Here is a 413,680-nt window from a genome sequence, read left to right on the forward strand (position 1 = left end):
TCCGAAGGCCCAGCTTGTTGGCGAGATTATTGAGCATAATCGTTCCCCTTGTCTTTACAACAAGGTAGGGGGTATGGGCGGATTGCGCCAAGGTGCATTAAAAGCTCCTGGAGAAGCTCTTACATGTGTATTGGCGCATTTGTGATGGCCTTACGAGCAAAGCTTTTGTCATAAAAATAAATAAAAACAAAAACATACTTCAAAGACCAAATAATCAACCAAGAGGTAAAACAACCATCTCTCAATTAACATAAGCTCTTACATTATTTGTAAGCTTTATCTTACAAATAATTTTAATTTTCCATTACCTTAACCATTTCATTGACATTCAAATTAGAATTCGCTTTTGTGGATTAACTATTTTAAAAATAATCATGGAATCCATATGAGCGAAACCCGTCCTGAATACACATCACAGGGAAAATATGCCCGGTTAATCCCTACTCTGGCTGACAGCAAAAAAGAGGAGCGCGCAACTTCTATACTCTTGGCAGCGCTAATGTCGGTATATGAATTTCGCAAAACGATGCTTCAATCGATCAACAAACGCGTTGGAGAACGCACAAAGCTTGAGGCTTGGACCGAAGTAGTCTTCAAAAACGAAACCCCGATAAACCAAAAAAAGAGCCCTGATGACCGACCTGATGGGCTTATCGTTCTTAATACTGGCCGAACGAAGTGGCATGCTTTGGTTGAAGCCAAGGTAGGCAGCGAGACTGTTGGAGAAGACCAGCTATTAAAATATATCAAACAAGCCAAGGAACACGGCATTGATGCTGTCATCACCATTACCAATCAGTTTGTCGCCTTTCCAACTCACCACCCAGTGACCATTCCCAAGAAGCACTTACGCTCGGTTGAAATTTTCCATTGGTCGTGGACCTACATCGTGACCATGGCCCAACTGCTTCTAGCGCAGGACAAAATAGAAAGTCAGGACCAGCGGTTCATTCTGCACGAAGTAGTTAAATATCTAGAAGATCCAGGAAGTGGTAAAGCTGGTTTTACCAGCATGAACTCTGAATGGAAGACGGTGGTACAGAGCGCTTTTAACAATACGAAGCTTAATAAAAACTCTGAAGAAGTACTAAAAACCGTTGGTAGCTGGCATCAGGAACAACGTGAGCTGTGCCTTCAAATGTGGCCTTTGGTCGGAGAAAAGGTAGCGGTTAAGCTCCCACGAGCCCACCGAAATGATCCAAAGCAACGACTAGCGGATGATTGTGAAAGGCTGGCATCTGAGCACCTTCTAATAAGCACCATTGATATACCCAACGCTGCATCAGACCTTACAGTAACTGTCGATCTTACGCGTAAATCGATTACTTGCAGCATGCGGCTTGACGCGCCTAAAGATAGAAAAAGCACGTCAGCAAAAATTAACTGGCTCACCCGGCAATTACCCAGTAACGAAAAGAGCCCAGCCATTAGCATAAAAGCGATGCGCAAAGGTCAGGCTTTGGCAACGGACAAGCCTTTAGAAGAAGTGAGGAAAAACCCCAATATTTTGGATGTAGAAAATACCGACGCTCAACCTGTCGCATTCGAAGTATTTACCTCGATAGATCTAGGCGCAAAATTCTCGGGTAATCGCGTGTTCATCGAACACCTTGAAAAGGTAGTGCCCGATTTCTACCGCTATGCAGGCCAATACCTAAAAGCCTGGGTGGCTCCGGCACCTCGAGTTAAGCAAGTTGAAGAAGATCCCGAGGAAGAAACCGAGGCGCAGACTACATCGCCTGAAAATGATTGAATCGTTTTAATCCAGCCATAGTAAATTTACCGGTCACTGCGTATGGCCGGTTTTTTGTTATAGCGGCATTTCTGTAGGTTATGGGAGATTAGAAGAGACAGCCTACCGGCCAACAATTTTATTATTGTACTGAGTAGATACTTTAATTTTCTGGTTTCGGCCAAAAGCGGTCTTTTAGACATCTCTGATTAACGTTTGGTTAAGGGACGGGCTAAAACCCGCCCCAGCGAACGAAGTGAGCGATTTTAACCATTTGTTATACGCCTTACTCTGCATCGTCGTCGATTTCTTCAAATTTCAGCAGCATGCTTCCAAGTATAAAAAAAGCGTACCTTTTAAGGATTGTGTTGATGCTGGCAATGTTCATGTCGTCATAAACCTGCTCGATCCCCATGAATAGCTCTATGACTTGATCGTTAGTGATTGAGGCGTCAAGGCTATGTGCTAGTTGGTTTCGCAGCTTGTTTAGCTTTCTAAGGGAGCCAACAATATAGTCCGGCATCAAGCTCCAGTCCTTTTCTATCTCCAGTTTCGATACAAGCTCTAGTTTTTGGTGGTATCTCAGGTCTAGAGAAAGAATCGGTTCTGATTTTTCTTCAAATACGAGCCTAATTAGCTCTTCTAGTATTCCTTCGGTTGTTAAATGTACTCGCAGCAACGTACCTAGAGCATCTTCGCTTTCTTTGAATGTGCTCATTGCGAGTAGAAGATGCTTATATCGAGCACTAGTTAGGTTTAGCAGCTTGTCTTTGAGTGAGCTAGTCATAGTCCTTGCGTATAACGCTTAATAACCGGCGCGCTTTAGCGCGTCCGGCGCCGAAGGCGCGAAGTTGATTGATTTGTTACATGCACTTTCACTTACACTATTCACGAGTGCCACTGATATTTGACATCACATCGTCTAAAACAAAGTTTGGATCTGTATTAGAAGAGAATTCACCTCGACTAGCTCCATATATGAAGTTTGGGCAATCGCAGTCATTCTCGCCTTCACCACAATCCATGCACTCGGAATTGCACCCGTCAATCATTCGATCAATAGCATCGTGCGGTTGATAATCGTAATCAAAATGTCCATACCCTGTACTGCCACATATCCTACCATTAATAAAGTCATCTACATCATTGACGGTTTTTAGGCCGCAATTAAAGATTGCAGCAATTGGTCGCATTACAACCCTGCAATAATCAAATTTATACGTTGAGGATTTGAAAAATATTTTTCCCTCACTCGGTGCTAGACTGTGGAAAGTAAGATCTCCATATATTTCAATCAGGTCAGAGTATCTCTTTTGTTCTAATTCCACATGCTTGAACAAGTTATTGATTGCATCAAGCAATTTGAACTTGTTATTTATGTGGTCACATCCATCTACATGGTATCTATTATCAAATTGGGATATAAAATCTTTTCTATTCGCTTGGGTTACTTTGTTGGCAATGAAGACCATATAGTCAATTGCGTGAGCCAAGATGGCATTAAAAGAAAAAGCGTGGTGCAGCAAAACCTTGTTGTCATCCAACAAGCCAAAAAACTCTTCAGACGACGGAATCAAAACGTCATTGATGTAGGAAAGAAAATACTTAGCATCACTTTCTTCTGATTTCACGTTATAGATTTCCAATTCGACTCCTATATGGACTGGGCATGTAACGCCGTTAACACACGCGGCTTTGTAGTGGAGGCGAAGCCGCAACGAAGAAGCCATCGCAATGCTTGGCCTTGTTAACCATTTAGACCAAAAAACACTGTGACTTTACAATTGCTATAGAAACTCAGCCTCATTATTTTCTCGCATTGATCATTTCCGTTTATCACTTGATATTTGAAGACTTCCTTGTTTTCACCGAAGTATGGCTGGTTCTCAAATATTTGATCAGCCGCTTTAGCTAACTGCTCTATCGGTTCATTAGTGTCTCTGGCAGTTTCTGGATCTAGAGACAACAAAAAATCCGGCTGGATTGATACTTTGCCAAGCCACTTTTCAGAGAAGTGCTCATAGTGCAATGCTCTCGACATCATATCAATTGCACCATCAAACCGATGCCGATCAATCTCTATAGCAATAGTATTTTGCCATTCGCCAGTTTCTGTGTCTTGGATGGTGACTCTCTGATGAGTGCTCAGAAATTGTTTTATAAGGTTTGGATTTCTCTCGATGGCACGTATAAGCTTTGTTTGAAAATGGTTGCCACCGACTTCATTGGCAGGCAAGTTCATTACAAGAACATAAAGAATGTACTCGTCATATTTTGATTTCTTTGTATTGTGCTCGTCACAAGCAGGAACAGTTATAAGTTGAGATCTCAGATTCCACCCTTCCGGTAGGTCTTTTTTTTCAGGAAATACGCATTTGGGAGGCACATGCTCTACAGTAGTTCCTTCCTTTTCGCACATATAGCATTCGGCCATGCACTATCCTCGATCTTATGGTTAACGCGAAGCACTGCGGCGGCTCGTAAGGGACGTCCGGCGGCCACCGGCCGCGAACTGCTGCGCCTTGTTAAAAATCCTGACCAAGCTTAGCCCAATTCTGAGTGAAATAGGCTTGAATCCCTGTGCCAGGCTGGTACCTGGGATAGAGCTTTTGAAACTCATCACGCGCAGAGCTATATGAACTATCATCGATAACGGAAAGAGCCCGGGCAAGGAACAACAAGGCTAGAGATGGGGCACGAGACTGACCTTGGTTGCAGTGAATAACCAACTTTTTTCCGTCATCCCAGTGCTTCATTGCGAAATCCAAAAAGCTGGAGAATAGTGCTGGCATAAACAACGGAACCGGTGGATCAATTATGTTGAGATACAGATCTGAACCTTGCTCAAAGACCAAGTAGTTTGGATGAGAATTCGGAAGCTTGCCCGTGTATCCAACAGCCCGCTGGTGACATGGGCTTTTGCATGCGTGAACGACCGCTACGCTATCAGAGCCAGACAAGCAGGATGTCGCACCCGTTACGAAAACCCTTTCATATACTTCCTGCATTCAGACTCCTTGGTATTTTAACGTCTAAGCTAAGCGGCGCGGCGGTAGCGTGTCCGGTGGAGCGCGAAGCGCGGAACGAACTTGAGCGACTTGTTATGTGCTGGTGCCCAATGAAGAAACGTTCTTCCCTAATGCGCCTGCATGTCTACTTGAGCACTTCGCTATCATCGCCGATATCTTTACATCCGCATTCCTTTTCCAGCACCTCCCGAAGCTCCTTTAATGTTGTGAATGAGGCTCCTGGCATACCCTCGTCCATTCTGGTGTTCTCCCCCTCAGGAATTCTCCCACACTCCTCCCCATCCTTCATTAGGACATGGTCTCCAGATGGCTGCTCTACTACCCAGTGGCATTTGCTCATTTTCCTCTCCTTTAGTTGTATCAACTCCACTTGGCGGAGCATTTGTATGTGCACATAACAGTTTGATTCATGAGCATGCGCGTTTTTCTGGGAAGCCCCACCTTGCCAAAAGCAACTAATTTACTTATAAAAAAGGGGTAAATGCTATTTTTTCCTCGTAAGGCTCGTTAGAAAAATGCGCATGCGTGTTAACTTTATGATCATTTTTCAAGATGGTGCATAAACATACAACGCCTTCTTATAAACCATTGTTTTACCGAAATTCACATCATACTTTTCAATAAATGTACGCACTCATAATGCAACCCTCACCAAAAAAACGCGCATTTTTGGCTAAAAGCCCCCGCAAATTACGGTTTCATTGAACATCCGCTAAGGGACGATAGCACCTATGCACGTTAATTCTTGTGTCGGCCAGGAACTGTCTTTAAGGAGGTTCTGATTAACGCCGTATTCAGCGGCTTGTCCGCTGCAATGTTTTGTTACACGTTTATTGCTTACGAATAATTTTATAGAAAGGAATTTCTTCATCACCGTACCAAGTAGAAAGGTCAACTTGTATACACGGCTCCCCGTCACAGCTGGCAACAACCCCATACTGTTTCAATGAAGCTAATTCATCCAACAAAATACCTTTCTCATTTCTTAGTCGATTGATTTCATCAATTGTCGGTATGTTTTTTATAAACGCAAACCAAAGTAGCGCACCGGCCAATAAGAAGAAAGTGAAGAACATTGCACCAATTTTTAGAATCGAAAACTTTGCTGCTTTTTCAAACCTAGTCGACGCATTAGCTGCCTTTTTTTCCACCTCGTTCAAGCTTGAAAGTACTTTTTGGGCAATATATTCAGCTGAATCATGACTAGCGTTATTCATAGCTCTAGCAACCCGACTCTCGATATCTTGTGAAGTTCTATTTAAATTTTTTGAGCTATTTTCAATTTTTTGGATTGCGCCTTGAAGTTCTGACTGGTTTCTTTCGCTGGCTTTTAAAAGATTAAAAGAAGAATCTACAAGACAGTGGAACTTTTCCATTTATCTACCACTCCCCATAGAATATCCCTTATCTAATTTCTTTTCTTTTGATGGAAGCCTTCTCATAATTGAGTCGTACTCTTTTTTAACTTGTAAGACGTAGTCTTTATGCTGCAACCTTAACTGCATTATATCTGTAAACTGCAGGTACCTCACTCCCTCTTTACCTACTGACACAATCAAGCCACCCGTACCCACGTCTCCATCGCCTTGACATGTAGATACGAGTGCAAGATATGCTTCAAGATTGGAGGACGGAATTTTATTTTCAGGATCTATTACTGAGCGAGTGATATTTGCGATAAACGATTCAATCGTATGAGTAGATTCATTGCCAGAAAAGGCATCTAAATATGGGGTGATATTGTTAAGGCATAACTCTTCAAATGGCTTGGTTTCAACATACCAATGAATTTCCCTAGATATTTTTTGTAGTTCTTCACTATCACCAATCTGTATACTGAGCTGCTCACATCTTTTTTTTTCCTTAGCGAGTGAGCTGTCTCGATTCTTAAACTCAATTAGCCTTACCACCCCAGGAAACTCCAACAGCATATCCCCAAGTTCGTTATCTGCTGGAGTTTGCTGCAACAAATTTATGACAGATAGTTGTCGCTTTTCTTTAGTAGCACTGCCAATAGAGTGCCCCAAACCGTACAAAAAATTTCCAATAATTACGTTCTCGTATAGCTTCAATGCTTAGACTCCATTTATACGTGTAACAGTGACTAGTTGGAATGCTGTGATACGAGAGGAACGTGCCAGCACGTTCAAGAATGTATTCCAGCGCGACATCCATGCTCTAACCTCTTGCCCCCTTGAGGCTAAGTTAACTTCTGCAGTATAGCTGCCAATCATTTTACCAGCTGCATAATACGTATGAACTTGCCAGCAGCATTTGCCGGGATGACCGCACTGGGTCGCTATCAGACTCATATCGGTAGCTCATGATTCTTAAGTTAACAGTAACGAAGCCAGCAAGCCTTGTCACCTTCGTATTGACGAAAACAAGACCAAGGTAGGCAAAGGCAGGAAGTCTGGGCTGCCAAATCCCAAGCACAAAAAAGCCCGCTGATTGCTCAGCGGGCTTTTTCTATATTCTGTGGCGGAGGGGGAGGGATTCGAACCCTCGAAGCCTTTCGACTTACACACTTTCCAGGCGTGCTCCTTCGACCACTCGGACACCCCTCCACATTTTGGTTCAATCACTTAGGCTGTGCCTTTCGCGACAGAACGGCGCATATACTATGGTTTAAGCGGCCAAATAGCAAGCCTTTTTCAGAATCAGTGGCTTGCCTTCAGGTATCGCTGCTCGATAACACCGCATAGTTGCTGTGGGCTTCCAGGCAGAGCGCATCGCCACAGTAAAGCTGTTGGGTGAGCGCAATGCGGCCTTTTCCGCGCTCGGCCAACTTATTGGTGAGCTTCTCAACGCCATCAGGCTCTGCTGGCGTACATATCAGGCGATAGTCGCCGGTTACCGGGGCCAGAAAGCGCTGCGTGGCTTCAGCAACCACTACATCACGCGCCATGCCCTGCTTGCGTAGCCATAGCGTTACCCAGCACCAGCCTTGCAGTGTGGTTTGCGCACTTAGCGCGCCACCAAAGCCGGTGCCTTTATCATTCAGGTTAGGCGCCAGGGCGAGCCGCCAAGTGAGCGATTGATTGTGCAGCGACATCTCTTCAATCCCCAGGGCGCCAACCATGGGGATTGCATCGCTTAACCACTTTTGAAAGGCGGCCAGGTCTTCCTGGCCTTCGGGCAGCGGTAAGCGTGGGTGAGGCACACCGGGTTTGCGCATGGCGGTTGGTCTCCTTACGCCCAGCGCTCTACGAAGTCGGCCACGTTATGCGCAGGCAAAGGCTTGTGGCGCCCGCCCAGGTGTCCCAGGTAGATAAACGCGACGACTTCGTCATCTTCTTCCAGGGAAAGCCCTTTGCGCACCACGGGGTCAAAAGCGTACTTGCCGCTACGCCACATGGCGCCTAGCCCTTGCGCGTGCGCGGCTAGCAAAATGCCATGGGCGGCGCAGCCTGCGGAAATTACCTGCTCCATTTTGGGCACTTTGGGCAGGTCCGGCGTTACCTTGGCGATCACGGCGATAATCATCGGCGCGCGCAGCGGTTTTTTGCGCGCTGAATTTAGCGTGTCGTCATCGGCACTGGGGTCTTCCTGGAACTCGGCTTCGGCAAACAGCTCACCCAGGCGCGTACGCCCTTCCCCAGTGAACTCAATAAACCGCCAGGGGCGCAGCTCTTTGTGGTCAGGGGCGCGCAGGGCCGCCTGGTAAATCGCATCCATCTGTTCGGCAGTGGGCGCAGGCTCAACCAGCTTGCCCATTGAGCTACGGCTGTGAAGCAGCGTGAGTCCATCCATTTGGTTTCATCCTATCAATCAGTTAGGCACTACTGTAGCGCAGTCGCTTACTGTCTTGCCAGACGCAGCGGGCTTGGCGGCGCAAGGCCCGGCGTGGCGCGCCAGGGGCTGATATCCAACCCGCCACGGCGCACGTAGCGCGCCAGCACCAGAAGCTCGGTAGGTTGGGCGTGCTGCATCAGGTCGGTGAAGATGTGCTCAACACAGTGCTCGTGAAAATCCTGATGCTGACGATAGCCGATCAGGTAACGCAGTAACCCTTCGCGATCCAGCTTCGGGCCTTTGTAGCGAATCATCACGCTGCCCCAGTCGGGCTGGCCGGTCACCGGGCAGTTGGATTTAAGCAAATGCGAGTGCAGCGTCTCTTCTACAACCTCATCGCTTACCGCCAAATGGGCGGCGCTGGGCGTGTAATCACTTACTTCGATATCCAGGTCGTCCAGGCAGTCGCCGGGGAGCGGCTGTGGGGCAAGCTCAGCATCTTCTACACCGAGTAGCTCCACACTGACCGGTGCACCAGCTGCCGCGCTTAGGTCACGGTGCAACGTTTCAATCACTTCCTCGCGGCTTTCCATACGGGTCTGGTTAAAGCTGTTGAGGTAGAGCTTCCAGGATTTGGATTCGATCAGGCTGGGCGACTCAGCAGGCAGCCGAAAGCGGGCCACAGCCACGATGGGTTTGCCACGGGCATTCAGCCAGGAAACCTCAAATGCGTGCCACTCATCTTCACCCACAAAGGGCAGCTTGCCCTCTTCAATCCCCAGCGGCGCGCGGTTGGCGGCGCGAGGGATGGGGAACAGCAACCCGGCATCGTACTGCTCAGGGTAGGCGGATTCGCGCCCCAAGGGCGCGTGCTCTAAGGTATCGGGGCGGTGTGCCATAGGGTAACGCTCTCTTGATAAAAACGGTCGTACGGTTAACTACGAATGCCTTTGCCACGCTCCAGCATGGCCAGTGCCGCAAAAAACAGCACTACGATAAACCCCAAAATAGCCGCCAGCGCCCAGCCAACGGGAATGTCCGACACGCCCAAAAACCCATAGCGGAAGACGTTCACCATATACAGAATCGGGTTGAGCATTGACACGCCCTGCCAGAAATTGGGCAGCATGGAAATGGAGTAAAACACCCCACCCAGGTAGGTCAGCGGCGTCAAAATAAAGGTCGGCACAATGGAGATATCATCAAACTTGTTGGCCAGCAGGGCATTGATAAAGCCGCCGATGGAGAACAGCGCCGAGGTTAGCACCACCACCAGGATGGTTAAAAGCGGGTGCTCGATGGTTAAGCGCGTGAAAAATAGCGACACAATAGTAACGATCAGGCCCACGCCCAAACCGCGCGCCATGCCGCCGAGGATAAACCCGGATAGAATCACCCAGTTGGGCATGGGCGATACCATTAGCTCTTCTACCGAACGCTGAAACTTGTTCGAGAAGAAGCTGGAAGCCACGTTCGAGTAGCTGTTGGTGATGACCGACATCATGATCAGGCCGGGGACGATAAAGTCCATGTAGGAGAAGCCATCCATATCCCCTATGCGCGAGCCGATCAGGTTGCCAAAGATGATGAAGTACATCGCCATGGTGATCGAAGGCGGCAGCAGCGTTTGCGGCCAGATACGCGTAAAGCGTTTGATCTCTTTAAGTACGAGCGTCCATAGCGCAACGAGCGTTTGTGTTGCATTCATGCCTGCGTCTCCTTGTTGGGTTCGGCGCGCTGATCGATGGCTGTATTGCCCGCCTCTACCATTGACACAAACATCTCTTCCAACCGGTTAGCGCTGTTGCGCATGGAAACCACCTGCATGCCCTGCTCGCTTAATACACTGAACACATCGTTTAACTGCTGCCCGCGATGAATCACCAACGAGAGTTGCGTCGGTTCGATCTGCTTGATCTCAAACCCTTCGATCACCGGCGGCGCCGTGACAGGCTCGGCGAGATCCAGCAGGAAGGTTTCGGTATTCAGCTCGGCCAATAGCTCGCGCACGCTGGTGTTACGGACAATTTCACCGTGATTGATGATGGCGATATTACGGCACAGGCTTTCGGCTTCTTCCAGATAGTGGGTGGTTAGAATGATCGTGGTGCCTTCATCCTGATTAATGCGGCGCATGTATTCCCACATGCTGCGGCGCAGTTCAATATCCACGCCCGCGGTGGGCTCATCCAGAATCAGTAGTTTGGGCCGGTGCATCAGCGCCCGGGCAATCATCAAGCGGCGCTTCATACCACCAGAAAGCATGCGAGCGTTGCCATTGCGCTTGTCCCACAGGCCCAGGTCGCGCAGCAGCTGCTCGGCACGCGGCAGCGCTTCACGGCGCGTCATGCCGTAATAGCCTGCTTGCGCCAGCACGATATCAAGCACCTTCTCGAACTGGTTGAAGTTGAATTCCTGAGGAACCACGCCCAGCTGGTACTTGGCCTTGGCGAAGTCCTTGTCGATGTCGATACCAAAAATCGACACCTTGCCTTCTGACTTCTGCACCAATGAACACACCACACCCAGGGTGGTGGATTTACCCGCGCCGTTGGGACCCAGCAAGGCAAAAAAATCGCCCTGCTGGACGTCGAGATCAATTCCTTTTAACGCGTGAAAGCCGTTGCCGTACACCTTGGTAAGGCCACGGATAGACAATGCCGGTTCGGCCATAAAGATGTCCTGTCAGCAAAAAAATAGGGGCACAAAAAATACGTCCGAAGCAACGATATCGGGGCATTCGGTCGTTTTTTCAAGCCAGCGTAACATGGCGCCTATGGCTATCTCGTTAAACCGCTAACAATCCATCCACTTTAATTAGTATTCGCGGCGTTTTGTCGCGCACGACACGCAGGCTAATACTTTAGTATTATCCGCGTGCCCTTTCGCTTTTAATAGCACGGCACTCAAGGGAACACGTATTTTATAAACGAGAAAAAGCCATAGTGAGCACCATGATCGCCCAGCCCCCTGTTACCTTTGCCCAACCAGGCGCTACTACCGAGCATTCAACGTCCGCCGCCCGACGCGGCCTGGCAGCGCTTCCTCTGCGCCGCCAACGGCTGATTGGCGTAGCCGTTTTATGGCTGATACTCGCCATCATGATTACGGTGAATGCGCTGCAAAGCCGAACGCTGCTCTATCACGAGCGTGAGCAGCGCATGGTTACCGCCGTAGACATTGCCATTTCTACCCTTGAGCATTTTGATGAACGAGCCAAGCGGGGTGAGCTCTCGCTTGATGAAGCCAAAACCCAGGCGTTTGAAGCCATTCGTGACGTGCGCTTTGGCGTCGATGATAACTACCTGTTTGCACTCAGCGGCGACCTGAAGATGCTTGCCCACCCCAAACGTCCGACGGGGCAGGATTTATCCCAGGTGACTGACCCCAAGGGCACGCTGATCTTTCCGTTGATCCGGGAAAGCGCCCGCGAGTCAGGCTACGGCTTTTCCGAGTACTACTCTAACTTCGCCCGCGGCAACGACAAAATGCCCCTGGTGCATACTTACACCGAAGCCTACGCCCCGTGGGATGTGTATGTTGCCAGCGGTATTTTTATGGGCGATATCAGCCAAACCATTATGGCCCAATTGACCAAAACCATTTTAGTCGGCCTGGTGGGCGGCATACTGGTAACGCTAGCCTTTTGGGGCATGATCTCGTTGATTCTGCGCCGTTTGGGTGGCGAGCCTGACTACGCGGCAGAGGTAGTAGCACGTATTGCCCAAGGCGACTTAACGGCAAGGGTTCGCCTGGGCGCTAACGATACCAACAGCCTGCTTTACGATATTCAGCAAATGCGTGACAAGCTGCATGCAACGATGCAAGAAATTCACGCCACCAGCGCCGCGGTAGACAATGACTCTGGCGATATTGCCGCAGGCAATCAGGAGCTTTCATCACGCACCGAGCAGCAGGCAGCCGCCCTTCAGCAAACCTCTGCCAGCATGGAAGAAGTGACCGCGACGGTGCGCCAAAATGCCGAAAACGTGGAACAAGCCAAGGAGCTTGTACGCAACGCAGGCGAAACCTCTCAGTTTGGCCAACAAGCCATTGGCCAGGCCGTTACCTCCATGCAGGAAATTAGCGCTGAAGCCGCCAGAATTTCCGACATTGTTACCCTGATTGACAGCATTGCTTTCCAGACCAACATTTTGGCCCTTAATGCGTCGGTTGAAGCTGCCCGCGCGGGTGAGCATGGTCGAGGTTTTGCCGTGGTAGCCAGTGAAGTACGCCAGTTGGCTAACCGTTCGGCAACCGCCGCTCACGAGATCAAAACGTTGATTAACGCCTCTAATGCACAGGTGGATAACGGCGCCTCACTGGTGACGACCGCTAAAGAGCGGATGCAGCAGATTGACCAACAGATCCAACGCATCAATGACCTGTTCGCCGACATTACAGCCGCGACGCATGAGCAAACCCAGGGGATTGAACAGATCAACGTGGCCATCGCACAGCTTGACCAGTCAACCCAGGATAACGCCACTATGGTTCAGCAAACTGCTAACTCCGCCCACGACCTGAAACAGCGCTCACAGTCGCTTAGCAGCGTGGTAAATCACTTCACCCTCAGTTAAGCACTCGGCATTACCGACTTACGCTCAGGCAGCACTGTCTGGGCGTAAGCCACCACTCAAAACGCGCCTCTAAAACACACGCACAGCAAAACGCCGCCAACAAGAGCAGTAGATAGATAGCAATATGTATAACAAGAAGGAAAGGTAAAACAGGAAGGATAACGAAATGAGACTGTTTACATGGAGCGGGAAAAGAGATTCGAACTCTCGACCCTCGCCTTGGCAAGGCGATGCTCTACCACTGAGCTATTCCCGCAACGTAAACATGCACTTACTAGATGGCGTCCCATAGGGGGTTCGAACCCCTGTTACCGCCGTGAAAGGGCGGTGTCCTAGGCCACTAGACGAATGGGACGTATAAACATCTATTTTATTGATTGGAGCGGGAAAAGAGATTCGAACTCTCGACCCTCGCCTTGGCAAGGCGATGCTCTACCACTGAGCTATTCCCGCTTAATCAATTTCTCGCCATCGGATTGGCGTCCCATAGGGGGTTCGAACCCCTGTTACCGCCGTGAAAGGGCGGTGTCCTAGACCACTAGACGAATGGGACGTTTTGGAGCGGGAAAAGAGATTCGACCGGGCTGGCGTTCCAGCTCTCGACCTGCACTTGCTTAACCACACGACCAAATTGGAGCGGGAAAAGAGATTCGAACTCTCGACCCTCGCCTTGGCAAGGCGATGCTCTACCACTGAGCTATTCCCGCACTCCGATACCTTAACGATGTAATTGGCGTCCCATAGGGGGTTCGAACCCCTGTTACCGCCGTGAAAGGGCGGTGTCCTGGACCACTAGACGAATGGGACGTTTCATTGCCTCGTCGAGGTGGCGCGTATATTACTCAGAGCACGCATTTCTGTCAAGCCCTATGATATCGCTCTGCTTTCTATCTATACGCCAATCTCTTTCATTGCTACTACTTAACGCCTACTCAAGCGGGTGGCTACACCCTATTCGCCTTCTGAACTCGGGTAAGTATTAGCTTTCTTAACTACGCTGTCTTAATTGAAAAGAGTACGATAGCCTGCAAGTCACAGAGGGCAAGGAGACACTAAAATGGCCAAAATCAAAAAATCCCCCGAACAGTGGCGCGAACAGCTGACGCCTGAGCAGTACCGGGTTGCACGCGAGAAAGGCACCGAACGTCCTTTTACAGGTGACTACCAGGTAAGCGATGCTCAAGGCATTTACCACTGCATTTGTTGCCATGCACCGCTGTTTGAAAACGAGCACAAATTTGATGCGGGTTGTGGCTGGCCCAGCTTCGACAGGCCGCTTGGCAGAAACTGCGTTGAAGAGCATAGCGATACCACGCACGGCATGGTGCGCACAGAAGTAGTGTGCTCCCACTGTGATGCCCACCTGGGGCATGTGTTTCCTGACGGGCCGCCGGCATCCACAGGGTTGCGTTACTGCATTAACTCAGTGTCGCTAGAGTTTCATCCTGACGAGTAAACGCTACCTCTAACCCCTTTAACGAATCGCAGCAAGGCGAGCACCATCTGGTAGAATGGTTGCTCGCTTTTTTTATGCCCGTTTTTTGTGCTTGTAGGAGAAACTCATGCTCGGCTGGTTCCCCGGACATATGAACAAGGCCCGCCGCCAGATAAAGGATGCGCTGCCGGAAATTGACGTGGTCATTGAAGTACTCGACGCACGTCTGCCCTACTCTAGCGCCAACCCGATGCTGGCCGAGCTGACCCGCCATAAGCCAGTATTGAAAATACTCTCCCGGGCGGACCTGGCAGACCCAGAGCGCACCGCGGAATGGGTGGCCTTTTTCGATGCCCAAGACGATACCCGGGCACTCGCGATCACCACGACCAATACGCGTGAGTTAAAAAAGATTCCCAAACTTTGCCACGAATTAGCGGGTGACGTACGTGCTGACCGCGACGTTCGAGTGATGGTGATGGGGATTCCCAACGTGGGTAAATCCACCCTGATTAACGGCCTGGCCGGGCGTAAAATTGCCAAAACCGGTAACGAACCGGCGGTCACCAAGCGCCAGCAGAAAGTGCGTATTGATGGCCGCGTGGCACTGATCGACACGCCTGGCGTGCTGTGGCCCAAGATTGAAGACCAGGCCAGCGCCTATCGGCTGGCGGCCAGCGGCGCTATTCGCGATACCGCCATTGAGTATACCGACGTGGGTATTGTTACCAGCGCCGAGCTTGCCAAGCGCTACCCGGACGAGTTGACCACACGTTACAAACTCAAAGCATTGCCCACGTATGAAGTGCCGGTCGATAATGACGTGGACGCTGACGGTCCGAAGAAGCCTGATTTTCTGGCAATCGCCGGGTTTGATGGCTATGCCATCCTGAAAGAAATTGCCGGTAAACGGGGCGGCCTGCGCGCAGGTGGCGAGGTAGATTTACACCGTGGCGCCGAAGTACTGCTACACGAACTGCGTGACGGCAAGCTTGGCCGTTTAACGCTGGAAACACCGGACGATATTCCGCCGCCCATTGTGCAAAACGACGAAGACAATCAGCCACTTTCCGACGCATAATGGATGAACCGACCGGCGCCGCCGCACGGCCTTTGGACACTTTTGGATAAATCACTCATGGAAACCTCTCAGCTTCAAACGCCTACTGAGCTTCAGGATACGGACTCACAAAACGCCGAGCCGTCATCTGCTGAACTCAAAAAATCTCACAAGCTCAATAACGTCTGCTACGACATCCGTGGCCCGGTCCTTGATCATGCCAAGCGGCTTGAGGATGAAGGCCAGCGGATTTTAAAGCTGAATATTGGCAACCCGGCGCCCTTTGGGTTTGAAGCACCAGAAGAGATTTTGCAGGATGTGATGCGCAACCTGCCCACGGCACAAGGCTACTGTGATTCCAAAGGCCTCTACTCGGCGCGTAAGGCGATTATGCAGGAGTGCCAGCGCAAGAAAATTCCAGGCGTTGGCATCGAAGATATTTACATCGGCAACGGCGTGTCCGAACTGATTGTAATGTGCATGCAGGCACTATTAAACGACGGCGACGAAGTGCTGATCCCTGCCCCCGACTATCCACTATGGACGGCAGCGGCGCATCTTTCCGGCGGCCACGGCGTGCACTATAGGTGCGATGAGCAGGCCGACTGGACGCCGGACATTGCCGATATCCGCGCCAAGATCACCAGCCGTACCCGCGCGATCGTGCTGATCAACCCCAACAACCCGACCGGTGCGGTTTATCCGCCGGCCGTGGTACGCGACGTATTGGCCGTGGCCAAAGAGCACAATCTGGTGGTGTTCTCTGACGAGATCTACGACAAGATCCTGTATGACGGCGTAGAACATACCGCGACCGGCGCTCTGGCCGACGATGACCAGCTAGTGATTACCATGAACGGGCTGTCGAAAAGCTACCGCTGTGCGGGCTTTCGCTCCGGCTGGATGACGATTTCTGGCACGATTGCCAAACAGCGCGCCAAGGATTTTATCCAGGGACTGACCATGCTGGCCTCCATGCGTCTGTGTGCCAACGTGCCTGCCCAGCACGCCATTCAGACCGCACTGGGTGGCTATCAGTCGATCAATGACCTGATCCTGCCAGGTGGCCGTTTACTGGCTCAGCGCGACATCACGGTGGAAAAGCTCAACGCGATTCCTGGCGTTTCCTGTGTCACGCCCAAGGGCGCGCTCTATGCGTTTCCTCGTTTGGACCCCAAGGTCTTCAATGTTCAAGATGACCAGAAGCTGGTTCTTGATTTGCTCCTTCAAGAGAAAATTCTACTGGTTCAAGGCACGGCGTTTAACTGGCCAGAACCTGATCATGTGCGCATTGTGACACTGCCCTGGGCGGATCAACTGGGCGACGCCCTGGACAGGTTCGGTAATTTCTTGTCCCGCTACCGTCAATAACGTGCGCTGTGACTTGAAACTGCCACGAAGTGTACGTATCTAAGCAAGCATTCTAGTAACGCTTTACCGTCCTCTTAGGGAGAACCTGCACCATGATGCGAATTGTGCTGTTTTTAGCCACCAACCTGGCGGTACTGCTTGTCGCCAGTATTACACTGCGCCTGTTTGGCGTTGAGGGTTATTTACGCAGCCAAGGAATCAACTTTACCAGCCTGCTGATTTTCTGCTTTATCTTCGGCATGGTCGGCTCGCTGATCTCGCTGTTTATTTCCAAGTGGATGGCGAAACGCAGTACCGGCACGGTAATTATTGAGTCGCCTTCCAATGCCACCGAGCAATGGCTTGTCGATACCGTGGCTGAGCTTGCCCGTGAGGCCGGCATTAAGACGCCGGAGGTGGGCATCTTCCCCGCCCAGCAGTCAAACGCGTTTGCCACCGGCTGGAATAAAGATGACGCTTTGGTGGCGGTTTCCGCCGGGCTGTTAAACCGGATGCGCCCCGACGAAGTGCGCGCAGTGCTTGCCCACGAAATTGGCCACGTCGCCAATGGCGACATGGTCACGCTGGCGCTGATTCAGGGCGTAGTGAACACCTTTGTGATGTTCTTTGCCCGTATGGTGGCGCAGTTGGTGGATGGCTTTCTTAAAAGCCGCAGCGGCGGCGAAGGTGGCCTGGGCTTTATGGGTTACTTCGCGGTCGTGATTGTCGCAGAAATTGTGTTCGGGATTGTGGCGTCGGCTATCGTTGCCTGGTTCTCTCGCTATCGTGAATACCGTGCCGATGAGGCCGGTGCTCGGTTAGCAGGGACAGGCTCCATGGTGAATGCCCTGGCCCGCTTGAAAGCGGAAACAGAAATGCCGGACCAAATGCCCGACACCCTACGCGCCATGGCGATTACCAAAGGCCAAACACGCTCGCTGGTAGAACAACTTTTTGCCAGCCACCCGCCGCTGGATGACCGTATTCGTGCACTAAAAGAAGCCGCTTACCGTCAATAAACAACATCCGCAACGTATTTAGTCGCAACAGGCCCGCTTAGCGGGCCTGTTCTTTTTACGCGTTAGAATAACCGTGAGACGTGAAATCCCGCGGCACTCAACGGCGCTTCAAGATCAACCGCACTGCCTGATAACTGCACGTTCAGCGTGGCAAATTCACGGCGCAGTGGATAATTGGCTCGGCAGGCATCAAAGCCCTGCTTGATACCCTGCAAAAGCGCTTGGCGCTGCAGGCTATCGTGGTCTCGGCGTACGTCATACACCGCACGCATGCACACACGCAGTGCATCCTCGACCGGCAGTGCATCCTGCAAATGCAATGACGCCAATGCTGGCAGCGGGCAGATATCGACAAACGCATCATGGCGGGGAGCACCAAGATGGCTGGCTAACGCCTGCTGAATCATCCAGGTACCGCGCAGCTTGCCGTCCAGGCTATGCCCGGCAATATGCGGCGTGGCAAGTGCCACCAGGTCGCGCAGCCCTGCGTCAATGTCCGGCTCGCTCTCCCACACGTCCAGCACGGCGGTAATATCGCCTTTCCCCGCTAACCGACCACGCAGCGCTAACCCATCAACACAGTCGCCCCGCCCGGCGTTTAGCAATACCGTGCCAGGCGCTAATTCATTGACGCGCTGAGCATTCAGCAGCTGATAGGTGGCGTGCGGCCCCTCTGACACCAGCGGCGTGTGCAGGCAGAGAATATCGCAACGATCGATCAGCGTATCCAGCGGCTCAAAGCCCTGCTCGCCCTCCTGCTCTGCTCTGGGTGGGTCACAGGCAAGTGTGTTGACGCCCAGCGCATTAAGGCGGGCAAGCAAGCGGCTGCCTACATTGCCGACGCCCACAATGCCAACCGTTTTTGAGAGCAGCGACCAGCCATCGCGCTCAGCCAGCGTTAGCAAGCTGCTGAGCACATAGTCCACCACCGCTTCAGCGTTGCAACCAGGCGCGCTTGCAAAGGTAATACCGCGCTCGGCCAGGGCGGCATGATCAATATGGTCGGTGCCAATCGTACAGGTACCGACAAAGCGTACAGCGCTGTCTGCCAATAGCGCGGCAGTGACCTGGGTGATGGAGCGCACAATCAGCGCATCCGCGTCCTTGACGTGCGCCGCGCTTATTTCACGCCCTGGCAGATGGGTGATTGAGCCAAAATCACCAAAGCAGCGTTCGGCGGCGGGTATATTGGCATCTACAGTCAGCTTCACAACGTGATCCTTTTAGTCCGCAGGACAGGCAAGCCTCTCCACAGAAAAACGCTTCATAAGCAAAGATAGGCGTTTGCGATAACGCGCTTTACAATACCGTCCGCCGCATCAAATTGGAAAAGAGTATTCAGGACAAGGAGTGCCTAATGGGTAAGCCAGTGTCAAGAACAACCGTGGGAGTAAGCTTGTGATCGTAAGGTGGGAAACCGACCACGACTATGTGCTGGTTCATATTCACCAGGATATGTTTGGCGACTGGATTTTTAGTCGCGCCTGGGGGCAAATCGGCACGCAGTTTGGCGGCTTAAAACATCAACTGGCCGACACGCTTGAGCAGGCTCAGATGTGGCTGGAAGATGAGACGACCATTCAAAAGTCACGCGGGTTTCATAAAGTACTGGACGTTGATGACCATACTCCAGAAGGCCAGGAAGCGATGCGCCAGCTTTCGCTGCTTGACCTGCTTTAAGTGCCCCAGTAAGTCATCACTCACCCAGAAAACGCCGCCCGTTGCGAACATAACGCCCTTTTGGCGGCGCTTCATCAGGTTGCATCAGGCGTGTTAGCGCGTGCTCACTTAGCCAGCCGCGCTGACGCAACCAAGCACTTAAGCGCTCTACCTCAAAACCGCGTATCAGCTCATGCCCCTGGCTATCCGCCACAACCGGAATAAGCTCGCCATAGCGCGCTAGTAACTCCGGACAATCACTGATTTCAATGCGTTGCAGCGCCACCGGTTGATTGGCAAGCGCTGCCAGCAGGCCTTCCAGCTGGGCGCACAGATGGCAACCCAGCGTGGTGTAGAGCGTAAGCGAGATCACCGCTGCAAGCCCTTACGCCCTAGCTGCGGTGACGCAGCAGGAACACGTGATGCATATTGGTGCGCCGCTGAAAGTCAGGGTCGAAGGTACGCGAGGTAATCTCCTCCACCGCAAAACGCTCGCTAAGTGCATCATCAAGCTTGAAGCGACGCTGATTATTCGAGAATACCAGCGTTCCGCCAGGCGCGAGGCGCGCCATAGCCAGTTCTACCAACCGTGGGTGGTCGCGCTGTACGTCGAGCGTATCGCGCATTTTTTTCGAGTTGGAGAACGTCGGCGGATCCATAAAGATCAGGTCAAACTCGGCGTTAGCGGTTTCCAGCCAGCGGAAACAATCATCACGCACTACGCGGTGCAGGCGCAGGTCGAGTTCGTTCAGCGTAAAGTTGTCTTTTGCCCACTCAAGGTAGGTATTGGACATATCCACGCTAACGCTGTCGCTGGCGCCGCCCAGCGCGGCTTGCACCGTGGCCGTGGCGGTATAGCAAAACAGGTTTAAGAAGCGCTTGCCGCTGGCCATTTCACCCAACATGCGGCGCACCGGCCTGTGGTCCAGGAACAGCCCGGTATCCAGGTAGTCACGCAGGTTAACCCACAACCGCGCATCGCCTTCGCGCACGTCAAAACGCTCGCCGCTGGCATCACGCTTTTGGTACTGGGCGGTGCCGGTTTGCCGCTCACGACGCTTGATATACACCTTGCTGGAGTCAACGCCCAACGCATCAGGCAACACTTCCAAGGCGTCAAACAGGCGTTTTTGTGCCTGAGCCGGGTTGATAGAGCTTGGCGCGGCGTACTCTTGAACGTGTACACGGTCACCATAGCGGTCAATCGCCAGCGCAAACTCAGGCATGTCGGCATCATAGAGCCGGCAGCAGGTTTCTCCGCTCTGCTTTAACCATTTTTTGAGGCGCTTCTGGTTTTTGACCAGACGATTGGCAAACATCTGGGCGTTTTCGGACACCGCACGCGACGCTTGCTGTGGAGCAACTTGCGTAGCAGCAGGCGCTTGATCGGTAGGCTGCCCTTCTGCCTGAGCATCATTATTGGCCGTTGACGTGCCGATATCCATCAGCAGCAGCTTGGCATCCAGCGCACCATTTTTTAACGCATACTGCTTGTGCGCGCGCAGCCCCAAACGGTGGCCCAGGTCGGGGTTGCCGGTAAACATTGCCAGCGTCCAACCTGGAAACAGTGCCTTGGCTTTTTCGCCCAGTTGGGCGTAAAGGCGTACCAGTTCGGGAAGTTCCCCCAACCGCTCGCCGTACGGCGGGTTGGTGATCAACAGCCCACTTGTTGCCGTGAGCGTCTCGGGCCGGGTTAGCTGAGCAAGGCTTTGCCCGTGCAGGGTAATCAGCGCTGGAATGCCTGCACGCATCGCGTTGGTTTTCGCCGCAGAAAGAGCTGCTGGGCTTTGGTCAAAGCCCAGCAGCTGCGTTTTACACCGCTTACGGCCAATAGAAGCACGCGCTTCGGCCTCGCGCTTTTGCTCAAGCCAGAGCGCTTCATCGTGCCCGGCCCAGCCCTTGAAGCCAAAGCGTTCGCGGTCCAGGTTAGGCGCCTGGTCGGCGGCCATTAGCGCCGCTTCAATCAGCAGCGTGCCCGCGCCACACAGTGGGTCGATCAACGGCTCGCCAGCCTTGGCTCGCTCGGGCCAGCCCGCGCGTATAAGTAGCGCGGCCGCCAGGTTCTCTTTCAGCGGTGCATGGCCTACATCGCGACGATAGCCGCGGCGATGAAGACTCTCGCCCGAGAGGTCGATACCAATCGTGAGATTCGCCCGATGCAAATGTGCGTACAGGCGCAAGTCGGGCGTTTTAGTATCAATGGATGGCCGCTCTTGCCCGGCAAGCTGCAACGAATCTACCACGCCGTCTTTCACCGTTTGCGCACCAAACCGGGTATGACGAATGTGGTCGCTGCGGCCATGAAAATCTACGGCCAGAGTTTTGCCCACAGCCAAATGCTGGGTCCAGGCAATGTGGGCAACGACATCGCGTAACTGCTCGGGCGTTTCAATCATCGGCTCGCGAACGAGCTGCAGAATGACCCGGTTGGCAAGCCGTGACCACAAGCATACACGGTAGGCGATGGCTTGGCTGGCGGTGAAGTACACGCCTGCCACCGTGGTCTTTCCAGGCGTCGCGCCTAGCGCTGCCAGCTCATCGGCCAGCAGGCCTTCAATGCCTTTCGGGCAGGTCGCCAACAGGTTCAAGGGGGCGTTTTGACTCGTTTCGGTCATAGTCATGGCAGCGCGTAACCGCGCGATATTCCTATATATGGCAAATGTATTTACATCTTATGACAATTTGGGGGTCGACAAGTGCCCCCATCTTGATCTAAGAATAAGAGAGTAGCTACTAAAAACGCATGCGTTGCTTGTCCAGGCCATTTATGACCTATGGCTTGTTTGGGGCGCCGCTTGGTCGGTTCAGCACGTGAGTGCTAGACAAAAGTACCATGCTGGCTGCCTGCTCTTGAGGTTAGCTCTCGAAATAGGAGCCTAACGCCACTAAGGCATAGTGCACTATTTCTTATTAAAGGCTTTCATGAAAAGAGGTTAGCCAATGAAACGACAAAAACGTGACCGCTTCCAGCGGGCTTATGTTCACGGGTACAAAGCGGGTGTTATCGGCCGCTCCCGTGATGAATGTCCCAGTCAAGATGTTAATTTACGCGAGTACTGGATGAGCGGTTGGCGTGAAGGTCGCGGAGACCAATGGGACGGTATGACCGGCGTTTCCGGTATCCACAAGAATCCCATGGTCATGACCTAACCGGTTATAACTTCCTTAATCTACATTTTGGAACATGGAGCCCGCTTAAAAGCGGGCTTTTTAGCATCAAAGCCTCGCGAATTACTGCGTTTTTAGCGCGCTGGCACATTCGTTCACAAGCGCTGGGCCTTGGTAAATTAGGCCTGAATAGAGCTGAACCAAATCAGCCCCCGCCGCGATTTTGGCTTTTGCGGTTTCACCGCTATCAATCCCGCCTACGCCAATAATCGGTAGCGTTGGCAGATGCTGACGCAGCAGACGAATAATCACGTTAGAGGGTTCAAAAACGGGTTTTCCCGAAAGCCCTCCCGCCTCTTCCGCCTGAGGGTCACTCTTGACCGCTTCACGGGAAACGGTCGTGTTGGTCGCGATGACGCCGTCCAGTTCATTGCGAGCAATACTACCGGCCACGAGCGCGACTTCCTCTTCGCTCATATCCGGGGCGATTTTAATAAGTAGCGGTACCTTGCGGTTTGCTTCAGCATCCAGCAACCGGCTACGCTCACGTATTGGCCCTAATAACGCATCCAGTTGCTCACCAAACTGCAGCGTACGCAGCCCCGGCGTATTGGGTGAAGAAATATTCACAGTAATATAATCAGCGACCGGGTGAACGGCATTCAGGCAGGCTACATAGTCCTCCAGGGCGTTTTCAACCGAGGTGGTTAGATTTTTGCCGATGTTAATGCCCACCACGCCTTGATAGCGGCGCTTTTTCACCTGCTCAATTAAGTGCTCAACCCCTTTGTTATTAAACCCAAAGCGGTTAATGATGGCGTTATGGCTCGCCAAACGGAACAAGCGCGGCTTGGCGTTACCCGGCTGCGCCTTGGGCGTCACCGTGCCCACTTCAACAAAACCAAAACCCAGCGCGCCGAGCGCATCCAGGTGATCGGCATTTTTATCAAGCCCCGCAGCAAGCCCCACGCGGTTGGCAAAGCGCAACCCCATCAGCTCAACAGGATCCTCGATTGGCTTGCCCACCCAAGGGCGTATACCGCCCACGCGTTGTAATGTGTCTAACGCCCCCAGCGCCAACCCGTGCGAGGTTTCGGGGTCAATACGAAAGAACAGCGAACGCGCGAGTGAATACATCGACAGAGTCTCTCCAGGAGAATGGGCGGCGCAGAGTATAGCGCATCCTGCCCTTTTAGCGCACCGCGCTCGCGCTTAACCAGAAGCTACGCACAAAAAAACCGTGCCTGAGTTACCTCAGGCACGGTTACTTCTTACAGCAAGTATGCGTTGTGTTAGCGCACGCTTAGGCAGTTATGCCTCGCTATCGCTTTCGGCAAGATCCACCAGTTCGCGTACAGCGACGGCAAACAGCGCAAACCCACCTTCACTACCGCTACGCACCTCATCAATCAAACGGCACCAGCGGCGGTGCAGGTCAGCATGCTGCTCAAGCCACTGGTCCACACGCTCCTGAGTATCGCGGCTACCGGCTTCCAACTTCAGTACGCTGGTGGTTAAGGCCAACTGCTGGCGGTCGATATCATCCCGGAATGTTTCCCGGGCCTGTACCTGCCATGCGTCACGCACTCCCAGCTGCGTTACCTGTTGACTCATCCAGGGAAGCTCCAAACGACTGCCAATTTCGTAAAACACTTCGGCGACGCGCTGGGGCTTCTCATTGGTAACCCGTGCAGCCTGAATGATCCCCAACCCGGCATACAGGCTAGGCGCGGCGGCAACGGTAGATGCCAGCGCTTCCGGCACGCCCGCGTCCTGCAGCTCATCCCGACGCTGGCGCCAGGCATCAAGCTCTTCGCCGCTTAACAGTTCGCCCATCTCTTCTTGCAGCTGCGCCAACCGGGGCGCGAAGTACTCAATGGCATCCTGAGTCGAAAGTCCCATGTGCTGGCGCAGGAACCAGCGTGTCGAGCGGCGGATCAGGCGCATCAGGTCCAGCATCATGGAGTGCTGCACGTCGCTGGGGATCTGGTTATCCAGGTCTTCAATCTGTGCCCAAAGTGACAGCAGGTTGAAGCTATCCCGCGCAATGACATAGTTACGTGCAATATCTGCCCGACCCGCGCCAGTAGAGTCGCGTAGCCGACGGACAAACACGACCCCCATGTGATCAACCAGATCATTCGCGACTTGCGTTGCCACAATTTCACGTTTCAGGCGGTGTTCATACATCTCGGTCTGGTAGCGCTCTGTCAGCACAGACGGGAACAGCCGCTCAAGATGGCGATGGATATACGTATCATCGGGCACATCGGAGGTGATCAGGTCGTCTTTTAGCGTGCTCTTGGCGTAGGAAATCAGTACCGAAAGCTCCGGCAAGCGCATGCCCTGCTGATTGGCGGCACGCTCTTTTAAGGTCTCATCGGTGGGCAGGAACTCAAGCTCACGATCAATCTGCCCGGCAGACTCCAACTCGCTGATAAAGCGGCGGTACGGCCCGATGCCTTGGCATGACAGTATCTCGGAGAGGTCCAGCGCCTGAGCCTGACGGTAGTTATCAAGAATCACCAGGTCAGCAACTTCATCGGTCATTTCTGCTAGCAGGTCGTTGCGCTGCTTGTCGGTCATGTCGCCGCGCTTCACCACATCATCGATCAATATTTTGATATTGACCTCGTGGTCAGAGCAGTTAACGCCACCCGCGTTATCAATAAAGTCAGTGTAAACGCGCACACCTTTGGCGGCGGCTTCCATTCGGCCACGTTGAGTCATCCCCAGGTTGCCGCCTTCGCCCACTACGCGACAGTTAAGGTCTTCGCCATTAATGCGCAGCGCATCGTTAGCTTTATCGCCGACATCGGCATCGGTTTCATCCGAGCTTTTCACGTAGGTGCCGATACCGCCGTTCCAGACCAGGTCGACCTTTGACTGGAGCATGGCGCGAATCAATTCATTCGGCGATAGGCGCTCTTCCTGAATACCAAAGACCTGCTGCATTTCCGGGGTAATCGCGATGGACTTGGCGCTGCGGTTAAAGATACCTCCGCCCTGCGAAATCAGCTCAGCACTGTAATCCTCCCAGCTGGAGCGCGGCAGGTTAAATAGCCTTGTACGCTCGGCAAAGGCCGCATCAGCGTCAGGATTGGGATCGACAAAGATATGCAGATGGTTGAACGCACCCACCAGCTGAATCTTGTCGGAAAGCAGCATGCCGTTACCAAATACGTCGCCCGCCATATCACCAATACCAACGACGCTAAACAGATCCCGCTGGGTATCTACGCCGAGGTTTTTAAAGTGACGTTTAACCGACTGCCAGGCACCACGCGCGGTAATGCCCATTTTCTTATGGTCATACCCGTTCGCCCCGCCGGAGGCAAACGCATCCCCTAGCCAGTGGCCATACTCGATAGAGATTTCGTTGGCGATATCCGAGAACGTTGCCGTTCCTTTATCGGCGGCAACCACCATATAGACATCGTCTTCGTCATGGCGCACCACGTTTTTAGGCGGAACAACGTCGCTGCCATCCAGATTATCGGTCACATCTAACAGCGCACGGATAAACGTTTTATAGCAAGCAATGCCTTCGTTCTGCTTCGTTTCACGGTCAGCATTTTCAGGCATGCGCTTACATACAAAACCACCCTTGGCGCCCACCGGCACGATCACCGCGTTTTTGACCTGCTGCGCTTTTACCAGCCCCAGCACTTCGGTACGGAAATCTTCATGGCGGTCAGACCAGCGCAAACCACCGCGGGCTACTTTGCCACCGCGCAGGTGGACACCTTCCACGCGTGGCGAGCAGACAAAAATCTCGAACATCGGCCGTGGCTTGGGCATTCCGGTGACTTTGGAAGGCTCAAGCTTAAAGGCGATGTAGTCTTTAAAGCGGCCGTCTTCAGCACGCTGGTAGTAGTTGGTGCGCAGAGTTGCCTGAATAAGCTCCATAAAACGACGTAACAGTTGGTCATCGTTTAGGCTGGCAACGGCTTCCAACTGCTCATTAAGCCGCGTGATGCACTCGTCGGTATCGTGTGAGTCCAGCGCAGGATCAAAGCGCAGACGGAACATTTCCACCAGTAACTGAGTAATGGCCGGGTAGTTGGCCAAGGTCGCGGCAATGTAGTTTTGAGACATGCCAAAGCGGATTTGCTTGAGATAACGTGCGTATCCACGCAGCATGGCGACTTCGCGCCAGTCCAGCCCTGCCGCAATAATCAGCCGGTTAAAGGCGTCGTTATCCGCTTCGCTCGCCCAAATACGTTTAAACGCTTCACTGAAGGTTTCGCGCATTTCACCCAGGCTGACATCTTTATTACTGTGCTCAAGCTCAAAGTCGTGAATCCAGTAATGCTGCTGCGGCGCACTAATGTCGTAGGGGCGCTCACTAATAACCCGAAGCCCCAGGTTCTCCATCATGGGCAACACATCAGACAGCGGGATCGGCGAACCACGATGGAAAAGCTTCAGGTTTACGCCACTGCCCTGCTCTTCCAGCGGCCGATAAAGCGACAGCGACAGCGCCTCACCGTTATCCAGTGCCAGCAAGTGCTGTATATCGAATACTGCGGTGCGCGCATTGAAGTCTTCGCGATAGCTTGCCGAGAAGGCGCTTTGGAACTGCTCCATCTGATGATTGGCGCGTTCTTCTCCAAAACCCTCAATCATCGCGGCCATCAGCTCGTCGCGCCAGCTGCGTGCCAGGCGGGCGACCTTGCTTTCCAGGCGTTTAAGGTCGTACTGGCTGGGTGCATCGCCGTTAAAGCGTAGAATCAGTTGAATACGCGCCAGAACCGACTCTGACAAGTAGGTATTAAAATCGCCAAAGTGCGCGTCAAGCTCGTCACACAACAGGTTTTGAATGCGTTGACGCAAATCGGTTGAAAACACATCGCGAGGCACAAACACCAGGCACGAGTAGAACTTGCCACTAACATCGGCACGGATAAACAGGCGTACCTGACGGCGTTCCCGAATATCAAGAATGCCCAGCGCCGTATGCGCTAGTGAATCCGTACTGATCTGGAACAGGTCATCGCGGGGATAAACTTCAAGCACCTGCAGAAGCTGCTTACCGTTATGCCCTTGGGGATTAAACCCGGCGATATCCGAGACAGCTTTTAGTTTACGGCGCAGCAGCGGAATATTGCGCGGCGACTCGTTGTACACCGTCGAGGTGAACAAACCAAAGAAACGACGCTCGCCAATCACATTGCCGTCGTCGTCGTAGCGGTCGACGGTAATATAGTCTGGGTAGGTCGGGCGGTGTACCCGCGAGTGGTGGGCGCTTTTGGCAAACGAGAGTAATTGGGGCACCAATTCATAGTTGCCGTGCTCGTCAATGCCCTCTTCGGCACGAATGCGCTCATCGTAGCGTGGATCGTCCAGGCGGAAGACCCCGAGCACGCTATTCGGGTCGCGCTGCAGTTCATCGCCTTCCAACAGGTATTCGTCATACCCCAGGAAAGTGAAGTTATCTTTAACCAACCATTCTAAAAAGGCGATGGCCTCTTCGTGGTCGTCCGGGTCGATTTGCGGAGGGCAGTTCTTTTCAAGCTCCTGGATCGCAGCGGTGATCTGACGGGTAATCGCGTCGTAGTCATCAACCGCGGTACGTACATCACGCAGTACTTGATAGAGCTTTTTCTCGATATTCGACAGCGCATCAGGGTCCGTATGACGATCAACCTCGATAACGATGAGCGACTCACGCGCCTCTGGTGCGTTGGCATCACGAGGTGAGGTCAGCGTTTGCAGTTGATTCTGCTCATTGCGGGCCACAGCAAATACGGAATTTTGAATCGCATGGACGGTAAGCCCTTGGCGATTCAGCTCAATGCGTATCGAGTCGACCAAAAAAGGCATGTCTTCATGCAGTACCGCCACAAAGGTATGCGTCGACTGCCAACCATGCTCTTCAAAGTCAGGGTTGAAAACGCGTACTTTAGGGCGCTTCGCATCGTGGTGCTGTAGAAACTGCCAAATGGATAATGTGGCGCCGTAAAGATCGTCCAAGCGGCGATCAACAAGATCCTCTAACGGCACGCTCGCGTAAAAACGTCGTGCAAACGCCTCTATCGCCGTTGCTCGCTCCGGTTCCAGCCGCGCTTCCAAGCGCTCAAATAGCTGCTTCAAAAGGTCTTGCCGACTCTCTTCACTCGCAACGTATTGCATCCATCACCTCGACTGCCGGAAAAAACGTGGGACGATAGGCCTTTAGGCCAATATAACGACTAGCTTACGCCACCCTGGATCATCACTCTATCCATCTGGCATGTTCTTCATGGTATATACCTCTTTCGCATTATGCGCCCTATTGACCATCCTCGCGCCGCGTGAGCCATACGCCACATTCACAATGGTCGGTGAATGGAAACTGGTCAAATAGTGCAAAGCGTTCTATCTGGTGCGTTTTAGTGAGCAGCGCCAGGTTTTCGGCAAGTGTTGCTGGGTTACATGAAATATAGACGATCTGGTCGTATTCACTGATTTGCTGGCAGCTCTGCGCGTCCAGCCCAGCTCGGGGCGGGTCAACCAGCACCGTGGAGAAGCGATATTCGTCCAATGCCATTTCAGCCACGCGCCGCCCGCCTTTTTCGCCTTTAAGCGCCAGCGCAAACTCTTCGGCTGACATACGGGCTACATGAGCATTGGTGATCTTGTTGGCTTCAAGGTTGACGTTAGCGCTGGCGACCGACGTGCGCGAAATTTCAGTGGCCAGTACGCGCCGAAAATTATCGGCCAGGGCGATGGTGAAATTGCCGTTGCCACAGTAAAGCTCGACGAGGTCTTCATCCTGACGTCCAGCCGTCACTTCTCGCGCCCAGCTCAGCATCGTTTGGCAGATATGCGCATTGGGCTGGGTAAAGCTGTTTTCGACCTGCTGATAGTCAAGCGAGCGCCCATCAACCGTTAAACGCTCCCACACGTGGTCACGGGTAAGCACCAGGCGCTGCTTGCGTGAGCGGCCAATGATCATAATGCCAAGCTCGGCTTCCAGGGCGCGTGCTTCTTGCTCCCAAGCGTCACCTAGCGGGCGGTGGTAAATCAGCGTGACCAGCGCCTCGCCTGACAGCGTGGTGAGAAACTCCACCTGGAATAGGCGCCGACGCAGTTCGTCACTGGCCAGAAACGCCTCGCGTAGACGCGGCATTAGCGCATTGATGGACTCGCTTGCGACGTCAAACTGATCAAGCCGCACGACCTGCTTGTTTTTAGGGTCGGCTGGGTCGACCTCAAACATGGCGTAGTAAAGATCATCGCCTTCATGCCAGATACGAAACTCACAGCGCTGGCGATAGTGACTGGGCGGTGAGGCAAAGACCTCAAGTGCGGGCGGATTAAACACCGCAAAAGTGCTTTCCAGGTAAGCACGCTTCTCGGCAAGCTGCTCGTCATAACGTTCGAGTTGTATCACGGGGATAGCCAAGTCGGCGCCTCTTTTTTCATAAACGGTATTAATATCAATGCTAATAGCAGTCGTGTCGGCTCAGGCTGAAAATACGCGCCCTAAGCGCTTAACGCCAACCGGCCAGGAACAGAAAATCCAAACTGCGCAAAGCCTGGGCTTAGCGCATCGGCAGAAGCCGTGGTAAAAAATCGGCCATCTTGCCCTTTTTTTAACGGCGGCGCGATCTGGCCGACGCGCCGAGCGATAGCATCACCGGAGTCAATCCAATTCACGGGTGTGGGGGCGAGTGCTTCAAGCCAGGGCTTTAACAGGGGGAAATGCGTACAGCCCAGCACAACGGTATCCACTGGTGGCTGAGTGCTCGACGTTTGCCAAAGCGGCGCCAGGGCTTGCTGAAGCCGTTGGCGGTCTGGCTGGCCGCCGCCAAGTAGCGCCTCGGCTTCCAGCACCAGCGCATCGGCGGCTACCCGGGTAATGAGGCAGTCGCTGGCAAAGTTTTCAATCAACTTTTGCGTGTAGGGCCTACCCACAGTAGCGCGAGTAGCCAGTAGGCCAATATGGCGTGTTTGGCTAATGGCGGCGGCGGGTTTAATGGCGGGTACCGTGCCGACCACAGGGATCGTCAGGGCGTTGCGCAAACCATCCAGCGCGAGTGTGCTGGCCGTATTGCAGGCAACGACCAGCACGCTTGGCTGGCAGGCCTGAACGGCGGCCTGGCAAACCGACACGATACGCGCTGAAAGCGTTACGTCATCACGTAGCCCATAAGGCATCCACGCGTTATCGCAGGCGTAGCACATCGCCGTATCAGGATAATACTGACGCAGTGACCGGGCGACCGAAAGCCCACCCACGCCTGAGTCAAAAATCAGCACGGGGCCAGCCATTACTGCCCCTTTGCCGTTTGCTTTGATAAGTACACCTGCTTCTCCATCAGCCGCTCATTCACGGGGCGCTAGTTTAACACGCCCCGCTGGCAGCCAAAGGAACGCTCTACTGATTAGATCGCGGGTATGTCCGCACCGCGTAGTTCAGCGTAAAGCTCTGGGTAAGCCTGTTGCAGGCGCTCAAGCTCCTGCTCAGCGCCTTCTGGTAGCGCGTGCAGCAGCTCTTGCATATCTTCCTCACTAAAATATTGATCAATAAGAGGGAAAAGACCTTCTCGCTCCTGGCGTAGATACGCCCTATGCGCCTCAAGGTAAGCTTTTAAATCCTCGGCAAAACGATCCATCGGCAGGATGTTGTCCATCAGAATCGTATCGATGTTGTCGGACAAAAGTTGAAGGCGCGGCTTAAGCTCAAGATAATCGCTGGTCATTTTCTCCATTAATTCCAGGTGCTCGGGCGCTTGGGTTTCCAAACGATCAACGCATATACGCTCTAACGGTGCCGCGAAACCTTCCATGTAAGACAAAATGTAATCCACGACTTCACGCATCAGCTGGAAATTGGGCCGCTCACCCTGAGCCAGGGTCTTTTGTTTAAGCTGCAAGACATGAAGCATTCGTGCCATGTTGGCATGATCTAGACGCAGTTGGTTTAACATCGTGCCGTCTCCTTTGTGGTGTCATGCCTCCCGCCTTAACTCTGAAGTGGCGTTGGGCACGCAATCATAAGCGGGTATTACTACACTACGCCTATGGGCGATGGCTAAGCGCTATCGTCATGTAGGTACCGCTACGTATTATGGTTAGATGTCACCATGCGCTTAAGGCGCCACCCTGACAAGCATATCGTTTGTATCAGTTTTTATGGAAGCTATGCAAAAGGTAGTCGGGCAATACGCCATTTGCCATACGTTCTTATGATTACCTCATTACTCAACGTCTCGATTTACAACGGAAGTTTACATGGATCTTTTCGACTCTCAGCGTGCAACACCCAGCGATGACGCGCCGTTGGCGTATCGGATGCGCCCGCAGACGCTTGATGACTACGTCGGCCAGCAAGCGTTGGTGGGTCACGACAAGCCGCTTCGTCGCATGGCCGAAGCAGGCCTGGTACGCTCAATGATTTTGTGGGGGCCTCCAGGCGTTGGCAAAACAACGCTGGCCGAGCTACTCGCGCGCGCATCCAGCGCACATCTGGAGCATTTAAGCGCGGTGATGGCAGGCGTTAAAGAGATACGCGCCGTGGTTGAGCGCGCCCAGCAGCATGCCTCACCGGTGATTCTGTTTCTGGATGAGATCCATCGCTTAAACAAGAGCCAGCAGGATGCCTTGCTGCCTCACGTAGAGTCGGGGCTGCTAACCCTGATTGGCGCCACCACGGAGAACCCCTCCTTCGAGGTCAACTCTGCCCTGCTATCTCGCGCTCGAGTTTACGTTTTGAAGGCACTCTCGCAAGAGGAGCTGATAGCCGTCATGCGCCAAGCGCTGACTGACGAGCAGCGCGGCCTTGGCAAACGTGCGATTGTTGTGGAGGGCGATGTGCTTGCTGCCCTGGCGCACGCAAGTGCGGGCGATGCCCGGCGCGCATTGGGACTTTTAGAAACCGCCTGTGACTTTACCCAGCCAGAGAATGACCAGGAGGTGCTTCACATGTCGGTATTGGCAGACGTTATTGGCCATCAGGCAAGCGCATTTGATAAGCAGGGCGACGCTTATTACGACCTACTCTCAGCGATTCATAAATCCATACGCTCTTCACGCCCTGACGCAGCGTTACTTTATATGGCGCGCTTTATTCAGGGCGGCGGTGATCCTTTGGATGTGGTTCGTAGGCTTAGCGCCATTGCGTCAGAAGATGTTGGTAATGCCGACCCACGTGCGCTTCCGTTGGTGATAGCGGCCTGGGACGCCTACCTTCGTTTGGGGGACTACGAAGGCCAGCGTGCCATTGCCCATGCAGCCATCCATTTGGCCGTGGCGCCCAAAAGCAACCGAATTGACCGCGCCTGGAACGCTGCAAAACAGTACGCGCGTCAGCAGCCTCAAATAGAGGTACCCACTTATTTACGCAATGCGCCCACCAGGCTCATGGAGCAGCTAGGCCATGGCGAAGGCTACCGCTACGCGCATAACGAGCCTGATGGCTATCCCGCGGGTAGCGCTCACGACTGCTGGCCAGAGGATTTGCCAAAAGCGCGCTTTTTTGAGCCTAGCCAGTTTGGCCAGGAGAAGCGCTTCGGCGAGATAATGGCCTGGCGGGAAAATCGTGACCAGGAAGCAGATCAGGCGCCCTAAGGCGCCTGATCAATCACGGGTAAACCGCCGACGTTTTAGAGCTCTTCACGAATAACGTCGGTGCCTTCCGGAATTTCGAAGTTAAACAGGCCACGGTCAATGGACCCGTTCTGGGTGATATCGCTAAACCGAATAAGCGTTTTTTGACCAGTGCTGTCCATCATCCAAAGTTCAGTGAGCGTGTCATTGTCAAACACCATGCTCAACTCTTCAAACAGCGTGTCTGCCGAGCTTGGGATCAGCGTAAACACATCTTCACCGCTCTCCTGCTCATACACCACATCATAACTTGCCGTCAGGTCATTGATACTGCCAGAGAGCAGAAGCGCAGGCGTGTGCGTTACGCGGTCATCCATCGGCTGCACCGTTACCTGCTCAAGGTCCGGATCGTAGAGATAAACATCGTTGCCGTCGGACACGACGACCTGCGTATAAGGCGCTTCGACTTCCCAACGCAACATGCCTGGGCGTGAGAGCCACATTTCGCCACGCGCACTTTGCAAACGCTGGCCACTACCATCAAGAATCTGCTGTTCAAAGGTCGCCTGATAGCTTTCCAGGGGCTCCAGGCGCTCGGTTAAACGCTCAGCGGCATCATTGGCCCATGCAGCGGGGGTAGCAAACGTCAATCCAAGAGCGGCCGCGGCCAATGACAAGGGTGACGAAAGCAGAGTTTGCGTGTCGCGCATAGTGTTCTCCCTGGGCATACGTTGTCGAGTTGAATAGACCTACGCTGCCGGATTGAAGCTGATAAAAGTAGTACAGATGAACCAGTACAGATAAGCCAATGCTGAGGACTTTCAACAACGTCCATGTGATTCTTCAGACGCGAAACGCGCCACGGGGTTTCATCCGCGGCGCGATTTTCACGCTTCTTGCACGATTACTAAATGCAGAATTACTAATTGCGGCATTAATGCCCCACCGGCGGTGGTGCTAATACTTCGCGGGCGCCGTTGCTGCCCATGGCAGAAACGATCTGTGCCGCCTCCATGGCATCGACCAGGCGCGCGGCTCGGTTGTAACCAATCTTAAAGCGCCGCTGTACCGCAGAAATCGAGGCTTTTTTGGTTTCGGTCACAAACTGAACCGCTTCATCATACAGTGCGTCCTGTTCAGCATCGTCGCCGTCACTGCCTTCTGCCTCAAGCCCTGTTAGCGCATCAGCCGAGACGCCGCCCGATAAAATTTCCTCAATGTATTCAGGGGTACCGCGGCGCTTCCAATCCTCAACCACACGGTGCACTTCGTCATCATCAACAAACGCGCCATGCACTCGATTAGGCGGACCGGAGCCCGCAGGCAAATACAGCATGTCGCCATGACCCAGTAGGCTTTCAGCGCCGCCCTGGTCCAAAATCGTACGAGAATCGATCCGTGAAGAGACCTGAAATGCCATGCGCGAAGGTATATTCGCCTTGATCAAGCCCGTTACCACGTCCACCGAGGGGCGCTGGGTGGCCAGGATCAGGTGAATACCGGCTGCCCGCGCTTTTTGCGCCAGGCGGGCAATCAGCTCTTCCACCTTTTTGCCGACGATCATAAACATGTCGGCAAATTCATCGATGACCACCACGATATAGGGCAACTTCTCAAGCACTGGGGGCGTTTGGTGCATTTCCCAGGGTTGCGGCTCCCAAAGCGGATCGGCTACCTGAGCACCTGCGCGCTCGGCTTCATCCAGTCGGCCGTTAAAGCCAGCAATATTACGAACGCCCATGGCCGCCATCAGCTTATAGCGGCGCTCCATTTCAGCGACACACCAACGCAGGCTATTGGCGGCCTCTTTCATATCGGTCACGACCGGCGCCAGCAGATGCGGGATACCGTCGTAGACTGAAAGCTCCAGCATCTTAGGGTCCACCATGATGAGCTTAAGCTCATCTGGCGTGGCTTTCAGCAGCATCGAAATCAGCATTGCGTTAACGCCTACTGATTTACCTGAGCCGGTGGTGCCCGCCACCAGCAGGTGGGGCATCTTGCCGAGGTTGGCAATCACAGGCCCGCCACCGATATCCTGGCCAAGCGCCATGGTCAGCGGTGAGGTTTCCTGCTGGTAGCGCTCGGAGTCGATGACTTCACGCAGACGAATCATTGCCCGATGCGGGTTGGGAATTTCGATCCCCACGGTAGGCCGCCCAGGAATCACCTCAACCACGCGCACGCTTTTTACCATTAGCGAGCGGGCCAGGTCTTTGGAAAGATTGCTGATTTTGGACGCTTTCACCCCTGCCGCTGGCCTGATTTCAAATCGCGTGATGACGGGGCCAGGCCATGTATCGACTACTTCTGCTTTTACGCCATATTCACGCAGCCGCACTTCCAGCAGTTCTGCCATATCGGCCAGCTGTTCGTCTGTGTAGTTCGGCTGATGCGGCTCAGCGGGCGTTAGCAGTTGAAGGCTGGGCACATCGCCTTCCGGTTCTGGCAATGTCTCAAAAGCAGGCCGCTGATTTTGCAGGTGCTCAACCGTCCAGAGCGTCGGCCCGCTGTCGGCTTCATTGACCACGCTATCCGCAGAGAAGGTCGGCTCATGACGTGCAGTGTTGGCGGGCAAAGGCGTAGGGCTAAGCAAGGGCTCATCTTCATCCTCTTCCCATACCGGCTCAGGAACGACTTCAGGCACCCGCTCACGGCGGGGCTCAGTATATGAAGGCGTAGCGGTAAGTGAAGGCTCACTTTGAGGCGCCACCTCAGGCTGATCAAACGCGCTTAGCCTGGGTTCGCTTAACTTAGGCTCAGGGCGCAGAGGCGTGTCTTCCTGAACCGCCTGCTCTTTCTCATCCCAGCCATCGTACTGCCACTCCTCCGTTCTCAAGCCCTCTGTTTTCACATCATCTAGCTCGCTGCTCTGCTCATCGTCTCGCGCTTCCTCGGCGTCCTCTTCTTGACGGAAGAAGTGCGAGACAGCAGGCACCGCAGCATCGTCTTCACGAGAAGCGCGTAACGACATCGGCTCTTCAGACGTTGATGATTCAACCGCTGGCGCAGCGTCGCTGTCAGGCGTGGGCTCTGGGATGACCTCAGGTTGACGCGCTTTGGGTGGCTCTGAATTGAATCCAGAAGTGCGATCAGCGTTGATCGATACTGGCTCATCACTCTGCACTGTTGCGGGGCTCACTGCCTCAGGCGTTGGCGCTTGCGCGGGTTCTGGTGCTGCTTCTGGCTGTGGTACAGCGTCAGGCTCAGTGGCCGTTACCACTGCAGGCTTGGTCTGTGTTTCGGCAGCCGTCGTTGCCGCTGAAAAAGCGCTCGCTGCCCAAGGAATCGACGTATCGTTTGTGGTCGCCTCAGGCGTTTCTTGCGCGGCAGACGGTGCCGAGAACTCGGGCTCGCGACGTTCACGATGTGTATCGCGGCTGGTTTTGGCTTTAGGTGCTCGTGGAGGCTCTTCCGCTTTTGGCGCAGGCTTTAAAGAGGCGCGCAGCGCAGCGCGCTCGCGGCGTTTCTCACGGCTTTTTTCCCGGCGGGCACTCAACCAGCCACCAATACGGCATAAGCGGCGACCTACTTCATCCGCCACCCGCAGCCAGGACGTACCGCTAAACAGCGGGAAGCCAATCAGTATCAAGGCCGCAGCGATTAGTCCCACACCACCACTGCCGACCAGTGGTTTGAGGGTGTTGACCAACCCTTCCCCCAAAATACCGCCGGAGGCATAGGGTAAAATGCTGCCAGGGTGATAAAAGTGCAGCGCTCCCAGCATGGTCGTGCCAAACATCAACAGCACCAGGCCGCCAGCATGCACGGCAACCGCCACGGGGTCGAACTCAAAGCGCACCTGGCGCGAGCGCATTAGCCACCATGCGGTAAAGCCAAACATACCCGGCCACCACAAAGCACTAGCCCCCAGCAACGAATACAGGACATCCGCAAGCCAAGCGCCGACCGGCCCCATCCAGTTGCGAACGTCCGTTTCAGGCCCCTGGTAAGACCAACCAGGATCTTCCGGGTGATAACTAAATAGTGCTAATAATAAAAAAACGCACAGCGCCAGCAGTACCACTACTACGCCTTCACGCACCGAGCCTTGTAAGCGCAGACCGAACCGGCGAGCTTTATCTTTCGCGGCTTTAACCCGCGCAGAAGAGGCCGAAGATGGTGCTTGACGCGAATTACGCTGCGTTCGCTTGTCTACCGCCTTATTCACTTTCAAGCGATTCTCCCTTTACACCTCAATGGTGTCTTTAATCCACTTGCGAGTTTGCATCATACCGAGCATCCTTGCGCCGTCACAGAGCTTCTCATCAAGTGCTCAGTAACAGGAGCAAGTAATGCTACCTTGGCTTTCTTCGCCATTCCCAACCTTTCCGCCTACCCGCATTGCCATGGACTCGCCCAATGGGCTGCTGGCAGCAGGTGGCGAGCTTTCTCCGCGCTGGCTGGTGGAAGCGTACCGGCGCGGTATTTTCCCATGGTACAGCGATGACGACCCCATTTTATGGTGGAGCCCCGATCCGCGCATGGTACTACGCCCTGAGCAGTTCAAGCTGCGGCGTAGCTTAGCAAAACGACTGCGCAATGGGGGCTTTAACATCACCGTTAATCAACAGTTTGAACACGTCATTAATGCCTGTGCTGCGCCACGCGATGAAGACGCAGGCACCTGGATCACCGTTGATATGTACAATGCCTACGTAGCGCTTCACCGTCTAGGGATTGCACACAGTATCGAGGTCCATCACGCCGGCCAATTGGTAGGTGGCCTTTATGGTTTAGCGATGGGACCGGTATTTTTCGGCGAATCGATGTTTTCGAACATCGCCGATGCCTCCAAAGTGGCCCTTGCTCACCTGGCGGGCGCTATGCAGGCACATGGCGGCAAGTTGATTGATTGCCAAATGCACACACCGCACCTTGCAAGCATGGGTGCGACAACAGTCGCCCGAGAGACGTTCATCAACTATCTTGAACAGTGGTTGCCCGAAGCGGCGTTTAATGTGTCATCACATGAGGCATTGTCAGTGCCTGCATCCCCCTGGCTAGAAGCGGTATCGCGCTATAACACCCCGTGATGCTGGCTGGGTTGGGTTGGGTTAATTTATCAAGGAGGCAAGCTTTGAGTAGTAATACTCCGCGTCGGCCGGTGCGGGATCTGCGCTTCTTCCTTACCGTGCCTCATGCCTGTAGCTATTTACCCGGCAAAGAAGCGACAACGCTTTTTCTTGATCCGCAAGAGTCTCCCGTTCGGGGCGTATATGACTCGCTGGCGCTACTCGGGTTTCGGCGCAGCGGTCGGCATCTCTACCGGCCCCACTGTGAAAACTGTAATGCCTGCCAGTCCGTGCGTATTCCTGTGGAGCCCTTTGCGCCCAACCGCTCCCAGCGCAAGGTGTGGCGACGGAACGCAGATATCACCACTCGCGTCGTTCCTGCACGCTATGAGGCGCGACACTATGAGCTCTATGCACACTATATTCGCCATCGCCATGCCGATGGTGACATGTACCCACCCAATCGTGAACAGTACCGCACGTTTTTAACTCTGGAGGAGCCGTATGCCTACCTGCTGGAGATGTATGCAGGCTCGGAGCTGGTGGCCGTATCGGCATTTGACCAGCTAGAGCATGGTCTTTCAGCCATTTACACGTTTTTTGGCGTTGGCGATGCCCTAGACAGGCGCTCTTTAGGCACCCTTGCTATCCTTCAGCTCATTGCGCTGACGCGTGAAAAAGGCCTATCCCACCTGTATTTAGGGTACTGGATCGAAGAGTGTCGTAAAATGCGCTACAAGCAGGATTTTTCTCCCATTGAAGTACTGGATGGGCGTTATTGGCGACCCTTGATTCGCTAAAGCCAGCAAATTAAGCCAGCTTTTTTGCCTTGACGACGGGCTTACGGCACAATATAGCGCTGTTTCTTAAGTGTCAGCCTTCTGGCCCTTAAAACCTGAAACGGTTTTGGTTTGCTAACTACGTTAAATAAGTGAGGATCTGCCTATATGGCACGCGAAGATCATATTGAAATGGAAGGTGTTATCGTTGATACCCTTCCCAACACCATGTTCCGTGTTGAGCTTGAGAACGGTCACGTTGTAACCGCTCATATCTCCGGCAAAATGCGTAAAAACTATATCCGCATTCTGACGGGCGATAAAGTGAAAGTGGAACTAACGCCGTACGATCTTTCCAAAGGCCGCATTGTCTACCGTTCGCGCTAAGCCTTTATAACGCCTTTTCAGCCAGCACGCAGTACGGCGCCGTTACCTGTATACGACAACGCCCCGTCGAAGACAGGGCGCTGTGCATTACGGTATGATTAGGCGCTACGCATTAAGGCGATCTTAGCGCCCTTTTCAGGGCGCATCCGCCATCTCAGTCTCGGTGGAGAGATGCAGCTCCCCCTCCTCCAGACTGACATGCACAATACCGCCATTATCGGCCAACTCGCCAAACAGAATCATTTCAGCAAGCGGCTTTTTCAGCTTCTCTTGAATCAAGCGCGCCATGGGGCGAGCCCCCATATCCGGATCGTAACCTTTCTCGGCTAACCAGTCCCGGGCCGCATCATCAACCTCAAGCTGTACACGTTTCTCGTCCAGCTGCGCCTGCAGTTCAATCAAGAACTTGTCGACCACGTTACGCACAACAGTCGTCGGTAACGCATGGAACTGAATGATACCGTCCAAGCGGTTACGGAACTCCGGCGAGAACGTACGGCGGATAACTTCCATCGCATCGGTTGAGTGATCCTGGCTTTGGAAACCGATAGAGCGACGCGAGGCCTGCTCGGCACCTGCGTTAGAGGTCATGATGACAATAACATGGCGGAAGTCAGCTTCACGTCCGTTGTTATCGGTCAGGCGGCCATGATCCATTACCTGCAGCAGCAGGTTAAAGACTTCCGGGTGCGCTTTCTCAATCTCATCCAACAACAGTACGCAGTGCGGTTGCTTGGTCACTGCTTCGGTTAACAGCCCACCCTGGTCATACCCGACATAGCCGGGAGGCGCACCGATCAAGCGCGATACGGTGTGACGCTCCATGTATTCCGACATATCAAAGCGCACAAGCTCGATACCCATGATATGGGCAAGCTGCTTGGCCACTTCAGTTTTACCCACACCCGTCGGCCCAGCAAACAGGAAGCTACCTACCGGCTTATCGGGCGATTTAAGCCCTGCGCGCGAAAGCTTGATAGCGGCAGAGAGCGTATCAATGGCTTCGTCCTGCCCGAACACCAGCATTTTCAGGTCACGATCGAGCTTCTCAAGCAGCTTGCGGTCCGAGCTTGAAACGCTCTTCGGCGGAATGCGCGCGATAGAGGCCACAATGGCTTCCACCTGCTCTACATCAATGGTGTTTTTGCGTACCTCAGGGGGTAATAGCCGCTGGTGAGCGCCCGCCTCGTCAATGACGTCAATGGCCTTATCCGGCAAATGACGATCATTGATGTAACGATCGGCCAAACGTGCCGCGCTTTCCAGCGCACCATCGGTGTACTTAAGCTCGTGGTGCTCTTCAAAGCGAGAGCGCAATCCTTTAAGAATCTTGATCGTATCGTCAACCGAGGGCGCGAGTACGTCGACTTTCTGGAAGCGTCGCGCCAATGCACGATCTTTTTCAAAAATACCGCGAAATTCCTGGAACGTCGTGGAGCCAATACAGCGCAGCTCGCCCGAGGAGAGCAGCGGTTTCAGCAGGTTAGAGGCATCCATTACGCCACCGGACGCGGCACCCGCACCGATAATCGTATGAATCTCATCAATAAACAGCACGGCATTGGGCTGCTTGCGTAGCTCGCTCAGCAGGCTTTTTAGACGTTTTTCAAAATCGCCACGGTATTTGGTTCCGGCAAGCAGCGCGCCCATATCCAGCGAATAAACTACGGCGTCTGCAATAACGTCCGGAACGTCTTCTTCAACGATACGCTTGGCAAGGCCTTCAGCCACAGCGGTCTTGCCTACGCCAGCCTCGCCGACTAGCAGCGGGTTGTTTTTACGCCGACGCGCCAGAATCTGCACAACGCGTTCAAGTTCGTGGTCACGGCCAATCAACGGGTCAATTTTGCCCAGGCGGGCCTGCTCGTTCAGGTTAGTGGCATACCCGGTCAACGGATGTGCACCACCTTCACTTGCGCCCTCTTCGACCTCCTCACCCTCTTGCGATGATGACGGCGCCTCGCCATGGCCTGCTACTTTGGAAATACCGTGGGCGATGTAGTTAACCGCATCGACACGAGCAACGCTTTGCTGCTTGAGGAAATAGACCGCTTGGCTTTCCTGCTCAGAAAAAATGGCCACCAATACATTGGCGCCGGTAACTTCGCTTTTGCCTGACGACTGAACATGGAAAACCGCCCGCTGTAGCACACGCTGAAAACCAAGCGTTGGCTGCGTTTCACGGTCCCCATGGCCTTCGGGAATAAGCGGTGTGGTTGAATTAATAAAATCCTGCAGATCGGACCGCAGCTTGTCGAGGTTTGCCCCACACGCTTTTAAGACATCAACTGCTGAGGCATTGTCCAGCAACGCTAACAGTAGGTGCTCAACGGTCATGAACTCGTGGCGCTTTGAACGGGCCACGGTAAAAGCCGTGTTCAGGGTCAGTTCAAGTTCTTTGCTCAGCATGGCAGTCCCCTTTTCGCTACTACCTAGGGCATTTCGCCACCTAGGACTTGCGTCGGATCAATTTAGTCGACCGGCACTTTCAACATCGGGTACAAATGGCAGGGTTGCAAGCCTCACCGACAAATTTTTATCAACCCTTTCAATTTGCGGCTTCAATATCACTCATTAACGGGTGTTCGCATTCACGTGCATACTCATTAACCTGATGGCATTTGGTCTCGGCAATGTCTCGTGTAAAAACACCACAGGTCGCTTTTCCTTGGGTATGCACCGCCAGCATTGTTTGCACCGCTTTTTCGCTATCCATACTGAAAAATTCTTGCAGTACTTCAATAACAAAATCCATGGGCGTGTAGTCGTCGTTATGCAGCACGACTTTGTATAGAGGCGGTTGTGCTAAAGCGGGCTCAGCAGACTGAGTCGTTACATCCCCATCATCAGGCATTTCAGGCCGCGTCATGCCGGCCATCGCATATGACATTGCGGTTACATCAACCGTCGTCATACCGAACATTGTCATATCAAACATTGGAATAGACATAGATCGCACTGTTGGTTCTCTCAAGACGCATAAAACGACCTAGTCGAAACGACTCCACCTTTGCAGCCGCAAGGGTAACCCGTCAAAGACTATGACGCTTAAGTTCTACAAGGGTTCACGTGGCATCAAAAATATCATACTTCAAAAGTCAAAAACCCCCGTTCTTTATTGGAACGAGGGTTTCGCTTTCACGCCCCCATTAACGAGGGCATTTTGGCCTTAACCTTTTGCCACCACGGCTAACGCTTCGTTCAGCGTTTTGCTCGGGCGCATGGCCTGGCTTGCCAGCTCACCGTTCGGACGGAAATAGCCCTGAATATCAACGGCTTTTCCTTGAACATCGTTAAGTTCTGCAACGATGGTTTGCTCATTGGCTTCCAGCTTCTCGGCCAACTGAGCAAACAGCGCTTTCAGCTCAGCATCGTCATTCTGAGCGGCCAGCGCTTCTGCCCAATAAAGTGCCAGGTAGAAGTGGCTACCACGGTTATCAAGCTCACCGACCTTACGTGAAGGCGACTTGTTGCTATCCAGGAACTTGCCGTTGGCTTCATCAAGCGTCTTCGCCAGCACGGTGGCACGTGCGTTGCCGAAGGTGCTGCCCAGGTGCTCAAGCGATGCCGCCAGCGCGAGGAATTCGCCCAGCGAGTCCCAACGCAGGTGGTTCTCTTCCAGGAACTGCTGCACGTGCTTGGGAGCACTACCGCCCGCGCCAGTTTCAAACAGACCACCGCCATTCATCAGCGGAACGATAGACAGCATCTTCGCGCTGGTTCCCAGCTCCATGATCGGGAACAGGTCGGTCAGGTAGTCGCGCAGTACGTTGCCGGTGACAGAAATGGTGTCTTCGCCTTTGCGGATACGCTCAAGCGATACCGCCATGGCATCAACCGGCGCCAGGATACGGATATCCAGGCCGTTGGTATCGTGATCGTTAAGGTACGCTTCTACCTTCTTGATCAGTTGCGCATCATGAGCGCGGTTAGCATCCAGCCAGAAAATAGCCGGAACGCCGCTTTCGCGCGCACGCGTAACAGCCAGCTTCACCCAGTCCTGAATCGGCGCATCTTTGGTCTGGCACATACGCCAGATATCGCCTGCTTCAACGTCATGGCTAAACAGCGTGTTGCCGTTTTCGTCCGTCACCACCACGGTGCCATCGGCAGCGATCTGGAAGGTTTTATCGTGGGAACCGTACTCTTCGGCTTTTTGCGCCATCAGGCCCACGTTAGGCACGCTACCCATGGTGGTCGGGTCAAACGCACCGTGCTTTTTGCAATCTTCGATCACGGCCTGATAGATAGTCGCGTAGCAACGATCCGGAATGACGGCCTTGGTGTCATGCAGCTGGTCGTCAGCGCCCCACATCTTGCCGGAATCACGAATCATCGCCGGCATAGAGGCGTCAATGATCACATCAGAAGGCACGTGAAGGTTGGTGATGCCTTTGTGGGAGTTAACCATCGCCATCGGCGGGCGCTCTTGGTAAAGCGCTTCGATATCACCTTTGATAGCGTCTTGCTGATCGCTGGGCAGCGACTCAATGGCGCTGTAGAGATCGCCAATACCGCTATTAGGGTTAAATCCAGCTGACTTCAGCGCATCAGAGTGCTTTTCAAGTGCGGCTTTGTAGAACTCTTCAACCACGATGCCGAACATGATGGGGTCGGAAACCTTCATCATGGTGGCTTTCAGGTGGAGCGAGAACAGCACGTTACGCGCTTTAGCATCGCTGATTTCGCTGTCGATAAAGCTGCGCAGGCGACGGCTGCTCATGCAGGCAGCATCAATCACTTCGCCTTCAAGAACGGCCAGGCCTTCTTTTAGGACAGTTGTGGAGCCATCTTTTTGCTGCAGCTCAATCTTGAGCTTGCCGGCTTTTTCCATAACAGCGGATTGCTCGCTGCCGTAGAAGTCGCCTTCGCTCATGTGGGCCACGTGAGACTGAGAGTCGCTGCTCCACTCGCCCATGCGATGCGGGTACTTGCGCGCGTAGTTCTTGACCGATTTCGGCGCACGGCGGTCAGAGTTACCTTCACGCAGCACCGGGTTTACCGCACTACCCTTGGCCTTATCGTAAGCCGCCTTGATAGCTTTTTCTGCGTCGTTTTTAGGCTCTTCCGGGTACTCCGGCAGCGGGTAGCCTTGGCCTTGAAGCTCTTTGATCGTGGCTTTCAGCTGCGGGCCAGAGGCGCTGATATTGGGCAGCTTAATAATATTGGCTTCAGGCGTAGTCGCTAACTTGCCAAGCTCTGCCAGGTCATCACTAACCCGCTGCTCGTCGTTAAGCAGGTCCGGGAACTGGGCCAGCACACGTGCCGCCAATGAAATGTCGCGTGTCTCGACTTCAATCCCGGCCGGGTCTGTAAAAGCATCGATAATCGGTAACAGGGAATATGTCGCGAGCGCAGGGGCTTCGTCGGTGAGCGTATAAATGATCTTCGGCGTTTGGGACATTTTTGCGTTAACCTCTTTTCTCTGTCGCTTTAGTTATAAAATACTAAGCTACGCGGCTCATTCGACGATAGACCGTGCCGCGAAGCGCGCTAAGCAGCTCAATCTGGCTGCCTTGATATCACTTCGGTGGTGTTGACGACGACTCCAGCGGTCACGCAGGAGTATACCAGCGCTGCACTTTAACCGCATGAGAGATTGTCGACAAATCCGGCGCAAGATGTAAGAGACGTTATGAGCAGCCTATATTTACTCCACAAACCCTACCGCATGCTCTCCCAATTTACCGATAATGAAGGGCGAGCCACCCTGGCTAATGTTATTGATGTGCCCGGTGTTTATGCGGCTGGACGACTTGATTATGACTCTGAAGGTCTCCTGTTACTCAGTGATGACGGAGCGCTCATCCATCGAATTGCGCACCCTCGCCACAAGCAACCCAAAACCTATTGGGTGCAGCTTGAAGGCCAGATCGACGACACCGCGCTTAATGCGTTGCGGGCCGGAATTACCTTGAAGGACGGCCCTACCCGCCCTGCCAAAGCTCGACTAATAGCGCCACCGGCACTTGCCCCCCGCGAACCGGCCATCGACCCCAAGCGCCACCCCTCCACTAGCTGGTTGGAACTGACCATTAGCGAGGGCCGTAACCGCCAGGTACGCCGGATGACCGCCCACGTCGGGTTTCCCACGCTACGCTTGATTCGTGCCTCGATAGGCGCCTGGCAGTTGGGTGATTTGCAGCCTGGTGAATGGCGCAAGGAAACCCTGCATGCCCCAAGGAAGGCGCCAGGTTCCCAGCGCTCGGGCAAATCGCCTGCCTCGCGCCAGCGAAAGCCCTCATGAGCGCTACTCGAAGCAGTGCCATTCACAGCACGGCCGCCTGTGTTATTCAACGTCACGACCGCTTTTTACTGGTTGAAGAAGCCAAGGGCGGCCCAACTACCGTTTTTAACCAACCGGCGGGGCATATAGAGTTGGGCGAAGGCCCCATGGCGGCAATCGTACGGGAAGTGCAAGAAGAGACGGCCTGGCAGGTGACACTTACGGGCTATTTAGGTCTGTATGTTTTTCACGCAAAGAGTGGCCAGACCTTTCACAGCCACGGGTTTCTTGCCGAGCCGCTTAAGCAGCTAGACACCCCACTGGACCGTGACATTGTGGCGACCCACTGGCTAACGCTTGACGAAATTCGCGCCTTAAAAGACGCAAACCGCTTAAGAAGCCCCTTGGTACTCAAACGCATTGAGGACGCTATCTGCGAACGCTGCTATCCATTAAGCGTCATTCAAGAGTGAAGCACTCGAAGCACCAACCCCCCATCGTGTATAATCACCGCCCAATTGCATACCACTTCAACCGAGGATGCCAATGACATCCACCAATGGCTCGCCCACTACCGAGGCGCCCGCCGCAGGCAAAGTAATTGTCGGCATGTCGGGTGGCGTCGATTCGTCTGTCTCCGCTCTTATCCTGCAGCAGCAGGGTTACGAGGTGGAAGGCCTGTTCATGAAGAACTGGGACGAAGACGACGGCACTGAATACTGCACGGCAAAGGAAGACCTTGCCGACGCCGAAGCAGTATGTGCCAAGCTGGGCATCAAGCTGCATACGGCTAACTTTGCCGCCGAGTACTGGGATAACGTGTTTGAGCACTTCCTGGAAGAGTACAAGGCCGGACGTACACCCAACCCCGACATCCTGTGCAACCGGGAAATCAAGTTTAAAGTATTTCTTGAATACGCCGAAATGCTGGGCGCCGAGAAGATCGCCACCGGCCACTATGTGCGTGAAGGACGAGTTCGCCAAGGCACCAGCGGTGTTCGCCCGCGCCTGCTTAAAGGGCTGGACGGTAACAAGGATCAGAGTTACTTCCTGCACGCGGTGCCCGAAGCGGCTATCGCCCGCACGCTGTTCCCGGTGGGTGAGCTGGAAAAACCCGCCGTTCGTGCGCTTGCTGAAGAACACGACCTGATCACCGCCAAAAAGAAAGATTCCACGGGTATCTGCTTTATCGGCGAACGGCGCTTCCGTGACTTTTTACAGCAGTATCTACCCGCGCAACCCGGCAAGATTGAGACACCTGAAGGCGATGTAATTGGCGACCACATGGGGCTGATGTACTACACCCTGGGGCAGCGCCAAGGGCTGGGGATTGGCGGGCTGGCCAACTACTCTGAAGACCCATGGTACGTAGCGACAAAAGATTTAGAGCGCAACGTACTGGTCGTGGTACAAGGCAAGCATCATCCGCTGCTTTTTTCAGATACGTTGGCCACCGAGGCCATGGACTGGGTCGCAGGCGAACCACCCGCAGCGTCAGGCCGGTTTACCGCCAAAACTCGCTACCGGCAGAGCGACTGCCCCTGCGAAATGCGCACGTTGCCCGATGGCGGCGTTGAAGTGACGTTCGATGACCCGCAGTGGGCGGTGACGCCCGGCCAATCGTTGGTACTTTACGATGGCGATATCTGTTTGGGCGGCGGCGTTATTCGCGCGACATGGAATGCCACGGAGACTGCCGCATGAGCACCCCCACTCCCATTCACCGGGCGCCTGACTCACCCGCTATACGCCAGGCACTTGCCCTGGCCGGTGTGTTTCAAGCAGCCAGCCTGGTGGATGAGCTAGCGCGCACCGGCCAAGTGGATACCCGCTCCTGGGACACGCTGATTGAAGCGACCGTGGATACCAACCCGGAAAGCTTTGAAGCGATCTATGGCGGCCACCCCAACAACCTGCGCCGTGGCCTTGAAACGCTTGAGGCGCTGGTAGGCCGTAAGCAGGCCAACCCGGTAGTGCTGCGCTACGGTTTTACGATTTTACTCGTCATGAATAAGCTGCGCACCAACAACGACATGATGGATTCTCTGGGCCAGCACCTTACCCGTATTCAGGGTCAGGCCGAACACTTTAGCGCTACCCATGAAAACGTCATCTCAAGCCTCGGCGAAGCTTACAAGGAGACGGTTTCCACGTTTAAAACGCGCATTGTAGTGCAGGGTGACCCCTCGTTACTACAAAGCCGTATGATGCCGGAACGCGTGCGTGCCTGCTTATTGTCAGGCATTCGGTTTGGGCTCTTATGGCATCAGCAGGGTGGACGCCGCTGGAAGTTGATTTTTCAGCGCAAAGCTCTGCGCCGTGCGCTGGATAGCCTCGGTTAACGCTTTTAAATGGCGGATATTGCGCCTCTTTACTTTTTCCCGACTCACCTGTTCTTGAACTACTTGGAAACGATGCCATGCAACTCTCCGCTTTGACTGCTCTCTCTCCTGTTGACGGTCGCTACAGCGCCAAAGCGTCCGCGCTGCGCGAACACTTCAGTGAATTTGGCCTGATACGCGCCCGCGTAATCGTGGAAGTACGCTGGTTGCAGCGCATGGCGGAGCACCATCAAATCGTTGAAGTGCCGCCTCTCTCCGCCGAGGCGACCGCCTTTCTTGAGCAGTTAGTGAGTGAATTTTCGATTGCTGATGCCGAACGTATCAAAGAGATTGAGCGGACAACCAATCATGATGTGAAAGCCGTCGAGTACTTCCTGAAAGAGAAAATTGCTGGCAACGCCGAATTGAACGCAGTGACCGAGTTCATTCACTTTGCGTGCACCTCGGAAGACATCAACAACCTGTCTTACGGTGTAATGCTGGCCGATGGCCTTAAAGCACTGTTGCCTACCATGCACGAAGTAGCCGATGAAGTGGCTAAGCTCGCGATTACCCACGCTGCTCAGCCAATGCTCTCGCGCACCCACGGCCAAACGGCAAGCCCCACCACGCTTGGCAAAGAGATGGCTAACGTGGCCTACCGCTTAAAGCGCCAGCTCAAGCAGATCGAACGCGTTGAAATTTTGGGTAAAATCAACGGCGCCGTTGGCAACTACAATGCTCACTTAACCACCTACCCCGACATCGATTGGGAAGCCAATGCGCGCACCTTCGTCGAAGGGCTGGGACTAAGCTTCAACCCCTACACGACGCAAATTGAGCCGCACGACTACATTGCCGAGCTGTTCGATGCGGTATGCCGTTTCAACACCATTTTGATCGACTTTGATCGTGACGTTTGGGGCTATATTTCGCTGGGTTACTTCAAGCAGCGCACGGTTGAAGGCGAAATCGGCTCGTCTACGATGCCGCACAAAGTTAACCCTATCGACTTTGAAAACTCGGAAGGCAACCTCGGCCTGGCGAACGCCGTGCTTGCTCATCTGGCGCAAAAACTGCCCATTTCCCGCTGGCAACGCGACTTGACCGACTCCACCGTGCTGCGCAATTTAGGTGTAGGTTTGGCGTATGGCCTGATTGGCTATCACGCCAGCTTAAAAGGCATCAGCAAACTGGAAGCCAACCCTGAGCGCCTGGCCGCCGACCTGGATAACAGCTGGGAAGTGCTGGCCGAGCCGATTCAAACCGTTATGCGCCGCTACGGTATTGAAAAACCCTACGAAAAACTTAAAGAGCTGACACGTGGCAAGCGTATTGATCAGGCAGGCTTTGCCGCCTTCATTGATACCCTTGAGCTGCCAGACGACGTTAAAGCAGCGCTTAAAGAGCTCTCCCCGGCAAGCTATATTGGTAATGCACAAGCGCAAGCTGAAGCACTTACTCAACGCCTGGGCAGCTTGTCATAAGCGCTGCGGCCACTCAATTAGGATACCGCCATGAGCCAACACGATAAGCCACTTACCCTGCTGGGCGATTTAACGCCCGAGGACTTCCTGGCCCACTACTGGCAACAGAAACCGCTGCTGATTCGTGGCGCTATACCTGACTTTCTAAGCCCGATTGATCCTGATGAACTGGCGGGCCTTGCTTGTGAACCGGGTGTAGAAGCGCGCCTGGTAGAAGAGAAAGGCCCCGACAGGGCCTGGCAGGTTTCTCATGGCCCGCTTGATGAAGCTACGTTTGAGCGCCTGCCTGAAGGCCACTGGAGCCTGTTAGTGCAGGCGGTTGACCACTATGTACCGGCGGTTGCTGCGCTGATGGATGAATTCGACTTTCTGCCACGCTGGCGGTTAGACGATATTATGATCAGCTATGCACCGCCAGGTGGAAACGTCGGCCCGCATATCGACCAGTACGATGTCTTTTTACTACAAGCCAGCGGTCACCGCCGTTGGCAGCTGGGGGGTAAGCAGTCCGATGACGCCCCGATTATTCAGGGCATTGACCTGCGTATCCTGGAAACCTTTGAGGTTGAACCAGACTCAGACTGGACATTGGCACCAGGCGATATGCTGTATCTTCCGCCGGGTTGGGCACATCACGGCGTCAGCCAGACCGATGACTGCATGACGATTTCGGTAGGCTTTCGCGCACCGTCTGCCGATGAGTCCATTACCTCTTACGCGGATTACCTGGGCGAGCAGTTGCCCGCGTCAAAACGCTACAGCGATGCGGGCATGGCGCCCGCAAGCCAAGCCGGTGAGCTGGATGATGCGGCTATCGAGCGCATGCGCCAGTTTATGCTGTCAACGCTGGACAATCCTGAGCAAATGGCGCAGTGGTTTGGCCGTGTGATGACGCAACCCAAGTACATGGATCAGGTCGCTCCGCTGGAGTCGCCGTTGGATGAAGCAGCGCTGGTTGCGCACCTGCAAGCGGGTGAGCCGCTTTTTGCAATGCCCGGTTCACGCTTTGCCTGGCGCAGCGATTCGCGCGGTACCACGCTGTTTGTCGATGGCGATGGTCATTCCTGCTCTGAAGCACTTGCCAAGCGCCTGTCAGAATCGGCTCCCTTCTATGAAGACATTCTTGAGCTTGACGGTGCGGCGGCGTTACTTACCCAGTTGGTTAACACTGGCAGCATGGGCTTTATGGATGAAGAAGAGGACGAAGAGTAGATCCAGCACCTACCCAACGCCTCTCAATATTGAGTGCTAAACGCCATCTTCGGATGGCGTTTTTTTATGGGCCAGTGACGCGCCTGACGAAAAACGACTACACAAACACGCCATTTTGTTAACCCTCTGTCGTCAAGTTACAACCCCGTCTGCCTCCAAGTGTCAATTGTTGAATCCCTCCTTGTCGTCAATAGTTATTGCACTGCAGCGCTACCAGGTATCTCTGCCTAGACAGAAACCACGCCTTACGGCCGGTAGACGCTGATAACGTTTTCGCAAGCGCAGCACAAACACAACCTTGCGAAGTGCTGTTTAACCCTGGAGGAATTGCTCATGTCTGGACTACTCAACGATATTAAAGCCATCGCTCAATTACGTGAGGCCCAAAGCGGCAAGTGGGAGGCGATTAAGCCTGAACATGCAGCGCGGATGCGTGCTCAAAACCGTTTCCATACAGGGCTCGATATTGCGCGCTATACCGCCAAGATAATGCGCAATGACATGGCTGCCTACGATGCCGATACGGCACAGTACACGCAGTCGCTAGGCTGTTGGCACGGTTTTATTGGTCAGCAGAAGATGATCTCCATCAAAAAGCATTTCGGCACCACCAAGCGCCGCTACCTCTATCTTTCGGGCTGGATGGTCGCTGCCCTACGTTCCGAATTTGGCCCCCTGCCCGACCAGTCCATGCATGAGAAAACCTCGGTCGCCAACCTGATTGAGGAGCTTTACACCTTCTTGAAGCAGGCCGATGCCTGGGAGCTTAATCACCTTTTCCGCGCGCTGGATGACGCAAAATCCAGCGGTGACAGCGCCAAAGAGCAGGAAGTCATTAGCAAAATCGACAATTATGATACTCATATCGTGCCTATTATTGCCGACATTGATGCCGGTTTTGGTAATGCGGAAGCCACCTATCTGCTAGCGAAGAAGTTTATTCAAGCCGGCGCATGCTGCATTCAGCTCGAAAACCAGGTGTCCGACGAGAAACAGTGCGGCCACCAGGATGGCAAGGTCACGGTTCCGCACGAGGATTTTCTAGCCAAAATTAACGCTGTCCGGTACGCGTTTCTTGAGCTCGGCGTGGAAGATGGCGTTATCGTTGCTCGTACGGACTCGTTGGGCGCTGGGCTGACCCAGAAGATTGCTGTGACCCATGAGCCAGGCGACCTCGGCGATCAGTACAACAGCTTTCTGGATGGTGACGTTATCGAGAATGCTGCCGATATCAATAATGGCGATGTGGTTATCAAGCAACACGGCAAGCTGGTCAAGCCCAAGCGTTTGGCATCAGGCCTTTATCAGTTTAAAGCTGGATCGGGTGAAGACCGCGTCATTCTTGACTGTATTACCAGCCTGCAAAATGGCGCCGACTTGCTGTGGATCGAAACGGAAAAGCCCCACGTTGGGCAAATTGCCAGCATGGTCAACCGTATCCGCGAAGTGGTGCCCGATGCCAAGTTGGTTTACAACAACTCGCCCTCTTTCAACTGGACGCTCAATTTCCGTCAGCAGGTGTTCGATGCCTGGCAAGCCGAGGGTAAAGATGTGTCCGCCTATCAGCGTGACAAGCTAATGAGTGTCGAGTACGACACTACCGAGCTTGGCCAGTTGGCGGATGAATGGACGCGCAATTTCCAGCGTGACTCATCCCGTGAAGCGGGTATTTTTCACCATCTTATTACGCTGCCCACCTACCACACTGCGGCGCTTTCAACCGACAACCTGGCCAAGGGCTACTTTGGTAAAGAGGGTATGCTGGCCTACGTACAAGGTGTTCAGCGAGAAGAGATTCGCCAAGGAATTGCCACGGTAAAACATCAAGACATGGCAGGCTCTAATATTGGCGATGACCATAAGGAGTTCTTCCACGGCGACGCAGCGCTTAAAGCGGGCGGCAAAGATAATACAATGAACCAGTTTGGCTAATGTAGCCGTACCCGCACTCCACGGCGAAGTATCTTTATCTCAGGAGGCTTTTTAGCCTCCTTTTTTTATTGTTCGGTATGCACACTGTTTTCTTATTCTCTGTCTACACTGGGATTTACGGCCTTTTGATATTCTCTGGTCTTAATTAGTCAATTCAGTTACTTTTTATAAACATTGCACTACCCTTGAAGCACCTGATTATACTTTTTTAAGCTGCATACCTTGGAGGTTTTAATGAAACGTTTACTACCTGTTGCTGCGTTAAGCATCCTGACCTTGGCCGGGTGTGCCAACACTGCCCCCTACTCAGGTGATGTGTATCGCGGCAACCAAGCTAAAACCAGCCAAAGCGTTACCTATGGAACCATCGTCGCGGTAAGGCCCGTACAAATTCAGGCAGATAGCCGTGCGGGAGGCTTGCTGGGTAGTGGCGGTGGCGCCATTATTGGTGGCCTTTTGGGTAGCCAAGTGGGTGGCGGTTCAGGTCGTCAGTTGGCAACTGTTGCCGGTGCTCTGGGTGGTACGATTGCGGGCACCGCTGCTGAAGACCGCGCCAACCGCATCAGCGCACTGGAAATGGAAATCCGCCTTGATGATGGCAGCGACGTGGTGGTGGTACAAGGAGCTGATCACGCCTACCAGGCAGGCCAGCGTGTTCGTCTGATCGGTAGTGGCTCAAACGTAAGCGTCGCTCCGTATTAATAGCGCTTCGCCGATAGGCTCGGGTTGATAGGTCTCGGGCTTGTCGCCAGGTAAGATGAACATTTACCACGTTAAGTGAGCTATTCGTTTTAATGCAAAAAAATGCCCGGCTATCTTTAGCCGGGCATTTTTATGTTCATAGCGGCAATGGCATTTGCCGCTTGATAGCTTAATTAGTGCGACATATTGCTCGCCCAACCGGCCAGTTTCACAATGACCCAACCAACCAACGCCAGTAAAATAGTCACAAGCAAAATATCCACCGGACGAACCAGCGTTGTTGCGCCTAATACAGCCAGCGTCGTTACCCACAAGTAGCGGTTATCGCCGTGGCTTTTCATCACGCCAGGCAAAAGCCGGTCCAGGCCTTGGCTGAGGCCATTGCTCCACTTCTGATTGGCAAAGTAGGCAATCAGGACAAATGCAATAAGCCAAATAAAGAAGATTGTCATGCAAGCTCCAGTGAATGTGATCTTAAAAAGGGAAAAGTTGTTGGCTTAGAGTATCCCCGGTGACTGCAAGGCGCAACACCACTATTAACGATCAGGCGTAAAAACCCGGTTTACCCCCTGACAAGCCACGCCTCACGCGTTACCATATTGGGACATGCACTCACCGAAAGGTTATCCAATGCAAATTGCGCAAAACTCGGTTGTCGCGTTCCACTATACCCTGACCAACGATGAAGGTGAGGTGCTCGACAGTTCCGAAGGCCGTGAGCCGCTCACGTATCTTCATGGCGCTGGCAACATCATCCCGGGCCTGGAGAAAGAGCTGGAAGGCCGCGCAGCGGGCGACAAGCTGAACGTTAAAGTATCCCCCGAAGAGGGCTACGGCGAAGTTCAAGAGCAGCTGGTACAAGAAGTACCACGTGATGCTTTTCAGGGCGTTGAAAACATTGAGCCGGGCATGCAGTTCCAAGCCCAGACTCAAGGTGGCCCGCTGATGGTGACCGTTAAGAACATCGAAGGCGATACCGTCATCGTTGACGGTAATCACCCGCTGGCAGGCCAGCAACTTAACTTTGACGTTGAGATTGCAACCGTACGTGAAGCAAGCCAGGAAGAAACCGAGCACGGCCATGTGCACGGTGAAGGTGGCGTTGAGCACTAAGTGCCCACGTTTGCTAAAAAGGCAGCCTGCGGGCTGCCTTTTTTATGCCTTCATTAAAGGCAGCATCGGCGCTCGAAACAGCGCATTCCTAGCGTGATGGTTAACGTAACCGTTAACAGAATCCACGAAGCCCAAGCCACACCAAGCCAGCCAGCTCCCTGCCAAAAAGGCTCCAGCCAGAAGCCACCGAGACTTGCGCCTACGTAATAAAACACCAGGTAAAGGGCTGACGCACTGCCACGCGCGCCTTGGGCATAACGCCCCACCCAACTGGACGCCAGTGAGTGCGTTAAGAAAAAACCAAACGCATTAATCGTTAGACCGACAATAATTAGCACCAGCGAATCATGCAGAGTAACGGCGGTACCTGTCATCAGAATCACCACGCCTGCCATCATGCAAGTAGCCGGAGACGTGCGCTCGGCCAGTCGGCCAGAAATAGCCGATGCAAAAGTGCCGCCCAAATAGGTCAGGAAAATCAGCCCCAGCCCGCTCGCTGCCAGCGCATAAGGTGTAGCGGCCAAGCGAAAGGTGATGTAGCTATATTGATTGATAAAGATAAGAAAATTGATGCCGCCCAAGCAGTAGGCTGCAAGCAGCACCGGGTTGCGCAAATGCCCAGCCAGGTCTACCAGCGCGCGGCGAAGCTGAAAACGCTTGGGCTCAAACGCATGGCTATTAGGCAATAAGCGCCAAAATACTGCGCAGCCAACCAGCGTCATCGCCCCAACCACAATAAAGGAAGCGGAGGGCCCACCTATCTCCGCGACGGCACCCCCTACGACCCGACCGCTAATACCGCCCAACGTATTGGCGCCAATATAGAGCCCTACGGCGCTTAGCAGCGCAGACTTTTCAAAGGCATCGCCCATCCAGGCAATGGCAACGGCGGGTAGGCCGCCTAATACAAATCCCTGAACCAAGCGAAGCAGTAGCAGGCTTTCAAAGTTCGGGGCAAATGCCAGCGCCAGCGAACAGCCCCCCGCCAGCAGTAGCGTGATGCGCATAATGCCTTCACGGCCTATCGCATCGGAAAGCGGTCCAAAGACCAACAGGGACAAGGCAAGCGACAGCGTAGCAACCGACATCAGCAGGCTGACGCCTAAGGTAGACACCTCGTAGGCCGTTTTAAGCTCGGGCAGTAACGGTTGAGGAACATACAGATTAATAAATACCAGAAATGACCCTAAACACAGGGCCACTGTTGCTCGCCACCAAGCGCGTGTTTTGGCTTCAATCATGCCATTCCCAGGAGTAGACAACTTGCGGGGCTGGAAGCGAAACGCCAACAGCCCTGCCCCTTCACGGCGTGAAGTTACTGCCTAAATAAGCAAGGTTGGTGGGTTCCAGCGCCCGACGTGACTGCCAGTAATAACGCTGCCAGTAGCTGTTATCCAAACTGGAAATGATGACGCCTTGTGAGGTAGAGGCATGTAAAAAGTAGCCATCTCCGACATAGATACCCACATGGTTATAACGCCCTGGCGGACGGAAGAAAACCAGATCGCCCGCCTGCAGCTCTTGGCGGTCGATCGAGCGTCCCTCATGTATCTGGCCCGAAGTGGAACGGGGTAGTTCTAAATTAAACGTATCGCGATAAACATTACGTACCAGCGCCGAACAGTCGATTCCTCGTTCTGATGTCCCGCCGATGCGGTAAGGCGTCCCCGACCATCGCTGGTGCTGTTCCAGTAGTGCCTGGCGCACCAGAGTCGGTGGTGGTGTCTGAAAACTACGTAGCTGGTCTAATGAATTACTGACGGGTGACATCTGAGGACTCACGCCTTTCGCCATTCCTGGCAGCGTCATCGAGAAATAGTCCTCGGGCGGCTCGATAGATTGATGCGAAGAGCCTGCACAGCCAGCCAGAAAAGCAATGACAACACAAACACTTACAACACGGACAGCGGTCACAGCGGGGTGTGGCAACGCAACCATGCGATTAACCTCGTACTATTATGGTGAAGGTAGGGTAATTAACACGCGTTAAACTATAAGCTAGACAATGCATGGTTGGCGAGTCTCAATGTAATGTTCGTGAATCACCGGGTAAGGTGTCGATATGCAGCGGCGCAAAATGGCGCGGTTTATTACCCGGAAAATCGAGGCTTGCCCAAGGGCCCGCAAGGATCGGTGCACCGCACACCCAAGCCACCATGGCTTGACGAAACCCGGCTAAAAAGCTGTCACGTTCGGGTGTTTCACCCATAAAAAACGAGAATCCAGCATACATTCCTGCGGCGTACTCTTGCCAGCCAGCATAGTGATCAGCCGCCAAATGGTACGCACGGTCCAGCACCTCGGCAAATGCCTGGCTTTCCAGCCAACCCAACTGCCGGGCAGCGATCGCCAAATCGACAAGCTGAGCAATATCCCATGCGGCCATGTCAACATCATTACAGCTATCTTCATTACCCTGCACACGCCGTAGGCGAAGCAGATGGTGGCGATCTTCTTCGGCACAGTCACCCGATTCCAGAATCGCGATTTCGGCCTCTAGACGCTCCGGGTTCAGCGTATAGGGCGCATAGTTGATCTGATACTCCTGGCGGTCGCCAGCTTCCAACATAAAGGTTAGAAACTCTTGCATATCGGCGGCACTGCTCAAGTGATAGTGACTCTCCACCCACTCTTTAATGTCCGCGCACTCGCGCGCGCTTTCTGGCTGAGGCTCACTCCACACGGCACTATTAAGCGGCCCAACCAGTGACATGGCCGTAAAGTGGGTAAGCGTTGGCCGTCCGCCTGGCTCGCACCAAGCATCGGGGCGCCAATCCAGCCAGTAAAAGAGGCTCCCGGGATCTTCCAGGTGCCAAGCGATCTCATTAATTAGCGAGGTATGCTCAGGCTCCGGCAAGCAGCTTTCCCAGGCAAACCAGGCTTCCAGCAACCGTTTGGGGTTAGGGTAAAAACGGCACAAGCAGCTACGCAGTTCACGGGCATAAGCAAGCAGCGGCTCACGCTCGAATAAACCGCTATCCAGCGACATGTGCAAATAGAAGGCAAACTTTTCCGCCATATGGATAGTGGCCGCATGACGGCTGACACCCTTCACCGCATTACGCTGCTTCAACTCGTCTGACGCGGGCTGACCAAACAGCGTGTGTGATGGCGGCAACACGCCGTGCACCGCATCGGCCGCTAACTGATTAAGATGATGTGCCTGGGCAGGCAACCAGTAACGGGCGAGAACAGCGGGGCCCTCATCCGCATGCAGGCCAAGCGACTCTTGAAGGTAAAGCGCGGCATCTGCTCGGCGCTGCTCGGCAATGGGTGCACCGGGGTTTAGCTGGCGCAGCATGACATCGGGTTCACGTACCCCCGCTAACGCCAGCAGCCAGTGATGGGACGTATTGCGCCACGCTTTGACACGCTGTTGTGATGCTTGGCGACTCGTCTCATTCAACAGCGTAGAGGGCGGGCAGGCCCATGGGCTATGCGCGGCGTTGAGCAGTAAGGCGTGATGAGGGTTAGGCGTCATATCGCGTCGGTCGACACCCTCAAAAAGGCTCTGACCGCGCATATAGGCTTTTAGAATAGCGCGCCAGTCGTGGTAGCGATGATTCATTAGGTCCGCTGCGTGGCATGCAAGATCATCTGCTTCTGCCTGGCTTAACCAACCACAGCAAGCACCGGCCCAGGCAATCTCCACCAGCCGCAGCCAGTCCCACGCGGCCCACTCAAGCGGCTCGCCTTGGCTTACAAACGCGTTGAGGACACCCGCGTAGGGCGAGTCTTCTATTTCATCCTGCTGCCAAGCAAGCCGTTGGGCGTTATCCATCCCCAGCAGCTCACGGGCTTCAATATCCCAGCGCTGGCGCTCTCCCTGAGCGCTCAGCCATAGCGCCACTTCGAGTAGCTGCTCGCGGTCATTGATCTGCCAAATGCGTTCAAGCCATTGGTCGGCTTCCGGCCAATCGGCTCGGTTTGCGGGGTAGCTAATAACGGGGCGAAACAGCGCACATAAACGCCACACCTGCGCTTCTGCCGCCTGGGGCCATAACGGCGCCGGCGCGGGCAACTGTGCCAGCGTATGTTCAAGCCTTAGCCAGGTAATCCCTTCGTCTTCGCTTTCCAGTGCTGAGAGTGCCTGGCAAGCGTCAATAAAACGATCATCCGCGCCGGTTTCCCAGCCCTTGGCGCCCAGCACCCGGCGCAGCTCTGAAAGCCAGCCACGTAAATCGCTGTAGTCAGCGGTAATACGGCGGATAACATGGTGCGCCCAGGCATGAGCCTGATCGGCATTTAACCACCCTGCTGCCCCGGCCAACGCCGACCACTCAAGCGCGCCCAATAAGCGGTCTGCTTCTCCTGTCGAAGCGCCTAACGCATGAAAAAGCTGTTCGGCCAGCTCGTTACGGCTGGTAATACCCAGTTGCAGCAAACGCTGCTCAGCAGCTTGCGTATCCACCGAGAGCGGATGCGGGGTAAATGCCCAATCACACAGCACCAGCTGTTGGGCCCACCAAGCGTTTAACGCGTCGACCAAGAGACACCTCGAAACAAAAATCTACCAGCAGTGCGCTAGAGCAAAGCGCCTTAGTGTAACGGAAAGTGGTGGCAAGACCGATAGCTAAACTGACCGATTGGTGCAAAACGACACTGCCCGACACAAGGCCGGGCAGCAAATGATATCGAACCAGTGCGCCGCTTAAGCACGACGGCTTTTATTTAACGCTACGCGCTTCGCACTTTACTAATAACCCACAGCAGTACAACAGCCCCTACCGTAGCGGTCACTAGCGAGCCAATAAAGCCGCCCGCCTGCAAGCCTAGCAAACTAAACAAAAAGCCACCTAACACGGCTCCAACGACACCCACACCGATATTGCCCAGGATGCCGAAACCGCCGCCGCGCATGATATTGCCAGCGATCCAGCCAGCCAAACCACCAATAATTAACCACGCAATAAAGCCCATAGTGCCTCCTTGATATCCACTTTTCAGGGTTTTACCTATGTCTCTTACCTGCCAACCTAGGCGTTTTACCTACTCATTATGCTTGTCCTACCATAGCACACAGCGCGACAATCCTGCCTGATTTGATACACACCCTTTTAAGGAACGCTCATGACCCCTGATTCACTCGTAACTCTTATGGCTAGCGTAGACGGCCAGCAAATAACGACGTGGGAAGGACGCAATGTCGCTCTTTTCAATATGCCCTGGGGCGAGCTTGCCATCAGCCTACAAGGCGCCCAAGTGCTTCACTTCAAACCTGCCAATGATACCGGCTGGCTTTGGGTAACACCGACACCGCCCGCAATGCCCGATGTTATACGCGGCGGCATCCCATTATGCTGGCCCTGGTTTGCAGACGAGCGCTACGCCGACGAAAGTCCTGAACGCGACGGCCCATTCCACGGTTTGGCTCGCCAAGCCAGTTGGCGGCTGGACGCCGTTGATGAGCACGCAGAGGGAATTGAGGTGCACCTTTCTCCCGAGCACCCTCTGCACAACCAACTCACCGCACGCGTGGTGGTTCAGGCCAACGCGCAGCGCTTAAATGTTGAGCTTATCAGTGAAAATATCGGCGATACGCCGGTTAAAACCAGCGGTGCGCTGCACACCTATTTAGCCGTTGATGACGTGCATCAGTGTCGTGTAGAAGGTCTTGCGGGCGCCCGTTACCTGGACAAACTGCGTGATTTTGCGGAGTCCGAGCAACAAGGCACGCTGGCTATCCGTGGCGGCGTCGACCGAATTTATCACAGCAATGAAGCCGTGCTTCTAGATGATGGCGTGCGCCGCTTGCGCGTTGCCAAGCAGTCAAGTGATTCAACCGTGGTGTGGCACCCCGGCGCGAACCCTCCCAGCGACACACCTGCTGACGCCGCGCGCCATTTTTTGTGCATTGAAGCCGCCAACACGCGCCTTGACCCGGTGTGGCTGGTGCCAGGCGCCCAGCATCTGCTGGGGACAACGCTAAGTCGCGGTTAATGCACGGTTCATCAACCCTTGGCTATGCTATTCACTATGCTAGCAACCACGTTAGCCATTACGTTTGCAACGCCGCCAGCCACTAATGTTCGCTCACTACGTGAGCCGCCTACGGCCACGGCCCCATGACTTCTGAATTCAGGATTAACAAAAGGAACGCCAGGATGCGCCAGCCGTTAAGCCGCGAACTGAGTAACTTACTGGAACGAGGCCGAGACCGTCAGCTGCGCTTAGCGGTAACGGGGCTATCACAAGCGGGCAAAACGGCGTTTTTAACCTCGTTGGTGAACCAGCTACGTCATGCGGGCGTCGAGGCAAGGCTGGATTTACTGCCCGCCGCCCGAGATGGCCGCTTACTGGGCGCACAGCGGCTTAATCAACCCGATCTTGGCGTCCCCCGTTTTCCCTACGACCCGGGCATGGCGGCGCTGCGCGATACACCGCCACGCTGGCCCGAACCGACACGAGGAATCAGCGAATTACGCCTGCAGTTGCGCTATCGGCCTGCCCAAAGCGGCTGGCTGTCGCCAGATATCGCCCATCTAACGCTGGACCTGTTTGATTACCCAGGCGAATGGCTGCTCGATTTACCGCTGCTGCAGCACGATTTTTACAGCTGGTGCCAAGCCCAGCCCTTGCTGGAAGGCGAGCAGCGGCGCGCACTCTTCAGCGAGTGGTTAGACGCGGTAAAAACCTTGGACCCCGCCTCTGAAGCGGACGAAGCTCAACTGGCGCACTTGGCTGACGCCTATGCACAAGGGCTTCGCCGTGCCAAGGAGGCGGGCTTTTCGGACCTTCAACCGGGGCGTTTTTTGCTTCCCGGTGAGCTGGCGGGCGCCCCGGTGCTACAGTTTTTCCCTCTACCGCATCTTGATGCTTCCAGGGAAGTGCTCGACAGCCTGCCCAAAAGCAGCCTTTACGCCACGCTTGCCGCCCGCTTTCGCTACTATCAGCAACAGGTGGTGAAGCCCTTCTATCGTGATCATTTCAGGCGTTTTGATCGTCAGATTGTACTGGTCGATGTACTGGGTGCACTGAACGCCGGGCCTGAACGGTTTGAGGACCTTTCCCGTGCGCTGCGTCAATTAATGCAAAGCTTCGACTACGGCAAACGCAGCCTGCTATCGCGTCTGTTCGCACCCAAAATTGACCGTTTGGCCATCGCCGCCACCAAAGCGGATCACGTAACGCCAGACCAGCATGGTCATGTTGTACAGTTACTGGAAGCGCTGCTAGCCGAACCGCTGAAGGATTTACGCTTTGCTAATGTGCCGGTAAAAGCACTGTCACTTGCGGCTATTCGGGCCACCGAGGCACGCGAAGTATTGCAAGATGGAAAACGCTCCTCGGCGCTACGCGGCACGACGCTTGAGGGCGAAGACGTGCTGGTTTATCCGGGCGATGTTCCGACCCGCCTGCCCAATGCCGACTTCTGGCAGCACCAGGGCTTTGACTTCCCCAGCTTTCGACCCATGCCATCGACATCTGATGCACTGACACATATTCGAATGGACGCCGCCATTGATTGGCTGATTGGAGATAAACTCGCATGACCGACCCACAGCCACGGCGTAATTTTCGCCTGCACGATACACCCGACACGGTTACCGAGCAGGAGACCCGCCTACGCCAGCAGCAGCGCTTTGAAGCAACCGACGATGACCAGCCCCTTATAACGGCGGCCGAGGAACAGGCGTTGCCCGCTACCAGCCTGGGCGCCCCACGCAAACGCCGCTGGGGGTTAATGTTTGCCTTGGCAGGTGGAGCCACGCTGGGCATCATCGAACTGGCCACCGGCATTCCCGATGCGCTTTCCCAGTCAGCGTGGATGAATTTGGCGTGGCAGCTGTTTGGCATCAGCCTGATTGGCTTAGGGGGCATGTCACTGATCAGAGAACTCGGCCGATTAAGACGTCTGAAACGCCATGATCGACTGCGTAGCGATTTAGCTGAACTGCCCCAACGCTCGCCCCATCAGGCAAAGAAAATGGCCGAAGCGCTTCGCCAGCAATTAAAGCTTTCAGCGGACGATCCCCACTGGCAAGCGTTTGAGCGCGCCTGTGAGCCACATCATAACGGAGAGGAAGTTCAGGCGCTGCTGCGCCACCACTTGTTGGCACCCCGCGATCGTGAGGCGCAGCGTCTGATAACCCGTATGTCTGGGGAAACCGCCATTATGGTGGCAATCAGCCCCCTTACGCTGGTGGATATGGCGCTGGTAGCCTGGCGCAGTCTCGCCATGGTCGACAGGTTATGCCGGCTTTACGGCCTGGAACTTGGTTACGCCAGCCGCTTACGTCTGTTTAGAAATGTGTTGCGCAACATGGCGTTTGCAGGCGTAAGCGAACTCGCCGCCGATGCCAGTATGGATATGCTCTCGCTGCACCTGGCTGGCCGAATTTCCACTCGCGCAAGCCAAGGCCTGGCCACCGGGCTGCTTAGCGCCCGTTTGGGGCTACGCGCCCAGCGCCTCTGCCGCCCGGTAGCCTTCATACCCGAAGAGCAACCCAGAATGGCCGACCTGCGCCAGGACCTCTGGCGCCAGATCAAACGGCTGGATAAAGAGCCTGCCCCGGCCACACAGACCAGGGAGTAGCCACTGGCTAAGCGATTCGCTGCTCGCTCACCGCATCAAACAGAATGGCTTGTTCCATATCAATACGCAGCGCCAGGCGCGTTCCGGCGACAACCGGGCATTTAGGACCAACGCGGGCAGTAACTTCCTGCTCGCCCAGCGGCAACCGCAGCAGGATATCCGCGCCGGTCGGCTCTACCACGCTGATATGTGCGTTGAGCAGCGTGCCCTCAGCCTGCGCCGTTAGACGCACATCCTCTTCGCTAAAGTGTTCTGGGCGCAGGCCAAGAATGACCGGTTGATTAAGACGCTCGTCCATACCGGGCGTCGCACGGCTTTCAGGCCAGGGAAGCAGCAGATCCATCTCACCTGGCGTTGTAATTCGCAGCTGGTAGCGGCCGTTCTCTTTTTCCAGCATCGCGCGAATAAAGTTCATGGAGGGCGACCCCATAAAGCCCGCCACGAACATATCGACCGGATTGTTATAAACCTCATCAGGGCTGCCAAGCTGGAGGATATTGCCATCACGCATGACGGCAATGCAGTCGGCCAGCGTCATTGCTTCTACCTGGTCATGAGTAACGTAAACAATCGTAGTGCCCAGCCGTTGGTGGAGCTTTTTGATTTCAGTGCGCATATCAACACGCAGCTTGGCATCCAGGTTAGAAAGCGGCTCATCGAACAGATAGACCTTGGGCTCCCGCGCCAGCGCCCGCCCCATCGCCACCCGCTGGCGCTGCCCCCCGGAAAGCTGGGCAGGCTTGCGCTCCAGCAGGTGAGTGATTTGCAATAAGTCTGCCACGCGCTCTACCGAGGCTTCGCGTTCGGCTTTGGGCACTTTACGCATCTCTAACCCGAAGCTAATGTTCTGGCGCACGGTCATGCTGGGATAAAGCGCATAGGACTGAAACACCATGGCGATATCGCGCTCGGCAGGCGTGTTAAAGGTGACGTCTTCGCCATCAATCAAAATATGGCCGCTGGTCACCGGCTCAAGCCCGGCAATCGCGTTCATTAGCGTGGACTTGCCGCAGCCAGAAGGCCCGACCAGAATCAAAAAATCACCGGAATTAATCGAAATACTGACGTCTTTCAGCACTCGCTCGCTGCCAAATTCTTTACGAACGTTGCGAATTTCTAATGTCGACATAAAAAACACCCTGTTTTGTTATCAGGCTCTTCTCAGAACTAGCCTTTGACGGAGCCGGCGGTTAACCCACGCACGAAGTATTTGCCTGCCAGTACGTACACCACCAGGGTGGGTAGCGCTGCGATCATCGCCGCTGCCATATCGACGTTATATTCACGTACGCCGGTGGAAGTGTTGACAAGATTATTAAGCGCTACGGTCACGGGCTGAGTGTTGTGGGCCGAAAAGGCCACGCCAAACAAAAAGTCATTCCAGATTTGAGTGAACTGCCAAATCACCGAGACGACGATGATCGGTGCAGAAACCGGTAGCAGGATTCGCCAGAAAATGCGGAAGAATCCGGCGCCGTCCAACTTCGCAGCCGACACAAGCTCGTTGGGAATACCCACATAAAAGTTACGAAAGAAGAGCGTGGTAAACGCAATACCAAACACCACATGCACCAGTATCAAGCCAGCACGTGAGCTGGAAATGCCCAGCCAACCCAGGGTTTGCGCCATGGGCAGCAACACCACCTGAAAGGGAATGAAGCAGCCGAACAGCATTAACGCAAACACCAATTCGGATCCCTTAAAGCGCCATTTGGTGAGCGCGTAGCCATTAAGGGCGCCGACGGTGGTTGAGATCAATACCGCAGGTATAACGATTGCAAAGGAGTTCCAGAAATAACCGCCGACGCCATCGCAGCGCATGCCCGTACAGGCTTCTCCCCAGGCTTTGGTCCAGGGCGCGAGGGTCGGATTTTGTGGCCACGATAAAAGTGTTCCGGCGCTGATTTCACTTAGCGGCTTCACCGAGGTCATCAGCATCACGATAAGCGGCAGGATATAAAACAGGGCAGCAAGAATCAGCACTCCATAAAGCACAACACGGCCTAACCGTGCCGCGAAGGTTTGGCGACGAATGACATTATCCATGCTTACGGCTCCTTAATTCGGAGTAGAGATAAGGAATCAAAATCGCCAGCACGCCCCCAAGCATGAGCATGGCACTCGCAGACCCCAAGCCAATCTGGGCGCGATTAAACGCGTGGGCATACATAAAGGTGGCCGGTAAGTCGGTCGCGTACCCAGGCCCGCCGCCGGTCAGTGCAATTACCAGGTCAAAACTTTTGATCGCAATATGCGCCAAAATCATTACTGCACTAAATACCACCGGGCGCAGGCAGGGCATCACCACACGCCAGTATATGCGCGGCAGGCTTGCACCATCTAACTGAGCCGCTTTGACAATGCTGTCGTCGATGCCGCGCAATCCGGCCAGGAACAACGCCATGACAAACCCGGATGCCTGCCATACGGCAGCAATGACCAGCGTGTAGATCGCCATATCGGGGTCAATAATCCAGTCAAAGCGAAAGGACTCAAAACCCCAGCTCTGCACCATCGCTTGAATACCCAGCTGCGGGTTAAGCAACCACTTCCACACGACGCCAGTGACGATAAATGAAAGAGCCATGGGGTAGAGATAAATGGTGCGTAGCGCGCCTTCCTGGCGAATTTTTTGATCCAGCAAAATGGCTAAAAACGCACCGATTACCAGACAAATGGCCACAAAGAGCACGCCAAAAATCATCAGGTTGGTTGAGGCAACCCACCAGCGGTCATTCGCCATTAAACGGGCATATTGACCAAAGCCTACAAAATCGTAGCTAGGCAGCATGCGCGAGCTGGTCAACGAGAGCACGAAGGTCCACAGCATAAAGCCGTAAACAAAGAACAGCGAAATCGCTACCGACGGCGCCAACACCAGGCGCGGAAGCCACGCCTGCAGACCACCAGAAGATGTTGACCGCTTGGCACTAGGCGCTAGGCGCAGCGCAGAGGTATTTTTCATGGGGAGGTAACTCTTATAAAAGAAGTGGCTTACCCGTAAACTCAAGCGCCGCCGTTGCGGCGGCGCCCTATAGCATTTCCTGGCGGTATTGCCTGCCCCCTACCTGAGTCAGGCTAAACCAAGCCAAGCGAAAAGCGCGTTAGAACGAGGCCGCTTGCGCTGCGCTCACCATACGTTCAGCGGCTTCTTCAGCGGTCATATCAGCACTATTGAAGTAGTTAGTTACGACGTCAAAAATAGCCCCTTGTACATCCGCGCGAACGGCCATGCCGTGCGCCATACTGGGCACTAAACCGCCCTCTTCAGCGGTGCGCTGAAAGTCGGCCAGCGACTGCTGAGCACAGCTGTCGAATTCATTCATATCCAGGTCAGGACGCGCTGGAATTGAGCCTTTCGCCAGGTTGAAGGCTTCCTGGAAAGTAGGTTCAAGTACCAAACGTGCCAATGCCTGTTGCGCCTCACGCTCGCCGTCATCCGTCACCCGGAACATGGCCAGACTATCAATGTTGAAGGTAAATGCGTCTTCCGTGCCGGGTGCCGCTGCACACAGATACTCTTCACCGGCTGTCAGCCCAGCCGCGGTAAACTCACCTTTGGCCCAGTCACCCATCAACTGCATGCCTGCCACGCCTTCAATCACCATCGCAGTGGCAATGTTCCAGTCACGCCCAGGCATACCTTCGTCCATTAGCTCACGCAGACGCTTGAAGTCTTCCAGCGACTCGATCATTTGATCGCCGCCCAGCGCTTCCGGATCTAAATCCACCAACGCCGCTTGGTAAAACTCACTGCCTTGACCACCTAATAACACGCTTTCAAATACCGTAGCGTCTTGCCAGGCTTGGCCACCGTGCGCCAGCGGCACAAAGCCCGCTTCGCGAATGGCTTCTCCCGCGACAAACAGCTCATCCAGGGTCGTTGGCATTTCAACCCCAGCGGCGTCCAGTACTTCAGGGTTGGCCCATAGCCAGTTCACCCGGTGGACGTTAGCAGGTACCGCCACATACTGACCGTCATAGCGCATGATATTGGCGACAACCTCAGGCAGCAGTTCATTCCAGCCTTCGGCGTCTGCGACATCATCAAGATTACCTAACAGACCCAGCTCGCCCCACTCCTGGATTTCAGGCCCCTTGATTTGAGCCGCTGAAGGAGGATTGCCAGACATGGCACGCGACTTGAGCACGGTCATCGCCGTTTCACCACCGCCCCCGGCGACAGCAAAATCCTGCCAGCCGTAACCTTCAGCTTCCATTAGCTCTTTAAGCACGTTGGCAGCGCGGGCTTCACCGCCGGAGGTCCACCAGTGAAGTACTTCGACGTCATCGGCGTGAGCTGTCGCGGCAAGTGTCGCCCCGGCTAAGGCGAGTGCGAGGGTGGTTTTCTTAAACATCGGCATTGCGTCGCTCCTGATATTGTTATTGTCCTCTCGGACGTTCGGCCTTTAGAAGGTTACTCCAGGAAAAGCAGCAACGTGAGTTACCGAGTGCTGCATAGTGTTGGAGGTTTATTACAAACCCGTAATAGTTTCCTGACGCGGTAGCGTAAGGGTCACGATTAGGCCTTGTTCGGCATGGTTGGCAAGCTGAATATTGCCACCGTGTGCCCGGGCGATATGCTTGGCAATGCCTAACCCCAGGCCGCTACCGCCGGTATGGCGGCTGCGAGAAGGTTCCAGCCTTACAAAGGGCGAAAACACGCGTTCTAACTGCTTTTCAGGAATGCCCGGTCCGTAATCGCGTATCTGTAAGGTGACGCTTTCCTCCTCATCAAACAGATAGATATCCGCCTGCTTACCGTAAAAAATCGCGTTCTCAAGCAAATTGGCCAGGCAACGCTTTAGCGCTAGAGGCTTGGCAACAATCGGCGCGATGTTGACGGCACTCTGGCGCTCAATCTTGACCTCCCCCCCTTGCAAGCTAAGCGCCTCGGCCAGTTCTTCAAGCAGTTGCTCCAGAGAGACAGGCACTGGTTCTTCGTGCAGATCCAGCCCTTTTACCGATGCCAGCGCGCCTTTTACCAAACTATCCAATTCGTCCAGAGAGGCACAGAAACGCTCGCGCTGGAGCGTGTCATCCAGCATCTCGGCACGCAGGCGCATACGGGTAATCGGTGTTTTTAGGTCATGAGAAATAGCGGAGAACAGCCGCTCGCGCTCCTCAATCTGCTCGCGTATGCGTCGCTGCATTCGATTAAACGCAATGGCAGTGGCCGCCACCTCTTTGGGTCCGCTCTCCTTTAAGGGGGGAATATCAAGGTCATCTCCCAACTGCCTGGCCGCGCGTGAAAGCCGTGCCAGCGGCCGGGTCACGCTGGTAATGCCCAGTAACGAAAGCGCCAACACGCTCAGCAGTACCAAAAGGCCTACCAGCAAGCGCTCTTCAGAAAGCCAGCGATAGCCGCTAAAAATATCGGGCACACCCAAGAGCGTGGCAACGTAGAGCCAAGTGCCGGGTGAAAGCTCTAACTGTACAACTAAAATGGGCGGCGATAGCGGCTCCATCATCAGGCTGTGCTGCCCCCAACGGGGCGGCAGGTCATAAAGCAGCACCTCGTTATTGAGTACGCGCAGATTTTCCGGACGCGAAAATTCGACGACGACATCGTCAATATTAAGCTCGCGAGTGAGCACCGAACGTACGTTGTTAACGACAACTTCTTTTTCCAGCCCTGAGCCAATATCGTTGACCATGAGTCGGCGCTCGTTAACGCTCACAAAAAACCGCGTTCCGCCCATATTGCGTAACTGATCCAGCACAATATGGCGGTATTCAACGGGTAGCGAGCGGAAGAACCGCATGGTGGAGGCGATGCTAAAGGCCATGTTGGTGGACAGCTCATCAAGCTGAGCCAAATGGCTGGATCGTACTTGAGAACTCCAAAGCGCATAGCTGGCGCCTTGAGCCACCAGCACCCCAGCGATCATGATAATGACAAAACGCCCACGCAGAGAGGCGGGCAGCCAGCGGGCCAGCCTACGTCTAATGCCTCTCCATCCTGTCGCTTTCACGTTAGTGCATCTACTTGGGCAGTTAACACATAGCCCGCCCCGCGCACCGTGCGGATCAGTTGTGAATGCTGAGCATCTTCGCCCAACCGTTGGCGAAGCCGACAAACGTGAACATCAATGGAGCGATCAAACGGTGGCGCGTCTCTCCCCCGGGTCAGCGCATAGAGATCATCCCGCGAGAGCACCGTGGCAGGGTGTTCCAGAAACACTTGAAGTAGTTGAAAATCGGCCCCTGAGAGCGAGGTACGCTCACCCTTCTCGTCAATCAGCTCTCGCGTCATGCGATCCAGCTGCCACTGACCAAACCCTACCCAACGCGCTTGCCCTGTGGGAATAGGCGCCGCATCACTGCGCGTACGCCGCAACACCGCTTTAATGCGCGCTAACAGCTCGCGGGGGTTAAATGGCTTGCTCAGGTAGTCATCAGCACCTAACTCCAGGCCGAGAATTCGATCGGTCTCATCAGCACTGGCCGTGAGCATAATAATCGGCACATCGCTATGCTTTCTCACGTCACGGCAGATGGTAAACCCGTCATCGCCGGGCAACATTAAATCGACAATCAGCAAGTCGGGAGAGCGCTCCAAGCGCAGAGCATGCAGCGCTTCGGCGCCATCGGCGGTAAAAACACGATAACCGTGGCGACCCAGATAATCAGCAAGCAGCTCACGAATTTCCGGATCGTCATCGACCACAATCAAGGTAGCAGCGGGTGTCGTCATTGCAGCGGCTTTGGCCCTATGTTGTTGTCGTTCTGGGGCCATGATGATGGTCGAGGGAACCGGGCATCTCAAGCCCCCTTCGACTAATGATGGGACTGACGCTAACGAATCTTCTTTTTAATGTCGCTTTCAGAGTGCAAATCGCTCGCGTAACAGCACAGCTACGGCCGCCTCGCCGTGGTGGCCTATCTGCCGCGCGGCGTTTAGCCTGCCGGCCATTTCTGGGTGTGAGTTAATCATGAAGTGCGGCTCGCCCACCAAGCTGAGCATCTCAACGTCGTTGAGGTTGTCGCCAAAAGCAAGGCAATCTTCAGGTGCAACCGAGAGGCGCTTGAGCAGCGCCGACAGCGCCACTCCCTTATTGACGCCTCCCGCCATAATCTCTAACGAATCGCTGGTTGAATAAGTCACGTGAAGCGAGCCATCATTAATTTCGCGGATGGCGGTTTCGACCTTTAACAGCGCATCGGGGCGCCCGCCGTAAAGCACCTTACCTATCCCCTCGGTAGGCATCTTCTCCGGCGGCACCACTTGGTAGACAAATCCCGTGGCTGCATGCATTTCCAAATGGCTGGGCGACTCAGCATCTATGTACCAGGCATCGTCCAGGTAAAGGCTTAACCGTACATTGTCCGGGCGCGGCAATTTAATCAACGCGGCAGCCTGAGGGGACCCGACATGGTAGGCCGCCAGCAATTGATCGTTAGGGTCGTGTGTATAGGCACCGTTACTGCTGATTAAATGGATGGGAACATTGAGCTGATCTCTAAAAACACGCATATCGGCATAGTGGCGTCCTGATGCAAGCACCAAGAGATGCCCCTGGTTGACCAACGTTCTCAAGACCTCAATGGTATCTTCGTGCAAGCGATGGTCGCGCCCCAACAGGGTGCCATCAAGATCAGAAACAATCAGCCGTGGTGTCATAACGTGCGCTCTCCATTAATGAAACATCAGCTTAACCGATCCTCCTCAAGCTATGTAACACCTTGATACTATCTAAGATACTATCTAACTAACATCAACTTCCACGGCGGATAATTGGCGCAGCCCCTGGGAATCCGTATAGTGGCAAGCTACTCTCGCCAACTGATTGATCTCATGCTTCAGAATAATTCTATGCTTGCTCAGCTCAAGCAACAAATTCGTGATACCACCCCGCGCGCTGAAGGGGTGATTAAAGCCACCGAGAAAGGCTTTGGCTTTCTCGAAACCGATAACGGTGAATCCTACTTCGTGCCGCCTCCCGCGATGAAGCAGGTGATTCACGGTGACCGCGTAGAAGCGGTGATTCACGAAAACGGTGACAAGAAATCGGTTGAGCCTGAAAAGCTGGTTGAAGCCGGTCTTGACCGCTTTGTGGCGCGTGTTCAAAAGCGCGAAGATCGTTTGGCCGTCGTCCCTGATCACCCTTCTATTCGTAATGTGATCAAGTCACGTATCAAAAACAGCCTGGATGAAGCCAGCATTGCCGATGGTGACTGGGTGGTTGCCCGCCTGGTTCGCCATCCGCTTAAAGAGAATGACCGCGGCTTTTTTGCCCAGATTGATGAGCTGGTCGCCAAGTCGGACGACCCTGCGGTGCCATGGCGCGTCACACTTGCCCGTCACGCGCTGGAACAGGACTGCCCCGATGCGGGCACCGAATGGCCATTACACGAAGAAGGCCTGACCCGCGAAGACCTTACCGAGCAGCCCTTCTTCACTATCGACGGTGAAAAAACCCGCGATATGGATGATGCGCTACACGTCAGCAAACGCGCGGAAGGCGGCTGGCAGCTAAGCGTCGCGATTGCGGACCCCACTGCCTATGTAGAAGAGGGGCATGCCGCTGACCTGGAAGCACGTACCCGCGCCTTCACCGTATACCTGCCGGGCCAAAACGTGACCATGCTGCCTGAACAGTTGGCCGATGACCTGTGTTCGCTACGCGAAGGCCAAGAGCGCCCGACACTCGCTTGCACGTTGGTTATCAATGCCGACGGCAGCTTGGGTGACTACCGCTTCTTCGCGGCGAACGTTAAATCGCACGCCAGGCTCGTGTATGACCGCGTTTCTGACTGGATTGACGGTCAAGGCGATTGGGCACCCGAAGATAACATCGCCGAGCAGCTTACTGCGCTGCAAGAACTCACCGAAGCACGTACCGCCTGGCGCAACGAGCACGCACTGGTCTTTAAAGATCGTCCCGATTACGTTTTTGAGCTTGACGCGGCAGGCAATGTGCTGGCGATCAATACCGAAGACCGGCGTATCGCCAACCGCATGATTGAAGAGTCGATGATTGCGGCCAACGCCTGCTGCGCGGACTTCCTGGCAAGCCACATCGGCCACGGTATCTTTAACGTGCATCGTGCCTTTGAGCCCGAAAAAGCCGAGGCGGCGCAAGAGTTCCTGGCAAGCCAGGAGATTACCGTTGAGCGTGAAGCGTTAACGGAACTGGATCACTACAAAGAGCTTAAGCGCGCGCTTGAGAGCCGCGATGACGCTTGGCTGGATGCCCGTCTGCGTCGTTTCCAGGGCTTTACCAGCATGTCTGCTCAGCCCGGCCCGCACTTTGGCCTTGGCTTGGCTGCTTACGCAACCTGGACATCACCGATTCGTAAGTATGGCGATATGGTCAATCACCGTTTGATCAAACGCATACTGAAAAGCGAACAGGCCCCGGCAGAAGCAAGCCAGGCGTTAACCGAGCAGCTCACCGAGCGCCGCCGCCTAAACCGGATGGCCGAGCGTGATGTGAAAGACTGGCTCTACGTGCGCTTCTTAACGCCTGCGGCGCAGAACCAGGACACGTTTGAAGCTGACATTATGGCGATTAACCGTGGCGGTATGCGCGTACGCCTGATTGAGAATGGCGCTACCGCGTTTGTTCCAGCTCCCTTGATGCATAGCGACCGCGACAAAGTGGCTATTGATGATAAAGAGGGACGCATTCAGATCGAGGGTGAAGAGCGCTATAAACTGGGCGATAGCCTGCGTGTTGCGCTGGTAGAAGCGCGTGAAGAGACCCGTTCGCTGGTGGCACGCCCCGCCTAAAGTGTCTGCCCGCCCATATGGGCGGGCTTATGACCTCGGCAATGTGACAGGCAATAGTCTGTTGCCGCTTGCTTCAGCGGTCATCAAAATGACACATTATACAGGGGGCGCCTGCAGCCCCCTGCGTTTGCAATCATAAGTCGCCCGCTCAACTATCAGTGGTTCGAGGAGGTATCGGCGTAGTGCATATTGCCGACATGACCATGTTTTATGCGCCCTCCAGTGGCGGCGTACGTACCTATCTTGATGCCAAGCGTCATCGCTTGAACGCCCTGGCCGATGCTCGCCATACCCTGCTGGTGCCTGGCGAGCGCCATGTGTATATAGCCCAAGATCACCGTGTTGATGTGCCCGCAACCCCACTGCCTTTCAGCAATGGCTACCGCTTCCCATTGACAAGGCGTCCCTGGCGGCGAGCGCTTAATGAGGTGCGTCCGGACCTGATCGAAGCCGGCGACCCGTATACCGTCGGCTGGGCGGCCATCGCAAGCGCCCGTGAGCTTGATATCCCGCTGATAGCTTTTTACCACTCCGACCTACCCACCATGATCAGCAATCGGCTAGGGGGCTGGTCACGTTCGTTGATCAATGGCTACATCTCGCGGCTTTATGATCACTATGATCGCGTCCTCGCTCCGAGCCGTGTGATGGCAGAGCGACTCGAAGGGCTGGGTATTAAGGAGGTTCGCGTTCAGCCGCTGGGCGTAGATCTCACAACCTTTCGTCCTGAACTTCGCGATGAGCAGGTCAGGGTCGAGCTGGGGCTTGATGACGACACACGCCTGCTGGTTTTTGCCGGGCGTGGCTCGCAGGAAAAAAACCTGTCGACCCTGCTGGAGACCATGCGCCGCCTGAAGAGCGGCACATCCACACAGCGCTATCATTTACTGATGATCGGCTCCTCAATGCCGACTCAGGTTCCCGACAACGTAACGGTCATCAATCATTTTTGCCCGACCGCCGAGATTGCACGTTATTTCGCCAGTAGCGATGCGTTGTTGCATGCGGGCACCCAGGAAACCTTCGGGCTGATTGTGCTGGAAGCCATGGCTTGTGGCATTCCGGTAGTGGCAGCCCGCGCCGGTGCGCTGACCGAAAACGTTCCCGAAGAGTGCGGAATGTTGTGTCGACCACTGGACAGTGAAGATATGGCGCGCAGCATTCAGGCGCTTTTTGAAAACGATGCAAAAGCCATGGGCCGTCGCGCGCGCGCGCATGTAGAACACCACCATGACTGGGATATCGTCGTGCAGGGAGTTATGCAGCACTATCGCGAACTTCTCGGCATTAGTCATACGGCAACGGTGAGCGCACAGCATGGCTAACAGGGAATTTGCACTGGTACTCCATGACATTGCCCCCATCACCTGGCCGGACTATCGCGCCTTTGTCGAGGAGGTCGATAGCATGGGAAAAATCCCCATGACCTGGCTTGTCGTGCCCGACTTTCATCATCGCAGCAACACCTTTAAGGACACCGACATGCTGCGGCTTCTGCATCAGCGCAGGGAGCGCGGAGACGAACTGGCGTTACATGGTTTCTATCACTACGATGATGCGCCCGCCCCCCGCACGCCGCGCGATTACTTCATGCGACGGCTTTATACCTATGAAGGTGAGTTTTACCCGCTCAGCTACGCTGATGCGCTTGAACGTTTACAGCGTGGCGTCGAACTTTTTCGTGCTCAAGACTGGCCACTGGAGGGATTCGTTGCGCCTGCCTGGCTTTTAGGCGAAGGCGCACGGCAGGCACTGAAAACCCAAGGGTTTACCTATACCAGCGACCCCGGCCAGCTGTACTTTCTGCCAGACTACACACCGATTAAGGCGCCCTCGCTAGTGTGGAGCGCACGCAGCCGCTGGCGGCGCGGTATGTCCTGGGTCGTTAATGAGCGGGCCAGGCGTCGTCATCGTCAAGCGCCACTGATTCGCCTGGGGTTACACCCCGTGGATATGCGCCATGCTATTTCAAGGCGCTACTGGCTGACGACGATTCGGCGCCTGTTAGAAGAAGGCTATCGGCCCACCACCAAGATCAGTTGGTTACAGCGCCATTGCAGTCAGCACGATACTGGCACCTTGTCATCACGTATGGGTACCCACTTTGAAAACGCTTGCCCAGCGCCAAACCCACCCCTGAATAATTAAACGCATGCAAAGAACACTCTGGCTGCTGACCGCAGGCCTCATCGCTGTTATGGCCATCCCCCTATTATTGGGTGGCACTGACCTTATTCATTTACTTGCCGGGTTTCCACCAAGTCTGTTTGCGCTGATGCTGTGCATGATATTGGTCTGCTGGCTGCTTAACGGTGCCAAGCTGCGTGTTCTACTGGCGGGACGCGCCGGCAACATGGGCCTGATGCGTGCAACCGGTACGGTAATGGCCACTGAATTCGCCATTTGCGCCACGCCAGGAGGAAGCGGTGGGCCATTGACACTGATCGCCCTTCTCACGCGACGTGGCGTACGACCCGCGCAGACCACTGCCATTTTTGCTGTAGACCAGATCATTGACCTACTGTTTTTTCTCTGTTCAATGATCGCGATGATGATTTATGTCATCACGCGCTCCATTGATGCCCGGCTAGGATGGATGTTGGTGGTACCCATGGCACTCTTGTGCCTGGCACTGCTCGGCGTCGTTCTCATAAGCCGCTATCATCGCCGCGTACTAATTGTGACCGGCCGCCTACTGTCTCGAATGCGTGTCAGTGCACGGCTTCAGCATGCCATGGTGCGCCGCATCCTGCTCTTCAAGCAGGCCTTTACCGAAACCCTTCAGTTGCCGCGCTCAGCGCTGGCGTTGGCCTTCGGATTCGGGATCGTGCACTGGATCGTGCGCTACAGCATTCTCTACGTCACGCTGTACGGCCTTGGACAACATCTGGACTGGGCATGGACCTTCCTGGTGCAGATGCTCTCCATGGCGGCTGGCCAACTGACCCTCCTGCCCGGCGGTGCCGGGGGTGCAGAGCTCTCCTCGTCGGCCCTGCTGGCCCCTATCGTGGGTCAAAGCAGTGCGGCAGCCGCCATCTTGATCTGGCGTGCCGTCACCTACTATTTTTATCTGATCGCCGGGGCACCGGTATTTATGCTGATGGCAGGACGCCCGCTGCTCAGAAAAATTCTTGAAGGGCGCAAGCGTGAGGCCGAGGAGTAAAGTGACGGCGGTGCAGCCAACCTGAAGACACAAAAAAGGGATGCCAAACGGCACCCCTTTTTGATCCGCTTGCCAGCTTACCAGCCCGTCACTTCTTTCAGTGCGTCGCCGATTTCTGCCAAAGAACGAACGGTTTTAACACCGGCGTCTTCCAGAGCAGCAAACTTCTCGTCAGCCGTGCCTTTACCACCAGAAATGATGGCGCCAGCGTGGCCCATACGCTTGCCAGGAGGTGCAGTAACACCGGCAATGTAAGAAACCACTGGCTTGGAAACGTGATCCTTGATGTAGGCGGCTGCTTCTTCTTCAGCCGTACCACCGATTTCGCCGATCATAACGATCGCTTCGGTTTTCGGATCCTTCTCGAACATTTCCAAAATGTCGATGAAGTTGGAACCCGGAATCGGGTCGCCACCGATACCGACACAGGTAGACTGACCGAAACCGTGGTCAGTGGTCTGCTTAACGGCTTCGTAAGTCAGCGTACCAGAGCGGGAAACGATACCCACACGGCCCGGCTGGTGGATGTGACCCGGCATGATACCGATTTTGCACTCACCCGGCGTAATAACACCCGGGCAGTTCGGGCCAATCAGACGCACGCCCAGCTCGTCGCATTTTACTTTTGCGTCGAGCATATCAAGCGTAGCGATGCCTTCGGTGATGCAAACGATCAGCTTGATGCCAGCGTTAGCGGCTTCAAGGATTGAGTCTTTGCAGAACGGAGCCGGTACGTAGATAACGCTGGCTTCCGCGCCTGTTTTCTCTACCGCTTCTTTAACGGTGTTGAAAACTGGCAGGCCCAAATGCTCCTGGCCGCCTTTGCCCGGCGTAACACCACCGACCATTTGCGTGCCATAGGCAATCGCCTGCTCGGAGTGGAACGTGCCCTGGCCACCGGTGAAACCCTGGCAGATGACCTTGGTGTTCTTATCGATCAGGATACTCATTACTTGCCCTCCGCCGCTTTAACAACCTGCTGAGCCGCATCGGTCAGACTGGTAGCAGCGATGATGTTCAGACCGCTGGACGCCAGTTTCTCAGCACCCAACTCGGCATTGTTACCTTCCAGGCGAACCACGACCGGCACGTTAACACCCACTTGCTCAACGGCACCGATAATGCCTTCAGCAATCATGTCGCAACGTACGATACCGCCGAAGATGTTAACCAGAACGGCTTTCACGTTGTCGTCAGACAGGATGATCTTGAACGCTTCTGCTACGCGCTCTTTGGTCGCGCCGCCGCCAACGTCCAGGAAGTTAGCCGGCTTGCCGCCACTCAGGTTAACGATGTCCATGGTGCCCATGGCCAGGCCTGCGCCGTTTACCATGCAACCAATGTTACCGTCGAGTGCGACGTAGTTCAGTTCCCACTTCGCTGCATCGGCTTCACGCTGATCTTCCTGGGAAGGATCGCGCATGGCCTGCAGGTCCGGGTGACGGTACAACGCATTGCTGTCGAGGCCCAGTTTGGCGTCGAGGCAGTGCAGGTTGCCTTCGTCAGTGATAACCAACGGGTTGATCTCTAAAAGTGCCAGATCCTTGTCGTGGAACAACTTGGATAGGCCCAGGAAGATCTTGGTGAACTGCTTGACCTGGTCGCCTTTCAGGCCCAGAGCAAAGGCCAACTCACGCGCCTGGTACGGCTGTGCGCCAACCAGCGGATCAATTTCGGCTTTAAGAATCTTTTCCGGCGTCTCTTCAGCAACCGTTTCGATTTCAACACCACCTTCGGTCGAGGCCATGAAGACCACGCGACGGGTAGTACGATCGACAACGGCACCGAGGTAAAGCTCATCGGCGATATCAGTGCAGGTCTCTACCAGAATCTTGGCAACCGGCTGACCTTGTTCGTCAGTCTGAAAGGTTACCAGGTTTTTGCCCAGCCACTGCTCGGCAAACGCCTTCGCTTCAGCCGGATCTTTGATCAGCTTAACGCCACCCGCCTTACCACGGCCACCTGCGTGCACCTGGGCTTTAACTACCCACATGTCGCCGCCGATCTTTTTGCAGGCTTCTACTGCTTCTTCGGGAGTGTCCACGGCAAAGCCTTTAGACACTGGTAGACCATAATCAGCAAACAGCTGTTTGCCTTGATACTCGTGAAGGTTCATCGATTCATGCCATTGGTTGCATGTGACTCGAACGACAACCCGTTTTAAAAACGGGCTGTCCCCGTACTTTCGCGCGCTATTTTACAACATGCCCGAAAGTGATGCGCCACCTAATGGTGGCGCCTGGTAGTTACCGCTGAACTTATTTGCGCTTTTTACGATTAGCCATGTGGATTGCATGGCCTTCCACCGCGAGAGCCGCTTCATGAATAGCTTCAGAAGTGCTCGGGTGGGCATAGCAGGTCAACGCTAGATCTTCAGCGCTGGAACCAAATTCCATCGCGATAACGCCTTGGGCAATCAGCTCACCCGCGTGCTGACTGACGATGTGCATACCCAGAATGCGGTCTGTTTCGGCATCGGCAATAATCTTGGCCATACCTTCAGGCGCATTGTTGGCAAGCGCACGACCGTTGGCAGAGAACGGGAAAGAGCCGGTTTTGACTTCGATACCTTTCGCTTTGGCATCTTGCTCGGTTATACCGACCCACGCTACTTCAGGCGAGGTGTAGATAACGCTGGGGATGGCGTCGTAATTCATTTCAGCTTTATGGCCAGCGATAATGTCAGCGACCATAACGCCTTCTTCAGACGCTTTATGAGCAAGCATTGGACCACGTACACAGTCACCGATTGCATAAACGCTCGGGACATTGGTACGGCACTGGTCATCAACGAAGATAAAGCCACGCTCGTCAAGCTCAACGCCTACGCCGTCGGCAATCACGCCTTGCGTATAAGGACGACGACCCACACAAACAATCAGTTTGTCGAAGGTCATTTCCTGTTCGCCGTCACCGTCGGTGTACTTAACGACGACTTCGTTGTCCTTGACTTCAGAACCGGTCACGCGTGCGCCCAGTTTGATGTCCAGACCCTGTTTCTTGAGCAGCTTCTGGGTCTCTTTGGCAATCGCGCCGTCAACCATCGGCAAAAAGCTGTCCATGGCTTCAAGAACGGTCACGTCAGAACCTAAACGCTTCCAAACGCTGCCCAGCTCCAGGCCGATAACACCAGCACCGATCACACCCAAACGCTTGGGTACTTCGGTAAACTCAAGTGCGCCTGTAGACGTCACAATCAGGTCGTCGGTCAGCGGCGTCGGCGGAATTTCAACCGGCACGGAGCCTGCGGCGATAACGATGTTGTCAGCCGTGTAGGTCGTGGCATTGCCATCGTGGTCGGTTACTTCAACTTCTGTAGACGAAGTAACTTTACCTTTACCTTCCAGCGAAGTAACACCGTTGGCCTTGAACAGTGCGCTGATGCCGCCCACGTTTTTGTTAATGACCGAGTTTTTGAACTCGAGCATTTTGGCGATGTTAGCCTTCGGCGCGTCAATCTCGATGCCAACTTCAGCAAAGTGATCACGTGCTTCAACAAACTTATGTGAGGTTTCCAGCAGCGCTTTGGAAGGAATACAACCGACGTTCAGGCAGGTGCCGCCGTGAACAGTCTTGCCTTCCTTGTTAACCCATTTTTCAACACAGGCTGTTTTCAGGCCCATTTGCGCTGCGCGGATAGCAGCTACGTAACCGCCAGGGCCGGCGCCGATAACGATCACATCAAACTTGTCAGCCATGTTGGCTCCTTTAGCTCGGTGCTCTTCTCTCGTCTTTACAATGCCGAGAGAAGAGCGGTGTGCGACTGCATAAGAAGGGTGGCGCGTATCGAAATATCAATACGCAAGGATACGTGGTCTACGTACCTTAGACGTCCAGCAGCAAACGTGCCGGGTCTTCCAGCAATTCTTTAAGCGTAACCAGGAAACGTACGGCGTCTTTGCCATCAATCATACGGTGATCATATGACAGTGCCAGGTACATCATGGGGCGAATTTCAACCTTGCCATTAACAGCCATCGGACGATCCTGGATTTTGTGCATACCCAGAATAGCCGTTTGCGGCGGGTTGATAATCGGCGTCGACATCAGAGAACCGAACGTACCACCATTGGTGATAGTAAAGGTGCCGCCGATCATGTCGTCCATGCCCAGCTTACCGTCACGACCACGCTTACCGAAATCAACAATCGTTCTTTCGACATCAGCAATTTTCATGCTGTCGGTGTCGCGCAGTACAGGGACCACCAGACCACGGTCGGTGGATACCGCAACACCGATATCCTGGTAACCGTGATACACGATGTCGGTGCCGTCGATAGAGGCATTAACATCCGGGAAGCGTTTGAGAGCTTCAGTTGCCGCTTTTACAAAGAAGCCCATAAAGCCCAGCTTGATATCGTGAGCTTTTAGGAAGGTGTCTTTGTACTGCGCACGCAGGGCCATGATCTCAGTCATGTCCACTTCGTTATACGTAGTCAGCATGGCCGCGGTTTGCTGAGCTTGTACCAGACGCTTGGCAATGGTTTGACGCAGGCGGGTCATCGGCACGCGTTTTTCAACACGCTCGCCTTCAACAGCCGCTGGGGCCGCTGCGGCGTTGCTCGGCGCAGAAGACTTGGCAGCACCTTTCTTGGCGGAGCCATCTTTAACGGCTTTTTGCACGTCTTCTTTCAGGACGCGACCGCCTTTGCCCGTACCTTCAATTTTGGCAACGTCAAGGTCGTGCTCGGCAACCAGCTTGCGCGCCGCCGGTGCGACGATCTTGTCGCCCATTTTCTCATCGCTGGCGCCATCGTCAGCAGAGGCGGCTGGCTCTTTATCAGCCGCTGTTGCTACGTCGCTACCGCCACCTTCGGTGAAGACCGCAAGAATTGCTTCGGACTCTACCTGGCTGCCCTCTTCGGCTTTAATTTCTGCCAGCGCACCGTCAGCAGGCGCAACCACTTCCAGTACGACTTTATCGGTTTCGATATCAGCCAGTACTTCATCGCGCTTAACCGCTTCACCGACCTTTTTGTGCCAAGTCGCCACGGTGCCTTCCTGGATAGACTCAGGGAAGCTCGGCGCTTTTACATCATGCTGCTTGCCGCCGCTGGCTTTCTTCTCTTCTGTTTTCTCTTCTTTCTTTTCGTCTTGCTGGTCAGCTTTCTCGGCTTTCGGCTCATCAGAAGATGGCTCTTCTTTTTTACCGCTGTCACCTGAGGCGCTGCCTTCACCGATTTTGCCAAGCACCTGCTCAGACGCGACGCTTTCGCCCTCTTCGGCCATTACGTCAGTCAGGGTGCCCGCTTCAGGTGCCACCACTTCCAGCACCACTTTGTCGGTTTCGATTTCAACAATCAGTTCGTCACGCTCGACGCTGTCACCCGGCTTTTTGTGCCACGTAGCCACAGTACCTTCGGCAACGGATTCCGGAAAGGTTGGCGCTTTGATCTCGGTAGCCATGTCGTTTCCCTTATGGTGTTCTCTAAATCCGGTGGGCGCTTTACAGATTGAAAGCGTCTTCCACCAGCTGGCGCTGCTGTTCAGTATGGACGGACATATAGCCCGCTGCCGGCGCGGCAGAGGCAGGACGTCCTGCAAATTTCAACTCGCGTCCGAGGCCATCTTTAAGCATATCGGCCACTGTACGCATGTGGTGCTGACTGGAGTACCAAGCGCCCTGGTTCAACGGCTCTTCCTGACACCAGACAATATCTTCCACATTGCCATACGCCTGGAGCACTTCCAGAAGTTCTTCTTTCGGGAAGGGATACAGCTGCTCAAGTCGAATGATCGCCGTATCGTTACGCTCGTTTTCTGCACGCCAGGCGGCCAAGTCATAGTAGACCTTGCCTGAGCACAGAATCGTACGCGTTACGTTTTCAGCGGCCAGATCCGCTTGATCCGGCAACACCATTTGGAATTTGCCGTGAGCAAGATCTTCAAGGCTCGATACCGCTTCCTTGTGACGCAGCAACGACTTGGGCGACATAACAATCAACGGCTTGCGCAGCGGACGAATCACCTGACGACGCAGCAAGTGATAAATCTGCGCAGGTGTCGTCGGCACACAGACCTGCATGTTGTGCTCAGCACACATTTGCAGGAAACGTTCCAGTCGCGCAGACGAGTGCTCTGGGCCCTGGCCTTCATAGCCATGGGGTAGCAGCATCGTTAGGCCACATAAACGGCCCCACTTGCTCTCACCAGAAGAGATGAACTGATCAACGACCACCTGTGCACCGTTGAAGAAGTCACCAAACTGGGCTTCCCAGATAACCAGGTCATTCGGCGCAGTGGTGGAATAACCGTACTCAAACGCCAACACAGCTTCTTCCGATAGGAAGGAGTCGTGAATAGTGAAAACCGGCTGACCATCGGCCATGTTTTGCAACGGCACGTAGGTAGAGCCATTTTTCTGGTTATGAACCACAGCGTGACGGTGCGAGAACGTGCCACGACCCACATCCTGTCCGGTAATCCGGATCGGGTGCCCTTGGTCAAGTAACGTGGCGTAGGCCAGCGTTTCAGCAAAGCCCCAGTTCATGGCCATGCCACCGGCCTGCATCTTGCGGCGGTCTTCGTAAATCTTGGCGACCTGGCGCTGCACTTCGACCCCATCCGGAATCTCGCACATTTTCGCAGCCAGTTGCTGAAGACGCTTCATGTCAAAAGACGTGTCAGCATCGCCCGTCCACTCATGCCCCAGGTACGGCGCCCAGTTCACAAACAGGGATTGATTGGGTTCCTGAACCAGTGCATTGGCAACGTGGTTACCCGCGACCAGATCATCGCGATACGTTTCCATCATCGCTTTGGCGTCATCTTCAGATAGAACGCCCTGGTCAACCAAGCGCTTAACGTAAACCGTACGCGTCGACGCATGATCCTTGATTTTGGCGTACATCAATGGCTGCGTACCGGACGGCTCATCGGCTTCGTTATGCCCACGGCGACGGTAGCAGACCAGATCAATAACGACGTCTTTTTTGAACTGTTGACGGTAATCTAGCGCCACTTGGGTCGCATGGATAACGGCGTCAGGATCATCACCATTCACATGGAAGATGGGCGCCTGGACCATCTTGGCAATGTCGGTACAGTACTCGGTCGAACGAGCATCCATGGGGTTGGACGTCGTAAAGCCCACCTGGTTATTGATGACGATGTGAATCGTGCCGCCGGTCTTATAGGCCCGGGTCTGAGACATCTGGAATGTCTCCATGACCACGCCTTGACCCGCGAAGGCAGCATCACCATGAATATTGATGGGTAACACCTTGTCGCCGGCAGGATCCTTGCGGCGGTCTTGGCGCGCGCGTACGGAACCTTCAACAACCGGGGCGACAATTTCCAGGTGCGAGGGGTTGAACGACATGGCCAGGTGGACTTCGCCGCCCGGTGACATGACGTTGGAGCTAAAGCCCTGGTGATACTTCACATCGCCAGAACCACGCTCAATCACCTTCTTACCATCAAACTCATCAATCAAGTCAGCCGGGTTTTTGCCCAGAATATTGACCAACAGGTTGAGGCGACCACGGTGCGCCATACCGATAACGACTTCCTTCGTACCATAACCGCCAGCACGCTGGATAAGCTCGTCCATCATAGGTACAAAGACTTCACCACCTTCAAGACCAAAGCGTTTGGTACCTGGATATTTGGATGCCAGGTAAGTTTCCAAACCTTCAGCAGCCGTCAGACGCTCGAGCACATGCTTGCGAACATCGTCACTAAACTTGGGAGCACTGCGCACTGATTCGAAGCGCCGTTGTAGCCAGCGTTTCTCTTCTGTGTCCACGATATGCATGAACTCACAGCCGATGGAGCGACAGTACGTCTTCTCCAGCGCGTCCACGATCTCACGCAGTGGTGCCTTATCAATACCCAGGAAAAACGAACCGGTCTGGAACTCGGTATCAAGATCAGCCTTCGTCAGCTGATGGAATGATAAATCGAGGTCAGGGACGGGGGTAGGATTACGCAGCCCAAGCGGATCGATATCAGCCTTTTGATGACCACGGAAGCGATACGCATTGATCAACTGCAGGACTTTCACCTGCTTTTTGTTCTCACCGCTATCGGCAGCGGCAACTACCCGGCCCGGGCGGCTTTCACGACCTAGCTGGTAGAATTGATCACGAGTCGGGCTTAGTGGAACATCGTGGGAGGCACTGCCCTCGGAACGCGGTAGCTGGTCAAAATAGCTACGCCATTCGTCAGAAACAGCATCTGGATCGGCGAGGTACTGCTCGTAAAGCGCTTCCACGTAGTGGACATTGCCACCACTAACGTGAGAGGAACGCCACATTAACTCCATTATGCCTTGTTGCATCTCTCGGTCACCCTACACTGATGGGGTGGTATCGGCATCGCTGCAAAAAACAACGACATCGCTATTGCCCTGCCGGCGGGGCGGAACATGTACCGGCGGCACCGACCAACGGCCGGAAGCCCTACTTAATTGCTATTTCTTAATTGCTATTCTTACTCAGTTCATGCTCAAAAGCCGGTACTCGCAGCACCGGCTTTTAAACTTGACTGCTCATAAAGTGCGGCGACGCGCCGCACCTTATGACAAGCCCTATGATAACAAGCGAAGCGCCACGATTTAAGTAGTAAAACGAGACTTGTTGCGTGGCAATCGCTTTTTATTGACTCACAAGGCGTTTATGTTGCATCTGCGAGCAGCATTTCGCGAATTTTACCGATGGCCCGCGTCGGATTTAAGCCTTTCGGGCAAACCGCTACGCAGTTCATGATACCGCGGCAGCGGAACACCGAGAACGGATCTTCCAGGCTGGTCAAACGCTCGCGGGTTGCGGTATCGCGCGAATCCGCCAGGAAGCGGTAAGACTGCAGCAAGCCAGCAGGTCCTACGAACTTGTCCGGGTTCCACCAGAACGACGGGCAAGACGTAGAGCAGCAAGCACACAAGATGCACTCGTACAGGCCATCCAACTTTTCACGGTCTTCGGGCGACTGCAGGCGCTCAATGGCGGGCGCTGGCGTTTCATTTTGCAGGTACGGCTGAATACGCTCGTACTGCTTATAGAAAATCCCCATATCCACAACCATATCGCGGATAACCGGCAGACCAGGCAGCGGGCGCAGGATCAGCTTGTTGTTTTTCACAACATCTGACAGCGGTGTAATACACGCCAGGCCGTTTTTGCCGTTCATGTTCATACCATCAGAGCCGCAAACGCCTTCGCGGCAGCTACGACGGAATGCCAGACCACTGTCCTGTTCTTTCATCATATGAAGAACATCCAGCACCATGACATCGCGCCCTTTGGTATCAACCTGGAACTCCTGCATATAGGGCGCGGAGTCGGTTTCCGGATTGTAACGGTATACGGATACCTGAAGATTGGACATTATAACTCCCTCTCGTCAATGCGGAGTTTAGTAGGTACGAACCTTGGGTTCGAACGTATCAACAGTTTTCGGCTTGAAGTTGACGTCGCGCTGCTTCAGCTCTTTGGTGAGCGGGAAGTAGAGCGAGTGTTTCAGCCAGTTGACGTCATCACGGTCTGGGTAATCGTAACGTGAATGGGCACCGCGGCTCTCTTTACGCTCAAGGGCGGCAATTGCCGTCGCTTCGGCCACTTCCATCAGGTTATCAAGTTCCAGCGCTTCTACACGGGCCGTGTTGAAAGCATTGGACTTATCAGGCAGGTGAGCATTGGCAATACGGCTGCGCAGGTTAGCAAGCTTCTCAACGCCTTCCAGCATGTTTTTCTCTTCACGGAATACACCGAAAGAGTTCTGCATGATGTCCTGAAGCTCTGCTTTCAGCGCAGGAATGCTCTCACCGCCTTCCGACTCGTTCCAACGAGTAATGCGCTTCATCGCTGATTCAATATCAGACTCGGAGGCATCCAGGTACTCAATACCTTCGTTCAGCGCGCCTTCAATAAACATACCGGCGGCACGGCCAAACACCACCAGATCCAGCAAGGAGTTTCCGCCCAGACGGTTAGCACCGTGAACAGATACACACGCTGCTTCACCACAGGCGAACAGACCGTTGATGATCTGGTCGTTGCCGCTTTCGTCCTGCAGAATCGCCTGACCATGAATGTTGGTCGGAATACCGCCCATCATATAGTGGCAGGTCGGCACGACCGGGATCGGGTCTTTCGCTGGATCGACATGGGCGAAGGTCTTTGAAAGCTCAACGATACCTGGCAGACGCTTGCTCAGCACCTCTTCACCCAAGTGATCAAGCTTCAGGAAGACGTGGTCACCCTTCTCGCCACAACCGCGGCCTTCCAGAATTTCCATGACCATGGAACGCGCAACAACGTCACGACCCGCCAGGTCTTTCGCGTTGGGCGCGTAACGCTCCATAAAGCGCTCGCCGTCTTTATTGATCAGGTAGCCACCTTCCCCGCGGCACCCTTCGGTTACCAGCGTGCCCGCACCGTAAATACCGGTCGGGTGGAACTGCCACATTTCCATATCCTGCATCGGGAAGCCCGCACGCAACGCCATACCGATACCGTCACCCGTATTGATCAGGGCATTGGTGGTAGATGCGTAAATTCGGCCAGCACCACCAGTCGCCAATACAGTGGCTTTGGATTTAACGTGAACAACTTCGCCAGTTTCAATGCACATGGCGATACAACCCACCACGTCACCGTTGCCATTCTTCACCAGATCAACCGCGTACCACTCATTCAAGAACGTTGTATTGTTCTTAAGGTTGTTCTGGTAAAGCGTGTGCAGCAGTGCGTGACCGGTACGGTCTGCCGCCGCGCAAGTACGCGCAGCCTGGCCGCCTTCACCGAAATTCTTGGACTGGCCACCGAATGGACGCTGATAGATGCGGCCATTATCAAAGCGCGAAAACGGCAGGCCCATGTGCTCAAGTTCAAATACAGCTTTCGGGCCTTCAGAGCACATATACTCCGACGCGTCCTGGTCAGCGATATAGTCGCCGCCTTTAACAGTGTCGTACATGTGCCAGCGCCAATCGTCATTAGGATCAGAAGACGCGATAGCGCAGGTAATACCGCCCTGGGCAGAGACAGTGTGAGAGCGTGTCGGGAAGACTTTGGAAAGGACGGCTGTTTGTTTACCGGACTTCGCCAGTTCTAAAGCAGCGCGCAGGCCAGCGCCACCGCCACCGATAATAATGGCGTCAAACGTCAGGCTACGAAGGTTAGACATTTATCAAGCTCCCCACAGAATTTGAATGCCCCAAACCAGGTACACGAAGATAGCCAGAATAATTAGCGTCTGGGCACCTACGCGCAGGCCAGTGGACTTAAGGTAATCAGTGGTTACGGTCCACAAGCCAATCCAGGCATGTGCTGCAATGGATATAAAAGCCAGCAATGAGAAGATCCGCATCCACGTTTGGTTAAACAGGCCGCTCCAGGTGTAGTAGTCAAGGTCTGGATTAAACAACAGATAGGCCACCATAAAGACCGTGTAAACGGCCAGCACCACCGCAGACACGCGTTGCATCAGCCAATCAGACAGTCCGCTTCGGCCAAAACTTGTGACGTTGGTTACCATACCCAAACTCCTGCCAGAATAATTAGAACGGCACTCACCACAACGGTGATCTGTGCTTTTTGCACACCACCTTCTAGTGTCACACCAATATCGGCATCCATTAACAGGTGTTTAATCCCTGCTACAAAATGGAACGCCAGCGCAGAAAGCAGTCCCCAAGCAATGAACTTGGCCAATAAATTATTGGCAAGTGCGCTGCTAACGGCATCAAAGCCTGCTGGAGATGAAAGTGACTTACCCAACGCCCAAAAAGCGAACACCAGGCCAACGAACAGAATAACCCCCGTAATACGGTGGGCAATCGACGTCAGTGCCGGAAGTGGGAAGTGTATCGTTGTTAGATCTAAATTTACGGGTCGTTTGCTATTCACGGCTTATACACACTCTCTTGGCCCGCTCTGCGACAGGTCGGGCATAGCCCGAGCGGGCAGTGGTTGCTGGAAGGGGCTCGGCCGTTTGCCAAGTCGGGCACGACCACCTACCTGCCGGTCGCGCGCCGTGGATTATAAGAACCTTCGCCCCTGCTGACAAACCGAACTCGGACCTAACTCAATTATGTTGCAAAAAAAAGCAGCCCGCCCGAGTCGATTTTGCAATGCAGCATCGATATAGTGACAGAGTCACGATAATTTGATAAGCCTGTTAAGGATTCGTCAAATCTCTGACACCTGGTTACTATAGCTATCATTTGCCATATACAAAAATTGTCTAAGATAATAATTTTGCATAACCATACACGCACCACCCATGCCTAGCGCTTTGCATAATTGACAAAATGTCGCGCGCTCTTATAGTGGGCAAACCTTTTCGCCGGCGCGGCATGCGAAACAATGACTTTACGTCCCAACCCGAATCCGAAAGGAGGCCAACATGGCTGACAGGAAAGCAACATTGACGGTAGACGGTCTTGATAAAACGATCGAACTACCCATGTACTCCGGCACCCTTGGCCCAGACGTTATTGATGTCCGTGGCTTAGGTGCGGAAGGCCTGTTCACCTACGACCCTGGCTTTATGGCCACCTCTTCTTGCCAATCTGCCATCACCTATATTGACGGCGGCAAAGGCGTACTGCTGCATCGCGGCTACCCTATTGACCAACTGGCTAAAGAGTCCAACTTTGTTGAACTGAGCTATACCCTGCTTTTTGGTGAACTGCCCAACGACGAGCAGTACACGGACTTCGCTGCACGCATTCGTAATCACACGATGGTGCACGACCAAATCAACAACTTCTTTAAAGGGTTTCGCCGCGACGCGCATCCCATGTCAATTATGTGCGGCGTCGTAGGCGGCCTTGCGGCGTTCTACCATGACCACATGGATATCACTAAAGAAGAAGACCGCACTATTAGTGCTATTCGCCTGATCGCCAAAATGCCTACTCTGGCGGCCATGTCGCACAAGTATAATGTTGGTCAGCCGTTTAATTACCCGCGCAACGACCTGAGTTATGCAGAGAATTTCCTCTACATGATGTTCAGCAACCCGTGCGAAGAGTACAAGATCAACCCGGTTTACGCGAAAGCGATGGATCGCATTTTCATGCTACATGCCGACCATGAGCAGAATGCTTCCACCTCTACCGTACGCTTGGCAGGCTCGACCGGCGCCAACCCCTTTGCCTGCATTAGCGCTGGCATTGCGGCACTATGGGGCCCGGCACACGGCGGTGCGAACGAAGCCGTACTGGCGATGCTTGATGAGATTGGCGACGACTCTGAAGAGAACATCCAACGCTTCATTGATAAGGCAAAAGACAAGGAAGACCCGTTCAAGCTAATGGGCTTTGGTCACCGCGTGTATCGCAACTTTGATCCCCGCGCCAAGGTAATGAAAGAGACCTGCGACGAAGTACTCGCCGAGCTGGGCATGGCGAACGACCCGCAGCTTAAAATTGCCAAACGCCTAGAGCAAATTGCGCTTGAAGACGAATACTTCATCGAGCGCAAGCTTTACCCGAACGTCGACTTCTACTCTGGCATTATTTTGAAAGCGATGGGCATCCCCACCAATATGTTCACGGTGATCTTTGCCGTATCACGCACGATTGGCTGGATCTCCCATTGGAACGAAATGTTGAGCGAAAGCTATAAAATTGGTCGTCCGCGCCAGCTTTACACTGGCCATGACCAACGCGATTACCCGTCGAAATAATTTTCGATGGTTTAATCTTCAAGAAGGCCACCCACGGGTGGCCTTCCTTGTTTAAGCGTCTTTGCTTGTATATGACCGCTCTCCAAGCCTAATAACTCCCGCAAGCCACTCCCTCTAAACACGTTCGAATACGTGCGCTAGACGCGCATTCTGACCTCATTAGCACGACATCCAACAACGCCTCTCCAAACGCGCATGCTTCACCTCATCAATAGACGAAAACGCCAGTCAAAAAGCGAGCAAAAGGCCGTAATAGCGCTTGACTTTTTTAAGAGCCAGGTTGGAAAAATGTTTTCCACACTATCTGTGGATAACCTTGTTCATAACCTCTCACAAATGCCCCTGAATCGCCATGAACAGTGACCTCCCCTTAAATTGGTCATTTTTTGACCTCATGTAAGTCACTGTTTTTAAACAAGATAAGTTAATTCGAATATTTTTCGCGGATGCAGCACAGGGTTGTGCACAACCTTTAGCAAGGACCACCAAAAGTGGACAAGTCAAGCGAAAATACCACAAATAAAGTGAGGATTTAGCGGCTCAGCTAGATAACAGGCAGGAAAAAACGCAGCAAATGAAAGAGTTCATTACTACATCAATATGGGGATAGAAGAGTATAAAAGAGATGGCGTCCCATAGGGGGTTCGAACCCCTGTTACCGCCGTGAAAGGGCGGTGTCCTGGACCACTAGACGAATGGGACGTTACGACAAACAAACTAAATGGTGGAGCCTAGCGGGATCGAACCGCTGACCTCAACACTGCCAGTGTTGCGCTCTCCCAGCTGAGCTAAGGCCCCACATGTCCTGAAGACGGAGCGTATAATACTGATTACGCTCGTCTTCGTCAAGCGCATTAATACCCCAGAAAAACGCCAGACGCCTAACGTCAATGGAGAATGGCGTTTCCTGCAGCCATTAGCTGAACGACTTACAGATCGCGGTACTCTTTTTCAAAACGTTTCGCTTGTTTCTTGGAAACGCCACCCAGCACATCAATAGCGTTGCGCAGACGCGCACGAGTGATATCGGAACCCAGAATCGCCATGGCATCCATAACAGACGTGCTTGAGCTACTACCTGTAATCGCAATAAAAATCGGCGCCAGGAATGCTTTCATTTTAAGCTCGAAGTACGCTGACAAGCTCTTTACTTCGGCCAGCAGCGCTTCTTTATCCCAGGCAGGTAGCACCTCGAAGCGCCAGACCAGGAACTGCAGCAATTTCACTAACTCGTCTTTCTCCAGCTTAATACTGGCGAAGTCATCTTCTGTAAGCGTAGGTAAGCCTGAGAAGAAGTGCCCGGCTAGCGGCATGATTTGTGAAAGTGTTTCTACGCGTGGACGTACCTGGGGCAAAATTTGCCTTACATAGGCATCATTAAACGCCCATTCGCGCAGCGCAGTAAGCAGCGCATCATCATCCAGGTCCTCGCGGATATAAACGCCGTTGAGCCAGGTAAGCTTCTCAAGATCAAACACCGGGCCGCCCAGCGATACACGCTGAATATCAAACTCGGCCATCATATCGGGTAAGCTAAATTTCTCGCGCTCATCCGGCATGGACCAGCCCATACGGCCAAGGTAATTGGTAACCGCTTGAGGTAAAAAGCCCATCCGACGATAGAAATTAATCGACGTGGGATTTTTACGTTTGGACAGCTTGGATTTGTCGGGATTACGCAAAAGCGGCATATGGCATAGCTCAGGCATTTCCCAACCAAAGTATTCATATAACAGCTGGTGTTTGGGTGCAGAGTTAATCCATTCTTCGCCACGCAGCACATGCGTGATTTCCATTAAATGGTCATCTACCACATTCGCCAAATGGTAAGTAGGCATGCCGTCCGACTTGAGCAGTATCTGCGCGTCAACTTGTGCCCACTCCACTTCAATCGTACCGCGCAGCATATCGTTTACTACACAGACACCTTCGCTGGGCACGTTCATACGCACGACATAAGGCCAGCCTTCCTGCTGCCGGCGTGCAGCTTCTGCGTCATCCAAAGCCAAGTCACCCGGCTTAAGCGCCAGATGCAAGCCTGCTGCCTTACGCGACTCACGCAGCTCATCCAGCTCTTCTGCAGTGCGGTAGCATTTAAACGCATGGCCAGCGTCCAGCAACTGTTGAGCATGCTGCGCATAAATATCGCCACGTTCGCTTTGGCGGTACGGACCGTGTGGGCCGCCAACGTCAGGCCCCTCATCCCACTCCAACCCAAGCCAGCGCAAGGAGTCCAGAATCATCTGCTCTGACTCAGGCGTTGAGCGTACGCGGTCCGTATCTTCAATGCGCAAAATAAACTGCCCGCCATGCTGACGCGCAAAGCATAAATTGAACAGCGCAATATACGCCGTGCCAACGTGGGGATCCCCCGTCGGGGAAGGTGCAATGCGAGTACGAACGGTCATCAAGACATCCTTATAGCGAGAAAGCGTAGCGATATTATACCTACCCTACGCATAACCAACAGCGCTGTAGATGGAACGACTTTCATATTAAAGCGTCTTACAAAAAGTAATACGGTTATAAGATTACAAGATGCGCGACACTGAACAATCGCTTAGTATGGCGCGGCGTCGATGATCGGCGATCATGCTTATAAAAAGTGCTTAAACGCACTAAGCGTGCTCACATCGCTGCAACTGTGGTTGAAGTAAACTTAACGAGCTTACACAGCTCAATTATAGGAAATCGAAATGGAATCGCTAGGCTCACGTATTAAGCAATTGCGTCTTAGGGCCAAGCTCAACAAAGCTGCCCTAGCACGTAACGTTGGCGTGTCGGATGTTACTATTTCCTACTGGGAATCAGGTGCAATTAAACAAATTGGTCACGAGCGTTTGGTCGCTCTAGCCGAGGCGTTGGATTGTTCACTTGCTACCTTGCTGGAAGGCGACACCGCCCCTCAACTGTTGACGTTGAAACACACTGGCCCCCTCCCCTGGGAACAGGTGCAAGCAACGACAATTACCGTTCCACACCATTTAGCGTTAAATATCGACTGGAAAGCACCCTGTGTTATGGCAACGCCAGATTCAGGCACTGACTTTTCACCCGTCGCAGCCAATGATTTACTGCTGCTGGGCCCGACGCACGTATTTCATAAAGCCGGGCATTATCTTGTCAGTCGCGATGAGCGTTTTGTACTTGAGCACTTTGCAAAAGCGCCTTCTGACGTAGAAATACATGCGGTACTGTTAGCCCATTGGCGTTCTGTCTAAAGCATCTACATCCCCGTAAATGTTAATGCACTTCCACCTGGTCACGTGTTCGTCTTGGCTCCTCCCCCACCAAGAAACGGCGTGAGTAGGTGGCCACTTGACCCAACCCATGGCGGGATTGGCTAACCAGCTCTCCCGCCAAATTCTCCCCGCGATTACCGATCACGGCTTGTACGGTTTGAGGCTGCACACTGGCTTCGGAAAGCTGCACCTGTACGATATAGCCACCATCCGGCAAACCGCTCCCTGAACCAAATGGACCGGCAATAAAGCCTCCGTCACTAACCCGCGCACGCGCCCTCCAGCGCACACGACTCACTTCGCGCTCGACAATAACCTGCACCTGCGCCTGATCAGGTAGATTGGTTTCTCCCTCCACCATCAGGCGCCGATCAGGGCGCAAGGCAACCGATGTCGAAATAGCGACTTCCAAGGGCACGATGGTCGCAGGCTCTTCCGCTACAGAAGCGTCAGCCGGTTGCGTGCTGGTAGCTGTCTGTTCAGATACATTACTCGGGGGTTCATCTTCGGAACCGCTGCATCCTGCAGCCGACATCGTCACCACCATTAGTAGGCCAAAGCCCGTTTGTCGCGTATACCCTGTTCGTAACTTACACATAGTGCTTCCTCAAAAACGGCGGCTTCCAGATTATCACTGCCACCTGCTGGTAGCAGTGAATTCGATCACTCATGAAGCATCAGGAAGAGGAGCGATGGCAGTCATAAGCAAGGTGCCGTTTGGGCTACTTCATTTCAAAGCCACGCTGAATCAAGAAGTCGCGCATATGGGGTCGTAGTTTGTTATCAAACAGCGGCTTCAGGTTTTGTGACCAATCGGTGTCTTTATTGCCACTGCTACGCGACTGATAATACGCCTGCATGGTGTCATCAAACGCTTGCACCTGCGCACTGTCGTCGCTGTAGTAGTCTTCTTTTAAGATCGCTTCAACCGGCAGGCGGGGCTTTACCTCCGACTCATGAGACGGATAGCCAAGGCACATACCAAATACAGGGTAAACATGCTCAGGCAGCTTTAACAGATCGCTAACCGCTTGGGGGTTATTGCGAATACCGCCAATATAACAGATGCCCAGCCCTTCTGATTCAGCAGCTGTCGCAACATTCTGCGCCATTAAAGCAGTGTCTACCGTGGCTACCAACAGCTGTTCTGTCATCCCTCGAACAACGTTGGAGCCCGCCCGCTCAGATGCCTCGGTTGGGCGCTTCATATCAGCACAGAAGACCAGAAAGTCCGCACAGCTGGCAATATAAGGCTGGCCACCCGCTAGCTCAGCAATCTGCTCGCGATTAGCCGGATTTGTAACATGAATAACCGTATAGGCTTGAACATGACTGGACGTTGCCGCGCCTTGACCCGCCTGGATAAGTTCGATCAGAAGCTCACGTGCAATCGGCTGATCCTTGAATTTTCGAACTGAACGGTGGGATTTCAAGAGTTTAATAACGTCGTTCATGGTACCTCGCCTTTATAAATCAGTATCGCTTATCAACACTAGAATCGCACAGCCGCACGCTAATAGCCTACTGCTAAACGCTTTTATCCAATAAGCGCAAACATGGGCTTGCTTAGCGAAGCTGGCTGTCTTTACTACCTCGGCGATTATAGCTGCTAGCGTTCGACTGTTTTTTGTCGTGCTCGTTCTGGCAAACAACGCATAGCCGAACCCCGGGGACTGCAAGGCGGCGCGCCTCAGGAATCACCTCATCGCACTCTTCACAATACTTACGGCTTTTGCCCTGCGGCAGCCGACTGCGGGCAAGCTCGACAGCATCATCCAGCGTTCTTTCGATTTGCTCTTGTTCGGCACCCTCTTTTGCCCATCCGCCTGCCATTATTGAACTCCCTACTCGCTGGTTTATCTATCAAGGTAGCAGCTATCGGCAGGTCACAAATATGCCACTAATGGAATCGCTTAGCGTTAAGAAATTTTCTTTACATACAAGGATGTTGTAGCGCTTCAGGCTATACTCTTTGATAATCCCCTGATGAAACATAACGATGCCAGGAAGCTGCCATGAATAACATTAAATCTGATGCCTATGGTCAAGAGTGGAATGCCGGACAATATGCGGAAAATGCCCATTTTGTTCCCAAATTAGGCAGTGACGTCGTAAAGCTGCTCTCGCCACAACCAGGCCAGCGCATTTTGGATCTGGGCTGCGGCGACGGCGTACTAACCGAACGTTTAATGCATCTTGGTGCTGATGTATTAGGCATTGACTCATCAGAGGAAATGGTGACAGCCGCACGCCAACGCGGCGTTACTGCTCGCGTTGTTGATGCCCATGAGCTTCCGTTTGACCACGAATTTGATGCCGTTTTCAGTAACGCCTCACTGCATTGGATGCTGGACCCTCAGGCTGTTCTTTCTGGCGTTAAGCGTGCTTTAAAACCGGGTGGGCGGTTCGTGGCTGAGTTTGGCGGGCACGGTAATGTCGCGGCTATTTGTACCGCGCTCATTGCTTCGCTTCAGTTTCGGGGTATTAGCGCTCGCGGTCGGCACCCCTGGTATTTTCCGACCACGGAAGAGTACGCGCACCTGCTGCAAACGGTTGGTTTTCAGGTAGATTCAATTGAGCTGCTTCCGCGCCCTACCGCGTTACCGGCGGGGATGGCAGGCTGGCTTGAAACCTTCGCCAATCCGTTTTTACATGGATTAGAAGATGATCTTCGAGACTCAATTATGGATAACACCATGATTCTTCTTGGCCACAGCTTAAAAGATGGCCAAGGAAACTGGACAGCAGATTATGTCCGCTTACGCGTCTCGGCCCACGTATAACCTGTTACAGGCCGCCTGCCAGGGCAACATGCTTTGTAGCCCTGGCAGGCTCCAGCCCCCGTTCTTAAAACAGCTAGAGTAGTTAAAACAGTTAAAACGGTTAAAACGCGTCCCACTCCTCAGTTGCCCTCTCTTTAGCAATACTTTCTCTACCAACGCTCTCTCTACCAACGCCCTCTTTGCCAACGCTCTCTTTTATGACGGCTGTTTTCGCAGGCAGTTGGTTTGATGAGGTGGCAGGTGCTTGCTCATCTAGCCGAAACGTCGCTATCAACGTGGCTAACTGCTGCGCCTGGTCTTCAAGCGCGCTGGCTGCACTACTGGTTTGTTGCACCAGAGCAGCATTTTGCTGCGTGACCGAATCCATTTCAGTGAGTGCGGCATTAATCTGTTCAATGCCCCCATCCTGCTCACGACTTGCCGTGGATATTTCGCTCATCAACGTGGTTACCTGCCCAATCGCCTGCACCGTTTGTTGAATCGTATGTCCACTGCGTTCAGCCTGTTCCGCGCCGCCGTTAATTTGTGATGTTGTTTGCCCAATCAAGTCACGAATTTCTTTGGCGGAGGCGGCACTGCGCGTAGCCAACGAGCGCACCTCACTGGCAACAACCGCAAATCCACGCCCCTGTTCCCCGGCTCTAGCAGCTTCAACCGATGCATTAAGTGCCAGGATATTGGTTTGAAAAGCAATCGAGTCAATAACCCCGATAATGTCGTTAACGCGGCTTGCGCTGGCTGCAATGTCACGCATCAACTGTACCGTGCGCTGCACTTCTTCGCCGCTAGCTTCCGCTGATTGAGAGGCAGCAATCGACAGCTGGTCTGCAGTGTGAGCGGTTTCTGCGTTTTTGCTCACGGTCGCTGACATCTGCTCCATGCTGGAAGCTGTTTGCTGCAGCGCAGATGCCTGCTGCTCAGTGCGCGAAGAGAGGTCCTGGCTGCCCGATGAGATATCGCCCGCGCCATTAAAAACGCTCTCGCTACTACTGCGTAGAGAGTGCACCAGTGCTTTCAGCTTGGCCTGCATGTCCGCCAGGGCGCTGAACAATTGGCCCACCTCGTTACGCCCTCGCGCTTCAATGCGGTCGGTCAAATCTCCTTCGGCAATGGTGGCAAAATGCGCTATTGCCTGGTTAAGTGGGCGCACGACGCTGTGCATCATAGCCATACGGATAATAGTGGCGGCCACTAACGAAAGGATGAGCAGCGCTAATGCAATCACGCCGACCGTTTGGGTCAAATTCCCCACCTGCTCGATCACGCGCTGCCCCCGTGCCTCGGTGTAAGCGATAAAACCGTTCATGGCCTCATCCAGCCGTACACCACTCTCGCCTAATTCCTCCTGGTGACGCTGCACCTGGAACGGCGGAGCCTCCAGCAGGGGCACAATGCCGTCGGTAACAAATGCCTCGTAGCTTAAAACAACAGCCTCACGGTAGCCGGCAAGCTCACTCTCTTCTGGCACCGACAGCGCACTGAATTCATCAAAATTCGCTTGGGCCATTGCTACGGCCTCAATCGCCAGTTGGAGGCTTTCCAGGCCTTTATCAGGATTGCCTTGCGTACTGAAGCTTGCAAAACGGTCCAGGAACGTTTGTGCTCTGAGTGCATTGACTTGGGTACGGTTGGCGAGATTGGTTAACCGAACATTGACATCGGCTAACTCCTCAAGCGCTCGGCCGCTGGTGTGATTGGCATAAAACCCCAATCCACTTATCAGTCCTATCATCAATACCATCAGCGCGAGCGCTGCGGTCAAAGTCCACTTAATAGAGAGATGTCTCATCCAACTGATTCCCTTGCCGTTTATGGTTGTTCATTACTATCGGCAAGAGTAAACCAAGCTGAAGTACTTTATGTGCCACTATCGACCTATGTATAACTAAAAGGTATAAAAAACCCACCATGGCTTAGGCCACGATGGGTAAATACCGACGCTTTTTTAAGCAGCAGTATTTTTAAGGGTTGCCATATCAATCACGAAACGATAACGCACATCGCCTTTCGCCATGCGCTCAAACCCTTCGTTGATATTATTGATATCCAACACTTCGATATCACACGTGATGTTTTGCTCAGCACACAGTGTTAAAAGTTCTTGTGTTTCAGCAATGCCACCAATTAAAGAACCTGCCACGACACGACGCTTGAATACCAGATTGAAGGCTTCCACAGGAGGCTCGATAGGCTCCAGCAAACCAACAAGAATATGCGTACCGTCGTATTTAAGCGCCTTTAGGTAAGGATTTAGGTCGTGCTGAACGGGTACGGTATCCATCATGAAGTCAAAGCTCTCAGCCACGGCTTCCATCTGTGCTGAGTCGTTTGAAACCACCACATGGTCGGCGCCGTTACGCCTGGCTTCTTCTACTTTGGCATCGGAACGGGTAAAGACGGTCACTTCTACGCCAAGTGCTTTGGCCAGTTTCACAGCCATATGGCCCAAACCGCCCATACCGATAACGCCCAGCTTATGTCCTTTGCCGATACCAAAGTGCTTAAGCGGCGAATAGGTAGTGATACCTGCGCACAAAATAGGGGCTGCAGAGGCAAGGTCGATGCCATCAGGCATGCTCAACACGAAATGTTCGCTCACCACGATGCTATCGGAATAGCCGCCCTGGGTAATCGTGCCGTCCTGGCGATCTTCGCTACCGTAGGTCATGATGGACCCTTCCAGGCAGTACTGTTCAACGCCATCGTTACAGGCACTACAGGTGCGGCAAGAATCAACCATGCAGCCAACGCCCACCAAATTACCTGCTTTAAAACGGCTCACCTGACTGCCTACCGAGGTGACTCGGCCTACAATTTCATGCCCCGGCACGACCGGGTATTGGCTCATGCCCCAATCGTTCTGAGCAAAGTGCAGGTCGCTATGGCAAACACCGCAGTAAAGAATTTCTATGGCGACATCATCGGCACGCGGTTGACGACGTTCGAATGAAAAAGGCGCTAACGGTTTATCCGCCGCAAAAGCAGCGTAGGATTTAGCTTGGCTCATCAGATAAAACTCCTTAAATCGGTGATCCTCGTAACCGTGAGGACGCCTGACCATTATTCGCCGATTAAACCGCAATAACGATGAGCGAAGCTCCGTATTTTTTGCCTATTTCTCCAAATCAATGTGATGAAATAACAAAAACAAACCGATATTATGGCACTATTATCCGAATCCACCCATTTTTGCACGTTTCTGGCAGGTCTCCATGAGTTCGTTGTTTCCTACCTACCCGCCCTTGGCGCGCACTATTGCAGCGCTAACCCAGGCAGACGGCATCACTCAGACGCACCTACCGGGCGTCTCGCTGCTGTGCTTGGGGCGCCATCAAGCTCGCACTCCGTTACTGTACGAGCCCAGCTTGACCGTTATCGCTCTGGGCCGGAAAGTGGGCTATCTGGGAGATCGTGAAATTCACTACAACCCCGGCCACTACCTGGTACAGACCCTGCCGCTGCCGTTTGAGTGTGAAACTCATGGCTCACCCGAAGCACCACTACTGGGTATTTCAGTAAAGCTGGATCCGCCCCTGTTAAGCGAGATGGTCATGGCTATGGGCGATGCCGGCGCACCCGCCCTTTCTCCCAAGCCCATGGCATCCGTTGCCATGACAGAAGGTATGCAGCATGCTGTTGCCCGCTTGGCAAACACGCTGAAATGCGAAACAGAGTGCGCGGTCATGGGGGTGTCGCGCATCCGTGAGGTGGTTTTCGAGGCGCTGAAAGGAGAACAGGGGCCCGCACTCAGGGCGCTGGTGAACGGCCAAGGGCACTATTCACGCATTGTGCAGGTGCTATCGAAGCTTCACGTAAACTTCGCCGATGAGTTTACGGTTGAACAGCTGGCTCAGCGAGCCAGTATGAGCGTTTCGACGTTCCATCACTATTTCAAGCAGATTACTCGCGCCTCGCCTGCCCAGTACCTAAAGCGGCTGCGGTTGATAAAAGCCCAGCAGCTTCTGTCGCAGCAGGGCCATAATGTCAACCAGGCGGCATTGGCGGTCGGCTATCGTAGCGTGCCGCAATTCAGCCGAGACTATAAACGCTACTTTGGCGAATCTCCCCTGCAACATCGCCGCCAAGAGCAGATGCTGCAAGGGTAGTTATCGCTTACTTGGCAAGCTCACTTTGCAAATATTTGGCTCTTGTCCTTGAACGCCTTGAACTCTAGCGCGTTGCCACAGGGGTCGAGCAGGAACATGGTGGCTTGCTCGCCCACTTCACCTTTAAAGCGTACGTAAGGCTCAATCACAAAGACGGTGTTGCGTGACGTCAAGCGCTCGGCAAGTGCTTCCCACTCATCCCACTCTAAAATTACGCCGAAATGCGGCACCGGTACGTCGTGGCCATCTACCGGGTTGGTATGGGCATTCTCTTGGCTGGGCGTTTTAGGGTGGCCGTGAATTACCAGTTGGTGACCAAAAAAGTTGAAGTCGACCCAGTTGTCACTGGAGCGCCCTTCTTCCAGACCAAAAACGTCGTTGTAAAAAGCCCGGGCTAGCGCTACATCGTAAACCGGGATGGCCAAATGAAAGGGGGAAAGGCTCATAGTGGTCTCCTGCTCGCTCTCGTTATGTAATGAGTGACACGAAGTGCCAACCCGCGATGGTCATCCTAGGCCGAGCCTTATAAAAATAAAATCAATATCTTTTTCGCCAATTCACAAATATTATTTATTAATGATACGAGAGCTTAAAACCCTAACAGCCGTCGCTCAAGAAGGTACCTTTGCCTCGGCAGGCCAGAAAATTGGCTTAACGCAAGCGGCTGTTAGCGCACAGATGAAGCGGCTGGAAGCACAGCTGGGCGTTACCCTGTTTGCCCGAAAAGGGCGTGCGGCGGTATTAACGGCGCAAGGCCAGGACGTTCTTCAACAGGCGCATACCCTACTCGCCCTTTATCGGACACTTGGCGAAGCCAATACCGACAAGCCTGCCAGCACACCGGTGAACATAGGCGCTATTGCCTCCATTCAGCGCTCGCTACTGCCCAGTGCCTTGGCTCGTTTTCACCGAGCCTATCCCGACTGCCGGAGCCGCGTGTTGCCGGGGCTCTCCATGGCGCTGGTCAATCAGGTGGATGCAGGCGAGCTTGATATGGCGGCCATTATTCGCCCGCCTTTCTCACTGCACAGCGATTTACGCTGGACACCACTAGCCCATGAACCTTACCGCCTAATCGTCCCGGCCTTAACGGAAGGCGATGATTGGCGCAAGCTGCTCAGCCGCGAGCCTTTTGTGCGTTACGACCGCACCTCGTTTGGCGGCCGCCAAGTCGACCGCTTTTTACGCGCCCAGCACTGTCATGTGCATGAGCTGTGTGAGGTGGACGAGCTGGATACCATTATCCAATTGGTGGCCAACGGCGTGGGCATTGCCCTGGTGCCAGAGGTAGCCGCCCTGCAGCCCTGGCCACCAGCGGTGCGCGCCATCCCGCTGGGTGAACATACGTTTCATCGGGATGTAGGATTGATTCATCACGCAAACAGCCAATTAAGCGCCCCTGCCCGCGCCCTTACCCAATTGATTTGTGAAGCCACCGATCCTTAGGATAAAACCAAAAAAACGCCAGCCCCTTACAAGGGGCTGGCGTTTTCAAGCGCACTTGATATGACACAACCGTGCATTCAAGCGTGAGCAGGCAAAATCTTACAGAGCAACTTCTTCTGTTTCAGCGTCCTGCTCTTCGCTTTGTGCATCAGCGTTTTCGTCAACGCTGCTCTCATCACCGGCATCAGAGGCTTCTGATTCAGGCTGCGCGTTTTCAACTTCCGCTTGAACGTCTGTGTCTGTTTCAGCAACATTCATCGGCTCGTTCAGCTTAAGCGCTTCTGCCGTGTATACCCGCATTTCACGCAGCAGCTCCGGATTTTCAGAAAGACGCTGGCCGTAAGACGGTACGATTTCGGTCAGCTTTTCCTGCCACGCATCGCTTTGCACTTGCTCAGCAAACACGTTTTCCAGCAAATGCAGCATAATGGGCGGCGCGGTTGAGGCACCGGGTGAAGCCCCCAGAAGTGCAGCGATTGAGCCGTCTTCAGCACTTACCACTTCGGTACCAAACTGCAGCAGGCCGCCATGTTCAGGGTCGTTCTTGATGATTTGAACCCGCTGACCGGCGGTCCAAAGCTTCCAGTCATCGCTGTTCGCTTCAGGGAAAAAGTCCTGCAGCGCTTCAAAGCGGTCGTCATCGGACATCATTACCTGACCCACCAGGTAGCTCACCAGATTGAAGTTATGCAACCCCACCTGGGTTGTCGGCCAGATATTGTTAAATGTTATGGAGCCAAACAGGTCGGTCCAGGAGCCTTCTTTCAAGAACTTGCTTGAGAACGTGGCAAATGGGCCAAAAAATAGCGCAGGCTCGCCATCCAGGTTGCGGAAGTCCAGGTGCGGAACCGACATCGGCGGAGAACCTTCACCGGCTTTGCCATACACCTTGATCTGGTGCTGGGCGACAACCTCAGGGTTGGTGGTGTAAAGGAACTGGCCACCCACCGGGAAACCGGCGTAAGCGTCCGCTTCCGGAATACCGGATTCCTGAAGCAGCGGCAGCGCAGCACCGCCCGCACCAATGAACACAAACCGGGAATCGATGGTGGTTTCATCACCGTTTTCCAGGTTTCTGATCGTCACGTGCCAGGTACCGTCGTCATTACGCTCAAGACCGCGCACTTCACTGTTAAGCGAAAGCGTGAAGTTATCGCTATCGCCCAGGCCTTCGACCATCTGGCGAGTCTGCGCACCGTAGTTAACTTCCGTACCCATCTGCATACGAGTCGCGGCAACCGGCGTGTTCTCATCACGACCAGCCATCACCAGCGGCATCCACTCAGCGATTTCCTGGCGATCTTCCGAGTATTCCATGCCTTCATAAAGCGGGTTTTCGGTCATGCGTGCGTAGCGTTCGCGCAGGAAAGCGACATCGTCTTCCCCCCACACCAGCGCATGATGCGGCACCGAATTAATAAAGGCTTTCGGGTCGCTCAGGATGCCCTGATCGACCTGGTGGGCCCAGAACTGGCGGGAAATTTCAAACTGCTCGGTAACGTTAACCGCACGCTCAATTTCAACGTGGTCGCCATCACCCGGCGTATAGTTCATTTCCATGAAGGCAGAGTGACCGCTGCCTGCGTTGTTCCAGGCATTGGAACTCTCTTCAGCAACCTGGCCCAAGCGCTCGTAAAGATGGATATCCCAGTCGGGTTCTAATTCTTGAAGATAGGTACCTAGTGTGGCGCTCATGATGCCGCCACCAATTAATACAACATCAACAGGCTCATCCGCCGCAACGGGCATCGCTGCAAACGCTAAAAGCGGTGTGCAGAGTAAAAAACGTAAATGTTTATGCATGTCATATCCTGACGATACAGAAATAACTTGCCGAAGCTATAATTGCCCGGCATCGAGGGGGGTATTGACTTCGACTAAAGTCTAGCAAAATTAGATCTTTTCGGAAACCAATGCGATAGACACGCACAAAGGAAAGTAAGACATGAGACCTGAAGACCTTGAAAAACTGGTAACTCGCACCATGCCGTTTGGCAAACACCAGGGCTGGCTCATTGCCGACTTGCCGGGGCCCTACCTTAACTGGTTTGCGCGGGAAGGTTTTCCATCGGGAGAGATTGGCCAACTGCTGCAACTAATGCAGGAAATTGACCATAATGGGTTAAGCGACTTGCTGGAGCCGTTACGCAAGCCGTCCAAGTAAGGTTACGCGTTTGAGCGCGACGCCAATACCTGCTGATATTCATGACGATACGCCTTGGCATGTTGCGTGGCGTCATCGGGAAAGCGCCCCAGCGCTACGGCCAGCTCAAAAAAACCAGCAGCGGGCATATTATCGCCCCGGCGGCTTACCACCAGCGCGGCGATAAACGGCTGATGGGCAGCAGCATCATCGCGCATAAGCTGCTCTAGCGCCTGAGCCACCCGCTGAATAGTACGTGGAGGTGTCAGACCCAACGCCGCAGCCACTTGCTGATAGGTGATCGGTAATGTTTTTTCGGGTGCCGTGGTGAGTAATTGGCGCACGGCAGTCGCAACATCTGTCATAAAAACCCTGTTAATGTCTGTCTCACGTACTGTCTCACCTACTGTCTCACGTACTGGCTTTATCGCTACTCACTATCACGCTGAGACGGTCAGTGATTAGTGAACCTGGCGGTGCCGGGAGCGGCCTTCACGCACGAGTATCTCCTCAGCATCCAGCGTCGCAATCGGTATCTCATGCTGAGTGGGAATATCTCCCGTTAGTTGAAGCGCCTGATAGCGTAGCGCACACACGCGTAAAAACGAGGTGAAGTTGCCCAAGTCGTGTCCGGCATCGATAGATTCATGATACAGGCGAGTAATCAGTTGAGCCGTATTCATACCATCACGCGTGGCGATCTCTTCCAAAATGAGCCAGAAGTAGTGCTCCATTCGCACGCTCGTCACCATGCCATCAATACGCAGTGAATGCGTCGCACTGGACCATAATTCAGGATTGGCGTGAATAAAGAGTTTGCACATGGGTGTGATCTCTTAACGTTCAGATAAGCCGTTAGCATAGTGGACAAATACGCTACGCGCCTAATGTCTGTTAGGTGCATGTCAGTTAGGCGCGTAAGCTTTGCTTTGTATGATGATGCTAACGGCCCAGCGCTCACTGGTTTAGCAGTGCCATAAATTGAGCAAGCCAAGCTGGGTGGGCAGGCCAAGCGGGCGCCGTCACCAGATTGCCATCGGTTACCGCTTCACTTACCTCAATGCTGGCGAAATGTCCGCCTGCCAACTCAACTTCTGGCTGGCAAGCCGGGTATGCCGAACACTGCCTGCCTTTGAGCACGTTTGCAGCGGCTAGCAATTGCGCGCCGTGGCAAATCGCAGCAACAGGCTTATTGGCTTCAAAAAAGTGCCGAACCATCGCCAACACATCCTGATTCAAGCGTAGGTATTCCGGGGCACGCCCGCCGGGCACCACCAGTGCATCATAATCAGCGGGATCAATACGCTCAAAATCGGCATTGAGCGCAAAGCGGTGGCCAGGTTTTTCAGAATAGGTTTGATCACCTTCGAAATCATGAATCGCCGTCGCCACGGTGTCGCCCGATGCCTTGCCAGGGCAAACGGCATCAACCTGATGACCAACAGCCATCAATGCCTGGAAAGGCACCATGGTCTCGTAATCTTCAGTAAAGTCGCCGGTAATCATCAGAATGCGCTTGCTGGTCATCTCCGTACTCCTTCTTGTTTTGTCGTTGCGCACACGCTGCGTGTGCCAAACAAGCCTAGCAAGCACGTTTTCGATAGCGGTAGTACGCCATTACTACACTGATTTTTTTATAGCGAAAACACGCGGTCAAACCGGCAGATGCATAATGGCACGCTTTATGTGGCGCTCTTCAAGCCATAATTTGCCAAGGGTAAGGGGAAGCTTAAATCGGCGCTTGCCCGCCGCACCAGGATTAAATAACAGACGATCCTCCTGCCATTCATTGCGGGGCTTATGAGAGTGGCCGTGCAATATCACATCACAGGGCGTCGCTGCATTAAAATCAACAAAGCGATGTACCAAGTGTAACCGCCAACCATTCACGGTAAGCGACTGAGTGAGCGGCAATGACGCCGCCCAAGAGGCAGTATCGATGTTGCCTTTAACCACCAGCAGCGGGGCTATTTGTTCAAGGCGATCAAGGATTACCTTGTCCTCAGGCTTTTGGCCGACATCGCCTAAATGCAAAACCAGCCCACAACCTTCCAGGCAAGAGTGTGCTTCCTCGCGTAGCAACCCATGCGTGTCGGCAATGACGCCAATAGGCGCTTCAAGGGTTAATATGTGATGTTCAGGCTCAATGCACCAAATCACTCGTATGTTCCTTACCGTTCAAGAGCGTGAACTCCTTGTCTTTCAAGGCAGGCGTGTTACAGCGTATCGCCTTGCTGCCGCTCTGGTTATGCACGTTCATGGGCTGTTTATCAATCAGTGTAGTCACGGCCTGAAGCAATCAACCCCCGAAACGTAAAACAGCGAATGCACCGTAGATGCATTCGCTGTTAACAGGCAATACGATGACGCTAGGTCAGTCGTGCAGGCACCTCTTTATAAGGCAATGAACGTACTTGCTGCCCCGCGTCACCGCTCACCTGGAATCGGCTCACCAGCAGATGCATATCGCCAGCTCGCGCATCAAGTTCGTGGCTTGCGCTTGAAGCATCCTGAACCAAGCGGACATTTTGGTGGGTTACCTGATCCAGCTGCGAAATCGCCTGATTAATCTGCTCTATACCCGTCGACTGCTCCTGCGTGGCATCGGCAATTTCTGTCACGTAGCGAGTGACTTCTGACAAGCTATCGATGATTTCTTGAAGGTGCGTGCTGGACGCATTAACCAGTTGCTCGCCTTCACTGACTTTGGCCACGCTGTCAGCCACCAAGTGACGAATTTGCGCTGCCTCATCGGCACTGCGACCGGCAAGTTTACGCACTTCCTGGGCGACCACGGCAAAACCACGCCCCTGCTCCCCTGCACGAGCGGCCTCAACAGAGGCGTTTAGCGCCAGCAAGTTGGTTTGGAAGGCAATATCATCAATGGCTTTAATGATCGAGGTGATTTTCTCACTCGCTTCACGTATATCCCCCATCGCCGCCGTTGTACGTTTGGCGACATCCCCCGCCGAGCGTGCCCGCTGATCGACACCTCCACTGGCACCTTTTGCCTGATCCGCATAGTCGGCTGTCTGCTTCACGGTAGAGGTGATTTGCTCAAGACTGGAAGCCGTTTCGGCTAGCGAGGCGGACTGCTGATCCGTGCGTTGTGACAGGTTCTCATTACCCGAAGCAATTTGTCGGCTGCTTTCGGCAATCGCCTCAGCGCTTTCACGCACCTGGGCAACCATACCTTCAAACGTGTCCATCATACGGTTGAACGCTTGGGCAGTTTGGCCGACTTCATCGTCTCGCTGTAGATCAAGACGTTGTGACAGATTGGTATTTTCGCCACCTACGCCACTAATGTTCTCCATTTGCCGGCGCATGGCCACCAGCGGGCCAAGTACACGTACCAGCGTACGCCAGCCAAAAATCGCCAGCAGAGCGACAACGCCTAACGTGACAGTGATCAGTAAAGTGAGCCCGGCGGCGGCCAGTGTTTCTGCCTGGTCAACCGCATTGTCCGCCTGCGCCGCCGCATATCGCTCTACGTCGCTCAGCGTCTGCTCTATTTGTGCCATAGCGCTTGCCACGCTCACTAGCGCCTCCTGAACCTGGCGACCTAATTCCAGCTGCTGTTCACGGAGCCGGTAAACAGACAAGGCGTCAGTGATCATCACGCTTTCCAGTCGATTAATATCCTCTCTCAAGGCATTGACCATCGCTACCTGGCTTCTTTCTGAATCAGGTGCATCGTTAATCGCCGTTAACCAGTCACGCATCTGAGTGAACTGGGGTTCGATAGCGTTCTGGCGCAGCGTAGACAGCGCTTCGGCATTTGTGGCCTGCACCATTTGATGGCCATAACCCGCCAGCAATGCCAACGCAGTGCTGACATTCGCGCTGTAACGGCTGATATCCGTGCCTTCAACCACCAGGCTATCCAGCACCGTTGTGGGTAACGTGGTCATGCCATCTTCACGCCACGCTTCCATTAACTCACGCTGCTCGCTCTGGTAGCGCTGCTGGTTAATCACTGAGACGTTGGCCACTTCTTCAGCACTGCTCATGGCATTACTGATTAACGTCTCCATTTGCGTCAACGTAGTGGCCGTGTCTGCTTTTAGGCCAAGCTCCGTCTGGCGGGCCGCTTCAAGCGCTGCGTCACCCACACGTAACGCATCGTACTCATTGTTCAGGTTTTCCAGTTGCCCTTGGAGCCCCTCTTCTCCTAATCCCCGACGAGCTTCCAGAAAGCGCTGATTAAGTGTCTCTTCCGTGACAATGCTATCCAGGTCAGACGCGCTTTCTGCAGCGAGCAGTTCGTTATGACGCTGGCCGAAGGCCGCCACGGTGAGCACCAAACGACGACTGGCATCCTGAAGAGGCAGTACATCGTCGGTAATAGTGTGTTGAACGTTGATTAGCCGCTGGTTGGTAAACCAGCCGGTCACGGCAAGCGCAACCGCGCCCAACATGGCCACAATAAAGAGGCTGATGAGCATGGTACGTATACTTAACGTCTTTTTCATTGTGCGTGTTCGCTTGTGTCAGAAGTCATGCAGGAGCGTCTACTTTTGGTGAAAAAGTACCACTAGCCAGGCGGTCAAGGATAACCGTTACAACCAAAACCGGGCATTTATTTTCTAAAAAAAACCGTCAGTTAAGGTGTGTTTTCCTTTTGAAATTACGTGATACAGAAGCCTACAGGACTTAATATCGGCAACAAGCGGCTTAACTATAATCGCACGTTCGCTGCCTATTGATTACCAAGCAAGAGCGGAGTATCACGTTGTTTCAGCCTCGCTTTAGCGTAAGGCCTTTTAGGGTTGCTACATACTTAGAGAAAAGGAACGAATCAATGAATATCGTGATACCTGATGATTACCAGGACTGTGTACGCCATTTGGATGCCTATGCAATGCTCAACGGGCACAACGTAACTATTTATCACGATACGCTGACCGATTTTGAGGCGTTGGTGGCACGGTTTTATCACGCGGATGCGCTTGTGTTAATTCGTGAACGTACCCCTATCACTGCAGAGCTGCTTGAACGCTTACCCAATTTAAAAGTGATTAGCCAAACTGGGGGCGGTGCGGCCCATGTCGACCTAAAAGCGTGTCAGCGCCACGGCGTTACCGTTATGACAGGTAAAGGCTCGCCGCACGCGGCGGCCGAATTAACCTGGGGATTGGTACTTTGCGGCATGCGCCACCTGCCTGAAGAAGTAGAGAACCTTAAAGCTGGCCGCTGGCAGCGAACCCTGGGCACCGGGCTAAAAGGCCGCACAATGGGGATTTTTGGCTTGGGCAAAATTGGTAGCCTGGTGGCCCGTTACGCGCAGGCATTTGAAATGAACGTGCTGGTATGGGGGCGTGAAGGCACCAGAGCTCGAGCCATGGACGCCGGGTTAACGGTTGCCGAGAGCCAGCAGGATCTTTTTAAACGTGCCGATGTGCTTAGCCTACATCTGCGCCTAAACGATGAAACGCGGGGTATTGTGACCGCTGACCATTTGGCCTGCATGAAACCCACAGCGCTTCTGGTAAACACTAGTCGCGCACCGTTAATTGCATCAGGTGCATTAGTTAGCGCCCTCGAAGCAGGCAGGCCAGGACGCGCGGCGGTTGATGTTTTCGATAGCGAGCCGACCTGCGACGATCCTCTGCTCACCCTGCCCAACTGCGTGGCGACGCCTCACTTGGGTTATGTCGAAAAAGATAGCTACGAGCTCTACTTTGGTGACGCGTTTGCGAATGTCGTCGCATTTAGCAACGGTGAGCCGGTCACTAATCTCACCTCTTAAATCCCGTCGCTGCGACCACCTCTGTGTCAAGTGTGCTAGCCTTATTACTCACCTGTGACACAGAGGACTTGATGCTCACTATTTCCAACCATGTTGCCTTGGCCGACTGGGAAATTGATATTAGCCAAATTCGCGCTCAGGGTGCAGGCGGTCAGAACGTCAACAAAGTGGCGTCAGCGGTACATCTGCGCTTTGATATTTCACGCTCTACCCTGCCGCCGTTTTATAAAGAACGTTTGATAGCACTCAATGATCAACGCATCAGTAAAGAGGGTGTGGTGATTATCAAGGCGCAAAGTTATCGCACGCTGGAGCTTAATAAAGAAGATGCCCTTGCTCGCCTGAAAGAATTGATCATCAGCGCGACTCGGCAGCAAAAGGTACGCCGCCCGACAAAACCCACCAAAGGCTCCCAACGACGTCGCGTTGACCATAAGACCCGCAAAGGAAAAATCAAATCGCTACGTGGTAAAGTTTCCTCTGCGTAAGCGCTATTGAGTCAAGTGAATTGCGCATGACCACCGTTTCCCGACCGCTCTCTCCTTGCATCCAGCACTGCCAGCTAGACACGACAAATACGTGCCAAGGCTGTGGCCGTACGTTGGATGAAATTGCCTATTGGGGCCAAATGACCGAGGCCGAAAAAGCCCCGGTCTGGGAGCGCCTGGAAGCGCAGGGCTATATCGCGTTAGCCGAGATTAGCCACCCGACGTAACAGAGCAGTGATTAACAGAGCAGTGATTAACAGGGTATTGATTAACAGATTAGTGGTTAACAGAGTGGCGGTCGCTCAAAATATGGTGCAGCTCACCGCAGGAAACCAGAGGGTCATCACAGTTGATCACGATATCCGACTGAGCCAGCACATAGCTGCGCCCGGTAATCGTATTTTCAACCACCTGGTAGGCGCCTTCCTGATGAGTCCCTGTAAACGTGCCAATAAACCCGGTTTCACGTAGCGAGACCGTTTCCAGTTTATCCCCTATGTTGAGTCGACCTTCGTAGTTCATTAACGCGAGCCTGGCGGAGGTGCCGGTGCCGGTAGTACTGCGACAAATCACACCTGGATGAACGTAGGTTGTTGAACGAGAGCGTACATACCCTTCACCCACTTGCTCTTCGGGGCCCATAAAATGCAGGAAAGGCAGCGGACCTACATCACCCAGCGTGTAGTGGGAAAAGCCGCGTTGAGCTTGCAAGGCCTCAACAATTTTATGCGCACAGGCCGAAAGCGCCTGCTCTTCCTCACGAATAAGCTTAAAACCAAGCTCGGCAGCATCCACTAGCGCGTAAAAGCCGCCGCTATAGGCGACAGAGTACGTCACGGTGCCGATACCAGGCACCTGGATGGTATCGCGGTAGGTATCAATATAGCTGGGCAAACCTTCACAGGTAACCGACTCGACCACGCCGTTATGCACACGCGCCTCGATATGTACCAGGCCTGCCGGGGCCTCCAACGAAAACTGCTGAATGCCTTCCTGCTTAGGCACAATCCCACACTCAAGCACCGCGGTTGCCGTACACAAGGTATTGGAGCCTGAATAGATCGGGTAGCCCATGACTTCCATAATGATATAACCCGCAGCGGCCTCGGGGTGCGTCGCTGGCACCAGTAAGTCCACCGACATCTCCGGAATACCGTAGGGCTCTTCCAGCAGCAAGCGACGCAAGCCATCGGCATCATCGCGCAGGTACTCCATTTGCTCACGCACCGTGGCGCCCGGCAGAGCATCAATCCCACCCGTTACGATTCGGCTGACATCGCCACCCGCATGAGTATCCATTAATTGAAGCGTATGGATCTTTTTCAAAGGCGTTGCTCCTGAGCGTTTGTTAGTGCAAAAGGTGCGCCGTGGGTATCCCACTGCGCATCCGGAACAATGACAATTTTGCCGAGATAATTGCTGCCCCGATTAACAAAATAGCGCTCGGCGTCATGCAGTTCAGAAAGCTTGAACGCCGCATGGAGAACAGGCTTGAGTTCACCACTACGAATCCAGGCGATTAGCTGCTCGGCTTCTTCACGAGTACCATGAGAAACGCCAAATATCTGCACCTGGTAAAGGTAAATACGCGTCCACATGATCTCACTGAGATTACCGCCGCTGGCCCCTGCTATGGAAAGGCGCGGATAGGATTGGCGGTGCTGCATATCAACAATCATGGTATCGATAAACAGATCAGTCATCTCGCCGCCGACCAAGTCCATCACCGCATCAATTGGCTTTCCGCCAGTGGCTTCTAAGACGCGCTCAACAAAGGTCGGCAGGTCGCCACGGTCAATAACGGCTTCGGCGCCTAACGCTTGCAGCGCAGCGGCTTTATCAGGCTGACTGACCGCATAAGGAACGGCACCGATAATACGGCATAGCTGAATGAGCGCGGTGCCTACGCCGCCACTGGCACCGCTTACCAACACGCGCTCGCCAGCCTTGATGTGTGCCGAGGTCATCATATGGTACGCCGTTTGATAGGAGCACATGCCCATCGCGGCTAGCTCAGCGTCGCGGAGTTCGGGATTATCAATGGAGTGGAACTGGTCTGCGGGTACCGCAATATACTCAGCGTAGCCGCCATCGGCCCCATGGCCGTAGTAGTCGGGAGTTAGATTGATATCCCGGCGCTCATCCGCATAAATATTGAAATCAAGCAGGCCACGCTGGCCAATACGCTCGGCATCCACGCCTTCGCCTACCGCTACGATACGCCCGGCCACATCTGCCCCCTGAATACGCGGAAACGTTAAGGTGGGCGTGCCGCCCATGGCAAAAGACGTCACGTCGCCTTTCTCTTTGGTGGGATACAGGCCTTCACGCGCTTTACGGTCGGTATTATTTTTCGCGGTCGCCGTCACTTGGACCAGAACATCACCTGGGCCGGGTAACGGCGTGTTGACATCTTCACGGTAATGCAGTTGTTCGACGCCACCATGCCCGACCAAGAGCATGGCAGCCATCGTAGAAGAAACGGTGGTAGATTCAGGCATTGTCAGGCTCCTTGATACAAAGGAATAAGACTAGCCGACCATAGCAAACTCTTGCTACCCCTTAAAAGCCTGCTGAATTAGAACCAGCCCTTTCGCCTGAACACCCAAATCAGCACGCCACCGATTCCTGCCATCATGCCTAAAATGAAGAAGTAGCCATAGCGATAGTGCAGCTCCGGCATGTAGTCAAAGTTCATCCCGTAGATACCCGCAACAAACGTTAACGGAACAAAAATCGCCGTAATGACCGTTAGAACGCGCATTGTAATGTTCAGTTGGTGCGACGAGATTGATATGTAACCGTCTACTAAATCACCGCAAATGTCGTAATACATCTGAGTAAGCGTATAAAGCCGCTCAAAACGTTCGGCAACATCGTTAATGGCATGCAGCGTTTCACTTTCCTCACGCGGGACGTGCTCATAGTCGTAGACAGTTAACTCTTGGGTAATCCCTTTATGATAATTAAACACGCGCCGCATCTTAACCAGCCGGGAGCGGTACATGGTAATTTTGCGCATTAATACATCGTTGCCATTTTCATGTAACTCATCTTCTAAATCGCTTAATTCCGCTTCAAATTCAAGCAGGCTATCGATGTAGTACCCGGCAGAGATATACATCACCTTGAGCGCCACCTGCTCCGGTGATTTCGCTAATAACGTCTTACCCTGCTCCTTAAAGAGCCGCTCAATGCTCATGGCAACGCCTGGATGTAGCGTCACTAGAAAGCACTCACCAATAAAAAAGCAGACCTGCTGAGGAACAAAGTTTAGCTGGGCATCAAAAGATGAAATACCGCGGTAAATAATCAGTGCGTGGTTATCAAACTCTTCTATTTTGGGTGGTACACGCTCCTTATGGGCATCCTGAATAGCCATGGGGTGACACTCAAATTTGCCCAGTAGCCGCTCAGCAGATTCTGCTGATTCCCCCTGCATATCAATCCATATATGACTGCCGGGGGTATTCTGCCATGTGACAAAAAGCTCTTCGTTCCCTTCATGGGTTTCGCCATCAGGGGTAGTCAAAATACTGCGAATCATAACTGTCCTTGGTTCCAGGGGCTTCTTAAATACGCTAATAACACGCTCACCACCGTGGAAGCTAACAACGCACCTAGAAACGGCGCTAGTGTGGGTACACTGTTCGGAAAGCTTGCCGCCATTATCCCTTCGCTTATGCTGGCGTGACTCATCCACCCAGGCAAGATCGCACCCAATAGACCCGCTATGCCGCCACCGATAGCCGCAAGGGGCGTCATGCGCCGCCATAAGCCCAGCAGCACGGGCACCACGGTTGCAGCGCAGACTAAATCAGCGATTAAAAAAAGACGTAAAACAGACACACCCTGAAGTGCGACAACCACGACAGGCACCATAAGCAAAACGGTCATCCAGCGTGTGAGCGCGATAGAAACGCTTGGCTGTTCACTGCGCGACACGATCAGTGAGGCAATACCGCTTTGTAGCGTATCTACGCTGGACGCCACCAATGTAACGGCAAGCACTAGTGCCGTTATAGCTAGCCAGGGTGGCGCGTTATTGAGCAGTGCAAAAAAAGGCATGGGCGGTTCGCCCAGCGGAACACCGTTCATGGCAGCAAGCATACCCAAACCGCCAATCACCATAACGATCATGACCGTGGCGCCCCCTCCTACCCAAGCCCCGCGGGCCAAACTGTGGTCATCACGTGCCGCCCATACCCGCTGCCAGTAGCCCTGGTGAAACAAGTTCGCTGCGGTAACCGCGATGACAAGCGTTAGTGCCACACTAAGCGCATCAGAAGTGGCGATAGAGGGCCATGCCGCACTGCTCGGCATAGCAGGCAAGTGCCAAAGGGTGACACTGGAAACCACCACTAACAGTGCAAGCAGCAACCATGCCTGCCAACGATCAGTGGCCAGGCTTGCGCGCAGCCCACCGCTTACCGTGTAAAGCAACGTAGTGAGCGTTACTCCAATAATCACCCAGCTCGACGGAACATCAGAAAGCAGCGAGGTGATCGCTCCAATAGCGGTTAATTCAGCGGCTAAAAAGCAGGCCATATACACCACGGAAACCAGCGTTACCCAGTGGCGCACTCCGCGCCCATAGCACGCCTCAGCAAACTCAGCGATGCTCCGCCCCTCAGGGAGAGCCCGGCGTATAGACGGACCATAAAAGCCAAGGACGATAAAAGGCAGTGAGGAGCCAAGGGCATAGCCTGCCAAGGCCAATGGGCCAATAAAAGCGCCAATTTCTGGCGGTGCAAACAAAATCCAGGCCCCCATACCAGATGCAACAAAAGAGAGCCCTAGCGTGGTGCTGGTTTGTGAATTACGAGCGGTTACGAAGTCATCCAATGAGCCTTTACGCCCACGGGCTTTAAGGCCTAAAAATGCAAAGCAACAGAGCGCCGCGCCTAGCACGGCTGACGTTAGGTATGGCATGTCGCACTTCCTCCGCCGGTACTAACCGGTTCAGGTTCCAGGGTCTGCGTCATAGCATTCTCAGCCACGTAATGTGGCTCCCCTGGCGACAGTGAATTGAGAGCGTATCCTGATGTAAAGCGAGCTAACCGTCAAAATGAGCAGCTACTCGCGCCGTATCCTAGCCGCTAAATAGCTAACAGGAAAACGGCTTACTTCTGCTATTCATTCGCTACAACGTTGTCTAGACTAACAAAAGCTGCTGTAAACTGAGTCAAAGCATTACAAAATAAAAGTAGCTTACCGCCATTAGTGTTATAAAACATTAGTGTTACAAGCGTCGCACAGGAGAATAAGCGACGCGCTTACAGGAAACCAATATGTCATACACCGAAGCCAAGGAGCATACGCAAGGGCGGCTCAATACTCTGTTTGCTGACCCCTACCGTGCGTTTGAAAACAATACCGATGAGCGCCAGCTTCACGTTCGCGTAATGCTTTATATGCTGCTGGCCCGCCCCATGTCACGAGGAGACATGACGCTACGCGTGATCCATGGCTGGGAGAACGGTAGCTGCGAGCCTGGCGACTTACAGCATGCTGACTACGTTTTAAATACGCTAGATGATGTAAAGCGCGCGGTGAAAGACTTCGACCAGGCCACGAAGCAAAACGCTCCGCTCCCCTCTGAAGACCCTGCCATTTTGGCGATGCCTTTAGCAAATGTGATCGCCGATGCCAAAGCCGAAGGGCAAGAGGTCACCGACGATATACCCAAAACGCCCGAACGCTGGTCTGCGCTTGAAGGCGGCTTGGCACTTTATACGCTTTTTAAAATGTATCACCGGTTGGTGTATGGCGAGGACGATGTCTACCGCTGCTCCCAATGCCAAACGGCCTTAGGCCCGCGTGAAATTCATGAATTTCATCTAGAGGAGAGTGAGTTCGCCCTTTTAGTGCCCCTTGTCGGACAGCCAAAAGAGGCGCCGTCTCTACTCGTATTGCATGAAAGCCAACTTAAGCCGATTGAAAAGCTACTGGAAGAAAGCTTGAGCCTGCTGAATGATTTTTAAGCCTTGAGTACAACAACGTCACTGGCCCCCACAAGAACCAGTGACTGCTTAGTAAGTAAGCGTCAGCTTAATGCAATAGTACTATTGATACCGCTTGAAACGTTTTCAGGCTCAAACCAGCGTGCCGTTACCGTTTTGGTTTGCGTCCAGAAGGCGATCGCCTGTTTTCCATTTGGCCCTAAATCGCCGAGCTTTGAAGCACGTGAGCCAGTGAAGCTGAAATAGGCAACCGGCACCGGGATTGGCACGTTGATACCCACCTGCCCCACGTCTATATCAGTTTCAAAGCGCCGCGCCACCCAGCCAGAATTCGTGAAGATAGACGTGCCGTTGCCGTTAGGATTAGCATTAATAAACGCAATCGCTTCGTCGAGTGTTTCCACGTTGACAACGCAGAGTACCGGCCCAAATATCTCTTCACGGTAAATGGTCATCTCCGCAGTCACATCGGTAAATAACGTCGGTCCCACAAAATTGCCCTTCGGATAACCGTGTACCTGGCAGTTACGCCCATCAATCAATAACGTTGCGCCCTCCTTTTCACCGGTCTCGATAAGACCTAACACACGCTCCTTGGCGGCAGGCGATACCAGCGGCCCTAAATCGGCATCCTGTTGGGTGCCAGGCCCCACTTTCATCTGGCCTGCAGCATCCACAATATCATCAATCCATTGTCGCGCCTCACCGACCAGCACCACGACCGAATTAGCCATACAGCGCTGGCCTGCGGCGCCAAATGCTGAGCCCAGCAGATTGTTGATGGCTTGGCTGCGATTTGCGTCGGGCATAACCACACAGTGGTTCTTCGCCCCCATCATCGCCTGCATACGCTTACCCGCATCTGCCGCCCGCTTGTAAAGCAATGAGCCGACGTGGGTTGAGCCAATAAACGATAGCGCTTTAATCGTTGGGTGATCGACAATCTGGTTGGCAACCTCAGGACCACCGTGCACCACGTTCAACACCCCAGCTGGCACACCGGCTTCATGGGCAAGCTCCACCAAGCGCATGGTCGAGCTGGGATCCTGCTCAGAAGGCTTCAACACAAAGGTGTTGCCTGTCGCGATGGCCAGCGGAAACATGAAACAGGGCAGCATGATCGGGAAGTTAAAGGCCGTAATACCGGCCCCTACGCCTAGCGGCTGATGTAGCGTATAAACATCGACGTCGCTTGCCGCGTTCTCGGCCACCTCTCCTAGCTGGAGCGAGGTAATCGAGCAGGCGTGTTCGACCACCTCCAGACCTCGCCCTACTTCACCTTTGGCATCTGGCAACGTTTTGCCATGCTCTTCGGTGATTAAGGCGGCTAGTTCATCGGTGTTGTCACGAATCAGTGCCTGCAACGCCAGCATAATACGCATGCGCTTTCCAAGCGGTACCTTGCGCCACTCTCTAAACGCATGATGGGCGCTTGCAATCGCATGCTCTACTTCTTCTGCCGTGCAAAAAGGCACCCGGGCAACCACCTTTTGGGTCGCCGGATTAACCACATCACGCCACTCCTGGCTTTGAGACAGGACGGCTTGACCATCAATGATCATGGGAATTTCGCGAACGGCCATTACGCTTGCTCCTGATTATGATTGTGTTTGTAACAGAGGCAGTCTCTATAGCTGCCCCAGGGCCAAGAATAGGGTATATCAGCAAGTTAACGTAAACGTCAACTAACGGTTAGTGACAATCCCGATTAGCGATGACAAGACGCCAAAGACAGTGCAAACGCATGTTTAACCGCTTGACCTCCCCTCCCAATAAGGGATGATAATACGGCGCACCCAGGAGATGTCTCTTTGCCTCAGCAATACATGCCCACCGCTATGACGTCTCTCCGGCTCGGCCAAGTGGGCCTCTGGAGCTTGGCGCTATTGCTGTGGTGCGCCGCTCCTCACGAGGCGATGCCGCGGGCTGCTGAGCCAGTTCATCACTCAGCCCTGGAAGACCACGCCAAGCCGCTGATCGTACTGGCTAACCCACTTAATCGCCTTAGCCTGGACCATGACAAGCGACGCCAAAACCCGGTAGTAATTCAAAATGATACCGGGGTGGCTCTGCCCGCCCATGAAAGATGGCCTGGTATTGCGCCTGCCGTTTATCACTGCGTATTGAATACCCTTGGCTCATCGAACCCAGGCTTACCAGGCGGCCTTCCTCCCTGCAGAGCACCACCCTACGCTTAACAAATAACGACAGTTAACAGAGGTGCATAACGCCTCTTTGCCACGTACATGACACCAGGCATTTATTATTAAAAGGTCTGGCCATATCAAGTTATTTCAGGAATCGTGCGTATGTTTCTGGTGGACCAACTTATTTTACTAGCAGCCATCCTGCTACTGGTCGGCATTATTTCAAGCAAGCTGTCAGCTCGCTTGGGTATGCCGGTACTCGTACTGTTTTTAGGAACCGGTATGCTTGCGGGGGAAGCAGGCATTGGCGGTATCGACTTTAATAATCCTGGTTTGGCACACGCGCTGGGCACGTTGGCACTGGCAATGATTTTGTTCGATGGCGGCTTACAAACGCCCCTCGCCTCAATCCGCCTGGTGTGGAAGCCAGCCTCGCTATTGGCCACGCTCGGCGTTTTGATCACATCAATGATTACCGGGGTCGCTGCTGCTTATATTCTAAAGCTCCCCTTGTTGGATGGTTTATTACTAGGCGCCATCGTCGGCTCCACCGACGCCGCTGCGGTTTTCTCATTACTGCGTAATGCTGGCATCCATATTAATCAACGACTCAAGTCTACGCTTGAAATTGAAAGCGCATCCAACGACCCGATGGCGATTTTCTTAACCATTGGATTACTTGAAGTACTGGTTAACGATATGCCCCTTGGAGTGGGCTTGTTAAAACTCTTTATCCTGCAAATCGGGGTAGGTGGCGCCGTCGGCTTGCTGGTCGGCTGGGCAGCCGTTCAACTTATTAACCGTATTCATCTGGTCACATCGGGCCTTTATCCCGTTCTAGTTGCGGCATGTGGGCTCTTCGCCTTTGGCGTTGCTGCGAACCTTGGAGGCAGTGGCTTCCTGGCGATTTTTATTGCAGGCGTCATGATCGGCAATCGCCCGATTGCCTTTCAGCGCAGCACGTTTTTGTTTCATGACGGATTAGCGTGGATGAGTCAGATCGTCATGTTCGTGGTGCTTGGGCTGCTGATTAATCCTGTTTCCCTACTGGATGTATGGCTGGAAGGCCTGATGATTGCGGCTATATTAACCTTGGTGGCTCGCCCACTCGCCGTCACTCCCATTCTTAAAATGTTCGGTTTTACGAACCGCGAAACCGGGCTGGTTGCCTGGGTAGGTCTGCGTGGATCAGTGCCCATTATTTTAGCTATTTTCCCACTGATTTTCGGCCTGGAAGGCGCTGAACTTATCTTCAACGTGGTGTTCTTCGTGGTATTAATTTCTGCCACTATTCAAGGCACTACGCTGCCCTACCTGGCGCGTAAACTGAAACTTACCGAAGCACCGCCTGTTGTGCCTGCCGCCAGCCTGGAGATTACCTCATTGGAGGACGTTGACGCCGACATTGTGGAATATCGGCTAGGTGACTTTACTCGTGCAGCCAACCGTCGTTTATCGCAACTCGCACTGCCTGACGGCACAGTGGTGGCCATGATCACCCGTGGCAAAGACGTTATCCCACCGCGTGGGTCCACCCAATTACAGCCAGGCGATCACTTGTTTGTCGTGCTGCGTCCACAGGTTCTGCCGTTTGTTGACTGTATTTTTGCGGAGGGAGCCACGGTCGACCACTACCAACTCCCCAATCAAATATTGCATCTGAAAGGCAACACCAACGTCGACGAAGTATTTAACTCCTATGGCATTACGCTAGACCGTGATATGCACTGCACATTAGACGCGCTTCTGCGTGAGCGATTGACGGACGAACCACGCATAGGTGACTCAATAGCGTTGGAAAACGTGACCCTCTCCGTTCAAGGCGTACTTGATGGGCGCATTACCACGGTAGGTTTGACCATCAGTCAGCCAGAACTCACTGTAGAGCAACACCCCGCCTGATACCCATACGTAAAGGCCACCCGCTATTAACGGGTGGCCTTTTGAAATACTTCAACGTGCTGCAAAAATGTCCTGCAAGAATCGTATTTCAACCAGTCCTGCTGGACCAGCACTGCAGAAACAACTCAGGCAGCTTCGTAGGCAGCTTTAAGCCGGTAAAACTCATCAACAATGGCGGCCATTTCAGCGGCGTCATAATGACAAAGGCCACTGACCACCAGCTTTTTAGAGCCGACACCGATTGCAACGCCCTTCGATTCAATGGAAAACTCAAGCAATGCGTCTGCTCGCTTCCCCTGCACATCAAGCGATGAGCGCGTTAAGGCAAGGCCTGGTGTAAACCCATCCAAACGCTCTAATGAAAACCCCATGCTATCGTAGATAACCAAAGGGCGTTTAGGGTTAAACATTACCCCATGCTTTTCCATTAGCGGTTTTAAATAATGCGGGAAATTTTTGCCTGAGAACGCCACATAGCAACGAGCAAATGCTTCAATAGCAGCGCTATCGTGGGTCGTCTCGCCATCACGAACCACCTGTAAATAACATTTTCCACTCTCATCACTTACGTGAAGCTCACCATTTTCTGCTTCACTAAAGAGCAGTGGCGTATCAGCACTTACCATATTGGTGAAGCGAAATTCCATTTGCCGCGACAGCCCGAACTTTACCAGTATTAGCGTAAACAACAGGTCACCAGGCACGCAGAAACGTCGCGCACCCGGATTATGGATCGGGTTGTAATCACCTGCCACGCCTTTAGCGAAACGGCTGGCCTGCTCGGCGGAGACCACTACATACTCTCCGTGTTGCGCGTAAAAATCCTTGAACATGGCGTTTGCTGCCTGCCTAGCGTTGAAATCGAAAACCCATAACTATCCAGCGTCGCGCATAATGCCATAAAACACGCGCCAACAGGAGTCACCTGCCAGGAAGCGAGTATGTCAAACACGAACATTACTAAAAAGCGCTTATCCCGCGTTGTATTGGCTACCTTGATCAGTAGCCTGTTTATCATAACGGTTTGGCTGGTGGGCAGCTACTGGTTGCTGAATAGTCAGTGGTTACCGGAAAGAATTTCTCAGTTTGAAGGTATTGAGGTTCGCTGGAGCCAAGGAACTAGCCGCCACCCTGGACGCTGGGAAGTAGACAACCTTTATCTTGCCCGTGAAGACGATGCGCTACCGATGGCAATTGAGGCCGAGCATGCCACGCTCACACTCTCGTTATGGTCGCTGCTGCGCGGCGAGTTACATATCAAGGTATTAGAGGCCGAAGGAATCCGCCGCTTAACGGTGGGTGATATCGCCCTTGAAGCGCAGGGCACGCTAGAAGTGGCTGATACAACCCTTAGCCGTGAAAACCTGGCCATACCCCATGTGAACTTGGCAATCACAGAAGGCCGCCTGATACGCCCAAGTGACCACGCCACACTGGTTAACGCCATAACCCTTGAAGCCACCGCAACGCTTGATGAGATCACGCCCACGGACCCGGCCACGGGTGCACTTAACCCTGAACTGCTAGCGGCACTTTCCGCAACACTTGATATTAAGGCGCAGGCAGATGCCTGGAATGTATTCATGCCCTACCTGGAGGCCATTCCGTGGCTTTTCCTGGACGGCCGCGGCGCACTGGAGGGCCATATTGAACTTGCCTCAGGCACACTTAAACCAGGTAGCCTGCTTACTTTGAAGGCACCTGAATTACGTTTAACGCTGGATGAGCGAACGCTTTTAGAGCACGATCAACCAACGACTTGGAGAGAGGCAGATGCACCTCCTCCACGTCACACAGCAACCGGTAGAGGAAGCGTCCAGCTACGCGTAGCCGATCACCATATTGATTTTGAGACTCGCCTACAAGATGTCACGCTGGCAGATACACAGCCCTATGCGGTAAATACCGCCTTAAGCCTTAAAAGCGATATGGCCAACCAGCGCTTGGACCAACTAACTCCACCCACGGATGCTGAGCTAGCGCTTGAAGGCACCATTACCCGGCTGGACATGATGGACCGCTACCTCGCCAATACGCTGGAGGGTCAGGGCATTCGCTTATCCGGCAATGGCCGTTTAGAGGCCAGGGTTAGCGTTCGCGACACTCACGCCCATAGCGCCCATTTGCGGGTCGAGGCAGACGCAATCGCGGTCAACGCACTGGATATGACCGCTCAAGGGCAAGGCATACTTAACGCTGAGCTAAAGGACGCCTCGATGGTGGACGCGACACTTGGTTTCTCCCAGGCAACACTCTCCCACGCTGACCAAACACTGCTTAACGACGCGACACTTGACCTGGTAGCACAAAGTCCTATCGAACCCGTATTAGCCCGCAGCCACGCCACCGCGACACTTCACTGGCAGGATGCCCGCATGGCCAGCATTAGCGCCCTGCAACCGTATATTGCCACCTACCTGCCGGACCCGGCTCCGTTTAACCTGGTCAGCGGCCAAGCGCAAAGTAATGGAACGCTCCATATTACCCCTGAACAGCTTAGCGGAGCGCTCACCTTAACCGGCGATTCGCTCACTACCCGCTGGCAACGTGATGAGCAGAGCACCCTGTTCACTAGCGATATGCAGCTTTCACTGCAACTACGCGAGGCCGCTACCGATGGCACAAGCATTGATATCAGTGGTAGCCGTTTACGCTGGCAGGTCGCTGATGACACACAGCCCGAAGAGCGCTTGGAAAGTATCTTAGTGGTTCGCGAAGGCCGCTTTCAGCGGCGTGGCGAGATTCCCAGTGGGCAGTTTCAGCTAGAGGGCAGCGTGCAGCGCTTGAGTTTTCTGAACGCTTTTTTACCCACAGATCACGGCGTTTCGCTGTCTGGCAACGGGCAGCTGTTCGCCCAAGGCTCTTTTAGCGGTAAGCGCCTGCTGGCACCTACTCGGCTGCGTATAGATGCCAACCAACTGGAAGTCGCGTTTTTAGACTACCAGGCCAGCGGGCGCGGCGAGCTAACCGCGCAAATCGACAGCCCCGAACAGGCGCAGCTTTCGCTGGGCATTCCGCGCTTTTCGCTACAGCGTAACGGTGATGACCAACCTCATGTAGAGGGGCGTCACTTTGCCTTAACCGCCCAGACAGACCAGCTTAGCAAAGTATTCATATCGCCAGAGGCGGATTACTTTGTTACCCGAATAGCCTTGCCGATTACCGAAGTGCCGGACTTTACCCGCTATAACCGCTACCTGCCTGAAGACGCAGGGCTTCGCCTACTTGGCGGCCAGGCAAGCCTTGCCAGCGAGTGGTTACTGGAGGGAATGAATGCCCAAGGCAACATGACATTGCGCGCCTTTGGCGCCGATCTCGCCCTTCTCGATCAGCGATTACGTGGCGATATCGAACTCTATTTGAATCTCACTAACGGTGATTTACAGACGCGCCGGTTTACCGCTAACGACTCATTTTTACGTCTGGAAAATGTATTCCGCATCAGTGAACAAGGCGCTCAGGATGCGGGCTGGTGGGTGCAACTCTCAATGAATGACGCACAGCTTGCCTGGGGTGATCCCATTCGCTTAACCACCCAACTGCGGCTGGGTATGCGGGACACCGGCTTGCTCGCCAGGCTGTTTTTAGCCCGCGCCCGAGAAAGCGACTGGCTGGGCAGACTGCTCAACGTGCATAACGTTAATGGCACCGCTGAACTGGCCATTAATGGCGACCGCATCCAACTAAGCAACCTGGTACTTAGCGGCGGACCACTACTGCTGCTTTCAGATGTCACGCTTGAAGAGCAAAACGCCAGCGGCGCACTTTATGCCCGCCTTGGTGCACTTGGCATTGGCGTAGAGCTTATTAACAGCGAGCCCAGACTGCATGTACTGCAACCCCGGCGCTGGTTTGACCGCTGGCGGCAAGCGGTTCGCTACCCTCGTCCTGATTAGCGCTGTTTGCGCTGGCGCCGAATCATCCTGACGCGCTCTTTGGCTTTCGCTGGCGTCGAAAGCGGCACGGTTGAATCCGCCTCTTTTGGCGGCACGGTAACCCAGGCAAACACCGGCAACGCCAGGTGCCAGCGAATCGCGGCTAACCGAAGTCCCAGCGTAACCGTCAAGGCCGTGGCGATACTAACGCTCAGCGACATATTCAAGGTTTTCAGCGCGACATAGACCGTGCCGCCCGCCATGGCAGCGGTAGCATAGATCTCTTCGCGCAGCACCATCGGTACGCGCTGAGCCAGCATGTCGCGGATCATTCCGCCGGCGACACCGGTCATCATGCCCATCAATACCGCCACCACGCCGGAGGTTCCCAGCAACAGCGCCTTATGGGTGCCGATAACCGTAAACAAGGCAAGGCCAAAGGCATCCGCAATAGGCAAAAATCTTCGCGACAAGCGATGAATATAGTGGAAACCCAGCAGCGAAAGGCCCACCGTTGCCAGGATAACCCATAAGTAAGTCGGATCCGTCACCCAAAAAACAGGATGCACGCCCAGCACCAGATCACGCAACGTGCCACCACCAATGCCGGTGACCGCTGCCAACACCAGCATGCCAAACGGATCCATTTTAGACCGGCACGCGAGAATAACGCCTGATAGCGCAAAAACAATCACACCCGCCATGTCCAACCAATACACCACACCTGTCACGCGATTCCCCTTTGTGCGCTATGTTTCTTAAAGCAGTTTCTTAAAGCATGCAGAATATCACTAATGCATTTTTCGTCTATCGCTTACTCAATCCGTTAATTAATCTGACTTAATCCCGTGGCTTAGGGTACGCTGGTGACCGCTTTTAAAAGGAGGCGCTATGGATTGGAATCCTGCTTATACATGGTTAGTGGTGGCGCTACTGCTGGGTTTAGGAGAGTTAACGTCCGGTGCAATGGTGTTGCTGGCACTGTGTATTGCCGCCGCTCTTACCGCTGCGGTCACCGCCCTTGGGCTATCTTTGCCTTGGCAGTTGCTGAGCATGGGGATTTTCTCGGGCCTATTAGTTCCCTTGGGTGTCATGGTGATTCGTCCACGCTTTTCTCCTCGTGGCGTTGCCTACGGCACCACTGGCACAGGGGTCGAAAAAGGCAATCATTACCATACGTTGCGCCGCGATTATGACGATGCGACCGGTATCAAAATTAACGGCGACTTTTACCGCTTGCGCGTTATGGACACAGGTGCCACAGAACTTCCACCCGATACGTCCGTTATCTTTCAGCGCTTTGAAGGCACCACAGCGCTGGTTGCCCTCCCCTCGTCAGCCCCTAACCCTTTGCAAGACGATACCACCCTACGCAAGGAGCCTTAATAATGGATTTACCTATTAGCCCCGGTTTATTAATAAGCCTGATTATTGTCGTTATCGGCATTGTGATTATTTCCAAAGGGCTGGTGATTGTACGTCAGTCGGAAGTAATGGTAGTTGAGCGCCTCGGCTCATTTAATCGTGTGCTCGAAAGTGGCATCAATATCATCGTTCCCTTTATTGAGCAGCCCCGCGCGATCACCATGCTGCGCTATCGCAAAATGGGCGAAGAGTACCAGGCAATTACCACGGATGAGATTCGCATTGACCGCCGTGAAACGGTGATGGATTTCCCCGGCCAGCCGGTCGTGACCACCGATAACGTAACGGTTCGTATCAATGGCGCGCTTTATTATCAAATTATTGATCCTAAGCGCGCGGTTTACGAAGTCGTCAACATGAGTCAGGCCGTCGAGGTTCTGGCGAAAACCACGCTACGCTCGGTGGTCGGCAAAATGGAGCTGGATAAACTATTTGAATCCCGCGCGGAAGTGAACAATGAGATTCAGGCTGCCATGGAAGAGCCTGCATCCAAATGGGGGGTCAAAATATCTCGCGTCGAGGTACAGGACATCGCCATGCCTGAAGAAGTAGAAACGGCCATGCGCCTACAAATGGCTGCCGAGCGTAAACGCCGCGCCACCGTTACCGAAGCCGAAGGTGAAAAATCGGCCGCTATCGCCATGGCTCAGGGCCAGCGTGAATCGTCCATTCTTAACGCCCAAGGCGATAAGGAATCGGCCATTCTGCGCGCCCAGGGCGAGCAGGAGTCCATCAAACTGGTATTGAATGCTATTGGCGACAGCGAGGAAAACAAACGCACCGTGGTGGGTTATTTACTCGGCCAGAGCTATATCAAGGGTTTGCCCAACATGGCGAAAGACGGCGAGCGCGTTTTTGTGCCTTATGAATCTTCTGCTCTGCTGGGTTCCATGGGCATGTTCCGCGAACTGGCAGGCTCACCTGAGGATGCGGTAGGAGAACATCTAAAACACCGCACCGACAATACCAACCCATCCAACAGTTTTCGCAGCGGCGTGGTAGGCGGAAGTATTAGCAGTTAATAACGATTAGCTGATAACACTCATTAAAAAAGACCAGGCCAAGTCGGGTAACAATAAACCCGACTTTTTTCCGTAGCCAACATGACATAAAGTTGCTTTAATTTGCGCAATAACAAAACTTCGATACGCGCCTTTTTATACAGCCCGCAGAATGACCAACTTCATTTCACCACGAGGAAATGAGGTTTATCAGCCGGTTTTTAAGCTAGCAGGGGGCTCCTCCCCCTGCCAAGCCGAGCATCATCAGCCGCTTTCACTATGTATACACTGGCTGGCCGAGCGGGTTTTAGCATCACTTCATTGACTTATCATCAGTGATGATGCGTTTAACAGCCGCATAACAGCGACCAGGACAGAATTTTGTTGCCGCTTGGGGATGGCAAATATAAGGCTATTCTGTGGAGCATTACACTTTGCGTGTGGGTGCTGTATTCGGGTGTTTTACAGGCTGACTCAGCCCCCCAACCTCTGCATAGCTGGGAGTACCACTGGGGAGACCTTCCTGCGGGAACTCAAGGCACTCTTTCCCAGCCGCCCGATACATCACTCACCTGGAACCCTATCAACTTTCCTGCCGACCCACCGGAAAGAAACGGCCAGGAACAGGTATGGTTCCGCGGTGTATTGCCAGACGGTAACTGGAATGACCCCGTACTCTACATCACCAGTATTAACCTGATTGGCCAGATCTATCTGGATGATGCACTGATCTACCAGTACGGCGAATTCGATGCCCAAGGGCGGGGAGATTTTGCAGGCTGGCCGTGGCACATGGTTGAACTGCCTGAGGATTTTTCCGGCAAACCGCTCAACATCCGAGTATTTTCCTATTACACCAATATCGGCCTGTGGGGCGAAGTAAAGGTCATGGAGCGTCTTGAGGTATTGGAAAGTATCATCCATATGTCCGTCCAAGACCTTGCAGTCAGTGCCCTGGTATTTGTTTTAGCGTTTATAGCAACTATATTCGCCGTTATTGGCCCTGAAAGGCGCGGCTTTTCAGCTATTGCTCTGTTTGCCTATGCTTCTGGCCTAATGTTGCTGGCTGAAGCGCCAGCTCGCCAGTTGATCGTTGATAATGCCTTGGCTTGGGATACATTGCGCGCGGGCAGTTACTACACGCTACCCATTGCTCTTGGGCTACTACTAAGCCATTGGTTTAACGGAAAAACAAAGCGCTGGCTGACCAGTATTTGGGCGCTACACTTAGCCTATCTCGCCATAGCGATCAGCCTGGTTCAATTAGGGTTTGTTAGCCTTTCTATCACTTTTCCCGTATTTGATGCATTACTCACCGTCACCCTGCCCACCATGCTAATACTCGCCCTGTTTAGGTTCCGAGAACTAAGTACTGAGCAGCGATTATTAGCACTTTGCTTCACTTTTTTCATACCACTCTTATTGACCGATATGCTGGTAGCCCACGGCTTTATTGCCTGGCGCACCATACCATTAAGCTACGGCACGCTGATCTTTTCACTGGCTAACGCGGCGATCTTTCTTTGGCACTACCGGCATACTCAGCAGCAGATGTCACTTGCGAATGAAACTCTGGAATATCAAGTGGCATCAAGGACCAAGAAGCTTGGCCGCCTCGTCCAGGAGCTAGAAAACCTCTCTTTTAAAGACCCCCTCACTAACCTATATAACCGACGTCATTTTGATAGAGTGTTCGAGCATGAATGCCTCCGCGCGCAGCAAAACGCCAGCCAACTATCGCTACTCATGCTGGATATTGACCACTTTAAGCAGATCAACGATCACTTTGGCCATGATGCAGGCGATAGCGTGCTGGTGGAAATGGCGGAACTGCTAAAGCATCACTTTCGTGGCCTTGATATCGTTTGTCGGTTTGGAGGCGAAGAGTTCGTTGCTCTACTACCTGGGACATCAGTTCATGCTGCCGAGTCTCGTGCTAACGCGCTATTGACACTGGCATCAGAACTCTCTCTAGCATACCAGGGAGCGCCACTAACAAAAGTGACGCTTTCTTGCGGAGTAGCGACTTATCCAGACCATACCCAGGACCCATTCAAACTGCTAAAAATGGCTGATGAGATGCTATATCAAGCTAAAAACGGCGGCCGCAATCGCTGCATTGTGTGGCCTGAAACGCCTAAAACGCGCGATTTTATGCTGGGGCAGTCGTAGCCCAGCATAACCCCCCCTCTCGCTGTCCAGCGATAAGCTGATTGCCAAAAAGCAATCAGTAAACACGCCATGCTACAGGTTGATATGACCTGAGACGCTACAGTGCTGCCTTTTTCCCAAGCCGGGTTAAACCACGCGGCGCCGCAATACGAAAAAAACGCTCCACGACATCCGCTTGTGTGGCCGGAGTCACTAACGACACTCCCACAAATATCGGCAAGTTGATGATTAGCCCCCAGAACCCCGCGTGGATTCCCAGCGGGTGTGGCCATAGCGTAGTAAACGCCACGGTAACCAAAAAACCTGCCACAATGCCCGCCATAACGCCCAAGCGTGACGCGCGCGGCCAGAAGAACATGCCAACAAAAGCAGGCAAGACTTGCGAGGCAAACCCCAGCCCTACCAGCAAAATCATCACCAGACTGCCCGGTTCAGCAATCGCGAGCGGTGCAATCACCAAGGCCATGATGGGTAAGATCATAAGCCTGGCAAGTCGACCAGTAGTAGCATTTGAAAGCTTTAACAGCGGTTGCAGTACATCCTTACTTAATGACAGCGACACCGAATGAATAAACGGCTCACTTGATGACATGGAAGCCGCCAGGGTACCCGCCCCCAGTAGCCCGACCAGCACAACAGGCAAATGCTGCATGGCATATTCAAGGGCCACCGTGTCTGCCCGCGCCAGGTCAGGTAGCGAGTAAATACCGATAAAGCCCACAACCACCATGGGTAAAATCACCACATAGTACGTTGGCAGCCAGGTAGCGCTGCGCCGGATAGTGCGTGCGGAAGACGCACTCATCCACTGGGTCCATACCGGGGGCATAAACGAGAACATCGAGACAATAATCGAGGTGGTCCAGAAGCTAAAACTCATATCCCCGCCAGCCCCTGGTAGGGTTAAAAACGCCACATGCTCAGCCTGAATACGCTCAAATACCGCTGCAAAACTTAAACCGCCGGTGGCGCTATGCACTGCCCACAAGCCTACAGCCCAGGCAACGACCAACATTAATACGCCCTGAAAGGCATTGGTACGCCCAATCGCCCGCTGACCGCTGGCGTACAAATAGACAGCAATAGAGGCAAGTACCAACACAACGCCTAACCAGACAGGAATGATACCGCCGCTCATCACAAACAGAATATAGGCCGAACCAACCGTTTGAAGCACCGCGTAAGCAATTGAGCCAACCGCCATTACCAGCGATGCCAGCGCCCCCAAGGCAGGGCTTTGATAACGGTCAGCAATCGCGCTTGCCTGAGTAACGTGGCCAAACTCAGCGCCAAACTGCCATACCTTTGGGCCAAAGTACCAAGCGATCAGGGCCAGATATGCCAAATAGATAGCGACGTAAAAGACCGCGACCCCCTTCGAATAAGCCCAGCCCGGTGCGCCCATAAAGGTATAAGCACTGACGCTCCCTGCGGCAATCAGCAGATACAGCGTGACCGGCCCCATGCTACGCCCAGCAACCCCCCACTCTTCCAGGCTATTCATATTGGCACGGGTGGCCTGACCACCGCGGGCGCGTAAGCCAATCATCATGGCAATGGCCACATAGATAAGCGTAATCAGCAGAGGCCAGAGGCTATTCATGGTTATCTCGCTCTACGATACGATTGCCTATCAGCATAACTACCACGCAAGAAAAAATAACCAGATAGCTCCATACCACCATCAAGGGCAGGCCTAGCACTAATGTTGCCCGGTTTACCCAACCAATCATCGGCCACGTTCCCATAGCGATGAGTGTTAAAAACGCAATTAATAAACCCCAACCCGCACGCGAGGTGGGCAGTACCAGTAAACGCCGCATGGTGATTCCCTAAAATTTTGTTAGCCGTCGTACCACTGGCCTACCTATTTTCATGTTGTGTGATCGGCAAATCGTCGGCCGATCAACGACTTGTCGCCAGGTATTCCAAAGCGGCAGCGTGCGACGGTACCGAAGTAGTACACTCCGCGTCCACTGCGTCATCAACGTCTTTACTCCGTTAAGAGGCGTCGCATGAGCGTCACGGTTTCGCCTCGGTATTCAAGCGTTTCTATCGCTTGCCAACCTAGCCGCTGATAAAGCGACTGCTGGTCAGGGGTATAGAGATAACATTGGTGAATACCGCTATTGCGCACTTCTGCCTCCACGCGTTGCACCAGCGCGGAAGCAACACCCTGCCCGCGCCACTCAGGCGCTACGAAAACAGAGGCCAGCCACGGCGTTAATTCGCGCCGAATGCTCATATCATCGTCAATTAAGCAGGCAGTGCCGACAGGTACGTCGTCTTGCAAAGCAATAAATACGGAGGGTACACCTAAGATACCGCACTCAGACATTGTGTCATCAATGGCTTCTTCTAGCGTTAGCCCTGGGTATAAATTCCCCCACGCTGCAAACGTCCAGCGCACTACGGTGGGAAGATGAGGACTATCTGCGCTAAGTCGCTGGATAGTGGTGTCCCGCATCACTATTTACCTTATTTTGCTGAAATTAACACCGTCACGGCAATCCTGTAGCCCACCTCGCACCATCATGCAAAAGCTCGCACCTGCGGCGATTAGCGTGACGAATCGCGCAGCAGCGCATCAAGAGGACCATTCTCAAGCAGCTTCCCCCAGCTATCGCCATGTACCAACTCACTTAACGGTAGCCTGGAGCGCCAGCCTTTGGCTTCAAGCTCCGGCTGATCCAGAAACTCGCTGACATAGCCAAGGCATAGATAGGCCACGGGATATACGTGTTCAGGCAGGTTCAAGGCGGCACTTAACTGAGCCTGATCAATAATACTTACCCAGCCAACGCCAACCCCTTCGGCCCGCGCAGCCAACCACAGGTTTTGCACCGCTAGGCACGTGCTGAACAAGTCAGTTTCGACAATACTGTTGCGGCCTAGCACGTGTGGTCCACCCCGGCTGCGGTCGCAGGTGATGCATAGATTCAGCGGGCTTTCGACAATCCCTTGAAGCTTGAGGCTACGGTAAAGATCATTACGCTCACCCTCAAAACGCTCAGCGGCTTTCTGGTTTTCCTGCTCAAATAACGCAAGGATAGACGCCCTGACCTCGTCACCTTCAATGACCATAAAATCCCAGGGCTGCATGAACCCTACCGAAGGCGCATGGTGGGCAGCCTGCAATAGACGCGCCAGCACGTCAGCGGGAATCGGGTCAGGAAGAAACTGTGAACGCACATCACGGCGCTCATAAATGGCACGATAAAGCCCGTGGCGTTCACTCTCTGAAAAGCAGGCATCTGAAGCGGTCACGGGTATCAACTCCTCTCGCATTTTGGTTTAAGCGTGGGCGGCGGGTTTGATCATATCAATATTCGGTATGCCGTCCTCATCGTAGGGCTCACTGATGCCCATGCCAGGATAGTTTTTTTCGGTGAAACGGATAGCTTCGCTCATAAACGCCCGGCTATATTGGCGGCCCCGGAAAGCCTTAAGTGTCATCACCCATCCAATAGAAGGCTCAGCGAATTTACCACCCGGCCGCCCCACCCGGATATACGCCACAAGCAGGCCATCAACCGTAGCGGAAAGATACCTAGCAAGCGGATCCAAATCATCAACCTCTTAATAGACACATTACTGCTCCACCACTAACACCGCTTCACGTGCCCTTACGATGTCATAAAAAACGTACGTACTTAATTCATCCAGCCGCGACCAGCTAAAACATAATGTTGTGGATCAAAGGTTCTCATAAATAAGTAGTTACTAGCCTGAATAAAATGGGTGCAGCGTTAATAGTTTTGCCAACAAGAAAAGCCACCTAACAACAAACGCTTAACTTTGTTAACATTTTACACGCTGAACGAGAATCAAGCAGCAATTGTTCTGTACTAAGTGCTTGATCTGAAGTGTCGTGTTGTCAGGTAGCTATCACGGATGAAGCCATGTTAAAACGCTTCATTGCTCCGCTTACTGACCCTGAATAGAGCGCACTGTCTTCCGCCTACCACTACAGTGAGAAACATGCACTACGCCGTCGTGCGCATGCCATCCTGCTGAGCAATCAGGGTCATACAATTAGTCAAATCAGCCAGATACTACAGGTTCGCCGCGACGCCATATCACGATGGCTAAAACAAACCTGGGTGAGCATGAGTTCTATTACTTTGGTGAGTCCGGCTTTCACAATCGTCATCGATACCCTATGCGTGGAGCCCTATCGAACAGCCCTTTGAGGTGACCGTCCACTCACCCGGCCGAAGTCTGAACACATTGGGATTCCTCAGCCGCACTGGAAAACAAATCTACCGAACCACTACCGTATCGGTGACCTCCGAGACGGTTATCGAAGCGTTTGACGTACAGAAAAACCGGATACCTTCGCTGTTGTGTTGCTCGAAAATGCCAGCATGCATCGCTCGCAGGCCTTCGGCGAAAGATAATAGAGTGGATGTCACACCGTATGCATCTATTTTACCTGTCGGCCTACTCGCCGGAGCTGAGTCTGGTTGGGATACTGTGGCGTTAGATGAAGTACGCATGGCTGCCGTTGAGTGCTTTCCTTTTATTTGGCCACCTCTGTGAAGAGGTACACACCGGCTATTGGATAGCTATGAAACTGACCGCACGATTAGTTTTGAATAAGCAATTAGTATGCGACACGCTTTTATAGAGATGCAGGATACCCCCACATACCCAACAACGTTTTTAACTTTTAGACAAATCAATAACCTGGCCCTATATTTTCGTCATCCAAATAAATATAGCTGTTTTTTTCAAATATTATTATCTGCGCGCATACTTTCAAAACTTTCAACCTGCCCCATTAACCACTGCTTAAATGCGATAACACGAAGATTTTCAACTTCAGCCGGATTTAAAACTAGATAATAGGCAAACTCATGTATACGCCATGGCATAATTGCTTGTACTGTTCTATCCAAAATAAGCTGACTAACAATAGAGTAACGCCCGATACAAAGGCCAAGCCCCTCAGCACAGGCTGCCAAGGTCAGATTACTGTCAGAAAACTGTAATTTACGTAGGGATGGATGAAACTCAACCCCAATTTCACGGAGCCAAGGCTGCCATGTATTCCAGGGTTCTGTTGGTTGAATACTACTATCTTCCAACAAAAACTGAGTACGCAATAAACTTTCAGGACGAATATCGCGAAGGCCGCTTACTCGTTTTGAAGGAGCCAGTATCGTCACGGCATCGCTCATTAGCTGTTCAGTATGTAGGTTTGGGTAGTTACCTGTACCAAAACGAATTCCAATATCTGCCTGATTATTTCGAAAGCTCAATAAATCACTTTCACCGCGCAACTTCAGTTGCAGACCAGGATAAAGAGCCTGGAAGCTTGCAAGCCGCGGAATCAGCCAGCAACGGATAAAAGAAGAAGGTGCTGATAGCGTCAACAGACCATCAATCCCCTCCTGTCTAAGCTCTTTTGTTGCTCGTTCGATTTGGGTAAAAATACTCGATAAACGCTCATAGTAACGACGTCCTGCATTTGTCAGAACTACTCCACGGGGTTGACGTACAAATAACAAAATATCGAGCCTACTTTCCAGCTCTTTTATACGGTGGCTAACAGCGGCTGGTGTCAGGTTAAGCTCCTGAGCAGCAGAGGCAAAGCTGCCTAATCGTGCAGCAGTTTCAAAGGCGCGAAGAGCGTTTAAAGGAGGGAAATTGACACTACTCATGGCTAAATTTTAGTAACCCTATAGGTGAGAAAAAAGAAGTTTCCATTATTTTTTTTGACGTCAAAATGATACTACCTTCCCCACCTTCAAGAGGAAAAGCCTCATGAGTAGCCTGTTATATCGATTAACTGCCTTTTCTGATGTTCCTTCTGGTGGTAACCCTGCAGGAGTATGGATTGGAGATGAGCTACCTAAAAAAAAGGAAATGCAAAATATCGCTGCAGAGGTTGGATACTCGGAAACAGCATTTATTGCACCATCAACAGGAGAAGTTAGAACTATTCGTTACTATAGCCCACTGGCAGAAGTTAGCTTTTGTGGGCATGCAACGATTGCAAGCGCCGTAATGCTGGGCCGCTTAAGTGGTATGGGCATTTATCAACTGAATACATCGGTGGGGCGCGTGCCAGTGAAAGTCGATATGATCGATGGTCAAATTCAGGCAGCGTTAACCTCAGTTGAACCTGACCATAGGCCTGCTCCTGTAGAGCTTGTTAATGAGGTATTAGAACGGCTTAATTGGTCTCTTGACAAAATGGATCCATCTATCCCTCCAGCTTTAGCCTATGGAGGAGCATGGCATCTTGTGCTGGCAGTTGGTTCTCGACACACATTAAGTCAACTTGATTACGATTTTAATGAGCTGAAATCTCTGATGTTACGAGAAGGGCTAACAACGCTACAGCTTGTTTTCCGCGAGAGTAATAACCTTTTCCATTCGCGAAACCCCTTTCCAGTCGGTGGCGTAGTAGAAGACCCGGCGACTGGAGCTGCGGCTGCAGCGCTAGGAGGATATCTACGCGAAGCCAAGCTGATTAACGCTCCTGAGAAATTTCTTATAAAGCAGGGTGAAGAAATGGGACGGTTAAGTCTTCTGCAAGTTGAAGTACCAGTGCAAGGAGGAGTCGTAGTGGCTGGCACAGCCGTAGAGATTACTACTCAATAGTCTACTACGCAGCCCTACGGTGATGTTGCTCCAGCGATACCCAGCAACACCATCTTCGAGACGGAACAGAGCGGTCGATAGCAACAGGTATTATCGCGGTTTTGCCATATCAATATGTGGTATGCCGTCTTCATCGTAGGGCTCACTGATGCGCTCGAACCCAAACGACTCGTAGAAAGCGTTTAAATAGACTTGTGCGCCGATCTTAATGCCCATACCAGGATAGGTTTGCTCGGTAAAACGAATCGCCTCGCCCATAAGCGCTCGGCCATACTGATGCCCTCGAAAAGCCTTAAGGGTCATCACCCGGCCAATTGAGGGCTCAGAAAACTTATCACCCGGCCCCACTACTCGGATATACGCCGCGAGCTGACCATCAACCGTTGCGGAAAGATGCCAGGCAAGCGGGTCCAGCTCATCAACTTCCTGATAGGCACACCGCTGTTCCACCACAAACACCGCTATGCGTGCCTTTACGATTTCATAAAATTCGCGCGTGCTGAGCTCATCAAACCGTGACCAGCGAAAATCCAAGGACATACCAGCTACCTTTTACCCGTGGCGTTATTTTGCGAACGCCAAGTGTACACAAGATTAAGTAGCGAAGCCTTTAGCACGGACATCGCCCAGTATATGTACCTAGCCTAGCCGCCAGCGAAGAGGTGCCGTTTTACTTAGCATGCCTTCTTCATCCCAGTCTTCCCATCCAGCAAACGGTATCGGCTTTTCACGCTCCCAGTGCGTTAGACGCTCGGCCCAGCGCTGTTTACAGACATTGAGATGTTTGCGTAGAGCTTCCTCATTCTGATACTTAATGCCGCCACCCTGCACGCCGTAACTCAGTTGAGGCGCCAGTACGTCAAACCCTACGTAATAAAGCGATGAGTGAATGGGCCATAGCCAGGCCGCCATATTGCCCGCCCGGCCAAAGGGTTGAAAAGCGGCTTCCGGTGAGCCTGCGGTCACCGACAGCATGGCGCGTTTACCTTTAAAGTAACCTTGATCGTAACGCATGCGACTTGTGTAGCGCCCGCCATAAACCAATACCCGATCAAACCATCCTTTTAGTACAGCAGGCTGTGCATGCCACCATAGCGGGAACTGAAAGATCACCAGATCGGCCCACTCCAGCCTTGCCAACTCGCGCTGGATATCCGCGGGCAGTGCTGCATTTTTGTGATGATGGCGCTGCTCATCTAGTGGTGCGAAATAGTCTTGATCAACTCGTTGGGAATAGTGTTCGGCGTGCTCTATCGCGTTGAAGCGTTCAGCATAAAGATCATCCACATCAACCGAATGCCCTGCTTTTTTCAATTGATTGACGGCGGTATCGACCAACCCACCATTAAACGAATGTGGCTCTGGGTGAGCCGTGACAATCAATGCGTTCATGAAGCTTCACACCTGTCGCTGGATTGAATGACAGGCTACCCTGTTCATATTTGCTCAAAAACCCCCTAATTATGAGAATTAACTTTGCATGAATGAACAGCAGCTAAAGTGGGACGATCTTCAAGTGATATTGGCTATCGCTCAAACAGGCTCTTTATCCGGCGCCAGCCGGCACCTGCGTATCAGCCACGCCACCGTATTTCGCCGTCTCAACGCGATTGAAAAACGCCTGAACGTCACTTTGTTTGAGCGTCATCGGCATGGCTATACCCCGACACTGGCAGGAGAAGATCTGGCGGCAACGGCAACGTGTGTTCAAATAGAGGTTGATAGCGCTGAACGCCGCCTTATTGGGCAAGATCTGAAGCTTTGTGGAAGCCTTCGCATCACCACTACCGACACGCTTTTTGCAGGATGGCTATGCCCTCTATTAACAAAGTTTCGTCAACAGTATCCTGATATTACGCTGGAAGTGGTGATCTCAAACCAGTTGCAAAGCCTATCGCGAAGAGAAGCGGACATTGCCATTCGACCGACACTCAGCCCACCGGAAACTCTTGTAGGCCGCAAGCTAAGCGATATCCGCTTAGCCATTTACGGCCAGAAAAACCGTTGGCAAATGGCACCTGTACCGCTGGATCCTACATCGCTCGACGGTGAAAGCTGGATAGGGCCAGATACGCATATGGGCGACGCAACGCTCGAAAAATGGATGATGGGTAAAAGCACGGGCTACAAATTAGATAGCATGCTGGGAATACAACTGGCAGTGCGTCAGGGAGCAGGTATCGCGGTACTTCCTTGCTACCTTGGGGATAGTGACGAGGAGCTAATCAGGCTTACCAAGCCAGTGGAAGAACTGACTACCCAGCTCTGGTTCCTGACTCACCCCGATTTGCGCTATGCGGCCAGAGTGCAGGTTTTCATGAAAGCGATAACGGAAGCAGTGCGCGAGCAGACAGACTAACCAAACAGCTAATACGCCTTATATTGGCTCAAGCCCTGCCAAAAACTGCTTGAGCAGTTCATCAAGCTGCGCCCGCTGGTCATCACTCAAACCACTGACCAGCTCTTCCTGTGTCGCCACATGAGCAGCAACGGCTTCATCAATTAACGCAAACCCTTTCTCAGATAGCGAAATCAGAAATCCTCGCCCGTCGGCGGGGTTTTTGACACGCTCAATCAACTCCGCTTTTTCCAACTGCTGAAGCCGATGTGTCATGGTGCCGGACGTCACCATGGTGGAGGCCATTAAGTCGCTGGGAGAAAGCGCGTAAGGTGGGCCTTCACGGCGCAGCGTGGCCAGTACGTCAAAGCTTGAGTCGTTAAGGCCGTACGCCGCCCACGTCTGCTCCATGCGCCGCATCACGCTATGATTCAGTCGTTTGAGTCGGCCCAGCGTGCCCATTGGGGCCACGTTCAAGTCGGGCCGCTGTTGCTGCCACTGTGTGAGTATTTTATCGACATGATCCATGGGGTTCATGCTTACCGCTTTTTAGCTTGACGTCAAGGTAAAAAGCCATATACCTTGACGTCAAGCTATTTTGAGAATCATATTAAAGATCAACCACAAGAGCCACACTATGCAACCATCCAAGGCAAGATCAGGGGCACTTCCCAAACAGAAGCGACTTGCCGCATTTATCTATCTTTTGGCAGGTGGCGCGCTGCTGGGACTTTCGACCAACGTGGCCAAACTGGCCGGTGATGCGCAGCTGTCGCCTCTCGCCTTTCTATTTTGGTCGATTACTGGCGCGGCTTTAATTCTGCTGGTCGTAGCAGCACTACGCAGCAATTTGCCGCCTGTCACGGGTCGTACGCTTGAGTATTACCTGGTTTCGGCCTTTATCGGCGTGGCGGGTTCTAACCTGATTTTCTTCTCGGCCATTCCGCATATTGGCGCAGGTTTTGTCGCCCTTGTGATTACATTGCCGCCGTTGCTTACCTACGTTGGTGCGCTGATAGTAAAGCTGGAACGCTTTCAGATGACGCGGGCGATAGGCGTTATGTCAGCGCTTGCGGGCGCCGTCACTTTGGCAGCTCACAAACTTTCCGCGCCTGATGCCGACTATGTGTGGATTTTGCTGGCGTTGGCGGGGCCGGTACTGTTGGCCATCGGCAATCTTTACCGAACGTTGCGCTGGCCAGCGGGTGTCTCAGGCGACGCTCTTGCGCCCGGTATGCTAGTCGCTGCGGCAGCCCTTCTGTTCAGCGTCAGCCTGCTGCCTGGATTTTCGCTTGGTATTCCAAGTGGGCAACGCCTTCCACTTCTCCTAATTGCCCTTCAATCAATGGTATTTGCAGGCCAGTTTTTACTGCTATTCCTGCTTCAGAAAACCGGCGGGCCAGTGCTTCTCAGCCTGTTGGGTTCCGTCGGCGCCGTGGTTGGCGTTCCGGTGGCGATAGTGCTCCAAGGAGAAGCCGCGCCGGAGGGCTTACTACCCGGCGCCCTGCTGATAGGCACAGGTATCGCTCTGCTTAACATCGGCAAAGCCAGGCAAATTTCCTAAATAAACAAAGGCATATCTGGCAGGTATCACTTAAACAATACGCCGTTCCATGTAGTGAGTATTGCCTTCCGTTTTACGAATGTGAAAGCCCATGCGTTCATAGAGCGCGACGGCAGGATTAATGCAGAACACCCGAAGGCGCAGCGTATCGATATTCGATTGCCGCGCCCTGTGTACCATATGGTGAATGGCTGCCGTACCAAAACCCTGACGCTGCCACTGCGGCGCGATTTGCAGCTCGCGAATATAGCAAGCCTCGGTAGCCTGGTTGATACACAGCAAGCCCACCGGGTGCGTATTGATGACCAACTGATAGCTCTCTAGGGTGCGCCACTCATTTTCAAACAAAGCGCTGTCCCAGTGCATATCCAGCTGTTCATAGTAGCCGGACATATTCTGGCGGATCAGTTGCTCTGCATAATCCTTATTGTTAGTCGGCTGAATGAGCGGCTCCATATTTACTCCCGGCGCTCCTGTCGGCACCTGTTGCGAATGTTGTTCCTGGAGAAGCTGACATCATAAATCATTACGTTGCCAGCGGTTTACAATATGACTCCGCTGTTAAGGTGAGAACCGCCCCCTTAATCCGCTATACTAGGCAGTAGCGTAGATAAATAACGAAGGAGGGAGTATGAACAACGTCTCTTTGGAAGCAAAGCGCCGCTATTATGCACAGGTCAGGCGTTCAAATTACCAGGCGAGCATGGCACTGGAAGGGATTATCGTTGATTCTCAGGCGTCTAAAACCAATAAAACCGATGTATTAGTTAAATATACAAAATATAAAAATTGCTAATGGATAAGTACGGCGTCGGCCAAGACCCTTATTGCTATCCCGGCACTGATATCTTGCGTAATAAGCTGGACATTTCCGACACGGCTGAGCTTGAAGAAGCGGAGCGCGATCTATCGCTTATTAACGCGGATAGCATTGAGTTTTTGCAGCCACCCTATAATTTTGCGTACTTGAAACACCTTCATCATCAGCTATTCCATGACCTCTATGATTGGGCAGGTAGTGTGCGCACTATTGATATAGCCAAAGGCGATACGCGATTTTGCCACGTTAATCGCATCATTCCCGAAGCTGAAAAGCTGTTTACCAAACTTGCAGAACACGATTATTTTATTCAGCTTGAGAAAGCAGAACTCATACCGGCGTGCGCTGAATTGTATGGTGATTTAAACGTTGTTCATCCCTTTAGAGAAGGTAACGGTCGCGCACAGCGATTACTCTTTGAACATCTCATCATCAACTGTGGCTATCACCTTTCATGGCACCCACTCGAGCAGAATGAATGGATAGCGGCCAATATCGCCAGCTACTATTGCGACTATCAACCGTTAGCATCCATTTTTGAGCGCTGCATCGGCTCACCTCTGACAGGCTAACGTCAGGGTAATGCCTGACGCTCTACTTTATTTCTGCCTTACCCCCTACCCCAACTGAAACGGGTAAACCGACCCTATTTGCAGAAGCTGCGTTAACTCATCCAGTGCGCTGAGCGACTCTTCTGCCAACTGCGGATCAGCGAGGTCATCAGGTGCCAAGCGATCCCGGTAGTGGCGGTTGACCCAAGCAGTAAGGTCTTCGTAAAGATCATTGGTGAGCAATACGCGGCCGGTCAGTGCTGCGCGCTCGGCTTCTGAAAGAGCAACGCGCAGGCGCAGGCAGGCGGGGCCGCCGCCGTTGCGCATACTTTGCTTGACGTCTTTCACCACCACGTCACTGATGGGGTTATTGCCTGCCAGCAGGTAGTCTTGAACGGTGCGCCAGACGGCTTCACGTTCCTGACATTCGCTGGGCACGACTAGCGTCATGGTGCCATCAGGGTTGGAAAGCAGCTGCGAGTTAAACAGGTACGACGCCACTGCATCTTCCAGGCTCACTGCTTCGATGGGTACGCGGACAGGAATCAAGGGCGTCGTCATCTTGCGGCGCAGCTCGTCGAGCGTGCCCTCTTCGTCCAGGAAAGCCATTTCGTGATATAGCAGCACGGGGCCGTTGCCCACGGCGATGACGTCGTTATGAAATACGCCCGCATCAATAGCGTCCGGATGCTGCTGAGCAAATACCGTTTGCGACTCAACAAGCCCATGCTGGCGGGCTACCGCTTGGCTGGCTTCCAACGTTTGGCGGGCGGGGTAACGAACAGGCTCGCGCTCGCCGCTACGCACGTCACCAAACGCTTGGCGGCCATACACAAACAGATGAACGCCCGGCTCACCGTACTCACCACACAGGCGAGTATGATTGGCAGCACCTTCATCGGAAAACGCCGGCGTGGCGGGCAGCACTGGGTGGTGGGCGAAGTGCTGTTCGCTGTGAAAAATGGCTTGCAGCACACGGCCCGTGGTTTGCGGCTCAAGAAAGCGATGAAAGCTTGATTGCAGGTTGGCCGGAGTGAAGTGCACCCGGCGGTCCGGCGCGTCGATGCTGGGGGTAACGGTGCCCGCATTGGCCGTCCACATGCTGGAAGCCGAGCAAACGGCCCGCAACAGCTGCGGTGCATCGGCGGCAGCACGGGCCAGCACATCATGATTGCTGCCGCTAAAACCCAAGTCGCGCAGCGCGCCGATATCCGGGCGCTGCTGAGGCGGCAGAACACCTTGGGCGTAGCCTGCCTCCATCAAGGATTTCATTTTTAAAAGCCCTTGTAGCGCCCCCTCTTTAGGATTGGACTCAAGGCCGCCGTGGCTCATGGAAGCCACATTGCCTACGGCGAGCCCTGAGTAGTTATGCGTCGGGCCTACCAGGCCGTCGAAATTGACTTCCCTAACGTTACTGATCACAGGTATTCTCACAGACTAACTCCCGGCGGCAGAGTATCGGGCATCTCCAACGCCTCGGCTTCCATGGAAGCCACCGGATAGGCGCAGTAGTCCGCCGCATAGTACGCGCTGGGGCGATGGTTGCCGCTGTCGCCGACGCCGCCGAACGGCGCATCACCCGAAGCCCCGGTAGTCTGGCGATTCCAGTTCACAATACCCGCACGGATGCGCAACAGAAAATCGTCCCAGTCGGCCTTTTCGCCGCCAATCAAACCCGCCGAGAGGCCATAGCGCGTGTTATTGGCAAGCGTTAACGCCTCGTCCCAATCGTGGTAACGGTGCACCTTCAATAACGGGCCAAAGTACTCCTCGTCAGGCACTTCCAGGCCCGTCACGTCGATTAACGCAGGCGTGAGCAGACTGGTATTGTCTTTAACACGCTGCATACGGTTAATCACCGTGCCACCCAACGCCTCCAGCGCATCCTGTGCTTTTAGCAGGCCATCAGCCGCCGCCACACTCACCAGGCCGCCGTAAAACGGTGTGGGCGACTCATCAAACTGCCCGGCCACATGAAGCCTGGCAATCGCTTCGGAAAGCGCGTCAATTAGCCGGTCGCCAACCTCGCCCTGGGGTACGATTAAACGGCGTGCACAAGTGCAGCGCTGGCCGCCAGACAGAAAGGCGGATTGCAAAATGGCCAGCACGGCGGCGCGCTCATCATCCACGTCCTTGACCACCAGCGGATTGTTGCCCCCAAGCTCCAGCGCGAGGATTTTATCCAGCTGCCCGGCAAACTGCTGTTGCAGCATGCCGCCAACCTTTGCACTGCCGGTAAACAGCAGGCCATCGATCCCAGGGTGTGCAGAGAGTGCCTGCCCCACCGGCACACCGCCTTGAACAAGATTGATGACGCCAGCAGGCAGCCCGGCTTCTTGCCAGCACTGCAGCGCCAAGTCCGCGGTTAGCGGTGTTTGATCGCTCGGTTTGAAGACCACCGTGTTACCTGCCAAGAGAGCCGGCACCATGTGGCCATTAGGCAAGTGGCCCGGGAAGTTATAGGGGCCAAACACCGCCATCACGCCATGCGGACGGTGGCGCAGCACCGCTTTGGCACTGCCTACAGCTTTTTCGCGCTCGCCGGTGCGCTCCTTGTACGCCTTGAGCGAGAGCGCTATTTTCCCCACCATAGCGCCCGCTTCCGTACGCGCCTCCCAAAGCGGCTTGCCGGTTTCAGAGGCAATGGCGACAGCCAGCGCTTCACTGCGCGATTTAAGTACCTCAGCAAAACGCTCAACCAACGCCTGGCGTTCGCTAAAGGGCGTTTTTGCCCATTCTGGAAACTCCTTACGCGCAGCGGCTACCGCTTCTTCAACCTGCGTATCACTGGCTGATGCCCCTTGCCAGAGCAGCCCGCCTGAGACGGGGTCAAACTTACTAAACGATGCTGCAGCGCCATTCACCCAGGCGCCGTTGATAAGCTGCTGTTGTTGGGCGTGCATCATGCTCTCCTACCTGTTCAGGTTTCCAGAAGCCGCACGGCATCACCTGTGGTAACCCCTAGGCGCTCAGCTTCTGTGTGGCTTAAAACAATCGTATCGCGGGTGGGTGCACGGCCTATCCACGCGGCGGTAAAGGCCTGCATGGTGGTGGTCGCAGCCAACCAGCGGCTAACGCTCTCATCAGGTGCCTTGGTCGATACTTCAACGTGATATAGCTGCGAATTGCGCACAGCCCGCACATCGTCGATATAGGCTTCAACCGTCGGGCCACCGTCAAAAATATCGATATAGCCTTCCCAGCGCAGCCCCTCTTTTTTAAGCATTTCAAGGGCAGGCCGGGTATGCCGATGCACTTGACCAATACACGCGCGCGCCTCCTCGGCCATAAACGTGGTGTAAATGGGAAAGCGCGGCATTAATTCACCGATAAAGCTTTTCTGCCCAAGACCGGTCAAGCGGTCGGCTTCACTGAAATCCATGGGAAAAAAGTGTTTTCCCAGGCTCTCCCAGAAGGGGCTGCGGTTCTGCTCATCGAACACGCCGCGCATTTCAGCGAGCACTTTCTCAGGAAAACGATCACGAAACTGTGCAATAAACAGCCAGCGCGCCTTGGAGAGCAGCGCACCGTTACGCAGGTGTTTATTGGCCTCACCCCGGTATTCCGGGCGCAAAAACAGTGAGCAGACTTCGGCATCGCCGGTATGGTCAGAGCTTAAAAACAGCGTATCGATGGTGCGGTGTAAATCCAGCTGTACCGACGAGTGCGCCAACGTACCCAACCGATAGTTATAAAAAGGCACTTCGTGCCCTACCTGGCCTTCAATGGCACAGCAGCCGGCCAGCTCGCCATTAGCCTCATCTTCCAGCACAAAGAAGTAGAGCCGATTGTTAACCGGGGTACGCTCTTCAAACGCGCGGACAGACGTTTCAATTTTTTCTGCCAGAAATTCTCGGTTATTGGGCAGCGAGGTAAAGCCCACGCCCGCCTGCTGCGCAAGCGCCAGCAACCCATCAACATCTGCACGGGCGATAGGACGAATGCGCATCATATTTCTCCTTCATCAAAGGCATCCACCGCGCTGGGCAGAGTAAGTGGTGCGGCAAATACAGCTCGCCCCTCCTCTACTCCCAAGCGTTTGGCATCCGCCTCTGAAAGCATCAGTTGCCCAGTGGCTGAAAGCGCGTAACGGGCGACAATGCAGCGAAAATCACCCAGCGCCTGATTAGCGATCAAGGCAGGTTCGGCATCGGGAAGCGTTTCGTCCGGGCGAAGGCGTACCGGATGCCAAGCGGCACGGTTGAATGTCGCCAAACGCTCGCGTTCGGCTTTCACAAGCGGCCCCGCGTCGAAAATGTCCACATGGCGCGAGCGCACGAAGCCTTCGGCAAGCATCTCCTGCAAAGCTTCTTCATGCGCAGGATGCTCCCGGCCAATCGCCGCCCGGGCCGGTGGCGTCAACAGCGGCAAATAGAGCGGGAACTGAGGCATCACCTCGGCAATAAAGCTTTTAGAGCGCACACCTGCGATGTGGTTGATATCGTGAAAACTGCGCGCAAAAAAGTGGTGGCCCACACTTTCCCAAAAGGGCGATTCGTTCTGCGCATCCAGGTAACCGGGAAACGCCACGGCCAATATGCGCGAAAAGCGCTCGGGGTACTGGGCAATAAACATCAGCCGAGCACGCCGCAACAGGCTTTCGGCGCTGGTCCCCTTGTAACGCGGATTTAGTGAATACGCGCACAGCAGCGTAGCGTCAGAAACTTCATGAGAGAGCGCCAGGGTTTGTACTTCGCGACGTACGTTGAGCTGTTGAGATGCATGAATCAACGTTTCCTGGCGGTAGGTGTAGTAGGCCTCATTGGCGCCCGCCTGGGCACGAATAGTGGCCGTTCCCAGTATTTCACCATGCCCCGCCTCATCCACCAGCGCGCTATTTTCAAGCACAAAGGTGTAGTGCTCGTTACCCGGAAACTCGATCTCATCATTAAACGCCGCCAGGGAGCGCTCAATGCGCTCCTCTAAACGTTCGCGGTTAGCGGGCAGGTTGGTAAGCTTGGGCGTCGCATGCTCTGCCAACACGACCAGCGCTTCGAGATCCGCCATTTTTACCGGACGAATGACCAGCATGCTTGACGCCCCCTCTCTCAATGTCGCCGTGGTCGAATTCATGCGTTGGCAACAAGGCGCTCAATCGCACGCTCCAAACGGGCCATACCTTCAGCAATGTCTGCCTCCGGCACCACCAGTGAAGGCGCCAGGCGAAGCACGTTAGGACCTGCAATCAGTGCCATTACGCCTTCTTCGATGGCCAGCGGCAGAATATCCTTGGCGCGGCCTTCATAGGCGTCCGACATCTGGGCACCTATCAACAGTCCCATGCCACGAATTTCTTTAAACACGCCATGCTTGCGATTAATGGTTTCCAACTGCTCACGGAACAGGTCGTGGCGCTTTTGAATGCCTTCCAGTACGTCTGGCGTATCGATAAATTCCAGCGCAGCCAACGCAATCGCGGAGCCCAAGGCATTACCGCCGTAGGTAGAACCATGGGTTCCAAACGCGAGGGATTTGGCGACGCTGTCAGTTGCCAGCATCGCGCCAACCGGGAAGCCGCCACCCAGCGACTTGGCACTGGTGAGAATATCGGGCGTTACGCCATAACGCTCATAGGCATACAACGTACCGCAACGGCCAACCCCGGTTTGCACTTCATCAAATACCAGCAGCGCATTGTGCTGATCGCACAGCTCGCGCAGGCCGTCTAGAAACTCGGGCGTCGCGGGCAAAATACCACCTTCACCCTGCATGGGTTCGACCATCACCGCACACGTGTCATCGCCCATTAGAGCGCGCACACTGTCAAGATCATTAAACTCAGCGTGCAAAATACCGCCAGGCACTGGACCAAACCCCTGGGAGTACTTGGGCTGACCACCCACGCTCACGGTAAACAGCGTGCGGCCATGGAAGGATTGGTTGAAGGAGATGATCTTGTCTTTCTTTTCGCCGTAATGGTCTACCGCGTAACGGCGCGCCAGCTTCAGTGCGGCCTCGTTGGCTTCACCGCCAGAAGAGCACAAGTACACCTTGTCAGCGAAGGTCCGTTCAACCAACTTTTTAGCCAGCTTAAGCGCGGGTTCATTGGTATAGATATTGGAGAGATGCCAAAGTTTTTCCCCCTGCTCTTTTAAGGCATTCACCAACACGGGATGGCAATGACCCAGCGAGTTCACCGCGATACCGCCCGCAAAATCAATATATTCACGCCCCTGCTGATCCCACAAGCGGCTGCCTTCTCCGCGCACCGGAATAATCTGCTGCGGCGCATAGTTGGGAGTCATGTAGTGATCAAAATCCTGCCGGGTTGGGGTCGTGCTCATGGGTCAGTCCCTCTCGTTGAGTCAATCAGTTATATCAGTATACGGGGCGAGCAAGCTCACCCGCTTTCAGTAATGTGACGGTAAATTATGTAATGCTGCCCATATTTCAGATTATTTCTGAAGGGAGGTCTCTGGTGCTAATGCGTTACTGCAGGTTTTGCGACGTGGGCGTGCATCAGCTCAAACGCTCTTCCCGTGGGGTTAATCCAAAATGATTGCGGTAAGCCGTTGAGAAATGAGCCGCCGAGGAAAACCCCGTCGCAAACGCGATATCGCCTACCGAGCGATCACTTTCACGCAACTGTTTACGGGCATCCTGCAAACGCAAATTGAGGTAATAGCGGCTAGGCACCGCCTGAAGATATTTTTTAAACAGGCGCTCCAACTGGCGGCGGGAAATGCCTAAATGCTCAGCCAGCTCCAGGGTCGAAAGCGGCTCTTCTATGTTGGCTTCCATCAGCGTCACAGCGTCTACCAGGCTCTGCGGGGCGTGACCCAAGCGGTGGCGCAGCGGCACATGTTGGCGCTCATCGGCCATGCGAATTCGCTCACACATAAAGTGCTCTGACACCTGTTCAACCAGATGATTGTTCTGCTGTTGGCGCACCAGCGTCAGCATCATGTCCATGGCCGCCGTACCGCTGGCACAAGTGATCCGGTTGCGGTCGATCTCAAAAAGCTGTTGCGACAGCGCCACCTGAGGATACGCTTGGGAAAAGGCTGCAAAACGTTGCCAAGGTAAGGTCGCTCGATAGCCTTCCAGCAATCCCGTGCGGGCCAACACCTCAGCCCCTCCCGCCAATCCGCCCAGCATCGTTCGGCTTGGCTGGTGGCGCAGCCACTCCATTAGTTTGGCCGGTAACGCATAGGGCAGAGGCGAAGGCGCGCAGATAAGCACCATGTCCAGATGAGGCGGTGCCCCTTCCAGGGTGTAGTCAGCATGACAGGATAATTGAGCGCTGCTTCGCACCGGCTGCTCATCGGTACTGAGCGTAAACACCTGATAGAGCACCTGGCCGCTAAGCTGATTAGCCATCAGCAGCGGCTCGACGGCACTGGCATGTGAGAGCATGGAAAAGCCAGGCAGCAGTAATACCCCAATGCGCTGGCGCGCAAGTGTTAACGGGGGAGACAAAGAGCTGAGCTGCATGCCAAAACGCCATCAGTAAATGAAACGTCATCTTACCCAATTGTGACGTTTTGGGCAGTGCCTGATAGCACCCAATAGAAAAAGGCATCGCCGTACGCTGGGCTGAGGCTATGAAGATAAAGCGCTGAGGCCTGAGAGACCGTAGCGATCCTACTCTTTAAAACGGTCTTGAGGCCCGTTCTGGGAAAACGTCTTAGGGTCTGTCTGAAAAGTCGACGAGCGAAGACAAGACAAGGCAAAAATTGGCGAAAAAACGGAGTTTACATGTGTAAATGAGTATTTTGATCGGACTCGCGCACGAGCCAATTTTTAACGCCGTATTGTCGAGCGCAGACACCTTTCAGACAGAGCCCAGGAAACCATCGCAGTAACGTTCTGCTGAACGGCGTGATGCCTAACACGTGCTTGAAGCCAGGCACCCGCTTCACACTCTAAACATGGCGTATCAATCACACCCTGTACAGTTGCTTGTGGCAGCAGGGTGGCCCTGGCATGCGCTTTCAGCGTGCCTGAAACATGGCCATCAACGGTGACAAAACCACCTTCTATATAGGGTGCTACTTGCCCTGATGCATTCACCGTTAAAGAATGCTGCGACGCGACGACTCTGCCCTGCACGTTCCCTTTAACCAGCACGGGCTCGTTGGCGGTGATATCCCCCGTAATCGATGTGGCCGCCCCAATTCGGCTGCCCTCTTTTAACGGGGCCACCAGTGGTGTAACGGTGGCTTTAGGTGGTGACTGTTCAACAGCGATGTCAGAAACGAGAGAGACAGCAGGCGACGGTTGAGGCACGTCACCTGAAGAGTATGAGCCTTCAGCGCGCTGCCTTGCCTTACGGCGCCTGCCATCCCATACAATCAGTGTCATTGCGCTAACACCAATAAGAATAAACCATGCTTGAATACCCATACACCGGTCCCGCCACTGTCAATATTTTGCCCAGACTAAGGTTATATGCGATTTATTTTTATGGCGGCGCGAATAACCTCCCCCACTCGGCTTAATTCTGAGCTTTATCCAGCCGTTAAGCAGATTAAAGTATTCAATGACTTTTTATGCTCAACGCGTGCGTCTTAAAAGCGCCAGGCCGACATTTACCAGGAGTTAACGATGTTTAATAAAGCCAAGAATGCAACTGCCGAGCAAAAAACGACGCCGCCCAGCTCACCAGACTCAAGTGACACGCTTCTAACGGGCACGCCAACCAGCAGCAATGCGCGCCCCAGCACCTCCATTATCGGTAGCCATACGCAAGTAGAAGGCGACATCAATAGTGATGAGGATTTGACCGTAAAAGGGCGTGTTAGCGGCACTATCACCTGCAAACAGCACACCGTCACATTAGGCGCAAATAGCTATTTTAAAGGCGATGTGTTTGCTCATACCTTGCACGTATCCGGCGAAGTAGAAGGTAATTTAATCGCTTTACACCGCGCAACGATCCACAAGGGCGCCCAAGTGACTGGCAACATCGTATCGCCCTGCCTTGTGCTTGAAGATGGCAGCGTTTTCCACGGCAGCATTGATATGAGCGCCGACAATGAAATGCTAAAAAACAGCTTTAATGACGCGCCCACCCATACCAAAAAGCTACCGGCGAAAGGTAATGCATCAGGTGTTAGTACGCGAGCGACCACCAAAGAGTCATCTGCTGATAAAGAGACCAGCCTTGCAGAGCAGGAAGAGGTAAAAGCCTAAGTATCGAAACCCACAGTCGCACCTGGCTAGCGCTGATCGTATTTGAGGGCCGAAGTGATGGGCATAGCGATACATCGTATTGATGGACAGAGCCATCAATAGAAAAAGGGCAAGGCGCGAACGCCCTGCCCTTCCTGTCAGCATCTAAGCCGCTTATCGATCAAATCGCTTATTGGTTTTGATTCTGCTTCGCTTCGGATAGCGTCATATCGCTATCGACCTGCGTATAATTATCCTCGACATAATCCTCTGAGGACGCTTCAATCTCGTCACTGCCATACGTGGTATTCATGATGAGCTGTTCATCCTGGAACTCCACTTCATCCATCGGCAAAGCGATTTCTGTCGCGCCGAAGCCCCAGATACCACCGACTGAGATAATGGCAAACAGGTCACCAGAGTCGTTGTGCTGAGCGATATGTTGAATATCACCGATCTCTTCGCCATCCTGGTTAATGACGGCCATACCTTCCAGCTCGCTAACCGGGTGAGACATCAATGAATTATTGCCATCCTGGTCGTTACGATTATCCTGGGCAGCCTGCTGGCGTTCTTGATCGTCATCGCTATTAACGTCGACCTGTGCATCATCGGCTTGCTCGACGTTAACGTCAGGCTCGCCACCCTGCTCAACAGTAACGTTAGGCTCAGCGTCTTCAACGGTAACGTTGGGCTCGGGCTGTTCAATCGTCACGTTGGGTTCAGGCTGCTCGACCGTCACGTCCGGCTCTGACTGCTCTACTCGAATATTGGGAGAGTCTTGTTCAACTTTTACTTCAGCAGGCTCCTGGTCGACTTCAACGTCCATCGTTTCGTCGCCATTAGGCTGAGACTGAGCACGGCTGTCAGTTTCTGTGCCTTGTGGCTGCGTTTGCGCCGTAGCATCTTGCTGCTGCGTCATTTGATCGGCATTGTCAGTGTCGTTCTGGTTAGCGTCTTGAGCCAGAGCGCCGCCTGAAAGTCCTGCACAAATCGCACCAATAGCAATGGCTAGTGTTGTCCGTTTCATAATATTGCTCCTTGTGTTGGCTTGCACTTAAAAAGCTAGTAGACCTAAGCGCCTAAGAGCAAAGCTAACGATGAATTATAATAAAAATTAACACGTATATTATCACCGCTTACTTAGTAAAACTCGTCAAGAAACAATGGTGAGGTTTTATACTATTCAACCGTGGTCTGGTCGGCATCCTCATCTTTCAAAACTTCCAAGCGGTTACCACCTTGTTCATTCTGCGTATCGTCGCTGTCTATATCGGCCTGGTCAGGCATATCCAGGTCGTCGCTTTCGGAACTCTGTTGAGGCCCTTGGGTACCGGTTTCACGCTCGGTATCATCCTGTTCCTGGTTACGGGGAGTGTCCGTACTTTGCTGCTGTCCGGCTGTTGAGTTGTCCTGCTGCTGGGTCATCTGACCGTCGCTCTGTGATGCATCATTTTCATTGGCCAACACGGCTGCTGAAATGCTCGTAAAGATAGCACCGATAGCAATGGCTACTATTGTCCGGTTCATATGATGTCCTCCTTGGATGAGTCACTCTTCAAACGTTAGCCAACGGAGGAAAAAAGTAACAATAAAAAACCATCTTTCTTAAAACTTGTATGAAAGTTAATAACGATCTTAATAATCGTTTAACGACCAAAAAAACGCCTTGCCTCATTATACAAGGCAAGGCGAACTCATGAACAAAGTGTTATGGCCTTTCAGGCATTAGATGGCCATTCTCATGACAGTATCTTAATCAGGATGCTGCTGGGCCTGCGTTACGGTCATACTGTTATCTATCTGGCTGAAATTGTCTTCGTCATACTGTTCTGCCGTCGCTTCTATCTCTTCACTACCGTAGGTGGTGTTGGTAACCAGTTGGTCGTCCTTCATCTCAATTTCATCTAATGGCAGCGCCACTTCATCGGCACCGATTCCCCATACGCCACCAATGGAAATAACCGCATACAGTTCGCCAGACTCTTTATGCTCAACGATCCGGTCAATACCGCCAATTTCTTCATCCTGCATGTTGACCACTGTCATGCCTTCGATATCACTTATTTGGCGAGACATTAGGTCGTTCGGATCATCACTCTCCTCCTGGTCAACATCCGAGGAAGACGCCGCGTTGCCACCTGTCATAGCGGCGGGCTGCTCATCCTGAGCGTCGTCCTGCTCATCGACCGCCTCTTCCTGTTGTTCCAGCGCACCTTCTGATTGACCATTCTCTTGCTGGTTATCCTCAGCAAACACGCCACTGGACATTCCAGTGCAAAGAGCTGCAATTGCAATCGCTAATGTAGTCCGTTTCATGCTGTCTCTCCTTGAGTGCCACACTCTTACAAGTTAGTTGAGCGAATTGAAAATCACCAATACCCGCCAGTTGCGGGATAATCGCTGCCTGTTTATCCAATCAGTTTCATGACATCGTTTGTGCATGGCATCTTCTGACCCGCAGCTGAAACGACTCTGTTACGAAACGTCTTTGCCTGCGTTGGGATCAGACGCATCGTAATCCTGAGTATCATCAGGCGCTGAACCAGGTTCGTGGGCAGTTTCGGCTTCAAAGCGGCGCGCTGCCTCAATTGCTTGCGGCTCAGTGTCGTGGCGGGATATTTCTTGAGGGGCATCAGGCTCGGTAACATCGACAACGCGCCAACCCGATACGATGATCGCGTCGCCCTTATCTTCGCTAACTGGCTCCACTCGTGCGGTACGGGTCATATTTCCTCCATGGTAAAAGCGAGTAACACTCTGCTTTTAACCATGGCAGAACCTTCAAGGACTTGCGTATCCAGCAGTAAACATTTAACAGTGATTGATTTTGCGCCTGCCGCTAGCGGACTTTACGCGTCAAACGCAAATTGCCGGGCACAAAGGCCCGGCAATTCGTTAAATCGGTAAGCAAGTCGCTTACCGATTTAACGGTTTATAAATTAACCACATCGAACGCAACGTTAGGGTTCACGTCAGCGTCGTAATCAACATCATCACGCTCAAAGCCGAACAGTTTTAAGAATTCATGCTTATAGCCAGCGTAATCAGTGATATCAAACAGATTCTCGGTAGTCACTTCCGGCCACAGATCCTGGCAAGCCTGTTGGATATCGTCGCGCAGCTCCCAATCATCCAGACGCAGACGGCCTTTATCATCAGTGGCCATATCACCGCTCTGACCTGCAGCATAGAGCCGTTCACCGAAGAGTCGATTGAGCTGATCAATGGTGCCTTCGTGTACGCCCTGCTCTTTCATGATGCGATACACCATGGCGATATACAGCGGCATCACCGGAATAGCTGCACTGGCCTGGGTAACAACAGATTTGAGTACCGCGACATTAGCGCCGCCGCCGCTAGTTTTAAGCTTGTCATCAATCGCCGTGGCCGCGCGATCCAAGTCTTCCTTGGCTTTACCCAAGGCGCCGTGCCAGTAAATCGGCCAGGTAATTTCCGTACCGATATAGCTAAACGCCACGCTGCGTGCGCCTTTGGCCAATACGCCCGCCTGGTCCAGTGCGTCCATCCACAATTCCCAATCTTCGCCACCCATCACGGTGATGGTATCGTCGATTTCCTGCTGGGTGGCAGGCTCCACTTCTGCCTCGATAATCCGGTCTTTATTGGTATCAATAGCCGTAGCGCGGTAGGTCTCACCGATCGGCTTCAGGCTTGAGCGCTTGAGTTCACCGCTATCCGGCAGCTTACGCACGGGGGATGCCAGTGAGTACACCACCAGGTCGATTTCGCCCATATCCTGTTTGATCAGTTCAATGGCTTTTTCACGCGCTTCGTTAGAGAAGGCGTCGCCATTGATAGACTTACTGTAAAGGCCTTCCTGCTTGGCAAACTTGTCAAACGCTGCGCTGTTGTACCATCCCGCCGTACCGGTTTTGGTTTCACTGCTGGGCTTTTCAAAAAACACGCCCAGCGTATCAGCACCGTAACCAAAGGCAGCGGTAATCCGAGCAGCCAAGCCGTAACCGCTGGAAGCCCCGATCACCAACACTTTTTTGGGGCCGGCGCTTTTATCCAAACCACGCGCGCGGGTTGCTTCAATCTGCTCGAGCACGTTTTGCTCGCAGCCTTTAGGGTGAGTAGTCGTGCAGATAAAGCCGCGTACTTTGGGTTTAATAATCACATCGAACCTCACTATCGGATTGATTTCATTATCAGCATGACAATGCTGTAAGCATGGCGGCTATTTTAGCTTGCCAGGCGGGCGCTGTCCGCTCTTGAGCTTATTTGCCTTTCACGGCAGGATAGTGCCCCTTCTTTTAAATGCCTGCGAGGCCATCATGAACGCACAGCAACTAGTCGACGAGCGCGGCGACCTTTGGCTTGCCTTGGCCCCCTTATGGCTAGACCGCGAACCCAGCGAACGGGATTACGCCCGCATGGTCGAGGTCATTAACCAGTACGACATGCCGCTGATGGAGCTTGAGTGGATGTTTCGCCTGGAGCTAGCCCCGGTGATGTCGCGCCATCAACTTTCGATTGCCAGCGAATGGCGAAAATTTGATGACCATAAGCTGATGCAACAGCTAGTGAGTCATAACCTGCGCTTAAAGGGGTGGCGGCGCAAAGGCTGGGCGCTTTTTTCCGGGCTAACCACCATGATGGTACGCCACCGCTGGGTCGAGCTTATGAACCGCGTTAAGGTTGCCCGTGGAGAGCATTAAGCCGCCGTCAACACTCTGATTCGTTGATGGCCAATGACCTATTCACGATCCAGCGCCGCTTCCAATGCCAAGCGTAAGGGTTGCCCATGATCTCGCGGGCCAAAACGGGCAATGACCCTGCCATCGCGCCCAACCAGAAACTTGGTGAAATTCCACTTAATGGCTTGGGTACCCAAAACCCCGGGCGCCTGTTGTTTCAGCATGACAAATAGCGGGTGTGCGTGGTTGCCATTAACACTGATTTTTTCCATCAGAGGGAAGCTTATCCCGTACGTTTGCTCACCAAACGCACAAAATGCTTCGGCACTTTCTGGCGACTGACGGCCAAACTGGTTGCAGGGAAACCCCAGCACGGTGAAGCCGCGGTCACGATAACGCTGGTATAACGCCTCAAGCTCTTTTAATTGCGGCGTAAATCCGCACTGGCTGGCCACATTAACTACCAACAGCACTTGCCCACGCAGCGCGCGTAAATTAAACGGCTGCCCTTGGTGGGTGTAACAGTCTTGATCGTAAATCGTCATTATTAAGCCTTACACCTTCCAGGCGATATAAACACTACCTTGCCACGGCTACAGGGATGGCACCAGCGCCTTATATCGATTATTGCCAAGCACAACGGCCTATTAACCTATGGTAATGGGCCCCATGACAACGCGCAGCGCCAGCGCAATCAGTAGCACGCCGGTTAATCGATTTATCCAGTGCGCATGGCGCTGCAACCAAGGCAGTACCCGCGAATGCGACAAGCCGACCGCCACCAGCACGTACCAACCACCATCAATAAGCATAGCGGTTAGTACGACGATCATCTTTGCCATACTACTCATATCAGGAGTAACAAACTGGCTCAGCAACGCTACAAAAAAGATAATCAGCTTGGGATTACCCAGCGCCACGAGCATCCCCTCTTTGGCCGCCTGACGGCGAGTGGTTACCACCCCCTGTTGACTCATCACCCCCGCCCTGCCAGCCCGTAACGCCTTGATGCCTAACCAGGCTAAATAGGCGGCGCCCGCCCAGGTAATCAGTTGAAAAACGTCAGGCGAACGAGTAACTAACGCGCCCAGCCCCCAGACAGTCAAAAGCGCATAAAACCCGACGCCAGCCGCATGAAATAAAGCAGCGGTAATACCTGGCAACCGCCCACCGCCCAACGTGTGTTTTAAAACCAGAGCGAGGCTGGGCCCGGGCGACATAGCCCCCATGGCGCAGATAGCCGCGAGTGACAACCAGAGTGAAAACGGCATTTTTTCCTCTTTGTACTTGTTAATGAATCGTCGTCTACATGCGCCAATGCCGTTACCGGCTGAGTTGCTTGCTGTATAACGTCGTCTCTCTTAAATAACGCTGTTAGCATGGTACGCTGTTGGGTAAAATTTGCCCCTTTTTCGATGAAAATGACGCCTGCTGTCAAAACAGGCGTGGCACGGCTAATAAAGGACTCCGATATGGGTAGGGCGTTTCAAAACCGTAAAGAATCGATGGCTAAAACGGCCGACGCAAAAACCAAGGTTTATAGCAAATACGGGCGTGAAATTTATGTCGTTGCAAAAGCAGGCGGCTCAGACCCGAACGGTAACCTTGCCCTGCGCGGTTTAATAGAGCGTGCGAAAAGAGATCAGGTTCCCTCGCACGTTATTGATAAAGCGCTAGACAAGGCCAGCGGCGCAGGTGGCGAAGACTTCTCTCCAGCACGCTACGAAGGCTTTGGCCCCGGTAACGCCATGGTGATTGTCGACTGCTTAACCGATAACCCTAACCGCACCTTTGGCGATGTACGCGGTTGCTTTACCAAAACGAAAAGCAAGATTGGCACCCCCGGCAGCGTTAGCCACATGTTCGATCACTGCGCGATTTTTGCGTTTGTCGGCCAGGAAGAAGAGGCGGTGCTTGAAGCGCTGATGGAAGCCGATGTTGATGTGACCGACATTGAGCAGGAAGAAGCGCGTATTACGGTTTATGCGCCACACACCGAATATTCTAAAGCCAAGCAAGCCCTGCTGAATGCGTTCGGTGAGCTCGATTTTGAAATTGATGAGATTCAGTTTCTGCCGCAAAACACCACGCCGCTCGAAGGCGATGACGTGGCGCTATTTGAAAAATTTGTGGGCATGCTCACCGATCTGGACGATGTACAAAACGTCTTCCACAGCGCTGAGTTGCCAGAAGAGACAGCGTAAATAGCACGATCGGTACGTTTAAAGTGGCCGTCAGCGTATTGCTGACGGCCAGCGCAGCATTTGGTGACAACAGCGCAGGCTTAATACCGGCATCGCTCAGCACCTGCTTCCCCCGCACGGTTAGATCGGTAATAAACCAAAACTGCTGCCACACCCAACAGCCCCGACAGTACACCGCTAAACGCTGTCGCTCTTTATGGACAAGCGCTTGATGAGGAGGCGCCATCAAACAACGAACGCCCTGAGGTTTACGGTCGATACACTAAACAAGAACAAGGTTAGTATTTTGAGGATAAATCACTGCGGAGCTATTCGAACTTATCGACTAAAATGACATCTTCAGAGATAACCATTATCCGCAACCATTTCATGTTACGCAGGAGGCGACCATGAGTATTGTTCATGTTAGCGAGGCAGAGCTCTACGCCAAGCTTGAAAAATGTATGTCGGGAGAGCGCGTTCTCATTGACCAGGCTGGCAACCGGTTTAGCGCGCGCATTCAGCTCGCCCGTAAAATGGATGCAACGGTCATTCCCGAAAAACAGCTACACAAAAGTCACGATGATCCTGATGAAGTGGATAGCATCACCGTGCCTTATGAGCATATCTGGGAGCTTGAAATTAAGGGCGTGGTGTATAGCCGTTTAGCAGAATAATCGCATCGTTCTACCAGCACCCCCTTACGGGCAGTGCTGGTAAAGATCGCAAGCGAAGGCCTTTAGAACGTTAAACAAATTTTTCCTAAATGCTTGCCCGCCTCCTGGTAGCGAAAGGCATCCGCAATCTCGGCTAATTCAAACTCTCGATCAATAATGGGGCGCATATCGTTAGCTTCAATAGCCTTGATCATCTCTATCTGATGGCGGCGACTGCCCACAATCAGGCCCTGCAAACGCGCCTGTTTTGCCATTAGCTTCGCGGTTGGAATGTCTCCCTGGCGGCCAGTCAGCACACCAATCAATGAGATATGCCCACCAATTTTGATCGCTTCGATAGATTGCGGCAGCGTTCCAGGTCCGCCTACTTCGACAATATGATCAACACCTTGCCCATCCGTCAGTTCATTAACCTGCTTGCCCCATTCAGGGGTTTCCTTGTAGTTAATCGTATGGGTAGCGCCCAATTCACGTAACCGCTCACGTTTCGCGTTGGAAGACGACGTCGCGATAACGTGGGCGCCCATCATGCGTGCAAACTGCAGCGCAAATATGGATACACCGCCAGAGCCCAGCACCAATACCGTATCGCCTGCTTTTAAGCCGCCATCCACCACAAGCGCACGCCATGCCGTTAACCCTGCAGTAGTGAGCGTTGCCGACTCAGCATGGCTATACCCCTTCGGCTGATGGGTAAACCACTGCGCAGGGCGAACCACCTGTTCACAGGCGTAGCCATCGACACCATCGCCAGGCGTCGTCGTAAAATCCGCAACGCGTGCAGGGCCTTCCAGCCAGTGAGGGAAGAATGTCGATACTACGCGATCACCCACTGAAAACTCGGATACTCCCTCACCTACCTCTTCAACAATACCCGCTCCATCCGACATGGGAATACGGCCGTCAGTGGTCGGCATTTTGCCCGCCACTACGCCGTAATCATGAAAATTCAGCGAGCTTGCATGAATGCGTACGCGAACCTCACCCGCTGCAGGTGCGCCAGGTGCCGTGGCATCCTGCACATTAAGTTTATCCAGCCCACCTGGGGCTTGTAGCGTTACCACTTGCATTGTCGATCTCCCGGTTTAGCTGTCGTCTGGAACACGTTAGCAGAGGATCAGAAAATTCACATATCAACCCCAAGAAAGCCGCCCGACTGGCGCTTCCATAGCCCGGCATAAATACCGTCTTGAGCGAGCAATTCCGTATGCGTGCCGCTTTCTACAATACGCCCCTGCTCAACCACGATCAGCCGATCAAGCATTGCGATGGTGGAAAGACGGTGGGCAATGGCAATAACCGTTTTGCCTTCCATTAACGTATCCAACTGCTCTTGAATGGCGGCTTCCACTTCAGAGTCCAGCGCCGACGTGGCTTCATCCAATACCAAAATAGGCGCGTTTTTCAACAGCACGCGCGCGATGGCAATACGTTGGCGCTGGCCACCCGACAGCTTAACGCCGCGCTCGCCCACATGTGCGTCCAACCCACGACGCCCCTGAGGATCCACCAGGTCGTTAATGAACGCATCCGCATGGGCGCGGCATACGGCGGCCCATACTGCCTCATCGTCTGCCTGTGGGGTGCCGTAGCGAATGTTATCGCGCAGCGAACGGTGCAAAAGCGAGGTATCCTGGGTCACCATGCCAATCTGGTGACGCAATGAGGTTTGCGTGACCTGAGCGATGTCCTGATCATCGATAAGAATGCGCCCGCCCTGAACATCATAAAAACGCAGCAGCAGGTTAGCGAGGGTCGATTTACCCGCGCCTGAACGACCAATCAGGCCAATTTTCTCACCGGGGGCGATTGTCAGATTCAGTCCATCAAACACGGTTCGGCTTTCGCCTTTGGCCTGCTCATAGCCAAAACGCAGCGCGTCAAAATGAATTTTACCCGCCGGTACATGGAGGGCTGGCGCATTGGGCACATCACTGATGGTCGGTTCGCGGGCGATAGTGTTCATGCCATCCTGTACCGTACCAATATTTTCAAACAAGCCCGCCACTTCCCATAAAATCCAGTCAGACATAAAGCGGATCCGCATCACCAGCGCAATCGCGATGGTTAATACGCCTAGCGAAATGGCATCGTAATACCAGGTGCTAATCGCCATACCTGCCGTGCCTACCAGCAGCGCGGTATTTAGCAGCGTCAGGCAGACACTCATAATGGTGACCAAACGCATCTGCTGATGCACGGTTTCCATGAATCCTTCCATGGCATCGCGTGCATAGCGCTGCTCACGCTCGGTATCCGCAAATAGCTTTATGGTTTGAATATTGCTGTAGCTGTCGACCACGCGCCCGGTCATCTGCGCGCGGGCGTCGGCCTGCGCCATGGACACATCACGCAGCCGAGGAACAAAAAAGCGCATGATGGCCAAATACCCAATGAGCCAAAGCCCCAAAGGGAGCAATAGCCATAAATCGGCCCGCCCCAACAAAATCGCCGCACCGGTAAAATACACAATCGCGTAGACCAAAAGGCCCATCACCTTAGTGACCGTTTCGCGGATCGCCAAGGCGGTTTGCATCACTTTTTGGGATACCCGCCCGGCAAACTCGTCCTGATAAAAAGCCAGGCTTTGGTTAAGCATATGACTATGCGAGAGCCAACGGCCAATCATCGGATAATTACCGAAGATGCTTTGATGAGTAATCAACGATTGAGCCAGCACCAACAGCGGCAGCCCCACAAGCATCAACACACCGACCCCGGTCAACCAAAGCCCATTCGCAGCCCAAAAGCCTTCACGCTCTACATTGCCCAGCCAATCAATCAGTTGCCCCATGTAGTTAAAGAAAAGCACCTCCGCGGATGACACCAGCGCAGTAAACAGCGTCATGGCAATCAGCAACGGCAATACCGGGCGCGAGAAGTGCTTGATGAAGGGCAATAGGCCTTTAGGCGGTGTTTGAACATCCTCCATGGGGTAAGGATCTACGCGCGTTTCAAAGTAACGAAATAGCGGCTGCAGCATACGAGAAAACATGAACGTTCCTTACGTTACTTATCGATCATTAGTAGGGTTAGATGCCTGATGCCGTAAAAGCCAGCGAGCCCAAAATGGCGCAAAGACCATCAACGTCACCATGCGAAGAAGGTGGTGAAATGCGACAAATACCGGATCAATATTAAGCGCCACCGCCAAAATGGCCATCTCGCCAACCCCGCCGGGTGCCAGCGCCAGCAGGGCTACATCACGGCCAACGCCCACAAACTGATGAATCAACTCAGCAAACAGGGCCAACACCATAAGCGCCAACAGCGTGGCAATGCCTGACTGCCATAAATAGCGCCCCCATAACCGTCGCGTCATGCCTTTAAAGCGAGAACCGATTGCGCTGCCCAATACCCAAAGCATCAGGTTCATCCCCCAGTCAGGCAACCGAAGACTTGCAATATCAAACCCTGAAAGCAGTGCAGCGGTAAGCAACGGTACCAATAAGGCGGGGGTAGGAAAGCGTAGCCAGCGCCCGAGCGGCAGTAGCAGAGGGATAAGCAACAGCATCCAGGCATGTTCAAACTCATTTGCCCGCAACGCCATGTCACCGTCCCCGCCCTCGTAGGCCCAAAAAAGAGGAGGTAACACTAAAATCACCAAAATCACGCGAATCGACTGGGCAATAGCAATACGCTGAGGGTCGCCGCCACATTTGTCGCCCAGAATAATCATCGCGGTCATGGCGCCGGGAGCGGCGGCAAACCAGGCGCTGACGGAATCAAACCCACAGCGCCGATACCAGGCCGAGGCCGCCACCGTAGAGGCGCTAATGCCCGCTAACAACAGCACGGCTGATATTGGCCAATCGACCACCCGCTGAGCGAGTTCCGGTGTTACCTGGCTGCCTAACACCAACCCCATAACAGCGAGAAAAACATTACGCAGTCGCTCCGGCACTACAACGTTAACGCCCCGAGAGGAAACCAGCAAATTGGCAACCAGAGGGCCAAGCATCCAGGCAAGCGGTAAACCGGTAAGTTGGAAAATCGTGCCGCCTATCGCGCCAACGATGAGCGACGTTAACAGCCCTTTTGCACTTCTTGTACTTACAACACCTTTCACACCAGCCCTCGCTACCGAAATCTGCGCTAGCGGGTTAATTTATTAACCCGCTAAATATAACGATAGTTTATCACTGACCAGGCTATACAAGGACACCAATAGCAAGGAAGCCGACGCTGCTTGCAGGATTGCCAGCGCTAACGCGGTGAAGACTGACGTGTATCAGGCAGGCAGCAACGCTACGCTGGCTATCAAAATAGCTCCGCTGCCTTGGAATATAAGCGCTTACTCTATCGAAAAAGCAGGCGCTTTCTTTTGAGGGAAGGAGCGTAATGTCTGCTGATTCCAGGTCTCAAAGTGGTCGTGCATAGCTTGGCGTGCCAACTCGCGATCACGGGTTTTAACAGCATCAACAAGCGCGATATGCGTCTCGTTGGTTTTCTTTTGTGCGCCCTTTGACTGCCTGGCAAGAACCCTGCGCTGATGAAGTACTTTTTTAAGCACCGATGACAGTCCTTGAAAAATAATCAACACAGCGGGATTTTTGGCCATAATCGCCAACAGCTCATGAAACTCGTAATCCGCCTGAATACCTTCAAGTACATCGGTGGAATTAACGATCTTGCTGCAGAGCCTTTCAAGCTGCTCTAGCTCATGGGCTTGATGGTTGACCGCGGCTGCCTGGACAATCTCTTTTTCAAACATTTCCCGGGCAGTTTCAAGATGATCAACAGAGATATAATTAAGTTTTAGCGCCAGCTCAAAGTAGAGCTGAATAAACACCGGCTCCGGCATTTTGAGAAAGGTGCCACTGCCCTGCTTGCGCTCAATGAACCCAAGGCTATGCAATACTGAAAGTACATTTCGTACCGATGAGCGGTGCATATCAAAGTGCTCACAGAGCGCTCTTTCTGGCGGGATCTTTAACCGGCCATCCCGGGAAAGTTCGGAGACAGAAACAAACTCCTTAAGCCTATCCAAAAGATTCGGATCCATTTGGCTCATAGCGTCATCCAAGTGCTACCCCTATACCGTATTTTAAGCATAAGGGTAGCTTATCATAGTCAATGAATGTGCATACCGCCGTTCACATCCAGGGTTGTCCCTGTCATGTAGCTTGAGAGATCGCTTGCCAGGAAAAGGAAAGCGTTGGCAACATCGGCAGGCCCACCCAAGCGAGCTAGCGGAATACCTTCCAGAATTTTAGCCTTCATTTGATCATCAAGTTTGCCAGCAGTAATGTCGGTGGCAATCAAGCCAGGCGTTACGGAGTTAACGCGAATGCCAGATGCACCGAGCTCGCGCGCCATGGCTTTGCCAAGCCCCAGCATACCGGCTTTGGCCGCACTATAATGTGGGCCACCGAAGATACCTCCGCCTCGCTGTGCAGAAACCGATGATGTATTGATGATAGACCCAGCTCCGCTCTGTTTCATGTGCGGCACGACAGCTTGCGACATATACATCATGCCACGCAGGTTAACGTCCAAAATACGGTCGTAATCTTCTGGCGTAATCTCTTCAAACTTAACCGGCTGAGTGATACCAGCGTTATTGACCAACACATCAATTCTGCCAAACCTTTCCATCACGGCTTTCGCTAGGCTGAAGCAGTCATCACGGCTTACCACGTTACCTGTTACGACCATCGAGCGGTCAGCATCAAACTCGCTGCGTACCTTCTCGCAGGCTGCCTCATTGATGTCGGAAATAACAATGGAAGCACCGTGCTCGTAGAAGAGACGCGCCGTTCTAAGGCCAATGCCTTTTTCACCTGCAGCACCAGTCACGATACATACTTTACCTTTAAGCAGCATGACGTTTTCCTTTTATTAATATTGGGTAAGTAAAGCCAGCTCCTCAAGGGAGCGTAAAATCTGCGATTCGATTCTATCGAGCGGCAGTGGTTGTTCATCGCGCCACGGCTGAGCGCCAGCATCGCGATGCAGTCGAAATGGAAGCTCCAGAGAGAACGGCTTGTCTTGGTCAAGCAGCACAGCAGCGAGTGCTTTGTCGTCTGTATCACCTTCGCCAAATGAAACAAAATCAAACCCATCACTGCGTCGAGCACAGGGCTTGAGATGAAAGTGATCGGCGATAGGCATGGCCGCTCGGGCATCAACAAGGGCATTCTGCCCAGGGCAGTGTGAGAGCAAATTCCCCATATCGTAGTTAATACCGAAGGCCTCATCACCCAACCGTTCAAGTAACGCCAACGCATCCGCCGAGCTATCGAACACGTTGGGCACCCCGTTACCGGGGTTTTCAAGCAAAATACGCACACCATACTCACGCGCTATGGCGGCCAGTGTAGCGGCCTGCTTAAAGAACGTGCTTTCATGCTCACACGTGGCCGCGTTAGTAATGACAAAACTCGCGCCTAGCGAAGCCGCAAAACGGCAGCGCGCTTCGAGCCTGGCAGCCGCGTTTTCAAGCCCAAGATCAATATGGCCTGAGAAGTAATGACACTGCTGACCATAGCGGCGCATTTCGTTTTTCAAATCGTTGGCAAATGACTCGGTAAAGTCGCTATCAGTAAACGCCTCTACGTACCCATCGATAAACGCGAATTCGACATTTGTCACCCCGCACCACGCAAGCGAAGGCAGGATCACATCGAACCCATAGCCATCGTAGGCAGCGGTACTGACGGATATAAAACTCGTTGCCATGGGTCGCCTCATCCCTTGCCGTTGAGCAGTCGGTAGGTGCGGATGACCTGGCTATCATCAAGCTTGCCCTCCCCCCGCTCGGAGCTTGCCACGAACATCTGCCGGGCGGCTTCCGCCAGCGGCGTGAACGCTTTGGCGCCCTTGGCGGAGTCGCAGACAATGCCCATGTCCTTACAGAAGATATCGACGACGCTGGTAACCTCGCCGGGTTCGGCAATCATGCGTGGGCCGCGGTCGCCCAGCATCCAGCTCGAAGCGGCCGAGCCCTGCACCATCGAAAGCATGACCGACGCCTCGATGCCGCTCTTTTCAGCAAGCGACAGCGCCTCGGCGGCCGCGGCAATATGCACGCCGCACAGCAGCTGATTGACGGCTTTCATGGCCGCCCCCTGGCCCGGCGTGGGCCCGGCGACGAACACCGCCTTTCCCATCACATCAAACGCTTTCGAGCATCGGCCAAGAGCTTCCTCGCTGCCAGCGGCCATGATGGTCAATTGGCCGGCTTGGGCGCCCACCACGCCACCGGACACCGGCGCGTCGACGTAGTGAAGGTCTGGACGCACCGCCGCCACTTCGCTGGCGATACCAGCGGCGTCGTCCGGCGCGATGGTCGACATCTGCACGATGCAGGCGCCCTCTTTCAGCGAACTAATCACGCTCGAAGCTTCGTCATCCGTTGGGTTACCAAACAGCACGGCGCGTACCTGCTCGGCGTTTACCACCATGATGAAAAGCGCCTCACTTTCGCTCAAGTGGCGGTGCTTCGTCTCATCTGTCGTGGTCTGGCCGTTGAAGACGGTTTCCACCTGCTCGAAGGCATCGACCCCCAACACGCTGAAACCGGCGTTTTTCAAGTTCGTGGCCATGGGGCGCCCCATGGCGCCGAGTCCTGCAAAAGCAATGTTATGCATGCCAAACCTCAGTAGATGATCAGTGCCGGTATATAAGAGACCAGCAACAGCACGATAATGGCCACCAGATAGAACGGAGCGAGCTCCTTGACGACCGCGCCGATGCGCTCACGGGCAATCGCCGCTGAGACGAACAGCGTAGTGCCGATGGGCGGTGTAAACAGACCGATACTCAGATTCACGCACATCATGATGCCAAGCTGCACCAGATCCAGGCCGATCGCGTTGGCAATGGAAACGAGCGTGGGTCCCAGTAGCAGGATCGCAGCGGGTAGATCCAAGAACATGCCGATTAACAGCAGGAGCAAATTGATCGCCAAAATGATCAGAATCGGGTGTTGAAGATACTCGACGGCCCACTGGGCCACGGCTTGCGGCACACCACCCGAGGTCAAGATATAGGCGATGATATTGGCCGCCGCGATTATTAGCATCACGATACCGGTGGTGATCACCGTATTGGCCAGTGCGGCCATCACCCGCTCGCCGGTCAAGTCGCGATAGATGATACCGCTGACCATCAGCGCGTAAGCCACAGCGATAATGCTGACCTCGGTGGGCGTGGCAATACCGGCTCTTAGCAGTACGACAATAAAAACAGGCATCAACAGTGCAGGTAGTGCGGTAAACAGCGTGCTGCGCATCTCGGCACGCGTGTGCTTGAGCTTAAGACGAGGAAACCCACGGCGCTTGCCCACAAAATAACAAGCCAGCATCATACCGGCCGCCAGCATCAGGGCGGGAATCACAGCGGCAATAAACAATGAGGCAATCGAGCTGTTGGACACCGTGGCAAACAGAATCAGTGGAATCGACGGAGGCATTAGCCCGGCGATGACCGAGGAAGCCGAGGTGACCGCTGCGCCGAACGCACCGGGGTAGCCTTCGCGTTTCTGCCAAGGAATGAGCATTGAACCCAGCGCCGAAGCTTCCGCTACGGACGAGCCGGATACCCCGCCGAACACCGTCGAACCAACTACGCTGACTTGGCCCAGCCCGCCAGGATACTTGCCCACCAGCATCGAAGCCAACCCGACCAGTTTCTGGCCGAGTTTGCCCGACATCATCAGGCTACCGGACAGAATGAAGAAAGGAATCGCCAGAAGTGGGAAGCTCTGCGTTGGTTGAAAAATCTTCATCAGCGCCATACTGGAAGGCATGGGCCCGAAGACCGACAATGCCGCCCAACCGCTAATGACTAGCGAATACCCCACGGGCATTGCCATCAGCAAGAAAAGAACAAACGCCACTAGCATTTGAACTGTCATATTCCTTCCTCCCCGTGCGATACCTGCGGGTCGGACTGCTCCTCACCGCCCACCAGAACCAATGCACTATTGATCAGCGAGACAAGCGCGAGCCCTGCAAACCCAGCAACCACCGACCAATACGCCCAAGACATGCCAAGACGCGTAATGGGAAAGCGCTGTCCGCCTGCAATCTCCACCACATTCAAGCCGTGATAAGCCATAGTGCTGAAGGCCACCAGCGCGATCACATTCACAGTGAGTGTCACAACTTTCCGGGGTAGCCTTGGTAGCTTCTCCACCACCAGCTCAATCCCGATATGCTCGTTTCTAGCCGCAGCCGCCACAATGGCGCCCATCGTTAACCAAGGAAAGAACAGGTTGGGAATTTCCGTCGCCCAGCCAAGGTTTGTCGAGAAAAGATAGCGAACGACCACCCCAGAGAGCAGGGACACGAAAATGGTCACGATCGAAATGATCGCCAACCACTTGGATACTTGATAAATCAAGTTCTTCGAGCCGATTAACAGCGAAGCCGGTAAGCCGGCTTCGCTGTTGCGGCTCTCGTCTGAGAGCGTCATGAAAAACCCCTCCGGTTCGTTACTGCTGCTCGTTTTGAGCGGCGTTAACTACCATATCCACAAGCTCTGGATATTCTTCCCGCCACAGATCGTAAACAGAGGAGGTCGCTTCGACAAAAGGCGCCTTATCAACCTCATTAATATTCACACCGGCATCTTCGATCAAGCTACGAAGCCGCTCATCCGCTTCAAGAGAAGCCTGGCGATTGAATTCACCTGCCTCGTCAGCCGCTTCCTGGACCGCCTGCTGCTGCTCAGCAGAGAGCATGTCCCACATCATCTTGCTCATCAGAAGTGGTGTGGACTCATATTTATGCCCGGTCAGCGAGATATAATCCTGAACTTCATGGAGCCTTGACGAGTAGGTATTCATCAAAGGATTTTCCTGGCCGTCTACCACACCCTGTTCAAGCGCGATGTAAAGCTCGGAGAAATTCATGGGGGTAGGATTGGCTTCCAACGCCTCAAAGATATCCACCGTCATTTCATCCGGCGGCGTGCGAATCTTCAAGCCTCGCAGGTCTTCCGGGGTCTCAATCGGGCGTACGTTGTTGCTGACGTGACGAATTCCATTATCCCACAGCCCAAGCAGTACCAGGTTCTGCTCTTCGGCCAAGCGTTTCAGCTCCGCACCCACTTCACCATCCATGACCTCCCAAGCGGCGGGCAGCGAGTCGAAGAGAAAAGGCAGACCCAGCACGGAGAATTGAGGCACTACGCTGGAGGTTGCGCCTTGGCTATTGGTACTGAACGCCAGAGTCCCCATACGCATGAGCGTCAAGGCTTCCATATCGTCGCCGTACTGGGCATTACCACCAACATCAACTATCAACTCACCATCGGTTTTCTCCTCAACCAATTCGGCAAAAAGCTCGGATGCCTCCCATTTGGGGTTTCCCTCTGCCGCATTATGCGTTAACTGAAGGGTCTGCTGGGCGGTGGCACTGCCTGCAAAGAAAACAGCGCCGGCGATGGCAGTAGCAAGAACAGTTTTTTTCATGACGTTTCTCTCAATTCGATTATTTGTTGTAAGTTGTAACTAGCGTATTAAGCTTCTGAATCAATTAACGTTTACAGCAACATGTTGCTCAATGGTTTTGACTACCTCCTTGGTAGAAATACCGTAGCGGTCATGTAGGGTGGGCAACGCACCGGCATCCAAAAACTCATCCGGCAGGCCGATCTGGTAGAACTTGACGGCCACACCCTCTTTCATTAGAAGCAAGGCCACGCTTTCACCCAAGCCGCCTACTACCGAGTGGTTCTCGGCGACGAAGACGGGGCGGTCCGGGTGGCGGCGCACTTCTTCCAGAATAGTCTGGGTATCCAGCGGCTTGATGGTGGCACAGTGCAGCACGCCCACCTCTTTGCCTTTCTCCTTGAGCTCGTCGGAAGCCTCGATAGCCCGCATAGTCATCAGGCCTGAGGAGATAATCAGGGCGTCTTTACCGTCGATCAGTTGCTTGGCCTTGCCAATTTCGAACTTGTAACCTTCGAAGCGGTCCAGCACGCGCGGCACCTTGCCCCGCAGCAGGCGCAGATATACCGGGCCGTTGAAATCCACCATCGCCTGAACGGACTGCTCGATATCGACCGCATCACACGGGTCGACGATCGTCAGGTTCGGCATGCCGCGAAAGATGGCAACATCTTCGGTGGCCTGGTGGCTCGGGCCGTAGCCGGTGGTCAGGCCAGGCAAGCCGCCGACGATCTTGACGTTAAGATTCTCTTCGGCAATCGCCAGGCAGATAAAATCATAGGCGCGGCGCGAGGCGAATACGCTATAGGTGGTCACGAAGGGAATGAAGCCTTCGCGAGCCATACCGGCACCGGCCATCATCAAAAGCTGCTCGGCCATACCCATCTGGTAATAACGATCCGGGTAGGCCTTGGCGAAAATATGCAGGTCGGTGTACTTGCCCAAGTCCGCGGTCATACCGACGATCTTGTCGTTTTTACCGGCGGCCTCGACCAGCGCGTGGCCAAACGGCGCCGAGGTAGTCGGCTGGTCTTCCCCCGCAATGGAGGCGATCATGGCCGATGTTTTAAGCTTCTTCTTGGCGCTCATCTTATTTCTCCCCTGACTGGATACCGTAAACGTCATCAAGCTCTTTGAGCGCCACGCTCCATTCGTTTTCATCCACACGAATAAAGTGGTTCTTATCCCGTTTTTCCAAAAAAGGCACGCCGCGGCCCATCAAGGTGTCGCAAATGATCACGCGGGGCTTGTCGGAGTTACTTGCCAAGGCGCTATCGAAGGCTTCAAGTACGGCTTCAAGATCGTTGCCATCAACGCGGTAGGTTTCCCAGCCAAACGCCGTCCACTTATCTGCGACGGGCTCGTAATTAAGCACCATTGAAGACTTGTCGTCGGCTTGCTGGTCGTTAACATCAACGATGGCAATCAGGTTATCCAGCTTCCAGTGCGCCGCTGAGGCTACCGCTTCCCAAGTGGAGCCTTCGTTCAACTCACCATCGGATAACAGATTAAAAATCCGTGAAGTGCTCTGTTTGCGCTTAAGTCCAAGCGCCATGCCAACACCGATACCTAAACCGTGCCCCAAGGAGCCGCCGGTGATTTCCATGCCCGGGGTATAAGCAGCCATGCCGGACATGGGCAGGATGCTGTCATCACTGCCGTAGTCTTCAATTTCGTCTTCACTGATAACGCCTGCCTCAATCAGAGCGGCATAAAGAGCGATGGCATAGTGGCCAATGGACAGCAGAAAGCGATCCCGCTCTTCCCATTCAGGATTTTTAGGGTCGATTTTTAAAGCGTGAAAGTAGGAAACGGCCAGCACATCGGCGATTCCCAGAGCTTGACCCACATAGCCCTGACCTTGCACTTCGCCCATACGAAGAGCGTGGCGGCGAATACTATAAGCCCGCTGTCGAAGCGCTTTTACGGTACTGGCTTTCGATGCGGTAGCTGTTTGACTCATGCAAGTCACCTCCAATTGGTTGACCAATTGAAGATAAAGGCAATTTATATTCCTCGAAACAGAACTTTAGTCTATGATAAATAACATTAAATTTAATAAATATAAAAAACAGAACAATAAAAAACCATATAAAAGTCCAACAAAAACAAAAAGATAAACGAAAAACACTGCCTTACTATATAAAACAGACGCGCCAAATCAATGCCGTATCAACAGCCGCAGGCAATATAAATAAAACCATGGACAAATGGTCAACCAATGGCGAAGCGCAGAGAGAAAGGCAGGGTGCTCTCAAGGTCTGAGCATGTACGAGATAAACACACACTCAAACCCAGGATGTGGAAATACTGAGAGGAAGAAAAAGACCGGAAGATCAGCGAAAAAAATAAAAAGCCAACGAGCGGAATATCATCGCATCCAATTAATGTTAGCCACCAATACACATTGGTGGCCGCATCCCTACGTGTGTACAGGGCGGATAAATCTTAGCCATCAAAATATTAAAAAAGCACTTTATATCCCTTCTTGCCGCATCAACCGATCGACTTCTTCTGCCCTTGGAATACTGCTGGCAGCACCTCGGTACTGAACGGCTAACGCGGCGGCTGCCGTTGCTCTTTTGAGGCACTCAAGTGGCTCAGCGCCCGCCTGGCGAGCTGCGAGAAAATAGCCCACAAAGGTATCACCTGCCGCTGTGGTATCAATAGCTCTCACCGGTAAAGCGGCTTGAAAATAAGTTTTACTATTATATGAATACCATGCGCCCTCGCTTCCCAAGGTCAGTACTATCTCGGTACTGCCCAATTTATCCCTTAACTTTCTGAGCAAATCTGATGCGCTCGACTTTATCGGCATTTCTAATAAAGAAGCGGCTTCAGTGCGATTAAAAAAAAGTAACTTGCATTGATCCAAGGGTAGTTTTGATATATCTGCGGTCATGGGTGCGGGATTAAATATAACGTTACAACCACGGCTAGCTGCAAGCGGAATAATATAGCCAAGCCCATCACACTCGTTTTGAATAAGCAGCATATCTCCCGACTTAACCTTGGATAGCAACAATGCCAAACGTTCTTTTTCAGCACCGTGATTAACACCAGGGAACAAAATTATAGAATTCTCCCCTTGCTCATCAATCTGAACAATAGCATGTCCACTAGGCTGCTGGGTTAACTCTATATCACATACATCTACTCCTGCACTTTTCAGCTCTTCAACCGCCCAAGTATCTTTTAAAGACACTCTACCCCAATGGCTTACCATACCATTAGCGCGTGCTATTGACAGCGATTGATTTGCCCCCTTACCACCTAACCCTACACTGTGTTCATCGCACCCAAGTGTTTCTCCGGGACGAACAAAATAAGGAACGTGATAAATATAATCGATATTAATTGAACCATAATTATAAATCATCAACTCTTCTCTTTATTAAAAAGGCCAGCCAGTATAAAACTGGCTGGCCTTTAGGTCACTTTCTGATCATCTATCCTTTTAGTACAAAGGGTGCGATATAGTCATCAACATTATCTGGTGTAATAAGAATACAGTCATACAGCTGCTTTTCATTGTCCAAGCCAGTTTCGCCAGTACTAATATAATTATCAGCAATTCTGACGGCATCTTCTGCAAAGACAGCTACAGGCTGCAATACAGTATAAGACAACTCACCAGAACGAACTGCATCAACGGCATCAGGTGAACCATCGAACCCACCAACTAACACACCGTCAAGCAGGCCCTCTTGTTTGAGAGCCACAATAGCCCCTAGTGCCATTTCATCGTTACCGCTAATGACACCATTAATATCTGGGTGAGAACGCAGCATACTCTGCATCTTATTGCGCCCTTGGGTACGATCCCAATTAGCGATGTCAGAGGCTACTTGGGTTAGATCAGGATACTGGCTCAGGACAGTCTCATACCCATTAGAGCGTGTTGCTGCATTATTATCTGAAGGCGGACCTTCTAATTCTATATAGGTCCCTTCCCCGTTCAACTGCATTGCCCACTCTTGCGCACCTAACGCAGCCCCCTGAGCGTTGTTTGAAACTAACTGAGCCTTAGCTAATCCTTGTTCATTTATCTCAGCATTAATTATAAATACAGGAATACCTGCATCGACAGCCCTTCGGACAGCGCCAATGGAGCCATCTGCATTAGCAGGATCCAAAATTATAGCCTCAGCCCCATTGGTAATAGCCGTATCAACCTGATTACTTTCCGTATTTGTATCACCTACATGTGAGCTGACATTCGCTGTGTATCCTAATTCTTGTGCGGTGCGCTCAGCAATTGCTCCTTCTGTTTGCCAGTAGGGGTTAGACATATCATTCACGATAATAGATATTAGCCCTTTATCCTGAGCTACAATAGAGCCACTTACTAGCATTGACATGCTGGCAAGCGCTGTTAGAGCTAGCTTTTTACTTTTTGGAAACATACATCACCTCATAGTTATGATTATTAGAACTTCTGCGTAGTCCTTCGCAGGCCATACTTCTAAGCAAAACCACGCTAAGCGGCTGTTGCTTCAGAACTTTTATCTTTTGAATCTATTTGTTTTGTCTCTAACTTTTTAGAAGACTTATTTTTGGCACTGTACTGAATGTTATTAAGCATGACGGCAAAAACAATAACACTTCCTGTAAACACCATTTGCCAGTAGGCAGAAACCCCAACGATTACCAGGCCATCTGCCAGGAAGCCAATTACAAATGCACCCAGCAGAGTATTTCTTACTGAGCCGCGCCCACCCATTAGTGAAGCCCCCCCTATAACGACTGCAGCGATTGCCGTTAATTCATAGGTTGTTCCTGCAGTGGGCCCTGCTGACGTTAATTGAGAGGCAAGAACAATCCCAGCCAAGGCAGCGCATACACCGGAAATAATGTAAACAGAGAGCTTCACTCTATTAACAGGCACACCTGATAACTCTGCCGCCCTTGCATTACCACCCGTTGAGTAGACCCAGCGGCCAAACGGTGTGCGACTTAGCGCCAGCATGCACACAATAGCCACAAAAAAGAGGATCAGAACCCCCACAGGAATACCCAATAATTTGTTAAAACCAAGCCACTCGAACCCCGTATTACCTAATGCAGGATCACCACTCAAGCGATTAAAAGTCAGGCCATCAGTCAGCAACAGCGCTGCCCCACGAGCAACATACAACATGCCCAATGTGGCAACAAAAGCAGGCACTTTAAAATAGGCAACCAGAACACCGTTAATACTACCGACTAGCCCACCTAGTAAACACGTAAGCACTACAACAACCCACACGGAGGGAAAGAACGCTAAATTAAGCGCCTCAATCTCAACCCCTTCTAGCAGCATGCCGGCAAATACTCCGCACAGCGCCAACGTAGAGCCTACCGACAAATCTATACCGCCTGTTAGGATGACAAACAGCATTCCTATACCTAGCAAACCGAAAACAGCTACGTGCGAGGACATCGTCAAAAAATTGCCTGTCGAGAAATAAACAGGCGAGAGAATAGAGAAGACGATAATAATCGCGATCAATGCAAAAAAGGCCCTTCCTTCCAATAATATCTTGATGATATCAATATTGCCCTTTTTGACTCGTGATCCGTTGTTGTAATGAGACATGTTAATCACCTATCCGATTGAATACTCACGCGGCAACTGATTCGCCTGAAGCGGCCATAATTTCTTCCTTCGATACGCCAGGCCCGAATTCAGCAGAGATTCGCCCCTTGCTCATCACTACAACCCTATGCGGTATGCTTAAGCACTCGCTTACTTCAGATGTTGTAAAAACGACTGCCAAGCCCTCGCGCGCCCCTTCACTGAGCAGCTTGAAGACCTCTGCTTTCGCGCCAATATCAATACCTCGGCTCGGTTCATCAAGCATGAAGACGTCAGGATTGGTTGCCAGCATTTTACCGATAACAACTTTCTGCTGATTGCCTCCAGACAATGAGCCAATTTCAGCCTCACCACCATCTGTTTTGATATGTACCTTATTGATGGCTGAAGCAACCATTCCCTCCTCTAAGCTGGATGAAGTAAGTCCTTTGCGAGTAAATGCATTGATGCTAGCCAGCGACAAATTACGCCCGACTGTCATGGTTGCCACCAATCCATCCCGTTGGCGGTCCTCCGGTACTAGCACCAAACCTCTTTCTATTCGCTGTGCAATGTTGTAATGCGATATCTCTTGTGACTGGAGTCGTATTTTCCCCTCCGACTGCCGTACTCGCCCAGCAACACACTCTAGTAGCTCTGTTCTTCCTGCCCCCATCAATCCATAAATACAGACTATTTCTCCCGCACGAACATCAAGTGACAAGTCATCCACCACATAGCGATCTGCGACATTATCGTCACTTACGCAAAGGTGCTGAATAGAAAGCGCTATGCCTCCTTGCTCATACCCTTCCGGGGGTGAGCCAAGATCAAAGCTCTCGCCCACCATGTGCCTTACAATCCACTGAAGGTCGATTTCGCAGCGCGGGGCATAGGCGGTCATAACGCCATCACGCAGAACAACAGCATGATCTGTAATCTGCAGCGCTTCCTCTAAGTGGTGTGAGATATAGACAATCGATACACCCTTGCTTTTGAGATCCCGGACTACTTTGAACAGTGTCTCGACCTCCGACGCGCTTAATGCAGAAGTCGGCTCATCCATGATGAGAATGCGGGATTTTTTGGACAGCGCTCTAGCAATTTCAACGATCTGTTGTTGACCAACACGCAGATCTTCGACCGGCGTTAAGGGATGAATGGGCTCATCCAACTCTTTCATTAATAGCTCAGCCTGACGTGCCTCTTCGCTATAGTCGACGCTACCACTAACTTTAGTAAGCTCACGCCCCATGAAGATGTTATCGCGGACATTCAAATTAGGAGCCAAACTTAGCTCTTGGTGAATGATAGTAATACCTAATGCTTCCGCATCAGATGGTGAAGAAAAGCAAACGTTTTTTCCTTCAAGAACAATATCTCCAGCTGTCTGAGGGATGACGCCAGACAAAATTTTCATCAGTGTAGATTTTCCCGCCCCATTTTCGCCAAAAAGCGTAGTCACCAGCCCTCGGTGTATATCGAAATTGACTTCTTTAAGGGCTTGCACTGCACCAAAACGTTTTTCAATATTACGTGCAGAAAGGATCACCTCACGTGAAGTCGTTTTAGCTGTCGATTTCTGATTGTTATACATAGCTACTCCTTAGTCAGTGATCGCTATGCTCACCGGAGTAATTAGCCAGTTCTTTGGATTAATCATGTTAAAGGAGCCAGCGATCACTAAAGTTTTTCCCGTTAAATCCTGCCCTGCCATTTCCGAAAGTATCTGACGCTTCATTTCTTCATTTAAAGCAGCACCTGCATTTTGATATTCAATCTGGTTGGTGAAATCACTAAACTGAATATCCCCAGTGGTATCGCGAAGCGCGGTGCCATTAATCGCCGACCCAGCTTGTACCCGAACAACAATTTCATCGGACATACCAGCGACATTAACGGTATAAATGCCCGACTTTTCGTCTACAGCCACGCCTGTTAAAGTCACCGGTATAATATGGCCAATACCAGATGGAATACCGTATTTCTCTCCTGACGCAACGGCACTTTCAAGAGCCTCTGGCGCCAACACGGTTGCTTCTACTGCATTGGTTTCTACGTACTCTTTAATCTCAGGAAAGCTTTGTTGTGCAAAGTTTTCTGGTGAAAACCCCATTTCACTCTCAAGCTCGGTCAGGCTTACAATTTTGGTATCAAATGCCATTAACACAATAAGCGCTATGGCACAAACACCTACCACATAAACCTTTATACGCTTGTTAGCGGGCAACGAATTTAATGTCGCTGACATGGTCACTCCGGCATATTATTATGCTTATGATAAAAATCTTTAATGGCTTACTTCCAGTCTGGAATTAACACCACTTTTAATGCATCGGGATCATTGCGCATAAGATCCAGCCCCTCATGAAATTTATTCAATGGAAGCTTATGAGTTACTACACGATCCGTCGGAAAATCATTATTACCAATACCTTCAATAACCAATGGGTAGCAATAGGGACCTAAATGAGCACCCAATATATCCAGCTCTTTACGGTCACTAATAATACTCCAATCAACAGTAACAGGTTCTTTAAAAACACTAAACTCAACAAACCGCCCAAGTTTACGAATCATATAAAGCCCCTGCTCTACCGACTTAACTGCTCCCGTAGCCTCAATATAAATATCGCAGCCGTATCCCTCTGTAATACTTTTCACATAGTCGACAACATTAACCTCAGCTGGATTCAGAACGATGTCCGCACCAAATTCTTTGGCAAGCTCTAGCCGTTTATTATTGAGATCCAGGACTACCAGTTTCGAAGGGCCGGATTTTTTAATCGCGCCGATCATCCCTAACCCAAGCGTACCTGCACCGGAGAGAACCACGACATCACCCAGCTCCACCTGTGCACGTTTAACGGCATGCAGTGAACAAGCATAGGGTTCAATGAGGACCGCTTTTTCCATCGGGATTTCATCGGGGAGCTTATGGTTAATGGCTTCTTTGGGGAAGACCATGTATTCAGCCATACCACCATTTACATTGTTCTGAAACCCATAGACATCATGCTTTTCACACATCCAATACTGACCCCGGTTACAGAATCTGCATTCCCAGCAGGGCACAATTTGCTCAGATATAACGCGATCACCAATTTCCAAGTGTTTAACGCCGTCGCCCAATGCCATTACATGACCTATAAACTCATGCCCCGGAATCATAGGAGCCTTTATATAAGCGGGCTGAGTATCATCTCCCCAAAAGCTGGGTGCGCCTTCGTATGCCTTGAGATCACCTGCGCAGATGCCGCATGCTTCGACCTTAATCACCACTTCTCCCTCTTTCGCCTCTGGAACAGCAACCTCCTCAAGACGATAATCACCTGGAGCATAGGCCACGACAGCTTGCATGGTTAGTGGTAATTCAGCGTGCTTGTTGTTATCGGCATTACGCATTGCTCACTCCTAATGTCTCTTATTATGGTTTACAACCTTTCGTGCATTACAAAAGATATCACCGTGTACATATGAGTTAAGTACTTTAAGGATAGTCGAGTCAATTTATATTGTAACTTTTCATGCTAATACTTTAGACTAATACCATAACAAATTGATTATTAACAATAAAAAATAAAAATCCTATAAGACATAAAATCTCCCTATATAAGAAATACGTAAACCACCCTCGATCATATGATCATAGGACTATTAAATGCATCGCCTAACACATGACATCCTTGGCATACCAAAATGCATACACCATGGACAAAGTGATAAACAAAGAAGTGGCTGAAAAAGGGATTAAGCAGATAACCAAAGCTGCCAAGCAACTGAATAAATTGGGCGTTCAAGCCAGCCAAAAAGCCAATAGATAGGCATCTGCTTATGTCACATTGCGCTGAGTCGCTTCATCAAGGCGCAGAATAGTATGAGCATTAGTGACGCTGGTCGCTAATGTATCAATCACGCCTGTGCGAAGCGCACCCAAAATACCCACAGCTTTGGTATTCTCACTAGCGATAGCAATAACATCGGGAATTCGCGTAAGATCCTGAATATTAAGGCCTACTACACGCCCCTGCATGCGTGTATCAGAAGGCTGACCGTGGATATCGATAAAGTCATAACCCATCATATCCCCCACCGTCCCAGACAGGCGCGCTTCGGCTATCTCTTGGGCAGAAAACCATCCCATGCGTACCATATTGCTATCTTCACTTACGTCGCCCACGCCAATTAAAGCGGTATCGGCGCGTCGCGCACGGTCCAGCGTCTGGCGAACAGTGGAATTTTCGTACAATGCGTCCCTTACATCGCCGTTTTGTACCAAGGCAGGAGCGTAAAGTGTCTCACTATCGCCGCCAAACCGGCTCGCCAAGCGTCGACAAATATGATCAGGGTTCATATGCTCACCTGCACGCAGCGATCCGCCAATTGCACAGACAAAAGAAACCTTTAATACCTCTGCCTGAAAAACGTTATCTGCCACGGCGGCTACATTACGCCCCATACCAACGGCGACAATCTGGCCATCAATCAAGCTACGCGATAAGTGATCTGCCACCAGGCTCGCCACACCTGAACGCTGCGCATCTGGGTCCGCGTTATCCAGGGCAATTAGCGCCCGCTTGAGGCCAAAACGTCGCTTAAGCTCTTGCTCAATTTCAATGCTAACAGCGGGATGCACTCGTACTCGAACATCAACAATTCCCTCTGCTTGTGCCTTTTTAAGCAGACGTCCTATTCGTACTCGTGAATGACCAAGCCGATTAGCGATCGCTTCTTGGGTTTCCCCCTGTACATAGTAGAGAGTCGAAATCTCTGTCATCAAGTCAATGTCAGCAGTATCTTGACTATTCATTCAGCATCCGGGAATTGTTTAAAAGCATGGCACGTACTTAAAAACGAGGCGCTCCTACTTAAGAGCACCTCGCACGAGAACGTATAATGTCAGCTAGGCTCACACTTTTTCAATACAGGGATAAGCGCTTGAATGATCAGCGCGAGCGAAACAGCCCCTGCATCACGCGTGCCCAGACTTTTTTCTGCCAACGGGCGTGCCCGCCCCACTCGGGGTAACAGTTTCGCCGTTTCGTCAGCCGCTTTGCTAGCAGCGCGTGCGGCAACTTCCCAGCAAGCCACCAGCCCACCGCTCTTCTCAACCTCTTTGGATAAAGCATCGGCAAATGGGACCAGCACATCAACGAGCGTCTTATCACCCAACTCCGCCTTACCAAACGCCATTACCTGATCACGCGCACTTATCACACCTGCCGCAAGGCGCTGGCCAGAGAGCGGCCTATCATTACCTAGCGACTCTCCCATTGCTTTCAAAATCACCCGCCAGATAGCCCCTGATGTACCGCCCGCTTTATCTGACCAGCGCTGCCCTGCCCATTGCAGCACTGTTTGCGCGCCTGCACCCTTATTAAAAGCCTCGTTAGCACCTTCTAGCGCAGCTTTACTACCACGCTGCATACCGATGCCATGATCGCCGTCACCCGCGACGGCATCAATCTGACCCAATAAATCGCAATGGCTGTTCACGGTATTGGCAAGGACCTCCAGCGACTCGATAACGCCCCGCGCTAACTTACGAGAAGACTCGCTGGCCTCAGGAATAGTATCCTGCACCACGACCTCTACCTCAGCCGGGTCTAACGCCTCAGCGGGCTTGACACTGCCTTTTCGATAGCCAGGCGCATCAGCTGCAGCGGTCCAAAGCGGCTCCATTTGTTGATCAAGCCAGAAAAATGTCAGTGAAACCCCCGCCATGTCCAGGCTAGTCACCAGCTCACCCACATCCGGCTCTACAATATGTATGCCTACACTCTGCAATAGCTCATCGACTTTGCGATAAATAACAAATAGCTCTTCGTACTTTACGGTACCCAACCCATTAAGTACCACGGCCACGCGGGCTCCGCTGACTGCAATACCTTCAGGAACCTCTTGCAGCAATCGATTAACGAGCATTTCTGCCAGTTCATCGGCGGTGGGAACATCAGCCTCACTAATACCAGGCTCACCATGAATCCCCAACCCAATAGCCATCCTCCCCTCAGGCACATGGAAAAGGGAATCATCCGCTCCCGGCAGCGTGCATCCCTCAAAGGCAACACCAAAAGAGCGCGTGCAACGGTTTGCCTCTTTCGCCACCACGACGACTTCTTCAAGCGACAAGCCGTTTTCAGCAGCGGCAGCAGCGGCCTTAAAAACGGTTAAGTCCCCCGCAATGCCACGACGCTTATCTATCTCTTCTAGCGGTGCACTAGCTACATCATCAGTCACCAGCACGATTTCACAAGGAATGCCCTCGGCAATGAGGCGCTCTCGTGCCTCACCAAAATGCAGTACATCACCCGCATAGTTGCCAAACGAAAGCAGCACACCTCCACCGTTATGGGCTGCTTTAGCCACTGAGTAAACCTGCTGAGAGGAAGGAGAACAGAACAGATTCCCCATGACGGCGCCATGCGCTAACCCCTGCCCAACCAAACCAGCAAACGTGGGGTAGTGGCCGCTCCCACCCCCAATTACAACGGCTACCGTACCGGGTTCACTGCGCGTACTGCGCACAACACCACCGGGTACGGCCATCAACTTATCGCGATTAGCAGCCACTAATCCTAAGCGCGCTTCTTCAGGAAAATCACTCGGATCATTAAACAGGCGTGTCATTATTATACCTCCGGAGTGAAGACATACGGCGTCATCACAGCTTGCATAGTGGTGTTATTGTTAATTTCTGGCTATTAATCAGTCTCGCCATCTCATCAACTTATGCTTAGCGGGTTGTTAATCGAGACTCGTACTCATCAATTTTTGCTATTTTTAACTCGGAAGCACCACCAGAAAAATGATTACTCAAAAATGTGGAGACAATTAGCTTGGCTAATTCTGGCCCCACAACTCTCGCCCCGAGGGTCACGATTTGTGCGTTGTTACTGGTTTGAGCTTTAGCGGCCGAATAAACATCATGCGTTTGAGCAGCCCGTATACCAGGCACTTTATTAGCAGAAATAGCTACTCCAATACCTGTCCCACAAACCAGTACTCCACGATCAAAACGCCCTTCCTTAATGGCCGTTGCTACCTCAAATGCGACGTCAGGATATAGCACCGGCTCAGCATTAAACGTGCCAAAATCTTCAACCTCGAAGCCTAGCTCACGAACATGGCTAATCAGCATTTCCTTTAAGCCGTAAGCAGCCTCATCACCACCAATCGCGACCCTGAGAGTAGGCGTTTTATTAGACATTTTGGTTCTCTCCGCACAAGCAATAGAAGCACGGCGACCGATAGCAACAAATATTCAGACACTCTATCCAGCCGCCTACTGGTGCCTTCAATCTACCACCAGATGATCATTTGTAAATAGATTGATCATAAGAACATAAAGTATATGTCAGCGCTTATACAAAAGAGATAAAACATAAATATGGTAAGCGATTGAATAATATAAATTATTAGCCAAAAAAGCTGTAGAAGCATAATACTTATACTTTTGTATAGTAACCATCCATCCAAAAACTCCGTCACCATGCTTGACGAAAGACTCTTAACTGCCCAATCATTTGATCACAGACTGTTCATTTTAAAAATAGCAAAAATGACAAGCGAACACTCGCTGGCAGATGGCGTTCGGCTGTTGACATCGACTAACAGGACCAGGCGTCATTGATCTCGTAGCGCCTTATAGCTTGCAGTGTCATTTAATCAACAAGACCAAGGCATGATTCTTATGAAAAATCGCTCTGCCCTCGCCAATGCCATTCGCGCCCTTTCCATGGATGCTGTTCAGAAGGCCAAGTCCGGCCACCCTGGCGCCCCCATGGGCATGGCTGATATCGCCGAGGTGCTGTGGAATGATCACCTCAAGCACAACCCCGAAGACCCAAAATGGGCCGATCGTGACCGGTTCGTGCTGTCCAATGGCCACGGCTCAATGCTGCTCTACTCTTTGCTGCACTTAAGCGGCTATGAGTTAAGCCTGGAACAACTTCAGAACTTCCGTCAGTTGCACTCGCCCACCGCCGGCCATCCGGAATTTGGCTACGCGCCCGGCATCGAAACCACTACCGGCCCGCTCGGTCAGGGGTTTGCCAACGCCGTCGGCTTTGCGATTGCCGAAAAAACCCTGGCAGCGCAGTTCAACCGTCCGGGCCACACCATTGTCGATCACCACACCTGGTGCTTTTTGGGTGATGGCTGCCTGATGGAAGGCATTTCCCATGAGGCGGCGTCGCTGGCGGGTACTCAGCAGTTGGGCAAGCTGATTGCGCTCTACGACGACAACGGCATCTCGATTGATGGGGAAGTGGAAGGCTGGTTTACCGACGATACCGCCAAGCGCTTTGAAGCCTACGGCTGGCACGTGGTGCCCAATGTCGATGGTCACAAGCCGGAAGAGATCCAGGCCGCCATTGCACTTGCCAAACAGAACGATGACAAGCCCAGCCTGATTATCTGTAAAACGGTTATCGGTTTCGGGGCGCCCAACAAGCAGGGCAAGGAAGAGTCGCACGGCGCGCCGCTGGGCGAAGAAGAAGTTGCCCTGGCACGCAAGCAGTTGGACTGGCCCCACGCGCCGTTTCATATTCCCGAGCCCGTGTACGCTGGCTGGGATGCGCGTGAAGCAGGTAAAACCCGCCAGCAGGAATGGGAAAAACGCTTTGCCCGCTATGCCGAGGCGTTCCCGGCCGAGGCGCAGGAATTCAAGCGTCGCATGAAAGGCCAACTGCCGGCTGAAATACCGACCGAAGCCCTCATCGAGCAGGCCCAGGAAAAAGGCGCCAGCATCGCCACCCGTAAAGCGTCGCTGGAAGCGCTTAACGTGATTGGTCCGAAAATGCCGGAGCTGCTCGGCGGCAGTGCGGACCTTGCGCCGTCCAACCTGACCTTCTGGAAGGGTGCCAAAGCGATTACGCCGGAAGATGCCAGCGGTAACTACCTGCACTATGGCGTACGTGAGTTCGGCATGGGCGCGGTGATGAACGGTATCTCCCTGCACGGTGGTTTTGTCCCGTACGGCGCAACCTTCCTGATCTTCATGGAGTACATGCGTAACGCGGTTCGCATGGCGGCATTAATGGGTCAGCAGGCGATCTACGTATTTACCCATGACTCCATTGGCCTGGGTGAAGATGGCCCGACCCACCAGCCGATTGAGCAGTTGACCAGCCTGCGCACGACGCCGAACCTGAACACCTGGCGCCCGTGTGACGCGGTGGAAACCGCCGCGGCCTGGGATGCAGCCATCAAGCGTCACTCGGGCCCCACGGCGCTGATCCTGTCGCGTCAGAACCTGCCGCACCAGGCCCGCACCAAAGCCCAGCTGGCTTCCATTCAGCGTGGCGGGTATGTGCTGAAAGACAGCGACGGTACGCCCGAGCTGATCCTGATCGCCACCGGTTCGGAAGTGGGACTGGCCATGGACGCTGCCGCCGAGCTTGAAGCACAGGGCAAAGCAGTACGCGTGGTCTCCATGCCGTCGACCTACCGCTTCAACGGTCAGGACGCCGAGTACCGGGAAAGCGTCCTGCCCAGGGCGGTCACCAAGCGCATCGCCATTGAAGCCTCACATGCCGACTACTGGTACAAGTATGTAGGTCTGGACGGCCGTGTGATCGGCATGACCACGTTCGGCGAATCCGCCCCTGCGGGTGAGCTGTTCAAGCACTTCGGCTTTACGGTTGAGAATATTCTTGGCACAGCAGACGAAATGCTAAACAGGTAAGAAAAATAGCTGAACGACGTTCTACTCAGAGCATGGCTAGCGTCACCAAAAACGCCATGCCCTGATTATCCACGCTGACGACCAATAAGCTTAATCTTCATCCTCGTCATCGCGCATCCGCGCCTGACGCTCAGCCTCTTCTTCTTTGGCGTCATCGATCACTTCCATCAACTCATCGACATTGGCGATGTGGGTGTCGAAGTCGAAGTGGCCGGTCAACTTACTCTCTGGATGCAGCTCGCCTGCCTCATAAAGCGCCCACATCTCTTTGCCATAGTGGGTCTTTAGCAATTCAGGCGCATAGTGGCCAAAGTAGGCGCGCATGTTATTAACGTCACGCTCTAGCATGGCAGCGGCGCTATTGTTACCAGCAGCATCCACGGCCTGGGGCAGGTCAATAATGACCGGCCCCTCGGCATCTACCAGCACGTTAAATTCCGACAAGTCACCGTGGATCAGGCCAGCGCAGAGCATGCGCACCACATCCTTGATGACTTTATCGTGATAGCGCAGCGCTTGCTCGTGGGTCAGTGTTACGTCATCCAAGCGTGGCGCAACAGTGCCCTCGGCATCGGTAATCATCTCCATGAGCAGCACGCCATCCACAAAACCGAAAGGCTTGGGTACGCGTACTTCAGCCGCGGCAAGGCGATAAAGCGCGTCTACTTCCGCAGTTAGCCACGCCTGCTCCTGCTCTTTTTGACCATAGCGGGTCTTCTTCGCCATGGCCCGGGCACGCCGGCTATTACGCTCTTTACGCCCTTCCTGGTACTGTACCGCTTGCTTAAAGCTGCGCTGTTTTGCCTCTTTAAATACCTTGGCACAGCGTACTTCTTCGCCACAGCGCACCACGTAAACCTGTGCTTCCTTGCCGCTCATCAACTGCGTCAGCACCTCATCGATCAGGCCGTCATCGACCAGGGGCTGTAATCGTTTGGGTGTTTTCATGGCTAGCTGCAATGGCTCCTATAGAAGTAGAAACAGTTAGAAGTAGGGACAGTTTCTGGCACTCAGTAGCGAATGCGACGCACACGAAAGGCGCGTCCTTTTAGTTTGTCACGTTCGAGTTTGGCCTGGGCTTTTTGAACGGCGCTGCGCTCAACCGCGACATAAGCACTACGAGCCAACACTTTAATTTTACCGACCTGATCACCGCGCAGCCCGCCCTCGCTGGTCAGGGCACCCAAAATATCGCCTGGCCGCAGTTTATCCTTTTTGCCACCGGCTAATTGCAGCGTCGCCATGGGAGGTTCAAAGGGGGCTGTTTGTGTGGCTTTAGGAAGTGCTTCCGTAGTGAGCTGCTCGCTCAGAAGCTCTGCCAAGCGCCCCAGGCGATAGGTTTCTTGAGGGGTTACCAGTGTACAGGCAATGCCACTGGCGCCAGCCCGCCCGGTACGCCCTACGCGGTGGACATGAACCTCTAGCTCACGGGCAATTTGATAGTTAAACACCGCATCCAATTGCGCAATATCCAGGCCACGTGCCGCCACGTCGGTGGCCACCAGGATTGACGCACTTTGGTTGGCAAAGAGTATCAAAATACGATCACGGTCTTTTTGCTCTAAATCACCGTGCAGCGCTACCGCGCTAAAACCGGCATCCACTAGGCTATCGGCTACTGCCTGAGTTTCGCGCTTGGTGTTGCAAAACACCACGCTGGTCGTCGGGCGGTTGACCAGCAACAGCTGTTTAAGCGCACCAAAGCGGGCATCTTCACTAGGCACTTCATAGAAGTGCTGATCAATGGTAGTGGCGTCATGCACCTCAGCCACTTTAACGCTGACAGGATCCATCATGACGCCGCGCGTCATGGCCGCCAAGCCACCGGACTCCTGTTCATCAGGGAAGGTGGCGCTAAATAGCAGCGTCTGGCGATCTGCCGGGGTTTCCGCAATGATCGCGTCCAATGATGCTTGAAAGCCCATATCGAGCATACGATCCGCCTCGTCCAGCACAAGTGTGCTTAGCGAACCCAGCGTCAACGAACCTTTACGCAGATGCTCTTCAATACGCCCCGGGGTACCAACAACAATATGCGCGCCATGCTCAAGCGAGCCTAACTGTGGCCCAAACGGCGCTCCGCCACACAGTGTTAATACTTTAACGTTAGCCATGGCCCGCGCCAAGCGGCGCAGCTCTTCGGCCACCTGATCAGCAAGTTCACGAGTGGGGCAAAGTACCAGCCCCTGTACAGAAAATACTTCAACCCGCAGTTCAGCGAGTAGCGCCAAACCAAACGCCGCTGTTTTGCCCGAGCCTGTTTTGGCCTGTGCCAGCACATCCTGCCCGGCCAGCATGGGCGGCAGGCTTTGCGCCTGAACAGGCGTCATCTGGTGATAACCCAGCGACTCAAGGTTAGTAAGCAGCGTGGCCGGTAAGGCGAGCGACGAGAAGGAGACGTCTGACACAATAAAACCTGCAGGGCCGTTTAACGGCCAGTAAAGAGGTAACTAATACGGATACACTTTAATGTGAAGCACCATACCAGAAAGTGCCTGCCCCTGCGTGCATCTCATACCGCCAGTGGCGCAAGCTCAGCCTTGCAAAGGGTTGCCAGGTCATTGGGCGCCAGCTCAATTTCAAGCCCGCGCCGCCCGGCGCTGACAAAAATAGTGGCAAAGCCCACAGCCGACGCATCAATATAGGTTGCCAGGCGTTTTTTCTGCCCCAAGGGGCTTACCCCACCCAACACGTAACCAGTGGCACGCTCGACCTCGGCAGGCACCCCCATGACGGCTTTTTTAGCCCCAGCGGCCTTGGCAATCTGCTTTAGGCCCAACTGATGAGTGACCGGCACGATCCCCACAGCAAGCGTCTTGCCGTCCAGCGTTACTACCAGGGTCTTGAATACTTGCTCGACGGCCACCCCCAGTTTTTCAGCGGCTTCCAAGCCGTAAGACTCCGCCGCTACATCGTGCTGATACTCATGAATTTCAAACGGTATACCCGCTTTTTTGGCCGTATTAATGGCTGGTGTCATGACGCTCTCTTGATGTTTAGTAAAGTTGGGCAGCCCTTGTGGCGCGCTCTGGAAAGCCTATTCCTGCCTGCTACGCTAAATAGCGTAAGCGCTAAAGGGAAGTCAACCTAAAGGAGCCTTAATTATGCCAGCCACATCGAAAGCCCAGCAAAAAGCCGCAGGCGCCGCCCTTTCCGCCAAACGTGGAGAAACCAAGCCCAGTGAGCTTTATGATGCTTCCAAGGATATGTACGACTCAATGAGCGAAGAGGAGCTTGAGGAGATGGCAAGCACCGAGCGCAAAGGCAAACCAGAGAAGAAAGACGATTAACTGCGCTTGTAGTGCTCCGCTTTTACATCATAACGCCCGCTTCATTAAGCAGGCGTTATGATGAACACTAACGAAAGTGACAGTGCTATTCCCCCCGGTTTACGTGGCCACCAGGGTAATGCTGGTGACGGGGCGCAAATTACGCTGCAAGCAGTGCTGTTCAACGCTCTCTACAATCTCTTCAGCATCATCGATCTGTTGCTTGTCGAGCTGGATATCCACCATCAGAAAGCTGCCCACCTGCGCCAGGCGCACATCGTCACTGGCGATATCAAACTCGGCGATCTCTTCCACCATGTCCTGGCGAATGCTGCCCATGGGTTCGCCAAACATTAGTTCGCGAAGCGCTCCACGCACCATGCGGATAGGCATGGGTAAAAAGTAGCCTGCAATGATCAGCACCATTACCGGGTCAGCCAACCGCGCATAACTTGCCCAGGGCGTTAACGTGAGTCCCCAGGTAAGTGCAAAACCAAGCATTACCGCCGCGCTTAACCAGGTATCCATTTGCCACTGACGCAGCTCAGCCGCCAACAAGGAGGAGCGAGCAATACGGGCATAGCGCTTTAGCCACCACCAGGTCAACAAACAGCCGCTCACGTTAGCGACACCAAATAACAAGGCCAAATCAAGTGTCACCAAGCGTCCGCCCTGCGCCAGGCTCCACACGGCTGACACTAAAGAGAACAGACACACCAGCGCAATCACCACGCCTTTGAGCAGCACCGCTAGCGGCTCTACCGTTAGCCGCCCAAAGGGGTAGTGATCATCTGCGGGTTTGCGGGCATGCTGTAACGCAAGCAGTGAGAGCGAAGCGAGAACAAGGCTTAACAGTGAATATCCGCTATCGAATAAAATCGTGATAGAGCCACTGGCTAATCCCAGAACCAAGCCAGACAGCGCAAAAAAGCTTGCTGAAACAGCTGAAAATCTTAGCGCACGGCGCTCAGCAATAAAGGGGGTCACGCAGAAAACTCCATTCTGATTTAGCAGGATTATAGGAAATCGTGCTGCATGGTAAAGGGTGTACTAACGTTTAACGAATCACTCAGCGCTAAAAAAAATAGCACTCAACCACGAGACCCCGTATGCGAGCTGAACAAGTCCAGGCATTTGTTGAAGTTACTGAGCACGGCTCCTTTGCCGCCGCTGCGCGGCAGTCAGGTATAAAGCGCGGTACGCTAAGTGCGGCGGTCCATGCGCTGGAAGATAGCCTGGGGGTGGCACTGTTTGAACGCTCGGGAAATAGCCTGACACTAACCGCCGTAGGTGAAAGCGTACTCCCCGACTGTTACCGGCTACTGACAAGTGCCAGCCGAATCAAAAAGCATTGCCACCAACATCTGCAAGGGGTCGAAAACCAGCTGTGCATTGCCCGCGATGATGCGCTTCCTGAGCGGTTCTGGCACCAGGTCATGCACGATTTAAAGCAGCAGTTCCCGCTGACCGCGGTATCGGTTTATCTTGTTCCACCGCAGGAGCACAGCCAATTTATTCTGCGCCAAACTGTCGATATTGCGTTTGGGCTTTATACCGCCGAAGGCGTTGCCCCCCATGCAGCCAACCTGGCACCTGTGAGTATGCGCTTAGTGGCCTCTCCACAGCACCCACTGAGTCGGCTTCCTAGCGTCAATCGCGATGATCTCGCCCAATACACGCAAGTCTGCTTAACCCACATTCAGGACGACAAACTGGTCAGCGAGGCGCTGTTTTCCGCTAACTACCTGGGCTTCACCATGTTTGAGGTGATCCGAGATGCGGTAATAAACGGCACGGGATGGGCACTGCTTCCCCACCCGCTGGTTAAAGAAGCATTGGAAAGTGATCAGCTCTGTTCACTGAATCACGACCTTGCCCTGGATAGCCACTATTACCGCTATGTAGAGAGTGAAAACCTGGGCGTAGTGGCCACCGCACTCCTTAACAAAGTGGCGCGTTTTCTAGGCAATGCGCAGTAGTGGTCACTTCGGTGAAATATAGCAGTGGAAAAAAGTGCAATATCCTTCCACGCTATAAAAAAGTGCCTCACAAGGAGATTTAAAGACACGCCAGAGGAACGACACAGGCAAGTGTCATCTAGGCGTAAGATGTAGCTGCCAGTGTCGATGTTGCCGTCAACCAAGGAGCTATCGCCCGATGGTAAGACTCGATAAGAAAGCGACAAGGCTTTATGTCCTGGACACCAATGTCCTAATCCATGACCCCACAGCGCTCTACCACTTTGAAGAGCATGACGTGGTTATCCCCATGACGGTTCTTGAGGAACTGGATAAGCATAAAAACGGAATTCGTGAGATTGCCCGTACGGCACGTCAAGTTAGCCGTACGCTCTCTGACCTTACCAACCAGGTTACTTTTGACGAGATTCAACGCGGCATCCCCATCCCACGTATTAGCGGCGAATCTGGACGCCTGCACTTTCTCTGCTTCAACGATTTAAAGCCCTTCGACTCGATGGACGACAGTCCGGATAACCGTATTCTGGCGGAAACCTGTCGGCTGCGCGATGAGCGCCCCGATGCCTCGGTCATTCTAATTACCAAAGATATCAACCTGCGCGTAAAGGCGGCCGCGCTAAAAGTCCCTGTGGAGGATTACTTTAACGATCGGGCATTCTCAGACAGCGATGCCATGATTGAGGGTGCCCAGGTATACGCATCGGCGGGGCACAACGGCAGGGCACTTTGGGAAGCGCTGAATGTTGATGTCAGCGTTGAGCGGGTGGAGCATCAAACGTTTTATCAATTAAGTGGCGACATGCCCCGTCACTGGCACTTGGGAATGCTTGTCTCCGACAGCGAGAACGGCGCTGAGTTTGAGGCCATTATTCGTGAGCTGTCGCCCTCATCAGCGCGGTTACAGCTGTTGACCAACTACCGCCACCACGCTGGGGCGTGGGGCGTTCACGCCCATGATAGCCGTCAAAACTTTACCCTGAACCTGCTGATGGACCCGGACATTGATCTGGTCACCATTGCCGGTAACGCGGGCACGGGTAAGACCTTTATGACGCTGGCCGCCGCTTTCCAGCAAACCCTGGATGCCAAGCAGTTTGAGCGCATCGTGTTTACCCGCGCACCTATTCCGATGGGCGAGGACATTGGTTTTTTGCCCGGTACCGAGGAGGAGAAGATGTCGCCGTGGATGGGTGCCTTCCACGACAATATGGATAACCTGCTGCGCAATGACGAAGGAGAGTCGACCTGGGATAATGGCGCAACACGGCAACTGATTGGCTCACGCGTGCAAATTCGCTCGCCAGGCTTTATGCGAGGGCGCACTTTAAACGACACCTTTTTGATTATCGACGAGGCACAAAACTTTACACCCAAACAGCTTAAATCACTGGTTACCCGTGCCGGACGTAATACCAAAATTGTCTGTTTAGGCAACGTGGGGCAAATCGATACGCCCTACCTAACCGCCAATACCTGCGGCATGGCGGCCGTGGTTGAGCGCTTCCGTGACTGGCCACACGCCGGGCATATTACCCTCAAAAGCGTTGAGCGTTCGCGCCTGGCGCTGGCGGCTGAAGAGCTTTTGTAAAAAGGCTGTTCTAAAAAGGGCTCTTACAGCGAGGGTAACCGCCTAATACGTAAACGTACGGTAAAACCGCCAGCTCGCTACTGGCGGTTTTTTTCTTTATCGCCGTTCCAAGGGTTTTCAACCCCCAGCGTATCGGCGGCAAAGGCTTCGCGCTCACCTAATGGGCGCTCTTCGCCAATAGTGGTGTCTTTATAGGTCTGACGCTCCATTTCACTGTTCACTTCTGCACCCAGCAGTACCACAAACGCAGACAGCCAAAACCACATCATCAGTACAACCACGGCGCCCAATGACCCATAAAGCTCACTGAAGCTTGAAAAGTAGCGGACATAAAGTGAAAGCCCGCCTGACCCAAGTAACCATAAAGTGGTCGCCAGCAGCGTGCCATAGCTTAACCAGCGCCATTGTGCGGCACGCCGATAAGGCGCAAACCGGTACAGCAGGGCAATTAAAAAGCTCATGATGATCAACAAGGCAGGCCAACGCAGCCACTTAAATACTTGATCGAAAGGATCATCCACCGCTAAGGCATCGACCAACACAGGCACAATCGCAATAAAGCCAAGCGATACCAGCGTCATGCCAATCAGGCCAAACGTCAGTAGCACCAACACAACACCGCGAAGAAAGAAGTTACGCCGCTCCTTTTCGCCATAAACCACATTCAGCCCTACCACAAGCACTCCCACGCTTTTGGAAGCGATATACATGGCGACCAACAGCCCTAAAAGCACCGCCATTACGTTGCCAGATTCGGCACTCTCAACCACTGTCTGGGTTTGCTGATCAATAAGGCTTGCCGCATCCGGGGGCATAAAACGGCTTAGTTCATAAAGCTGCCGCCCTGCTTCCACCGGATCAAACAGCAATCCCCACAGCGATATTACCGCTGCAATGGTAGGAAATAGTGCCAGCAAAGCGTAAAACGCGACACCAGCCGCCAACATGGTAAGGCGGTCACGCTTAGCGGCGCGCAACACCCGCCATACAACATCAAACCACCCATAACGTGGAATCTCATCGGGCTTTTTGGCACGTCTCCCTCGGTGGTTCTGTGAACTCTCGTGGCTCATGGCGACCCTTCCCAGATTAATAACAGTGCCAAAACAATGGCTAACGCCATCATCAAGCCGCTCGTATGGTGGCGCATCCAGCTTTCCATAGCCGTTAGTTGAGTTAAGCGCGCCATCATCCGCTTTTCAATGGCCAGAGCAATACCCACAGACGCTGCTTTAACATCGCCACACCACTGCCCAGCAGAGCGAACCCCTACCAAGGCATTTTGAACGAGCCACGCATAAGGCCACCATAAGTCGCCGGCAGGCAGGGGGCGTATACGCCAATGGCGCGTTAACCACCATCCCGCCCACGTTAACACGATGCCTACGGGCAGTGGCCACATCAGGCTAAACCACTCTTTCAACGGGGGGATTTCCACACTCCCTTGAGGGAGCGGTAGCCATATCGGCGTCACAAGAGCGGCCGTTAATGCAGCAAGCCAGCCACCCCACTGACCAGGATGGCTGCCACCGGTGCTGCGCTGCTGCCACTGCCGCCAGAGACTGACACTCACCAACGCAGAGGTGCCAATTGCCGCCCAGGTTAACAGCGCGACCAGTTGCTCATGATGCATCTCATACAGCGCGCTTTTGACGCCCCACTTGCTGACGAGCCCAGCGCCAAAGGCGCCGGTAAGCGACAAGGCAGGCAGCGCCAGCAGCACCCAGACAAGCGCCAACGGCCACCGAGGTAAATGCTCACTAACGCTGGTCCCCATAAATAGCGCGCCTTTGGCCAGCGCGTGGTGAGCCGCAAAGAGGACCACGCCCGGCAGCAACAAGGGCCACACCTCGGGCGCTGCCAATCCCATAGCGACCATGGCGGTCAGCATGCCCATTTGGCTGATGCTGGAGTAAGCTAATACGGCCTTGGGATGCCTCTGCCATACCCCATACAGCGCCGCGCCAAAGGCAGCGGCCAAACCAGCGATCACCATGATGTCGCCAAGCCGGGTGAGCGCACCGGAAAGCGAGGTTTCCCCCAGAGGTAATACGTAGATCCAGCCAAGCAGCCCGGCCTTGATCATCGCGCCGCTTAACACCGCGCTGGCCGGAGCGGGGGCCGCCGGGTGCGCAAGCGGTAGCCACACGTGTAAGCCGATAACGCCTGCCTTCACGCCCAGCCCAAGCCACAGTAAGCATGCCATTAAGGCGCCATACTCAGCCGTGGCGATCCCCTCACGTACGCCTGCCAGCAGTACGGTTTCCGCACTACCGGCCGCCCACAGCAAACCTCCAAGAATCAATCCTTCGCCGACCACCGCGAGAATCAAATAGGCCCTCGCCCCCAGTTTCGCATCCGGCGTACCGTTATGTACGACCAGGCCATAGGCGGCAAACGTCATCAGCGCAAAGCCCAGGTAAAAAGTGGCGATATCCTGGGCGATAATCAGAAGTACGTTACCGACAAACGTTAATGGCCATAACAGAGCCAGGCACAACAACCGGCGCTCAGCGGCACTGTCGCCCGCTTGGGCGCTGGCCTGCTCCTTGGCAAAGTATCCACGCGCATGAATCGCTGCAAAACACCAAAGCAGCGCGGTGAAAGCAAGCCAAGGGCGGCTCAGTGCGTTAAGCGACCAGTGCCCACCCAGCATCCAGGCATCTATCACCCACTGGGCTTCCCCTATATACGCCAACAGTAGCGCCGGCCATGCCGCACTGAGCCAGCCCCACGAGAAGTAGCGGCGCTGAGCAGCGGGTGTACGATAAGCCTTCCATACGCCCATCAACGACACGCAGACCGGCCAGCAAAGTGTTATCACCAAGAGTAGCGTTATCATTGCAGGTACTCCCCCTCGGCTACACGCGTTGCCCAATCCAGTGGGCTAAACGGCAACCCGGCAAGTGCGCCAGCAGCGATACTGAGAACGGCAGTAAACACCGCAGGCCAGAGCAGCCAACCGTGAGTTTCCAAACGCCCAAGACGCTGATCTTTTGGCCAGCTCCCATTGCCATGGGCAGGCCCAACACGAAACCAAAGACGATGCACGATCGGCAGAAAATAGAGGGCATTTAGCGCACTGCTTGACACCAGCACGGCGACAACCCAATACATGTCGGCCTGAATGGCGCCAATTCCCAAATACCATTTAGTGATAAATCCGGCCACAGGCGGTAGACCAATCATGCCAAAGGCGCCCACTGTAAAGGCCAAGCTGGTGAGCGGCATACGCTTACCCGCTCCATCCATCTCATCAATGCGGTGGATGCCCAGCTCTTCTGCATAAATACCCGCACAGAAAAATAGCGTTACCTTCATGATCCCTTGGTGCAGTAGGTGAGCAAGCGCGCCAATGGTGCCAAAAGGACCCACCAGGCTAACCCCAAGCACGATATACGACACTTGGCTGATGGTTGAAAAGGCCAGTCGCGGCTTTAACTCCTGCTGCGCGATGGCGCGTATTGAGCCGTATATAATAGTGATCGAGGCCGCCACTGCTAGCACCGTCGTAACCCCAAGCTCTACGCTTAGCTCAATGCCATACAAGTCGTAAATAATTCGCAAAATGCCAAAGGCACCGGCTTTTACCACCGCGACTGCGTGCAATAGTGCGCTTACCGGTGCCGGTGCGACCATGGCCCTGGGCAGCCAGCCATGCAGCGGCACCATGGCAGCCTTAACGGCAAACCCACCCACCAGAAGCGCAAATATAAACGTTAGCAGGCTGCGGTGGTCTACTAAGTAGCCTTCTAGACCGCGCTCGGAGGCGAACGAATGGTCGCTCGTTAAACTATATAAAAGCACCGTACCCAACAGCAGTACTACGCCTGCGGTCAGGGTGTAACGTAGATAAATTCGCCCAGCATTTAAGGCTTTATCAGTGCCCGAATGGACCACCAACGGATAGGTGGACAGCGTCAGCATTTCGTAGAAAATCAGAAAGGTAAACAAGTTACCGGCCAGCGCAATACCCAGCGTACTGGCAACACATAAGCTGAAAAACCCAAAAAAGCGCTTACGGTTCGCGGTTCCTTCCAGATAACCAATGGCGTAAATCGTAGTGCATAGCCATAAGAGCGACGAGAGCCCGGCAAACATGACGCCCAACGCGTCAGCACGCAGTACAAAGTCGATATTACCGACCACCTGAAAGCTGAACACGGCCTCCTCGCCACGTGCTACGAGCGTTACCATTAGCGCCACCAGGCTGATTTTGATGACAGCCGCCAGCAGGTTGATACTGGTACGCATCCGCCTGGATGCTTCAGGCAGTATAAAAATAATCACTACGGCCAGTAGCGATGCAGCCAACGCAGTCAAGGGTAGCCAAGCGATATTCATGCGTGATCTCCATGAAGAAGCTCAAGCGGAAAGTGCGCTAAAAGCCCTAACGCTAACGCCGCCATGGCTAAGCAAAGCGCAACCGCATCCATACCCGGAGCAAGAGGCTGAAAACGGTGGCGCGGGGCCTCCTCCAGGAACGAATAGCGGAAAAAGCGAAAAATATAGGCGGCGGTTAACAGTGTACCTATAAGCAATACTGCCACTGCCAGCCACTGGTGGGAGAGCACCATGGCTTGCAGGAGCAGCCATTTAGCCGTAAAGCCCGCACTTGGTGGCAGCCCCATTAAAGTTACCGACGCAATTCCAAAAACCAACAGTGAAAGCGGTAGGCGGCGGCTGGTGCCAGCAAGCCCCTTTAGGGTCGTTTCACCGGTGGCCATTATCAAATTACCGGCGGCTAAAAACATCGCGGCTTTCGCTAGCGCATGGCCTATTAACTGCAACCAGAACCCTTCCCACGCCAGCGCCTTTACCACTGATGCTACATTGGGGCCTAGCAATAAGGGGAACACCACCATCAAGTAGCCCAACTGCGCCACGGTTGATGAAGCCACCACTGTTTTGAGCGTTTCAGCACGCCAGGCAATTAAGCCACCCCATATAATGGCCAACATGCCCAGCCAAGCGATTAATCGCGGCGCCCAAAAGGTGTCCGGTAATAAAAGACTCCACAGCTGAAGCAGCACGAATAGCGATGCTTTAACCACCAGCCCAGCATGCAATACGCTCACAGGCGTCCAGGCGCTGGAATGCACCGGAGAAAGCCAAGCATGAAGCGGAAAGAGAGCAGCTTTCAAGGCAAGCCCCGCCCCTATTAGCGCCGCTGCGATCCAGACAATCGGCCCTGGCTCAATAACCTGCGCAAGCCCGACCAAATCAAGCCGCCCCCAAGTGCCCAACAGCAGCGCGACGCCCAGTAAATAGGCAAGCGACCCCACCAGCGTAAGCAACAGATACCGCATACCGGCCAACAACGCCGCGGCCTTACCTGAAAGCAGCAGCATGCCTACCGCAGCCAACCCCATGGCCTCCAGCGCAAGGTAGAGCGTGATCAAGTCAGTGGCCAGCCAAATCAACGAAAGCGCGCTGACCATAACGCCCATCAACGGCCATATCCAACGGGCCAACGGTTCGGGTGCCGAAAGCCGCAGCGAGCCTGGGGTATAAAGCGCCGCTGCCGCTGCCAGCCACTGCGTTAACAGTAACATCAGCACGCTTACCCCGTTTAAGCGCAGCGCAACATTAATTCCCCAGGTTTCCCAGCCCCAGTGCAGTAGCCCTACTTGCTGGTAGTCGATCAATAACGATAGCCCGGCGGCCAATACAGGAACGCATGCCAACGCGATAGGCCACATTCGCTTAGGTGGCCAGAGTGCGGCTAGCCCACCGAAAACAAGCGGCAAACACACGGCGGCAGCCAATGCCCAATGGCTAGTTAAAAGCGGCTCGAATGTACTGTCTGTCAGGCCAAATCGCTCTATCATTTAGCCTTCTCCTCACGCCCGTCATCCTCTAACAGGGCCTCTTGCCCTTCAAGCTGGTAAAGCTTTCGGATCACTAATGCCCCCAGCAGTGATCCGAGCCAGGCGATCACCAGGCCCACTATAACCAGCGCCTGCCCTTGGGGAATTGCGCCTGCGACCCCGGCCAAGAGCAGAAACACACCCGACCCCAGTACGTTAAAGGCAAGCAAACGGCGCAATAAGTGGCGCTGCCAGGCAAAAGCGCCCATTGCTGTGGCCACCACCGCCACTCCGGCCAACACCAGAGGGTGCTTTGCAGGCGAGTAAGCCATTTCAGGTAGCACAAGGAAAATGGCAACTCCGACCATCAAACACCAGGCAAGCGCTAACACAATGCGCGTGACTCTATGCGTTAGTGGCGGCTCAAAATGATCGTAACGGGGTAATTTAGAAGCGCTTGAGGGAAAGATACCTAACGCGTAAAAAAAGCAGGCGACGGTTAATACCGTGCCCAATAGCCCTTCGACAGCCGCTAACCAGGGCATCCCCAGGGTTAGCCAGGCAAGCGCCATTGTGAGCGTAAAGGCAAAAAAGGCGCGACACGCACGCACCAAATGGCGGTCAAATAGGCAAATCAGCGCTGCTATCAAAAGACACAGCGCTAATACAGCCTCGATGAGGTCGACAGACGAGATTACTGCCATTGCTATCCTTGCAGCGGCTTATAGACAAATTACTTTGCCTATCTTTTGATCACTTGTCGATGTAAGGATTACTTCAGAAGAGTGCTCAACCACTGACCAATATCGCCCACTTGCTGAGGGCAAAGTGCGTGAGCCATAGGATACTGGCGATAGTTGGCGGTGTAGCCTTGGGCTTTTAAGCGCTCAAACCCAGCCCGTCCCAAACTCTCTGCCACGATAGGGTCCATATTACCATGATGCACCTCAATCGGAATTGCCTTGTTGGCATCACTCAATTCGATACTGTCTGCCGTGGCAAAGTAGGTCGACATTGCCAGCAACCCACCTAACGGCAACGGAAAAGATAACGCCGCCTGATAAGCCACCGCGCCCCCCTGAGAGAACCCTGCCACGATAATCCGCTGGCTATCGATACCGTGATCAATCTGTTCCTGTATCAGCGCCTGAATACGCTTGGCAGAGCATTTCAGCTGTACTTCATCAACACGGCGCCCGAGGTCCATCGCCAGAATGTCGTACCAGGCGGGCATCACCATGCCGCCGTTAACGGTCACCGGCAGCCGTGGCGCGTGCGGCATAATAAACCGTACGTGGGCATCTTCAGGAAGGTTAAGCGCGGGCACCAGAGGCTCGAAGTCATGCCCATCGGCACCTAAGCCATGAATGATAAACACACAGGCATCGGCAGGTTGACCGTTTTTCGGTTCAATAATCAGTTCGCCTGGGTCCGTCATGATATTTATCCTTACTTAATTGAAAAAGCACGCGATTAGGGCGCTTGAACGCTTAGCGCAAGCGGCGATGAAACATTAACAGACCCTAACGTAAACCGGCATTCACAGCGAGTGATTACGCTTAAAAGGGCCACACATGAGGAATCAATATGAGTGCGATGGCCCCGGTTAGCACGTTTAGGCCACCGCCTACGCGCATAAAATCACTAATACGATAACCGCCGGGGCCATACACCATTAAGTTGGTTTGATAGCCAATAGGCGTTAAAAAGCTGGCCGAAGCAGCAAACATTATTGCAATCACGTAAGGCATTGAGCTTACGCCAAGGCTCTCGGCGGCGGCCATGACGACCGGAAAAATGATCACCGCCGCACCGTTATTAGTGACAAGCTCGGTTAGTAGCGCCACAACACAGTACGTACCTATCAAGAGCAGCCAAGGGTTACTGCCTACGACATGCAGTATGCCACCGGCAATCGCATCTGCGGCGCCCGAACTCTGCAGCGCAGCCCCCACACCAAACGAGGCAGCAATCGTCAAAAGCACTTGGCTATCCAGCCCGCGCCGGGCAGCTTCAACCGAACAGCAGCCGCTTAACAGCGCCAGTGCAGCGCCCAGCATCGCGGCATTTAACATGCTCAAAACGCCGAATGCAGCCAGCAATACTGCCCCCAGCAGAATCCCCCAGGCGAGCGGCGCTTTTTCATGAACAGGCCGCGCAGAGCCGTTTAGCTCACTGATCAAGAGAAAGTCTTTTGACTGACGGTGGCGTTCAATAAATGGAGGACGCGCTTCCAGTAGCAGCACATCAGCGGGCTGCAGGCGTACCTGCCCCAGATTGCCGGTGACACGCTCACCGCCTCGGCAGATAGCCAGTACGGCCGCACCATAAAGCGTCCTAAAGCGGCCGTCTCGAATGCGCTGGCCAATGAACTGGCACTGGTTCGACACTACGGCTTCGACCAAGCGGCGCTCTTTGAACTCTTTTTCCAGGCTGGAGGTATGATCATGCGAGGGTATTAATCCACGAATTTGCTGTAGTTCGACAGCGGCATCGCTGGTGCCCACAAACACCAACCGGTCGCCACCCTTTAACTGCTCACCAGGCCCCACAACACTCACAACGTTACCGTCACGCTCGATCTCAACCAGAAACAGCTCTTGCAAGTGGCGCAGCCCGGCCTCCTCCACCGTTCGATTAACCAGAACGCCTTCCCGATCAATCTCCATCTCAATGGTAAATTCACGCGGGTTAGCGAACGCATTGGCCAACCCCTCGCGAGCAGGTAACAGGCGCGGCCCAAGAATCACCAGATAGGCAAGTCCTACCACGGCGACCGGCACACCCACCCAGGCAAGGTCAAACAGGCCCATGGTCACATTGGGATAACGCTCCGTCAGCAGCCCATACACCACCAGGTTGGTGCTGCTGCCAAACAAGGTAATCGTACCGCCAAGAATGGAGGCGAAGCTTAACGGCATCAGCAGCCGCTGAGGGGAGCGTCGCAGCCGCCGACTCCAGCTCATAACCGCCGGTATATAGGTAGCCACTACAGGGGTGTTATTTAAAAAAGCACTTAAAGAGGCCACCGGTAACAGTAACCGCACCAAAGCCCCCCGCTCAGTTTTAGGGCGCCCCAATACATAGCGAATAATAAGATCGATACCGCCCGTTTCACGGATGCTAGCCACCAGCACGTACATAAAAGCGACCGTAAACAGCCCACTGTTGGAAAAGCCGCTTAACGCCTGAGCTGGCTCAATAACACCCAGGGTCATCAGTACAATGACAGCGCCAAGCAAAATGATGTCGGGCCCTAACCTCGAGACGGTCATTAGCGGGAAGATGGTGGCAACCACCGCTATCGCAATCCATGCATCCAGTGTCATAACGCGACATTCCTAACAAAAAGTAATGCGCTATTGTGACCTCAACCACATATTCTAAAAAGTTATTTTTAGAAACATTTAAATACCAAAATAGAATAAGAAAATTCACACACAAAAACCCCCGCTCGTGAGCGTAATGCTGTTCGGTTAAGGTTTGCCGATGACCGAACAGCATTACCGCTTCGGCGGGGTCTTCCTATCTCAAGCCCTTGAGAATAAATAAGCGCCCTAGTAGGCAGTAGGCGATATATCCATGGTGCCACTGGAATCGATCGAAATACGGTATCGCGTTTCTTCATTCTCTCGCGCCAAGAATTCAGCCTCCTTCAGCCCTCCGCCGTAAGCGCCCCCTGAAAGGCATGCAGTCGATCACTGGGGACGCGCTTAGCGGCATCTGACGATATGGGCGTTCTAATCAATCTTAGCTTTCAAAGGAAAGGCGGCGCTAGCTTGTTGGAATCAAGCTTTACTCCCAAATTGGGAGGCGCTACAATATCCCATATTGGGAGATGGCATGAGAGTCATAGCAAAGCGTACGCTGAAAGAGTTTTGGGAGCAGGGCTATGGCGATGCCGAAACCCCGCTGACCGAGTGGTATAACATGATGCTAAAGGCATCTTGGGAAACACCACAGCAACTAAAGGCTGATATTAGAACAGCAAGCATCCTGAAAGGTGGGCGCGCTGTTTTCAATATCGGTGGCAATAAGTACCGGGTAATCCTATCCATTCGTTATGAGCAGCAAATTGCCTGGGTTCGATTCGTCGGCACCCATGCTCAGTACGATAAAGTTGATGCGGAGACAATATGATGAACATTCAGCCCATCCGTAATGATAGCGACCTTGATCGCGCTTTCGCTCGCCTAGAAGAGCTTTGGAGTGCCGCGCCGGACTCTCCTGAAGCCGATGAAATTGAAGTGCTTTCCATCCTTATTGAGAAGTACGAGGATAAGCACTATCCCATTGGCCCGTCCGACCCCATCGAAGCTATCAAATTTCGCATGGAGCAACAGGGACTAACGCAGCGCGACCTTGAGGCTTATATCGGTCCTAGTGGCCGCGTCTCTGAGGTATTGAATCGTAAGCGCAAGCTAAGCCTGGGCATGATAAAAAGACTTCATGACGGCCTGAAAATCCCTTACGACAGCCTTATGAATCAGGTCGCCTAACCAGCAGACCCCGCTTCAGCGGGGTTGAATCCTTCCTGCCCATCAAAAGAATCTAACCGCAATGTCTGCTGTATCTGATTTGCTCGGTAGTGGCACCTGTGACGCTTTCTAGCTGGGAAGTGGATAGCAAAAAGCCTTGGCGCTAGGCTCGTAATGCTGTTCACTTAAGCGGCGCCGCCTTGCGATTTACTGGATAGCGGGTTTTGGATATTTTTACCGTCCTCGGCCTTGATGGTCGAGGACGGTCATCCAGAAAGGTGAAGAGCAGACTCTATCCATTCGACAGGGATATGCTGGGCAAAGGTGCTGAGGCCAGTGAAGGAATGTAGCTCATCAATATCGAGCAATGTCTGTTGAATAGGCACAAAAAAATCCGGTATCCAATGAAGAATACCGGATTTTCTTAGAGCCTTCGGTCATCGTTAACCGAACGGCATTACGCTCACGAGCGTTTTTTCAGCTTACTAACGCTTGGCGCTAGCAGCAAACATCAAACGCTGAGAATTAACCCAGAACTTTGATGTTGGAAGCCTGAAGGCCTTTCTTACCCTGAGTGACGTCGAAGGAAACCTTCTGGCCGTCTTGCAGAGTTTTGAAACCGTCAGCTTGAATTTCAGAGAAATGCGCGAACAGGTCGTCGCCATTGTCGTCCGGAGAAATGAAGCCGAAACCTTTAGTGTCGTTAAACCACTTAACGGTACCAGTTGCCATGATCGAAATCCTCGATGTAGCTTAATGTAAAGCCGGGAAATACCCGAATTGCAGTGGGTAGAACAAGAAACTTTCACCAGACTCACGCTTAGGCGTTCGATACTGCTGACAACGTTCGACTTGCTAACCAACTGCGTTTAAGAATGCGCCTAACCAGGTCGCACGTCAACACTATGCTTAAAAAAAAAGTTAATGCAACACATTTTCCTCTAAAATCCATTTAGCCGCTTTTTCTGCAATCATTAACGTGGGCGAGTTTGTATTACCGCTGGTGATGGTGGGCATTATCCCCGCATCCGCAATGCGTAACCCCTTGACGCCCAGCACTCGTAATTTAGCATCCACAACGGCCATCGGATCATCAGCACAACCCATCCGTGTTGTGCCTACGGGATGAAAAATGGTGGTACCTATGTCGCCTGCCAAGCGCGTTAGCTCGTCATCACTTTGATACTCAAGCCCCGGTTTAACCTCCTCGGGAGCATATTTGGAAAAAGCCGCTTGCGCTGCAATGTGCCGAGTAACGCGCAGTGAATCAGCGGCCACCTTTCGATCCTCGTGGGTACTTAAATAGTTGGGCGAAATAGCCGGAGCATCAGCTGGATTGGAGCTTTTCAGGCGGACTGTTCCGCGACTGCTCGGATTTAAGTTGCATACGCTGGCGGTAATGGCCGGATAAGGATGTAGCGGCTGCCCAAATGCCTCAAGGCTTAATGGCTGAACGTGGTACTGAATATTAGCGTGCTCATACTCGTTAGAGCTGCGCGTAAAGGCGCCAAGTTGTGAAGGTGCCATGCTCATGGGGCCGGTGCGCTTGCACAGATACTCCCAGCCAATGCCTGCTTTACCCAGCAAAGTGCCTGCTACCGCATTGAGCGTTTTTGCATTGGTGACACGATACACTGAACGGATCTGAAGATGATCTTGCAGGTTCTCGCCTACACCCGGCAGGTCATGCACTACCTCAATGGCGTGCTCTTCAAGATGCGCTTTAGGCCCAATACCCGATAGCTGCAAAAGGTGCGGCGAGCCAATGGCACCGGCACACAAAATTACTTCTTTGCTGGCGCGGGCGTTCAGGTTTTTCCCGCGCTGGGTAACGTCTACTCCGTTACAGAGTGGACTGCCCTGACCATCTTCAAAGCAGAGCCGATTCACCTGGGTAGAGTGCCAAAGCGTCAGGTTGTTACGTTTAAGCGCGGGGCGTAAAAACGCCTTGGCGGTGTTCCAGCGCCAGCCATTACGCTGGTTGACTTCAAAGTAAGCAACACCTTCATTATTGCCACGGTTAAAATCCTCGGTGCGGGGAATACCGGCCTGCACGGCCGCCTCGGCGAAGTCGTCCAACACTTCCCACTTCAAGCGCTGCTTTTCAACCCGCCACTCACCGCTATCGCCGTGAAACTCGCGCTGCTCGGCATCCGCATCGCCTCCTTCATCCAGCCGGTAGTGGCTTTCATGCTGCATAAAGTCCGGCAGGCAGTTCTCCCACCGCCAAGCATCATCACCCACGACCTCAGCCCAGTGGTTGTAGTCGCGCGCCTGGCCGCGCATATAAATCATGCCGTTGATACTCGAACAGCCGCCCAGGGTTTTACCCCGCGGGTAAATCAGCGAACGGCCGTTCAAGCCTTGTTCTGGCTCGGTGCGAAACAGCCAATCGGTGCGCGGGTTATTAATGCAGTACAGATACCCCACCGGAATATGGATCCAGTGATAGTTATCGCGCCCACCCGCTTCGATTAGAAGCACCCGATTATTCGGATCGGCGCTTAACCGGTTGGCCATCAGGCAGCCTGCGGTGCCTGCACCTATCACAATGTAGTCAAATGCCAAGGTTTGTTGTTGTGTCATTTGCCTTGCTCCGCATCGACTTATTTGGCCGTCGGCATCACAAACTCAGCCCCGTTATCAATCGAGTCTGACCAGCGCTGCATAATTGACTTCTGCCTAGTATAAAAACGTACGCCCTCCTCACCGTAGGCGTGGGTATCACCGAACAGTGAGCGCTTCCAACCGCCAAAGCCGTGCCACGCCATCGGCACAGGGATAGGCACATTGATACCGACCATGCCGACCTGAATACGGCGCCCAAACTCTCTTGCCACGCTGCCGCTTTCGGTAAAACAGCTGACGCCGTTACCGAATTCATGGTCGTTGATTAACTGAATGGCCGTCGCGACATCCGGCACGCGTACGCACACCAACACCGGGCCAAAGATCTCTTCTTTATAGATCGTCATTTCCGGCGTGACGTGGTCGAAAAGCGTGCCGCCCATCCAGAAGCCGTCGGCACAGTCACTACCCACCTGGGCAGTATCAAACTCGCGGCCATCCACGATCAGTTTCGCGCCTTCAGACACGCCTTTTTCGATGTAGCCGGTAATACGCTGATGGGCCTGGCGCGTTACGATCGGCCCCATTTCGGCATCCAGCTGCATGCCATTTTTTACTTTTAGCGCTTTAGCACGCTCGGCAAGCCTGGGCACCACGCTATCCGCCACGTCGCCGACCAGTACCGCTACGCTAATCGCCATGCAGCGCTCGCCCGCCGAGCCGTAGGCGGCGCCGATTAACGCATCCACCGCTTTATCCAGGTGCGCATCAGGCATCACGACCATATGGTTTTTCGCCCCGCCCAATGCCTGCACGCGCTTGCCGTGCTTGGCACCCCGCTCATAGATCAGGTTGGCAATTGGCGTCGAGCCAACAAACGAGAGCGCTTTGACCTCGGGGTGATCGATTAATGCTTCAACAGACTCCTTCCCTCCCTGCACCACGTTAAACACGCCATCGGGCAAACCGGCCTGCTTCAGAAGGTCTGCCAGCATTAATGAAGCGCTAGGGTCAAGCGGGCTTGGTTTGAGAATAAAGGTGTTACCCGTGGCGATGGCGATAGGGAACATCCACATCGGCACCATGATCGGGAAGTTAAACGGCGTAATACCCGCCACAACGCCAAGCGGTTGCCGGGTTGTCCAATTATCAATACCGGTACTGACCTGCTCGGTGTAGTCACCCTTAAGCAGTTGGGGGATACCGCAGGCAAACTCGACAACATCAATCCCGCGCGCCACCTCGCCCTGGGCATCGGTAAATACTTTGCCATGCTCTTGGGTGATCGCCTCAGCCAAGGCATCTTTATGCGTATTCAATAATTCCAGAAACTTGAACAGCACTCGGGCCCGGCGAATGGGCGGCGTATCGGCCCACGCAGGAAACGCTGCACTGGCCGCATTTACAGCCGCCTCCACATCGCTTTGTGACGCCAGGGCGACACGGCCGGTGACTTGGCCGGTGGCTGGGTTAAACACATCCTGGGCATCGCCAGAGCGACCTTCGCTGATCTGACCATTAATAAAGTGCTGAATGGCTGTTGTTGTCATCATCACTACCTTTATAAGCAGAACCAATGGGATCTGCCCAGACTAGCGTGATTGTTGGCGCGATCAATTGAGTAAATTTAAACCGGGATATAAGCTCTGCTAATAACAAGATGAAAACCAGGAGGCGCCATGCACGAATACGCGACACTACGGGCATTTGTCATGGTCGCCCGTCTAGGCAGCGTCTCACGCGCGGCTGAGCAACTGCACCTTACCCAGCCCGCCATCAGCCTAAAGTTGAAGCAGCTTCAGCTAAGCTTGGGGCTTACTTTGTTTGAACGCCGCCCCCAGGGCTTAGCGCTAACGCCTGATGGCCATGCCCTGCTACCCTCCGCCGAGAAAGCCCTGGCAAGCGCCTATGCTTTTTAGCAAACGGCCAATACGTTGCACAGCACGCCAAGAGGCAAGCTCAAGATAGGCACGATTGTCGATCCAGAATTTATTCGCCTGGGCGCTTTCCTGCGCCGTCTAATGACGCAAGCACCGCAGCTTGAAACCGAGCTTCATCATGGGATGAGCGGCAATACGTTAAGACGTGTTGAGCAAGGCGACCTGGATGTAGGGTTTTACCTAGCGCCGCCCGGCCTGGGAACCGACCATGAGGTGCTTGCCTGGCGCGAACTGACCCACTTTCACTACTACATTGTTGCCCCGATGGGCTGGGATGCCCAACTGGCCGATACACGCTGGGAAGCCCTGGCCCGCTTGCCCTGGATCGTCACGCCCGAGGACTCGGCCCATCACCGCCTTTTACAACACACACTTGCCAACAGTGGCGTCACACCCAATCGCGTCGCTCAGGTCGACCAGGAGGCCTGCATGCTGGACTTAGTCCGCGCGGGCGTTGGCCTGAGCCTTGCGCGCGATGCTCTGGCTATGACCGAGCGTCAGGAAAGCGGCCTTGTCGTTGCCAGTAATATTCGCCTGCCCTGCGCACTTAGCTTGATTTGGCGCCATGATCGTGCAGAAGAACCTCCCATTGACGCGGCATTACGTACGCTGAGCGAAGTATGGCCCTCGCTTTAAAAAAACTGGCTTTAAAAAGATGGACGGAACTATCACTAATACATACGCCAGCCAACCATTGATAAAAGACGTACGCACTTTTTATTGCCACCCCGGAAATGCCCTTTGGCGGGTCAAATTCAGGAGTAATCGATAACGCCGTTTAGGCTATTGCCACCGGTAAAAATAAAGCGCCGCCAGCATCCTGGCGGCGCTTTTTAGTGTGAAAACGAAAACGCTATCAGCCCGCCTGCTGGGCCTGGTGCTCAAGCTCTTTGGTAACATCTGGGGTAAGCTTTAACGCTTGCGCCAGTTGATCCAACCAAGCGCGCTCCATGGGGTTCTGGTCATCAGTTACTGCGACACTCATTAAATACATTTCCCGGGCAGCCTGGGGCGAGTCCGCTTCGCGGGCAAGCGCTTCGGCATCCAATGGAGCCTTTAGCTGCCTTTCGACCCAGTTATGCATTTCCTGGTCGGCCCCTAGCGCATCGATCTGCTCCGTAATCAGCACCTGTTCCTGCTCATCAACATGCCCATCGGCGCGAGCTGCCATTATCATGGCCTGCAGCAGTTCAAGGCTACGCCGCTCCTGAATCTCACCGCTTAATACATCAACACGCTCGCCTTCTGCGTTACTGCTGGCGGCGGGTTGATTTTTAGCGGTCTGTGAATTCTGCCAGGCTTTCCAAGCCAGCATGCCAACGCCTGCAATAGCGCCATACTTAAGCGCCTTACCGCCCATGCTCCGGCCACGTTTGGAACCGACCAGCATGCCCATGGCGCCACCGCCCAAAAGGCTTTTCATATCGAACCCGCTGGAACTTCCCGACTGGCTTGAGCGCTGATCACTACCGCCCCCGCCCAACTGACGAGACAAGCCCTCCAGCATGCCCTTCACATTGACTCCGCTGCTGCCTTTTTGGCTGCCGCCGGCCTGCTGCATAAGCTGTTGAAGAATTTTACTAGCGTTCATCCTTGTACTCCTTGGGGCTGACAGACTGTACTGACAATGTACGTGCCAACCATGTATGTACTAACAACGAATGTACTCACAAATCCTACTGAGTCTAGAGGACCTACGCCGGTATAACACCCTGTACTTGTACCGTGCTTCCCTGACGGCTAGCACGCACTTCTATACGAACCGGCATTTGCTCTTTGAGTGCGCTGACATGAGAAATAATTCCAATCATGCGCCCGCCCATTTGCAGCTCGCTCAGCATCGCAATGGCCTGGTCAAGGGCATCCTGGTCCAGACTGCCAAAACCTTCATCGATAAATAGCGTATCGAGCTGAATGCCACCGGCATACGCCTGCACCACGTCAGAGAGCCCCAATGCTAGCGCCAGCGCGGCCATAAACGATTCGCCACCCGAGAGCGTCGCGACGGGGCGATTTTTACCGGTATAGGTATCGGCAACATCCAGCTCCAGGCCTGAGGCCTTATTTCCTTTGGAGGGGTCTTCACGGCGCACCAACTGATAACGCCCCCGGCTCATTCGCACCAGCCGCTCGGATGCCTGGATCAGCACATCATCCAACAGCACGCCAAGCACAAAACGCTGCAGGCTAATGCGATGCCCGGTGCGCCCATTGGCGATCTCGCTCAGCGTTCCCCACAGCCGATACTCGGCTTCAAGCTCCGCCTCGGCGGCATGGGCGGCCTTGAGCTTTTGCTGAGTGGCGGTTAGCTGTGCAATCCGAGCCGCCAAGCGCTGGTAGGTTTGATTACAAACCTGCTCATGCGCCTGCGCGCTAGCCACTTGCTCCGCCAGAGCGGTTAAATCAGGCGGCGTTAGCCCCTCAAGGCGTGTCTGGCTATCCTCAAGCTGACCATCCAGCTTGGCCAGCGCCTGCTGAAAGAGGGTGACGGTTTCAATAAGCGCCTGGCGCTCGGGCGCTTCCAGACGGGCCTGAATGAAGTCAGCGTCGTTGTCGAAAGCGCTACTGCTTAGCGCCAGTTGCCATTCGTTTTGGGCCGCGCTTAGCGCCTGAGTCGCGGCGGCGGCGCGCTGGGCACTATCTGACAGTGTGGTTTCGGCGCGGGCCAGCGCCGTTTGTGCGTGATGAGCACTCTCCTGAGCAGATTGCCACGCCGCCTCAGACTGCTGAATGTCGCTTTGCACACGGCCAAGCTCTGCCTGCAGCGCCTCAAGTGACCCATGTGGCTCGGGCAACGCCCTGCGCAGTTGCTCACATTGGGCTTCCAGCTGATGACACCGCTTTTGGGCGGCCTCTAACTCAGGCTGTTGTGCCTTTATCTGGGTATCCAGCGCTTTCCATTCGCTGCGCTGTTGCTCAAGTGTGCGCTCCTGGGTTGCCAACTCTCGAGTAAGCACTTGATAGCGCTCAACATGTCGCTGGCTCTCCTGGCAAGCAGCCTCCAGTGCGCTTAGTGGCTTGGCGCCCCACTCGCCCAGCGTGTGACGCAAGTACTCGCTCTGCTCATCGTTATACTTAAGCTGTTGGGTCAAACGCTGCTGCAACTGTTGAGCTTGCACCAGCGCTTGATGCGCCTGCTCATGCTCCGTGCGTGCGCGCTTCACATCGGCCTGGGTAACGGGGGGCTGCTCTTGTACGGCGGGCGCAGGATGCTCACGACTGCCACACACCGGGCAGGGCTGCTGGGATTCCAGCCGAGCGGCGAGTAACGCGGCTTGGCCCTGGTGCCAGTGCATCTCCTGCTCGGTGGCGCGACGCTTATAGCGCTCAACCGTTTGCTGATGATGCTCAACATCGCTTGCCGCCTGAGCCACTTGCTCGGCCAATGCAGCGCGCTGGGATTCAAGCTCGGCCAGTGTTTGCCGCTGCGCGTGCAGCGCTTGGCGGCTTTTTAACACTTCATCGCAGCCTGCAAGGTGATTGCGCTCTATCTGCTCCGCTTTCAGCCTGGCGGCAAGTGCCTCGCCCTGTTCAGCGATGGTGTCGCGCTGCTGCGTTTGTTGATCAAGCTGCCGATACAGGCTTTGCCATGTTTGTTGCGCCTGGTGTAGCGCCTGCTCTACACCAGTGAGCGCCTGAAACTGCTCCAACGCTTGCTGTAAACGGCCAGCCTGTTCACGGCGTTCCGGCAACTGCTGGTAGCGAGTTTGTGCCTGGTGTAACGCTTGCTGAGCGTGTTGATGCGTCGCCTGCTGTTTTTCAACAGTCGTTTGAGCCTGAACGCGCTCTTGCTGGGTAGCGCTTGCCGTTTGCTGCGCTGTTTGCACGCGGTGAAAGGGTTCGGCCAGCGCCTGGGTTTGCTCATGGGCGCTTAAGCGCTGTTGAGCACGCTCTATTTCCGGCTGCTGGTGTAGCCGCTGGTTTTTTTCTGCGCCCAATGCCGTATGGCGGTCAAAAAGCGCCTGACACTCCTGCCCCTGGCGCTCGGCAGCCTCTGCCTGTTCACGTTGCTGTTTAGCAATGGCTAACGCCTTTTCAGCAGCCTGATGCTCTGGCGCCTGCGTTTCCAGCGCCTCAATAAGCGCTGCTTCACTTTCAATGTCGCTTGCATCCAGAATGCCCTGGACACGGTGCTGGTGATCTTTCACCGCTCGGTCTATCTGGTTGGCTTGGGTGCGCAGATGCTCTTCAATGCGTTGAAAAATATGGGTTTGAAACAGCTGGGAAAAAATCTTTTCGCGATCTTTTGACTCCGCCAGCAACAGCTCCCGGAACTTGCCCTGGGGCAGCACCATCACCTGGCGGAACTGGCTGGCATCCAGCCCCAGTAGTGCCTGCACTTGGGCGGTAGCATCGTTAACGCTACGCGCGACGAGGCACTGATTTTCCTTGCCGTCAGCGGTTAGCCGCCACAGCTGGGCTTCTGCGTTTTGCGTTGTCGTTCCTTCGCCTCGCGCCTTAGGGCGCTCCTGCTGAGGCACGCGGCGCACCCGGTAGCTCTCTCCGCGCAGGTAAAAATCCAGCGTTACTTCAGTTAGCAACGTATCGGCGGCCTGGTCGCAGCGCATCTGGGTGCCCGAGCGTTCTTCTCCCGTGGTCTGGCCATAAAGCGCGAAGCAGATGGCGTCCAGAATCGAGCTTTTCCCGGCGCCTGTCGGGCCGTTGATCAAAAACAGCGGGCTTCTACCCAGCTGAGAAAAATTGATGGTCTCCTCGGCCGCAAAAGGGCCGAAGGCCTGCATGGTGAGTACGAGCGGCGTCATGACTGGCCCTCTTCATCGCGGCTGAGGGAGGTGATGACATCACTCATGGCGCGCGCCTGGTCAGCGCTCATGGCATCACCGCTGGTTTGTTCGAAGAAATCGCTGAACATATCCAGGGCATTAAAGCGCAGCCGTTCGCGATCCAGTTGCTGACGCTGTTGCCCACCCAGCATGCCGGGCTTTTCGAGGTGCAAAACGTTGGGGTAAACCGCGCGCAGCTTGCCCATGGGATCTAAAATAGCGTGGCGGTCGGTTAGCCGAACCAACAAGTAGTCATCGGCACAGAGGTCCTCGCGCCCTTGTCTCAACAGCTCATCAAGTTCGCCTTCCAGCACGCGCACTTCGCGCTTGGGCACCAGCGGGCGATGCTCAATGCCGGTCACTCCCTCGTTACCTATATCCACAAGCGTAACGCCTTTACGCTGCCGAGCTTCTGAAAAGCTGTATTTAAGCAGCGAGCCGCTGTAGCGAATATGCTCACCGCCGCGGTATTGCGGGCCATGCAAGTGCCCAAGCGCGACATAGTCAAAGCCCTGCATGGGCTCCCAGGCAACACTTTCTGCACCGCCCAGGGTTAACGGGCGCTCGGAATCAGATGCGCTGCCGCCATCTACAAAGCAGTGGCTCATCAGTACCGTTGGGCGGGTAGCGTGGCGCTTCTCACCAATACGCGTTAGCAAGTAGCGGTGGGCGCTATCAAAGTCGCGGACCGGTTCACCGAACTGGCTGCGAACGTATTCCGGGTCAGCATAGGGCACGCCAAAAATATCGACCTCAACGCCGTTGATAGCAAGCGTAACGGGGGTATCGCAGGCGCTCAAATCAGAAAGAATATGCAGCCCCGCCTGACGCAAATGGCGTGCACCAAAGCCCAAGCGCTCAGCACCATCGTGGTTGCCGGAAATAATAACCACTGGCAAACCACGCGCTTGGCAAAGCTCGCCCAGCACATCATCAAGCAACGTAACAGCCGCGGAAGGCGGCATCGAGCGGTCATAGATATCGCCCGCAATCAGCACAGCGTCTACGGCTTCGCGGTCGACTATCTCGATCAGCTGGTTTAGCACGTGGCGCTGGTCTTCAAGCAGTGAGATGTTGTGAAACAATCTCCCCAGGTGCCAATCGGCGGTGTGGAGTAGACGCATGGCAGGCTCAACGGCAGGTTAGGTGGTTGCATCATAACAACCTAACCTGACGGCGTTTAGCCTTTACGGGTGAGAAATACTTAAGGGCTCTTGGGCAATTGGCGTTTATGCTCGGTGCGGGTATAGGTGTCAATGATGGTGGTATACGCCTCATCGCTGATGGCATCGCCGACCAGGAAGGCATCAATATCCGCATAAGTCACGCCTAGCGCCACTTCATCCGCCAACAGGGGTTTGAGCGTTTCAAGATCAGCAGTGGGTTGCTTTTCAACCAACGCGGCGGGTGCGCCCAGCGCTGCACCGACGTCACGTATCTGGCGTTTGGTTAGCCCGGTGAACGGCGCAACGTCACAGGCACCGTCACCATATTTGGTGAAAAAGCCCATTAGTGCTTCGGCGGCTTGATCCGTGCCGACCACTAGGCCACTTCGTGCTCCGGCCGCTGCGTATTGCGTCACCATACGCTGGCGCGCCTTGATATTGCCCAACACAAAGTCGCGGTGAGCGTCGTCTCTAAATGTTAGCCCGCCCTCTTCCAGTGCGGCCAACAGGGCATCACTTGCCGGTTTAACGTTAACGGTCAGCACATGGTCGGGTTCAATAAACGACAGTGCCTTCTGCGCATCGTCTTCATCCTGCTGAGTACCATAAGGCAACCGCATCGCGTAAAAAGAGGCGTCGATGCCCTGCTCACGCGCCTTATTAACCGCTAACTGCGCCAAGCGGCCACCTACCGTGGAATCCACGCCGCCACTAATGCCTAATACCAGCGCATGCTGCCCTGTATCGGTCATTTCGCGACACAAGAAATCAACGCGCTTATCAATCTCTTGCTGCGGGTCAATACGCGGCGTTACCTGTAAAACCGTTTGAATATGCGACTGGATTGCCTGCTGATCTACCATCCTGGCCTCCTTGCGGTCGAACGTTGATCCATAGCGGATAGCGTTTTGTTCAGGCTAGAGCAGAAATGTGTTTGGTTCTACTCATCTAATGGCGCGCTACCGTTCAATACATCACGATGATATTTAGGAATGCACTCCAATGCATAGTGCGCGGCGGCTAGGCGAACGTCGTTACGATCACCGGAAAAGCGGCGTGTCTCGGTAATCATGTAAATCTTTTGCTCATGGAGAAAAGCCCAGGCAAAGCATACCGTACCGACGGGAATATCATCGTGCGGTTCAGGGCCTGCAATCCCGGTATTGGCGACGGTTATAGTGGCATCGTTATTATTAAGTGCCCCTAGCGCCATTTCTCGAGAGGTTTCTTCACTGGTAAGCCCATACGTATCAATCGTATCGAAGCTGACCGACAAATAACGATTTTTTGCCTCCGGGGAATAAACCGCCAGCCCACAGTCAATGCACTGCCCGCTACCGGGCACACGGGCCAGCTCAGAGACAATCAGCCCTGCGGTGCATGATTCGGCAGTGGCCAATTTGAGTTTTTGCTGCTGTAGATAATCAGTAATTTGCTTAAGCAATTCCATTGCGTATCTCCTGACAAATCACAATCCCTGTCGTTTTATTCTTCCTCTTAAAAGGTAGCTGTTCTCGAAGAGGGCTGAAAAATCAGCCAGCAAGTTCATCATTTGTTAAAAAGCCCTTATCCATTGATAAGGGCTTAGCGCTGTTTCTTCCCTCCATCCGCGTAGGAGCTGTTCTGTAAGCGGTAGTCATGGCGCACCTCTACAATGACCAGGGCATTTGCCCTGGTCATGTGCTGAACTAGCCGGAAGGCTTTTTAACTAGAAGCTTTTTGAAAGCGTAATCGCACCGTACTTGTCCTGCTTTTCCTGGCCATCAAATTCACGTGTGCGCTGAACACCGGAAAAAACGGCTTGCCACCCATCCCAGGCAATGGCAAAACCAGCGGCCCCTTCTCCTACCCACTCTTTACGGTCAACCGAGTGACTGCTGGAAAACACGTTGCCATCCAGAGTGAGGTTATGCGCGACGTAGTAGCCTTCGACATTAGCGAATACATACCACTGCCAGCCCGTTGTACTCGTCATGCGGCCACGGTTACTGGGGTTGGGGGTAAGCGTCGGGATACCGCTGGCATCATCACCCCAGCGAACGCCATAACCCGCACTGGCGTAGGTATTGAGATTGCCCAAGGCAACGCTGACACCGGGGCCATGAGCCAAGCGCTTACCGGCCAGAGGCACGTTATGCCACCACTGACGACGCATGGTCAGGTTAAGCAACGGCTCATCCTTTAACTGGTTATGCCAGCCACTTGGACGTTCGCTATTGGTAATACGGTGTACCTCACGCTGAATGCTGTCAGCAAGCGATGATGGGCCTACTAGGCCGGCCTCTATATGAAGATCAGTGGCTTGCTGCCAGCGTCCTACCGGAACATCTTCATAAAGTGACATACCCGCATAAACCAGGCCTGCATAGGGGCGGTCGTCCTCAATTAGCTCAGAGCGCTCGATATCATCCGGCGTATAAATCTGGTGCACCAATCGGAAAGCAACTGAATCTGCCTGGCCTATCAAACTATCCGGCAGCGCCGTAGCTAAACGCTGGGTCCAGTTTTCCGGGCTGGGCTTAAATGCCCAATTAAGCTCGAAGCCGCTGGTAAAGTGCCCATCGTCACTGCTCATTAGACCGTCATTTTCATGTGTCACAGAAATGACGTTGTTATCTGCATTCGCCAAGGCAGGGAGTAGACTCATTGCTGCTACAAAGGGAAGCAGGCGCCAAGCAGGCAGGCAGACGTTGTACATTGCTCATCCCTTGAGTGAGGGTTAAAACCAAAGTAGCGCTCTCGAAGAGCGCTAGCAAACATTGCTGATTGTATGTAAACATGCAAAAAGATAGCAAGGAAATATTATTCGCCAAACATCAATAACAACCCAGCACCCGTGGCGCAAGGCGCTGCCTCCCTGCTGTTCCAAAGGTGGGTAACAGTAGGCATAGCCAGTTCATATGCCCTCGCTGCGCGCACCATCCGTTGGCAGTACCTTGCTGTATGTCTTTAAAGAAATAGCCTAGCGGTCCCTTAACAGCCACTGCGGAGTAATTTCATGCTGGCCGTTTTCATCAGTGATAAACAGCGAGCCCTCACTCACCATAACCGCCCAGTTAATAGCGCGCGGGAGGTTCTGAGCAATCACTGCCAAGGCTTCTTGAGGCAAGGTCGCTACGTGAAGGTTTTTAAGCGTTGCCACGCCTGAAAGTACTTTGTTTTCCCATATATCGGTGCGCCCGTAGGCAAGCAGCGATACGCGCTCGGCGCGCCGTGAGCACCAGATTAGGCGTTCGGCATCCGGCAAGCCTACTTCAACCCAATGCAGCACCCGCCCATCCAGGCTCTTTTCCCATAGTGCGGGTTCGTCCACATCGGAAAGCCCGCGCCCAAATGCAATCGCCTCGCTGTACCACAATATATAAGCAATCAGCCGCGCACTCATCCGCTCTTCTGTTTCAGAGGGATGGCGTGCCACGGTAAAACGTAGCGTTTCATACACCCCACGATCCAGGTCGGTAAGGTTAATATCAACTTTGTAAGGCGTCGCACTAAGGGCCATCAGAATATCCAGCGATAAATTTTGGCTAGTTTACCTGATGCGCGGCCCGATAGGCGCTAGGCATTCCGATAATCAGCCGTTAGGGTGCTGTGTTTTAACGTATCGGCTTCGTGATGAGGCTCATGCCATTTTTCGTCGAGCGCTGCTTGATACCACGCCTGCATCGCTGGCAGCGTCAACAGGTGCTTTGCATAAGCGTTCGAAGCCTCGCTTAAAGGCAAGCCAAACGTTTGTACACGGAAAACGACAGGTGCGTAGAAGGCATCTACCGCCGTAAATTCGTCACCTGCCAGGTAAGGGCCACCAAAGCGTGAAAGGCCTTCTTGCCAGAGCCTATCCAATCGAGCGAGATCAGCTCTGAGCCCAGCAGAAACATCCTGAAGCGTGACGGGCACGCCGCAGTTCATGGGGCATTCGTTACGTAACGTGGAAAAGCCGCTATGCATTTCGGCGCTGGCCGAACGTGCCCAGGCACGTACTGTCACCTCTTTTGGCCATACCCGAGCATGCTGCTCGGCAATGTATTCAACAATGGCCAGCGAATCCCAGACGGCCGTCTCGCCATCCACCAGGCAAGGCACAAGCCCAGAAGGCGAAAAGCGAATAAACGTATCTCGACTCGCCCCATTGCCACCCTCAAAGGCCATAACGTGTTCCTTAAAAGGGATATTAAGCGCTTTCATAAGCACCCAAGGCCGCAATGACCATGAAGAGTAATTCTTGTTGGCAATGTAGAGATCAAACATGGTTACCCCTTTTTTACGTCAAATAAGCAAGGATGGCTACGCTAGTCGCATTATGTCGCCTTTCTTTATCCCATAAATTGCCTGTTTCATCGCCTAACAGATTCTTTTTTTACTTTATTTAAACCAAGGTCGTGTATGCAAGAAAATATCAAGCTGTACGATGTTACCGATAACATAGCCAGCAATTAGCACTATCATTGGGAGTACTCGCATGGATGAATGGACGCAAACGTTGTCCACAGGACCGTTGCTAGGCATTGCCGCCGTAGCGGTCTTGTCCCTTTTACTATTGATCATCAGATTCAAGATGCATGCGTTTGTGGCGCTGATGTTGGTGAGCTTACTGACGGCGCTCGCCACACAGATTCCAGTCAATGCGATTGTTCCCACGATGGTGGATAGCTTTGGGGGGACGCTGGGCGCTGTTGCTCTACTGGTAGGGTTAGGGGCAATGCTTGGCAAGCTTGTTGAGCATTCAGGCGGTGCCAAAGCGCTTGCCGATAAAATGATTGATCTCTTCGGCGAAAAGCGAGCGCCTTTTGCCCTCGGCATCACGTCGCTGCTAATGGGCTTTCCGATATTTTTTGATGCCGGTTTGATCGTCATGCTACCGATCATTTTTGCCGTTTCGCGTCGTTTGGGTGGCCCTATCCTTCTTTATGCCATGCCTGCTGCCGCTGCGTTTTCGGTTATGCATGTTTTCCTGCCCCCTCACCCAGGCCCGGTTACCGCATCGGAGCTTTATGAGGCAAATTTAGGGTTATTGCTGCTTGCTGGCGTGGTGATTGCGTTCCCCCTTTGGTGGATATCAGGCTATATGTGGGGGAAAATTGTCGCAAAGCGCTACCCCTTCCCTCTCGCAGACTCCCTGTTCGGCGATGTCAGCGATGACCACGTTATCAACCCGCCTTCTGTCAGCGTTGTTATCAGTATGCTGTTGCTGCCGATTGTGCTGATCTTCATGAACACCGGCTTAAACTTTCTGCGCTCAATGGGCGTTGTGGATAGTGACGCGCTATGGTTCCAACTGCTATCAGCCGTCGGCAATACGCCGGTAGCGCTGCTTATTTCAACGTTGGTGGCAATGTTAGTGCTAGGCCGTCGCCAAGGTATCGGAGGCAGTGCATTAGAAAAAATACTGGATTCTTCTCTGGGGCCGATTTGCTCGGTAGTACTGATCACAGGCGCCGGCGGTATGTTCGGTGGCGTACTCAGGGCATCCGGCATTGGCGATGCGCTATCAAGTTCGCTCAGCGATATTGGTTTACCGATCATCCTGGCGGCTTATGTCATTGCGGTGATTATGCGTTTAGCCCAAGGCTCAGCAACTGTCGCCCTGGTAACCGCCGCCGGGCTCATGGCCCCCGCCGTGATTGGCGGTGACTTTACATCCATGCAGGTAGTGGCGATTACCCTAGCAACAGCAGCGGGCTCTGTCTTTGCAGGGCATGTCAACGACTCAGGGTTCTGGTTAGTTGGTCGCCTTTTAGGAATGGACGTTAAGACAACGCTCAAGACCTGGACCGTTCAGCAGGCGCTCGAATCCGTTGTCGGCTTTATATTCGCGGTTATTATTTTCATGCTGTTTTAGGTGAGCACGATGACAAAAGCACTTTTCGATATTAACGGCCGCTTGGCACTGGTAACCGGATCCTCAAGGGGGCTGGGCAATGCGCTTGCTAGGGGGCTTGCTTCCCAAGGAGCTCATGTCATTGTGCATGGGCGGGACCTGGAAAGCGTCAAGGAGGAAGCCCACAACATCGCCCAAGAGACAGGCGCCAACGTTGAAGCCATCAGCTTTGATGTCACTGATGCCAGGGCGACTCAGCAAGCCGTAGAAGCACTTATCGATCAGTTTGGCGTTCCGGATATCCTGGTCAACAATGCAGGGCTTCAACGCCGAGCGCCGTTCAATGAGTACTCTACGTCAGATTGGGATGCGCTCATCGCCACCAATCTTTCGAGTCTGTTTTACGTGTCTCGTGCGTTGACTCCAGCCATGAGTGAACGTGGCTCAGGTAAGGTCATCAACATCGGCTCGGTACAGTCCAAACTTGCCAGAGAAACCATCGCCCCCTATTCGGCAACCAAAGGTGGGGTTGTTCTACTCACTCAGGGTATGGCTGCTGACCTTGCTCGCTTCAACATTCAGGTCAACTGCATTTCTCCCGGCTACTTTAAAACTGAAATGAATACCGCGCTATGGCAAGACACAAGCTTTAACCAGTGGGTGGAAAAACGCACTCCGGCACAGCGCTGGGGACATTTCGACGAACTGGTGGGCACGCTGGTCTATCTCTGTTCGGATGCTTCAAGTTTCGTTTCTGGACAAAATATTTTCGTTGATGGCGGAATGACCTCGGTGGTTTAACACCTGGAAATTGCCTTTGGGGATGAAGCACCATGCAAGCATTAGTTATTCACGGTAAGCAGGATCTACGCGAAGAAAATATTGATCTTCCAGCGCTCGCTCCCGGAAAAGTGCGCTTACGTATGTCTTTCGGTGGAATATGTGGCTCGGATCTTCATTATTATCATGAAGGTGCCAATGGTGCTTTTGTTGTTCGTGAGCCATTGATTCCAGGTCACGAAATGTCAGGAGTAGTCGATGAAGACCCAAGCGGGCAATGGCCGCTTGGCACACCGGTAACACTGCACCCCGCCACATTCGGGCAAAGCCAAACCGGTATCGAAGATAAGCCCCACTTGTGGCCCAACGGAGCCTATTTGGGCTCCGCGTCAACCTGGCCACATACGCAAGGGGGCATGAGTCAATTCCTTGATGTCGATGCCAGCATGTTGCGTGCATTGCCCGATACTCTGCCACTCAAACGTGCAGCCTTAGCAGAGCCACTTGCTGTGGGTCTGCATGGGATCGAAGTAGCCGGAGGTGTTGACCAAAAGCGCGTATTGGTATGTGGAGCTGGACCTATAGGTCTACTCGCTGCCGCTGCTGCACTTGCCAGGGGCGCAAAAGAGGTATGCATTACCGATATTCTTGAGGGACCGCTGTCACGTGCAAAAATACTCGGGGTTCATCGCACCATTCAGGTGGATAGGGAAGAGCTCCCCGAGGAGGCATTTGACGTGGTGCTTGAGTGCACCGGCGTTCCCGCCTCTATCAATAAGGCTATTCTCGCCGTGCGCCGCGCTGGCGTTATTGCTCAAATAGGCATGATGCCTGCCGCTCCGCAGCCCATTGCGCTTGCATCGCTGATTGCGAAAGAAGTTCAGCTTAGAGGCTGTTTCCGGTTCAATAATGAGATTGATGAAGCTATCGCGCTACTGGCAGCTAATTCAAACTTTGATCACGTTATTACGCATGTATTGCCCGCCGCCGATGCTCAACAAGCCTTTGCTATAGCCAAAGATGCGGAGGTGTCCGGCAAGGTATTGATCGAGTTATGGAAGTAACAGATCAACGATTAAGATAATTGATCCCAAAGGGGGGGCGCTACCGCCACCCCCTCAATAATTAACGGAAACCAACCGACGTACCTATCACGCCAACCTGACTAAAAGCTGGCCTTACGCTTCTCTATAAATGCGCTCATGCCCTCTTTTTGTTCCTCACCGGCAAAGCAGAGTGCAAATAGGCTAGTCTCCAGGGCCAGTGCACTATCAAGGTCCTGGTCCATCCCGTCATGAACGGCCTGCTTGGCACCGCGTACCGACTGAGGGCCATTGCCTTTTAACTGTTGGGTAAGCTCTTCGACATAACTTTCAAGCTCTGCCTGAGGCATTACGCGGTTCACCAGACCGATGCGTAGCGCTTCTTTCGCGTCTATCTTGCGCCCTGTCGTCACAAGATCAATCGCCATGGCAGGGCCTACGCGGCGCGGCAGGCGTTGCGTACCACCAAAGCCTGGGATGACACCCAACAGGACTTCAGGCTGGCCAAATACCGCGTTGTCGCTGGCTACTGCCCAGTCGCAGGCCAGTGCCAATTCGCAGCCGCCGCCAAGGCAAAACCCGTTCACAAGGGCGACCACCGGCACCGGAAGCGTTTCAAGTCGTTTAATGGTTCGTAACGCCTGGCTTGCAAAGGCGCGCGCTTCTTCCGGCGTTTTATCACGCATTTCGGTGATATCCGCTCCGGCGACAAACGACTTTTCACCGGCGCCAGTCAGTAATACGGCGCGCAGGTTTGGCTGATTCTCAAGCTCAGTCAGGTGGATCTCTAGCGCGGAAAGTACATCGCTATTTAACGCATTCAACGCCTTGGGGCGGTTGATAGTCAGGCGGACGATACCCTCGTTATCGACCTTTTCAATAACTGATTCGCTCATATTAGCTCCTTCATTGTTATGGTGACTTACATCGTTATGACGGCTTAACTGGCCTGCCTTGCAACCCTAGCGAACGCTTGGTTGGGGGGCAATCACTTCTTTTCTCGCCCGCCAGAAATACAATCGCCGCCTCCAGGGGCGGCGATTGTCACAATAGGGCGATTAGCCAATCTCGAAATCACTCAGGCATTGAATGCCTGCCTCAATTACTGCCCGCTGGGCACGCCCAACAGGGAGCCACTGGGTGATCACAAACTGTGCGCTTAGAAGTTTTGCCTTATAGAAAGGGTCTGTTGTGCCCTGCCCAATGGCCGCCTGCGCACTGAGTGCCGCTTGCCCCATTTGCCAGGCGCATAACACATGGCCTGCCAGGTTGAGCAGCGGGGTCGCATAACCCTGTACTGCATCAGGCCCTTTTTCCGGGTCTTTGCCCTGCTCAAGTACCTGCTGCTTGGCAGCACGTAAATCCTCAAGCCCGGCAGCCAGCGCCTGTCCCAAATGAGCCAACGCAGGTTCAGCCTTGAGACGTTCAACCGTGTCGGCTACTTCGTTTAGTAGACTGGAAAATGCTTCGCCATTATCACGCTGTAACTTGCGTCCTGCTAAATCCAGCGCCTGAATGCCGTTAGTGCCTTCATAAATGGGTGCGATACGAGCATCACGCAGCAGCTGTGCCGCGCCGGTTTCTTCGATATACCCCATCCCGCCGTGCACCTGAATACCTAACGAGGCGATCTCTACCGCTTGATCCGTTGAGAAGCTTTTTACCACAGGAATCAGGATATCCACGCGAGCCTGAGCCGCCTGGCGTTCACTCTCGTTTTCAGCATGGCGGGCGGTATCCAGCTGTGCTGCACAGTACAGCGCTAACGCACGCAGCGCATCGGTGCGCGCGCGCATGGAAAGCAGCATGCGCCGCACATCAAGATGCTCACTGATGGGGCACTCTTTACCGCCTCGCGCTGCCGACAAACGCCCCTGATGGCGCTCTTGTGCGTAGGCAAACGCGTGCTGGCAGGCGCGTTCGGCCACGCCGATCCCTTGGATACCCACTTTATGACGCGCCTCGTTCATCATGGTGAACATGTGATTCAGGCCGCGCCCTTCTTCACCCACTAGATAACCGATTGCCCCACCCTGCTCGCCAAAACTTAACGAACAAGTCGGTGAGCCGTGGATACCCAGCTTGTGCTCAATGGCGGTGCATAAAACGTCGTTACGCTCGCCCAGGGTGCCGTCATCATTGACGAGAAATTGGGGCACCAGAAACAGCGAGATACCTTTATTACCTTCAGGCGCATCAGGTTTACGCGCCAGCACAAAATGAATGATATTTTCAGCGGCGTCGTGCTCACCCCAGGTAATATAGATTTTCTGGCCACTTATCCGGTAATGATCGCCTTCAGGTACTGCCTTGGTACGCACTTTAGAAAGATCCGACCCTGCCTGGGGTTCGGTCAGGTTCATGGTGCCTGTCCAGGTCCCTTCTACCAGATGGGGTAAATACGTCGCTTTCAGCGGCTCGCTGCCATGATGGGCCAATGCTTCAATGGCGCCAGCGGTTAACATGGGACAAAGCCCTAACGCCATATTGGCACCGTGGAGCATTTCCTGAACGGCACTGGCCACCACTTCAGGCAAGTTCTGCCCACCTAACGCTTCCGACACGCCGATGCCGTTCCAGCCGCCTTCTACATACGCCAGGTAGGCCGCCGCGAATCCATCAGGCGTCGTTACTCGCCCATCCGGGTGATGTTTGGCGCCTTGATGATCACCGGTAGCATTCAGCGGCCCCCAAACGTCACCCGCTAGCTTGGCGGCTTCATCCAGCACCGCCTCAACAACGTCGGGTGTGGTCTCTGTAAAATTGGACAGCGTCAGCGAGTGATGCCCGAGCAGTTCTTCGAGCACAAAACGCAAATCGCGTACCGGCGCGACGTAGTGATTCATGGCAAAACCTCGATGTAGAAATAAAACAGTCGTTTGTTATAAACCGTTATATTCGATAGTAGTTTCCTGCCTATCGTTACACCATTAGCCCAACGTCTCACCTCTTTACGATACAGACCCGCTACCAAATTACTTAAGCGTTCTTAACTGTTCGACATCGTCATAGTAGGCAATTCGGGTTTCTTCCTCGGCAGGCGGTCCGACTACCGGCTCCGCTACGTCCACGTTTGGCACTGCATCCGACAAATCTTCCAGATGCTCGTGCTCAAGCGCCCCTTGGACAAGCTCCTCGGTAATCACAAGCTCTGCCCCGGCCGCAGTCATGGGCGTCGTCGCGGTAAACGGCGCCACCGGCATCGGGGCGGGGCGCACGCTGCGCCGCCAGGCAAAAAAGAGCAGGAAGAACAGGCTGAGCCCGCCAAATGCCCAGAACAACCCGGCATCGCCCACGGCTGTCATAACGGGTGAAATCATCAGCGGGCTTAAGGTTGCCCCGATAGAGTTAATCAGCAAAAGTCCTTGGCTCATACGTACAAGCGCCCCGGCGGGTGCTCGGTCGGCAGCATGACTGACGGCCACGGGGTAGAACGCAAACACTCCACCGCCCAGCAAAAACAGTAGTACCGCCAGCAGCGGCGTGGAGAGCGGTAGCCAAAGAATTGCTGCCGACACCAGCACACAAAAACCACTGATCCCGATAAGTACCATTTGGCGGTCGTGACGGTCTGACCAGCGCCCAATCGGATACTGCAGCAGCATGGCTCCCAGCACCACCAGCGCCATCATCTGGCCGACCTGATTCACGCTCATTCCAATGCGCTGCAAATAAAGGGGCAGCAAGGTGTACGCCGCCGCGACCACCATGCCCGACCCCAGGCTACCCAGCACGCCCGTTGGGGTTAACATGATTAATCGATAAGGAGGCAGCGGTTCGGCGTGCTCAATCAGAGGGGTAACACGCGGAATCATCGCCATTGGCAGCACAGAAAGCGACGCCAGCATACCGATCACCATAAACGGTGCCGTCCCGCCCATGGCATTGGTGACGCCCAGCAATAGCTGACCAATGACACCGGCGGCGTAAAGCGAAATCATGTAGAGCGCCAACAGGCGGCCACGCACTTTTTGCTCGCCTGCCGTGAGCAGCCAGCTCTCAATGACCAGATAGACACCGACCGTTGCCCAGCCGCCAATCAAGCGCAATGCAAACCAGGCCCAAGGGTCAAAAAAGAGCCCTTGAAGAAGCACCGTCACGGCAACCAGCGAGGCGAAACTGCCATAGGCGCGAATGTGCCCAATACGTAGCAATAACCGGTCGTTAAACAAGGCGCCCAAGGCCAGGCCAATAAAGTACGCTGACGAGACAATCCCGATCACCGTCGCAGACCCGCCTGCCGCATCCAGGCGTACCGTGATCAAGGTAGCCAAAAAGCCGTTGCCAATGCCTAAAATAAACAGGCCCAACAGAGGCGCAAACGCCATAGCCAGTAATTGCCGCGACATGAAAACCTCAACTTGCCAAACACGTTGTCAAAAAACAGGGTCAAAAAAAGCGGACATAGCTGTTTAAGGGCCGTTGCCACCTTTTACACAACCACAGGCAAGAAACGGGCGCGCAATTATTGCCCTGGATAGCATAAAGTCAACGCTTTTTCATAGCCTGTTCGTATCGATTAGTGTTTTCTCAAAATAACCGTATCTTTTTCAGGAAATTCGACTGTTAGTTGATGCTGCGCGGCCCACCATTCAAAGGTTGCCTCACTGAAAAAACAGATATGGGTGGGGTCATTAATATAGTGCCAGTTGGCAAATGCTGCTTGAGTGGTCACTCGCTTGGTCATGATGCCCAGATAGCCACCAGGGAGTAGCTGAGCCACCAACTGCGCCAGCACCTTTCCGGGCATGGCTAAATGCTCAACGACTTCAGTCGCGGTGATAAAATCATAGGTGTTCTGCAAAACGGACATGTCGGGCGCATAGAAGATGTCGAACACCGTCATGGGGTGGCCAACTTCCTCGAACATCACAGACAGCGTGGGGCCAGGCCCTGAACCAAAATCCAACCCGTTGGCACCTTTCGGCAGTTTGGCTAGCAACGGGGTGAACAAGCGCCCTAAAAATCGCCGGTATCCCATATCTTGCGGTGAATTTTGATGCTGGTCATACTCTGCTTTTTCATCCGCTACGCTTAAATGCTGCTCGGACGGCACAAACACCAGCCAACACGTGGCACACTGGTAATATTCACGACGATGATTTTGATGATAGAGCGAGACCTTAATTTCACCGCATAGCGGACAGCATTGCATCGTCGTATTCTCTGGTTTTCGGTTTTGCATTTAAGGAAAGAGGCATGCTCTCAGGCTTGGATCATCTTGTTGTTACTGTCACAGATATGGGTCGCGCGGTTGATTTTTACTCGCGAGTTCTCGGGCTAGACGTACGCTATCGTGATGCCCAACGGGTAGATTTAATGCTGGGCGATACCGCCCTACGACTCCATCAAACCGACACCGACATCGAGCCTATTTCTGCAACCCCTACGCCAGGCAGCCTGGATTTATGCCTACGCTGTCAATTGCCGCTGGATGAATTCAAACAGCATCTAGACGTGCTGGGCATTGAGGTTGAACTTGGCCCGGTGGCTCGCCAGGGCGCCAATGGCGCGATCGAGTCCGTTTATCTGCGCGACCCCGATGGTAACCTTTTGGAGATTTGCCGCCCGGCTCGCTAATGTTACCGCCAGTTAGTGACTAATGCTTAGCGACGTCGTGCAAGGTATTATAGGGCGTTAAGAACCTTCGCTTTATTGTCTCATCCGTATTAAAGGTAAAAAGACATGCAAGATAACCGTCATGACTCGCCGATTGAAGGCGAAATTATTTCAGAACACTCCACCGCCGAGCCAAGCAAGCAGCACGACACCACAATGGCCATGGTGGTTTATGCGCTTTATCTGGCAAGCTTTGTTGTCGGCTTCACCTCGGTTGTCGGCGTCATCATTGCCTATGTCTATCAAGGCAAAGGCCCGGCCTGGCTGGACGAACACTACCGCTATCAGGTTCGCACCTTCTGGATTGGCTTGCTGTACGCAAGCATTAGCTTCCTGCTTACCTTTGTACTGATCGGCTTCCCGCTTTTATTTGCGCTGGCGGTTTGGTTTATCGTTCGCTGCGTTAAAGGGTTTAAAGGCTTACAAGATAAACGTGCTCCGAGTAATGTGGACAGCTGGTTAATCTAACGAATGACGGAACACGCAACGACATCAGACAAGCGACTCTCCCGAGCCACGGCGATTGCGTGGCTTTGGCGAAGGCTTTCGCGCTGGCCCCTGCCGCGCCTGTGGCGTTTTGCCTCCACGCTTGGTCCTCTCGTTTACTGCTTTAGCCGCCGTGAGCGAAACGTCACCGATATTAATCTTAAGGTGGTATACCCCGCGCTTGACCAGCGTAAGCGCAGGGCGCTCGCTAAACAGAGCCTTCGTCACTCCACCGCCACCATGATGGAGCTGGGCTATGCCTGGATGGCGGAGCCTGCCCGCGTTGAGGCGAGTATTATTGAAGTGCATGGCCGCGACAAGCTGGACAGCGCACGGTCGCAAGGCCAAGGCGTTATCGTTCTGGCGCCGCATTTTGGTAACTGGGAAGTGTTGAATTTCTGGCTTTCCAGCCATTTCCCTTTCACCGCTATGTACGAGCCTCCCAAAATAACCAACCTTGAGCCGATTATTCGCCATGGCCGCGAACGGATGGGCGCGCAGTTAGTGCCCACTAACCCGCGGGGCGTTGCAGCACTGCTTAAAGCACTTAAGCGCAGCGAGGCCATTGGCATTCTGCCTGACCAGGAACCCGACTGGGGCAGCGGCGTCTTTGCGCCGTTTTATGCACGCGATGCGTATACCGCCACGCTACTCCCCAAACTGGTAGCGCGCACCCAGGCACGCGTTGTCACAGGCGTTGCCCTGCGCCTGCCTGGTCGCGGCTTTGCTATCCATTTTCTGGACGCCGACGAGCGGGTGTATAGTGCTGACGAAACAGTGTCTGCGAGCGGGGTTAATGCCAGTGTTGAAGCGTCAATTGCGCTGGAACCCGCCCAGTACCAGTGGGAATACAAGCGCTACCGCAAAGTCATCGAAGAGCAGCAGCAAAACCCCAACGCCAACGACTTCCGGCTTTACTAAACTCTGCCTGAGAGATGCTGATAGACCTTATCAGTACCTCTCATCGTCATGGCGTGCATAGACATCATCGAGCCTTTCGATATCGTCTTCCCCCAGATAGGCACCCGACTGAACCTCAATCAGCTCTAACGGGATTTTACCGGGGTTCTCTAAGCGGTGAAGTGTGCCAATCGGAATATAGGTCGATTGATTTTCACTGACTAGAAAGCTGCGCTCTCCCACGGTTACCTGTGCCGTTCCGCTTACCACGACCCAATGCTCGGCGCGATGATGGTGGCGTTGAAGGGAGAGTCGGCCGCCGGGTTTCACCGTAATATGCTTAACTTGGTAGCGCTCACCACTATCAATTGCTTGAAAGTCACCCCAGGGGCGATGTACCTGGGGCGTTGACTGAAGCTCGTGGCGCCCTTTACTGGCTAACACCGCGACTAATTGTTTTATGTGCTGGGCCTGGTCCCGATGCGCCACCAGCACGCTGTCAGAGGTTTCAATCACAAGCAAGTCGTTAACGCCCAGCGTGGTCACCAAGCGGTGTTCGGCCATCACGAGTGAATTCGTGGTCGAGTGCAAAAGCGCATCACCTTGCACCACATTGCCCGCTTCATCCGCCGCGGCCATCTCCCAAAGCGCATCAAAACTGCCTACATCGCTCCACTGAGCATCAAGGGGGATGACGGCCGCAAAACGGCAGTGCTCCATGACGGCATAATCAATCGAATTGGCGGGGCAGCGCTGAAACGGCGCTTCAGCGAGCCTTAGAAAATCCAGATCGCTGTGAGCGCCATCAACAGCGGCCCGGCAGGCAGACAGCATCTCGGGTTGAAGGTCCGCTAGCTGCTCAAGATATGTCGAAGCGCGTAACAAAAACATGCCGCTGTTCCAAAGCGTATCGCCTTGTTCAAGCAGTTGAGCGGCGCGCTCGGCATCCGGTTTTTCAATAAACGAGGCGAGCCGATAGCCCTTTTCCAATGCATCACCACAGGCGATATAGCCATATCCCGTTTCAGGATGCGTAGGCACAACGCCAAAGGTGACTAAATAGCCCTGCTCTGCCAAGGGCACGGCCCACTCGACACTTTGTTGAAAAGCGCTCACATCGCCAATGACATGATCCGCCGGCAAAACCAACAACAGCGGATCGTCTCCTGCGGCCCTGGCTAACAACGCCGCACAGGCAATCGCAGGCGCTGTGTTACGCCCTTCTGGCTCTAGCACAATACGCCCCGCCTGGTTCGCTTCACGCAGTTGCTCAGCCATAAGGAACCGGTGCGCCTGATGGCCCATAATAAACGGCGGTGTCGTACTTATCCCTTCCAGGCGATCCAGCGTTTGCTGAAGCAGGCTCTTCGACGAGGTTAAGCGCAAAAACTGTTTGGGCATTTGCTCGCGTGAAAGCGGCCACAGCCGTGTGCCGCTTCCCCCGCATAGAATCACCGGCTGAATCATAGTCTCGTCCTTGTAGGCAAAGTGTTACCGGCTGCCAAATGCTTCCCGTAACCAGTGGCGAAGCTGGCTCATTCGCGCAGCCTTTTCAGGGTTATCCAATGACGGCAGCGTGCCCTCCACAAATCCATACGTGCGAAAAGGCGCCAATAACGCTGGGTCACCTCTACAGCGTAGTCGACAGACCAAGCGTAATGATCACGTATCCGCTCACTATCCTGCCAGACCACCTCCGGTGGGTCACTCGCTTGCTCCCAAGGCGCAAAAACAGCCCAGCGGCGCCTGCAAGCATCGCGCAAAATGCCCATATTTGGCCTACATTACCTACTAGCAAGTGAAAGATTGAGCGCAACAACGGCAGGTCTACATAAACGTTAAGCGGGCGTCCAAATGCCGTGTAAGTGGCGGCATTACCCAGGTTGGCGACCATACGCTAGATGAACGGTGTGCATAAAGGATTTAGTGTACAAAATTTGTTTAAACATACTGATAGTAATGTTAGCTCACCCTGTTTTAGTCAGCCGTCGAAAGGAACTCGCCTATGCGCTGTACGACGTTGAAGAGCCCGGAGATCGGAAAGTGGATATTACTGCTTGGCTGCTTTACGGCATTGCCAGCCAGTGCCCACACAGATGACCATTTCAATGCGGTCATTGAGCAGGCTAAAGAGCTTGCTGAACAGGCGTATCAAGCACCTGAAGAATCACTACCCTCGGCCCTAAAAGAGATTGATTACGACACCTATCGACAAATCCGCTTTTCGCCCGACCAGGCCTACTGGCGTGATGAAAGCCCCTTCAATTTACAGTTATTTCATAGCGGGTTTATTTTTCAAACGCCTATCACGCTGAACATCATTGAGGGCGATGACGCCACTCCGCTGCCCTTCTCCAGCGATGATTTTCAGTACGATGACAATGCCGAGTCGCTTCTTGAGCAGGATTTAACCGGCAGTGGCCATGCCGGATTCCGGCTGCACTATCCCCTCAACAATGACGATTACGCGGATGAGTTCGCGGTCTTTTTAGGCGCCAGCTATTTTCGCCTAGTGGGCCAGGGTCAAACCTACGGATTATCAACGCGAGGATTAGCGATCGACACAGCGTCATCTGAAAAGGAAGAGTTTCCAGCCTTTCGGGAGTTTTGGCTCTATAAGCCAGGCGAAGATGCCGATGAAATTACGCTACTCGCGCTGCTCGACAGTCCATCGTTAAGCGGTGCTTACCGCATAACGCTGCGCCCTGGTGAACAAACCGATGCTGAGATAGAAGCCGAGCTATTTGCCCGTCACGATGTCGCCAAGCTAGGCATAGCTCCGCTTACCAGCATGTACACGTTTGGCGAGTCTAGCCATGAAAGGTTTGATGATTTTCGGCCACAGGTACACGACTCTGATGGATTATTGATACATACAGGCGCTGATGAATGGATTTGGCGCCCCCTCCGTAATCCTCAAGAAACACATATTTCAAGCTTTGTGGATAACGCCCCCCACGGTTTTGGGCTGATGCAGCGTGAGCGCGACTTTAGCCGCTATTTGGATATGGAAGCGCATTACCATCAACGGCCCAGCCAATGGGTAGCGCCTATTGATGCATGGGGCGCAGGTCATGTTGAGCTAGTAGAAATACCCACTCCGGATGAAACCCACGACAATATTGTTGCCTATTGGGTCGACGATGAGCCGCTTAACGCTGGGGACTCACGCCACCTTCATTATCACACCTACACACTCAATGACGCCCAGGACCACGCCGTAGGCCGGGTCATTCGCACCCGTCATGGCAAGACCACCATTGAGGGAAGCGCCAGTGAAGGCGCTACAGTAGAGCGCCAGTTTGTTGTCGATTTTCAAGGCGGTGCGCTTGATGACATTGCCCCAGATCAACCCGTCGAACTCGACATTAGCACCCAAACCGGCAACGTCACGCAGCCCCATGTTATGCCGCTCCCCAATAACATGTGGCGCGCCAGCTTTCGAGTTCCCCCGGGAAATGAGCCAACTGATATCCGCCTGCGTTTAATGCTCAATAACCAGCCCATTAGCGAAACCTGGAACTATGTGTGGTATCCCGATGCGTAAATCTATTGAACTTACCCCGTTGATTCCGTGGTTGGCCTTTCGTCGCGCATTGCTGGCCGTGCTCGTCATCAGTTCCAGCATTGCTGGCTGTGTGGCGATGTTCAAGGTTATTTCCTTTTTGGAAATAGGCTGGCAAATCACCATGTTGGTACTGTTTGCACTAACGTTTAGCTGGATCGCCTTGGCGTTTTGGGGCGCGGTGTTCGGTTTTATTGTGTGCGCCCTGCGGCTAGATCCCTTAAGCCTGCGTCGGCAAGTGCCGCTTTCGCCTAACGGCAATTTACTGGTGAGTAAAACAGCGCTGGTCATGCCGATTTATGCAGAACCTCCCATCCCCACTATTGCAGGCCTCGAAGCGACCTGTCGCTCGCTAATTGAGCAGGCACACACCTCCTCGAACCCTCCTGAGACACCCTTAAGCGAACACTTCGACGTCTTTATTCTGAGTGATACGCAGGACCTCGACAAAGCCCAGGAAGAGGCCGCCCACGTGGCAGCACTTCAGCAGCGCCTTGCCGGTCAGCTAGCGGTTCACTACCGTCGTCGAGAGAGCAACCATGAGCGTAAGGCAGGTAATATTGCCGATTTTTGCTGCCGCTGGGGACGCCGCTACGACTATATGGTGGTTCTGGATGCGGATAGCCTGATGAGTGGCGAGACGCTGTTAACGCTAGTTCACCGCATGCAGCGCGAGCCCAGTGTCGGCTTGATTCAAACCGTGCCGATTCCGGTTGGCCAGCGCACGCTGTTTGGCCTTTTCACCCAGTTTGCCTCTGCACTTTACAGCCCGATGCTGGCCGCAGGCCAAAGCTTCTGGCAAGGCGATGCTGCCAACTACTGGGGGCATAACGCCATTGTGCGCACGCGCGCCTTTATGGCCAGCGCAGGCTTGCCTACCATTCCCGGCAAACCGCCACTTGGCGGAGAAATTCTTAGCCACGATTTCGTGGAGGCCGCCCTGTTAAAAAGAAGTGGCTGGCAGGTACTTCTTGATACCACGGCCACCACCGCCGTTTCACGTCATGACCCGTATGCCAGCGCCGCTCATAACAGCTTTGAGGCCATGCCCAGCAATATGCTCGACTTTGCCAAGCGTGATCGTCGTTGGCTGCAGGGAAATTTACAGCATCTACGTTTGCTAACGGGCGCGGGCTTTCATCCCATCAGTCGGCTACATTTTTTCTTCGGCGCCTTTGCCTATTTATCATCGCTTGTGTGGCTCGCTCTGCTGGTGTGTACGAGCCTTCTGGTCGGCTACCAGGCGATTGATGAGCCGACAGAGCAAATGCTGCCCAAATCGTTATCCGTAGGACTACTGACCATTACCTTGGGGATGCTGCTGGCACCCAAGTTTTTGGGGTTTTTACTGGCACTCGGACAGTGTCCGCATGCCTTCGGTGGCAGGCTTAAGCTATTCACCAGCATGGTATTGGAAATACTCTTTGCCGCGTTGATCGCTCCCTTGATGATGGCATGGCACAGCCTGTTTATTATCACTGTGCTGCTAGGGCGCTCTATTGAGTGGCAAACCCAACCCCGAGGCGAGCGCTCTTTACCTTGGGGAGAAGTGTGGCAGCATGCTGGCTGGATGACACTATGTGGCCTTGCCTGGGCGGGAGCTGTCATGCTGTTTTCCGCCTCAGCCTTTGGATGGCTATCGCCGGTATGGCTAGGCCTGCTGTTAGCCGTGCCGATCATCAAGTACTCCAGTAGCAGCACGTGGGGCGGCGTTATCAATCAGCGCTTAGGGCTGCTAAAAACGCCTAGCACGCGTTTGAGCCCATCTTTGCTGGATGAATTTAACACCCTTATGGCGCGCGACAGCTCAACCTTGCCTGCCATGGCCGATGGTTCTCCGTATGTTCTTAATGCGCTGCCTTCTGAATTGTCTGGCGAGATGCCGCCTCAGTCGCTAAACCAGTTTAGCGTCCACGCACCGTCGTCCCCGGCTGCCCAGACGAAGGAGCCTCATTAATGCTTGGTCAGCTAGCACATCGGCTAAGCCGTTCGATGCTGGTTTAACGCAGCCTGAGGTTGGCCACAGGTGCAGATGGCTTGGCCTCGGGAGACCTGTATGCCTGCCGAGTGGATCATCCCCTACCCACGCGCGCCCACAGCGGGTGATGGTATGTGACAGCTTTTCAAACGTTAATTTTCGACCTAACCTGCCAACAGCGCTGTGGTTTCAAGCACAGGCGCTATGGTTACAAAAACGTGTTTACTAAAACGTTTATCAGAACCAAGTATCACACCCTCCATACCAAGCTCCGTTACAAGGAGCTTATGCCAGGAATTCAGGATTTATGATTTACGATTGGCAAGCGCTTAGTGTTCCCGAGTTAGCGGCGGTCGCCGAGCGCGACCCTGTCGCCGTTTTAGTGCTGGGCGCGATTGAGCAGCACGGCACACACCTACCGTTAGGCACGGACCTGATTATTGGCGAAGGACTGCAGGCTGCGATGCTGAGCGTTCTTGACCCCGCTCTAGAGGTCGTTTGCTTACCCTCTATTGCGGTGGGCGCAAGCGACGAGCACGCTAACTTCTCTGGCACGCTTAGCCTTCCTGCATCGCTCGCGATTGCCACGCTTGAGGCGTATGGGAAATGCGTCGCGCAGGCGGGTATTAACCGGCTGGTACTCATCAACAGCCATGGCGGTAATAAAGCCATTATGGAGTTGGCCGCGCTCACCCTACGCCAGCAGTTTAATATGCGCGTCGTTAAAGCGACGTATACGCGGCTACCACCGCTTGAAGGTGCGGTTGATGCCCAGGAGCTGCGTTATGGATTACACGGCGGGCTGCTTGAAACCGCCATGATGCAATACCTGGCGCCAACCACCGTCAATCTGGACAACTATCAGGCTGCCCCGCTCGGCACGTTAGAAAATTGCCGTCTGGTAGGCCCGGAAGGAGCCGCCGCATTTGCCTGGCTTGCCGAGGATTTAAGCCAGCACGGCGTGGCCGGTGATGCCCACCAAGCCACGTCGGCATTGGGTGAGCGTCTGGTACACCATTACGCTGAGCAACTGGCAACCGTGATCACGGAAACAGCTCGGCTGCCTGCGTTTTAAGTGCGTTAGCGCCCATGTCGGCCTAATACGTCGCCGAAAAGATGGCCGGCTCGATTGGCTTTTGCACTCAGGTAGCGATGATTCTGGTCGGTGACGCTCCCATAAAGTGCTTGACGCGATACCACCTCAATTCCGCCTTCACGCAGGGCAGCGATCTTCAATGGATTATTCGTCAGTAGCTGCACTTGAGAGATCTGCAGCGCATTAAGCATGTCCACCGCCACGGCGTACTGGCGCTCGTCGTCACCAAACCCCAGCACCTGGTCAGCATCCATGGTGTCCAGGCCACCATCTTGCAGAGTATAGGCGCGCAGCTTATTGGCAAGCCCAATGCCCCGCCCCTCCTGGGCCAGATAAAGTAGTACACCTCCCCCCATGGCCTGAATGTCCGCCACGGCATTACGCAACTGCTCGCCGCAATCGCAGCGCAGGCTGCCAAATAAATCGCCGGTCAGGCATGCAGAATGCAGGCGTAAAGGAACTGCCCCTTCCAGCGTTTCAGGCTGTCCGATTACGACCGCCACATGCTCGCGTAGCCCATCCGGCTCGCGGAACAGCACAAAGCGACTTTCAGCAGCGTCTTCCAGCGGAATCCTGGCTTCGCTCACCCGTTTCAGCATACCCGGTGCACCGGCTAGGCACTTTGCAGCGTCTCTCGCATCAACCTCCAACAGTTTGCCTTGAGCAATTTTCTGCGCCACCGATTCAGCCGCCGGGTCACTCACATCGGCACATAGCGCGGCTGGAATTAGCAAAGCACGGCGCATGAGTGCGACCGCGCCACGCTCACCTGGTCCTGCGGGTTTAAGGCCACTTAATAAGGAATGCGCGGGTCGACTTGCCGTTTGAATCACCGCGAGCGCCTGCAAATCATCTTCGCTCACATGCTCAACCAATGGCAAACAGGCTGCTTCCGCCGTTAGTGACATGCCCATCGCCTCTAGGCGATGGCGCGTTAATACCAGAGAGGGTCGCGTCCCTGCGAGTTTGGCCAGCATATCGACCGACTCAATGCCCTCTAATGCCTGTACCAGCAGACGCTTTTCCCCCGTATTAAGCACAACCGGCAGCCCACGGCGAATGTCGAAAATAGCGCGTTCAATGTGATACATAGTGGCCTCCTGATTGCCTGGTGCAGCGGGTAGCGTACGCTTGTGTTGAACTATACGGCCCCGCAAGATAAGACTGTTTTCTCAGCGTGGAGGCGTTATGTCCGACACCCGTCACCATAGTGGCTGCATTGGTCCTAAAACATTGTTGGAGAAGAAGACGTCGCTGGATATAGACACGGCGTGGGCGTGGCTGTTGGCAATACGTGAAGGCCGAACAACCGAGGCGCCATTGCGGCTCGACGCTGAGGGCAATTGGCACCGTCAGAACGCTATAACACCGGCGGCCACTGACCTGTTGGACTGCCTGGTGCCGCTGGCGAGCCGTCCCCACTGGGTGATTGCCCAACTGGGGCAAAGCCTGGACGGGCGCATTGCGACGCAGAGTGGCCACTCGCACTACGTCAACGGCCATGAAAGCCTGATTCACCTGCATCGGCTGCGGGCACTGGTGGATGCCGTTATCATCGGCGCCGGTACGGCCAGTGCTGACGACCCCCAATTGACAGTGCGTCATGTCACCGGCACGCATCCCACGCGGGTAGTGCTTGATCCGCGCGGTCGTGTGCCCGCAGGCATTAAGCTGTTCCACACCGACTCGGCGCCCACGCTGCACATCGTGGGGCCGGATACACCGCCGCCGCCCAATTCGCGGGTTCAGCGCCATGTACTGCCGCTTAATGCGCAGGGGCAGTTCGCCCCAAATGATGTAATCACGCTGCTTAATCAGTGTGGTTTGAAGCGCATTCTGGTGGAAGGGGGCGGTATAACGGTCTCCCAGTTTATTGAAGCAAATGTCATTGATCGCCTGCATCTTCTGGTCGCCCCACTGCTGATCGGCTCGGGCAGGCCGGGGCTTCAGATGACGCCTATCGAGACGCTTGGAAGTGCTCTTCGCCCGACGATGAGAACGTTTCGCTGTGGAGACGACACGCTGTTTGACGTGTTGCTGAGAGCCACCACCTTTGCCTGACGGCTGGGCACGGTGACGTTTATCCATCGCCACCCAAATGCCCGGCAGGCTTGAAAGCAGTACTAACACACCATAAGCAAGGGATACCGCGACCCCTTGAGCAGTGGGCAGCCCCACCAGCGCCCAAGTGGCCACAGCGGCCCCTTCACGCAGTCCCCACCCGGCAACGGACAGCGGAATTAACATGGCTAACAGAAGCACCGGCGCCAATGCCAAAATTTTCGACGCCGCAAGCTCGACACCAATGGCCCGCGCCGCACAGACCATAACGACCCCATAGCTCATGACAATAACGAGCGAAGATACCAGCTGTAGGTGCCACACCCCGGGGCTAAAAAGGCCTCGCTTGATATCCACCCCCATCGAATGACACCACGCCGGTAGCCGCGATGAAGGCAAGCGCACTACTCCTTGCCACACAGCCACGCCTGCAAGGCACAGCCCACCAATAATAGTGAGGCTAACCGGCCAGCCAAGCACGGCGTGCCATAGCGGAGAAAGTAACAGGGCCGCGATGGTTAACCCCACCACAGCTACCTGCCCAGAGGTGCGCTCGATAATTACCGCCCGCCATGCGCTACCCCGTGAGCCTGCTTGTTGAGCGTGCCGATGAGCGCGGCCAGCATCGCCTAAAATGCCACCAGGCAATATCTGATTCACTAACAAAGCAAGATAGTACTCCCGCAATGCATAGCTAAACCGCAGCGGAGCCCCCACTCGGTTGGCCGTCAACTGCCATCGCCACGCACTGAGCATAATTTGAACCACGCTAATCAGCAGCGCCACAACGACCCAGCCCAACGACAAGCGCTGTACCTGGCCCATGATGTCACGGGGCTCTACAAATAACGCGATCGCCCCCAGCAAGCCAGCACTCATTAGCCTGCGTCGAACCCAAGGAGAGCGCCATATCCGCTGCATGTTCATCGGGCTACGCCCTTTTTTCTGGCGTTGCTAGCAGGTCACAATGCCCCACCCAAATGCCCACCTCACCGGAAGCCACCGAGTGTGTACGTCGCTCACGCCACTCACCAATGCGAGTAGCAGCCTCTGGTGCCTGTTCTGTCGCCGCTTCCGCCCAGCCGTTAATGAGCGCCGTCATTAAAGGCTGATGTAAACGGTTAGCCGAACTCAACAGCCAAGGGGTAGCAACCTGTTCAACGTGATAATTCGCTTGTTCAAGCGCATTAACCAGCGTCTCGTGAGCCTGCCCGCCCAAGGCATCACCTAGTCCTTTGTCGCGATGCTGATGCGCCATAAACAGCGCCAGTAGCCAGTGATCATCATCATCGGATAACGGCTCATCATCGGCATCGGTAAAGCCCCACTCTCCGGTCACGCTAAGGGCCATTAAAAGCGCCTGGTCACGTGCCTGACAGTGCGTGACGAGCGTTTCGATCCAACCTTGCGATACAAGATCCAGCAGCGCCGATGCGGTTATCAGATCCGCATCTTGCAGAGGTACATGAACAAGCGAATCAAGCGACGTACAGAGCGTTTCTACCCGAATGCCCGCCTGGGCATTTTCCAGCTTGCCGATGCTGTCGCGGGCGTCGTTGAGTAGTTCAGCGTCATGGTCAATGAGCGTCCAGTGCTGCGGAGTCGGTAGAAAAGGCGCCAGGAAGCGCATATTGCTTCCTCTGCCTGACCCTAAATCGACCAGCCTCGGCGTCTGAGTGCGTTCGTTTAGCCATATAGCGGCTTTTTGAGGAAGCTGCTGGCTTCTAAACGTAACGTCCGCCTCTTCACGCAGCGTGAGCCAATCGGCTTCAAACTGGCTGCCGGTATGAAAAGAGGGGGCCGGGTTCAGCGCTTTAGCAAACGCAGCACCGGCATGCTGCCAATCGCTAAGCGTTTCACGCACCGCTCCTGCACCGGCTTTAAGCGACGCACGCAGCTCGGGTTCATCGCAAAAACGGCTCAGTGCATGTGTCAGTGCTTTTACATCCCCAGGCGTTACTTTAAGGCCTGCGCCTTCCGGCAAGGTTTCATCAAGAGCGCCCCCGGTCGTGGTAATGACAGGCAGGCCTCGCGCCAGCGCCTCGGTGACTACCATGCCATAACCTTCGTACCAGGAAGGCAGTACCAAGGCGTGCGCGTTTTCGTACGTCCTGGTTAAGGTCGTCGCGTCGCACTCGCCGTGCAGCTGCACACAAGACGCAAGCCCATGCGCCTCAATCAACTGCGCTACCCGGTCGGCAAACGCCGCATCACGTGCACCGCCATAACAGTCACACTGCCAGTTTCTCTGGTTTAATCCCGCCAATGCCTGGACCAACACATCCTGCCCCTTACGCGGAACAAGCGTTGCCACACACACAAACCGCAGCGGCTCGCCAAGCGCTGGGGCGGCGTTCATGGGGACAACGTCCACCCCAGGCTCGACAACACTAACCGTAGCCGCTATAGGCATGGCGTAGCGGTTTGCCAACGCCTTCAACCGGCGCTCAGTAAACCGGCTGGTCACGATTATTTGTGAGACGGCGGCAAGCCCCTTCAGCTCAGACTGATGAAATTGCTGCTGCTCGGATTCGCTTAGCCCTTGCTCATCACCCAACGGATGATGCACCAGTGCTGTTATCATCAACCGATTGGCCTGCTCAATAATGATGTCCGGTAACATCCCCATGGCGAGACCATCGATTACCACGTCCGTGGCCTCGGGCAAATCGTTTAGTGCCGTAGCCAATTGCTCGGCAGCCTCCTGGTCGGCATTAGGGAAGCGGCCTGATAAGCTGATGACATCGACGGTGCGCCCTTCCTGACGCAGCGCTTCGATAATGCGCGCATCGTAGATATAGCCGCCGGTGCGCTGATCAAGCGCCCCCGCGATAATAAACGTCAGTGGTTCACTCATAGATCACCTTCATAGCTTGCCCAGGCAATATGCGACTCATGCAGTTTGACTTCCATACGAGCGATGCCTTGCGCGGTTTTCCCCATTTGGCCTTCACCGATGGCATCGGCCAAACGGCTGAAGATAACGCTGGCCATAAACTCGGTGGAGGTGTTTTTACCCTTAAAGGCTTCTTCGTCATCCAGATTGCGATAGTTCAGGTGTGACAACACTTCCTTGAGCGTTTCGCTGGCGAGGCCGATATCAATCACTAATCCGTCCTCATCAAGCTCCGGGCGCTGAAAGACCACATCAACGACATATGTTGCCCCATGCGTGCGCTGGGCAGGACCAAAAATGTCACCTTTGAAGCTATGCGCAATCATAAAGTGATCACGAACACATAGACGGTACATAAACGCTCCTGATAGTAAGCTGTAGTGGTTAAACGTGAGCGGGGTAACGAAGGCGGTGACATAGCACGTCGCTGTCCGTAGAAAAGAGTTTGGGAGCAAGCTGGGGCAAAGCGTCAAAGTCGCTCTCGCCACTAATCAGTGCGTCTAATCGGCTATCGTTTAACAGGCTCAAGGCCAACATTAAACGGCGCTGGAAGTCCCATCGCGGGCGCAATTTAGCGGGTAACTGGCCCACCTGGCTGGCGCGCAGGCTAAGGCGCAGTGAATGAAACGCACCGCCCAAGGGGATACTCACCTCCCCTTCGCCAAACCAGCTCATTTCGATAACTCGGCCTTCGTTGCCGACCTGGCTTAGCGCTTGGCGTAAGCCTTCGGGATGGCCGCTGGCGTGAATGATGCAGTCTTGATCGTTGGGCGCTTTTTCCGGGGTACAAAAGACAAGGCCTAAACGCTCGGCGAGCGCCTGGCGCTTCGGGTTAATATCAATCAGCGTGACGCTCACACCGGGGATCTGTGAACACAGGTAAGCCACCAGGGCGCCTACAACACCGGCCCCGATAACACTGACGCGTTCCCCAAGCATTGGTTCGGCGTCCCAAACGCCGTTAATGGCCGTCTCCATATTGGCGGCCAGCACGGCGCGCGGCACCGGTATACTGTCAGGAATAGGCAATACGGCGGAAGCAGGAACGACATAGCGATCCTGATGGGGATAGAGACAAAATACCGTTTTGTTAAGCAGGTGCGCAGGCCCTTGCTCAACAACGCCGACACTACAGTAGCCATACTTGACCGGCGCGGGAAAACTACCTGCCTGAAAAGGGGCCTGCATACGCTCCACTTCACTTTCGGGTACGCGAGCATTGAATACCAGCGACTCAGTGCCACGGCTAACGCCACTGAACAGGGCACGTACGCGTACGTCTTCCTCCCCTACGCTGGTGAGCGTCTCTTTTTTAAGCTCGCCGACCCTTGGACGCGTTACCCAGAAGGCAGTGGCCGTATCGTTCGCCGACATGTCATTTCCCTATTATTCGCGTTTTCATCCAATCAGTTGGGCGCCTCTACCGTTAATCTGGCATGGCCAACGTATGAAATTTTTGTGGCGTACCGTAAAGCTTAGCCCAGAAAAGACACAGGTCGATGAATGCGGGCGCCAATTTCGTTTAAGAACGGTTAAAAATGTACGCAGGTACTTTTCAGGGACATCAATACGCTATGATTAATGGGGTAGACAACCGCAGAGCCACGTATAAGAAGCGTATATATAAACAGGCTCACCCATCAATTGACTGCGGGCGGGACATCCGCTTTGCGAGACACAATGGTTCGAATTACCACGCTCGCTTCTAGCCATCTTTTATCGAGCCGCCTCTACAGCGCCAGCGAACTAGCGGTGGGCAGTTTGCTACTGCTGGGGCTGGGCAGCCTGCTCCCCACATTGACGGTAACGGCTTTGAACTGGGGGCTAGCGTTTGGCACCTATGCGTTTATTAGCCTTTTCGTATTGATTTTCTGGTCGGGTGGCGCACTTGGCTGGGCCAACAGAATAACGTTACTGCGTGCCGTATTAGTCGCGTTGGTGGCGGGGGCGCTGGCCGACAATGTATTCACTCATGCCATTTGGCTATGGCTTGTTACCGCGACTATCGCGCTGATGCTGGATGGCGTGGACGGCTGGATAGCCAGAAAAACGCAGAGCTATAGCACGTTTGGCGCCCGTTTTGATATGGAGCTGGATGCGCTGCTTATCCTGTTGCTCTGTGTGGGGTTAATTCAACTTGAATCGTTAGGGCTGTGGGTGCTTTTGATTGGCGTTACGCGCTATGTATTTGTGGTGGCTAGCTGGCACTTTACGTGGCTTTCAGCCCCTTTATTTGCCAGCAGGCGCCGTAAAATGGTGTGCGTTTGGCAAGTATCCGCCCTGCTATTGGCGCTCACCCCGCTGACGCCCACGCTCGTTGCGAGCCTATTGGCGTTTAGCGCACTACTCTCACTTGCCTACTCCTTTGGCATCGACACCTGGTGGCTTTATCAACAGCGCCGACGCCAAGCACTTTAATGACCTGCACGTTACTTCCCCTGCTACTGATGGGCGCTATGCCTAGCATAGCGCCCAATGATTTACTCGCTAATTTGCTGCTGTAACGCATTCAATTCTTCAGTATGGCGTTCCAGCTCAAGCGTTGCCTCTTCCAGCTTAACGCGCCGTTTTTCAATGTCATCGTCATCGCCTTCATTGAGCGCCTCTTCAAATTCCGCCTGGCGCTCTTGAACCTCTGCAAGGCTCTCTTTTACTTCATCCGTTGCATCATTTAGTACACTTTCATTCGTGCAGTTATCGTCAATCGCATCTAACGCGCGCTGCAGGCCTTCCTCTCGATGCTGATTACCCTGAGCCTGGGCATGCGCTAACTGCTCACGAACATCGGCTGCCTTGCTTTCACATAAATCATCGGCGGCAGCGGCGACCGGTGGTAACAACATACCCGCCAATAAGGCAACAACACCTGCCTGAATCATATTTTTTTTCATGTTTTTCCCTATAACAGCTCATTTGATAAATACTGGCTCATCGAAGGTTAGATACACAAAATGCCTGGCAGTTCGCGCTCGTCACTCTGTTTAAACGTTGCTGACGCAATGACCAAGGACTCACCACCCGTGCGTATGGTCAATATTGGCTACTGCCTCCTGGATTAGATCATGATAAAAGCGTTACATTAACCCTCAAGAAGATGCGCACAAGGACCGTAACCGTATGATCAATCTCGCCATTTATCGCCCCTTGATAGCCCCTCTGCTCATGATGGTGATGCCTACCGCAAGTTATGCAGCGGCAAATATTCAAGTGGCGGCGGCAGCCTCGCTTACCGATGCACTTAACGAAGCTATCGCGACCTATGAAGCACAGCATGATGTATCTGTAACGCCGATCTATGCGTCCTCATCCACCCTTGCCCGCCAAATTGCCAACGGCAGCCCGGCGGCGCTGTTTATTTCAGCAAACGTTGAGTGGATGGACTGGCTGGAAGCCCAAGGCATTAATGTTCAAAAGCGCAGTGATTTACTGTACAACCGCTTGGCGCTGGTTTCAGCAAGCCCAGACGCTCCCGAGCATTTCACACCAGGCGAAGACGCCCGCATCGCCACGCTGCTGGGTGAGCGGGACCGACTCTCGGTCGGCGACCCGGACCATGTGCCGGCAGGCATCTACACCCAACAGGCGCTTGAAGCGCTAGGAGAGTGGGAGGAGCTACTCCCAAGGCTTGCGCGTGGCAACGACGTGCGGGCGGCTCTTACACTGGTGGAACGCCAGGAAACGCCTGCGGGTGTTGTGTATCAAACCGACGCATTAGCCAGCCAACAAGTAAGAGTATTGGGGCTTTTCCCGCCTGAAACGCATGCGCCTATCACCTACCCGATTGCCTTGATCGACGCCGAACAGAACGATGCAGCGATTGCTTTACGCCAATGGCTTGGGAGCGAAGAGGCACTGAGCATCTTTGCACAGTACGGATTTGATACAGGCATGGATGCCCGGTGAGCCTTTCACCTGCTGAGTGGGAGGTCATCCGCCTAAGCTTGTTAATTGGACTGGCTGCCATCGCCTGGATTTTACCGCCGGGGATTGCCGTCGCCTGGTGGCTGGCGCGCGTTGAGTTTCGCGGTAAAGCGGTGGTGGACGGCTTGATTCACCTGCCGCTGGTGTTACCGCCCGTGGTGGTTGGCTATTTATTGCTGGTGACGCTGGGTAGACAAGGCGTTATTGGCCAATGGCTGTATAGCACACTGGGCGTGTCGCTGCCGTTTACCTGGCAAGGTGCTGCGGTCGCCAGCGGCGTTATGGCGTTTCCACTGTTGGTACGCGCATTACGGCTCTCCCTTGAAGCAGTTGACCCGAAGCTTGAAGCCGCCGCCAGCACATTGGGCGCTAGCCGATGGCGGGTGTTTACCACGATTACGCTGCCGCTGGCCGTGCCCGGCCTGCTAACCGGCACGGTACTCGCCTTTGCCCGGGCGCTTTCCGAGTTTGGCGCAACGATTACCTTTGCTTCCAACATCCCCGGCGAAACCCGCACCTTGCCGCTGGCGCTTTACACCCTGATTCAATCACCCGGCCAAGAGGCCGCCGCCGCGCGGCTGTGCCTAATCGCCATTGCCATTGCGCTGGTATCGTTAATTGCCTCGGAATGGCTAGCCCGGCGCACCCGACAACGCCTACAGGAACGCGATGGCTAACGTAACGACTACTCCTCAGGCCAGCGACCCACGACTCAAACTGCAGGTTGAACAGCAGTTGGGGGATTTTCATCTTTCAGTTGCACTCAACTTGCCCGCGACAGGCGTAAGCGGCTTTTTTGGCCCCTCCGGCAGCGGAAAAACCAGCCTGCTTAGGCTGATAGCCGGGCTTGAAAGGCCAAAACAGGGCGTCCTAACACTGGGCGAGCAGACCTTGCTGGATACCCGGCAAGGCATCTTCGTACCGCCGCACCGTCGGCGTATTGGCGTTGTATTTCAAGAAGCGCGCCTGTTTCCGCACTACCGGGTGCGCGGTAATTTAACCTACGGTATGCACCGCCCGGCGTTGCAGCGCTTTGCCGAGATAGTAGAACTACTGGGTATCGAAGCCTTGCTGGAGCGCATGCCCGGCACGCTTTCAGGGGGTGAAGCGCGCCGTGTGGCCATTGGCCGAGCGCTGCTGAGCGAGCCCCAACTGCTTCTCATGGATGAACCGCTAACCGGGCTTGATGGCGCGCGCAAAGAGGAGCTGCTGCGCTACATCACCCGGCTCACCCAGCAGGTGGATATTCCGGTTATCTACGTTAGCCATGATGCCGAAGAGATCACGGCGATTGCCGATCATTTGGTGGTAATGAAAGCCGGACGGGTTCGCGCCAGCGACAAATTGGGCGCCCTGCTCCAGCGCTTTGATCTAACCCATGAACTAGGGGGATTTGATGCGGCCTCGCTACTACAAGGCGAGGTCGTCGCCCATGAAACCGCGTATGGCCTGACTCATTTAGCGCTTGATGACGAACATCAGTTGGTACTGCCTGGCACCTCAGCGCCGATTGGCAGCCGCTTGCGAGTACGCATTCTGGCCCGCGATATTGCCCTGGCGCTTACTCCACCCGCCAACACCAGTTATCGCAACCAGCTCAGTGCCACCATCACTGATTTCATCATCCTTCCCGAAGCACCTTATACGGTGGAGCTGCGTTTAAGCATCGGTCAATTTTTCTTACGCGCCCGGTTAACGCGTAAATCATGGGATGAGATGGGGTTAGCAAAAGGCATGCAGGTCACGGCACTCATTCGCAGCGTGTCGTTTACGGCATGTTAAGTGTGTCTGGCGCTGAATTAGACAGGCCGAGGCTTCGCCCATTTCAGAACCGGCTTTGGCGTACACAACGCTTTTGAACGGATACGTTGCCCCTGCTATCGCTCACTTTCGCGCTGATCCAGCGTCTGATGTATCAACGTAATCGCGTAAGCAGCGGTGTCATCCGCCAAATCGTTAACCGTTGCTGCCGACAGGATATTTTGAACAGGATTCTCTAAACCAGGCGCCTCAAGATGATTCTCGACCGGGTGGGCGAGCCGAGCGCGAATACCAGCGATTGCTTGCTGCTCTTGCTCATTTGGCGAAGCTTGGCTAAACCGACGCTCCAGCAGATGCGCGGCGTACGCCAGAGTCGAGGCATACTTCAAGTTCTGATAAGCCCACCGGTGCGTCGCTCCGAACGAGATGAAGCTTTGCATAGGGCTTGCAGCATCAACGAAGCTCGCCCGTGCTGTATCAAGCGCGGTGACGGATGCTATCAGGCGTGAATGACGCTTCGCGTCGCCCTCTTCGGCGATAATATCCCCCAGTAGCTTTTCAAACGCTGATAGAAAGCGATCAAATGCCTGACGGGCCTGCTCGCGAGTACTCTGCGGTAAGACGGCAAGCGAGACGATGATTCCCGCGAAGGCCCCCACCAACGTTTCTTCCAGCCGCAGGACAAGCAACCCCGGCGTAAACTCTCCCAGAATACCGTAGATGAGCGAAAGAGCGATGGTGATTAGAAACGTCATCATCGCGTAAGAGAGCATCATCAGATAAAACGCTGCAAAGATCGAGATCGCCACCAGCGGTATGGTCCAGTAGAGATTGCCATGCACCAGGGTAGCAAGCCCAATACCCACGCAAATGCCCACAGCAGTACCCAGCGCCCGGTTAAGCCCACGAACGGCGACAGCACCCCGCGACTGAGTATTGGAGAAAATCAGGAAGGCCGTCATCACCGCCCAGAACCACCTTTCTGGAGACAACGCGAGACCCACAATCATGGCAATGCCGGATGCCAGTGTTACCTGAACAGCTTGCCTGAAGAATGGATTGGCGAGAAGGCTTCCGCGCGGCGACGAGGCCGCGGCAGGCACCGAAGGCGGGCGCTTGGGAGATAAAGCCGAAGAGGAAGTACCGATAGAAGCGACATCGGCACGCACTTTTACTTCAACATCACGTAGCTCAGTGAGCTTCTTTTCAAGCACGGCAAGCTCGGGGCCGGATGTCTTATGATCAACTTTTAGCGCGTCATCGAGTACCCTTTCGATAGCAAGTCTCAGGTCAAACAGGCGCATCGCCAGTAGATCGGCTAATTTGACATCCATTGCTTCTGACATGGCGGGTAGATAGCTTTCGCACAAGAAAGTCGCCTCCTGCGCCCGGCGCGCAAGTTGGGTCGTTTCACGCAAGTCGATCGCCATTCCAGCCTGCAGCGAACGTGCGACCCCGGCCTGCAATCGGTCTGCAGAAAGCAGGGAGGCACGTATCACCCGTTCAAAATCCTGAACGGGCCGTTCCGGCAGCACAAAATTGCGAACGAAATGCGCGATAAAGCCTGATAACGCTAATGAAATAGCAATATCCATTAGGTCCGTATCAGGCGCCTTCAAAAAGGCAGCGATGACACCGCACATAAAGGTGAACGCGCCGACGCCCTGCCAGCGAGCGCCAAACTGGCGTATAAACACTGCCCAAAAAATGACCCCAAGCAGCACAGCACTAATGTGAAGAATCGAGTGTTCAACTAGCGAAATCGCCGCAATAACGGTGAAGCCGCAGAGTGCGGCAAAAATGCGGGAAACAGCGCGTTTGCCAGCCGTTGCATCTTTTATCGCCACCGCTCCTTGAAGCGCAGTAAGCATCGCAACGGCATAGGCTGGCGCAGGCATGGGAAACCAGCGATGAAGAAGGAGAAGCGCCAGGCAGACAAGCCCCATCGAGAGCATTGTGCGCACAGCCAAGCGAAGCCGAACCCGGCCAGGGTCAGACGTCAAAATGCTCAGTCTGAAACGACCAAGAGCACAGGTTGCGAAATCGTAAGGTCTAATCACCATTATTGACAGGGCTCGGTAGTAAGCAATCGGGTAGAAGCGGCCAACAAACGTCTCTTATTCACTCCAGCCACTTTTATAAAGCCGAGACGTCTGAGACACATCGTTATGGGACGTAATAGTTTCAGGCGGCCTCTTTCCCTTACATTCCCAACATGCACTTATCATTTATGAATCGATTCTTCATCCTGACAGGTTTAGTGTCAACCCAATAACCGTCGCGCTCTTTTGCTAAAGTATCAAGCTGTCTTTTCCCACAATAACTTTCAACAATAATAGCGTCATCACTTTCTCCTCTGATCGCCCAAAGTATGTACGAAAAGTCGCTTAACTTAAGCGTAAAAATTCAATTTAAGCGGGCTGCCCTTTCTAAATCTTTTAACCACTTCTGAAAGGGAAATTTGTATCATAAAGAAACAGATACGAACGATGTGCGTAAAAACCATGTACATAAAAACCATGCACATAAAAACCATGCACATAAAAACCATGCACATAAAAACTTATGTGCATAAAAAAAGCCCTTATCGATGGATAAGGGCTTTGATCAAAAACGCTTAAAAGAGCGCTTTAGTGACGGAAAGCTTCGGGATAGACCGTCAGATCAACCCCCCATAGCATCGGTAAAAGAAAGTATACAGACGCCGTAATCAGGAGCATGGAGATAATATTCAGGCCGAAACCGTTACGTACCATTTCGGTGATCTTGATTTTGCCAGTTGCGAAGATAATCGCGTTGGGCGGCGTCCCTACCGGCAACATAAAGGCACAGTTGGCCGCCATGGCAGCAGGTACCATCAAAGCAAACGGGTGAATATTTAGCGCCAGCGCCAGCGATGCCAGTACCGGTAAAATCATGGTTGCCGTTGCTGTATTGGAGGTAATTTCCGTAAGAAACAGCACTATACCGGTCGCCAGAAGAATGACCAGAATGAAATTCATTCCCTGAAGCACGCTCATCTGGTTGCCGATCCAGCCCGCCAGACCTGAGGAGCCGAACCCTGCCGCAATGGCCAAGCCGCCTCCAAATAGCAGTAAAATACCCCACGGCACGTCCCGCGCGATATCCCAGTTGAGCAGACAGCCGCCTTTGTTTTTAGAGGGAAGCAGGAACAGTAATATCGCAGCACTGATCGCTATCATGGCATCACTGATGCCGGGAATATTAATAATCTGGCCTTGCCACAAGAAAGAGCGAGTAATCCAGAAAAACGCTGCAAAAATGAACACCCCCAGAACGGCTTTCTCTTCAAATGAGATCTTGCCTAGCGCTTCCTTTTCTTTCTTGATGAGTTCCTTACCGCCGGGAAGGTTACGAAAACTAATCGGATAAATCAGGTAAGTAAGCATCAGCCAACCTAACACCAGCAGCACCATTACCACCGGGAAAGCAAACATTAACCAGTTGGCAAAGGAGATTTCCACGCCAAAAAGTTGATTCACGACCGCCGCTAAAATGATGTTCGGCGGTGTACCAATCAACGTGCCTAACCCACCAATAGTGCCGCCGTAACCGACACCGAAAATTAGTGCTTTACTGAACTTGTCAATTTCCTTGCTATCAACCTCGCCCCCGTTTTTACCCAGTTCCTGGCTCACCTGGTAGACGATCGCGGTGCCGATCGGCAGCATCATCATGACCGCGGCGGTATTCGACACCCACATGGAAAGAAACCCAGTGGCCGCCATAAAGCCAAACACGATGCTGTTAATACTGGTGCCCAACACGGAAATAATCGTCAGTGCGATACGCTTGTGCAGGTCCCACTTTTCCATCGCCAGTGCGATCATAAACCCGCCCAGGAAAAGAAAAATAATAGGATTTCCGTAAGCAGCCGTGACTGTACTTCCATCCAATGCGCCCGTAATAGGCAGCAATATAATGGGTAGTAACGACGTTGCCGGGATAGGGATAGCCTCAGTAATCCACCAAACAGCGACCCACAACGTAGTTGCCAAGACCATGCGGCCTTCAAAACTTAAATCAGCAGGATGAAAAAACAGCGCAACCAAAGCAAACAGCAGCGGCCCAAGTACAAGCCCTACTGTTTGGGGCTTATTGTAAGCAGGTGGGCGTGGAGATGGCCCACTGCCCTGAGACTCTCCACCACCGGATGCGGCGGAAGGACGTGAGGTGCTGGGAGCATGCGTTGAGGGTAACGCACACATCAGCAGTTTCTTGGCTTGATCGTGGGAATACCATAGCTGGTCCCACACGGTCATCATGGCAACTCTGCGCATTATAAAAACACCGCTGTCAGGTGAACAAAAAGTAGATTGATAGTGAGCAACTTACCCAGGCTGAGAAGGGCTCAACGATTTCGTGGCGCCCTTTATTAACTGCAATAGGACATTAGTCCAGTAAAACGCCCACAATTACAACCAAAGTCTAACAACGTTAGTCGTATAACCTGAGCCAGCAGGCACCCTGGTTATTGCCAAAAATGTCTATCGCTGCGTGCTGCCAGTCGCGAATCTGGAAAAACCCTCTGGTTTTCAAGCGTCACCCATCAACACAGGCTTTTCCTTGGTGACATATTGATGGCAAAAAAATTAACGTTTTGTATAGCTTTTATTAAGTCGCTTTTTACCTATCGTGGTCTATGCTGAAACCTGAAGCGGTCTTTCAGAAACGATTCTTTAAAAAACGTTGTGAAATGGCCCAAGGGTACGGGCTTTGGATTAGTGGGGATCAGGGGTGACTAATCGCAACGCGATGGGAGCCAGGATGAAACGTCAACATCTTTTCAATGGAGCAAAACCAGACAGCCGTAACTACCTTAAAAAACATCTTATATAATAGCTATATAGGAATCAAAAAGCCAAGAAGAAGAAATGATAAAACGTGCTTTACTGGCTTTTTTATCAGGCTGCGTAGTCACATTGATCGCTACGCTACCTTTGTAATAGCGGTAAGGGAAGCAGCGAGCCCCCTCTACTCATCGGAGCGGGATTTTTATTGGGCGAAAGCGTAAGAGCGAGAAGAGGCAAATAACACCTTTAAGGGGTTTGCTTCTGAAGGAAACCTATATTAGTCTTGAAGAGTACAATTTACGTACAAATAAACTCAGCATTCACAAGGAGTAGTGGCATGCAACATATCCATCTAGCAGAGATTTCCCAAGCTGGTCTTCAACTTGCGATTCAAGAAATCAAGGATGAAATGTTCGACACCCCGGAATGTGATTACACCATCGCCAAGCTGCTCTGCCACTGTAGCCAGTTTGAAACAGCGGAGCATCAGCTAGACGAAATGCTTTTAAAATGGGGCTCCTCCCCCGACGTGATTGAGCTAACTGACAAAGGCTATGCCATGCTAGCCAGCATGAAAGCCAGTGCCGTTGCCGAGATGACGCCAACTGCGGTTTCTAGCAAGACACCTCGTCAGGCAATAGTCGCTGCCTAATTATTTACTTATCAAGGTACTGCTTTTCAGCCCTACCCTTGCCTCTTTTATTCGGCGGCAAGGGTAGTATTCGTTTAATCGGTCAGTCTTCCCCGCTGCGTATCCCCGTTCATTAAAACATCGCTTCTCCGCACACCTTCCTCTCAGCTTTTTTGCACTTATTGGGCTGACATACAAAGCAACACCAGTGCTGCCAAGCGTAGTGACTGCTCTACTTAAAACCCTCCCAAAGAAACTTGCTCACGAAAATCCCGCAGGATAGCGCCAAGTGGTAGAATGCTGCCCCTTTCCGGAGGCGTCTACGTATGCCCATCCCTATTCGACTACCAGAGTGACGCGCGATGATTGCAACCACCACTGGCTTATTCCGCCCGCTTTTACAGCTGGGCCTTATCCCGCAGATTTTAATTGGCATCGTGGCAGGTACGCTGCTCGCAATCTTTGCACCCGCGATTGCCGATAATGTAGCGCTACTGGGCCAGCTATTCATTTCCGCTCTTCAAGCCGTTGCGCCTATTTTAGTTTTTGTTCTGGTGGCAGCCGCCATTTCCGCCCATAGGCAGGGGCAGCCTACACATATTCGCTCGGTGCTAGTGCTGTATATTGTCGGTACGCTGATAGCGGCACTGATTGCGGTAGCCGCGAGCTTTTTGTTTCCTACGGAGCTGTCGCTTAACGCAGAACAGGTAAGTGGTAACCCGCCCGGAGATATTTTTCAGATACTGCAAAACCTACTGCTGAATGCGGTCGCTAACCCTGTCACTGCACTGATGGAAGGTAATTTTATTGCTATTCTTGCCTGGGCCGTCGGTTTGGGTTTAATGCTGCGCCAAGCCAGCGAAACCACGCGCCTTGCTCTTAGCGATCTTTCTGACGCCGTTTCACGGATTGTGGCGCTGGTTATTCGCATTGCCCCACTGGGTATCTTTGGCCTGGTGGCAGGTACGCTGGCCGAGTCAGGCATCGAGGCGCTGCTTAATTATGCCCAGCTACTAACCGTTATTGTGGGCTGCATGCTGTTTGTCGCGCTGGTAAGCAATCCGCTGCTGGTGTACATCGCCACCCGTCAAAACCCTTACCCGCTGGTCTTTGCCTGCCTGCGTGGCAGCGCGATCACCGCCTTCTTCACGCGTAGTTCTGCTGCCAACATCCCGATTAACCTTGAGCTCTGCCGCCGCCTGAAGCTGGACCCTGATACCTACTCCATCTCTATCCCGCTGGGTGCCACCATCAACATGTGTGGCGCGGCCATCACTATCACTGTCATTACCCTGGCCACGACACATACCTTAGGTATTAACGTCGACTTCCCCACCGCCCTACTACTGTGCATCGTATCCGCCCTGGCGGCTTGCGGCGTTTCAGGCGTGGCGGGCGGCTCGCTAATGCTGATCCCGATGGCCGCCAACCTGTTTGGCATTCCTACCGAAGTGGCCATGCAGGCGGTTGCGATTGGCTTTGTGATCAGCGTGGTACAGGATTCCACAGAGACGGCGCTTAACTCCTCAACCGATGTACTGTTTACTGCAGCTGCTTGCCGAGCTAAAGAGGCAAAGACCAGCGCCTAAGCTTCAAGCGTTCAGCCTTCTCTTAACAGCTACATTCCCGCTGTTAAGAGAAGGCCAATAAATACCAACGGCTCGTTTTGGATCATGACTTCAAAACGGGCCGTTTTGGTATTTGGCTTCTTATGGTTAGCATCCCCCATCGCTCAGAAGCGACGAAGCGCTTTTGTAGCGCTCAGGTTGACAAACAAGCGTTCCTTATATAGAACGTTCTCTATAAGGAACAACGAGACACCCTGTATGGATAAGCTTTCACTTAATACGCTGGGCCAGCATTTGCAGTCGCTGCGCCAGCAACAAGGCCTTTCGCTTTCTCAGTTAGCGAACGCCGCCGGTATGGCTAAATCCAATTTATGTCGACTTGAGCAAGGCAACGGCAACCCAACGCTGGACACCATTTGGCGGCTGGCCGTTCAACTCAACACTCCCTTTGGCACCCTAGTCGCGCCGATTACCGTACCGCTGGGCGAAGACGGCGTGCAAGTACGCCTCATTGACCAAGGCAAAGGCGCCCCCCACGTGGACGCCTACTGGATGCGCTGCGCGCCCAACACGCGGCGCCGGGCTGAAGCGCATACACCGGGCACGCAGGAATCCCTTACCCTTATTAGCGGCTGGCTGGAAGCTGGACCGGAAGGTAACACCACGCAGCTTACCCCCGGTGAAAGCCTGACCTTCCCTGCCGATAAACCACACATTTATCGCACCCAAGCGGCAGAAGCCACCATGATCCTGACCATCACCTATGGTGAAAAAGGTGATACACCATGAGCCATGCATTAACTCACTCAGCGCTAAAAGGCGCACGAGAAGCCATCCCTCTGCTGGGCGGCTATATACCGGTCTCGCTCTCATTCGGCCTGGTGGCGACACAAGCGGGCTTCACCACATGGGAGGCCGCCGCTATTTCACTGCTGATCTACGCCGGAGCCTCGCAGTTTCTCTTTGTTGGTATGATCGCGGCGGGTTCGCCGCTTTGGCTGGTTGTCGCGATGACGCTATTGATCAACGTACGCCATGTGGTTTATGGCCCTAATCTAGCCGCATTATTGCCTCAGAGCCGTCACTGGCCCTGGCTGATGCACGGCCTTACTGACCAGGTGTTTGCTTTAGCCTTAACGCGGCTTCCTCACTTGGATAAACCGGAGCGCTTCGGCTGGTTTTTGGGAGCATCGCTCCTCGCCTGGGGCGCCTGGATCATAGGAACTATCGTAGGAGCGACGGCGGGAGAGGCGTTCACCTCTCGCTGGCCTCTGCTGGGTGAGATTATGCCTTTCGCCCTGCCCGCGCTGTTTTTAACCATGGTAGCACCGCGGTTTACCGACAAACGCTGGTCGCTCGCACTCAGCGGGGCCATAGTATCCGCCCTCTTGTTTACGCTATATGGCTGGGCCAACGTCGCCATTCCACTTGCTGCCGCCTGCGGCGCGCTCTGCTTCTATATGGTTAAGCTTGAATCCAGCAAAGGTGCGTTATGAGTACAGGGCTTTGGTTAGCGGTTATTGCCTCGGCATTAGGTACGCTACTCATACGCGTCGTCCCTTTTCTATGGATGCAGCGCCGCTTAGGCAGTGATAGCGGCATCAACAACATGCCTCAGTGGCTGGGTATTTTAGGGCCGCTAATGATTGCAGCGGTGCTGGGCGTTTCTATTGTACCGGTTAACCCAAGTACGATTTCCTGGACCGCAACCGCCATTGGCCTGCTGGTTACCCTGCTGGTATGGCTGCGCGTGCGTTCACTGGGTTGGCCGGTGGCGGCAGGCGTCGGCATGTTTGGGCTGGTGCAAGTAGGCGCTTCCGTGCTTTAACACATGTACCAACACGTCAGTTGCTGAATGAATCAGCAACTGACGTTAACCACTCACCAGCAGCAACCTACCAGCTGTATTTCAGGCTACCCACCACGCTGCGCGAGGCTCCGTAATAGCAGTAAAAGTCACAGCCACTGACGTACTCTTCATCGGTAAGGTTGTTGACGTTGACCTGGGCAGTCCAGCTGTCGTTAATGCGGTAGCTCACCATGGCATCATAGAGCGTTGTAGAAGGGACATTTTGCTCAATAGCGCTATTCGCGCTGGGTACCGTTTCCCCCATATAACGCACACCCGCCCCTACCGAAAGCCCAGCCAATGTGCGGCTCATATCGTAATCCAACCACGCTGACGCCATGTGCCTTGGCACCAAGGGAACACGCTCATCCCGCAGTGCATCATTCGCATCATAGCGGGCATCGGTATAGGTATAGGCGGCAATCAGTTTTAGCTCATCTGTTAAATAGCCCACGCCTTCGATCTCTACCCCCTGCGAGCGGCGCTTGCCTACCTGCTCTTGAACAGGCGCACTGGTCGAGATCAGGGTGTTATTCTCTTCGACATCAAAGGCGGCAATGGTGAGATAACCATCTACGTCCGGTGGGGCAATTTTAACCCCAGCCTCAAACTGGCGACCCTCTAATGGCTCATAACTAGCGCCATCTGGACCAATACCCGCCACCGGGGTGAACGACTCGCTATAGCTCACATAGGGGGAAACTCCGTTTTCGCCCAGGTACATCGCACCGGCCGTAACAGAGAGGTGTTCGTCATCGTACCCTTCGCTGGAGCTGCCCGTGGTATCGCTAAAATCGTCGCTGCTATCGACATTATCGTAGCGCGCCCCAGCAAGCAGAACCCACTGATCGGCTATGCGCAGTTGGTTTTGAACATAGAGCCCCACTTGGCGGCGATCGACATTATGCTCGGTGGGGTCACCGGTATCCGGCGCCGTAAACGCCGAGTAATCGGGGTTATAGAGATCCACCGTATCGATATTTGTAAAGAAGCTAGAGCCATCACCCAGGGTGCGGAAACTGTCGCGGTTGGTGTAGTTTAAATTCAGTTCTTGATAGCCCGCGCCAACCAATAACGTATTCTCTGTGTTCTCGGTATAAGTACGCGCGATGAGTCGGTTATCAATATTAAACGCATCGTACTGGCCATCCCGGTCAATAATCCCACGGGAAATACTACGTGGCGGCGTTATATACGAATTGGGGTAAACGTTGCGCAGTTCCAAATCCAAATGGGTATAGCGGGCATTCTGCTGAAACTCCCAGGTATCGTTTATCTGGTGTTCCAGCTCATAGCCAATCGCAACCTGGCGCTGATCTAACCGATCATAATCCGGTTGACCAAAATTGGTCGCCGGATCAATTTTCCCAAACGGAGAGTCTTCGAGGGTACCCAGTGCCGGAAAGAACCCATTGGTAGGCACGCCCTGGTCTTTCTGGACGCTAGCAAGGAAGGTGACGGTGGTATCATCGCTAACATCGACCGCCAGGCTAGGCGCAAAGTAATAGCGCTCTTTTTCACTCCCGTTGAGCTCGCCCTCACCATCGCGATAGAGGCCCACTAGGCGATAGCGCACGTCATCGCGCTGCCCCACCGGGCCAGACACATCCACCCCTACCTGGCGATGATCATGGTTACCGGCTTCAACCTGCAGCGCTCCTTGCGGTTCACGGGTGGGCCGTTTACTAATCCCGTTGATCATGCCGCCAGGGGGCGCCTCGCCATAGAGGATTGAGGCAGGCCCTTTCAAAAGATCAACACGTTCAAAGCCAAAGGGCTCACTCATCCACCAGAAATAGCCTCCTGTACGGAAGAGCCGCAAACCATCCTGGTAAGTAGCGCCTTCCGCACTAAACCCACGCAGGAAAAACCAGTCGGCATTGTTGTCATTACCGTAAGGCTGAGACACAACACCGGAGCGGTACTGGAAGGTTTCGTCATATTTATTGACGCCGCGATCCTCAAGCTCCTCCGCACTCACGGTTGAAATAGCGCGAGGCGTTTCTACATCCGGGGTATCCACCTTCAGCGCGGTCGCCGTCACCACAGTGGTCCCCATGTTCACGGCCTCTTCCTGCGCCAGTGCAGCAAAAGGCACAACACACAACGTCCCCCCTAACGACACAGCCAATGCACGGCGAATAGCGACAGACAACGGTGTAGCGGAAAAAGGCGAACGACGCATGTTAAACAAACCTCACTGACAGGCAGAATGGGGGAGAGGAGCACGTGTTTTTATAGTAAGCAAACAGAGGAAGGCGAATGATACGGATTATTATTCACAACTACAACAATCACACGATGTCAAGTTTTCTTAGCCACAACGCCATTTGCAGACTCGCCGCCGTCTTTCCTAAGGAGACTTGTGCTCTTTCGCACTTCTTTTCAAAATTGACTAGCAGTGAAATAAATTGGCGAGGCTTACTTATTCGCCTGCTAGCAAGAAAACGCTTTGGGAAGGTGCCAGATTAGCTATCTGGAACCTTGCTTTAGGTCTAGCTGGCTACCTGAGTCGTGCTCACACATGTTTCAGCTATTGTTGATCGACAACGCAAAACAGCCGGCTACTTTCGAGCTAACAGCGAAGCACATCGCAAAGATGGGTAACTTTCAAAGGACGCGGAGAGACATATGGGAAGGAAGATTGATTTTGAGCCATGGGACTTAAAATCTCTTGCCAGAAGCAAGCAAAAATTAGAAATGGTGGGCCCAGTAGGACTTGAACCTACGACCAAGGGATTATGAAAGCGCCCCAATGCTGCATTAGCTGGCTCACCAGATCATAAGTCGCTGAATTACCAAGCCCTAGATGCTAACTATAGCAAGCTAGGATATGGTGCGGTTGACCGAATGTTAACACCATACGCTAACTCGACCTACTGATTACAATAACCTGCCCTAGCGGCACACGATGACATAAAGATTTTTATTTAATCACTTACGCACACCAAGAAATTTATCTCAACATTTCATGACGTGTTCAAGTGAATACTAAAGCAACTCATCCGGCTATTAAACCAATCAAGTAATAGATTATAATTGACGATAATACTATGAAAATAACTCTTTTCTTCGCAACTAAATTTTCATCGCCTCTTTTTTCTCTACTCCACTCATTTAAAAAATATTCACCAAGCTTATCAGCCAATTCCGTATCAAGTTTATAACACTCCCTAAAATGAAAATCCGAAACTTTTTCTTTATTTAAAACAAGGCTTTCACACAATTTTCTATAACTCTGATAATGTTTCCTAACCACATTAAAAATCAATCTCTCTTCACCTTTCTTTATACTTCTAAACCTAACATTCATTTCTGCGTAGGAATCGAAGAAGCTCATTCTAGCTTCATATACTCGTTCTTCAAAAATCGAAACCTCTCCTTTTATTTTATCTATATCCTTTCTTATTATCTTAACATATTCGTCATCTACCCCTTCAAATTCATTCAGGGAGTACTCTCTACGCTTCATACTATTTCTTTTATTCTTAAGCTGACTACACAAACTTAAATACCGCCTACATCTTGAAATATATTTTGACAAACTTTCTCTAGAATCGTCCAGCCATTTACTTCTTAACGACCTAATACTATTTTCAGTATTCCCAATAGAGCTAAGCATTGTAAAAGAGCCAGCTATTATAGCGCCTACTATGGCAATATTTTCTTTTATATCGAAACCTGCTGAAAACGGCTGAAATGCATTAAAATTTAGCACCATAAAAAAAACGACAACTAAACATATTACTATAGTAAAGAACTTCGAAGACTCTTTAACAAACTCTCTAACTTCTTCATAATCCCATATTTCTTTATCATTTTTTAGAAAATTCCGTATAGGCAGGTCTATATCTTTAATAAACAACCTTACTTTATTGAAAAAACTTTCCCACCAATTTTTAAATTTCATAAGCAAACCTCTCACTCATCAGCTACATTAAGCCTAGAATCTTACTAATCATTCTTTAAACCCCGCCTCTAATTTTAAGTTATGTCATCATATTTTCTATTCAGCCCTCACAATACACATTGCTTTTTTACTTCTCTTTTGTAATCAATCTCATACATACAACAATAGATAAAGAAAATAACAACAACTATTAACAGGAAAATTTTCAAGAGCTGCGTAGTGTATAACTTGCTTCCATTTCACTCCAGACATTAGCAAAACTTCCATCAATACCTTGCATTATCTTCTTCCCCTTCTTTTCTTTTTAAATTTTTTCAAGAGCTTATTTTCTAGCCATACATATAAAACGGCCGCCCCGCCAAGCAGGAGGGCCAACTTTATAAGATGGCTAAATACTTCCTTTGCTGTTTCCGCTGCCCCCATACCCTGCCCCTTTACCCACACCTCTCGCCTCTGTGAAACCAGTTACTCACAGCTCGCTGCGCTAGTCGGTATCCATCCCCGTTTTTTTCAACGTGCTACGTGCCCTCTCTATATCGGGGCTTACTTGTCCGCACGGCTCATTTGTCTGGCCAGTCATTAACCAAAGTGTGTACTTCGGCCATTGCTTGCAAACAGCTTCTAGCATTTCACCTTTTGGCGCTCTGCCTGTTAACTCGATGTTCTCTAAAGTTTTTTAGGGATTCCAATCAGTTGGGAAAACTCAGCTCGTCCGCTTGTTTCGGCCTCGCGTATTTGACGTATTTTCTCGGTCAGCTTGCTTGACATGTCCCGACTTCTCGGTATCCCGAATTTAGGTGGTATACCGATAAATCGGTATACCACACAGCAATGTTACTGCTTTAACGCAATAACGCTTTAACGCAAAAACGCATTTACTGATTCAAAGCCTATCACAGCCCATTACAGTGCAGGTAATGACACATGGAAACGAGCAACGCGCCCCAGGTTCCGGCCACCGTGCCAACAATGACCATCGAACACTTCTCGCAGCTCTCCGGCCAAGATGAAGGTGTGCTTCAAGGTCACATCCGCCGCGGCTACCTCCCCACCATCAAGGTTGGTCGTTACCGCATGATCAATGTAGCGCTCCTCAACGCCCAATGTCTTAGCGCTGAGGAGTGGGCATGAACGCTATCACCACTCAAGCCCCTGTTGTCTCTCTCGCAGCGCTTATCACGTTGCTTGATATCGAAGGCCTGACCATCTGCACTCAGCGCCTTATGCTCGACGATAAAGCGACGCCAGACAGTGTTATTGCTACATCAACACATCGTACCGACAGGCGGCTTCTGCTTTATCGCCGTACCTGCTGACCACCTGCCAGCGCTCGACCTGAACGACACCACTATTACCCGTGTTTCTAACGTCCATGAAGGCACTACGTACGGCATCGTCTTTAAGCACTACCAGCACGCCCTGAACTACCTCACCAAGCACTATGGCCTCGCCCCGGCCACTCCCTGCGGTCCCACTGCTACCAATGCCTCCCCCCGTTCCTCGGTAGTGGTTTTCCCCGCGCAACGACCCACAACCCCACGACTAACGCGCCGCCCCTTATCCACAACGGCCTTTAGTCCTTCCGGAGTTATACACATGAGTAAAAAAACAGCCCATCCGGGTCTTTCTCGATCAGGAAATTCATAGCCGGTATTTGATCCAGGCAGGCACCCACGGCCTAACCCCCTCAGCCCTGGGCGAGCGCCTAATTCAGCACGGTATTACCCAGCTAGAAGGCGGCGATAAAACACCGCTGGAAGCCCCTGGTAGTGATGCGCCTCCCGCTCCCACCACCACAAAGGCCTGATCAATGTCCCCTGCCAAGCCTTCACCAACGCTCTTAAAGCGTCAGATATCCAATTGCCTAAAGGGCAGCGCACGCATGTTTTACGGCACACGTTCGCAAGCCACTTCGTGATAAACGGCGGTAACTTACTAATACTTCAAAAGATATTAGGACATCAAAGTATACAAATGACCATGCGTTACGCACATCTAGCACCGGATCATTTAAGGGAAGCAATCACATACGGCCCGAAAGTCTTCGGTTGACACTTGGTTGCCACTTTGAGGAAAAGTACAGAAAGGAAGGGGAAGCGCGAGGATAAGTCATTGAAAAATGGTGGGCCCAGTAGGACTTGAACCTACGACCAAGGGATTATGAGTCCCCTGCTCTGACCAACTGAGCTATAGGCCCGAAAAGCGTGCATATAATAGCGAATGTGGCGGGGCGAGGCTACCCCCTACGCATGTATCTTCGTGCGGGAATGGCACTTTTTACGGGATTGCGGGTCTTGAAGTGAAGTTCTTTATGCGGAGACGCGCCTTGAAAGCTTTGATTGCTCTTTTCCCGTTGCTGCTAACGGCGCCTGTTCAGGCCGATTGGCAGCTTGATCCTGGTGAGTCGCGTGTAGAGGCGGCGATTACTCAGCTCAACGGGGCGACACCTCAAACGCATCATCATCAGGTGCGCAATTTAGAAGGTGATATCTCGCCCGATGGCACGCTGCGCCTGCCCCTCAAGTTGAGCCAGACCGATCTGCTTTCGCGCTTTAATGATCTACCGCCGTGGGTCGCTCTGCTGTCGAATACTCCGCTGGTCACGCTGGTTGGGCAGATGCCGCCGGAACGGCTGGATGCATTGGATATCAATGAGTCGCTGGTCGAGACCATTACCTTTCGTGTACAAAACGAAATGGTGAACCGGGAGGAGTCGGTGCCCTTGCGCTTTACCCGCGAAGGCTTGAATCAAGTGAGGGTGACTCACGCAGAGCCAATGACGCTGGATGGCAAGACGTTAATGGCAAACACCACGGTCCGTACTCTGCTATCCATGCTTGGCTATCAACAGATTGACGATAACGTGCCCATTACGCTGAATGCCTTGCTGATTAACCGTTAAGCCTTTAGCGAATAATCTTTTTAAGCGGGCTCGGTCGCCCGGCGCACATTAGCCAGTAACGGGCTACCGGTCGCCGGGTCGGAAAGTAACGTGCAGTCGACCTGATACAGCTTGCGCACCAGCTCTGGCGTGACCACATTCGCAGGCGCGCCCTGATCAACAATTTTTCCATCACACATGGCGATCAAGTGGTCCGCGTAGCGGCAAGCGCTGGCTAAATCATGCAGTACCATCACCACGGTGCGACCATGCCCAGCCAAGTGGCGCACCAGTTCAAACACCTCGATCTGGTGGCCTAAATCAAGCGCGGAAGTCGGCTCATCCAGCAGTAAAAGCGGCGTTTGCTGAGCGATGGTCATAGCGATCCACGCACGCTGGCGTTGCCCACCCGAAAGCGCGTCAATGGGGCGATCCGCTAAATCCTCAAGCCCTGCCGCTAAAAGCGCGTGTTGTACCACCCGCTGGTCTTCGGCTGACCATTGCCGCAACCAACCCTGATGCGGCTGACGCCCAAAACGAATCAGTTCCGTTACCGTTAGCCCTTCTGGAGCGATAGCCTCCTGGGGCAACAGCGCCAACTGCGTGGCGAGTTGGCGAGACGGTAAGCGTTGAATATCTTCACCGTTGAGCAACACGCTACCTTCATCGGGCTTATGCAAACGCGCCAGGCCCGCAAGTAGTGTCGATTTACCACATCCGTTAGGCCCTACAATGGCTGTCACTTTGGCACTGGGCAGTGTCACCTCCAGGCCATCGATCACCCGCCGCGTGCCATAACCCATGCTTAATGCGTGAGTGGCTAGTGTGGGCGGGGTTCGAAAATCGTTCATGCGTGACTCCGTTGCGGGCGCATCAAAATCCATAAAAGCCAGGGGCCGCCGATGATGGCGGTGACAATACCAACCGGCAGTTCGATTGGCGACAGTAGCGTTCGTCCCGCAAGGTCCGCTAACACCATCACGAGCGCACCTGCCAGCGTAGCCGCGACAACCGGCACATGGCGCGGAGTGGAAAGTGCACGGGCAATTTCAGGGCCGATTAGCCCCACCATGCCTACGGGCCCCGCCACCGCAACGGCCAAGGCCGTTAAAGCAACCGATAGCAGTAATATTTGGATACGGCGCACGGTGGTGTTGATGCCCAAACCGCTGGCCGTAGCGTCGGAAAATCGCAACACCGTGAGTGAGCGTGCCAGCACCAGCGCAGCAACAAAGCCCAGCGCTAAGCCAATTCCCAGCAGCTGGACTGAGCCGCCGGAACGGGCATTGAGGGAACCGACAGTCCAGGGATAAGCAGCATTGGCTGTATCGATAGCCACGCGTGCCAACATCAGTTGCGTAATGGCCCCAAAGATGGCCCCGACCCCAATCCCCGCAACGATAAACCGGTACCCTTGCGTGCCGCTGCCAGCTGCAAGCCCAAAGGTAATAACGGCAGCCGTGGCAGCGCCGGTCAAGGCCATCGCGGAAGGCGCCAGCGATACACTCATCCCCACAACGGAGGCTACCGCAAAGGCAGTGGCACCGTTATCAATACCAATAATACCGGGCGTGGCCAAGCGGTTACGTGCCAGCGTTTGCATCAAAATACCCGCCAGCGCAAAGGCGCCTCCGGTCAAACAGGCGGCCACAAGCCGTGGCAAGCGTAACTCCTGCACCATAAAACCGGTCATCATATCGCCCTGCCCAGCCAGTGCTTGTACTACATCGCGCGGGTCCAGGGTGACGGTGCCAAGGCTAAGGTAGGTAATGCAGGCGAGCAGCAATGTGACCGCCAACCCACTGTTAACCCAAACGGCTCGCCGCTCAAGCAGAATACTGTAGCCATCGCCTCGGCGCTCGCCCCAGCGCCAGTATCCCGTTGGCGGCTCTAATGGCTCTTCTTCATAACGCACCATTCCCATATCGGGTGTTCTCGCGACCACAGCCGTGGCGCCCTGTTTTTTGAATTCAGCTTTTAACCAGCGAGGCGTCATAACAAACTCACAACATGGGTAAACGGCGGGCGCGTACAACAGCTATAAGCACAGGCGCTCCGCACAATGCCGTAAGAACACCCAGCGGTAGTTCAGAGGGAGCGACCACCAAGCGGGAAATAACATCGGCCGAGACGACGATTAACGGGCCAATCGGTAAACAAAACCATAGAGTGCGTCGGATATCCGGCCCGGCAAACGCGCGAGCAACAAAAGGCACTACCAACCCGACAAAAATAATAGGCCCGGCAATGGCCGTTGCGGCCCCGACCAATAGCGCTACGCAAAGTACGACCAATGCACGAATCAGCTGAGGATGATGCCCCAGCCCCGATGCCATCCGCTCCCCGAGCGCTAATGCGGATAAAGGGCGCGCAATCAACACAACCAAAAGCGTGCAAAAGGCGATAGAAGGCAATACGGCTATTAGATCTTCCAGACGACGGCCGGCCAAACTGCCAATCACCCAGAAGCGCACTTCGTCAGCAGAGCGCTGGTCAAACAGCAGCAGTAGCGCGGTCATCGCCCCCAGCAACGCCGAGAAAGCAGCACCGGCCAGCACCAGGCGCACAGGGTCATTGCCCACGCCGCGCCAACGCGCTACGCCCAATACGCAGAGGCAGCCTATCAATGCACCCAACTGCGCGACGGAAATACGTAGGGTGGCCGCACTTGAACCCAGCACTAGCGCCAACGCAACAGCAAACGCCGCCCCCGCACTGACGCCCAGCAACCCCGGTTCCGCTAGCGGGTTACGCGCAACGGCTTGCAAGAGCGCACCCGAAACACCCAGCGCCATCCCCACCACAATGCCAATCAAGGTGCGTGGTGCACGCAGTTCCCATACCACAAAATGCGCGTCACTGTCTTCGCTACCCAACAGCATAGAGAGCGCTTGTAATGGCGAAACGCTGCCAGCCCCCACCAACAAACTAACGACACTCACCGCCACTAGGGCGGTGAGCAGGCTTAACAGCAGCGTTCGTTGTTCAAAGCGCTGCGTTAGCGAACTTACTGACATGTTCGTTCCTTCACAGGCGTACCTTGATAGTAAGGACGCTTAAGGCAAGAGCGCTTGTTCGATATCGTTCAGGATGGCCTGGGCGGCCAGCGGCCCTGAGGCGCTGCTCCATACCTGGCCATTCACAGGCACAACGTGTTCTTGTTGCACAACATTCAAACGGGTGAAGGCATTACTCTGTTCAGCAGCCTCCAACGCTTGCTGGCCATCTTCATTTAGCGTGGCAAGAAATAGCCAGTCACTGTCAATCAGTGAGAGGTTTTCAAGGCTTAATACATCGCTATGGGCACTGCCCTCACTGACCAGGCCTTCGTCTTCCACTATCAGCCCTGTCGAAGCAAGTACGCCGGTTGAAAACAGCTCAGAGGACATGACCATGGGGCCAGCAGGCATCCACCGCACCAGGTAAGCGGTGCCGCCGACATTGGCATCACTCAAACGTTCGTTAAGCTCTGCGGCACGCTGCTCCACCTTTTCAAGCGCTTCATCAATTTCTGCTTCTTTACCCAGCGCCTGACCAAACAGCTGCGTTTCTGCTTTCCAGCTGTCTCGAGAAAAACCGCTTGTTTTAGGGACGACCGTGGGGGCAATACGTGACAGCAACTGGTACTGCTCTTCAGAAAGCTGTGGTGCTGCAAGAATCAGGTCAGGCTGTAAACGAAGTACCGCTTCGATATTGAGTTCACGGGTAACACCGACCATTTCCAGCGTGCTTACATCGGTGTGCTCACCAATGTAAGCCGCGACATCCTTGCTGCCACGCGAAGCAATGGCGCCTATCGGGGTGACACCGGCGGCCAACGATGCGTCTAACGCGCCTTCATATAGCGTTACAACACGCTCTGGCGCATCAGGTACTTCAATTTCTCCAAAAGCAGTCTCCAGCTCTCGGGCTTGCGCATTGGTAATCAAGCTACTCAATAGCACACCGGACAAGCCAAGACGCAGTAACGAACGCAGCATAGTGAATCCCTACTGTTAATTGATTTCTTTAATAGTAACGATTCTCAAAAACAAATGCAGTACTGTTTCACAGAATAACGTGTTCCATTTATGGCAACACCCTACCTTGGCAATCTCCAGGCTTTATTGCACCAGGCTCCCCTTTTCTTTTATTTCGCATTCAAAGACTTTTCTTTTTTTGCCTCCACTCTTCTTTTTCTACCTGGTTTTTCTACCGGGTTAATCGACACAAAAGCGCCTGTTACATTCCACACACATAAAAATTACAAACGTATACGGTTGCGTACATCACAACGACATGTTCATGGTTTTTTCATCGATTTATGGAACCTTTAACAATAGAATACAAATCTCATATGAGAACCAGTATCATATGCCAATATATTCATAAAAGCAGAGCGCACTATTATCTCAAGGGAAAAACATGACTTACTTTTCACGTCGCGCCTTGGCCAAGGCTGTCAGTCTGTCTTCAATGGCTATCGCTGCCGCTGCTACCGCCCAGGATAACACTTCGCTTGATACGATGGTGGTAACTGCCTCGGGCTTCGAGCAGTCGATTGCGGATGCACCCGCCAGTATCTCGGTCATCAGCGGTGAAGAGTTGAACCGTCAGTCCTATAGCGATATTACGGATGCGGTAATGAACATTCCCGGTGTCTATGTGACCGGTGGCGGGGAAGCGCAGGACATCAGTATCCGCGGGATGGACAATAGCTACACGCTGTATCTGATTGATGGCCGCCCTGTTTCTGCCGGGCGCGCCGTCAATACCAATGGCCAGGATGAAGGCAAACAGATCGGTCTTCCGCCCATTTCGATGATTGAGCGTATCGAGGTTATCCGCGGCCCCATGTCCTCGCTTTACGGATCGCAGGCAATGGGCGGCGTTATCAACATCATTACCAAGCGCGTGCCGGATGAGTGGTCGGGGCAGGTGACCACTGAGTACACCCACTCCCTCAACGATATTAATAACGACTCACAGCAGGTCAGTTTCTATACCGGTGGCGCGCTGATCGAAGGGTTGCTTGGCTTACGTGTGCATGGCAGCTGGCACGGTACAGAAGAGAGTGACTACGAAGGCGGTAGCGACAACGCTGAAAGCACGCCTGACAGCGATACACGCCAGATTGGCGCCGAGCTCACTTTGACCCCCGACGAGCTGAACGAATTTAGCGCGGGCTATACCGCTTCCACCAAAGAATTCACTCATACGCCTGGCCGAAGCATTCCAGAAATTGATAGCCGAGGAAACCCTGCCAGCACCAGCACCTATCGATACGATAAGGATGTATTCACGCTGGGTCATAAAGGCACGTACGGCGCCTTTATGACAGATACTTACCTACAGCATGACATCTCAGAACGAGTAAACACCACGCCCGACGAGAAGCGCGAGAAAGTAACGACGTTTAATAGCCAATCGACCTACTTCTGGGGCGATCACATGCTGACCTTCGGCGGTCAGTACCGGGTAGAAGACCTTGTCGATGACACCAATGGACTCATCGGCAACAGCCCTAACGCCATGCGCAGTGTTGATCGCTGGATTGCTGCGCTGTTCATCGAGATGGAGTGGAGTCTTACGGATGCTTTCAGCGTCACAACCGGCATGCGTTACGACGACGATGAGCTATTCGGCGGCCACCTGTCTCCGCGTGTTTATGCCAACTACCACCTGACGCCTGAGTGGACGCTCAAGGGCGGCGTCTCTACCGGTTACTCCCAGCCAGGCCTTGCTGCTGCCACTGAAGGTTTTGGACGAGGCACTGGCGGCAGTGGCTCTCCAGCGCCCCATGCCCGTGCGCTGATCATCGGTAATGAAAATCTCGATCCTGAAACCAGCACCAACTATGAAGCCGGGTTTGTGTTTACCAGCAATGATAGCCGCCTTACTTCAAGCATGATGCTGTTCCACACCCAGTTTGATGACAAGATCGCCGAAGACCGCTACTGCAACACGGCGGGTGCTGATCGCAATGACCCCTCCACATGGGAATGCCCCTACGCCGGGAACGAGTATGTATTCATCAGCACCTACCGGAATATTGATAAAGCAGAAATACAGGGTGTCGAGTTCTCGTTAGATTATGACGTTACTCAAGATGTTCGCTTACGCTCCAGCTACACCTTTACCGACTCCGAGCAGAAATCAGGTGAGTTTGCAGGCCAACCGTTGAACAAGGTCCCCGAACATATGTTCAACCTCGTGGTTGATTGGCAAGCCACGCCTGAGTTGAACCTGTGGACACAAGGTAATTATCGCGGCTCCACTAGCGATTATCTGTCGCGCACCAGTATGGATGATGGCACACCAGGGTATGGTTTTGTCGATGCTGGGTTGGTTTATAGCCTAACGGACCGCGCGCAGGTTAAAGCGGGTATCTACAATATTGCCAATAAAGAAGTGACGAACGATGAGTATGGAGTCGTGCTGGATGGTCGTCAGTATAACTTGGGTCTAACGTTCGACTTCTAAGAACAGCTTAACTGGCAATACATTCTCGATCCTTTTACCCCGTTTAACGCGGGGTTTTTTGTTTTGTTTAACGTGAATTATAACGTTTAGCTGATCGCCAGAACTGTAATGTATATTATTTGCATTCACATTATTAAGTGGCACAATAGACGCTTCTTAATTGACCTGTGGCGCGACCATGTATGACTTTGACGAACTGGCTGCTTTCGCGGATGTAATGGCGACCGGTAGCGTGACACGCAGTGCGCAAAAGCTGGGGTTAGCAAAATCAACACTGAGTCGTCGTATCAGCCAGTTGGAAGCACGACTTAATCAGCCACTACTACGCCGCCAGGCCAATCGTTTAATTCCTACCGAGGCTGGCCTGCTCTTTCATACGTACTGTACTGAATTGCTCTCGATGGCAAGCCACAGCCAGGAAGCCTTGGCCGAGCTGCGCGAAGAAATTAGTGGCAAAGTCACGCTGGAAATCCATGGGGCCTTGGCGCGAAGCTGGATGGCCCCTGTGGTCAATGCCTTTTTAAGCAGTTACCCAAAAGTAGAGCTAGAGCTTCGAACCCGCGAAACACCGCCCACCAAAATGCATAGCAATAGCGTGCATGTATGGCTGGGCTTTACCAATGAATGCGGGCTTAACCAGGAGTGTCTGGGCCATTTAACCCGCGGCTTATATGCCAGCCCACGCTACCAGGCCGAAAACGGGTCACCAACCCATCCTGATGAGTTACCCCAGTACGCCTGGATCGACTTGCTCAACACGGCATCCAACGGACTAACGCTCCATCACGCCAGTTACGGTGATTATCTTTTCGACCCGCCACGCTCGCGCCTGCGCGTCGATTTGACCGCGCTGCATATCGACGCCATTGCGGGTCATCAAGGGATAGGTCTACTGCCCCACTGGTTAGTTAAACGGCGTGAAGAACATCACCCTGGCGAGCTGGCCCCTTGCCTGGTGGGCTGGGAGCCTACGCCGCTGCCCATTAATTTACTTTACGCTTACGGCCACCAACCTCGGCGAACCAACGCGTTGCTTGATTTTTTACGCCAGCACGTTCCCGTGCAGTGGCAACGCACAGCCGTAAACGCTTAACGAATTTTGCGTATTCGCCTTGCCTATTAGCAGGCTCATTAACGACAATAGGCAACCCACGATTGCCAAGGACCGTTAATGCTTGCCGAACTGTTTGCTGTTATGGCCCCCGTACTTGCCGGTGCGGGGTTAGGTTTTTTGTGGATTCGGCTAGGACACCCTTATCCTGTCGATTTTGTTACTCGACTGGTTTTCAACATCGGCACGCCCTCGCTGGTGTTGGCCTCGCTTGCGGGTGCCGACATAGATGCCGACACCTTTGGTCGCACCATGCTGGCGACTGCGCTGGTGATCATCACCATGGGGCTAGCGACCTTTGCTGTTGCCAAACTGCTGGGTCGTGACTGGCGCGTTCTGCTGTCTCCCATGATGTACCCCAATACCGGCAACATGGGGCTACCGGTGGTTCTTTATGCATTTGGTAGCGCTGGTTTTGCTTATGGCATCACGGTGATGGTAACGGTCTCGCTGTTCCAGTTCACTCTGGGCTCTGTTCTCAACAGCCAAGGCAACCCGCTAAAAACGCTCGTTAAGACCCCGACGGTATATGCCATTTTAATTTCCATGGTGCTGCTGCTAACCGATACCTCACTACCGCCTTGGCTTGGCAACACAGTGGGCCTTATGTCGGGCTTTACCGTACCGTTGATGCTGATCACCTTGGGTGTTTCCTTGGCGAGTATTCAGGTAAAAAGCCTGCGTTCCGGGTTAGGGTTTAGCCTGGTGCGCATACCGCTGGCGGCGGTGGCGGCCTGGTTCATCGCAGGCTGGGTAGGGCTTCCGCCGCTGGCGCAAGGCATTCTCGTTTTACAAATGTGCATGCCCGTGGCGGTGTTTAACTATTTATTTGCCCAGCGTGCCCGGCGTGAGCCAGCCTATGTGGCCAGCCTGGTATTTTGCTCGACCCTGTTAGCACTGATCTACCTACCGATACTGTTAGCACTCCTAATGCCTTCTCTTGGAGGGGAATGAGCCCAATAGGAAAAGTCCCTGCTAGACTGATGATGGCCTTATCACAAGGTTCGCCCCGCGGAGGTTCCCCTTGGGCTCATCACTACAGGAGAATGCGCTATGCACGTGGAACAAAACGCCAAGCCGGTTACGTCATGGCTATCAACCGTTTTGGGCGGACTGCTGCTAACGAGTGCAGCGGGTACGGCGCATGCTGAGGTTGTCCATGAATCTATCGAAACCGAGCATCTAGTCGTCGCCATTGAGCGGGTAGCCTCGGGGTTTGAACACCCTTGGGCGGTGGCATTTCTTCCGGATGGCCGCTTCCTGGTAAGCGAGCGCAACGGGCAACTAAATCTGGTGGATTCGCGCAGCGGTGAATATCAGGCGCTGGAGGGCATGCCAACGGTCAATCATCATGGCCAGGGTGGCCTGCTTGACGTGGTACTGCACCCGGATTTTGCAGACGGCAGCGGCGAACACGACTGGATTTACGTTACCTGGAGTAAACCCGACGCTAACAACAGCCGTACAGCACTTTCGCGTGTTTACTGGCAAGATGACCAATTAGGCGATGTAGAGCATCTGTTTGAGCAGGATCGCGCCTCGGCTCCCGGTCGCCATTACGGCTCACGCCTGGCCTGGTTAAACGATGGTACGCTGCTTATGAGCGTTGGCGACCGGGGTTCGGAGCCTTCCAGAGCGCAGGCGCGCGATGACCACGCAGGCTCTACGCTGCGTTTGACCGAAACAGGCGGCGTGCCGGAAAACAACCCGCTTGTGAATGATGCCCGCACCCGAGATGAGATTTACTCGCTGGGTAATCGTAATATTCAAGGTATGACCGTATTGAAAAACGGTGAGCCGTGGGTATCGGAACATGGCCCGCTCACGGGTGATGAACTGAATCACATCAAGGCAGGTACTAACTACGGCTGGCCTGACGTAACGCTCGGCAACGATTACGCTACCCAACAACCCATGGGCGAAAAGTCGCTGCCAAGCATGGAAGACCCGAATTATGACTTTGAAGGACGTTTTGCACCATCCGGCTTAGCCGAAGTCAGAGGAAGCATGTTCAACGCTTGGGAGGGCAACCTGCTCGCAGGTGGTTTAAGCAGTGAACAGCTGCTACGCCTCACTCTTAATGGCGATGAAGTTACTGAAAGTGAGCGTATTCTTGATGGTCATATTGGCCGTATTCGTGATGTGCGCCAAGGCCCAGACGGTGCCATTTACTTGCTAACCGATGAGCGCCAAGGCAGCCTTTATCGACTACTGCCTGCAGAATCCCCTTAATCCGGCGATTCTTTGATGGCCCCTACGTTCATAACTCTATTCATCAACAGCCGTTTCTACTGATAATGCTTTTCACTGATGAAACGCTTAATGCCACCATGGAAGCAGCATGCGACTTCGTAATTTAATTATCATCACCGTCATCGTACCGCTGTTTGTTGTATTGGTGGTGTTCAGCTTAGTGGCCATAAAATCGCTGGAAGACAATGTTCGCTCCAAACTGCAAACGGAAGTCGAGATCATTACTCGGGCGCTTAGCACCTCACTGAGTGGTGCGGTCTCCCGAGACAGCCCCACACCGCTAGAAGAAGCGCTGCAATCGGCATTTTCGTTCCATCGAATTTATGGCGCTTACGTCTTTGACCTTCAGGGGCGCGAAGTTTACGGGCTGGGCTTAGGGAAAGATCTTTTCTCTCCCGAAGAGATCCGCCAGGTGATTGAGCGTGATGACCTTTACAGTAATTATCGCCAGTATGATGGCTGGACCTATTACTCGGCCATCATCCCACTGCGCACCCAGGATGGCACCGTTCATGGTGTACTTCAGGTTAACCGCCTAAATACCGGCATCGAAAATTACACCGGATTTATAAGCATTGTGGCGGTTCTGGTGTTTGTCATTGGCGCGGCTGGCATCGTCTTTAGCATTTGGTGGGGGTTTAGGCGCTATATTGAACGTCCGCTTAATCGTTTATTGCACGTTATGCTGCTGGTGGAAGACGGTGATCGTAGCCAGCGTGCGACGATAGACGGCCCGGCTGAGTATAGTCGGCTTGCCTCAGGTTTAAATGGCATGCTCGACGCCATGGCTGAAAAAGATCACGATATTGAAGAGCGTCAACAGCGTGAAATTGAGCTTGAAAAGCGCCTGCGTAAATCCAAAAAACTGGCAGAACTGGGTGTTCTTGCAGCCGGCGTCGCCCACGAAATTGGCGCCCCCCTTACGGTTATTAACGGCCAGGCCCAGCGGCTAGCTCGCCGAAACGTCATTGGCGATGAGGAACGGGCGAAACTTGTACGCATTCGCGGCGAAGTTGAGCGAATTGTCGAAATAGTTCGTCAATTAATGGAATTAGGTCGACAGCATAATGTCGAAAAAGGCGAGCTGGCGCTAGATCGGTTAATTCAAAATGCCAGCGATTTAGTAGAAGAGGAGCTTGAACCGCGAAATATCCGGCTGGATATCCATCTTCCCTCGCCCACGCCTCATTTACTGGCGAACGAACAGCAAATCGTTCAGGTGCTTACCAATCTACTGCGTAATGCAGCGCAAGCACCTAACGTAAGCCATATTCGCGTACGCGTACGTACGCATGATCATGAATTAACGCTCTATGTAGAAGACGATGGCCCTGGCATCCCTGCTAGCAACCATCAGCACGTTTTTGACCCATTTTTCACTACCAAACCGGTGGGTCAAGGCAGTGGCTTGGGGCTCTCCATGGTGCACCGTATTATTAATGACCACGGCGGTACGATTGGTGTGTTTGACAGCGCTCTTGGTGGCGCTGGATTTGAAATCACACTTCCACTTAGTGAAACCGCATCCGCTTGAGGACAACATTTGTGACCCATCAGGAACATCCTTTACCTTTGCTGGTAGTGGAAGATGACCCCGCTATCCGAGAGCTTTTAGAAGAAGAGTTGAACGATGCGGGCTATCAAACGCTTGGCGTGCCCAGCGCTGAAGAGGCCATTGCCCTACTAAGCCATACCCCTGTGGCCATGATGATTACCGATGTACGCCTACCGGGGATGACGGGCATTCAGTTGCTGCAGCAAATTCGTCAAAGTGGCAGCGAATTGGGGATCATCGTTATTACCGCTTTTGGCACTATCGATCAGGCCGTTGAAGCGCTCAAGCTTGGCGCCAACGACTTCCTGACCAAGCCACTTGACCTTGATGCTATCCGTGAGGCGGTCTTTCGGGTGCTGGAGCGCCAGCGTCTATCGCTTTCACACGATACAGAGCTCAGCCACTTTCATGGCATTGTGGGCAAAAGTAATGTTATGCAGTCGCTGTTTCATGACGCATCGCGATTGGCTAAAAGTAATGCACCCATTCTTATTTTGGGGGAAAGCGGTACCGGCAAGGAGCTTTTGGCGCGCGCCATTCATCAGGAAAGCCCTCGCCATGAGGCCCCTTTTATCCCCGTCAACTGCGCCAGCATACCTGCTGAGCTGATGGAAAGTGAGTTTTTCGGCCATGTGAAAGGCGCCTTTACCGGGGCCAATGAAGCGCGCAAAGGGCTTTTTCATACCGCTCAAGGTGGCAGTCTGTTTTTAGATGAAATAGGCGAAATGCCGATCAACCTCCAGGCCAAGCTGCTCCGGGCGCTTCAGGAAAAAACCGTGCGCCCGGTCGGCGGCGAGCGCGAAGAAGCTGTGGATGTGCGCATCATCGCGGCGACCCACCGCAACCTGGATAAAGAGATTGAGCAGGAGAGTTTTCGTAGCGACTTGTTTTATCGTCTGGAAACCTTTTCACTGCGCATTCCTCCCCTGCGTGAACGGGGCAGCGATATTGAACATCTGATTTTTGCGTTGATTGATAAACATGCGGAAGCGCAAAACAAGCAGATTGAGCAAATTGAGCCCGAGGCACTCAACAGCCTGCTGAATTACACCTACCCCGGTAACGTCCGCGAATTGGAAAACGCCATTATGCGAGCGGTAACGCTCAGTGAAGAGGGTCTTTTGCAGCACCAGGATTTACCCGAACGCTTGCGCGAGAATTCTCATCCGGAAGCTGGTGCCGAGATCACGCCGACGTTAAGCGGAGAAGTACTGCCAGGGGCACAGTTACCGACGCCCTCGCCCACTCGATGGCCTAGCCTGGAGGAAGTGGAAAAGCGCTATATTCGAAAAGTGCTCGAAGCGACAGGAGGCAACAAACGCCGAACAGCGGAGCTTTTGGGTATCGCTCGACGCACACTCTATCGCCGTCTTGAAGATAGCGAAGAGTAGATCAACAGGACTAGTTCAATCGGACTAGACCAACAGGACTCTGTATGAAAAGGCCAACCCCCATCGCTGGTCTGGCCTTTACGTGAAAAACTTAAGTACCGTCTTCTGTTGGCGGTACGCCGGTAGCATCATCATTGGCCATCGGCCCCTGATTCAGCGGTTCTTCAGGCTCCGGCTGAGCATTCTCATTGGGGGGACTGTCTTCTCCACATCCCACCAGAAAAACCGTGCTTGATGCGCAGATAAAGGCCAACAACAGTGCCTTGATGCGTGTTTTATCGAGTATCACCATGCCGCTCTCCTTTGCTTATCACAGTGGTATGAGTACCAACCTTGCCTTTATCAACCTTGTCTTTATCAACATAGCCAGGCGCGTCTACGATGCAAGCGTCTGGCTGCGGTAGCGCGGGCACACGGGTAGCAACCCTTAGTAGCATCATACTTCAGCGCAAAAAAAACCCTCGCAGGTGCGAGGGTAAAGATGATAAACCGTGTGGAGCAGCCGCAGGGAACGAACAGCTGAAGCGGCTTATCATCGTAGGGAACAGTACGTAGGTATTAGCCGTTAGTTAACTCATCATCATTTTCTTCATCGGCGGCTCCTGGCATGGGATCTGTACCTTCACCAAAACCGGGCTCTTCTTCAACATCCTGGGTACGCGCCTCATCTTCAGGCTGTATTGACTCTTGCGGGACAATTGCTTCACCGTTATCTGCTGAACCCGTGCCTGCTGGATCAGCGGGATCTGCGGCTTGATCCATTGAGGAGGGCTCTTGGGTCATGGTGGCATCCTGCTCAACGTCAGGTGCTGCACTTTGCTCCATGGTTTCAGGCTGTTGGGCAGGCGGCAATTCTTCTTCATTGTCACCACAGCCAGCAAGCAAGAGGACACTGGCAGCAGTTGCGATCATGCACAAAGAAAGTAGACGTGGGCGCTTCGCTTTTACATCCGCGTGCTTATTCATAAAATTCATCTCCTTGAAACCTGCAAAAAACATCCTGAATCACTACCCTAAACCAAGCACACATCAAGCCAACACAAAGAATTATTAAAAATAATAATTAAAATCAACATCTTAAAAGAAAAAAATCACTATTAACAATCAACCACGCGTGGGCGCAAAATGACACATGTGGCATTTCTTGACCGCGCTTAAAGAGGCGTTGTGACACAACCCACTCATTTATGTATAATATTTTTTAATAAATATACAACCATATACTGTTTTTTCATTATGAATGCTTTGTGTGGCTGCTTTATACAGAAGGTGGTGCTGCTTTTATGTAAATGGCGGCAAATCAGAAAGAGCAACCATACAAAGCGCCTCATACACATAAAAGGCATCGCCTATGGATGAGCAACGTCCTGTTAAAATTAGAGTCCGAGGCTTAAGTAAGGTCTTTGGTAAACAACCTCGAAAAGCATTAGAGCTACGCGACCAGGGTCTTAAACGTCCAGAAATCCTTGAGCAAACAGGCCAGACACTCGGCCTTTCCAACATATCCTTCGATGTTTATGAAGGTGAACTCCTCGTCATCATGGGCCTTTCGGGCTCAGGCAAATCGACACTGATCCGCTGTCTTAATCGCCTGATTGACACAACGGAAGGTGAGATCATCATTGATGATGAAAACATCCCCACCCTGAGTGAAAAAGCGTTGCTGGAGTGCCGACGCCGCCATTTCTCGATGGTCTTCCAAAATTTTGCGCTGTTTCCGCATCGCACGGTGCAAAAAAACGCAGAGTTTGGCTTGGAAATACGCGGCATTGATAAAGCCGAGCGTCATAAAATCGCCCATACCGCCCTTAAACAGGTGGGCCTGGAAGGCTGGGAGAACGCGTATCCCCACCAGCTTTCAGGGGGAATGCAGCAGCGCGTTGGCTTGGCCCGCGCACTGGCTAACGATGCCAGCGTACTGTTAATGGATGAAGCATTTTCAGCGCTTGACCCCTTGATTCGCAAGGACATGCAACTGGAACTTTTGCAGCTCCAAGCCAAAATGCAAAAGACCACGGTCTTCATTACCCACGATTTGGATGAAGCGCTGAATATCGGTGATCGAATCGTGCTGCTTAAAGATGGCGAAGTCGTCCAAATTGGCACTCCTGAAGAAATTCTGACCCAACCTGCGGATGATTATGTGCGTCGGTTTATCGAAGGGGTCGACCGCTCGCGTGTACTAACGGCCGAGAGCGCTATGCGCCCACTGCGTAGCACCGCGCGTGACAGTGATGGCCCCCGCACGGCACTTCACCGCATGCGGGACCACGCGATTGACTCTATCTACGTAACTGACCGTGACCGCCGCCTGCTCGGGCTACTGGAAGCCGAGTCCGCGAGTACGGCGATCAAGGAAGGCGCCGAAAAAATCGCCGACTACCTGACTCAGGACTTCCGCAAAGTGTCCCCCGACGAGCCGTTGCAGAACCTGTTCGCCATGTTTAGTGAAAAGAGCTTTCCTATTGCCGTGGTAGATGAACAGCAACGCCTTCTGGGCGTTGTGGTGAAAGGCGCGGTACTGGATGAATTGGCACGAGCAGGAGAACCGTAATGGACATTCCCCGTATCCCGCTAGGCAGTTGGATCGAAGGTGGCCTCACTTGGCTAACCAGCGAATACTCTGTGGTTACTCGCGGCATTTCACGCTTTACCCAAACCGGGATTAACAGCCTGAATGATGGGCTGATGTGGCTACCGGAGTGGGCACTGCTGGCCATTATTGCCCTGCTTTGCTGGAGGCTTGCGGGCCCGCGCTTGGCACTGGGGGCGGTCCTTGGCTTGGCATTAATCTGGAACATGGGCCTTTGGGGACCCATGATCGAGACGTTAACGCTGGTGGTGATCGCAACCGTCGTTGCCGTTGTCATTGCACTGCCTATCGGCATTACCGCGGCCTTATCGGAACGCCTTTATCGCTTGTTCATGCCGCTGCTGGATTTTATGCAGACCATGCCTGCGTTCGTCTATCTGATACCGGCCATTCCCTTTTTCGGCATTGGTTCTGTGTCCGCCATTTTTGCCACGGTTATCTTTTCCATGCCGCCCGCCATTCGCTTTACGACGCTCGGCATTCGTCAGGTACCTACAGAGTTAATAGAAGCTGCGGATGCTTACGGCGCTACTCGAAGCCAAAAACTATTTAAAGTGCAGCTACCGCTCTCGTTACCTACTGTGATGGCGGGCATTAACCAAACGATCATGCTAGCGCTTTCCATGGTGGTTATTGCCGCGATGATAGGTGCCGATGGGCTAGGCAGCGAAGTATGGCGTGCAATACAGCGCCTGCGCCCAGGCGACGGCTTTGAAGCCGGTATTGCCGTTGTTATTCTGGCCATGCTGCTTGACCGTTTAACGCAGTCGTTACGCAAGACCTCAAGGTAAGCTGACTGAAATACCCAACGACAACGAGAAAATGAGAAGTAGCTTGATGGGGTGTTAGCCCCTTTGACTTGATGAGCTTTATTTTCACGACCATGCTGAATTGCCTAACATGATGTTATGTTAAGGCAAACAATACAAAAGGGAGCAAGTGAATGAAAACACGTATGCTAAATCGTCGTATCCGTCTGGCCTCTGCCGCATTGATTGCAGGTACTGGGTTAGTCGTAGGCAGTGCCGCTCAGGCGCAGGATCAAGGCACCATCAATCTTGCGTATGTTGAATGGTCGTCAGAAGTAGCCTCCACTAACGTCGTTGCTGCGGTGTTGGAGCAGGCTGGCTACGAAGTAGACATGACTTCGCTTTCCGCAGCGGCCATGTTCCAGGCACTTTCAACCGGTGACGCCGATGCGATTGTTGCCGCATGGCTGCCAACAACGCACGCTGAGTACATGGAGCGCATTGGTGACCACGTCGAAGACTTGGGCCCCAACCTGGACGGCACCAAACTGGGGCTCGTCGTACCGTCTTACACAGACGTTGACTCGATTGCCGACCTTAATAGCAACGCAGACCTCTTTAACAGTGAGATCATCGGTATAGATCCTGGTGCAGGCCTGATGGGCTTGACGGAGCAAGTTGTCGATACCTATGACCTTGATCTTCGCCTGCGCAGTGGCAGCGATGCCACGATGGTGGCAGCGCTTAGCAACGCCATTAATAATGAAGAAGATATCGTGATCACTAGCTGGACGCCCCACTGGATGTTTGCACGCTGGGACCTTAAATACCTGGAAGACCCAGAAAACGTGTTTGGAGGCGCTGAGCAAATTCATACCGTTGTACGTAACGGCTTTGCCGATGAAATGCCAGAAGCCTACGCGATTCTCAATGCATTCGAATGGACCCCAGAACAGATGGGTGAAGTAATGCTGATGAATCAGGAGGACGGAAGCGACCCTTACGAGAACGCCAAGAAATGGGTCGAAGAAAACCAGGATGTGGTTGAGCAATGGCTAAATAGCTAATCACTATCCACCACTGTGCCGACGTCAGTTGATACTGGGGTCGGCACCTTTGTTTGCACTTACAAAACAGTTCCAATAAAACAGCAATACAATGCTTGTTAATATATAGTTAAGCAAAACGACACTACGCGTGTTTTCTAATTAAAACGGAGAGGTACTCGTGGATAAACAAGAGCCCAATAGCTCCCCTGAGGAGCCAAAATCCCCTGAAGGCATACCCGCTCCCGATGGGGCGGCAAACCTGATCGATACCGACTACGTTGTTGGTCAGGACAACATTACGACCAATAAAATGGGCTTTGACCTTGACCTGCACGGCAAGGTGTTTAGCATTTCAGCGATTATTGTACTGCTATTCGTGGTCTTGACGCTGGCGCTGCAAGACACCATTGCGCCGGTATACGATTCCATTTTCAACTTCCTAACCGGCAACCTGTCCTGGTTTTTTATCACGGCTGCCAACATATTCGTTATTTTATGTGTTGGTTTGATTTTCTCCCCGTTGGGTAAAATCCGCCTTGGTGGCGTCGACGCCAAACCGGATTACACCTATATGGGCTGGTTCTCTATGCTGTTTGCCGCTGGCATGGGCATTGGCTTGATGTTCTTTGGCGTAAATGAGCCACTTACCCACTTCGGCACCGCCTTTGATGGCAGTAATTGGGCACCGCTTGGCGGCGCCGAAGGCAACGCTGCAGCAGCCACATCGCTTGCCATGGCAGCCACCATTTACCACTGGGGCCTGCACCCTTGGGCGATTTACGCCATCGTGGCACTTTCGCTGGCCCTGTTCTCGTTCAATAAAGGCTTGCCGCTTTCAATGCGCTCGGTGTTTTACCCCATTTTGGGTGAGCGCGTTTGGGGCTGGCCAGGCCATGTGATCGATATTCTGGCGGTGTTTGCATCGCTGTTTGGTTTGGCTACGTCACTAGGCCTAGGTGCCAGCCAGGCGGCAGCGGGGCTTTCGTATTTGTTTGGCGCGCCTGAAAGCGATGTCACGATGATTCTATTGATCGTCGGCATTACCCTGGTGGCGATTGCATCCATTGTTGCTGGTGTTGATAAGGGCGTGCAACTGCTCTCCAAGATCAACATCGCCATGGCGGCGTTGCTACTGTTCTTTGTGATTGCGGTAGGCCCGACTCTGTTCATCGCGACGGGCTTCTTTGAAAACCTGTGGAGCTATGCGACTCACTTCACCGCGCTTTCAAACCCGTTCGGCCGTGAAGATGCTAACTTCAGCCAAGGCTGGACGGCCTTCTACTGGGCATGGTGGATCTCCTGGTCTCCTTACGTCGGCATGTTTATCGCCCGCGTATCACGCGGCCGTACGGTTCGAGAGTTTTTGATTTCCGTACTTATTATCCCCTCAGTAGTATCGGTACTTTGGATGACGACCTTTGGCGGCACCGCCATTGATCAATATGTAAGCCAGGGTATTAGCACCGTGCGCGATGCGGGCGTCGACCTTCAGCTGTTCCTGATGCTGGAGCAATTGCCACTGGCACAAATCACCTCTTTCGTGGCGATTTTGCTGGTCATCATCTTCTTTGTCACCTCCTCCGACTCAGGCTCGCTTGTGATTGACTCCATCACTGCGGGCGGCAAAGTGGATGCCCCCACACCGCAACGCGTGTTCTGGGCGATCATTGAAGGCGCCATTGCCATTGCGCTGCTGCTGGGCGGCGGCCTTACGGCGCTACAAACCATGGCCGTTTCCACCGGTTTCCCGTTCACCATTATTCTATTGGTGGCGTGCTACGCAATCGTCAAAGGCTTGATGAGCGAACCCAAAGCAGTGTAATTAATCGGTACGCATGACCAAAACGGGCAGCCCAAGGGCTGCCCGTTTTTTTATGGGTGCCGTGCTAGCACCAGATATTTTTTAAAGGCGTATCTGGCTGATAATGGGTGGCAATTTGCGCCTGGAGAAGTTCTGCCGTGGCCAATGCATCGAGCAGCGCATGATGCCCCTGGTAGGCAGGCAAACCATAGCGGGCACGGCTAGCGTTTAAACGTATTGAAACCGGGGGGCGTCCCAACCAGCGGCGAAAACGTGCCCATAACGTTTGTCGATGTATCCTCGCCTCAAGCGACATCGTATCGATCATTGGGAACATCACCCCCTCGCCCCGCCGTGCTTTAATCGCCGTATCCAGGAAGGGCCGCTCAATATTGCGAAAGTGCACCACGACCAAATGGCCCGCGAGCGCGTCCAACAACTCATCCAGCACCACGTCCAAATCCGGGGCATCTGCCACCTCGGAATGGGTAATATGGTGGAAAGCTATCGAGGATTCAGACAGCGTTCTAGTGGGCTTGACGACCCAATAACGGCGCTCCGCGAGCTTGATACGGTCCAGTGTAAACGGCACGACGCCCATACTGACAATGGCATGGCGCCGCTCATCCAAACCGGTGGTTTCCAAATCCAGCGCAACCATCGGCACGTCAGCAATGGGGGTATCACCAGAAGGCAGTGATGTGGCAAAAAACCGCTGGATAGCAGGGTCTTTCGCCTGGCGCTCACGCTGCGCCATATAGTCAATCCAGTCGGGCTGGGTGATGCGGTGACGCGGGCGAATGCCTAGCATGTTAGTGCCTCTGCCGTTGAGCGGGCACCGGGTAACGGAACTTTAAAAATTTCTGAGCATTGCTAAGCACATGGAAAGCATCTTTCAGCGTATGCCGCTCGCTGTCCTCTACATTTTCAGGCTCAATATTGTTATCTGGCTCTCGGTCTTCCTGAATATCGATCATCTGGTGGCGCAACCGCGTCATACATAAAAACTCAAACGCATAGCTCAGCTTATCGCTAACACCTGGGGCTAAAAGCTGGGTATCGCTTATATCTTTTAGTCGCTGAAACGTATTTTGCGCTTTGGAACCACACGCCAGCGCATGGATACGGATTAGATCAACCATCGGCGCTGTGCCACGGCGTTTCAGGTTAATTGAATTGTTATGCTTGCCATCCTTTTCCATGACAAAGGTACGGAAGAAACCAAGCGGCGGCGTACGGTTCAACGCGTTACGCGCCATTGCCGCTAAAAACAACGGCGATTCAGCAGCTCTACGCGCAATTAGATCCTGTAGCGTTTCAACAAAATGTTCTTCGCCATAGATGCTATCAAGGTCAAAGAAGATCGAACTCTGCAGCAGCTTTTTAGGCGTCGGATTGGAAATCCAGTCTTCAAAATAGCCTTTCCAAACGCTCAGCGGCTGACGCCACTCTTGATTGGTGGCCATGATATCGCCTTTGCAGTAGGTGTAACCGCAGGCATCCAGCCCATCGCTAACAAACTTGGCCAGCGCATAAAAATAAGCATCATGCTCTTCAGGGATAAAGTCATCAGACAAAATGAGCGCGTTATCCTGGTCAGTCACAATGCTTTGTTCATTGCGTGCCATTGAGCCATTAACCATAAAACAGTAAGGCACCGGCGGTGGCCCAAGCTCAGCTTCGGCCAATTCCAGCAGGCGCCGGAAGAAGCTACGCCCCACCGTTGAAAGCGCGCTGCCCACCATTTGCGAGTTAGCGCCCTCCTGAACCATTCGTACAAACGCCGCACTAACATCAGGCGCCAGCTTGGCAAGCCCTTGTGCGCTGGACTGATTGAAAACATTGCTGACCAGGTAGAGTCCGCTATGCGTTTCATAGCGAATAATATCGGAAAGGTGCACCACGCCAACAGGCCGCTGCCGATACAGCACCGGCAAGTGATGAACATTGTTGCGCAGCATGGTCAGCATAGCCTCATATATCGACGCATCCGACTGTATGGTAATCAAATGAGAGGACGCGACATCGCCAATCGCGGTTTGCGGTGAAAGCCCCTCTGCCACGACCCGGGTTCTAAAGTCACTATCGGTAAAAATACCCACCATTTTCCATTTGGCGCCCTCGCTGTCTTGAAAACTGTAGCGCGGGCTGCCGGTGCATTGGGTGAGCACAATGGCCGCTGATGCCTGGGCATCGTTAATTTGCTGGGCAACCTGCTGAAGGCTGGTGGTGGATGCCACCATGACGGGATAGCGGGTCACCAGTTTGCGAATACGCGTGACCATCATATCGTTCGACTTTTTTTGTTGCTCGGCAACCGTTTCAAGCCGTGGCCGCTCAAGCTCTACAAAGTCAGCGAAGTTATCGTCCTCTTCGCATAAGCGCTGAAAGACATCGTTGGGAATAAAATAGATCAGCGTATCTTCAATCGCCTGGGCCGGGAAGCGCACTTTGTGATTCCGCAATAAGCTAAAGTGGCCAAAAATATCCCCCTCGCCTAATCGGTTATAAAGCTCACCCTGGCGGCGATACACCTCAACGGCGCCACTTCTTATAAAGCACAGCTCACTAACGATATCATTTAGCTCCAGGATCTCGCTGCCCGTTTTGAAATAGCTGACCTCAACGCGCTCGGCAATCGCATCAAGCAGCTCATCCGAGAGACCATCAAAAGGAGGAAACTGGCCCATAAATTGGCGTATTTCAAGTAGCTCTACGTCCATGTGATCTCCCAAGACGTGTCTAATAGATAAGCCGAGTTTGGCTCGGTTCATCACTAGCGTAAACCCTGGACGCAAAAAAAGCCCGACACCTGGGTGTCGGGCTTTGATGGTGTATCAACTAGCGATGGCTTAGGACTGGTTTGCCATCTCTTGAACACGCTGCATCATTTCCGGATCTTGCTGGATAGACTGACCGATAGCATTGAAGGTATCGACATCCAAGCCGCTGTCTTCAACCACTTCGATCATACGATCATTTGCTTCGGCGCGAACTTCCTGTTGGGCTGACTCATCTCCTGCCTCCTGCAGACGCTGTGTATACTCTTGCGAGATCACGGCGATTTCTTGAGAAGCATCGGCGAACTGCTGTAACTGCTGGTCAGAAAAATCCTGGGCGGGTGCTGCTTGCTGAGTAGCCATGGGATCCTGAGCCGGGTCCTGCGCTTGCTGGGCGTTGGCAGTAGATGCCATTAAGCCAGTGGCGAGCAGGGCAGCAGAGAATAGAGCAGTTATACGTTGCATAGTAAGAAACCTCATTGACGCGATATGAATGTGGTAAATGTGACGCAAGGATTCAGCACAGGTTCAATTTTTTAAGTAAGAGAACGTAACAAAATGAAGTTACGATAATAACAACACACATAAAAATATATAAAAACAGTTTATATTCAATCACTTATACAAAAAAATACCGCTATCATTTTGAATAATATTCGTGCACTTTTTTATAAATAGAAGCGCATCAAGGGAAGAAGCTGGCTTTAGCTCTTTAATCCAGCCTTCTATAGCCGTTCCAGGTACCCTACTCCGCCCAGGTTATGCATCTGCTGGCGTACCCATTGGCTACGCCTTTCCACTTGGGCGTCAGGTCGAGAGGCGCTGCGGGTGCGTGGGCTGGGGAGGATGGCCGCGAGCAGGCTTGCTTGGCGCTCCGTCATCGCTCCACCGGAGGCGCCAAAATAGTGTTGCGCTGCGGCTTCCAGGCCAAACACGCCGCTATCCCATTCAGCGATATTCAGATACACCTCAAGAATACGCTGTTTGCTCCAGAAAATTTCAATCAACAGTGTGAACCAGGCCTCTAACGCTTTGCGCGTCCAACTGCGCCCACTCCACAAAAAAACATTTTTGGCTGTTTGCTGACTCAGCGTGCTGGCGCCGCGCAAACGGCCGCCATCACGACTGGCTTCCCAGGCGCGTCGCAACTCAACAAAGTCAAAGCCTCGATGCAGAGGGAAGCGCTGATCTTCAGCAGCAATCACCGCCAACTTGGCATTGCTGGATAAATTGTCCCAGCTTCGCCACTGATGCTGAATGCGAATAGGTTCGCTGTTTACCCAGCTCTGTATTTTGCGCTCCACCATGATCATGGAGCCTGGCAAGGGCACAAAACGAAACAGAATGACCAGCGCCACAGAAAGGAGCACAAAAACCAGCACGCCGCGCCACACAAGACGCCATAGCTGACGAAGAAAGCGGCTCAGCGTACGTTTAAGCATCGTTATCCTTAAGATTTCATAAGATGTTCCGCATGATAACGTAGATGCTCCTCAATGAACGAGGCAATAAAGAAGTAACTATGGTCGTAACCTGGCTGACGACGCAGTGTCAGCGGATGATCATGCGCGTCACATACGGCTTCAAGCCGCTCGGGCTTGAGCTGCTCTTCTAAAAACTGGTCCGCCTCGCCCTGGTCAATAAACAGCCGTTGACGCGAGGCGCCATTAGCGACCAATTCACAAGCATCGTACTGACGCCAGGTGGACTGGTCCTCACCCAAATAGCTGGTAAACGCCTTTTGACCCCAAGGGCAGTTCATCGGGTTCACAATCGGCGAGAATGCTGACACCGAGCTAAAACGCCCTGGATGACGCAACGCTAAAATTAATGCCCCGTGGCCGCCCATCGAGTGGCCGCTAATCGACTCACGCCCGTTTACCGGGAAGTGCTGGCGTACAACGGAAGGCAACTCTTCAACGATATAGTCGTACATTCGATAGTGTGGCTTCCACGGCGCTTGGGTAGCGTTGACATAAAAACCTGCCCCCGAGCCAAGGTCATAACTATCGTGCTCGCCCGGTAAGTCTGTGCCACGCGGGCTGGTATCCGGACAAACGATAGCAATCCCAAGCTCTGCCGCTATCCGCTGGGCGCCCGCTTTCTGCATGAAGTTTTCATCGTTGCAGGTAAGCCCGGATAACCACCATAAAAGCGGTACACGCTCGCTTTCGGCTTGTGGCGGTAAGTACACCGCAAATTCCATATCGCAATCCAGCGCCCGAGAGTAATGGCGGTAGCGTTTGTGCCAGCCACCAAAACTGCGATTGGCAGACACCAGTTCCAGGGTTTCACTCATGCTCATGGGGCAGGCTCCTTGCGAAAAGAGAAGCGCGGCAGTGCTGCCTGCCGCGCTTTATCAGTAAATTAACAATACAGACCTGTTAATAACGACCTAGTAATGCAGAACGGTGCGGATGCTCTTGCCCGCATGCAGCAGTTCAAACGCTTCGTTGATTTTCTCAAACGGCATATCGTGAGTAATAAAATCATCAATATTAATTTCACCGTTCATGTAACGCTCAACGTAGCCTGGCAGTTCACTGCGGCCTTTCACACCACCAAACGCGGAGCCTTTCCAAACGCGCCCGGTCACCAGTTGGAACGGACGTGTGGAAATCTCTTCCCCCGCACCGGCGACGCCAATCACGATCGATTCGCCCCAGCCTTTGTGGCAGCACTCAAGCGCTGAGCGCATCACATTGACGTTACCGATACACTCAAACGAATAGTCCACGCCACCATCGGTCAAATCAACAATAACCTGCTGAATGGAGTCGCTGTAATCCTTGGGGTTTACAAAGTCAGTCGCGCCAAACTGCTTGGCCAGCTCAAACTTATCCGCATTAACGTCAATGGCGATAATTCGACCCGCTTTCGCCATGACCGCGCCCTGGATTACCGCCAGACCAATCGCCCCCAAACCAAAGACTGCGACGGTAGCGCCTGGCTCTACTTTTGCAGTATTGAGTACCGCGCCAATACCGGTAGTTACGCCACAGCCCAGCAAGCAGATTTTATCCATCGGGGCTTCTTTGGAAACCGCCGCTAACGAGACTTCAGGAAGTACGGTGTATTCGCTGAACGTGGACGTTCCCATGTAGTGGTGCAGCATCTTGCCATCCAGCGAGAAGCGCGAGGTGCCGTCGGGCATTACGCCTTTACCCTGGGTGGCACGCACGCTGCCGCACAGGTTGGTTTTACCTGACAGACAGAATTTGCACTTGCCACACTCAGCGGTATATAGCGGAATAACATGGTCGCCAGGCTTGAGGCTGGTCACCCCTTCACCTACTTCCTGAACGACACCAGCGCCTTCATGACCCAGCACTGAAGGGAAGAGTCCTTCCGGGTCAGCGCCCGACAACGTATAAGCATCGGTATGACAAACGCTAGTAGCCGCCATTTTTACCAACACTTCGCCCGCTTTCGGGCCTTCCACATCAATTTCAACCAGCTCAAGCGGTTTACCCGCCTCTAACGCAACGGCAGCACGTGATTTCATAGTGTCACTCCTTAAGACAGTGGCGCAGTAAGTCGCCTGAACAGATAACGTATTGCTCCAATAGCGACAGTGTAAGGTAGCTAGAGGTACTAGAAAAAGCGGGATATACTCATAATATTATTGCCACTGAGCAACAATCACCTACAACGGATGAGCCTCCATGCAGCGCTGGGATCGTGTCGAAGCCTTTATTGAAGTAGTCAGACTGGGCACATTTTCTGCGGCCGCAAACCATCTAAAAGTATCAACCTCGCATATTAGCCGCTTGGTGAGCCAACTCGAAAACCAGCTCGGCATTCAGCTTCTCTACCGTACAACGCGTCAAATACGCTTAACGGATGCAGGCGCTCTGTATATGGAGCATTGTCAGCATCTGTTTGATGGATTGAAAGATGCCGAACAGGCGCTGAGCGAACTGCAGGCCAAGCCTCGGGGCCTGCTTAAGCTGACCTCAGCCACTACCTTTGGCGAGCGTTATATCGCACCACTAGTTAATGAATTTCAATGCCTACATCCTGATCTTGAAGTGTACATGCATTTTACCAACCGGCCCGTTGAACTCATTGAGGAAGGCTTTGATATCGCCATTCGCATGGGCGTATTAAAGGATTCAAGCCTGATCGCCAGGCGCCTGTGCGACCGACGTGAATATGTTGTCGGCTCCCAGGATTACTTTCGCCAGACACCGCCTCCTCACACGTTGGCGGAACTTGGCCAACATCGTTGTTTGGTAGGTTCACGGCCTAATTGGCTGTTTGATAGCAACGGCCAACGCCGCGAAGTACGCGTAGAAAGCTGCTGGACGGGTAACTCCGGGCCCGCCCTGCTGGATGCCGCGCTTAAGGGCCTGGGCCTTGCCCAACTGCCCGACTATTACGTAGCACCTCACCTTGCAAGTGGCGAACTCATCGCCGTACTGGAACCCTTTCAGCACCATGATACGGCTGTCTGGGCGGTTTACCCCCGCCACCGCCACTTGTCCCCCAAGATTCGTCAATTGGTCGATTATCTGGTGGCCAATATGTCGCGAGTACTGCCGAACACGCCATCACTTTAACGCCAGGGCCGACCTTTCGCTTGCCATAGCCCTTCCTGCGCTTACGGTATTTCATTTTTTAAATCCCGCTATACGTAAAGCCGTTTGCGCCCTTATACACTTCAACGTAGTGTCATCTTTTAGCCCCAATGGGCTTTTTTTTTGCTACAAACCTCCACTCTAACGACATAAAACTTATGACACCCCCTAAAAATCATGAAAAAAACCTAAAGCGTGGTGCGTTTACCCGCTTTCTCGATAGCGTTGAGTGGCTTGGCAACTTGCTCCCTCATCCGGTCACGCTATTTGCCATTTTATGTGTCCTTGTGGTGATAGCCAGCGGTATTGCCGGTGCCTTAGGCGTGTCAGTTGCCGACCCACGCCCCGCTAACGAGGGCGAATGGATTGCGGTTAATTCCCTCCTTAACGCCGAAGGCTTACGCCGGCTGGTCACCGAGATGGTGACAAACTTCACAGGCTTTGCGCCTTTAGGCACTGTGCTGGTTGCCATGCTGGGCGTTGGCGTAGCCGAACACTCAGGGCTACTTTCTGCCAGCATGAGAGCGTTGGTGCTTAACCGCTCACCCCGCATCGTTACCTATGCCATTGTGTTTGCGGGCATTATGTCCAACATGGCGGCCGAGCTTGGCTACGTTGTACTTATTCCTCTGGCCGCCATGATCTTCCATTCACTTGGCCGCCACCCTTTGGCGGGTCTCGCTGCAGCTTTCTGTGGTGTTTCCGGCGGCTACAGCGCCAACCTGCTCATTGGAACCGTCGACCCGTTACTTTCTGGTATTACTCAAGAGGCCGCTCGCCTACTGGACCCGGCTTATGTAGTAGGCGCTGAAGCAAACTGGTTCTTCATGTTTGTCAGCACCTTCTTTGTGACCTTGATCGGCGGCCTGGTTACCGAACGTATCGTGGAACCGAAGCTTGGCAAATACGATGCCGCTGATGCCGATAGCGACATTGGCCAGCAGTCCATGCAAGGGCTTTCCGCTGAGGAGAAGCGGGCGCTAAAAGGCACGGGGTTAGCCACGCTGGTGCTTATTGGCTTAATTGCCATGACCGTGGTACCTGAAAATGGCATCTTGCGTAATCCAGAAACAGGGCTAATCAGCGGCTCGCCCTTCCTGAGCGGCATTGTGGTCATTGTAGCGGTCTCCTTCTCGCTACTGGGCTTCATCTATGGGCGCCTGGCAGGCACGATGCACAATGACCGTGATGTGGTAAATGCCATGGCCAAAAGCATGAGCAGCCTTGGGCTGTATATTGTGCTGGTCTTCTTTGCCGCTCAGTTTGTGGCGCTGTTTAACTGGAGCAATTTTGGTACCGTGACGGCCGTGGCGGGCGCTGATCTGCTGGAGTCGCTTGGGTTACGTGGCCCGGGCCTGTTTGCGCTGTTTATTTTACTGTGTGCGTTCGTCAACCTGTCGCTGGGCAGCGCATCGGCTCAGTGGGCGGTAACCGCTCCGATTTTCGTTCCCATGCTGATGCTGATGGGCTACGCGCCAGAGGTGATTCAGGCGGCCTACCGGATCGGTGATTCTGTCACCAACCTGATCACTCCGATGATGAGCTATTTTGGGCTGATACTGGCGGTTGCGACCCGTTACCGCAACGATATGGGCATTGGCACACTGGTCGCCTTAATGTTGCCCTATACGCTATTCATGCTGATCGGCTGGAGCTTACTGTTCTTTGTGTGGGTGTTTTTGCTGGGTCTGCCTGTTGGTCCTGGCTCTGCAACTCACTACACGCTATAACAAAGGCTCAACGGCATCAGGATTCGTGGAGTACTTGACACTAGATAGCAAAAAGCCCGCCGTTTAAAAAACGGCGGGCTTTTTTTACGCTAGACACTAGCGCCTAAGCACTAACCTGGACTGACTTACTCGTCCAGGAACGAACGTAGCGGCTCAGAACGGCTAGGGTGGCGAAGCTTGCGCAGCGCCTTGGCCTCAATCTGACGAATCCGTTCACGGGTTACGTCAAACTGCTTGCCCACTTCTTCAAGCGTGTGGTCAGTATTCATATCAATACCGAACCGCATGCGCAGTACCTTGGCTTCACGTGCGGTGAGGCCGCCCAGTACGTTACGCGTCGCTTCAATCAAGCCTTCGCCGGTGGCCATATCGATAGGCAGCAGCATGGTGCCGTCCTCGATAAAGTCGCCCAAGTGCGAGTCATCATCATCACCAATCGGCGTCTCCATGGAGATCGGCTCTTTGGCAATTTTGAGCACCTTACGTACTTTGTCTTCCGGCATTTCAAGACGTTCGCCGAGCTCTTCCGGGGTCGGTTCGCGGCCCATTTCCTGCAGCATCTGGCGCGACACGCGGTTAAGCTTGTTGATCGTCTCAATCATGTGAACCGGAATACGGATCGTCCGTGCCTGGTCGGCAATTGAGCGGGTAATCGCCTGACGAATCCACCAGGTCGCATAAGTAGAGAACTTATAACCCCGACGGTATTCGAACTTATCCACTGCCTTCATCAAACCGATGTTGCCTTCCTGAATCAAATCAAGGAATTGCAGACCACGGTTGGTGTACTTCTTGGCAATCGAGATAACCAGACGCAGGTTGGCCTCAACCATCTCTTTCTTGGCGCGGCGTGCTTTTGCCTCACCAATCGACAGCTTGCGGTTCACCTCTTTCAAATCCGCCACGGTGAGCTGCACCATGTCTTCTTCGAAAGCAATTTTACGCTGCGAACGGGCGATATCAGAACGTAACGGCTCAAGACGGTCAGCGTATTTGGGCTGCGCTTCCTGGAACGCATCCAACCACTTGAGGTTAGATTCGCTACCCGGGAACGATTTGATAAACGTCTTGCGCGGCACTTTGGCTTTTTTAACACAAAGCTGCATGACCGCTTTTTCCTGGGCACGCACTTGCTCAACACTAATACGTACCTGGCCTACCAGGCGTTCAAAGTGTTTTGGCACCAGTTTGATCGGCGAGAACAATTCGGCAAGACGAGCCTGCTCGGCTTTCAGCTCGGCGCTGCCGCGACCGTGCTTGGTAAGCGCCGCTCCGGCTAACGCGTTTTGCTCGCGAATTTGCTCAAAACGCGCCCGCGCCTCTTCAGGGTCCGGACCGCCTTCGCTGGCGTTGGAATCTTCGTCATCCTCCTCGCCATCGCTGTCGCCGTCTTCGTCGTCGCTTAAGTCGGTGGCTACCTCAGGTTCAGGCACATCCGCCTCGGCAACGCCGGGGATACCTTCATCGGGATCGATAAACCCTGAGAAAAGATCCGACAGACGGCCAGGCGCTTCTTCATCCTGAGTAGCGTCGTAAGCATCCAGAATGGAGGCGACAGCCCCTGGCAAGTAGGCCAGGGCCGACATGACTTCACGTGTACCCTCTTCGATCCGCTTGGCAATTTCGATTTCGCCTTCACGGGTCAAGAGTTCTACTGTGCCCATTTCACGCATGTACATGCGGACTGGGTCTGTGGTGCGACCCACGTCGCTTTCCACGGCAGCGAGTGCCGCAACGGCCTCTTCCGCAGCGGACTCGTCCGTGGAGTGATCCGACATCATCAAAGTGTCTTCATCAGGCGCTTCTTCAGCGACACGGATACCCATGTCGTTGATCATGCCAATGATGTCTTCCACTTGATCCGGGTCGGCGATATCCTCGGGTAGATGGTCGTTGACCTCGGCATACGTCAGGTAACCCTGCTCTTTGCCGCGCGCGATCAACTCCTTCAGACGTGACTGCTGCTGCGCATTTCCAGCCATAGAAACCCTATCTCGACGAAGAAGAATGAAACACCTGGAGCGCTGAATCGATTAAACTCAACAAGCCGAACAGTATAGCGTAAATAGCTGTATTTTTTCCAGCGAAACGTATTTGCGCGGTCATTCAGGTGTGTTAGGTTGTTCGGTTAGGCCAGCACTTGGTGACTGACCCTATATCTGGTGTTGGTGAGGGAAAAATTTAACCCCCTCTCTCCGAACACCGGTCAAAACCGCTGGGCCAACTCGACTACCAAGCCGGCCAAGCGCTGACGCTGCTGTTTATCCAATTTCTGCCCAGCGCGTTCCTGAGCCAACAACGCCTCGTACTCTTCCTGGGGCGAGCGCTTACGTTGCTTCTGCTGCAAGTGCTCAACCAACCCCCTTAACTCTGCTTCTCGTGCTGCCTTGGGGATCAATAACTCCCGCGCGGCAAACTCTGCCAGCACCGCGCCCTGTGGCGTACCCTGAAAATGCGCCAGCACGACCTGCGGACTGCGATAGCGTCCGGCCTGCAAGAGCACGATCAAATCGCGACAGAGCGGCGTATCCGCATCATCAGGCAGCCACTCCAGATTATCCGGCAAGGCTGACACTACGCTCGGCTCGTGCAGCAGAAGCTGCACGATGCGCCCAACGGGCGTAAGCACCCGGTTACGTGCACGTGACGTAGCTCCAGTAGAGCCCGCCTCTACAGTACTCGTCTGCTCCGCGCTATCTTCGACAACAGGTTCAGCCGCCTCCCAATACGCTTGCCCCTTGGGTGCCGCTGTGCGCTTATCCAACAGCGCTTGCAACTGCTTTTGCGCCAAGCCACTGCGCTTGGCAAGCGCTTCAAGCAGTAACGATTTGAGCATGCCATCAGGTACTTTGTTCAACGCTTCAAGTACCTGGCTTGCAAATCGCTCGCGCCCCTCCACCGTGTTTAAATCACGGCCCTGAGCCGCCTGCTCAAACAAAAACTCCGACAGCGGCATCGCACAGGTAACACGATCCTTAAACGCTTCGGCACCTTCACGACGCACCAGCGTATCCGGGTCATCACCTTCTGCCAGAAATAGAAAACGCGCCTCACGGCCGTCAATCATCAACGGCAGCGCGGTTTCCAGTGCTCGACTGGCGGCCTGGCGGCCAGCGCGGTCGCCATCAAAACAGAACACCACTCGGCTGACCAAACGAAACAGACGGCTTAGATGATCTTCGGTCGTCGCGGTTCCCAGCGTAGCCACCGCGTTATGGATGCCGTATTGCGCAAGCGCCACAACGTCCATATAGCCTTCTACCATCACCAGCTGCTCAAGCTTGCTGGATGCCTGGCGCGCTTCATAAAGCCCATAAAGCTCGCGCCCTTTATGAAACACAGGGGTTTCTGGTGAGTTGAGGTATTTGGGCTGCTCGTCGCCCATCACTCGCCCACCAAATGCAATCGTTCGCCCTCGTAAATCGCGGATCGGAAACATCACCCGATCCCGAAAACGATCGTAAGTACGCCCCGTATCTTCACGATGGATCAACAGGCCATACTCAATCTGGACAGGTTCTGATATCTCCCGCTCACCAAGGTGCTGCTTGAGCGCTTCCCAGCCGCCAGGCGCGTAGCCTATGCCGTAGGCATTGATCACCTCAGCAGAAAGCCCTCGGTTTTCCAGATATTGCTGGGCGCCTTGCCCTTCGCGCATTTTAAGGCGCTCGCGATAAAAGCTTGCCGCAAGCTCGAGCAGGTTAACGCCCTCTTTGCGCTTTTTTTCACGCTGATGTGCACGCGGGTCGTCAGCGCCTTCGCGCGGCACGTCAAGACCCAGCCGCCCGGCCAACTGCTCCACCGCTTCAGGAAACGGCAATTTGTCGTATTCCATCAAGAAGCGTAGTGCATTCCCATGCACGCCACAGCCAAAGCAGTGATAAAACTGTTTATCAGCACTTACCGTAAACGAAGGCGTTTTTTCCTGATGAAAAGGGCAAAGACCCGAGTAGTTCCGGCCAGCCTTTTTAAGCTGCACACGCTCACCAACCACTTCCACCACGTCAACGCGGCTAAGCAAATCGTCAATAAAACGCTGGGGAATCTGGCCTGCCATTTACAACGGCACCCTCGCGCATGTGCGCTAAACGCTTGCTTAACGTCATCTGGCGGACTGCCCAATCACCTTAAACAGCGTAGAAAACTGAAAAAACAAACGGCCACCTAGTGGCGGCCGCTTGGCATCCCTCTTGAGACAACCAGCTAACCGCTCTGGCTCTCTCGGGTACGGATCAATAGAGCCGTTCGAAACGCTTTTGCTCACGCTGAACTTTCTTGGCGTGGCGTTTTACGGCAGCTGCCGCTTTGCGTTTACGCTCAGCAGTCGGCTTCTCATAGTGCTCGCGACGGCGTACTTCAGAAAGAACACCAGCTTTTTCGCAAGAACGCTTGAAGCGACGCAGGGCGACGTCAAACGGCTCGTTATCACGTACTTTTACAGAAGGCATTAAGCACTCACCTACCTTAAGGAGTCTTGAGTTCGAAAGTACGTACACCATCATCGCATTATTGCGAAGAACATAGCGTACGACCCAGTTTTTACAGCGCACGATAGTTTAGTCGTGGTTGGCAATGATTGCAAACTGCACCCCTGACATTGTGTAATCAATGCCACCTTTATGGGCGTTAGACATGTTAAAATTTTGCCTTATGCAATCTGTTAGCCCTCTGTAGAGACTTCCTATGCGTGTGCTTGGCATCGAAACTTCCTGCGACGAAACCGGCGTTGCTCTTTATGACACCTCCCGCTCAGGGGGCGACGGCCTGCTGGCCGATGCGCTGTATAGCCAAATTGCCATGCACGCCGAGTATGGCGGCGTGGTGCCCGAGCTTGCCTCACGGGACCACACGCGCAAGCTGCTCCCTTTGATTGAGCAAGTGTTAAGTGATGCCAAGCTAACAAGAAACGATTTAGAGGGTATTGCCTATACCGCAGGCCCGGGGTTGGTAGGCGCGCTCATGGTGGGTGCCAGTACGGCCCACGGTATGGCCCGTGCACTGGGCATTCCGGTATTGGGCGTACACCACATGGAAGGTCATCTACTCGCTCCCATGCTGGAAGACGATGCGCCAGCGTTTCCTTTTGTGGCCCTACTGGTATCTGGTGGCCATACCCAGTTGGTGGAAGTCCAAGGACTTGGAAGCTATCAGCTATTGGGTGAATCCGTTGATGATGCGGCCGGTGAAGCGTTTGATAAAGCCGCTAAAATGCTCGGCCTTGCTTATCCCGGCGGCCCGTTGGTGGCCAAGCTTGCCGAACAGGGCGACCCCAAACGGTTTCGTTTTCCACGTCCGATGACTGACCGGCCGGGGCTTAATTTCAGTTTCTCAGGGTTAAAAACGCATACCTTAACGGCCATACGTCAGTTGGAAGCGGCTGGCGAGCTTGACGAGCAGGCGCGCGCTGATGTGGCCCGCGCCTTTGAAGAAGCCGTGGTCGATACACTGGTCATCAAATGCCGACGGGCGCTGGACCAAACGGGGTTAAAACGGCTGGTGGTGGCTGGCGGGGTGAGCGCCAATCACCGGTTGCGTGAGCGCCTGGCACTTGAGTGTCAAAAACGTCAGGCAAAGGCCTACTATCCTCGCGGCCGGTTCTGCACGGATAACGGCGCCATGATCGCGTACGTGGGCGCGCAGCGCCTGGCCGCTGGAGAACAGGACAAGGATGGCGTTATGCAGGCTACGCCGCGCTGGCCGCTTGATCAGTTGACGCCTCCCAACGCCGAATAATTAGCGACGCCCCAGGCGCGGCTCATCGCCGCGTCTTAATCTGCGAATATTAAGCCCATGACGCAGCAGCACCAGTAGGCTCAAGCCGCCCACTACGCCCACATAAGCAGGCGCCAGCCAGATACAGGCAAGCGGCGCCACCAGCGCGCTTAACAAGGAAGCCATTGCCGCGGTTTTTAAGCGCCACGCCAGCAAGGTCCACACCCCCACGCTCACCAGCGCAACACCCGGGGTCAACACCAGCAGCACGCCCAACGCGCTGGCGACGGCCTTTCCGCCACGAAAGCCATACCATACCGGGTAGCTATGCCCCAGTAATACCGCCAGCCCAATCAGCCCCTGCCAACTGACCGGTAACGCCATTAATTTACTGGCAAGCACTATGGGTACGCCTTTTAACGCATCCAGCAAAAGCGTGGCACCCGCTAGGCGCGGCCCATAAAGGCGTAACACGTTAGAAAAACCGGGATTACCGGAGCCACAGCGACGAGGATCGCCCACTCCCGCTATCCGGCAAACACTAATCGCTGCCAGCCAACTGCCGCTTAAATAGCCGAACACTAACCACGCCATGGCGCCTTTTCCATCCTACTGTCGTTTCGTTTCATCCTAACGTACAATCGCCCGCTTGTTGTCGCCGAGGAAGAGCTTGTGGACCGCATTTTGATCGAAGCACTCAAGGTAGACACCGTGATTGGTGTTTACGATTGGGAACGCACCATCCAACAGTCGCTTAGCCTGGACTTAACCCTGGCGACCGATATTCGCCCGGCTGCCGCTACTGACGATTTAAGCTTAACGCTAGACTATGCGGCTATCTGCCAGCGTATCCAACGATTCGCTGACACGCATCAATTCGCGCTGGTGGAGACCTTCGCGGAACGCTTGGCTGACTGCCTGCGCAGCGAGTTTTCCATTACCTGGTTACGCTTGCGGGTGCGTAAACCCGGCGCGGTGCCGCAAGCGGCGAGCGTAGGCCTTGAAATTACACGTGGCGAGCTACCGGAGGCCACAAGGACATAATCTCATGAGCCTGGTTACCGTCAGTTTAGGCAGCAATATTGATCCTGTGCGTCATATCCGCCTGTGTCTCGATGCACTTTTCGATACCTTCGGGCCTTTAAATGTCTCGCGCGTTTTTGAAAGCGAGCCGGTTGGTTTTAGCGATACCCGTAATTTTTATAACCTGGTCGTGGCCTTCGAAAGTAACTGGTCGCCGAGTGAATTACAGGCATGGGCCAAGGCTTTGGAAATTATTCATGGCCGTAAGCAGGGCTTGGACAAATACAACCCTAAAGCGCTGGATATCGACCTGCTAACAGTGGGTAACCTGCAGGGCGTCGTTGAAGGTGTTGCACTGCCCCGCGCCGAGATGACCGAAAGCGCATTCGTGTTACAGCCCTTGGCGGAGCTGCTACCTAACGAACGGCACCCGGCTTGCAACACGCCTTACGCCACACTTTGGAATAATTTTTCGCTGGGGAATCAGCGGCTTTGGGCGGTAGATTTTACCTGGGGTAACGCCTGGATATCGCACGCGGAGCCTGCGCTCTGTACGTCCCAGGCTCGCTAAACCTCTTCTGCTTGGCTAATCATTCGCTTAACGCATCACTGACCGCTTGCTGGCGCTGTTCACGTAGCGCCTGGCCTAATTCAGCCCCCTTGAATCCTTGAGCGATGAGCCCCTGCGGGCTAACGCTGCGTGCCGCCTGCCAAGCAACCTGTAGCGGCTGGGCATACTCTTTTTCAATAACACCGGCACTTTCAATCACACCGACTAACGTGAGCTGTGTGGCGACCTGGTCAGGCTTACGAAAACCATCCAGGCGTTCTAGCCAATGCAGCACAGCTATCGCCTCTAAAGGCTCTTTCAGCAACGATAGGGTCAACGCGACATAGCGCGCCAACAGCGCTACGGCATTGGGTAAACGTAGCGTTGACGCCAATGCCTCGCGACCCGCATCGTCCAGCACGCTCACCAGTAATGCATAGCGCCAATGTGCCAGCGGCGTTGAGCTATCGTCAGGCACGTATTGCAGTGCGGCCAAGCCGCTCTGCAGTTTTTCTGCTGAGAACGGCCACCATATTGCCAGCGCTTCACACTGCGCCAACGTCGTGAAGTAAGCTTCGGGGCTGGGTTCACCCAAGGCTTTTTCGGTTTCGACCCATACCCGTTCAGCGGCTAAATGCTCAAGCTCACCACTGCGGCTAACCTCGGTCATCAGTGCCAGGGTTTCAGAGGCGATAGAGAACCCCAGCGACGCATAGCGGGCTAAAAAACGTGCCGTACGCAGCACCCGCAGCGGGTCTTCACCAAACGCAGAAGAAATATGCCGCAGCACGCGTTGTTCGATATCCTTCTGGCCATCAAAGGGATCAATCAGCGGCCCATCGACCCGTTGCGCAATGGCATTCACGGTCAGGTCGCGGCGCAGCAGGTCCTCTTCCAGCGTTACTTCGGGGCTGGCATGCACTTCAAACCCGGAATATCCGTGCCCAGTTTTTCGCTCCGTACGCGCCAGCGCATACTCCTCCGCTGTATCAGGGTGCAAAAACACGGGAAAATCTCGCCCCACCGGCTTAAAGCCGCGCTGGCGCATAGCCGCTGGGGTAGCGCCCACCACCACCCAGTCGTTGTCATACACTGGCCAGCCCAGCAGCGCATCGCGAACAGCGCCGCCCACTCGGTATACGTCCAGCCCGGCAATGCACGGATCATTTGAATGCGCCATCACTACCGCCCTCCTCGTTGCTGGCTGGGTACGCTCATTCGCTCACCGGTATCTATATTAAGCGCGGTTAACGTCCCACCCCACACGCAGCCCGTATCCAACGCGTCTACCCGAACCCTGGCGCCCCGAGTCTTTCCTTCTAGCGCGGCCCAGTGCCCAAACAGGAGGTGAGGGTCGTCGTCACGGGCATACTGAAACCACGGCGCAAAGCCAGGCGGGGTGCTCGCAAGGCCCTCTTTAGCAGCAAACTCCAGCCGCCCTTGGCTGTCAATAAAGCGCATACGTGCCATAGCGTTAACAATAAAGCGCAGCCGGTCCATTCCCTCCAGGTCCTCTCGCCAACGATCAGGCTGATTACCAAAAAGCTCGGTCAAGAAATGCCCTGACTGCTCGCTGGTAAGCGCTTGCTCGACCTCACGGCTATAAGCGACAGCCTGCTCTATGCGCCACTGAGGCAGCAAACCGGCATGCGTCATTAGGGTATTGCCTTGCTGCACTGCAAGCGGCTGGCACTGCAGCCAATCCAGCAGTTGCTCGCGATCTGGCGCATTAAGAATATCGTTGAGGGTGTCGTGCTTTTTTTGCCTGCCGCCGCCACGCGCGACCACCAACAGATGAAAGTCGTGGTTGCCCAGCACACAGCGTACCGAGCCGCCCAGTGCGTGCGCTTCGCGTAAACACTCAAGGGAGCCTGGCCCACGGTTGATCACATCGCCCACCAGCCACAAAGTGTCGTGCGAGGGATTAAAGTTCAGGGCTTCAAGTAGCGTCATAAACTCGGCGTAGCAGCCATGCAAATCGCCAATCGCGTAGGTACTCATGCGCGGGCCTTATATAAACGAGGGCATTAAACATGCATATTAAAACGCGCACATTACACATGCTGCGCGGTGTACGATTGCGCTCTGAGCGCCTGTCCTGGCAAGAGCCCCATACCAAACCAGCACGCACTGCCTGGCCGTCAGACTGAACTCAACAATGCTTTAATGCAGTATTCGCGATGGTGATCACTAACGTTAGTGCAACTGACGCGGCACAGCCAAGCGAAAAGGCGCTACGGGCACTTCAAAGGCACGCTGGGTATAGGTGTTCAACAACGTATAGGCACCTTCCATCACGCCCACCGGTGTTTGCAAAATCGCCCGACTGGTATAGCGAAAGCGCTGACCGGGGCCAATCAATGGCTGCTGCCCGACCACGCCCTTGCCACGCACTTCCTGACTATCGCCGTTGCCCTGGGTGATTTTCCAGTAACGTGCCATCAGCTGTACGCTATGCGGGCTTTGATTATGTACCGTCACGGTATAGCTAAATACGTAGCGTGATTCCACGTCGCTGGATTCTTCGGCACAATATTCAGGCGTTACACTGACATCGATGGCTAAACCACTCACCCGTTTTCACTCCCATCACTACCTGGCCTTTCATCAGCAGCCACACGGTTAGCAATGGTTACATACTCAGCAACCGTTAGCGTTTGCGGGCGGCGCGTGGGGTCAATACCCAGCGCTTCTAACGTTTCAGGGCTGACGCGTCCTTTAAAGTTATTACGTAAGGTTTTACGGCGTTGGCCAAAGGCTAGCTTTACCAGCTCAAACAGAAGTGCCGGGTCGTCGGCTACGTGCGGCAAACTTGCGTGCGGTGTGAGGCGCACAATGGCAGAGTCAACTTTAGGCCGGGGCACAAAGGCCTCGGGCGGTACGATAAACAGCTGGTCAACGTGGCAGTAGTACTGCGCCATCACAGAAAGCCGCCCCCAATCCGTACCGCCTGGCTGGGCAGCCAGCCGCTCAACGACCTCTTTTTGGAGCATGAAGTGCATGTCGGCAACCGCATTACCGGCCGTAAGCAGATGCACGATCAGAGGTGTTGAGATGTTATAGGGCAGATTGCCGACGACACGCAGGGCGGGGCCATCGCCCTTCAGCGCCGCGAAGTCAAACTTCAGCGCATCGCCTTCATGGATAATAAAGTCGGGGTAGTTGAAGAACTGCACGCGTAGGCCAGGAATCAAATCGCGGTCCAGCTCAATCACCTCAAGCTTCCCTGCCGCCTCAAGCAGTGGCGCGGTCAGCGCGCCTTGGCCCGGCCCAATTTCAACAAGACGGTCGCCTTCCCGCGGCCCAATAGAGCGCACAATACGCGAGATGATACCCAGGTCACGTAGAAAGTTTTGACCGAAGCGTTTGCGAGCACGGTGCTGCTGGGGCACTTGAGACATCTAACAGAATTCCTTGGAGGTATTTTTCAATCGTGGAGGCGTTACGCCTGGCGGGCCGTTTGGGCGCGCTGTTCGGCAAGACGCCGAGCAAGCGATAGCGCAACGCGCAAGCTACCAGGGTCAGCCACGCCTTTACCCGCGAGGTCAAGCGCGGTGCCGTGGTCTACCGACGTACGCACTAGCGGCAAGCCCAGCGTGATATTAGCAGCTTGACCAAAGCCAGCATACTTAAGCACGGCCAAGCCCTGGTCATGGTACATCGCCAGCACGGCATCAACACCCGCCAAGTGGCGAGGCGTAAACAGCGTATCGGCAGGAAAAGGGCCTTGAATATCCAGCCCTTGCGCACGCAGGGATTCAAGCGCGGGGATAATCGTCTCTTGCTCTTCATGGCCCAAATGGCCATCTTCGCCCGCGTGAGGATTTAGCCCGCACACGGCAATACGCGGCGAGGCAATACCAAACTGATGCACCAGATCATCGGCCAGCAAGCGGCTAATCCGGGTTACCCGCGCGACGGTAATCGCATCGGCAACCTGGCGCAGCGGCAAGTGTGTGGTGACCAATGCAACGCGAAGATCACCACTGCCTTGCCAGTCCGGTGCGTTGGCGTGTAACGCGGCATCGGTTGCCAGCATCATCACGACCTCATCAACACCGCAGGCATCACGCAACCACTCTGTATGCCCTGTGAACCCTGGGTAGCCGCCTTCAATGATGACGCCTTTATGCAGCGGTGCGGTGACAATGGCGGCCGCCTGGCCTGCCTGACAGGCAGCCACGGCCAGCTCAAGCGTGGCAAGCACATACCCTGCATTGGCCGGGTTAAGCACGCCAGGCGTTGCGGGCTCATTCAACGCTACGGGCCAAACGGGTAACTGCCCCGCGCAAGCGGCTACTTCCTGGCCTGGGCTTGTTTCCACCAGTGCCACATCAAGCTCTAGCGCAGCGGCCCGCTGGCGCAACATATCGGCATCACCAATGGCGACGGCCTGCGCCGGTAGGTGGCCCTGTACGGCCAGCATAAGCACTAGCTCAGGCCCAATACCCGCAGGCTCTCCCGTGGTAATCAGCAGCGGAAGGTCAGCGATTTGGCTCATTTAAAGGCGAACATCCACAAAGGCTTCCGCGCGAATTTCCTGCTGCCAGACTTGCAGCTCTTCATTGGCGCGGCGCTGGAAAATGGCCTGACGCACTTGCTCCTGGCGGCTCTCATTGGTCACGTTCTGACGACGACGCTCTTCAACTTCAATTACGTGGTAGCCGAACTGTGAGCGCACTGGCTCGGAGATTTGGTTAACGTTCAGCGTCTGCAATGCTTCCTCAAACGCCGGTACGGTTTGGCCAGGACGCACCCAACCCAGCTCGCCACCGTTAAGCGCACTACCGCTGTCGTCACTAAACTCACGTGCTACGGAGGCAAAGTCAGCACCTTGCTGTAAACGCTGACGCACCTCCTGAGCCCGGGCACGCGCCTGCTCTTCACTGCGCGTTGGCGTTAGCTCAACCAGTACGTGACGTGCGCGGATCTCTTCGACAAACGCCTGATCGCTATTTTGATTGCCCTGTTGATCAAGCACGCGCTGAACATCACGGTCGCTGACCGATACGCGCTGGCCAACCTGGCGCTGCTGCACTTGGCGCATCAACATTTCACGACGAATGTCTTCACGCACCTCAGCTAGCGTCATGCCATCGGCTTCTACCGCGTTTGCGAACTGATCCAACGTCATGTTGTTGGATTCAGCAATCGTACGCAGCTGACGGTTCAGCTCGGTATCATCGATGCTTAGATTGCTGCGATTTGCCAGCTGTAACTGGATTTCATCCAGTATCATCCGTTCAAGCACTTGCGCCTGAAGCGCAGAGCCTGGCGGAAGCGAGCCTCCCTGAGCTTGCGCTTGCTGCTCTATCTGAGCAACACGATCGTCGAGTTCACTGCGCATAATAACGCCATCGTTAACCACGGCAACGATGCTATCGATCGGCTGGCGCTGGGTGGACTCAAAATTCTGCGCTTGCGTTACCAGTGGAGCGGCAAGCGTGCCTGCGCCCATGCACAGCGCGATAACGCTCGCGGCCGACATCGTTTTTGCATGAGCTAGCAGCATATTTCTGGTTTTCATAAAAAGTCTCTTTCAGTCGCCATTCAAGAACGTCGTTACAAGGGAGTAGGACGGTAACCCGGAATGGTCCGTTCAAAATAGCTGTCAGCCTCTTGGCCAACGCCGCCCAAGCCACGGAATACAAAGCGTAAAAATAGCCCGCGATCGTTGAAGTCATCTGCAACACGCGCAGTGTCGTTGTCATCCACCCACTCGCGCCAAACAAGCTGCACGCCGTAGCAGCAGTCGTTCCATTGTACCCCTGCCAATTTTTCAAGCGCACGATCATTGGTTTGGTCGTGAAGATACCGGCCTATCAGATCCACCCTTGGGCTGGTTTTCCAGGCAAATGACACGTCCCACTCTTCGCGGTTGTAATCACGAAAGCCATCATCGCCTGGTAACGTATCAGGGTCGAAGCCTTCGATCTCCCAACGGTAACCCAGGTTCACTACATGGCCTTCAGGGTGCCGATAACGCAGGTCAAAGCGAGTGCGTTCCGTCTTTTCACGGTGATCATCGTAAAGCCATTCGTAGCCGGTACTCCAGCGATCATTGATCTGCCAGTCCAGCCGGGTTACCAGAGGCGAACGATCACGCGTGGCCTGATAGTAACGCTGCGGGTTAACGTAAGGGTCTTCTTCTGGCCGCGCTGGCAGGGTATCCGGATCTCCGTCACTATCAATACGGCGGTCCGAAAAATAGAGACTTTGCCCGATACCGAATGTTAGCCGATCACGGCCACTGTCATCTTCGATAAAGCGCGTCTGCACACCCACTGACACACGGTTAAGATCGCCGACCCGATCTCCACCGGAGAAGCGGTGGGGCGACCACAGCTGGTCCCATGAGAAAGCCCGCTCACGACTATCGAAATCGGGTAGCTGGGTCTGGTTCTTGCGGGGCACATAGGCATAGTTAAACCGCGGCTCCAGCGTTTGCCGATAGCCGCGATTTCCAAGCTCCAATTCACGCTCAAATACCAAGCCGCCATCCACCGACGTCACCGGCACAGTTCGACTTGGTGAGGTATTGCGCTCCGTTTCACGGTCACCGTAGTCCAACTCGTAGGCGGTATACCAAAGCTCAGCCCGTGGTTCGATATATCCCCAGGGCTTTTCTTCGCGCCAGCCGACGGCCGGCGTTAAGTGTAGACGCGTGCCGGTTGCCGCCTCGCGTTCCGGCACCAGCCGCTCATCCACGTCACGCCAAAAATAGGTCGCGTTGGAGCGCCATTCGCTGAAGAAGCCACTGCCTAGCTGCCAACTGGAATTCGCGGTCAAACTGGGCAAGCGGTAGAACGGCTTATCAGAGTCGCTAAGCGGGTCTTCAAGGCGCTGAAAGCCTTGCGCCCTGGCATCGAGATACCACTGGTCACCCTGATAATCTATCTGGGCAAGCCGCTCAAGGCTTACGCGGTCGCTCCCTCCAAACTCATCACCGAAGTCGTCGAAATAGCGGCCGTCACTGGAAGCGCCATAGCGCAACCGATAATTGCTGCGGCTGTTGACTCGGCCCGCATGGCGCGCATCGACATACCAACGGGTTTCGCCAGCAAAGCGGTCACTACCACTGTTACCTCCGTCGTCCCTACTTAAGTAGCCCCCCTCAATGGTTCCCTCGCTTTCCGAAAACAGGTAGCGGTATTCACCGTTGAGCAGCAACCCACGGTCACTCATCCAACGCGGCGTAATGGTGGCGTCGTGATTAGGGGCGATATTCCAGTAAAACGGCTGTGCGTAATTAAATCCATCTGACGAAAACCCGATAGCCGGGGACAACAGCCCCGTGTGACGCTTGTCGTCAATAGGGAAGCGCAACCACGGCCAGTAAAAAACAGGCACGTCTTTTACTTTTAAGCGGGCATGCGTCGCGGTACCAAACCCCGATTCCTGATTTAGGCGTATATCACTGCTCACCAGCTCCCAGGTATTGGCGCCGGGCTCACAGGTCGTAAAGGTGGCATCTCGCAAGCGATACTGAGACTCGCCTGTTTGCTCAAGCTGACTTGCCTGGCCACGCAAACGCTCTTCATACAGCACATAGTGGCTGTTACGCACACTCGCGCGATCTTCATTGAGCATTAAGGTGGCGCTGTCGCCACGCACCAACGCTTGGCCATCACGCAAAGCGAGATTACCCTCAGCATCCACCTGCTCACGGTTTGCGGGTAAATAAATGCGTTCGGCTTCTAATTCCGAATTACCACGTCGCAATACCACATCGCCTCGCAGCAATGCCTCGCCATCGGCGGCGTAATCTACGTCCTGGGTTTCAACTGACAGCGTTTCCGGGTTCTGCTCTACAGGCAACCGGTAGCTGGGCATCACGTACCGGCCACGGCACAACTGTTGTGACGCTTCATCTCCTTCCCAGGCCTGCCAGTCAAGCGCTTGTGCGGGCAGCGCTTGATTCTGAGCCACCACCGAGAACGAGGCGCTAGCGAGCAAACTGCCCATCAGCGTATGCGCAACCGGTATGATGCGCGAAAATCGCTTGCCCATGTTCGTTATCCTTGGCATCCAGAATAGGTATTATACAGCCCGCATGATGCCCGACCAGCAAGGAGCTTGCATGTCCTCTTTACGGATTGATGCCCTCACCCGATGGGCCGCAGAACAAAATAGCCTAAATCCGGCGTTGATTACCCTCTCACCAGCGGGCGGCGACGCCAGCTTTCGGGGCTATTTTCGTCTAACACTACCTAATGGCGACACCCAAATAGTCATGGATGCACCGCCTGCTCAAGAGGATTCAGCCCCTTTTGTTACCATTGGCCACCGCTGGTACGCGGCGGGCTTACCCGTTCCCAAAATTTATGCCGCGAATTTAGACGACGGTTTTTTACTGCTGGACGATTTAGGCAGTACCCCCATGCAGGACCGGTTTACCGATAGTGCCGCGGCGATTCAGTATCATGAAAAAGCTCTGGGCTTGATTGCCGAGCTGCAAAACAGGGCCAGCCCAACCGCACTTCCCGACTATGATGCTGCGCTATTGGCTCGTGAACTCGACCTGTTCCCTGAGTGGTGCATGGATAAGTGGCTGACGCTACCTTGCCCATCCAGCTGGGAGGCACTGCGCACAGACCTTATTCACCGGGCGCTTCAACAACCGACGGTTAGCGTTCACCGTGATTTTGATGCCATGAACATCATGATCAACCATGACCGCTTATATATGATCGACTTTCAGGACGCCGTGGCAGGGCCGATTAGCTACGACGTTATTTCCTTGCTGCGAGGCCGCTATTGGCGCTTTAATGCGACCCAATTCGCTGAACTGGCCACCCTGTTCTATCGCCAGGCCCGCAGCGATGGGCGCCTGTCCAGCGTACTAACAGAGGCCGACTTTATTATCCAGTGCCACGCCATGGCCGCTCAGCGTTCGTTAAAAGTGTTGAGCATTTTTTGTCGGTTAACGCTACGTGACCACAAACAGGGCTACCTGGCACGCTTACCCCACTTCCTGGATCACCTTGAAGATAGCCTGAATGGCCTGCCCGAGCACGCCGTCTTTGCCAACTGGGTAAGGCTCACACTGCGCCCAGCCATTCTGCAACGCCTGGCGGAAGAGCATCCATGAAAGCGATGATATTAGCGGCCGGTTTAGGCAAGCGGATGCGCCCGTTAACCGACCACTGCCCCAAGCCCTTGCTCCCGGTCGCGGGGAAGCCGCTGATCGTTCATCACCTGGAGCGGCTTCAGCGGGCAGGTATTGAAGACGTCATTATTAATGTCAGCTATCGCGCCGAGCAAATCATTCAAGCGATAGGCGATGGCCGGGCCTACGGTGTCAATATTCAGTGGAGCCATGAGGCCACGCCGCTTGAAACGGGCGGAGGCATTCAAAAGGCGCTACCGCTGCTGGGCGAGGAACCCTTTCTGCTGGTCAATGGTGATGTGTGGTGTGACTACCTGCCCGCCAACACTCAGCTAAAAAGGGGCGATCTGGCGCACCTGATACTGGTGAATAACCCTGACCATCATCCTGAAGGCGACTTTGCCCTGGATAAGGGGCGCGTTCTTAATCAAGGCGCACAGCGTTATACCTATGCCGGTGTCAGCATTATTCATCCCAAGCTGTTGGCTGACCAGCCCACCGAGGCGTTTGCGCTCGCGCCACTATTAAAAAATGCGATGCATGAACAGCAGGTGTCAGGGGAACACTTCGCAGGACACTGGGTTGATGTAGGAACACCCGAACGCCTTGTCGCCCTGGAGCACTTTTTAAGCCAGTAAATCCCCTCGTTATAAGAAGGCCCAGAGTGGGGATTCAAACAGTGCGCCCAGGCAAAGAAATGTTATGCTGCGCGACTTACCTGTCGTCGCCAAGATAAGGAGAGCCACGTGAAAGCAAGGGTAAAATGGACGGATGGCCGTCAATTTATCGCCGAGTCGGGCAGTGGGCACAGCGTTGTGATCGATGGCCCACCCGACCACGGCGGCCGCAATACCGGGCCTCGTCCCATGGAAATGCTGCTGATGGGCATGGGCAGTTGCACGGCGTTTGATATCCTGAATATTCTCGATAAAGCCCGTGCCGATGTGACCGACTGTGTTGCCGAATTGGATGCTGAGCGCGCCGATGAAGTGCCTGCCGTATTCACCAAAATTCATGTTCACTTCGTGGTCACAGGCCGAGCGCTAAAAGAGAAGCAAGTTGCACGTGCCGTAGAGCTTTCCGCCGAAAAGTACTGCAGTGCGTCCATTATGCTTGTCAAAGGCGGTGTTGAAATTACGCACTCCTTTGAAATTGTAGAGGCTTGAGGCAGAGCGACGACGCTCGCTCCTTCGGCCTACGATGCAGCACAGCGAAAAAAAATGCCCTGCCCGGATGCATCCCCTGCCCCGGCCGGGCATAATACGCCTCCTTGTATTCCCCCTGACTGCCCTGCAAGTGCTTTTAGAACATGCGCACCACGTATGGCATTAGGTTTTTCTCGGTTCCGGCGCTGGCTCGTCGGGGTGTCTTCATCAGCCATAGGGAGGTTCGGACATGACAGATAGTCTCCGACTCCACGGGTTCAATAACCTGACCAGCTCGCTGAGCTTTAATATTTACGACATCTGCTATGCCAAGACCGAAGAGCAACGTACCGCTTATATCGACTATATCGATGAGCTGTACAACGCCGAACGGCTGACGCAAATTTTGAAGGATGTCACCAATATTATCGGTGCGCATGTGTTGAATATTGCCCGTCAAGATTATGAACCTCACGGGGCAAGCGTCACCATTCTCATTGCTGAACATGAGCTTGATGAAGCCAACCCTGAAAACACAGAACCAGGCCCTGGTCCGCTGCCTGAAACCGTGGTTGCCCATCTGGATAAGAGCCATGTCACCGTACATAGCTACCCGGAATCGCATCCTGACAACGGCATCAGCACCTTCCGTCTGGATATCGACGTATCAACGTGTGGGCATATCAGCCCGCTGAAAGCGCTGAACTATCTGATTCACAGCTTTGATTCTGATATCGTCACCATGGATTACCGTGTGCGCGGCTTCACCCGGGACGTCGACGGTAAAAAGCTGTTCATCGATCACGAGATCGCCTCGATCCAGGATTACCTAGCGGAAGATACCAAGCAGGCGTATCAGATGATGGACGTGAACGTGTATCAGGACAACATGTTCCATACCAAGATGCTGCTGAAAGACTTCGAGCTCGACAATTACCTGTTCGGCAAGTCGCGTCGCGACATTACGTTTGAAGAAGCCCGCGATATCGAAAGCCGCCTGCGCAAAGAGATGCTGGAAATCTTCTACTCACGTAACCTGGAGTAACGCCTGAGTAGCTAACAACAGCCACAAAGAAGCCGGCATCGCGCCGGCTTCTTTGTATCTAAAAAACCGTATCTAATAGAAACCTTCATCCCCTTCAGGGCGCGTTTTAAAGCGCCGATGCAGCCACAGGTACTGCTCGGGGTGCTTGCGAATGGCACGCTCAATAAACTGATTAACCCGCGTTGCGTCGTTAACTTCATCGTTACTGGGAAAGTTTTCAAACGCAGGTAGGCACTCAATCGTATAGGTGCGGTTATCCGGGTTGCGATGAAACATCAGCGGCACCACCGGCGCGCCTGTCATACGGGCGATTTTAGACGTTAGCCGAATGGTGGCCGCCTGCTGACCAAACAAGGGGGCAAATACACTGACATCCGGCCCAAAGTCCTGGTCGGGTGAATACCAGACAATATGCCCTGCCTTGATACGTCGCACCACGCCGCGCAGATCGTGTCGATCTATCGCCTGGCCGAAAATACGTGAACGAGCACGCGTCATAAAGCGCTCGAAAAGCGGGTTATTATGCGGGCGATATACGACATCCGCCGGAAAGAACAGCGAATGCAGCGCGCCCCCCAAATCAAGCGTTGAGAAGTGGATCCCGACGACCAACACCCCCTTGCCTTGGGCTTTGGCATGCGCCAAGTGCTCCTGACCATGGTACGCCACTCGATGACGAAATCCTTCTGCCTCCCGACACCAGCCAGTCGCGGTTTCCACTAAGCCAATACCGTTAGCAATAAAGGTATCTCTCACCAACTTTCGTTGTTCATCGGCACTCTTTTCCGGGAAGCAAAGCGCCAGGTTGGTGGCCGTAATGTCCCGCCGCCGTTTGGCAAAGCACCATGCCAATAGCCCAATGACCTTGCCTACCCAAAGCTTAATACTCCAAGGTAACCAAGCCGCGATATACATCGCACCGATGGCAAGCCAGGTTCCCCAGTAGCGTGGGTGAGCAAACGACGCTGGATACTCTTTTTTCGACATACGTACCACCTAAACTGAAGACTCTTGATAACGTCTGGGTACGCGTGGCAACACCCCGGTAAGCAGGGTATAGCTGATCGTATCGCAGTAGCGTGCAACCTCATCGACGGCTAACACTGCCCCATTGCTGGCCGTTCCCCAGAGCACCACCTCGCTGCCAATGGCAGCATCTTGTATATCGGTCACATCAACGGTCAACATATCCATCGACACTTTGCCGGCAATAGCACACCGCTGCCCATTGACCAGTACCGGCGTACCATCCATCGCATGGCGGTCATAACCATCGCCGTAACCTGCGGCCACCACCGCAATACGTGACCGGCGCGGGGCGCGCCAGCGCCCTCCGTAGCCGACGGGTTCACCTTCGTTAATCTCTCGCAAACCGATAATTTCCGAACGCAGACTCATGACCGGACGTAATTGCTGCGTGGTTGGGGTGGCCACTTCCAATGGGTCACTGCCATAGAGCATGATGCCTGGTCGGTTCCAGTCACCATGGGCGTCAGGCCAGGCAAGCGTCGCCGGTGAATTAGCTAAACACAAAGGCGCATCAAGCGCCTTGGCCAAGGCCTTTAAACTCAACAGCTGCTGATTAAAATAGTGGCCGTCGCTGGCATCAGCGGTCGCAAAATGGCTCATTAAATGCAGCGCCGTGACCTGTGGTGCATTGGCCAGGCGCTGCCAGACCGCTTCCGCCTCCGCGAGGCCAAACCCCAGCCGATGCATACCCGAATCGACTTTTAACCAAACGGGAATGGGTTGGCTTGGCGAAAATGCCAGCAGCGCGTCTACCTGCCATGCGCTATGAATGGCGGTCCACAGTGCGTAGCGCTCCACCAGCGGTAACTCATCGGCGCTAAAGATACCTTCTAACAACACAATAGGTTTGCTGATGCCGCTGTTACGTAGCGCAATCGCTTCTTCGATACACGCCACCGCAAACGCCGGGACGTGGCTTTCCAGCGCGTGAGCACACGCTACAGCGCCGTGACCATAGGCATCCGCTTTGATAACCGCCACCGAGCGGCTTTGTGGCGCGCAGCGGCACGCCAACTGATAGTTGTGACGCAGAGCATCCAAATCGATATGGGCCGCTAGCGGGCGCATTGCGTATCTCGCTTATACATAATAAGTCATCAAAAATAGCCCCTCTAACAACAACGCACCGAGTATAAACTCGGTGCGTTGAGGCCGTGCCTACGTAGCCACGCTGTCTTGGCTAGCTTTCGAAAATCGCCTCTAGCGACAGGCCTTGCTTTTCAAGCGTACGGCGTAGCTTCTTTAATGCCTCGACTTGAATCTGTCGTACACGCTCGCGTGTCAGGCCAATTTCAGCGCCGACCTCTTCCAGGGTGGCCGCCTCATGACCGCGCAAACCAAAACGACGCACGACCACTTCACGCTGTTTATCACTTAGCTCATCAAGCCAAAGATCCACGTGTTCACGCACATCACCATCTACCAGGCAACCTTCTGGGCCTTGAACATCATCATCGGCCAAGGTATCAATCAGCGGTTTATCACTCTCTCCACCCATGGGGTAGTCTACCGAGGAGACACGCTCATTGAGGCCAAGCATTTTCTTGACCGTATCAACCGGTTTGTCGAGATGCTCAGCAATCTCTTCAGCGGTCGCTTCATGGTCAAGTTTTTGTGTCAGCTCACGCGCGGCACGCAGATAAATATTAAGCTCTTTCACCACATGTATCGGCAGACGAATGGTGCGCGTTTGGTTCATTAGCGCGCGTTCAATGGTCTGTCGAATCCACCATGTTGCATAGGTTGAAAAGCGAAACCCACGCTCAGGGTCAAACTTTTCAACGGCACGAATAAGCCCTAAATTACCCTCTTCAATGAGATCCAGCAGCGTCAGCCCACGGTTTAGATAGCGCCGGGCAATTTTAACCACCAACCGCAGGTTAGACTCGATCATTCGAGAACGACCAAGCGGATCCCCCTTTCGCGCCAGGCGGCCATAATAGACCTCTTCTTCTGGCGTTAAGAGCGGCGAAAATCCTATTTCATTGAGGTAAATTTGCGTCGCATCCAGGCTTTGAGTCGATTGCCGGTCCTCACGTCCTAGTGCTTTCTCAAAAGCTTCCTCTTCCGCTGCGACATCATCGTCAGCGTTTTCCAACGCTTCTTCGGCAGCATCCAGGTCAACCTCCTGTAGGTCCTTCTCCAGCATACTCATGGCCTTACCCCCGTAGTATCGCCTGCCCGCCTTTTAATATTTAAAGGTAACCACGCTTACGTGTGCGTTACTGGTGTTATTATTTTTATGTGGGCCAGCTCGTAAGGGGCTGGCTCAACAAAACCTTGCCGCTACTCGCTTATCGGGTACTCCACTGATTAGCGTGCAGGTAAAAACTCCATAGGATCCTGAGGCTGACCATCACGGCGCACCTCAAAGTGCAGCCTAACGCTTTCTGCATCACTGTTTCCCATGGTGGCGATCACTTCGCCTGCTTCAACCACGTCATTTTCACTAACGTTTAAGCTGTCGTTATGCGCATAGGCACTTAGGAACTGATCGTTGTGTTTAAGAAGAATAAGATTACCGTACCCACGTACACCACTACCCGCATAAACGACAATACCAGGGCCTGCGGCTTTGACAGGTTGCCCCTTTTGTCCGGCGATATCAATCCCGGCGGTAATCGAATCACCTTCGCCGAAGTTGCCCGTGACTTGCCCATCTGTCGGCCATTGCCAGTTGATCGTCTCTGCGGGCGTGAACGTACGCGATGAGCGGTCCGAACGTTCCACTGGAGCAGCCGCAGGTGTTTCGGATTGAGCAACCACCTGCTCCTCAGGCTCCGATGCTGGGACCGCTTCTGGCTCAGGCCTTGGCTCGGTAGCAGCCACCTCGGGTTGAGAGGGAGATTCTTGCGGCGCACTGTTAGTTGACGCTACCTGCTGAGCACTTTCAACGGCTTGTTGTTCAGGGCGCTCAGCGTTTAAACGCTGAGCGCGTTCAATCGCCGACTCATCAGGCAGTAGCCAATCAAGTTCCTGGTCGTTACTGGCTACTGCTGTCGCCTGCGGGTTGAGCCCGGTTGCGACAACGCCGCGCGATTCACTCGGCGTGTTTTGCGCCTGATTTGCGGGCTGGGAATTATTGCCAGCCCCTGCGCCTTCACGCAATGCAATCATCTGTCCGGGGTGAATTTGGTAGGGCGCATCAATATTGTTGATAGTAGCTAGCTGGCGGTAATCCAGATTATGCTGCCAAGCGATGCCATACAGGGTATCGCCTGGTTTGACGGTATATTGAGGCGAGTTTTCCACCACGCGACTCGCTTCACTCAAGTCACGTACTTGCGGGGTATTGTGCTGCTGATTGGCACACCCGCTAATTGCCAACACCAAGGCTGACATCATGAAGACTTTACGCATGCAAACCCTACTCCTTTTCAGCGCTGAGCCGTATTAGTTGAATCTAACGTGGTCGACTTCCCTGCCCGACGGTTCAATAGCATGACCAGCAATATACCAACGACCATCAGCAGCACCACGCCGATAATCTGCGCGGAAGCGCCGGTCAACGCGGCATAATCACTGGGCAGCAAATAACGGTACTCCAAGGGTATCATTTGCCCGCTTGGACCAACCTGATAACGCAACAGCTCGCGCCATGGCCACAGAACCGGCAACGAGCCAATAATAAACCCTAAAAGCAATTGCATCGTAAAGCCATGATGACGTCTTAACAGCCAGGATAATAGCCGCGAAAACAGCGCAAGGCCTATCACACATCCCATACCAAACAGCATAATAATAGTGATGTCGAAACTGCGAATAGCCCCCATTATCGTGCCGTAGAGCCCCATCGTGAGCAACAAAAAACTGCCCGACACGCCTGGCAACAACATGGCGCTAATCGCAATACACCCCGCCACCATCACAATCGTGGCTTCATTACCGAGCAATAGCACCAAGGGCATTAAGCTCGGCAGCATTCTGGCTAACAGTAAACCGGCCAACAGCGGAAATAAATACCAAAATTTCCAGCGGTCTCCCGCTTGAGCGACCACCATTCCAGAGGCGGCAACCAGCCCGAAAAAGAAGCCATCAAGCAGCAGAGGGTGCGCTTCCATCAGCCATAGCGCCAAGTGCGCCACGCTGACCAGGCTGATGCCGACACCGGCCAGCAAAGGGATCAAAAAGGCCAGGTTCAAGTGCTTAACGAGGGCACGCCACCCATCACGCTGCCAAACCACCAGCGCGCCAGGACCAAACTGCTTAATGGTATTGATCAGCTCTTCATAAATGCCGGTAACAAAGGCAATCGTGCCCCCGGAAACTCCGGGTATGGCATCTGCGGCCCCCATTCCGGCACCTTTAAAAAAAATCCCCAAGGATTTACGCTTCAATCCACTACTCCTTGCAATAAAGGTACAAAACGCACGGGCTCAAGCCGCCGCTTCTCAAACGCATTCCCACTGCGCTTTATCTGGGTAAGCCATTGGCTGCCATCAGGCGCTTCCAACGGCGCAATCAACACCCCATCGCGACTTAGCTGCTCGAGCAATATTTCAGGCAGTGTCTGCGCACAAGCCGTCAATAAAATAACATCGAACGGTGCCGCCGTTGACCAGCCCTCGCCGCCATCGGCAACGGTTAGCGTTACCTCTGCGCCCAAGCGCCAAAGGCGATCACTCGCTCGCTCATGCAAGGCGTAAATACGCTCAATGGAGTAAAGCTCTTTCACTAAGCGCGACAAAATCAGCGTTTGATACCCAGAGCCGGTGCCCACTTCCAACACACGGCGTGGCTCGGCTTTCACAACCAGTTCTGTCATCCGCGCCACGGTAAGCGGCTGTGATAACGTCTGCCCAAAGCCGATAGGCAGCGCTGTATCTTCATAGGCACGATGCGCCAAAGCCTCGTCAACAAACAGATGCCTGGGCTCGCCAGCCATCACATCAAGCACATCCGGGTGTCGAATGCCCTGTTCGATCAACCGATCAATCATGCGATCCCGGGTACGCTGAGAGGTCATTCCCCGCCCGCGCCGCTCAATGGGCGAAATATCAGGCAAAGGCATCCAACCAGTCCTGTACGTCACGGCACGCAGGGTGGCGCGTCAAGTCGGTTTGCAGCGGCGTAATCGATACATACCCTGCCTCGATCGCTGCAAAATCGGTATCTTCACCGTCATCCGCATTGGCAGCAACCGGCGCAATCCAGTAGCGCGTCCGCCCACGAGGATCTTTGATCGCAAGCGGTTTTTCAGCCGGGCCACGATATCCAAGCCGGGTTACCTTAACGCCTTTGATGGCTTCCCACGGCACATCTGGAACGTTAACGTTGAGCAGCGTTCTGGGCGGCAAGGAGAGTTGATCGGCGGCACCAATCAGGCTGGATGCCACTTTCGCCGCGGTGTCAAAGTAACGATCACCGCATAGCGACATGGCAATCGCGATCATGCCCAGGTTGCGTCCTTCCATGGCCGCGGCCACCGTGCCTGAATAGAGCACGTCATCGCCTAAATTGCCACCGTGGTTAATCCCTGAAATAACCAGATCAGGCCGCTCATCCCACACGCCATTTACGCCCAAGTAAACGCAGTCAGCGGGCGTACCATCCACGCTATAGAAACCATTTTCCAGCGCGGTTAATGAGAGCGGGCGCGATAATGTCAGCGAGTTACTTGCCCCGCTACGGTCACGGTCCGGGGCAACGACACGCAGCTTGGCATGAGCCTCCAGCGCATCATGTAGCGCTTTCAGCCCTGGGGCGTAAACACCGTCGTCGTTAGAGAGCAGCAGTCGCCGCATTGATGCCTCCTTGTTGATCAGCGTAATCTGGCGGCTTACGCCATATCCGGGTGATAAATGAGCTCACCGATAACGGCGGTAGCAAAACTGCCTCGGGGTAGCGCAAACGAGAGTAGCACGGCATCAGATTCCCAAGTGAGCTGGGGCGCCGTTAATCGCATACGCAGTGCTCTATGGGAGCGTTTCACACCGCTGGCTTCCAAACCTTTACACAGCTCAGGATGCTGACGGGCCAGCTGCGCCTCGTAGCGCCCTGCGTCATCAACGGCGTTTTCACCAATGCCCCAAAGCGCCGCGGTTGGATGCACGTCCAACTCAGCGGCACGCGTTATCAACGACTCGTCCACCGCGTCGACGCCGAATACGCTTTGGGTGCCGTCAAGCATCACGGTATCGCCTGGGATAGGCTGATGCCAGTTGCCGTCCGCCAAGCGAGCGCTTAGCAGCTCATTAAATAGAAAGCTTCGCGCAGTAGAGAGCAGCATTCCTTGACGGTCGTCACGTTTGCGCCACCCTCGTGCAAGTAGTGCCTCGGCACGCTGTAAATTACGCGCGTCAGGGCCGAACCGCTGAGGGCCAAAATAGTTGGGCACCCCGAGCTGGCAAAGCGCCTGCCAGCGATGAACGAAATCATCCGCTGTGATCGCGTCGCCACTCAATCGTAACGTAAACGCGTTGGTGCGATGAACGCCACGTTTTAGTTTGCGTGGATGACGCACGCTTTCAAGCACCATGATGCCCAATCCACCCAGTGCTGATATCAGGTCAGCAGGCGCGTCACGCCCTGGCAAGTGAATGCTTAACCATTGGCGCGTCACGGCTATTCGGTCCTTCATACCTGAATAGCCAATATCTCGCGGGGTCACACCGCATAATCGGCTGACACTCTTCACCACATCCAGCGTGGTCTGATTGCGTTTTTCAATCCGCAGCCAAAGATGCTCACCATGCGATTCGGGCGTGAAGTCCAGCTGCTCGTCAACCAAAAAATCCTCAGGTTGGGCCCGATAATGCCCCGGCTTGGGCGGCCCAAACGCAGCATCCAAAGAGCGTGCCCACTGAGGCAGCTTACTCATTCAACGCCTCAGGCCGGCCGAGTAAAACCACCGTTTCAGCAGCAATGCCTTCACCGCGCCCGGTAAACCCTAGCCGTTCCGTCGTGGTGGCCTTAACGTTTACCTGGCCCAAGGAGACATTCAAGGTGTCAGCAATGGTTTGACGCATTGTCGCAATATGCGGCGCCATTTTGGGCGCTTGAGCCATCAGGGTCGCGTCCAGGTTTACAACTTCATAACCTTCCGCCCGAACCAGGCTCACCACATGGCGCAGCAGCATACGGCTATCAGCGCCTTTCCATTCGGGGTCGGTATCGGGAAAGTGATGACCAATATCACCGAGCGCGCAGGCGCCTAACAGCGCATCGCTGACCGCATGAAGCAGCACATCGCCATCGGAGTGTGCGACAAAGCCCTGTGAAAAAGGCAACTTAACGCCACCAATCATTAAGTGGTCGCCGGGGCCGAACCGATGAACATCAAAGCCATGACCAATTCGCATTAAGCCTCCTGAGTAAACGTATCTGATTGTGCTGACAAAATGGCGGCGGCGAGGGCAAGGTCATCCGGATGCGTCACTTTTAAATTATCGCGCCGCCCGCTAACCAGTTGTGGCTGCCTACCCAGCGCCTCGACCGCTGACGCCTCATCGGTCACCATGCGTTTTTGATGCCGGGCACTCTCAAGTGCCTGGCGCAATAGCCCGTAATGAAACCCCTGGGGTGTCAGCGCATGCCAAAGCCCTTCCCGGGGTTCTGTACAGGTACTTTGCTGTTCGGCATTGGCCCGTTTCATGGTATCTGCCACCGGCATCGCTAATAGCGCCCCGCCGGTGTGATGAGTCACCGCCTGATACAGGGCATGCAGGTCGTCCGTGGTAATACACGGGCGAGCCACATCGTGCACCATTACAATATCGTCATCCTGTGCGGGTATGGCATGTAGCGCATTGAGTACGCTATCCATGCGTTCGATGCCGCCCGTTACGCGCTGCCAGGCCGCAAAAGGAACCCATTCAGCCTGAAACCACTGATCATCGCTGTCCAGGCAGAGCACTAACGACGCCTTGGGAAACGCCTCGTAAAGTCGCGCCAGAGTGTGCACCAGTATCGGGTGTTCACCTAACGTCAGGTACTGTTTGGGTTTATCGGCTCCCATGCGACGTCCTTGCCCGGCGGCAGGCACGATCAGCCAAAGCGTTTTTTTCACAGCCGCTTACCTGACATATTCACTGTTCGTTTACTCACTGTGCCGATTGCTCACGGTCTAGTCGTGGCTGGACCACCAGGCCTGCGTTAATACCTATCAACTCAGTAGTTATGGCAACACCCGGTACCCAGAAAAATTGTTCATCGCTACGCACCATGCCCATATCACTTCGGGCCCGCTCTTCAATAGCGTCCAGCCCGGTTTTAAGATCGGTGACCTCGGCCGCTAAGCGTGCGTTTCGCTCGCGCATGGGCAAGTTGGCCTCTTCCTGTGCAGTAACGCGCTGCTCGACTATTTGCAGGTCACGCCAGCCGCCATTACCTAACCAAAGCGTGTACTGGAGCAAACCCAGTACGACAAGTAACGCTACCACAACCCATTTGTGCATCACCGATCTCCCAAGGCAGTAACGGCGCGCATTATGCCACTATGCAGAACCATCAGCGAGCCGCAGGCACTTTAAAAGGCAGCGCTTGAAAAGCCGCCTCACGATACGCGCTCACTTGGGCGCCCTCCGCCTGGCAAAATTGGGCAACACCCGCCGCCAAGCCAGGATGGCTCATATAGTGCAGCGAACGAACACGTTGAGGGGCGAAACCGCGTATTAACTTATGTTCCCCCTGGGTGCCTGGGTCAAAGCGCGTCAGCCCATTCTGCAAGCAGTACTCAATGCCTTGGTAATAGCAGGCTTCAAAATGCAGACAATCGGCCTCCACTTCACTCCCCCAGTAGCGGCCATACAGCGTGTGCTCACCACGAAAATAGAGCGCCGACGCAACCGGTTGACCATTCAACTGCGCCTGCACCAGCATCAATGTTTCGGGCATGGTCTGGCGTAACCGTTCAAAAAAGGCATGATTTAAATAGGGCGAACGACCGCGCTCCAGATACGTCATTGAATAACAGCGATAGAAGTGCGTCATTGTTGCCTGGGTGATCTCCTGGCCCTCCAGGCGCACCACATTTAGCCCCTGTTCAGCCACCAAGCGCCGTTCACGCTTGATCATTTTGCGCCGCTTGGATGTCAGGCTTGCCAGGAAACCATCAAAGTCGCCAAAACCTGCGTCCTGCCACTGGAATTGAAGCCCTTCACGGACCGTTAATTGGGGAAACTGCGCCTGCCAGGCCGTCACGTCATGCTCATCGGCAAACAATAAATGCCAGCTGGAGAGCGCCTCCTGGTGACAAAGCGTTTGCCAGGCTGACGCTAACAGAGCACGGATAGCCTCAGCATTTAGATGGCTAGCAAGTAGCGTGCGCACCCCCGGAACGGGAGTAAACGGGATAGCGCTGAGCGCTTTAGGATAATAGGTGCCACCGGCTCTCTCGAACGCTTCCGCCCACCCCCAATCAAACACATACTCACCGTAAGAGTGATGTTTACGGTACATGGGCAGTGCGCCTACTAATTGGCCTGCTCGCCAAACGCAGGCATGGCAGGGCTCCCATCCTGTCTCACGACTCACCGAGCCACTCGCCTCCAGCGCATGCAAAAATGCATGGCGCAGAAAAGGCTGATCGTGGCCAACCAAGGCATCCCACTGGTTTGCCTCAATATTTTCCATGGCGGATAGAGTAGAGAGTTCTAACGAGCACGCAGACATGATATCTCCCAAGAGCAAAGCGTTGGCGCCCTGTTATCCCGTCTTACTTTATCATTAACGCAGCGTTACCCTTACTATCGACTTAACTATCGTCTTAACTACCGTCTTAGCCTTACGACACGAGCATTAACGTAGCGCTTTCAAGCCACTATTGCGCCCCAAGACATCCAGGTACGGAAGATAAGGAGCGGTTATGCAGCACGATTTAACAGGTATCTTTAATGCCCAACGACACGCTGTTGATCAAACGCCTTTTCCAACGCTAAGTATTCGTCGCGCACGATTGGCACGTTTAGCGCAAATGACCAAGCGCCACCAGTATGAGATTGTGCGGGCTATTCAAACGGACTTTGGCCAGCGTAGCGACACAGAAATCCACTTGGCGGAAATTAGTGCCGTGCTACAGGCCATAAGCTATGCGCGCCGTCACCTCTGGCGCTGGATGCGCCCCTGGCGCGTCGGTGTGCCTTGGCGCCTGTTACCGGCACAAGCACGCATAGCCCCGCAGCCATTGGGCATCGTTGGGGTTATTTCCCCCTGGAATTACCCGTGGAGTCTTGCGCTACTCCCCGTTATTGACGCCTTTGCCGCCGGTAATGTTGTCATGCTAAAGCCCAGTGAGCTAACGCCTCACACCAGCACCTTGCTCGCTCGCTTGGCTTGCCAATATTTTACCCAGGATGAACTCGTCGTCATTCAAGGAGATGCATCGACCGCTCAGGCATTTAGCAAGCTGCCCTTTGATCACCTGGTGTTTACCGGTTCGACCAGCATTGGACGTCACGTGGCTAGTGCTGCGGCAGCCAACCTTACGCCAGTGACCCTGGAGCTAGGCGGTAAATCCCCCGCGCTGGTGGCAGGTGATGCCGATATAGATAAAGCGGCCACGGCCATTATATTCGGCAAGGGACTTAACGGTGGACAAACGTGTTTGGCACCCGATTACGTTCTTGTAGAAAGCCGTCATCTTGAGTCCCTGGTTAGCGCACTAAGCCGTGCTATTGTCCAGCAGCGCCCTGATAGCAGAGAGGCAACCAGCCCGATCAATGATGCCCATCGCGCACGCGTAGAGGGCCTGCTGACAGAAGCCCGTAACCACGGCTGCCGAGTCATTGATCACGGCAACCATGCCCCTGCGCTGGTTATCGACCCCACCCAAACACTTTCTGTGATGCACGAAGAGGTTTTTGGCCGCGCGCTCCCCGTTATCGGTGTTAAAAATATGGAGGCGGCGATTGGGTTTGTGAATGCACGTCCGCACGCTTTAGTGGTATATGCGTTTACTAATGATAAAACGCTTCAAACGCGGTTACTGCAACAGACTCGTTCCGGTGCGCTTGTCTTTAATGAAACACTGCTCCATCACGCGGTCCCCACCTTACCGTTTGGCGGCATCGGTGAAAGTGGCATGGGGGCTTATCATGGGCGCCACGGTTTTGAGCGCTTTAGCCATTTACGTGGTGTGTTTTATCAAACGAAACACGCTACCAGCAGAATTTTGCAGCCGCCCTACCGGCGCTGGCTTATGAAACTGCTTCGTTTACGTTAAAGCTTATTCATTAGGGCTATTGGCGTTCCATTGCAGAGATATTGGCAGGATAAGAGCAACCCCGCAGAGTAGAGGCTCCGGCACTGATTGCCGAGTTACCTTCTGGCGCGGCGCTAGTGGCTGATAAAGGCTATAACAGTGGTGCTATGCAGCCCCTAATAAAAACGCCGTTGATCGCCAACTTGCCGTTATGATTACCCAATTAGCCTACGCGGTGGGTTGTGATATTGTGGCAGAAGGGATTGGAACCGCCGAACAAGCCGCCTATTTACACTCTATCGGTTGCGAAGCAGCGCAAGGGGACTATTATGCTCGACCACTGCCAGCCAATGTGTTTGTTGCCTGGTATAAAGATTAGACATCACAACTTCCGCCCCACACTGCTTTGGAGCCTGCTTAATGGCGCATGACTTGCTTGACCGCTTACGCGAACGCTTAGAAGAATTAAACCGCTCCGAGCGTAAAGTTGCTAACGTGATCCTGGACGATCCGACAGCCGCTACCAGCTTAAGCATCGCAAGCCTGGCCCAGGCCGCCAGTGTCAGCGAGCCGACCGTTAACCGATTTTGCCGCAATTTTGGCGCCAAGGGATATCCCGACTTTAAAATCAAGCTCGCGCAAAGCCTGGCGGGTGGGACACCCTACGTGACCCGCGCCGTTGAGCCCGGCGATACGGCGGCCCAATACACGCAGAAAATTTTTGGCGCCACCATTGCCGCGCTGGATGAAGCCCAGCGTGATATTGATATGGCGGCCATTGAACGAATGGTCGACTACCTAACCCAGGCAAAGCAGATTCACTTTTTTGGGTTAGGCGCATCAGGTGCCGTCGCTCAGGATGCTCAGCATAAGTTTTTTCGGTTCAATCTACCGGTCATGGCCTACGCCGATGTATTGATGCAGCGCATGGTGGCAGCGTCCTGCCATACGGGCGATGTGGTGGTGATTATTTCCTACACCGGACGCACCCGTGAGCTGGTAGATATCGCCCGTGTAGCGCGCGAATCTGGCGCCGTTGTGCTGGGTATTACAGCCCCCGCGTCACCGCTTGCCAACGAGTGCAGCGCCACGCTTAACGTGGCAACCCCTGAAGACACCGACCACTACATGCCCATGACGTCAAGGGTGATTCAGCTTACCTTGATTGACGCCCTGGCCACCGGCGTCACACTACGGCGTGGCGAAGACTTCTTACCGCACTTGAAAAAAATCAAGGACAGCCTGCGCGACACCCGCTTTCCGCTGGACTAGCTCAACCAGCTAGAAAGGCTTTCGTTCTATACGGCGGTGGTCACGGTTATTTCTACTTTTAACTCGTCGGCAGGCATCGGGGCACATACGCAGGTGCGCGCTGGCGCGTAGCCTTCGGGCACCCAGGCATCCCACACCTCATTCATGGCGACGACATCGCTGCCGTCCTTGAGATAAATCGTGGCGCTTAATAGCTGCTCACGGCTTGAGCCGATCTCTTTTAACAGCGCATCGACACGCGCCAGCATGCTTTCTGTCTGCGCCTTAATATCGCCATGACGCGCCTCAGGCCCGGCGACCTGGCCACACAAATAAGCAACCCCTTGGTGGATAACGGCGCGACTCATGCGGGCCTTGGTATCGTGACGTTCGATCGTCATAGAGCACTCTCCTAAAAATGGGAAAAAAACAGTGTAAACGGCGACTCAGTGACTGACTACGCTTTCCTGTTCAGCGCTGTGTGGGTACCGGCCGATGTTCAAAAACCCGGCGTAACACAAAGCTGGTATGCGCCCCTGTGACGCCTTCAATACGGTTAATAACGTGCAGCAGTAAATGCTGATAATCATCCATATCCTGGACTAAAATCTTTAGCTGAAAGTCGGCAGCCTGCCCGGTAATGATCAGACATTCGATCACGTTGGGAATTTTTCGGATGTGGCGTTCAAAGTTCTCAAACCGCTCGGGGGTATGCTGGTCCATGGCAATATGCAGCAGTACCATCAGTTGGTAGCCCAACTGGCGAGCATCTACCTCGGCGCGATACTGCATAATCAAGCCGTGCTCTTCCAGCGCACGCACCCGGCGTAAACAGGGCGATGCAGAAAGGCCAATTCGATCAGCCAATTCCTGGTTACTGATCCGCCCTTCTTGTTGCAGAATCGTCAAAATTTGGCGGTCAAAACGGTCAAGCGTCAATGGCGTCACCGACATAAACAGCAGCCTCTGCTAAGAAATTATAAATTATTAAAACATACTGCCAATTAATGCCATTTTTATTCATTTTTAGCAACAACCTAGCGCTATAAACCCGTTACACTATTCACACTGCCAAAAGCAGTTAACGGTTGTGTGCCATACTCTGCATCATGAGTCTGCACCGATGAACAAAGGCCTACCCACAAGCGGCCAGTTTTCCAAGTCATTAACCCCCTTAGGAATCTCATCATGTCTGCTTTCGATCATCGTAAATATCGCCCAGCACCGCGCGTTCCTGCGTTTAACCGTCAATGGCCTGACCGTGACCTTGATCGTGCGCCGATCTGGGTAAGTGAAGACCTACGTGATGGTAACCAGGCGCTGCTAGAGCCGATGACCGTTGAGCAGAAAAAGCGCTTCTGGCACCAGATCGTCAAGGTGGGCATTAAAGAAGTCATGGTGGGGTTCCCTTCCGCCAGCCAACCCGACTTTGATTTTGTGCGCTGGTTAATTGAAGAAGATCAGATTCCTGAGGATGTCACTATCGCGGTGCTGGTGCAGTGTCGCGAGCACTTGATTGAAAAAACCTTTGAAGCTTTAGTGGGTGCCAAGCGCGCTATTATCCACCTGTATAACTCGACCTCGACCATTCAGCGCGAGCGCGTGTTTGAGATGGACCGCGACGGTATTACCGATATTGCCGTTCAGGGCGCTACCTGGGTTAAACAGTATGCCGAGCGCTATCCAGACGTTGCCTGGCGTTTTCAGTATTCACCGGAGAGCTTCTCCAGCACCGAAATCGACTTCTCGCTGGCGATTTGTGAAGCGGTGATGGACGTTTGGCAGCCAACACCTGAGAACAAGTGCATCCTCAACCTGCCAACGACCGTCGAAGTGGCTGGCCCTCACCACCATGCCGACCAGATCGAATACTTCTGCCAGCACATCAGTCGTCGCGATAGCGTGATTATCTCGGTGCATACCCACAACGACCGAGGCGGTGCAGTAGCCTCAGCCGAACTTGCCTTGCTTGCCGGTGCCGACCGTGTGGAAGGCACGCTGCTGGGTAATGGCGAGCGTACCGGCAACATGGACATCATCACACTGGCCATGAACCTCTACAGCCAAGGGATTGATCCTAACCTTGATCTTTCCAACCCGGATGAAATCATTCAGGTCGTTCACGAGTGCACCGGCATTACCATGCACCCACGCCACCCTTGGGTAGGTGAAATGGTGTATACCGCCTTCTCTGGTAGCCATCAGGATGCGATTCGTAAATCCCTCAAGCACCAGAAGCCCGACGAACCGTGGCAAGTGGCTTACCTGCCGATTGATCCCCACGACATTGGCCGCGACTACCAGGCCGTGATTCGAGTCAACAGCCAGTCCGGCAAGGGCGGCATGGCCTTTTTGCTTGAGCGCGACTACGGCATCAACCTGCCACGCTGGATGATGCTGGCCTTGGCCCCCTATGTACAAAAAGAGAGCGAAGAGCGCGCCAGCGAACTCTCAAGCGAGATGATCCGCCAAGTGATGTTCGATAACTTCACCCAGGAAACGCCACTGTCGCTAGCGGACTATCAGCTTTCCAAGGGCCAGCACGAAGGGCTTGAAGTGACCTTGTGGCAAGGTAGCGAAACCCTGCGCCTGTCTGGTTCCGGCAACGGTGCCATGTCGGCCTTTACCGCTGCCTGGCAGAAGCACTCCGGTGTTAACGTGACGATTATCGACTACAGTGAGCACTCGTTGGGCGGTGGTAGCGAAGCCAACGCCATTGCCTTTGTACAGTTGAGCATTGATGGCCAGCGCATTTGCGCCGTTGCCGAAGATAGCGACACGGTGAGCGCTTCTTTGAAAGCCCTGATCTCGGGCATCAACCGCGTCGCCACTACACACGCGGAGGCAGCGCCAAGCCATCAGGGCAGCGTCCTGCCAGCCTAACGATCTATAAGTAATACACTAATGCCTTGCGCGGCTACCCACGCAAGGCATTTTTCTGCGCCTTGAAAACGCATGTTAGAATTGGCCGCTTATCGAAGACCCCCTTTTGTTAGTCAGTGGAGAAAACATGGGTCCAGGCATCGCAAGCGTACTGCTTATCGCGCTGGGCGGCGCACTCGGGGGAATGGCCAGGTTTGCTCTTTCCAACCTGTTAGCGCGCTGGCTGGGCAAGGCGTTTCCCTGGGGCACGCTCGTTGTTAACGCGACCGGCGCGCTGGCCGCAGGCTGGCTATTGGGCCGCCAAGGCCTGCCTGACACACCAACGGCGTTCTGGCTGTTTAGCGTAACTGGCCTACTCGGCGGCTATACCACGGTCTCATCGTTTAGCCTGCAAACTCTTGAACTTTGGCAAGGCGGTCAATCGGGCCGTGCGGCACTCAACATGGGCGGCACACTGGTGCTGGGCATTGGTATGGCAGCGTTGGGCTGGGTGCTGGCAGGGTGCCGCGTATGAGGACTTGGAAATGCTACCTTGCCGTCGGGGTTGGTAGCGGCCTGGGCAGCGCACTGCGCTACGCCGTATCGCTTGTCTCCCAAGCGGCCTTGGGTAGCTATTTCCCGTGGGGCACGCTGATCGTCAACGTACTGGGGTCGGGTTTGATCGGCTGGATAGCCGCCACCGCGCTACGTGCACCCCATAGCAAACTGACCTACTGGCACCCGCTGCTCGTGGCAGGTTTTTGCGGCGGCTTTACGACCTTTTCACTGTTTAGCCTGGAAACGCTGCATTTCCTTAACCATGGCCAAGGCTGGTGGGGGCTTTCGTACGTGCTGGTGAGCCTGCCGCTATGGCTATTGGCCGCCATGGCAGGCGAGCGCTTGGCACTTCGCCGCCAATAAATACTCAAGAAAAATCACTCAGGGAAAACCAATGCGCGAGCAGATGGAAAAACACCAGTGCTGGATTTACCTGGTCTGCATTGGCCTAGGGCTGGCCTTGGGCGTTGTGTCACCGGCGCTGGCCGATGTGCTGGAGCAGTTACTGTGGCCGCTGTTAGGCCTTTTGATGTACACCACCTTTAGCCAGATTCCTTTGCTTAGCGTGGCGCGCGGCCTTACCGACGGCCGCTTTATGACGGCGCTGCTAGTGGGCAACTTTATCGCCATTCCGGCCTTTCTGGGGCTGGTGGTCGCTTGGCTGCCGCTCTCACCTGCGGTATTGGCCGGCGTCTTGCTGGTACTGCTGGTGCCCTGCACCGACTGGTTTATCAGTTTTACTCACTTGGGCAAGGGAGATGCGCCCCGCGCTGTCGCGGCCGCTCCGCTGCTGCTACTGGTGCAGATGGTCGCTCTACCTATTTATCTCTGGCTCTTTCTGGGATCGGAGTGGTTTCATCTGGCACTCTCCACCTCACTAATCGTTGCCTTTGCGGGCCTTATCCTGTTTCCCTTGGCGCTTGCCGGGCTAACGGAATTTGCTGCTACTCGGCATAGGCGCACCAAGCGCGCCATCTATCACCTGGGCATACTGCCCGTGCCACTGCTTGCCTTTGTGGTCTTTATTATTGCAGCGTCACAGGTCAACCATCTGGGCGGGCTGTATCATGTGATGACTCAGGTCATGTTGATCTTCATGGTTTTTTTAGTGTTTGCGGGCTGGCTGGGTCGTGCGCTGGGCAGGCTGTTCCGTTTGCCAACCGCCAGTGCCCGCACGCTGGCTTTTAGCTTTGGCACACGCAACTCGTTTGTCATGCTGCCCATCGCCTTGGCTCTGCCTGGCGCATGGCAACCCGCAGTCGTAGTGATTATTTTTCAGTCACTGGTAGAGCTTTTTGGAATGATCTTCTATCTACGCTGGGTACCCGGTAAATTGCTGCCTGACCGTGAGCGAGGCAGCTAGCTAACCCGCGCGTATCCTCCCGCTACACCCTGTTTGCTGAACACCAGTTGCCACAGCTGAATCTCACGTGCTCTAAAGGCTCCCGCACAACTCAACAGGTAGTAGCGCCACATACGATAAAACGTTGGATTAAACTGACCTTTAAACTGGGGCCAATTGGCTTCGCTATTGTGATACCAGGCCATCAGCGTTTTATCGTAGTCAGCTCCAAAGTTATGTATATCTTCCACCACAAAAAGCGTTTCAGCCGCATCGGTAATATGGCTTAAGGTAGGCAACTCACCATTCGGAAAAATGTATTTATCGATCCAGGGATCGGACATCGTCGTACCAAGGTTTTTGCCAATCGTATGAAGCAAGAAAAGACCTTCATCCTTTAGGCAGCGACTGACCACTTCCATATAGGCGCGATAGTTTTTATGGCCCACATGTTCGAACATACCAATACTAACAATACGATCAAATCTTTCAGTTTCATCGCGGTAATCCTGTAAACGGAACTCTACCGGCAAGCCTTTTTTGATCAATCGTTTACCAAAATCCGCCTGCTCTTTGGAGATGGTCAGGCCGACACACTCAACGCCATAATGCTCGGCCGCATAAGCCATAAAGCTCCCCCACCCACAGCCGATATCAAGTACGCGCATACCCGGTGCTAACTGCAGCTTTCGGCAAATTAAGTCCAGTTTCGCCTCTTGTGCTTCATCTAGTGTGCACGCGTCTTTCCAATAACCGCAGGTATACGTCATACGCTGGTCAAGCATGGCCGCATAAAATTCATTGCCAAGATCGTAGTGCTTCTCGCCCACTTCCCAAGCCCGCTTAACGCTTTGTCGGTTTAACAACCGAGTACGCAACGCGTGATAAATCAATTGCGTGGGCTTAATACGTTGATGCAATTGCGCGCGCAGCAAGCGGGTAAAAAATACGTCCAACCGATCGCAGTCCCAGTCCCCCTGCATATAGCTTTCACCTAAGCCCAGATTGCCACGCGCTAGTGCATTTTCGATCACACCAGGCGCTTTAAGCTGCATATCCCAAGGGCGATCGCCGTTGAACTGTATATCAGCCTGGGCCATTAGGCTGGCTGCAAAGCGATGAGAGGAAGAGGTGGGATTAAACGGCTGTGATGTTCGTTCAAGCGTGGGTAGATTCACGTCAGGCTCCTTATGCTACTCAAGAGATGAATAGTTCAAGACACTCTTAAATAAACATAGAAGCTCATTTCAGCATTTGCAGATTTTAATTTTTCCCTTTTTCATTGTTAAAAAGTCGCTCTACTAACCCGTAGCAAAGCGACTTACCGTAGGAACACAAAAGAGACTTAGCGCAAAATAAGAACGGGGATACGGCTGCTACGCAGCATCGCTGTCGTCGTGCTGCCAACCAACAAGTGGCGGATGCGCGAGTGCCCATAAGCGCCCATGACCAAGAGGTCTATCGCGTGCTCTTGTTCGTAGGTTTGCAGCACATCATCTACATTGCCGTTGCGGATAGCGCCTTCTGCCTTGTGGCCTGCTTCACGTAGGGTGCCTAGCGCCCAACCAAGCTCCAGGCGATTCTCTGCATTGTCCGTATCCACCAGTAGTACATGGCACTCGCTGCCTGAAAACAGTGGCGAACGGGCCAGCATTTCCACGCCTTTGCGGGCCGTTTTGCTGCCATCAAAAGCAATCAATACTTTTTCAGGCTGCTTGAACGTGGCGGGCACCATCAAAATAGGGCGATGCATTTCACGCACCACCCGCTCGAGGTTGGAGCCAAGATGCTCGCTGGCTTGATGAGCCGTCTCGCCGCGCTTACCCACCACCAGCAGGCGCATTTCATTTTCAAGCCCGACCAGTGTTTCCACCAAAGTACCGTTCAGTTGGCGAGTAACGGCGCCACTAAAGCCCTCTTCAACAGCGCGCGCCTGGGCCGCTTCCAGCATTAACCTGCCCTGTTCGCGGTTGACCTTGGCACGCTTCTCATCAAGGCCCATCAATTCCTCCAGCAAGCGCTCGCGGGCGCCAAAAAACAGCTGGCCCGAAAGATCCGGCTCGCCTGGCACTTCTGAATGGTTATCGGCCACATGCACAAAGGTTAACGGCGCGCCCAGCGCAAGGCTTGCCCAAGAAGCGTAATCGCAAACGCCTTGTGAAAACCGGGAACCATCAATTGCGGCAACTACATGTTCCGGCATGCTGCTCTCCTTTATTAGATCCTTAGTGGCCATCCATCAGTTTTTCGACCGCCTTTTGATCGTTGTGCATCGCGTAGCGGTCAACCACCGTGGCGCTGGCTTCGCTCATCCCAACCAACACGACATCAGTACCTTCACGGCGGAACTTGATAACGACCCGATCAAGTGCCTGTACAGCGGTAACATCCCAGAAGTGCGCGTTGGATACATTGATCGTTACCTTGTCCAGGCTCTCCTTGAAATCAAACGCCGCCATAAAACGCTCGGAAGAGGCGAAGAAGACCTGCCCAACGACCTGATACTCACGCTCCCGGCCCGCCTCTATCTCAGTAGAGCCGATGTACATGATATTGCCAACTTTATTGGCAAAAAACAGCGCCGCCAGCAGCACGCCAACAAAGACCCCGATCGCCAGGTTATGGGTACTTACGGTCACAGCGACCGTCGCCAACATGACAATATTGGTACTGAGAGGATGCTTTTTAAGATCCCGAATCGACGCCCAGCTAAAGGTGCCTATCGACACCATGATCATGACAGCTACCAGCGCGGCCATGGGGATTTGTGAGACCCAGTCGGCGAGAAACACGACCAACAGCAGCAGTACAACGCCCGCAATCAATGTGGATAGCCGCGTACGGCCACCGGATTTAATATTGATCACCGACTGACCAATCATGGCACAACCTGCCATACCACCCAGTAATCCGGCGCCAATATTGGCAATGCCTTGGCCTTTGCACTCGCGGTTTTTATCACTCGATGTGTCGGTCAAATCGTCCACAATGGTCGCTGTCATCATCGATTCCAGCAGACCCACCACACACAGCATCAAGGCGTAAGGCAGAATAATCATCAAGGTTTCAAGGTTAAGCGGGACATTCGGCCACAGGAAAATCGGCAGCGTATCGGGAAGTTCGCCCATATCCCCCACCGTGCGAATATCCATGCCACTCACCATATACACAATGGTTAACACCACGATGCACACCAGTGGCGAGGGTAGCGTTTTACCGATCACCGGCAGATAAGGGAATAAATAGATAATGCCTAAACCGGCCAGGGTCATGACATACACATGCCAAGTGACATTGGTTAGCTCAGGTAACTGGGCCATAAAGATCAAAATGGCCAGCGCATTCACAAAGCCAGTAACGACCGAGCGCGACACAAAGCGCATTAGCTCAGCGAGTTTTAAATACCCGGCAATAATCTGAAACACCCCGGTTAAAAGCGTTGCTGCCAGCAAGTACTCAAGGCCATGCTCGCGCACCAGCGTGACCATCAATAGCGCCATGGCGCCAGTGGCCGCAGAGATCATCCCCGGCCGCCCACCGGTAAAGGCGATAATCACCGCAATACAGAACGAGGCATAAAGACCTACTTTCGGGTCGACGCCTGCGATAATCGAGAACGCGATCGCTTCGGGAATCAGCGCCAGCGCGACGACCAGGCCCGAAAGGGTGTCGCCTTTAATATTGGAAAACCACTCATGCTTGCTGAAAAGTGCCATTCAGGGAGTCCATCGTTATTGATTAAACAAGACGCGCTAACTCCGCCGCACAGGGCCAGATGTCACGTCATTAAGAACCAGATTGTATGAGTCAGGCTGCAGGATGAAGACGCCAAGTACGTCAGTAGCCAAATAACGGCAATAGAATGCCGTAACGCCGTGGAAGCGCTTTCGCGCCATGGCGTTTTCGAAAGAGGGAATACCTAGGGTGGAGTCATCAACCCAGTGGTAAGTACTACAGATGTTGCCAATGAACGTTTCATTGCGCAGATGCCTTGCCGAGATATTTTACGAAGTTACCCTGCCACTGAAGGTTAAGCGGCAGAACCGGCGCAGAGTTTACCAGCAACCTACCTCTTCTGCACCCCGGCGCACTTGAGGTCTGGCTGTATACTTAAATAGTCAGCGCAGGATGCGCTTCGGCGTCACCATCGCTACCATGGGCATCAAGCGCATAAGGCGCCATCATTGAACCTGGTCAACATTTCGACCAACGCGTTCCCATCTTCCAGAGGAGTAGCACATGAGCCATTCAATTGCGGTGATTAAAGGCGATGGCATTGGGCCTGAAATTATGGATGCCACCCTGCGCGTGCTCGATACGCTGGAGTGCGGCTTTGAATACGAGTTTGTGGATGCAGGCCTGTCAGCGCTGGAAAATCATGGAACGTTGATCCCGCAGGCATCACTTGATGCTATAGAGAAACACGGCATTGCGTTAAAAGGCCCGCTGACCACGCCCATTGGCAAGGGCTTCTCCTCCATTAACGTACAGCTACGCCGTCACTTTGACCTTTATGCCAACGTACGCCCGGCGATCAGTTTTCCTGGAACTCGTTCGCGCTTTGAAGACATCGACATGATCACCGTACGCGAAAATACCGAAGGTGCGTATTTGTCTGACGGCCAGGAGATGATCGACGACGGCAACACCGGCATTTCGGTGATCAAGGTAACCCGCAAAGGCTCCGAGCGTATTGTGCGTTATGCGTTTGAGCTGGCCAAAAACAGTGGCCGGAAAAAGGTCACTGCAGTGCATAAAGCCAATATTATCAAGACCAGCTCTGGGCTGTTTTTGGATGTGGCGCGTGAGATCGCAAGCGAATATCCCGACATTGAGTTTCAAGAGATGATTGTCGATAACGCCTGTATGCAGCTGGTGATGAACCCGCATCAGTTTGATGTGGTGGTTACCACGAACCTGTTTGGCGATATTCTCTCAGACCTGTGTGCAGGCCTGGTGGGCGGGCTGGGCTTGGCACCTGGCGCTAATATTGGTGAAAGAGCGGCGATTTTTGAAGCGGTACACGGCTCAGCCCCTGACATTGCGGGTAAAAAGCTCGCCAATCCCTGCGCTCTATTGTTGGCTGCCGCACAGCTGCTTGATCATTTGGGCATGGCAGACAAAGGCGAAACTATCCGTCACGGCATTCGCTCGGTGTTAGAAACCCGCCGTGACATGGTCACACCCGATATGGGTGGCACGGGCAACACCGATACCTTTGCACAAGCGCTGGTTGAGTACATCCACGCCTAACTATTCAGCTTGAATACGTTTCGTTAGCTATCTGCGCCCTTTCATCAAGGGCGCTTTTGGTTACGAGCCCTGCTTGCCCACTGCTAGCCAACCATCGCGGAAGCTCAGCGGCTAACCAAAGCCTTAAACTAACAGATCAGCGTATCAACCGCGGTTAAACAACGTGTGTTAGCAACATCGTCATGGGTTATCAGGCGCCATTAAAAAAGCCCCAAGGCATTAATAACCCTGGGGCTTTAGTAAGAACGCTATGACTGCGCGCTTATTTTAGTGATGTTTTACGCAGGTAAGGCAGCACCGCGTCAAACTCACCAAATTTTTGCTTGGCATCGTCATCTGAAACGCTTGGCGGAATAATCACATCCTGGCCAACTGTCCAATCAGCGGGCGTTGCCACACCGTGCTTAACGGTTGCCTGCAGGGCATCCAGAGCACGTAGAATTTCAGCGAAATTACGCCCTACCGTCATGGGATAGGTCATGGATAGCTTTAGCTGCTTATCCGGCCCAATGATAAACACCGAGCGTACCGTGGCGCTGTCGGCTGGCGTACGGCCATCCGGCAGATAGGCATCTTCGGGCAGCATATCAAACAGTTTGGAAACCTTAAGGCCTTCATCGGCGATGATCGGAAAATCAACGTCGCTGCCGCTATACCGGGTGATATCGTCGGCCCAGCGTTTGTGATCCTCAACGCCATCAACCGACACACCAATCACCTTAGTGCCGCGCTTTTCCCACTCGGCGCTTAGCGTGGCTACAGCACCAAACTCCGTGGTGCAAACCGGTGTAAAGTCCTTGGGGTGTGAAAATAAAATAGCCCAGCTATCACCAATCCACTCGTGGAACTGGATAGGCCCTTGGCTAGTTTGTGCTTCAAAATCGGGAACGACCGCATTAATACGTAATGACATTGTGCCTCCTTCGCGGGTGATTACTGCTTTTAATACCTTAAACCACCTTTAAGCAATCCACTATAGAACATTTAGTGCTAAGAAAGCGAATATTCACCCGTGCTATTGGCTGACGTTCAAAGGACAGCTCCCGCCACTTTTGAAGCACCCCTTCGCACGGCTAGGCTAAGCGCTAGCATTGGGGTCTTTATGCTTTACACGTGTCAGCCAGCGCTGCTTGGCGTGATGCCTTAAATTAGCCACGCTGTCAGTCTCATCAATGATGTCCTGACCCAGGATGGTTTCAATAATATCTTCAAGCGTAATAAGGCCTACAAAGGTGCCATGCTCGTCATACACAACGCGCATGTGCAGATGGTCCTTGAGCATTGAAGCAAAAACCTGCTCTACATTGTGCGCAATATCGACACTGCCAATGGGGTGCATAAGCTCGCGCATGGTCTTGGCGTCATCGGCGTGATACATATCGGATTTATGCACATAGCCAAAGGCCATTTCACCGTTATCCATAACGGGAAAGCGCGTAAAGGATGTCTTACCGTACTGCTGATCAAATGTTTTGACGTCCATGTTAGGGGGCACTGTCACGCATACCGTTCTTGGCGTCATGGCCTGGCTTACGGCAATGTCATGCAAGTTAAGCATATTGATGATGGTGCGCGACTCGTCGGCATCCAACACCTTTTCCTCAAGCCCTACGCGCGCCAGCACTTTGATCTCATCACGTAGATCAACATCATGCTCTGACGTGCCCAGCCGACGCGTAATCTGCTCCGACATCCAGATAAAGGGCAGTAACCCCACTATCATCGGCTTTAGTAAACGCGGCAAAAGTGGTGCCAGCCCGCGCCAATAAGTAGCGCCAATCGTCTTGGGAATAATTTCAGACAGCACCAGAATCAGCATTGTCATGACAGCAGACACAATGGCAATGGAGGCTTCGCCGAATACCACTGCCGCTTGTGCGCCCACTGCCGTTGCACCAACGGTATGCGCAATTGTATTAAGCGTCAGTATCGCCGCCAAGGGCCGGTCAATGCTGGTCTTAAGCTGATTAAGCGAGGCATGCAGCTTGGGTTTCTCTTCTTTTAGCCTGGCAATATAGCTGGGCGTAATAGAGAGTAAAGCCGCTTCAAGAATAGAACACAAAAAAGACAGTGCGATGGAAAGCGTGGCAATCGTGATGAGAAGGAACATGAGAACCTGAGGTAGTGAGTATAAGTGTTTATAGGAGCAATCTAGATGTCTGTCAATAGACCTCTGTACGCCTTTTCAGGCATGGATAGCGCTCCCTGCTGGCTCAATTTCCTCCTCTCTATAGCTGATACTTGTCATCTTCGTTACGCAGTTTTATATTGCAAAAAGTCAACTATAGTTAAAGCGCTCCTGCTCCTTCCTATTTGGCTACTTCTTTTTAAGCTGCTTCCTAATATAGAAGGCAAAAAAATGCGTATAAGCTTTTTTAATGCCCCTCTCTACCTCGCCTTAAAACGCCATACGTCGTGTATTCGATTTACACCTCAGGGCATTATTAAGGATGCCAGCCCGCCATTTCTTGAGGCGATGGGCTATCAACTAGACGATATAAAGGGTAAGCATCACCGCATATTTTGTGATGAGCAGGAAGTCAGCAGTGCCGAGTATCAGCAGTTTTGGCACTCATTAGCGGCAGGGGATAGCCGTCAGGGTCGTTTTTGTCGCGTACGTGCGAACGGTGAAGAAGTCTGGTTAGAGGCGACGTATGTGCCTATACGAAATTTTCGAGGACATGTGACGGAAATCCTGAAAGTAGCGAATGATGTCACCCAGCGTCATCAAGAATCTCAACGGCAAAAGGCCGTGCTAAAGGCGCTCAATGACTCAATGGCCGTCATTGAGTTTACCCCTCAAGGGGAAATACTCGAAGCCAATAAAAACTTTGAAGCCGCGATGGGGTATCAACAAAAAGATATTATTGGTCAACACCACCGTATGTTTTGCCCACCTGACTTCTATCGTAACAATCCTGATTTTTGGGAGCGCTTGGCCCAAGGGGACTTTACCAAAGGCCGCTTTGAGCGCATCACTAAAAATGGCCAAAGCATCTGGCTAGAGGCCACCTACAACCCTGTTAAAGATGAAGATGGCAATGTGACCGAGGTCGTAAAATTCGCAGCGGACATCACCCAACTGGTCGACAAAGCCAACGCGACAACGGGAACGATTGGCTCCGCCCAAACCAGCACGTCACAAATTGAACGTACCGCCAAAGATAGCCTCGACCACTTGGATGAGATGGTAAAAGGCTCAGAGCAAGCCGCTCAAACGCTGGCCCAGGCACAAGAACTGGTAGAGGCCCTGCATAAACAGTCGCAAAGTATTCATGCGATTACGACCTCTATTGCCAAAATAGCCAGCCAAACCAACCTGCTTTCTCTTAACGCCGCGGTTGAAGCCGCCCGCGCCGGTGAACAAGGGCGCGGCTTCGCCGTGGTGGCTAACGAGGTCCGCCAACTGGCTAAAGGGTCCAGCGAAGCCGTGGCACAAATTTCCCAAGTGCTCAAAGACAACAGTAACCTTGTCGAACGCACCACCGAAGCCATGCAACAGGTCATTCAACAAAGCAAAGCCGGTCAATCCAGGGTTAGCGAAATTGATGCGATTGTGAACAAGATTCTCCACGACGCTCAGGACGTCGCTCGCTCTATCGAGCAACTGGCCGCAGATACGCGGTTATAAGAAACGCTCAAACAAAAACGCCTCCGTGAAGAAGGCGTTCTTGTTTTCTCTGCAGCGGCGTCAAACGAACGGTCTTAAAAACGGTTTGAAAAGGCCGTTTTATGCAAACACTTGCGTCCATTCGCCACGCTTGGCAAGCAGGTCACGAGCGAGCTTCTGGGCGCCTTCCAGGCTGTGGCTCGCGGCCCAGCCGCACTGCATTTCGTTACAGGCAGGCACTTCAGTGGCCACCAGAACGTCGTTCAGCGTTTGCTCAATGATGGTTAACACGTCGTCGTAGTTATCGTGATTGATCATCGCAATATAAAAGCCGGTTTGGCAGCCCATCGGGCTGATATCGACCACTTTATCGGTATGATTACGCGATAGTTCAGCCATCAAGTGCTCAAGAGAATGCAGCGCTGGCATCTCCATGTGCTCTTTGTTCGGCTGGCAGATACGCAGATCATATTTATGAATCTGGTCGCCGTTCTGGCCCTGTTTGATATCAGCAAGACGTACATAAGGCGCTTTAACCTTGGTATGGTCCAGGTTAAAGCTTTCAACGTTCATTTTTTTTTCGGTCATGGTTGCTCCGCGTTTATCGGTGTCGTGGACCCATTCTACACGCTGCGGTTATACCTTGGGGGCATCAAAATTCCACGGTTCATCGGTATACACGCATACGTTGGCATCTTCGATATCGCCACCCGGTGATTCAACGTGCTTGGCAAAGAAGTCCTGGATCTCTTTACGCTGACAATGTGCTTCAAACTCTTCACGGCTCGCCCAGATTTCATGGAATACAATCGGATAGCTGGTGCCTTGAGCGAAGGGATTATCGATCTGGCGGGTCACCGTGTAGTGAATGCAGGCATCTTCCCGGTGTGTGTTTGGCTCCAGCGCCTGAAGCGCTTTGAACACCGCTTCTTCTTTGCCTGGTTTGGGTTTGAAGCCAGCAATACAGTAAATTTTCTCTGACATGATCGCGTCCTGACATATGAATCGTACGTCATTATGCGGCTTGTTCTTATCGGTTAACAACCTGGCAAATAATACGCTCGGCCAAGGCCTCCAGGTCAGGCACCGTCATATCAGGTTCAATGCCCCAAGGATCAAAGGGCGCATCGGAATGACGCCGCACCCAGGCACTTCGCAGCCCGGCATGGGTTGCACCAATCACATCAAAGGCGTTGCTTGAAATTAACCAGGTATGCTCAGGGCGCGCTTCCAGCTGTGAGCGAAGATAGCTATATACCGCCGGGTCTGGCTTAAAGCGCTTGATATCATCCACGCTGATCACCGCATCCATGTGGCTTTCTACACCGGCACGTACCAGCAACTGAGTTACCGCCTCCGTCGTGCCATTGGAAAACGCCACGCAACGAATGCCCGCATCACGCAACTGATCAAGCGCATCCACCACATCCGGGAAGGCTGGAAGCTCTGCATATACATCCATGAGGTGGTCGTGGTCATTGTCAGAAAGACCTGCTTGCAGCGCGCGGCTGGTAAACACCAGGGCTTCTCTCGTGCATTCTGAAAAAGGCACATAAGCGCCCATTAAGGCATGCCGAAAGCTGTACTCAAGCTGCTTTTCCCGCCAGCGCTTGGCAAATTCTTCTGCGTTGGAGGCATCGTTAAGTCGCCGTTCGAGTTCCGCCGTAACGCCTTGGGTATCAATCAGCGTGCCATATACATCGAAAGCCAATACCGGTTGCATAGCCACTCCTAACGTATCCGTTCACCGTCACTGTATTTAGTAGCATAGCTTCCCACCCCAAAAACAAAAACGCCGCTGCATAAGTAAGCAGCGGCGTTACCAGATCAGCGTCTTTTCATTAAATCGTCAACGCAGCTTCCTGATGGCCCGCTTTTAAATCGCCTGAGCGGGTAAGTTCATCGGTTACGCGGTCAATGGCGCGCTTGGCACGGCCAATCACGTCATCAACTTCTGCGCGGTTAATGGTCAGCGGAGGCGCAAAACCTAAAATGTCGCCTTGGGGCATGGCGCGAGCAATCAGGTTCTCTTCCATGGCGGCGGCGGCCACTCGCGGTCCTACTTTGAGGGCGGGGTCAAAGTGCAAGCGCTGCTTGGCATCCGGTGAGAACTCCAGCGCAGCCATTAAGCCAACACCGCGTACATCCCCCAAGAGCGGATGACCTTCAAACGTGGCCTTAAGCTGCGCCTGGAAGTAGGCACCGGTTTCAGCCGCGTTGCCCACCAGGTTTTCACGCTCGATGATATCCAGGTTGGCAATACCGGCGGCACAGCCCAGCGCGTGGCCAGAGTAAGTCCAACCGTGACCGATTGGGCCAAACTCACCCGTACCCTGCTCAAGCACTTGCCATACCTTTTCGCCCACAATCACACCAGAAAGCGGTTGATAGGCGCTGGTCAGGCCTTTGGCAATCGTGACCAGGTCCGGCTTCATGTTGTAGTGGTGGCTACCAAAATCAGACCCGGTACGTCCAAAGCCACATACCACTTCATCGGCAATCAACAGTACATCGTACTTGGCCAACACCGCCTGAATCGCATCCCAGTAACCTTCGGGCGGCGGTACGATACCGCCTGTGCCCAATACCGGCTCGCCGATAAACGCCGCCACCGTATCCGGGCCTTCTTCAAGGATCATCGCTTCCAGCTTGTCGGCACAGAAGGAGGAAAACTCAAGCTCGGTCATGCCATGCTGCTCGGCGGCACGCAGATAGTAGTGCGGCGCCTCGGTATGGCGAATGGTATCAATCGGCAGGTCAAAGTGGTCATGAAACGCCTTAAGACCGGTCAAGGAACCAGAAGCAATGCCCGAACCATGGTAGCCACGCATACGCGAGATGACTTTTTTCTTCTGCGGGCGGCCAAGTACGTTGTTGTAGTAACGCACAATTTTCAGTTGGGTTTCATTAGCGTCACTGCCCGACATGCCGTAGTAGACCTTGGACATGTTCATGCCAGCGATTTTCAGAATACGCTCGGAAAGTGCGATCTGCGGCTCGTTCGAGTGGCCGACATAGGTATGGTAGTAAGAGAGCTCCATCGCCTGCTTGTAAATGGCTTCGGCAATTTCCGTGCGACCATAACCGATATTCACGCAGTAAAGCCCGGCAAAGCCGTCGATAAATTCGCGGCCATCCTTATCCACGATATTAATGCCTTTACCACCGGTAATCACACGGCCCGGCGCATCGCCATGGGCGAAGTCACGCAGATGGGTAGAGGCGTGAAAAGTGACTTTGCGGTCGCGTTCGATCAGATCCTGATGTTGGCTCATAACGTTCTCTCTGTACGATAAACCTCCCCGATCAGCGGGAAGGAATTTGAAATATTGCGGGCTTCACGGCTGGTTAGCCACACGCGAACACGCTGTAAACCCATCCCTGGGCGCTCGGCTTTTTCACTGACCGCCATGGATGGCGGGAATGCCGAAACTGAATGGAGCATGTTTCGGCCCTGAAAAAGACGGTTCGCTTAGTGCCTAACTAGCCTCTACTGCGAAACTATCTACTCTAGCTCCCTGATACAGACCCCAGCGCGCCTAAGCAGTAATACTTGGTTTCGAGGTACTCGTCGATACCGGTGGCGCCGCCCTCACGGCCAAGGCCCGACTGCTTCACGCCGCCAAAGGGTACCGGTGGGCCGGTCATCTTGACGGAGTTTACACTGACCATGCCGTACTCCAGCGCACGCATCAGCTTCCAGATCCGGCGAATATCATGGGTATACACATAGGCCGCCAAGCCATACTCGGTATCGTTGGCAAGCTCAATAACCTCTTCGTCGCTCGAATAAGCGGTAATCCCGGCCACGGGGGCAAAGTTCTCTTCCCGCCAGACTTTCATTTGTGGCGTTACGCCTGTTAATAGCACCGGCATAAAGAAGTTTTCGCCCGGCGCTTGGTTCTGGTCTCCCATCACCAGCGTGGCGCCCCGAGAAATCGCGTCATCGACAATCGAAGCGGCCTTCTCTACGGCCTGGCGGTGAATCAGCGGGCCAAGATCGATCTCGCCCTGCAAACCATTGCCGACGGTTAATGCCGCCATGCGCTCGGTAAACTGTTCAACAAAGGCGTCATGAATGGATTCGTGCACCAGAATCCGGTTGGCCGCCAAACAGTCCTGCCCCGCCGTTTGAAACTTGGCATCTACCGCCGCGTAAGCCGCCTCTTTGGGGTCCATATCCGGCCCGACGATAAACGGCGCATTACCGCCCAACTCCAGTGAAAGGCGCTTAACGGTACCCGCACTTTGCTCCATTAACAGGCGGCCAACGCGGGTGGAGCCGGTAAACGACAGTGCCCGGATGCGTGGCTCGCTGCACAGTATCTTAGAAACCTCGACAGGCTCACCCAAGACAACGTTAAAGATACCGTCCGGTATGCCTGCCCGCTCGGCTAATTCTGCCAGCGCCAGCGCTGAAAAAGGCGTTTCATTGGCCGGTTTCACAATCACCGGGCAGCCAGCAGCCAGCGCGGCCGCCGCTTTACGGGTAATCATTGCCAGCGGAAAATTCCACGGCGTAATCATCGCGGCAATACCAACAGGCTCTTTAATAGTGCCCAGCGAGGCATTAGGAATATGGCTGGGGATCGTTTCCCCGTAAGTGCGCTTACCCTCTTCCGCAAACCAACGCACGAAACTTGCTCCGTACTCTACTTCGCCCCGTGCATCAGGCAGCGGTTTGCCCTGTTCCAGGGTCATGATGGTCGCCAAATCTTCGCGGTTGGCCTGAATCAAATCGTACCAGGCCAGCAGGCGCTCGCAGCGCTCATCGGCACGCAGTGCGCGCCAGTGAACAAAGGCCGACTCAGCGGCATCCACCGCCGCGGTAATCTGCTCAGCTTCAAGCAGAGGAATATGCCCGATCGCTTCGTTGGTTGCCGGGTCATACACCGCTTCTTCACGGCCACCTTCCCCATGCGTCCACTTGCCATTCACATAAGCGTACTGGCGAAACAGGCGCGGATCTTCTAGCCGTTTCACCAGCGTGGTCGATAGTGTGGTCATGGGCACCTCCCCTGGTTGAAGCCATTAACCGGCGACAAACCGTTGCACGTTGACGATTGAAGAGATCGGCTTTTGGCCGATCCTTTCGATGTGCCTAGCGTAAGGGAGAAGACGCACGAAGTGTTTTTGAAAGCGAAGTGGTTTAGCTTGGTTTTTTTTGTCTAGACCGCTTTTACAGCAGTTTTTTTTGGCGCTAGCCGCCAAGCCGAGACTAACTGAAAAAGGCGATACCTAAAGAAGTCTAAACATTCGTTATGTTGTGGTATACCTACCCTTTCAACAAAAATGGCCGATGATGCCACGTCGGTTTTAAATAAATTTCACCTTACGCTATGGCCTGCCCTGCTAAAACGACTGGTTTTAAGATCTTACCCCTGTAAAGATCGCGTAATGCCAGCTCTACCGGGCCAAGGGGAGCGTCGTGTATCAACTTCCTTACTTTAAGCAGCTTTCCCAACAAATTAATGGCACAACAGTTCGGAAAAAGTATGACGTAGATCGGCACGACGAACGTCTATACTCGCTGACCGTGGTCACTACGCTCTTGGCAATTTTTTACTTTTCTTACACGTTGGTGGATATCTATATACTGCCCGATATCACCTTTAGATCTCTATTGTTACGCATATCAATCATTGGACCACTTACCATTTTCTTGTTTGCCTATTACAAACGACCCGCATCCATTCGCCGTAAAGAGCTTGCAAGCGTAGTGGTCGTCGTTTTGGGAACGGCGGTTTGGTGTATAGCGCTGCTGGGATCGGAAAATCCACGCGTGCTTCACTATTTTTATGCTGGCCTGATTTTCCAACTGGTTCTTACCATTGTTCTGACGCCGCCGTTTGAATACAGCATCTATGGTTCATTATTTGTGTGCATTTGCCTTTACACCACTATCTGGTTTCTACCCGGCGCTAATCTTGAGTACGTGGTCAACCACTTGGCGTTTGGCATCCCCGCTGTAGTGCTGACGTTAATGGCCAACTATCGTTTCTCCGCTGAGTCGCTACGCCTATACCTGCAGAATATTAATACTGACCTGTTACGTTCCGAACTTGCTGAACGCAATGCAGACCTGGAACGAATTTCCAATATAGATCCGCTAACAGGGCTATCTAACCGTAGAGGCCTCGCCCGGAACTCAGCATTGCTACTACAAAAATGCGCTTCACAAGAGCATATTGCTGTTGTGATTATAGACGTGGACTATTTCAAAGCATTTAACGATCACTATGGGCATGCGGGGGGAGACCGCTGCCTACAAGCAGTTGCAGAGGCTATTCGCGACGTGTGTACATCGGAGGATATCGTGTGCCGCTTTGGGGGCGAAGAATTTCTGGTTTTACGCTCAATACGTAATGGCACTAAGCATAACGCTTTAATACTGGCTGAAAGTATACGGGCAAACGTCGCCAACCTTACCATTTCCCACACTCAGTCAAGCTTTGGCATCGTTACCGTGAGTGCGGGGGTGTGTACTAGCCCTGCTCCTCCTGTGGATGAGCTCAACAAGTTGATTCAGGCGGCTGATCAGGCGTTATATGACGCAAAACATGAAGGTCGAAACCGGGTCCGTGAGCGACATTTCAGTAGCACTATAGAAATGGGCAACTCAGTAACTTAATCACTTACTGTTAAGTATAGGCTGATCCGTCACACAACGCCTGTACCCTCCACATCAATACCAATCGGCTGACGCTTAACCGTTTTGGTCACGATATAGGTGAAGTAACGCTCAATGCCCGCCTCAGAAACCAGCCATTTATCCATGAGCCGCTGGTAGCTATCAATTGTGCGGGCTTCAAACTTCACCAGATAATCAACCCCACCGCCGACAGCGACACATTCGGTGACCTCTGGCGTATCCATGACCAAAGCTTCAAAGCGCGCAAAGCTTGCGGCGTTGTGGGCTGTAAGCTCAATTTGCACCCACACAGGGTTGCGCGGCACCAGTACATCGGCATTGATGCGTGCGGTATAGCCCTGAATGACCCCGGCTTTTTCCAAGCGTTTAACCCGCTCCCAGCAGGGGCTGACCGAGAGGTTAATTGCCTCGGCCAGTTTGGACTTGGTGATCCGCCCATCACGGGAAAGGATATCGAGAATTTTAAGATCAAAACGGTCGAGTTTTATCATGCCTTGGGCTATGCCTCCAGGCGGTCGACGACATCGGCAATCACCGCAATGGTGTCCCCCATATTGACCAGGGCCGGGGCGCGCCGGGCCATCAAAATGCCATCGCGTTCGGCGCGGTAGGCAACCGGCTCGCTACCGGTACGGGTCATATCGTATACGTAAGCCAACACCTGCCCTTTGGTCACGGCATCGCCCAGCGCCACGCAAAGCTCAAGTACGCCGGAGTGCTGACTCTGTACGTAGCAGCTGGCGTCTGGCATATCGAGATAGACCTGGCCGCCTTGCGGCATATCCACCTCGCCCTCTAGCAGGCCGTAATGGATCAGAAAGTTACGTACGCCGCGCTCGGTAATCGCCATACTTTGTGGCGTGGAGGTGCCACCACCGCCAAGCTCTGTGGCCACAAACACCTTGCCTTGGCGCTCGCAAGCAGTATCGAAGAGTTTTTCGGCATCCAGCTCAAACATCACCATGGCGTAAGGCGCACCAAACGCTTTGGCGCCTTCCAGCGCGGCCTGTTGCTGGGCTTTGTCATCCAGCACATGAGAAGCACCAAACGGCAGAATATCCAGCGTGCGGCCACCGGAGTGTAGATCCAGCACCACATCGCTCATGGGCACCAAAACGCGGGTAAAGTAGTCGGCAATTTGCAGCGTTACGCTGCCGTTGGGGTCACCGGGGAAACTGCGGTTAAGATTGCCCTGATCCATCGGCGATGTCCGCTTGCCTGCCATTACGGCGGGCGTATTCATGCACGGCACAATAATCACCCGCCCACTGACGTCCTCTGCAGTGAGCACATTGGCAAGCTTAAGCAGCGAAGTAATCCCCTCGTATTCGTCGCCATGGTTGCCCCCGGTTAATAGCGCTGTGGGGCCTTCGCCATTTTTCACCACGGTAATCGGGATCATTACCGCCCCCCAGGCCGAGATATCGGTGGAGATGGGCAGCTTTAAAAAACCGTGCTGCACGCCGTCAGCATCAAAGTCGACAGTCGCGGAAATCGGGCTTGGTCGCAGGGTCATAACGACTCCTTAATCAGTTATACGGCTTATTCTTTAACGACTTATCATCATTTAACAAATAACTGCCGTGGAAAGTTGGCCAGCGTCTCGCAGCCTGTTTCAGTAATCAGGATGCTTTCGGTAATTTCCAGCCCCCAATCCTCCACCCAAAGCCCAGGCATAAAATGAAAGGTCATACCGGGTTGCAGGATGGTCTCATCCGAAGGACGCAAACTCATGGTGCGCTCGCCCCAGTCCGGTGGGTACGAAATACCGATAGGGTAACCGCAGCGTGCGCCACCGCGGTCAAAACCGTATTTATCCATCGCCGCCCCCAGCGCCATGGCGATATCCGCCGTTCTATTTCCTGGCTTAGCAACGTCCAGGCCGTTTTCGATACCTTCCAGAAGGGCTGATTCAGCGCGAATAAAGTCGGTCGGCGGTCGTCCCAGAAATACGGTGCGCGACATGGGCGCGTGATAGCGCTTGAATACTCCGGCAATCTCAAAGAACGTGCCCTCGCCTTCACGAAACGGCGTATCGTCCCAGGTCAAATGTGGAGCAGCGGCATCTTTACCGGTTGGCAGCATGGGGACAATGGCAGGGTAATCGCCGCCATACACTTTCCCATTTTCATCGAAAAAGCCTTCTATCCCCACTCGGTAGATTTCCGAGACCAGCTTACTCTTGGGAAGCCCCGGCTCGATGACTTCCAGAATACGCGAGTGCATGCCTTCAACAATCTTGCCGGCAATGCGCATATAGGCGATTTCCTGAGGCGACTTGATTGCCCGGCACCAGTTCACCAGCGCATTGGCGTCGATAAAGCGCGCGTGGGGCAGCTCGCGTAGCAGACTCTGGTAGGCTTTGGCGGTGAAATAGTAGTTATCCATCTCCATACCCACTACGCCGGTATGCCAGCCGCGGTCAGGCAGGATCGACTGCGCCAGATAATCCATCGGGTGCATATCCGGATTTTGAACGTAGTAATCCGGATAATAAGTAATATTAACTGGGTCAATCCAACAGGTGCGCAGCGCGCCGTTAGCGTCCATACGACGCCCAAACCATACCGGCTCACCTTCCAGGCCAACCAGGACACACTGGTGTACGTAAAATGACCAGCCGTCGTAGCCGGTCAGCCATGCCATATTCGACGGATCACTGACGATCAATACATCAATGCCGCGGCCGGCCATTTCAGCACGCACCTTCCACAAGCGCTGTGCATACTCTTCACGCGTGAAGGGCAGGGAAACCTGAGTCATCGGGCAACTCACCATCAAAGATCACCAAGAACCGGTGCGCGTTTTTTACGCCAAGCAACGGGGCACAAGGGCGACCAGGCTACCGCCATGGAAGGCTTGCCAATGTCGTCTTAGCCCGATACTAGCACCACCCCGTGGTTGCGGGTCAAAGCCTTTATTTAACTCATGTTGCCGGCTCTCTTAACCGGCCACGCAAAAGCTTCAGCACCGCGCGCTCACCGGGGCCAATCAACGGCTCATTTTCAAGTTTGTTTTCAACCAACTGCCGAAAATGCGCCAATGTACGGCCACCCCGGTAGCTCTCCACCACACGGAGATCAATGTAGGCCAAACGCCTCGTTCTATCGTGACGCGTTATGACTTGCAGCGTGCAGACAACCTCCCCATGATGAATAAATAGAGTGAGAGACACCCATTCACCACGCAGGAGCCGAAATGAAGATTGTTGTGCACACCGATGATGCCACTCAATGGCGCGATGCCCTTTCCGAAGCGCTTCCTAACGCAACGGTCGTGACCAGCGACGCTCCCGAAGAGGCACGCCAAGATGCTGACTATCTTGCGGTATGGAAAGCCCCTGCGTATCTCTTGAAAGAGCAGACTCGGCTTAAAGGCATCATCAACCTGGGCGCAGGAGTAGATTACTTGCTCGGCACGCCAGGGCTGCCCGCCAATGTTCCCATCGTGAAGCTGCGCGATGCGGGCATGAGCGAGCCAATGGCCGACTACGTACTGTATGGCGTCTTACATTTTTACCGCAGCATGGACCGTTACACCGCTCAGCAAGCCAACGCTGAATGGCAGCCGCAACGCTTGGCAGATAAAGCTGATTGGCCGGTGGGTGTGCTCGGCCTGGGCGCTATCGGGTCGCAGGTTGCCAGCGCCTTGCAGCAAGCGGGATTTCCGGTGCTGGGCTGGAGTCGTTCACCCAAAACCATCACAGGTGTACAGTGCCTGCATGGTGATGAAGGACTGGATGAGCTTCTTGGCCAAGTGCAGAGCGTGGTTACTATCCTGCCCGACACCCCCGCCACACGGAGTATTCTTAACGCCGAACGGCTCGCCAAACTGCCCAAGGGCGCCAGCGTGATCAACCCAGGCCGAGGCAGCTTGATTGATGAACAGGCGCTTCTTGAGGCACTGGGTGATAACGCTACGCCAGGCCACTTGCGCGGCGCGTTGTTGGATGTTTTTTGTGAAGAGCCGCTGCCCGCTAAAAGCCCCTTATGGCAGCACCCCCGCGTCATCGTCACCCCCCACATGGCAGCGCCCACCCCGGTGAACGATGCGATTGACCAGGTCATTGCCTACCTGCATGCCTTTGAGGCGGGTGAAGACCTGCCTACGGTTAACCCCACACAAGGATACTAAGTCCGTTAAAACCAGCATGGGCGCCTCTGTCTACACGCAGCGGGGGGCGCTTCTTTCATAGTGATACACCGACCGCATCACGGGCGCATCAAATGTTAAGATACCCACTAAAGGCGCTCGAAATATATGCCAGGCCATGGAAATGCATGACAGATATGCAAGCAGGTCTTTGAACCCAAGACGGCTCAGCTTATTGGGTTTATTTGCAAACAGCGCTAGCTAGCGGGGACTGCTTGCTCATAAGGAGAATCAGGATGCGACTCGCCCGTTTTAATGTTGTATCGGCTTGTATACTACTGGGCACCGCTTGGCTATTACTCAGCGCTGTACCGGTCAATGCAAGCGAAGAAGCCGCCAGCACTCTTGCAGACATAGTGCCATTTAAAGCGCAATACCGGCTGGAAACCCGCAACTGGCCCAGTGCAACGATTACCCATACGCTCAGCCAGGAAGGCCAGCATTGGCTAAGCGATATGCGCTTTTCATTGGCCATAGTCAGCGGTCAGGAGTACAGCCGCTTTTCAGTGGCTGATGACGCCGTCCGTTCACTGCTTTTTAGCAGCAGCTACTCGCTTCTGGGCGTAGGCGACAGCTATCGATTAACCGATAGCGATATTGCAGCACTTGATCGCCAAGCCGCGCTGGTTGATCTCTCTCGGCGTGCAGGCCATGAAACATGTACACAAAGCGCACCCTGTGATCTCGATTTTGTTGACCACCGCGGTCGAGATGAGCACCTCCAGTACTACGCCACACCAGGCACGCACATCGTCAACGTGCCCGCTGGTGAGTTTGAGGTACAGCAGGTCATTTTGACGGATATCGAAAAGCCCGACCGCCATCTGGAAATCAACTTTCACCCAGACTGGCCCGGCCTGATTGTCTCGGCGGAGTATCAAAAAGAGGGTCGCCGCCAAACCCGCATCAGGCTTACTCAATTTAACCCTTAAGGCGCCACACCCTACATGCTGTCTGGATTATTGATTGTTCTTCTGCCTCTGATAGTGGGCTATTTATTACGCATTCGCTCTCCTTACCTCCAGCAACTGATCAACCGTGCCGTTAGCGGCTCGGTTTATCTTATTTTGCTCTTCATGGGGGTAAGTCTTGCCGGGCTTGAAAATCTAACCAGCCAGCTTTCGCGGCTGGGGGGCAATGCATTGCTGCTGTTTAGTATTACCACGGCGTTTAACCTGGCCGCTTTATGGTGGTTGTCTCGCCGGGTAGCACTACAAACAGGGGATTCACCTGTCGTTAAAAACGCACCGACCAGTAAGCTTGCCGCCATGCAAGGCTCGTTACTCTTGCTAGCAGTAGTGGCGGTCGGCGTTATTACAGGCCTGCTGCTGGGCCCAAGGCTAGGCGAGACGCTTTTTACCGCCGCAGACCTGTTAGCTGAATGGGTGCTTTACGCGTTGCTAGTGCTGATCGGCTGTCAGCTACGCAACTCCGGCATGCCGCTTAAGCAAATTCTACTCAACCGGCTAGGGCTTGCTATTGCGATAACGCTGGCCGTTAGCTCGCTACTGGCGGGATTGGCTGCCGCCCCCTTGCTCTCGCTTAGCTGGAACGAAGGACTCGCCATGGCGTCTGGCTTCGGCTGGTATTCGCTTTCAGCCATTTTAATTGGCGACCAGCTAGGGCCGCTAATGGGCGGCGTGGCATTTTTTAACGACCTTTTCCGGGAACTCCTGGCATTTATTTTGATTCCGCTAGTGATTCACCGCCACACCGCCCTTGCCATTGGCTACGGCGGTGCCACGTCAATGGACTTTACCCTGCCTGTGATTCAACAGCACGGCGGCGTCGCCTGCGTGCCCATCGCGGTAGTTAGCGGATTTATTCTTTCGCTACTCTCGCCCCCTTTGATTCTGTTTTTCCTTTCATTGTCGGCTTAAAACACCGACCTCATGGAGGGCGATGCAACAGACGCCCTCTTTAGCCTTTCCGTTTCAAAAAAACGCTCCCCTTTACTGGGCACTCTAAAAAAGATAGCTTAACAATTAGCAATTTTTTGAGCCAAGGCTGCAATATTCGCCTTCAAACTTCTTAATATAAATAAATATAAATTTAAAAACCTTAAACAAACCACTTAACTCATATCAACCTTAAACTCAAACACTTTATTTATTAAACCCTTACAACTCCCATCCATTCACCTTTAAACCTTATTTCCGGCTCTTCAACCACCCTTTAACATAGGTAGTTGATGTAGGTTATGGTTGAGAGAAACGTCATCAGCGTATGCTTTTTTCGACTAAAGTAGTTTAGTAAATATTTCTAATGCAACGCCTGCTGGCAGGGCTGCCAAAGGATAGGCAGGCATGTCACCGACAAGATGCGTGATTCAGACAGACACTATTAACCATGATAACTCAGGGAGATTGAACATGGGCGGAGTGGCTTTGGGCGAGGTTGCTACCGATAAAAGCGAAGCAAACAAAAGCGTAAAAGAAGTTAGCAACAGTGTGCCGCTAACGTTAGTTAAAAGTTCTTTAAGCGCTAATCAACTAACCCCTAACGACGACCCTTATCCCGATATTACTAATAGCCCTAGCAATAATATCATCGTTAACATCGACAAGGATAAACTAGACGCTCCACAGCGTATTCTGTTTGTGACCACCGAGATTACCGATTTCGTTAAAGTCGGTGGTTTAGGTGATGTGTCATCGGCGTTACCCAGAGCGCTATCAATACATCACGATGTGCGCGTACTGATGCCTGCCTATCGGGAGATACTCGAATCCGAGTATAACATTGTTCCCGCAGGCCACCTGCCCGCCTTCGCCGATTTACCCGCGTGTGATATAGGCAAGATCACCTGCCGGGATGGCCTGATCCTCTATGTATTGCTCTGCCCCGAGCTTTATGACCGCGAAGGCACCCCTTACGGCACGGGCTCCAGCGGCTATGGCGATGGTCAAGATAAAGGCTGGCAAGACAACGACATCCGCTTTGCCAGGCTTTCTCGGGCAGCAGCCGATATCGCTTTGGGCGATGCACATCTCGATTGGAAGCCCCAGCTGTTACACCTCAACGATTGGGCATGCGGCCTGGCGCCTGCCTATATGCACTGGCAAGGGCAATCCATTCCAAGCGTGTTCACGATTCACAACCTGGCGTATCAGGGCACCTTCAAAGCCTCACGCTTAAAAGCACTCGGCATTCCCGAGGAGGCGTTTCATATCGAAGGTGTCGAGTACTACGGCGACCTTTCGTTTATGAAAGCAGGTATTGTCTATGCCTCGCATGTCACCACGGTCAGTGCCACCTACGCCCAGGAAATCACCACGCCAACATTCGGCTGTGGCCTGGATGGCCTGCTGCGCTGCAAAGCCGCTCAAGGCCTTCTGAGCGGTATTCCAAACGGTATTGATGACTCTTGGGACCCACGTACGGACAGCCACTTGATTCAGGCTTTCTCCTCCAACGACTGGCGCGGTAAACGCGCCAATGCCGACCATGTTCGCCGTCATTTCGGCCTACTGCCCAGCCAGGGGCCACTGTTCGTGGTGATATCACGGCTTGTCCATCAGAAGGGGCTTGACCTGACCATCAAGGCCGCCAAGGCGATTGTCGATGCTGGCGGGCAGATCGTAGTTATGGGCAGCGGTGAGCGGGAGGTAGAGGAAGCGCTACGTGAGTTAGCCCTGCGTTTTCAGGGGGCTATTGCGGCGTACATTGGGTTCGACGAATACCAGGCGCGTTGCCTGTTCGCCGGGAGCGACTTCCTGCTAATGCCGTCACGCTTTGAGCCCTGCGGATTAAGCCAGATGTATGCCCAGCGCTTTGGCTCGCTTCCCATCGCCCACCGCACCGGCGGGCTGGCCGACACGATAGAGGATGGCGTAACCGGCTTTCTGTTCGATGACATGCAGTTCGGCAGCTACATGCGAGCGATTCAACGCGCCTTTGCGGTGCACAAGTCGACGGATCTATTCAATGCCATGCGCGGCGCCGCCATGACGGGGCGCTATCACTGGCGGCAATCCATCGTGCCCTACAGCAAGCTTTACCAGCAGGCACTGGAGCAGGCGGACACTTTACAAGCAGAGCATCAAGCAGCGCTATCTCACTGAAGGAGTCGGCAAGGAATGTCTGACAGAGCGCAGTTTCGAGAAACGACTTTTCAGCCCACCCAGGGCGCTCAGGTCGTTAAAGAAGGCATCACCCGGTTTGTGCTCTGGGCGCCGGACGCGTGCCGGGTCGACGTGGAGGTCGAAGACCTGCATAGCGCCACCATGGTAAAAACAGGCGACGGGTATGTCGCCGCCGAGCTTGCCTGCGGCCACGGCGCTCGCTACCGCTACCGTGTATTCGGTGATGATGACGATCAGGGCAGCCCAATACCCGACCCTGCTGCCCGCGCTCAAGCTAGCGATATTGATGGGCCTAGCCTCGTGATTGACCCAAACCACTATCACTGGCGCAATCCAGGCTGGCAAGGGCGCCCTTGGCATGAAACGGTGCTCTATGAGCTACATGTCGGCACGCTGGGCGGCTTCGAGGGCGTTCGCCAACGCCTTCCCTACCTTGCTGAGTTGGGCATTACCGCCATCGAGCTGATGCCGGTCTCGGAGTTTCCCGGCGCGCGCAACTGGGGCTACGACGGCGTGCTGCCCTATGCGGTGGAAGCCTCCTACGGCAGCCCGGATGAGCTGAAAGCCCTGATCGATGAGGCTCACGACTTAGGCCTGATGGTTTTTCTTGACGTGGTATATAACCACTTCGGCCCCGACGGTAACTACCTGGCACGCTATGCCAGCACGTTTTTTCGTGACGATATCGCCACGCCCTGGGGCCCTGCCATCGACTTTCGAAAGCCCCAGGTGCGCCGCTACTTTATCGATAACGCCTTAATGTGGCTTGAAGAGTACCGCCTGGACGGCCTGCGCTTCGATGCCGTGCATGCCATCAGCGAGCAGGGCTTTCTGGTCGAACTCGCCGAAACAGTACGTAGCCGAATAGTGCCTGAGCGGCATGTCCATCTGGTGCTTGAGAACGAAGGCAATACCGCAAGCCTGCTCACTGCTGAGCAGTTTAATGCCCAGTGGAATGACGACTGGCACAACGTTATCCATGTCCTCCTGACCGGCGAAAAAGAGGGCTATTACAGCGATTTCGTCGACGACGCCACGGCTCGGCTGGCCCGCTGCTTAAGCGAAGGGTTTATCTATCAGGGCGCGCAGACTCGCCATGGCCACACCCGCGGCGAGCCTAGCGCCCACCTCCCCCCCACGGCCTTTGTGGCGTTTCTGCAAAACCACGACCAGATCGGTAACCGCGCTCTTGGCGAGCGGCTAAGCTCTCTGGCGAACCCCGACGCCCTGGCAGCCGCTACAACGCTACTGCTGCTTTCCCCCATGGTGCCCTTGCTGTTTATGGGCGAAGAGTGGGGGGCCACTCAGCCCTTTTTATTCTTCACCGAGCATAACGAAGCGCTCGCCCAAGCGGTTCGTGAGGGGCGCCGGGATGAGTTTGTCGACTTCAGCGCTTTTCAAGATAAAAAGGCCCGAGAACGCATACCAGATCCCAATGCCCTGAGTACCTTTGAGGCGTCCATCCCCGACTTTGACGCCCGCGAAACGGCGCCCCATGCCGCTTGCCTGGAACGCTATCGCACTCTTTTGGAGCTTCGCCATCAGCATATCGTGCCGCGCCTTCAAGGCGCATGGGCATTAGGCGCTAACGCTAACGCTATCGGCGACAAGGCCGTGCTGGCCCGTTGGCAGATGAATGACGATTCCCAATTGGTCATAGCGCTCAACCTGGGCCACCAGCCGGTCGTCATAGCAGACTCAGACGCTCAATCGCTGCTTGCCGAGCAGTGCTTATACGCAACGCACGAAGGAGTGGCATCGGCGATACAAAGTGGACGCCTACCCTCGGGGGCAGCAGCCGTGTGGCTGCTGGATGGGCCGGGTAATCGTGAGGCAATCCGATGAATCATAAACTTACCCAGCTCGCTGAAGCGGCCGGATTATTGCTTGAATGGGAAAATAGCGATGGCGAACCGTGTCAGCTGTCGGAGTCGGTTCAGCGTACTTTGCTTAATGCGCTCGGATTTTCAACCGAGAGTGAAGCGGCGCTGGAGGAAAGCCTGCTGCGCCTTAAGCGCCTGCATACACCTGAAAGCCCGGCCGAGTGGCCACCGCTGATCACCGCCGATCTTGAAGCGCCGATCACGTTGCCATCGCCGCTGGCCCCAGGCACGGCGTTTATAGTGATACTTGAGCAAGGCAGCCGCGTAGAGGGTACGTTAGGCCACGATGGCACGCTGCCTGGCATCAAGGAAACGGGCTATCACCAGTTGCACATCGCCAATACCCAACTGACTCTGGCGGTCGCGCCGCAGCGGTGTTTCTTCCCTAACGGGCTTCGCGGTGAACCCACGCCCCACTTATGGGGTCTGGCCGCCCAGCTTTACGCCCTGCGCCGCACGGGCGATGGAGGCATTGGCGATGTTCTGGCGCTGGAAAACTTTATCGCCCCGGCGGCAAAGCTTGGCGCGGATGCGTTGGCCATCAGCCCCACCCACGCCATGTTCAGTGCCACCCCTGATAAGTACAGCCCCTACTCGCCCTCCACGCGGCTTCTTAACAACGTGCTGTATAGCGCACCGGAAACGCTATTCGGCGAAAACCGCGTTCGCGATGCCCAGACGCGTAACGGGCTACAGGCAGAGCTTCGCCGCTTGGAAGCGAACGATTTACTCAACTGGTTTGATGCGGCGCGGGCCAAGCTCTCCTGGCTGCGCTTTCTTTACGATGATTTTATGGCTTGTAAGGATGAAGCTACTCAAGCCCTGCGCCAGAAAATGCACAAATTTCGCCAGATGGGCGGCGAGCTGCTGGAAGATCACTGCTGTTTTGAGGCCCTGCAACGCGAGTTCGGGCCCAGCAACTGGCGTGACTGGCCAGCGGCCCTTCGCGACCCTGCCAGCCCTGAAGTGGCTCGTTTTACCGAGAGCCGCGCCCACGAAGTAGGCTTTCATGTTTTTCTGCAATGGCTAACCGCCGAGGGGCTGTCTCGCGCCCAAAAAGCCACTCAAGAAAACGGTATGGCCATAGGCTTAATGGCTGATTTAGCGGTGGGCGCCGACGCTGCGGGCAGCCAGACATGGAGTCGTCAGGATGAAATGCTGGAAGGCGTCTCCATCGGTGCCCCCCCTGACCTGTTTAACGGCCAAGGGCAAAACTGGGGGTTAGCGGCGTTCTCGCCCTTCGGCCTAAAACGTTCAGGTTTTCGTAGCTTTATCGACATGCTGCGCAGCGCTTTTGCCCATGCCGGTGGGCTGCGCATTGATCATGTGCTCGGTTTGATGCGCCTATGGCTGGTGCCTCAGGGCGCATCTGCCACGGAGGGTGGCTACCTGCGTTATCCATTGGACGACATGCTTCGTCTGGTCGCGCTGGAATCCTGGCGTCATCGCGCCATTGTGATTGGCGAAGACCTTGGTACCGTGGCACCGGGCTTTCGCCAACAGCTAGCCGCACGCGGCATATTGGGCATGCAGGTGCTATGGTTCGAGCAGGACAAAGAGAGTAACTACCTTGCCGCCAGCCGATGGTCCCCTGACGCACTGGCCACCACCTCGACCCATGACCTGCCTACCGTGGCCGGTTGGTGGGCGGGACGCGATATTGAGTGGCGTGACCGCCTGGGGCTGTTCAAGGTCGACCAGAGTTATGAAAGCGAACAACAAACCCGGCGCCACGAGCGCGCTAGGCTCGCCGCAACACTTGGGCTTTTAGGCAGCAACCCCACCACCCAGACGCTGGAAGCGGCCGACATTCCCGCCTCGCAGGTGCTCAATGCCTGTGCCTGCCACTTGGGCAGTACGTCTGCGCCCTTGGTATTACTGCCAATAGAAGATGTGCTGGGACTCGAAGAGCAGGCCAACCTGCCCAACAGCACAGCGGAGCACCCTAACTGGCGTCGCCGCTGGGCAATGGATGCAAGCGACCTGCTGGCCTCTGACGAAGTACACCAGCGGCTTGGTGCCCTGGCGCTTTCGCGCAGCGGTGAGCTAAAAGAAGCGACCTCACCATCTGCCCTGTTTGGGAGGCCGTCCCATGAATGAGATTCGTGCCACGCTTCGGCTTCAGTTTCATCGCGACTTTACGCTGGCGGACGCCGAACGCTGGGTCGACTACTACGCTCGCTTGGGCATTAGTCATCTGTATGCCTCACCGCTACAGATGTCACGCGCGGGCTCGCCGCACGGCTACGACGGTGTAGACCCTACCCGCATTGATCCTGAACTGGGCGGTGAAACCGCGCTGAAACGCCTGGTATCCCGGCTGCGTGCTCATGATATGGGGCTGGTGTTGGATATTGTACCCAATCACTTGGCGGTGGGCGGCTCGGAAAATCTGTGGTGGCAGGACGTGCTGGCCTGGGGAAGCGATAGCCCCTACGCCGGGTTCTTCGATATTGACTGGCACTCAGATACCAACAGCGCGGCCTCCACGCTTAACGGCAAACTGCTCGTACCATTTCTTGGCGTCGCCTATGCCAACGTACTCCGTTCAGGCGAGTTGACGCTGGACTACGACGCCGAAGCGGCAAGCTTTCATGTTGATTATCACGAGCACCGCTTTCCCATCGACCCACGCCACTACGGCGACATACTGCGCTTCTCAGAACATAACGCGCTGTATGAGCAGGCGGCTTTTTTCGAAACTCTGCAGCAAGACGAAGACGCCTACACATCTGCCCAGGATGCGCGCCGCCAGCTAAACAAGGTGCTGGAATCACCCGAAGCTCAGGCGTCGCTCAGCGCTGTCATGAGACTGTTTAATGGCACAAGCACTCATGCCACCACTCGGCTTCATGCCTTGCTGGAACGTCAGCACTACCGCTTGGCGTGGTGGCGCACCGCATCCGATGAAATTAACTGGCGGCGTTTTTTTGATGTGACCGAACTGGGTGGGCTGCGCATTGAAGACCCCGAAGTCTTCAAGGCCGTGCATGCCCTACCGTTACGTTTGGTCGAGGAAGGCTGGGTCGATGGACTGCGAATAGACCACGTTGATGGGCTGGCCGACCCGCAGGGCTATTGTCTACGCCTGCGCCAGCATTTGGATGCGATAGAGGAAAAGCGCCCAGCAGACGCCCCCCGCCATGTCGCTCTGTATGTGGAAAAAATCCTCGGTGATGGCGAGACCCTGCCTACTGATTGGGGCGTGGATGGCACCAGCGGCTATGAGTTCATGAACGTGGTCTCGGGGATACAGCACGACCCTACAGGCAGCGCGCCGCTAAGCCGGTTATGGCGTGACGTCAGTGGCCGTGACGCTGACTTTGCGGCTGAGGTACGCCAAGCTAGACGCGAGGTGCTTGGCTCGTTGCTGGTCAGCGAATTTTCAGCCTGTGCCCGTGCCCTGCACGCTGTCGCGCGTGCTCAATTAAGCAGCCGGGACATAACCCTGGCCGCGATTCGCCGGACTCTGGAAGCGTTGATTGTCCACTTCCCCATCTACCGCAGCTATGCCGATGACACCGGCCGCTCCGAAGCCGATACCCCCTTTTTCACCCAAGCCATGCACGGTGCGCGCCAAGCGCTCAACCCGCCGGACATTGGCGTTCTTGAAGCGCTTGAGCGCTGGCTGGGCGGTGAAGCACCGCGTGCTTGCGCCAAGGATAACGAGCGCCAGCTGCGCCAACGTGCGATTACTCGCTTTCAACAGCTTACCTCGCCGGTGGCCGCCAAGGCGGTCGAAGATACCGCCGGCTATCGCAGCGCGGTGCTTATTTCACGTAACGATGTGGGCTTTGACGGGGAGCATTTCAGCCACTCCGTCGAGCACTTTCATCAGGCCAACGCACAACGTGCTCACGATTTTCCAAACGCCATGGTGACCACCGCTACTCACGACCATAAGCGGGGCGAAGATGTACGCGCCCGGCTGGCCGCGCTGAGCGAGCACGCGGGGATGTTTACACATCAAGTGGAGCGTTGGCGAAAAATGGCCGCACCACTGCGTCATGCATTGCCTGAGGGGCTTGCGCCCTCGCCGGGCGATGAGCTGATTGCCTATCAGATGTTGCTGGGTGCCTGGCCGCCGACGCTCGACCCGCAGGACGGTGAGGCGCTTGAGCGCTTTAATCAGCGGCTTGCCGAGTGGCAGTTAAAAGCCTTGCGCGAAGCCAAGCTGCGTAGCCACTGGCTGTGGCCCAACGAGGCTTACGAATCGGCCTGCCGCAGCTTTCTAGAAGGGTTGCTGACGACAGCGCCCCTGCTCAATTCAATCGCCGCTGCTGCGCGTAGCCTTGACCTGCCAGGCGCCCTTAACGGCTTGGTGCAAACAGTGCTGCGCCTAACCGTGCCCGGCGTGCCGGACCTCTACCAGGGCAATGAGTTCTGGGACTACAGCCTGGTAGACCCGGATAACCGTCGCCCCGTTGACTACAACCTGCGACAAGCGGGGCTTGATCAAGCGCTCACGCCTATAGCGGCACTGCGTACCTGGCGCGATGGGCGAGTAAAACAAGCGGTGATTGCCCGGTTACTCAAGCTTCGCCAGCGCCACCCTTTGCTGTTTGCCCACGGTGACTATCACCCACTGATGGCCAGCGGCGAATGTGCCAATCACGTAGTGGCCTTTACTCGACGCTACAAAGGCTACCAATTACTAGTGGTGGCACCCCGGCTCACCGTCCACCTGCTGGATAACACCGACAAACCTCATATTCCTCAAGATCACTGGGAGGATACATGCCTGCCGCTGGCCCCCGGCGGTTGGCGAAGCATTTTAACCAAGACAACTCTGAAAGTAGGCAGCACCGGCATCGCTGTTGCTAGCCTGCTTGAGGAGCTACCCGTGGGAGTTTTCCTGCTCACTAACGACTCGGACAGCGGCACGGAAGCTCCGCACTTGCATCAACGCAATGAATGATCGAATCAACAGTGTGAACCATCGAAATAGACATAGGGAGAGCTGAGATGACTGACGAAGAACGCGTACGTCAATTGGCCTACAGCATTTGGGAAGCTGAAGGACGCCCTGAAGGGCAGCAACAACAACACTGGGACAGAGCCATCAAAATAGTGGCTGCCGAGCAAGCAGCCGGCAACGAAGCTGATCTTGAAGAAGTGGGCGAACCGATCAACGAGGCGCCTATTTTAGAGGATGACTTGCCTCTGGAAGAGGACGAGATGGGCATCCAGGAAAGCCGCCTTCCGCTTGAGGATCCTGACGGCGATCTGTCATTCGATGAAGCCCCTTTTCGCGACGATACAGCGGTAGGCCAGGACGTGCCTGTACAGGACCGTGGCCACCCGCCCCAAGAACCTGCACCCGGCGAAGCAGCAGGTGCCATGGAGCCAATGCCCGAAGATTCCGCCACGGTAAAACGCACCCAGCGCCCGCGCCGCAGTAGCGAAGCGCTGGCGGCTACCGATGAACCTCAACCGGCCAAAAAATCTGCCCGCGCTCAGCCCAACAAGACCACCGGATCAGAAAAATCAGAGCCCCAGAAACCAGAGCCCAGTAAAACAGTGACCGGGAAAACAGCGACCAAAGCGAAGAAACCAGGCGAGCGAAAGTAAAGCGACCACTCATAAGAGCCCCCTAAAGGCTCAAGGATGAAGGTAATGCAGACAAGCCAAACCACGCGCGACGGCGATGACCCCGTCGCGACCGATGAAGCCCCCAGCGTTATGCGGCGCTCACGCGTAGATGAAGGGTGGTCGTTTCCCTTGGGCGCCAACTGGGATGGCCTCGGGGTAAATTTTGCGCTGTTTTCGGCGCATGCTACCCGGGTAGAGCTGTGCCTGTTTGATGAGACGGGTGAGTACGAACTGGAGCGTATCGAACTTCCCGAATATACCGACGAAGTGTGGCATGGCTACCTGCCCGATGCCCGCCCCGGCCAGCTTTACGGCTACCGCGTATACGGCCCTTACGCACCGGAAGAGGGCCATCGTTTCAACCCCAACAAGCTGCTGCTCGACCCCTACGCTAAGCAGATCGTGGGCGAGATCAAGTGGGACGAGGCGCTATTCGGCTACACCATCGGCCACTCGGAGGGCGACCTGAGTTTTGATGAACGCGACAGCGCAGCGTTCATGCCGAAATGCAAAGTAGTCGACCCGGCCTTCACCTGGGGGCGCTCGCGGGGGGTGCAGCTTCCCTGGGACCAGACCATTGTCTACGAGACGCATGTACGTGGTTACACCATGCGCCACCCTTCGGTGCCCGAAGCGCTGCGTGGCACCTTCGCGGGGTTGATGGTCAACGATGTGGTCGACTACATCCGTTCGCTTGGCGTGTCATCGGTCGAGCTTTTACCCATCCATGCGTTCGTTGACGACCAACACCTTCTGGAACAGGGGCTACGCAACTATTGGGGCTATAACACCCTGGGGTTCTTTGCCCCTCATTCGCGCTACCTGGCTGGCGAAAGCGTGAATGAATTCAAGGAGCTGGTAGCGCGCTATCACGCTGCGGATTTGGAGGTCATTCTTGATGTGGTTTACAACCACACGGCAGAAGGTAACGAACTTGGCCCAACGCTCTCCCTTAAGGGGATCGACAACGCTTCCTACTACCGGCTGATGCCGAAGGAGCCGCGCTACTACATCGACGACACGGGCACCGGCAACACCCTAAACCTGAGCCACCAGCGCGTTTTGCAAATGGTCACTGACTCGCTGCGCTACTGGGCCACGGAAATGCGCGTTGACGGCTTTCGTTTCGACCTGGCGACCATCCTTGGACGCGAACCCCACGGCTTTGATGAAGGCGGCGGCTTTCTCGACTCCTGCCGCCAAGACCCTGTGCTTAGCCGGGTAAAACTGATTGCCGAACCCTGGGACTGCGGCCCCGGCGGCTATCAAGTAGGCGGTTTTCCGCCGGGCTGGGCGGAGTGGAACGACCGCTACCGCGATACCGTGCGCGCTTTCTGGCGCGGCGACGAGGGCAAGCTTCCGGAGCTTGCCACGCGGCTCATGGGCTCAGCGGATTTCTTCAAGCGCCGTGGTCGGCGACCGTTTGCATCGGTCAACTTCGTTACTGCTCACGACGGCTACACCCTGTTTGATCTGGTGGCCTACAACGATAAGCATAACGAGGCAAACGGCGAAAATAACCAGGATGGCCACAGCAACAACCTGTCGTGGAACCACGGCGAAGAGGGCCAGAGCGACAATGCAGAGATTCAGGCGCTGCGGTTACGTCAGGTCCGTAACTTGATCGCCACTACGCTGCTCTCCCAAGGCACGCCCATGCTGCTGGCGGGCGACGAACTGCTGCGCACCCAGCAGGGCAACAATAACGCCTACTGCCAGGACAACGAGATCAGTTGGCTGGACTGGAACCTCGACGGCAACGCCCATGCCATGATCGAGTACGTACGCCGGGTGACGGCGCTGCGGCTACGCTACCCCATCCTGCGGCGCGGGCGCTTTCTTTCGGGTGAATACAACGAAGAAATGGGCCTCAAGGAAGTGACCTGGCTGGCCCCAGATGGCCATGAAATGAGCGTTGAGCGTTGGGAGGACCCTGACGTTCGCACCCTAGGGCTGATGCTGGACGGGCGCGCCCAGCCCAGCGGAATACGCCGTGCCGGTGCCGACGTTACCTTACTGCTGATATTTAATGCTCACCACGACTCAGTGGCGTTTCACCTGCCTGAAGCCCCTAGCGGCGGGGGCTGGCTATGTCGTCTCGACACCCGCTGGCCCACTGAGGAAGATGCTTTCCTGAGCGCCAATGGGCAGCGTTCTTTTAGAAGGGAGCATCAAATGGAAGGTCGTTCGCTGGCCCTGCTTGAGCTGGTTCAACTAGCGCACGCGCCACAGGCTGATAACGCCGTTATCTGATGAGGCAGCACGGAGTTGCCTACGGGCATTTCCCGCTGCAAGGAGAAGCATGCAATGCGTTCACCTGTCACTCCAGTCTCGCGCCCCCTATCGGTGCAACAGCAGGAACCCAGCGATGTTCTGGCGGCTGCCCAGGCGCCGCGCATTGTGATTGAATCCATCATGCCCGCCCTTGATCACGGGCGCTTTGCGGCCAAGGCCGTGGTTAACGAGCCGGTGCACGTTAAAGCGACAATTTTCACTGACGGCCACGATGTACTGGCAGCCACCGTGTGCTGGCAAGATGACGAAGGGCGTGAGCAGCGTGTGCCCATGCGCCCGACCAAACCTCTGGGGCTGGATAGTTGGGAAGCCAGCTTTACGCCAACGCGCGTGGGCCGCCACACGTTTATGATCGAAGCCTGGTGGGATGTTTACGCTACCTACCGCTATGAGCTTTCCAAGAAGCACCAGGCAGGTGTTCCCATCAGCCTCGAGCTTGAAGAAGGCAGGCAACTGATCGAACGCGCCGCTGAACGCGCTTCTGAAAACAGCAATGAAGCGCTCAACGAAGCACTGGTTGCTCTTCATGAACAGTTTCAGCTGGCCCCTCAAGAGGGCGAGCGTGTTGCTCTGCTGCTGGATAGCGACACGGCACAGTGGATGCACGAAGCGGATTCCCACCCGCACCTCACGCAAAGCGATGCCATTTATCCCCTGGATGTGGAACGTCTCAAGGCACGCTTTGCCAGCTGGTACGAGCTGTTCCCCCGTTCGGAAACCGACAACCCCAACCACCACGGCACGTTCAAGGATGTTCATAAGCGGCTACCTATCATCCGCGACATGGGCTTTGACGTGCTCTATTTCCCGCCCATTCATCCGATTGGCCGCACACATCGCAAAGGGCCCAACAACAGCCTGGAAGCCGGGCCAGATGACCCCGGTAGCCCCTATGCGATAGGCAGCGATGAAGGCGGGCATGAGGCGATTCATCCAGCGCTGGGTACCCACGAGGATTTTCGCGAGCTGGTGCGCGTGGCAGGCGAGCATGGCCTGGAAATAGCGCTTGATTTCGCCATCCAGTGCTCGCCCGATCACCCGTGGCTCAGGGAGCACCCTGGCTGGTTCTCCTGGCGGCCCGACGGTTCGATCCGCTATGCCGAGAACCCACCCAAGAAGTACCAGGACATCGTCAACGTCGATTTCTACGCCCAGGAGGCTGTGCCTGAGCTATGGACCGAGCTTCGCGATGTGGTGCAGGGCTGGGTCGATGAAGGGATAAAAATCTTTCGTGTTGATAACCCGCATACCAAGCCGCTGCCCTTCTGGGAGTGGCTGATTGGTGATATTCGCAGGCGCGACCCCGATGTGATCTTTCTGGCGGAAGCCTTCACGCGCCCACCCATGATGCTGCGCCTGGGCAAGCTGGGCTTTACCCAGAGCTACACCTACTTTACCTGGCGCCATACCAAGGCCGAGTTGACAGAATATTTCACTCAGTTGAACGAGGCGCCGCTGCGCGATGGTTATCGGCCGAACTTCTTCGTTAACACGCCGGATATCAACCCCTATTTTCTACAGTCTTCCGGGCGGGCCGGCTTTCTGATTCGCGCAGCACTTGCCACCATGGGCTCAGGCTTATGGGGCATGTACTCGGGGTTTGAGCTTTGTGAAGGCGCGCCGGTTCCGGGCAAGGAGGAGTATCTCGACTCTGAAAAATATGAGATTCGCCCGCGTGATTACCGCGCACCCGGCAATATCGTCTACGAGATCACTCAGCTTAACCGCCTTCGGCGCGAAAACCCGGCGCTGCATACCCATTTAGGCGTGACCTTCCATACGGTACACAACGACCGCTTACTGCTTTTCACCAAGGCCACCGAAGCGCTCGACAACGTGATTCTTGTCGCCGTAAATCTTGACCCTTTCGAGCCACAGGAAGGCGCGTTCGGGTTGCCCTTGGCACTGTTCGGCCTACCCGAGGATGCAGCGCTGCACGTGGAGGATCTGATGAGTGGCAAACGTTGGACGTGGCAAGGCCAATGGCAGTGGGTGCGGCTCGATCCTGCCGCCCTGCCGTTCGCGGTCTGGCGTATCCAGCCGGTTCACTGATGCGTCTGGCATGGTTTTTAGGACCATGATTTTTAGTGTGCTCAACGGCGGGCCGTTTGTTTCAAAGGCGCCGGTTGATTCGTTTACACCGATCACAGCAGGGAGAGCAAACTCATGATGGATGCCAGCAGAGAAACACATGCTGTCGAGGCCCTGAATTTTATGGATGATCCACTCTGGTACAAGGATGCGGTGATCTACCAGGTGCATGTGAAGTCGTTCTTTGATGCTAACGACGATGGCATCGGCGATTTTGAAGGCCTGATCCAGAAGCTCGACTATATCGTCAGCCTGGGCGTCAACACGATCTGGATACTGCCCTTCTATCCGTCACCCCGCCGCGATGACGGCTACGATATTGCTGAGTATACCGGCGTCAGCCCTGACTACGGCACGCTGAATGACGCCAAGCGCTTCATTAAAGAGGCGCACCAGCGCGGGTTGCGCGTCATTACCGAACTGGTCATCAACCACACCTCCGACCAGCACGAGTGGTTCCAGCGCGCCAGGCTAGCGCCAGCAGGGTCGCCAGAAAGAGACTTTTATGTCTGGTCAGACACCGACCAGGCGTACTCCGGCACACGCATCATCTTCCTGGATACCGAATCCTCCAACTGGACCTGGGACCCGGTGGCGGGCGCTTACTTCTGGCACCGTTTTTACTCCCACCAGCCGGATCTCAACTTTGATAACCCCGTGGTGCTTGATGAAATCATCAAGGTCATGGAGTACTGGCTCGATATGGGCGTGGATGGTCTGCGCCTGGATGCGATTCCGTACCTCGTTGAGCGCGAAGGCACCAACAACGAGAACCTGCCCGAAACCCACGTGGTGCTCAAGAAGATCCGTGCGGTGCTCGACGAGCGCTACTCTGATCGTATGCTGCTTGCCGAAGCCAACCAGTGGCCTGAAGATACCCGGCCCTACTTTGGCGATGGCGACGAGTGCCACATGGCATTCCATTTTCCTCTGATGCCGCGCATGTACATGGCGCTCGCTCAGGAAGACCGCTTCCCGATCACCGATATCCTGCGCCAGACGCCGGAAATTCCCGACACCTGCCAGTGGGCGATTTTTTTACGTAACCACGACGAGCTGACGCTTGAAATGGTCACCGACAAGGAGCGCGACTACCTGTGGAACCATTACGCCGCAGATCGTCGGGCACGTATTAACCTGGGGATTCGTCGGCGCCTGGCGCCGCTTTTGGAGCGTGACCGGCGGCGTGTCGAACTGCTCAACAGCCTGCTGCTTTCCATGCCGGGCACGCCGGTACTGTATTACGGCGACGAAATCGGCATGGGCGACAATATTTACCTTGGCGACCGCGATGGCGTACGCACCCCTATGCAGTGGTCGATCGACCGTAATGGGGGGTTCTCGCGCGCTGACCCGGCAAGCCTGGTCCTGCCACCGATCATGGATCCACTGTACGGTTACCAGACCGTTAATGTAGAGGCACAGGTGCGCGATCCGCATTCGCTGCTTAATAACATGCGCAGGCTGCTCGCCGTGCGCAGTCAGCATCGCGCCTTCAGCCGTGGCACCATACGGCCGCTCTACCCGAACAATCGACATATTCTGGCCTACCTGCGCGAGATGACGCTCGACAATGGCGAGACGGAAACACTGCTCTGCGTGGCTAATGTGGCCAGCACCGCCCAAGCGGTGGAGTTGGACCTTTCAGCCTTCGCTGGCCAAGTGCCCGTGGAAATGGTCGGCGGCAGCGCCTTCCCGCCGGTGGGCAGCCTACCTTACCTGCTAACGCTTCCGCCTTACGGTTTTTTCTGGTTCCTGCTGGCCCCCAAAACCGCTATGCCCGAATGGCATACGCCAGCGCCAGAACCAATGCCGGATTACGTTACCCTGATTATCAAAAATCGCCTTGAGGAAATTTTTGAGGACTCATCCAGACAGTTACTCGAACGCGAGACGCTGCCCCACTACCTGACCAAACGGCGCTGGTTCGCGGCCAAGCAGGCGCAGATTGAAGATATTCACTTACACGCACTGGCAAGTCTTGAGCACAGCGGCCATACCCTGCTGTTCAGCGAGCTGGAAATCACCCACGCCCAAGGCCGCGAACGCTACCAGTTGCCTCTGGCATTTCTTGGTGAGGATGAGCAAAGTAGCCCTCTTGCCCAACAGCTTGCCATGGCCCGCGTACGCCGCTTCCATGAAGTGGGCCTGCTCACCGATGCCTTTACCCTGGAGGCGTTTACGCTAGCCATTCTTGACGCCATGCGTCAGGCAAGTGTGCTGCCTGGCGCCAAAGGTGTTATCCACTTTTTGCCCACGCCTGAGCTTGTTGAGCTGACGTTACCCGAGCAGCCCGACATCGCGCAGCAGAGTGCTGAGCAATCCAATAGCTCGGTGGTGATCAACCATCAGTTAGTTCTCAAGCTGTTTCGTCGCTTGGAGTCAGGCATTCATCCGGAGGCGGAAATCGGCCGTTATCTGACTGAGCGGGGCTTTATCAACACCGCGCCGCTGCTGGGCGAAGTGACTCAGTTCGATAAGCAAGGCACGCCGCAAACCTTGATGATCTTACAAGGCTTTATCGATAATCAGGGCGATGCCTGGTCATGGACTCGCACAGCACTTGAACACGCGATTCGTGAAGCGTTGGCGGATGATCATCAAGGGCGCGAGTTCGCCCGCGATGAAGCCCATTACGGTGCGCTTGAGGAATTAGAGAAGTTTTCCGCTGCGTTGGGGCGCCGCTTGGGCGAGCTACACATGACGCTGGCGCTGCCCAGCGAGGACCCAGCATTTATGACCGAGATAGCCGGGGCTTCTCATGTGGCGCACTGGAAACAGCGGGTGGCTCAGCGCGTCGAGGAAGCGTTGAGCATACTCGAACATCACGTTAGCGCCGCCGATAAAGCCGAACAGCAGATTACTGCAGACATTCTGGCGCAGCGCAATTCCCTGTTGGCCTCTATTGAATATATGGCAGACCTTGCCGAGGGTAGTCTTATCACGCGTATTCATGGTGATCTGCATCTTGGCCAAGTGCTGGTTGCCCATGACGATGCCTATATCATCGACTTTGAAGGCGAGCCCACCCGCCCCCTTGAGGAGCGGCGCGCCAAGGATAGCCCACTGCGAGATGTGGCTGGCATACTGCGCTCCTTCGACTACGCCTATGCCAGCACTGAAGAAGCCCAGCCTGGTGGTACTGAAGGCGCTGATACCCGCTCAGACACGGGTCACGACGTGGTAGAGCAGTACCTGCTTAGGGGGCGTCAGATATTTCTGAATGCTTACTGGCAGGCCACCCTCGATCTTCCTCACGAATGGAAACAGGCCAACGGTGCCGCGGCTGCGGTCGACCTGTTCGTGCTCGAAAAGGCCGCCTACGAAATTGCCTATGAAGCCGCTAACCGCCCCGCCTGGTTGGGTGTCCCGCTGCGCGGCCTGGCAGCACTTGTCGAACAATTAAGCCCGGGAGAATCGCATGAATGAGGTGATGCACACCAGCCCCACGTCAAGCCTCACGGTAGATCGTACCCTGTGGCTGGATGACGACGACGCCAACGCGCTGGTACAGGGTACTCATCGTGACCCCTTCTCGTTGCTCGGCCTGCATAGCGATGCCAAAGGCCCATTTCTGCGGGTGTTTATGCCCGGCGCCGTGGGAATAGATGCTCTCGACCGTGAAAACGACACCTTGCGCAGTTGCCTGACAAGTATGCAGATTCCTGGGCTATTCGCCGCCCGGTTGTCTCACAGCGCCCCTTACCGGTTGCGTATTCGCTGGCCCCAGGGCGAGCAGGTAACCGAGGACCCTTACAGCTTTGGCTTGCTGCTGGGGGAAATGGATCTTTATCTATTGGGAGAAGGTAATCACCGCAACCTGGGGCACTGCCTGGGCGCGCAGCCCATGACGGTGGAAGGCGTGCAGGGCGTGCGCTTCGCCGTTTGGGCACCCAATGCGCGGCGAGTATCGGTGGTCGGTAACTTCAACAGCTGGGACGGGCGTCGCCATCTCATGCGCCTACGCCACCCAGCCGGGGTATGGGAGCTGTTCGTGCCACGGCTTGGGCCAGGAGAATCGTATAAATACGAAATTCTTGAACCCCAAGGCACGCTTGGGCTGCGCGCCGACCCTGTCGCCCTGGCGACCGAAGCACCGCCCCGCACCGCCTCGGTGGTGGCCGATACCACACCTTTTACCTGGCATGACGACGAGTGGATTGCCAAGCGCGAAAAGGCGCATGGCGCATCACGCCCCATCAGTATCTACGAAGTGCATGCGGCCTCGTGGCGCAAGCATGGCGGCGACAACGGCGAGCTCTACAGCTGGCGCGATATGGCCACACACCTGATCCCTTATGTGCTCGACATGGGATTCACCCACGTTGAGCTTTTACCCATCATGGAGCACCCTTTCGGCGGCTCCTGGGGCTATCAGCCGCTCAGCCAGTTTGCCCCCAGCGCTCGTTTCGGCACGCCTGCCGACTTCGCTTATTTCGTCGATGAGTGCCACCGCGCCGGGCTCGGCGTAATTCTTGACTGGGTGCCCGCCCACTTTCCTACCGACCCGCATGGCCTTGCCCGCTTTGACGGCACCGCCCTTTACGAGTATGAGCATCCCTTTGAAGGCTTCCACCAGGACTGGAACACCTACATTTACAACCTGGGTCGGCGCGAAGTACACGGTTTCATGCTGGCCTCGGCGCTGCACTGGTTGAAGCATTTCCATATCGATGCCCTGCGCGTGGACGCCGTGGCCTCGATGCTGTATCGCAACTACTCGCGCAACGAAGGCGAGTGGATCCCCAACCGCCACGGCGGCCATGAAAATCTCGAAACCATCGACTTTTTGCGCCACCTCAATGAGGTCATCGCCGAGGAAGCCCTAGGAACGATCGTCATCGCCGAGGAGTCCACCGCTTGGCCTGGCGTTACTCAGCCGACCGAGAAAGGCGGTCTGGGCTTTGCTTACAAGTGGAACATGGGCTGGATGCACGACACGCTGGAGTACATCTCTAAAGACCCGGTCTATCGCGCTTACTCGCATCACGATATGACCTTCCCGCTGGTCTATGCCTTTTCCGAGCGTTATGTCCTACCGATTTCCCACGACGAAGTGATACACGGCAAGGGGTCATTGATCGGCAAGATGCCCGGCGACGAGTGGCAACAATTTGCCAATCTGCGCGCCTATCTTTCCATCATGTGGTCGCAGCCCGGCAAAAAGCTGTTGTTTATGGGCTGCGAGTTTGGCCAGTGGCGTGAGTGGAACCATGACCGGGAATTGGATTGGTCACTGCTTGCCGAGCCTCGCCATGCCGGTATACAGCGGCTGCTGGGGGACCTCAACCGCTGCTACAAGGAGCTTCCCGCGCTGCACGAATGCGATAGCGAGCCCGAAGGGTTCACTTGGGTGGTGGGCAATGACGAAACCAATAGCGTGTTTGCCTGGCTGCGCTGGAGTGCGACAGGCGAGCCACTGTTGGTAGTCGCTAACATGACGCCGATGCCCCGCCAAGGGTATCGCCTCGGCGTGCCAATGGCGGGCAGTTGGGAAGAGTGCCTGAACAGTGACGCCGAATGCTATGGCGGCTCCAACATGGGCAACCTGGGGCGCATCACCGCAAAAGATGCCCCGCTGCACGGCCAAAGCGCCAGCCTTGAGCTAACCCTGCCGCCGCTGGCGGTGCTGCTGCTGTGCCCGGCTGGAGCGCGTAAGGCTCAGCCCTTGTAAACGTAGAAGGATAAAGTAAGTACATCGCAGATTAGCGTGGGAAACAGAAGACGGCAGTAAAACCGGTTAATTCTGAGTGCGCCAAACACCGCCCCTGTTGTAGTGGTTGCCACCGGCGCACGGCAGACATTAACGACACCCGACGGGTTCGATAACGGGTCCGCTGGTCATCAGGACGCCAACGCCTGACCACCAACATGATCCACTGGAAAGCGGCGTGGCTTTGTATCCACACCGCTTGGTTAGGGCGTGCGCTATAGGGCAGTTTAGGCCATTGCGCGAGGCTCGGCCGGGTTACAGGCCTGCTTTTGCCGCCCGCGCGGCGTGAAGCTTCTTGTAACTTTCAATCAAACGTTGATGACGCTCCAAACCATCAAGCTGCATGTTGGTGGGCGTCAGACCGTAAAAGCGCGCGCTGCCTTCCACCGAGCCGACAACCGCCGCCATGGTCTCTTCGCCAAACATGCGCTGGAAGTTGGGCAGGTAGTTGTCCATTTCAAGCTCGTCGTCCAGGGCAATTTCCAGCGCCGCATTCATCGCTTGGTAGAAGAGACCACGTTCAACGGTGTTGTCGTTGTACTGCAGCAGCATCTGCACGCAATCAAGTGCTTCTTCATGACGGCCAAGCGCCAAGTAGACCAGAAGCTTAAGCTCCAGAATGGTGAGCTGGCCCCATACCGTGTTTTCATCAAACTCAATGCCGATCAGGGTGGTGATATCGACGTGGTCATCCATCTGGCTCTCTTCGAGGCGCTCGACCAAATCGGTGAGCTGGTCATCCTCGAGTTGGTGCAGATTGAGAATATCCTCACGGTAATCAAGTGCCTTGTTGGTGTTATCCCAGATCAAGTCTTCAATCGGATACACCTCAGAGTAGCCCGGCACCAGAATACGGCACACCGGCGCACCGAGATCCTCATGGACCGCCATGTATACCTCGGCCCCCAACTCCTCGAAGAGGCCGAATAGCGTTTCGGCCTCTTCTTCGTTGGTGCCGGAGAAATCCCACTCGCTGAACTCGAAATCCGCCTTGGCACTGAAGAAGCGCCAGGAAACCACACCAAAGGAGTCGATAAAGTGTTCAACAAAGTTGTTGGGCTCGGACACAGTCTGCGAGTTGAACGTTGGCAGCGGCAGGTCGTTCAGGCCTTCAAAGCTGCGACCCTGTAAAAGCTCGGTCAGGCTGCGCTCAATCGCCACTTCAAAGCTTGGGTGGGCGCCGAAGGAGGCAAATACACCGCCGGTGCGCGGGTTCATCAAGGTCACGCACATCACCGGGAACTGACCGCCCATGGAGGCGTCCTTTACCAGCACAGGGAAGCCCTGAGCCTCAAGCGCCTTAATGCCTTCAACAATATTTGGGTACTTCGCCAGCACATCTTGCGGTACATCCGGCAGGGTCATTTCCTGCTCCAGAATTTCCCGTTTGACCGCCCGCTCGAAAATTTCCGACAGGCACTGCACCTGAGCTTCCACCAGCGTGTTGCCCGCGCTCATGCCGTTGCTTAAGAACAGATTTTCGATCAGGTTGGAAGGGAAGTAGACCGTTTCGCCATCCGACTGACGCACAAAGGGCAGCGAGACAATGCCGCGCACCTCATTGCCGGAGTTGGTGTCAATCAGATTCGAGCCGCAAAGCTCGCCTTCTGGGTTGTAGATCGCCAGGCAGTGATCATCAAGAATCTCAGCGGGCAGCTCGTCATTTGGCCCCGGCTTAAACCACTTCTCATTGGGGTAGTGTACGAAGTCGCTATTGGCGATCTCTTCACCGAAGAACTGGTCGTTGTAGAAAAAGTTGCAAGATAAGCGCTCAATAAACTCGCCAAGCGCCGAGCACAGTGCGCTCTCTTTGGTGGCACCTTTGCCGTTGGTAAAGCACATGGGCGAGGCCGCATCGCGAATATGCAGCGACCAGACATGAGGCACGATATTACGCCAGGAGGCGATCTCGATCTTCATGCCAAGATCAGCCAGCAGCGCGCTTATATTGGCGATGGTATCTTCAAGGGGTAAATCCTTTCCCTCGATATAGGTGCGCTCGCTGCCTTCCGGGGCACCCATCAGCAGCGCTTGGGAATCCTCATCGATATTCTCGACGGTTTCGACCTGAAACTCGGGGCCGGTTTGAACGACCTTCTTGACCGTGCAGCGATCAATCGAGCGCAGAATGCCTTGGCGATCCTTCTCGGAAATATCTTCGGGAAGCTCGACCTGAATCTTGAAGATCTGCTTGTAGCGGTCTTCCGGGTCGACGATATTGTTCTGCGAGAGACGGATGTTTTCGGTAGGGATATCCCGCGCTTTGCAGTACACCTTCACAAAGTAGGCGGCGCACATGGCAGATGACGCCAGAAAGTAGTCAAACGGGCCAGGCGCCGAGCCGTCGCCCTTGTAGCGAATCGGCTGGTCTGAAATAACGGTGAAGTCGTCGAACTTGGCCTCCAGGCGGAGGTTATCGAGATAGTTGACTTTGATTTCCATGAGCGGGCATCCAGAGCAATGAGTGTGCCTGGGCGGTTGAAAACAGAGCCCTCGGCGAATTGCCGCCCATTATCCAGTTTTTGACCCGCTTCGTCTTGGTAAGTCTCGTTAAGCGCTTATTCAGCACTGAGCAGAAACGCCCATGCTTCGCATAGCAGCACCTCAGGGAAGGCTTTAGCAACATAGTGGCCGCGAGGCAGCGCTTTTCCTTCCACTCATGCCACTCGCTTAGTGCATCAAAGCAGGGGCGTTTGAAGGGTTAATCAGTCACTGGCGACGTCAGCACCTGCTCGAACAGCAGCTTTTCAAACACTTCCATGGGCGCGTCTGACTTCAGCGTCTTGGCACGCAAAATTGCCCCTTCCCAGCCGGAAAGAATGAAGCTTGCCAACTGATGAGGGTCCAGGGCTTGAGTGAGAGCCCCTTGGGCCTGGGCTGTCTGCAGGCAGTGAGCAAAGCGTGCTTCCCAACGCAGGAACGCGTGATTAAGCGCCTCGCGAAAGCGAACACTCTGCCCCGCCATCTCTTGTCCTAAATTGCCGATCAAGCAGCCGGCCGCATGGTCGCGCTCGCTCATGTAAGCGCGGCTGGTGGCAAAGTAGCGCTTCAGGCGGTCAAGAGGGGGTGTCATCGGATCTTCAAGCAGAGCGACCAGACTAGCATCATAGTCGTTGGCAAACCGCTCAATCACCGCCAGGCCAAAATCTTCCTTACTGGAAAAGTAATGGTAAAACGACCCCTTGGGCACGCCGCAGGCGTTAAGTACGGCATTAATGCCCGTTGCGTTATACCCTTGTTGGGTAATCAGCTCAGCACCAGTATCAATTAACTTATCGCGGGTGGCGGTGTTTTTCATACGCTTGCACAAGACTCATCGGCCGGACGGTATTTATGAGAAATAGGTGTCGTGATAAGTCGCAGCTGTTTAGGTTAGCGAAGAGTTGCACGCTATTTTCATAATGCTTACCTAATCTCTGCGAGCCAGTGCGTGATGCTAGCATGATACGCTTCTTATACCGGAATTTTCGCTTTTACTACGTTTTCGCTCTTGCAACGGGTACTCCGTGTTAATAAAACCTCATGACTCTTTCTCCTCGATGCAACAAGGCCGTGTCCGTTTAGGCGCCGTGCTGGCCCTGTTGGTGTTTGCCATCGGCTTAGCCTGCGCTTGGTGGATTATCAACCAGCCGCCGCGTATTGAGCGGCGTGCTCCCCCGCCACCCACGCCACCTGTCGTCAATGTCATGACGGTCGAACAGAGCGCCCTATCGCCTCTACTGAGCGGCTTTGGGCGAGTAGAAGCTGAGCAGACAACCCAGCTGGCCAGCCGCGTGGCAGGTCAGTTGGAACGCTTTGGAGAGGGCGTTTTTCCAGGCCAGGTCGTTGAGGAAGGCGCGCCCGTTGCATATATCGACCAGGCCGATTTGCGCCTTGCCCTGGAAGACGCCGAGGCTCAGCTAAGCAATGCCCAAGCGCAGGTGGCGCTTGAAAATGCCGAACAGCAGCGCGCCCGTAGTGAGTACGAGTCGTTTGGGCGTCAGCTTTCCGCCGAGCGACGCTCGCTGGTCCTGCGCGAGCCTCAACTGCGTCAGGCCCAGGCCCAACTTACTCAGGCACGTGTGATACGCGACCAGGCAGCGCTCAACCTTGAGCGCGCAACGCTGACCGCCCCGTGGAAGGCGATGGTGCAAGAGCGCCTGGTGGGCGCTGGCAGCCTGCTAAGTCAAGGAACCGAGGTGATTAACCTGGTCGGTGTTGAGCAATTCTGGGTGCGCGCCTCGTTGCCCGGCGATGCACTTGAATGGCTGGCGCCGGGTAGTCAGGTCACGATTACCAGCCGTGGCTGGCCAGAAGGCGCTTCGCGGGAAGGCGCACTGATATCGATTTTACCTAATTTGGAAGAGAGCGGACTTCAGGCACAGCTGTTGATTGCGGTGAATGACCCATTGGCGCTGGATACCGATGGCCCCGCGCTGCGCTTGGGCGATGTGATGCGAATAGCCTTTCAAACTCAGGCGCAGGAAGACCTGATTGCCCTGCCCTCAGCGGCGCTACGCCCAGGTGAGCGCGTTTGGTGGGTGGACGATGAAGACCGCCTACACAGCACAACGGTGTCGCTTGCCTACCGGGGTGAAAATGAAGCGCTGGTGCGCAGCGGCCTGGAGGCTGGTCAGCGCGTTGTCACTGCAGGACTTGCCCAGCCCCAGGAAGGGCAACAGGTTCGCGTTCGCTCGCACAACGATGCGCCCACCCGTGATGAGGAGAGCAGCTAATGCGTCGCGGCCCGCTTGCCTGGATGATTGACCATGGCGTTGCGCCTAACCTGCTGATGCTGCTGTTTATCGTGGGGGGCCTTATGGCATCGCTCGCGATTAAAAAAGAGGTCTTTCCTGAGTTTGAAATTGAAATTGTTCAGGTCAGTATCAGCTACCCTGGTGCCACACCAGAAGATGTCGAGCAGAGCCTACTGCTTCCCGTTGAAGCGGCGGTATCGAATGTAGAAGGTATTGATGAGCTGACCTCCAGCGCTGGTGAAGGCAGCGGTATGGTCAGCGCGACGCTGATTGACGGCGTCGATGTGATGCGCGTTTATCAGGATATTCAGCAGGCGGTCAACGCCATCACTACCCTACCCAGTGCCGCCGACCCGCCCCGCTTCACGCTAGCGGGCAGATCGCGCAGTGTGGTCAGCCTTCAGGTTTACGGCTCGGTTGGGCTTGCCGCCCTTCACGACGCCGCCGAGGATGTGCGCGCTGAGCTGCAGGCCGCTGAGGGGATTTCGCGCGCCGAGCTTTCGGGAAATCGCGAGCGCGAGATCCAGATTCATCTGGATGAAGAAGCTATTGAGCGCTACGGGCTTGATCATCAGCAGCTTGCCAGCCGCATTGGAGCTGAAGCGCTGGACCTGGCAAGCGGCCAACTCACCACGGCTGAAGGCGAATGGCTGGTGCGCTACCAAGGCCGACGCAACAGCGCCGCCGAGTTTGCCGACCTGCCAATCCTTACCACTGCCCAGGGCACGCCCATTTTGCTGGGTGATATCGCCCGCGTGAGCAACGGCTTTGCCGAAACGGATCGTGAAGAGTTTTATAATGGCGAGCCGGGCCTGTCGGTCAACATCTATCAAATTGGCCACCAAACCCCGACCAGCATTTCCGAGGCGGTCTACGGCGAACTGGAGCGCTTGCGAGCGGGGCTACCGCCGGGCGTTAGCCTGGACGTTGCACGCGACAGCTCGGAAATATACGAGGACCGCTTAAGCCTGCTGCTAAAGAATGCCTGGATGGGTCTGGCGCTGGTGATGGTACTCATGGCGCTGTTTCTTGAAGCGCGGCTAGCATTTTGGGTCACGCTGGGTATTCCTACGGCCTTTTTGGGCGCCATGCTGTTCCTGCCCTGGATCGGCGTCTCGCTGAACATGATGTCGATGTTTGCCTTCATTATCGCGCTGGGGATCGTGGTGGATGATGCGATCATGGTGGGCGAAAACATCTACAGCTATCGCGAGGAAGGCTACTCGCTGCGCGATGCGGCGGTCAAAGGGGCAGGTGAAATTGCCGTTCCGCTCACCTTTGCCATTTTGTCGAATATCGTGGCGTTTCTGCCCCTGCTGTTTTTACCCGGCTTTTTGGGCATGCTGTTTGCCACTCTGCCCGTGGTGGTCGTCACGGTGTTTTTGATCTCCTGGGCCGAAGCGCTGTTTATCCTCCCCTCCCACTTGGCACATAGCCGTAAACCGCGTGAAACACCGGCCTGGCAACGGCCGCTGGAAGCGTTGCGCCAGCGCCTGCAGGGCGGGCTGCATCACTTCACATACCATCAGTTTGAGCCGTTTCTTCAGCGCGCGCTTAACCAACGCTTGTTGAGTGTGGCCATCGGGGTTGCGGTGCTGGTGGTAGTGCTGGCGTGGTCCATGAGTGGACGGTTGGGCTTTTCACTCATGCCGCGTGCCGAATCCGATCAGGTTCAAGCAACGGTAACGCTGCCGATTGGCACCAATATCAGCGTTAGCCGAGAGCTTAGCCAACAGCTACTGGACGCCGCCCAGCAGTTAAGCGAGCGCGAAGAGACGCTAACCTTTAGCAGCACGCGCAGCCGCTTGGATGGCGAAGAGTTGCAGGTACGGCTCGATATCGCCAGTGACAGCCTCGACGCCTGGCCGCCTTCACGTATTGCAGGTGAATGGCGCGAGCTGGCGGGGGATTTAATTGGCGCTCAGTCGGTACGTTTTGAGTCAGATTTTGGCGGCCCCGGCAGCGGCGCTGCGCTTAGCTTGCGCTTATCTCACCCCGACACCCAAGTGCTGGAAGCCGCCGCCGCCCGGTTGGCCGAAGTGCTTGGTGAGTATGGGCTAACCGATATTGACAGCGGGATTGGCGATGGCAAACCCCAACTTGAAATGCGCCTTTCCGCAGAAGGCCGAGCGCTGGGCCTGACCGGCAGCGACCTGGCCCAGGCACTGCGCGGGCCTTTACAAGGTGCTACGGCGGTTGAACAGTTTGTGGGGCGTAGCGAGATCAGCGTAGAGGTGCGCCTGCCCGAAACCGACCGCGCGAGCTTAAACGAACTTTACCGCATGCCCGTACGCACGCCCGACGGGCTTAGCGTGCCGCTTTCTCGCGTGGCAGACATTACCTTAAGCCAAGCCTCAAGCAGTCTGCAGCGCATAGATGGCAGGCGCATTATCACCGTGACGGCGGATTCAGAGGGCGACCAAACCATTAACCAGGTGCTGGCCACCCTTCAAGAAGACGTGTTCCCAACGCTTACAAACTCCTGGCCGGGGCTTGAGGTCAGCCTGGGCGGCCGCCAGCAAGATACCGCCGACAATCTGGCCGCCCTTCGCACCGCCATGTGGCTTATGCTGGCCGCCCTTTACGCACTGTTGGCGATTCCCTTCAGAAGCTATTTGCAGCCCTTATTGGTGCTTGCGGCCATTCCGTTTGGCGTTGTTGGTGCTGTGGTGGGCCACATGATTATGGGGTTTGGGCTTTCGATTATCAGCTTGCTGGGCATGTTGGCGCTTTCCGGCGTGGTGATTAACGATGCGCTGGTACTGATTGATTACGCCAACCGCAAGCGGCGCGAAGGGATGGCGCCTCGCGCGGCCATTGTGGCGGCCGCTACCCGGCGCCTGCGGCCTATCATGATGACCACACTTACCACCTTTCTGGGCCTGGCGCCCATGATTCTGGAAACCTCGCGGCAGGCGCGCTTTATGATCCCCATGGCGATCTCGCTGGGCTTTGGCATGATTTTCGCGACGGCCATTTTGCTGATACTGGTGCCCTGCCTTTACCTGGGCCTGGAGAACTGGCGCGAGCGACTTAGCATGCCTCGGCAACCTCTTCAGGAGGGCGCCTCCTAATGGCCGTTACCTTGCCCACTTGGCGCCCTTCGCGGCTAGGACTAAAGCTGTTCTCGGCCATACTCAGCGTTAACGTGGCCATTTCCGCCACCATGTTTCTAGCCGTTTCCTACAGTATCGACCGTGGTTTTATCGATTATTTAAACCAGGCCCAGGAACGCCGTGCCATGCTGCTGGCCGATGGCTTGATTACCCGCTGGGAGACCCAGCAGGACTGGCGCTGGCTTGAACACAACCCGGAACGCTGGCCGCATATCGTGCGCTTTGAACTGGGTCAGGAGCATCGTGAACGCCCCTCCCCCTTGGGCGAAGCGCAGGATTTTGCGCTGCGTGCGCCAAACGGTGAGTTTGTGATTCCGCCCATGAATGGCCGTATGGGCCCCGGCGATTGGCGCTGGCTCACGCTTCACAGCGACAGCGAGGCCATTGGCTCGTTAGGGTTTCGACCTCCTCAGCAGATGATGGAGCGCATGGAAAATCGCTTTCTAGAGCTGCAACAGCGCAATCTAGTAATTATTGTTATCTCGATTGGGCTGGCGTCGCTGCTGCTGGCCGCCGGGCTCTCGTGGTGGTTAAGTCGACGTACGCGGGCACTGGCTATCGCCACGCGGCGGCTTACCGAAGGCAACTACCATACTCGCCTACCTGAACGTGGTCGGGATGAGCTTGCCCGTTTGGCGCGGGACTTCAACGTACTGGCCGCCACATTAGAAGCCAACCGTGACGCCCGTGCACGCTGGGTTTCCGACACCGCCCACGAGCTGCGTACGCCCTTGGCCGTGCTGCGTGGTGAAATTGAAGCCATGCAGGACGGCATTCGCCCGCTGAATCAGGAAAACCTCAGCTCGCTGGCGCAGGAAGTTGCCCAGCTTGAGCACCTGGTCGCCGATTTACGCCTGCTTTCGCAAAGCGATGCTGGCGCGCTTGATATTCATCTGGCCCCCATGAACCTTAGCGACAGCTTGGCCAGCCGCCTTGAAGATGCGGACCGCTGGCTCAATGGCAGCGGCCTTACACTGACGACGCACATTGCCCCCGACGTAATGATTCGAGGTGATGCTCAGCGACTGCATCAGCTGTGGAATAATCTGTTGGATAACAGCTGCGCCTACACCGATGCACCGGGCAAACTTCAAGTAACGCTCAACATTGAGCGTGCCCACGCGGTGATTGTTTGGCAGGATAGCGCACCGGGCGTTCCGGAAAGTGAGCTTTCCCGGCTTACCGAGCGTCTTTACCGTGTTGAAGGGTCACGCAACCGGGCAAGCGGCGGTAGCGGCCTGGGGCTATCCATTGCAAGCGCCTTGGTGATTGCGCACGGTGCAACGCTTGAGGCATCCAATGCGCCGCTAGGCGGGCTTTGCTGGACCTTACGTTTTCCGTTACTGACTTCCCATTAATGACAAGCGAGTCCGCCATGTTCCAAGACGCCCCGCTATTGATTGTTGAGGACGAGCCCAAAATTGCCCGCCTCATGGATGATTATTTAAGCTCCCACGGTTTTAATGTTGCAACGCTGGGTCATGGCGACGATGTGATACCCTGGTTGCAGCAGCACCCCACCACGTTGGTGCTTTTGGATGTCATGCTGCCCGGCAAGGATGGTTTGACGCTCTGCCGGGAAATACGTCAGGCGTGGCCTGCTATCGCAATTATTATGGTGACCGCCAAGGTGGAGGAAGTAGACCGCCTGCTAGGGCTGGAATTGGGCGCCGATGACTATATTTGCAAACCTTTCAGCCCCCGCGAAGTAGTCGCCCGCGTGAAAGCGGTACTACGCCGCAGCCAAGCACTTGCCGAACAGGCCCACACCCCTGAGGCAGCGGTTTCAACCCCGGTGACCCTCAATGACGATGGCTGGCAGGCACTAGCCAACGGCCATGACCTGGGCCTCACCGCGGTTGAATTTCAGCTGCTGCGGGTAATGATGCAGTCACCTGGACGAATCTTTAGCCGTGAGCAGCTAATGGACCATATGTACCGAGACAACCGGATTGTTTCTGAACGCACCGTCGACAGCCATATTAAAAAGCTGCGCAAAAAAATCACTGAAGCCCTCCCCGAGCAGGAGATCATTCGTTCGGTGTATGGGGTAGGGTACAAATATCAGCCCGAGGGCTAAGCCGCAGGATTCAAAGGCCTACAAGCGCTCCCCACAACCGGCTACCGGAACTCAGCATTTGGCCAAGCCGCTTTGAACGCGGCATGGTGAATGCGGGCCTTTATAGCAAGCTTTTACAAGTGGGCGGATAAGCCTTGGCTCTCAGTCGCTTTTTCGATAGCGCAGATAATCCAACACCATGGAGACAGCGTGCGCTTCACGCTCCTGAATCATGGCAATGTGTGAAAGATCTTTATCGAAAATGATCGACAGCGTATGGACATTGGAGATGTAGAAATACCCTAATGCGGCGATAGAAATGTACAGCTGAATCGGGTCCACATCCTGGCGGAACACGCCTTTCTCTGCACCCCGCTGGATCAGAGTTCGGATTTGGGCAACCAACGGTGAATGCAGTTGCTTCACTTCCGGCAGCGTTTTCAAAAAACGTGCATAGTTGAGATTTTCCGTCGTCAGCAGGCGCAAGAACCAAGGGTTTTGATGAAAATGTCGGAAGGTAAAACGCACTAGCCGGTCCATGGCTTCTTCCGGCGAGTACTGATCCAGGCTTAACTCTCGCTCGCCAGCACGAATCGTCTGATAAGCGCCCAGCAATACGATTTTGTAGAGCTCTTCCTTATTGCCAAAGTAATGGTAAAGCAGGCGTTTATTAGCACCGGCTTTTTCTGCAATGCTGTCGACGCGAGCACCCTCAAAGCCCCGCTCGCAAAACTCATCGTGCGCAGCTTTAAGAATGTCTTGTCGAGTTAAGTCCGGATTGCGTTTACGACCCACTGATAAGCACCTTGTAAGTTATTCGAATGACCGCATTACGCTCCGTTTTTGACAGGCCATTTTTTTACTAGCCCTACCTTTTTCAGACCTCGCAAGAGCAGGCGGTTAACAGCCGGGATACTCAGCAGGATTGCAATAACGCTAATTAGACATAGTACCAAACTCACCGGGCGGGTAAAGAAAGGGGTCATGTCACCTCCGGTCAGCGCAAGCCCTCGGCGAAGGTTGGTGTCGAGCAAGCTACCCAGAATGATACCCAGCACAATAGGCGCCATAGGATACTTCATTTCTCGCAGCAGATAGCCGGCTAACCCGAAGAATACCATCACGTAGACGTCAAACATTTGCTGGGAAATGGCAAACGAACCCACCACGCAGAGCACATAGATCACCGGCATCAATTTTTGCCGAGGTACGCTCAATACTTTGACCAGCAATTTGGTCATCGATAGGCCATAGATAGTAATAGCCACCGTGGTGAACAGCAGCATCGCAATAACCTGATAGAGAAAATCCGGGTTCTCAATCATCAGCATGGGGCCAGGACGAATGTCATGAATATACATGGCGGCGATGAGGACGGCGGCGGCGGTAGAACCGGGGATTGCCAGCGTTAACACAGGGATCAGCGCGCCAGGAATGACGGCACTATTACCGGTTTCTGCAGCGGTCAGCCCTTCATAAGAACCCTTGCCAAATTTTTCCTTTTCCTTACTGGCGCGACGTGCGGCGGCATAGGAAGACCAACTGCCAATATCTTCGCCTACACCGGGGATAATTCCCACTATCGTTCCAATGATTCCGGATCGAATCGCCGTTCGGCGGTAATTCCAGACATCCCTAAAGTGAGGAATAGTGCGCCCTTGAGAAACAACCACTTGGGCGTCCAGCTTACGCCGCATAACGGTCAAAATTTCGGCAAACCCGAAGGCCCCTACCATGGCGGGGATAATGTCGATGCCGCCTGAAAGATTGGCAATGCCAAAGTCGAAGCGCCGGAAAGCATGCAGGCTTTCCATCCCAATCATGGCCACCAGCAAGCCAAGCAACCCGGCGATATAACCTTTCAAGGGATCGTCGGCACCGGTCAATCGCCCAGAGATGACAACCCCAAAGACCGCCAGCCAAAAGAACTCATAGGAACCAAAATTGAAAGCAAACTCGGCCAGGGTGGATGCCAGTATGGCCAAGAAGAAAATACCAACGAAGGTGCCAATCGCCGAGCTGGTAGTGGCCAGCCCCATGGCATAACCGGCCTTCCCCTGCTGGGCCAGTGGGTATCCATCCAGGCTGGTTGCTGCGCTGGCTGGAGTACCGGGGATATTCAGCAAAATAGCACTGCGTCCACCACCGTAAATGGCCCCAACGTACATACAGATCAGCGTCAGGATGGCCTGGTCACCCGGCATGCCGTAGGTGAGTGTTACCAGCAACGCCACCCCCATGGTAGCTGTCAAACCCGGCAACATGCCGATAACAATTCCCAGCAGGCTCGCCCAGGCAATATTAAAAAGGCTCATTGGGGTCATAAAATGCCCCACGCCGTGGGCCAGCATGCCGAGTTCTTCCATCATAAACATAGTGACTTCCTCATAGAGCCCTTCATGGCAGACGCACCAGGAAAATTTCCTGGAATACCAGCGTGACTACCAACGCCACCACCACCGATTGGATGCCTGCCAGGATCAAGCAACGCGCCAATGGCACGGGTTTATCGGTCAAATAGCGCTCAAACAATACGATTGAGACAAAAACATACACAAAGGTCGCCATCCAAAACGGTAACCAGCCGACCAATATCAGCGCATAGCTCAACGTTAGAATTAACATAGCCAACAGACGTCGGGACTCTTCGTTAGCCAGCATCGCACGCAGGCTATTTAGGGGGCTGAAGTGTCTACCCGCCCCCTGTCGCCAAGAGCGCAAAGCCAAGAGCAGACCACTAAGCGCCAGCAAACCACCCAGAATCATGGGCACCAACCCGGGAATGGTCGAAGGATGTATACCTCTCGACTCAAGGCGTGGCATGGTCCAGGACAAATAGAAGACCGTGAGACCCAACACCACAAATACAATACCGGTGACCAAGTCGGCTTGGCTCAAACGGCTGGAGTTATTTGTCATCGGTCATTTCTCCTATGGGCAGGCAAATAACATTGATAGATGAACGGAGCCACAGGCTTGGGTAAAAAGCGGGGGCAGCCTTCCTGGCCGCCCTCCCTGTCACTGGGACACTTCGCTGCGCGTTTCACAATCAATACCGATTTCGATGGGATCAATCTCAGCCTCGCCTCGGTCAACGTAGGCACAGGCTTCTTGAATAGCGATCGGCATGGCCCGATCACGCGCTTCATCGCCATAGGATGGGTCAAAGATGGCGCCTTGCCTGTCCGCATAATCCTGCAGTTCCTGGGACGTCATAATGTGCTCCTCCCAGATACGGTCCATGGTAGCGATGACGTCATCAGGTGCACCACGCGGGATAAAAATACCGAAGTAGTCGGGTGCGACGTGTATGTCGGGCAACCATTCAGTGATGGGAGGAATGGGTTCGTCCATGCCATCAATGGTTAAGGAACGATCACTTAGCACGGCTAAAGGCTTAAGCCGCTCGCCACGAAGCATCTCGGCCTGCTCCACGGCCAGCTGAGTAGTCAGCATGGCTTCGCCGCGTGCTGCCGCCACCACGGCGGGATTGCCACCATCGTAGGTGATCATGTTGTAGTCAAAGCCAGCCTCATCGCTGAGCGTGGCAACAGCGGTCCCGCCGGAGGATGTCACCCCAGCGGTTGCCACGGTGATTTGATTGCCACGTTCGTTCAATGCCTCAAGTAGCTCACCGAAACTATCGAACTCGCTGTTAGAGGGGACACTCACCACCGGCACGTTAGCGACCGACAGGTAAATATGCCAATCATCAATATCCGTGTCTTCAATCAGACCGGTAATTGAGTAGTTAGCATTATTGGCGATGGCATTGGCGGTCCAGGTGTAGCCATCTCGTGCGGATTCCAACACCTCCCGTGTACCAATAGCACCGGAGGCACCGCTTTGGTTTACCACCACCACGCTCTGACCCAAGTGTTCTTCCAGGAGAGCGGCGGTTACTCGGGTCACCTGGTCAGTAGAGCCGCCCGCGCCCCAAGGCACGATGATGTTAATGGGTTTCGTGGGCTGCCAATCTTCCGCCAGCGCGGACCCCGTCAAGGTGACAGCCGCTATTAAACCGCTGCTCAGTGTGGCCTTAATGACATTCATAGATCTCTCCGTTGTTGTTATTCAAGCAGCGTTAAAGCCGCTCTGGTTTGCTCAAAGGGATTCATGGACTCCGAACACGTTTGATACGTTTATTTTTATAGTAATCGTCGCGCTTTGGTTTTAATCACGATGCCGTTGCTTTACACCACCGTCAGATAACGCTCCTTACACACCTGAAGCACTTCCTCGGCGGGCTTCTTCCACCAATGATCCGCAGAAAATATCTCCACCTCATGGAAGCCTTGGTAGCCTTCGGCTTCGACCCAGCTGCGAATCAGCGGTATATCAATGACGCCATCGCCCATCATGGCGCGATCCAGCAGCATGTCAGACATCGGCATGCGCCAGTCGCAGATATGGAAAGCCAATAGCCGTTCCTTGCCAGCCCGCTGTATCTGTTTCTTCAACTCCGGGTCCCACCATACATGGAAGACATCGAGCGCTATTCCGACGCCTTCACCCAGCACATCGCATAGATCATTCGCCTGGCCCATGGTGTTGACGCAGGCACGGTCTGCCGCGTACATCGGATGCAGTGGTTCTATGGCCAACGGCATACCTGCCTGACGGGCATGTTCAACAATGTCATGCATTCCATCGAGGACCATCTGGCGGGCACCGGCGATATCCTTGGAGTGTTCCGGCAGGCCGCCCACTACCAGCACTAAGCACTGTGCATTCAGTTGCGCGGCATCATCTATGGCGCGCCAGTTGTCTTCAACCGCGGCCCTGCGGGCCTCTCGCGTGGTCGCCGGGAACATACCGCCGCGACAAACGCCGGTAACGGTCATGTTGTTATCGCGTAGCAGTTGGGCCGCTTTGCTTACCCCACAGGCTTCCAGCTTGTCGCGCCAGATGGAAATTCCATGGATACCCATGTCAGCATAGCCACGAATTTCCTCTTCCAGCGTCCATTGCACCTTGGTCGTGGCATCATTAATCGACAGTCGGCTAAAGTCCGTCAGTGGTTGTGCGATCATTGCGCCCCCCCCCGCGTTGCCATTACGTGTGTCATGCGTTGTGTGGCCAATTCCGGGTCACGCAGCAGCCCTGCCTGGTCAGCGAGCCGGAACAGCTCGGCCAAGTGCAAGGTGGAGCGGGTACTTTCCTGCCCACCAACCATGGTGAAGTGATCCTGATGACCGTTCAGGTAAGCCAGAAACACTACACCCGTTTTGTAAAAACGCGTGGGAGCGGCAAAAACATGGCGCGCCAGTGGCACTGTTGGCGCAAATATTCGGTGATAGGTATCCAGATCCCCCGCGTCTAATGCAGCCATGGCGGCAGCGGCGGCCGGGGCGATAGGATCGAAGATACCCAGCAACGCATGGCTATAGCCCTGTTCGTCACCGGCGATCAGGTCGGGATAGTTGAAATCGTCTCCCGTGTACATTTTTACGCCAGCGGGCAAACGCCGGCGCATGGCGATCTCCTTGTCCGCATCCAGCAGCGAGATCTTGATACCGTCGACCTTGTCGGCGTGGCGAGCAATAATGTCGATACAGACCTCCATGGCCTGTTCTGTATCAGCATGCCCCCAGTAACCGGTTAAAGCCGGATCAAACATATCGCCAAGCCAGTGAAGAATGACCGGCTCCTGCGCCTGAGATAGCAGCCGGTCATAGACGCGGCCGTAATCCTCTGGCGAGGAAGCCAAGGCCGCCAATGCACGGCTGGCCATAATGATCAGTCGTCCACCCAAGGCTTCAATCGCGCTCATCTGCTCTTCGTAAGCGCGAATTACTCCGTCGATATCCTTGTAGTTTTCCGGCCCCAAGTGGTCGGTACCGCAACCGCATGCCAAGGTAGCGCCTGGCATATCGCGCGCAGCGTCGATTGAACGGCGGATCAATTCCAGGCTAGTCGGCCAGTCCAGTCCCATGCCTCGCTGGGCCGTGTCCATCGATTCGGCAACACCAAAGCCCAAACGCCACAGGTGCCGTCGATAGTCGATGGTGCGCTCCCAATCAATGGCAGTACCCAGCCAGGGATCAATCGGCGCCAGCGGGTCTGACACTACATGAGCCGCCGCATAGGCAACCCTCGATTTGGGAGCGCCAGGTTTTTCCGTGAACGACAGTGGTTCGCCCAGTTGATACGCAACCGGTTTGCCAGCATTGTCAGGCAATATCAGTCGGGGGCTCATATCACTTCTCCAGCGCAGGCACGTCAAGCCAACGGCGCTCGGCGGAACTTTGCAGCGCCAGCTCAGCAAATTGAACGCCCTTGGCCGCTTCGCGCAGCGTCCAGCGGTAAGGCGCGTCTTCCACCACGTGGCGAATGAACATTTCCCATTGATGCTTGAAAGCGTTATCGGTCGATTCACGCTCGGGGACTTTCTGCCAGTCGCCGAAGAAGTCCATGGTCTGCTTCTGGTCCGGGTTCCAGGTGGGCTTGGGAGTTGCCTCACGTGGCTGAATGTAGCAATCGGTTAGGCCTGCGACGGCTGAACCATGGGTGCCATCAACATGAAAAGTCACCAGGTCGTCGCGGCGCACCCGAGTGTTCCAGCTCGACTTGATATGCACGATAGCGTCGTTGTCGAGCTCTACCGTTGCATAGCAAGCGTCATCGGCCGTTGCCTTGTAGGCATTGCCGTTTTCATCCCAGCGTTCGGGAATGTGCGTTTTACCCAAGCACACCAGGGATGTCGGCTCACCAAAAAGGTTATCGATGACATAGCGCCAGTGGCACATCATGTCCAGGATCATGCCGCCGCCATCTTCCTTGCGGTAATTCCAGGAAGGGCGTTGTGCAGGCACGGTGTCACCCTCAAACACCCAGTAGCCGAAATCCAGATCGACACTCAAAATGCGCCCGAAGAAGCCGGTATCGTTAAGTTGTTTCAGCTTCAGCAAGCCGGGAAGCCAGAGTTTGTCCTGGACAGCGCCGTTCTTGACGCCAGCCTTTTCGGCGGTACGGGCAATATCAAGGGCATCGGCCAAGTTTTCGGCAATCGGTTTCTCGCAATAAACGTGCTTGCCCGCACTGATCGCCTTGCGCAGTAATTCACAGCGCAACTGCGTTGAGGCCGCGTCGAAAAAAATGCGGTCATCCTTATTGGCCAGCGCAGCATCCAGGTCAGTGGTCCAGCGCTCTACCTTGTAGGTTTCAGCAAGGCGTTTGAGCTTGTCAGCATTACGCCCAACAAGGATCGGGTCGGGGATGACTCGGTCGCCATTACTCAGGGTGACACCGCCTTGATCGCGAATAGCCAGAATCGACCGAATCAGGTGCTGATTCATGCCCATACGGCCAGTAATGCCATTCATGATGATGCCTAAAGATTGTGTAGCCATTGGCTATCCTCTTGTTGCTTTTATGTCGTTAGGTTATGACGCGCATAACGTCGTACGCAGGTACTGCTTCGCTGGTAAAACCGATACTGCTGAGCGAATCCAGGGCAATACGCCCTTCATTAATTCGCAGATGTAGCCCACTTTCGTCACGTCGATATAACGAAGGATGGGCTCGGGCGAAGGCATCCATTTCGGGCTCTGTCGCTCCACTCATACCGTCCACATAGTGATGACCGTTGCGCTCAACGTGCTCCAAACCCAGCAGCGCTACCAGGGCTAGATCCTGTTGCACACAAAGCCCCGCCTGAGTGGTCAAGTCCTCTCCCGACAAAAACCAGCCCTCCCCTGTCCAGTGGTGTGTTCGAGCAAGATTGAGCAGGGAGCGATACAGGCCCTTGCAGTTCTTGGACGAAACGCCCTGATAACCAAGCTCACGAGCCCGGTGATAACTGTTCAGTTCACTGTCACTTTCGTCGATCAACAGGGGAACACGCCGTGACAACGCATGCACCGGGCAGTCCAGCGCCAACGCTCTGGGTAGTGGCTGCTCTACAAAGAGCAACGCGTCACGCAGACGGCGCAATGCAGGCGTTTTTTCAATGGCATCAAGCAGATCGACGAAATGCTGCACGGATGCGAACTGCTCATTACCATCCAGCGTGATTCGGTAGTCGGGCAGCCGCTCCAGCAACGCCGCTATATCGGTCAACCGCTGTAGATCCGTATTCAGATCACCACTGACCTTTAGCTTGAAGTAATTCGGTTGGTAAACATCGATCACTTCACTAAGGCTTTCAGGAAGGCCGTCATTAAGGCGCTCAGTGATGTCGTTGGGCGTCAGGGCATCAGCAAGACCGACGGTATGACGCAATGCGATACTGGAGCGGGGTTGCAAGTTGGCCAGAAACTCATCCAACGCAAAACCTTCAAGATCATCCGGCAAGTGCTCGGATGTAAGCCCCGCCACGTTGTGCTGAATAAGCTGGTAAAAGGAGAGCTTTTTTAGCCGGGCCAGCGCATCAAGCACGGCTCTGGCCATTAGCGCCGGGCCGAAACCGGCCACTAGCCCGTTTTCATCGGAAAGCGTTTTGCGCTGTTTGGCATCCAGGCGCCAGGCGTGGTCGGCGGCGGTCAAAGGCTCTTTGGCATTCAGCGTGAGATCAATGGCGCACTTAACTGAACGGCGCAGTTGATCAACATTGTCCGCTTCGCTCAGCGTAGGTGATTTATCAAACCATTTAGGCACCATCAGCTCAGCGGCGTGTCCGTCAGCCTCAAGCCCGGTATCTACATCCCGAACCTTGATCCGCAAGTAGACTTGCGTCGCTTCGCGCAGCGTCACCACGCCAAAGCGAAACGGGAGGCGCATGCGCAGGTCTCTTTCAAAGGCCTCGGCTGACAATACAATCAGTTTGGGAGCATTCATGTCATACCTCCATAAGCCCGCGCAGGTAGCCAATAGCGCGCGCTGCCGTGGCTTGGCCGTCGGGTTCATAGATAAAGGGTTCGACCGCCAATGTCCCTGACCAACCATGCCGCCCAAGCGCTTCAATCACTCCTCGAAAACGATCATCACCCTGGCCGGGACCACGCCGGTTGCGATCATTAACCTGAACGTGAGCGATCAGCCCGGATGGCAGCCAGGTTTCCAACAGCTGGGCAGGTGTTTCGGTTTCGGCGTTAGCCGCGGCGGATGTATCTAGCATGGTTTTCAGATGAGGCCGGTCCAGTCGCTTAACCAGCTCTATAGCTTCCGACAGGGTGTTAATGAAGTTGGTCTCCCTGCGCGCAAGCGGTTCAATGCAGTAGGTAACACCTGCCTGCGCTGCCCGCTCCCCCGCTGCGTCAAAGAACGCCTCCGCGCGCTCCCGGTCCCCATCACGGCTCAAGAGGCGTTGGCCAGGTGATCCATGCACCAGCACAGAACCACCGAGAACTGCACACTGATCAACCAGCCGATACATCAACTCGAACGTCTGGTCACGCAAGGTTTTGTCAGGATCGACAATGGATAAGCCCTTCGGCGCCACCAGTAGCCAATGCAAACTGGTAATAGCGATTCCGGCATCCTCGGCCATGGCCTTGTAACCAAGGAGTTCTTTTTCGGACAAATTTTCAGGATTACCTGACAAGGTATAAGGCGCTACTTCAAGACCGTCATACCCCAACTCATAGGCGTACTGACACTGATGTTCAAAATCAAGATGTGCCAAAACTTCATTGCACAGTGAGATTCGCATTGGCTACCTTTTTATTTTTATAACCGTTTAGTTACTTAAAAGCTAGCAATAGCCAATTGATCTGTCAATCCTGTTTAAGTCGGATTGTTGGCCAAAATAACGTACAAAAACTTATAAACATTTCTGAAGTGAGTGACGCTATCCCGCCCGCCCACTGCCAACCTTGCACGGCACCAATCTCCTACCAACATTGAGCTCTATAATCGGCGCTACACGATTGAAGGGATCATCACCGTTATTGCACACTCCGTGCATACGGTTTGCACTCCCCCGCTCGATACTGACATTGTCAACTTACCAGGAGGTACGTTATGAAAATGTCATTACGCCAAGTGTTTGCCCCGGCTCTGCTGGCTATCGCGCTAACCCCACTTGCTGTGGTTGCACAGGCAGACCAGCATGAAGGTCGTCATTCAGGCGCTGACCGCGAAACCTTCTCGCAGCGCATGGAAGAGCGCCGCCATGAAGTGTACGACCGCGCCGGTTTGAACGAGGAGCAGCAAACGGCCCTCAACGAGCTAAACGCAGAGCATTTCCAGGCCATGCAGGCGTTGCGTAAAGAGCACCAGGATAAAGTTGCGGATATTCTTTCCGAAGAGGAGCGTGAGTCTTTAAAGAACGCCATGAAAGAAATGCGTGACGAGCACCACAGGGATGGTAGAGGCCACGGTAGACACGGCCCGCGCGATCAGCATGAAGACGCTACGGAAACCGCTAGCGAGTAAGCGCTTTTTTACTGTTAAGTCTTGTCAAGAAAGACGCCCGGCTTTTGCCGGGCGTTTTTGTATGCGCGCCTTGCCAAAACCTCACCGACCATTCCCTATCCCTATAAAACTGATTTGTAGTAAGCGCTTAAACAGCGTATTTTATATTGAACGTTCATTCAAAATAAATTTTAGCCACCTTTAGTCTCGACCACAGGAGTACACCTGCATGGCAAAAGACAACTTCGCCCTCCCCTCTCGCGACCGTCTCAATCCTGTGGTTTTCCACGGCAGTATGGCCGGTATATTGATATTTCTTGTGCTCACTCTGCTGTTCACGGAACAGGCTGGTGAATTTTTTAATACAGCGCTTGCCTGGGTAAGTGCCACCTTTGGCTGGTACTACATGCTGGCGGTTGTGGCTTACCTGGTCTTTGTCGTGGTGATTGGTATGTCGCGGTTTGGCAGTATTCGCTTGGGCCCCGATCATTCGCGGCCTGAATTTTCATTGCTTTCCTGGTCGGCGATGTTGTTCGCTGCAGGTATCGGCATTGATTTGCTGTTTTTCAGCGTGGCTGAACCGATTTCTCACTACCTGGCACCGCCCGACCTGACACCCGAAAGCCAGGCTGCGATGCGTAACGCCGTCGTTCAAACCTATCTGCACTGGGGGCTCTCCGGCTGGGGGCTGTACGTGTTGATGGGTATGGCGCTGGCCTACTTCAGCTATCGCCACCGTTTGCCGCTAGCCATTCGCAGCGCGCTCTACCCGCTTCTGGGCAAGCGTATTTATGGGCCTATCGGTAACGCGGTGGATATCACGGCGGTGGTTTCTACCGTATTTGGTATTGCCACCAGCCTCGGTATTGGGGTCATTCAGCTTAACTACGGGCTGGCCTACATGTTCGATGTACCGGAAACGATTACGGTACAAATTCTTTTGATTGTCCTGGTCGTCATACTGGCAACCATTTCCGTAGTTACCGGGGTCGAAAAGGGTATCCGCCGCTTATCCGAGTTTAATATGCTGCTGGCACTCTGCCTGATGCTGTTCATACTGTTTTCAGGCGACACGCTGACACTGCTCGATAAGGTAGTTAACAACGCCGGTGACTATCTTTCCGGCTTTGTGGCGGCAAGCTTTGACACGCACGCCTTTACCGATGATGGCGCCCAGGAGTGGAAGATGGGCTGGACGATTTTCTTCTGGGGTTGGTGGATCGCCTGGACACCGTTTGTGGGTCTTTTCCTGGCACGTATTTCTCGTGGTCGCACCATTCGCCAGTTTGTCGCCGGTGCGCTGTTTATACCGCTTGCCTTCATCATGGTATGGATGTCGGTATTGGGTAATAGCGGTATTGAGCTGGTCGCCAACCAGGGCGTGGCAGCACTCGGTGAGCAGGCGCTTAATACACCGCAAACCACGATTTACACCCTACTTGAGTACTACCCTTACGCAGCCATCACGGCAGCGGTTGTCACAATCCTGGGCGTTGTGTTCTTTATTACCTCCGCTGACTCCGGCGCGCTGGTGCTGGCTAACTTTACGTCTATCTTAAGTGACGTTAACCACGATGCGCCCATCAGGCTGCGCATTTTCTGGTCGGCGGTGATTGGCTTGATCACCATTGCTCTACTGATGGCCGGCGGGCTTAACGCTCTGCAAAGCGCAGTAGTGATTACCGCGCTACCCTTCTCGGTGGTAATTTTTGCGGTCATGGTGGGGATGTATAAGGCGCTAAAACTTGAAGGCAACAAGGCCGATGCACGCCGCGCCATTACCGGCAGCGCTCCAGGCGGCGATTGGAAGGAGCGCCTGGATCGCGCCCTGGACACATCCAACCGAGCTGGCGCTGCTGCAACCATCAAGCACTCGATTCGCCCAGCCATGACCCAGTTTGCCCAAGAGCTTGAAAGCCGTGGCCAGCCCGCCAATGTGAGTGAAGAGCAGTTGGAAGGTGAGCCGCTCCCCAGGCTAACGCTGCAGGTGGATTTTGGCGATGCCACCAGCTTTGTCTATCAGGTGTGTCCACACCGGATGCGCACACCGAGCTTTATTGAAGCCGACGATGACTTCTATGTGCGCCTGGATGTCTATCTGGCTGAAGGCGGGCTGGATAAAGACCTGAACGGCTATACCCGTGGCCAGGCGATTGGCGACCTGGTAGGCGAGTACGAGCGCCACCTGCACTTTTTGACCCTGGCAGGCCAGGAACGCGGCACCGTACAACCCATGCCTGGCAGCATCGGCGAACCGCCGGAGAATGCACAGCTGTAACCGTGATCGCATTTACCCAAAAGACGAATCCCGGCCTATGTGCCGGGATTTTTGTGCCTAATCGTTCGAGCCTCGCGCCTCAAGGCTGAGAATCAACAGCAGAGAGGGCGTAACCCATGAGTCGTCGCAAGCGGGTTGTCAATTAGAGCGTCAGAGGGGCAGATAATACCGCTCGGCACCATGCCGAGCGGGGGAGCGGGCGCGGATTAGAAAAACCCGAGCGGATTGATGTCGTAACTGACCAGCAGGTTCTTGGTTTGCTGATAGTGCTCAAGCGCCACCTTGTGGGTTTCACGGCCAACGCCGGACTTCTTGTAACCACCAAATGCCGCATGGGCGGGATATTGGTGGTAGCAGTTGGTCCATACGCGACCAGCCTGAATGCCCCGCCCCATGCGAAAGGCGACGTTAATATCCCGGCTCCATACACCTGCCCCCAAGCCAAACTCGGTGTCGTTGGCGATCGCCAGCGCTTCTTCTTCATCCTTAAAGGTGGTGACCGCCACCACCGGGCCAAAGATCTCCTCCTGGAAGACGCGCATCTTGTTGTCGCCTTTCAGTAGCGTCGGCTGGATGTAGTAACCCTTGTCGTAGCTGGGGTCGAAGCTTTCTTTATCTCCACCGGTCAGAAATTCAGCGCCTTCCTCACGGGCGATATCCATGTACGACATGATCTTGTCGTACTGCTCTTGAGAGGCTTGAGCGCCTACTTGCACGTCGGTATCCAAGGGGTTGCCGCGCTTAATAGTCTTGGTGCGCTCAAGCACCTTGGCCATAAATTCTTCGTACATGCTCTCTTGAATCAGTGCACGTGAGGGGCAGGTGCACACTTCGCCCTGGTTAAAGAAGGCCAGCACTAGGCCCTCTACCGCTTTATCGATAAACGTCGGCTCGGCGTTCATGATATCGGCAAAGTAGATGTTGGGTGATTTACCGCCCAGCTCCACGGTGGAAGGAATAATGTTTTCAGCGGCGCACTTAAGAATATGCGACCCCACCGGCGTGGAACCGGTAAAGGCGATTTTGGCGATACGCTTGCTACTGGCCAGTGCCTGGCCGGCTTCTGCACCGAAACCATTGACGATATTAACCACACCCGGCGGCAGCAAATCACCAATCAATCCCATCAGCACCAGCAAAGATGCGGGCGTTTGTTCGGCGGGTTTAAGTACTACGCAATTACCGGCGGCAAGCGCGGGGGCCAGCTTCCAAACAGCCATTAAAATTGGGAAGTTCCAAGGGATGATCTGACCCACCACGCCTAGCGGCTCATGAAAATGATAAGACACGGTATTGGCGTCAATATCGGCAGCGGAGCCTTCCTGCGCCCGAATGCAGCCTGCAAAGTAGCGGAAGTGATCAACCGCCAAAGGAATATCAGCATTCAGAGTTTCACGCACGGCCTTGCCGTTATCCCAGGTTTCTGCCACGGCCAGCTTTTCAATGTTCTGTTCAATGCGATCAGCAATTTTTAGCAGGGTATTGCTGCGCTCAGCGGCAGAGGTTTTCCCCCAAGCAGGTGCAGCCTTATGGGCGGCATCCAGGGCTTTATCGATATCGTCAGCAGTAGAGCGCGGAATTTCGCAGAAGACCTGACCATTTACAGGGCTAATGTTATCGAAATACTGCCCATTAACGGGCGGTACAAACTCACCTCCGATGTAATTGCCATAGCGTTTTTCAAACGAGACGACAGACCCATTATCACCCGGATTGGCATAAATCATGAGAAGGCTCCTGAGGATTATGATTATTAAACGTGCCCTAACAGTATTGTTTATTATTGCCAATGACGATATAGCTTGATGCCGGGGTTAGCCCTTATCCCTTGGTAGAAGACTGCCTCTGCCGCCAACGCTTGAGTGCGCTGTGGGTTCGTGCTGCGGTGTGGCGCACTACACCAAGTGATTCATCAAGCTGGCTTTTTGTATTTCCCTCCTCACGAGCTAACACTTCAAGGCTTTTGGCCTTCTCCGCCAGCGCCTCTGCGCCCATACTCAGCGACTCCCCACGAAGCTGATGTGCCAACCTGACTATCTGCTGCCGTGCCTGTTCGCTAAAAGACGCTTCCGGCGTGGTCAGGTAGGCGCTCAGTTGGGACACGTAGTCGCTGATCTGCTGATGATACAAAGCAACCAGGCTTATCAAGTGCTCATCGCCCAAACTCTCCTGAAGCATGATGAGCGTGTCAGCATTCAGTACATTGTGCTCAAACGTATCGCCCTGCACCTGTGTCGGCAGCGTTGTCTTACGGGCTAGCGCTGACGGTGATAAATGCAGAGCAAGCACGTCACCAAGCGCCAGAAGCGAAAGCGGCTTGGTAATGTAGTCGTTCATTCCGGCAGCCAGGCAGCGCTGGCGGTCATTGCCTCCCGCTGTCATGGCAATAATGGGTACATCCGCCAACCAGCCTCCTTGCTCACGCAGGTGCTGCGTCACTACCAAGCCATCCATATCGGGCAGCTGTATATCCATAAAGATTAAGTGCACCGGCAAGGACGCCGCCATGTCTAGCGCATCTTGCCCATTCTCGGCACACACGACCTCGCACCCCAAGCGTGACAAAAGCCCGGTCGCGACTTTGCGATTAATGGCGTTATCCTCCACTAACAGCAGTGATGTACCCGCAAAGTTTCTCGTCTGCTCATTAGGAAGCACTGCCTCGACGGGCATCGCTTTTACCAGCGGCAGCTTGCACCAAAATGTACTTCCCTGCCCCAGCCTACTCTGCACACCTAACTGCCCGTTCATGGCTTCACTTAAGCGCTTACAGATAGCAAGCCCAAGACCCGTCCCCCCGTAGCGGCGAGCGACCGATGCCCCCGCTTGCTGAAAAGGTTCGAATAATGTCGTTTGCTGCTCTTCACTAATCCCGCACCCGGTGTCGCTAACTTCCAGTAGCAGATGCTCCACCGTTGAAGAGACCCGAACAGTGATCGCTCCGTGATCGGTAAACTTGGTCGCGTTCGCCACAAGGTTAAGCAAAATCTGCCTTAGACGACCCGCATCAGCCATCACCCAACGCGGTACCAGCGGGTCGATATGCATGCTTAACGCCACCCCTTTGGCCCTCGAACGCGGTTCAAACAGCGCTACCACGCTATCAACCAAGGGCCTTAATTCAGTAGGTGACACTTCAAGTGTTAAATGGCCTGCTTCGATTTTGGAGAAATCGAGAATCTCATTGATCATGGCCAACAGCTGGTTGGCGCTCTCATGAATCGTGCGCGCGTAATCTTCTACCTGGGCCGAGCTTGCTGGCTCACTGAGCAGCTCACTCATGCCGATCACGCCATTAAGCGGGGTACGAATCTCATGGCTGACCATGGCCAGGAAGTCGGACTTGGCATGATTAGCAGCCTGCGCCTGCTCGGCGGTCACTTCCAATTGTTGGCTTAGTTGCTCCTGTCGGCGCCGGGCTGTCGCACTTTCACGCATTTCTCGGATCAGGAACGCAATGACCAACAGCACGGCCAGGCTCATACCGACCAACAGCGTCATTAATAATTTATAGAGCGCGCTTAACACACGGCGCTCTTCAGTGGCAGACTCCGCCAGGTAACCATTGATGGTGATGACAAACCGCTCGGTTAGCTGGGTGAGTGCTTCAAGCTCTGCTTCAATTAACACAATGGGCAGTTGATCCAGCACCTCATGAGGTGCAAACAAAAGGTCCAGCGGTTCCATCTGCTGGCCTATTTGCGTTAGCAACTGCCCCGCCCCTTCAATGTCAGTAATCAGTGAGTTGACTTCCCCTTCTTGAAGCAACATAAGACGGCTATACAAAAGTTCAAAACGCATATTCAGCTCGTTTTGTACCACCGGGGGCATCTCTGCACGGGATGCTGAAAGCAAGTGGTTAAGCAGCTGTACTGCATCACGATCGAGTTTATAGGCGACCCATGAGGTATCTTCGCGCAGACTTTGTGTGAGGTTGTCCTGCCGCCAAGAGGCCAGAGCAGCGACTACCAACGCCGATGCAAACAGCAGCACGGTAATAATGGCCACCAGTTTAAGGCGGCGAGGGTAACGCAGCAGGCGGGGCGAGCGCACGTTGGCTCGGTTAAAGAACATCTATACGCCTAACCTGCCAAACAGCTCTAAAGCGCACTTTTTCACTTAACAACGTCTCGTCCTGATCAAACGGATAAAGCACCCAAAGAGGCCCAAACTCACGAATCGGGATGTGCTGGTTATTTCGTTTAAGTGCCAGAATGACGTCGTAATCATAAAAATCCTTGATCGGTATGTCAGCCACATAGCCGTTAAGGGCCGATACCTCTATCGCATCACCCTTGGCACCTACGTGCTCAAGCACATCACGTAACAACGGGCCTGAATATTGACTGACGCCACTTGTCCAGGGCGTACTCGTTTCAAACGCGTGCTGTGGCAGCCCCTCTAACATGTCAATATCAAAGTCGGCACCCTCTTCGGTGTTCACATTTACAATATTGCCTCTTACTTCCAGCAAAACGGCACCATCTGGTGCTTCCAAGGGGGTGGACTCATCGGCAAATCCAGCCAAGGGAGACCCTAGCACCAGCAGAACCCACCCCAGTAATAATGTTCTCACGATGACATCCTCATATAACTTTTCTCTATAGTTTTCTATTCAACTTTCGATACAGACACCCGTAGAGTATCGTGATCGGCCTGCCCAGGTCAGGAAAAAAATCGACTTTCTATATTAATTACAGTTAGATACACCTATACAGCCACTTAAAGACTACTATTTTACTAAACATTACCGTGGGGTTATAAAAAAACTCCAGCTCATATGAGCTGGAGTTTTCATAGTGCCTGACACCTTTTAAAAAGCGCCTAGCGAACGATCATGACGGACACCTTTGAATGATGAACAACATGCTCAGCATTCGGGCCCAGTACATAGTCGACAAACTTATGCCGAGTATGAGAAGCCATCACGATCAGGTCCACGTCCAGCTTTTTACCCACCTTAATGATGGCCTCCCAGGGGGAGCCATCGACAATAATGCTTTGGGTTTTAACATCCCGCGGAATATTGTCCTGAATAAACGTATGCTGCGCCTCTTTCATGGCCTCATGCGCTTTTGCAGAAAAATTCTTGGGGAAGTAAGCCCCTACCATCGGCATTTTGAGTTCTGGCAGCACAGTGACAATGTGCAACGACGCACCGAAGGTCTGGCAAAGCGTTACCGCCGTGGGCAACGCTTTCTTCCAGGAACCCTCTTCATTCAAGTCCACGGGCAGTAATATTTTTTGGTACATGACAACCTCCCTAGGCCACTGCCGCGCCATCATGATCAGACTTTTTACTACGCCGGCGACGCTGCATGAGCACAACAAAACCAAATATTGCCAACGCCGGTAGCCACATCCACTCTTTCGTCCAGCGGTCTACAGGGGCCAGTACTTCGATAATCTCCTGGTCGAAGTCAAACCCCAGGTCGGCGGCCTGGCTGCCGAAGGCGACGAAATCGACTAGCGTTTGATCACCGTCTACATACAGTTCCATACCGAGGTTTTCCAGGCGTTCCTGGCCCGTTTCACCGCGGGGCACCGGGACCAGTACGTAGGTCGTCATTGGCGAGCCAAAGGCATCTTCACCGGAGATTTGTACCCGCAGGTTACTGCCATCCTCGACACGCTCAAGGGCATCAGCAAACTGGGCAGGCGGCACTGACGCATACGGGTCATGTATCTTGTCCATCCAGAAGCCTGGGCGGAAGAGCGTGAAAGCGACCAATAGCAGCAGCAGCGACTCATACCAGCGATTGCGCGTCAGCATGTAACCTTGCGTGCCAGCGGCGAAAATCAGCATCGCCACGGTGGCCACAATAAACACCACCACGCCCTGCATCGGGGTAACATCAATGAGCAGCAGGTCCGTATTAAAGATAAACAGAAACGGAAGCGCTGCCGTACGCAGGCTGTAGTAGAACGCCTGGAAGCCTGTACGAATCGGGTCCCCTCCGGACACAGCAGCAGCCGCAAAAGAGGCCAGCCCCACGGGCGGCGTAACGTCCGCCATAATGCCGAAATAGAACACGAACAGGTGGACAGCGATCAGCGGCACAATCAGGCCATTTTGCTGACCCAGCATCACAATCACCGGCGCCATCAAGGCCGAAACCACAATATAGTTAGCGGTCGTGGGCAAGCCCATGCCTAAAATCAAGCTCAGCAAAGCGGTTAAAAACAAAATCATCATCAGGTTACCGCCTGACAGGATTTCAACCACATCTGCAAGCACCAGGCCCACACCGGTTTGCGACACCGCACCCACCACGATACCCGCTGTGGCCGTCGCGATACCGATACCGATCATGTTACGCGCGCCGGTCACCAGGCCGTCCCATAGGTCTAAAAATCCCTCTTTGATATCGGCGGCCATTTTGCTGCGCCCACGGAAGACGGCAATAATGGGACGCTGCGTCACCATGATAAAGATCATGAACACTGTGGCCCAAAAAGCGGAAAGCCCCGGGGAAAGCCGCTCGACCATCAAGCACCAAACCAGCACAACAACCGGCAAGATATAGTGCAAACCGACCATTACGGTGGGTCGTGTCTGCGGCAGTTTAATAACCTTGGCGTTAGGGTCATCCATTTCCAGCTCAGGATAGTGAGACCCGATTTTCAAAAGCCCTACATAAATAATCGCCAGGCCGATTGAAATGACCCACGGCGTTGCCTCACCCAGCACGGGCTTGAGCCACCCAAGGCCGTAATAGACCACCACCGACAGCCCCATTAACAGCAGCAGGCCGGTTAAAAATCCTATGATTTTGTTGAGTAATGGACGGGCTGGGTTATTGGAAGGCAGCCCTTGCATATTGGCTTTAAGGGCTTCCAGGTGAACGATATAAATCAACGCAATATAGGAAATAATCGCAGGCAGGAAGGCATGTTTAATAACGTCCACGTACGGGATGCCGACATACTCAACCATCAAAAACGCAGCCGCGCCCATTACCGGCGGCATGATTTGCCCATTCACCGATGAGGAGACTTCAATGGCACCGGCTTTCTCGGCGCTAAATCCCACCCGTTTCATCATCGGGATAGTAAAGGTGCCCGTTGTTACCGTATTGGCAATCGACGAGCCGGAAATTAGCCCGGTCATGCCTGATGCCACAACGGCCGCTTTTGCAGGGCCGCCTTTCAGATGGCCTAACATCGAGAATGCGACTTTTATAAAATAGTTACCGGCACCGGCCTTATCGAGCAACGCACCAAACAACACAAACAGAAAGACAAAGCTGGTAGATACACCTAGCGCGATACCAAAGACGCCTTGGGTACCCAGCCACTGGTGGTTGATCAACCCTCCCAGGCTGACGCCTCGGTGGGCAAGAATGCCCGGCATGTACGGGCCAAACAGGGAGTAGCCAATAAATATCGCGGCAACCACCATCAAGGGTGGGCCAAGCGCACGCCGAGTAGCTTCCAGCAGCATGATAATGCCGATGATGCCCACCACGATGTCCTGCGTGATAGGGCGCCCGGGGCGCTGCGCCAACTCTGAATAGAAAAGAAACAGATACCCACCGCAAAAGGCCGCCACCGCTGCAAACATCCAGTCTTGTAGCGGAATACGGTCGCGCGGTGAGCGCTTTAACGCGGGATAGGCCATATAGGCCAAAAACAGCGCAAACGCCAAGTGAATAGAGCGTGCTTCAGTGGCACTAAAAACACCGAAGCCGACCATATAAGGGAGTGGAGATGCAATCCATAGCTGGAACAGCGACCACGCTGCTGCAATACTTACTAGCAACTTACCGGGTACGCCGTGAGGCTTCCTTGCCCCTGTGTCACTGGCGGCGACCATATCCTCCAGGTCGCTCTCAGTGGCGTTAGAGGGTTGTTTGTCATCACGCATACGCTTGCCCTGCCTAATGGTCAGCGCTGACAATCAGCGCTTTCAACAAGAAGCGCGGACACCCGAGGTGCCCGCGCTTAAACTTCAAAAGCAATCACTATTGATCCTGGCTAATAGCGTCACACTAGGGTCTTATTCGATCCAGCCACGCTCGCGGTAGTAACGTGCAGCGCCATCGTGCAGCGGTGCAGTTAGACCGTCAGAAATCATGTCTTCTTCGTTAAGGTTTTCGAACGCCGGGTGCAGGCGCTTGAAGCGATCAAAGTTATCAAATACCGCTTTAACCGTTTCGTAAATAACCTCTTCATCCACGTCAGTCGATGAAACGAAAGTGGCTGCTACACCGAAGGTTTCAACGTCTTCGTCGTTACCACGGTACAGACCACCGGGGATCACAGAACGCGTGTAGTAAGGATACTCTTCGATCAGCGTATCGATTTCATCACCAGTGACCGATACCAGGTTCGCATCAATCGTGGTGGTGGCTTCCTGGATGGAGCCATTCGGGTGGCCTACCACATAGACCATCGCATCGATGTTGTTATCAGACAGAGCTGAAGCCTGTTCCGCCGCATCCAACTGAGATGCCAACGCGAACGTATCTTCGTCCCAACCAAACGCTTCCATGACGACATCCATGGTGTTGCGCTGGCCAGAGCCTGGGTTACCGATGTTAACGCGCTTACCCGGGAAATCGCTGATATTGTCGATACCCGCATCCGCACGCGCGACAACGGTAAGAGGTTCACCATGCATGGTGAATACCGCACGCATGTCACCCCAGGGGCCTTCTTCTTCAAAGTTGGCTTCGCCGTTGTAAGCACGGTATTGAACGTCAGACTGGACAACGCCCATATCCAACTCACCGCTTTTCATGCCATTCACGTTGGCAACAGAGCCGCCTGTAGAAGGCGCATTACAGCGAATACTGTGCTCTTCGCTGCCACGGTTAACCATACGGCAGACCGACTGGCCTACGACGTAGTAAACACCGGTCTGGCCGCCTGTGCCGATTGTAATATAGCGCTCTTGAGCAACAGCGGGGGCAGCAAACGTAGCTGCTGCGATCAACGCGCCAGAAAAAGTGGCGGTAGAAAACACATGGCGATTCATGGATACACCTCTATCTTGATGTTGTGAGCGTTATGCGTTTTGGAACCACCGATGATCTGTTCCCTCGGGTGATTTTTCGTCCAAAACGTTTTCAAGACAAACTGTTATAGTTCGACATCCTGAAGTGCCGACCTTAACTACTTTAGCGAAAAAACCGCTAATTAGCGAAGCCAATACGTGGCTTCAAGGATACGAGCGGCGCCTATTGAAACACGACTCTAACGCTGCGTAACGTTTAGTCACCGTTAATTGCTATGCCTCTTTTGCATAGGGGGTATGAGATAAGCAACCAAACTTCCCGAAAACCTGCCTGGCTCGTCAAGGGGTTGGTTGCTTAATAAGGTATAGCTCAATAGGCAGGGGTAGCCAAATGCCCCTGGGCGCTAAAGCCCGCACAGAGGCTCCCTGAGGTTCGCTACCTACACGCCGGCAACGACCAGAACCACCCACGCCCTAAGCGTGGTGTGGTTCCTTTCTACCGATTCTTGTGGCGATGCAAGCGCCGTCGCGCCTTGAAGAGACCTACTGATCGATGGGCTTGCAGAAGCCGGCTTGATCCGGAATCGAAATACAGTCGCCCACTTTAATGCCGCGTTCGGCGAAGTAGCCGCCATTGACCTCAAGGGCCGCCCAAAATGCGGTACCTGCCGGATAGGAGGGACAATTGGCCGGAACACTGGACTCACAGGGAGGCATGGTGTTAATTGCTACGATACGCCCCTCCTGATCGATAAACGCGATATCCAGCACAATGAGCGTGCGGTACATCCAAAAAGTGTTGCCAGCAGGCTGCTCGCTCTCAAAACGAAACAGCATGCCGCGGTTTTCAGGCAGCGATTCACGCTCCATCAACCCTCGCTGACGCTGCGCCGCGCTTTTGGCCACTTCCACTTCCAGCCGGTGTGGGCCTCCGTCACTATGAATAGCCAAGGACAGTAAATCGCTCTCTGGGTCAGCGCCCTCAGCCCAGGCGAGCGCGCCCCAAACCGTACCGGGAAGCAACGCGACCAAAGGCAAACCTAACGCAGCTTTTAGCATAAGACGACGAGTCGGGTTCATGGAGGCAGGTCCTTTAATCGGTAGGCTGGTCAATCGTCATGACTTTCATCGTATTGGTACCGCCATGGGCATTCATGTGATCACCCCGCGTCAGGATGACATGATCCCCCGGCTCGGCAAGCTTATGTTGCACCAGCAGTTCCAGCGCACGACGATTAAGCTCGGTCGCGCTCATTTCTGAGGTATCAAACGGTAGCGACACGACGCCACGATATAGCGCCATACGCCGTTGGGCGATGGGGTTATGGGCAAGGCCGACAATCGGCAAACCAGAACGGATGCGCGAGGCAATCAAGGGGGTATAACCGGAAGCGGTCATGCAGGCAATCGCAGCCACACCGGTCATATGGTTGGCGGCGTACATAGCGGAAAGGGCAATGGTTTCATCGGGGCGAGTAAAGCCTTCATGAATCCGGTGGCCCGACTCTTGTGCCACCTTCTCACGCTCGGCGCCCAAACAGACACGCGCCATGGCTTCCACGGTTTCCACCGGATAGTCGCCTGCGGCAGTTTCCGCTGAAAGCATCACGGCGTCACTGCTATCCAGCACGGCATTGGCCACATCAAACACTTCAGCGCGGGTAGGCAGCGGCGCCGAGATCATGCTTTCCATCATTTGGGTGGCGGTAATCACCGCACGGTTGAGCGAGCGGGCGCGCTTGATCATGCGCTTTTGCACGCCCACCAGTTTGGCGTCACCAATCTCAACCCCCAGGTCGCCTCGGGCCACCATCACCGCTTCAGAGGCTTCGATAATGCCGTCAAGCGTTGCCTCATCGGCCACAGCCTCGGCACGCTCAACCTTGGCCACTAGGCCAATCTCCTTGCCCTCCTCACCCAGCAGGCGGCGCGCTTCCAGCATGTCTTCGGCATGGCGCGGGAAAGAAATCGCCAGGTAATCAACGCCAATCTCAACGGCGGTTTTTAAATCCTGTTTATCTTTATCCGTTAGCGCCGGGGCAGAAAGCCCACCGCCCTGTTTGTTGATGCCTTTATGATTGGAGAGTTTGCCCCCCACTACCACGTGGGTATGAACCTGCTGGCCTTCTACACGGGTAACGTCCAGCACCACACGGCCATCATCCAGCAACAGGCGGTCGCCAGCGCCCACATCCTGAGCAAGGGTTTTGTAGTCGCAGCCCACTTGATGAACGTCGCCTGCATCACTGTCCATCGCCATATCCAGCACAAACGGCTGCCCCTCTTTCAGGGTCACCATGCCCTCTTTAAAACGGGCAATGCGAATTTTGGGGCCCTGGAGATCCCCTAGTGCTGCCACGCTTCGCCCCAGCTTGGCAGCAATTTCGCGTACTCGTAAAAGGCGCTGACGATGATCATCGGGCGTGCCGTGGGAGAAGTTCAAACGTACGACATCTACCCCCGCTTTCAGCATTGCCTCCAAAACACCCTCACGGTCACTGGCGGGCCCTAGAGTGGCAACAATTTTGGTACGGCGAAGCGGGATATGTGTCTGTGCGTTCATAGTTTTCCTAAACAATCACGGGGTTTGTCATTAGCCTATCAGTATAAGACCACCAGGATGACAACCGTAAGGCGTGTGCACAAGTTATTCGCGTAAATCGACCGTAATTTCGAGCGAATACTCTTCGCAGTTATTACCTTCGCCGCCGCGATCCACCACTAAGAACTCGCCTTCACGCTCAAGCACCGACTGTATCGCATGCCAAGTGCCTGCTCGGTAGTTAACGCCCTGACGGCCGTCGGTAACAAACGCACGCACTGTCTTTGGATCAATCGTCTCGCCTGGCGGTGCGACCACCACAATAAAGCGTTCCTGATGCAGCGGCATAAATGCCTGGCTGCCCAGTGGATGGCGCTCTAAAAAGGTTAATTCAAGCGGTAAGGAAACGGGCTGACTCACAAACAGATTGATCAGCGTATGGGCGTTTTCACCCAGGGTTTGCACCTTCGCCAGGTCGTGATGGCGCTGGGTACGCCCGGCGTTAATGGCAAACGAGGGTGACTCGCGCGCGTCGATGACCTCGCCAAAAGGCGCGAAGGCCTCACGCGTCAACGGCTCGGCGGTGAGAGTCAGCATGCAGGCCTCCTCATGGCTTTCTTCATTTCAACGAAAGCTTCATTTCAGCGAAAGAGCTTGAGCTTTGCGTGGCGGTTGACGTCCTTGTAAAGCAGGTAGCGAAACGGTCCCGGGCCGCCGGCATAGCAAGCCTGAGGGCAGAAAGCGCGCAACCACATGAAATCCCCTGCTTCCACTTCCACCCACTGCTGGTTCAGGTGATACACCGCCTTGCCTTCCAGCACGTAAAGGCCGTGCTCCATGACGTGGGTTTCATCAAACGGAATGACGCCGCCGGGCTGGAAGTTGACGATGGTGACGTGCATGTCATGGCGCACATCGTTAGGGTCGACAAAACGGGTGGTCGACCAGCGCCCTTCCGTGCCGGGCATCTCGCTGGGCGTGATCGCCTGCTCGTTGGTGACGAAGGCTTCCGGTACATCAAGGCCGTCCACGTACTCGAAGGCCTTGCGAATCCAGTGAAAGCGAACGGCTTCGCGGGATTCATTGCGCACTCGCCACTCCACCCCCGGCGGAATAAACGCATAGCCGCCCGGGGCCATGGCATGGCGCACGCCGTCCAGACTCAGCGACAGCTCGCCCTCGACCACGAACAGCACACCTTCGGCATCCTCCTCAGGCTCGGGCTTGTCGCTTCCGCCGCCGGGCTGCACTTCCATGATGTACTGGGAGAAGGTCTCGGCGAAGCCGGAGAGCGGTCGCGCCAGCACCCAAGCGCGGGTGCCCTGCCAAAACGGCAGGTTGCTGGTGACGATATCGCGCATGACGCCTTTCGGGATTAGCGCGTAGGCTTCGGTAAAAACGGCCCGATCCGCCGTTATTTGGGTTTGCGGTGGATGCCCGCCTTGAGGGGCATAGTAAACCGGATTGCTCATTGAATGGCCTTTTATGAGGTAACGGGCGGATGGTGTTTCGCCCAGTGGCGGGCGATATCGACGCGTCGAGCGACCCACACGCGATCATGGGTCTCTATATAGTCCAAAAAGCGCTGTAGGGCGCGGAAACGTCCCGGGCGTCCCAACAAGCGGCAGTGCATGCCGATAGAGAGCATCTTGGGCGCTTCTTCACCCTCTTCATACAGCACATCAAAGGCATCGCGCAGATAAGTAAAGAAGTGATCCGCCGTATTGAAGCCCTGCGGCGCAGCAAAGCGCATATCGTTGGTGTCCAGCGTATAGGGCACAATCAGATGAGCGTGATCACTCCCCTGGCTGTCGGTAACGGTCGTCCAAAAGGGCAGATCGTCGCCGTAATAGTCACTATCGTAAAGAAAACCGCCTTCATCCATAATCAGCTTACGGGTGTTGGGGCTATCGCGCCCGGTGTACCACCCCGCTGGCTTCTCCCCGTATAAGCGCTGAAATATCTCCACGGCTTTTTGCAGGTGTTCACGTTCAATGTGTTCGGCTACTTCCTGGTAGTGAATCCAGCGGTAGCCGTGGCACGCGACCTCATGCCCCAACTCCTTGAATGCCTGGGCGACATCAGGGTTTCGCTCTAGCGCCATCGCCACACCGAATACCGTTAAAGGCAGCCCCCGCCGCTCAAATTCGCGAAGGATCCGCCACACGCCTGCCCGAGAGCCGTACTCGTAGATCGACTCCATGCTCAAGTGGCGGTCGGCGTAACTGGCCGCGCCGATGATCTCGGATAAAAACTGCTCAGAGCCATTATCTCCGTGCAGCACGCAGTTCTCCCCACCCTCTTCATAGTTGAGGACAAACTGTACGGCGATTTTGGCCTTGCCTGGCCAGTTGGCATGCGGCGGTGTACGCCCATAGCCTTTTAAGTCACGCGGATAGCAGAGGTCAGTGGTTAGCGTCATCAGCGGGCCCTTCGGTTATCACCAAGCGTATAAATTCAATTAATTGACCATTATTGTATACAAAATAAACATATTAATAGCCCACGGCAATATGCCCAGGAATGGCTGATCAACCCATCGTATCTCTTGTAACTTAAAAAGCGCCAAACCTGAGCGTGTAGACGAATCTATTAGCCTTTTTAATGAGAGTAAAGGCCTTGCTCTTGGCGATAAAGCCCCCTATTTTTGTATACAAGATACATCGGATCGTTTACCTACAGGATCGCGTGCTGTGCACATACATATTATTAACCCCAATACGACAGCATCCATGACCCAAGCCATTGGGCAGGCTGCTGAGCTTTACGCCTCCCCGGGGACCCGCATAAGCGCGTCTCAACCTGAATCAGGTCCGGTTTCCATTGAGAGCCATTTTGATGAAGTGGTAAGCGCAGTAGGCGTGGCCGAAGAAGTACTTAAAGGTGAGCAACAAGGCGGTATTGATGCCTATATTGTGGCCTGCTTTGGCGACCCTGGTCTGCTTGCCGCGCGTGAAGTAACCCGCGCCCCGGTGATTGGCATTGCTGAGGCAGCCTTCCATTTAGCCACGCTAATCAGCACGCGCTTCTCCATTGTTACCACCCTGGGGCGTACCGGCATTATTGCCGAGCACCTGCTTGAGCAGTACGGCTTTCGCCACCACTGCCGACGCATTCGCGCCGCTGAAATTCCGGTACTAGACCTTGAGCACCACCCCGATGCGGCGTTTACCCGAATTGTCGAGGAGTGCTGCCGCGCCAGGGATGAAGATGATATCGGCGCCATCGTGCTGGGCTGTGGTGGTATGGCGAACCTCACCCAACAGATCAGCCACGAAGTAGGTATTCCCGTCGTTGAAGGTGTAAGCGCAGCCTTGAAGCTTGCAGAATCCCTGGTCGGCTTGGGACTGCATACCAGCAAGCACGGCGACCTTGCTTACCCACGACCCAAACCCTTTACCGGTAAGTTTGCCGCCCTATCAAACCTTCCATTGCCGCTTAAATAGCACGCTCATCAGAAGGTCAGTAATTCGTTAATCAGTGCATTCGTAAAAGAACCAGAACGTCCAGTAGTACGCCATGCCGCAAGCATCTTTCAGGCTACAACCTGAGAAACCAACAATACTCATAATCTTGCGAGGACGACATCATGAGCATTTCAAATGCTGCTCTTGCGTCAGAAGACCCTTCTACAGCGCGCACCAAAGCCCTGGGGGAGGAAAGCCTGGCTCCCCAGGGTACCCGAATTATGGGGCGAGGCTCCTACTTTCTAGCCTGGTTTGGTGGGTGCGTTTCTATCGGCACCTTTGCCATGGGCTCAAGCGTTGTCGGTACGTTAAACCTGCTACAGGCAACGCTTGCCATCGCCATCGGGTGCTTTGTCATCGGCATTGCACTGGCGATTAACGGTGCAGCGGGCTACAAATACGGCATTCCGTTTATGGTGCAGGCGCGCAGCGCATTTGGGTTTACCGGTACGCGTATTCCCGGCCTGGTTCGCGCGTTGCCTGCCGTGGTGTGGTACGGCTTTCAAAGCTGGATTGGTGCAGGGGCACTCAACATGGTGTCAGCAACCCTGTTCGGCTTTGATAACCTGGTGTTTTACTTTATTACCTTCCAATTCCTGCAAATCGGCCTTTCGGTGATGGGCTTTCAAGGTATCAAGTGGCTGGAAAATATCGGCAGCGCGTTTATTTTGGCCTCGCTGATGTACATGTTTTACGCCACGGTGCAGCGCTATGGCGATGAATTATCCGCCAGCCTGTTCACCATGGAAGGCTCTTGGGGTATGCCATTCTGGGGCGCCACCATGCTCTTTTTAGGCATCTACAGCACCATGATGCTTAACGTCAGCGACTACTCGCGTGAGCATAAAAAAGGCACGGCCCAGAGCCTGCTTACCACCATTTATGCCATGTCAATTCTACCCTGTACGCTGTTTATGGGCCTGATCGGCTACATGGTGTCGGAAGCCACGGGCACCGCAGACCCCATTCAGGTGTTTGCCAATGCCGTGGATAACACGCCGCTACTAATGACCACTCTGCTGTTTATCGCCTTTGCCCAGGTTACGACCAATGTGCTGAACAACGTGGTGCCGCCTACCTATGTACTAATGGACATCTTCAAGATCAAGTTCCCGGTCGCGACCATCATTGTCGGTTTATTAGCGTTTGCCACCTTCCCCTGGAAGCTGGTTCAACCGGGCTCGGCCGCCGGTTTACAGCTGTTTGTCCAAACCTACTCGGCTTTCCTTGGCCCCATCTTTGCCATTCTGGTGGTGGATTACTACATCATCCGCCGCCGCACGTTGGATATCAGCAAGCTCTACGATCCCACCGGCCCTTATCAAGGCGTCAATAAAGCGGCTCTCGTTGCAACCGCGGTGGGCATCCTGGCAGCACTCTTTTTCTCTGCGGTCTCCTGGTACGCCAGCTTAATTCCCGCCGGGCTGACCTATTACCTGCTGATGAAGCACTGGCCCGCCTGCCAGCGTTTTACACGCTAACCCTTCCCAGTCCGACGGCTGCACACGTGTAGCCGTGCTGACGATTAATGCAGAGAGAGCCTGCCATGCATGAGCAACCGCCTAACAGCGATCTTGATATCAAGCAGTTCGATCCCTCGCTTTATAATGAAGATCTGGCCCCTTTAAAGCCCCAGGCACGTACCTGGGGCGCATTTGAAATCTTTAACGTGTGGTCCAACGATATCCAAAGCCTGTTTGGCTATACCCTCGCGGCATCGCTATTTCTCACCTATGGCTTGAACGGCTGGGCAGTGATGGCAGCGATTATTCTAGCCGGTGTTATTGTCATGTTTCTGGTGAACCTAACGGGCAAACCAAGCGTTAAATACGGCATCCCCTTCCCAGTGATGGTTCGCGCCAGTATGGGAGTGCGCGGTGCCAACCTTCCCGCCATGCTACGCGCGATTGTGGGTATCTTTTGGTACGGCGTGCAGACCTATTTCGCATCAACGGCAGTCGCCCTGCTGATTACCGCCTTTATCGGGGCGGGCAGCGGCACGACCTTTCTGGGCCTTTCTGGCGTCGCATGGGTGTCATTTGTGATCGTGTGGCTTTTTCAAATCGCGATCTTCTGGCAAGGCATCGAGCGGATTAAGCACTTTTTGAACTGGGCAGGCCCGCTGGTGTACGTGGTTATGGTCGTGCTGATGGGAATTGTCTGGTTCCAGGCAGGAGACGAGTTGCTACCCGCCATTGGAACCATCTTTAGCGGCAGCGGTGAGCAAAACGTAGGCGCCGTGGGCGCGTTTCTTGCCATTGTAGGCACCATGGTGGCCTACTTTGCGGCCGTGGTGATCAACTTTGGCGACTTTACCCGCTTTGTGAAAACCGAGCGCCAAATGAAGCAGGGCAACCTGCTTGGGTTACCGCTTAACGTGGCGTTTTTCTCGTTTATCGCGCTTATTATTACTGCCGGTACGCTGGTACTGTTTGGCGAGGCGCTCACCAACCCCGCCGATATTGTTGAGCGCGTTGATTCATTACCGCTGACCATCATCGCCGCCCTCACCTTTTTTGCCGCTACCGTGGGCATTAACCTAGTCGCCAACTTTATTCCACCGGCTTATGACTTGGCCAACCTCTTTCCCAGCAAAATCAGCTTTAAGGTGGGTGGCTTGATTACCGCCGTTATCGCCTTCTTTGTGGGAGCGCTGTGGATCTCGGTGATTAGTCAGATTGGCATCCCCGGCTTTGTAAATGCCCTTGGCGCTATTGTCGCGCCGTTCTATGGCATTATTGTGGTGGACTACTACCTGATTAAGCGCCAACACCTCAATATGCAGGAGCTATTCTCCTCAGCCCCTGGCAGCGCGTACTACTACACAAACGGATGGAACCGCCGCGCCCTACTTGCGTTTGGCTGCGCAGCGCTGTTCTCGCTCTCCACGGTGCTAGTCCCTGCCCTTTCAAGCCTGGACGGCTACGGCTGGCTCATTGGTGCAGGATTAGGAGGCGCGTTCTACTTTGGCTTGATGCGACAGTTTAAGGCAGCACCCACCCTTACCCAGCAGAAGGCAAGTTGAGGTGAGTGAGCTTTAACGAATGTTTCAGGAACTGGTGATTTAAAAACTGGTGATTTAAAAACTGGTGATTTAAAAACTGATAATTTAAAACTGACAGTTTAGGCAATTTGAAAGCGCCATCGGCTTTGTGCCGATGGCGCTTTTTTAGAGTGAGGCAGCAACGAAAACGTCAGCGCCTAGTGGTTTTTCTCAAGCGTTAAATGGTTGTCTATTTCCTTTATTCTGTCTTCCGTGTGGTGATTGACGTAGAGCACCGTGGTTTCCTTGCCTTCACAGATTTTCTCGATGAGCGCGAGGACGAGTTGGCGGTTCATGTCATCAAGGCCCAGGCAGGGCTCGTCGAGTATCAGCAGCGGTGGGTGCTTCACCATGGCACGGGCAATCAGTAGCAACCGCTGGTCGCCGTAGGAAAGCTTATTGAACGGCTGATCGGCACGCGTTTTCATACCCAGTAAATCAAGCCATTGGTCGGCAATCTTTTGCTGATTATCGGTAGATTTAGTGTAAACGCCGATACTATCAAAAAAGCCCGAGATGATGACGTTCCTGCAGCTAGTGCTGACACGATACTCCCATTGCAGGGCCGTGGAGACATAGCCGATGAACTGCTTGATCTGCCAGATACTTTCGCCGTTACCGCGCTGGAAACCAAACACGAAAATATCGTTGGTATAGCATTGCGGGTGGTCTCCCGTGATCAAGGACAACACGCAGGTTTTACCGCTGCCGTTAGGACCACTCAGTTGCCAGTGTTGCCCGCGTTCGATCGTCCAATCGAGCGAGTCCACGATTACAGTATCGCCGTATTTAATCGTTGCTTGCTTAAGCTTCACTAACGGCTGGTTGGGGTCGAGCGCGGGCAACTGATGGGCAGGGTCGGCCTCGGGTACGCTTAAGTCAGTCGTTTTCAAATGCAGCAGTTGGTAAAGCTCGTTGAAGGCGGCCTCATCCTGGCGGTCTACTGTGAACGCCAGTCGCCCACCTTCCCTACGCGCTCTATTGCCTTGCTTTTTATTCTCTTGCCCCGGGTCTGGCCGGTCTTTATCCAGGTAAGCCACATGAGTGATGAAGTCCGGCATCTCGTCGAAGCGATTGAGCACCATCACCATGGGGACGCTTTCGATAATAGAGGCAAGATGGGCTTGCAGCATGGCGAGCGTGTCGACGTCCAGGCCATCGAACGGCTCGTCCAGAATGAGCAGATCGGGCTTGTTAGCCAGCGCGCGGATCAGCATGACTTTGCGGGTTTCACCCGTGGAGAGTTTGCGAAAGGCGCGGTCGAGGAGTTTCGTCAGCCCGAACTTTTCGACTAGCTCGTAAGCCAGTTCGGCATCCTCGCAGTGCTCAAAAATCATTTCACTGACCGGCGTGCCGAGCGACACGACATCCATGATGTCGGCATCGTCTTTTTTCAGCTCTTCTGCGATAAGCTCGGCTTGCGCTTCAAAAGAGACTAGCCCGACGCGCTCGGGAAGCCCTTGAACAGTGCCCGCTTCAATCTTGCCAATGCCAGCCAGTGCCGCCGCGAGGGCCGACTTACCGGAGCCGTTAGCGCCGGTGATGACCCAGTGCTGGTGAGGTTCGATGGTCCAGTCAATCTCGCTTAGAGTGAACCGATCATCGAAGCTAATCGTCGCATTGTTTAGCTGAATGCTCGCCAAGCGGGTTGAAGGCTCCATGAACATGTTCCTTACATTGGTAAAAAATCAGGGTTCGGAAAGTCGTTATCCAGAGACAAAAAAGCCGAGCATATCGTGGTGGATATCTCGGCTTTCCATTGACTAGCTAACGGTTAACCCGTGGGTTAAACGATCTTCTTCATATCCGCCATGTGGCCACGCAGCACGGCGCCAACAGCTTCCACCGGGTGAGCGCGAAGCGCATCGTTGACCTCGATCAATCGTGCGTTATCGACACCGTTGTCGTCCAGATCAAGGCCTTTACCGATGACATCGGATTTAATGCCCTTCATGAAGTCTGCCAACAGCGGCACACAGGCGTGGTTGTACAGGTAGCAACCGTACTCTGCGGTATCAGAGATCGTCGCGTTCATTTCGTACAATTTCTTGCGCGCGATGGTGTTCGCGATGAGCGGCGTTTCGTGTAGCGACTCGTAGTAGGCAGACTCGGCGATAATGCCCGCTGCGGTCATGGTTTCGAACGCAAGCTCAACGCCCGCCTTCACCATGGCGACCATCAAGATGCCGTTGTCGAAGAACTCCTGCTCGGAAATTTCAACGTCGCCAGCAGGCGTTTTCTCGAAGTTGGTTTCGGCAGTGTCTGCACGCCATTTCAGAAGGTTAGCATCATCGTTTGCCCAGTCTTCCATCATCGTGCGGGAGAAGTGGCCGCTCATGATGTCGTCCTGGTGCTTGTTGTACAGCGGACGCATGATGTCTTTCAGCTCTTCCGCCAGATCAAAGGCCTTGATCTTGGCCGGGTTGGAAAGACGATCCAGCATGTTGGTCACGCCGCCGTACTTAAGCGCCTCGGTGATGTTTTCCCAGCCGTACTGAATCAGTTTGGAGGCATAACCTGGCTCAATACCCTCTTCGATCATTTTATCAAAGCAGAGGATAGAACCGGTTTGCAGCATACCGCAAAGAATCGTCTGCTCGCCCATCAGGTCGGATTTAACTTCCGCGATGAAAGAGGACATCAACACGCCCGCTTTGTGGCCGCCAGTGCCCACTGCGTAGGCTTTCGCTAGCGCAAGCCCTTCGCCTTTGGGATCATTGGCTTCGTGCACAGCGATCAAGGTAGGAACGCCGAAACCACGAACGTATTCAGCACGCACCTCAGAACCCGGGCACTTGGGCGCCACCATGATGACGGTCAGGTCATCACGCACCTGCATGCCCTCTTCTACGATGTTGAAACCGTGGGAATAAGACAGGCAAGCGCCTTCTTTCATAAGCGGCATGACAGCGTTCACCACTGCGGTGTGCTGCTTATCCGGGGTCAAGTTCAGAACCACGTCCGCCGTCGGGATCAGCTCTTCATAAGTACCCACCACGAAACCGTTTTCAGAGGCGTTCTTCCAGGACTGACGCTTTTGCGCAATGGCTTCAGGACGCAGTGCGTAGGAAACGTCCAGGCCGCTGTCGCGCAGGTTCAACCCCTGGTTGAGACCTTGCGCGCCACAGCCAATCACTACCATTTTCTTGCCTTTCAGCGCGTCGACACCATCAGCAAATTCTGAGCTGTACATGAAACGACATTTTGCAAGCTGAGCCAGCTGTTCGCGTAGCGGCAAGGTATTGAAATAGTTAGCCATCGTTTACATCCTGATTAAGTATCATCACGCTATCGATGCACGACACACCGACACGAAAAAAGTGACACAGCCGCTCAATACGGGATCCAGCGCTATGTAAGTGAATCCAATCTAACCAAAAACGACTATTTCTTAAATTGATATATTTGCAACAACACGTCCCTATTTTCACAAAACGCTATTATCATGGCGCTTATGAACTTTAAACTTTTGAAACAATTCCTCGCGCTGGCCGAAACGCTGCATTTCGGCCGTGCAAGCGATGAGTGCTACGTCAGCATTTCTGCGCTTTCGCGCAACATCCGCCATTTGGAAGACGAACTGGGCGTGTCGCTGTTCAACCGCGACAACCGGACCGTGGTGTTGACTCAGGAAGGGCAAAAATTCCTCAAATATGCCCGCGATGCCAGCAGCCAATGGAATTTGATTCGTCATGAGTTAACCGACAATCTTGACCAATTAAGCGGTGAAATCAGTTTGTATGGCTCGGTGACGGCAAGCTACAGCTTTTTGCACGAGCTGCTTCGCCGCTTTCGTATCGCCTACCCGGCCATTGAAATCAAACTGCGCACCGGTGACCCGGAACACGCCATTGCGCACGTACTGGATGGTAAAGAAGACCTTAGCATCGCAGCAAAGCCTGCCCATCTACCGCGAGGCCTGGCCTTTAAGCCCATCGCTACGTCGCCGTTGCTGTTTATTGCCCCGCTGGAACAGCAAGTGCCGAATGCGCCAACCGGCACACCATTCACACCAGCAGAATGGGCGAACACGCCTATGATTCTATCGGAAAGCGGCGTTTCCAGAGCGCGTGTAGATGAGTGGTTTCGCAAGCTAGACATCTCGCCACGTATTTATGCCCAGGTCACCGGTAATGAAGCCATTGTCAGCATGGTGAGCTTGGGCTTTGGTATTGGCGTGGTGCCTAAAATCGTCCTCGACAACAGCCCATTGGTGGGTCGCATTCGAGTACTCGACGTAGCGCCGGAATTAGCACCCTACGATATTGGCTTGTTTACCCTGAAGAAGAACCTGAAAAACCCGCTGGTCGAGGCGTTCTGGAGCTTGATGTAAGCCCTGTTCGCGGCGTTAGCGATTAAGCTCACTTCAGTCCCCAAATATCTGCTGTAGGTCCGGGGCGCTCTCCTCTTCTTCGACCATGGAGAGCGAGGCTTCAATCGCTTTTAGGTGGCGGCTCATAAAGGCTTTGGCGCGCTCGCCGTTGCCGGACTCCAGATAGCCGATCAGGTCGTCATGGTCGTGGGATTCGCAGCCCAGGTGGCCACGGTGGCCATATACCGCAAGAATAAGCGATGAGCGCGAGCAGAGGCGTTCTACAAATTCGGCAAGCGTGGCGTTGCCAGAAAGCTGGGCGAGGCGCACATGAAAATCTGCTGACAGGCGAATAGCGGTGCTCTGTTGACCACTACGCAGCGCGTGACGCTCCTCGCGGGCCATCTCGCGCAGTTCAGCAGCTTCTTTTTCACCGATTCGCTTTGCCACATCGGGCATTAATCCGCACTCGACAAGCTGGCGGGCATCGAAAACATCCTTGGCTTCATCGGCGGTGGGTCGGGTAACACTGGCACCACGGCGGGGCGTTAGGGTTACCAATTGCTCCAGCGCAAGGCGCTGTAAAATCTTGCGTATGCCGGTACGGCTAATGCTAAACACATCGGCAAGCGCATCTTCACGCAGCCTGGCGCCGGGCTTTAGGCGCTGTTCAACAATCGCATCGCTTACCGCACGATATATAGCATCGTGACGTTCATCGCCCTCTTTTTCTGGAGCAACCCGCTTCGCGGTCGCCTGCGCATCACTCATGTGGCTCTCCTATCGCCTCCTTACTTTGCATCGCGTCATGATATCGCGCTTGGCCTTGCTTGAGTGGGCGATATTACATGACGTTCGGCTAATGATGAGCAATAAAAAAGCGCTGCGTCCAGAGGATCGCAGCGCTTTCAGCGCCATGCAAATGGCTTAACAGGGATTTACTTTTTTGCCGACTCTGCTGACTTCTGAACGTTATCAGCCGCTTTCTGCGTGGCAGTGCTCGCCTTCTGGGCATTTTCTTCGGCCATTTTGGCGCTGTCCTGCATAAAGCTCTGGCTGATAGAGGTTACTTTTTCAGAATCCCCTTTCACCCGCTCCATGAAGTCACTTGCAACGCGCTGCTGGCTTTCCATGGCTTTCTTAAAGCCATCGGCATCTTTAACTTCCAGCCAGGTACGTGCTTGGGAAATGGTCATATCTGAATAAGCGCGGGCAGCATCAAGTTGAGCACCCATCAGCTTTTCATAGTAATCAAGCGCTGCATGCGTGTAAGAACGCATAGGTGACACAAAGGCAGACTCGAACTGTTGGGTGTTATTCTCTGCAGTCTTCATCATCACGACATCTCCTTGAGTTAGCTAGCAGGCCGCCGCCCGTTAGTCGTGGAGGCGCTGCTATTGCGTTGGCATTTGCCGCTGCTGTACGTAAACCTAGCAGCGCCTTTTGTGCATCGCAACATGGTTTTTTATATTCTCGTGCGCCACATGCCTCTACAGCTCTCAATATGATTTTAAATCAGCAGGTTATTCGATTTTTAATTTAAATCACGAATCGTGATTGCCTGGCGCGCAACCCCATTATGAGCATCCAACATACGCGTAAACCACTCGGTGACCGGATCATCGGGTTCGGTCAACGGCTCAAGCGAGACGGTGTGTGTCCACATCATGCTTCCAAACAGTAAGTAATCGATACCGCTGGGTGTTTCGCCATCTAGAAAAGGACTGCCATGTAACTGATCACGTACCGGCGCCAGCACTTGGTAAAGCTGCTGCTTGCCCTGCTCGGGGTTATGCACATCTTCCAGGCGTGCCCCAAAGCGCGCTTCACGGGTTTTACGAAAGTAATCACGATCATCAGGGTGAATGGCGGCCAATAAATCCAGTGCAACGCTACGAAACAGGGCAGGCGTTACGCTGCGCTCGACATAGTATTTAAAAAATAGCGCGCGTTGGTACGCCACTCCTTCACCCAAAACAGGGGCATCGGGATAGGCTTTATCCAGGTAGCGCATTATCTTAAAACTATCGGTAATGACCTGATCCCCATCGCACAGCACCGGGACTTTATCGTAGTCGGCGAACGCCAGCGCCTGCTTGTCCTCAAACCGCCAAGCGATGGTGTTATAGGCCAGGCCTTTATGAGCAAACGCCATACGCACGCGCCAGCAATAGGGAGAAAAACGCAGTCGTTCGTCACGGCCACACAGGTCATAGAGCGTACGTGTCATGTTTTTGCCCTTACCGTTAATGAAAAGAGGAAATTTAAAATGGCGCATTCATCGCCATTGAGATTAAAGCACTGGATGGAGAAGTAGCGAGCCCCAGCACTGTCTTTTAGTCTAATAACGACCCTCTTCAATGAAGCTTAAAAACAATTAACAATGCATATAAAACAATCATTTAAAATTCACGAAAGAGCTTATATAGACCTTACAAACTTGCCCCTTTTGGCAAGACCTGTTTCGTAATAGTGTTATTTTTTGCTCTGAGCCGTATCTTTTCAATGTTGCGTTTAGCACTTAAATCATTAGACAGAGATAGCGCATACCCATAAATAAAAAGGCGGTTTTCTTATGAACGAAACAACACTTGCTCTTCTGGCTTTTTTGCCATTACTGCTGGCAGGTATTTTACTCGTTGGTTTTAAAATACCGGCCAAAATAGCGATGCCGATTGTATTCCTCACCGCAGCCACTATTGGGCTGACGGTTTGGGATATGTCATTTAGCCGCGTGGCCGCCTCGACGATCCAAGGCCTTATCCAAACAGCAGGCCTGCTGTGGATTATTTTTGGCGCCATTTTGCTGCTCAACACCTTGAAGCATTCAGGGGGCATTACCGCTATTCGCAATGGTTTTTCAGGCATCAGTCCAGACCGCCGCGTTCAGGCACTGATCGTTGCCTGGCTATTCGGTTGCTTTATTGAAGGCGCTTCTGGCTTCGGCACCCCCGCTGCCGTGGCCGCACCGCTAATGGTTGCCTTGGGCTTCCCGGCACTCGCCGCTGTCGTGGTGGGCATGATGATCCAATCTACCCCGGTGTCGTTCGGCGCCGTGGGCACGCCTATTATCGTGGGCGTGGGCAGCGGGCTGGACCGCGCGGGCATAACGACACAATTGGAAGCGGACGGCTCCACCTGGGGCACATTTTTCCAACTGATCACCAGCGAAGTGGCTATTACGCATGGCATCATCGGCATCTGCATGCCGCTGATTTTGGTACTGGTGATGGTGCGTTTCTTCGGCGCCAACCGCTCCTGGAAAGAGGGGCTTTCGATTGTACCGTTTGCCCTTTTCACCGGCATTTCATTTGTGATTCCTTATATGCTGGTGGGCGTTTTCCTGGGCCCGGAATTTCCCTCCATGATTGGTGCCATGGTCGGCCTGGCGATTGTTGTACCGGCAGCACGTAAAGGCTTTTTACTTCCCAAAGATACCTGGGATTTTCCGGAATCAACCTCTTGGCCGGATGAGTGGATTGGCAACCTGCAAATCAAGCTTGAAGATGTGGCCGGAAAAGCCCCGATGTCTACTTTTATGGGCTGGGTTCCCTACGTATTGCTTGCGCTGTTCCTGGTAGCTTCACGAACCATTGAACCGTTGCGGGTGGCGCTCACCTCTATCAGCTTGAACTGGAACAATATTCTAGGCGAAACGGGCGTTAGCGGGGGTGTACAGCCGCTTTACCTGCCAGGCGGGATTATTTTGGCGGTGGTGATCGTGACCTACTTCCTGCACAAGATGAACCCGAGCAAAATAAGCGCGGCGGTATCAGAATCCACCAAAACGATATTGGGCGCGGGCTTTGTACTGATTTTCACCGTACCCATGGTACGTATTTTGATCAATTCAGGGGTTAACGGGGCGGATCTGGTATCAATGCCGGTAATGATGGCGCAGGCAGTTGCTCATGGCATGGGCAACATTTATCCCTTCTTCGCCCCCACAGTGGGCGCCATGGGTGCCTTTATTGCAGGTTCCAATACGGTTTCTAACCTGATGCTGGCAGAATTTCAATTTAACGTCGCCCAAACGCTGGGTGTTTCAACTGCCATGATGGTGGCTCTGCAGGCAGTCGGTGCCGCTGCGGGTAACATGATTGCGATTCACAACGTTGTGGCGGCTTCTGCGACCGTTGGCCTGCTGGGCCGTGAAGGCACGACCATTCGTAAAACCATTATTCCCACCATCTACTATCTTGTCTTCGCGGGCATTATTGCGATGGTAGCGTTCTATGTGCTTGGCGTTACGGACCCACTTATGTAGAACATCTGGTTAGCGTCACCCTTTACGACACCCCAAGCCTGCCTTGGGGTGTCGGTGTCGTGCTTTAAACGCAAGGAGCGTCGTTAGAAAGCCGCGCATTCGTTGATGTGATCGCTAATGTAATAGTTGACGTGCTAATCGATGCGTTTTAGCGAGGTGGCATGCTGCTGGCCGCGTATGACATAGCTTTGCGCGTTCAGCTTAAGCCCTTCTATGGCATCAGCAGAAAGCGTGCGTACTACCCGCGCAGGTGAGCCCACAATCAGCGAGTTGGGCGGAAACACAGCGCCCTCTTTAATAAATGCCCCCGCACCTACCAGACTGTTTTCGCCGATCACCGCGCCGTTAAGCACCACGGCTTGAATACCGATCAAACAGCCATCGCCTACGCTACAACCATGCAGCATGGCCTGGTGGCCCACCGTGACACCGCGCCCCACTTTGAGCGGATATCCTGGGTCGGCATGCAATACCGCGCCATCCTGAATATTGCTCTCTTCGCCTATTTCCAAAAGGTCGCTGTCACCGCGCAACACCGCTTGATACCAGACGCTGGAGCGTGCTTTTAAGGTTACCTGCCCTATCACGTCTGCGGTTTCAGCAACGTACACGTCGTCATGAATATCAGGCTGGTGCTCACCGAACTGGTAAATAGCCACATCGCTCTCCTTTGATTATTGTCATCGCCTAGGCTAGCGTCTGTGTCAGCCGCTGAGCAACGTGAATCTTTTAGCCAGGTACTTTTCAAGCCAGCATTTTCATCAACCAGGCATTTTCATCAGCAAAGCATTACCACGGCTCCATACGCATGGCTGAGCGCTCCAGACGTTCGCTCTCTACTTCCAGCTCCCGTAGCAGCTCGGTAATGCTGGTGAGATGCTCCAGCGCCACCTGCCTGGCCTGTTCGGCGTCGCCTGCGACAACCGCATCATGCAGCCGGGCATGCTGGCGGTTGATCATTTCACGCGGGCCCGTACGGTGGTAAAGATGCTTAACCGAGGCAAATACCGAACTTAGCAGCAGGTCGGTCAGGCTTTGCAGTGTATGTACCAGCACCGGGTTGTGCGATGCCTGGGAGACGGCGAGATGAAAGGCGTGGTCAAGCCGCGCCAGCCGCTCAACGTCAATGCTCTCGGCGTGCTCGGCATAATCCGCCAGCTCCTGGTAGCGCCGGGTAATCAACACGCGGTCCATGGAGGTA

Annotated in this window: 361 protein-coding genes, 10 tRNA genes, 5 pseudogenes and 1 riboswitch; of the genes and pseudogenes, 137 read left to right on the forward strand and 239 right to left on the reverse strand. The window is 53.9% G+C overall.

Annotated features, from left to right (window positions below):
• Positions 1-385 precede the first annotated feature (385 nt).
• On the forward strand, positions 386-1,753 hold the full coding sequence (locus ACT3T6_RS00005; RefSeq protein WP_193054862.1) for a hypothetical protein: 1,368 nt from the start codon (positions 386-388) through the stop codon (positions 1,751-1,753).
• 265 nt (positions 1,754-2,018) lie between these two features.
• Here the strand turns inward: ACT3T6_RS00005 and ACT3T6_RS00010 are convergent, their stop codons facing one another.
• From ACT3T6_RS00010 to ACT3T6_RS00070, 13 genes are all read right to left on the reverse strand, one after another.
• Complete coding sequence (locus ACT3T6_RS00010; RefSeq protein WP_328515364.1) at positions 2,019-2,450, reverse strand: HEPN domain-containing protein; 432 nt, start codon at positions 2,448-2,450, stop codon at positions 2,019-2,021.
• Between the two features lie 166 nt (positions 2,451-2,616).
• The gene (locus ACT3T6_RS00015) at positions 2,617-3,378 is read right to left on the reverse strand and encodes a hypothetical protein (protein ID WP_193054860.1); all 762 of its coding nucleotides are present in this window, start codon (positions 3,376-3,378) and stop codon (positions 2,617-2,619) included.
• A gap of 101 nt (positions 3,379-3,479) precedes the next feature.
• Positions 3,480-4,166, reverse strand: coding sequence for a hypothetical protein (locus ACT3T6_RS00020; RefSeq protein WP_193054859.1), 687 nt, complete (start codon positions 4,164-4,166; stop codon positions 3,480-3,482).
• A gap of 91 nt (positions 4,167-4,257) precedes the next feature.
• Positions 4,258-4,740 (reverse strand): hypothetical protein, encoded by a 483-nt coding sequence (locus tag ACT3T6_RS00025; RefSeq protein WP_193054858.1) that lies wholly within the window; start codon positions 4,738-4,740, stop codon positions 4,258-4,260.
• A 145-nt stretch (positions 4,741-4,885) separates the two neighbouring features.
• Positions 4,886-5,101, reverse strand: coding sequence for a hypothetical protein (locus ACT3T6_RS00030; protein ID WP_193054857.1), 216 nt, complete (start codon positions 5,099-5,101; stop codon positions 4,886-4,888).
• A 490-nt stretch (positions 5,102-5,591) separates the two neighbouring features.
• On the reverse strand, positions 5,592-6,137 hold the full coding sequence (locus tag ACT3T6_RS00035; protein ID WP_193054856.1) for a hypothetical protein: 546 nt from the start codon (positions 6,135-6,137) through the stop codon (positions 5,592-5,594).
• Complete coding sequence (locus ACT3T6_RS00040) at positions 6,138-6,833, reverse strand: hypothetical protein (protein ID WP_193054855.1); 696 nt, start codon at positions 6,831-6,833, stop codon at positions 6,138-6,140.
• A 407-nt stretch (positions 6,834-7,240) separates the two neighbouring features.
• Positions 7,241-7,328, reverse strand: a tRNA-Ser gene (locus ACT3T6_RS00045).
• Between the two features lie 107 nt (positions 7,329-7,435).
• Positions 7,436-7,939: a YiiD C-terminal domain-containing protein gene (locus ACT3T6_RS00050; RefSeq protein WP_193054854.1), complete on the reverse strand. Its 504-nt coding sequence runs from the start codon at positions 7,937-7,939 to the stop codon at positions 7,436-7,438.
• 14 nt (positions 7,940-7,953) lie between these two features.
• Entirely contained in the window at positions 7,954-8,514 is a 561-nt protein-coding gene (locus tag ACT3T6_RS00055; protein ID WP_193054853.1) for a nitroreductase family protein, read from the reverse strand.
• Between the two features lie 47 nt (positions 8,515-8,561).
• A complete protein-coding gene (gene queF / locus ACT3T6_RS00060; RefSeq protein WP_193054852.1) occupies positions 8,562-9,395 on the reverse strand; it encodes an NADPH-dependent 7-cyano-7-deazaguanine reductase QueF in 834 nt (277 codons plus the stop codon).
• 35 nt (positions 9,396-9,430) lie between these two features.
• Positions 9,431-10,204 (reverse strand): ABC transporter permease, encoded by a 774-nt coding sequence (locus ACT3T6_RS00065; protein WP_172117164.1) that lies wholly within the window; start codon positions 10,202-10,204, stop codon positions 9,431-9,433.
• Positions 10,201-11,169: an ABC transporter ATP-binding protein gene (locus tag ACT3T6_RS00070; protein ID WP_193054851.1), complete on the reverse strand. Its 969-nt coding sequence runs from the start codon at positions 11,167-11,169 to the stop codon at positions 10,201-10,203. The genes ACT3T6_RS00065 and ACT3T6_RS00070 overlap by 4 nt, the downstream gene beginning before the upstream one ends.
• A 281-nt stretch (positions 11,170-11,450) precedes the next feature.
• On the opposite strand from ACT3T6_RS00070, the gene ACT3T6_RS00075 reads away from it, so the two are divergent.
• Positions 11,451-13,076, forward strand: a complete 1,626-nt coding sequence (locus tag ACT3T6_RS00075; RefSeq protein ID WP_193054871.1) for a methyl-accepting chemotaxis protein — start codon at positions 11,451-11,453, stop codon at positions 13,074-13,076.
• Positions 13,077-13,257: 181 nt separating this feature from the next.
• Here the strand turns inward: ACT3T6_RS00075 and ACT3T6_RS00080 are convergent.
• From ACT3T6_RS00080 to ACT3T6_RS00105, 6 genes are all read right to left on the reverse strand, one after another.
• A tRNA-Gly gene (locus ACT3T6_RS00080) sits at positions 13,258-13,332 on the reverse strand.
• A 23-nt stretch (positions 13,333-13,355) separates the two neighbouring features.
• Positions 13,356-13,431 (reverse strand) — tRNA-Glu (locus tag ACT3T6_RS00085).
• Between the two features lie 23 nt (positions 13,432-13,454).
• Positions 13,455-13,529: transfer RNA gene (locus tag ACT3T6_RS00090), tRNA-Gly, on the reverse strand.
• Positions 13,530-13,553: 24 nt separating this feature from the next.
• Positions 13,554-13,629 (reverse strand) — tRNA-Glu (locus ACT3T6_RS00095).
• A 79-nt stretch (positions 13,630-13,708) separates the two neighbouring features.
• Positions 13,709-13,783: transfer RNA gene (locus ACT3T6_RS00100), tRNA-Gly, on the reverse strand.
• A 24-nt stretch (positions 13,784-13,807) separates the two neighbouring features.
• Positions 13,808-13,883: transfer RNA gene (locus tag ACT3T6_RS00105), tRNA-Glu, on the reverse strand.
• Positions 13,884-14,133: 250 nt separating this feature from the next.
• Between ACT3T6_RS00105 and msrB the strand changes: the two genes are divergently transcribed.
• The 4 genes from msrB (at position 14,134) to htpX (ending at position 17,940) form a co-directional block, all read left to right on the forward strand.
• Positions 14,134-14,532: a peptide-methionine (R)-S-oxide reductase MsrB gene (gene msrB / locus ACT3T6_RS00110; RefSeq protein WP_172117166.1), complete on the forward strand. Its 399-nt coding sequence runs from the start codon at positions 14,134-14,136 to the stop codon at positions 14,530-14,532.
• Between the two features lie 106 nt (positions 14,533-14,638).
• Positions 14,639-15,592: a ribosome biogenesis GTPase YlqF gene (gene ylqF / locus ACT3T6_RS00115; RefSeq protein ID WP_193054850.1), complete on the forward strand. Its 954-nt coding sequence runs from the start codon at positions 14,639-14,641 to the stop codon at positions 15,590-15,592.
• A 57-nt stretch (positions 15,593-15,649) separates the two neighbouring features.
• Entirely contained in the window at positions 15,650-16,942 is a 1,293-nt protein-coding gene (locus tag ACT3T6_RS00120; protein ID WP_226912240.1) for a pyridoxal phosphate-dependent aminotransferase, read from the forward strand.
• Positions 16,943-17,034: 92 nt separating this feature from the next.
• Positions 17,035-17,940 carry a protease HtpX gene (gene htpX, locus ACT3T6_RS00125; RefSeq protein ID WP_193054849.1) on the forward strand — a complete coding sequence of 302 codons (906 nt, stop codon included), beginning with the start codon at positions 17,035-17,037 and terminating at the stop codon, positions 17,938-17,940.
• 62 nt (positions 17,941-18,002) lie between these two features.
• Here htpX and pdxB read toward each other — a convergent pair whose 3' ends face one another.
• Positions 18,003-19,151 (reverse strand): 4-phosphoerythronate dehydrogenase PdxB, encoded by a 1,149-nt coding sequence (pdxB, locus tag ACT3T6_RS00130; protein ID WP_193054848.1) that lies wholly within the window; start codon positions 19,149-19,151, stop codon positions 18,003-18,005.
• Between the two features lie 187 nt (positions 19,152-19,338).
• On the opposite strand from pdxB, the gene ACT3T6_RS00135 reads away from it, so the two are divergent.
• On the forward strand, positions 19,339-19,620 hold the full coding sequence (locus ACT3T6_RS00135; protein WP_018916661.1) for a hypothetical protein: 282 nt from the start codon (positions 19,339-19,341) through the stop codon (positions 19,618-19,620).
• A 16-nt stretch (positions 19,621-19,636) separates the two neighbouring features.
• Here the strand turns inward: ACT3T6_RS00135 and ACT3T6_RS00140 are convergent, their stop codons facing one another.
• Both ACT3T6_RS00140 and rlmKL read right to left on the reverse strand, forming a co-directional pair.
• Positions 19,637-19,972, reverse strand: coding sequence for a glutaredoxin family protein (locus ACT3T6_RS00140; protein WP_193054847.1), 336 nt, complete (start codon positions 19,970-19,972; stop codon positions 19,637-19,639).
• A 19-nt stretch (positions 19,973-19,991) separates the two neighbouring features.
• Positions 19,992-22,214, reverse strand: coding sequence for a bifunctional 23S rRNA (guanine(2069)-N(7))-methyltransferase RlmK/23S rRNA (guanine(2445)-N(2))-methyltransferase RlmL (rlmKL, locus tag ACT3T6_RS00145; protein WP_193054869.1), 2,223 nt, complete (start codon positions 22,212-22,214; stop codon positions 19,992-19,994).
• Positions 22,215-22,539: 325 nt separating this feature from the next.
• Here rlmKL and rmf point away from each other — a divergent pair, with 325 nt between their 5' ends.
• Entirely contained in the window at positions 22,540-22,749 is a 210-nt protein-coding gene (rmf, locus tag ACT3T6_RS00150) for a ribosome modulation factor (RefSeq protein ID WP_087106179.1), read from the forward strand.
• Between the two features lie 81 nt (positions 22,750-22,830).
• Here the strand turns inward: rmf and ACT3T6_RS00155 are convergent, their stop codons facing one another.
• The 5 genes from ACT3T6_RS00155 to ACT3T6_RS00175 all read right to left on the reverse strand — a co-directional run bounded on the left by ACT3T6_RS00155 (position 22,831) and on the right by ACT3T6_RS00175 (position 31,625).
• A complete protein-coding gene (locus ACT3T6_RS00155) occupies positions 22,831-23,844 on the reverse strand; it encodes a quinone-dependent dihydroorotate dehydrogenase (protein ID WP_193054846.1) in 1,014 nt (337 codons plus the stop codon).
• A gap of 174 nt (positions 23,845-24,018) precedes the next feature.
• On the reverse strand, positions 24,019-28,842 hold the full coding sequence (locus tag ACT3T6_RS00160; RefSeq protein WP_193054845.1) for an NAD-glutamate dehydrogenase: 4,824 nt from the start codon (positions 28,840-28,842) through the stop codon (positions 24,019-24,021).
• 139 nt (positions 28,843-28,981) lie between these two features.
• Positions 28,982-30,097, reverse strand: a complete 1,116-nt coding sequence (gene trmA, locus ACT3T6_RS00165) for a tRNA (uridine(54)-C5)-methyltransferase TrmA (protein ID WP_193054844.1) — start codon at positions 30,095-30,097, stop codon at positions 28,982-28,984.
• An 80-nt stretch (positions 30,098-30,177) separates the two neighbouring features.
• The gene (murI, locus tag ACT3T6_RS00170) at positions 30,178-30,966 is read right to left on the reverse strand and encodes a glutamate racemase (protein WP_192527792.1); all 789 of its coding nucleotides are present in this window, start codon (positions 30,964-30,966) and stop codon (positions 30,178-30,180) included.
• Positions 30,967-31,079: 113 nt separating this feature from the next.
• Positions 31,080-31,625 (reverse strand): hemerythrin domain-containing protein, encoded by a 546-nt coding sequence (locus tag ACT3T6_RS00175; protein ID WP_193054843.1) that lies wholly within the window; start codon positions 31,623-31,625, stop codon positions 31,080-31,082.
• A 304-nt stretch (positions 31,626-31,929) separates the two neighbouring features.
• Between ACT3T6_RS00175 and ACT3T6_RS00180 the strand changes: the two genes are divergently transcribed.
• A complete protein-coding gene (locus ACT3T6_RS00180) occupies positions 31,930-33,264 on the forward strand; it encodes a replication-associated recombination protein A (RefSeq protein ID WP_193054842.1) in 1,335 nt (444 codons plus the stop codon).
• Positions 33,265-33,299: 35 nt separating this feature from the next.
• Here ACT3T6_RS00180 and lolA read toward each other — a convergent pair whose 3' ends face one another.
• Positions 33,300-33,953 (reverse strand): outer membrane lipoprotein chaperone LolA, encoded by a 654-nt coding sequence (gene lolA, locus ACT3T6_RS00185; RefSeq protein ID WP_193054841.1) that lies wholly within the window; start codon positions 33,951-33,953, stop codon positions 33,300-33,302.
• Positions 33,954-34,177: 224 nt separating this feature from the next.
• Complete coding sequence (locus tag ACT3T6_RS00190; protein WP_193054840.1) at positions 34,178-37,420, reverse strand: DNA translocase FtsK; 3,243 nt, start codon at positions 37,418-37,420, stop codon at positions 34,178-34,180.
• 118 nt (positions 37,421-37,538) lie between these two features.
• Between ACT3T6_RS00190 and aat the strand changes: the two genes are divergently transcribed.
• The 3 genes from aat to infA all read left to right on the forward strand — a co-directional run bounded on the left by aat (position 37,539) and on the right by infA (position 39,424).
• Positions 37,539-38,279, forward strand: coding sequence for a leucyl/phenylalanyl-tRNA--protein transferase (gene aat, locus ACT3T6_RS00195; RefSeq protein WP_172117178.1), 741 nt, complete (start codon positions 37,539-37,541; stop codon positions 38,277-38,279).
• A gap of 44 nt (positions 38,280-38,323) precedes the next feature.
• Positions 38,324-39,058 (forward strand): arginyltransferase, encoded by a 735-nt coding sequence (locus ACT3T6_RS00200; protein WP_192527797.1) that lies wholly within the window; start codon positions 38,324-38,326, stop codon positions 39,056-39,058.
• Between the two features lie 147 nt (positions 39,059-39,205).
• Positions 39,206-39,424 (forward strand): translation initiation factor IF-1, encoded by a 219-nt coding sequence (gene infA / locus ACT3T6_RS00205; protein ID WP_007111068.1) that lies wholly within the window; start codon positions 39,206-39,208, stop codon positions 39,422-39,424.
• Between the two features lie 135 nt (positions 39,425-39,559).
• Here infA and clpA read toward each other — a convergent pair whose 3' ends face one another.
• From clpA to ACT3T6_RS00220, 3 genes are all read right to left on the reverse strand, one after another.
• The gene (clpA, locus tag ACT3T6_RS00210; RefSeq protein WP_193054839.1) at positions 39,560-41,833 is read right to left on the reverse strand and encodes an ATP-dependent Clp protease ATP-binding subunit ClpA; all 2,274 of its coding nucleotides are present in this window, start codon (positions 41,831-41,833) and stop codon (positions 39,560-39,562) included.
• A gap of 139 nt (positions 41,834-41,972) precedes the next feature.
• Entirely contained in the window at positions 41,973-42,278 is a 306-nt protein-coding gene (gene clpS, locus ACT3T6_RS00215) for an ATP-dependent Clp protease adapter ClpS (RefSeq protein WP_193054868.1), read from the reverse strand.
• A 315-nt stretch (positions 42,279-42,593) separates the two neighbouring features.
• On the reverse strand, positions 42,594-44,828 hold the full coding sequence (locus tag ACT3T6_RS00220) for an NADP-dependent isocitrate dehydrogenase (RefSeq protein WP_193054838.1): 2,235 nt from the start codon (positions 44,826-44,828) through the stop codon (positions 42,594-42,596).
• Positions 44,829-45,059: 231 nt separating this feature from the next.
• Between ACT3T6_RS00220 and ACT3T6_RS00225 the strand changes: the two genes are divergently transcribed.
• The 8 genes from ACT3T6_RS00225 (at position 45,060) to ACT3T6_RS00260 (ending at position 53,304) form a co-directional block, all read left to right on the forward strand.
• The gene (locus tag ACT3T6_RS00225; RefSeq protein WP_193054837.1) at positions 45,060-45,671 is read left to right on the forward strand and encodes a pseudouridine synthase; all 612 of its coding nucleotides are present in this window, start codon (positions 45,060-45,062) and stop codon (positions 45,669-45,671) included.
• A complete protein-coding gene (locus ACT3T6_RS00230) occupies positions 45,668-46,123 on the forward strand; it encodes an NUDIX domain-containing protein (RefSeq protein ID WP_193054836.1) in 456 nt (151 codons plus the stop codon). The genes ACT3T6_RS00225 and ACT3T6_RS00230 overlap by 4 nt, the downstream gene beginning before the upstream one ends.
• A 73-nt stretch (positions 46,124-46,196) precedes the next feature.
• On the forward strand, positions 46,197-47,354 hold the full coding sequence (gene mnmA / locus ACT3T6_RS00235; protein WP_172117184.1) for a tRNA 2-thiouridine(34) synthase MnmA: 1,158 nt from the start codon (positions 46,197-46,199) through the stop codon (positions 47,352-47,354).
• Positions 47,351-47,992, forward strand: a complete 642-nt coding sequence (hflD, locus tag ACT3T6_RS00240) for a high frequency lysogenization protein HflD (RefSeq protein ID WP_087106212.1) — start codon at positions 47,351-47,353, stop codon at positions 47,990-47,992. The genes mnmA and hflD overlap by 4 nt, the downstream gene beginning before the upstream one ends.
• Positions 47,993-48,069: 77 nt before the next feature.
• Positions 48,070-49,458, forward strand: a complete 1,389-nt coding sequence (purB, locus tag ACT3T6_RS00245) for an adenylosuccinate lyase (RefSeq protein WP_193054835.1) — start codon at positions 48,070-48,072, stop codon at positions 49,456-49,458.
• 30 nt (positions 49,459-49,488) lie between these two features.
• On the forward strand, positions 49,489-50,670 hold the full coding sequence (locus tag ACT3T6_RS00250; RefSeq protein ID WP_193054834.1) for a cupin domain-containing protein: 1,182 nt from the start codon (positions 49,489-49,491) through the stop codon (positions 50,668-50,670).
• A 333-nt stretch (positions 50,671-51,003) separates the two neighbouring features.
• Complete coding sequence (locus tag ACT3T6_RS00255) at positions 51,004-52,602, forward strand: isocitrate lyase (protein ID WP_172117187.1); 1,599 nt, start codon at positions 51,004-51,006, stop codon at positions 52,600-52,602.
• Positions 52,603-52,836: 234 nt separating this feature from the next.
• Complete coding sequence (locus ACT3T6_RS00260; RefSeq protein WP_087106221.1) at positions 52,837-53,304, forward strand: outer membrane lipoprotein; 468 nt, start codon at positions 52,837-52,839, stop codon at positions 53,302-53,304.
• 173 nt (positions 53,305-53,477) lie between these two features.
• Here ACT3T6_RS00260 and ACT3T6_RS00265 read toward each other — a convergent pair whose 3' ends face one another.
• Entirely contained in the window at positions 53,478-53,756 is a 279-nt protein-coding gene (locus ACT3T6_RS00265) for a hypothetical protein (protein ID WP_192527804.1), read from the reverse strand.
• A 178-nt stretch (positions 53,757-53,934) separates the two neighbouring features.
• Between ACT3T6_RS00265 and ACT3T6_RS00270 the strand changes: the two genes are divergently transcribed.
• Positions 53,935-54,417 carry an FKBP-type peptidyl-prolyl cis-trans isomerase gene (locus ACT3T6_RS00270; RefSeq protein WP_172117189.1) on the forward strand — a complete coding sequence of 161 codons (483 nt, stop codon included), beginning with the start codon at positions 53,935-53,937 and terminating at the stop codon, positions 54,415-54,417.
• 53 nt (positions 54,418-54,470) lie between these two features.
• Here ACT3T6_RS00270 and ACT3T6_RS00275 read toward each other — a convergent pair whose 3' ends face one another.
• From ACT3T6_RS00275 to ACT3T6_RS00290, 4 genes are all read right to left on the reverse strand, one after another.
• A complete protein-coding gene (locus tag ACT3T6_RS00275; protein ID WP_193054833.1) occupies positions 54,471-55,658 on the reverse strand; it encodes an MFS transporter in 1,188 nt (395 codons plus the stop codon).
• 61 nt (positions 55,659-55,719) lie between these two features.
• The gene (locus tag ACT3T6_RS00280) at positions 55,720-56,355 is read right to left on the reverse strand and encodes a C40 family peptidase (RefSeq protein ID WP_172117191.1); all 636 of its coding nucleotides are present in this window, start codon (positions 56,353-56,355) and stop codon (positions 55,720-55,722) included.
• An 85-nt stretch (positions 56,356-56,440) separates the two neighbouring features.
• Positions 56,441-58,906: a DUF1266 domain-containing protein gene (locus ACT3T6_RS00285; protein WP_193054832.1), complete on the reverse strand. Its 2,466-nt coding sequence runs from the start codon at positions 58,904-58,906 to the stop codon at positions 56,441-56,443.
• A gap of 188 nt (positions 58,907-59,094) precedes the next feature.
• Positions 59,095-59,337 (reverse strand): GlsB/YeaQ/YmgE family stress response membrane protein, encoded by a 243-nt coding sequence (locus ACT3T6_RS00290; RefSeq protein ID WP_087106233.1) that lies wholly within the window; start codon positions 59,335-59,337, stop codon positions 59,095-59,097.
• A gap of 150 nt (positions 59,338-59,487) precedes the next feature.
• Between ACT3T6_RS00290 and ACT3T6_RS00295 the strand changes: the two genes are divergently transcribed.
• From ACT3T6_RS00295 to ACT3T6_RS00305, 3 genes are all read left to right on the forward strand, one after another.
• Complete coding sequence (locus tag ACT3T6_RS00295) at positions 59,488-60,357, forward strand: D-hexose-6-phosphate mutarotase (RefSeq protein ID WP_193054831.1); 870 nt, start codon at positions 59,488-59,490, stop codon at positions 60,355-60,357.
• 164 nt (positions 60,358-60,521) lie between these two features.
• A complete protein-coding gene (locus tag ACT3T6_RS00300; protein WP_193054830.1) occupies positions 60,522-61,910 on the forward strand; it encodes a YcjX family protein in 1,389 nt (462 codons plus the stop codon).
• Entirely contained in the window at positions 61,907-62,953 is a 1,047-nt protein-coding gene (locus ACT3T6_RS00305; protein WP_193054829.1) for a YcjF family protein, read from the forward strand. The genes ACT3T6_RS00300 and ACT3T6_RS00305 overlap by 4 nt, the downstream gene beginning before the upstream one ends.
• Positions 62,954-62,960: 7 nt before the next feature.
• Here the strand turns inward: ACT3T6_RS00305 and ACT3T6_RS00310 are convergent, their stop codons facing one another.
• The 7 genes from ACT3T6_RS00310 to ACT3T6_RS00340 all read right to left on the reverse strand — a co-directional run bounded on the left by ACT3T6_RS00310 (position 62,961) and on the right by ACT3T6_RS00340 (position 70,577).
• A complete protein-coding gene (locus ACT3T6_RS00310; RefSeq protein WP_172117196.1) occupies positions 62,961-64,082 on the reverse strand; it encodes an ABC transporter ATP-binding protein in 1,122 nt (373 codons plus the stop codon).
• Positions 64,083-64,120: 38 nt separating this feature from the next.
• Complete coding sequence (locus tag ACT3T6_RS00315; protein WP_087106241.1) at positions 64,121-64,999, reverse strand: carbohydrate ABC transporter permease; 879 nt, start codon at positions 64,997-64,999, stop codon at positions 64,121-64,123.
• A complete protein-coding gene (locus ACT3T6_RS00320) occupies positions 64,992-65,918 on the reverse strand; it encodes a carbohydrate ABC transporter permease (protein ID WP_193054828.1) in 927 nt (308 codons plus the stop codon). Before ACT3T6_RS00320 ends, ACT3T6_RS00315 begins: the two co-directional genes overlap by 8 nt.
• Positions 65,919-66,057: 139 nt before the next feature.
• Positions 66,058-67,317, reverse strand: a complete 1,260-nt coding sequence (locus ACT3T6_RS00325; protein WP_193054827.1) for an ABC transporter substrate-binding protein — start codon at positions 67,315-67,317, stop codon at positions 66,058-66,060.
• A 111-nt stretch (positions 67,318-67,428) separates the two neighbouring features.
• Positions 67,429-68,844: an ATP-binding protein gene (locus ACT3T6_RS00330; protein WP_193054867.1), complete on the reverse strand. Its 1,416-nt coding sequence runs from the start codon at positions 68,842-68,844 to the stop codon at positions 67,429-67,431.
• An 80-nt stretch (positions 68,845-68,924) separates the two neighbouring features.
• On the reverse strand, positions 68,925-69,650 hold the full coding sequence (locus ACT3T6_RS00335; RefSeq protein WP_193054826.1) for a response regulator: 726 nt from the start codon (positions 69,648-69,650) through the stop codon (positions 68,925-68,927).
• 129 nt (positions 69,651-69,779) lie between these two features.
• Positions 69,780-70,577, reverse strand: a complete 798-nt coding sequence (locus ACT3T6_RS00340) for an HAD family hydrolase (RefSeq protein WP_192527816.1) — start codon at positions 70,575-70,577, stop codon at positions 69,780-69,782.
• A 174-nt stretch (positions 70,578-70,751) separates the two neighbouring features.
• Between ACT3T6_RS00340 and ACT3T6_RS00345 the strand changes: the two genes are divergently transcribed.
• The 4 genes from ACT3T6_RS00345 (at position 70,752) to ACT3T6_RS00360 (ending at position 75,852) form a co-directional block, all read left to right on the forward strand.
• Entirely contained in the window at positions 70,752-72,689 is a 1,938-nt protein-coding gene (locus tag ACT3T6_RS00345) for an exoribonuclease II (protein ID WP_193054866.1), read from the forward strand.
• A 182-nt stretch (positions 72,690-72,871) separates the two neighbouring features.
• A complete protein-coding gene (locus ACT3T6_RS00350; RefSeq protein ID WP_193054825.1) occupies positions 72,872-74,014 on the forward strand; it encodes a glycosyltransferase family 4 protein in 1,143 nt (380 codons plus the stop codon).
• Positions 74,007-74,837 (forward strand): DUF2334 domain-containing protein, encoded by an 831-nt coding sequence (locus ACT3T6_RS00355; protein WP_193054824.1) that lies wholly within the window; start codon positions 74,007-74,009, stop codon positions 74,835-74,837. The genes ACT3T6_RS00350 and ACT3T6_RS00355 overlap by 8 nt, the downstream gene beginning before the upstream one ends.
• Before the next feature lie 4 nt (positions 74,838-74,841).
• A complete protein-coding gene (locus ACT3T6_RS00360; protein WP_193054823.1) occupies positions 74,842-75,852 on the forward strand; it encodes a lysylphosphatidylglycerol synthase transmembrane domain-containing protein in 1,011 nt (336 codons plus the stop codon).
• A gap of 77 nt (positions 75,853-75,929) precedes the next feature.
• Here ACT3T6_RS00360 and sucD read toward each other — a convergent pair whose 3' ends face one another.
• From sucD to sdhC, 9 genes are all read right to left on the reverse strand, one after another.
• Positions 75,930-76,802: a succinate--CoA ligase subunit alpha gene (gene sucD, locus ACT3T6_RS00365; protein ID WP_172117205.1), complete on the reverse strand. Its 873-nt coding sequence runs from the start codon at positions 76,800-76,802 to the stop codon at positions 75,930-75,932.
• Complete coding sequence (sucC, locus tag ACT3T6_RS00370; RefSeq protein ID WP_193054822.1) at positions 76,802-77,968, reverse strand: ADP-forming succinate--CoA ligase subunit beta; 1,167 nt, start codon at positions 77,966-77,968, stop codon at positions 76,802-76,804. The genes sucD and sucC overlap by 1 nt, the downstream gene beginning before the upstream one ends.
• Before the next feature lie 142 nt (positions 77,969-78,110).
• Positions 78,111-79,550, reverse strand: coding sequence for a dihydrolipoyl dehydrogenase (gene lpdA, locus ACT3T6_RS00375; RefSeq protein ID WP_172117206.1), 1,440 nt, complete (start codon positions 79,548-79,550; stop codon positions 78,111-78,113).
• A 127-nt stretch (positions 79,551-79,677) separates the two neighbouring features.
• Complete coding sequence (odhB, locus tag ACT3T6_RS00380; RefSeq protein ID WP_193054821.1) at positions 79,678-81,258, reverse strand: 2-oxoglutarate dehydrogenase complex dihydrolipoyllysine-residue succinyltransferase; 1,581 nt, start codon at positions 81,256-81,258, stop codon at positions 79,678-79,680.
• Positions 81,259-81,298: 40 nt separating this feature from the next.
• A complete protein-coding gene (locus tag ACT3T6_RS00385; RefSeq protein ID WP_193054820.1) occupies positions 81,299-84,133 on the reverse strand; it encodes a 2-oxoglutarate dehydrogenase E1 component in 2,835 nt (944 codons plus the stop codon).
• Positions 84,134-84,468: 335 nt separating this feature from the next.
• On the reverse strand, positions 84,469-85,179 hold the full coding sequence (locus tag ACT3T6_RS00390) for a succinate dehydrogenase iron-sulfur subunit (RefSeq protein WP_087106268.1): 711 nt from the start codon (positions 85,177-85,179) through the stop codon (positions 84,469-84,471).
• Between the two features lie 27 nt (positions 85,180-85,206).
• A complete protein-coding gene (sdhA, locus tag ACT3T6_RS00395) occupies positions 85,207-86,979 on the reverse strand; it encodes a succinate dehydrogenase flavoprotein subunit (protein ID WP_172117209.1) in 1,773 nt (590 codons plus the stop codon).
• Between the two features lie 3 nt (positions 86,980-86,982).
• Positions 86,983-87,330 carry a succinate dehydrogenase, hydrophobic membrane anchor protein gene (gene sdhD, locus ACT3T6_RS00400; protein WP_172117210.1) on the reverse strand — a complete coding sequence of 116 codons (348 nt, stop codon included), beginning with the start codon at positions 87,328-87,330 and terminating at the stop codon, positions 86,983-86,985.
• Positions 87,324-87,701, reverse strand: a complete 378-nt coding sequence (gene sdhC / locus ACT3T6_RS00405) for a succinate dehydrogenase, cytochrome b556 subunit (protein ID WP_087106275.1) — start codon at positions 87,699-87,701, stop codon at positions 87,324-87,326. The genes sdhD and sdhC overlap by 7 nt, the downstream gene beginning before the upstream one ends.
• Before the next feature lie 499 nt (positions 87,702-88,200).
• Between sdhC and gltA the strand changes: the two genes are divergently transcribed.
• Positions 88,201-89,487, forward strand: coding sequence for a citrate synthase (gene gltA, locus ACT3T6_RS00410; RefSeq protein ID WP_172117211.1), 1,287 nt, complete (start codon positions 88,201-88,203; stop codon positions 89,485-89,487).
• 626 nt (positions 89,488-90,113) lie between these two features.
• Here the strand turns inward: gltA and ACT3T6_RS00415 are convergent.
• The 3 genes from ACT3T6_RS00415 to gltX all read right to left on the reverse strand — a co-directional run bounded on the left by ACT3T6_RS00415 (position 90,114) and on the right by gltX (position 91,895).
• A tRNA-Glu gene (locus tag ACT3T6_RS00415) sits at positions 90,114-90,189 on the reverse strand.
• Between the two features lie 20 nt (positions 90,190-90,209).
• Positions 90,210-90,285, reverse strand: a tRNA-Ala gene (locus tag ACT3T6_RS00420).
• 131 nt (positions 90,286-90,416) lie between these two features.
• Complete coding sequence (gltX, locus tag ACT3T6_RS00425; RefSeq protein WP_193054819.1) at positions 90,417-91,895, reverse strand: glutamate--tRNA ligase; 1,479 nt, start codon at positions 91,893-91,895, stop codon at positions 90,417-90,419.
• A gap of 288 nt (positions 91,896-92,183) precedes the next feature.
• Between gltX and ACT3T6_RS00430 the strand changes: the two genes are divergently transcribed.
• Complete coding sequence (locus tag ACT3T6_RS00430) at positions 92,184-92,708, forward strand: helix-turn-helix domain-containing protein (protein WP_087106281.1); 525 nt, start codon at positions 92,184-92,186, stop codon at positions 92,706-92,708.
• Positions 92,709-92,730: 22 nt separating this feature from the next.
• Here ACT3T6_RS00430 and ACT3T6_RS00435 read toward each other — a convergent pair whose 3' ends face one another.
• The 3 genes from ACT3T6_RS00435 to ACT3T6_RS00445 all read right to left on the reverse strand — a co-directional run bounded on the left by ACT3T6_RS00435 (position 92,731) and on the right by ACT3T6_RS00445 (position 94,562).
• The gene (locus tag ACT3T6_RS00435; RefSeq protein ID WP_226912096.1) at positions 92,731-93,327 is read right to left on the reverse strand and encodes a hypothetical protein; all 597 of its coding nucleotides are present in this window, start codon (positions 93,325-93,327) and stop codon (positions 92,731-92,733) included.
• Between the two features lie 124 nt (positions 93,328-93,451).
• On the reverse strand, positions 93,452-94,183 hold the full coding sequence (gene nfsA / locus ACT3T6_RS00440; protein WP_193054818.1) for an oxygen-insensitive NADPH nitroreductase: 732 nt from the start codon (positions 94,181-94,183) through the stop codon (positions 93,452-93,454).
• A gap of 112 nt (positions 94,184-94,295) precedes the next feature.
• Positions 94,296-94,562 carry a DksA/TraR family C4-type zinc finger protein gene (locus tag ACT3T6_RS00445; protein ID WP_172117214.1) on the reverse strand — a complete coding sequence of 89 codons (267 nt, stop codon included), beginning with the start codon at positions 94,560-94,562 and terminating at the stop codon, positions 94,296-94,298.
• A gap of 182 nt (positions 94,563-94,744) precedes the next feature.
• On the opposite strand from ACT3T6_RS00445, the gene ACT3T6_RS00450 reads away from it, so the two are divergent.
• Positions 94,745-95,512, forward strand: a complete 768-nt coding sequence (locus ACT3T6_RS00450) for a class I SAM-dependent methyltransferase (protein WP_193054817.1) — start codon at positions 94,745-94,747, stop codon at positions 95,510-95,512.
• Positions 95,513-95,612: 100 nt separating this feature from the next.
• On the opposite strand, the gene ACT3T6_RS00455 is transcribed toward ACT3T6_RS00450, so the two are convergent.
• Together ACT3T6_RS00455 and ACT3T6_RS00460 are read right to left on the reverse strand one after the other, a co-directional pair.
• Positions 95,613-97,301, reverse strand: coding sequence for a methyl-accepting chemotaxis protein (locus ACT3T6_RS00455; RefSeq protein ID WP_193054816.1), 1,689 nt, complete (start codon positions 97,299-97,301; stop codon positions 95,613-95,615).
• 156 nt (positions 97,302-97,457) lie between these two features.
• Positions 97,458-98,519, reverse strand: a complete 1,062-nt coding sequence (locus ACT3T6_RS00460; protein ID WP_193054815.1) for an NAD(P)-dependent alcohol dehydrogenase — start codon at positions 98,517-98,519, stop codon at positions 97,458-97,460.
• A gap of 205 nt (positions 98,520-98,724) precedes the next feature.
• Here ACT3T6_RS00460 and ACT3T6_RS00465 point away from each other — a divergent pair, with 205 nt between their 5' ends.
• The gene (locus tag ACT3T6_RS00465) at positions 98,725-99,618 is read left to right on the forward strand and encodes an AraC family transcriptional regulator (RefSeq protein ID WP_193054814.1); all 894 of its coding nucleotides are present in this window, start codon (positions 98,725-98,727) and stop codon (positions 99,616-99,618) included.
• Positions 99,619-99,638: 20 nt separating this feature from the next.
• Here the strand turns inward: ACT3T6_RS00465 and ACT3T6_RS00470 are convergent, their stop codons facing one another.
• Positions 99,639-100,064 (reverse strand): VOC family protein, encoded by a 426-nt coding sequence (locus ACT3T6_RS00470; RefSeq protein ID WP_087106298.1) that lies wholly within the window; start codon positions 100,062-100,064, stop codon positions 99,639-99,641.
• A gap of 130 nt (positions 100,065-100,194) precedes the next feature.
• Between ACT3T6_RS00470 and ACT3T6_RS00475 the strand changes: the two genes are divergently transcribed.
• Positions 100,195-101,064 carry a LysR substrate-binding domain-containing protein gene (locus ACT3T6_RS00475; RefSeq protein WP_193054813.1) on the forward strand — a complete coding sequence of 290 codons (870 nt, stop codon included), beginning with the start codon at positions 100,195-100,197 and terminating at the stop codon, positions 101,062-101,064.
• A 99-nt stretch (positions 101,065-101,163) separates the two neighbouring features.
• Here ACT3T6_RS00475 and mqo read toward each other — a convergent pair whose 3' ends face one another.
• On the reverse strand, positions 101,164-102,867 hold the full coding sequence (gene mqo, locus ACT3T6_RS00480; RefSeq protein WP_193054812.1) for a malate dehydrogenase (quinone): 1,704 nt from the start codon (positions 102,865-102,867) through the stop codon (positions 101,164-101,166).
• A gap of 142 nt (positions 102,868-103,009) precedes the next feature.
• Here mqo and ACT3T6_RS00485 point away from each other — a divergent pair, with 142 nt between their 5' ends.
• Positions 103,010-103,228: a DUF3820 family protein gene (locus ACT3T6_RS00485; RefSeq protein WP_172117222.1), complete on the forward strand. Its 219-nt coding sequence runs from the start codon at positions 103,010-103,012 to the stop codon at positions 103,226-103,228.
• A gap of 2 nt (positions 103,229-103,230) precedes the next feature.
• On the opposite strand, the gene ACT3T6_RS00490 is transcribed toward ACT3T6_RS00485, so the two are convergent.
• From ACT3T6_RS00490 to ACT3T6_RS00510, 5 genes are all read right to left on the reverse strand, one after another.
• Positions 103,231-103,572 (reverse strand): hypothetical protein, encoded by a 342-nt coding sequence (locus tag ACT3T6_RS00490; RefSeq protein WP_172117223.1) that lies wholly within the window; start codon positions 103,570-103,572, stop codon positions 103,231-103,233.
• 96 nt (positions 103,573-103,668) lie between these two features.
• On the reverse strand, positions 103,669-104,031 hold the full coding sequence (locus ACT3T6_RS00495; protein WP_193054811.1) for a ribbon-helix-helix domain-containing protein: 363 nt from the start codon (positions 104,029-104,031) through the stop codon (positions 103,669-103,671).
• 133 nt (positions 104,032-104,164) lie between these two features.
• On the reverse strand, positions 104,165-104,734 hold the full coding sequence (locus ACT3T6_RS00500) for a DJ-1/PfpI family protein (protein WP_192527830.1): 570 nt from the start codon (positions 104,732-104,734) through the stop codon (positions 104,165-104,167).
• Between the two features lie 126 nt (positions 104,735-104,860).
• Complete coding sequence (locus tag ACT3T6_RS00505; protein ID WP_193054810.1) at positions 104,861-105,367, reverse strand: metallophosphoesterase family protein; 507 nt, start codon at positions 105,365-105,367, stop codon at positions 104,861-104,863.
• 209 nt (positions 105,368-105,576) lie between these two features.
• Positions 105,577-107,682: a methyl-accepting chemotaxis protein gene (locus ACT3T6_RS00510; RefSeq protein ID WP_193054809.1), complete on the reverse strand. Its 2,106-nt coding sequence runs from the start codon at positions 107,680-107,682 to the stop codon at positions 105,577-105,579.
• A gap of 329 nt (positions 107,683-108,011) precedes the next feature.
• Here ACT3T6_RS00510 and ACT3T6_RS00515 point away from each other — a divergent pair, with 329 nt between their 5' ends.
• The 3 genes from ACT3T6_RS00515 to ACT3T6_RS00525 all read left to right on the forward strand — a co-directional run bounded on the left by ACT3T6_RS00515 (position 108,012) and on the right by ACT3T6_RS00525 (position 109,674).
• Complete coding sequence (locus ACT3T6_RS00515) at positions 108,012-108,959, forward strand: D-2-hydroxyacid dehydrogenase family protein (protein WP_193054808.1); 948 nt, start codon at positions 108,012-108,014, stop codon at positions 108,957-108,959.
• 71 nt (positions 108,960-109,030) lie between these two features.
• The gene (gene arfB, locus ACT3T6_RS00520) at positions 109,031-109,447 is read left to right on the forward strand and encodes an alternative ribosome rescue aminoacyl-tRNA hydrolase ArfB (RefSeq protein WP_193054807.1); all 417 of its coding nucleotides are present in this window, start codon (positions 109,031-109,033) and stop codon (positions 109,445-109,447) included.
• Between the two features lie 26 nt (positions 109,448-109,473).
• Positions 109,474-109,674: a DUF1289 domain-containing protein gene (locus tag ACT3T6_RS00525; RefSeq protein ID WP_087106321.1), complete on the forward strand. Its 201-nt coding sequence runs from the start codon at positions 109,474-109,476 to the stop codon at positions 109,672-109,674.
• Between the two features lie 49 nt (positions 109,675-109,723).
• Here the strand turns inward: ACT3T6_RS00525 and ACT3T6_RS00530 are convergent, their stop codons facing one another.
• The 4 genes from ACT3T6_RS00530 to ACT3T6_RS00545 form a co-directional block, all read right to left on the reverse strand.
• Positions 109,724-110,746: a proline racemase family protein gene (locus tag ACT3T6_RS00530; protein WP_412767873.1), complete on the reverse strand. Its 1,023-nt coding sequence runs from the start codon at positions 110,744-110,746 to the stop codon at positions 109,724-109,726.
• A 23-nt stretch (positions 110,747-110,769) separates the two neighbouring features.
• Entirely contained in the window at positions 110,770-111,948 is a 1,179-nt protein-coding gene (locus ACT3T6_RS00535) for a zinc-binding dehydrogenase (RefSeq protein WP_193054805.1), read from the reverse strand.
• Between the two features lie 77 nt (positions 111,949-112,025).
• Positions 112,026-112,994 carry a magnesium/cobalt transporter CorA gene (gene corA / locus ACT3T6_RS00540; RefSeq protein ID WP_193054804.1) on the reverse strand — a complete coding sequence of 323 codons (969 nt, stop codon included), beginning with the start codon at positions 112,992-112,994 and terminating at the stop codon, positions 112,026-112,028.
• Positions 112,991-114,379, reverse strand: a complete 1,389-nt coding sequence (locus tag ACT3T6_RS00545) for a sodium:solute symporter (protein ID WP_193054803.1) — start codon at positions 114,377-114,379, stop codon at positions 112,991-112,993. Before ACT3T6_RS00545 ends, corA begins: the two co-directional genes overlap by 4 nt.
• A riboswitch (TPP riboswitch) is annotated at positions 114,369-114,473 on the reverse strand. It overlaps the preceding gene by 11 nt.
• A gap of 265 nt (positions 114,474-114,738) precedes the next feature.
• Between ACT3T6_RS00545 and ACT3T6_RS00550 the strand changes: the two genes are divergently transcribed.
• Positions 114,739-115,431, forward strand: a complete 693-nt coding sequence (locus ACT3T6_RS00550) for a hypothetical protein (protein ID WP_193054802.1) — start codon at positions 114,739-114,741, stop codon at positions 115,429-115,431.
• A gap of 62 nt (positions 115,432-115,493) precedes the next feature.
• Here ACT3T6_RS00550 and ACT3T6_RS00555 read toward each other — a convergent pair whose 3' ends face one another.
• Entirely contained in the window at positions 115,494-116,993 is a 1,500-nt protein-coding gene (locus ACT3T6_RS00555) for a CoA-acylating methylmalonate-semialdehyde dehydrogenase (protein WP_193054801.1), read from the reverse strand.
• Between the two features lie 228 nt (positions 116,994-117,221).
• Between ACT3T6_RS00555 and ACT3T6_RS00560 the strand changes: the two genes are divergently transcribed.
• Both ACT3T6_RS00560 and ACT3T6_RS00565 read left to right on the forward strand, forming a co-directional pair.
• Positions 117,222-117,608 carry a hypothetical protein gene (locus ACT3T6_RS00560; protein ID WP_172117237.1) on the forward strand — a complete coding sequence of 129 codons (387 nt, stop codon included), beginning with the start codon at positions 117,222-117,224 and terminating at the stop codon, positions 117,606-117,608.
• A gap of 111 nt (positions 117,609-117,719) precedes the next feature.
• On the forward strand, positions 117,720-119,459 hold the full coding sequence (locus tag ACT3T6_RS00565) for a potassium/proton antiporter (RefSeq protein ID WP_193054800.1): 1,740 nt from the start codon (positions 117,720-117,722) through the stop codon (positions 119,457-119,459).
• Between the two features lie 125 nt (positions 119,460-119,584).
• On the opposite strand, the gene ACT3T6_RS00570 is transcribed toward ACT3T6_RS00565, so the two are convergent.
• Positions 119,585-120,292, reverse strand: coding sequence for a DUF3581 family protein (locus tag ACT3T6_RS00570; RefSeq protein ID WP_087106339.1), 708 nt, complete (start codon positions 120,290-120,292; stop codon positions 119,585-119,587).
• Between the two features lie 108 nt (positions 120,293-120,400).
• Here ACT3T6_RS00570 and ACT3T6_RS00575 point away from each other — a divergent pair, with 108 nt between their 5' ends.
• A complete protein-coding gene (locus ACT3T6_RS00575; RefSeq protein WP_193054799.1) occupies positions 120,401-123,355 on the forward strand; it encodes a hypothetical protein in 2,955 nt (984 codons plus the stop codon).
• Here the strand turns inward: ACT3T6_RS00575 and ACT3T6_RS00580 are convergent.
• On the reverse strand, positions 123,352-124,065 hold the full coding sequence (locus tag ACT3T6_RS00580) for a trimeric intracellular cation channel family protein (RefSeq protein WP_193054798.1): 714 nt from the start codon (positions 124,063-124,065) through the stop codon (positions 123,352-123,354). The two genes, ACT3T6_RS00575 and ACT3T6_RS00580, sit on opposite strands and share 4 nt — an antisense overlap.
• Before the next feature lie 160 nt (positions 124,066-124,225).
• Between ACT3T6_RS00580 and ACT3T6_RS00585 the strand changes: the two genes are divergently transcribed.
• The 3 genes from ACT3T6_RS00585 (at position 124,226) to ACT3T6_RS00595 (ending at position 127,932) form a co-directional block, all read left to right on the forward strand.
• Positions 124,226-124,720 carry an NfeD family protein gene (locus ACT3T6_RS00585; RefSeq protein ID WP_193054797.1) on the forward strand — a complete coding sequence of 165 codons (495 nt, stop codon included), beginning with the start codon at positions 124,226-124,228 and terminating at the stop codon, positions 124,718-124,720.
• A gap of 2 nt (positions 124,721-124,722) precedes the next feature.
• Entirely contained in the window at positions 124,723-125,781 is a 1,059-nt protein-coding gene (locus tag ACT3T6_RS00590) for an SPFH domain-containing protein (RefSeq protein ID WP_193054796.1), read from the forward strand.
• A 360-nt stretch (positions 125,782-126,141) separates the two neighbouring features.
• The gene (locus ACT3T6_RS00595) at positions 126,142-127,932 is read left to right on the forward strand and encodes a GGDEF domain-containing protein (RefSeq protein WP_193054795.1); all 1,791 of its coding nucleotides are present in this window, start codon (positions 126,142-126,144) and stop codon (positions 127,930-127,932) included.
• A gap of 97 nt (positions 127,933-128,029) precedes the next feature.
• Here the strand turns inward: ACT3T6_RS00595 and ACT3T6_RS00600 are convergent, their stop codons facing one another.
• The 5 genes from ACT3T6_RS00600 to ACT3T6_RS00620 form a co-directional block, all read right to left on the reverse strand.
• Entirely contained in the window at positions 128,030-129,535 is a 1,506-nt protein-coding gene (locus tag ACT3T6_RS00600; RefSeq protein ID WP_193054794.1) for a sodium:solute symporter family protein, read from the reverse strand.
• The gene (locus ACT3T6_RS00605; protein ID WP_192527844.1) at positions 129,528-129,755 is read right to left on the reverse strand and encodes a hypothetical protein; all 228 of its coding nucleotides are present in this window, start codon (positions 129,753-129,755) and stop codon (positions 129,528-129,530) included. Before ACT3T6_RS00605 ends, ACT3T6_RS00600 begins: the two co-directional genes overlap by 8 nt.
• Positions 129,756-129,925: 170 nt before the next feature.
• The gene (locus ACT3T6_RS00610; RefSeq protein ID WP_193054793.1) at positions 129,926-130,399 is read right to left on the reverse strand and encodes a GNAT family N-acetyltransferase; all 474 of its coding nucleotides are present in this window, start codon (positions 130,397-130,399) and stop codon (positions 129,926-129,928) included.
• A gap of 92 nt (positions 130,400-130,491) precedes the next feature.
• Positions 130,492-131,220 carry a 5,6-dimethylbenzimidazole synthase gene (gene bluB / locus ACT3T6_RS00615; RefSeq protein ID WP_193054792.1) on the reverse strand — a complete coding sequence of 243 codons (729 nt, stop codon included), beginning with the start codon at positions 131,218-131,220 and terminating at the stop codon, positions 130,492-130,494.
• Positions 131,221-131,226: 6 nt separating this feature from the next.
• Positions 131,227-131,499 carry a hypothetical protein gene (locus ACT3T6_RS00620; protein ID WP_226912097.1) on the reverse strand — a complete coding sequence of 91 codons (273 nt, stop codon included), beginning with the start codon at positions 131,497-131,499 and terminating at the stop codon, positions 131,227-131,229.
• Between the two features lie 383 nt (positions 131,500-131,882).
• Between ACT3T6_RS00620 and ACT3T6_RS00625 the strand changes: the two are divergent.
• Positions 131,883-132,534: pseudogene (locus tag ACT3T6_RS00625) on the forward strand (transposase).
• 131 nt (positions 132,535-132,665) lie between these two features.
• On the opposite strand, the gene ACT3T6_RS00630 reads toward ACT3T6_RS00625, so the two are convergent.
• The gene (locus ACT3T6_RS00630; RefSeq protein ID WP_193054791.1) at positions 132,666-133,598 is read right to left on the reverse strand and encodes a LysR substrate-binding domain-containing protein; all 933 of its coding nucleotides are present in this window, start codon (positions 133,596-133,598) and stop codon (positions 132,666-132,668) included.
• Positions 133,599-133,701: 103 nt separating this feature from the next.
• Here ACT3T6_RS00630 and ACT3T6_RS00635 point away from each other — a divergent pair, with 103 nt between their 5' ends.
• Complete coding sequence (locus ACT3T6_RS00635; protein WP_193054790.1) at positions 133,702-134,544, forward strand: PhzF family phenazine biosynthesis protein; 843 nt, start codon at positions 133,702-133,704, stop codon at positions 134,542-134,544.
• 90 nt (positions 134,545-134,634) lie between these two features.
• Here the strand turns inward: ACT3T6_RS00635 and ACT3T6_RS00640 are convergent, their stop codons facing one another.
• Together ACT3T6_RS00640 and ACT3T6_RS00645 are read right to left on the reverse strand one after the other, a co-directional pair.
• The gene (locus tag ACT3T6_RS00640; protein WP_193054789.1) at positions 134,635-135,084 is read right to left on the reverse strand and encodes a GNAT family N-acetyltransferase; all 450 of its coding nucleotides are present in this window, start codon (positions 135,082-135,084) and stop codon (positions 134,635-134,637) included.
• A 99-nt stretch (positions 135,085-135,183) separates the two neighbouring features.
• Entirely contained in the window at positions 135,184-135,936 is a 753-nt protein-coding gene (locus ACT3T6_RS00645; RefSeq protein WP_193054788.1) for an NAD(P)H-dependent oxidoreductase, read from the reverse strand.
• 88 nt (positions 135,937-136,024) lie between these two features.
• Between ACT3T6_RS00645 and ACT3T6_RS00650 the strand changes: the two genes are divergently transcribed.
• Positions 136,025-136,903 carry a LysR family transcriptional regulator gene (locus tag ACT3T6_RS00650; RefSeq protein WP_193054787.1) on the forward strand — a complete coding sequence of 293 codons (879 nt, stop codon included), beginning with the start codon at positions 136,025-136,027 and terminating at the stop codon, positions 136,901-136,903.
• 18 nt (positions 136,904-136,921) lie between these two features.
• On the opposite strand, the gene ACT3T6_RS00655 is transcribed toward ACT3T6_RS00650, so the two are convergent.
• Positions 136,922-137,419, reverse strand: coding sequence for a MarR family winged helix-turn-helix transcriptional regulator (locus ACT3T6_RS00655; protein ID WP_319022151.1), 498 nt, complete (start codon positions 137,417-137,419; stop codon positions 136,922-136,924).
• Positions 137,420-137,519: 100 nt separating this feature from the next.
• Between ACT3T6_RS00655 and ACT3T6_RS00660 the strand changes: the two genes are divergently transcribed.
• Positions 137,520-138,446 carry a DMT family transporter gene (locus ACT3T6_RS00660; protein ID WP_193054786.1) on the forward strand — a complete coding sequence of 309 codons (927 nt, stop codon included), beginning with the start codon at positions 137,520-137,522 and terminating at the stop codon, positions 138,444-138,446.
• Between the two features lie 30 nt (positions 138,447-138,476).
• Here the strand turns inward: ACT3T6_RS00660 and ACT3T6_RS00665 are convergent, their stop codons facing one another.
• The gene (locus tag ACT3T6_RS00665; protein ID WP_193054785.1) at positions 138,477-138,902 is read right to left on the reverse strand and encodes a GNAT family N-acetyltransferase; all 426 of its coding nucleotides are present in this window, start codon (positions 138,900-138,902) and stop codon (positions 138,477-138,479) included.
• Positions 138,903-139,077: 175 nt separating this feature from the next.
• Between ACT3T6_RS00665 and ACT3T6_RS00670 the strand changes: the two genes are divergently transcribed.
• Together ACT3T6_RS00670 and ACT3T6_RS00675 are read left to right on the forward strand one after the other, a co-directional pair.
• Positions 139,078-139,242, forward strand: coding sequence for a YhfG family protein (locus tag ACT3T6_RS00670; RefSeq protein WP_193054784.1), 165 nt, complete (start codon positions 139,078-139,080; stop codon positions 139,240-139,242).
• Positions 139,242-139,838, forward strand: coding sequence for a putative adenosine monophosphate-protein transferase Fic (locus ACT3T6_RS00675; RefSeq protein ID WP_193054783.1), 597 nt, complete (start codon positions 139,242-139,244; stop codon positions 139,836-139,838). The genes ACT3T6_RS00670 and ACT3T6_RS00675 overlap by 1 nt, the downstream gene beginning before the upstream one ends.
• A gap of 45 nt (positions 139,839-139,883) precedes the next feature.
• On the opposite strand, the gene astB is transcribed toward ACT3T6_RS00675, so the two are convergent.
• From astB to ACT3T6_RS00710, 7 genes are all read right to left on the reverse strand, one after another.
• Positions 139,884-141,251 (reverse strand): N-succinylarginine dihydrolase, encoded by a 1,368-nt coding sequence (gene astB / locus ACT3T6_RS00680; protein WP_287077661.1) that lies wholly within the window; start codon positions 141,249-141,251, stop codon positions 139,884-139,886.
• On the reverse strand, positions 141,248-142,720 hold the full coding sequence (gene astD, locus ACT3T6_RS00685) for a succinylglutamate-semialdehyde dehydrogenase (protein WP_193054863.1): 1,473 nt from the start codon (positions 142,718-142,720) through the stop codon (positions 141,248-141,250). Before astD ends, astB begins: the two co-directional genes overlap by 4 nt.
• Before the next feature lie 17 nt (positions 142,721-142,737).
• Complete coding sequence (astA, locus tag ACT3T6_RS00690) at positions 142,738-143,766, reverse strand: arginine N-succinyltransferase (protein WP_087106373.1); 1,029 nt, start codon at positions 143,764-143,766, stop codon at positions 142,738-142,740.
• Entirely contained in the window at positions 143,766-144,848 is a 1,083-nt protein-coding gene (locus ACT3T6_RS00695; RefSeq protein WP_193054782.1) for an arginine N-succinyltransferase, read from the reverse strand. The genes astA and ACT3T6_RS00695 overlap by 1 nt, the downstream gene beginning before the upstream one ends.
• Positions 144,849-144,886: 38 nt before the next feature.
• Entirely contained in the window at positions 144,887-146,101 is a 1,215-nt protein-coding gene (locus ACT3T6_RS00700) for an aspartate aminotransferase family protein (protein WP_193054781.1), read from the reverse strand.
• A 175-nt stretch (positions 146,102-146,276) separates the two neighbouring features.
• Positions 146,277-147,251: a GlxA family transcriptional regulator gene (locus ACT3T6_RS00705; protein ID WP_193054780.1), complete on the reverse strand. Its 975-nt coding sequence runs from the start codon at positions 147,249-147,251 to the stop codon at positions 146,277-146,279.
• Between the two features lie 309 nt (positions 147,252-147,560).
• Positions 147,561-148,163, reverse strand: coding sequence for a bactofilin family protein (locus ACT3T6_RS00710; protein WP_193054779.1), 603 nt, complete (start codon positions 148,161-148,163; stop codon positions 147,561-147,563).
• A gap of 201 nt (positions 148,164-148,364) precedes the next feature.
• On the opposite strand from ACT3T6_RS00710, the gene ACT3T6_RS00715 reads away from it, so the two are divergent.
• Positions 148,365-148,952: a bactofilin family protein gene (locus ACT3T6_RS00715; protein ID WP_193054778.1), complete on the forward strand. Its 588-nt coding sequence runs from the start codon at positions 148,365-148,367 to the stop codon at positions 148,950-148,952.
• Positions 148,953-149,121: 169 nt separating this feature from the next.
• Here ACT3T6_RS00715 and ACT3T6_RS00720 read toward each other — a convergent pair whose 3' ends face one another.
• The 5 genes from ACT3T6_RS00720 to fabV form a co-directional block, all read right to left on the reverse strand.
• Positions 149,122-149,961 carry a PRC-barrel domain-containing protein gene (locus ACT3T6_RS00720; protein ID WP_193054777.1) on the reverse strand — a complete coding sequence of 280 codons (840 nt, stop codon included), beginning with the start codon at positions 149,959-149,961 and terminating at the stop codon, positions 149,122-149,124.
• Between the two features lie 152 nt (positions 149,962-150,113).
• Positions 150,114-150,461, reverse strand: a complete 348-nt coding sequence (locus tag ACT3T6_RS00725) for a hypothetical protein (RefSeq protein ID WP_193054776.1) — start codon at positions 150,459-150,461, stop codon at positions 150,114-150,116.
• A 225-nt stretch (positions 150,462-150,686) separates the two neighbouring features.
• Complete coding sequence (locus tag ACT3T6_RS00730) at positions 150,687-151,250, reverse strand: PRC-barrel domain-containing protein (RefSeq protein WP_193054775.1); 564 nt, start codon at positions 151,248-151,250, stop codon at positions 150,687-150,689.
• 159 nt (positions 151,251-151,409) lie between these two features.
• Positions 151,410-151,661: a hypothetical protein gene (locus ACT3T6_RS00735; RefSeq protein WP_193054774.1), complete on the reverse strand. Its 252-nt coding sequence runs from the start codon at positions 151,659-151,661 to the stop codon at positions 151,410-151,412.
• Between the two features lie 205 nt (positions 151,662-151,866).
• A complete protein-coding gene (gene fabV / locus ACT3T6_RS00740; RefSeq protein ID WP_193054773.1) occupies positions 151,867-153,075 on the reverse strand; it encodes an enoyl-ACP reductase FabV in 1,209 nt (402 codons plus the stop codon).
• 157 nt (positions 153,076-153,232) lie between these two features.
• Between fabV and ACT3T6_RS00745 the strand changes: the two genes are divergently transcribed.
• Positions 153,233-153,616, forward strand: a complete 384-nt coding sequence (locus ACT3T6_RS00745) for a DUF7079 family protein (protein WP_087106394.1) — start codon at positions 153,233-153,235, stop codon at positions 153,614-153,616.
• Between the two features lie 38 nt (positions 153,617-153,654).
• Here ACT3T6_RS00745 and ACT3T6_RS00750 read toward each other — a convergent pair whose 3' ends face one another.
• Both ACT3T6_RS00750 and ACT3T6_RS00755 read right to left on the reverse strand, forming a co-directional pair.
• On the reverse strand, positions 153,655-154,140 hold the full coding sequence (locus tag ACT3T6_RS00750; protein ID WP_087106396.1) for a glutathione peroxidase: 486 nt from the start codon (positions 154,138-154,140) through the stop codon (positions 153,655-153,657).
• Between the two features lie 102 nt (positions 154,141-154,242).
• Positions 154,243-154,866: a LysE family translocator gene (locus ACT3T6_RS00755; RefSeq protein WP_192528522.1), complete on the reverse strand. Its 624-nt coding sequence runs from the start codon at positions 154,864-154,866 to the stop codon at positions 154,243-154,245.
• A gap of 201 nt (positions 154,867-155,067) precedes the next feature.
• Between ACT3T6_RS00755 and ACT3T6_RS00760 the strand changes: the two genes are divergently transcribed.
• Positions 155,068-155,799, forward strand: coding sequence for a YebC/PmpR family DNA-binding transcriptional regulator (locus tag ACT3T6_RS00760; RefSeq protein WP_087106400.1), 732 nt, complete (start codon positions 155,068-155,070; stop codon positions 155,797-155,799).
• A gap of 389 nt (positions 155,800-156,188) precedes the next feature.
• Positions 156,189-156,455, forward strand: a complete 267-nt coding sequence (locus ACT3T6_RS00765) for a hypothetical protein (protein WP_087106403.1) — start codon at positions 156,189-156,191, stop codon at positions 156,453-156,455.
• A gap of 62 nt (positions 156,456-156,517) precedes the next feature.
• On the opposite strand, the gene ACT3T6_RS00770 is transcribed toward ACT3T6_RS00765, so the two are convergent.
• From ACT3T6_RS00770 to ACT3T6_RS00870, 21 genes are all read right to left on the reverse strand, one after another.
• The gene (locus ACT3T6_RS00770) at positions 156,518-157,525 is read right to left on the reverse strand and encodes a zinc-dependent alcohol dehydrogenase family protein (protein WP_192528521.1); all 1,008 of its coding nucleotides are present in this window, start codon (positions 157,523-157,525) and stop codon (positions 156,518-156,520) included.
• Positions 157,526-157,581: 56 nt separating this feature from the next.
• Entirely contained in the window at positions 157,582-159,450 is a 1,869-nt protein-coding gene (locus tag ACT3T6_RS00775) for an ABC transporter ATP-binding protein (protein ID WP_444625934.1), read from the reverse strand.
• 18 nt (positions 159,451-159,468) lie between these two features.
• Positions 159,469-160,524: an AbrB family transcriptional regulator gene (locus ACT3T6_RS00780; protein ID WP_192528520.1), complete on the reverse strand. Its 1,056-nt coding sequence runs from the start codon at positions 160,522-160,524 to the stop codon at positions 159,469-159,471.
• Positions 160,525-160,749: 225 nt separating this feature from the next.
• On the reverse strand, positions 160,750-161,469 hold the full coding sequence (locus ACT3T6_RS00785) for a FadR/GntR family transcriptional regulator (protein WP_193054772.1): 720 nt from the start codon (positions 161,467-161,469) through the stop codon (positions 160,750-160,752).
• Positions 161,470-161,528: 59 nt separating this feature from the next.
• The gene (locus ACT3T6_RS00790; protein ID WP_193054771.1) at positions 161,529-162,281 is read right to left on the reverse strand and encodes an SDR family NAD(P)-dependent oxidoreductase; all 753 of its coding nucleotides are present in this window, start codon (positions 162,279-162,281) and stop codon (positions 161,529-161,531) included.
• Between the two features lie 15 nt (positions 162,282-162,296).
• On the reverse strand, positions 162,297-163,136 hold the full coding sequence (locus tag ACT3T6_RS00795; RefSeq protein WP_193054770.1) for a sugar phosphate isomerase/epimerase family protein: 840 nt from the start codon (positions 163,134-163,136) through the stop codon (positions 162,297-162,299).
• Positions 163,137-163,144: 8 nt separating this feature from the next.
• Positions 163,145-164,047 (reverse strand): NAD(P)-dependent oxidoreductase, encoded by a 903-nt coding sequence (locus ACT3T6_RS00800; protein ID WP_193054769.1) that lies wholly within the window; start codon positions 164,045-164,047, stop codon positions 163,145-163,147.
• An 8-nt stretch (positions 164,048-164,055) separates the two neighbouring features.
• The gene (locus ACT3T6_RS00805; RefSeq protein ID WP_193054768.1) at positions 164,056-165,315 is read right to left on the reverse strand and encodes a TRAP transporter large permease; all 1,260 of its coding nucleotides are present in this window, start codon (positions 165,313-165,315) and stop codon (positions 164,056-164,058) included.
• Positions 165,312-165,875 (reverse strand): TRAP transporter small permease, encoded by a 564-nt coding sequence (locus ACT3T6_RS00810; protein ID WP_193054767.1) that lies wholly within the window; start codon positions 165,873-165,875, stop codon positions 165,312-165,314. Before ACT3T6_RS00810 ends, ACT3T6_RS00805 begins: the two co-directional genes overlap by 4 nt.
• Before the next feature lie 19 nt (positions 165,876-165,894).
• Positions 165,895-166,875, reverse strand: a complete 981-nt coding sequence (locus tag ACT3T6_RS00815; protein ID WP_193054766.1) for a TRAP transporter substrate-binding protein — start codon at positions 166,873-166,875, stop codon at positions 165,895-165,897.
• 60 nt (positions 166,876-166,935) lie between these two features.
• Positions 166,936-167,943: a transketolase family protein gene (locus ACT3T6_RS00820; RefSeq protein WP_193054765.1), complete on the reverse strand. Its 1,008-nt coding sequence runs from the start codon at positions 167,941-167,943 to the stop codon at positions 166,936-166,938.
• Position 167,944: 1 nt separating this feature from the next.
• Positions 167,945-168,817 carry a transketolase gene (locus tag ACT3T6_RS00825; protein WP_193054764.1) on the reverse strand — a complete coding sequence of 291 codons (873 nt, stop codon included), beginning with the start codon at positions 168,815-168,817 and terminating at the stop codon, positions 167,945-167,947.
• A gap of 513 nt (positions 168,818-169,330) precedes the next feature.
• Entirely contained in the window at positions 169,331-170,233 is a 903-nt protein-coding gene (locus ACT3T6_RS00830; protein WP_193054763.1) for a ribokinase, read from the reverse strand.
• Positions 170,234-170,303: 70 nt separating this feature from the next.
• Entirely contained in the window at positions 170,304-171,260 is a 957-nt protein-coding gene (locus ACT3T6_RS00835; protein ID WP_193054762.1) for a D-ribose ABC transporter substrate-binding protein, read from the reverse strand.
• Between the two features lie 74 nt (positions 171,261-171,334).
• On the reverse strand, positions 171,335-172,432 hold the full coding sequence (locus ACT3T6_RS00840; protein WP_193054761.1) for an ABC transporter permease: 1,098 nt from the start codon (positions 172,430-172,432) through the stop codon (positions 171,335-171,337).
• A gap of 25 nt (positions 172,433-172,457) precedes the next feature.
• Positions 172,458-174,008: a sugar ABC transporter ATP-binding protein gene (locus tag ACT3T6_RS00845; protein ID WP_193054760.1), complete on the reverse strand. Its 1,551-nt coding sequence runs from the start codon at positions 174,006-174,008 to the stop codon at positions 172,458-172,460.
• Between the two features lie 9 nt (positions 174,009-174,017).
• Positions 174,018-174,662: a DUF2291 family protein gene (locus tag ACT3T6_RS00850; protein ID WP_193054759.1), complete on the reverse strand. Its 645-nt coding sequence runs from the start codon at positions 174,660-174,662 to the stop codon at positions 174,018-174,020.
• Between the two features lie 47 nt (positions 174,663-174,709).
• On the reverse strand, positions 174,710-175,816 hold the full coding sequence (locus ACT3T6_RS00855) for an MDR/zinc-dependent alcohol dehydrogenase-like family protein (RefSeq protein WP_193054758.1): 1,107 nt from the start codon (positions 175,814-175,816) through the stop codon (positions 174,710-174,712).
• Between the two features lie 427 nt (positions 175,817-176,243).
• The gene (locus ACT3T6_RS00860) at positions 176,244-177,221 is read right to left on the reverse strand and encodes a sugar-binding transcriptional regulator (RefSeq protein WP_193054757.1); all 978 of its coding nucleotides are present in this window, start codon (positions 177,219-177,221) and stop codon (positions 176,244-176,246) included.
• Between the two features lie 89 nt (positions 177,222-177,310).
• A complete protein-coding gene (locus tag ACT3T6_RS00865; RefSeq protein ID WP_193054756.1) occupies positions 177,311-179,041 on the reverse strand; it encodes a dihydroxyacetone kinase family protein in 1,731 nt (576 codons plus the stop codon).
• A gap of 106 nt (positions 179,042-179,147) precedes the next feature.
• Positions 179,148-179,621 carry an RpiB/LacA/LacB family sugar-phosphate isomerase gene (locus ACT3T6_RS00870; protein ID WP_193054755.1) on the reverse strand — a complete coding sequence of 158 codons (474 nt, stop codon included), beginning with the start codon at positions 179,619-179,621 and terminating at the stop codon, positions 179,148-179,150.
• A 483-nt stretch (positions 179,622-180,104) separates the two neighbouring features.
• Here ACT3T6_RS00870 and tkt point away from each other — a divergent pair, with 483 nt between their 5' ends.
• Positions 180,105-182,099, forward strand: a complete 1,995-nt coding sequence (gene tkt / locus ACT3T6_RS00875) for a transketolase (protein ID WP_193056781.1) — start codon at positions 180,105-180,107, stop codon at positions 182,097-182,099.
• A 90-nt stretch (positions 182,100-182,189) separates the two neighbouring features.
• Here the strand turns inward: tkt and ACT3T6_RS00880 are convergent, their stop codons facing one another.
• The 3 genes from ACT3T6_RS00880 to ybaK all read right to left on the reverse strand — a co-directional run bounded on the left by ACT3T6_RS00880 (position 182,190) and on the right by ybaK (position 185,079).
• A complete protein-coding gene (locus ACT3T6_RS00880) occupies positions 182,190-183,047 on the reverse strand; it encodes a PA4780 family RIO1-like protein kinase (RefSeq protein WP_193054535.1) in 858 nt (285 codons plus the stop codon).
• A 62-nt stretch (positions 183,048-183,109) separates the two neighbouring features.
• Complete coding sequence (gene dbpA, locus ACT3T6_RS00885) at positions 183,110-184,507, reverse strand: ATP-dependent RNA helicase DbpA (RefSeq protein ID WP_193054534.1); 1,398 nt, start codon at positions 184,505-184,507, stop codon at positions 183,110-183,112.
• Between the two features lie 104 nt (positions 184,508-184,611).
• Complete coding sequence (gene ybaK / locus ACT3T6_RS00890; RefSeq protein WP_193054533.1) at positions 184,612-185,079, reverse strand: Cys-tRNA(Pro) deacylase; 468 nt, start codon at positions 185,077-185,079, stop codon at positions 184,612-184,614.
• A gap of 124 nt (positions 185,080-185,203) precedes the next feature.
• On the opposite strand from ybaK, the gene ACT3T6_RS00895 reads away from it, so the two are divergent.
• Positions 185,204-185,389, forward strand: a complete 186-nt coding sequence (locus ACT3T6_RS00895; RefSeq protein ID WP_193054532.1) for a DUF3008 family protein — start codon at positions 185,204-185,206, stop codon at positions 185,387-185,389.
• 99 nt (positions 185,390-185,488) lie between these two features.
• On the opposite strand, the gene ACT3T6_RS00900 is transcribed toward ACT3T6_RS00895, so the two are convergent.
• On the reverse strand, positions 185,489-186,355 hold the full coding sequence (locus ACT3T6_RS00900) for a cation diffusion facilitator family transporter (protein ID WP_193054531.1): 867 nt from the start codon (positions 186,353-186,355) through the stop codon (positions 185,489-185,491).
• A 122-nt stretch (positions 186,356-186,477) separates the two neighbouring features.
• On the opposite strand from ACT3T6_RS00900, the gene ACT3T6_RS00905 reads away from it, so the two are divergent.
• Positions 186,478-187,347 carry a LysR family transcriptional regulator gene (locus ACT3T6_RS00905; protein WP_193054530.1) on the forward strand — a complete coding sequence of 290 codons (870 nt, stop codon included), beginning with the start codon at positions 186,478-186,480 and terminating at the stop codon, positions 187,345-187,347.
• Positions 187,348-187,525: 178 nt separating this feature from the next.
• Positions 187,526-188,935 (forward strand): PhoH family protein, encoded by a 1,410-nt coding sequence (locus tag ACT3T6_RS00910; RefSeq protein WP_193054529.1) that lies wholly within the window; start codon positions 187,526-187,528, stop codon positions 188,933-188,935.
• A gap of 77 nt (positions 188,936-189,012) precedes the next feature.
• On the opposite strand, the gene ACT3T6_RS00915 is transcribed toward ACT3T6_RS00910, so the two are convergent.
• From ACT3T6_RS00915 to ACT3T6_RS00945, 7 genes are all read right to left on the reverse strand, one after another.
• Positions 189,013-190,008 carry a YihY/virulence factor BrkB family protein gene (locus ACT3T6_RS00915; RefSeq protein WP_172117273.1) on the reverse strand — a complete coding sequence of 332 codons (996 nt, stop codon included), beginning with the start codon at positions 190,006-190,008 and terminating at the stop codon, positions 189,013-189,015.
• Positions 190,005-191,777, reverse strand: coding sequence for a proton-conducting transporter transmembrane domain-containing protein (locus tag ACT3T6_RS00920; protein ID WP_193054528.1), 1,773 nt, complete (start codon positions 191,775-191,777; stop codon positions 190,005-190,007). Before ACT3T6_RS00920 ends, ACT3T6_RS00915 begins: the two co-directional genes overlap by 4 nt.
• Positions 191,774-193,279 (reverse strand): complex I subunit 5 family protein, encoded by a 1,506-nt coding sequence (locus ACT3T6_RS00925; RefSeq protein WP_193054527.1) that lies wholly within the window; start codon positions 193,277-193,279, stop codon positions 191,774-191,776. Before ACT3T6_RS00925 ends, ACT3T6_RS00920 begins: the two co-directional genes overlap by 4 nt.
• The gene (locus tag ACT3T6_RS00930) at positions 193,276-194,766 is read right to left on the reverse strand and encodes a complex I subunit 5 family protein (protein WP_193054526.1); all 1,491 of its coding nucleotides are present in this window, start codon (positions 194,764-194,766) and stop codon (positions 193,276-193,278) included. The genes ACT3T6_RS00925 and ACT3T6_RS00930 overlap by 4 nt, the downstream gene beginning before the upstream one ends.
• The gene (locus tag ACT3T6_RS00935; protein WP_193054525.1) at positions 194,763-195,449 is read right to left on the reverse strand and encodes an NADH-quinone oxidoreductase subunit K; all 687 of its coding nucleotides are present in this window, start codon (positions 195,447-195,449) and stop codon (positions 194,763-194,765) included. Before ACT3T6_RS00935 ends, ACT3T6_RS00930 begins: the two co-directional genes overlap by 4 nt.
• A 68-nt stretch (positions 195,450-195,517) precedes the next feature.
• Positions 195,518-196,183, reverse strand: a complete 666-nt coding sequence (locus ACT3T6_RS00940; protein WP_172117278.1) for an alpha/beta hydrolase — start codon at positions 196,181-196,183, stop codon at positions 195,518-195,520.
• Between the two features lie 121 nt (positions 196,184-196,304).
• Positions 196,305-198,074, reverse strand: a complete 1,770-nt coding sequence (locus ACT3T6_RS00945; protein WP_172117279.1) for an SLC13 family permease — start codon at positions 198,072-198,074, stop codon at positions 196,305-196,307.
• Positions 198,075-198,588: 514 nt separating this feature from the next.
• Here ACT3T6_RS00945 and ACT3T6_RS00950 point away from each other — a divergent pair.
• Both ACT3T6_RS00950 and ACT3T6_RS00955 read left to right on the forward strand, forming a co-directional pair.
• The gene (locus ACT3T6_RS00950) at positions 198,589-198,885 is read left to right on the forward strand and encodes a type II toxin-antitoxin system HigB family toxin (RefSeq protein WP_193054524.1); all 297 of its coding nucleotides are present in this window, start codon (positions 198,589-198,591) and stop codon (positions 198,883-198,885) included.
• A complete protein-coding gene (locus ACT3T6_RS00955) occupies positions 198,882-199,244 on the forward strand; it encodes a helix-turn-helix domain-containing protein (RefSeq protein ID WP_226912098.1) in 363 nt (120 codons plus the stop codon). The genes ACT3T6_RS00950 and ACT3T6_RS00955 overlap by 4 nt, the downstream gene beginning before the upstream one ends.
• A gap of 504 nt (positions 199,245-199,748) precedes the next feature.
• On the opposite strand, the gene ACT3T6_RS00960 is transcribed toward ACT3T6_RS00955, so the two are convergent.
• The 3 genes from ACT3T6_RS00960 to ACT3T6_RS00970 form a co-directional block, all read right to left on the reverse strand.
• Positions 199,749-199,955 (reverse strand): cold-shock protein, encoded by a 207-nt coding sequence (locus ACT3T6_RS00960; protein ID WP_054641278.1) that lies wholly within the window; start codon positions 199,953-199,955, stop codon positions 199,749-199,751.
• A 189-nt stretch (positions 199,956-200,144) separates the two neighbouring features.
• Positions 200,145-201,809: a GMC family oxidoreductase gene (locus tag ACT3T6_RS00965; RefSeq protein ID WP_193054523.1), complete on the reverse strand. Its 1,665-nt coding sequence runs from the start codon at positions 201,807-201,809 to the stop codon at positions 200,145-200,147.
• 20 nt (positions 201,810-201,829) lie between these two features.
• A complete protein-coding gene (locus ACT3T6_RS00970; RefSeq protein WP_193054522.1) occupies positions 201,830-203,341 on the reverse strand; it encodes a CoA-acylating methylmalonate-semialdehyde dehydrogenase in 1,512 nt (503 codons plus the stop codon).
• A gap of 129 nt (positions 203,342-203,470) precedes the next feature.
• On the opposite strand from ACT3T6_RS00970, the pseudogene ACT3T6_RS00975 reads away from it, so the two are divergent.
• Positions 203,471-204,367: pseudogene (locus ACT3T6_RS00975) on the forward strand (LysR family transcriptional regulator).
• A 220-nt stretch (positions 204,368-204,587) separates the two neighbouring features.
• Here ACT3T6_RS00975 and ACT3T6_RS00980 read toward each other — a convergent pair.
• The 8 genes from ACT3T6_RS00980 to ACT3T6_RS01015 form a co-directional block, all read right to left on the reverse strand.
• Complete coding sequence (locus ACT3T6_RS00980; RefSeq protein WP_193054521.1) at positions 204,588-205,322, reverse strand: tellurite resistance TerB family protein; 735 nt, start codon at positions 205,320-205,322, stop codon at positions 204,588-204,590.
• A 103-nt stretch (positions 205,323-205,425) separates the two neighbouring features.
• Complete coding sequence (locus tag ACT3T6_RS00985) at positions 205,426-208,494, reverse strand: AAA family ATPase (protein WP_193054520.1); 3,069 nt, start codon at positions 208,492-208,494, stop codon at positions 205,426-205,428.
• Positions 208,491-209,639 carry an exonuclease SbcCD subunit D gene (locus ACT3T6_RS00990; protein WP_193054519.1) on the reverse strand — a complete coding sequence of 383 codons (1,149 nt, stop codon included), beginning with the start codon at positions 209,637-209,639 and terminating at the stop codon, positions 208,491-208,493. The genes ACT3T6_RS00985 and ACT3T6_RS00990 overlap by 4 nt, the downstream gene beginning before the upstream one ends.
• Positions 209,640-209,719: 80 nt before the next feature.
• Positions 209,720-210,544: an ammonia-dependent NAD(+) synthetase gene (nadE, locus tag ACT3T6_RS00995; protein ID WP_193054518.1), complete on the reverse strand. Its 825-nt coding sequence runs from the start codon at positions 210,542-210,544 to the stop codon at positions 209,720-209,722.
• A 77-nt stretch (positions 210,545-210,621) separates the two neighbouring features.
• On the reverse strand, positions 210,622-211,131 hold the full coding sequence (locus ACT3T6_RS01000; RefSeq protein WP_193054517.1) for a CinA family protein: 510 nt from the start codon (positions 211,129-211,131) through the stop codon (positions 210,622-210,624).
• A 258-nt stretch (positions 211,132-211,389) separates the two neighbouring features.
• Positions 211,390-212,379: a lipid A deacylase LpxR family protein gene (locus tag ACT3T6_RS01005; protein WP_193054516.1), complete on the reverse strand. Its 990-nt coding sequence runs from the start codon at positions 212,377-212,379 to the stop codon at positions 211,390-211,392.
• A gap of 264 nt (positions 212,380-212,643) precedes the next feature.
• Positions 212,644-213,183, reverse strand: a complete 540-nt coding sequence (locus ACT3T6_RS01010; RefSeq protein ID WP_193054515.1) for a YaeQ family protein — start codon at positions 213,181-213,183, stop codon at positions 212,644-212,646.
• A gap of 56 nt (positions 213,184-213,239) precedes the next feature.
• On the reverse strand, positions 213,240-213,929 hold the full coding sequence (locus ACT3T6_RS01015) for a glutathione S-transferase family protein (RefSeq protein ID WP_193054514.1): 690 nt from the start codon (positions 213,927-213,929) through the stop codon (positions 213,240-213,242).
• Positions 213,930-214,140: 211 nt separating this feature from the next.
• On the opposite strand from ACT3T6_RS01015, the gene ACT3T6_RS01020 reads away from it, so the two are divergent.
• Genes ACT3T6_RS01020 through ACT3T6_RS01030 form a run of 3 tightly spaced genes read left to right on the forward strand, consistent with a single transcriptional unit; the run spans position 214,141 to position 217,343 of the window.
• Positions 214,141-215,520 carry a GntP family permease gene (locus tag ACT3T6_RS01020; protein WP_193054513.1) on the forward strand — a complete coding sequence of 460 codons (1,380 nt, stop codon included), beginning with the start codon at positions 214,141-214,143 and terminating at the stop codon, positions 215,518-215,520.
• Positions 215,521-215,529: 9 nt separating this feature from the next.
• Positions 215,530-216,300 (forward strand): glucose 1-dehydrogenase, encoded by a 771-nt coding sequence (locus ACT3T6_RS01025; protein ID WP_193054512.1) that lies wholly within the window; start codon positions 215,530-215,532, stop codon positions 216,298-216,300.
• A 32-nt stretch (positions 216,301-216,332) separates the two neighbouring features.
• Positions 216,333-217,343: an L-idonate 5-dehydrogenase gene (locus tag ACT3T6_RS01030; protein WP_193054511.1), complete on the forward strand. Its 1,011-nt coding sequence runs from the start codon at positions 216,333-216,335 to the stop codon at positions 217,341-217,343.
• Positions 217,344-217,444: 101 nt separating this feature from the next.
• Here the strand turns inward: ACT3T6_RS01030 and ACT3T6_RS01035 are convergent, their stop codons facing one another.
• The 4 genes from ACT3T6_RS01035 to ACT3T6_RS01050 form a co-directional block, all read right to left on the reverse strand.
• A complete protein-coding gene (locus ACT3T6_RS01035) occupies positions 217,445-218,218 on the reverse strand; it encodes an enoyl-CoA hydratase-related protein (RefSeq protein WP_193054510.1) in 774 nt (257 codons plus the stop codon).
• Positions 218,219-218,380: 162 nt separating this feature from the next.
• Positions 218,381-220,168 (reverse strand): acyl-CoA dehydrogenase, encoded by a 1,788-nt coding sequence (locus tag ACT3T6_RS01040; RefSeq protein ID WP_193054509.1) that lies wholly within the window; start codon positions 220,166-220,168, stop codon positions 218,381-218,383.
• Between the two features lie 129 nt (positions 220,169-220,297).
• On the reverse strand, positions 220,298-221,671 hold the full coding sequence (locus ACT3T6_RS01045; protein ID WP_193054508.1) for an MFS transporter: 1,374 nt from the start codon (positions 221,669-221,671) through the stop codon (positions 220,298-220,300).
• Between the two features lie 170 nt (positions 221,672-221,841).
• Complete coding sequence (locus ACT3T6_RS01050) at positions 221,842-222,477, reverse strand: class I SAM-dependent methyltransferase (protein WP_193054507.1); 636 nt, start codon at positions 222,475-222,477, stop codon at positions 221,842-221,844.
• A gap of 44 nt (positions 222,478-222,521) precedes the next feature.
• Here ACT3T6_RS01050 and ACT3T6_RS01055 point away from each other — a divergent pair, with 44 nt between their 5' ends.
• The 3 genes from ACT3T6_RS01055 to ACT3T6_RS01065 all read left to right on the forward strand — a co-directional run bounded on the left by ACT3T6_RS01055 (position 222,522) and on the right by ACT3T6_RS01065 (position 224,348).
• Entirely contained in the window at positions 222,522-222,902 is a 381-nt protein-coding gene (locus ACT3T6_RS01055; RefSeq protein WP_087109765.1) for a VOC family protein, read from the forward strand.
• A 105-nt stretch (positions 222,903-223,007) separates the two neighbouring features.
• A complete protein-coding gene (locus tag ACT3T6_RS01060; RefSeq protein WP_193054506.1) occupies positions 223,008-223,409 on the forward strand; it encodes a DUF4870 family protein in 402 nt (133 codons plus the stop codon).
• A 3-nt stretch (positions 223,410-223,412) separates the two neighbouring features.
• The gene (locus tag ACT3T6_RS01065; RefSeq protein WP_193054505.1) at positions 223,413-224,348 is read left to right on the forward strand and encodes a lysophospholipid acyltransferase family protein; all 936 of its coding nucleotides are present in this window, start codon (positions 223,413-223,415) and stop codon (positions 224,346-224,348) included.
• Between the two features lie 30 nt (positions 224,349-224,378).
• Here ACT3T6_RS01065 and ACT3T6_RS01070 read toward each other — a convergent pair whose 3' ends face one another.
• Positions 224,379-225,794 (reverse strand): mannose-1-phosphate guanylyltransferase/mannose-6-phosphate isomerase, encoded by a 1,416-nt coding sequence (locus ACT3T6_RS01070; protein WP_193054504.1) that lies wholly within the window; start codon positions 225,792-225,794, stop codon positions 224,379-224,381.
• 538 nt (positions 225,795-226,332) lie between these two features.
• On the opposite strand from ACT3T6_RS01070, the gene ACT3T6_RS01075 reads away from it, so the two are divergent.
• The 3 genes from ACT3T6_RS01075 to ACT3T6_RS01085 all read left to right on the forward strand — a co-directional run bounded on the left by ACT3T6_RS01075 (position 226,333) and on the right by ACT3T6_RS01085 (position 230,945).
• Positions 226,333-227,874, forward strand: a complete 1,542-nt coding sequence (locus tag ACT3T6_RS01075) for a glucan biosynthesis protein (RefSeq protein WP_193054503.1) — start codon at positions 226,333-226,335, stop codon at positions 227,872-227,874.
• Positions 227,867-229,849 (forward strand): glucans biosynthesis glucosyltransferase MdoH, encoded by a 1,983-nt coding sequence (gene mdoH / locus ACT3T6_RS01080; protein WP_193054502.1) that lies wholly within the window; start codon positions 227,867-227,869, stop codon positions 229,847-229,849. Before ACT3T6_RS01075 ends, mdoH begins: the two co-directional genes overlap by 8 nt.
• A 328-nt stretch (positions 229,850-230,177) precedes the next feature.
• Positions 230,178-230,945 (forward strand): creatininase family protein, encoded by a 768-nt coding sequence (locus ACT3T6_RS01085; RefSeq protein WP_172117301.1) that lies wholly within the window; start codon positions 230,178-230,180, stop codon positions 230,943-230,945.
• Between the two features lie 5 nt (positions 230,946-230,950).
• On the opposite strand, the gene ribA is transcribed toward ACT3T6_RS01085, so the two are convergent.
• Positions 230,951-232,057 (reverse strand): GTP cyclohydrolase II RibA, encoded by a 1,107-nt coding sequence (gene ribA, locus ACT3T6_RS01090; protein ID WP_193054501.1) that lies wholly within the window; start codon positions 232,055-232,057, stop codon positions 230,951-230,953.
• Positions 232,058-232,154: 97 nt separating this feature from the next.
• Here ribA and ACT3T6_RS01095 point away from each other — a divergent pair, with 97 nt between their 5' ends.
• Positions 232,155-233,027: a RibD family protein gene (locus tag ACT3T6_RS01095; RefSeq protein WP_193054500.1), complete on the forward strand. Its 873-nt coding sequence runs from the start codon at positions 232,155-232,157 to the stop codon at positions 233,025-233,027.
• A 111-nt stretch (positions 233,028-233,138) separates the two neighbouring features.
• On the opposite strand, the pseudogene ACT3T6_RS01100 reads toward ACT3T6_RS01095, so the two are convergent.
• From ACT3T6_RS01100 to ACT3T6_RS01115, 4 genes and pseudogenes are all read right to left on the reverse strand, one after another.
• A pseudogene (locus ACT3T6_RS01100) lies at positions 233,139-233,954 on the reverse strand (lysylphosphatidylglycerol synthase transmembrane domain-containing protein); the annotation flags it as partial.
• Between the two features lie 4 nt (positions 233,955-233,958).
• Positions 233,959-235,884, reverse strand: a complete 1,926-nt coding sequence (locus tag ACT3T6_RS01105; RefSeq protein ID WP_193054499.1) for a glycosyltransferase — start codon at positions 235,882-235,884, stop codon at positions 233,959-233,961.
• On the reverse strand, positions 235,881-236,279 hold the full coding sequence (locus tag ACT3T6_RS01110; protein ID WP_172117305.1) for a 6-pyruvoyl trahydropterin synthase family protein: 399 nt from the start codon (positions 236,277-236,279) through the stop codon (positions 235,881-235,883). Before ACT3T6_RS01110 ends, ACT3T6_RS01105 begins: the two co-directional genes overlap by 4 nt.
• A 28-nt stretch (positions 236,280-236,307) precedes the next feature.
• Positions 236,308-237,297, reverse strand: a complete 990-nt coding sequence (locus tag ACT3T6_RS01115; RefSeq protein ID WP_172117306.1) for a zinc-dependent alcohol dehydrogenase — start codon at positions 237,295-237,297, stop codon at positions 236,308-236,310.
• A gap of 306 nt (positions 237,298-237,603) precedes the next feature.
• Here ACT3T6_RS01115 and ACT3T6_RS01120 point away from each other — a divergent pair, with 306 nt between their 5' ends.
• Positions 237,604-238,341 carry a CDP-alcohol phosphatidyltransferase family protein gene (locus tag ACT3T6_RS01120; RefSeq protein ID WP_193054498.1) on the forward strand — a complete coding sequence of 246 codons (738 nt, stop codon included), beginning with the start codon at positions 237,604-237,606 and terminating at the stop codon, positions 238,339-238,341.
• A 62-nt stretch (positions 238,342-238,403) separates the two neighbouring features.
• Here the strand turns inward: ACT3T6_RS01120 and ACT3T6_RS01125 are convergent, their stop codons facing one another.
• The gene (locus ACT3T6_RS01125) at positions 238,404-238,814 is read right to left on the reverse strand and encodes a DUF1090 domain-containing protein (RefSeq protein ID WP_193054497.1); all 411 of its coding nucleotides are present in this window, start codon (positions 238,812-238,814) and stop codon (positions 238,404-238,406) included.
• Positions 238,815-239,040: 226 nt separating this feature from the next.
• Here ACT3T6_RS01125 and modA point away from each other — a divergent pair, with 226 nt between their 5' ends.
• From modA to modC, 3 genes are read left to right on the forward strand one after another with little or no spacing between them, the layout of a single operon-like run.
• Complete coding sequence (modA, locus tag ACT3T6_RS01130) at positions 239,041-239,826, forward strand: molybdate ABC transporter substrate-binding protein (RefSeq protein ID WP_193054496.1); 786 nt, start codon at positions 239,041-239,043, stop codon at positions 239,824-239,826.
• A complete protein-coding gene (modB, locus tag ACT3T6_RS01135; RefSeq protein WP_193054495.1) occupies positions 239,823-240,521 on the forward strand; it encodes a molybdate ABC transporter permease subunit in 699 nt (232 codons plus the stop codon). The genes modA and modB overlap by 4 nt, the downstream gene beginning before the upstream one ends.
• Positions 240,514-241,626: a molybdenum ABC transporter ATP-binding protein gene (gene modC / locus ACT3T6_RS01140; RefSeq protein WP_193054494.1), complete on the forward strand. Its 1,113-nt coding sequence runs from the start codon at positions 240,514-240,516 to the stop codon at positions 241,624-241,626. The genes modB and modC overlap by 8 nt, the downstream gene beginning before the upstream one ends.
• Before the next feature lie 95 nt (positions 241,627-241,721).
• On the opposite strand, the gene ACT3T6_RS01145 is transcribed toward modC, so the two are convergent.
• On the reverse strand, positions 241,722-243,608 hold the full coding sequence (locus ACT3T6_RS01145) for an FUSC family protein (protein WP_193054493.1): 1,887 nt from the start codon (positions 243,606-243,608) through the stop codon (positions 241,722-241,724).
• A gap of 627 nt (positions 243,609-244,235) precedes the next feature.
• Positions 244,236-245,888 (reverse strand): SLC13 family permease, encoded by a 1,653-nt coding sequence (locus tag ACT3T6_RS01150; protein ID WP_193054545.1) that lies wholly within the window; start codon positions 245,886-245,888, stop codon positions 244,236-244,238.
• Positions 245,889-246,756: 868 nt separating this feature from the next.
• On the opposite strand from ACT3T6_RS01150, the gene ACT3T6_RS01155 reads away from it, so the two are divergent.
• The 5 genes from ACT3T6_RS01155 to ACT3T6_RS01175 all read left to right on the forward strand — a co-directional run bounded on the left by ACT3T6_RS01155 (position 246,757) and on the right by ACT3T6_RS01175 (position 250,446).
• The gene (locus ACT3T6_RS01155; protein WP_172118984.1) at positions 246,757-247,071 is read left to right on the forward strand and encodes a hypothetical protein; all 315 of its coding nucleotides are present in this window, start codon (positions 246,757-246,759) and stop codon (positions 247,069-247,071) included.
• 341 nt (positions 247,072-247,412) lie between these two features.
• Entirely contained in the window at positions 247,413-248,639 is a 1,227-nt protein-coding gene (gene sstT / locus ACT3T6_RS01160) for a serine/threonine transporter SstT (RefSeq protein ID WP_193054492.1), read from the forward strand.
• A gap of 237 nt (positions 248,640-248,876) precedes the next feature.
• Positions 248,877-249,407 carry a helix-turn-helix domain-containing protein gene (locus ACT3T6_RS01165; protein ID WP_193054491.1) on the forward strand — a complete coding sequence of 177 codons (531 nt, stop codon included), beginning with the start codon at positions 248,877-248,879 and terminating at the stop codon, positions 249,405-249,407.
• Complete coding sequence (locus ACT3T6_RS01170) at positions 249,404-250,114, forward strand: AzlC family ABC transporter permease (RefSeq protein WP_193054490.1); 711 nt, start codon at positions 249,404-249,406, stop codon at positions 250,112-250,114. The genes ACT3T6_RS01165 and ACT3T6_RS01170 overlap by 4 nt, the downstream gene beginning before the upstream one ends.
• A complete protein-coding gene (locus ACT3T6_RS01175) occupies positions 250,111-250,446 on the forward strand; it encodes an AzlD domain-containing protein (RefSeq protein WP_087109813.1) in 336 nt (111 codons plus the stop codon). Before ACT3T6_RS01170 ends, ACT3T6_RS01175 begins: the two co-directional genes overlap by 4 nt.
• A 67-nt stretch (positions 250,447-250,513) precedes the next feature.
• Here ACT3T6_RS01175 and ACT3T6_RS01180 read toward each other — a convergent pair whose 3' ends face one another.
• Complete coding sequence (locus ACT3T6_RS01180; protein ID WP_193054489.1) at positions 250,514-252,652, reverse strand: TonB-dependent siderophore receptor; 2,139 nt, start codon at positions 252,650-252,652, stop codon at positions 250,514-250,516.
• Between the two features lie 816 nt (positions 252,653-253,468).
• Positions 253,469-254,377: a hypothetical protein gene (locus ACT3T6_RS01185; protein WP_193054488.1), complete on the reverse strand. Its 909-nt coding sequence runs from the start codon at positions 254,375-254,377 to the stop codon at positions 253,469-253,471.
• 924 nt (positions 254,378-255,301) lie between these two features.
• Here ACT3T6_RS01185 and ACT3T6_RS01190 point away from each other — a divergent pair.
• From ACT3T6_RS01190 to ACT3T6_RS01205, 4 genes and pseudogenes are all read left to right on the forward strand, one after another.
• Complete coding sequence (locus tag ACT3T6_RS01190; RefSeq protein ID WP_193054487.1) at positions 255,302-255,508, forward strand: DNA-binding protein; 207 nt, start codon at positions 255,302-255,304, stop codon at positions 255,506-255,508.
• The gene (locus ACT3T6_RS01195; RefSeq protein ID WP_193054486.1) at positions 255,505-255,693 is read left to right on the forward strand and encodes a hypothetical protein; all 189 of its coding nucleotides are present in this window, start codon (positions 255,505-255,507) and stop codon (positions 255,691-255,693) included. Before ACT3T6_RS01190 ends, ACT3T6_RS01195 begins: the two co-directional genes overlap by 4 nt.
• Positions 255,694-256,031: 338 nt before the next feature.
• The gene (locus ACT3T6_RS01200; RefSeq protein ID WP_193054485.1) at positions 256,032-256,184 is read left to right on the forward strand and encodes a hypothetical protein; all 153 of its coding nucleotides are present in this window, start codon (positions 256,032-256,034) and stop codon (positions 256,182-256,184) included.
• Between the two features lie 17 nt (positions 256,185-256,201).
• Positions 256,202-256,429 (forward strand): annotated as a pseudogene (locus tag ACT3T6_RS01205) (tyrosine-type recombinase/integrase); the annotation flags it as partial.
• 68 nt (positions 256,430-256,497) lie between these two features.
• Here the strand turns inward: ACT3T6_RS01205 and ACT3T6_RS01210 are convergent.
• Positions 256,498-256,574, reverse strand: a tRNA-Ile gene (locus tag ACT3T6_RS01210).
• Between the two features lie 129 nt (positions 256,575-256,703).
• On the opposite strand from ACT3T6_RS01210, the gene ACT3T6_RS01215 reads away from it, so the two are divergent.
• Entirely contained in the window at positions 256,704-257,279 is a 576-nt protein-coding gene (locus ACT3T6_RS01215) for a hypothetical protein (protein ID WP_226912165.1), read from the forward strand.
• Positions 257,280-257,299: 20 nt separating this feature from the next.
• Here ACT3T6_RS01215 and ACT3T6_RS01220 read toward each other — a convergent pair whose 3' ends face one another.
• The 4 genes from ACT3T6_RS01220 to ACT3T6_RS01235 form a co-directional block, all read right to left on the reverse strand.
• Complete coding sequence (locus ACT3T6_RS01220; protein WP_192527436.1) at positions 257,300-258,109, reverse strand: ABC transporter ATP-binding protein; 810 nt, start codon at positions 258,107-258,109, stop codon at positions 257,300-257,302.
• Positions 258,106-259,182, reverse strand: a complete 1,077-nt coding sequence (locus ACT3T6_RS01225) for a FecCD family ABC transporter permease (RefSeq protein ID WP_407647902.1) — start codon at positions 259,180-259,182, stop codon at positions 258,106-258,108. The genes ACT3T6_RS01220 and ACT3T6_RS01225 overlap by 4 nt, the downstream gene beginning before the upstream one ends.
• 79 nt (positions 259,183-259,261) lie before the next feature.
• On the reverse strand, positions 259,262-260,275 hold the full coding sequence (locus ACT3T6_RS01230; RefSeq protein WP_193054482.1) for a FecCD family ABC transporter permease: 1,014 nt from the start codon (positions 260,273-260,275) through the stop codon (positions 259,262-259,264).
• Positions 260,276-260,314: 39 nt separating this feature from the next.
• On the reverse strand, positions 260,315-261,238 hold the full coding sequence (locus ACT3T6_RS01235) for an ABC transporter substrate-binding protein (protein ID WP_193054481.1): 924 nt from the start codon (positions 261,236-261,238) through the stop codon (positions 260,315-260,317).
• Between the two features lie 424 nt (positions 261,239-261,662).
• On the opposite strand from ACT3T6_RS01235, the gene ACT3T6_RS01240 reads away from it, so the two are divergent.
• From ACT3T6_RS01240 to ACT3T6_RS01265, 6 genes are all read left to right on the forward strand, one after another.
• Positions 261,663-263,720, forward strand: a complete 2,058-nt coding sequence (locus ACT3T6_RS01240) for a TonB-dependent receptor domain-containing protein (RefSeq protein ID WP_193054480.1) — start codon at positions 261,663-261,665, stop codon at positions 263,718-263,720.
• Between the two features lie 178 nt (positions 263,721-263,898).
• Positions 263,899-264,813 carry a LysR family transcriptional regulator gene (locus ACT3T6_RS01245; protein ID WP_193054479.1) on the forward strand — a complete coding sequence of 305 codons (915 nt, stop codon included), beginning with the start codon at positions 263,899-263,901 and terminating at the stop codon, positions 264,811-264,813.
• A gap of 78 nt (positions 264,814-264,891) precedes the next feature.
• Positions 264,892-265,785 carry an AEC family transporter gene (locus tag ACT3T6_RS01250; protein WP_193054478.1) on the forward strand — a complete coding sequence of 298 codons (894 nt, stop codon included), beginning with the start codon at positions 264,892-264,894 and terminating at the stop codon, positions 265,783-265,785.
• 99 nt (positions 265,786-265,884) lie between these two features.
• Positions 265,885-267,063 (forward strand): PQQ-dependent sugar dehydrogenase, encoded by a 1,179-nt coding sequence (locus tag ACT3T6_RS01255; protein WP_193054477.1) that lies wholly within the window; start codon positions 265,885-265,887, stop codon positions 267,061-267,063.
• Between the two features lie 109 nt (positions 267,064-267,172).
• A complete protein-coding gene (locus ACT3T6_RS01260) occupies positions 267,173-268,618 on the forward strand; it encodes a sensor histidine kinase (protein ID WP_193054476.1) in 1,446 nt (481 codons plus the stop codon).
• Between the two features lie 11 nt (positions 268,619-268,629).
• A complete protein-coding gene (locus tag ACT3T6_RS01265; protein ID WP_172117533.1) occupies positions 268,630-270,030 on the forward strand; it encodes a sigma-54-dependent transcriptional regulator in 1,401 nt (466 codons plus the stop codon).
• Positions 270,031-270,121: 91 nt separating this feature from the next.
• Here the strand turns inward: ACT3T6_RS01265 and ACT3T6_RS01270 are convergent, their stop codons facing one another.
• Positions 270,122-270,322, reverse strand: a complete 201-nt coding sequence (locus tag ACT3T6_RS01270) for a hypothetical protein (RefSeq protein WP_172117532.1) — start codon at positions 270,320-270,322, stop codon at positions 270,122-270,124.
• A 266-nt stretch (positions 270,323-270,588) separates the two neighbouring features.
• Positions 270,589-270,996 carry a hypothetical protein gene (locus ACT3T6_RS01275; protein WP_193054475.1) on the reverse strand — a complete coding sequence of 136 codons (408 nt, stop codon included), beginning with the start codon at positions 270,994-270,996 and terminating at the stop codon, positions 270,589-270,591.
• A 385-nt stretch (positions 270,997-271,381) separates the two neighbouring features.
• On the opposite strand from ACT3T6_RS01275, the gene ACT3T6_RS01280 reads away from it, so the two are divergent.
• The 4 genes from ACT3T6_RS01280 to ACT3T6_RS01295 all read left to right on the forward strand — a co-directional run bounded on the left by ACT3T6_RS01280 (position 271,382) and on the right by ACT3T6_RS01295 (position 276,243).
• The gene (locus ACT3T6_RS01280; protein WP_172117530.1) at positions 271,382-272,584 is read left to right on the forward strand and encodes a quaternary amine ABC transporter ATP-binding protein; all 1,203 of its coding nucleotides are present in this window, start codon (positions 271,382-271,384) and stop codon (positions 272,582-272,584) included.
• Entirely contained in the window at positions 272,584-273,414 is an 831-nt protein-coding gene (locus ACT3T6_RS01285) for an ABC transporter permease (protein ID WP_172117529.1), read from the forward strand. Before ACT3T6_RS01280 ends, ACT3T6_RS01285 begins: the two co-directional genes overlap by 1 nt.
• 152 nt (positions 273,415-273,566) lie before the next feature.
• Entirely contained in the window at positions 273,567-274,439 is an 873-nt protein-coding gene (locus tag ACT3T6_RS01290) for a glycine betaine ABC transporter substrate-binding protein (RefSeq protein ID WP_172117528.1), read from the forward strand.
• Between the two features lie 160 nt (positions 274,440-274,599).
• The gene (locus ACT3T6_RS01295) at positions 274,600-276,243 is read left to right on the forward strand and encodes a BCCT family transporter (RefSeq protein ID WP_192527427.1); all 1,644 of its coding nucleotides are present in this window, start codon (positions 274,600-274,602) and stop codon (positions 276,241-276,243) included.
• Positions 276,244-276,307: 64 nt separating this feature from the next.
• On the opposite strand, the gene ACT3T6_RS01300 is transcribed toward ACT3T6_RS01295, so the two are convergent.
• From ACT3T6_RS01300 to ACT3T6_RS01325, 6 genes are all read right to left on the reverse strand, one after another.
• Positions 276,308-277,033 (reverse strand): 3'-5' exonuclease, encoded by a 726-nt coding sequence (locus tag ACT3T6_RS01300; RefSeq protein WP_192527426.1) that lies wholly within the window; start codon positions 277,031-277,033, stop codon positions 276,308-276,310.
• Between the two features lies 1 nt (position 277,034).
• Entirely contained in the window at positions 277,035-278,945 is a 1,911-nt protein-coding gene (locus ACT3T6_RS01305; RefSeq protein ID WP_192527425.1) for a DUF294 nucleotidyltransferase-like domain-containing protein, read from the reverse strand.
• A gap of 129 nt (positions 278,946-279,074) precedes the next feature.
• Positions 279,075-279,467, reverse strand: a complete 393-nt coding sequence (locus ACT3T6_RS01310; protein ID WP_172117524.1) for a DUF4168 domain-containing protein — start codon at positions 279,465-279,467, stop codon at positions 279,075-279,077.
• 260 nt (positions 279,468-279,727) lie between these two features.
• Complete coding sequence (gene mtgA, locus ACT3T6_RS01315; protein ID WP_172117523.1) at positions 279,728-280,444, reverse strand: monofunctional biosynthetic peptidoglycan transglycosylase; 717 nt, start codon at positions 280,442-280,444, stop codon at positions 279,728-279,730.
• Between the two features lie 8 nt (positions 280,445-280,452).
• Entirely contained in the window at positions 280,453-281,307 is an 855-nt protein-coding gene (fghA, locus tag ACT3T6_RS01320) for an S-formylglutathione hydrolase (RefSeq protein WP_172117522.1), read from the reverse strand.
• A 90-nt stretch (positions 281,308-281,397) separates the two neighbouring features.
• Positions 281,398-282,507 carry an S-(hydroxymethyl)glutathione dehydrogenase/class III alcohol dehydrogenase gene (locus tag ACT3T6_RS01325; RefSeq protein ID WP_193054474.1) on the reverse strand — a complete coding sequence of 370 codons (1,110 nt, stop codon included), beginning with the start codon at positions 282,505-282,507 and terminating at the stop codon, positions 281,398-281,400.
• 160 nt (positions 282,508-282,667) lie between these two features.
• Between ACT3T6_RS01325 and ACT3T6_RS01330 the strand changes: the two genes are divergently transcribed.
• Both ACT3T6_RS01330 and ACT3T6_RS01335 read left to right on the forward strand, forming a co-directional pair.
• Positions 282,668-283,564, forward strand: a complete 897-nt coding sequence (locus tag ACT3T6_RS01330; protein WP_172117520.1) for a LysR family transcriptional regulator — start codon at positions 282,668-282,670, stop codon at positions 283,562-283,564.
• A gap of 176 nt (positions 283,565-283,740) precedes the next feature.
• Entirely contained in the window at positions 283,741-285,312 is a 1,572-nt protein-coding gene (locus tag ACT3T6_RS01335) for an AbgT family transporter (protein WP_192527424.1), read from the forward strand.
• A gap of 125 nt (positions 285,313-285,437) precedes the next feature.
• Here ACT3T6_RS01335 and rpoD read toward each other — a convergent pair whose 3' ends face one another.
• The 3 genes from rpoD to rpsU form a co-directional block, all read right to left on the reverse strand.
• The gene (rpoD, locus tag ACT3T6_RS01340; protein ID WP_192527423.1) at positions 285,438-287,294 is read right to left on the reverse strand and encodes an RNA polymerase sigma factor RpoD; all 1,857 of its coding nucleotides are present in this window, start codon (positions 287,292-287,294) and stop codon (positions 285,438-285,440) included.
• A 224-nt stretch (positions 287,295-287,518) separates the two neighbouring features.
• Positions 287,519-289,369, reverse strand: a complete 1,851-nt coding sequence (gene dnaG / locus ACT3T6_RS01345; RefSeq protein ID WP_192527422.1) for a DNA primase — start codon at positions 289,367-289,369, stop codon at positions 287,519-287,521.
• A gap of 175 nt (positions 289,370-289,544) precedes the next feature.
• Complete coding sequence (rpsU, locus tag ACT3T6_RS01350; RefSeq protein ID WP_008956349.1) at positions 289,545-289,760, reverse strand: 30S ribosomal protein S21; 216 nt, start codon at positions 289,758-289,760, stop codon at positions 289,545-289,547.
• Positions 289,761-289,995: 235 nt separating this feature from the next.
• Here rpsU and tsaD point away from each other — a divergent pair, with 235 nt between their 5' ends.
• On the forward strand, positions 289,996-291,045 hold the full coding sequence (gene tsaD / locus ACT3T6_RS01355) for a tRNA (adenosine(37)-N6)-threonylcarbamoyltransferase complex transferase subunit TsaD (protein ID WP_172117516.1): 1,050 nt from the start codon (positions 289,996-289,998) through the stop codon (positions 291,043-291,045).
• On the opposite strand, the gene plsY is transcribed toward tsaD, so the two are convergent.
• Positions 291,046-291,618, reverse strand: a complete 573-nt coding sequence (gene plsY, locus ACT3T6_RS01360) for a glycerol-3-phosphate 1-O-acyltransferase PlsY (RefSeq protein WP_172117515.1) — start codon at positions 291,616-291,618, stop codon at positions 291,046-291,048. It lies immediately after the preceding gene.
• A gap of 78 nt (positions 291,619-291,696) precedes the next feature.
• Between plsY and folB the strand changes: the two genes are divergently transcribed.
• Together folB and folK are read left to right on the forward strand one after the other, a co-directional pair.
• Positions 291,697-292,068 (forward strand): dihydroneopterin aldolase, encoded by a 372-nt coding sequence (folB, locus tag ACT3T6_RS01365; protein ID WP_192527421.1) that lies wholly within the window; start codon positions 291,697-291,699, stop codon positions 292,066-292,068.
• A 4-nt stretch (positions 292,069-292,072) separates the two neighbouring features.
• Positions 292,073-292,618, forward strand: coding sequence for a 2-amino-4-hydroxy-6-hydroxymethyldihydropteridine diphosphokinase (gene folK, locus ACT3T6_RS01370; protein WP_192527420.1), 546 nt, complete (start codon positions 292,073-292,075; stop codon positions 292,616-292,618).
• 19 nt (positions 292,619-292,637) lie between these two features.
• On the opposite strand, the gene ACT3T6_RS01375 is transcribed toward folK, so the two are convergent.
• The 7 genes from ACT3T6_RS01375 to ACT3T6_RS01405 form a co-directional block, all read right to left on the reverse strand.
• Complete coding sequence (locus ACT3T6_RS01375) at positions 292,638-293,777, reverse strand: polynucleotide adenylyltransferase (RefSeq protein WP_192527419.1); 1,140 nt, start codon at positions 293,775-293,777, stop codon at positions 292,638-292,640.
• A gap of 2 nt (positions 293,778-293,779) precedes the next feature.
• On the reverse strand, positions 293,780-294,598 hold the full coding sequence (locus ACT3T6_RS01380; protein WP_193054473.1) for a symmetrical bis(5'-nucleosyl)-tetraphosphatase: 819 nt from the start codon (positions 294,596-294,598) through the stop codon (positions 293,780-293,782).
• Positions 294,599-294,793: 195 nt separating this feature from the next.
• Positions 294,794-295,171 (reverse strand): Co2+/Mg2+ efflux protein ApaG, encoded by a 378-nt coding sequence (apaG, locus tag ACT3T6_RS01385; RefSeq protein ID WP_172117510.1) that lies wholly within the window; start codon positions 295,169-295,171, stop codon positions 294,794-294,796.
• On the reverse strand, positions 295,168-295,998 hold the full coding sequence (rsmA, locus tag ACT3T6_RS01390) for a 16S rRNA (adenine(1518)-N(6)/adenine(1519)-N(6))-dimethyltransferase RsmA (protein WP_193054472.1): 831 nt from the start codon (positions 295,996-295,998) through the stop codon (positions 295,168-295,170). Before rsmA ends, apaG begins: the two co-directional genes overlap by 4 nt.
• A 41-nt stretch (positions 295,999-296,039) precedes the next feature.
• Complete coding sequence (gene pdxA, locus ACT3T6_RS01395; RefSeq protein ID WP_193054471.1) at positions 296,040-297,098, reverse strand: 4-hydroxythreonine-4-phosphate dehydrogenase PdxA; 1,059 nt, start codon at positions 297,096-297,098, stop codon at positions 296,040-296,042.
• Positions 297,099-298,124 (reverse strand): peptidylprolyl isomerase, encoded by a 1,026-nt coding sequence (locus ACT3T6_RS01400; RefSeq protein ID WP_172117507.1) that lies wholly within the window; start codon positions 298,122-298,124, stop codon positions 297,099-297,101.
• 35 nt (positions 298,125-298,159) lie between these two features.
• Positions 298,160-300,607 carry an LPS-assembly protein LptD gene (locus tag ACT3T6_RS01405; protein WP_172117506.1) on the reverse strand — a complete coding sequence of 816 codons (2,448 nt, stop codon included), beginning with the start codon at positions 300,605-300,607 and terminating at the stop codon, positions 298,160-298,162.
• Between the two features lie 70 nt (positions 300,608-300,677).
• Here ACT3T6_RS01405 and ACT3T6_RS01410 point away from each other — a divergent pair, with 70 nt between their 5' ends.
• The 4 genes from ACT3T6_RS01410 (at position 300,678) to speD (ending at position 303,896) form a co-directional block, all read left to right on the forward strand.
• Entirely contained in the window at positions 300,678-301,688 is a 1,011-nt protein-coding gene (locus ACT3T6_RS01410; RefSeq protein ID WP_193054470.1) for an aminoglycoside phosphotransferase family protein, read from the forward strand.
• Positions 301,685-302,344 (forward strand): N-acetylmuramate alpha-1-phosphate uridylyltransferase MurU, encoded by a 660-nt coding sequence (gene murU, locus ACT3T6_RS01415; RefSeq protein WP_193054469.1) that lies wholly within the window; start codon positions 301,685-301,687, stop codon positions 302,342-302,344. The genes ACT3T6_RS01410 and murU overlap by 4 nt, the downstream gene beginning before the upstream one ends.
• Positions 302,345-302,452: 108 nt before the next feature.
• Entirely contained in the window at positions 302,453-302,872 is a 420-nt protein-coding gene (locus tag ACT3T6_RS01420) for an OsmC family protein (RefSeq protein ID WP_087112043.1), read from the forward strand.
• A gap of 229 nt (positions 302,873-303,101) precedes the next feature.
• Entirely contained in the window at positions 303,102-303,896 is a 795-nt protein-coding gene (gene speD / locus ACT3T6_RS01425) for an adenosylmethionine decarboxylase (RefSeq protein WP_193054468.1), read from the forward strand.
• 72 nt (positions 303,897-303,968) lie between these two features.
• On the opposite strand, the gene lpxL is transcribed toward speD, so the two are convergent.
• From lpxL to ACT3T6_RS01485, 12 genes are all read right to left on the reverse strand, one after another.
• Positions 303,969-304,883, reverse strand: coding sequence for an LpxL/LpxP family Kdo(2)-lipid IV(A) lauroyl/palmitoleoyl acyltransferase (gene lpxL, locus ACT3T6_RS01430; protein ID WP_193054467.1), 915 nt, complete (start codon positions 304,881-304,883; stop codon positions 303,969-303,971).
• A 9-nt stretch (positions 304,884-304,892) separates the two neighbouring features.
• Complete coding sequence (gene alr / locus ACT3T6_RS01435; RefSeq protein WP_193054466.1) at positions 304,893-305,993, reverse strand: alanine racemase; 1,101 nt, start codon at positions 305,991-305,993, stop codon at positions 304,893-304,895.
• A gap of 112 nt (positions 305,994-306,105) precedes the next feature.
• The gene (gene rpoS, locus ACT3T6_RS01440) at positions 306,106-307,080 is read right to left on the reverse strand and encodes an RNA polymerase sigma factor RpoS (protein ID WP_087112035.1); all 975 of its coding nucleotides are present in this window, start codon (positions 307,078-307,080) and stop codon (positions 306,106-306,108) included.
• A gap of 158 nt (positions 307,081-307,238) precedes the next feature.
• On the reverse strand, positions 307,239-308,285 hold the full coding sequence (locus ACT3T6_RS01445; protein ID WP_172117500.1) for a peptidoglycan DD-metalloendopeptidase family protein: 1,047 nt from the start codon (positions 308,283-308,285) through the stop codon (positions 307,239-307,241).
• Positions 308,286-308,302: 17 nt separating this feature from the next.
• A complete protein-coding gene (locus tag ACT3T6_RS01450) occupies positions 308,303-309,262 on the reverse strand; it encodes a DUF368 domain-containing protein (RefSeq protein ID WP_172117499.1) in 960 nt (319 codons plus the stop codon).
• Positions 309,259-309,936 (reverse strand): protein-L-isoaspartate(D-aspartate) O-methyltransferase, encoded by a 678-nt coding sequence (locus ACT3T6_RS01455; protein ID WP_172117498.1) that lies wholly within the window; start codon positions 309,934-309,936, stop codon positions 309,259-309,261. Before ACT3T6_RS01455 ends, ACT3T6_RS01450 begins: the two co-directional genes overlap by 4 nt.
• A complete protein-coding gene (surE, locus tag ACT3T6_RS01460) occupies positions 309,923-310,669 on the reverse strand; it encodes a 5'/3'-nucleotidase SurE (RefSeq protein ID WP_193054465.1) in 747 nt (248 codons plus the stop codon). The genes ACT3T6_RS01455 and surE overlap by 14 nt, the downstream gene beginning before the upstream one ends.
• A gap of 35 nt (positions 310,670-310,704) precedes the next feature.
• Entirely contained in the window at positions 310,705-311,745 is a 1,041-nt protein-coding gene (gene truD, locus ACT3T6_RS01465) for a tRNA pseudouridine(13) synthase TruD (protein WP_193054464.1), read from the reverse strand.
• Complete coding sequence (gene ispF / locus ACT3T6_RS01470; RefSeq protein ID WP_193054463.1) at positions 311,738-312,226, reverse strand: 2-C-methyl-D-erythritol 2,4-cyclodiphosphate synthase; 489 nt, start codon at positions 312,224-312,226, stop codon at positions 311,738-311,740. The genes truD and ispF overlap by 8 nt, the downstream gene beginning before the upstream one ends.
• Positions 312,226-312,933 carry a 2-C-methyl-D-erythritol 4-phosphate cytidylyltransferase gene (gene ispD / locus ACT3T6_RS01475; RefSeq protein ID WP_193054462.1) on the reverse strand — a complete coding sequence of 236 codons (708 nt, stop codon included), beginning with the start codon at positions 312,931-312,933 and terminating at the stop codon, positions 312,226-312,228. The genes ispF and ispD overlap by 1 nt, the downstream gene beginning before the upstream one ends.
• Positions 312,934-312,967: 34 nt before the next feature.
• On the reverse strand, positions 312,968-313,321 hold the full coding sequence (gene ftsB, locus ACT3T6_RS01480) for a cell division protein FtsB (RefSeq protein WP_193054461.1): 354 nt from the start codon (positions 313,319-313,321) through the stop codon (positions 312,968-312,970).
• A 52-nt stretch (positions 313,322-313,373) separates the two neighbouring features.
• On the reverse strand, positions 313,374-314,537 hold the full coding sequence (locus ACT3T6_RS01485) for a GNAT family N-acetyltransferase (protein WP_193054460.1): 1,164 nt from the start codon (positions 314,535-314,537) through the stop codon (positions 313,374-313,376).
• Positions 314,538-314,730: 193 nt separating this feature from the next.
• Between ACT3T6_RS01485 and ACT3T6_RS01490 the strand changes: the two genes are divergently transcribed.
• The 3 genes and pseudogenes from ACT3T6_RS01490 (at position 314,731) to ACT3T6_RS01500 (ending at position 317,337) form a co-directional block, all read left to right on the forward strand.
• Positions 314,731-316,086 carry an aldehyde dehydrogenase family protein gene (locus ACT3T6_RS01490; protein ID WP_193054459.1) on the forward strand — a complete coding sequence of 452 codons (1,356 nt, stop codon included), beginning with the start codon at positions 314,731-314,733 and terminating at the stop codon, positions 316,084-316,086.
• 175 nt (positions 316,087-316,261) lie between these two features.
• Positions 316,262-316,444, forward strand: a pseudogene (locus ACT3T6_RS01495) (EAL domain-containing protein); the annotation flags it as partial.
• Positions 316,445-316,485: 41 nt separating this feature from the next.
• Positions 316,486-317,337: a MurR/RpiR family transcriptional regulator gene (locus ACT3T6_RS01500; protein WP_193054458.1), complete on the forward strand. Its 852-nt coding sequence runs from the start codon at positions 316,486-316,488 to the stop codon at positions 317,335-317,337.
• 26 nt (positions 317,338-317,363) lie between these two features.
• On the opposite strand, the gene ACT3T6_RS01505 is transcribed toward ACT3T6_RS01500, so the two are convergent.
• Positions 317,364-317,717: a RidA family protein gene (locus ACT3T6_RS01505; protein WP_193054457.1), complete on the reverse strand. Its 354-nt coding sequence runs from the start codon at positions 317,715-317,717 to the stop codon at positions 317,364-317,366.
• A 70-nt stretch (positions 317,718-317,787) separates the two neighbouring features.
• Positions 317,788-318,270: an Lrp/AsnC family transcriptional regulator gene (locus ACT3T6_RS01510; RefSeq protein WP_193054456.1), complete on the reverse strand. Its 483-nt coding sequence runs from the start codon at positions 318,268-318,270 to the stop codon at positions 317,788-317,790.
• A gap of 234 nt (positions 318,271-318,504) precedes the next feature.
• Between ACT3T6_RS01510 and ACT3T6_RS01515 the strand changes: the two genes are divergently transcribed.
• The 4 genes from ACT3T6_RS01515 (at position 318,505) to ACT3T6_RS01530 (ending at position 322,099) form a co-directional block, all read left to right on the forward strand.
• Positions 318,505-320,199, forward strand: a complete 1,695-nt coding sequence (locus ACT3T6_RS01515) for a 2-isopropylmalate synthase (RefSeq protein ID WP_193054455.1) — start codon at positions 318,505-318,507, stop codon at positions 320,197-320,199.
• A 127-nt stretch (positions 320,200-320,326) separates the two neighbouring features.
• A complete protein-coding gene (gene crcB, locus ACT3T6_RS01520; protein ID WP_193054454.1) occupies positions 320,327-320,713 on the forward strand; it encodes a fluoride efflux transporter CrcB in 387 nt (128 codons plus the stop codon).
• Complete coding sequence (gene crcB / locus ACT3T6_RS01525) at positions 320,710-321,099, forward strand: fluoride efflux transporter CrcB (RefSeq protein ID WP_193054453.1); 390 nt, start codon at positions 320,710-320,712, stop codon at positions 321,097-321,099. Before crcB (ACT3T6_RS01520) ends, crcB (ACT3T6_RS01525) begins: the two co-directional genes overlap by 4 nt.
• Positions 321,100-321,130: 31 nt before the next feature.
• Positions 321,131-322,099, forward strand: a complete 969-nt coding sequence (locus ACT3T6_RS01530) for an arsenic resistance protein (protein ID WP_172117484.1) — start codon at positions 321,131-321,133, stop codon at positions 322,097-322,099.
• On the opposite strand, the gene cfa is transcribed toward ACT3T6_RS01530, so the two are convergent.
• The 3 genes from cfa to ACT3T6_RS01545 form a co-directional block, all read right to left on the reverse strand.
• The gene (gene cfa, locus ACT3T6_RS01535; RefSeq protein ID WP_193054452.1) at positions 322,096-323,256 is read right to left on the reverse strand and encodes a cyclopropane fatty acyl phospholipid synthase; all 1,161 of its coding nucleotides are present in this window, start codon (positions 323,254-323,256) and stop codon (positions 322,096-322,098) included. The genes ACT3T6_RS01530 and cfa overlap by 4 nt on opposite strands.
• A 167-nt stretch (positions 323,257-323,423) precedes the next feature.
• Positions 323,424-324,281, reverse strand: a complete 858-nt coding sequence (locus ACT3T6_RS01540; RefSeq protein WP_193054451.1) for a universal stress protein — start codon at positions 324,279-324,281, stop codon at positions 323,424-323,426.
• A 22-nt stretch (positions 324,282-324,303) separates the two neighbouring features.
• Complete coding sequence (locus ACT3T6_RS01545) at positions 324,304-325,794, reverse strand: SulP family inorganic anion transporter (protein ID WP_193054450.1); 1,491 nt, start codon at positions 325,792-325,794, stop codon at positions 324,304-324,306.
• A gap of 523 nt (positions 325,795-326,317) precedes the next feature.
• Between ACT3T6_RS01545 and ACT3T6_RS01550 the strand changes: the two genes are divergently transcribed.
• Positions 326,318-327,331: an isocitrate dehydrogenase gene (locus ACT3T6_RS01550; protein WP_193054449.1), complete on the forward strand. Its 1,014-nt coding sequence runs from the start codon at positions 326,318-326,320 to the stop codon at positions 327,329-327,331.
• A gap of 262 nt (positions 327,332-327,593) precedes the next feature.
• Here ACT3T6_RS01550 and ACT3T6_RS01555 read toward each other — a convergent pair whose 3' ends face one another.
• Together ACT3T6_RS01555 and ACT3T6_RS01560 are read right to left on the reverse strand one after the other, a co-directional pair.
• Entirely contained in the window at positions 327,594-328,244 is a 651-nt protein-coding gene (locus tag ACT3T6_RS01555; protein WP_193054448.1) for a peroxiredoxin, read from the reverse strand.
• A 165-nt stretch (positions 328,245-328,409) separates the two neighbouring features.
• Entirely contained in the window at positions 328,410-329,441 is a 1,032-nt protein-coding gene (locus tag ACT3T6_RS01560; protein ID WP_193054447.1) for a CNNM domain-containing protein, read from the reverse strand.
• Between the two features lie 249 nt (positions 329,442-329,690).
• On the opposite strand from ACT3T6_RS01560, the gene ACT3T6_RS01565 reads away from it, so the two are divergent.
• Positions 329,691-330,962: a methyl-accepting chemotaxis protein gene (locus ACT3T6_RS01565; RefSeq protein ID WP_193054446.1), complete on the forward strand. Its 1,272-nt coding sequence runs from the start codon at positions 329,691-329,693 to the stop codon at positions 330,960-330,962.
• Between the two features lie 99 nt (positions 330,963-331,061).
• On the opposite strand, the gene ACT3T6_RS01570 is transcribed toward ACT3T6_RS01565, so the two are convergent.
• From ACT3T6_RS01570 to ACT3T6_RS01595, 6 genes are all read right to left on the reverse strand, one after another.
• On the reverse strand, positions 331,062-331,529 hold the full coding sequence (locus ACT3T6_RS01570; RefSeq protein ID WP_193054445.1) for an S-ribosylhomocysteine lyase: 468 nt from the start codon (positions 331,527-331,529) through the stop codon (positions 331,062-331,064).
• Between the two features lie 48 nt (positions 331,530-331,577).
• Positions 331,578-331,925: a putative quinol monooxygenase gene (locus ACT3T6_RS01575; RefSeq protein WP_193054444.1), complete on the reverse strand. Its 348-nt coding sequence runs from the start codon at positions 331,923-331,925 to the stop codon at positions 331,578-331,580.
• Between the two features lie 46 nt (positions 331,926-331,971).
• Positions 331,972-332,664, reverse strand: a complete 693-nt coding sequence (locus ACT3T6_RS01580; protein WP_193054443.1) for a haloacid dehalogenase type II — start codon at positions 332,662-332,664, stop codon at positions 331,972-331,974.
• A 118-nt stretch (positions 332,665-332,782) separates the two neighbouring features.
• Positions 332,783-334,216 (reverse strand): aspartate aminotransferase family protein, encoded by a 1,434-nt coding sequence (locus ACT3T6_RS01585; protein ID WP_193054442.1) that lies wholly within the window; start codon positions 334,214-334,216, stop codon positions 332,783-332,785.
• Positions 334,213-334,386, reverse strand: a complete 174-nt coding sequence (locus ACT3T6_RS01590; protein WP_193054441.1) for a hypothetical protein — start codon at positions 334,384-334,386, stop codon at positions 334,213-334,215. Before ACT3T6_RS01590 ends, ACT3T6_RS01585 begins: the two co-directional genes overlap by 4 nt.
• Positions 334,387-334,451: 65 nt before the next feature.
• The gene (locus tag ACT3T6_RS01595) at positions 334,452-335,948 is read right to left on the reverse strand and encodes an NAD-dependent succinate-semialdehyde dehydrogenase (RefSeq protein WP_193054440.1); all 1,497 of its coding nucleotides are present in this window, start codon (positions 335,946-335,948) and stop codon (positions 334,452-334,454) included.
• Between the two features lie 421 nt (positions 335,949-336,369).
• Here ACT3T6_RS01595 and ACT3T6_RS01600 point away from each other — a divergent pair, with 421 nt between their 5' ends.
• A complete protein-coding gene (locus ACT3T6_RS01600) occupies positions 336,370-337,572 on the forward strand; it encodes a GGDEF domain-containing protein (RefSeq protein WP_193054439.1) in 1,203 nt (400 codons plus the stop codon).
• A 29-nt stretch (positions 337,573-337,601) separates the two neighbouring features.
• Here the strand turns inward: ACT3T6_RS01600 and ACT3T6_RS01605 are convergent, their stop codons facing one another.
• From ACT3T6_RS01605 to ACT3T6_RS01620, 4 genes are all read right to left on the reverse strand, one after another.
• The gene (locus ACT3T6_RS01605) at positions 337,602-338,084 is read right to left on the reverse strand and encodes an Lrp/AsnC family transcriptional regulator (protein ID WP_193054438.1); all 483 of its coding nucleotides are present in this window, start codon (positions 338,082-338,084) and stop codon (positions 337,602-337,604) included.
• An 8-nt stretch (positions 338,085-338,092) separates the two neighbouring features.
• The gene (doeB, locus tag ACT3T6_RS01610; RefSeq protein ID WP_193054437.1) at positions 338,093-339,109 is read right to left on the reverse strand and encodes a N(2)-acetyl-L-2,4-diaminobutanoate deacetylase DoeB; all 1,017 of its coding nucleotides are present in this window, start codon (positions 339,107-339,109) and stop codon (positions 338,093-338,095) included.
• Positions 339,110-339,156: 47 nt separating this feature from the next.
• Positions 339,157-340,356: an ectoine hydrolase DoeA gene (doeA, locus tag ACT3T6_RS01615; RefSeq protein ID WP_172117472.1), complete on the reverse strand. Its 1,200-nt coding sequence runs from the start codon at positions 340,354-340,356 to the stop codon at positions 339,157-339,159.
• 163 nt (positions 340,357-340,519) lie between these two features.
• The gene (locus tag ACT3T6_RS01620) at positions 340,520-340,687 is read right to left on the reverse strand and encodes a hypothetical protein (RefSeq protein ID WP_193054436.1); all 168 of its coding nucleotides are present in this window, start codon (positions 340,685-340,687) and stop codon (positions 340,520-340,522) included.
• A 104-nt stretch (positions 340,688-340,791) separates the two neighbouring features.
• On the opposite strand from ACT3T6_RS01620, the gene ACT3T6_RS01625 reads away from it, so the two are divergent.
• The 12 genes from ACT3T6_RS01625 to glgB all read left to right on the forward strand — a co-directional run bounded on the left by ACT3T6_RS01625 (position 340,792) and on the right by glgB (position 363,365).
• A complete protein-coding gene (locus tag ACT3T6_RS01625; RefSeq protein WP_193054435.1) occupies positions 340,792-341,727 on the forward strand; it encodes a 2-hydroxyacid dehydrogenase in 936 nt (311 codons plus the stop codon).
• Positions 341,728-341,981: 254 nt separating this feature from the next.
• Positions 341,982-342,677, forward strand: a complete 696-nt coding sequence (locus ACT3T6_RS01630; RefSeq protein WP_193054434.1) for a hypothetical protein — start codon at positions 341,982-341,984, stop codon at positions 342,675-342,677.
• Positions 342,678-342,692: 15 nt separating this feature from the next.
• Positions 342,693-343,625 (forward strand): lysine exporter LysO family protein, encoded by a 933-nt coding sequence (locus tag ACT3T6_RS01635; protein ID WP_193054433.1) that lies wholly within the window; start codon positions 342,693-342,695, stop codon positions 343,623-343,625.
• A 492-nt stretch (positions 343,626-344,117) separates the two neighbouring features.
• The gene (glgA, locus tag ACT3T6_RS01640) at positions 344,118-345,809 is read left to right on the forward strand and encodes a glycogen synthase GlgA (RefSeq protein ID WP_226913579.1); all 1,692 of its coding nucleotides are present in this window, start codon (positions 344,118-344,120) and stop codon (positions 345,807-345,809) included.
• A gap of 15 nt (positions 345,810-345,824) precedes the next feature.
• Positions 345,825-347,675, forward strand: a complete 1,851-nt coding sequence (gene treZ / locus ACT3T6_RS01645) for a malto-oligosyltrehalose trehalohydrolase (RefSeq protein ID WP_193054432.1) — start codon at positions 345,825-345,827, stop codon at positions 347,673-347,675.
• Positions 347,672-349,813 (forward strand): 4-alpha-glucanotransferase, encoded by a 2,142-nt coding sequence (malQ, locus tag ACT3T6_RS01650; RefSeq protein ID WP_193054431.1) that lies wholly within the window; start codon positions 347,672-347,674, stop codon positions 349,811-349,813. The genes treZ and malQ overlap by 4 nt, the downstream gene beginning before the upstream one ends.
• Positions 349,806-352,631: a malto-oligosyltrehalose synthase gene (gene treY, locus ACT3T6_RS01655; RefSeq protein WP_193054430.1), complete on the forward strand. Its 2,826-nt coding sequence runs from the start codon at positions 349,806-349,808 to the stop codon at positions 352,629-352,631. Before malQ ends, treY begins: the two co-directional genes overlap by 8 nt.
• Positions 352,632-352,678: 47 nt before the next feature.
• On the forward strand, positions 352,679-353,284 hold the full coding sequence (locus ACT3T6_RS01660) for a DUF2934 domain-containing protein (RefSeq protein ID WP_193054429.1): 606 nt from the start codon (positions 352,679-352,681) through the stop codon (positions 353,282-353,284).
• Between the two features lie 45 nt (positions 353,285-353,329).
• Positions 353,330-355,558 carry a glycogen debranching protein GlgX gene (glgX, locus tag ACT3T6_RS01665; RefSeq protein ID WP_193054428.1) on the forward strand — a complete coding sequence of 743 codons (2,229 nt, stop codon included), beginning with the start codon at positions 353,330-353,332 and terminating at the stop codon, positions 355,556-355,558.
• Positions 355,559-355,612: 54 nt separating this feature from the next.
• Entirely contained in the window at positions 355,613-357,652 is a 2,040-nt protein-coding gene (locus ACT3T6_RS01670; RefSeq protein WP_226913577.1) for an alpha-1,4-glucan--maltose-1-phosphate maltosyltransferase, read from the forward strand.
• Positions 357,653-357,766: 114 nt separating this feature from the next.
• The gene (gene treS, locus ACT3T6_RS01675) at positions 357,767-361,120 is read left to right on the forward strand and encodes a maltose alpha-D-glucosyltransferase (RefSeq protein WP_193054427.1); all 3,354 of its coding nucleotides are present in this window, start codon (positions 357,767-357,769) and stop codon (positions 361,118-361,120) included.
• The gene (gene glgB / locus ACT3T6_RS01680; protein WP_226913575.1) at positions 361,113-363,365 is read left to right on the forward strand and encodes a 1,4-alpha-glucan branching protein GlgB; all 2,253 of its coding nucleotides are present in this window, start codon (positions 361,113-361,115) and stop codon (positions 363,363-363,365) included. Before treS ends, glgB begins: the two co-directional genes overlap by 8 nt.
• A 294-nt stretch (positions 363,366-363,659) precedes the next feature.
• Here glgB and ACT3T6_RS01685 read toward each other — a convergent pair whose 3' ends face one another.
• Positions 363,660-365,846 carry an OsmC domain/YcaO domain-containing protein gene (locus tag ACT3T6_RS01685; protein WP_193054426.1) on the reverse strand — a complete coding sequence of 729 codons (2,187 nt, stop codon included), beginning with the start codon at positions 365,844-365,846 and terminating at the stop codon, positions 363,660-363,662.
• 259 nt (positions 365,847-366,105) lie between these two features.
• The gene (locus ACT3T6_RS01690) at positions 366,106-366,702 is read right to left on the reverse strand and encodes a TetR/AcrR family transcriptional regulator (protein ID WP_193054425.1); all 597 of its coding nucleotides are present in this window, start codon (positions 366,700-366,702) and stop codon (positions 366,106-366,108) included.
• A 241-nt stretch (positions 366,703-366,943) separates the two neighbouring features.
• Between ACT3T6_RS01690 and ACT3T6_RS01695 the strand changes: the two genes are divergently transcribed.
• Genes ACT3T6_RS01695 through ACT3T6_RS01710 form a run of 4 tightly spaced genes read left to right on the forward strand, consistent with a single transcriptional unit; the run spans position 366,944 to position 373,336 of the window.
• Positions 366,944-368,119 carry an efflux RND transporter periplasmic adaptor subunit gene (locus ACT3T6_RS01695; RefSeq protein ID WP_193054540.1) on the forward strand — a complete coding sequence of 392 codons (1,176 nt, stop codon included), beginning with the start codon at positions 366,944-366,946 and terminating at the stop codon, positions 368,117-368,119.
• Positions 368,119-371,214, forward strand: coding sequence for an efflux RND transporter permease subunit (locus ACT3T6_RS01700; protein WP_193054424.1), 3,096 nt, complete (start codon positions 368,119-368,121; stop codon positions 371,212-371,214). Before ACT3T6_RS01695 ends, ACT3T6_RS01700 begins: the two co-directional genes overlap by 1 nt.
• Positions 371,214-372,614, forward strand: a complete 1,401-nt coding sequence (locus ACT3T6_RS01705) for an ATP-binding protein (RefSeq protein WP_193054423.1) — start codon at positions 371,214-371,216, stop codon at positions 372,612-372,614. Before ACT3T6_RS01700 ends, ACT3T6_RS01705 begins: the two co-directional genes overlap by 1 nt.
• 17 nt (positions 372,615-372,631) lie before the next feature.
• A complete protein-coding gene (locus ACT3T6_RS01710) occupies positions 372,632-373,336 on the forward strand; it encodes a response regulator (RefSeq protein ID WP_172117464.1) in 705 nt (234 codons plus the stop codon).
• A 141-nt stretch (positions 373,337-373,477) separates the two neighbouring features.
• Here ACT3T6_RS01710 and ACT3T6_RS01715 read toward each other — a convergent pair whose 3' ends face one another.
• From ACT3T6_RS01715 to ACT3T6_RS01755, 9 genes are all read right to left on the reverse strand, one after another.
• Positions 373,478-374,110, reverse strand: a complete 633-nt coding sequence (locus ACT3T6_RS01715) for a TetR/AcrR family transcriptional regulator (RefSeq protein WP_087111946.1) — start codon at positions 374,108-374,110, stop codon at positions 373,478-373,480.
• Positions 374,111-374,145: 35 nt separating this feature from the next.
• On the reverse strand, positions 374,146-375,690 hold the full coding sequence (locus ACT3T6_RS01720) for a tripartite tricarboxylate transporter permease (RefSeq protein ID WP_226913573.1): 1,545 nt from the start codon (positions 375,688-375,690) through the stop codon (positions 374,146-374,148).
• Positions 375,691-375,712: 22 nt separating this feature from the next.
• Positions 375,713-376,234 carry a tripartite tricarboxylate transporter TctB family protein gene (locus ACT3T6_RS01725; RefSeq protein WP_193054422.1) on the reverse strand — a complete coding sequence of 174 codons (522 nt, stop codon included), beginning with the start codon at positions 376,232-376,234 and terminating at the stop codon, positions 375,713-375,715.
• A gap of 99 nt (positions 376,235-376,333) precedes the next feature.
• Positions 376,334-377,368: a Bug family tripartite tricarboxylate transporter substrate binding protein gene (locus ACT3T6_RS01730; protein ID WP_193054421.1), complete on the reverse strand. Its 1,035-nt coding sequence runs from the start codon at positions 377,366-377,368 to the stop codon at positions 376,334-376,336.
• Positions 377,369-377,508: 140 nt separating this feature from the next.
• Positions 377,509-378,348 carry a sugar phosphate isomerase/epimerase family protein gene (locus ACT3T6_RS01735; protein WP_193054420.1) on the reverse strand — a complete coding sequence of 280 codons (840 nt, stop codon included), beginning with the start codon at positions 378,346-378,348 and terminating at the stop codon, positions 377,509-377,511.
• Positions 378,345-379,514 (reverse strand): dihydrodipicolinate synthase family protein, encoded by a 1,170-nt coding sequence (locus ACT3T6_RS01740; RefSeq protein WP_193054419.1) that lies wholly within the window; start codon positions 379,512-379,514, stop codon positions 378,345-378,347. Before ACT3T6_RS01740 ends, ACT3T6_RS01735 begins: the two co-directional genes overlap by 4 nt.
• A 1-nt stretch (position 379,515) precedes the next feature.
• On the reverse strand, positions 379,516-380,667 hold the full coding sequence (locus ACT3T6_RS01745) for a Gfo/Idh/MocA family protein (protein ID WP_193054418.1): 1,152 nt from the start codon (positions 380,665-380,667) through the stop codon (positions 379,516-379,518).
• Between the two features lie 28 nt (positions 380,668-380,695).
• Positions 380,696-382,093 (reverse strand): mandelate racemase, encoded by a 1,398-nt coding sequence (locus ACT3T6_RS01750; RefSeq protein ID WP_193054417.1) that lies wholly within the window; start codon positions 382,091-382,093, stop codon positions 380,696-380,698.
• A 1-nt stretch (position 382,094) separates the two neighbouring features.
• Entirely contained in the window at positions 382,095-382,907 is an 813-nt protein-coding gene (locus ACT3T6_RS01755; RefSeq protein WP_193054416.1) for a sugar phosphate isomerase/epimerase family protein, read from the reverse strand.
• A 311-nt stretch (positions 382,908-383,218) separates the two neighbouring features.
• Between ACT3T6_RS01755 and ACT3T6_RS01760 the strand changes: the two genes are divergently transcribed.
• A complete protein-coding gene (locus tag ACT3T6_RS01760; RefSeq protein WP_193054415.1) occupies positions 383,219-383,632 on the forward strand; it encodes a hypothetical protein in 414 nt (137 codons plus the stop codon).
• Positions 383,633-383,840: 208 nt separating this feature from the next.
• A complete protein-coding gene (gene betT, locus ACT3T6_RS01765) occupies positions 383,841-385,889 on the forward strand; it encodes a choline BCCT transporter BetT (protein WP_193054414.1) in 2,049 nt (682 codons plus the stop codon).
• A gap of 206 nt (positions 385,890-386,095) precedes the next feature.
• Here the strand turns inward: betT and exaC are convergent, their stop codons facing one another.
• The 11 genes from exaC to puuE form a co-directional block, all read right to left on the reverse strand.
• Entirely contained in the window at positions 386,096-387,616 is a 1,521-nt protein-coding gene (gene exaC / locus ACT3T6_RS01770; RefSeq protein ID WP_193054413.1) for an acetaldehyde dehydrogenase ExaC, read from the reverse strand.
• A gap of 94 nt (positions 387,617-387,710) precedes the next feature.
• A complete protein-coding gene (locus tag ACT3T6_RS01775; protein ID WP_193054412.1) occupies positions 387,711-389,963 on the reverse strand; it encodes an ATP-binding protein in 2,253 nt (750 codons plus the stop codon).
• On the reverse strand, positions 389,953-390,465 hold the full coding sequence (locus ACT3T6_RS01780) for a molybdopterin-dependent oxidoreductase (protein ID WP_193054411.1): 513 nt from the start codon (positions 390,463-390,465) through the stop codon (positions 389,953-389,955). The genes ACT3T6_RS01775 and ACT3T6_RS01780 overlap by 11 nt, the downstream gene beginning before the upstream one ends.
• A gap of 248 nt (positions 390,466-390,713) precedes the next feature.
• Positions 390,714-391,142 (reverse strand): universal stress protein, encoded by a 429-nt coding sequence (locus ACT3T6_RS01785; RefSeq protein WP_193054410.1) that lies wholly within the window; start codon positions 391,140-391,142, stop codon positions 390,714-390,716.
• 10 nt (positions 391,143-391,152) lie between these two features.
• Positions 391,153-393,756 carry a TRAP transporter permease gene (locus tag ACT3T6_RS01790; protein WP_193054409.1) on the reverse strand — a complete coding sequence of 868 codons (2,604 nt, stop codon included), beginning with the start codon at positions 393,754-393,756 and terminating at the stop codon, positions 391,153-391,155.
• A gap of 132 nt (positions 393,757-393,888) precedes the next feature.
• Positions 393,889-394,869: a TAXI family TRAP transporter solute-binding subunit gene (locus ACT3T6_RS01795; protein ID WP_193054408.1), complete on the reverse strand. Its 981-nt coding sequence runs from the start codon at positions 394,867-394,869 to the stop codon at positions 393,889-393,891.
• A gap of 522 nt (positions 394,870-395,391) precedes the next feature.
• The gene (locus tag ACT3T6_RS01800; protein WP_193054407.1) at positions 395,392-395,928 is read right to left on the reverse strand and encodes a DUF192 domain-containing protein; all 537 of its coding nucleotides are present in this window, start codon (positions 395,926-395,928) and stop codon (positions 395,392-395,394) included.
• A 13-nt stretch (positions 395,929-395,941) separates the two neighbouring features.
• On the reverse strand, positions 395,942-397,411 hold the full coding sequence (gene pyk / locus ACT3T6_RS01805) for a pyruvate kinase (protein ID WP_193054406.1): 1,470 nt from the start codon (positions 397,409-397,411) through the stop codon (positions 395,942-395,944).
• Between the two features lie 84 nt (positions 397,412-397,495).
• Positions 397,496-397,987, reverse strand: coding sequence for an ureidoglycolate lyase (locus tag ACT3T6_RS01810; protein WP_193054405.1), 492 nt, complete (start codon positions 397,985-397,987; stop codon positions 397,496-397,498).
• Positions 397,988-398,031: 44 nt separating this feature from the next.
• Positions 398,032-398,862: a bifunctional allantoicase/(S)-ureidoglycine aminohydrolase gene (locus ACT3T6_RS01815; protein ID WP_193054404.1), complete on the reverse strand. Its 831-nt coding sequence runs from the start codon at positions 398,860-398,862 to the stop codon at positions 398,032-398,034.
• A gap of 11 nt (positions 398,863-398,873) precedes the next feature.
• Positions 398,874-399,812, reverse strand: a complete 939-nt coding sequence (gene puuE, locus ACT3T6_RS01820; RefSeq protein ID WP_172117446.1) for an allantoinase PuuE — start codon at positions 399,810-399,812, stop codon at positions 398,874-398,876.
• A 271-nt stretch (positions 399,813-400,083) separates the two neighbouring features.
• Between puuE and ACT3T6_RS01825 the strand changes: the two genes are divergently transcribed.
• From ACT3T6_RS01825 to ACT3T6_RS01835, 3 genes are all read left to right on the forward strand, one after another.
• Complete coding sequence (locus tag ACT3T6_RS01825; RefSeq protein ID WP_193054403.1) at positions 400,084-400,836, forward strand: aspartate/glutamate racemase family protein; 753 nt, start codon at positions 400,084-400,086, stop codon at positions 400,834-400,836.
• A 143-nt stretch (positions 400,837-400,979) separates the two neighbouring features.
• Complete coding sequence (locus tag ACT3T6_RS01830; RefSeq protein WP_193054402.1) at positions 400,980-402,338, forward strand: NCS1 family transporter; 1,359 nt, start codon at positions 400,980-400,982, stop codon at positions 402,336-402,338.
• Between the two features lie 65 nt (positions 402,339-402,403).
• A complete protein-coding gene (locus tag ACT3T6_RS01835; RefSeq protein WP_193054401.1) occupies positions 402,404-403,882 on the forward strand; it encodes an NCS1 family nucleobase:cation symporter-1 in 1,479 nt (492 codons plus the stop codon).
• Between the two features lie 176 nt (positions 403,883-404,058).
• Here ACT3T6_RS01835 and modF read toward each other — a convergent pair whose 3' ends face one another.
• Both modF and ilvC read right to left on the reverse strand, forming a co-directional pair.
• Positions 404,059-405,561, reverse strand: a complete 1,503-nt coding sequence (modF, locus tag ACT3T6_RS01840) for a molybdate ABC transporter ATP-binding protein ModF (protein WP_193054400.1) — start codon at positions 405,559-405,561, stop codon at positions 404,059-404,061.
• A 125-nt stretch (positions 405,562-405,686) separates the two neighbouring features.
• Positions 405,687-407,159, reverse strand: a complete 1,473-nt coding sequence (ilvC, locus tag ACT3T6_RS01845; protein WP_172117442.1) for a ketol-acid reductoisomerase — start codon at positions 407,157-407,159, stop codon at positions 405,687-405,689.
• A gap of 195 nt (positions 407,160-407,354) precedes the next feature.
• Here ilvC and ilvY point away from each other — a divergent pair, with 195 nt between their 5' ends.
• On the forward strand, positions 407,355-408,233 hold the full coding sequence (gene ilvY, locus ACT3T6_RS01850; RefSeq protein ID WP_172117441.1) for an HTH-type transcriptional activator IlvY: 879 nt from the start codon (positions 407,355-407,357) through the stop codon (positions 408,231-408,233).
• Positions 408,234-408,266: 33 nt separating this feature from the next.
• Here ilvY and ACT3T6_RS01855 read toward each other — a convergent pair whose 3' ends face one another.
• The 3 genes from ACT3T6_RS01855 to ACT3T6_RS01865 all read right to left on the reverse strand — a co-directional run bounded on the left by ACT3T6_RS01855 (position 408,267) and on the right by ACT3T6_RS01865 (position 410,442).
• On the reverse strand, positions 408,267-408,983 hold the full coding sequence (locus tag ACT3T6_RS01855; RefSeq protein WP_087111895.1) for a GntR family transcriptional regulator: 717 nt from the start codon (positions 408,981-408,983) through the stop codon (positions 408,267-408,269).
• 167 nt (positions 408,984-409,150) lie between these two features.
• On the reverse strand, positions 409,151-409,549 hold the full coding sequence (locus tag ACT3T6_RS01860) for a phasin family protein (RefSeq protein ID WP_172117440.1): 399 nt from the start codon (positions 409,547-409,549) through the stop codon (positions 409,151-409,153).
• Between the two features lie 197 nt (positions 409,550-409,746).
• A complete protein-coding gene (locus ACT3T6_RS01865) occupies positions 409,747-410,442 on the reverse strand; it encodes a glutathione S-transferase N-terminal domain-containing protein (protein ID WP_193054399.1) in 696 nt (231 codons plus the stop codon).
• A gap of 345 nt (positions 410,443-410,787) precedes the next feature.
• Between ACT3T6_RS01865 and ACT3T6_RS01870 the strand changes: the two genes are divergently transcribed.
• Positions 410,788-412,479 carry an L-lactate permease gene (locus ACT3T6_RS01870; RefSeq protein WP_193054398.1) on the forward strand — a complete coding sequence of 564 codons (1,692 nt, stop codon included), beginning with the start codon at positions 410,788-410,790 and terminating at the stop codon, positions 412,477-412,479.
• A 134-nt stretch (positions 412,480-412,613) separates the two neighbouring features.
• Here the strand turns inward: ACT3T6_RS01870 and ACT3T6_RS01875 are convergent, their stop codons facing one another.
• Both ACT3T6_RS01875 and ACT3T6_RS01880 read right to left on the reverse strand, forming a co-directional pair.
• Positions 412,614-413,138: a gamma carbonic anhydrase family protein gene (locus ACT3T6_RS01875; protein WP_172117437.1), complete on the reverse strand. Its 525-nt coding sequence runs from the start codon at positions 413,136-413,138 to the stop codon at positions 412,614-412,616.
• A 130-nt stretch (positions 413,139-413,268) separates the two neighbouring features.
• A partial coding sequence (locus ACT3T6_RS01880) for an FCD domain-containing protein (RefSeq protein WP_444625935.1) occupies positions 413,269-413,680 on the reverse strand: 412 nt, incomplete at its 5' end.

It is taken from the genome of Halomonas sp. 72 (genome assembly GCF_052379785.1).
Classification (GTDB): domain Bacteria; phylum Pseudomonadota; class Gammaproteobacteria; order Pseudomonadales; family Halomonadaceae; genus Vreelandella; species Vreelandella citrativorans.

What these genes read in the sequence shown, in the direction of transcription:
- ACT3T6_RS00005 (WP_193054862.1), top strand. Translation starts at nt 386, where the DNA reads ATGAGCGAAACCCGTCCTGAATACACATCACAGGGAAAATATGCCCGG.
- ACT3T6_RS00010 (WP_328515364.1), bottom strand. Translation starts at nt 2,450, where the DNA reads ATGAGCACATTCAAAGAAAGCGAAGATGCTCTAGGTACGTTGCTGCGA.
- ACT3T6_RS00020 (WP_193054859.1), bottom strand. Translation starts at nt 4,166, where the DNA reads ATGGCCGAATGCTATATGTGCGAAAAGGAAGGAACTACTGTAGAGCAT.
- ACT3T6_RS00025 (WP_193054858.1), bottom strand. Translation starts at nt 4,740, where the DNA reads ATGCAGGAAGTATATGAAAGGGTTTTCGTAACGGGTGCGACATCCTGC.
- ACT3T6_RS00030 (WP_193054857.1), bottom strand. Translation starts at nt 5,101, where the DNA reads ATGAGCAAATGCCACTGGGTAGTAGAGCAGCCATCTGGAGACCATGTC.
- ACT3T6_RS00035 (WP_193054856.1), bottom strand. Translation starts at nt 6,137, where the DNA reads ATGGAAAAGTTCCACTGTCTTGTAGATTCTTCTTTTAATCTTTTAAAA.
- ACT3T6_RS00050 (WP_193054854.1), bottom strand. Translation starts at nt 7,939, where the DNA reads ATGCGCAAACCCGGTGTGCCTCACCCACGCTTACCGCTGCCCGAAGGC.
- ACT3T6_RS00055 (WP_193054853.1), bottom strand. Translation starts at nt 8,514, where the DNA reads ATGGATGGACTCACGCTGCTTCACAGCCGTAGCTCAATGGGCAAGCTG.
- queF (WP_193054852.1), bottom strand. Translation starts at nt 9,395, where the DNA reads ATGGCACACCGCCCCGATACCTTAGAGCACGCGCCCTTGGGGCGCGAA.
- ACT3T6_RS00065 (WP_172117164.1), bottom strand. Translation starts at nt 10,204, where the DNA reads ATGAATGCAACACAAACGCTCGTTGCGCTATGGACGCTCGTACTTAAA.
- ACT3T6_RS00070 (WP_193054851.1), bottom strand. Translation starts at nt 11,169, where the DNA reads ATGGCCGAACCGGCATTGTCTATCCGTGGCCTTACCAAGGTGTACGGC.
- ACT3T6_RS00075 (WP_193054871.1), top strand. Translation starts at nt 11,451, where the DNA reads ATGATCGCCCAGCCCCCTGTTACCTTTGCCCAACCAGGCGCTACTACC.
- msrB (WP_172117166.1), top strand. Translation starts at nt 14,134, where the DNA reads ATGGCCAAAATCAAAAAATCCCCCGAACAGTGGCGCGAACAGCTGACG.
- ylqF (WP_193054850.1), top strand. Translation starts at nt 14,639, where the DNA reads ATGCTCGGCTGGTTCCCCGGACATATGAACAAGGCCCGCCGCCAGATA.
- ACT3T6_RS00120 (WP_226912240.1), top strand. Translation starts at nt 15,650, where the DNA reads ATGGAAACCTCTCAGCTTCAAACGCCTACTGAGCTTCAGGATACGGAC.
- htpX (WP_193054849.1), top strand. Translation starts at nt 17,035, where the DNA reads ATGATGCGAATTGTGCTGTTTTTAGCCACCAACCTGGCGGTACTGCTT.
- rlmKL (WP_193054869.1), bottom strand. Translation starts at nt 22,214, where the DNA reads ATGACCGAAACGAGTCAAAACGCCCCCTTGAACCTGTTGGCGACCTGC.
- rmf (WP_087106179.1), top strand. Translation starts at nt 22,540, where the DNA reads ATGAAACGACAAAAACGTGACCGCTTCCAGCGGGCTTATGTTCACGGG.
- ACT3T6_RS00155 (WP_193054846.1), bottom strand. Translation starts at nt 23,844, where the DNA reads ATGTATTCACTCGCGCGTTCGCTGTTCTTTCGTATTGACCCCGAAACC.
- ACT3T6_RS00160 (WP_193054845.1), bottom strand. Translation starts at nt 28,842, where the DNA reads ATGCAATACGTTGCGAGTGAAGAGAGTCGGCAAGACCTTTTGAAGCAG.
- murI (WP_192527792.1), bottom strand. Translation starts at nt 30,966, where the DNA reads ATGGCTGGCCCCGTGCTGATTTTTGACTCAGGCGTGGGTGGGCTTTCG.
- ACT3T6_RS00175 (WP_193054843.1), bottom strand. Translation starts at nt 31,625, where the DNA reads ATGTTAAACCAACTGCGTCTAGATCATGCCAACATGGCACGAATGCTT.
- ACT3T6_RS00180 (WP_193054842.1), top strand. Translation starts at nt 31,930, where the DNA reads ATGGATCTTTTCGACTCTCAGCGTGCAACACCCAGCGATGACGCGCCG.
- lolA (WP_193054841.1), bottom strand. Translation starts at nt 33,953, where the DNA reads ATGCGCGACACGCAAACTCTGCTTTCGTCACCCTTGTCATTGGCCGCG.
- aat (WP_172117178.1), top strand. Translation starts at nt 37,539, where the DNA reads ATGCTACCTTGGCTTTCTTCGCCATTCCCAACCTTTCCGCCTACCCGC.
- infA (WP_007111068.1), top strand. Translation starts at nt 39,206, where the DNA reads ATGGCACGCGAAGATCATATTGAAATGGAAGGTGTTATCGTTGATACC.
- clpA (WP_193054839.1), bottom strand. Translation starts at nt 41,833, where the DNA reads ATGCTGAGCAAAGAACTTGAACTGACCCTGAACACGGCTTTTACCGTG.
- clpS (WP_193054868.1), bottom strand. Translation starts at nt 42,278, where the DNA reads ATGCCTGATGATGGGGATGTAACGACTCAGTCTGCTGAGCCCGCTTTA.
- ACT3T6_RS00220 (WP_193054838.1), bottom strand. Translation starts at nt 44,828, where the DNA reads ATGTCCCAAACGCCGAAGATCATTTATACGCTCACCGACGAAGCCCCT.
- ACT3T6_RS00225 (WP_193054837.1), top strand. Translation starts at nt 45,060, where the DNA reads ATGAGCAGCCTATATTTACTCCACAAACCCTACCGCATGCTCTCCCAA.
- ACT3T6_RS00230 (WP_193054836.1), top strand. Translation starts at nt 45,668, where the DNA reads ATGAGCGCTACTCGAAGCAGTGCCATTCACAGCACGGCCGCCTGTGTT.
- mnmA (WP_172117184.1), top strand. Translation starts at nt 46,197, where the DNA reads ATGACATCCACCAATGGCTCGCCCACTACCGAGGCGCCCGCCGCAGGC.
- hflD (WP_087106212.1), top strand. Translation starts at nt 47,351, where the DNA reads ATGAGCACCCCCACTCCCATTCACCGGGCGCCTGACTCACCCGCTATA.
- purB (WP_193054835.1), top strand. Translation starts at nt 48,070, where the DNA reads ATGCAACTCTCCGCTTTGACTGCTCTCTCTCCTGTTGACGGTCGCTAC.
- ACT3T6_RS00250 (WP_193054834.1), top strand. Translation starts at nt 49,489, where the DNA reads ATGAGCCAACACGATAAGCCACTTACCCTGCTGGGCGATTTAACGCCC.
- ACT3T6_RS00255 (WP_172117187.1), top strand. Translation starts at nt 51,004, where the DNA reads ATGTCTGGACTACTCAACGATATTAAAGCCATCGCTCAATTACGTGAG.
- ACT3T6_RS00260 (WP_087106221.1), top strand. Translation starts at nt 52,837, where the DNA reads ATGAAACGTTTACTACCTGTTGCTGCGTTAAGCATCCTGACCTTGGCC.
- ACT3T6_RS00265 (WP_192527804.1), bottom strand. Translation starts at nt 53,756, where the DNA reads ATGACAATCTTCTTTATTTGGCTTATTGCATTTGTCCTGATTGCCTAC.
- ACT3T6_RS00270 (WP_172117189.1), top strand. Translation starts at nt 53,935, where the DNA reads ATGCAAATTGCGCAAAACTCGGTTGTCGCGTTCCACTATACCCTGACC.
- ACT3T6_RS00275 (WP_193054833.1), bottom strand. Translation starts at nt 55,658, where the DNA reads ATGATTGAAGCCAAAACACGCGCTTGGTGGCGAGCAACAGTGGCCCTG.
- ACT3T6_RS00280 (WP_172117191.1), bottom strand. Translation starts at nt 56,355, where the DNA reads ATGGTTGCGTTGCCACACCCCGCTGTGACCGCTGTCCGTGTTGTAAGT.
- ACT3T6_RS00290 (WP_087106233.1), bottom strand. Translation starts at nt 59,337, where the DNA reads ATGGGCTTTATTGCGTGGTTAATTATTGGTGGTTTGGCTGGCTGGATC.
- ACT3T6_RS00295 (WP_193054831.1), top strand. Translation starts at nt 59,488, where the DNA reads ATGACCCCTGATTCACTCGTAACTCTTATGGCTAGCGTAGACGGCCAG.
- ACT3T6_RS00300 (WP_193054830.1), top strand. Translation starts at nt 60,522, where the DNA reads ATGCGCCAGCCGTTAAGCCGCGAACTGAGTAACTTACTGGAACGAGGC.
- ACT3T6_RS00305 (WP_193054829.1), top strand. Translation starts at nt 61,907, where the DNA reads ATGACCGACCCACAGCCACGGCGTAATTTTCGCCTGCACGATACACCC.
- ACT3T6_RS00310 (WP_172117196.1), bottom strand. Translation starts at nt 64,082, where the DNA reads ATGTCGACATTAGAAATTCGCAACGTTCGTAAAGAATTTGGCAGCGAG.
- ACT3T6_RS00315 (WP_087106241.1), bottom strand. Translation starts at nt 64,999, where the DNA reads ATGGATAATGTCATTCGTCGCCAAACCTTCGCGGCACGGTTAGGCCGT.
- ACT3T6_RS00320 (WP_193054828.1), bottom strand. Translation starts at nt 65,918, where the DNA reads ATGAAAAATACCTCTGCGCTGCGCCTAGCGCCTAGTGCCAAGCGGTCA.
- ACT3T6_RS00325 (WP_193054827.1), bottom strand. Translation starts at nt 67,317, where the DNA reads ATGCCGATGTTTAAGAAAACCACCCTCGCACTCGCCTTAGCCGGGGCG.
- ACT3T6_RS00330 (WP_193054867.1), bottom strand. Translation starts at nt 68,844, where the DNA reads ATGATCGCTGGGGTGCTGGTGGCTCAAGGCGCCAGCTATGCGCTTTGG.
- ACT3T6_RS00335 (WP_193054826.1), bottom strand. Translation starts at nt 69,650, where the DNA reads ATGACGACACCCGCTGCTACCTTGATTGTGGTCGATGACGATCCGGAA.
- ACT3T6_RS00340 (WP_192527816.1), bottom strand. Translation starts at nt 70,577, where the DNA reads ATGACACCACGGCTGATTGTTTCTGATCTTGATGGCACCCTGTTGGGG.
- ACT3T6_RS00345 (WP_193054866.1), top strand. Translation starts at nt 70,752, where the DNA reads ATGCTTCAGAATAATTCTATGCTTGCTCAGCTCAAGCAACAAATTCGT.
- ACT3T6_RS00355 (WP_193054824.1), top strand. Translation starts at nt 74,007, where the DNA reads ATGGCTAACAGGGAATTTGCACTGGTACTCCATGACATTGCCCCCATC.
- ACT3T6_RS00360 (WP_193054823.1), top strand. Translation starts at nt 74,842, where the DNA reads ATGCAAAGAACACTCTGGCTGCTGACCGCAGGCCTCATCGCTGTTATG.
- sucD (WP_172117205.1), bottom strand. Translation starts at nt 76,802, where the DNA reads ATGAGTATCCTGATCGATAAGAACACCAAGGTCATCTGCCAGGGTTTC.
- sucC (WP_193054822.1), bottom strand. Translation starts at nt 77,968, where the DNA reads ATGAACCTTCACGAGTATCAAGGCAAACAGCTGTTTGCTGATTATGGT.
- lpdA (WP_172117206.1), bottom strand. Translation starts at nt 79,550, where the DNA reads ATGGCTGACAAGTTTGATGTGATCGTTATCGGCGCCGGCCCTGGCGGT.
- odhB (WP_193054821.1), bottom strand. Translation starts at nt 81,258, where the DNA reads ATGGCTACCGAGATCAAAGCGCCAACCTTTCCGGAATCCGTTGCCGAA.
- ACT3T6_RS00385 (WP_193054820.1), bottom strand. Translation starts at nt 84,133, where the DNA reads ATGCAACAAGGCATAATGGAGTTAATGTGGCGTTCCTCTCACGTTAGT.
- ACT3T6_RS00390 (WP_087106268.1), bottom strand. Translation starts at nt 85,179, where the DNA reads ATGTCCAATCTTCAGGTATCCGTATACCGTTACAATCCGGAAACCGAC.
- sdhA (WP_172117209.1), bottom strand. Translation starts at nt 86,979, where the DNA reads ATGTCTAACCTTCGTAGCCTGACGTTTGACGCCATTATTATCGGTGGC.
- sdhD (WP_172117210.1), bottom strand. Translation starts at nt 87,330, where the DNA reads ATGGTAACCAACGTCACAAGTTTTGGCCGAAGCGGACTGTCTGATTGG.
- gltA (WP_172117211.1), top strand. Translation starts at nt 88,201, where the DNA reads ATGGCTGACAGGAAAGCAACATTGACGGTAGACGGTCTTGATAAAACG.
- gltX (WP_193054819.1), bottom strand. Translation starts at nt 91,895, where the DNA reads ATGACCGTTCGTACTCGCATTGCACCTTCCCCGACGGGGGATCCCCAC.
- ACT3T6_RS00430 (WP_087106281.1), top strand. Translation starts at nt 92,184, where the DNA reads ATGGAATCGCTAGGCTCACGTATTAAGCAATTGCGTCTTAGGGCCAAG.
- ACT3T6_RS00435 (WP_226912096.1), bottom strand. Translation starts at nt 93,327, where the DNA reads ATGTGTAAGTTACGAACAGGGTATACGCGACAAACGGGCTTTGGCCTA.
- nfsA (WP_193054818.1), bottom strand. Translation starts at nt 94,183, where the DNA reads ATGAACGACGTTATTAAACTCTTGAAATCCCACCGTTCAGTTCGAAAA.
- ACT3T6_RS00445 (WP_172117214.1), bottom strand. Translation starts at nt 94,562, where the DNA reads ATGGCAGGCGGATGGGCAAAAGAGGGTGCCGAACAAGAGCAAATCGAA.
- ACT3T6_RS00450 (WP_193054817.1), top strand. Translation starts at nt 94,745, where the DNA reads ATGAATAACATTAAATCTGATGCCTATGGTCAAGAGTGGAATGCCGGA.
- ACT3T6_RS00455 (WP_193054816.1), bottom strand. Translation starts at nt 97,301, where the DNA reads ATGAGACATCTCTCTATTAAGTGGACTTTGACCGCAGCGCTCGCGCTG.
- ACT3T6_RS00460 (WP_193054815.1), bottom strand. Translation starts at nt 98,519, where the DNA reads ATGAGCCAAGCTAAATCCTACGCTGCTTTTGCGGCGGATAAACCGTTA.
- ACT3T6_RS00465 (WP_193054814.1), top strand. Translation starts at nt 98,725, where the DNA reads ATGAGTTCGTTGTTTCCTACCTACCCGCCCTTGGCGCGCACTATTGCA.
- ACT3T6_RS00470 (WP_087106298.1), bottom strand. Translation starts at nt 100,064, where the DNA reads ATGAGCCTTTCCCCCTTTCATTTGGCCATCCCGGTTTACGATGTAGCG.
- ACT3T6_RS00475 (WP_193054813.1), top strand. Translation starts at nt 100,195, where the DNA reads ATGATACGAGAGCTTAAAACCCTAACAGCCGTCGCTCAAGAAGGTACC.
- mqo (WP_193054812.1), bottom strand. Translation starts at nt 102,867, where the DNA reads ATGCATAAACATTTACGTTTTTTACTCTGCACACCGCTTTTAGCGTTT.
- ACT3T6_RS00485 (WP_172117222.1), top strand. Translation starts at nt 103,010, where the DNA reads ATGAGACCTGAAGACCTTGAAAAACTGGTAACTCGCACCATGCCGTTT.
- ACT3T6_RS00490 (WP_172117223.1), bottom strand. Translation starts at nt 103,572, where the DNA reads ATGACAGATGTTGCGACTGCCGTGCGCCAATTACTCACCACGGCACCC.
- ACT3T6_RS00495 (WP_193054811.1), bottom strand. Translation starts at nt 104,031, where the DNA reads ATGTGCAAACTCTTTATTCACGCCAATCCTGAATTATGGTCCAGTGCG.
- ACT3T6_RS00500 (WP_192527830.1), bottom strand. Translation starts at nt 104,734, where the DNA reads ATGACCAGCAAGCGCATTCTGATGATTACCGGCGACTTTACTGAAGAT.
- ACT3T6_RS00510 (WP_193054809.1), bottom strand. Translation starts at nt 107,682, where the DNA reads ATGAAAAAGACGTTAAGTATACGTACCATGCTCATCAGCCTCTTTATT.
- ACT3T6_RS00515 (WP_193054808.1), top strand. Translation starts at nt 108,012, where the DNA reads ATGAATATCGTGATACCTGATGATTACCAGGACTGTGTACGCCATTTG.
- arfB (WP_193054807.1), top strand. Translation starts at nt 109,031, where the DNA reads ATGCTCACTATTTCCAACCATGTTGCCTTGGCCGACTGGGAAATTGAT.
- ACT3T6_RS00525 (WP_087106321.1), top strand. Translation starts at nt 109,474, where the DNA reads ATGACCACCGTTTCCCGACCGCTCTCTCCTTGCATCCAGCACTGCCAG.
- ACT3T6_RS00530 (WP_412767873.1), bottom strand. Translation starts at nt 110,746, where the DNA reads ATGGATACTCATGCGGGTGGCGATGTCAGCCGAATCGTAACGGGTGGG.
- ACT3T6_RS00535 (WP_193054805.1), bottom strand. Translation starts at nt 111,948, where the DNA reads ATGCCTGAATCTACCACCGTTTCTTCTACGATGGCTGCCATGCTCTTG.
- corA (WP_193054804.1), bottom strand. Translation starts at nt 112,994, where the DNA reads ATGATTCGCAGTATTTTGACTACCCCTGATGGCGAAACCCATGAAGGG.
- ACT3T6_RS00545 (WP_193054803.1), bottom strand. Translation starts at nt 114,379, where the DNA reads ATGCCATACCTAACGTCAGCCGTGCTAGGCGCGGCGCTCTGTTGCTTT.
- ACT3T6_RS00550 (WP_193054802.1), top strand. Translation starts at nt 114,739, where the DNA reads ATGTCATACACCGAAGCCAAGGAGCATACGCAAGGGCGGCTCAATACT.
- ACT3T6_RS00555 (WP_193054801.1), bottom strand. Translation starts at nt 116,993, where the DNA reads ATGGCCGTTCGCGAAATTCCCATGATCATTGATGGTCAAGCCGTCCTG.
- ACT3T6_RS00565 (WP_193054800.1), top strand. Translation starts at nt 117,720, where the DNA reads ATGTTTCTGGTGGACCAACTTATTTTACTAGCAGCCATCCTGCTACTG.
- ACT3T6_RS00570 (WP_087106339.1), bottom strand. Translation starts at nt 120,292, where the DNA reads ATGTTCAAGGATTTTTACGCGCAACACGGAGAGTATGTAGTGGTCTCC.
- ACT3T6_RS00575 (WP_193054799.1), top strand. Translation starts at nt 120,401, where the DNA reads ATGTCAAACACGAACATTACTAAAAAGCGCTTATCCCGCGTTGTATTG.
- ACT3T6_RS00585 (WP_193054797.1), top strand. Translation starts at nt 124,226, where the DNA reads ATGGATTGGAATCCTGCTTATACATGGTTAGTGGTGGCGCTACTGCTG.
- ACT3T6_RS00590 (WP_193054796.1), top strand. Translation starts at nt 124,723, where the DNA reads ATGGATTTACCTATTAGCCCCGGTTTATTAATAAGCCTGATTATTGTC.
- ACT3T6_RS00600 (WP_193054794.1), bottom strand. Translation starts at nt 129,535, where the DNA reads ATGAATAGCCTCTGGCCTCTGCTGATTACGCTTATCTATGTGGCCATT.
- ACT3T6_RS00605 (WP_192527844.1), bottom strand. Translation starts at nt 129,755, where the DNA reads ATGCGGCGTTTACTGGTACTGCCCACCTCGCGTGCGGGTTGGGGTTTA.
- ACT3T6_RS00610 (WP_193054793.1), bottom strand. Translation starts at nt 130,399, where the DNA reads ATGCGGGACACCACTATCCAGCGACTTAGCGCAGATAGTCCTCATCTT.
- bluB (WP_193054792.1), bottom strand. Translation starts at nt 131,220, where the DNA reads ATGCGAGAGGAGTTGATACCCGTGACCGCTTCAGATGCCTGCTTTTCA.
- ACT3T6_RS00630 (WP_193054791.1), bottom strand. Translation starts at nt 133,598, where the DNA reads ATGAGTAGTGTCAATTTCCCTCCTTTAAACGCTCTTCGCGCCTTTGAA.
- ACT3T6_RS00635 (WP_193054790.1), top strand. Translation starts at nt 133,702, where the DNA reads ATGAGTAGCCTGTTATATCGATTAACTGCCTTTTCTGATGTTCCTTCT.
- ACT3T6_RS00640 (WP_193054789.1), bottom strand. Translation starts at nt 135,084, where the DNA reads ATGTCCTTGGATTTTCGCTGGTCACGGTTTGATGAGCTCAGCACGCGC.
- ACT3T6_RS00645 (WP_193054788.1), bottom strand. Translation starts at nt 135,936, where the DNA reads ATGAACGCATTGATTGTCACGGCTCACCCAGAGCCACATTCGTTTAAT.
- ACT3T6_RS00650 (WP_193054787.1), top strand. Translation starts at nt 136,025, where the DNA reads ATGAATGAACAGCAGCTAAAGTGGGACGATCTTCAAGTGATATTGGCT.
- ACT3T6_RS00655 (WP_319022151.1), bottom strand. Translation starts at nt 137,419, where the DNA reads ATGAACCCCATGGATCATGTCGATAAAATACTCACACAGTGGCAGCAA.
- ACT3T6_RS00660 (WP_193054786.1), top strand. Translation starts at nt 137,520, where the DNA reads ATGCAACCATCCAAGGCAAGATCAGGGGCACTTCCCAAACAGAAGCGA.
- ACT3T6_RS00665 (WP_193054785.1), bottom strand. Translation starts at nt 138,902, where the DNA reads ATGGAGCCGCTCATTCAGCCGACTAACAATAAGGATTATGCAGAGCAA.
- ACT3T6_RS00670 (WP_193054784.1), top strand. Translation starts at nt 139,078, where the DNA reads ATGAACAACGTCTCTTTGGAAGCAAAGCGCCGCTATTATGCACAGGTC.
- ACT3T6_RS00675 (WP_193054783.1), top strand. Translation starts at nt 139,242, where the DNA reads ATGGATAAGTACGGCGTCGGCCAAGACCCTTATTGCTATCCCGGCACT.
- astD (WP_193054863.1), bottom strand. Translation starts at nt 142,720, where the DNA reads ATGCACGCCCAACAACAGCAGCTTATCAACGGCGCCTGGGTGAATGGC.
- astA (WP_087106373.1), bottom strand. Translation starts at nt 143,766, where the DNA reads ATGCGCATTCGTCCTATCGCCCGTGCAGATGTTGATGGGTTGCTGGCG.
- ACT3T6_RS00695 (WP_193054782.1), bottom strand. Translation starts at nt 144,848, where the DNA reads ATGCTGGTCATTCGTCCGGTAAAAATGGCGGATCTCGAAGCGCTGGTC.
- ACT3T6_RS00700 (WP_193054781.1), bottom strand. Translation starts at nt 146,101, where the DNA reads ATGAGCACGACCCCAACCCGGCAGGATTTTGATCACTACATGACTCCC.
- ACT3T6_RS00705 (WP_193054780.1), bottom strand. Translation starts at nt 147,251, where the DNA reads ATGCAGCTCAGCTCTTTGTCTCCCCCGTTAACACTTGCGCGCCAGCGC.
- ACT3T6_RS00710 (WP_193054779.1), bottom strand. Translation starts at nt 148,163, where the DNA reads ATGGGTATTCAAGCATGGTTTATTCTTATTGGTGTTAGCGCAATGACA.
- ACT3T6_RS00715 (WP_193054778.1), top strand. Translation starts at nt 148,365, where the DNA reads ATGTTTAATAAAGCCAAGAATGCAACTGCCGAGCAAAAAACGACGCCG.
- ACT3T6_RS00720 (WP_193054777.1), bottom strand. Translation starts at nt 149,961, where the DNA reads ATGAAACGGACAACACTAGCCATTGCTATTGGTGCGATTTGTGCAGGA.
- ACT3T6_RS00725 (WP_193054776.1), bottom strand. Translation starts at nt 150,461, where the DNA reads ATGAACCGGACAATAGTAGCCATTGCTATCGGTGCTATCTTTACGAGC.
- ACT3T6_RS00730 (WP_193054775.1), bottom strand. Translation starts at nt 151,250, where the DNA reads ATGAAACGGACTACATTAGCGATTGCAATTGCAGCTCTTTGCACTGGA.
- ACT3T6_RS00735 (WP_193054774.1), bottom strand. Translation starts at nt 151,661, where the DNA reads ATGACCCGTACCGCACGAGTGGAGCCAGTTAGCGAAGATAAGGGCGAC.
- ACT3T6_RS00745 (WP_087106394.1), top strand. Translation starts at nt 153,233, where the DNA reads ATGAACGCACAGCAACTAGTCGACGAGCGCGGCGACCTTTGGCTTGCC.
- ACT3T6_RS00750 (WP_087106396.1), bottom strand. Translation starts at nt 154,140, where the DNA reads ATGACGATTTACGATCAAGACTGTTACACCCACCAAGGGCAGCCGTTT.
- ACT3T6_RS00755 (WP_192528522.1), bottom strand. Translation starts at nt 154,866, where the DNA reads ATGCCGTTTTCACTCTGGTTGTCACTCGCGGCTATCTGCGCCATGGGG.
- ACT3T6_RS00760 (WP_087106400.1), top strand. Translation starts at nt 155,068, where the DNA reads ATGGGTAGGGCGTTTCAAAACCGTAAAGAATCGATGGCTAAAACGGCC.
- ACT3T6_RS00765 (WP_087106403.1), top strand. Translation starts at nt 156,189, where the DNA reads ATGAGTATTGTTCATGTTAGCGAGGCAGAGCTCTACGCCAAGCTTGAA.
- ACT3T6_RS00770 (WP_192528521.1), bottom strand. Translation starts at nt 157,525, where the DNA reads ATGCAAGTGGTAACGCTACAAGCCCCAGGTGGGCTGGATAAACTTAAT.
- ACT3T6_RS00775 (WP_444625934.1), bottom strand. Translation starts at nt 159,450, where the DNA reads ATGTTTTCTCGTATGCTGCAGCCGCTATTTCGTTACTTTGAAACGCGC.
- ACT3T6_RS00785 (WP_193054772.1), bottom strand. Translation starts at nt 161,469, where the DNA reads ATGAGCCAAATGGATCCGAATCTTTTGGATAGGCTTAAGGAGTTTGTT.
- ACT3T6_RS00790 (WP_193054771.1), bottom strand. Translation starts at nt 162,281, where the DNA reads ATGCTGCTTAAAGGTAAAGTATGTATCGTGACTGGTGCTGCAGGTGAA.
- ACT3T6_RS00795 (WP_193054770.1), bottom strand. Translation starts at nt 163,136, where the DNA reads ATGGCAACGAGTTTTATATCCGTCAGTACCGCTGCCTACGATGGCTAT.
- ACT3T6_RS00800 (WP_193054769.1), bottom strand. Translation starts at nt 164,047, where the DNA reads ATGCATAACATTGCTTTTGCAGGACTCGGCGCCATGGGGCGCCCCATG.
- ACT3T6_RS00805 (WP_193054768.1), bottom strand. Translation starts at nt 165,315, where the DNA reads ATGACAGTTCAAATGCTAGTGGCGTTTGTTCTTTTCTTGCTGATGGCA.
- ACT3T6_RS00810 (WP_193054767.1), bottom strand. Translation starts at nt 165,875, where the DNA reads ATGACGCTCTCAGACGAGAGCCGCAACAGCGAAGCCGGCTTACCGGCT.
- ACT3T6_RS00815 (WP_193054766.1), bottom strand. Translation starts at nt 166,875, where the DNA reads ATGAAAAAAACTGTTCTTGCTACTGCCATCGCCGGCGCTGTTTTCTTT.
- ACT3T6_RS00820 (WP_193054765.1), bottom strand. Translation starts at nt 167,943, where the DNA reads ATGAGCGCCAAGAAGAAGCTTAAAACATCGGCCATGATCGCCTCCATT.
- ACT3T6_RS00825 (WP_193054764.1), bottom strand. Translation starts at nt 168,817, where the DNA reads ATGAGTCAAACAGCTACCGCATCGAAAGCCAGTACCGTAAAAGCGCTT.
- ACT3T6_RS00830 (WP_193054763.1), bottom strand. Translation starts at nt 170,233, where the DNA reads ATGATTTATAATTATGGTTCAATTAATATCGATTATATTTATCACGTT.
- ACT3T6_RS00835 (WP_193054762.1), bottom strand. Translation starts at nt 171,260, where the DNA reads ATGTTTCCAAAAAGTAAAAAGCTAGCTCTAACAGCGCTTGCCAGCATG.
- ACT3T6_RS00840 (WP_193054761.1), bottom strand. Translation starts at nt 172,432, where the DNA reads ATGTCTCATTACAACAACGGATCACGAGTCAAAAAGGGCAATATTGAT.
- ACT3T6_RS00845 (WP_193054760.1), bottom strand. Translation starts at nt 174,008, where the DNA reads ATGTATAACAATCAGAAATCGACAGCTAAAACGACTTCACGTGAGGTG.
- ACT3T6_RS00850 (WP_193054759.1), bottom strand. Translation starts at nt 174,662, where the DNA reads ATGTCAGCGACATTAAATTCGTTGCCCGCTAACAAGCGTATAAAGGTT.
- ACT3T6_RS00855 (WP_193054758.1), bottom strand. Translation starts at nt 175,816, where the DNA reads ATGCGTAATGCCGATAACAACAAGCACGCTGAATTACCACTAACCATG.
- ACT3T6_RS00860 (WP_193054757.1), bottom strand. Translation starts at nt 177,221, where the DNA reads ATGAATAGTCAAGATACTGCTGACATTGACTTGATGACAGAGATTTCG.
- ACT3T6_RS00865 (WP_193054756.1), bottom strand. Translation starts at nt 179,041, where the DNA reads ATGACACGCCTGTTTAATGATCCGAGTGATTTTCCTGAAGAAGCGCGC.
- ACT3T6_RS00870 (WP_193054755.1), bottom strand. Translation starts at nt 179,621, where the DNA reads ATGTCTAATAAAACGCCTACTCTCAGGGTCGCGATTGGTGGTGATGAG.
- tkt (WP_193056781.1), top strand. Translation starts at nt 180,105, where the DNA reads ATGAAAAATCGCTCTGCCCTCGCCAATGCCATTCGCGCCCTTTCCATG.
- ACT3T6_RS00880 (WP_193054535.1), bottom strand. Translation starts at nt 183,047, where the DNA reads ATGAAAACACCCAAACGATTACAGCCCCTGGTCGATGACGGCCTGATC.
- ybaK (WP_193054533.1), bottom strand. Translation starts at nt 185,079, where the DNA reads ATGACACCAGCCATTAATACGGCCAAAAAAGCGGGTATACCGTTTGAA.
- ACT3T6_RS00895 (WP_193054532.1), top strand. Translation starts at nt 185,204, where the DNA reads ATGCCAGCCACATCGAAAGCCCAGCAAAAAGCCGCAGGCGCCGCCCTT.
- ACT3T6_RS00905 (WP_193054530.1), top strand. Translation starts at nt 186,478, where the DNA reads ATGCGAGCTGAACAAGTCCAGGCATTTGTTGAAGTTACTGAGCACGGC.
- ACT3T6_RS00910 (WP_193054529.1), top strand. Translation starts at nt 187,526, where the DNA reads ATGGTAAGACTCGATAAGAAAGCGACAAGGCTTTATGTCCTGGACACC.
- ACT3T6_RS00915 (WP_172117273.1), bottom strand. Translation starts at nt 190,008, where the DNA reads ATGAGCCACGAGAGTTCACAGAACCACCGAGGGAGACGTGCCAAAAAG.
- ACT3T6_RS00920 (WP_193054528.1), bottom strand. Translation starts at nt 191,777, where the DNA reads ATGATAACGCTACTCTTGGTGATAACACTTTGCTGGCCGGTCTGCGTG.
- ACT3T6_RS00925 (WP_193054527.1), bottom strand. Translation starts at nt 193,279, where the DNA reads ATGAATATCGCTTGGCTACCCTTGACTGCGTTGGCTGCATCGCTACTG.
- ACT3T6_RS00930 (WP_193054526.1), bottom strand. Translation starts at nt 194,766, where the DNA reads ATGATAGAGCGATTTGGCCTGACAGACAGTACATTCGAGCCGCTTTTA.
- ACT3T6_RS00935 (WP_193054525.1), bottom strand. Translation starts at nt 195,449, where the DNA reads ATGGCAGTAATCTCGTCTGTCGACCTCATCGAGGCTGTATTAGCGCTG.
- ACT3T6_RS00940 (WP_172117278.1), bottom strand. Translation starts at nt 196,183, where the DNA reads ATGACGGACCCAGGCGAACTGATTATTGAACCGAAAAACGGTCAACCT.
- ACT3T6_RS00945 (WP_172117279.1), bottom strand. Translation starts at nt 198,074, where the DNA reads ATGACACTGGATGCATGGATTGCGATAGCGGTGGTTGCCACCATCTTC.
- ACT3T6_RS00950 (WP_193054524.1), top strand. Translation starts at nt 198,589, where the DNA reads ATGAGAGTCATAGCAAAGCGTACGCTGAAAGAGTTTTGGGAGCAGGGC.
- ACT3T6_RS00955 (WP_226912098.1), top strand. Translation starts at nt 198,882, where the DNA reads ATGATGAACATTCAGCCCATCCGTAATGATAGCGACCTTGATCGCGCT.
- ACT3T6_RS00960 (WP_054641278.1), bottom strand. Translation starts at nt 199,955, where the DNA reads ATGGCAACTGGTACCGTTAAGTGGTTTAACGACACTAAAGGTTTCGGC.
- ACT3T6_RS00965 (WP_193054523.1), bottom strand. Translation starts at nt 201,809, where the DNA reads ATGACACAACAACAAACCTTGGCATTTGACTACATTGTGATAGGTGCA.
- ACT3T6_RS00970 (WP_193054522.1), bottom strand. Translation starts at nt 203,341, where the DNA reads ATGACAACAACAGCCATTCAGCACTTTATTAATGGTCAGATCAGCGAA.
- ACT3T6_RS00980 (WP_193054521.1), bottom strand. Translation starts at nt 205,322, where the DNA reads ATGAACGCTAGTAAAATTCTTCAACAGCTTATGCAGCAGGCCGGCGGC.
- ACT3T6_RS00985 (WP_193054520.1), bottom strand. Translation starts at nt 208,494, where the DNA reads ATGACGCCGCTCGTACTCACCATGCAGGCCTTCGGCCCTTTTGCGGCC.
- ACT3T6_RS00990 (WP_193054519.1), bottom strand. Translation starts at nt 209,639, where the DNA reads ATGCGTCTACTCCACACCGCCGATTGGCACCTGGGGAGATTGTTTCAC.
- nadE (WP_193054518.1), bottom strand. Translation starts at nt 210,544, where the DNA reads ATGGTAGATCAGCAGGCAATCCAGTCGCATATTCAAACGGTTTTACAG.
- ACT3T6_RS01000 (WP_193054517.1), bottom strand. Translation starts at nt 211,131, where the DNA reads ATGGAATTGCTTAAGCAAATTACTGATTATCTACAGCAGCAAAAACTC.
- ACT3T6_RS01005 (WP_193054516.1), bottom strand. Translation starts at nt 212,379, where the DNA reads ATGTACAACGTCTGCCTGCCTGCTTGGCGCCTGCTTCCCTTTGTAGCA.
- ACT3T6_RS01010 (WP_193054515.1), bottom strand. Translation starts at nt 213,183, where the DNA reads ATGGCCCTTAGTGCGACGCCTTACAAAGTTGATATTAACCTTACCGAC.
- ACT3T6_RS01015 (WP_193054514.1), bottom strand. Translation starts at nt 213,929, where the DNA reads ATGTTTGATCTCTACATTGCCAACAAGAATTACTCTTCATGGTCATTG.
- ACT3T6_RS01020 (WP_193054513.1), top strand. Translation starts at nt 214,141, where the DNA reads ATGGATGAATGGACGCAAACGTTGTCCACAGGACCGTTGCTAGGCATT.
- ACT3T6_RS01025 (WP_193054512.1), top strand. Translation starts at nt 215,530, where the DNA reads ATGACAAAAGCACTTTTCGATATTAACGGCCGCTTGGCACTGGTAACC.
- ACT3T6_RS01030 (WP_193054511.1), top strand. Translation starts at nt 216,333, where the DNA reads ATGCAAGCATTAGTTATTCACGGTAAGCAGGATCTACGCGAAGAAAAT.
- ACT3T6_RS01035 (WP_193054510.1), bottom strand. Translation starts at nt 218,218, where the DNA reads ATGAGCGAATCAGTTATTGAAAAGGTCGATAACGAGGGTATCGTCCGC.
- ACT3T6_RS01040 (WP_193054509.1), bottom strand. Translation starts at nt 220,168, where the DNA reads ATGAATCACTACGTCGCGCCGGTACGCGATTTGCGTTTTGTGCTCGAA.
- ACT3T6_RS01045 (WP_193054508.1), bottom strand. Translation starts at nt 221,671, where the DNA reads ATGTCGCGGCAATTACTGGCTATGGCGTTTGCGCCTCTGTTGGGCCTG.
- ACT3T6_RS01050 (WP_193054507.1), bottom strand. Translation starts at nt 222,477, where the DNA reads ATGCAATGCTGTCCGCTATGCGGTGAAATTAAGGTCTCGCTCTATCAT.
- ACT3T6_RS01055 (WP_087109765.1), top strand. Translation starts at nt 222,522, where the DNA reads ATGCTCTCAGGCTTGGATCATCTTGTTGTTACTGTCACAGATATGGGT.
- ACT3T6_RS01060 (WP_193054506.1), top strand. Translation starts at nt 223,008, where the DNA reads ATGCAAGATAACCGTCATGACTCGCCGATTGAAGGCGAAATTATTTCA.
- ACT3T6_RS01065 (WP_193054505.1), top strand. Translation starts at nt 223,413, where the DNA reads ATGACGGAACACGCAACGACATCAGACAAGCGACTCTCCCGAGCCACG.
- ACT3T6_RS01070 (WP_193054504.1), bottom strand. Translation starts at nt 225,794, where the DNA reads ATGATTCAGCCGGTGATTCTATGCGGGGGAAGCGGCACACGGCTGTGG.
- ACT3T6_RS01075 (WP_193054503.1), top strand. Translation starts at nt 226,333, where the DNA reads ATGCGCTGTACGACGTTGAAGAGCCCGGAGATCGGAAAGTGGATATTA.
- mdoH (WP_193054502.1), top strand. Translation starts at nt 227,867, where the DNA reads ATGCGTAAATCTATTGAACTTACCCCGTTGATTCCGTGGTTGGCCTTT.
- ACT3T6_RS01085 (WP_172117301.1), top strand. Translation starts at nt 230,178, where the DNA reads ATGATTTACGATTGGCAAGCGCTTAGTGTTCCCGAGTTAGCGGCGGTC.
- ribA (WP_193054501.1), bottom strand. Translation starts at nt 232,057, where the DNA reads ATGTATCACATTGAACGCGCTATTTTCGACATTCGCCGTGGGCTGCCG.
- ACT3T6_RS01095 (WP_193054500.1), top strand. Translation starts at nt 232,155, where the DNA reads ATGTCCGACACCCGTCACCATAGTGGCTGCATTGGTCCTAAAACATTG.
- ACT3T6_RS01105 (WP_193054499.1), bottom strand. Translation starts at nt 235,884, where the DNA reads ATGAGTGAACCACTGACGTTTATTATCGCGGGGGCGCTTGATCAGCGC.
- ACT3T6_RS01110 (WP_172117305.1), bottom strand. Translation starts at nt 236,279, where the DNA reads ATGTACCGTCTATGTGTTCGTGATCACTTTATGATTGCGCATAGCTTC.
- ACT3T6_RS01115 (WP_172117306.1), bottom strand. Translation starts at nt 237,297, where the DNA reads ATGTCGGCGAACGATACGGCCACTGCCTTCTGGGTAACGCGTCCAAGG.
- ACT3T6_RS01120 (WP_193054498.1), top strand. Translation starts at nt 237,604, where the DNA reads ATGGTTCGAATTACCACGCTCGCTTCTAGCCATCTTTTATCGAGCCGC.
- ACT3T6_RS01125 (WP_193054497.1), bottom strand. Translation starts at nt 238,814, where the DNA reads ATGAAAAAAAATATGATTCAGGCAGGTGTTGTTGCCTTATTGGCGGGT.
- modA (WP_193054496.1), top strand. Translation starts at nt 239,041, where the DNA reads ATGATCAATCTCGCCATTTATCGCCCCTTGATAGCCCCTCTGCTCATG.
- modC (WP_193054494.1), top strand. Translation starts at nt 240,514, where the DNA reads ATGGCTAACGTAACGACTACTCCTCAGGCCAGCGACCCACGACTCAAA.
- ACT3T6_RS01150 (WP_193054545.1), bottom strand. Translation starts at nt 245,888, where the DNA reads ATGACCGTGTGGGACCAGCTATGGTATTCCCACGATCAAGCCAAGAAA.
- ACT3T6_RS01155 (WP_172118984.1), top strand. Translation starts at nt 246,757, where the DNA reads ATGCAACATATCCATCTAGCAGAGATTTCCCAAGCTGGTCTTCAACTT.
- sstT (WP_193054492.1), top strand. Translation starts at nt 247,413, where the DNA reads ATGATTGCAACCACCACTGGCTTATTCCGCCCGCTTTTACAGCTGGGC.
- ACT3T6_RS01165 (WP_193054491.1), top strand. Translation starts at nt 248,877, where the DNA reads ATGGATAAGCTTTCACTTAATACGCTGGGCCAGCATTTGCAGTCGCTG.
- ACT3T6_RS01170 (WP_193054490.1), top strand. Translation starts at nt 249,404, where the DNA reads ATGAGCCATGCATTAACTCACTCAGCGCTAAAAGGCGCACGAGAAGCC.
- ACT3T6_RS01175 (WP_087109813.1), top strand. Translation starts at nt 250,111, where the DNA reads ATGAGTACAGGGCTTTGGTTAGCGGTTATTGCCTCGGCATTAGGTACG.
- ACT3T6_RS01180 (WP_193054489.1), bottom strand. Translation starts at nt 252,652, where the DNA reads ATGCGTCGTTCGCCTTTTTCCGCTACACCGTTGTCTGTCGCTATTCGC.
- ACT3T6_RS01185 (WP_193054488.1), bottom strand. Translation starts at nt 254,377, where the DNA reads ATGAAATTTAAAAATTGGTGGGAAAGTTTTTTCAATAAAGTAAGGTTG.
- ACT3T6_RS01190 (WP_193054487.1), top strand. Translation starts at nt 255,302, where the DNA reads ATGGAAACGAGCAACGCGCCCCAGGTTCCGGCCACCGTGCCAACAATG.
- ACT3T6_RS01195 (WP_193054486.1), top strand. Translation starts at nt 255,505, where the DNA reads ATGAACGCTATCACCACTCAAGCCCCTGTTGTCTCTCTCGCAGCGCTT.
- ACT3T6_RS01220 (WP_192527436.1), bottom strand. Translation starts at nt 258,109, where the DNA reads ATGAACGATTTTCGAACCCCGCCCACACTAGCCACTCACGCATTAAGC.
- ACT3T6_RS01225 (WP_407647902.1), bottom strand. Translation starts at nt 259,182, where the DNA reads ATGGGAATGGTGCGTTATGAAGAAGAGCCATTAGAGCCGCCAACGGGA.
- ACT3T6_RS01230 (WP_193054482.1), bottom strand. Translation starts at nt 260,275, where the DNA reads ATGTCAGTAAGTTCGCTAACGCAGCGCTTTGAACAACGAACGCTGCTG.
- ACT3T6_RS01235 (WP_193054481.1), bottom strand. Translation starts at nt 261,238, where the DNA reads ATGCTGCGTTCGTTACTGCGTCTTGGCTTGTCCGGTGTGCTATTGAGT.
- ACT3T6_RS01240 (WP_193054480.1), top strand. Translation starts at nt 261,663, where the DNA reads ATGACTTACTTTTCACGTCGCGCCTTGGCCAAGGCTGTCAGTCTGTCT.
- ACT3T6_RS01245 (WP_193054479.1), top strand. Translation starts at nt 263,899, where the DNA reads ATGTATGACTTTGACGAACTGGCTGCTTTCGCGGATGTAATGGCGACC.
- ACT3T6_RS01250 (WP_193054478.1), top strand. Translation starts at nt 264,892, where the DNA reads ATGCTTGCCGAACTGTTTGCTGTTATGGCCCCCGTACTTGCCGGTGCG.
- ACT3T6_RS01255 (WP_193054477.1), top strand. Translation starts at nt 265,885, where the DNA reads ATGCACGTGGAACAAAACGCCAAGCCGGTTACGTCATGGCTATCAACC.
- ACT3T6_RS01260 (WP_193054476.1), top strand. Translation starts at nt 267,173, where the DNA reads ATGCGACTTCGTAATTTAATTATCATCACCGTCATCGTACCGCTGTTT.
- ACT3T6_RS01270 (WP_172117532.1), bottom strand. Translation starts at nt 270,322, where the DNA reads ATGGTGATACTCGATAAAACACGCATCAAGGCACTGTTGTTGGCCTTT.
- ACT3T6_RS01275 (WP_193054475.1), bottom strand. Translation starts at nt 270,996, where the DNA reads ATGAATAAGCACGCGGATGTAAAAGCGAAGCGCCCACGTCTACTTTCT.
- ACT3T6_RS01280 (WP_172117530.1), top strand. Translation starts at nt 271,382, where the DNA reads ATGGATGAGCAACGTCCTGTTAAAATTAGAGTCCGAGGCTTAAGTAAG.
- ACT3T6_RS01285 (WP_172117529.1), top strand. Translation starts at nt 272,584, where the DNA reads ATGGACATTCCCCGTATCCCGCTAGGCAGTTGGATCGAAGGTGGCCTC.
- ACT3T6_RS01290 (WP_172117528.1), top strand. Translation starts at nt 273,567, where the DNA reads ATGAAAACACGTATGCTAAATCGTCGTATCCGTCTGGCCTCTGCCGCA.
- ACT3T6_RS01300 (WP_192527426.1), bottom strand. Translation starts at nt 277,033, where the DNA reads ATGCTAGGCATTCGCCCGCGTCACCGCATCACCCAGCCCGACTGGATT.
- ACT3T6_RS01305 (WP_192527425.1), bottom strand. Translation starts at nt 278,945, where the DNA reads ATGGACGTAGAGCTACTTGAAATACGCCAATTTATGGGCCAGTTTCCT.
- ACT3T6_RS01310 (WP_172117524.1), bottom strand. Translation starts at nt 279,467, where the DNA reads ATGCAACGTATAACTGCTCTATTCTCTGCTGCCCTGCTCGCCACTGGC.
- mtgA (WP_172117523.1), bottom strand. Translation starts at nt 280,444, where the DNA reads ATGCTTAAACGTACGCTGAGCCGCTTTCTTCGTCAGCTATGGCGTCTT.
- fghA (WP_172117522.1), bottom strand. Translation starts at nt 281,307, where the DNA reads ATGAGCATGAGTGAAACCCTGGAACTGGTGTCTGCCAATCGCAGTTTT.
- ACT3T6_RS01325 (WP_193054474.1), bottom strand. Translation starts at nt 282,507, where the DNA reads ATGAAATCACGTGCTGCCGTTGCGTTAGAGGCGGGTAAACCGCTTGAG.
- ACT3T6_RS01330 (WP_172117520.1), top strand. Translation starts at nt 282,668, where the DNA reads ATGCAGCGCTGGGATCGTGTCGAAGCCTTTATTGAAGTAGTCAGACTG.
- ACT3T6_RS01335 (WP_192527424.1), top strand. Translation starts at nt 283,741, where the DNA reads ATGACACCCCCTAAAAATCATGAAAAAAACCTAAAGCGTGGTGCGTTT.
- rpoD (WP_192527423.1), bottom strand. Translation starts at nt 287,294, where the DNA reads ATGGCTGGAAATGCGCAGCAGCAGTCACGTCTGAAGGAGTTGATCGCG.
- dnaG (WP_192527422.1), bottom strand. Translation starts at nt 289,369, where the DNA reads ATGGCAGGCCAGATTCCCCAGCGTTTTATTGACGATTTGCTTAGCCGC.
- rpsU (WP_008956349.1), bottom strand. Translation starts at nt 289,760, where the DNA reads ATGCCTTCTGTAAAAGTACGTGATAACGAGCCGTTTGACGTCGCCCTG.
- tsaD (WP_172117516.1), top strand. Translation starts at nt 289,996, where the DNA reads ATGCGTGTGCTTGGCATCGAAACTTCCTGCGACGAAACCGGCGTTGCT.
- plsY (WP_172117515.1), bottom strand. Translation starts at nt 291,618, where the DNA reads ATGGCGTGGTTAGTGTTCGGCTATTTAAGCGGCAGTTGGCTGGCAGCG.
- folK (WP_192527420.1), top strand. Translation starts at nt 292,073, where the DNA reads ATGAGCCTGGTTACCGTCAGTTTAGGCAGCAATATTGATCCTGTGCGT.
- ACT3T6_RS01375 (WP_192527419.1), bottom strand. Translation starts at nt 293,777, where the DNA reads ATGGCGCATTCAAATGATCCGTGCATTGCCGGGCTGGACGTATACCGA.
- ACT3T6_RS01380 (WP_193054473.1), bottom strand. Translation starts at nt 294,598, where the DNA reads ATGAGTACCTACGCGATTGGCGATTTGCATGGCTGCTACGCCGAGTTT.
- rsmA (WP_193054472.1), bottom strand. Translation starts at nt 295,998, where the DNA reads ATGTCTCAAGTGCCCCAGCAGCACCGTGCTCGCAAACGCTTCGGTCAA.
- pdxA (WP_193054471.1), bottom strand. Translation starts at nt 297,098, where the DNA reads ATGAGCCAAATCGCTGACCTTCCGCTGCTGATTACCACGGGAGAGCCT.
- ACT3T6_RS01400 (WP_172117507.1), bottom strand. Translation starts at nt 298,124, where the DNA reads ATGAAAACCAGAAATATGCTGCTAGCTCATGCAAAAACGATGTCGGCC.
- ACT3T6_RS01405 (WP_172117506.1), bottom strand. Translation starts at nt 300,607, where the DNA reads ATGGGCAAGCGATTTTCGCGCATCATACCGGTTGCGCATACGCTGATG.
- ACT3T6_RS01410 (WP_193054470.1), top strand. Translation starts at nt 300,678, where the DNA reads ATGTCCTCTTTACGGATTGATGCCCTCACCCGATGGGCCGCAGAACAA.
- murU (WP_193054469.1), top strand. Translation starts at nt 301,685, where the DNA reads ATGAAAGCGATGATATTAGCGGCCGGTTTAGGCAAGCGGATGCGCCCG.
- speD (WP_193054468.1), top strand. Translation starts at nt 303,102, where the DNA reads ATGACAGATAGTCTCCGACTCCACGGGTTCAATAACCTGACCAGCTCG.
- lpxL (WP_193054467.1), bottom strand. Translation starts at nt 304,883, where the DNA reads ATGTCGAAAAAAGAGTATCCAGCGTCGTTTGCTCACCCACGCTACTGG.
- alr (WP_193054466.1), bottom strand. Translation starts at nt 305,993, where the DNA reads ATGCGCCCGCTAGCGGCCCATATCGATTTGGATGCTCTGCGTCACAAC.
- rpoS (WP_087112035.1), bottom strand. Translation starts at nt 307,080, where the DNA reads ATGAGTATGCTGGAGAAGGACCTACAGGAGGTTGACCTGGATGCTGCC.
- ACT3T6_RS01445 (WP_172117500.1), bottom strand. Translation starts at nt 308,285, where the DNA reads ATGCGTAAAGTCTTCATGATGTCAGCCTTGGTGTTGGCAATTAGCGGG.
- ACT3T6_RS01455 (WP_172117498.1), bottom strand. Translation starts at nt 309,936, where the DNA reads ATGCCTTTGCCTGATATTTCGCCCATTGAGCGGCGCGGGCGGGGAATG.
- surE (WP_193054465.1), bottom strand. Translation starts at nt 310,669, where the DNA reads ATGCGGCGACTGCTGCTCTCTAACGACGACGGTGTTTACGCCCCAGGG.
- truD (WP_193054464.1), bottom strand. Translation starts at nt 311,745, where the DNA reads ATGAGTAAGCTGCCTCAGTGGGCACGCTCTTTGGATGCTGCGTTTGGG.
- ispF (WP_193054463.1), bottom strand. Translation starts at nt 312,226, where the DNA reads ATGCGAATTGGTCATGGCTTTGATGTTCATCGGTTCGGCCCCGGCGAC.
- ftsB (WP_193054461.1), bottom strand. Translation starts at nt 313,321, where the DNA reads ATGCACAAATGGGTTGTGGTAGCGTTACTTGTCGTACTGGGTTTGCTC.
- ACT3T6_RS01485 (WP_193054460.1), bottom strand. Translation starts at nt 314,537, where the DNA reads ATGTCTGCGTGCTCGTTAGAACTCTCTACTCTATCCGCCATGGAAAAT.
- ACT3T6_RS01490 (WP_193054459.1), top strand. Translation starts at nt 314,731, where the DNA reads ATGCAGCACGATTTAACAGGTATCTTTAATGCCCAACGACACGCTGTT.
- ACT3T6_RS01500 (WP_193054458.1), top strand. Translation starts at nt 316,486, where the DNA reads ATGGCGCATGACTTGCTTGACCGCTTACGCGAACGCTTAGAAGAATTA.
- ACT3T6_RS01505 (WP_193054457.1), bottom strand. Translation starts at nt 317,717, where the DNA reads ATGACGATCGAACGTCACGATACCAAGGCCCGCATGAGTCGCGCCGTT.
- ACT3T6_RS01510 (WP_193054456.1), bottom strand. Translation starts at nt 318,270, where the DNA reads ATGTCGGTGACGCCATTGACGCTTGACCGTTTTGACCGCCAAATTTTG.
- ACT3T6_RS01515 (WP_193054455.1), top strand. Translation starts at nt 318,505, where the DNA reads ATGTCTGCTTTCGATCATCGTAAATATCGCCCAGCACCGCGCGTTCCT.
- crcB (WP_193054454.1), top strand. Translation starts at nt 320,327, where the DNA reads ATGGGTCCAGGCATCGCAAGCGTACTGCTTATCGCGCTGGGCGGCGCA.
- crcB (WP_193054453.1), top strand. Translation starts at nt 320,710, where the DNA reads ATGAGGACTTGGAAATGCTACCTTGCCGTCGGGGTTGGTAGCGGCCTG.
- ACT3T6_RS01530 (WP_172117484.1), top strand. Translation starts at nt 321,131, where the DNA reads ATGCGCGAGCAGATGGAAAAACACCAGTGCTGGATTTACCTGGTCTGC.
- ACT3T6_RS01540 (WP_193054451.1), bottom strand. Translation starts at nt 324,281, where the DNA reads ATGCCGGAACATGTAGTTGCCGCAATTGATGGTTCCCGGTTTTCACAA.
- ACT3T6_RS01545 (WP_193054450.1), bottom strand. Translation starts at nt 325,794, where the DNA reads ATGGCACTTTTCAGCAAGCATGAGTGGTTTTCCAATATTAAAGGCGAC.
- ACT3T6_RS01550 (WP_193054449.1), top strand. Translation starts at nt 326,318, where the DNA reads ATGAGCCATTCAATTGCGGTGATTAAAGGCGATGGCATTGGGCCTGAA.
- ACT3T6_RS01555 (WP_193054448.1), bottom strand. Translation starts at nt 328,244, where the DNA reads ATGTCATTACGTATTAATGCGGTCGTTCCCGATTTTGAAGCACAAACT.
- ACT3T6_RS01560 (WP_193054447.1), bottom strand. Translation starts at nt 329,441, where the DNA reads ATGTTCCTTCTCATCACGATTGCCACGCTTTCCATCGCACTGTCTTTT.
- ACT3T6_RS01565 (WP_193054446.1), top strand. Translation starts at nt 329,691, where the DNA reads ATGCGTATAAGCTTTTTTAATGCCCCTCTCTACCTCGCCTTAAAACGC.
- ACT3T6_RS01570 (WP_193054445.1), bottom strand. Translation starts at nt 331,529, where the DNA reads ATGACCGAAAAAAAAATGAACGTTGAAAGCTTTAACCTGGACCATACC.
- ACT3T6_RS01575 (WP_193054444.1), bottom strand. Translation starts at nt 331,925, where the DNA reads ATGTCAGAGAAAATTTACTGTATTGCTGGCTTCAAACCCAAACCAGGC.
- ACT3T6_RS01580 (WP_193054443.1), bottom strand. Translation starts at nt 332,664, where the DNA reads ATGCAACCGGTATTGGCTTTCGATGTATATGGCACGCTGATTGATACC.
- ACT3T6_RS01585 (WP_193054442.1), bottom strand. Translation starts at nt 334,216, where the DNA reads ATGAGCCAACATCAGGATCTGATCGAACGCGACCGCAAAGTCACTTTT.
- ACT3T6_RS01590 (WP_193054441.1), bottom strand. Translation starts at nt 334,386, where the DNA reads ATGCTCCATTCAGTTTCGGCATTCCCGCCATCCATGGCGGTCAGTGAA.
- ACT3T6_RS01595 (WP_193054440.1), bottom strand. Translation starts at nt 335,948, where the DNA reads ATGACCACACTATCGACCACGCTGGTGAAACGGCTAGAAGATCCGCGC.
- ACT3T6_RS01605 (WP_193054438.1), bottom strand. Translation starts at nt 338,084, where the DNA reads ATGATAAAACTCGACCGTTTTGATCTTAAAATTCTCGATATCCTTTCC.
- doeB (WP_193054437.1), bottom strand. Translation starts at nt 339,109, where the DNA reads ATGACCCTGCGACCAAGCCCGATTTCCGCGACTGTCGACTTTGATGCT.
- doeA (WP_172117472.1), bottom strand. Translation starts at nt 340,356, where the DNA reads ATGACTCAGGTTTCCCTGCCCTTCACGCGTGAAGAGTATGCACAGCGC.
- ACT3T6_RS01625 (WP_193054435.1), top strand. Translation starts at nt 340,792, where the DNA reads ATGAAGATTGTTGTGCACACCGATGATGCCACTCAATGGCGCGATGCC.
- ACT3T6_RS01630 (WP_193054434.1), top strand. Translation starts at nt 341,982, where the DNA reads ATGCGACTCGCCCGTTTTAATGTTGTATCGGCTTGTATACTACTGGGC.
- ACT3T6_RS01635 (WP_193054433.1), top strand. Translation starts at nt 342,693, where the DNA reads ATGCTGTCTGGATTATTGATTGTTCTTCTGCCTCTGATAGTGGGCTAT.
- glgA (WP_226913579.1), top strand. Translation starts at nt 344,118, where the DNA reads ATGGGCGGAGTGGCTTTGGGCGAGGTTGCTACCGATAAAAGCGAAGCA.
- treZ (WP_193054432.1), top strand. Translation starts at nt 345,825, where the DNA reads ATGTCTGACAGAGCGCAGTTTCGAGAAACGACTTTTCAGCCCACCCAG.
- malQ (WP_193054431.1), top strand. Translation starts at nt 347,672, where the DNA reads ATGAATCATAAACTTACCCAGCTCGCTGAAGCGGCCGGATTATTGCTT.
- treY (WP_193054430.1), top strand. Translation starts at nt 349,806, where the DNA reads ATGAATGAGATTCGTGCCACGCTTCGGCTTCAGTTTCATCGCGACTTT.
- ACT3T6_RS01660 (WP_193054429.1), top strand. Translation starts at nt 352,679, where the DNA reads ATGACTGACGAAGAACGCGTACGTCAATTGGCCTACAGCATTTGGGAA.
- glgX (WP_193054428.1), top strand. Translation starts at nt 353,330, where the DNA reads ATGCAGACAAGCCAAACCACGCGCGACGGCGATGACCCCGTCGCGACC.
- ACT3T6_RS01670 (WP_226913577.1), top strand. Translation starts at nt 355,613, where the DNA reads ATGCGTTCACCTGTCACTCCAGTCTCGCGCCCCCTATCGGTGCAACAG.
- treS (WP_193054427.1), top strand. Translation starts at nt 357,767, where the DNA reads ATGATGGATGCCAGCAGAGAAACACATGCTGTCGAGGCCCTGAATTTT.
- glgB (WP_226913575.1), top strand. Translation starts at nt 361,113, where the DNA reads ATGAATGAGGTGATGCACACCAGCCCCACGTCAAGCCTCACGGTAGAT.
- ACT3T6_RS01685 (WP_193054426.1), bottom strand. Translation starts at nt 365,846, where the DNA reads ATGGAAATCAAAGTCAACTATCTCGATAACCTCCGCCTGGAGGCCAAG.
- ACT3T6_RS01690 (WP_193054425.1), bottom strand. Translation starts at nt 366,702, where the DNA reads ATGAAAAACACCGCCACCCGCGATAAGTTAATTGATACTGGTGCTGAG.
- ACT3T6_RS01695 (WP_193054540.1), top strand. Translation starts at nt 366,944, where the DNA reads ATGCAACAAGGCCGTGTCCGTTTAGGCGCCGTGCTGGCCCTGTTGGTG.
- ACT3T6_RS01700 (WP_193054424.1), top strand. Translation starts at nt 368,119, where the DNA reads ATGCGTCGCGGCCCGCTTGCCTGGATGATTGACCATGGCGTTGCGCCT.
- ACT3T6_RS01705 (WP_193054423.1), top strand. Translation starts at nt 371,214, where the DNA reads ATGGCCGTTACCTTGCCCACTTGGCGCCCTTCGCGGCTAGGACTAAAG.
- ACT3T6_RS01710 (WP_172117464.1), top strand. Translation starts at nt 372,632, where the DNA reads ATGTTCCAAGACGCCCCGCTATTGATTGTTGAGGACGAGCCCAAAATT.
- ACT3T6_RS01720 (WP_226913573.1), bottom strand. Translation starts at nt 375,690, where the DNA reads ATGTTTATGATGGAAGAACTCGGCATGCTGGCCCACGGCGTGGGGCAT.
- ACT3T6_RS01725 (WP_193054422.1), bottom strand. Translation starts at nt 376,234, where the DNA reads ATGACAAATAACTCCAGCCGTTTGAGCCAAGCCGACTTGGTCACCGGT.
- ACT3T6_RS01730 (WP_193054421.1), bottom strand. Translation starts at nt 377,368, where the DNA reads ATGAATGTCATTAAGGCCACACTGAGCAGCGGTTTAATAGCGGCTGTC.
- ACT3T6_RS01735 (WP_193054420.1), bottom strand. Translation starts at nt 378,348, where the DNA reads ATGATCGCACAACCACTGACGGACTTTAGCCGACTGTCGATTAATGAT.
- ACT3T6_RS01740 (WP_193054419.1), bottom strand. Translation starts at nt 379,514, where the DNA reads ATGAGCCCCCGACTGATATTGCCTGACAATGCTGGCAAACCGGTTGCG.
- ACT3T6_RS01745 (WP_193054418.1), bottom strand. Translation starts at nt 380,667, where the DNA reads ATGGCTACACAATCTTTAGGCATCATCATGAATGGCATTACTGGCCGT.
- ACT3T6_RS01750 (WP_193054417.1), bottom strand. Translation starts at nt 382,093, where the DNA reads ATGAATGCTCCCAAACTGATTGTATTGTCAGCCGAGGCCTTTGAAAGA.
- ACT3T6_RS01755 (WP_193054416.1), bottom strand. Translation starts at nt 382,907, where the DNA reads ATGCGAATCTCACTGTGCAATGAAGTTTTGGCACATCTTGATTTTGAA.
- ACT3T6_RS01760 (WP_193054415.1), top strand. Translation starts at nt 383,219, where the DNA reads ATGAAAATGTCATTACGCCAAGTGTTTGCCCCGGCTCTGCTGGCTATC.
- betT (WP_193054414.1), top strand. Translation starts at nt 383,841, where the DNA reads ATGGCAAAAGACAACTTCGCCCTCCCCTCTCGCGACCGTCTCAATCCT.
- exaC (WP_193054413.1), bottom strand. Translation starts at nt 387,616, where the DNA reads ATGATTTATGCCAATCCGGGTGATAATGGGTCTGTCGTCTCGTTTGAA.
- ACT3T6_RS01775 (WP_193054412.1), bottom strand. Translation starts at nt 389,963, where the DNA reads ATGTTCTTTAACCGAGCCAACGTGCGCTCGCCCCGCCTGCTGCGTTAC.
- ACT3T6_RS01785 (WP_193054410.1), bottom strand. Translation starts at nt 391,142, where the DNA reads ATGTACCAAAAAATATTACTGCCCGTGGACTTGAATGAAGAGGGTTCC.
- ACT3T6_RS01790 (WP_193054409.1), bottom strand. Translation starts at nt 393,756, where the DNA reads ATGCGTGATGACAAACAACCCTCTAACGCCACTGAGAGCGACCTGGAG.
- ACT3T6_RS01795 (WP_193054408.1), bottom strand. Translation starts at nt 394,869, where the DNA reads ATGAATCGCCATGTGTTTTCTACCGCCACTTTTTCTGGCGCGTTGATC.
- ACT3T6_RS01800 (WP_193054407.1), bottom strand. Translation starts at nt 395,928, where the DNA reads ATGAACCCGACTCGTCGTCTTATGCTAAAAGCTGCGTTAGGTTTGCCT.
- pyk (WP_193054406.1), bottom strand. Translation starts at nt 397,411, where the DNA reads ATGAACGCACAGACACATATCCCGCTTCGCCGTACCAAAATTGTTGCC.
- ACT3T6_RS01810 (WP_193054405.1), bottom strand. Translation starts at nt 397,987, where the DNA reads ATGCTGACTCTCACCGCCGAGCCGTTGACGCGTGAGGCCTTCGCGCCT.
- ACT3T6_RS01815 (WP_193054404.1), bottom strand. Translation starts at nt 398,862, where the DNA reads ATGAGCAATCCGGTTTACTATGCCCCTCAAGGCGGGCATCCACCGCAA.
- puuE (WP_172117446.1), bottom strand. Translation starts at nt 399,812, where the DNA reads ATGACGCTAACCACTGACCTCTGCTATCCGCGTGACTTAAAAGGCTAT.
- ACT3T6_RS01830 (WP_193054402.1), top strand. Translation starts at nt 400,980, where the DNA reads ATGAGCATTTCAAATGCTGCTCTTGCGTCAGAAGACCCTTCTACAGCG.
- ACT3T6_RS01835 (WP_193054401.1), top strand. Translation starts at nt 402,404, where the DNA reads ATGCATGAGCAACCGCCTAACAGCGATCTTGATATCAAGCAGTTCGAT.
- modF (WP_193054400.1), bottom strand. Translation starts at nt 405,561, where the DNA reads ATGGAGCCTTCAACCCGCTTGGCGAGCATTCAGCTAAACAATGCGACG.
- ilvC (WP_172117442.1), bottom strand. Translation starts at nt 407,159, where the DNA reads ATGGCTAACTATTTCAATACCTTGCCGCTACGCGAACAGCTGGCTCAG.
- ilvY (WP_172117441.1), top strand. Translation starts at nt 407,355, where the DNA reads ATGAACTTTAAACTTTTGAAACAATTCCTCGCGCTGGCCGAAACGCTG.
- ACT3T6_RS01855 (WP_087111895.1), bottom strand. Translation starts at nt 408,983, where the DNA reads ATGAGTGATGCGCAGGCGACCGCGAAGCGGGTTGCTCCAGAAAAAGAG.
- ACT3T6_RS01860 (WP_172117440.1), bottom strand. Translation starts at nt 409,549, where the DNA reads ATGATGAAGACTGCAGAGAATAACACCCAACAGTTCGAGTCTGCCTTT.
- ACT3T6_RS01865 (WP_193054399.1), bottom strand. Translation starts at nt 410,442, where the DNA reads ATGACACGTACGCTCTATGACCTGTGTGGCCGTGACGAACGACTGCGT.
- ACT3T6_RS01870 (WP_193054398.1), top strand. Translation starts at nt 410,788, where the DNA reads ATGAACGAAACAACACTTGCTCTTCTGGCTTTTTTGCCATTACTGCTG.